This window comes from Staphylococcus pseudintermedius (assembly GCF_034042775.1).
Taxonomy (GTDB): domain Bacteria; phylum Bacillota; class Bacilli; order Staphylococcales; family Staphylococcaceae; genus Staphylococcus; species Staphylococcus pseudintermedius.
In genome coordinates, this window is sequence record NZ_CP120150.1 from 2,073,407 (window position 1) to 2,534,779 (window position 461,373).

Consider the following 461,373-nt stretch of genomic DNA (forward strand, 5'->3'; position numbering starts at 1 on the left):
GAAATCAACGCAAAATCCTCTTTTTTAGGGTTGAATAATGGCAATGACGTATGACCGATTACAAGCCAGTCGCTATACGTTTCGGTCGTTGTAATGCCACATTTATTGTTTTCTAAAATGACCGACCCTGCTGGAATCAATCGTGGTTCAGTTGCGGTATGATTGACAATAATTTGTGCGTCGACACCGGATAAATAAGGAAAACCTGGTGAGTACCCCATCATCGAAACGAAATAGTCTGCACCTGTATGTATATCAATAAATGTTTGGCGATCCATATGCAACTCTTTTAAAATCATATCCAAATGCGGTCCATTCGTGCCACCATAGACAATCGGGACTTTCACACAACGAATTTCCTTGTCTAAGGTCATATCCTCTATATTTATATTTTCAATGACTGCTTTCATATGTAAAAATGGCGAATCAATATTCAAATGTTTCATCATCATGCGTGCATCATAAGAAATTAACATATCCGTTTCAGTCGGCACAATTTCCGTAATAAATGGATAGTTTTGATTGATTAAGCAATGACGTATCAATAGCAACTTTTCAGTAGCGGCTGGTGTCACGTCTCCTTGTAAAGATACGACAATCGCCTGATCTCCTTGACTATAAACTTTCATTTTTCCACCTCTATTTTTCATCATAAAACAAACTTAAAATTTCGCGCATATGCTGTGCAAGTTCACCGACAAAGCCATAGATAAGCATGCACTGAATGATAAGGATACCTCCCATCCATAAGTAGACCCATAAGCGACGTTGACGTGCAACAAACCGTTGTGACACGATTTGACCGATCCACATGACAATGAGAAAACCTAAAATATAGAGCCCGATCATACAATCACCTACTTTTTGGATTCCAGCGTAATGAGCACCCACTCACGCAAACTATTAATCATCCACAATTGTCCTCCGTGTTGCAACGCTTCCTTCACCATCACTGTCGTCAAATACTTTTCCTTAATACGTGCCTCAGCTAACAAATCGCGGCGCATACACCCTTGTAAAAAATCGCGGTCGAAAATTGGTGTATAATGTATACCGTTTACTGTAAGCACGACATTCCCAATATCAAATTCAAGCACTTTATTCGTGGTCTCATCGTAAAACAAAGCGAGTTGTGTCGTATGCGAATGCGCGACATGTTCACGTTCAGACGTTTTGTATACCCGTTGCCATTCAGGGATATCGTTTTTCATAGGAACAAACTGTGCAGTCATCGTCGTCTTTTTTTGGAGTGTCCCCACTTCTGTTCGCAATTCCCCTGATGGTTCAAGCGTGACTTTTACCCGATACTGTCCCACCGCATACGTTTCGCATAACTGTTGGATGGTTTGTTGCCATTTTATGTCGTCAAATGGTAACCCGAGCGCCGTACTTGCACGTTGTAGTCGTTCTGCATGATAAGCTAGTCGCGGTATTTCACCATTGTCCAATCGCATCGTTTCAAATAAATTCATTGCAATCCCTCTAATATTTTCATTTTCGCATGAAATTCTGCATATTCTTGCTCCGGATCAGAATCTATCGTAATTCCGGCCCCGACACCGTAATACAACGTGTCATTGATTTGTTCGACTGTTCGTATCGGTACATTAAAAATCGCGCGCCCATTCGGATGAAGCAAACCGATTGCCCCACAATAAATATGACGCGGTGTCGTTTCAAGACGATGAATAATACGCATTGTATTCACTTTTGGTGCTCCTGTAATCGAACCGCACGGAAAAAGTGCATGCAATAACGTTTCATACGTTGCCGTGTCTGTAATCTGACCCGTGACCATCGTCGTCATTTGGAAAACCGTTTGATAACGTTCAATCGCAAAAGGGTGATACACTTTGACACTGCCTCGTTTGGCCACACGTGCTATATCGTTACGCAATAAATCGACAATCATGACATTTTCCGCACGATCTTTTTCGGACTGCCGCAATGCTTGGGCGTGACGTTCATCTTCTTCAACTGTCGTCCCTCGTGGCATCGTCCCTTTCATCGGTTTGCTCACGACTGTTCGACCTTGATTACCAAAGTCACCTACTTGGAAAAAGAGCTCCGGTGAAATAGAAGCGAGCTTTACCTCTGTTGTATCGATGAGCACTGTATAATCACCATTCGTATGTTGCGTCAACTGGTCATACAATGCAGAAATCGACATTTGATCAAAACTTTTGAGACGTGTCGTATAATTCACTTGATACGTCCACCCTGCTGTAATTTCGTCATGTATCGTACGGATATGCTTTGTAATGGTATGCTTATCATCCATAAATTGAAACTGTCCACCTTGACGCCGTTGCGAACGTTCAGCTGTGGTGGCTTGTATCGCATCGACAGGCGCATCAAACGCATAATACGCTGCATAAATGCCATTATCCGGTGTGTACGTTTGAAAATCTTCATGAAAATACGGTGCCGCTTCGTATGGTAAATAAAGCGCGACGTAATACCCTTGCTGTTGATATTGTGTCGCCGCTTCAATAATTTGACCGACTTTTTTCAGTTCTCGTGCAACACCTTGATGAAGCGGTTGATCAAAATGATATTGATACGTCGTGGTCGTATTTGGATCGTTATAATATTTATAATTAAACTTCACAACCATAGCTGACCTCCGCTTTTCTCAAAAAGTTTCGTATTTGTTCGTGACCGTATTCAGACAAAATCGATTCGGGATGATATTGGACCCCGTCTATCGGTCGTGACATGTGACGCACCGCCATCACGATTCCTTGTTCGTTTTGCGCTGACACTACGAGTGGTTTCACAATCGTCATCGGGTCAGCCATTAACGAATGATAACGCATCACTTCAAACTGCTCAGGTAATCCTTGAAATAACGGTGATTGGTCGTGACTGATGCGCGTTGTATGCCCATGGACAGGTCGTGGTGCGTGTATAATTTTTCCGCCGTAATACGTTACTAATAATTGAAACCCTAAACAAACACCTAAAATCGGTGTCGTATGTTCAAAGGCTTTCACGACTTCAAATAGGATAGGATAATCTTCTGGTGCACCAGGTCCAGGAGAAATAATGAGCGCTGTCGGTTGCATCTCTTTTAATTTCTCAATAGAAACGGCTTCAACATCGATTACCGTGACAGGTTGTTGACGCTCATATTCGACATAATCAACAATATTATACGTAAAAGAATCTTTATTATCTATCATCACTATCATAGTTTTTGCCTCGTTCTTTCTTTAATACTTCTATTATCACAAATGTCGACCTAATTGACAAAATTGAAGTGATAATGAGCAGAGCACCACTTGATTTATGACACTAAATGTATTACAGTATGGAACAGAATTGAATTGCAGAGGTTCCTAGCTATCAACCCTCTATAAAAAACTAGACACTTGTAACCGTCTATTTTTTATAGTGACGGCTTTTTTTATGTCTTATTTTAGGAGCTTCTCTATTAAAGGAGCGATCAACCATGTCAGAAGTGCTCAATAACGAAAAAGCACTCGTTGTATTTAGCGGTGGACAAGATAGTACGACTTGTCTGTTTTATGCTAAAAAACATTTTAAAGAAGTGGAACTAGTTACATTTGAATACGGTCAGCGTCATGCGAAAGAAATCGAAGTCGCAAAAGAAATCGCTGAAGATCAAGGGCTCAAACATCATGTATTAGATATGGCATTACTTTCCCAACTCACACCGAATGCACTCACATCACACGATATGACGATAGACAGCCATAATGACGTCCCGAATACGTTCGTCCCTGCTCGAAACTTACTCTTCCTCTCATTTGCTGGTGCATTAGCGTACCAAATCGGTGCCAAACATCTCATTACAGGCGTATGCGAGACAGACTTTTCTGGGTATCCTGATTGCCGCGACAGCTTTATCAAATCGATGAATGTCACATTGAACTTAGCGATGGACCGTGATTTTGTAATACATACACCGCTCATGTGGCTTAACAAAAAAGAAACTTGGGCATTAAGTGACGACTTAGGTGTACTCGATTACGTGCGCGATCGGACATTAACATGTTATAACGGCATTATCGCAGAAGGTTGTGGCGAATGTCCGGCATGTCAATTACGTCAGCGCGGGCTTAACCAATATCTTGCAGAGAGAGGACGTGAAGTATAATGGTGCAACAAATGTATCCACAGGTCGACCATGATTATATGTTTGAACTGAATAAAGACTTTAACTTTTCAGCGGCACATTTCATTCCTGACGAACGTGCAGGAAAATGTACACGTGTGCACGGTCATACGTATTTTGTCAATTTAACAATTGGTGGAGATGAGTTAGACAGCATGGGCTTTTTAATTAATTTTAGTGAATTGAAAAGTTTAATTCATGATCAATTCGACCACTATTTACTGAACGATCTCGTGCCATTTCAAGGGAAAAGTCCTTCCACTGAAATTGTGGCACAAACGATTTATGACATTGTGAGCGCACGGTTAGCAGAATTGCCAAACGCACCGAAATGTTTACAAGTTTTTTTACGTGAAACACCTACAAGTTACGTCATTTATCGTCCTAAAAAGAAGGAGCAACGTCATGGCTAAAATACCTGTACTCGAGATTTTCGGTCCTACCATTCAAGGTGAAGGCCGTGTAATTGGTCGTAAAACGATGTTCGTCCGTACAGCTGGTTGTGATTTTCGCTGTAGTTGGTGCGATTCAAAGTTCACTTGGGATGGCAGTATGAAAGATGACATTGAAATGATGGAAGCAGAAGAGATTTTAGCGCAACTGAGAAATATCGGTGGCAATCGATTTAATCACGTCACAATTTCTGGCGGGAATCCTGCTTTAATTAAAGGGCTGCAGTCATTTGTAGATTTATGTGAAGCCAATGACATCCGTACAGCACTTGAAACACAAGGATCACAGTTCAAGCCTTGGATGCGTCAAATCAATGACTTAACCCTTTCACCTAAGCCACCAAGTTCCGGTATGCAACAAAATTTACCACGTTTAGATGAAGTCATTGAACAATTAGACATCTCACGTATCAATTTAAAAGTGGTCGTATTTGATGATGCAGATTATGACTTTGCAAAAATGATTCACCAACGTTATCCAGATATTCCGTTCTACTTACAAGTGGGCAACCCTTATTTAGAGGAGCATGTTGAACAACATACAGCCAAACTACTCGATCGTTACGAACAGTTAATCGACCGTGTAACAGCGGATGCGGAGATGAATGAAGTGTTCGTCTTACCACAATTGCACACATTAATTTGGAGTAATCAAAAAGGCGTTTAGTTGTCACTCGTATTAAGAAAGTCACGAATTCAATCATTGATACGCGGTCGCCTCAAAATGTTATTTCGTTAAAAGTGTTATTAAATGCTTATACACAGTGATATTGATATAATAGTATAATGAATTGCGAAAAGTTAGGAGAACACCATGGCCTTATTTGTCATCTTAAATATCATTATCGTCGTTGGCGTATTTCTTATTGATATGTATCGACATCAATACCAATATGTGCGTTTAAGTGCTTTCTTATTTGCGATAACAGTGAATAGTTTACTAAATCCTATTTTATTAAACCAGCTGAATTTTATTACGATGAGTAGCTTTTTAATGTATTTCATTTGGTTCATCTTACAAATTTATTTAGATCGCCATGTGCGTACTTTTAAAATTCACAACCAAAAATTTTTCGCTGGTATTACTGCTATGATTATTAGCATTTTATTCGTTGTGATGACACAAACGGCAGATCAAACAATTTATATGTCTGTGCCATACTTAGCACCTGCTATCTTTTTATTCGGTGCCATCTTACAATTTTCTAGCGTGTTACATTCACCACGGTTTGAAACTTTTTATCGCCGTTTGAAAATGGAAAACCCATTATTCATAGGTGCCTGCTTTATTGTTGCGTCCATGATACTGATGATGCTATTGACGCCTTTTTGGTACTTATATCTCATCATTTACGCGTGCCTCATCCTCATCTTTTTGTTAGAACAAATATTTATTTTAGAAAAAGATGATTAAAAACAAGTTGAACGTGGTATGTATTAATTGAGCCTTAATATAGTTTAGAAAATAAAGGAGGCATTTACTATGGGTTTTATAGTGATGTTAATTGTCGGCGGTCTCATTGGTTGGGCTGCTGGTGCAATTTTAGGTAAAGATATTCCAGGTGGTATTATCGGAAATATTATCGCAGGTTTAGTTGGTTCTGCGATTGGTAGCTGGTTATTAGGTCATTGGGGTCCAGAATTCGGTGGCGTATACATTTTACCAGCATTAATCGGATCAATTATTTTAATCGCATTAGCTTCATTAATTTTAGGCAAAATGCGTGGTAAAAAATAGACTCATCCGTCTAAACATACTGTGATAAATACAATATAAAGGTGTAGATGATGAAATCTTCTTTCAAAGACTTCAATCATCTACACCTTTTTTGTATCGCTTTTATTGCACATAGAAGTCAAATAGGCGACATCATTAAATAAAAAACGTTGTTACATTCTCCACGTTCTCCTTAAATCGACACGTCTTGTTGCGTTTCATTATCACTTTTTGGCATGCCTACATTCGATGCTTCTACAATATACTTCGGCCGTTGTTTTACTTCATAATAAATACGTCCTATATATTCACCAATCACACCAATTGAAACGAGTTGGATGCCACCGATAAATAACACAGCCGCAATCATCGTAAAGTAACCTGGGACATCAACACCGTGAATGAGTGTATCAATAAAGAGATAAATAATATAAATCATACTGACGCCAAAAATGAGTAAGCCTAAATAAATCATTGTGCGAAGTGGCTTATAATTAAAAGAAATTAAACCGTCTATCGCATAATTGAGCAAGCTTCTAAATGACCATTTCGACTCACCCGCTTCACGCTCGACATTTTCATAATGAATGACCTTACTGTTATAACCGATCCATGAAAAGAGTCCTTTTGAGAAACGGTTGTACTCTTTCAAGCTGACAAGCGAACAGACGGCACGCTGACTTAACATTCTAAAATCACCGACACCATCTTCTAACTCTATATCCTCAATGAAATAATTAATCATTTTGTAATATAAACGGGTTACCCATTTGCGCGATGCATGCTCACCAGCGCGATTACGTTTGGCAATAATTTGATCATAACCTTCACGATACGCTTGGACCATTTCAGGTATTAACTCAGGCGGATGTTGTAAATCGGCGTCAATCATCACGACCGCATCGCAATCCGTACTATGTTCAAAACCCGCAATCATCGCAGCCTCTTTCCCAAAATTTCGACTAAATGAAATAAATTTCACATGGGGTGACTGTGCGGCTGCCTGTTGGAGAAGCGTCATTGTATCATCTTGACTCCCATCATCAACAAACAACATGTCGTAATCATAAGATTGGTCGAGGCTATCTTTTTCTAGAATTTCTGTTAATTCTTGAATCGTTTGATGTAAGACGTCCGTTTCATTAAAACACGGGACAATCACACGTAATTTCATTTTGTGCACCTACTCCATTAGCTTTTTTCTATCTACTATCCTTTGTTTCTACCCCTTTGCAGGAAAAACATAACTTTTGCTTTCAAAATAAAAAAGCGGCATAGAAGTCTAACGTTCAAATTAGATTTCGTATGTCCGCTCTACATAGAAACAATTTCATACAATGCTGTTCAGTTACTTGTGCACATGTCTCCGATTGCTCTGACACACTTGCGATGACTCATTTAATTATAGCTAGAATGGTATTCCAATGCATCTCTAACTTTCCTTTACACTTTAAGAAATGAGACGGACATTGAGTTTTCCCATTTCCTATCCTATTGGTGAACTTATATCCATTACTGATGATAACAGCGTCGCAAAATGAGGATAAATTAGACGTAAAAATTGAATGCTATAGATTATCTTTTTTCATAAACTTGCCCTAATTGACTGTATTTGATGCAAGATTGCCCAGAATACTGAGACTCCTAAGGGATAAGTTAAAGGCTAAACAACGTCATTTAACTTTAAAAGGGGCTACCGTTTAACGCAGTAGCTATCTGACTTCTCAATGCACATGCTTTTGAGAAGTCTAGTCAGCCTTGCGGGGGCAGTACGACGAAATCTTTGTTACACATGAGATTCCTGTACTGCTCTCAAAATCCAATTCGGCATCCATCTAGTGTACACTTCAATCAAGCCGAATTGAGTTGAAGGGCCAGCCCCTAGGAACGCGAAGTCATGAAGGCAATCAAAAACCGAAAATCGTAGGGAGGGCAAGTTTAACAAAATATTGCATCAATCGCATTAAAAGTTTTTATGTCCCATCCTCATTTAGGATTCATCTTTTAAATAATCATCCTCGTCATCTTCATTTTTTATGCGTGAGTCATTGTATTCATAACGCAATAGCACATGGATAATTTGATGGTTTTCAATTTCAGAAATCACCCAACGATCATGTGCCGTATCGACAAAATCATCTTGTTCAAGATCGGTGTTTTGCGCTTGAAGCCAACCGCCAATCGTATCAATGTCTTCTGAATCTTCAAAGACAATACCGAACATTTCTTCTAAATCGCTAAGCAATACACGTCCATTAATTTGGTATGTTTGCTCATCTAACTTCACGATATCGTTCACTTCATCATCGTCAAACTCATCTCGAATTTCACCGACGATTTCCTCTAAAATATCTTCCATCGTTAAAATCCCAGCTGTGCCACCGTATTCATCAATAATTAAACTGATGTGTACATGTTCGCGTTGCATACGTACAAGCGCATCACTAATACGTGTCGTTTCTGAAATCATTGGCAATTCGTGAATATAGTTACTGATTTTAATCGGTACACCTGATGCGTATTCCGTTAAAAATTCTTTTACGTTTATAAAACCTTTAATGTGGTCTTTATCGCCGTCTTCCGTAATAGGATAACGTGTAAATTGATGTTCTTTAATCGTCTCTAGCAACTCATCAACATTAAAAGGTTCGTTCAGTGTAATCATTTGCGTACGCGGCACCATAATATCTTTCGCGTGGCGTTCGTCAAACGAAAAAATATTTTGCATATATGCGAGCTCAGTTTGGTTGATTTCACCACCATGATAGCTGTTATTCATAATGATTTTGAGCTCTTCTTCTGACATCGCTTCATTACCTGCATTTGGATCTGCACCAAAAATTCGAATAATAAAGCGCGCAGAACCATTCATTAACCAGATGAGCGGCTTCATAATCAATCCGAAATAGTACAGCGGTCTTGCATAAAGTAATGCGATACGGTCTGTATATTGAATCGCTAAACTTTTCGGCGCCAACTCACCTATCACGACATGAATGTATGTCACGACAGTAAACGCCACGACGATAGATACCGTCATCACTAGCGCATCCGGGATATTCAGCAGTTCGATGACCGGGTGTAAAATCCTTTCAAATAAAGGTTCACCTAACCAACCTAAACCAAGTGAAGTCACTGTAATTCCTAATTGACAGGCTGATAAATAATAATCTAAATTTGAAATCATTTTTTTCACGACACGTGCATTCCCATTTCCCTCAGCAATGAGTTGTTCCACACGTGAAGCTCTCACCTTTACTAATGCAAATTCAGAACCTACAAAGACTGTAGTTAAAGCAATTAATGCAAAAAATATAAATAAGTATAATATGGTCGTACTATCCAATTAGTTCCCTATTAGATAGGGATTCACCTCCGTTAATTGACATCGCCCAATAGAAAGCAACGTTGTATTGATTTGGCTATAGCGACAAGTCATATTCACATTTCCTAAATCCTTCCCATTGAGCAACCTCCAGACACAAAAATATTAATTTTATCATATCATATCTTTGAGTGAAATTATACTATGAACGTGTGAGACTTGAGACCCATTTTGTTCAGATTACGATTTACCGTTATTTCACTTTGATTGACTTCTTTTATTGTACACACCACATTTTAATACGTGAGACTACTTAGCACATCGCACGCATTTTAAAGTGGATAGACTATTTCTAACATCTTAATTCTCAAACTTTTCCCAAACATTAAAAAAGACACACGCATGATTTAAAAGCATGCCTGTGTCTCTTCAAAAATGTCTACGCTTTATTGGGTGATTGTTTAATCATACCGTAAATCACTGCACCGACAACCGCACCAATTAAGATGGCAAGCAGTGTGAGTAATGCGTGACTTGGATCTGTACCAATAATCACGACTAAACCACCGTGTGGCGCGTTAATATTGGAACCGAATAGTAACGCAAGTCCACCAGCAACACCAGAACCAATCATCATTGACGGAATGACACGTAATGGGTCTGCTGCCGCAAATGGAATAGCCCCTTCAGTTATAAAGCTTGCGCCCATCACAAAGTTAGGAATGATTGAACCGCGTTGTTCTTTAGTAAACTTAGAACGGAAAATCATCATCGCTATCGCAAGTGCAATTGGAGGTACCATACCACCAACCATTGCTGCTGTAATTGGCGCTGCATTACCTGATGTTAACGCTGCAGTACTGAAAACGTAAGCTGCTTTATTGAACGGACCACCCATGTCAATCGCCATCATTGCACCGAGTACGATACCGAGAATGACCACATTGCTACCTGATAAGTTATTCAATCCTGAAATTAAAGCATTATTTAACCATGCAGCAGGTGTATTGAATACGTAAATCATCAATAAGCCTGTGACAGTAACAGAAACGATCGGGTAAATCAATGTTGGTTTAAGCCCTTCTAACATTTGCGGGAAGTTTTTCGTTACTTTCTTAATCCCTTGTGTTAAATAACCTGCTAAGAAACCAGCGATAATCCCACCTAAAAATCCCGAGCCACCAGAGACTGCAAGCATACCGCCTACAAGACCGGCAGCAAAACCTGGTTTGTCAGCAATACTACGTGCAATGTAACCCGCTAAAATAGGAATAATTAACGCAAATGCACTCTTATTCCCGATGTTCCATAACGTTTCAGCAAATGCATTGTATTCAGAACTTTTCGGATCCATCGCATTTGGTCCAATCATAAATACAATCGCCATTAAAATACCACCCGCAATAACAAGCGGCAACATATTTGATACACCGTTCATCAAGTGTTTGTAAATCGCTTTACCGACACTTAGTTTTTCATCTTCGTCATTTGTGCTTTGACGATTGTCAGCTACGAATGGTCTACGCGTTGTATCTAATGCTGTGTTAATTAATGATTCTGGGCGTTTGATCCCATCAGCTACAGGAACTTGAACCACGTTTTTACCATTAAAACGATTGGTTTCAACGTGAACGTCCGCCGCAACAATCACACCTGTCGCACGTTCGATATCTTCTTGCGTTAATCTATTTTTAATGCCACTAGCGCCGTTTGTTTCGACTTTAATGTTAATACCCATTTCTTCAGCTTGTTTTTTCAAAGCATCCCGTGCCATATACGTATGTGCAATACCTGTTGTGCAAGCTGTCACCGCAAGAATATAAGGTTCATCATGATCTACAGGTACAGGTTCAGCCGTTGCTTCTGTGTCATCATCTGTCGCTTCATCATCTGCTTTATTAATAATTGCGAGCACAGCTTCAGGTGAATCTGCTTCTAATAAAGCTTGACGTACATTTTCATCCATTAAAACACTCGATAATTTGGCTAAAGCATCTAAATGCGTTTGTGCCCCAGTTGCCGGTGCTGCAATCATAAAGAATAAATGTGCCGGTTGCATGTCTAAGCTGTCATAGTCAACACCTGCTTTAGACTTACCGAATGCGATCGCTGGTGTTTTGACCGCTTCTACTTTCGCATGTGGAATCGCAATCCCCTCACCAATACCTGTTGAACTTTGTTGTTCTCGTTTGTGGATCGCTGCGATATAGTCATCTAATTGATTTAATTTTCCTGCTTGATTTAATTGTTGTGCGAGTTCGTCAATGACACCATCTTTCGTAGTCGCTGAAAGATCCATTGCGATTGTTTCTTTTGTGAGTAACTCAGTAATTCTCATGTTACCCCTCCTCATTAACTGGTTGAATCGTCACATGTGCTTGGAGTTCTTGAATCATGTCATATTGTGCTAAATCATCGTTAAAGGCTGTCGCAGAACCTGATGCAACGGCTAATTTGAGTGCTTCAGGTAACGCGAGGTTTTGAGAAATTCCTGCCACCATTCCGGCTACTGTACTATCACCAGCACCGACTGTATTGACAACTTGACCTTGTGGTGCTTGAATTTTGTATGCCACTTCTCGATCCGCATAAATTGCACCAGCACCACCGAGTGATACGATGACGGATTGTGCCCCTTTATCAACTAAACGGCGGGCATACGTTAACACGTCTTGGTCTGTCTCTATCTTCGTGTTAAACATTGCTTCAAGTTCGTGCTGATTTGGTTTAATAAATAAAGGATAATACGGTAAAATCCCTTCGATTAAAGATTTCTCAGCATCAACGACAAGTTTTGCGCCTGTTTGTTGTGCGATCTTTGCAATATCGATATAAATGGTGTCCGGCAGACTTGCAGGCACACTTCCGGCGACAACAACGATATCCTCAGCCGTTGTCACATGAAGTTGTTCGAATAAAGTCGCTACTTGGGTTTCGGTAATGTGCGGTCCAGCCGCGTTAATCTCTGTCTCAGTTTGACTCTTCACCTTCACATTAATACGTGTATCTTCATCAACTTGTGTAAATGCCGTATGAATTCCTTCTGCTTTTAAAGTGTTTTCGATAAATTGACCTGGAAAGCCACCGATAAATCCTAAAGCTGTTGAAGGAACTTGTAATGTTTGTAAGACGCGAGAAACGTTGATCCCTTTCCCCCCCGCAAATTTCGCAATGGCAGTCGTACGATTCAACGCACCCGTAGCAAAATCATCTACAAACATGACATAATCAATAGATGGATTGAATGTCACTGTATAAATCATCATTTGCCTCCTAATATTTCAAAATGATTGTCATAAATATCAAAATGACGCATATGACGTGCTTTTTCTGAAGTAATTAAAATCGGTTGCTCTGTCGCGTGAATCGCGGCTAAATATTGCTGATTGAACTTTGACGTATCCGCAAGTATATACACTTGTTGTGCGTGTTGCATCGCTGTCTCTTTCACAATCGCCTCTCGCTCATCCGGTGTCGTGAGACCGGCTTCACAGTCGATACCATTCACACCTAGAAACACTTTGTTAAAGCGATAATGTTGTAAGAACGAGACTGCACGACTACCGACTACCGCCAAAGTGTTCGCCTTCACATCGCCACCGATAATTTTAGTCGCAATTCCCTTTTTCAATAACGCTTCAACATGTGGTAACCCGTTTGTAATCACCGTAATGTCTTTCGCCGTTAAAAAAGGAATCATTTCTAAAGTTGTAGAACCGGCATCCAAATATACACAATCACCATCATTCACCAGTTGTGCCGCTCTTTTCGCAATTTCCACCTTTTCATCAATATGCTGAGTGCGTTTCTCATGAAGTTCAGGTTCCTTTTGTTCACTAATTAACTTTGCGCCCCCGTGCACACGTGTCAACTTGCCATCGTCTTGGAGTTTCGATAAGTCACGTCGAATTGTGGAAGCACTGGAGCCCGTAAATTCCATTAAATGTTGTAATGATAGGAATTGATGTTGGTCTAATGCAGTAAGTATGAGTTCATGTCTTTTTTCCGTTAACAACTTTATCACCCCAATTCAGTTACATTATAGTGTATCCGTTTTCATTAATCAACCATTTTCATTCACAATCTTTCAAAATAAGTCACATACGCGTGAATAATTACAAAAATCAGTCATATTCAACCAAAAGCACATTGACTTTTTTCATTTTTGTCTTCGTTTAGCGCATGGAAATCAATATGAATCGTTATGTCGTCGTGCTATGATATAGTTCAATAGAATATCTAGTCAATGAACGATTCAAAAAGGAGCGTAACAGATTTGAAAAAGAATCACCTTGATGAAGCACTGACAGGTATCAGCATTTTAGATTTGATTTTTGTCGTTCCTTTCTTCGCACTCTTTTCTTATCTTCCTTTAGAACATTGGTGGCAATGGATTATCAATATCATCATTGTCGTACTATGTGCACTAGGTGCAGCATATCTTTTCTATACGATTAAAAAGCGATTCAACAGTGACCACCATTGAATAGTTTAGCTGGGGGACAGTATCATCGTCCCTCGTTATTCCATCGATTTGATTCCGAATTTTTGTTAAACTTGTAGTCAATACATATGAGGTGTAAGGGGGATGGAAAGATGCTAAAAAATAGAAAAGAACGACTGACGGCGGCAATCATTTCTTTAATCATTTCTATCGCTTTTGTCGTTCTAGACATTTTTAATATCATGACAAAAGAATCGAATACTGCACTCATATTAAGTATTAGTAGTTTGCTCGTTTTCTGGACTTTTATTGTCATTGACATTTATGTGCTATACAAACTCAAAAAAGAAGCGTGACCGACTTTTTCCCGTCGTATCACGCTTTCTTTTTTATATTAATATTTAGTAACGTTCGTAAGCGTAAGAACCAATGACTGCACCAGCTGGAATGCCGATAAATGGTGTGAAAATCATACTCAACAACACCATTGACACAATCATAATCACAAAACTTTTAGAACCTATCTTCATATCTAACAAATTCTCTTTAACTCGTTCAAAATAATCCCTGACTTTCATCATATACAACTCCATTTTTGGCATTTTTAACTTCGCTACCCCCTTATAATAGCTCACGAATCGCATTGTGTACATGAGTCCCGGGGCCTATATCAATGTCAGACATTTGTTGTATATGGCAAATGTTCCAAAGTATCACGCCTTTTTCAAATTACTGAATGACCTGCTTCACTTCAGCATGACTCATCTCAATTAAATCATGCGGCGCTAAGCCCATTTGTACACCGCGCTGTCCCGCACTCACAAAGACCCTGTCGAGCAGCTCTATCGTACCATTAATGACTGTCGGAAAATGGGTCTTCATTCCAATCGGTGAGCAACCTCCACGTATATAGCCTGTCACTTTTTTCAAATCGTCGAGCGGCATCAAGTGCAATTTCTTTTCATGAACTGCCGCCGCTGCTGCTTTCATATCTAAATGTGCTGTCACTGGAATAACGAAGACAAAATGCTCATGGTTGGCATTTTCAAGAACGAGCGTTTTGTACACTTCTGCACTATTCGCGTTAATCAGCGCCGCAACTTCATGACCTTCAAGATGTCCCTCACCCACTTCAAACGTTCGAATCTCATAGTTCACTTTCGCTCTATCCAATTGACGCATCGCATTTGTTTTCTTTTGTTTCGCCATGATCTTACCTTCTTTCTATCATTTATCGCGCAAATATCGACCGCACAACTTGTTCATCTGAATCACTTTGGTCATATGTCATTAATTGTGCAATGACTTTTTGATGATCAACAGATGATGTTGTTTCAATGTATTGCTGAATTTTTTCAACATCTGGTGTGACTTTTTGAATACTTGGAAATTCCGTCATATCAAAGTAAAAGCCGACATCTTGTTGATAATCTACTGTATCTTCATCAAGAATTAAAATAGGACGATTTAAATGCGCATAATCAAACATTGCTGACGAATAATCTGAAATCAGTACATCTGATATTAAATATAACTCTTGGATGTCTACCATTTCATTAAAAAAGCAATGGACACGCGGATGCAAATTTTGATAAAGTTCACGCAAATGCCCTTCATTCGGATGCAATTTCACAATCATTTCATAAGATGACGGGAGACGTTCCAACAATGCGACAATATCTAATTCTGACACTGATTGTCGCGCATTTTTACGCCAAGTCGGACAGAATAAAATGTACTTTTTAGTCGCATCTCGTTGGAAGAAATACTTTTCTTGAATTTCCAACCATTTCGCTTCATCGTTTTGATGGCGAATTAACAAACTGTTCCGTGGCGCACCGTGACGTAAAATCGTTAAATTCGGATGAGTATCAAGTCGAAATGCCGAGCGAATATAAGTTTCGTAGCGTTCTGAAGTGGATAACAAGACATTCCATTTCTGCATACGTGGTGCAAATTGTTGCGCTTGTTTTTGACGTTCAACAGCATCCACTAAATCATTCACCATCCGTTTAAGCGGAAAGCCGTGCCACGTTTGAATCACTTGTTGGTCAGGATGTTTCACCAGTCTATCCCACAAATTTCCGTTAATGACCGCATAACGACATCGTTCAAAAGCACGCATGTAAGCACGTGTGCCAAAGCGTATAGGTGTCATATCATAGCTACGAACTTCCATTTCCACTAACGGATCTGCCGCGCTCACATAAATCGTAAGCTCCGGATACAATCGCTTCATCGCACATGCAATGGCTTTCGGATCACCTGAAAAGTTTTTACCATGAAACGATTCGATAAACACCGCCTGGCCAGACACGTGACGACGTTGATTTTGAAACTTTTTCACTTGTGCTTCAACGTTAAAGAGCCCTTTACGCGTGAATTGATACAAACGCGACCCTTTACGGAACGGACTTTTCGGTGCTTGTTCTGCTGTCTCTTTCACTTTCACTACGACACGTTTCGCCGTGTTTTGGACATATTGGTAACTTGCTTTCATTTTCGGTTTGGCAATTTGTGACACATCAATCGTATGCGCTGCTGCCATAGCCATTGTTTGAGCAATCAATGCCTCTGTATCGTGACCTTGCGCAAGTTGTGTATGGAAAGTCTCGACATCCGCTTCACGTTCCGTATCTGTATACTTACCATTAACCATCTCTACAATTTTTGCAGCATCACTTTCTAATGATTTTGTAATCCAAGTGACTGCATGAAACGGCGCATAAATATCTTTCAACACACCATCCTCGCCTGGATAAAGACACACACGATTGCCTTGTGCCATTGCTTCTAATATCGAATAACCAAACGTTTCATACGGTGACGTGGACACGTAAATATAATCTGTCGGCTCTGACCCGTTAATATGGACATAATCTTCTAAATGATACGCAACGACAAGATTTTCGTACAGTTCCAGTGATGGTCCATATCCTTGTAAATAAAGATGAATGCGCGTTTCGCCTTGTGTATACACGAAATAACGCATCAACTTTAACACATACGAAATGTCTTTAATTTCATCTTCAAAACGGGCTTTCATTAATAAATTGTGCGTTTGGTGGACAGGTTGCGTTTGAAATTGCACGTGCTGATGGTTCACATACATCGGAAAGACATACGGATAGTCATAGCGCTCTTGAAATGCTTCTGCAATTTTTGGCGTACTGACACGCACTGCATCAATCGCTTCCAATGCCAGATCCATTTGTGGGTTCAGGTACGCTAACGGGCTGTGAATTTCACCTAAAATGCGCATTTCCGATGTACGATGTTTCACTTCTCGCGCAAATTCGAAAAAGTCCTCGCGTGTTAAAATGAGTAAGTCTGCCTGAGCTAACGTCTGTGCCCCGCGAAATGCGATAAACTGCGCGCCTTCAATCGCTTGCCCTTCTTCAGCTTTCAATTGACTCACTTGACGCTGACGAAAATGCATATAATTGACATATGTCACTTGATGACCTGCACGCAGAAAACTTTGGATTAAATTGAGGTTACTTCGCGTTGTGCCACCTTTTTGAAAAATGTTATAGCCTAATATTTTAATGTGCATCACGTATTCGCTCCTACTTCTTCAATTCAATTTCCCACATTATAACATGAAAACAGCAGATTATCGCATGACGCCAATGTCGTAATGACGTGCCATGTGAGATATCTGCTGTTTCAAATTATTTTTAATTCCCATCTCTAAGACTGTTTCAAATTTTGATGACGTCGCAACTGTTTTTCAATCAAAATCACAATACAGCCGAGGAGCATGAACGTAATCGACATGTATAATGGATATTCAATATTAACATCATATAAACCACCAGCAATGAGCGGCCCAATGAAATTCCCCATACTCGTAAATGTTGAATTAAGTCCACCAGCAAAGCCTTGACGATTCCCCGCAATATTTGAGAAATAATTCGTTAATGCAGGGCGAATTAAGTCAAAACCGATAAACACGATGAAACAGATCAACATCACTTGCCAATAGCTATGTGCAAAAATTAAAAGCATAAGGACAAACGCCGAATAGATTAAAGCGTATATAATAAACACGAGCTCACTCATGCGACGTATCATTTTATCAAATAAGAACACTTGGAAGATGGCACCAAAAATACCGCCACCTGTAATCGCAATTGAAATGTCACCTGGTGTAAAATCCATTTTGTCCGCCGTATACAATGGAAATAACGTCTCAAATGCAGATAAGCCAAACGCTAAAATTAATGTTAAAATGGCGGGTGTAATAAAAGCTTTGTAATTTATTTTGCCAAATTCCGTACTATCAAACTGTGCAAACCCTTGTGTCGTTGCACGTTTCGGTGACTGGATGAAGAACAAAGTACAAATAAAGGCCAAAACACCGAGCACACCAGCAAAAACAAAGGGTAAACGATGTGAAATCTCTGCCAAGAAACCACCTATCCCCGGCCCTAAAATAAAACCCGCTGAAATGATGGCTGACATGTAACCAAAATTGCGCGCTTTATCTTTTGGTGGAGAGAGATCCGCAATCAAACCTGTCACCCCTGGCATGACCATCCCAGCACTAAAGCCCCCAAGTACACGTGACACGATAAGTAACGAAAAAGTATGGCTCCACGCAAATAAAAACTCCGAAACACTAAATAAAACTAAGCCAATACAAATAATGAGTTTTTTGCCTAATCGGTCTGCCAAAGTCCCGCCAAAAGGTGAAATCAACATTTGAGCGAGCGCAAATACTGCAACGAGTACACCCAAGTCTGCCCCGGTGAGTCCTAAATCTTTTAAATAGACCGGTAGCACAGGAATAATGAGCCCGATTCCTAAAAAGACTAAGAAAATATTCAAATATAAAATGATGAATTGTTTTTTCAAATGCGCCACTCCTTCCGCTTCATTCAAAATATTACAACATTATATAACATTTGTTTTACAAAAGAAAGTTTCGAAACACTAAAATTAAAAGTTTTTGAAATAAAGAACATTAAACCTTTTGTATATTATAAACAAAAATTTTATAGCTTATTATCATCTAAAGGGAGCCTGTGCACGTGATGTAAAGATTCCGCTTCCCTTCACTTTCACTGTCATCTCTACAACTCGAGACTGATTCCTATTTAAAAGACAGTGAAAAATTTGAAACCATCGAAATTAACGGTTATGCTATATATCTCATAGAAGGAGGTATCACGATGAATGCCCGATACATTGCACGTATCACCTATGTGGTATTAATTCTTATTTCAATACTTATTCCCAATCAATTAATGTTTTTAACACTCAATGTATCTTTAGCTTATATTCCATTAGAATTGGCCTATTTGATCAAACTTTTTATACCGAGGCGTGCATTTGAATGGCCGCTTTTTATCATATACTTATTTATCTTTATATTAATGTTACCAAACACATTTTATATGGTGACAGATTTAATCCATTTGAATCAATTTACATTTAACTTTTTGGCTGAACTCAATTTATATGAGTGGTTCCATTTCACATTACTCATCTCATCAGTCATCTTCTCACTTTATTGTTATGTGTTAATTGTGATGGAAATTTATCACCTCATTCAAGTTACTCCATTACGTATCGTTGCTTTGTTCGGCATGATGGTTTTGAGTGGACTCGGCATTTATGTAGGTCGCTTTTTACGTTTTCATAGCGTGCATATTATTAATCACCCATTTTCCGTCATCGTCTCAACATTAAAATCACTGAATCTTGAGGCACTTATTTTTGTGTCATTTATCATATTAATTCAAGCTTTACTATTTTTATTTGTGAAAGGAGTTCGAAGCCGTACATGATTTCAACAGTTATATTTATCAGTGCGATACCGGCCTTTCAACTTCTGATCACTCTATTTTACTATCAAATCGGCTGGCGCAAATGGTGGCCCCTCGTCATGCTGTTACTACCTATGGGCATTGCTGTATTCGGAATTCAACTGTTGTATTACGAACGACATTATCCAAACTGGCAACTTCCCTTTAAAGTGAAATTATTGCTAAAATACAGTTATATTCTTACATGTCTTCAATTTGTAAGCTTATATTTATTGCTGTTTGGCATTTAATAACTGTAGAAGCAAAGTACCTAGGAGGAAAATGATGCATATGTCTTCAAAGCAAGTCGCCTGGCGTGATTTATGGGCGATAGTCATCTATTTTTTAGCACAAATCATTCTGGGCAATGTGTTCAGTCTATTCTTAATCCCATCAACACAAATACCGGTCGCAATGGCACTGTTAATTGTCGGTATACTCACGTCCATCTTTGTCATTATTTATTTGGCATGGTCGCATCGTCACGGCTTAAAAACTAAGATAACCGTCGCATTGATGCAAAGTAGAAAGCATATTAAGCTGATGATCAGTGTGTATGTGCTCTATATGATTGCGAATATGATTTTCACTTATGTATTACAGTTGTTACCTGAACAATGGCAATTTAAAGAAACAGGCAACCAAGAAGCACTCATGGCCTTTTTCCATCAACCGGCTTGGTTACCACTCGTATTTTTAAGTTTAGCCATTTTGACACCGATCACCGAGGAATTGCTTTTCCGTCATATCATTATTGGCGAGCTCGGCAAAAAATGGGGCCTCATGTTTACAGGTCTGATTTCTATCGTTATTTTTGCAAGTTTGCATATGTTTGCCGCACACCATCCACTTGAAGCGGTACCGTATATTTTTCTAGCAACGATGTTCGTCGTTGCTTACATTAAAAGTGGTTGTAACATTGCTGTGTCTATTTTCTTGCATATGTTTAATAATACACTTGCTTTTATCGGCGTCCTTTTCCAAATTTTTTCATAATACTTAAACCCCCACGTACAATCAAACGACGTGGGGGTTATTTTTATATACGAAATTGAACACATGAATCGTTACAGCCCGATTCAGTGTTGGACCGGTAAAAGGGACGCCAGTTCAATCATCAACTCGTTTTATAAACTTTTCAGCGCTGCCTTTACACCTTCGACCGCTTCAGCTGAACGTTTCAACTGCGCTTTTTCTTCATCCGTTAACTCTAATTCAATAATACGTTCGACACCATTTGCACCTAAAACAGTTGGCACGCCGATATAAATATCATCCAACTGATACTCCCCTTGGCAATAAGCGATCGTTGGTAATACACGTTTTTGATCTTCTAAAATCGCAATCAACATTTCATAAACTGCCGCTGCCGGTGCATAATAAGCTGAACCCGTGCCTAACAGTTGGACAATTTCTGCGCCACCTTTACGTGTTCTTTCAACAATTTCTTCTATTTTTTCTGGTGGTAACAATTCATTAAGTGGCACGCCATTCACTTGGCTATGACGCACTAACGGCACCATCGTATCCCCATGTCCGCCCAACACTAATCCTGTCACATCATTCACTGCAACATCTAAAGCTTCTGCAACAAATGTATTAAATCTCGCAGTATCTAACACACCCGATTGTCCAATGACACGTTCACTCGGAAAACCTGACGTACGATAAACGGTATACGTCATCGCATCAACTGGGTTCGTTAAGACGATAATCGTACAGTGAGGTGAATATTGCACAATTTTCTTCGTCACTTCAACCATGACTTGTTCATTCGTTTGGACTAAATCATCACGACTCATACCAGGTTGACGTGGGACCCCTGCCGTAATGACAACAACATCCGAATCTTTCGTATCCGCATAGTCGACAGTAGAATTCACATGCACATTAAATCCCAAAATTGAGCCACTTTGTTGCATGTCTAATGTTTTCCCTTTCATCACTGACGCGTTCTTTTCACGGTCAACAATCAACACATCCGCATTGCCATGAGAAGCAACAATAAATGCAAGTGTTGCACCCGTGTGACCTGATCCAATAATTGAAACTTTTTTTCGTCTCATATTCCAAAACCCCCTTGTCTTTCATCACTTTTATTATATCATTGCATTTTTATAAATGTATAACACTATTCACATTATTACATGTAATCTTTGTGACAAACGCTAATGAATCATTATAGAAGATGACATAAGGGGAGGATGGTTTATGACTTACTTATAAACGCTTTGTAATATTAAAAATAACTTTTAAATCATGGTGGATATTCGTATAAGGATTTTGACCAATGCTTTATGACTTTGAGAAACCGCTTCAACACTCACACTGATATTAGACTTGCTATGCTTTTTCCTTAACATGTCAACATAGTGTTTTTCAGTGTAACCCTCACAGTATATTTTAACTATTTTGTTTGGTGTTTTGCCTTTTTTATCTTCCTCGTCTTTTGTTTTTACTCATCCTCACCACCATCCACATGATGCTTTTTGCCAATCAAAGTTGTAAAATCATTTATCGTTACATTAGGGACCGCACCATAGACACCTTCCAAATAGCGTTTAAAAATTGTTAAATCTGACCTTTTACCATAGTCATCATTAAAATCAAATATACTGTACAATTCACTAGCACTTTCGAAGTCTTTCTTAGCTAAATAAATTTGATCCACGCGTAAATCGCAATCTAGTAAAAACAGCTGATGCGAAGTCAAAATAAATTGACTCCTGTTCTCCATTAGATTAAACAGTTTAATCATAATTTTCGAAATATTTAAGTGTAGAGAATCATCAAATTCATCCATCACAAAAACGCTTCCCCTTTTAGTTTCGTCTAGTATGTTCAGTGCCAAAGTAATCAATTTTTTCGTCCCCTCAGACTCATGATTGAAAGAAATACGTTGGCTTCCTATTCTATCGCCTTCTTGATTATACTTTTTATACACTAAATTCAACTTATAAACATCAGTTTTCAGCTCTGCTTCACTTGTATTCATTACTTCTTCATTTTCGTTATTAATTGCATTTAAAATGTTCAATAACTGTTTAGGTATGTTAAAAGTATCTATAGTTGTATCAATATCAGCCACTTTAATATCACATTTCTGTAAAAACTCTATCAGGTCTCTTTTACTTTCTTCATTTTCTATCACATGTAGCATTTCTTTAATATCCCGATGCTCTATATGCCCGTTAATGAAGACGAGCTGATTTGAGAACCATCGATAGACATTCAAACAATGTGTATCATTCACACTTTGACCAACTTTTAAAAAGAGTTCATTTCTTCTCGTTTTCGTCACTTCATCTTTAGCCCATTTAGGCGTAACAATAAATGCCTCTTCATCTCTTTCAAAATATTTATAGTATTTGCCATTTTCATAATAAAATAATGTTTCACGTAAAATAGCCGTTTCTACATATTCAAATTGATATTGATATTGAATCCCGTTCGCTACGATTTCTACACATAACTTTGTACTATTTTCAACTGAATAATCATCTAATAAAAAGGAAACTTTAGGAATTTTTTTGTAGCACTCATATTCTCACTCAAAATTAATTCTTTCATTAACTTTAATGCACTAATTAAATTAGATTTACCAGAACCATTTGCACCAAACACAATTGCGCTTTTTAATAAATTTATTTTTTCTGTATGACGTGTTTTTTGAACTTCATAAATATTCTCTTTTAACTTCCTTAGTCTTTTACCTGTTTCCATACTAAAAACTGTATCATCTCTATAAGAAAGATGGTTTTTAAATTCAAAGTTAATGAGCATCATCTTACCTTCTAACGTATTTTTGTTCTTAAATAATCTGATATGTTTGTTATAAGGTAAATACTGACAAACTAAAACATAAATACGTTTCAAACTTTAACCGATTCATTAAAATTAATAAATGCAATACACACCGAAAAAACACGCCTACATGGACGGACACCATGTAAACGTGTGCATATTTCACCTAATGAAATTCAAGTAGCATATAGAGATAAAGCGCAAATGCACCAGCCATCAATAAGGTCATCATCAACAAATACAATGCAGTGCGCCCATATTTGAATAAAAAGGCAATAAACATCGCGATGACATTATACACCATAAAGATACCAAAAATAGTGACGAGCCAAATGATATCCGGTGAAAAGATAAACAGTAATGCAACGATAAAGCCAAAGATGATGTACGGTATCGCAATAACATTACGTTTGAAACGACTGCGCTTAATTTTTTCCTCTTCTGTCATATTTTTCCCTCTCAATTCCTAATAATCACGTTTAATTGTACTAAAGTTTGCTGTACGTTGACTTCCATGAGATGTGACAATTTTATGGAATGTCGAATCCTTGTGCAGCAGTAAAAATATCGAACCATTCTTGGTCATGCAATTCAAGTTGGAGTCCATCAATCACTTCGTCAACACGTTCGAGTCGTTCAGTTCCAATAATGGGCATAATATCAGCTGGATTCTTTTTAAACCATGCAGACACTACCGCTGCGACTGAAGTATGGTGTGCTTTTGCAATTCGTGTTATTACTGGAAGGACACGTGCTGCAACTGGGTCATTTTCATCAAATAAACGTCCGCCTGCAAACGGTCCCCAAGCCATTAACTTCACACCTTCACGATACATATCATCAATGGTGCCGTCATGAAACGCTTCTAAATGATACGGTGAAATTTCAATTTGATTCACTGCGATATGAAATTTGTCGTCTTTCAAACAACGATTTAATAATTCATACTGTGGGCGCTGAAAATTTGATACACCAAATGACAACAATTTCCCCTCTTGGACTAAATCTTTTAAAGCATCAGTGATTTCACATGGTTTCATTAGCGGCGATGGTCGATGAATCAACAAACTATCCAAATACTCTACTTGAAATGACTTTAATGAACGCTCAACTGCACGTTTAATATGCTGTTTACTTAAGTCATAACGATGGTCGGTTTGCTCTGGATAAATATGATTCGGCAGGACAATTCCACACTTCGTTACGATTTGAATTTTATCGCGCAGTTCAGGTGACAAAGCCAATGCATCTCCAAACATTTTTTCCACAGTGTAATGTCCGTAAATATCGGCATGGTCCATCGTTGTCACGCCACGCTCAACAAGTTCATGAATGAAACGATTCATAGCTTGTGTCGATTTCTGCCATTGATGCGCTCGAAAAAAACCTTGTATGACTCTAGAATATTTCACATGCTGATTGATAGTGATTTGATCCATTTAAACACCCCTTGAATAATCCAGAATTAAGTAAATTGTAACATATCCAATTGATTTCTTAACATGGCCTTATCTAATTGCTCGCCTATGATGATAATAGAAGTTGGGAGCGTCAAGTGACCTACACTTTCAATAGCGGGCACCCCTTCTGAATATTGAATTAAGAAAATCTCATCAGGCTGTTCGCGCAAACGGATATAGCCTTTTAATCGCAATACATTGTCAGGTAGCCTTAAAATGAATTGGACAAGTGCTTCTTGAGAGACTGCACTATTGAATTGATATTGTAAGCTCGTATAATGTGCATGTGTATGACTATGAAACCCTGTCACATCGACATTTTGTGCATTTGCACCTTTTTCAATTGTTTTCAATGTTTCACCGTATTGTGTGAGAACGATACGACTTTTAGGTGATAGCGCTTTAATATCTTCAATCACCATTTGAAGTTGTGCGTCATCTTCTATTAAATCCACTTTATTAACCAGTATCGTTTGACTCGCACGGACTTGATCTTCCATTAAAGCTTTCGTTTGTGCAGTATTGTCATGCCGTTTTATAAATCTGACACTATCCACCAAGCCTATCGTTTCTATTGATGAAAATGCATCCACTAATAAAGGGTCTTGACAGGCAACCAAAATATCAATCGGATTCGCAACACCAGTCGCTTCTACAATGATATAATCAACTTCTGCATCACGTGTTAATTGGTACAAATGCGCAATTAAATCGTGTTGAATATCACAGCAAATACATCCTTGTAATGCTGATTGTTGTACATGATAATGACTCAAAAGATGACTGTCTACATCAAAATCACCAAATTCATTTACAATGAGTGCAACTTTCTCATCTTTTTTTAATATTTGCGTCATATAATGATTTAAGAATGTGGTTTTGCCACTTCCGAGAAATCCATGTATCAATATGAGCGATGTTTGTTTTTTAAACATAAATTTAACCCTTTCTCTCAAAAAATCTACAAATCTGTTATAATATATGTGTATGTCTGACTTTAAACTTGATAAAGTACGCTTTATCTTCTAAAATTACTGCATGCTATATTTTAAGGATAGCATAGCATAGATTTAAGTGAGAACGGCTTAAATCATTTGATTATGGACGGATTCCCATTCGTGATAGAAAAAGAGAAAACGGATAGAATGTCTGGAGGAGAACTAATTATGTCTGACCATTTAAACTTAAAAGAGCAAGTATGTTTTAGTTTGTATAACGCACAAAGACAAGTTAACCGCTATTATTCAAACAAGATTTTCAAAAAATATAAGCTCACGTATCCGCAATTTTTAGTTTTAGAGATTTTATGGGACCAATCCCCTGTAAATGTGAAAAAAGTTGTAACAGACTTAGCCCTTGATACAGGGACCGTATCACCTTTATTAAAACGTATGGAACAAATTGACTTGATTAAAAGAGAACGTTCTGAAATCGACCAACGCGAAGTATTTGTTCATTTAACTGAGAAGAGTAAAGCAATGGAACCAGAATTAGCAAATGCATCTCAACAAGTTGCAGAAGCTTCATCTTTAACACCTGACGAAGTAAACGAACTAACTCGATTATTAGAAAAAGTGATTACAGCTTTTGATGAAAGTAAGTAAACGATTGAAATCAGTCACTACTTCTAAGTCATAAGCAGTGTTTTCGTATTGATATAGATAGACTTGTTTCAGGGGAACAATATCAATTTTTACACGATGAAAGTATTGGGGGCCCGTGTGATTGATATTTATATCTATAACGTTATTGATGTTATGACACTATATTGAGAGCATACCATTTTTTGTTTGACTGATACAACCTTAGTTTATCTATACATACATAATCATCATTTAAAAGCGCTTGAATGCCCTCCAACGACATTCTGAGCGCTTTTTTCACACCTCTCATCCGATATAACCAGTTGTTCCTTGTTTATTTCAACAAACTTACTTTCACTATTCCACAATAACTTATTCATTTTTTATACCATTTGTAATGCCTCGTCTATTCATGAACTTTTTCAGCTAAAAATTGTTCTGGTGTCATGTCTCCAATCACTTTTCCTTCTTGCATCTGTATGATTCTATCAAACTGCGCTAAATATTGTACATCATGTGTTGCAACGACCAGTGTTTCAGCTTGTTGGTGAATTTGACGCATTACATCTTTTGTATTTTCTATATCTAGCGCGGTTGTTGGTTCGTCAAGTAGCCAAATCGAAGCCTCTCGTAACATGAGACGCGCAAGTGCTAATCGCTGAAATTCTCCACCTGACAATGTATTTCTATTAAATGTTACTAGACGATCTAACGCAATATGTTGCAAGTGCAATTGATCCAGCACAGTCCGACATTGAGTTGTTGAAGCATTAGTCAATAAATTTCCATATACTGTATCGTCATAAAAATGCGGCTGTTGCAACATCGTATTTAACTGTTGATAGTAATGTATCATATCTAAATCATTTAGTGCGTGATTGCCTATTAAAATTTGACCTTCACTTGGTGTATACAGTCCCATTAACAATTGTAATAACGTCGATTTACCGGAACCAGACGTCCCAACAATGGCGACGTGTTCACCTTTATGGATGTGTAGATTTAAATGTTGCACACTTGGGCGCTGTTGATGTTCGTAGCATAACGTGACATCTTTCAACGTTAACAGTGGCGCATCATGAGAGATTTGATGAACATCTACCTGCTCTTTTTCAACCGCTCTTTTACGATACCCCATCACTTCTGATAAGCTTTGCTGTGCTAGATCCGTCTCACTTTTATAATCAGCGACTTGACTCATCGGCACAGCTTGTTCTAATAATGTCAAAATCATTAAAATAATGCTCGTCACATAGACAATATCGACTTGTTGTTGTTCGACCATCACTACAACGAGCACGATACTACCGAGTAATGCTGCCATACTGATTAAATGTCGTATATAATCATAAACGAGGTGACTCTTTTGCGACAGGTGCTCGGCTTGGCTGAATGCCGCTTCAGAAGCCATTAATTGTGCATTATATTTTTTATCACTCTTAAATCGTTTCAACTCATCATGACCTAAAATGTAGTCAAAATAAGCATGCATCCAGCGCGCTCCTGTTTGATTCACATGCAGTCGCACACGTGTCGCCTGTTTGACACGTAATGCAGGCAAAATGAACAAAGCAATTGCGATTGTAATGATTAAAACGACGGCATGTGCCCATGAAAAATAGACTAAAGTCACTGCTGAAATAAGCGTCGTGATCCCAATTACAATAGGTGGATAATAGACACGTAAATATATATTTTGCAATGCTTCCACTTGTGTGACCATTCTGCCGAGTAAATCACTCGAGCGAAACTTTCGAAAAACATCCGGTACAATTGGGATGAGCGCACGGTAGAGCTGAACCCGCACATCTCTCAACATCGTAAAGGTCGCACGGTGAGAGCGCAACCGTTCATAATATTTCGTTATAGCCCGTATAAACCCAAATAATTTTACCGTTACAATTAAGCCCATTAAAGCATATAACGGCGCACCTAAAGCACTTTGAGTAATCATATAACCACTTAAAAAGAACATACTCAGTGCAACAAGGCTTCCAAATACACCGATACAAATCGCCATCACAATATCCTTATCCCACTTAATATTAATCACTTGTTGGAGTTTCATTTATTCTTCACCTCCATTTTGCGTATGTGTTAACGAAAGTTGAATGTGATCATCATCAGACTGAATCGTACCATCTGCTAAATAAATCCGTCGTGTCGCATGCTGGATTGTAGACTGACGGTGTGCAATCGTTAAACGTGTCGCATGTTGAAAATAACGGTCTAATGTTTGTTGAATCACTTGTTCCGTTGTGCTATCTAATCCTGCGACAGGCTCATCTAAAACGACAAAATCTGGTTCTAACAATAATAGTCGCGCGAGCTCTATTCTTCTCATTTCACCACCAGATAACATTTCGCCACCTTCACCAATCAACGTTTCAATGCCATAATGAAACCTTTGGACAACAGGCATCAACTGTACCGCTTCCAATGCCGCAGTAATTTTTTCAGCAGGAACGTCATTAAATACAGCGACATTTTCTGCAATCGTTGCATTAAAAATATACGGATTTTGAGAAAGGTAGCCTATTTTCAAATCTTGCCTTTGATACGTGATACGGCCTTCTTGTGGTAACAGTTCACCAATCAACAAGCGAACAAATGTGGATTTACCTGCACCACTTGGTCCGACTAATGCAATACGGTCGCCTTCAAAAATGTCGAGATGCATTTCCGTTAATACATTAGACGTCGTATTGGGATAGTGGTATTGAAGGTTGCGTACTTGAATGAGTGGTGTTTGATTTTCATCCACACTGATTTCATGACCGGTCACCACCTCACATTTTTCTAGTGCTGCATGAATCACGTCACTAGCACCTTCACTTTCTTTTCCTGTATGAAAGGCTTGACCTAAGTCTTTAATCGCATTATAAAATTCCGGCGCCATAATCATCGCAATAGCAGCTGTACCGAAATGTATCGATTGAAATACAATCAAGCTTAACCCAACCTCTAAAGCGACTAAACCAATCCCTAACATACTGATAAATTCCAACATTAAGCCAGATAAAAATGCGCTTTTTAATATTGTCATTGTCTTATCACGAAATTGTGTACTTTCTTCACTAATCGTTTCCACTGCTTGTTCAGAACGGTTAAACAGTTTTAAAGTAACTAACCCTTTCGTCAAACTTAAGAAACGTTGACCAAATTGATTTAAAAATGTCATTTGATTTTTTGCATCATCACGTGTTTTCAGACCAAAAACAATATAAAAAACAGGAATAAATGGCGCCGTAACGAGCATAATTAAAGCCGTGGGTATATGCACAAAAAGCATCGTTACAATAATGGCAAGAGGGATAAATGTCGATTTAAATACTTGAGGTAAATAATTGCGATAAAACGGCAACATTTCAGACAAGGTTTCCGTCGCCATCGTCAGTCTTTCACCAACAGCTTGGCGAGACACTTGATGTAATAAGCGCCCTCGAATCATCTGTCGAACACGATGTGCCAGACGTTCCCCTAGCCATCCATTCACAAAATCTAAAGTTGCACGTAATATGAGTACCAACGCTAAAAACCCAATCATGACAGACCATGCTGTAGGTTGATGTGTGAGAATATGTTCTAATATGATGCCAATCGTTACATTTTGAGCAACGACTGATAGCGCAAGACCGATACAAACGATAGCCATAAATATGGGCAAGCTATAAAATTGTTTCGCCCATTGATGTAATTGTTTCATCTTTGATTTCCGCCTCCATTTGTATGTGTCATTTCTCCATTTTACATGGTCGCTCTATCCCTTTCACGTGAAAAAATTCGACGATTTTTTGTCTGAAATCTTTCAATTAAAGACACACTGGCACCATTTTCAAATTCATATACATGGTGCCACTTCTACTGCTCAAGACCTATATTTCAATAAATTTATGTTAGAAAAAGACATCTTAAATGAGAATATGCTATCATATGCTATGTTATATTAAAATTTACACAAAAATGATTAAAGAGGGTTCTTCTATGTTATTTTTCGAATTAATTAAAGCCATTATTCTTGGTATCGTTGAAGGGATGACTGAGTTCGCTCCCGTTTCTTCAACTGGACATATGATTTTAGTCGATGATATGTGGTTGAAATCGACTGATTTTTTAGGACCAGAATCTGCTTTCACCTTTAAAATTGTTATCCAACTCGGTTCTATTTTTGCTGCGGCATGGATTTTTCGTCACAAGTATTTCGAAATGTTACATATCGGTAAATATGCACCAGCGCAACAGCCTGGCCGTCGTTCAAAACCGCGTCGTTTGAATCTCTTACACATTATTATTGGGATGATTCCAGCAGGGGTGCTCGGTCTATTATTCGACGATTTGATTGAAAAATATTTATTTAGCGTACCGACTGTGCTCATCGGTTTATTCCTTGGTGCGATTTACATGATTATTGCCGACAAGTTCAGTCTTAACGTAAAAAATCCAAAAACTCTAAATGAAATCACTTATTTCCAAGCTTTTGTCATCGGTCTTTCTCAAGCCGTTGCAATGTGGCCAGGATTTTCACGTTCTGGTTCAACGATTTCAACAGGAGTATTGATGAAGTTAGACCATAAATCTGCTTCTGACTTCACTTTCATTATGGCAGTGCCTGTCATGTTAGCAGCAAGTGGTTTATCGATTATTAAACATTTAGATTATATCGAATTGACACATATTCCATTCTACATTTTAGGTTTCTTAGCAGCTTTCACATTCGGTTTTATTTCAATCAAACTGTTCTTGAAATTGATTCAAAACGTTAAATTATTACCATTTGCGATTTACCGAATCGTACTTGTCGTCGTGATTGCTGTCGTTTATTTCGGTATTATTAAATAATTGAAGTGCATCAACATATGAGAAAGGGGTTAAGACCATTGCGTGTCTATCCCCGCTTTTTTTATCTTTTCAATACTGCCACCGAGTTTAACGATACATACATTAATGATTCAGTCATTTGCATGAGAACTCATAGTGAAAAGGTCATGTCGACATCAGCATCACACTTGAGTGCACCTATTCACAGTTTTAGAAACTTCAAAAAACCGAGTTCACTTTTTAAATTTCCATCAAAACAATGTACAATAATCATACAATACGTAACGAGCTCAACTTATCGATTTTTGACGTGCGCGATAGTGCAAGGTCACCATTTAGCGTTTATCGAGACGGCTGAAAGGGTAAAAAATCATAAGTATACTCATAATTGGAGGCAACGTTCATGAATAAAACAATTAAAATGATAGTCAATGTCTTACCTGTATTTCTCGTACCACTCATCTTAGAACGCAAAAAATTTAAAGCACATCCCGATGTCCAAAAAGTGACCCAAACAACAGTGAATACTTCGAAAACTGTGGCACATAAAACCGGTCAAGTTGCGAATTCTGTGAAAGACTCTGTTGTTTCAGGATCAAGTCATTTAAAAAGCACCATTCAAACTAAAAAGCGTCGTCATGATTACAATAAAGTGATGAAAAAAGAAGCTGAAATCCAACGTTACAACCGTCCTGAAAATGTGCGTGCGCGTGGAAAAGAAATCGCTAAAGAAAACCGTAAAGAAATTGACAAGTTAGCGAAAAGCTTAGAAAAGCACATTGCAGAACGCCATAAAGAAGAGGATAGAGCGTTTAATCAACGTCATAAGCAAATGATTAAAACTATGAAAAAAATGCAAAAATATGAAGAAAAAGTCGGGCATTCACCAGAACAACGCGATGCTAAAACTGAGAAACGTGCTGAAAAAATTGAAAAGCGCAACAAAAAAGAAGTTGACAAAATGAACAAGGATTTAAAAAAGCACCTAAAAGAACGTCATAAGAAAGAAGAAAAAGTTGCTAAAGCACGTGAAAAAGCGTTAAAGAAAAATATGAAAGACATGAAAAAACATGAAGAAAAGGCCGGACATACGACAGATGCAGCTCCTACAAAACGTTCGGTAAACCAAAACAACACGGTTCAATCCAATGAGCAACAAGAAAAACAACGTATTACGACGTTATCAGAACTTCAAACGACGCAAAGTCATACTGGCAAAAGTCAACCGACACCAAGTGCACCAGGTCAAGTCGAAACAACATCAGACAACGCACCTTTATACGAACAACATTATCAAAATATGGAGCGCCAAGTGCAAGACAGCGACATATTAAGACAAAACCAACAGTTAAATGACACATCTAAAAAATCAATGAAGAAACAAGGACGATAAATGCGCATTTTAATAGATGGCGATGCTTGTCCAGTCGTCGATTCCATCGTTAGAATCACGGCTGAGACAGGCATTTTTGTATATTTATTTCGCACTTATAGTCATTTTACTGTTCATGATTTTCCTTCGCATGTAGAAGTCAAATATATCGATGGCGGACGTGATGCTGTTGATTTTATGTTACTCCAACATGCAAAAGCGAATGATATTGTTGTCACACAAGACTATGGGTTAGCCAGTTTAGTGTTAGAAAAAGTCAAACACGTCTTGCATCACAACGGTCACATTTATACATCCGAAAATATTGATCGTCTGCTTGCCCAACGATACTATCATCAACAAGCGCGTCGAAAAACAAAACGTCATCATAAAGGGCCGCCTGCATTCGATCAAAAGCAACGACTCGATTTTGAAACATCTTTTCGCCACTGTATCCAATCTCCATAGCTGTGCATGTGTCTTAACATTTCTTGTTTTACTACACATGCACTTCTTTTTGCTTTAAACTATAACTAAAAATTGATTTAAACAAGGAGCGATGAAAATGATTCAACGTATAGCAGTTTATTGTGGCGCAAGTAAAGGATTGGATGAGACCTATGTCAAAGAAGCCTATGCTTTAGGTCAATACTTTGCAGAACAAGGGATTGAGTTGGTTTTCGGTGCGGGATCTGTGGGCATTATGGGCGCAATACAGGACGGCGTATTAGATCATGGCGGTCATGCAATAGGTGTGATGCCTCGATTATTAGACGAGCGTGAAATTACGAGCCAAAAAGTATCTGAGCTGATTTTAGTCGATTCCATGCATGAACGTAAACAAAAAATGGCAGACCTCGCCGATGCATTTGTTATTGCTCCAGGTGGTGCGGGTTCCCTTGAAGAATTTTTCGAAGTTTATAGTTGGGCACAAATTGGATTGCACCAAAAGCCTATCGGAATTTTTAATATTAAACAATTTTACAAACCTCTAGAAGCATTGATTACACATATGATTCATGAGGGCTTTATTGATCAAAAGTATGAAAAGCTTGCAGGTGTGTATGAAACGCCTCAAACATTATTGGAAGGTCTTAAAAATGCCAAACCGATTTCAACACGTACATACGATTAAGTATGGCTGCTTTTTGTATATACCACAGCAAAATTACAAGGGAATGAGACACAAAAATTTTTGATGCGATTGATACAGAATTCTTGTTTAACTTACCCTTTACCTATAATTTGTAGTTTTGATTGCCTTCATAGCTTCGCGTTTCCTAGGGGCTGGTCCTACAACTCACTAACGCTTGATTAAGCTGTTACATTTGTTAATCGTTAGTGGATATTGGGAGTAGTACAGAAATCTCATGTACAACAAAGATGTCGTCGTACTGTCCCCCGCAAGGCTGACTCGACTTCTCAAAAGCATGCGCCTTGAGAAGTCAGACAGCTCCTACGATAAACAGTAACCACTATTAAAGTAAAGAAGTAGTTGCGAGCAGTATGCATGCATTCCCTCAGGCGTCTCAGCCATCTAGTCAATTTGATATCAATTACAGCGAAACTGAGGGCAAGTATATGAAATCAAGAAAACAATAGCATCCATTTTTTGTATTCCATTCACCCTCATTTTCCGACTATTTTAAAAACATTAATGAATCATCAACCTCTGAATAGATTGCGCTTAATATTTTCTATGTAGCCCTTTGCACGCGCTCTATTTTTATGTTACCTCTCGCCTTTCATTCCGACTGCACCTCGATTTAATCTGTTGCTTCTATACACGTACCATCGCGTATTTTTACTTCTAATTTCTTGAAAAAACATAAAAAAGAGGCCGCCTCAGCCTCACAACTTTTAATATGCAATTCAATTTATATTATTGACTTCTTTGCACAGCAGCTGTTTCACTTCATACTGGGCATCATTAAAAGTAATGCACTTATACTTCCTTCAACTGCTTTCTATAACGCACTTGTGGCCTCAACACATGATGTTCACTCAAACCCGGCTTGTCGAAATCATCATAATGTGTCATGCCAATCTTTTCCATCACACGAATCGATGCATGGTTCACTTTGGCTGCCATCGCGTACACTTCACTTATGCCGCGTTCAGCTACATAATCGAGTACCGCTTCTGCCCCTTCTGTCGCAATCCCATTATCCCAAACTTCAGGAGACAGTCGCCAACCGATTTCATAAAATGGGAGCTCTTCAAAAGGATAATCTACAGTTTGTGGAATATAATTCACACCTATAAACCCTATCCACTCTTTCGTTGCCTTTAACTCTACAGCAAACAATCCAATCTGATGATGCTTTAAATAAGATTTCATCGCTTCAAAATCCAATGCTGTTTTTTGATAACTTAATAAACTCGGAAAAAACTGGCGCACTTGGCGATTTGCGTTCAATTGTTGAAATGGTTGCAAATCTTCATCTTGCCAGTCTCTCAATTTCAATCGATTTGTCTCTATATAAACTGTCATTGTGCATCCCCCATTTAACCGTGTATCCAAAGAAAGAAGCGGGTCAGAAATCGCATATATGCCTTGTGATTTCAGCTTCCCGCCTCAGTTATGCATTTGATTTCTGAAATTTTTACTGGGCGCTTCTTCAGTCAACATCTTTCACCTTTATTAAACTTCTTGATCAGATGTAACCTGCGCCTTCAGTTGTCGATGCGATATTGATGTCATTACGCTCTAGAAATATAGCTCAACAGTTGAATCGTGATAGGTACCTCTTTTAATCGTTCTGGATTTTGTCCTTTTTGTGTTGTAAATACAGCATCCACAAAATCATTTTTATGGTTCAAACGATATGTCGCCGTATACGTTTCCCAGTCATGATCAAAATTAGGTTTCAATGCGATAGAACGTTGCAATTCACCTGTGGAATCAATAATGGCATATCCTGTAATATTCTCAAGTTCGCGTCCAAGTTCAACAAGTGAAATATCGCGCCCTTCTAATAATCTAAATTCTTTTTCGTACATACGATAACCCTCTTTTCTCTCCGTAATATATGTGTTTTTATTACCCTATCCCTCTCAACATCAAACGCAATTCATTGTGGGTTGGGTCAATAGCGCAAAATATCAAATTGACATTAAATGAATCACTCAAATGAGCTTTTCTCTTGCGTATCAGACGTTTCTTTTGATTTTTCTGTTGATTTAGCATCTTTTTTAGATTCTGTTGGTTTCTTGTTGTTCTTGCTACTCGTTTTCTTCTTATCTTCTGAAGTTTTCGCTTTATCAATAGAATGTTCAAGATCTTTAATTTGACTATCTAATTTTTCACTTTGATCTTTTAACTTTTTATTTTCTTCTTTTAATTCTTTTTGTTCGTCTTCTAACGATTTAATTTCATTTTGTAGTTTTTCTTTTTCACTATTGCCACACCCTGATAACAATACGACCGTCCCCATAAGTGCGATAAGTTGTTTCTTCATCGTTATTTCTCTCCATTTAGAATGACTTACACTTTATTTTATCATGGTTTAAACAGATTCGCATAATGCTTATGATTCTTCTAATGATTTTGACATAATATATTTATCCACACGGTATCCTAACGCTTCATTCAGTTCCACCATTGCTTGATTGGATTGTTGTACTGTACCGATGATTTGACGTGCACCTTGTGATTTGGCCCACTTTTCAATCTGTTGTTTCAGTTCAGTCGCGTACCCTTGTTGTCGATATTCAGGGTCAACATATAATGATTCAATGGTCACTTGCGCATTTGCCGGTTCATAATGTGCCCATGCATAAGCCTTCATATGTTCCTCTCTGTCTGTCACGATGCCTAGCCAGTCTCCAGCATAACGCAACCGATGTGCAATCATTTCTTCATAAAGTGCGATTTCTATTTGTGTGCCTTGCGTTCGTATTAAAGTATCTGATTGTAACAGTTTGACATGCTCCGCTGCTACACGATGAATATAGTCGCTATCTTCATATGTAAGTAAAATCATGACTCTCTCCTTTCATATTTTAGGATTGATTTATCTCATGAATATCGTCATAATAAGTACAGTTCACTATGATTGAAATTAGAGGAGGTGCTTGACCGATGAAAACGACGAATGAACTGATGAAAGAAAATAATGTTAAATCGTTACGGCTGAACAATACGGATCGTCAAATCTTTGAAAGTTACATGACCTATGTTCGAGCGGATATGCGTGTCAATGCACATGACTCCGAAAAAGTGCTACAGCGTATTTTAGACCATTTACTCAAAGCGGAAAATAAAGGCTTGCATGCGATGGAATTTTTTGATCATCACCCTAAAAAACACGCCATTCAAACGATTAAAGAGATGCCTAACCATACGTTTAAGAATATTTGTCATTATATTTTACAACATATCGTCTTTTTGTTGGGCGTATTCTGCTTCTTAAAAGGGTTTTTAGGATTTTTCATTAATGATACACGCGTCTTTTTATACACTTTTCCGCTCACTTTTGTTGCGGGAATTTTCGTTACTTTTTTATTCATTTGGTCTTGTTTTAAGATGATACAACTTCAAGCTTTTGACTATTCACGTCTCGCTTGGTTAGTCGGCTATGTCGTATTGATAGCCCTTATTTTATTAATTTTTATTATTTTCTTTTTTCCACAAAACTTTTTACAATTCGGCCCGTATATCCATATTAGTAATTGGGCATTTATTATCGCATCGTTTATTATCGTTCCACTGGGCATGTTGAAATATAAAAATGACGATCACGCAAAAAGTGCATCTTGGCGATAGATTTCAACTTGCTGCATCCATTAAAAAAGTCAGGTTGATGAATGGCGTAATTTACCATTTATTCACCTGACTATTTTTATTATTTTAATTAATCAATAACGCATCAATGAAGAACCAAACAATCATGACAAACATGAGTACCGCTTGCATGACGGCGCTAGAGAAAAATGCGACAAGTGACCCAAAACTTGCTTTGGCTGCTTGTGCGAAATTTTTAGACTGCACCATTTCAACAATAATAACAGCGATAAATGGCACAATGATCACACCGAATGGCGGCAACACAAACGCACCGACGAGTACACCGATTAAAGCGGCCCACTCCCCTTTTTTCGTGCCTCCAAATCGATTCACAAAATAGCGGTTGAGCCATAAGTCAGATACGAAAATAAATATCGTGAGTACAATCATTGCAGTCCAAAAAACCCATGATAACGTGGCACCATTAATGCCAAATTGATAAATCAAAAATCCCACCCACAATACGGGAATAGCTGGAATCACCGGCTTGATTAAACCGATAAATGCCAATACGAATGCGGCTAAAATAAGCACCCAAAAAATCACGTCTGACATTATTATACGTCAACTCCTTATTTACACAGTTTGAACAGTTTTTCTATTTTTCTTAGTAAATAAAATTAACACAAAACCACATGCCAATGATAGCGCAGAAACATAAAAGACATTGCCTAAACCGACCCACTGACTCATCGCACCACCTAATAAATTCCCTAACAATTGACCGATAACCATTGCATTCGCGAACAAAGTCGACGCATAGCCTGGATATTGCGGTAAAACATCTTGGAAATAACTAATACCGATGCCAAGTAATACCGCTAAAAATGCCGCGAGTAACACTTGACCAACAAGCATCATGTGGATACTTTCAAATATTCCGATACTACCGAAAAACAAACTACCACAAACTGCCGCAATCGCTAATAGCGTTCGTGTTTCTACTTTACTAGCAACCATACCTAAAATGATCATAAACGGCACTTCTAAACCGGCACACAAACTCGCAAGATGACCGACATATTTTTCTTCTTCATGTAAGTATTGCGTCACAAATAAAGGCATATTGAGCGTGTACATCCACTGGCCAATGTGTAACAGTACGAAAGCAATGAACGGCACAATTAAATAGCGATGTTTCAACATAGAAGGTGCATCTTGTTCTGTCATTATACTGTCACGCACAGGCTTTTTCGCTTTGATGTCCTTAAAAAAGAACACTTGTAGGAGTAGAGTCGTCAAAATAATGGCGACTGTTCCACCAAACAGACCACTGTAGCCCCACGACTGATTTAAAATATTACCAACTAGTGGGCCGAATAAAAAGCCGAACGAAAACATAGAACGTAATACAGAATTGGCAAAAACCGCGCGACTACTCGATGTAGATTGATTAATAGATTCCCTTGCAGAAGCATAAAGTTGGGGCATAGCCGGAGCGAATAACCCTTGAAAAATGGCATACAAAATAATAAATAGTACAACCGAATGTACAAAAAATGGCAATGTAAAACTAATAGCGCCCATGAATAAACCTACAATAATAATCACTTTCCGATTGATTGCATGCGTATCCGAAAAACGCGCGACAATACTATTCATCGTAAATTGAGAGATTGCCGCTAATGCCAATAACAACCCAAATTGATTGGTCGTCATCCCCAATTGGTTCGTTGCAAATAGAACAAAAAATGGGACTGTAATCGCAATGCCCATCCCAATTAGCATCATATTCACAATAAATAACTTATAATTTTTAATCGTTAACAATTCGCGAAACATGTATGTTCTCCCTTATATACTTAAAATTAATATTGAATCGCATGGTGTTGTGCTCTCTTTTGCTCTCCATCACATGTCTTTATTCGATATCTTCAATGTGTAAATACGTCTTAAACACATTAATAAATGAACTGACTTGAGGTAACTGTACCATACTCATGTCATAACTTAAATACGTAGAACGGACTAAAGATTGTTCTTCTACGTCCACTTTTAACATTGCAAACTGAGAGGTGTCTAAGTCTTTTACCATAATTTCCGGTAAAATCGTCACTCCGACGCCGCTTAACAACAACGCTTTACATGTCGCGACCTGATCCACCTTAATGCGCGCATGATAATCTTGGGACATATGTTGTTGATACCATGTTTTAATTTGATTAATATAGACGGGGTCTGCTTGAAACTCAATAAAAGGTAGCTTATGTAATTCAGTTTCTTTATTTTTAGGATAGATGAAATAATGTTGATCATCCATCAAATGATCGTTGTGCATATTTAACAACTGATTCCCTCTCACGATCATAATATGGTAATCATTATGGTTCGCTTTAATATGTTCACTAGAGCCGACTTGTAATTGAATTTCAACATTTGGAAACTCCGCAGTGTAGCGATTCAATACTTCTGGTAATACCGTTTGACCGACTAAAGAGGAACAACCAATCGATAGTGTCCCATTAATTGCACCGACATGCGCCTTAATCTTATCTTGAAATAGACGCTCTTGTTTCAGCATCGATTTCGCATGCGCAATGACCATCGCACCTTCAGTCGTCGTAATCAGTTGTTTTTTCGTACGGATAAAAATGTCGACACCAAAATGACGTTCAATGGATTTCAAACGTTGGGTCACAGCAGGTTGTGAAATATAAAGACGTTCAGCCGCTTTTCTCAGTGTGCGTGTTTCATCTAAAGTAATTAATAACCGATAATCATCAATTTTCATCGTACAGCCTCCTCAAAAATAAAAGAAACACTAGACAAGATATTTGTCCAGTGTGCAGAAATCCTTTCACAGCACACAGTGGTGGTTGCTACGGTGTGTGAAAACCATCTCCATTTGATGTTTCAAACTGTTTGTACTTTTCTTGCTTTTGGTATTTGCGATTAATTTTGTGATAACAATACATCGCCTTCTTTTGAATACTCTCAAAATCCTCATCAATTTGAATCATTAATTGATGCGCAATCACATAAGCTTCATGATATTGTTTTCGCGTAATTTGATTCGATTTCAATGCACGCTCTAAGTCTTCTTGGTCTACAAGTTCATATTGGCCATCTGGTAAAGCAAGCACATCTAAACATAAATCGATTGTACGTGCCCTGCCTTTTTGTATAATATTTTTTAAATTAATATCAAAATAGTATTGTAAAGGTTGACCTTTGTCATCGAACATTACTGTCATGCTGTAACGCTTTTTCTCTGGCAGGATTTGTAGCCATTGATAGCCATCGTCAGCTACTACCATTCGTTGATTTACAACAGTCACCTCTAAAGGATCTCTCACCTTTTTGATTGAAATTAAACCTATTATGCCTTTAAATTTATTATTATTGACTTTAACTTCGATATAATCATGGTCTAAGAGGCGACGCCAGTGACGTTTGTCAATATATTTCACTTTCACAGCCACCAACTCCCTTTTTTTCATTATATATAAATCGAAGTAGGATGTCACTTGTTGCAACTAGCCAATCATATAAAATTCATAGCGAATCCAATCAAAAACATGATAAACACGCACTCAATCACCCTATTTTTTACTAAGACGATATACACGTTTTGATGCATGAGATTCAAAATCAACATCGTACAGTTGCGTCAAATCCTTGGAAAAGCATAACTTGATTCAAGTAACCTTTAAGTTTCGTTTACCCCTTCACTATCAATGGTGACAACAAAAAAGACCGACAAGACATCACATCTCATCAGCCTTTCAAACCGATCGATTAATCGACCGAAACCTTCGCATATTTACGAATGATTTCCTCATGTTCCGGATACCATGCTAACAATTCCGCTTGTGTAAACAACTCAAAATGTTCAAATTGAAATGCAGGTTGCACCATACAACCGACAACCGCAAAGGCATTTTCACGTTCAATAGATGACGCAAATATTGTCCCTTTTGGCACAACATATTGCAATACATCCCCCTCCGCGACATTCGGACCTAATTGCACGGCACGATACGTATGATCTGGAAAAATCATATGAATCGTCAACGTCTCACCCGCATGGTAATACCAAATCTCATCCGCATCAATACGATGAAAATGGGAAATATTCTTATCCTCTAACAGAAAATAAATGCTAGAATAATGCGGTCTTTCATTTGTCGTATCCGGACTTAAAATCGTTTGACGATAATAGCCTCCTTCTGGATGAGGGGTTAATTCTAAATGGCGCACCCAATCTTGTGCTTCCATGGCATTGACCTCCAGTAACTATGCAAGTTCTACATTATGATAAACGTGTTGAACGTCTTCTAATTCTTCTAATACATCGATTAATTTCTCAAATGTTTCTTGATCTTCTGCTGAAAGTTGAACTTCCGATTGAGGTAACATTTCAAGTTCAGCGACTTCAAATGATGTCACACCTAGTTGTGCTAACGCTTTTTGGACAGTCGCAAATTGATCAGGCTCTGCGTATACAATCGTTAAACCACCTTCTTCAATGACGTCACGGACATCAATATCATTTTCCATTAAAGCTTCAAGTACAGTATCTGCATCAAAGCCTTCAAATGCAAATGTCGCTGTATGGTCGAACATATAAGCCACTGAACCAGATACACCCATATTTCCGCCGTTTTTACCGAAAGCTGCTCTCACGTCAGAGGCTGTACGATTGACATTGTTCGTTAAGGCATCCACAATCACCATCGAACCACTCGGACCGAAACCTTCATAGCGAAGTGCATCGAAGTCTTCCTCGCCGCCACCTTTTGCTTTTTCAATCGCTCTATCAATAATATGGTTGGGTACAGAATAAGTTTTTGCGCGTTCAAGGACAAATTTTAATTGTTGGTTTGATTCAGGATCGGGTTCACCTGATTTCGCCGCCACGTAAATTTCTTTACCAAATTTAGCGTAAATGCGACTTGTATTTTTATCTTTTTGCGCTTTCTTTTCTTTAATATTATTCCATTTACGTCCCATGACTTCCATCTCGCTTTCAAATACTTTTTTGAGTACCCTTTATTATACATGTAAAATTTAGACTATGGCAACATTCTAAATAAGAATGGGTTGTTCAAACAGTTGTCGAGCGACGGATTGTGCGGTCTGAATATCCTCTGCACCATATACTAACAAACGTCCATCTTGATACAATGTCATGTCACACGCTCCAAGTCGTAAACGTTTAACGAAACGATTATCAATTAAAATTGTGACTTCTTTACTTATGGTCGCTTCAAATTGTCCTGGAGCTAACCTGAATTGAAACACACCGCCACATAACAATTGCGTAGACTTAAGCTGTTTATTTTGCAGACGCGTGAACTGATGCTGGGCACATACGGAACAGTCTGCTTCTTTAAGACTTTGAATCGAAATTTTTTTCACTTTTCCTTGATGAATATCACTCGTCGTCATTTGGTAAGAAAAATCACCATGCATCAAGTAATAGAAGACTTCTGCCACGACAAAACTACTCGCCAAATGAACAGCGGGTGGCAAGACGCCGTTAAGGTCACAACTTTCCATCGTCTCGGGCACATCCGGCATCACACAATGTAAACAAGGCCCGTCATGACTGATAGGAAAGACACTCAACTGACTTCCCACGACTGCACCATAAATATAAGGAATATCCAATTTCCGTGTTGCTTCATTCACTAAATAACGTGTTTCAAAACGATCCAAGCCATCAAGTACCATATCCGGTTGCAGTTCCTCAAGAATGCCTTCAATATTTCGTGCTGTCACTTCTTCGTATAACGGTTCTATTGTGACTTCATGATTCATCATCGCGAGTCGTTCTTTTAGCGCAAATACTTTCGGCTTCATCGCTTCAGCATCCGCTTCAACATAGCCACTTTGACGGTGTAAGTTAGATAAATGTACCACATCTTTATCGACGATGGTCAATTTACCGACACCACTTCTTACCAATTGTTCAGCGATGCCACTGCCTAAAGCGCCGACACCGATGACAAAGACGTGTAATTGTTGCAATCGACGTTGGCTCTGTTCTCCAAAATGCTGGAAGCGAATTTGTCTATGATAGCGTGTCATTATAAAAAGCCTAACCCCTCAGATGGACTAGATTGCACAGCATTATAACGAATTGGGATACGGCCTGCTTCGTAGCTCAAACGACCCGCTTCGATTCCTTTTTTCATCGCTTCAGCCATTTTCACTGGATCTTGCGCACGAGATACAGCTGAATTGAGCAAAATCGCATCTGCACCAAGTTCCATCGCTTCGGCACAGTCTTTGGCTGAACCAATACCTGCATCTACAATAACGGGTACCTCGCACTTTTCAATAATATAACGGAGGTTCAGTGGATTTGTAATACCACGACCTGTACCGATTGGAGAAGCAAGTGGCATTACCGCATGAACACCTAAACTTTCGAGTCGCTTGGCTAACACGACATCATCTGAAATATATGGACAAACAATGTAGCCTTTTTCTAATAAAATTTCACAAGCTTTGTACGTTTCGAGTGGGTCAGGTAATAACGTATCATCATCGCCAATTACTTCGACCTTAATCATGTCACACACGCCAGCTTCACGCGCTAATTCGGCAATACGCACCGCTTCTTCTGCCGTTTTCGCACCTGCTGTATTAGGAAATGTTGTAAACTTAGATAAATCGACATTCGCCAATGGGTTCGGTAAGCTTCGGTCATATAAACTCATACGTCTGACCGCAAATGTCAGCACTTCTGTTTCGGATGCTTCAATGGCCTTAGACTGGATCGCTTCACTTTCAAATTTTCCTGTCCCTAAAAATAATCTTGAATGAAATGTTAAATCTCCAATTTTAAACATATGTTAACCGCCTCCCACAAATTCTAACAATTCTAATCGATCATCTTGCTGTACTTCAGTTGTGGCCCATGCAGAACGTTTCACGACTGCTGCATTACGTTCGACTGCCATCCGTTTCGCTTCGATACCGAAATGGTCTAAAATGTCTTGTACCGTTGTGCCTTCTTCAAATTGTTGCTGCTCTCCATTTACAAAAACTTCCATTCATTTCACCTTCTTTAATGACCAATAATCAACCATTTTTTCAAACGATTGAAGTTCATACCCAAATGCACTGCTCATACACGCGATTCCTGTAAAATGAGACGATATCTGTTGTACTGTGTCAGCTGTAATGCCCCCCAATGCCACTACCGGAAAATCAATAGCTAAAACTTCATCCACTTCAAGTTGTGTGCGCGGTGGCAAGTCAGGTTTTGAAGAGGTTGGAAAAAGGTGTCCGAATAACACAAAATCTAATTGCTGCGCTTTTGCGTCACGAACCATCGCTGCTGAATGTGTCGACATGCTCACTTGATAATGAGGCTGTACTTGTTTTAATAACGTAGCACGGTGATCTCCCTCTTTAAAATGCACATTGGAAATGCTGAGTTCCATCGCTAATGTCACATCCGTATGATCCGTATGGATAATCACTTTAGACTTTGGAAAGCCATTCGCCAATAACTGGATGAGCCATTGCTTGAGTGCGTGTCGATTCATCGGCGTCCGTAAAATGACACCTGCAATCTGACTTTCAATAACACAGAGCCGTTTGATATGCCAGTCGTCTAATACAACATACGGTGTAATCACAATCATCATTGCCTTTTCCCTCTCTTTCCCTTCACAATAAAAAAACTACTCCCCCGTTATTTACAACAGAAAAGTAGCCTCATTTGACACGAATACAGCCACTTTCCTACGCCAGTACGAACTGGATCAGGTTCAGGAATTTTGAAATCAACATTTCAATCTCAGCCATTATGAACGGCACTTCCAGTGGATTATTTGAAATATTCAATTGTTTTATCGTTTCATGATACGAGCTAATTCTAACACATAACGAATAATGTGGAAAAGGTTTATAAATAAATTAAAGCCTAATTCTCGTGGTGAAAACTGACCTCGCTTCATACGATTGAAGTCATAAAGTGTGTACAGTAAAAATAGTAATAACCCGACAACTGCAATCATCGTATAATAAACTGGGCTGTGAATCCACCAACCTACAAGACTTGCTAAAATAAGCGCGATTAATGTCACGAATAAATATTTGCCTAAGCTCGACGCATCTTTAATCCAGAAATAACCGAGAATACCAAAAATGACGAATCCAGATACGGCTAAAATCACCATATTGAAAAATAAACGCGCACCTAAATCTTGCAATGTATACATAAATGCCGCATAGGATAATAATCCGACGACAATGGTATAAATGTGAGAAATAATCGGGCCACTAAAGCGCACACGTTGAAATACCATTGATGCTAAGATTAAGACGAGTAGTCCGATAGAAAGTGGTTGTCGCCATGCTATGGGCAAAAATTGTCCAAAATATGTTGAAATCCCAAAAATTAGCCAATAATACATAAAAAACAACCATACTTTGCCGTAAGCAGAACGGCGTTGATTTTGTGTTGCCATCTCATTTTGCCTCCTTTCCTTCTATTTTATGATATGTCACAGCAGAATCAAATGCAGAAATGATACAACTATTCCATTGATAAAGACTACATTTATATTACAAAAACTTTAATTATCTCAAAAGATTTACAAATCAAATTTTCTATAAATTGGATAGTGACAACATTCAAGGACAATACGACAGTAAAACTATATTTTCCGCAATATTACAGATTCGTAACATCTCCCCTATATGATAATATTTTTGTTATCATAATGATTGAATTAATAATCAAATTACACATTTCGTTATTCATTGCTCAACACATCTTATCATTCGTGTAAATAAGGAGGCAATACTTTGAAAAAACTCGCATTTGCATGTACGTTGACTTCAGGTGCGGCAGCCGTCGCTATGCTCAATCATCAAGATGCCGACGCGTCAACACAATACACAGTCCAATCTGGTGATTCACTTTGGTCCATCGCGCAAAAATATGGCACAACAGTTGATGCACTTAAGCAATCCAATCAATTACAAAACAACATGGTCTTCCCTGGCCAAGTCTTATCTATCGGGGGCGGTAGTGGTGCACAATCTTCTGCGACAGTACCGCAACAAACTGGAGGCACATACACTGTACAAGCTGGCGAATCTTTAAATGTCATTGCCACAAAATATGGTGTGTCTGTTCAAGATTTAATGCGTGCTAACGGATTAACGAACTACCTAATCCATCCTAACCAACAACTTCAAATCCCTGGTGGCAACGGTGGCAACACTGCACCAAAAACAGGTGGTGCTGGCGGTACAGGTAGTATCTCAACAAGCGGTCAATACAATACACCTACATTTAACCATCAAAACTTATACGACTGGGGTCAATGTACATATCATGTATTTGATCGTCGTGCACAAATCGGTCAACCTATTAGTACGTATTGGTGGAACGCTGATCATTGGGCAGCTAATGCCGCAGCAGATGGTTATACAGTAGACCATAATCCAACAACGGGTTCAATTATGCAAAACTTTGAAGGTCCTGTGGGTCACGTTGCTTTTGTTGAACGTGTGAACTATGATGGTAGTATTTTAATTTCAGAAATGAACTACAATACGCCACCAGGACAACAAGATTATCGTACAATCCCAGCATCAATTGCTTCATCATACAATTATATTCATTAATATTGTAAAAAGAGATTAACTAAGGTGTTTTCGTACATCATTAGTTAATCTTTTTTTTATTCCCCAATTAACGAAAATGCACATTGTGTTTTTATAGTTTGTCAAAGTCTGTGCGACGTTTGTGAGAAGCGCACCCTCTTTGCCAGAGCAACACGACGACACCTTTGTCACAAACAAGAACTTTGTACTATTCCCCAAAATAATTGGCATCAAAAAGAAGCCAAGACATACATCTCAGCTCCTTGCTTATATATTTATCGTTATAAGAATAAATTTAAAATGAAGTAAAAAGTACCGGCAATCAATGCAGAAATAGGTAAAGTAATCACCCATGTCACAATCATACGTTTCGCTGTATTCCAGTGCACACCTTTAATTCGATTCGATGAGCCCACACCGAGAATTGAAGATGAAACAACGTGTGTTGTTGACAATGGGAAATGTAACGATGATGCGACAAAGATTGTTAACGCTGATGCTAAGTCTGCTGACGCCCCATTTGCAGGACGGATTTTCATGATATTGCCACCGACTGTTTTAATGATTTTCCAACCACCGACTGCTGTACCTAAGCCCATTGCAGCAGCACAGGCTACTTTTACCCATAATGCTGGCTCGACACTTGTTTGCATATTCGCTACGATTAACGCCATTGTAATGATACCCATTGACTTTTGCGCATCATTCGTCCCGTGTGAGAACGACTGTAAAGACGCAGTGAAAATTTGAAAAATACGGAAGTTACGATTCGTACGTGTCAAATTCGCATTTCTAAATACACGTTTGACAAGCGTATACATGACAAAACCTACAACGAACGCAATCACAGGTGATAAAATTAAAACAAGCACGATTTTTGTAAAACCTTGATAGTGTAAGACATCAACTGACCCCGCAGAAGCAATCGCCGCACCAGCAATTGCACCGATTAACGCATGTGAAGACGAACTCGGTATACCGTAAAACCAAGTGACTAAATTCCACACAATTGCAGCTAATATCGCGGATAATACAACGATGAGACCATTGTCTAAAGTAAATGGATCCACAATTTCTTTTGTAATCGTTGAAGCCACACCTGTAAATGTCAAGGCACCAATAAAGTTCATAATGGCCGCTAAGAAAATGGCTTGCCTTGGTGTTAACGCACGCGTCGATACTGCTGTCGCTACGGCATTCGCTGTATCGTGAAAGCCATTAATAAAATCAAATAATAACGAAAAGATAATGATAGCTACTGTAATAAGCAACAAAAACTCCATAAATGAGGACTCCCTTAGCTATTTTTCATTATGATTGTTTCAAAATTATTCGCAACAGCTTGGCAGCGGTCAGCAATATTTTCTAAACTTTCATAAATGTCTTTGATCTTAATTAAAGTGACAGGGTCTGTTTCACTATTAAAGATATGTTTAATGGATTGACGTAAAATACCATCACAATTCGTTTCGTATTCTTTAATATTGATTGAGTGTACACGCATATGTGAAAGTTTTTTCTCTGTCATTAAGCCAATTGCTAATTTCATTTCCCCGATTGCTTTTTGAATATTATCTACAAACTCTAACATGTATTCATCTGTGTATTCTATTGAGTACATTTCAAACATAGCGGACGTTTCTTCCATCGCATCTAAGACGTCATCAATCGCATTACACAACGACATAATGTCTTCACGTTCAATTGGTGTAATAAATGTTTGATTGAGGTCTGTAATCACCTGATGCATCAATTCGTCACCATGTGATTCATACGTCTTCACGTTGTCGGCATAAGCTCGCAAATCTAAATGGGTGTTGAAATCCATTTTACCGAATTCAATTGCAGCTCGGTCTAAATTGAAAATCATATCCTCTAGACGCTCCATGAACTTATCCTTTTTCTTCCTAATCATGTTAAAATCCTCCATTCAGCGATTACCTAAATCACTATTGTAAAAGTTATGTTACTTTAATTATAAAATATTGTTAATCCTTTGTTAACTCAAAATATAACGTGCAGGCAACATCACCTTTTTAACTTTCAATTTTATTAGTGCTCAATGTTTTCACATTTTTTCATAATCCTATTCGAAAATAGCACATATTTAAAGAAGCTACAATTAAATTTACAAAACCTTAACATTTTATTTTGTGAAGATGTGAATTTCATCACTGGATAAGACTTTTCGGTGAGATGAAAGCATTATTTGTAGCGTATTTTGTAACTTTTCGATACAAAGCGCCTTGAATATGTCGCTTTTGTAAAATAATTAAAATCTCAGAAAATTGTTTTAAGCTTTTTACTGACTCATTTTTACATCACCACACGCTTTAACGTGATAATAAAAACTTATCATTGAGGTGATGTGATTCGGAAATTTTAAATTCACACTTAGTAGCATAGGTTCGCGTTTCTATGGACTTGCCTCCACTTAATTTAGCTACATCTGATTCGTTAGAAGTCTCGCCCATTTTTAGCAATTGAAAATCAAAGACAGCGAATGAATGAGGACAAACTTATGAATGAAGAAAACGAAACGTATCACAACAAAAAACCCCGTTAAATCTCAGTTTAACGAGGGTACGTTGCAATAGTAAAACCTAGGGTGACGGGATAAAAAGATGCATCTGGCTCAACCTGAACATCATCTTCCTCCCCCGCATTGCTATATCGAAAACTTAATCACACGTCTCGAATGATAATAAGCGAGCACTGCAAATATCAAATAAATGACCGCATAAACTGTCATCGCAAAAATAACAGGCGCAAAGTCCACACCATTCATCAATGTATTAAAGGCTCGTGCTGCAAAAAAGGCATGTCCTAAACCAATGATTAATGGTAATCCAAAGTTAAAAGCGATTTTCAATGCTAACCCTTTAAACATGTCTTGGTGTGTGTAACCCATTTTACGTAAAATTTGATAGTTTGCCATTTCATCTTCATTTTCATCCATTTGTTTAATGTAAATGATACATCCTGCTGCGATTAAAAAGGCAACACCTAAGAAGCCACTCACAAACAAGAACATACCTGAAAATGCCAATTGTTCTTTTTCTAATGATGTACGAGACTGTGGTAACATTTGATTGAATTGCTCATTCGCACTTTCAACTTTTACAACATCTTTCGCACTTTTTAAATCAAATCCCACTTGCGTAATCGGTGGATTGTCTTTATCTTTAATCTGCGTTGCTTTGAGCATCTCAAATGTTTTATGATCGATAATTCCTACAGATCGTCCCAAAGCTGCACGATACGATAACACATTGTATGGAGACGTTTCTGTAATTTCTAATGGCGCATGCTTTTCTTTACGTCCTAAATCGATTGTTACACCTTCATCTAATCCAATAAAAGTTTCTGATACTTTAAAGTAATTGACTAATGTGATTTCACCTGGATTTACATCCATTTTGTCAACTTCTGCATCACTAATAATTGGTAAGCTGTTAACATCTTTATGCAATGCTTTATCCGAATGGACAATTGGCACTTCGATGACATGTTGTACGACTTTATTATATGGAATATTTTTCGCATTTAAATACGCTTCAAGCTTTTGAGCCTCTCCTTCATTAATATACGTAAATTCATGAGGTGCTAAGCCATTTACATTATTTTCAATGTTTGCTTTACTAATCGTCGCAAAAGATAATAATGTAATCGTAATTGCTGAAATAATCCCAATTACTGTTAATGAGAAAGCGTTCTTTTTCATTCGGTGCATAATCGACGCAGTAAACACAACGTCTGTCACATTGACGTAACCGCGTTTGCTTCTTTTTAACGATTTAAAAATTAACGACACGGAACTTCTGAAAAAGAAGTACGCCCCTACAACAGTTAAAAAGAGTATTAAAAACGCAGAAATTAAGGTAAGTTCAATATTTTTGAGCATGATTGTCGATAAGTAATATCCTAATCCGATCATCGCAATGCCAAGAATTCCAAAAGTCATTTCTGCCTTGGTCATATTCGCTTGTGTCGCTTCACTTTGCTGCACATCATACATCAGTTGAATAATCGAACGACGCTTAATGAATATGAAACTTTGCACCATAATTAAGATGAATGAAATGACCACCAAAATCATCGTCACTGTGAGCGCTGCGGGTTCAAATAAAATTTTAATATCTAGCGGAATTTGAGCTGTTTTTTTAACAATCAGCAGCAACAAACGCGAACCAAACAATCCTAGAAGCAATCCGATGACTGTTGTTCCGATAAAGATAATCGCTTGTTCTAACATCATCATGCGCATTAAATCTTTACGTGATAAACCGATGAGTTGAAACAGCGCAAAACTTTTCGTCCGGCGTTTAATAAATAGACGATTTGCATACATTAAAAAAATGATAATAATCACAAATAAAAACTTTTCACCGATTCCTGCACTTGAATTTAACAGTTTCGCGTTTTCTCCATTTGCAATGCTATCGGTATATTTTAAAGTTACAAAACTAAAATAAAGTGCGATACTGAGCATTAAAGAAAACAAGTAAATCCCATAATGTCTTAAGTTTTGTTTAAAATTTTTGAGGACAATCGCACTAAAACGCATGTTTCACACCGCCCAATACGCTCTGGTTGTGAATGATTTCTTGATAAAATTGTGAAACAGGTTGATCGCCTTGGAATAACTCCGTATGAATTTGACCATCTTTTAACATAATGACACGATTCGCATAACTTGCCGCAACTGGATCATGTGTTACCATGACAATTGTCGTTTTCATTTGTTGGTTAATCGTTTCTAAACGTTTCAATAAGTCTTGTGCGCTTTTAGAGTCGAGTGCACCAGTTGGTTCGTCTGCAAATACAATCGCGGGTTTACTTATTAATGCACGGGCTGCTGCGGTACGTTGTTTTTGTCCTCCCGAAATCTCGTCAGGATATTTGCTTCCGATTTCAGTAATCCCTAACGCCTCTGTCACTTCTTGATAACGCATTTCCGCTTCTTGACGACTGAGTTTCGTAATCGAGAGCGGCAACATAATATTTTCTCGAACTGTTAAAGTATGCAACACATTGTAATCTTGGAAAATGAATCCGACATCTTTTTTTCTAAAGTAAGATAATTGTTTATTAGACATTCTCGTAATATCTTGGCCGTTAATTTCAATTGTCCCTCTTGTCACATTATCGATAGAACTAATGACGTTTAACAAAGTTGTCTTCCCCGATCCTGAAGGCCCCATAATCGCCACAAATCCCCCTTTTTCCACTGTGAAATGGATATCCTTTAATGCTTCATATGATTGCTTTTTATTGCCATATATTTTACTCACGTGACTCACTTTTAAAATAGACACGTTGAACACTCCTTTACGATGAATTGATACTTTTATTTTAGCGAACAACAACCATAAAAGCGTGCGAATCACGTGACAAAACGCATGTCTCATGTGACAGTTTTGTCACTTCGACATGCGTGCGATGTAATCGTTTTGTTTTGAAAACTGTATCGTGACCGTCGTACCTTCACCAACTTGAGACGTGACATCGATATCAAATCCGAGTGCTTCACGGACTGTTTCCACTAAATAAAGCCCCATGCCAGAAGAGGTTTGTACATGCGGGCCATTTTGCGCTGCGAAACCACGCTGAAAAATACGCGGCATATCGTGTTGTGCAATCCCTGCGCCGTAATCACGAATATGTAACTTTACATTGCCGTTTTCAATCGATTGATACACGTCAATATCCGCTTGCGTAGAATACTTAATCGCATTTGAAATAATTTGACGAATGACCATACGCATCCATCGCTTATCCGTGTACACCGTCGTATTTTCAGAAATATCTACGTTAAAGCCAATCCTTTTGTGCATGGCGATATGACGGGTCTGTCGTATTTCATCAATGACAAGTTCACGCAATGTCACTTTTTCAAAATACATGTCATGTGCTTGATGATGAAGACGTGCTAAAAATAAGTGTTGGTCCAACATATAGTCAACGCGCGACCATTCATACATGAGCTGCTGTTTTCTCACATGATGTTCTTCTTTTTCAATCAATAACTTGAGCGCCGTCACAGGTGTTTTAATATCGTGAATAAATTCCGTCATACTCTGTTCATTGAGGTCAATGCGGTGTTGCTGTTCGCCTATCGATTGCTGTAGCTGCATCATCTTTGTTTCTAAATAATGCAGTGTTACTTTTTCAAAAGGCGTTTCTGCAAGTTGGTTTTTTTGGAAGACTTCAATCTCTTCAAAAGTCTCTAAATGCATATAAAACCGTGTTTCTTTTAAAAATATACGAATCAAAAAGAACACGCTGATAATCCACTTGATCCCGATGACATACCACAAATTGCGATAAGGAATGTCATCATCTAAAAACCCAAAACACAACATAATGATATCAAAAACGACAAACATTAAAATCCAGGCGATACGCTCTCTCAAGAAATATAAAAACCATCTAGACGTTGTCATGTGCAATATATCCCTTTCCAACTTTTGTTTCGATGACTGACGGCATCCCCATCGCTGCCAACTTTTTACGTAAACGATTTACATTGACCGTTAATGTATTATCACTCACAAACGCTTCGTCATCCCAGAGCGCTGTCATTAAGTCTTCTCTCGCCACAATCTCATTTTTATGTTGTAGCAGCACTTCTAAAATCAGCATTTCAGTTTTGGATAAATACGTCACATGATCTTGCTTGGTCACCGTTCCTTTAGACCAATCGACGACAGCCTCTTGCCAAATCATTGTTCGACGTTCTTGTTGATTGTATTGATACACACGTCGAAAAATCGCTTGAAGTTTCGCAATGAGTACGGGCATATGAAACGGCTTTTGAACATAATCATCGGCACCAATTTCCATGCTCATCACTTGATCCATTGGACTATCACGAGACGAAATGAAAATGATAGGCACACTTGAATGTTGACGAATTTGGCGTGTCCAATAAAAACCATCAAATTTCGGCAACGTAATATCCATTAAAATCATATGCGGTTCATGTTCGAGATAAGTTTGGAGCACGGCATCAAAATCGCGGACTTTAATCACATTAAAATTCCAACTGGCTAATGCTTCAGTAATTTGTTGACATAAAGTTTGATCATCTTCTACAAGGAGTATATCCATTTTCATCAGTCCTTTGTATAACGTAAGTCCTCTCCATTTTGTTTACGATATTGAAAATGACGAATGCGACATTTCGTATCAAAACCACGCAACATCATTTGAATCAACGGCACTTGAACGAAATATGCGATCGGCCAGAGTGCGCTTGGAATAAAATTAAAAACATGTGCAATCACAAAATCAAATTGACGAATGTAACGAAACTCAATTTGCATGCACTTGCCTTGATTTAATCGTGCTAAACGTCCTTTTGTCATTACCAATCGATATAAATCTTTATCTATCATTTCAAGTTCTAATTGCATCCATAACTGTTGACTATTTTTGCGATACACTTTGAATTGTTGGCCTTCTTGTTCAACCGTAACCCTCGTGCCCGGTGTTATCGTAAGCCATATACGCAATTGTTGTATCCATTGCGCTAAATTCCATGTTTGTGGTCTCGGGATATGGTGTGCAATACGAATATCATTGTATTTTGATGTTTGAAATTCAACAGAAATATGCGGCCGTTTAACAACATGCTCAGTCGTTCTAATAGGGACACCATAAGCCCCGAGTTGTTTCACGGTCTCCTCATCAAATTGACTCCCGCGCACATAAATAATTTCTTTCACTTGCTGCTTTGCTGCTGCACGCCCAAAATTATCTGCTGCGATTAAATTTAAATCTTTCGCTAAGGCACGGGTCAATTTGGCTGAATGCTTCGTCGGATCTAAAAAGTAGACCGCAATATCCATTCCTTCCATTGCACGTAACACATCAGCATAATGATAAATATCACCTTTAATCACTGTAGTATCAGCGTGTGACTGACTTTTAGGATATTGTGAAATAGTATGTAGTGTCGTCGTATCACGCAATTCTTTGATTAAGCTTTTGCCGATATAGCCGGTACCTCCAGCTAACAACACATGCGGTTTCATAAAAAGCTCCTTTCTCACTTTATTATCAATCTATAATCCGTTTTTCAAAACTCAATTCATCATGTTAGAAATTTCCTATATTTATTAAATTAAGATACAATAAGCTTATGACAATTCCAACAACGTGTCCTATGATTATGTACTGAATGGAGGTGTAGGTATGACGATTACAATAAGAGAAGTCAGTATCAATGATGTGGAAGCATTGACTACACTGATGCAACAAGTTTTTGAAGAATCAGAATACATGCTTTATGATCCGGGTGAATATATGCCTTCATTAGAAAACGCGATTTCACATATCGAAACTGTCATTACTTCGCCCCATCTCACCATCCTCGTCGCAGAAAATGAACATCAATTAGTCGGTTATTTGACGGTCACAACTCAAAAGCTCCGTCGCGTTGAACACGAAGTAGAAATTTCTATGGCGGTATTACGTCAATTCCAAGGCTTAGGTATCGGGTTTGATTTAATTCAACATTGTAAAAACTGGTGTCGGGAACACGGCATCACTAGAATTGCATTAACTGTTGTCACTGAAAATAAAACAGCCATTCACCTCTACAAACGGGCTGGATTTAAAGTTGAAGGTGAAATGCGTCACACTTTAAAAATTCAAGGTCAGTATTATAATGAGCTTATGATGGCTTATTTATTAAATGATGAGACAACTGTGTGACGTTGATATGTTTAGTGTACCATTTCCAATAGCGAATCACTAAATTCATTGTTAATCCATTTAAGATTTTTGATGAATTAAGATCATTTCATATCCGACAAAACATAGGCAACAGGCTGGGAAGCTTAATATCCCACCCCCTTGCCTTTATACATATGCAGAGAAAGAGGCTGGGTGTTAATTTGATCCCAACCTCTTTCTCTGCATTTGATGTATATGGATACTACTGAATCAATTGAGCACAGCCGCCAGCCATTTATTGAACTACATCTCATACGGATTTAAATTAATTTCTGTATGAATATCATCTTTCACTTCGGTATTCACTTGTGTATTCGCCGTGTTTCGACTTAAAAAGCTCAATACTTGTTGAATATTCTCTTTAGACTCTGGCTTCTGTAAATGAAATTGATATTGATGTTTTAATTGATGTGAACCGTCAAAGAAAAAGCGTTCTACAACGACCCCTTTCTTTTCTAGTGCATCAGCAAAAGAAACATTTTGGCTCATAAATGGATCCGCATCGCCCACTGACAAATAAGTAGCTGGGAAATCAGACGTAATTTGATTTTTCGTTGACATTTCAGCAATATTTTTAAATCGTGTTTCCCAATGTTTCACGCCTGTATAACTTCTCATAAATAAATCAATTCTTGGAAATTCAGTCGAACGTACGGTTTGCATATCGTAAAAACCACCAAAGAAAATAGCTGCTTTCAATTGTTCTGGCTTAAATTGCTGTTCAAATCTCATATCAGCACGCAATTGTGCATTCGTTTGAATCGCTGTAAACTGACTGTTAATTTGTGCGCCCGCAGAATCCCCACCGATAATCACTTCATCTAAATTAATCGGTAACTCTTGCTCGTGCGCCTTAATAAAACGAACTGCATTGTTCATTTGAATGAGGGGTGTCGGATATTGATATTCCGGTGCCAACGCATAATTGACATTCACCACAACATAACCGCGCTCTACAATTTGCGCCAATAAAGGGTTTTTATATTGCTTATCCCCTGCAATAAAGCCACCGCCGTGCGCCCAAAAAATGACTGGCAATTTGTCATCAGCATTCACATGTTTCGGCATTAAAATATCTAGTTGACTGTTTGGAAGTCCTTCCATATATGTAATATTTTCAAAAGCTGAAACATTTTTGTTTTGAATCGAAACTTTATTCTCAGCCTCTTTTGATGCATGAGAACCAAAAAAATAGCCGGCTATGAGACCGGCTATAACAATAAGAATAATGATGGTAATCAAAATCCATCTTTTTCTACGATTTGTCATTCCAATCTTTCCTTTCGGAAAAATTGTAACATATCCTATTAATTAAGCAATGAATTTCTTATCTTGTGATTTTCTATAGAAGTACTTCACGACTACTGCAACAACGATAAATAGACCGATAACCCCCATCATTGGATAAACGACAGCGATTAAACCTTCAAAGCCTACGAAACTCAATGCATAAGCTAATGGGACGATAATAGAAATCATTAAATAATAACGCTTCGTATAAGGTGACGTAAAACGTGCAGCGAATGAATAAGATAAACCTAAAATTGTATTATACATGACCGCTAACATCACGATAGAAAGTACAAATGTTAAAATAGGTGAAATTTTCCCAGCTAAAACTAATGTAGGAATCGCTGCATCTTTAATCTCTGTATATTCAGAATGAAGCGCAAAGTTGATTAAGCCTAATAGCACAAGATAAACCACACCACCGATTAAGCCGCCTAAACCTGAAACTAATCGTTTAGATGCGTCACCACCGATAGCTACAAGCGTACTAAAACCAACTGCGAAAGCTAAACCACCATAGTTAAAACCATTCCAAATCGCGATACCTAAATTCGGCTTTTCTACTACACTGTTAATTTTTGAAAATGGAATAGATCCTTGGAATAATGATGCTGCGGCAATCAGTACTACTAACACAATCAGTACCGGTGTCACAACACCTAATGCACGCACAATCTTATTGAAGTCCATTAATAACGTAATATAAACGATAATACACATGATCAATGCACCAAGCCATGTCGGCACGCCGAAACTTTCATTAAATGTTGAACCTGCACCTGCAATCATCGTAATCGTTACAGCATACAATGATAAAATTAAAACGTAATCAATCACAAGTCCAAGTTTTTTACCAAATAAATACTCTAGTGTTGATTCATGGTTTTCTGCGTCAAACGCTGTTCCGATTTTCGCAACTTGACGACCGATAAACGTCAAGATTAACCCCGAAATCACCACACCTATATAGGAATAAATACCGAACTGACTAAAAAATTGCAGTACTTCTTGGCCTGTAGAGAAGCCGGCACCGACCACTACCCCTACATAGGCAAAAGCTATCTTTATAGCTTCACTATATTTTTTCATACTGTTTTGACCTCCTCGTTAGCAAAACACGTTAAACATTAAAACATATTCATTCATTAATTTCAAATTCCATCCAGTTTTAAAAACGTCTGTATCCCTTGATACAACAGCGTTCACGATGTCATCAAATTCATTTATACGCTATTTTTTATACCCTTTATCGAATAAACAAACGCTATAATGTATTGCTTTTGTATTTTTATTCATATTCAAAGGGAAATCAAGGTCAATTTCTTATAAGAATGCAAAAAAACATGGAAAAATTGTATTAATTTTCATCATGACACTTGAATTCATTACTTTGTAGCACGGGGTTTATCAGAATTTCATTTTAATTGTAACATTATACATAACTAAACAGAAATATTAATTTTAAAAAAATGAAGTACATTTGATTTAAAAACAAGACCGACTTTCTATCCTTAGCCTTGTCTATTAAAATGTCCATACATAAGAAAAACATACTAAGAAATCTTCATTTCCTAGCCCTTAAAAAGACGATATCATCATTGTTCTGTTGATTGTGAAACAGCTTCTTGTAATTTCTTTTCTTTAGAAGCGTTTGTTAATCTAAACGCGAAGAAAATACCTATTACAATCAATACAATTGCGAAAATATAAGCACTGTGCATCCCCATCGTCATCGCTTTGTTAACAATATCTTGTGTCACATGTTCGTGTTTTGAGATTTCGTTATTTTGTACACCAGAAACGATACCTACAAACACCGCAATACCTGTTGCCCCTGCAATCGGTTGTAGGACGTTAAAAATCGCTGTGCCGTGTGGATACTTATCTTGCGGTAAAGCATTTAAACCATTCGTACTTGCTGGCATCATAATAGAAGCAATGCCGACCATGAGTACAATATAAGCAATTACAAAGGCATAAACTGGAATACCTGGATGAATGGTTGTGTAGAATATCGCTACTACCAAAAGTAAAAACAAACCAGGAATAACCATTTTACGTGGTCCAAATTTGTCAAACAATCCTCCCATAAATGGTGAGAGTAATCCATTCAACAAAGCACCTGGTAATAAAATAAGGCCTGCAACTTTAGCAGAGAAACCCATAGGTCCTTGTAAATACATTGGCATCACAATTTCAGATGCAAACATACTCATCATCACAATCACAAAAATAATCATCCCTTTACGGAAATTGTGATAGTGCAACACGCGAAAATCTAAAATAGGTTCCTCTAAAATAAACTGTCGACGGATAAAAGCGATAATACTGATGAGTCCAATAACGAGTGGTACGGCGATTTGCCAATTCAATAAGCCGCCAGCTACCGAACTCACTTTAGACACACTGAAAATCAACCCTGTAATGCCGACCGTTGAAAGAATAATTGACAGTACATCGATTTTAGGTCGTGTGACTTCTCCCACATTTTTTAAGAAAATAAATGCAAATACAAATGTAAATAACATAAACGGAATGACGCTAAAAAACAACCAACGCCACCCTAAATAGTCAACAATAACACCTGATAAAGTCGGCCCGAGTGCAGGTGCGAACATGATAATCAGTCCAAATGTCCCCATGACACGCCCTCTCACTGACTCATCAAATAAAAGTAGCATCGCATTCATAATAAGCGGAATCATCAAGCCAGTCCCCATTGCTTGGATCATTCGTCCTGTTAATAACATCGGAAAATTCACAGCAAAACCTGCTACGAATGAACCTGTTGTAAAAATGACGAGTAGCCCTAAAAATAATCGTCTTGTCGTAAACCATTGGATAATTAACGCAGATAGTGGTGAAACAATTCCCATGACCATCATAAAACCACTAGCCATCCACTGCACGGTCGTTCTCGAAATATCAAAGTAATGCATCAGCTCTTGTAATGCAATATTCAATAGTGTTTCATTTAAAATCATGAAAAAAGCACCAATAAGAAATACCGTCATAATAATTTTTGAATAACTTTTGTTCTCCATAATTTAACTCCCTCTTTTTTCGAACTTGTTTATTATACACAAATCGACAATAAATAGATACATATACAACTTTCTTTTCAATTTCATTAAAATATCAGCATTATATTTAAAATTGCACAACTTATATTCCCGTATTGCGCAGTTCTCAAAACCACTTCACTCATGTATCCCTATTTTTTGAACAAGCAGAGCAATAGGTGCGCAGAATCTGTCCCCTTTTGTTTTAACTCAATGCAAAAAACCATCCAATGCTTGAATCACATCGAATGGTTATTATTCAAAAATTATGCATCTTTATAATGACTTAACTGGTCAAAGTCAACAACGACTTGATCCATACGTTTAGCTGTATCTTTCAATACATTACGCGCGACTTTATTGCTCGGATCAAGTTTTAAAATTTGTTTCGAAACTTCGAAAGCTTTTTTATCAGAAATCACAGGTTCCGGAAGTGCATGTAACAATAACATTTGTAACAAGCTCTTCACCTCTTTACCCTTCGTCAAATCTATAGAAGATTCGGCATGATAATACGCGGCCTCGATTGCACCTGGAACGTCACTTAAAGGGTATACGAGTAATAGAAAAGCTAAGTCGTGGATTTCAGTTGTTTCTGCTTCTTTAATCATGTACAACAAACACGTGTAGTACATGACACTTTCATTTTCATATGCACTGGAAATATAGGCTTCTTCAAATTCTAAAAAATCAGTGGCAGACATTAAATTTTTCACTGCATCAAATTCGCCGTTTAAGACATGTCTCTTTATTAAATCTTGCATGGCTCGTCCTCCTGAATGTGCCATAGTCCAATCACTTTCATCTTAACATACTTGCTAAAAGAATACAGATTGGCGAATCACATTAAGTCCAATTTTATCAAATTTTTTAATACAATGAACATTTTAACATATTTTATAGAAATATACTTCAATCTTGAGGCTGAAATTATACAGAACGTGTGCGATACATCAAATATAAGAAATATGGCGCACCAATCACAGCAACGATTAACCCGGTAGGTAAGCCACTCGGTTGTAAGAGTATTTTTCCAAGCGTATCTGCAACAACGAGTAATAATGCCCCTATGATAATAGCTATCGGTAAGAAAAGCTGATGTCTCGGACCGACGATAGATTTCGCGATGTGCGGGCCCATTAAACCGATGAAACCTATTGCACCGGCAACAGCGACTGCAACACTTGAAAGCGTCACGGCTACTAAAACTAAAATGAAGCGTTCTTTATTGAGTCGAATGCCCAATGCTTTAGACACTGTATCGTTCGTATTTAAAATGTTAAGTGTTTCAGACTTGATGAATAAAAATGGCACTAAAACGATGAGCCATGGTAAAAAGGCAAACACAAACGGCCATGTATCGCCCCATATATTTCCGGCTAGCCAAGTTGCAATAAATTCAGATTGCTCCTTATTAAAGGTCGCCATAATCGTGAGCGCCGCACCAGATAATGCAGTGGCCATTCCGACACCGATCAGCACCATACTTGCCGGAGAAAGCCCTTTATCGCCTTGGTAGCTTAATATAAAAATGGCGAGTGCTGTTCCTAAGCCCCCCAACATACTGACGATAGGTAAAACATAGACAAATTGATCAGCGTGTATTTGACCTAAAGAGACGAATAACGCGATAGCAAAACCACTTCCTGCATTGATGCCTAAAATTCCGGGTTCTGCGAGAGGATTTTTAGTAACACTTTGTAATACAGCACCACTCATACTTAAAGCAATACCCGCTAACAACGTAATGACAACACGTGGCAAACGAAAGTCAATTAATATAAGTCGATCTGCCGCATCACCTTGTCCTAGAAATGTTTGAATAATTTGACCGTACGACATTGCATATTCACCCGTCGTTAAATTCCATACGATTGCGAGCATTAAAAGTATGAGTGTACTAATGAATGTCAACTGCTGCTTTCGTTTTAAACCCGGATGAATCATAGTGTACGTCCTCCTTTACGAATCAAATAGAAAAAGTAAGGGACACCGATAAAGGAGATAACGGCGCTCATTGGCGCTTCACCTAACAGTCTTGCCACGAGATCCGAACCTAAAACGAGCGTACCACCTACTACTGCAGTCATTGGAAGGACTTTCATGTAATCCGTACCGACCCAAGAACGTACGATATGCGGGACGATGAGACCGACAAATGCAACCTGACCGACCATCGCTACAGAAACTCCTGCCAGTAGCATCGATAAAATTAAAGCGACTGTGCGGACCATCTTTATATTTTGACCGAGTCCTACAGCTAACGCATCGCCCAAACTCAAAATCGTCAACTGTCGACTCATCAATATCAATAAAATTAAAGTCACTAAAATAATCGGCACACTGATTTGAATTTGCTGCCAATTTGTGCCTGACACACCACCTGCGCTCCAAAAGTTAATGGCTTGATTGAGACGAAAAATGAGCGCCACACCTTGACTGAGTGCCGTTAACAGCGCACTGACAGCAGCACCAGCTAAAATCAGACGCATTGGGTTAAAACCATCTCGTCTCGACGCACCAATCGTCATCACAATCGCGCCACCTAGCATCGCCCCGATAAAACCAGCAATAATATGCGCAATAAATGACGCCCCTGGAAACAGTGCGAAAGTGAGCGCTAAAGCAAAAGCAGCCCCAGCATTTAAACCAATTAAGCCGGGGTCTGCAAGTCCATTTTTAGAGACACCTTGAATAACGGCACCCGCTGTTGCAAGTGCCATCCCTACAAGCACAGCACAGATATTTCGAGGGATTCGAACTTCTGAAATCACATTGTGTGCTTGGATTTTCGGATTATAATGAAAAATCGCTTCAAAAATGGTACTTAAATTCACATGCGCTTCACCTAATAAAGTCGCAATAATAAATACAATACATAGTACGATAACGGCACAGATAAATTGTACCGCATCACTCCACTTCATGTTCACTCTTTTTTTCAACATGTTCTATACTCCGTTAATTCAACCTTTAAGCTTTTTCATAATGTTTACACAACAGGTTGTAGGTCACGAGCATCGGTTTACCTGTACGTGGATCTGTACTTAACTCTGCATCAATATTAAATACGCGTTCTAAAATTTCATTCGTCAGTACTTCATGCGTATCACCTTGTTTAATAATAGCGCCATCTTTCATTGCGATAAGGTGATCTGAAAAACGAATTGCTTGATTAATATCGTGTAATACCATAATAATTGTCGTGCCATGTTCAGCATTCAGTTCTTGTACAAGTTCTAAAATTTCAAGTTGGTGTGAAATATCTAAATACGTTGTTGGTTCATCAAGAAAAATAATGTCTGTCTTTTGTGCGAGCGCCATCGCAATCCAAACACGTTGGCGTTGCCCACCACTTAAATCATTGACTGCACGATGCTTAAAATCTATCGTTCCTGTCACACGCATCGCCCAATCAATCGCTTTTTTATCTTCTTCATTCAAGCGACCAAAGCCCTTTTGATGTGGGAAGCGACCATAAGAAACAAGCTCTCCAGCCGTTAAACCATCCGCCACATCTGGAGACTGAGGTAAAATCGCTATTTTTTTAGCTATTTCTTTTGTTGACTGGACATGAATATTTTTGCCGTCTAAATAAATTTCACCACTTTTTGTATTTAATAATCGAGAAAGTGCTTTTAATAATGTTGATTTGCCACAGCCATTTGGCCCAATAATTGACGTAATGGCACCATCTGGAATTGCGACATCTAAATTATCAACAATGACACGGTCACCGTACCCAATTGTGACCTCTTTACCTGTTAATCTACTCATCGTCATCCTTCTTTCTTAAAACGATTACGCCCTAGGACACTATCCATCACGTGATTAAGGCGTTACTGTTTCCACTCACCACGAATCGTGAGCTTTTCATTCCCTAATATTGCGAAATCTATATACATTTTATGCAATTGATAATCATTATCATGTTTATGCCAAGTATATCATCATTTATCAAAAATTTCTAACTCAAAATAATCTCAATTAAACTTCATCCATATCCTTATGTATACGCATGTATCTAAAAATTTTGATTCACTCGTAGTCAAAAACAATTTCAAACTTCTTTTCTGCCCAGATTACACATAAAAAAGAAGCTGAGACATCATGATATGATATGCTCAACCCTTCTTTTTAATTTTAATCTTCTACTAAAAATCCATTACCATAGACGTCACGCACGTCATGCACGACTACAAACGCACTATGGTCAATTTTACGAATTAACCGCTTCGTCCGTGACAATTGCGTTTTACTAATTACGGCATAAAGCACATCCGTTTCTTGTTTGGAGAAATAACCACGCCCATTTAAAATCGTCACACCTCTACCGATATCTTCATCAATCATTTTAGCGATGCGGTCAGGTTCTTTTGAAATAATCGTCACTGCCTTTTTAGGATTTAAACCTTCAATAACGAAATCCATCACTTTTGTACCGATATATAAACTGATCACGGTGAACAGTGCGCGATCTAATGGAATCACTGTCAATGAAATCAACACGACAATTAAATCAAAAAAGAGCAATGCATAAGGTGTACTGACATCTAAATACTTATTCGCTATACGTGCCAAAATGGTCGTTCCAGCTGTCGTACCACCGGCTAAAACGATAATACCAATACCTAAACCGACTGAAAACCCACCGAACACAGCATTAATGATGACATCATCTGATTTGACTTGCCAAGTATGTGTTAAACTTAAAAATACAGAAATTAATATTGTAGCGACAATCGTTAAATACATACTTCTTTTACTTAAAAATTTGTAACCAATCGCAATCAATACCGCATTAACGACAAAGTTAATGATGGCAGGCGACCAATGAAACGCATAATAAAGTACGATAGCGAGACCTGTCACACCACCTTCCCCGAGATCACCGGCGATAACAAATGCATTAACCCCCGCTGAAAAAATAAATGCGCCAACGATAACTAGTAACAAATCTCTTATTGTTCTGCTCACCCAATGATTCCTCCCATTCTTTTATATCATTTCTAACTCGTCATAAGCCATACTATCACAACTTTGTAACAAAGCGAAACCCTTGACTGACAACTCTTTTCAGCAGTCGCAAAATAAAATTTTAAATTTCTGAATATTTCGTTTACTTTTGGCGAGAATATGTGTATAATAGAAACTACCTTATTTGTTGCTAGTCATCTAGTCAACAAGAGGCCATCTCCTTTGTGTTTTTAATAGTACAAGAGATTTTTTGCTCGAGATTGATATCATGCTCGAATATCAATCAAAATTATTCATTTCCCGTCTAAGGCAGTTCAGCATCAGCTGGGCTGCTCTATTTTTATTCACACTTCTCCTAACGCATGTCATTGAAAGTGTCTTGCCAACATAAGAAAGAGGCTCAGACATCATTGAGTCCAAACCCCTAGTTCCTATATTCAAAAACGTTGTGATTCATTCACAAGCGGTTGATTTTACCACGCGAATAAACCTACGAAACCAGCTGTTAATAACGATACTAAAATACCTGCTAATAACATCATTGGTACATATTTAGATACAAAGTCAGATGTTTTTTCATTCACAATACCTTTTAACGTACCGATAATCATACCGATTGTTGAGAAGTTTGCAAATGAGATTAAGAATGTTGAAATGACTGCACGACGGTGAGGTGCGTAATCATTCACTTCTCCTGCGATTTGACCCATAACAACAAATTCATTCGTTACAATTTTCTTCGCCATATTTTGTGCAACTAACCATGCCTCATCTAATGGTAAACCAAGTAATAATGCGAATGGATACATGAATACACCTAAAATTTGGTCAAGACCGAAGCTACCTTTTGCATTGAATAAGTGACCAATGCCACCAGTAACTAAGTGAATTAAACGGTCTGCTAATTCTGCTAATGCGACGAAACTGATAACGAAAGCGATAATGATTAATACTAATTTACCAGCATTTAGCACAGAGTCACCAAGGAATGAGAAGAATGGTTGACGTGCTTCATTTGCGCGTAAATCGTAAATCACATCTTCGTCTACTTCAACTTTCACAGGGTTTAAAATAGAAGCAACGATCATCGCGTTGACAATGTTTAACGGAATCGCTGTCAATACTAATTCACCTGGAATCATTGTCACATAAGCACCAACAATCGCACCAGAAACCGAACTCATCGACATCATGGCTAATGTCAGCACACGTGTTTCTTTCATTCGTTTTAATTGTTCACTTGAAACCGCAAGTGCTTCAGTATTTCCTAAGAACATCATTTCAATACCGAAGAATGCCTCGAATTTAGGTTGACGTGTAATTTTAGCAAGTACCCAACCAATTCCGCGCATAATCCATGGCAAAATACGTAAATACATCAAGATATCAAAAAGTGGCACAACTAATAAAATCGGGAATAGCGCCGCTACTGCCATGTCCAATTGTTTTGGCGCTGTGAAGCTATGGAATGCAAAGCCAATCCCCGTAAACGCTGCATCAATAACCCAAGAAATCCCTTCAGCAGCCTTTTTAACAAATAAAGTACCAGCTGGGAAATACACAAAAAACCATGCCAAAATCAAGTTAAGGACAACAAGTGTCGCAATAGAAGCCCATTGAATGTTTTTACGGTCACGTGAGAATAAAAATGCAACCCCTAAAAAGACAAACAACCCAATAATGTTAATAATCAAATACATAAGGAGATACCTTTTACCTTTCAACTGTTTTTTAACAACATTAGTATACCACGACGTTTACATACTGAGAATATATTTTTTCAGTCTCATTTAAGTTCAATTCATCTCAACACGATGTGCATGAGTCCGTTTTTAATTTGTCACTTTAAAATGTTTAGATTGAAATTCGATATTTTTTCACATTTGATATCAAAAAGTTATTGCTTACAAATGAAAACAGGATTATTCTATAGTTAAGTGAAAATGATTATCATTAACGATAAGTAGGTGTGCGTATGTTACATATTGGAAATGCTAAGATCGGAAAACAATATCGTGTCAAAGCTTTAGATACAGACAATGTCCATTTAAAACATCGTCTACGAGCTCTAGGTTGTGTAGAAGGATGTCAAATTTCTGTCCATCAAAAAGGATTATTCAAAGGACCTTGTACATTAAAAGTGAACGGCCAACATATTTGTATTCGTAACTGTGATGCTTGCGAGATTAGATTGGAGTATGCTTATGAGTAATGCATATTGTATTTTAGGGAATCCGAACGTAGGAAAAACATCCCTTTTCAACGCTCTAACCGGTTCATATGAATATGTCGGAAACTGGAGCGGTGTCACAGTAGACAAAAAGGTCGGTCAACTTAAGAAAAATTCTGGTCATTTAATCGACTTACCTGGAATTTACGACTTAGTTCCCATTTCCCGTGATGAAACCGTCGTAACCGATTATTTACTGCATGAAAAATTCGACGGCATGATCAATATTATCGATGCAGCTCAAATTAAACGCAATTTTAATTTAACTGTACAATTGTTAGAGTATGGCGCGCCATTGCTCATCGGTCTGAACATGATTGACGTGGCTCATAAGCGCGGAATTCGGATTGATCATCAACGTTTAATGCGTCAATTGCATATTCCGATTATACCTGTTATTGCACGTACCGGTAAAGGGAGCGATGAAGTGCTCAATGCCCTTGCTGACCGTCATGTTTCTAGACAACGACCTTTAAAAATCCATTATGGTGATGACGTTGAAAATTTATTAACACAACTTGTCAAAGCATTACCTACCACACTTTCATTAGCACAGCGCCATTACCGTTTTTTAACCATTCAATATTTACTTAATAATCCAGCTGTATTGCGATATTTAGATGAAGAAACGCTACAACAGTTTGAGACATTGACGGCACAGTTTAAACAGTTCAATACGCTCGACCTTGAACAACATATTTTGACATGTCGGCAACAGTATATTGACATCATGCTTGCTGAAATTGTGACTTATCCTGAGGCAGAGCGCCAACATTTGACTGAACGAATCGATGCGTTGCTCACACATAAAATACTGGGTATCCCTATCTTTTTAGGAATGATGTGGCTCATCTTTCAACTGACGTTTACTTGGATTGGGACACCGCTTTCTGACCAGTTGGATGCATTTTTCGGAGGTCCTTTAACCGATCAAACGGTCAATATTATGGATAAGCTCGGTATTTATCCTGCCCTTCAAGACTTGGTGACAGACGGTATTATTGCGGGTGTTGGCGGTGTACTCGTGTTCATTCCACAAATTTTAGTGCTGTTCTTCTTCATTTCATTATTAGAAGATTCAGGTTATATGGCGCGTATTGCAGTGATTATGGACCGGTTGATGGAAAAATTCGGCCTTAACGGCAAGTCATTTATTCCGATGATAATCGGTTTTGGTTGTAACGTACCAGGTATTATGGCGGCGCGCAGTATCGAAGAAGAAAAAGAAAGGCTGACGACCATTTTAATTGCACCGTTCATGTCATGTTCTGCGCGACTTCCAGTATATGGGTTGTTCGTAGCGATTTTCTTCGCACAACATCAAGCACTTGTCGTGTTAAGTCTATACGTATTAGGCATTGTTGTTGCGTTACTCGTGAGCTGGTTACTATCTAAAACAGTGCTAAAAAAAGATACATCTATTTTTGTCATAGAGTTACCACCATATCGATTACCTTCAATTAAAACATTATGGCGTAGTACTTGGGAAAAAGGAAAAGGGTTCGTTAAAAAAGCAGGTACATTTATTTTTGCAGGTTCTGTTGTGATTTGGTCACTCAATTACACGGGCCCATCTGGTATGGATGTCCCTATCGACCAAAGTTTCTTACACATGATTGGTGCGGCTATTGCACCACTGATTACACCACTTGGATTCAGTTCATGGCAAACCGCTGCGACACTCATTCCTGGATTTTTAGCGAAAGAAGTTATCATTAGTTCCATGGCCATTATTTTTGCGGTCAGTGAAGAGAGTCTCGTCGCTACTGTATCAACACATTTCACAGCACTCTCTGCCTATTCATTCATGGTTTTTATTTTACTTTACACCCCATGTTTAGCGACAGTGGCTGCGATACGTAAAGAAACCCTTTCATGGAAATGGACGATGCTTGCTGTGACGTACCCCTTTGTCATTGCATACGTGTTGTCATTGCTAGTCTATCAAATCGGTTCGCACTTTATATAGGAGGCGTTGAAATTGACGTTATTCATTAATTTATTACTGATTGCATTGATATTAGGTTATGCAACTTGGGTAATGCTTAGTTTTTTCAAAAAGTCGAAGCAAGGAAAATGTAGTGCATGTGAAAGTAGTAAGGGTTGTCCGACTGAAAGTTTACCGAAACATTTGAAGTGATGGGCCCTACCCACATCTTCGTTTCTATTGCTCACCTACTTTTTGAGTGAGGATAAGTAAGCGAAGATACAAATGATTGACTATACAATAAAGAAGACTGGGTTGAAAACGCACTGCTTCAAGTGGTTTCGATACCCAGTCTTTTTCTTTTCGTTATCATTCTGTTTCAGTTTGTTCTGTTACTGCTCGATGCTGTGTTAAATTTTGGGTTTCAACAAATTGCTGATACATGGCGTGTGTTTGCATTAATTCTTCATGACGTCCTCTGCCTGTTACTTCGCCATGGTCTAAGAAAATAATCTGACCCGCTTTTTTAATTGTAGAGAGACGGTGTGCAATGACGATTGTCGTACGGTTTTCCATTAAAATATCTAATGCTTCTTGAATTTTACGCTCACTTTCACTATCTAAGTTTGCAGTTGCCTCATCTAATAACAGAATGTCAGGATTTTTCACAAAGCTTCGTGCAATATCGATGCGCTGACGTTGACCGCCTGACAGCTTCAAGCCGCGCTCTCCAACGATTGTGTCGTAACCTTGTTCAAATTCCATAATAAATTCATGACAGTTCGCAAGTTTTGCATAGTGAATCAATTCTTCTTCAGACACTTCTCGATCCACACCATATAAAATATTATCGCGTATCGTTCCGTTCATCATCGCATTACTTTGCATGACGTAACCGATTTTTCTACGCCAATCTGTTAACGATAACGCATCAATGGAAGTACCATCATAATAAATGCCACCTTGATCAATCTCATACATCCGTTCAATCAAACTGAACAATGTGCTTTTACCCGAACCAGACGGCCCTACAAAAGCAGTCACTTCGCCACGCAATACATTAAATGACACATCTTTAAGCACTGGTGTATCATCATATCCAAAGTAGACATGATCAAATTTCAAGTCACCAGTTGGAATCTCATCTTGTAAATTCGGTGCGGCGATGTTTTCAAGTGGTTCATGTAAAATTTCATAAATGCGTTGGCTCGCCCCTACTGCTTTTTTATAATCCGTTACTAATGTAGAAAGGTTGATCAAAGGTATCGATAAGTTTAAAACGTAAAAAATCATCGCTACGAGTGTCCCCGCTGAAATCGCGCCCGAAGCAATACGCATGCCTCCAAAACCTAGAATAATACCAATCGTAATCAGCATAATAATCCCTGAAATCGGTTGAACGACGGCCGCAATTTTCGCTTGTTTCAGCCCCAAGTTATAAATTGTCTTAAGATTGCTATGCGCCTTATCTAATTCTAGTTTCTCAGTATTGGCCACTTTCACTAAACGCATTTCTGTCAATACACGCCCGAGTAGCCCGCTAAAATTCGCAATTTCAGTTTGCGTATTCGTTGATATTTTTTGCATAATTTTACCGAGTGGCACAATCACTAATATGAATATAGGAATGGTAATAAATGTAAGGAGAGTCATTTGCCAATCCAAAACAAACAGCATAATTAATGACCCAATGAGCGTAATCACCGCGGGAAAAAACCCTGGTAACTTTTGTGATATAAAATCATTGATTACTTTCGTATCATCTGTTAAACGACTCATCAATTGCCCGCTTTCATTTTTATCAAAAAACGGCATTTTCAAGTGGATAATATGCTCCCATAACACAGAACGAATGGCATAAATAATTTTTTCGCCTATTTTATTAAGTAAATAGTAACCGAAACCACTTAACACGGCATTCACTAAAAATACCGCTACCAGTGCAATAATAAATACAGGACTAATCGATTCAAAAGTAAATTTGTCGACCACCTGCCCTGTAAATAAAGGAACTAATAATCCGGTCAAACTACCTATTGAAGCAATCGTCACGGCCACGATAATTAATCCAACTGGCCATGAAATTTTCTTTAATAAAAATACAAGTGGGTTGCGTGCTTTCATAACTTCATACCTCTTTTATTTTCGTTATAGTGATGCTATAAGACGCCCCTCAGTCTTCATTCACTATGAAGGCAGTCTTACCGCATTTACGATTACCTCTACTTTTACCCTTCAACAGATTGTTCTCAAAGTGACCACAACGGCTCAACTCGGTTTCATATCTTCTCTTATGCCCCTCATATCAGTCTGCATTAACATTTATAAACGACAAACTTTGTGGTAAAATGAATCTTGTTGTTTATCATTTATAGTTTTTTAGATTGAGGGAATACATATGAAAAAAATAATATTGTCCATTGTGGTTGTATTCTTCGCTTCCACTATTATAACACCTTTTGCACGTGCATATACACCCACACCGGTTGAACTTGCACAACAAAGTGGTTATCCTGTTACGTGGGCTTATCAACCTGAAGGCATGATCAACATCAGTCAAACAGGACAAATTTTGTATGAGTTTCAAAGCGAACAACAATGGTATCCTGCTTCTATGACCAAACTCATGACAATGTACTTAACGTTACAAGCTGTCAAAGAAAAGAAGTTATCTTTAAACGACACGGTCCAAATCACTGACCAACATTACCGGATGTCCACCTTACCAGAGTTGAGTAATACGAAACTTTATCCTGGTGAAACATACACCGTTGCAGAATTGCTTCAGATTACAGTCTCCGCTTCAAGTAACGCAGCTGCACTGATTTTAGCCAATCAAGTTTCAGATAGCACATCAGACTTTGTCGATAAAATGAATGACACTGCCAAATCTCTAGGTATGACGCACACCCACTATGTGAATCCTACTGGTGCAGAAAATCGCTTATTATTGGAATTCGCGCCAAAGAAATACCAACACGAATCATCTTCAACATCTTCAGCACGCGACTATGCCATACTTGCCCAGCATGTTGTGAAAGACACACCTAAAATTTTATATTTCACCAAACAAATTGCACCGACACAACACGGTGTCACATACTATACCTTTAACGATTTGTTAGAAGGTGGTAACATGAGCTTACCTGGCACAGATGGATTGAAAACGGGTTCGAGTGATATTGCAGACTACAACAATTCATTAACGACAAAACGTGGAAAATTCCGCATTTTCCATATTATTATGGGCGCTGGAGATTATAAACATCTCGGTGGCGAGAAACAGCGTAACATGATGAGCGCGAGTGCCATTAATTATACGTTTTCACAATATGACTATAAAAAGATATTGTCTAAAGGTAAACATAAAATTGATGGAAAATCGTACTATGTGACAGAAGATTTATACGATGTCGTGCCGAAAGATATGTCTAAACCTTATCATCTTGTCGTCAAAGATAGTCAAGTACATCTCGATTATCCACGCAAGTTCATTACGAAAAACGACGGGCCTCCAACCGTAAAAGTTGAAAATCCGCTTATCTATGAATCTAAATCTGTTGTCGTCTCAAGTTGGCATGCATTTCCAATATTGACGTCACTCGCATTTCTCGTCATTGTACTCATCCTTGCATTTATTTTACGTCGCTTGTTGAAATTGCTATTCAGAAAATAAAAATCGTGATGTCGATTGATTTAACAATGTGATAACGATTAAACTAATGACTTTGAATAGGCTTGACTTATAAAAACTGAGCAGCCTCAAAACAGTGCACCCTTGTGATGAGCAGATGAAACGCATATATAACTACCACCATAAAATAAAGTGGATGGGCGTAGAATGTCATAATTTTACGGCTATCCACTTTTTTATGATGCATTTTTTTGAAACTTTATATTAAATAATTAATCAACATAAATCTATTTTCCCTTTGCTCTTCAGTCAACGGCACATGATCAACATTAACTTCTGTGAAAAACGTCCAAGGTAGATGATTTTCCTTTGCATATTTTACAGCTTCCAATGTATCTCGATAGTCCAGTATACTATCGTTGTCATCTTGGATAACGTAAACTTTTATTTTAATATCTTTTATAAATTTTTTTCAATTAAAAACTGTTTGTATATCTTCTACACTAAACTTTTCATTGAACCATTCACTTTCTAATAGATAGGCATTTATAATAGTCTGATTGTAACGTTTAGATAATATTGTTTTATTATTTAGCATATTTTTTCAATACTATCTTTATCACATATAATTTTATTCTCAGACAAAAATATGGGTTTGTTTGCATCTGAGAAAGCCAATCATATAGGATTACCAAAACGACTATTAATGAACACTCCCCCCTTCCTTATAATGTCTTTTCATAGCAGTAAAGAATAATGGCAATAGAAAAGCATTGAATATTAATAGCGAAGTACATATGACTAATGCAATCGTGATAGACATATTGTATAAATAACCGCCAAACGTACCTCCTAAGGCGTCTCCTATAAAAAATGAAGATTGTGATAATCCAAAAAAGAAGCCTAAATGCGGTTTAGGAAAAAGCTCTAATTCTATCAATTCTTGAGCGATTGCCGATCCAGTATATAAAAATGCTCTAAACACTAAAATCAATAATATGATTAAACTTGGTAACGATGTTAAAAACATTAAGAGTAATAGACCTGCAACGAGTTCACTTATAAAAAATAGCCACTGTTTATAACGACTGACATTTTTACTTGCATAGATAGGCGCTGCAAAAATAGCTGTTAAACTAATCATCGCCATAAATAAACCTATCAGTGACACTGATATACCTTGATGTTTTAAAATAACTGGAATGAACGGACTAATTAAACTGACTGACACGCCTGCAATCATTCCTAAAGCCACTATTCCAATCATCATTAATTTATATTCTTTTAAAGGCTTCTTAGAATGTGTCTGACTTTCTTCGGATGCTGTGACTTTTCTAGGGAACTTAGGAACTAAAAAGATAGTTAGACAACAGCATAGCGCCGCCAAAATGAGCACATATGCCATAGGACTTTCAACCAAGTAAGAAAACAACCACACTAGAATCCCGGATAGAGATGTCCCAATCATAATTCCTGTATGATTGCCCATTTCACTTATAGAAACCAAAGCTGGGCGATCTTCTTCTGTCCCTAAAGACACAATCCAAAATCGCATGGATATAATCACAAGTGAAGCTCCTAATCCGGCAATAAAGCCTGATACCCCCGCGATCCAAAAAGAATATGCGAACACCCTTAATGCTAAACCAACTGCATAAATGACCACACCAAGTCTTAATGCAAAGTGAGGCGAAATCTTATCACCCAATTTTCCTGTAAAAAACGAAAGTATTCCTGCAACTGCCATCATGGTATACGAAAAACCAAATGAGGTTAAAGCATGGTTTTCTTCAAACCATAATGCATGTATCGTTTTTGAAAGATACATTGAGAAATAAAAAAAGAGACTAAACCATAAAAATTTTTGAGCTGAAGGGAAATTTTTTAATGTATTCAATAGTTTCATTATTTCGACTCCCTTTTAATAGATGCTAAATGATCTTTATTTTGCTTCAATAAATCGTTATGAGGGTATTTATTACAAACCTTTTCAAAAATATCAATTTCTTTTGTAATATGATCGGTATTGAGATAGGCTTCTACTAATAAAATAACTAAGCTAATATAAATTTCCTCATCCACTGCTACTTCATCTAATATATTTTCATTAAGTGCGTCTTTTACTACCTTCTCTAAATAGTCTTTATAATATTCTTCTTGAACAAGGTTTTCAAAATATATATTTCCTATTTCATATTTTCTATATATTTCTAAAAATATATTAGAACCAACATCTATTTGTCCTTTATGATGTATATATAAATCTATTTTTAATTGCCAGTAAATTATAAGAAATATAACGTTCCATTCGAGCTTTAGTCGAAAACCTGAGTAAATTCGAATAATTTTGTTTATCAGTTAAACTTCCATAATCATTCGTTTTATTTTTTTAATAGGATCCATAAGTGAATACAATTGATATTCAAAATTTTTTCTTGGTTCGAAACTTATTCGGTGTATAAACAATCGTAGTAGCTGAAAGTTAACTAAATCATTAGAATAACATTTTAATAAGATTTTCATTCAACATCCCTTTTCTCCTTTAAGTATCAAAAAGAAAAAGCTTCATTTTGATATGAGAAGCTTTTTCCTTTTTTTAACTTCAATTTTTATAAAGTGATTATTTTACGACTTTTCCTGAACGCTTGACTGAAAATTTCGATTTTTTAGATTTCGGTGCTTTTTTTACCAATTCTATCATTATCACCTCATTATGTTATTAAAAAGTAGTTCGCGAGCTTCTTTTTTAATAATGTGCCACTCAATAAAGCATTCTACAACAGTATTATAAAAATTATTAAATTATTTGTTGCTATCGTATATGAGAAAGCATATAAATTTGCTACGTCTTTATGAAAAAACAGTCATTTATGTAGCTTCACTTTTGAACATTTATTGTCATCAACGTGGACCTATAATTTTTGGAACGCTAACTGTGTCTTCAAATTCCGAAAAGCGAGGTTCACCTCTTTCTTGTGCTTTTAATCAAGTTGTATCGCTTTTAAATTTAAAAGGCACTTGTATGTAAAATTGTGAAATCCTCCTCAACTTAGATTGATTCAATTTGTGTTATATTTCTCTAAAGATTGACTATAGAGGAGACATGCTAATGGAAAGGGGTCACAGGTTTTCTGTCCTTTATTTTTCGACATATTTATGTAAGTCAAACTTCAGAATAACAGTCATAAAAAAGGACCGAAAATGCGATACTCCACACGCTTTCGGTCTTTTTTTATTCCCATTATTTTGCGTCTTTACCGTATAATTCTTGTTTGATTTGTGTTGTAGAAATACCTTCCGTACGTTTCAAGTAAATCACTTCACATTTATCTTTTAAGAAATCAAATTCGCCTTCCCAATCATGCCCCATTACAAATGTATCGATTTCATACTTCTCAACGTCGGTTTCTTTTTGGCCCCAATCATTTTCAGGAATGACAAGGTCAACGTAACGAATCGATTCAAGCATCATTTTACGTTGTTCAAAATTGTAATATGATTTTTTGTTTTTAATGCGGTTGAATTCATCACTTGAGAGTGCTACAACGAGGTAATCCCCCATTTCACGTGCACGTCTTAGTAATTCAATATGTCCATAGTGTAAAAGATCATACGTTCCATATGTAATGACACGTTTCATCTTTACACCTCCTTAACATGTTTAATATTTTCTTCATTTTGTAGAATTATAGCATAAACATTTCTCAATTCCTAAAAATATCCAGTGTTAACGCTAAATTCTCACGAGTTTTTCTACATAGTTGACCACTTGATTTAAGCTTTCACTTGTATTGTATTGATGCCATTTTTGGAATAATGGTTGTAATTGACCTTCGTTGATACGTTCATACAATGTGCGCTCGTCATACGCTTTATATTCTTGCGGGATGTCATAATAATACTTGTTGAGCCCTCGTACGATTTCATAATCCGCCTCATCGTATACGTAAAATAAAGTTGGCGTATTGACAATGCTTGCTTCTATCGCTAAAGAACTGTAATCCGTAATAATTAAATCTGCCAATACGATAAGATCAAGCGTACACATTTTAATATTTTCTGCCGCTGCGGAAACAGTAGGATGATATTTACTTAACAACGTGTAGCCAGGCACCGCAGTCTCAAATGTTTCTTTGTCAATCGTACGGTTCGTTTGCCCGCCTTCACGATAAGTCGGTAAATAGACAGCGACTTTGTTTTGAATACCTAATTGTTTTTTAAGTTTTTGCTGATGCGCATGTCGGTCGATATGTCGGTATGTCGTTAATCTCGGACTCCCAAAACTGAGCAGCTGTTCATAACGTGCCCCGAACGCCTTTTCAAAGCAATCTGCCATCTGTTGACCACCGACTAAGTATTTATCGGTCGCTTGATACACTGCACAATATTGATCCACATGTTCTTTTTGAGTCAAATCTACTGAATGATCTTCTAAACCAAACTTCTTCAATGCACCTGCCGCATGCCACGTTTGAATGACGGTTTGGCCTTCTTTTTTGCGCCACCCTGCCATAATTAAATAATATGTGTCAATAAACACCACTTTTGCGGTAGCTAATGCGGCTAACTGCTTTAAAATAGAAGATTGTTTCAAAGGATAATACGTAATCTGCTTTCTATTTTCTAAATAGTGAAAATCTTTAGGCTTTGCAAAAACAGTAATGTTAAAACCGCGTTGACTCAGTTGATATATAATTGGTAATTGATCTTCTTTAAAAGTCATTAAAAAGACAATATGTTTTCTATCGATACGTAACGCACTGTACAGTCGACTTAAACACGCAACCATACAAATATAAAATGCTTTGATATAATAACGCATCATTTCTTCACCACCCTAAAATGTTATTTAAAACAAAACCCTCAACACAAATCTAATGTATTGAGGGACTGTTCTCATTACATAAAATCTGCGAAGTGATCTCTGTAGCGCATATGTAACATCGAACCAATAATAAATAACATCGCTGTAACGCACACATTGTAAAGTGCTAGTTCCCAATGCGTAATAAAGTACCATTCATGAAATAGTATCGCAGCACGGTAACTCTCCGCTACAAAATAAATAGGGTTAAACATTAAAATCTTTTCTGCTAACGATCCTGCTGGAGGCGTCCAAAGAATCGGTGAAGCATAGAAAAGAACCCTTAATAAAGCTTGCATTGCCATTTGCGTATCACGGACAAGCACGCCTAATGTTGATGTTAGGAGCGTCACTGATGCCGTCAAACAAAACGCAAACGGGATATAAATGAACAGTTGAAGAATATAAATCGTTGGTGTCATACCACTCACTGTACACAAAATGACAATCGCTACCACAAGCATAATGTGCCCATACAGTTTACTTGTGACGATGTATGTCGGAATGATAGAAAGTGGGAAGTTCATTTTCGCCACCTGTCCATATTTCATGGTTATCGATTTTGTTCCCTCTAAAATACCTTGATTAATGAAGAACCACATACTAATACCGACGAGCAACCAATAAATAAAAGGGACGCCATCAATCGGGTGGTTACTTCTGATCCCAAAACCGAAGACAAACCAGTAAACCATAATTTGTATCACAGGATTAATGATCTCCCAAGCAAATCCGAGATAGTTATTATGATTTGAAATCTTAAGCTGGAATTGTGCTAACCGCTGAATCAGATAAAAACTCTTAAAATGTTCTTTCATTACGGTAATAACAGAATTCATAATTTACCACGCTTTCACATGCTAGATAATCCATCTAGAGCCAATCATCAAAATCATATTATACATTAATATTTGACCTAGTATGTCTCATCGCCTATTCTTTAATTGAAAAGCTAAGTTGATTTAAGTAGAATTAAATACATTGTATCCATAATACTTTACAATAGCTTCACAAATTTAACAACCACTTAGTAATATATTATAATGTATAGACATAAGATGATGGAAGCAAAAACCAAATTTCATTTCAATATTATCAATGTAAGGACTGTTCACAGATGAATCCAACTGTCAGTATTAACGAAGTGACTAAAGAATATCGTATTTATCGTAATAATAAAGAACGTATTAAAGATGCTATATGGCCAAAACATAAAAACAAAACATTTTATGCACTCAAAGATGTCACATTCCAAGCCTACGCGGGTGATGTTATCGGTTTAGTCGGGATTAATGGCTCCGGTAAATCGACATTGAGCAATATGATTGGTGGTTCGCTCACACCGACACACGGGCATATTGATAAAACTGGCGATGTAAGTGTCATCGCAATTAACGCTGGACTCAATGGCAACTTAACAGGTATGGAAAATATTGAGTTCAAAATGTTGTGCATGGGTTTCAAAAAAAATGAAATTAAAGCACTCACACCCGAAATTGTCGAATTTAGCGAATTAGGTGAGTTTATTTATCAGCCCGTAAAAAAATATTCAAGCGGGATGCGTTCGAAACTCGGCTTTTCCATTAGTGCGACAATCAATCCAGAAATTCTTGTCATTGACGAAGCGTTGTCTGTAGGTGACCAAACGTTTACCCAAAAGAGTTTGAAAAAGATTTATGAATTTAAAGAAGATGAAAAAACAATCTTCTTTGTCAGCCACAACTTACGCCAAGTGAAAGAATTTTGTACAAAAATTGCTTGGATCGAAGCCGGACAACTTAAAGATTTCGGTTCTGTGGAAGATGTCCTTCCTAAATATGAAGCCTTTTTGAAAGATTTCAAGAAAAAATCGACTGCAGAACAAAAGGCATTTCGTCAAGCTTTAGATGAAAATCGCTTTGTCATCAAATAACTTTTCCGTATACGTGTAATAATTGCAGCCCACACACTGCATCAATCACGTTGAATCTATGGGTTGTGTGGTCGATGCAGTGAATTTTTACCCTATTTCAACTGAGACTATGCCTCATTTTTTGTATTTATTGTGAACTTAATAAAAAAAGTGCGCTTCATCCCACTTCTAATCACAATCGAAATGGTCTGACGCGCGCTTTGATTATCTACACTATTTACCTAAATATTTTTGTTTATACACACCAACGACAAACTTAGGAATTCTTTTCAAACGGTGAATTCGCTTTATATCTGTCAACGCTCGGTAAGCCCATTCTAGATTCATCGCTCTCCATACGTAAGGTGCGCGTTTCACTTCACCACTATAAACATCGATTGAGCCGCCCACACCCATCATCAATGTATGGTCGAAATGATGGCGGTTATGTTGAATCCATTGTTCTTGCTTCGGATAGCCCATACCTACAAAAATAAAGTCTGGATTAAAATCACGTACTTGTTCGATGACGTTTTGATCAGTAATATCGATAAATCCGTGATGCGTTTGGATATCGATATGTGGGTACTGACGTTGAATGCGTCGTGCAGCTTTTTCAACAACTGGAGATGTTGCGCCAAGTAAAAACACTTTTTTACGCTCTAAATCTGCAATATTTAAACATGTTTCCATTACTTCAATACCCGGTACACGTTCTTGTAAAGATTGACCTAATATCCGAGCAGCTTTAACAATGCCTGTCCCATCCGGAACGATAAAGTCTGCTTGTTTCAACATTTGAGCATATAATGGGTTTTCTGATGCATAATGGACGATTTCTGGGTTAGCCGTCACAATAAATAAATTATGTTTCGTTTCAGTATGCATATATTTTAAAATATTTTGATGCATGTCCATCAATGTAACATTATCAAACATCACATTCATCACTTGGACTTGCGCTTTTTTCTCTTTAAACGTATATGTTCCCTCTACTGTAGTGTCACGACTAGGAAAAGTGCCCTCATGATGACCAGTAGGCAATGCTTTAGCCATAGTCTCACCTTCAATCTTTCATTTAATTTCAATTCAATTTGTTTTACATGGTATTTACAATATATTGATGTCACTTTAACACATTTTACACCAAAATCAAGCTAAATCCTACTTTTTATTGAAAGTTCATTCCAAAGTCCGAGATGATGATACATTGTTTTTATTATTTTAGATGTCCGCTTTTTTGGTGCGTTGCGTATCATTTAAAACGACATTACGGGAAGGGAGTGCTCCTATGACTGATAACAAAAAATAATCAATGAATTACCTTATTATCCAAGCGATGCGACACCCTTACATGACCGTTAACAAGCCGCATTAGCTCGCAATACCTACAATGTAAAGACCGAAATCGCACAACGCGAACAGTATTTGACACACATGATAGGTCACGTACAAAATCATTGTTACATCGAGCCACCGTTCTACTTCGACGATGATTACAATATTCATTTAGGTGACAACGTTTATGTGAATAAGCACAACACATGGCTTGATATTGGCCTATTTTTATCAACAATAACGTCAAAAATCAGGCCAAATGTGCAACTGATTACTGTCAATCATCCACTTAATCCAACAAAGCGTCGTTCAGGGATTGAACAAGGACCAAAAATGACTATTGAAGATGATGTATGGATCGATGCAGATGTGCCCGCCCTCCCCGGTGTTACAGTACATCAAGGGGCTACCGTTGCTGCTAGACGTATCGTGACACGTGCTGTGCCTGCATCTACGGATGTCGCGGATAATCCTACAAAAGTAATACGTCAACTGAATGATACACTTTAGGACTTAAGTCTATAGTTCAGACGCAATAGACCCGTTATAATAGAAAGTAAGTTTTGTGAAAGGATTGACATCTATGCACGGATATTCGTGGATTACTTCACCTATCCCTATTTCATTTATTTTACTTTTATGTATCGCAGGCCTCTACCTCGTAAGCCGCCATTATGCATACCGTCCTATTTTTTCATTATTAGACATTGCGCTGAATTATATTCCAGTCTTGACGCATGAATTTGGCCATGTGCTCTTTAATCGTTTATCAGGCGGACGTGTACGAGATTTTGTCGTTGTTACAACAAGACGTGAACGTAACGCAACAGGCCAACAAGGCTACGCTGTCACCGCTAGTAGAAGTCGTTCAGGCCATATCATCACGACATTAGGTGGCTATCTCATGTCGCCTATCATGTTGATTTTAGGTTTGTATATCCAAAGTAAGGGACAAGGCGCATTGTTTATTATGCTTTATACTCTTGTTTTCATTTACTTTACATGGAAAACGTCAAGAAAGGCTGTTCCGTTACTCATCATTGCCTTTTTAATACTCATTGGCTATTTAGGTATTCAGTCTGAAAATTTAACGAACTATTCATTCATTTATATGCTCGTTTATCATTTCATACTTGGGACACTGTTAGGTGAAATTATTCAGTCGACGATTACGATTATACAACTTACATTCGCACGCCCTCAGCCTGAATGGGATGGGACAGCGTTAAAAATGTTGACGAAACTGCCTACTGTTTTCTTTTCAAGCTTATGGATTGTCACAAATTTTTTAGCCATTTATTATTTCATTCAATATGTCCTCCTCTAGTTATTGATGATTCTTAAATCTATGAATGGATAAAGACTGAAACTTTTCTATGTCACAACGTAAAACAGCTAGTGCGATAAACAGTAACCACTTTTAAAGTTAAGTGACATTCCTTTGACCTTTAACATCATCCCTCAAGCGTCTCGCCTATTTGAGCCAATGTATCTCAAAGGGCGAGATTTCAATGAACCCTTTCTCAACAAAGAGTGACAAGAAAAACTGGGAAAACGTCATTGTTCCCCAGCTTTTTTACTTCATATGAATATAAATGATGATGCGCTTTACTCCGCTTCTATTAAATATATCTTTTCAGTATAGCAACGCATGCTTTCAATTTTCTTCTGTAAAAATGTATGCCACTGTTCCTGATTACCTAAATTGCTATTTTTCAATAAATGGAGCGGAACTTGTAAATTCAAACAACGCCCTGCAATGTTAAAACGTGTGACACCCGCTGGTACAGTTTGACCTCTTTGCACAACAGCTTCAATTTCACCAATTTGAAGGGGCTGATACTTCATTAATATATCATTGCTGTCGAGACACAAACAGGCGCTATGCGGAACACGTTCAACGTTGCAGCTCGCACTGTAACTGTTCACAACCTTTTTCCAAATATCTAGTTTATCTGCTGTTAAATCTGCTGCATATAAATAATGTTCGGTCTGTTGATCACACATCGTAATAAAAGGTGTTTCATCGCGAACTTCTGTCGTCCACGGTAATAGTTCCTCATCCGTTAACCCTTCGCACCATGCACCATTAGGAATTTTATGATGCCAACTGCCAATGGAGTACTGTGTGCGCTGAATCACTTGTACTGGAATAACTTCACAGCCGAGTGCTTTCAAACTCATAAATCGGTGTACACCATCAATGACCATATAGCGACCAAATAATGTTTTAACGACGAGCACTGGATGACGTAAATGCTGTTCTTTAGCAATGCTCTCTTTCGTTTTTTCTAATCGACTCGGTTCAAATGCTTCGTGGAGGTCAATCTTGTCGACAGGAATGAGTTGCAATGTGTCGTAAATCTGTTTCATGATTCTCCCTCCTTCTCACTTGACCAGTAAATGCATTGTGGATGCGGATGGCTTAAAAAGTCGTGATGTGAAATCGACCAACCATACGCACCGGCATATATGAAAATAACCGCATCACCTGTAGACAGCGCTGGTATCTCCACCGCTTTAGCAAACACATCTTTAGGCGTACACAATTGACCGACGAACGTCACTGCCTGTTGTTCAATTGTTCTTGGTGCAATTTGATTTACCTGTTCACCTAGCGGCAATATTTCAAATGGGTGATTATGTTGCCATGAGACAGGCAGCCTGAAATGTTGTGTGCCCCCTTTTAAAATAGCAAACCACGCGCCATGCACACGCTTAATATCCAATACTTCGGTTACGTAATAGCCGATATGTGCCACCATATAGCGACCACATTCAAAGTTGATGGTTATATTTTGTAGACCTTCTTCTTCAATCAAAGCGGACAGTTCTGTCGTGAAATACGTCCAGTCAAATTGTTCATTTAAGTCAGCGTAATTCACACCGATACCACCACCTACATTCAGATGTTGCAATGTAAAGTCATGTTGTGCTGCCCATGCTTTTGCCTTTTGGAAATATAACGTCATCACTTGTAAATGCAAGGCGGCGTCTAAGTTGTTAGAAATCGAATGAAAGTGAAAGCCTTCTAATTGGATACGTGGCATATTTTGCGCTGTTGCAATGACCGTGTCGACTTCTGTTTCATCAATACCAAATTGTGTCGGTTGACCTGCCATATGTAACGTCGCAGCTGGAAAAGGTCCGGCTAAATTCACTCTCAGCAAAATTGACATGGTCGCATTTTCTTGTTTAAGCAATGCATTTAATCGCTCTAATTCATATAAACTTTCAACATGAATGCGTCGAATCCCTTGTTGAATCGCGTATCGTAAAGATTCGTCAGTTTTTCCCGGTCCACCAAAAATGACATGTTCTGCTGTCGTATGTACCAATGCTTTTGCAATTTCACCTTCTGACGCCACTTCGAAGCCGGCGACATGGGGCTGAATCGCGGCTAATATCTCAGACTCACTGTTCGCCTTCATTGCATAATACATTTCACAATTGTCAGGGAGCTGTGATGTCACAGTTTCGAGATGTTGTCGTAGCCCGTCCATATCATAAATAAAATGGCAGAGCGGGCCTTGTTGTTTGAGCTGTTTAACTAATGTATGAATCGCCGTCATGAGCTGTCACCTCTTTCACCTGTGCTAAATTGTGTTTTAAATGACGGTACAGTTTCCCGCGGTCATCGCCCATGAGGAAACATTGCACGCCTTGCTGTTGCCATCGTTGCACTTGTTGGTCATCTCTCGGCAAAGCGCAAAACTGTTTGCCTGCAGTTGTCGTAGTTGTGTAGACATGCTGAATCGCTCGTTGAAGTTGATCATGGCTTGTTTCCCAAGGGATGCCGAGTGATTGGGATAAGTCAGCCGCACCTTCAATGACGATATCCAAACCTTCTACTTGCACTATTTCATCAATCGCGCGGACGCCTTGCATATTTTCTATCATTGCGATGACACATATCGATGCATTCGCTTCAGCCATCGCTTCTTTTAAAGGAATTTCGCCAAATCGTGCAACGCGTCCGCCATTCAAACTGCGCATGCCTTCTGGATAATAACGACTTAGCTTCACAATGCGTTCTGCTGTTTCGCGGTCATTCACATGTGGGACCACAATCCCTTTGGCGCCCATGTCCAACACTTTAATAATGTCGCGTTCAATTGCAGCTGTAACGCGAACAATGGGAATAATATTGGCTGTCTCAGCAGCACGAATCATATGCGCTAATGTTTCATCGTTAATTGCGACATGTTCCGTATCAATAACGACAAAATCATAACCACTTGCAGCAATGATTTCGATGACGAGTGGATCCGGAATCGAATTCATCAATCCGTATTGTACCTTTCCTTCTGCTAAGTTACGTTTCAGTGACAAAGATTTCATACTTCAGACCTCCTCAACGGATTGCGTACTTCGTGAAGACGTAATGCTACATCTTCGCGTAAACGGCGTGTCGTCAGTTTTTCCACTTGAATGGTCGGTACAAATAAATCGAAGTGGCGATAATTTTCAAGGTTTGGGAATTGCTGTTGATACTGTTCAATGACCGTACGTACCATTGTCCACTGTTCTGACGCTTTTAACTTATATTGACGTGCAACAAAGTCAATGATTTCTGCAATATTAATAAAGAAAAAGGCGTCATGTAAAAAATCACGGACGAGATTGACATCTTCTGTTTCGATAAATGAGTTTCGGTTCACTTTGCGATGCGCTTCAGGTGTGTCACGTAATCGTGGATTTTGTGCAACCTCACTTAACAAACTCGGCTTAAAGCGAACCCCGTCATGGAAATCTTTCAATGCTATACGTGTTGGCCAGCCGTTTTCATGAATTAACATCATATTTTGTGCATGCGACTCAAACGCAATGCCGTGATGATACAGCATATGAATCAATGGCGTCACTGCGACACTGAAAAATTGTGCCATCCACTGTTCTACACCGTATTTTGACATCCACGCATCAATGAGTGGGCGGTTATCAGCATCTACTGAATATAAAGCATTAAATGGAATAGCTGACTCATGCAATGCTAAATAATGATGAATATTTTCACGCCAAATGACACCGAGTGCACCGTAAATACGTTGTTGCTTCACCTCGGATAAGGTCGGATTGTGATATGCATGGCCCAACACTTCACCTAGAAATACCGTCTGTAAATGTTGTTGTAAATAGGTATCTTTTGACTGAATATGTTTTAACCAATCCGTAATTTGTGCTGCATTTTCAATCGTGTGTGGGGCTAACACACGTTTTGTTGATGTATTCGTTATACTGATCGGTGTTTTCAAATAATATTTGTTACGATCAGTCGGTGTGAGTGTTCGAATAGACTGTTGCGGCACATACATTTCGTCACTTGTCCCGAGCCATAGCATCTCTCCATGCATCCACGCTTCCGCAAATTCGACTTGAATGACATGTTCAAACTGCCACGGGTGTACCGGTATGAGCACCATCGTTTCAAGGGTATGCCCATGTTGCTGGAGGGTCTCTTCAAACGTTGCTAACGTCTCTGTACCGAGCTGACGTTGAAGCAATGCAACTGTATCGACACTCGCGGATACCGTCGTTTCCACATGATCCGGTGCAATCGCAATCCACTGCAGTTGAAATGAGGGGCGGAAATCCGGACCATAGCGTACATTGTCGTCCAGTGTAAAGCCGAGCCGTGATTTATAACTTGGGTGATACATATGGCCTTCCATAGCATACGATTCATAATCATCAAATGCCGTTAATGACATCTGTGATTGCTGTGCACGATAACGTTGCGCTTGCGTGTCTTTAAGTTCGGTTTGTAATAATTCAATGATAAAGTCTTCTAATTTTTGTTCATCTTTATCAAATGTAAAACGCACCTCTCGTAGCAGTTGCGCATAATCAAGAGTGACCGCTTCCTCTCCATCTGCAATACGCCAAACTGGAGCGCTGATCCTGAGTCGTTCAAAACTATCGGACTGTTGCAGTTGCACGCGATACGTCACGGCTTCCCCCTCAATAGTGTACGTATCACACTCGTCATCTTCGCTCGGTAGCTGTTCATAATGCACCACGTCTTCATATATAAGTGACGTGACCAACTGTTGCATGATACGTTGCCTCACTTGTTCAATCAGTTGTTTCATAAATACTGTCCTCCTCCTGACTAATCGGGTTAGGAATTTTAATATAAATCGGGTCTTCACCGCGTTCTTGTAATTTACTCATCAAATTCGCCTTCGCAGCAAATGTCGGATTATAACGTAAATCTTCCAAACATTGCATCAACACATCATGACCTTCTGCACGTTCTTGCCACGTTTCCAATGTGCGATTCACGGTTTGCCATAACATCTCTTCATCACCTGTTGCTTTACCCAACGTTGAAACGAGATGGCCCAAATGATTCACAATGACATAATATTTAAAACGGTGCCACGCTTCATGATGCGTATACACGACCGGACTGTCTGCGCTAATTTGGTGCGGAATCATCCCTTGTGCTGTGGCGATACGTTCAGAAACACAAATCCCTTCTAAATCACGTACATAACAAACTGTCGGACGCCCTTCTTCTAGCGCAACGAGTGTGTTTTGGACGTGTGCTTCGAGACTAATCCCTGTATGTGCAAATAATTTCAACATTGGCCAAATGACTTGATTTAAATACAATGTCAGCCAATCTTCACGAGATAATCCACTGCGCAACCAAGCTTGGCCTAATTTTGACGTCGGCTCATCTGGCATCGTTTCAAATAAGCTTGCTAAGACGTGAATTTCTTCTAATGAGTCGTACTGTTCAATGCCTTCACGCACAATCATCGCACTATTGGCTAAAATATCTATCACCGCATCATTATCTGGTTGTAGCGCGCGGTAGCCTTGTTCAAACATCAATTTAAATGTCGCCGTTTCATATTCTGGTTTAATCGCTGCTATAATTTCTGCCGCATCCAATGTTCTCTCAATTTGTTCGAAGTCATTTGTTCTCACAAAATTCGTAATTTTAACTTGAATCGGCAACTTCAAATAAATATTCAACGCTTTTACGAATACTGTTCGCACAGATGACGTCGGATAAACGACATGGCCACGTTGTCCTAAGTCTTGAATCGTACCATTTGCGAGATGTTGCTGAATCGTCGGTTGTTGTTTGAGCACTTCAATTTGATAAGGATGCACTGGCAGTAAACGATAGGTTACGGTATATTCATCTTCTTCAATTTGTGCAAGTTGACGCACAGTTTCATCAACACGCGCTTCATAATTTGGCACATAACGTTCGACTAATAGAGCTGGATCCACCGCTAAGTAGTGCAGTTGGAACGCAACATGACATTCAGGCGCATATTGCTCAATATCTTCATCAGTAAAGCCTGTAGCACTTTTCGGCGTCGGGTGAAAAGGATGGCCCAGATAAAGTGATTGTTCTGATGCGATATAATGATTCTGATGAGGTGGTGCATGCCGTCTCGCTTGATCAAGATAACGTGTTGTTCGTGAAATACTGTTACATATATCTTGATAAACCGCTTCTACTATCGTAGTCTCAGTCTGAGAAGTTTCATCGTACGCAATCGCTTCAAGTATATATCTGATTGCCTCAAGTGGTGTCAGTTGCGACACATGGCCGATACTCTCTAAGTAAACGGCTGAATCATACATGTGATGCCCCATTGATGAGACATAGCGCAACTTTCCACGTAGCGTCAAATCATCTTTTAAAGTGATGTGCCATTGAGACGTCCCTTCTTTTTTAGGGCTACAACCTTTTTCTCTAAAATAAATATTGAGCAGTCGTTCTAACGCAGCATGTTCCGCGCGTTTGTTCATCTTAAAGTTTTGCACGTTGCTCTTTAACCTCCCAAAAACCCGTCAATATAGGGTTGATTTTTTGATTTTTAATGTGTGACGTCCATAATAGTGTGCTACTCAATGCGAAAATAACGCCCATCAGGATAAATGTCGTCGTCGGTGCGGTATAACTTGTTACTATTGCGCCACTCAAGCTACCGACGATTTGACCAACTACTAAGAAGCTATTCGTCGAGCCTACAAACGTCCCTTTCAGTTGGTGGTGACTCGCATTTACAACGACAAACATGACACTTTGAATGAGCGCACTATAAGTTAAACCTTGTAACACACGTGCGATACCTAGCATCCACAGGTCTGTCGCCACACCTTGCCAAAGCACACTGATGCCACATAAAATACTCGCAATAATATATACGTTTTTGACATAAGCTTTATCATTGAAGTAACCCCAAAAAGGGGCACTCATCATCGAAGCTGTCCAAAACGCTGACTGTAAAATTCCGACTGCCGCACGATCATCAATGTGAACATGGTTGACGCTACTCACTAATGGGGCCAAAGCAGTCATCATGCCATACATCGCAAAGTTCGCTAATACCCCGACGATTATAAAGCGACAAGTCAGTTGCGTACACAACAAACATTTCATCGATTGTCGTACACTTTTTTTTACTTGTGGCCGTTCTGTATTCGCGTGCGTATGTGTCGTTTCAATTAAGAAAAAGACGCCCAGAATACTCATCAACAAAGTGATAAGACCAATCGAGAATAAGAGTGCTTGAAAACCGAGCACTGTCGCGAGCACGCCGCCAATCAGTGGACCTACGAGAGAGCCGGCACTCACAGCACTTTGTAATTTACCGAGTACCGCGCCACGCTCAGATTCCGGGGCTTCACCACTCGCAAATGCACTCGAAGCTTCGACCACGCCACCGAATAAACCTTGCAACAAGCGTACGAGTACAAATTGAAACGGTGTCGTACAAAAAGCCATTAATAAGAGACATAGCCCTAAGCCAAACAATGCACGCAACACCATCCATTTTCGGCTCAGTCGGTCACCGAGCTTTCCCCATAACGGAGAAGCTAACATCGTTGTGATTGCAGGCGCCGCAATAGCAATCCCACTCCACAACTGAATTTCAAAAATGTTTAACTGTTTCAACGACGCTATATAGATTGGAAGTAATGGAACTAACACGGTCAAACCCGCTATGGCCATAAACTGACCGAGCCATAGCGTTCTGAAATTACGTCGCCACGTTTGTTCTATGATTATCTGTCCTTTTCATTGGATTGGGGACACGACCGATACTCGATGGCATACTTCCACCACCGTCACCACGTTGATGCAACAATGGCAGTAAAATGCGTTTGAATGGCCATGTTTCTTGTGTAAAGATAATGCGTTCCACTTCTTCAGATGTCCCAGGTAACCAATCTATTGTATCGATGTGATGTTGCATCGTTTGTCTCAACTGTGTCATCAATTCCATTTCAGATACTTTAAACACATCAACTAAAGCATCGACAATCGCATATAAATTAACACTCACTGCTAACGTTTGAAAATAAGCAAAAAATGTTTCGATATCTTCATTTAATAGTGTGTTCGGTGTATCTTTTCTCACCGCATAGTTCGGCAGTTTAAAGCCTTGTGCTGTTAACCACTCTGGGAAAATGCGGACCGTATCATGATCTCGCAATACAAATTCCGCCACATGTCCTTCTCGAAAGACAACTAACACATTTTGACCGTGCAATTCAGGCAACACACCATATTTCATCAATGCGAGTGTCATCTTTAAAAATGCATCGCTCACTTGTTCAAACAATGCATTGATTTGTTCAGTCGTTGGATGGTCCGTCTCTAAAATGCGTTCATAGAGTGTCGACTCATGTGCAGCAAGTGCCGCCATCGAAGTGACCATCTGTGCATCTTTTATTGACTCAGGATAGTGACGTAACTGCATAGTGAGGTGTCCCGATTGATCTTGAAAAATATCTTGTGCTTCATTCATGTACGACCACCACACCGTTTCATCACACAACTTCACACGACCGTTCAATGACGTATCTTGAGCGATAATATCACGCAATAACGTTTCTCCTGCTTCACCATTTTTCATGTAACGTGTCGGCGTCAGTCTTAACGCACCAAGTGATTGCATTGAAAACGGTACTTTTAAATGCGTGAACGGCGCGGCTAATGGTATCAATGTGCGCATAGATGAAGATGAGAGGTATTGTCCCATTGTCACATCAAGCAAGACGACGATACCTTGTTTGATCTCTGCGCTAAATTGAACCGGCAAGACATGTTCGTATTGCCAAGGGTGTACCGGAAAAATGACATAGTCCTCAGTGTCATACCCTTTCTCAATGAGTGCTTGTTGACACCGAAGCAATGTGTCACCCCAAAACTGTGCGTACTGCTCATCTGTCACACCTTTACCTTGTATGACATGTGACTTTCGGATTGCCACAGTTTGTACGGCTAATGGTTGATGATATTCCGCTTGATACACAGCATAATCTTCTGCTGTCAATCCTCTTTTTTCTTTTGCGACCGGATGAAAAGGCCTGTCTTTCAAACTGGCAAACTGTTCTGACAAGATGAATGGATGTTCACTCGCTTTAAATCCGTCATATTGTGCCGTTAACTCGGTCACAGCTGCCTCCAGTCCCTCTGCAAAGCGCGCATGTGCCCACCCAGATGCTAAATCTGCATTCATTGTGACAAATAATTCCCACAATTCATGCACTGTCAAAGGCATACACGTTTTACTTTCAATATGGAACACTGCCTCTCCATTAGAGCGATACACATTCAGTCCACTGTAATAAACTGGAATGAGCAACACAATCCCCTTTTTCTCATAACGTAAATACGTCTGTTGTTGTATCGTTAATCGTTCACTCGTCGATGCAATGCCACCTAAATCTTCAAATAATAACGCATCCACAAGGTCTTTTAATATGTATTGTTGTGCACGCGTTACATTGTGTTCGTGTTCACTTACCATATATGCCACTCCTAATAAAGACTTAATGTTGTGCCTATATTTTCAGCTTGCGCACGTTGATAAATGAAGTACGCACTCGCAATGTCTTCAATCGCCATGCCCATTGGATTTAATAAAATAATCTCATCGTCATGTTCACGTCCGACTTTCTCACCTGTCACAAGTTGTCCGAGTTCAGCGTGTAACTGTTCTCGACTGAATAGACCGTCTTGAACGAGTTGATGTATCGTTTTCTTTTCGCGATTACTTTGTGACCAATCATCTACGACAACTTTATCTGCTTTAATGAACACTTCTTTATGCACATCCATAATCGAAATGTTGCTGACGAAAGCGCCTTGACGTAACCAGTCGTATTCGATATACGGTTGATCCGTTACTGTACACGGAATGACAACATCCCCATTTTCAACAGCTTCACGTGCAGATTGCGCTTGAACCCAAGTCATATCTGGTCGTTGCGCTGACCATTTTTCAATCATTTTTTGTGATGCTACTTCAAATTGATCATATAAATACACCTTTTGAATATGATCAAACTGTTCAAGCATTGTTTGGAGCTGTTTGTCACCAATCAAGCCGCAACCGATAATCGTTAGGTTTTCAAAACCTGGCCGTGCTAAGTGACGTGCCGCAATCGCTGAAACAGCTGCTGTACGCATACTACTGATTAAGCTTGCTTCCATGACCGCAATCGGGTAGTTCGTTTCTGGATCATTTAAAATAATCACCGCACTAGCACGTTCGATTTGTCGCTTTGAGGGGTTGTCGTGTTTACTCCCAATCCATTTGATTCCAGATACTGAATGATCACCACCGATATGACTTGGCATCGCAATAATACGGTCGGCGATATGACCATTTTCAGCATCTTGACGTAAATAAGGTTTCAACGGTTGGACAAAATCTTGATTTGCATGTGCCGTTAATGCTTCTGTTAATGCATCGACGTAAATTTGTGACTGTGCCCCTCCTGCTTGTTCAATGTCCGTACGATTTAAATACAATAATGGATGTTTCATATTAATAAGTCTCACTTTCTTGTTTATTTTTTAATTGTTCGAACCACTTTTCTGAATACACTAAATCTAAATAGCGATCGCCTCTATCCGGCAAAATCGTCACAATGGTAGCGCCAGGCTCAACCTTTTGCGTAAGTTGTTGGATGGCACTAATAATCGCACCAGTCGAACCCCCTGCAAAAATGCCTTCTTGATCCACTAATTGATGACACCCTAATGCAGATCGATAATCGTCAATATGTATCACGTCATCAATTTCAGCCGCATTCAAAATCTCTGGCACGCGACTGGCACCAATCCCAGGTAGTTCACGATCACATGGCGTATCACCAAAAATAATCGACCCTTTCGCATCCACAGCTACAATTTGCGCATTCGGATGATGCTCTTTAATTTTGCGACTCATCCCCATAATGCTACCTGTCGTACTCACGGGAGCAACGAAATAGTCAATCGGTTCTTCCACCGCTTCGACAATTTCCGTACCAGCACCGTGGTAATGCGCTTGCCAATTTAAATCATTCGCATATTGATTAATCCAATACGCGTTTTCTGTTTCCGCTAACAATGTTTTGACGCGCTGAATACGTGTCATCAAATAGCCACCATGTTCATCGGGTTCTTCCACCATTTCGATATTGGCACCGTAACTTTCAATCATTTTCAAGTTCGTCGGTGAAATTTTAGGATCGACCACACATGTTAGCTTTAATCCTTTAATCTTTGCAATCATCGCTAATGCAATGCCGAGATTGCCTGATGTACTTTCTATTAAATGCGTCGACGCGTTAATTTCTCCAGTCGCTAACCCACGCTCTATAATAAATTTGGCTGGACGATCCTTCATACTGCCACCCGGGTTCATATATTCCAATTTCGCTAAAACACGATGTTCAGGAAATAATCGTTGCAGTTGTACGATAGGCGTCTGGCCAATACAAGATAATAACGAATCATATGTTGCTTCATTTTTAATCAAAAACGACGACCTCCTTGTATCGAATTGAGATGAAACTTTTATAACTGAGAATGATTATCATTATCGGTTATGGTGGCATTATATTGATATTCAATTTATAAGTCAAACATTTATAATTTTTGTTGAAAAGATAAAATTATTATTGACTTATGAGTTGAAATTCGACATACTTTAATTGATAATGATTCTCATTATTTTTGAAAATACCGATGATACATAGGAGGAAAGTTCATCTCATGAATAAACTTTTACAGCTACTCGTTTTACCTTTAGTCTTATTACTCGTCTTATCTGCGTGTGGCAATTCAAGTCACAAAGAAGCGTCAGACAAGAAAGCAGATACAACAACAATTAAACACGCAATGGGAACGACTGAAATTAAAGGCGAACCTAAACGTGTTGTGACTTTATATCAAGGCGCAACGGATGTCGCAGTTTCTTTAGGTGTTAAACCAGTGGGCGCAGTAGAATCTTGGACACAAGCACCCCAATTTGAATACCTAAGAGATGATTTGAAAGACACGAAAAATGTCGGTCAAGAACCTGCGCCAAACTTAGAAGAAATCTCAAAATTAAAACCTGATCTCATTGTTGCTTCTAAAGTGAGAAACGAAAAAGTATATGATCAATTGTCAAAAATCGCCCCAACGATTACGACAGATACAGTTTATAAATTTAAAGATACAACTGAAATGATGGGGAAAGCTTTAGGGAAAGAAAAAGAAGCACAATCATTACTTCAAAAATATGATGATAAAGTGAAAGCATTCCAAAAAGATGCTAAGGCCAAATATAGTGATGCATGGCCTATTTCAGCTTCTGTCGTAAACTTCCGTGCTGACCAAACACGTATTTATGCTGGTGGTTACGCTGGAGATATTTTACAAGATTTAGGCTTTAAACGTCCTGAAGGTCAACAAAAAGAAGTGGATAAAGGGAAAGACATTATTCAATTAACTTCAAAAGAAAGTATTCCGTTGATGGATGCTGACCAAATCTTCATTTTCAAATCAGATCCTAAAGCAGCAGATGCCGACCTTGTACAAAAAACTGAACAAGAATGGACATCAAGCACAGAATGGAAAAACTTAGACGCTGTGAAAAAAGGACATGTCGTTGATGGTGTAGATGAAATCACTTGGAACTTAGCAGGCGGTTACCAATCTTCACTTAAATTGATTGACGATTTATACGAAAAACTCGATATTAAAAAGCAATAACATAAGGAGTTACATTATGTCGCTTAAACCGATACATCACTTATTTATCGCAAGTGCATGTCTTGTCATTGTATCGTTTTTAAGCCTAATGATTGGAAACACGCTTGTATCACTGCCTCAGTTGATACAGGCGTTATTCCACTTTGACGGCCAAAACGATGTCCATACCCTTGTGACAGGTTCACGTGCTTCTCGAACAATCATCGCCCTACTTACAGGTGCTGCCCTTGCAGTTGCAGGTCTATTCATGCAAGTGCTCACACGAAATGCGGTCGCTTCACCTGGACTGTTCGGTGTCAATGCAGGCGCTGTCTTTTTTATCGTCACGGGCGTCACATTGATTCGTGTTCACTCATTTGAAGCACTCGTCGTGATGGCTTTTGTAGGCGCTATTCTCGTCACGATACTTGTCGTCGGATTAGGCATGTTTAAACAAGCGCGTTTTACACCACAACGCGTCATCCTTGCCGGCGCATCAATTTCAATGCTGTTCACTGCCTTTACCCAAGGCATTTTAATTATGAACGAAACGAATCTCCAAGGCTTATTATTTTGGTTGAGTGGTTCTGTATCGTTACGAAATATTTGGGATATACCGTGGATGATAGTGATCATACTTTTGTTTCTCATTGCCGGATTTTTCATGGCACCACATCTCAATATTTTAATGACAAGCGATGAGATTGCGACAGGATTAGGTCAAAATGTAAAGCGCATCAAATGGGTGATCGTATTGATGATTAGTGTGCTTGCAGGGAGTTCCGTTGCACTTGCCGGTTCGATTATATTTGTCGGCCTCATCATTCCAAATATTGCCAAACTCATACTGCCCCCTCGCTATCAGTTATTGATTCCATACACAGCATTACTCGGGTCTTGCTTAATGATCAGTGCAGATATTGTTGCGCGAGTCATCATTCGACCGCTAGAGCTACCCGTGGGCATTATTACAGGCATTTTGGGCGCTTTAGTATTGATATATCTTATGAAGAAGGGGATTTACCGTGTATGAAAAATGAGCGCTATAGTAAAGACAACATCTATCTATGCATCGGCCTCATCAGTCTTGTCATCGTAGGCTTGTTAAGCATGATGGTTGGATCAGACGTCATTCGTTTTTCAGATGTCATCGCATATTTTATCAATCCAAGCGCGAGTGCTTATCAATTTACGTTAGAAGTTTTACGCCTTCCCCGCATTACACTTGCGATTCTTGCAGGGACAGCGCTCGGTCTGAGTGGACTATTATTACAAAATGTCCTAAAAAATCCTATCGCTTCCCCTGATATTATTGGGGTCACAGGGGGGGCGAGTTTAAGTGCTGTACTATTTATCACATGGTTTAGCCACTTAAGCATTCACCTTCTTCCCCTTTTCGCCATCACGGGAGGAACGGTCGCGATGTTCATCTTGATGTCATTTCAAATGAACTATCAAATTCGTCCCTCGACACTTATCATTATTGGCATCGCATTACAAACAGTACTCATGGGCATCACACAAGGCCTATTACTCACAACCAAACAACTCTCGGCCTCTAAAGCTTATACGTGGCTCGTTGGGAGTTTATACGGCGCTTCTTTTCAAGACAGTCTCATCTTATGTGGCGCACTGCTCTTGATGACACCTCTGTTATGGGTCATCATACCACGCATGAAAATTGCTGCTTTAAATGAATCTGTCGCAACAGGACTCGGTCTACATATACAACAAACACGACTGTTACAAATTATCGTCGCGACACTACTTGTATCCATCGCTATTAGTTTTGTAGGGAACATTGGCTTTATCGGGTTGATTGCACCCCATATCGCTAAAACACTGATTCGAACAAGTACAATCAAACAATTCATCATGACCGCTTGTATCGGTGCCATTTCGCTTATGGTGGCTGACTTAATCAGTCGCACACTCTTTTTACCGAAAGAAGTCCCAGCCGGTGTATTCATCGCAGCATTTGGCGCGCCATTCTTTATCTATTTATTACTCACTGTCAAAAAACTATAGACGTCACGATATCACAAAAACGGTTGCAGATGAGAAATTCCCCTTCTCTCCTACAACCGTTTTTTTATGTGAGTTATTATTTTTTGACTTCGATATTGCTTAACTCAACCGAACTGAGTTGAGCCAAGACTCCTAGAATGTACGGCACAATTCTAATTGTCGTAATCACTCAACTTCCACTCTTCCACAAAAGAAAATGAAGCGTGATTGAGTTGAAAATGCAAACAAATACAGTAATTTCTACTTTACAAGTTTTCAACGATTAGATTCACCACACCTCAGATTGCAAAAACCAACCGCGACTCCTGAGGGATCAGCCCTAGGAAAAGCGTCGGTTGGTTTAGCAATATACAAAGATTCACTATCTCCATCATATAACCGAAAAATTGATAAAACTAAGCCTTTTCACCAAAAATCACTTCCGCATTCTGATAACTCAACACAATCTTCTCGCCCTTATTCTCAAGCTCCATCAAACGATTAATATCGTCTTTCGCTATCACTTTCACCGTATCACCAATCGACAGCGCCTTACTCGATAAGAACACTAACAATTCCGAACGATCTCTCACACGACGAATCGTCACGACATCGCCTTCTTCAAAAGAGAGGAGCGGTATTTTGTATATTTCTTCAAAATGATTATCACGCGGTATCACACCACCATGAGGACACGTTTTTGGATATTTTAGAAGCTCATCTAATCGTTCAACAAAGAGTTTCGACACTCGATGTTCTAACACTTCTGCTTCTACGTGTACTTCTTCCCAAGTATAATTCAACACTTCAATGAGAAACAGTTCAATGAGGCGATGGCGTTTAATCACATCTAACGTATATGACAATCCAAGCTCGGACAATTTAACACCTTTATACGGCTTAGTCATCACATAGCCTTCCTTTTCCAAGCGACCTACCATTTCACTCACAGACGGTGGCTTGATATTTAAAAAGCGAGACAATGTTTTGTTCGAAACATACGTATCAATACCATCATGACTCAAAATCGCTTTAAGATAGTCTTCTTTTTCCTCAGTTAACATATGTTCACCTCTCTCAAATATTCACTTTATTGTACCACGAAACGAATTCATGTTGACAATTTTCAATTTATCGTATAATTTTATTAGGGTATCCTAATTTCAAGTGAAGGTGGTGTTAATTATGCTGTCTATAGAAAACTTAAATTTGCATCTTGGCCAAAAACACGTCCTAAAAAACATATCTTTAGATCTACCTTTTAATGGTGAAATGATAGGTATTATGGGACCAAACGGTAGCGGAAAATCATCCCTCATCAAATCAATTATTGGAGAATTACCTGCAAAAGGAAAAGTTACGCTGAATCAACAGCCAGCACAACAACAATTGACAAATATGACGTATATTCCACAAAAATCTGTACTGGATTTGGACTTTCCAATTAATGTACAAGATTTAGTTTTGACAGGTTGTTATCAAGAAATTGGCTGGTTTCGGCGTGTTCCTAAAGCCATTCGAGAGAAAAGAGATACACTTTTAAAAGAACTCGAACTTTATGAATTAAGGAAACGACAACTTCATGCATTGAGTGGCGGACAATTACAACGTGTCTTTATTGCACGCGCACTGATGTCTGATAGTCTCGTCTACCTTCTAGATGAACCGTTTGTCGGTATCGATTTCAAAAGTGAGCGGATTATTTTTGAGAAATTGCAATATTTAAAGCAACAAGGGAAATTGATTTTAATTGTACACCATGACCTTTCAACAGCAGGACAATATTTTGATCGTATTCTTCTCTTGAATCAATCTATCGCATTTTTGGGAGACAGCGCTGAAGCATTGCAACCTAAAAACATCGAATCTGTATTTTTAAGTCGTTACCATCAAGCCAAAAAAGATACGCCTTTACACAGAAAGGAGTCGGCACAACATGTCGTTCGTTCAACACCTCTTTGAGTATCAGTTTTTATCACGTGCGATGTTAACAGCCATCTTAGTTGGTGTCGTTTGTGGTGTCGTCGGTTGCCTCATTATTTTAAGAGGTTTGTCACTGATGGGAGATGCGATGAGTCACGCAGTCTTACCGGGTGTGGCACTCTCGTTTTTAATGAATATTCCGATGTTTATTGGCGCAATGGTTACGGGGATGTTAAGCAGCATTATGATTGGCTATATTTCAGAAGCTTCAAAAACAAAAAAAGATGCTGCTATTGGGATTACTTTCACTACCTTTTTAGCACTAGGGATTGTACTCATTAGTGTGATTCATTCAGCCACTGATTTATATCACATTCTTTTTGGTAACATCCTTGCGATTACTCAATATGCGTTTCATACTACATTAGCCGTCAGCATAGTCGTTCTCGCATTGATTTTAATACTATACCGACCACTTAAAATGTCGACATTTGATCCAATTTTTAGTCGTATGAGTGGCTTAAATACGACAATGATTCATTATTTTGTCATGTTATTACTTGCGCTTGTTATTGTCGCAAGTGTTCAAACGGTCGGTGTCATTTTAGTGGTAGCTTTACTCATCACACCCGCTTCAACAGCGTTTTTATTTACTAAAAAATTGTCTACGATGATGATTGTTTCTAGCATATTTAGTGTTATCAGTTCAACGTTAGGCATTTATATGAGTTTTAAATTGAATTTACCAAGTGGTGCCGTTATCGTACTCATTTCAGCCGTGTTATATGGCCTTACTTTTGGCATCATTAAACTCATAAATCTATTACAAAAAGGAGCATTTCAAACATCATGATGAAAAGAATTTTCGCCATAGCGATTCTCTTTGTGTTACTCGCTGCATGTGGTATCAATAAAGGAGACGAATCCGAGCATAAATTAAAAATTGTCACTACGAACTCTATTCTTTACGATATGACTAAAAATATTACAGGCGATAAGGCCGAAATTCATTCAATCGTCCCTGTTGGTCAAGATCCTCACGAATACGAAATTAAACCGAAAGACGTTCAAGCGTTAACTGACGCTGATGTCATTATTTACAATGGTTTCAACCTTGAAAGTGGTAACGGTTGGTTTGAAAAAGCATTGAAACAAGCAAACAAATCGATTAAAGATGATTCAGTCATTCAAGCTTCTAAAAATGTAAAACCGATTTACTTAAAACAAGGTGAAAAATCAGAGCATAATATCGACCCACACGCTTGGCTCAGCTTAGGTAATGGCATTGAATATGTTAAAACCATCAAATCAGCACTTGAAAATGCAGATAAAACACACGCAAAAGATTATGACAAACAAGGCACTGAATATTTATCAAAACTTGAAAAATTGAATAAAGAAAGTAAAGATAAGTTCAATGACATTCCGAAAGAAAAACGTGTCATGATTACAAGTGAAGGTGCGTTTAAATATTTCGCCCAACAATTTGATGTGAAACCAGGATACATTTGGGAAATTAACACAGAAAACCAAGGTACACCTGAACAAATGAAACAAGCTGTTGATTTTGTTAAAGAGAATCATATTAAAAACTTATTGCTTGAAACAAGTGTGAGTGATAAGAGTATGAAGAGTCTTGGTGAAGAAACAGGTGCTAAGATTTACGGTACAGTTTATACGGATTCAATCGGTAAGAAAGGTAGCGATGGGGATTCGTATTATAAGATGATGGAATCGAATATTAAGACGATTCATGAAAGCATGCAGTAATATTTTAGAATTCTACAGTTAACTTTAGCCGTATTGCTGAACCGTGCTGCGCTTTCCCAGGGCCTCGCTACAACTAACCAACGCTTTGATTGAAAGTTACAGAGAGGAGGCGTTGGTGGATTTTCCGCTTCGGCTCTATCCCTCGGGAGTCTTGTACGGTTTTTGCAATTTGAACCATAGTCATTCTAAAATATAATAGCTTATGAAAACGGCAGAAATCTAACAGTACTTTCATGCGAACTCCCCCTTCTCTATAGAGGGGGAGTTTGCGTTTTATTCTAAATATGCTAGGAGACTCGCCTCGTTCTGCAATCTTATGCGTCAAGATATTCGTATCAACGAAAATCGTTCTACAATCTTTTGAAAGTAGCGCTTATAGAAATAAAGGTGACGCTGTTTGAAAACAATTTGTCAATATTCACTCCCCTTTCTTTTTTTGAAGATGGGGAGTTTTTTGTTCTTGCCTACTATCCCTCGGGAGTCTTGCACGGTTTTTGCAATTTGAACCATAGTCATTCTAAAATATAATAGCTTATGAAAACGGCAGAAATCTAACAGTACTTTCATGCGAACTCCCCCTTCTCTATAGAGGGGGAGTTTGCGTTTTATTCTAAATATGCTAGGAGACTCGCCTCGTTCTGCAATCTTATGCGTCAAGATATTCGTATCAACGAAAATCGTTCTACAATCTTTTGAAAGTGTGACTTGTCGAACTAGGTTAGCTCCTGTTTGAAAACAATTTATCCTTATCCACTCCATTACTCTTTTGAGGATGAGGTGTTTTTTTTTTGTTAACTCTGCCTAGGGAGGTTCGTCTAGATTTGTCATCTATACTGACGACAAAGACTGATTCTAGCAATTTCAAATGCGTTACCCATACAATCAAAATAGAATGATAAAAATCCCCTCTCTATGATGTTGAAGTTTTATGCTTCTCATTCATAGAGAGGAGTACTTTTGTATCTTTTAACTAAGTATCATCTTTATCCAACCTTGAATAGATGCGTTTACGGCGTTTGGCACGTTTTTCGATACGGATTTGACGTTTGGCTTCTTCGTCCAAGTGTTCTTTGTTTAAATCTGTATTCTCTTGAGAGGCATTTTTTTGATACATATAAGCGCCTGTACGATAAGCGGCTCTTGAGATCAAGTGACCACCCACTGGTGCAGTAATGTTGATAAATACTAATGCTAACAATGTCCGTACACTGTAATAACCTTGTGCAAAAATAAAGTAAATGAATACGCCAACGAGTGTTAATAGTACTGATGCTGTCGAAGCTTTGGTCGCGGCATGAATTCGTAAAAACACGTCTCTAAATCGGACTAAACCAACAGCACTGACTAATGCGATAAGGCTTCCCGCGAATACAAGAAAGGCTGCTAAAAGCTCAATGATATCATTTGTCATCGCCATGAAAAACATTGCCTCCTTCGATAAAACGGGAAATTGTGACCGAGCTTAAAAATGAAATAATCGCTATGAGCAATACGGAATCTAAAAATGAAAATGTTTCAAATAATAAACTGAGTACCCCTACTGTCGACATTAAAATCGCACTCATCGCATCAAAAGCGACCACACGATCTGCAGTAGTCGGACCTTTGACAAGACGAAATAATACGACGACTAACGAAATTGCAAAAATAACTAATGCGCTTGACAAAAGGAATTGCGTTAATGCCTCAATCATTTCGTCACCTCCACGATTAACTCCTCATATTGTTTAATACTTTTGAGTAAGCTCTTTTTCTCTTTTTCAGTCGTATCAATCGCATGAATTAAGAAAATGCTCGGTTCACGATTCACACGAATGACTGTTGATCCCGGCGTAATAATGATGAGAATCGTTAAAAACGTAATTTCCCAATCTTTATCTAATTGTGTTTCATATGTGACCAATCCTGGATCCATTTGATTCGTTTTGAAAAGAACATAATTCGTAATTGAAATCGTTGCCGTCAATAATTGATATAAATAAACAGCCAGAAACTTAATAGACACCCATACTTTTTTCGGATAAAATTCTTGATCGAAAAATTTATGCACGATATAGATGACTACAATACCGATAATGTAACCTGTCACAAATGTCGTGAGTCGAAATGCATCTTCATCTTGGAAAAGTACCCACAAAAATGCAATCATAACATTTAAACCAATTTGTCTCATCTAACTGCCACCTCGCAGTTCTGGATTCACCATTTTTTCATATTGATGCGGATCCATTGATAAATTTGTCGCTTGTTCAGTCACTTTATAAATGATGGGCGCAAAAAGACCCATTGCTAAAGTGACACCTGTCATAAACATGACAATGGTCTTACGATTCACTCTAATTGGTTTATAATCCATTTCTGCACCTTTCACATCATTGCCCGCATACATATAAAAGAAGACGCGGAACAAACTATACATCCCGATTAAACTCGTTAAAATCATCAATGTTAGGCCGATATAATGTTGATGTTGAATCGCACCCATGAAAATCAATAATTTCCCAGGAAAACCACTTAACGGCGGCACACCTCCAATAGCTAGTGTCACTATAATCAACGCCACACCGAGCCATGGTTCTTTTTTGGCGAGCCCTTTTAAATGACGATATTGACGATAACCTGTCGTATAAACGATGATACCAATAATGAAAAACAATAACGCTTTAACAATCATGTCATTCACTAAATAAAATATCGCACCATTGACGCCATAAAATGTATGCGTTCCAAGTCCAAATATGACGAAACCAATCGACAAGACGACCTGGTACGCTGCAATTTTTTTAATATCTTTATACGCAACCGTCCCAATTGCCCCAATGAGCATCGTCAAACAAGACATGACAATGAGTAAGGGTTCGACAATGTCACCGCTCTGATTAAAAATAAGGGTAAAGAATCGAATGAGTGCATAGGCGCCTACTTTTGTCATTAATGAAGCAAACAATGCGGCAAGTTCTGTATTCAACACGGCATACGCTTTAGGCAACCACATAAAGAGCACTAATGCAGCTTTAGAACCAAATGCGACAATGAATGACATCGCAACTAAATGAATTGCGGTTGGATCATGTAATTCTTGAATTCTAATCGCTATATGTGTGAAGTTCAATGTCCCGATTTGGCGATACAACAAGCCAATGCCAACGAGGAAAAACCAAGACCCTATCACATTCAAAACGACATAAATGATACTCGCACGAAGTTGTTCTACAGATTGACCGAGTGTAACGAGTACAAATGACGCTAATAACATAATTTCAAACATGACATATAAATTGAATAAGTCTGCCGTTAAAAACGAACCGACGACCCCTGTTGTTAAAAATAAAATAAAGGACAGTAAATAGTAGCGACTAGCACGTTTTTCACCACGTCCAAAGCCGAATGCCACAATCATGAAAACGACTAAAAAGGTTGTCGTCACTAATATGAGGCTTAATGGATCTCCCACATATTGAATACCAAACGGGGCTGGCCAATCACCAAAGTCTAATGTCATCGGGCCGTTTTTCATGACTTCGATTAACATGATTAAAGAGACGATAAACGAAATCAAAAGCGCACCTAATGCGATACGTCGAGACAAACGTACTTGTCGATGCAAAATCACTAGAAATAAAGCACAGATGAGAGGCACAAGAATTGGAACGGCTAGTAAATTATCATTCATCTTCTTCACCTCCAGTTAGAACATCAATTTCATCTTCTTTCGTTACTTTAAACGTACGATAAACTAATACGAGTAAAAAGGCCGTAATCGCAAAACCAATGACGATCGCAGTTAACACAATCGCTTGTAACAATGGGTCGACAAAGTTTTGGTTACTCCCCACAATTAACGGTTCGGTTTTTTGAGGCGTATACTCACCCATACTCATAATGATTAAATTACCTGCATGTGTAAAAATCGCAATACCAATCACGATACGTATCAAGTTTTTCGATAACACCATATATGTGCCGATAAAAACTAAAAATCCGATAACGATGAGTAATATAATATTCATGATTTCCCTCCACTCAACGATAGAATGGTTGTAACAACGACGCCAACAACACTTAATGTGATGCCCGCTTCAAAAAACATAATGGTAGAAAGATGCACTTCACCAAAATACGGGAATTTGACGTACCAATCGGCCTGATACAAAATATTTTTACCGAAAAACACGGGAACAATCGCAGTCGTTAAAGATACTAAAGCACCGATAATCATTAACTTTCTAAAGTCGATGGGCAGCGCGTCTAACACTTGAGCGACATCAAAAGCTAAAAACATTAAGATAAATGCAGAACTTAAAATTAATCCCGCAATAAAGCCGCCTCCCGGATTGTTATGACCTGCCAAGAAGAGGTAAAAACCGAATGTCAAAATGATGAATATGACAATACGTGTGACTGTTTTAAGGACTAAATCATTCTCTTTCATCTTGACCTCTCCTATCTTTAAAGTTGAGTAATGTATAAATACCTAAGCCTGCAATAATCAGTACTAAACCTTCTGCCAACGTATCGAGCGCTCTAAAGTCTCCTAGAATCGCATTTACAATATTTTTACCACCAGACTTTTCATACGCATCATGGTAAAACACAGAAATCGTTTCTAATGCACTCGCTTGTTGAATCATAAAAACTAAGCCGACAACCGTGATGGCAGTCATCAATGAAATTGCGATTTTCACCGCTTCTTTTTTAAAGTTAAACTGGCCACGTGGGACATTCGGCAATCTTGAAAAACTCACAATAAACAGTACCGTTGTAATCGTTTCAGTCACTAATTGCGTTAATGCTAAATCCGGTGCGCGCATTAAAATAAAAAACAATGTCACAATATAACCGATACCACCTGTTAAAATGACCATGGTTAAACGTTGGCGAATAAATATAAGCGCAAAACCAATCAACATAATGGTCACAAGTAACAGAATATGAAAAATGTGGTAATCTGTCACTTTGATATCATAAAGTTCCGGTACACCCGCACATATTAAGCCGTATATATTAATGGTGAAATAAATAAGTAGCGTTACAATAATGTAGGAATTGAGTCGGTTGTTCATTAAATGACGTAACCCATAACCTGACACACGCTCCAGTGACTCGTATGACGTATGGAAAATATTTTCAACTGATAATGCATTCTCTTGAGCAGATAAAAAGCGCTTGCGTAAACGATCAACAGAAAACACACCTACAATACCGAGCACAATCACTGTCACACTCATCAATAATGGCAAATTAAAGCCATGCCATTGTGCAAGGTGTGGTGCCGTTTGGACAATGGCCACTGTATGCACGACACCTCTAAATGCTGGTGTAATCACATGTGTCCCTATCCATTGTGGCACGATAAAGATGAGCGGTAAACATAGAGCCAACACCGTCGCAGGTAGAATCATCAGACGCGGTTCATGGACATGACGTTCTATACGGAGCTCTCCGAAAAAGGTCGTTTTAATTAAATATAAGGCGTAAATGAATGTAAAAATACTTGCCAACCATCCGACCAATGCAATCACAATCATGAGTGGCACATTAAACGCACTTAAATGATGTGCTTCTATTAAACTTTCGAAAAACATCTCTTTGCTGATAAAGCCGTTAAACAATGGGACTCCTGCCATCGCTAATGATGCCGCAAACATAACGACCATCGTCACAGGTAAGCGGCGTCTCAAACCACCGAGCTTTCGTATATCACGTGTACCGGTTTCATGGTCGATTAAGCCTACACCCATGAATAATGTCCCTTTAAACAATGCATGATTGAACAAATGGAAAATCGCCGCAAACAGCACATACGCATATATTTTAATCATGTGCGTGTCTGTCGCTTGTGCAATACCACCGCCGAGACCGACCATCGACATAATCATCCCAAGCTGACTGATAGTGGAATAAGCGAGAATCCCTTTCAAATCATATTGTTTAAGTGCTGTCATAGAACCGAATATCATCGTCAGCAAGCCCACGCCTGTCACCAAATAAATGTACGCATCACTCAATCCGAGCAACATCGTATAGCGAAGTAACAAGTAGATACCTGCTTTGACCATCGTCGCCGAATGCAAATAAGCACTCACTGGCGTTGGAGCTGCCATCGCTTTCGGTAACCAAAAATGAAACGGCCACTGTGCAGATTTCGTAAACGCGCCTAGCAACAACATCAACATGATAGGGATAAATAATGGATGCCCTACAATGTCATGACGTTGATTCAGCTGTTCACTGATCACATTCGTTCCCGTCACGAAATACAACATGATCAATCCGACGAGCATGGCCAAACCGCCAAAGACCGTCACCATAAAGGACGTCACTGCCCCTTTTTGACTTTCTGAAGAATCATACCAATAACTAATTAATAAAAATGATGACACACTCGTCAATTCCCAAAACATATAAAGAATGATGGTATTATCGGAGAGGACAATGCCCAACATACTGAACATAAATAAGACAAGATACAAGTAAAAACGAGGCAAATCATCATGTTGGTGAGATAAATAGCGTGTCGCATAGAAAAATACTGCCACACCCATAAGTGAAATCAGTAGCGCAAAAAATAGACCGAGTCCGTCTAAGCGCAAGATGAGGTTAATATCTAGTGCAGGGAACCATTGAATTGTTTCAACGATTTGCTGATGATTTAAAACTTGAGGAGTATAAAAAATAAACACAATTGATGAAATGATAGGTGCAAGCATTGCAATCCAATGCGGTAAACGTGTTGTCTGCCATTGCATTGAGATGACAAGTGCACCCATCACAACAATCAAAATAAGTAACAAACCACTAAGCATCATCACGCCTCCTTTTCTCTATATTTATAGGTTTAAAGCAATTGTCGTATCCATTTCTTTTTTAGGCACACCGATAAATTTCATCGTTTCATGTGACGTTTGGTGCCCGAGATACTTTTGAATCATTGAAATAGAAATGCCAGATTCAAACGCGTGATAGGCAAAAGTTTTTCTCAAAGTGGTCAAGCCGATATGTTCGAGGCCTAATTGCTGTGCCGCTGTATTAATAATGCGATAGGCTTGTTGTCGACTCAGTCCTTTTTGCGTCCGTTTAGAGCGAAATAATAAGTCCGTCTTAATTAACGCCTCAGCATCGATATACGCCTTTAACTCTTCCCTTAAACTGTTCGGGATACGCACACTAACTTCCTGACTTTGAGACACATCCCATTTCTCAATGATAGTCCCATCATCATGCATCACTTGACTGACCTTTAAATTTAATAATCCGACTAACTTAACACCCGTATGAATCGCAAACTTAAAAAACAAATAATCACGTATCGAATGGGATTGTAAAAAATCATACATCCTATGAATATCTCTCATTTCACGAATTGGATCCACGCAATTCACTCGTTCCCCCTCCTTTATGTTTCTTATTTAATTATAAACTATATTTGAGTAACATTAAACAACTTTCACAAAATTTTTTCTCATGAGGGGTGTGATTTTTTGCGTTGGATTTCGATATATATAGTGAAAGGAGGTCAGAAACATGAACATCAACCACTTAACACTTATTCTGACGCAAACAACAACTTCAGCAGAGGGAAAACCTAAGAAAGCATCACGTCGCTTTACACAGTTAAAAACAGACGCTTCACACGAGGACTTAAAAGCTTTCAGTCAAATGATTGAGAAGTTGACTGGCGAGCAGTATGACGCTATCGAATTAATGACATCAGAAAATATTCAATAAAAAGGAGCAATTACGATGAACGTTAAAACTTTAGAAATCATTTTTTTAGACGCATTACAAAAAACTTTCAAATTAAGTTTACCTAACATTAAAGGGACAATCACAAAAGAAGTAGTTCAAGAAGAAGCGGAAAAGTTAGTGGCATTAAATGTATTGAAGACGATGCATGGCCCTGTCGTCAAAGTGGCAGGCGCTCAAGTCATTGATAAATCTGTCATTGTGTTGTTTTAATATGTCGCGTTAGAGAAGTGAAAATCAAAAATCAATAGCATCCATTTTTGTATCCAATTCACTCTCGATTTCGAATTAATGAATTACAAATCCATAAGTAGATAGAGGCTAGGAAAATTAAATATCCTGGCCTTTTTTGCGTTTATATCAATCTATCGGTATCTCCTTAATCTCAAAACCGAACATATTCAAAACAAATAAAAAAGACCGAGAGAGATTCCCCAGTCTTTGCACACTCAAATTCATAATAACTCCGGATGAATAGACACAATAATTTAAGATGTGTATCATCTCGGGCTAGCAAAAATTTGATGTCTCGCCACTTTCGTAACTTCTATATTTACACATTAGATTGATAGTTCGGACGAATTCTCACTTCATCACCATAAAAAATCTTAAACTTCCCAAGCTTTTGACAAATCGCATATTTTTCGTATACTTCATCAATACGTGCTAACGTTTTATAAGATTTAAAAGGATTAAGCACTTCAACATACTGCCCCTCTTCAAGCTTTGACGACGCATTAACATTAATAAAAAAGAGATGGTCATCAATCACACGTACGATTTCATGTTCCTTCAAAATATCACAACTTTCCTTTAACTTCATTCTTAGTCATGGTGCGGTTACCAATGATGATCATACATGTTCACATGCAAAATTTACTATAATCTATTACCGTTTTATAATAACCAATAGGTTTCAAACCACATCTTTTACCCTGTATGTCTCCCTATTGAAATTGTTCGCAAACAAATTTAGCACTATCACATAGACATTTTGCTATAATGATAACACAGTTAAACAAAAGGATGGTTGATTATGCTTTCACTCTTACTGATTTTAGGGTTAGTAGCTGGTGCTGTCATTCCTGTACAGACCTCTATTAATTCTAGATTAAGCCGGTTCACGCAATCTTCTTTATATGCTTCTGCCATTTCATTTACGGTCGGAACATTATTGCTCGTGATACTCAACTTTATACTCAATCCACACTTACTGACTGCAGAAGCTTTCGGACATTACCATTTTGATTATTACTGGTATGTTGGTGGATTGATGGGCGTGATTTATTTAACCGGTAATATGATTTTGTTACCACGTATTGGCGCATCGTTAACCGTCGTGACAACGATTACCGGACAAATTTTGATGAGTGTGTTGATCGATACGTTCGGTTGGTTCAATGTAGATGTTCAAACGTTACATGTAATGAAAGTGCTCGGAATTGTGTTATTACTCATCGGTATTATTTTGATGAATCTGCAAAAGAACGCTAAGCAATTGGCACAATCGGGTCATAATGGGCCATGGATGCTTGTCGGTATGATCATTGGTTTTACGCCGCCCATTCAAACAGCAATCAATAGTCATTTAGGCCAAACACTCCACTCCCCCTTCTTTGCGTCATTAGTTTCATTTACAGTAGGGGCATCAGCACTCATTATTTTGACGTTGATGCTACATAGACACGTTAAAATTCATGCAACCTCTGAGCAGCATGGTCCATTGAAATGGTGGCACTTTGTTGGCGGGGCATTAGGTGTCATTTTTGTCACAACGAATATTATTTTAACGCCTGTGATTGGGGTCACTTTCACACTTATTACTGTGATGGTCGGACAAATTATTATGGGCTTACTCATCGACCATTTCGGACTATTCGGTGTACCACATCGTCATATTACGAAACAGCGCTTATTAGGTTTTATGCTCATTATTATTGCGATTATTATCATTCAGTTCAACTAAGCATACGCTATTTGATTCATTGTCTTCTCAAAAGTGTGTGAATCATGCACTTTTTTGAGGACGCTTTTTATTTTTTCACACCTCTATGTCATTTTATTATCTTAATATGCTACAAATTGCAATAAATGTAGCTCGTAATTATTTTATACCGCAATAAAATGTATATAAATACAAAAAGTATATATATACTGCTGTGATTTTTAATTAAATATGCCAAATTTTGATACAACTTAAAAAAGAATCGTATATATATAAGATATGTACTAAAGCATTGAGTCATGTTCATGTCAAGAAATATTTATTTTTTATTTCGCATTATTTTTACTTATCTGCTTATTTATACTGTATACTTATTTTTACAATTTCCAAAACCTCGTTATTTGAAAGCTGATGTAAAGACGACGCGGTATCCGCTTAAAACAGGCTGTATCGCTGTACTTACGATGCACTGTCACTTTTAACAGCTGTGTCGTTGTTTCAATTATATAGGGACACTTACCTATTTTTTATGATTTTCCTCAAATCATATATGTAATAGCTCTATCCAATCATCTACAACAAAACTTAACATCATTTACGTCCACTTCACTAAAAATGAGTTGAATCCGCTCGCCACTTAGACTATAATGGTCATCACTGTTTTTGTTATTGTGCAAATGCATAAAATTTTCACTAGTACCAAGTTGCTCGTTCGCTCAAAATTTCATTCAAAGTCACAATAAATTACATTTTATATTTAAGATATTTTTTACTATCCTCACAATGAAAAACAAACCATTATACTCGGGGTTTATCAACTACACAATCTTTCTAAACCCTTTAGTTATCTATATTTCAAACCTATCTTGCTATTCAAAGAAAATCCCTTTTCACATATCAAAATAATTTTCATCCTCAAAGTCGTTACCAATTTGAATTCATTTTAACCTCAAAATCAAACTTCTCTTTACCATATGACCAGTTTAAATATGATTGAATCAGCCATTTCTAATTATATGTAAAAACTGTAAATTCATCAAATGCATAATAAATTATGATAAAATAAATAAGCAACTTTTAATTAATAAAGGTGTTTTTATTGGTGGAAAAGTTGTTAGGAATCCCAAGGCAAATATTTTAGAACCAAGTTAAAAACAACATTAAATTCTTTTTTGCTTTTTTGGCATTATTCTAGTTGTTTAATTGCAAATTATGGATTAATGACCATATATGACAACTTATCGTGCTCACTTCGAATATTGATTATGATCATTATAATGTTGTAAAACGTTGAAGTGTCTTATTTTACAAATGCATGCCTATTAGATATAATATATTAAATAATTCCGTTCGAATTAAATATATAAAGATTTATACTAGTGCATTTTAGTGGTGTTATATACACTTCATTTGCTATAATATAATGTGTTAACGGGATTTTATTGAAATGTAATATATCGTGTATTATATTTCAAAAGACGTTTAAGGGTAATATATATGGGAGGTTATGAGTATGGCTGTTACAAGAGTCAAGGATTGTTTTGAGTTATTATCTATGGTGACTTACGCTGATAGATTAAAAAGTGTGATTAAAAAGGAATTTAAAATTAGTTTTGAAGAGTTCGCGGTTTTAACACACTTAAGCTATAGAATAGAAGAGGAATATTATTTAAAAGATATCATTAACAACTTAAACTATAAGCAACCGCAAGTCGTGAAAGCTGTTAAAAACTTATCTCAAGAAGGATATTTCGATAAACGCCGTAATGAAAACGATGAACGTACAGTACTGATTTTAATTAACGATCAACAACGTGAAAAAATCAACGCTTTATTAGACCGTGTTAATGAAACAATCAAATCTACAGATATTCGACCACAGTAATTTTGGAACAAAGCATGAATTATGAAACGTATGGGGCTTATGGAGCATACGTACAAGTGTAAAATAAAACCACTCATTGTCTTTTTATACGACTACAACGAGTGGTTTTACTTTTTTGCTCCGTTTAACCCTCACCAAAATACCCTTTCGAAGTGACATTGCTTAATGTAACACGCTTCGAAAGGGTATTTTATACTGCTTGGATGCCACTTATGTTCGTTTGCTCGCTGACAATTCAATTGTGTAGAAAATAATCAACACTAAAATCATCACCCAAATTGCAATGGAAATGAGCTGAGCCGCCTGATCATCAGCAACAATCACATCAATGGTCTTTTGAAGTAATAATAAGCCAATTCCTGTGTACTCTAAATACTTTTTATACAATCCAAAGCTCGTCACGATCACGCCAATTACTGCCATCGCGATATGTGCATAATGCGTCACAACATGAATACCTAAGTTCAAATCAAACGCATTCATTAAAATGAGTACGAGGGCAAAAACCGCTAAAGCTCCCCCTGCATAACTCTCTATTTTATTGCGATACAAATAATTTTTATGCATGATTCGTGTATATATAACGATCGATATCGGCAACATGACAAGCATATACACGAGTGATAAACCTGTGGCAGCACCGAAAGGCACCAATTGTTTGTCATAGAGCGATGAAATTAATATAAAGTTGATGATAAAAAACACGACCGGGTTGAACTGTAATATAAATAAGTTTTTTTGTATTGTTAGTATCATTTCAGCCGGAGATTTTTGACGATATTCGATATAGTCTTTATCTTCCGCTTCTGATTTTTGAATATCTTTTCTCAAATTTTCTTTAACGTCGTCGATTAAACTTGGAGATACACCTTTGTGCGTAAAGTAATCTTCTACATTCTCCAGTAAAGTCCGATCATTAGGTCTCATAAAATCCTCCGTCTCATTTGATAGCACCATTATATCAGAAGTGAGACCTGGCGTGTAGACGCTTCCGTTTGTACAGTTGCGTCGTACATTACTCTACATCAATGCGATAGAGCTTCAATGTTTGATTTTTTGGTGTAGAAGTCGCAAATTGGTATGCCACTTTACCATCTGAAATATAACCGCTACCCCCTGTGACATGGTTATGATGTTCACGTTTAATCGCACGTGCACTCACTTGATCCTTCACCTCTTGATACTTCGGGCCGTTCAGTTTATTGTAAATCATACTCACACGTGTCACCTTCGCATGTCGACCCGCGCCGCTCGCAGTCACAATCATCACACCATCTTTTGTATGAATTTCATAATAATGATGATGACCGTAAGCTTCTTTCGTATGAATCCCATGGCCTTTGTCTCGGAATACGTCACTCATTCGGTCGCCAATTGTCACACCTTCTACTGTGCGATCGCCGTGTTGTAATGATTTCACTGATTCTAATGTATTCCCTGACATCGCATCTGCTGTACCTGCATAAATCCCCGAAAATGTAAGTCCTGTTATTAACATTGCACTGACTAGTTTTTTCATAGGGCACACGCTCCTCTTTTGTCTCTCTTTTTTGTGCTCATTATCATCATACCCTAAATTGCAATAAAATAACAGTTGTATTACAAAATGGTTACAAGTCCATATTATGTGTCGTTCTTTGCATAAAGCTTTTCACTGTTTTGAGAAATTTTTCCTTTTCTTCTACAAATGGATATACGCCTGACTTTTTAAATAATTCGTACGTCGCATTTGGCATCAACTCGGCAATATTTTCAGATTCACTCGGCGCGATACGTTCATTCGCCACTCCTGCAATCACGAGTGTGCGTACTTGCACTTCAGACAATGGTTCACCAAGTTCAAAATCTGTAAATGATTGGTCCACTGCATTTTTCTCATAATCTGTTAATAAAGCTGCTGAGTCATTGACACTTTTAAGAAACTTGCGCACTTTTCCTTTAGCATAGTATAAATGCTTTTCTAAAAACTTATCTTGTTCTGAATCGCTCCAAGTACGAATCGTTTCAGCGTATTTACGGAACAAGCGCTCATGTGGTAAGCCTTCTCCAGAGACAGTCGGATTAATTAAAATGAGTTCTGAGACTTTCTTTGGATCACGTTGAACGAGGTCTAATGCAACCCCACTTCCCATTTCAATCGCGATAAATGTCGCACATTCGATGTACAGAAACTCCATCAATTCTTTTAAATCTTGACTATAATCATGAAAATCAATCGTTAACGGTTTGTCAGAGTATCCGTGTCCTCTCAAGTCGACTAATATCACTTGAAAATAGCGTGACAAACGCTTCGCAATATCCTCAAATACTGTATGATTCATATACACTGAATGTACCATCACAATCGGATAACCTTTTCCCATTGAGCGATAATTCAATGCTGTCCCATCTGATGATCTAAATAAATGCATTACTTTTCAGCCTCCCGTTCGATGTTTAAAATATCTAATAATTCTTCCAGTGTTGTAATTTCAAAATCCATTTCCGATTCTAAAGGAATAACCTCATCTTCTCTTTCACCGTGACGATACCAGACGCTAACCATGCCCATTGCTCGAGCAGGTGCGACGTCATTCAACGCATCATCGCCGACGTACACCACCTCTTCTGGTGCGACATCTAATTTCTCAATAATTTCTTCATAAATACGTGGATGCGGTTTTCGAAAGCCCACCATTTCAGAAGTCGTCAAATGTGTCACGTAAGATTCGATACCTAACGCATAAACACGATAACGTTTAATTTTAGATTTCCCATTTGCGATAACACCAATTTTATAATCCGCTTCTTTCAGTTTTTGCAAAGTATAGGTCGTGTCATAAAATGGAAAAACGTAACGATAGAAATGCATTTCAAAGTCGTTAAATAAATCTTTCCATGTTAAACGATCAATGTTGAATTGCTTGATGATTTCTTTGTATAAATCAGGTTTATCATGATCTTCGTCGTCATCAAGTTCGATAAATTTTTTGCGGAAGTCTGAGGCTTGTACACGTACTAAATAATCATGAAAACGTTCGTATTGCTCTTCAATAAATTTGTCACGTGATTTTTGTCGATCTAACAACGTTCCCTCTAAATCAAATATAATTGCTTTAATGTTTGTTAAGTCCATGGTATACCTCATTACTTATTCTTTAAAATTCATATAATACTATATTAGTCAATTGCTCAAGGTCGTTCAACTATCATGAGATAAAACATCAGTGGAATGCCTAAAATTGCTAAGACGACACTTGCGGGCAGTTGAATCGGGTCGAGTAATTGTGCACCTAAAACATCTGCCAGTACCATAGCTGTCCCACCAATTAAAATATTTAAAAGCATTTTAAAAGGTAATGTCCCTCGGCTCAAACGATGTACAAATTGTGGAATGACCATACCGATAAAGCCAATCACCCCTACAAAGCCGATAATGACTGTAGACATCATGGTCGCTAATATTAATACAGTCACCGATAAACGCTCGACATGAAGCCCTAACGCAGCACTCGAGAGCGTGTTCATTTGTAGTAATTTAACTTTCGGAACTAACATGAAGAAGATCAATGTAATAATGACAAAGACGCTCATCACCACGGCCGCTTCTCGATATTCCGCAGCACCAAAGCCACCGAACATGTACGCCACAATATTTTGGAGTCTTTGCGGATTGAATTGGACGAGTAAAAACAGCACTGCATTCAACAACGAACCGATGAGTATCCCGGCTAGAATGAGCGAGCGCGTCGGATAGCCCCTCGAAATGGTATAAGCGATAGTCATAACAACGACTAATGAGAGCATGCCCAACACCATCGCTAAAGGCGCAACCCATACAAAAGGTAAGCCGAGAAGTACAGCGATTGCCGCCCCCACTGTCGCACCGTTTGCCAGTCCAAGTGTAAAACTATCGGCAAGGGGGTTGTTCAAGATAATTTGAAACATTTGTCCTGCTATTGTGAGCCCCATGCCTGCAAACAATGCGAGTAGCATTCTAGGTAGACGTACCTCCATAACCAATGTCGATGTTAAAGGGGTGTGCCACTCTAATCGACTGAATAAACTGTATGTACAGACAACCATTAAAAGAAGGCTCCATGCACTGATGCTCATGAAGCCCTTCGTTACGTTATTTTTCATACACAGCATCTCTCAACATTTTCATCGCATCATCTAAACGCGGTCCAGGTCGTGATAACATGTCATCATTTAAAGCGACAACACGGTCTTCTTTCACTGCATTAACTCTCTCGAAACCACCACGTTGCTGTACATCATTGCGATAATCCTTTGTCGAAACACCTGACGTCGCAATCATCACATCTGGATTTTTCTTGATAATTTGTTCTTTAGACACTTTCGGCCAACCTTCCGTATCATCAAACACATTTCGAGCATGGAGTTGCTTTAACATATCATTCATAAAAGTCCCTTTACCCGCTGTATACATTTCTGGTTGAGATGCAATTTCAATGAACACGTGAGGTGCTTTTTTGTGCTTCGGAATCGTATCGATCACCTGTTGAATGTTATGTTTCGTTTCTTTCACTAATTGTTCTGCTTGTTGTTCAGTTCCTGTGAGCTTTCCAATTTGATTAAACGTTTCATACATTTCATTAATCGAATGCGCATCTTTGACATAAGCAACACGAATGCCACTTTCTTCTAAACTATCCAACACTTTACCTTGAGATGCTTTTTGTGATTCATGCGCTAAAATCAAATCCGGTTGCGCTTTAATCAACGCTTCCTTATTAAGTTGCATTGCGTCAAATTGCTGCTTCTCTTTCACGCCTTTTGGATAATCATCTACCGTAGAAACACCTACGACCTTATCACCTAGTCCGAGCTCATATAAAATCTCTGTATTACTTGGCATTAATGAAATGATACGTTCCGGACCTTTATCAGAAGATTTGCCCGTCTCCTTCGACTGATTTGCATTGAAGTGACAACCCGCGAGCATGAAGACAACCATGACGATCACAAGTGCGAACCCTTTTAATTTCATCCTTCCACTCCCATTTTTCATCTTATTTTGTTTATCTTATCATTTTTTGTTGATTTTTGGCGCCTTAAATTAATTTTTTATGTAAATTTTGAAAACTACCTAAATAGACACTTTCATCGACTACATCATGATGGGGAACTTAAACAAAGAGCCAAGAAGGCAATCAAATACCACAAATCATGAGGAGTGCAAGTTAAACAAAATTAGTGTAGCAAAAGCATCATAAAATTTTAATGATCCATCCTCTTATGAAAGCGATAACAACAGAAATTTATATTTAATAAACTTTCTAATAAAATACATTAAAAAACTGTATTGACAGTATTTGCGCATCGGAATATAATTAATTGAAAATGATTATCAATTGAGGAAAACCGTTTATCACTATATACGATTTTTAGAACATTATTCTTCATATATCAAGGGCTTCGTTGTAGAGGGTGACATACATACAAGATTTTATAATGGCAAATAATTTTTACAATTGATAGGACTTTATTATATCATGGATTCATATGGTGACTTGTATCGCTAAAGGTGATTAGAAAAATTTTAAGAGAAGAAGGATTTTTATGCTAGAAGGTACGTTTGTTTTAGGTATGGCAAGTCCAACAGGCCTCATTATCATTAGTGTCATTGCGCTCATTTTGTTTGGACCGAAAAAGTTACCTCAATTTGGTCGTGCAATCGGTTCAACGTTACGCGAATTTAAATCTGCCACAGAACATATTACAGAAGATGACGAATCATTAGACACACCCAGTACAAAATCTACAAAACAAGAACACAAATGAGTTATCGTTACTCAATCATTTTAACGAACTGAGAGCACGGTTAATCAAAATAGGCATGACGTTTGGCCTCGTACTCATTGTAGTCTACATTTCATCACATTGGTGGATCCAGCCATTCATACACGCTATAGCTCAAAATGGCGTCCAGTTACATGCCTTTAGTTTTACCGAAATGATACAGATTTACATTATGATTATCTTATTTTGTACATTGTGTATCGTTTCTCCCGTGATTTTTTATCAATTGTGGGCATTTATCGCGCCAGGTTTAAAAGACATTGAGCGCCAATTCGTTTATAAGTATAGCCTCATTTCCGTGCTGCTGTTTTTGACAGGTATCGCACTGGCATACTGGCTCATTTTTCCACTTATCATTCAGTTTTCATTCAATTTGTCACAATTAATGTCGATTGATCCAGTGATTGGATTTAAACAATATTTAACCGAACTACTGCGATGGCTACTCTTCTTTGGCATTATTTTTCAATTGCCGATTTTGTTTATCGGTTTAGCCAAATTCGAGCTGATTGATGCGACCATGTTACGGCCTTATCGTAAGTATGTGTATTTTGGGTGCTTGGTCTTGGCCAGCTTGATTGCACCGCCTGATGTGCTGTTAAATATTTTACTGTCCTTTCCTTTGATATTATTGTTCGAACTGAGTATGTTTATCATTCGATTTACGAAACCTTATCATTAAAAAAGGCAACTTCAGCGCGATACTGAGGTTGCCTTTTGTAATTTACATTTGTTCTGGTGCAGTGACACCGACTAATTGTAATGCATTGCGTAACGTAATACGTACAGCATCAATTAATGCCAAATGTGCTTTTGTTTTCGCTTGATCTTCTGTTAATACTTTTTCTGCATTGTAAAACTTGTGGAAGTGTGCGGCTAAGTCTTGAATATAATTCGTCACACGATGCGGTGCTCTGGCTTCTGCTGCGCCTTCAATCATCGGCTCGAATTCCGCGACTTTCTTCAACAATTCAATGGCCTTATCGTTAGTAATTGTTTGATAATCGGCACCTTTTTCGACTTGATACCCCTGTGCTTCTGCTTGACGTAAAATCGAACAAATACGCGCATGTGCATATTGTGCATAATAAACCGGGTTGTCTTGAGACTGTTCCTTCGCAAGTGCCATATCAAAATCGAAATGTGTATCCGCACTGCGCATCGTCAAGAAGTAACGCGCCGCATCAATACCGACTTCATCCATAATTTCTCTTAATGTAATCGCGTTACCTGTACGTTTACTCATCTTCACTTCTTCGCCATCTTGCATTAAACGTACCATTTGCATAATTTGAATTTCTAGACGATCGCTATCCACACCAAACGTTTCGAGTGACGCTTTCAGACGGTTAATATAGCCGTGATGATCCGCACCGAATAAATTGATCAAATTGTCGTTACCACGTTGGAACTTATCGTAGTGGTACGCAATATCTGGTAAAAAGTATGTGTACGTGCCATCTTTTTTAATTAACACACGGTCTTTGTCATCTTTGAAATCTGTCGTACGTAACCACGTCGCACCGTCTTGTTCATACGTGTAACCATTTTCTTTCATACGTTCTAAAACAGCTTTAATCTCACCTTTTTCATATAAAGATGTTTCACTAAACCAATTATCGAAATGAATGTTGAAATCAGCAAGGTCTTGTTTTAATTTTGCCATCTCATAATCTACACCGAGTTGTCTAAATGTTTTCAGACGTTCGTCATCCGATAAATCCATTAAGTTCGGCTGTTTTTCAGCTAAATCCGCACCGATATTTTTAATGTCTTGACCGTGATACCCGTCTGCTGGCATTTCTGCTTTTTGACCTAAATGCTGTAAGTAACGTGCTTCGATCGATTTTGCTAAGTTCGTAATTTGGTTGCCTGCATCGTTAATGTAATATTCTCTTGTGACGTCATAACCTGCTGCATCTAAAATATTGCATAACGTGTCCCCTACTGCGGCGTTACGGGCATGTCCGATATGTAAGTCGCCAGTCGGGTTCGCTGAGACATATTCCACTAATATTTTTTTATTTTTCGATTCTGCTACACGACCAAATTGCGTATCTAGCTCTAAAGCTTGATCGATGACCGCATTTAAATAACTTGAATCAAGGTAAAAGTTAATAAATCCTGGTCCCGCAATATCGATTTTTTTAACATGTGCCGCTTCAGTATCTAAATGGTCCACAATCAGTTGCGCGATTTCTCTCGGGTTACGTTTCGCGAGTTTCGTCAACACCATCGCAATATTGGTCGCATAGTCTCCATTTTTCGTATCTTTTGGAATTTCGATTTTAATTTCAGGAATCGACTCAACAATATTCGCTTGTTGAATACTTTTTTCGATTTCTTGAATCAATGTCTGTTTCACTTGATCAATAATATTCATCTTATATCTCCTTATATTTCATTTCGTATTGATAGGTGCCCATTTTTTCATCACCTTGGAATAATGCATAATGCACTTTTAATTTACCGCCATCCGATGTCACAAAATGAAGGATGCTCATCGTATGCACCGTCAACACCATTTTTCCATGAGGCAATTCGTAAAAAGTGGTCGTATCTTGCCCTTCGATAAAATGCATGTTCATATGGATATCGCCTTTACGAATCAATTTGACACTCTCATCTGTCAGTTTAACCGTCACATTGACAGTCGCGTCTTCAATTTGCTCTTGGTAACGAATCCAATCCTCACCTTTTTTCAACCATTGGCCCGTTGTTTGGTGTGAAAAATGTTCTTTTTCCGCATCTCTTTTCACAATTTGATGGATATCAATTTTGACGTTATGCTCCATGGTCATTTTCACCTTACTTCATCAAATAATACTTGCCATTATATCACATCTCACATGTACTGAACGTATAAAATTTCACATTTGTCGCGTGATTTGAGACGAAATCATGACAAAAATGCTCAAGGTGACCCCCTTCTAAAATCACTCTGCGTAAGTTATTTAGAAATCAAGTCACCTTTCGGCCGGTACGACGTAAACTACAATGAAGTCTCACCTTATTTCGTATCTTCAAACGCTTGGTGTAACGCTTCTGACGCATTAGCCCACATGTCAGGATTGTGCGTTTTAAGAAAATCTGCTAATATTTGACGATTTTCTGCACCAATATGATCCACAATGACTTTATGTTTCATAGATTTATCCATCATATTGACATGTTCTGGCATACTTTTATAGCCACGACGAATCGTTTTATTCACTAATAAATACGCCGCAGTCACCCCAGCATAGTAAGGACCTTGTTCACCGCGCTCTGTTGTCACCCAACATAGCCAGTACGCTTTTGCCCCTTCTACATCGACAGTCTCTTTATCAGTAATCCATTTCACACCACGTTCTACTGCTGCACGTGCATGCATAGCACCAATGTCTATAAAGGCCTCTTGCGCTTCGATATCGATAAAAACGGGCGCAATATTATCGAGACTGATCGAACCAATATTTGTCCCTTTATGACCATCGAGTGGATCGTTCTTGATAATATTAAAGTTAAACCCTTTTTTCTCAGCCATCTCATAATACCTCCAAATCTTTTCATACTTGTTAAAATGTATCGTTCAAGTTGTACATGTATTCAGCACTCAAACGGTTAATTCAGTTCATTTAATAAGTTAATGATTTTCCCTTTAAGCTCTGGGTCTTCAATTTTCATAATCAGTTCTTTCGGGTAATACAATTTATAATCTTCACGTTTAATCCCCGTAATACTTGAAATAATTAACGATTGACTACTAATTTCACGGATGCCACCATTATTTTGTAGTAAGTGGATCGGTTGTCGATTGGAACCTGGGCGATCGTAATCGTAAGGTAAATCGGAAAATGAATCACTCACAAAATAGTAATCCGGATCAATGCCTGCTTGTTCAAATAAATCACGAAGCTCCGTAATCGTAATAATTGAGCCATCAAACGGTAAAAATTTAAATAAATCGCGATGAATAAAGCGGCGTGCCAAATCACTTAAAATCGGGTCGTCTTCATCAATCCAACGTTTCAAATAATACGTCACATCCGCTTCATCTAATTGGACGTATTCTTCAACAGTCGCACGATTTTCGAAAAACGGCACAAAATCACGCGGTGGAATATTAAATTCATAACCTTGTTCGTACAAATATTTCGCACGTTTAAAACAATGATTCAAGACAACTTCACCACCACGGCTCACCGGATGGAAATAAATTTGCCAATACATTTGATAACGGCTCATAATAAAGTTTTCAACCGCATGCATCCCACTCTCTTTAATCAACACTTCATCTGCAGAAGGGCGCATCAGCCGCAATATCCGTTCCATATCAAACGTACCATAAGACACCCCTGTAAAATATGCATCTCGTTGTAAATAATCCATACGGTCCGCATCAATTTGTGACGAAATCATCGACACGACCAATGAATTGTGATGTGTTTTATTTATCACTTCTGCCACTTCAGCCGGAAATGTTTCACTCACACGGCGCAATACCACATTCACTTCCGTATCGCCCATAATAATCGCTTGGGTATAGGCTTCGTGATCAGTATTAAAAATCTTTTCGAAACTATGTGAAAACGGGCCGTGTCCTAAATCATGCAACAACGCCGCACACATCGCGAGTGGACGATCGGCATTATCCCACTCTGGGCGACCTTTAAACGTCTCATCAATCATGCGACGGACAATTTCGTACACACCGAGGGAATGACCGAAACGACTATGTTCAGCAGTGTGAAAAGCTAAATTCAATGTCCCGAGCTGTTTAATCCGACGCAACCGTTGAAATTCTTTTGTTTTGATTAAATCCCAAATCAGCTGATCTTGAACGTGAATATAGCGATGAATGGGATCTTTGAACACTTTCTCTTCTGATAACTTACGTGTAACATAAGCTGTTTCTGTCAATCAAAACCCTCCTTGTTCGCATTTAACTTAATGGCTTTTTCATGAGTGCGAGATTCATCGTTTCACCGTACATCACATGTTCGTATGTACGAATGATTTCAAAGCCTTCTTGTTCATAAAATGCGACACCTTTTTCATTTTTTGTATCGACTTCTAAATAGACCGCATCATATTGACCTTCATAATGTGCGAGGCCTTGTTCTAAAAGTAAGCGACCGTACCCTTTATTTTGAGAATGTGGGCGTACGTAATGCGCAGACAAATACAGCTCACTACCTTGAATAAAATTCGCAAAACCGACCACTTCTTGCCCTTCAATCGCAACCATGAATAATTGTTCTTCTAATCGTTTACGCAAATGCTCTTCGTTATATGAAGCTGCGAGGAGTTCATTCACAGTTGAAGCTGCATAAATATTTAAGTACGTATTGTACCACGCTTTTGTCGCAACATCGCGGATACCTATTACATCATCTGGTGTAGCAATTCTTACTTCATACATTCCACATTTCGCTCCTTATTGCTTGCTAGAATACTTTTTATTATATCATAAATCAAGTCCTAAACAGCGCGTAAAATGCTTCAGATTGCAAGTGCTTTCAAGTCGTGTAGCATTGAATGTTGATACATAGTTCCACAACACCTGTATAGAAAATTGTCGCTACTTTACTTTTCATTGCATTTTGCTTTTCATTATTAATGATTGTGGATATTTCATGCGCTTTTTACCTCAATTTGAATTTTTTTCAATTTCTTCATTATAGATTCTTTTTCCCTTAGCTCCAATTTTATATCCAGTTTGTTCATTTTTTGATGATTAAACGAGCCTTACGCATAAAAAAAGAGACGTGCCTTTTCAAAATTAAAGGGGCGTCTCTTTGCCTATGAATATATTGAATAAGTAATTGGGCTTATGCTTTACGATTTGCCAATTTCTCTTTTAATTTACGGTCTTGCTCTTCTTTCCGACGCTTTCGCTCTTCATTACGCTTTCTCAAACGCTCTTCTTCTTCAGGATCGCGTGGCTTTTGAAGCTGCTTCTGAACTTTTTCCATCAACTCTTCTTCAGTCGTTGCAGCAAGTGGCCGGTTATTAACAAACGCAAATGTTTTACGTCGACCTGGTCCACAATATGATTGGCAACCTACTTCAATCTCAGCGTCTGGGTCTAGCTTTTTTAGTTTTTGCGTCAACGTTTTGAGATTCACTGCTTGGCAATCATCGCAAACCAAAAATTTATTTTTCACCTCGACGTCCCACCTCTCAATTTTTTAACTCTATTCATTTTACTCTTTTTTCTCAATTTTTCAAGGTAGAAATATTCAAATAGCACTACGATTTGTTAAAATACACACCCTTTTTCCACAAACCTCATTAGTCAATTGCCATAAATTTATGCTTCAAGTAGGTCGTGCTTGCCACACATCGATGTTCAATACGTTCTCATCTATCTGTCATTGTACGCTTTTTGATGCATTACTAAAGGTAAACAAACGCTTGCTCCAAACACAGCGGTAGACGCTCACAGTAAATATACTGCGCATTCTTGCAGATATATCTATTTTTGATGGACAATCGGGATTTAGCGTCTTCAAAAAGATAACCCATTTATCGGAATTATCGTTTCAAGAAACCACAATTATGTAACTAATGTACTCGCATTTACCTAAGACATTGCAGCATGGATTAATAAAAATGTGAAATAGCACCTTACTATTTTCTTGCACTTCAAAAGAGGTTGGAACTCAATGTTCAGCCCCTTTCTCACTTTGTATGCTCATTCCAAAATTCCGCATACGTATTATTTCATAAAATTTTAATTATTATACTTTAATATATTAAATATCTTATATCAAAGGTGTGATCATATGAAAAAGTTATGTTGGTTATTCTTATTTTTCCTCCCATGTTTTCTTCTTATACCTTTTAACACAGCTTACGCCAAAGGGGAACAAAAGCCGGTGCCAGATACTGTTGCAGATCCGCACAGTAAATATAGTGCATATTATCAAGTGAGCCTCACTCGTAGTTGTTCAGCCATCCTTATTTCGTCAACTGCCGCACTCACCGCTAGACATTGTGTAGGACGTGAACCTGCAAAAAGAAGCGGCACAATTTATCCAGGACAAAATTTAGATAAAAGTCCATTTGGTTATATGAATATTAGCACCTACACACCACATCCAAAGTATGATATTGCGATCATCAAAGGCACTTTAAGAGATCAAGATAAATTTTATAAATACTATATTAGACCTTTCACGACGACAGTTCGAGGTTACACTGATCAAGAACTAAAAGGTTTTGTTCGTCAAGATGTTTACTCCTATGGTTACCCTAACAGGAAGCCAGCTCCTAAGAAAGTACAATACCGCAGCGATGGTCAAATTTATAAGTATCTAAAATCACCAGCACCTAGCCTTTCAACGTATATGCCTGGTTATAGCGGACAATCAGGGTCTGGCGTTTTCAAAAAAGATGGTCAATTTATTGGAATTATCAGCACAAAAACAGACAAGAACACCGCAAATGTACTTGCTTTTACTACAGATATCGCCAAATGGATTAACGAAAATGCGGAATAGTGCTTTGTATTACCTTTAACTTTCACCCAAAAGAGGTTGGAACTCAATGTTCGGCCCCTTTCTCATTTTGTACTTTCATCTCAAAACTTCAAAGAGAGAACATTTCATAAAATTCTAATTATTATGATTTAATATGTTAAATATCTTATATCAAAGGTGTGATTATATGAAAAAGCTATGTTTGTTACTCTTATTATTCCTCTCACATTTTCTGCTGATGCCTTTAGAAACGACTCACGCCAAGGGGAAACAAGAACCCGTGCTAGATACAGTTGCAGATTCTCACAGTAAGTATACTGCATACTTTCAAACGAATTCAGGCCGCTATTGTACAGCCATCCTAATATCATCAACTGCCGCACTCACCGCTAGACATTGTGTAGGACGTGAACCTGCAGAAAGAGTGGGTACAATATATCCTGGGCGAAATGGTGACAAAAGACCTTTTGGTTATATGAATATTAGGACCTACATTCCAAATCCAAATCCAAATTATGATATCGCGTTACTCAAAGGCATTGAAAAAGACCAAGATAGATTCTACAAATACTATATTAAACCTTTCACGACGACAGTTCGAGGATACACAGACGAAGAGTTAAGTCGTTTCGTTCGAAATGATGTATACTCCTATGGTTATCCTAACAGGAAGTCAGTGCCTGAAGGATTACAATACCGTAGCGATGGTCAAATTTATAAACATAGAACAACTCCAAAACCTTACCTTCTCACAGACATGCCTGCTGGCTATGGCGGTCAATCGGGGTCGGGGGTTTTCAAAAAAGATGGTCAATTTATTGGAATTATCATCACAAGTACAAAGAGTAAAACTGCGAATGTGCTCCCTTTCACAAAAGACATTGCAAAATGGATTAATAAAAATGCGAGCTAGTTCCTTGTAGTATTTTAGACGCACACAAAACAAGAGGCTGGTCATTTGGTTGCTAGCCTCTTAACTTATATTGCGTTTTAGCTGTAAAGGAGTCTATAGCCATCTCCTTTCAAAATTGATTCCGTACAAACCCATGAGTCAATTACAACAAATCTTCCCTTTAGATCGTCAAAGCATGTCATACATTATCGTTTAGTACGTTATCATTCATTTGCAATTAGGCTTTTTGACTGAACTCGGTAGGAAATTACCATTGAACAAATGATACGTATTTTTTATGATTGTATAGATTTATAAAATAATAAAATAAAGGTGTGATCATATGAAGAAATTATGTTTAATGCTCTTAATGACTTTTTCATTAATTCCATTTCCCCTTTCTAATACTACTTTTGCCAAGGGAAAACAAACGCCTATTACAGATACAGTGGCAGACCGTCACAGTATATATTCTGCATTATACAAAACTGCTAACGGGCGCTTTTGCACAGCCATCCTGATTTCATCAACTGCCGCCTTAACTGCAAAACATTGTGGAGGACTTCAACCTGCTAAAAGAAGTGGCACAATCTATCCAGGGGCAAATGAAAATAAAACACCTTTTGGTTATATGAATATTAGGACCTACACACCACATCCAAATCCAAAGTATGACATTGCTATATTAAAAGGAACTGAAAGAGATCAAGATGAATTCTACAAATACTATATTAGAAAATTCTCGACTACAGTTAAAGGTTACACAGATGAAGAATTCAGGGCGTTTATGGGTCAAGATGCATACGCTTATGGTTATCCTCACGGGAAGCAATTTCGTAATAATGTGCAATATCGTAGCGACGGTAAAATTACAAGTTATAAAACAAAACCAATACCTTACCTTCTTACAGATATGCCTGCCTTTTCTGGGCAATCGGGGTCGGGCGTTTTCAAAAAAGATGGTAAATTTCTTGGAATTATGGTCACAAGAACAAAGAAGAACACTGCAAACATACTCCCATTTACTGAAAGCATTGCAAAATGGATTAACGAAAATGCGAAATAATAGACTATAGTATTTTAAACTCGAGCCAAAAGAAGACGGCACTTAGTTGCTAGCCTCTTTTTTGTGTGATGTGAATTTAGCAAGGTACTTTCCTCATATCACTTTTTGAATAAGAACAACCCTATCCATGCTTTCCAAAAAAACAATTATTCAAATGACTCAACTTTATCATTTAGACTATTTTGGAATGTCATTCGTCAACGTTACGCACGTTGTCATCCATCTGCAATTTTGTATTTTTCAACTTAAATCCGAAGAAAAACAACATAATATAAAATAATCATACTATTTACTATTATGTTAATATGTTAAATATAATATATTAAAGGTGTGATGACATGAAAAGATTACAATTGTTGCTCTTATTTTCTTTAGCATGCTTTCTTCTAATACCTATTAATGTTGCTCATGCCAAAGGAACACAAGTACTCGTTCCAGATACAGTCAAAGACACGCACAGTAAATATACTGCAAAATACAAATCTGGAATCGGGCACACTTGCACAGCGATACTTATCTCATCAACTGCTGCAATTACCGCTAAGCATTGCGGAGGGACTCAACATCAATCCCCTGCTGGCACGATATACCCCGGCGCGTCAGGAGTAAGCACACCTTTTGGTTATATGAATATTAGATACTATATTCCACACCCTAAATACGACGTAGCGGTCATTAAAGGTATAAAAAGAGACCAAGATAAATTCTATCAATATTATATTAAACCATTCACTACAACAGTTCGAGGTTACTCAGATGAGGAACTAAGTAAATTCGTTGATCAAGAAGTATATTCATATGGCTACCCTTACAGAAATGGTGTTTTTAAGCAATATCGAAGTGATGGTAAAGTGAATAATTACAGTAAATACCTTCCTCTTCTTAGTACGGATATACCTGCATTTGAAGGACAGTCGGGATCTGGTGTCTTTAAAAAAGATGGCCCCTTTGTTGGAATTATTGTTTCAAGAGCCCGAGGTAACGAAGCAGAAGTACTTCCCTTCAGTAAAGAAATCGCGACATGGATTAACAACAACGCCAAATGATGTCCTGCTTCATTATATATTTTTTCTATCTTTATTATTCATGCCAAAATTGATCGGCAATTGATTTCCGTCTCTTACCGATAAGATGGTTAAACGCCCACATAAACTTAGCAGGATTATCTTCCAACACTTTGATTTTACACTTATGTATAGGCCTTTTTAATTTTCACCATGCCACCACAATCTTTCAATGCATTAATATCAAGTGCCAGCATAACTCGTAGTGAGCATCTCCTTATCAAAGTCCACTATTTTTCGAGGCCATTCGTTACGCTGTTGTTCAATCAGTATAAGATTTTATATGTTTCTCAATACACAAAAATATTGCCATGACAATATAACGAAAGGTGTGATAATGTGAAAAATTCACCATTACTATACTTATCAACTTTAATATACTTTCTCCTTTACCCTGTCGATGTTACTTATGCCAATGGAAATGAATTAACCCCAAATACGGTTGCAAACCCACACCAAGACATCGTGCCAGATACTGTGGCAGATTCTCACAGTAAATATAGTGCATATTACCAAGTGACTTCAACCCGCTTTTGTTCAGCCATCCTAATTTCATCAACTGCCGCACTCACCGCCAAACATTGTGTAGGGGCTAAACCTCCCAAAAGAAGCGGTAGAATATATCCAGGGCTTAATGGAAACAAAAGGCCATTTGGTTATATGAATATTAGCACCTACACGCCACATCCAAATCCAAAGTATGATATTGCAATAATAAAAGGGACCGAAAGAGATCAAGATAGATTCTACAAATACTACATTAAAAAATTCACAACGACAGTTCGAGGTTATACCGATGATGAGTTGAGCGGTTTCGTTGGTGATGAAGTATATTCCTATGGTTACCCTAACAAGAAGCCCGCTCCCATAAAAGTACAATACCGTAGCGATGGACAAGTTTATAAACATTTAAAAAGTCCAAAACCTTACCTTCTTACGGACATGCCTGCTTATGACGGGCAATCTGGGTCGGGCGTCTTCAAAAAAGATGGCAGTTTTATAGGCATTATCATCACAAGAACAAAGGATAACAAAGCCAATACACTCCCTTTTACCGAAGATATTGCAAATTGGATTAATAAAAATGCGAAATAACACACTGTTTTTTCTTTAAGTTGCTGGTACTCTCAGCACGAAGAGGTTGGAACTCGATGTCCAGCCTCTTAATTATGTAGTGGATAAGTTTAATGTGCATTTGGTGATATCCCGTCATCATTTTATGAATACTTTTTATTCAGACGTCTCCCCGCTCAATTTTTCCGGAAAACAATTATTCAAATGCCTAAACTTATCTTTCAGACTATTTTTGAATATCACGCTCAGCATTACGTACATTATCATCCACCTGTGATTTTGTGTTTTTAAATTAAGTCTTGAAGAAAAATGATATAACATAAAATAAACATAATATTTATTCGCGTTAATATCTTTAATATAATATAAAATAGGTGTATAAAATGAAAAAGTTACAGTTACTTCTCTCATTGCCTTTAGCCTACCTTATTACGCCTGTAGATGCTGTTTATGGCAAAGAAACTGGAATGAACTCAGATGCAGTTTCTAAGCCCCACCAAGACATGGTTCCAGATACGGTTAAAGACTCTCATAGTAAATATACTGCAAAATTCAAAATGAAGGATGGACACGTTTGTACAGCGATTTTAATTTCATCCACAGCTGCATTAACCGCGAGACATTGTGCAGGGACTGAACGTCAAAAATATGTCGGCACAATATATCCTGGCGCTTCGGGAACAAAAACGCCTTTTGGCTATCCTTACAAAGGAAGCGATTTTTATCAATACCGGAGTGACGGTTCAATTACGAGATATGTTGAGCGCTTTAAATCTATTCAAACAGATTCACCAACTGTTGTAGGTCAATCTGGGTCTGGGGTTTTCACAAAAAATGGTGAATTTATTGGAATAGTTATTGAAAGTACTACTGACCGCAAAGGGATTGTACTCCCTTTTACTCAAGAAATTGCAGATTGGATTAACGCAAACGCGAATTAAGAACTTGCTTCTTCATCAATTTCTCTATCTCTTTGATTACGCATACTAAAAAATAAAAGCTCGTGCATGATTTCCAACCTCTTATTTTTGTTATGACTTAACTACAATAAAAAGTTCGGGTTATTCATCCTAACACCACTCTTTTTATTTCATAACTTCATAAGATTATTTATATATTCAATCATATCTAATTAAAGGAGTGATAATATGAAGAAATTACGATTAATAACATTACTGTCTCTCGTATGCTTTATCTTTTTGCCTGTCAATACTGCTTTTGCCCAGAAAGGAACACAAGTCGTTGTCTCAGATACAGTCAAAGACCCCCACAGTAGATATACTGCAAAATATGAATCTGATACACACCAACATTGTACTGCTATACTCATTTCGTCAACTGTCGCATTAACTGCTAAACATTGTGGTGGAAATAATCGCAAATCTTTTAATGGGACAATTTATCCAGGAGAGTCTGGATTAAGTACGCCATTCGGCTATATGAATATCAGTACCTATATTCCTAACCCAGACTATGATATCGCAATATTGAAAGGGACTAAACAAGACCAAAGTCGAGCTTACCAATACTATATTAAAAATTTCAGTACAAAAGTTAGCGGTTTCACAGATGCCGAATTCGATGGTTTCGTAAACCGAGAGGCATACTCTTATGGGTATCCTTACAAATTCAGCGGTTATAAGCAATACCGTAGCGACGGTCAAGTTACTTTTCATCAAAAAAATCCCGCTCTTCTTCGTACGACTTTGCATACTCATGAGGGACAATCGGGATCAGGTGTGTTTTTAAAAAATGGTGAATTAACCGGAATTCTTATCACTAGAACACAAAACTACGAAGGAAATATCCTCCCTTTTACAAAAGAAATTGCAGAATGGGTTAACAAAAACGCAAATTAAGCTTTACTGTAGACAAGTTCACTGCCTTTATTTTCACATCAAAGAGGCTCACACTTAATTTTCAACTATTGAATGATGTCACGACTTTAATAAAACATTTAATACTTACCGTACATTACGATTTAACATATTTGCACACAGCTGTAACTTTGTCCTTTTATTTCATCACTTCACGAGAATAACAATTTCATAAAAAGATATCATTAAAGGAGTCACAACATGAAAAAATTACAATTGATACTTTTATTGTCCTTAGCTTGCTTTGTCCTTTTACCTGTCGATACTGCTTTTGCTAAAAAAGGTACACAAGAAGTCGTCTCTGATACAGTTGCAGATCCTCACAGTAAATATACCGCCAAATACGAGTCTGGTACTCGTCGTGTTTGTACAGCCATTCTCATTTCTTCAACTGCCGCAGTGACTGCTAAACATTGTGGAGGAACTCAACGCTTGTCACCCGCTGGCACGATATATCCAGGCGCATCAGGACCACTTATGCCTTTTGGTTATATGAATATTAGGAACTACATTCCACATCCAACGCAAGATATTGCAGTAATCAAAGGAATTTCAAGAGATCAAAGTAAAGCCTATCAATACTATATTAGACCATTCACTACACAAGTTACTGGTTATTCTGATGACGCATTAAGAGGTTTTGTTGGTCAAGAAGTATATTCTTATGGCTACCCTTACAGAGATGGCTTTTTTAAGCAATATCGAAGTGATGGCATTATTAAATTTTATGTTAAACCTCCTCTTCTTGTTACGGATATGCCTGCTCTTGGAGGACAATCGGGGTCGGGCGTTTTCAAGAAAGATGGACAATTTGTCGGCATTATCATTGGAAGAAGGAGTGATGGCGAAGCAAATGTACTCCCTTTTACTCAAGAAATTGCAGAATGGGTTAACAAAAACGCAAATTAAGGTTGCTGTAATCGTGTAATCTTCCTATTCTTTATCATTCATGCCAAAGAGACTGGTACATCACCCTATCCTCTTACTTTTGTTATAACTTAAATGTAAAAAAATTGCGTCATTCACCATCGCACGCTTTTCATTTTATAGCTCCACAGGATTGTTATTTCATAAAATTTTAAGGTGATTCTTTTAATATATTAAATAATCAAATATTAAAGGAGTGATAACATGAAAAAATCATGCTCGATACTATTAATGTCACTAGTATGCTTTTTCTTCTTCCCTATTGATGCTACTTACGCTAAAGGAACACAAGTCCTTGTACCAGATACAGTTGCTGATCCTCACAGTAAATATACTGCAAGATACGAATCTGGCACGCATAAACAATGTACCGCCATTCTCATTTCTTCCAGTGTCGCATTAACTGCTAAACATTGCGGCGGAGATCACCCCACGACATATAACGGGACGATTTATCCAGGTGAATCAGGGTTGAGCACACCTTTTGGCTATATGAATATTAGTACCTACATTCCAAACCCAGACTATGACATTGCAATATTAAAAGGGACTGAACAAGACAAAACTAATGCTTATAAATACTATATTAAACCGTTCAAAACGCCAGTGACAGCATTCTCAGATGAAACACTAAGTTCCTTCATTGGCCAAGATGTTTATTCCTATGGTTATCCATCCAAATATGGCGGATACAAACAATACCGTAGCGATGGCAAAATGAATTTTTACGAAAAAAATAACAAACTTTTTCTGACATCACTACCTACTTTTGAAGGACAATCTGGATCCGGCGTTTTCAAAAAAGATGGTCAATTTGTTGGACTTCTCATTACAAGAACACAAGACTATGAAGGAAACTTTCTTCCTTTCACTCAAGAAGTTGCAGACTGGGTTAACACAAACAGTAACGGGCCTGTATCGTAGATGGATGATTTCTCAACGTTAAGCTTCAAGTCTCAGCGTCTCATCTATGAATAGCGCCCTTGGACGGGTGTGATGACTTCAATATCGAAAGTGGTGAGTGCTGTGCAACACAATTCAACTTGTTATATTTCGTTACAACTTTGCCCTTATAATTTCATATCTTCCTGAATAATTATTCCATAAAAACAATTAGAGGAGTGCTCATATGAAAAAATTACAATTGCTACTTTTATTGTCCTTAGCTTGCTTTATCCTTTCCCCTGTTGACGCTGCTTTTGCCAAAAAAGGAACACAAGTCATCGTCCCTGATACAGTCGCAGATCCTCACAGTAAATATACCGCCAAATACGAGTCTGCAGATCACTCGCATTGTACTGCCATACTGATTTCATCAACTGTTGCATTAACCGCTAAACATTGTGGCGGGAATCATCCTACAACATACAATGGGACGATTTATCCAGGCGAGTCAGGATTAAAAACACCTTTTGGTTATATGAATATTAGCACTTACATTCCAAACTCGAAATATGATATCGCCATATTGAAAGGGACTGAGAAAGACCAAAGTAAAGACTATCATTACTATATTAAACCATTCAAGACAGCTGTTACAGGTTTCACAGATGACACGCTTGACAGTTTCGTCGGCCTTGAAACATACTCTTATGGTTACCCGTATAAATTTAGCGGTTATAAGCAATATCGCAGTGATGGTGAAATAAGTTTTTATCAAAAGAACGAGCCTATCCTTCGTACAACATTACCCACTCATGAAGGGCAATCAGGATCGGGTGCTTTCTTAAAAGATGGTCGATTTGTAGGAATTATCATCACAAGAACACAAGACTACGAAGGGAACGTCCTTCCTTTCAACCAAGAAATTGCAGATTGGGTTAACAAAAACGCAAATTAGGACTTCACCGTTTCACTTGTCCCTTAATACTCATGGCAAAAAAGAGGCTGATGCATCACAATCAGCCTCTTCGTTATGGGGTCAACTGTAAATTAAAACAATGTGCCCTACTATTTTACACATAGAAAAGATGAATGTTTTCCTTATACAATAAGTTCTTTCAATTTCTTTTTGAATCGATGATACACGACAAATAGCGGTATCAATAAAATGAAATAAAGGTAGTATCCTAAAAAGCGCATTACCGCAAATGGGAACTCAAACAAGTATGCAAGCCAAAACTGTGCACCTTCCATGTCCCACAAACCCGGCGTTAAAAAAATGTCTCTACTGTAATGATTTTGCGTCAAGTTCGTCACGAATAATGCGAAATATACTAAAAGCAAAGCATCCAAAAATTTCAGCCAGCGTTTGTAATAATTGCTTAAAGACTCTCGATCAGAAAACAACACTTCTGTCTCGTCCCCTGCCTTCATCCAATATTGATTCGTACAACCGCCGCGGTACCCATGTACGTGCTCCCAACCAAATGATTCGTATAAAGCAAGATAATCATTCATTTTTTGGCGGCTATAAATTTCTTGATAATCTAAGCGTACGATATGCGATTCATTGGTCTTTTCGAAATAATAATTGCCAAAAAATGACACTCTGGTTAAACGATAGCCTTGTTGAAGTTGATCATTAAGCCATCGTTCTTCTTTGAGGGGATCAAAAAAACATTTCCACTTTTTATAACGTACTTTCATCTGAAGACCCTCCTTGTTGATAAAGTGACACTAAATGTTGCAAGCGTTCTGTTTCAAGTTTCAAAATTTCTTCGCCTCGTGCTGTGATTTGGTACACTTTGCGTCGTTCTTTCGGATCGCTAATCATTTGAATATAGCCATGTTTACTTAAATTTTCTAATGCCCCGTACAATGTGCCAGCAGCGATTTGTACTTGTCCTAAACTTAACTCTTGGACATAAGTCATCACACTATAACCATGCAAGGGTTGTCGTAATGCTAATAAAATGTAATGCATTGTTTCGGATAACGGTACAAGTTGAGGTCTTTTTTTCATTTATTTCACCACACATTATATAGTTTAACTGTATAGTTTAATTGTATAGTTCGACTGTATAATTGTCAACCAGAAAAAAATAGGCATTGAACACTGTCATCTGTCAATGAACTCAGACAATGGTTCAACGCCTATGGATATATGCATTTGTATTATTTTTTCACTGGAATGCTATGAGTAATATCAATACCTAACACGAGCGGCATGATAAAGTACACGACGACGATAATCACGACAATACTAATTAAGTTCATGATAAAACCTTTGACTGCCATTTCTTTAATTTGAATTTTACCTGTACCAAAGACAATTGCGTTCGGTGGTGTCCCTACGGGCAACATGTATGCACAGTTAGCGGCCATCGCTGCAGGCGCCATTAACAGTAATGGGTGCACGTCAATCGCTACAGAAAGTGTCGCTAATATTGGTAAAATCATCGTAGCTGTCGCTGTATTAGATGTGATTTCCGTTAAGAACAAGATGAACACGGTAATGACAACGACGATAATAAGCGGGCTGACCCCTTTTAACAATGTCAACTGTTCACCGAGCCAAGCCGCGAGTCCACTTTGTTGAATCCCTTTAGCTAAGGCTAAACCGCCACCAAATAGAATGAGTACGCCCCACGGTAATTCTTTAGCGACAGACCAATCTAAAATGCGTTGATGTTGGTGTTTCGCTGGAATTAAAAATAGTAAAATGGACACGAACATCGCAATCGTACCATCTGCCACGAGTTCTGTGAAAGCCCATTTAGATAATAAAAATTCACGTGAAATCCATAAAAAACTCGCTAATAAAAAGACGAGAAATACGACTTTTTCTTCATATTTGATTTTACCTAACGCGTCCAATTTGTCTTTGATGACCTTTTGACCGCCTGGCAATGTCTTCATATCGTGACGGAACGCGATAAATTTGAAGTACAGCCATGCTAAAAATAACAGTAAAATGACTGTTGGTATACCGACAATCATCCATTTCGCAAAGCTCAGTTCGCCACCAAAGTTTGTCGCGTATTGCCCTTTTAAAATGATTAAAGGCGGCGTTCCAATAAGCGTACCCAAGCCCCCAATAGTGCCGGCATAACCGATACCGAGCACAAGTGAGCGTTCAAACTTTTGAATACTTTCATCACTATCCGCTTCTGTTTTCAATGCATTGGCTTCTTTAATAATCGCCAAACCAATCGGAATCATAATCATTACCGCAGCTGTGTTCGATACAAACATCGATAAACCACCCGTTGCGACCATGAAACCGAGTAAAATGCGCCCTGTACTTGTACCAATACTGCTAATAATCGTGAGGGCAATACGTGTATGTAAGTCCCAACGTTCCATCGCAATGGCTAGTATAAAACCACCTAAGAAGAGATAAATGATATCATTCCCGTATTGCGCGGACACGGTTGCACTGTTCATGACATGTCCTAACGGCAATAGCACGAGTGGCAATAAACTTGTCGCTGGAATTGGAATGGCTTCTGTAATCCACCAAATCGCAATCCAAGCTGTAATCGCAAGGACGTAAACCCCTTTGAAAGCTAAATCATCTGGTCGAACAAAAAGTAAAATCAATGCAAACAATAATGGTCCGAGGACGAGTCCGATTGATTGAGCCAATGTGTACGATGGATCCTTCTTTTTGTCCGTAAAAAAAGTTAACAATCTTGATTCGTTTGGATTGTTCATGATGCATCCCCCTTTGTTTTCAATAGAACACCCCAAATTGTATTAATTTTTTAAATAGTATAGCATATTTGACGATTGTGTATCTAGAGTAAGTTAAGCGCTTTCTTTGATGGCATATTTCTATTGAACACCCCATTTAAATATGATTCAATCCAATACAGAAAATATTCACTCAAAAATGGACCATCATTTAAAAAATAGGGTATTGTGATAAAGAGAACAACGATAGCAAAGTTTGATTGAAAAAAACACACAAGTTCATGTGTACTCAGTGCCACTGGACAGCGTGATAAAGAAGGTGATGGGATGGAGAAACTCATTTATGCACTTAAAATAGGGGTAGTCTATTTTTTAGTCTATTGCACAGCGCGCTATTTTAGGCCCACGTATGATTATTTTCTTGAGACCGTAGTGTTTTCTTTGGTCGTTGCCCTTTTAACTGTATTTATTTCTTTATTTTTAATCGAGAAGCCCAAAAGTTAACACATTACTAACGCCAGCATAGGTTGAAGTTTCATTCCCTCCATCTATACTGGCGTTTTTCTAGTGATATACAGCCACTAACCTGAAATCTTTACACTATTTTTTAGCAGGCAACTTCAATATCGCAATCGGTTTACGAATAAATGACTTCGCCACTTGATCCGAAATTAACAATCCGACCGCAATCGCGCCAGCAATCAATGTAGCACGAACGAAGATGTCACTCGCTTCATTAAAGTTCAATGTCAATAATTGTTGGGTCGCTTTAAAAAATATACTTCCTGGCACTAGCGGAATAATACCGGGCACCATGAATAGAATCACGGGCGATTTATATTGACGCGCCATGACATGCGAAATGATGCCGAGAACGAAACTACCATACAGACTCGCGTATATGCTATCGATGCTGAATATTTCAAAAGCGATATGAAATGTTAAATAGCCGAAACCGCCGCATAAACCAGCCGGTAAAAACAACCGTTTCGGCGCATCATATACAAATGCAAAACAAAAAGAGGTTAAAAAGCTACATATGAAAATAAATACTATCGTCATGGTTGCCACCTCCTACAAGATGAGAAACGCTGTCGTTACACCTGCACCAATCGCAAATGATGTGACAATCGCTTCTAAAAATTTGGCGGTAAACATCAGCATGTGACGTCCGAATAAATCTTGAATGGCTGTCGTAATTAAGACGCCCGGCACAATCGGCATCACCGCTGCAGTAATGGTGGCACCGATATTAGGACTACCCAACCAATGATTTAACGGTATCGCAATTAACCCAATCACAATGGCGCCTAAAAAATCGGGAATAAATAATGTGAGTTCTTTACTTTTCATCCATTCTGTCACGAAATAGCCCATTGCGCCGGCAAGCACTGCAGGAAGTAGGTCAACCCATGTGGCACCTTGTAAATATAAAAAGCCCATCGAGATCAGTCCCGCAAACAACATTTTGTGCCCCAATGCATACCGTTGCTGCTTATGTTCTAATTGTTTCAACATTGCATAAGCTTCTTTAAAATCAATCGCCTGCCGTGCAATTTGACGCGAAACGTGATTCACTAAATAAATATTCCTTAAATTCGTGTCGTTCTTTTTAATCCTTACCATACGTGTTTCGTGGTCCGGGGATAATGAAAAATTAATAAAAATATTGAGCGCATAACCTTGTGTCTCTTCATATCCGTAACTTTGTGCAATTCGCGTCATCGTATCTTCCACACGCGTCGCCTCAGCACCACATTCTAATAAAATACGCCCTGCCAATGTCACCAGATTCGTAACCTCTCGATCTGTGGGTATGTATCGCGTCATCTCCGTCACCTACTTTTATGTATTTCTATCTGCATCCAAATTGGAAAGGCCCATACTCTGCCACTTAGTTTAAAAATTATAACCGATTTGCGTTGAGATTGCTATGATAGATGATAACGCCACTCACCCCTATCAAAATAGATGTATCGCTTATAGCATAATCATTTCCTCAAACCTTTCACTTTTTGTATTTACATAAGTAAGTACTTTTATTGTAATATGTTTATGGAGATGATAAAAATGACTCAAACATTTAACGATGTAAGTAAATCGACCGAACGCATTCTTAAAAACGGAAATAGTCAAGCTATGAGTTAAAGTAAAAAAACGATTCAATCCGTTGATTTTGAGATTGGCGATACAGTTGAAGTACAAAAAATAAATGGCGGGCTGTTCATTACTAAAAAAGAAGTATCTATATAGTATCAAAAACTTCTTCCAAAATGGTGGTAAGTATCAAGAATCAGAAGTAGAGTTCGGCGAAAGTGTGGGTCGTGAAATATGAGTATTAAACAATTTGACATCATTTACATTGATTTAAATCCAACTCGCGGTCGTGAAAAACAAAACATAAGACCTTGTTTAGTGATCAATAACCAAATGATGATTGACGGCACTGAATTTGTATGGGTTGTACCTATCATAAATCGTGAGTTGCGTTATCCAACCGATATAGAACTTAAAACCAAAAAAGGACTGGTATCTGGCGTGATAGATACGATTCAAATACGTGCTTTAGACTTAAACGCTCGCCAACATCACTATAAAGATGCATTACAAGACAATCTAAAAAATAAAGTTTTAAAAGCAATACAAACATATTTAAATCCAAACTACTAAAATGTGATAGAAATTTTTAAAAAATATAGTAATAGAAAGGATTAAACAATCAAACGTCATGATTGCTTTGATAATACTTAAGTCTAATGGAAATTCCAAGCAACGATTAATTCACAAGACCATTTAATCCAGCGAAAATGATCGATTTTTCTTCCATATCAAAAAAGACAGTGTCGCCCTTATATCGACGTACACTGCCTCCCTTCATTAATGTTCAATTGTCATTAACGCATCAAAACGTGCTGTATCTAAACGGTGACCAACGAAGAAGCTGCCAAATTCACCGTAACGTGCAGTCGTTTCATCAAAGCGCATTTCATAAACGATTTTTTTGAATTGGAGCACGTCATCTGCAAATAGCGTCACGCCCCATTCGAAATCATCGAAACCTACTGAACCAGTAATGAACTGCTTAATTTTACCTGCATATTTACGACCAATCATCCCGTGATCGTACATTAATTTTTTACGTTCTTCCATAGATAACATGTACCAGTTATATGTCTCATTACGACGTTTATTCATCGGATAGAAACAGATGTATTCTTTTTCTGGTAGTTCTGGGTACAATCTTGCTTTCACATGTGGGTTTTCGTATGGATCTTCATTGGAATCCCCTGCAAGATAGTTACTTAATTCTACAACAGATACGTATGAATACGTCGGAATGAAATGGTCTGAAATAGCTAACTTATTCATTTCGTTTTCAATTTCAGTTAAATCTTTCATTTCTGGACGTAACACCCATAACAGTAAGTCTGCTTTTTGACCTGTTACGTTATATAACACTTGGTCACCTTGTCCCTCTGATTGCGCCTGTTTCAACCGATCCATTAAACGATGAAACTCAGCAATCATGTCTGCTCTATCTTCTTGTGGCACTAAACGCCAAGATGCCCAATCTATCGCATAAAATAAATGTAAACTATACCAACCATCTAAAGTCTCCGCTGCATGACTCATTCAGAACACTCCTTAGAATTAATATTATCTGTACAAACTAAATTTTATCATAAATAATTCAGACACAACGATTTAAATGATTACAAATTAGTGTCATGGAAATCTCACTATAAATGCCGTATAATAATAGGTGGAAAATCGATGAAGGAAAGCAGAGGAGGACCATTATGTCTAGTTTATTAGATGTACTTAAAGACAAACTTTCAGGTAAAAATGTGCGTATCGTATTACCAGAAGGAGAAGATGAGCGTGTATTAACAGCCGCTGTTGATTTACAAGCTTCTGACTATGTTGCGCCGATCGTATTAGGGAATGTTGACAAAATTAAAGCACTTGCTGCAGAAAAATCTTTAAATATTGAAGGTTTAAATATCATCCAACCTGATACGAGCGACCTAAAAGCAACACTCGTTGAACAATTTGTAGAACGTCGTAAAGGGAAAGCGACTGAAGAACAAGCACAATCGTTATTAAATGATGTGAACTACTTCGGTACAATGCTTGTTTATGCAGGTCATGCTGACGGTTTAGTGAGCGGTGCAGCCCACTCAACAGCAGACACTGTTCGTCCAGCGCTTCAAATTATCAAAACAAAACCAGGTGTTTCTAAGACATCAGGTATTTTCTTCATGATTAAAGAAGATCAACAATTTATTTTCGGTGACTGTGCGATTAACCCTGAATTAGCCGCATCAGACTTAGCTGAAATTGCGGTTGAAAGCGCGAAAACTGCACAAAGCTTCGGCATGGACCCACGTGTAGCGATGTTAAGCTTCTCAACAAAAGGTTCTGCAAAATCAGACGACACTGAAAAAGTCGCTGAAGCTGTAAAATTGGCACAAGAAAAAATCGACGCTGAAAACTTATCAGACGTCATTATTGATGGTGAATTCCAATTTGATGCTGCAATCGTACCAGAAGTGGCTAAGAAAAAAGCACCTGATGCAAAAATCCAAGGCGACGCAAACGTATTTATTTTCCCAAGTCTTGAAGCAGGTAACATTGGTTACAAAATTGCGCAACGTTTAGGCGGTTATGATGCCATTGGTCCTGTCCTACAAGGTTTAAACTCACCTGTGAATGACTTATCACGCGGTAGCTCTACAGAAGACGTTTACAACTTATCTATTATTACAGCAGCTCAAAGTTTACAATAATGGATTTAGCACATAAATATTTTAATGGTCACACATGGCGCTATGTGGACCATTCTTCTGGTTTAGAGCCCATGCAGTCTTTCGCTTTTGACGACACCTTTTCAGAAAGTGTCGGCGCGGACTTATCTCCTAGTGTTGTGCGGACATGGGTACATCAACATACGATTATTTTAGGCATTCACGATTCACGTTTGCCTTATTTGAAAGATGGTATTCAATATTTAACAGATGAACGTGGCTATAATGCGATTGTGCGTAACTCAGGCGGTCTCGGTGTCGTCTTAGATCAAGGCATTTTAAATATTTCCTTAATGTTCAAAGGGAAGACTGAAGTGACTATTGATGAGGCATTTACAGTCATGTATTTGTTGATGAGTCAAATGTTTGAAGATGATTTTACGGAGATAGCGACACATGAAATTACGCATTCGTATTGCCCAGGCAAGTTTGATTTAAGTATCAACAATCAAAAATTTGCCGGTATTTCACAACGCCGTGTTCGTGGTGGCATCGCCGTTCAAATTTACTTGTGCGTCGAAGGTTCAGGAAGTGAGCGTGCAGAACTGATGCGTGCCTTTTATGAACGCGCATTGAAAGGTGAAAAGACGAAGTTTACTTATCCAGACATTCATCCATCTAGTATGGCGTCATTAGAAGAATTACTTGGCCGTCCAATCACCGTGCAAGATGTCATGTTTAAACTACTCTATGCGATTAAGGATTTAGGTGGCAGTTTAAATATGGATCCAATGAACCCACACGAATGGGAACGGTATGAACATTATTATGAACGCATGCTCGATCGTAACGCGAAAATGAATGCAAAATTGGATTAAATCAAAACCACCCGTGTGAACGGGTGGTATTGATTTGAGTCCAAAAGCATCTGTTACTGGCCATCACTTTTAAGGGCTCTGAGAAAATCAGCCAACTTTACTACTTTCTCAGCGATCCTTAAAAGTATTCTATTTTTCCTCAACTTTTTATTCTCATCCCCTGTAAATTGTAAATGGTTCTATGTATTCCATAATTGTGAGCTGTTCTACTACGATATCCTCTTGTAGTTGATTTCGAATACATTCTTCTATTACCTTTTTATTTCTTCCAACCGTATCTACATAAAAACCTATGCACCAAAATTTTCTATTCCCATACCTATGTTTCAAATGTGCATGTTTATCAAAAACATTAAACACATTGAATCTACACTTATTTCTTATGATACCTGACACAGCACTGCATATTCTCATGATTTTACGACTAATTAGTTCTATCGTATTAATAATAGAATTAATTAGTTTGTAATAATAATATATGAGAGAAAAGCGCGCTAGCAAAACTTGCTTTAATGTATTTTATTATTTTTATTAACATTTTGAATAAAATAGAGCAAATACACAAAATAGCACATTGATTTTTACATTTCTGATTTACACAGAGTCATTAAAGAGGCAAATGACAAAGGTATCATATTAGTTAGTGCAGCTGGGAATAATTTAAATAGCAAAAGTGATTTTCCAGCTCGTTTTAAAGAAGTGTATTCTATTGCAGCAATTGATAAGGACAAACAAAATTTCCTTTATTCTCCAAATAAAAATGTTGATTTTAGAACCCCTGGTGCGGATGTATATACTTTAAATGGAGAAGATAAAATTGTTAAAGACAGTGGATCTTCTTTTTCTGCTGCTTATTTTACATCTTATTTAATTGCCAATACTGATTCCGCTAAAAATTTTATAGATATAATTAAAAAATACCCATTAAAGTATAAGGAGAATTAAACATGAAATTTAAAATTTTAGCTAGCATATTAGCATTTGTTGTAACATTTATATACGGAGGTATCGTTGATGCAGCAGAAGTATTAACTAAGAAGAATATAGAGAATGAAAACATACAAATAAAAGATAATCATGTTCATGTTAATTCGTACTCAACATCCGACTCTAATATAGTTGAAAATAATTACAATTCTAAAGATTTAACAATTGAAAGTAGGCTAGAACATAATGAAGGCACTGATACTATTACGGCCGATGCCAGTTTGAAAGATAAATACGGCAATGATATTGACAAAACTTTTGATATCAAATTTACTAGATTAGTTAACGAAAATAATTTCTCTGCTGAATTTATTGACAAAACCACAGGTGATAAGATTGTATATGATACACATAAAGTCAATGCTTCTGTTTGGCCAGTTGTTGGTGTTTTAGTTGGGTATTTAGCTAAGCATAGTATAAAAAAGTATGGTAAAAATGTTGTAACATCTATGATTCGTACAAGCCCAAAGGTTGCTGTTGAAGCTGCTAAAAAGTTAGGTTATTCGCCAACAAAATCTTATTCCCACGGTAAAAAAGTGTTTAAAAGAAATAAACGAGGTAACCCAATGTATATAACTCCCGACACCGATAACCATAGTGGTGGAGCTTGGAAAGGAGCTAGTAGTATTAAGAAATTGGGCAATAAAAAACGCGTAGTGGCACATATGATGCTAATTTGAAGAGAATTGGAGATTAATAATGGATATTAAACTAAAAAATCTAGTAATTCAATTCGACTTAAACAGTGAAAGTCCTTATTTTCAAGTTGAAGATAATTACAAAATAAGATGGGATATTAACTCGATTCAAAAGAGAGACCTTGCAGAAATAATGAGATTATCATTTAAGTCAAAAATTAATAGTTCATTCCTATCAAAAATTATCTCACCTTATTGTAAAAGAGAAGTGACTCGGCTTGGATGGTATATTAATATAAAGAATTGGCATGAAAATATTCATTGCGATTATGAAAAATATATCATTTCTAGTATATATGATATAGATATTACAGAAGTGTTAAATTATTGCATGTATATCAAGAATAGTCAGATTCAACCTTTTATCATTTTTTATGATGATACATCTTTATTAAAAATTGGTGTTGATACTATTGATGTAATTAGCGCTTCTGAAGAATTGATTAAAATGTTAAATACTAAGTTTAATTTTTAATTCATATATCATGAAAACACTATGCAATTTGTAGTATCGTATTAGACTGTCGAAAAAGCCCTATGGAGCTGACCAAATATTATTCTAGCATGTTGAGGTGCCTGTTTTAATACAACGGTAGAACCTTTCCGGAACCCTATGCATAGCGCATCGTATACTTTTATTCAACTATAGAAAAAGCAGGTTCGGGAACATCCCCCGCCTGCTTTTCTTGTCATCTATTGATTGCGCCTTCATATCACTTCATAGTTATGTTATGCCCTGTCTATTGGCCTCAAAGGCATCACGTTAACATGATTCTAGCTTTCTGTATGTGCATGAAACACCTTAATTTTCTCGCCAATTTCATCTCGCACACGTTGAAATTCTGACCAATCTTTTCCCGCTGGATCATCAAAGCCCCAATGTTCTTTTTTAACGTGTGATGGTATCGTCGGACAATTTTGGTCTGCATCACTACATAGCGTGACCACTAAATCTGATTGTTGGATGATTTGAGGATCAATCAAGTCTGAAGTATGAGACGAGATATCGATACCGACCTCTTCCATTGCTTTGATTGCTTGTGGATTCACGCCATGTGTTTCAATCCCAGCAGAATAAACATCCCAATCATCACCTAATATGTGTTTGCCCCATCCCTCAGCCATTTGACTGCGACATGCGTTTCCAGTACATATAAAATAAATGGTTTTCTTATGCATCTTCAACCCTCTTCCTTAAAATAGAATGAATGTCAGGTATAAACCTAGAAGTGTAATAAATAATACGGGTATCGTCGTGATGATACCGATTTTAAAGTATGTCCCCCATGAAATCTTGACGCCTTTTTGAGTTAATACATGTAACCATAATAATGTTGCTAAAGAACCCATTGGCGTCATTTTAGGTCCTAAGTCAGAACCAATGACATTCGCATAAATCATGCCTTCTTTAATTGCACCTACCACATCAGCTTGGCCAATCGCAATAGCGCCTATTAAAACAGTCGGCATATTGTTCATCATAGAAGACAGAAATGCTGCAATAAATCCCATACCCATCACGCTACTGAATAAACCATAACTCGAAATATGCGTCAATATATCCGCTAAAATCGTTGTAATCCCTGCATTTTTCAAACCAAAAACCACCAAATACATCCCAATAGAAAAAAGAACGATATGCCATGGTGCACCTTTAATCACCTGTTTGATTCGTATAACTTTGGATTGGCGTGCGAACAAAATGAATATCAATGCAATACTTGACACAATGAAAGATACAGGGATTTTTACAAATTCACTCACTAAATAACCCACGAGTAGTAATGCTAAAACAGTCCACGACACATTAAATAATTTGTGGTCTTTAATCGCCTCTTTGGGTAATGTTAAATTTTGAGTGTCGAATGTTCGAGGTATTGATTTTTTGAAATATAGCCATAAAATGAAAATGCTCGCCATTAACGAGAAGAGATTAGGAATAAACATACGACTCAAATATTGAATAAAGCCGATATCAAAGTAATCCGCGGAAACAATATTGACTAAATTACTTACTATGAACGGGAGCGATGTCGTATCAGCAATAAACCCACTTGCAATCACAAACGGGAAAACCGCCTTTTGATTAAAACCTAAATGGCGGACCATCGCTAAAACAATCGGTGTCAATATAAGGGCCGCACCATCATTCGCAAAAAATGCTGCCACTACTGCACCCAATAACATCACAAAAACAAACATTTTCAAGCCATTACCGTTTGCTGCCTTGGCCATATGTATTGCAGACCATTCAAAAAATCCAATTTCATCTAATATGAGCGAAATCAAAATAATAGCGATAAATGTCATCGTCGCATTCCATACAATTCCAGTAACTTCAACTACGTCAGAAAAGCTGACAACACCTGAAACCAACGCCAAAAATGCACCGATTAATGCAGTCACACCGATATCTAAATTTTTAGGTTGCCAAATCACAAAAACTAAAGTGAACAGGAAAATAACAATTGCTAAAAATGTCATGCGCCACATTCACCCGATATGATATCGTGACATATACAGCGTTCGTGAGCAGTGTGAATGAAGTTGATGTTTGCATTAACCGCTTCTAACAATGCGCGATTCAGTCGATACAGGCGTTTATTACCGCTTTTTCTTGTAAAAACCAACTCGTTATCGACTAAAGCCTTCATATGATAACTGAGCGTAGGTTGCGAAAAATCAAAGTGTGCCAACAAATCGCAAGCACACAATTCCCCACAAGAAAGAATATCGAGTATTTCTAACCGACTCGGATCAGCTAAAATTTTTAATATTTTGGAAAGTGCTTGATATGACATCTATATACCTCCTAAACTTCAAATAGTTTAACATCTATATAGACATTTGTCTATGTAGGTTTTTTTAAGCTTAAAAAATACGACTTAATAATTGGTGCTACTCATTCACCCAACATTTTGAATCATGTCCCTTTCGATTATGTTTGTGCCATCAGCCAGCTATTAGCTATGACATACAAAAAGAGGACCGACAAGATTTGAGTTCAATCTCACCAGTCCTCGTTTCATATACCCGACGTCAATGCCTCTGTCGCCCACTCCCTCGTACTTCATATACAAGTAGGAATGAGACATAAATTTTCAACAATTTATCTCTGCATAAAATGATCATTCATTTACATTTTATAATAGTCAAAAATCGAAGGTGAATAAGTCATAAAAATAGATGCTATTGTTTTGCCAGATTTCAAAAACTTGCCCTCAGTTTCGCTATATTAAGTGTAAGATTGCCCAGAAGGCTGACACTCCTGAGGGGAGGCGTGCATACTGCTAGCAGTCACTTCTTTACTTTAAAATTGGCTACCGTTTAAAGCAGTAGCTGTCTGACTTCTCAAGGCGCATGCTTTTGAGAAGTCGAGTCAGCCTTGCGGGGTACAGTACAACGAAATCTTTGTTACACATGAGATTTCTATACTGCTCCCAAAATCTACAATGAATGGGTGCGCTGGGAATCAATAAACGGTGTTCCAAAAGCAGGATTTTCGACAGAATCCCCGCGATTTCGGCAAAATTTAGAAAGCAATTTTGCTCATCGCTCGGTTCTGCTCAAATCCTAAGCGCTTTTGTCACAACCTCCCTTCATCCCCTAGGAAAGAGAAGCCATGAAGGCAATCAAAAATACAAATCGTACGGAGAGGGCAAGTTTAACAAAATACTGCATCAATAACATCAAAATTTTTACACCCATCTCTTAAACGTATTGATTGACTACTCGTTTGAAATGTAATGTGATTTGCCCTTTAAGAAGAAACTTAAAATGAGTGCTAAACCACTTAAAGCCGTCGCGACCCAGAAAGCACTGTTGACCCCATCAACAGAAGCAAGCTGATTGACGAATTTAATTATAGCCCCCATCGCTTGCTCTTGGCCACCGAGTTGTTGGGCCAAGGCTTGCAAACTATCTTGAATCGTTGGATCTGTACGGTCTAAATCTTGTTGGAATGTTGCCAAATGTGATTCGGTTTGTTGCGTCATCACTGTCACTAAGATTGCCGTACCAATTGAGCCGGCTAATTGTCTCATCGTATTGACTAAGGCATTACCATGGGAGATTAAACGTGACGGCAATGCGTTCATTCCTGCTGTCATAATCGGCATCATTACAAAACTCATACCGAACGAACGGATAATATAAATCATTAAAATACTACGATAAGGTGTATCCATCGTTAATTGTGTCAGTTCCCACGTGCCATATGTTGTAATGGCTAAACCGATAATCGTAATCGGCTTAATCCCTATTGTATCAAGTAATTTACCAGCTATAGGTCCCATCACACCCATAATTAATGCACCTGGTAACAGTAATAACCCAGAGTCTAGCGCTGAGAAACCTCTTAAACTTTGTAAATAAAGTGGTAGTAAAATCATACCACCGAAAAGACTCATTGTGAGAATCATATTAATCACTGCAGTTAATGTAAATCCTGAATATTTAAGTACTTCAAAACTCAACATTGGCGCTTTCATTGTCATTTCGCGAACGACAAACGCCACCGTAAAGCTGATTCCGATCATAAACATAATGATAATTTTTGTGGACGTCCAGCCATCGTTACCTGCTTCACTAAAGCCGTATAACAATGCCCCGAAACCAATTGTACTAAAAATGATACCCGGAATATCTGCTTTTGGATTCGTCGTTTTTTGATAAATGCCGAACCAAACAAATGCGAGCGCGAGTGAAATAATACCGACAATAAACATACCGAAGAACATCGTATGCCAGTCATAGTTTTCAATAATATAACCTGACAGTGTAGGTCCAATGGCTGGTGCTAAAATCATCGCAATCCCCATTGTTCCCATGGCCATACCACGTTTTTCAGGTGGGAAGATTGTCATAAATACATTCGTCCCTAATGGCATGAGCACCCCTGCACCCATCGCTTGAAGCACACGCCCGACCATCATAATCGAAAAGCTCCAAGCGAAACCACAGACGAGTGAGCCTATCGTAAATATCAACATCGCAGTTAAGAATAAGCGACGATATGAATATTTGTTAAATAAGAATGCACTAATTGGAATCAAAATCCCGTTCACTAACATAAAGCCTGTCATCAACCATTGTCCTGTTGAAGCAGAAATATTAAAATCTGTGTTGATTCGAGGTAGTGCTGTGTTTAACAAGGTTTGGTTCAAAATAGAAATGAACATCCCAAAAATCATCGCAGTTAAAATTTTTCCACGTGTGGCCCCTTTTTTAAAAACATAATTTTGTGTCGCATCTGCTACTTGTTCATTGACCGGCCGAGGTGCAGTTTTATTTTGATTCGCTGTCGCATGTAGACTTGTGTCATCATTTTCAGCAGATGTCGTATGAAACGCGTCCTCTTCACTTTGATTTTGACGTGTCGAAGCTACTGAATGCTGATGATCTTCATCTAAACGAAAAGTATGTGTCGTCGGATGTGCATCACGTTCAGGTTGCGTGGTGTCTGGTGTGACGTCACGATGTTGTTGAGAAAGTGATCGTCTCTTTCTTCCTCGAATGATTGTCCAGTTCAGTATGATAATCACAATAAGAGCAACTATGGTGTAAATCATCATAAACATGTGATGACCCCCTCTCTTAATTTTTGTGAATACTTACTTCAGCATTCATGCCTGGAACAACACCGTTAGAAGGTTGGCTGTTTAATTTGATTTTAACAGGCACCACTTGTGTCACCTTTGTATAGTTACCGTCACTATTCGATGATGGCATTAATGAAAAACTTGAGGCAGTTGCATGACCGATTTGATCAACTTTACCTTTTACTTTTGCGTCTTGACCGTCAATCGTCACATCCACATCTTGACCATTTTGAACGTCTTTTACTTCTGTTTCGTCAATGTTTGCTGTGATATATAAGTCGTCAAGGTCATAAGCATAAGCAATCGGTTGACCTGCTTGCGCGATACCGTCTTCTTGACCATCTAATTTTGCGATTGTCCCAGCTTTAGGCATCGTAATCGTCATCGTTTGTGGCGCTTCACCTTGACTTGCACCTTGTACTTTCGCGACAGTATCCCCTTTTTTCAATGTGTCGCCTTCACGAACATCTAAGCTACTCATTTTTCCTGACACTGGGCTGGCAATTTTAATTTGGTCCCCGTCCACTTGTGCGTTATCTGTTTTAATATAGTTCACGGATTGATTGTAGAAATAAAATCCTACAATCCCCCCGATAATTAACACGATAATCGTAACAATATTTATCATGATTAATTTCTTCATGTTTACTACTCCTTTTCTCAATCAATTTAACTTCTGTATTATAAGATAATTCACTTTTGAAAAATACAGACAATCTTGACAAATGTGTCGGATTGAAATTTATAATATAATAATGATGGTGATAATATGGGAAAAACAAAATCAAAAGCAAGACGGCGCATTGTGAAGGCAATGATTGAATTATTAAAGACGGAATCCTTTGATGAGATTACCATTAAACAGATTTGTGCAGAGAGCGGTGTACATCGTTCAACGTTTTACGCTCAATTTGAAGATAAATATCAATTGTTTGATGTTTTGACGACATATCATATGGCAAAGTATGAAAAGCTTATTTTGTATACATCAAAAGTGTTTGAGTCTTACCCGTTAGAAGAGGCAAAAGCGCGTGTCATCCAAACATTTCGTCTACTGTTTAAATATATGAAACGCCACCAAACCTTTTTCACGACTATTATCGTGACACAACCGCAATTAAAAGCTATTCATCAATATTTAAAATTTACGCGTGACGCTTATGAAAAGTTATTAAATCAACTGCCTCAATTGCAACAATCCAAATATTTTATCAACTATACGATTGGCGGTGAACTTGCGCTTATTTACAGTTGGCTCATGCAAGGTTGTCAAGAATCTCCTGACGATATGGCGCAAATTTTGTATGCTAACATTATTAAAACGGGCAGATAGTTTCACTGTCGGACATGACACACATGTGATACAATCCAACTGACCTACATGATACAAAGCTTTGTCGAATTTTTAATAAAGAAGAAAAGTGAGGTTATGCATCATGGCTTCCACCCCCAAAAAGCAACGTATCATTGAGTTAGATGCGTTGCGTGGGATGAGTTTGTTTAGTATTTTACTCATGAATATTTTAGTGTTTAGTTTTCCTTATGAGCATGTCCGCTTAGACGTTGCACTCCAAGGCGTCAATGGCTTTTTGTTTCGAGTGGTGTCATTACTTGTTATTGGTTCATTTTATCCGATTTTTTCATTCTTATTCGGATTCAGTTTGATGCTCATATATAACAGCACACAACAACGCGGTATCGCATTTAAGCCCGTGATGATACGACGGCTTATTTTTTTGGCGTTACTTGGGTTAATCCACGGGTTTTTCTTTTATTCAGGAGATATTCTATTTACATATGCGGTGATGGGCTTTGGCGCGATGTGGTGCACAAAATCCTCTGTCAAAAGATTAAAAAATGCAGCGATCATTTTGTTTGCAATCAAAGTCGTCATTTGGGGTCTGCCCTTTCTTATCATGGGATGGATGACAAAAGCGAAATTACCGTTCAGTGGCGGGTCTCAGGCAGAATTGAACAACGTGTTACAAGCTCAAACGAGTGTGCATTATATTGATTTCTTCCTTTATAATGCACAAGATAATTTCAGCAACATTGCAGCAACACTGACGCTTGATTGGCTCGATATTTTCCCTTATTTATTGTTAGGCATGGCAGCGATGAAAGGGCATTTCGTCACCTGGGTCAAGGAACACCCGACACGTGCGATAAAGTGGGGCAGCCTTTTTATCATTATCGGGGTGCTCATCAAATTCTTAGGTGCATATGCTATCACGAACCCTGGCTATATGATGTTCAGTTTTACAGTGGGCGGTCCGTTATTATCTGTCGGTATCGTGCTTCTCTTTTTCCATATGATGCAATATCACACAGCACAAAAGTTCCTCGACCCGTTCCGCTATCTTGGAAAAATGAGTTTGTCCGTGTACCTATCTCAAACGCTTGTCTGTATGTTCTTTTTTGCAGGTTTTGGTCTTGGATTTTATAATCAATTACCGCTTTATCAAACTTATCTATTTGCGCTCGCCCTCTTCCTCGTACAAGTTGTGATTTGTTATGTCTACCAACGTCAATTCACACAAGGTCCCATCGAATGGGTGTGGCGAAAAGTTACATATTTCGGCGTCAAAACGATGTCATCAAAATAAGCGCACACGTTAAACAGGCCTGTTCAATCATTCATAGTCGCTACGCTATCAATGTGAACAGGCCCTTTTATTGGAGAACTTTTTGAAAATGAAAAACACAAAATGATATGTTTACTGTCATATCTTTTGCTTACCCTTACTGTATCATGTTTTGCATCATTTTGGGATACAAATATTAGAAATTTATTGTTTTTTTATGAATTGTCTCACAAAAGATGTAATATTTACATATATTAAGTATCATATCCCACATGATTAAAATCGCGTTTCAAACATTCATAATGATTCACACTCACATATTGCCCTTCCTCAATGTCATCTTCATGTTTGACCCCAACGAAACGAAATCCCACTTTTTCTGCAACACGATTACTACCAATATTACGTACATTCGCACGCAATTCTAATTTATTGAGGTGATAATCCGTAAATGCAATTTCGCATAATTTGCGTACTGCAGCTGTCGTTATCCCTTGACCATTTTCACTTTTCGCAAGCCAGTAACCGACTTCTGCCTTACGTGTTTTTTCATTCCAAGCATGCAAATCAATTGTCCCAATGAGTTGATCTTGTTTATAAATCAAGAAAAATAGCGCTTTCCCCTCTGCTACTAAGCTTAAAGTTTGTTGCATAAATGCCGCTTCTTTTTCCACAGAGGTCATCGTTTCTGCCCATGGTAAAAAAGTTTTGAGATGATCTCGATTTTGATTTATAACTTTATAAAGCGCTGGTGCATACTTAAGTGTTGGGTAAACAAAATCAATGTCGTCATTCACTGCGAGTCTAAAATGTTGCACCCCACTCACCCCTTACCTTTAGTTTTCAGATTATTATACACAAATACAACAATTAAAACAATTTGTCTTCAAACTGAATTTTACAAGCACTTGCGTCAATCGCAATCTATAAAACGCATTTTTTTAATGCAATTTTTCAATTTTTAGGTTATCATTTATTTTCCAACTGTCGAAATTCGTTGTTATAAAAAAATAAAACAGGGGTATAAGAATATTCAGGGGTGAAAAATAATGAAAAAAAAGAATCAAAAGCCTGATCGTGGTGACCTCCAACAAAACCTTTCAGAAAAATTTGTGTGGGCCATTGCTTATGGTTCATGTATCGGTTGGGGTTCGTTCATCTTACCAGGTGACTGGATTCAATCATCCGGGCCTATTGCCGCATCAATCGGTATTTTTATCGGTGCCTTATTAATGATCGTTATCGCGGTAAGTTACGGTGCATTAGTCGAACGCTTTCCAGTGTCAGGTGGTGGCTTTGCATTTAGTTTTTTAGGGTTTGGACGTTATGTTAGCTTTTTCTCAGCATGGTTTTTAACGTTTGGATACATATGTGTCGTCGCGTTAAATGCGACAGCGTTCAGTTTATTAATCAAATTTTTACTGCCAGATGTAATTGAATTTGGCAAACTTTATACGATTGCAGGTTGGGATGTCTACATTACTGAAATTTTAATTGCATCTATCCTTTTACTCGTTTTTATGTTGATTGCGATTAAAGGGGCAAGCGTTTCAGGTTCATTGCAATATTATTTCTGTGTTGCAATGGTCGTTGTCGTCGTATTACTCTTTATCGGATCGTTCTTTGGTTCTAACTATTCATTAGATCATTTAAAACCTTATAATGGTACACATTATGGATGGTTCCAAGCGATTATTATGATTGTCGCAGTCGCACCGTGGGCCTACGTCGGTTTCGATAATATCCCACAAACCGCAGAAGAATTTGATTTCTCACCGAATAAAACATTTAAATTAATCGTTTATAGTTTACTTGCAGCGAGTTTGACCTATATTTTAATGATTTTATATACAGGCTGGCTATCAGGTGGTAATAGCGACTTATGGTTGACGGGTTCGGTAACGCGTGAAGCATTCGGTACGATTGGTCTAGCGGTATTAAGCATCGCGATTATTATGGGGATTTTCACCGGCTTAAACGGTTTCTTGTTAAGCTCAAGCCGCTTGTTATTCTCAATGGGCCGCTCAGGCATTATGCCGTCATTATTTAGTCAATTACACACAAAATATAAAACGCCTTACGTTGCAATCATGTTTTTAGTTGCGATTACATTGATAGCACCATGGTTAGGGCGTACCGCGTTAACATGGATTGTCGATATGTCATCTACAGGGGTATCTATCGCTTACCTTGTAACATGCCTTGCAGCAGCGAAATTGTTTAGCTTTAATCAAAACAGTCAAACTTACGGACCGGTTTATAAAGTGTTTGCGATTATTGGCTCAATTTTTGCCTTTATCTTTTTACTGTTACTATTGTTGCCATTTTCACCGGCGTCGTTATCTATGCCATCCTATATTGCGTTAGGTGGTTGGACGATTCTCGGATTGGTGTTCTTCTTTATTCGTTTACCTAAATTACGTCGTATGGATAAAGATGAGTTGACACAATTGATTTTGGATACGAGAAAACGTGATGTTGAAAAAATGATAGAGGAATAAGCAGTTTTGAAATGTTAGAAGATATGCTAGAACGAAAAAGTATGTTTGTCTTAAATCTAGCTTTTTCACGATTGTTCTTAATAAATTTACGCTCTTGCTGTACCTTAAGTTTTTGATGTATGATAGTATTTTAAAAAACAGTGACGAGTTTTTCTTTTGATAATTGAATTCCTCATCACTGTTTTATTTGTTTAATAGAAAAACTTTTATTATTTTATTGTTCCCCATAAAGCACCGAATTTTCCTGTTAATCTATCCCAAGCACTTACTGTCAGGTAAACGCTTCTCCCAGTATTCAGTGTAGCTTACCCAAATATGGTCGTCTTGCTTCATAACTTCATCATAAGTCATTGTTTGTCTTGCTTTTAAGACTCCAGCTTTCATCATCGTTCTAATTGACTATATTTCACATCAGTTGGGCTTTCCAGAGAAGAGCTTAGGAATGATATAATACCAACTTCAAATTAAAGACGTTCATTTAGTAATAAACTAGCATCACCCACCACTATAGATATACCCTATTTTTAACTGTCCTTGGGTCACAATGTTACTGTTTGCCCAACTCAGCGTAATTTGGTTTCATTCCTTTTGTGATGTAAAATGACACGCCTTCGTATATATCATGTCTCAATCAAACAACCTCCGATCAAAGATTAAGTTAAGACATGATTATATATTTTAGAAAATAAAAAATGTAGAAAAAACAGCATTTTCATTCCGCCATTTACACCCCATCCCCTAACAATTAATGTGATAATTTTTCTGAACGGAAATTAATCATAAACAAACTGTTAGATATTATATATATTAATGAAATTAATATATATATTTCGCGAAGAGATAATAGTTCTAATAGTAAAGAGGCTGTATATCCAGCAATCGGTATAGTTCCCCAAGTAAATAAATATATAGTAGAATTTATATGTCCTCTTACATTCTCTGGTACAATTTTATATTGAAGCGTGGTTCTCAAAACACTTCCGAAACTTCGAGAAAGATATCCTAAAAACACGCCTATGAAAAATAAATAAGATTTAGAAATCAGTAGTATAAAAGGAATGCTTAAAAGTAAGTTCACAAGGCCTATAGCTTTTTGGAACCCTATTTTGTTTATTAATATTTGGGGAAGTATAGATCCAATTATCGCCCCGAAAGATAAGATACTTATAATTCCCCCAGCTATATAACTTTGTAAATTAAGATATCTCATCATATATAAAACAATAGTATTCGTTAAAATAGTCATAGAAAAATTGATACCCATAGTTATTATTACGATTAATAATAGTTGCTTATTATTGATTAAAAATAAGAAGGAATTCCTATTAGTACTTTTATTTTTATAGTGATTTTTTTCTTTATTTTTAGAAAAAGAGCCGTTAATTTGATATTTTATACTTACGTAAATAATAAAATTTAAAAATTGTAATATCACCATAACTAATAAGGCTATAATAATATTATTCGTAAATATAAAAGAAAAAATAGGAGAAATAAAATTTACTATAGATCTTATTAATTGAACTAGACTATTTATGGAAGTTAAGTCTTGGCTGAAATAATCAGGGATGAAAACACTAGTATTAATTTCTAAAATTGTAGAGACTAAACTCATTAATACTATAATAATAAACAGTGTTGTAAAATTATTATTCCCCCCAATGATTATAAGCATAAAAATTAAATTCATTATTATAAAAGCAAAATAGAACCAGATGGGCACTCTTATGCTTCTGAATTTATCGATAATATATCCAGCTACTTTGCTAAATATAATAAAACCAATTGAGTAAGTGGAAGTAAGGAATACTACTTTTGAATCAGAAAAGTGATATAGCGTTATTCCAACTATTGGAATTAGATATATGAGCATATCATTAATTAGTAATCTATTAAATTCAGAGTAAATAAATTTATTGCGCATTTTTTAATGTGTCCTTATATAACGTATTAGGATGAATTTGTGCGAAAAATTCATCAACATCTTTCTTAATAACATTTTCATCAACATTGAATTTCTTACTTATAATATTAACAATATCAGCTTTAGAATTGTTTTCTAAGGCTAAAGAGTAAAATAATTCTGATGTTGGGTTATTTAAAATATGATAAACATCATATTTAGGATTATTTAACATTTTAAGTTGAGGGTGGTATCTGTAATGAGACACTATCCATTTAGGAGAATTCACTTCTGATTTAGAAATATTATCATAAAATTGTTTTGCATCAGATATATATTTCCTAATAGAATCATGGTTTAGTACTCTTTTTATATATTTTTCAATTTTAGGATTATTTATTTCAATATTCCAACCTTCAATTTGTTTGGCTATAGGAGCAAACATTACATCAGCAAAAGTTAAGCAATCATCAAATAAATAATTTTTTCGATAGTTATCTAAAATATTATCTAATAAAGTTAGCGTTTCGTTTAATTGAGTTATTCCAATTTCACCAATATCTTTTTTATTTGGAGATCTGAAAGAATTTGAAAATGACATTTCACTCATTAAAGGAAGTAAATCTGCGTGTATGTGACTACAAAAAGTTAAGATTTCGTACTTGGTTTTTGTACTCTTAGTCAATAAATTAACATTATAAAAATCTCTTAAATATTGTTCCATTACTAAAATATCTGAAATAACAACTTCATTTGTAGTATCGACTAAGATTGGTACACGTGGTAAGAATTTAGTAAAACTATTTTGTATTAATGCAGTAGAATCATTTTTTAATATTTGAGTAAGCTGACAGCCACAACCAGACGCTGGCTCTTTTGGAATTTCATAATCATTTTCTCCAGTTATTATTTCAATGTCCCCATTTTCATGATATTTTACAGGCCAATCTAAGCCAATCATTTTATAGCTATAATCAATTTTAGATTCTTCAAGTAATATATAAGCTCTCATAGACCATGAAGAAAATTGTTTATCTCCACCATATAATTTTATCATTTGATGTTCTCCTTTAACAAAAAGAATTTGTTTTAATAGCGTTACTATCAAAAAAATGTTCTAAATGACAACCACCTTGACATTTACTTAAAAACTGGCAACCTGAACAGCTACTTCTAGGCTGTAATGCTTCATGAACTTTTTTTGTCATTTTTTTCCATAAACTTGTAATATCATTTTGTGATACATCTCCAAAATAAACATTACTATGAGGACAATTTCTTAATTTACCATCAAAAGATATACTTGCCCAAGTAATTCCAGACTCACAACTACCAGTAAATTGCTTATCTAGTTTTTCAAAAATTGAAGACTTAAAAGTAACGGGATTATCTTTTTCTGATAAACACATTTTTTGTCCACATGGCCATGCAATATTAATATCACCTTTTTTATTAATAAAATTATCGAGATTTTCTATTAATTCAGATAATTCGTTATATTTAACTGCATATTTCTCATCATTTTTGCCGGTAGGAACATAGCGCATAACACTGAAATATTTACTACCATGTTCATATGCGTCTAATACTACCTTTTTCAAATTTTGAATATTACCTTTTACTAAAGTCAATTCTGTTACAACATCAATTCCTGAAGCTGATAACTTTTCTATGGCATTAATTGCCCTATCATAAGCTAATTTATGACCGGTTAAAAAATTATGAGTAGTTTTATCACCATGTAAAGAAATTAAAACTGTACCTACATTGTTTTTTTTGAAATTTTTTATTATTGAATCATTAATAAAATGGCCATTTGTAAAAACAATTTGATATAAGCCTAATTTCCCTCCGTAATCTAATATCTCTTTTATATCAGGATGTAAAAGTGTTTCTCCACCACTATACCTAACGATCAAACATCCATTTTCACTCACTTCTCGTAATATTTTAAAAATAGTCTCTTTAGGCAAATGTTTTTGAGGTAAAAGTTTGATTTGTTCTTTGACTTCTTTATCAGATAAAGAGGGGTCGATTTTCCAAACGTTATAACAAAAACCGCAATTCCAATTACATAAAGAGGTTACTTCAATTTCTAATCTAAGAGGAAACTCTAATGACTGTTTATGTCTTTTTTCAATTTCAAAATCTACTGGATATATATCATTTGAAACTTGTTTTTTAAACTCTAAAAGATCATTATAAATTTCTTTTTTGGGCACATTGAATTGATATGACAAGTTGCTAACAGCAGTATCAAATGGATTCTTTTGTAGTTCTTCTGCAAATAATACTCCTATATCGTCCAATCGATGCATTTGACTATTTTTAGGATTAAATAAAATTTTTAAATCTTTTCTAAGCCGCATATTTTCAATCATTTCCTTATCCCCCCACACATTGAACAAAGGTTATAATTGACCACGGTCAACTATAACCTTATAAATTAATTACATTGGTGACTAAGTGCTTTTCCAGATTTAACTTCAGGCTTTTTATATTTTACTTTTGTTTCCTCTTTCATCTTAAAATCCCCCTTTTCAATTAATGCGAAACTACAATATTAATTATATATTACACTCCAAAAAATGCAAGCGCTTTCTTAATCTTGGATTTCAATCTTGTGAATGAATAAACAAACTCACTCCCCATAATACTTAATTCTTCTGATTGTTAGTATAGTAATCAGAAGCAATTCTAAATTTATATTTAATATAACCTTCCGTTGCGGTTGAGATTCACGAGGTTACGTGTGCATACTGCTGATAGTTACTTCTTTTCTTTATAGTGATTACTGTTTAATACCAGTAGCTGTCTGACTTCACAATGCCTTTACTTTCGAGAAGTCTAGTCAATCTTTCGTGGCAGTACTACAAAGTCCATTTGGCTTCCATCAAATGTACACTTTAATCAAGCTAAATTGAGTTGAGACAAGTCTCTAGGAAAGCGAATTCTTGATGCCAATCGTAAAAATGATTCTTCATATTAGAGAGCAAGTTACGTCAAATACAACAAAAAAGACAGACGTTTGCCTGCCTTTTCAAACTGGATTCGAATGAACTTATAATTTAAATGCTGCGATGGCAAGCATGAGCCAGCTAATGACAAACAAAATGCCACCAATTGGCGTAATTGCACCAAGCACGCTCACTTGTGTTAAAGATAAGATATACAGTGAACCACTAAAGAACACGATACCTAAAAACATGAGCCAACCTGCCCAGCCGACGTTAAGGTTAAGTGCACCACCAATAATACCAATAAGCACAAGACCTAACCCATGATACATTTGATATGTTGTCGCTTTTTCCCATACCGACATATAATGCTCTGATAACTTTCCGTCCAATGCATGTGCACCGAAAGCCCCTGTACCCACTGCCATTAAAGCGTTCAGTGCACCTAAAATAATAAATACCTTCACAATATTCCCTCCTCATCAAAGTGATCATTAAAAATCAAAAATTGAAGCACCATTTCCTATTTCATCATCCGTGACCATACGTTGATCAGATGTCGTTTGTGCGGTTGCGCTAGAAGATGATACTTTACCGCCCATCATCCGAATCTCTTCATCTGTCACTTGTGTCGACACTTGTCTTTTCGGTGTGACGGTTGAAGATGAACGTGATGGTGCGCTTGTCTCTTGCCCCGTATACAGCGCCGTTAAAGCATGAATGGCATAGATATGTTTTTCAAACGCAGCATCAGTCGTCGCGGCATCTGCTTGAACCAATTCATGTTCCAACAGTTGAATCAGTTTGTCTTTATTCATACGCTTCCTCCTTTTGTTCACACCAATGGATTGGCGCTAAACCTTGTGCTTCAAGATAGGCATTCGTTTTGGAATACGGTTTGGAACCAAAAAAGCCTCTATGTGCCGATAATGGACTCGGGTGTGGTGATTTAATGACATAGTGCCGTGATGTATCAATCAATCTTTCTTTTTGTTGTGCCGGTCTGCCCCACAATACAAAGACGACACCTTTTTTATGATCAGATATCGCTTGGATAATTTCATTCGTAAATGTTTCCCAGCCAATATCTTTATGTGAATGTGCTTGGCCTTGACGCACTGTTAGCACCGTATTCAATAGCAGTACACCTTCCCTCGCCCAATCTTGTAAATGTGGCGACGTCCGTTGACAGCCAATATCGTCAGCGAGTTCCTGATACATATTGCGCAATGAAGGTGGAAATTTCGCACCTGGTTGCACTGAAAAAGCTAAACCGTGTGCTTGATTCGGACCATGATAGGGATCTTGTCCTAATATCACCACTTTGACATTTTCGAATGGCGTGAGGTCAAAAGCTTGATAAATATTTTCACGCTCGGGGTAAACAATTTGCGTCGTATATTCTTTTTCTAAAAAGTCATGCATCGCTTTAAAATCATGCTTTTCTTTAATTTCATGAAATATTGTTGACCAATCCATCTTCTTCACCTCAGCCACATTTTAACATAATTTCGCCTCGCTCACCGCTATGATTCAATAAACATTTTTATAGCAGCTGTTCAATGTGCATGCTAAAATGGGGAACATAAGCATATTGTAGCGTACAGCAGTTACCATACTCATTATGGTATGATGTAATAGATGTACAATTGAAGGAGTGAATGAACGATGGCTTTGAAAAAAGTATTAACGATTGCAGGATCAGACACAAGTGCAGGTGCGGGGATGCAAGCCGACTTAAAAACTTTCCAAGAGTTAGACACGTACGGTATGGTTGCACTTGCAGCGATTGTGACAATGGATAAAGAAACTTGGTCACATGATGTGAGCCCTATCCCATTTGATGTTTTCAACAAGCAACTTGAAACAGTCATTAGCGTAGGACCTGATGCAGTCAAAACAGGTATGCTCGGTAGCGAAGAAATCATCCAACGTGCTGGAGAAGCATACACAGAATCAGGCGCAAAAAATTTCGTAGTAGACCCTGTTATGGTATGTAAAGGTGAAAATGAAGTCCTTAACCCGGGAAATACTGAAGCGATGATTAAATATTTATTACCGAAAGCAACTGTTGCGACACCGAACCTTTTTGAAGCAGGTCAATTATCTGGTTTAGGCACGTTGAAATCTATTGAAGATATGAAAAAAGCAGCAAAAATCATCCACGAGCAAGGGGCACAACACGTGGTGATTAAAGGTGGTAAAGCGTTAGATCAAGATAAATCATACGACTTATACTATGATGGCAACAAGTTCTACCAGTTAACAACGGACATGTTCCAACAAAGTTACAACCACGGGGCAGGCTGTACATTTGCGGCAGCGACAACAGCCAACTTAGCGAATGGTCAAACACCAAAAGAAGCCGTGATTAATGCGAAAGCGTTCGTAGCTTCTGCCATTAAAAACGGTTGGAAAATGAACGATTATGTTGGCCCTGTCGATCACGGTGCATCAAATCGTGTTGAACAAATTGAAGTTGAAGTGACTGAAATTTAATTTCCTTCTCACTCAGATTCAAACTCCGTATTTAAATAAACATGGCTAAAACCTTGATGTATTATACTGTTGAGCACCGTTATCTCGTTCACATTATGATACATCAAGGTTATTTTTTCGAGATTGGGCAATTCCCTTGCTCTCCTAGGACGCTTTTACTTCTATCACGATTTTCAGTTGTTCATCTATTCCCGACACTTGAATTTGCATGTTGTCACGCTGCCAAGTGATCTGTTCATCAACCGCAATAGGATTTTTATAACGTACCGCTATCGGTTCAACTCCAGCCTCGACACATACATATTGGACGACGAGTTGGCCTGGGACAATATCCGTATGTATCGGATTCGTGTCATTCACCAGTGCTAAATAGTGCTGCACGTCTTCTGTTGAAAAACACATCATGACACCCTCCGACTGACAAAAGTTTGTATGATTCGACAATGGCATGTATCACCTTGATCGAATGATAATGCCATTTGATAACGTTGAAATGACTTGATTTGTTGGACTTTTAATACGGCCATTGTCACTTGATAATGCTCGCCTACTTTTAATGGGTAATGTGTTTCAATTTCTGTAGCTACGAGTCGAATTGCTGTTTCTTTAAATGGTCGAAATAGCGAAAAAAGTGGCCATACGCGTGCAGTCATTAATAAAGGGACGGTGGTCGTCTGTGGCATATTAAAAAATTGTTGATAACGCTGGACTGCACTTTTGTCGAAACAGTAAGCTTTAACTTCACGGTCGCCAACGTTCAAAAAGTGCTGCATTGCCCATGCCCCCTCCAATGCCCATTGTCGCAATGGTACTTTGTGCATCTTTCATGTAAAACAGACGGGTCACTAAAATCGCACCACTCGCACTATACGGATGACCGATCGCAATCGCACCACCGTAACGATTCAATTGCGCCTCTTGAATGTTCAACGCACGTGCAGACGCTAACACTTGCGCGCTAAAAGCTTCATTCAATTCTACGGCATCAATTTGGTCTATCGTCCGTTGTTGTCGTTCTAAAATGCGCTGCACTGCGGGTACAGGACCGATGCCTAATACATGTGGATCCACCCCTTCAACCGCATAATCCATAAACATCAGACCTTCCGACATACCGAGTTCGCGTGCTTTTTGTTCAGACATGACGACAACTAGACAGGCGCCGTCGTGTTTGAGACAACAATTACCGACTGTCACTGTCCCACCTTCACGTAATGGCTTTAACCGTGCAATCCGCTCATACTGAAGATGCGGCTTAACACTTTCATCTTGTATCATTTGCTGACCTTTCACTATTAGTGGCAATATTTCAGCTGACATCGCACCTGTCGCAATCGCTTTACTTGCACGATGATGGCTTTGAACCGCAAAACGATCTTGGTCTTCACGTGACACATCATACTGTTTTGCCACGTTGTCTGCCGCTTCAATCATAGTCGGATCTTGACCTACTGGCGCAAATGGCGCACGCTCATAAAATGTCGGAGGTGTCGTTGGATACAGTGATGTCGGCTTTTCCATTTTCCAAGGTGCACGACTCGTACTTTCGACACCCCCTGCAATATAAAAGTCTCCTGCACCGCTTTCAACGAGTCGACTCGCCAAATGAATTGCTTCAAGGCCCGAACCGCATTGACGATCAACCGTGAGACCTGGAACAGACACATCTATCCCTGCCTCGAGCAAACTTTTTCGCGCAATATTGCCCCCTTTACCGACAATATTACCGAGAATGACGTCATCTAAATCATTGAGTGAACAAGATAATGTCGCTTCAAAATGTTCGAATAACGGTTTCAGTAGATGCTCCGGCTCCCATTTTTGAAGTTGACCGCCATACACGCCAATTGGTGTCCGTTTTGCTGCAACAATGACTGCTTTCGTCATTGATAATCACCCCTTTCATAGCAAGTTTGTGCCATTTTTCTCGAAACTTTCCCACTCTCAGTATATGGTAATGTTGCGACGTAAATAAATTTTGACGGTATTTCATATCTCGATACACGTGATGACAACCAGTGCCGTACCGCTTGAATGTCCAACTGTTCCGGACCCGTATAAAGGGCAATCGCTAACTCACCTAGCTTATCATGTGGAAGTCGTACAATGACCACATCTACAATTTCGGGCCTTTGCTTGAGGTGTTGTTCAATCACAGCAGGATACACATTCTTCCCACCAATAATCAAGCGGTCTTGTACACGCCCTTTTAAATACAGCACATCATTCTCGATACGGGCGTAATCACCTGTCGCTATCCATTCATTAAAGGAGGCCTCACCGAGATAACCTGAAAATGTCATCGGGCTTTTCACAAACAATTGTCCTATTCCGGCATCATCTCGTTCACGTAATGTCACTGTCACATTTGGAAATAGACGCCCCACAGAATCGAGTGGTGCAGTTTGATTACGATTGACACTAATAAAGCTCGCTTCCGACGTGCCGAAAAACTCATCAATCGCGCTTTCAGGAAATATCTTTTTGAGTTGTGTGTGACGACTGGCGGGCAATTTGTCTCCAGAAATAAAAATGTGACGTACCCACTGTGACTGTTCTCCTAAATGTATCCCATCGTACACCATTGTAGGTACGATAAACAATGCACACGTTTGTTGAAGTTCTGCAACATATACCAAACTTTTTGCCATATCATAGCGATCTTGCCCGATAAACGTTTTGCCATTCCATAACGCATAAATCAGCACATACAATGTTAACGAATGAGCATACGGACCGAGTGCCATATACGTCTGTGTAGAGGCATCGAGCAACGTATCATTCACTTCAAATGAAGCAATCCATGACGGTAAATCCCTCATAAACCCTTTCGGTAAACCTGTCGTACCTGACGTAAACCCAATATGTAAGCATTGCGGAATCATTGGCGCTTTATGTGCGGGTTCGTGTGAAGTAGATGTCAATCCTTCATCTCCCCATACATAAGGCATACGGTGTAACTTAATGAGCGCATCCCGTTGTTCCGTTGACCATTGCGGTCCGAGCACACACGGCACACCTTGACGTACGAGGGCCGCTAAATAAGCTACGATAAAGTCCAACGTTTGGGTATGCGTCAACATTACATTTTGATGCGATATATTCGTGGGCAATGCTTCACTTTCCTTTTGCACATCTCGCCACAACGTTTCATAGGTGAGCGTCACATCGTCCATCCTAATCGCAATATGTTCCGGTCTTTCTACGGCATATGTTTCAAGTCGCTTTAACAATTCCAAACTTCATCACACTACTTTTACAATTTTTCTTTATTTTAACATAGCGTGCACTTTCCACATATGTGGATTTCATTTTGTCCCTCCATCTTTCATATGTGGTCATCATGCAAAATTTAATGTGATGCCAACTCATCCATATTGATGCATTTCCATGTGAAAAGGCCGGGTCATCGTGAAATGCCCAGCCTTAAAATAATGCAGTTGTTATAAATAATATTTGTCAATAACTTTTAAATCATCTGTCAATTCGTAAATCAGTGGCGCACCTGTTTTAATTTCATAGCCGACGATATCTTCATCTGATACGCCTTCTAAATATTTAATCAAAGCACGTAATGAGTTTCCATGGGCCGCTACAAGTACTGTTTTATCAGCTAATAATTCTTGAGAAATTTGGTCGTTCCAATATGGGATGACACGCACCAAAGTATCTTTCAAACTTTCAGATTCAGGCATCACGCGTCTATCTAATAATTCGTATTTGCGATCTTTTAAATAGCGCTCGCGTTGTGCTTCATCTTGTGCTGGCGGAGGTGTATCGTAAGAACGTCTCCAAATATGGACTTGTTCTTCACCAAATTGCTGACGTGCTTCATCTTTATTTAATCCTTGTAAACCACCGTAATGACGTTCATTTAAACGCCACGATTTAACAACGGGTACGTAGAGTTGATCAGACTCATTTAATAAATGAAACGTGGTCTTAATCGCACGCTTTAATAACGAGGTAAATGCAATATCAATCTGAATGTCTTGTTCTTTCAATTTTTTTCCTGATGTGATGGCTTCGTTGTGACCTTGTTCGGATAAATCGACGTCTGCCCATCCTGTAAATAAGTTTTCAGCATTCCAGACGCTTTGTCCGTGTCTACATAAAATAAGTTTTGGCATGTTTTACCTTCTTTCTATATCGTGAACGCCAGTGTCGCAACATTTGTTGATCAAAAAAGACGTTCACGTACTCATATTGTACCAACAAATGCGCTTACTTTATTTTATAAATTGATTATAACAAGTTTTTTATGCTTTTTCATGATTCCAACATGATAAAATTTGAATATATTAAGTCATTTGCTCCCTGCTACTACTACATTTTCCTGTGTCACTCTATCGCTGTCTGACTTCATTTTGATGCGCTAGCAAAGTATAGGTCGTTTCAATGTACGGAATATGAAGTTGATGCTTTTGACCTTGTCTATAAATATAACCTTGAATTGCTTCAACTTCTGTCACACGCTCATTCATCGTATCATAATACATGCTCGTCGCACTTTCATCAGAGAAAATACGATACGCCGCAATGACATCATCTACAAATGAATCTTCGTATGTAATCCCTTCTGCGTTAGCGACTTGCAAACCTTCTTTAAGCAAGTTTTTACATAATTCCAGCATACTATCGTCTTTTAACAGACGTGCTGTGTCTCTACTCAATGCAGTTAAAGTGTTCATGCCGAGGTTGAAAATCAATTTAAACCAAATCGCCTTCTCAATATTGTCTTCAAGTTCTAACGTGAGCGCTGTCGTTGAAATGACCGCTTTCAATTGTTCAGTAAACGCATCTTGCTTCAACTGAATGCGGTAATCTTTGTCATGTCTCACTTTATCCTCTTGCTTTTCACCGCTAATATATACGACCGCTTGATACGCATCATAGCCCTCTAATTTGGGAAGTAAGCCGCTACCATTTTGTGCTAAAATCACTTTCGATTGCGCGTGCGTGATTGTCTTCAGTTGTGGTAAAATCGTATCAATTTGATGGGTCTTCACCGCAATAAACACGACATCGAACGTCGTCGTTACAGATGACAATGCTTTGACAGGGATACTTTTGCGTTCTCCTGTGTCACGCTCTTCAAATGTCATGACTTTATCTTGTCTCCCTAACAATGTTACATCTAGCGTATCCAATGCCGAAGCGATCGCTGTTCCTACCGCACCGGGTCCAATGATGGCTATTTTCATCTCTATCATCCTTTCAACCTCAAAGTCTCAATGCATTTCTCATGCTTTTATACATAACTCAATATATTCTTTTTTTATTTATAAGTAAAGCGAGTTGATTGTATATTTAAATGCAATAAAGACCGGGACATGATACGTTTTCCCAGTCTTCCTTCAATGTAAAAATTTTAATGCTTTTTTCACCACAGAAACTGAATAGCACAATTTTATGCTACACACTTTCTTTCAAGTGATAACAACGATTACACTATATCTGTTAAAATGTCGCCTAAGATACACCTTGAAGTTCAGATACTTTGGTTTTAATCATAATTTCATCATCTTTTGTTAACTTTTTTGTTACAATGACTACATTTCAATTCAACTCAAAACATTGATGTGCTGCTATGAAAATTTAGAATAAAACTTAAACATTCCTAAGATTTTTCATTATTTTGTTTAAATATACCTGTAAGCATGCAGCGACATCACTTAATGGTATCGGAGGCACACTTATTCAGTTGTATTATCGAAATTACGTCCTTCAAGTCCTGCAAGTTCTTCTTTTGTTGCGGCTGGCGCTTTCATTTCAAAAATTTGATCCACTACTGTGTAATCATAATAACCGAGACGTGCAATCGGGCGAATAGACTTAATATCTAACTTCCCATTCTCCATAATCACTTTGTCATCGATGTGAACTTGCGCGACACGACCGATAACAATGTCCACTGTAGACACAGGATCTCCCGTTGGAATACGAATGGTTTGTACGTACTCGCATTCAAAATGGACCGGTGATTCTTTAACACGATATCCGGGTGCTTCAATACATGCTTCTTTCGTGACACCTGCAAACTCAAACTCGTCTTCTTCAGGTGGTAATGCCTTAGACGACAAGTTCACCGCTTCTCGCAAATCATACGTGGCCATATTCCAAACAAACCAACCTGTCTCTTCTGCATTCTTTACTGTATCTTTACGTTCATGCTTGCCGAGTACTGATTGATTCGCTGCAAACATGACCATGGGTGGATCCCAAGTTAAGTTTTGATACTGACTATAAGGTGCCAAATTATCTTTGCCATCTTTTGAAACCGTTGAAATCCAACCAATCGGACGCGGGACTGTACTACTCTTAAATGGATCGTGTGGCAAACCGTGACTTCTAACCCCTTGTTTTGGTGAATACTCCATCCTATTACCTCCTTCATCATTGCCTTTACTTTAATCTAACAAATGGTGTCATCCGTTGCTAATACATGTTTTCTATTTAATTATTAGGCAGTTCTATTAACAGAATCTGATGTACGTTGAACAGAACTGTTCCCTATCTCCACTTCTATTTCAAGTAAACATACTATTTGAATTTTAAATAACAGGATAAATACTTCTCTTGTTCTATACATAATAAAATTATCTGCTTTCTTTATTTAACAATACTCCCCTCAAAGCAGTTGTCCGATTAAGTATAAACAATTCAGTATATTTAATTTACTTTTTTATTTTTTTAGGTACTATGAAAAAAAGGAGGAATTGATATGCATGTGATTATCCTTACACTTTGTTTACTCCCATTGGTTTTGGTTAATATGTACTTTTATTTTAAGAAAAAGAAAGAAAAATCCTAGTTATAACGATTTTTTAAGTTCAAAAATTTTAAAGAAACATACTAAGATGAGCTGTTAAAAAAGCTAGTTCCTACAACCGTATTGTAGAAACTAGCTCTTTTTTACATATCATACGATTTTTACAATTGTACTATTCTAAATTCGCATGATTATTTTGCATCGTTGTCTCATCGACATCCCATGCGGTCATGAAGTCTAACACGACACCATCTAACATCAACTGTGCACTTTGTTCAAACAAGCTGCCGAGTGGTTGTTCAGAACCTTCAGCCTGATATTTCGTGCCAGCTGGTAGGATGAGTGTCACGTTTGCCAATTCTGCGATTTTAGAATCCGTTGCTGTCGTAACCAATGCAATCGTCGCGCCGACTTCATGCGCTTTATCGGCTAACAGTTTTAAATGTGTTGTCGAACCTGAGCCCGAAATGACAATGAGCACATCCCCTTTTTGAATGGACGGTGTCGTCGCTTCTCCAACGACGTGCGCCTTTTTACCAAGTTGATTCAAACGCATCGCAAAACCATTCGCGACGAATCCTGAACGGCCTTTACCTGTCACGAATACCGCTTCTGCATCAGATACAACTTGTTCGAATTCCGCTATCGCTTGGTCATCCACTTGTGATAACGTCTGTGCAATCTCACGGCGAATCCGTTCAAGCTGTTGTTGAATGGCCATGTTATTTACCTTCAATCGCTTCTCGGATTTGTTTAGCCGCTTCACGTGGATCGTCAGCATTTGCGATACCGCCACCGACGATAATTAAATCGGGGCCTTCATCCGCAACTTCTTTAACTGTTTCTGGTTTAATTCCACCAGCGACAGCAATTTTTGCATTTTTGATGACCGACTTTACTTTTCTTAAGCTTTCTAAAGGTGATTGCCCTTCAGCTTGTAAGTCATAACCGATATGCACGGCGATATAGTCTGCACCTAATGCGTCAATTTCTTTCGCACGTTTTTCTAAATCTTGAACAGCAATTAAGTCGACAAGTAATTCTTTACCATGTTTGTGCGCTTCTTCCACCGCATTTTTGATGGATGCATCTTCAGCTACACCTAAAATTGTGACAACATCCGCGCCAAATTTCACTGCTTGGCTCACTTCATAGTCTGCCGCGTCCATAATTTTTAAGTCAGCTAATACTTTGACATCTTCATCTTTCACGTTCTCTTTTAAATGTTGCACAGCTGGTAAGCCTTCATTAATGACGATAGGTGTTCCGATTTCAACAATATCGACATAGTCCGTTACTTTTTTCGCAAGTTCTGCTGCATCTTCTTTATTTAATAAATCAATGGCTAATTGTAATTCCATGATTTCATCAATCCTCCGTCATGTTTTGTCTCTTACAACTCGTGCTATACCCTTTAGAAAAGAGATTAAACATGTCGGATTTATAAGTTCAACGCGACTTAATTGTCAATTTCAGGCATTGCTGCATCATCTACATACACTTCTACATGGGGATGACGATGTAAAATCGTCGCTGGCACATCCGTAGTCACTTCTTGGCTCATTAAATGACGAATCGCTTCACGTTTTTGCTCACCAAACGCTAACAAAATGATACGTTTCGCTTTCATAATAGAACTTAATCCCATTGAAATGGCTTGTTTTGGTACATCATCAATCGAATCAAAATAACGACTATTCGCTTTGATTGTGCTTTCAGTTAAATCGACACAATGCGTTAAACTTTCAAACGGTGTCCCTGGTTCATTAAAACCAATATGACCGTTTTGACCGATGCCTAAAATTTGAATATCTAACGGACCGCCTTCTTCTAATAGCGTTTCATAACGTTGAGATTCCGCTTCAATATCTGATGCTTCACCATTTGGCACGTGAATATTTTCAGTAGTAAAATGAGGATACGCGCCAAATAAAACATGTTTCATATATTGGCAATAGCTTTCCTCATGATCTGACGCTAAGCCGACGTACTCATCTAGATTAAATGTTTCCACTTGAGACACGTCGAGTTGGTTTTTTTGAAGTAATTCCACTAAATAGTCATACACTTTAACCATTGTGCCACCCGTTGCTAATCCTAAACGACTGTCTTTTTGATATAACATTTGTTTAAATAATTCGCTCGCAACGTAAAATGATGCATTCGCTTCATGACCTAAATTAATGATCTTCATTATGCTTATTCCTCCTCAATCATTTTCACAAAACGTTTCGTAATATCACGTGGTCTCGTAATGGCACCACCAACAACTGCAGCATACACACCTAAATCCATGACTGTTTTTAACATTTCAGGCGTGATCACATTCCCTTCAGCGATAACTTTTTGCGATACATTCGCTAGCACGTCTTTTAAAAACGCAAAATCATTGGCGTATAACACTTGACCTGTCGTTTGCTCTGTATAGCCATGTAACGTCGTACCAATATAGTCAAAGCCGAGACGTTCTGCATTTTGCGCTTCTTCTACCGTCGCAATGTCTGCCATAATTTGAACATCCGGCGCTGCTTTACGGATATATTGTACTAAAGTTTCTAAATCTTCAGCAGGACGTTCACGTAATGTCGCATCCATCGCAATCACTTCACATCCGCTTTCAATAAGTTCATCTACTTCTTTTTGTGTCGCAGTAATAAATACGGAAGAGTTGTCATAGTCTCGCTTCACAATACCGATGACTGGCAAATCCACCTCTTCTTTAATCGCTAAAATATCTGCTTTCGTATTCGCCCTAATCCCAACAGCGCCTCCTTGTTTTGCAGCTAACGCCATTTTCCCCATAATGAATGATGAATGGAGTGGCTCATCTGGTAACGCTTGGCAAGATACGATTAATCCTTGTGTTAAATTCATCTAATGACTCCCTTCTAATTGTTCTTCTACTTCATTTTTAATGGTTGAAACGTGAGGTCCATAGACAATTTGGACGCCGTTTCCTTTCGTAATGATTCCTTTAGGTTCAGTACCTTGAATCAAGCTTTCATTTACTTTTTGTGTATCTTTTAACGTGACTCTCAGGCGTGTCGCACAGCAATCGACTATTTCGATATTTTCATGTCCACCTAAACCTTGAATAATGGTTGTCGCACGTTCATTTGTTTGTACGCTTTGTTGCGTTGTCTCATCTTCACGCCCCGGTGTTTTAAAGTTAAACATTTGAATTAACATTCTAAAAATCACATAGTAAAGTGCGAACCAGACGAGACCGATTGGAATAATCCATAAATAATTCGTTTTCGCTTGGCCTTGTAAAACACCAAACAAGATAAAATCTATAAAACCACCGCTAAACGTCTGCCCAACCGTAATGTTAAAAATATCTGCCATCATAAACGCTAAACCATCTAATAATGCATGAACAACGTAAAGTAATGGGGCAACAAATAAAAAGCTAAACTCTAACGGCTCCGTAATACCTGTTAAAAAAGACGTTAAAGCTGCAGATAACATTAAACCACCGACCACTTTTTTGCGCTCAGGTTTTGCTGTATGATATATCGCGAGTGCCGCACCTAGCAGTCCAAACATCATTGTAATAAAACGCCCTGACATATAACGCGAAACGCCTTCATAATAATGTGCCGTTGCAGGGTCACCTAATTGTGCAAAAAAGATATTTTGCGTCCCTTGAATCAGTTTGCCATTCAATTCGAGTGAACCTCCGAGCGCGGTTTGCCAAAATGGAAGATAAAAAATGTGATGCAATCCGAAAGGCCCTAGCATTCTCAATATGAAACCATATAGGAACGTACCAATGACGCCTGTTTGCTTCACAATTTGACCTGCTCCCATAATCGCATGTTGAAATAACGGCCAAATAAAGAACATCACTAAACCTAATACAATAGATGCAAAAGCTGTCACAATTGGAATAAAGCGTGAGCCCCCAAAGAAGCCTAAAAACTGCGGTAATGTGATTTTGTAGTATTGATTATGGAGCATTGCCGTTATGATACCCACAATGATCCCCCCAAACACGCCTGTCTCTACAGTTTGAATACCTAAAACCATCCCTTGCCCAGCCTTAGCGAGTTGGTCAGGTGCCGCCACCTGTTCTGTAATTGTTAAAAGGCCGCTCATCGTTGCGTTCATAATTAAAAAGCCCAACATCGCAGCTAACCCAGCAGTACCCTTATCTGCTCGTGCCAAACCGACTACAACACCTATCGCAAACAATACTGACAAGTTTTGAAACACAATACTGCCAGCCATCCGCATTAATATAAACAAATGTTGCAACAATGGAATATTTAAAAATGGATACGCTTCGATAGTGTTCGGATTACTCAGTGCGCCTCCAATACCGAGTAATAATCCTGCTGCCGGTAAAATCGCAATTGGTAACATAAAGGACTTCCCAAATTGCTGCGCTTTATCAAATAATGTATTCAATCTTGTCCCCCTCTTCTTCCCTGTTCACTCTCAATATATCACTAAGAAAATTTCCGTCAACAAAATACGTTGTTTTGGAAATTATTTTCAAATATACTGAGTTTAAAAGGAGGATGACGATGAAAATTGAAAATCGTATTCAACAAAATCAACATCATTTCACAAAAGTTGACCAGCAAATCGCTCAATTCATTTTGTCGGTAGATGATCATACGGACTTAGGTGCAATTAATCAGTTAGCGGATGCGATTGGTGTGTCACCTTCTAGTATTACACGCTTTGCACATAAATTAAATTATGATAGCTTCCAATCGTTTCGTTTCGCCATCCAACACGAACTGCAAACGGAACCGATTCACAATAGTCCTTCCATTCAAATTTTGCATCAACATTATCGCGCCATCATGGATCACACGGGTGAATTTCTCATTGAAGATGATTTGATGTACCTCGTCAACACGATTGAACAGAGTGATAAAATCATTTTTATCGGTATTGGTAGTTCTGGATTAAGCGCGCAAGAATTGTACTTTCGCACGTCGAGAATGGGCTTCAACACGCTCGCTATTACGGATGCGCATTTAATGACAGTCATTGGGCACATGTGTCATGGCAATACTACGATCGTCGCTTTTACGAATAGTGGCGCAACGAAGGAAATTATGGATAGTTTAAGTCATGGTCGTGAAAACGGGGCGACTGTGATAGCCATTTCTCATTTTCGGACACCTGCACTGGAACAACATTGCCATCGCATCATTATGACCGCCGATCGCAATCAAACACATGATGCTTACTTTATTAATTCTCAACTCGCCAATCACTTTATTATTGATTTATTGAGTTATCATTTACTACAAAATGAAGAACGCTTAGCCCATTTTACGTCGAGTTATGAACAACTGTCAGCGAAAAGAACACACACGACTTATTCGACGCATGATTTTCGCCGTCTATAAGATTAAACTGAGCAGAGCTATATTAATTTTGAGTTATTTTTAGTAAAATAGATAGATAATCATAATCAGGAAGGCAGTGAATCTTTTGCAACCGATTACAGAAGAAGCCGTACAAGCACTACTCGACGAATACGCAAATCAACCTGTCTATCTGCACGTTGAAACGACAAATGGCGCTTATGCCAATCACTTTGATCAACGTGTGTTCAACGCAGGTACTTTTTTAAGAAATATCCAAGTCACTTACCAACATGCACAACTTAAAGGGGGACATAAAGATCCTTACCGTGTAGGACTGAAGCTTGGCGAACATAGCTGGGTATATGTTCAAGGTTTAACGCATTATGAAGTGACTGAAGATGGGATGTTTTTATTGGCAGGATTCAATTATGAAGGACAACTTGCGGCAGCACTTGAAATGAGCCACAAGCCTTTTAAAGCATAGAAAGGAGTATTGATGATTATGACAACTGAACACCATATCCTTGTCATCTTCCCACACCCGGACGATGAGACATTTTCTTCAGCAGGTACGCTTGCACGTTATATCGATGAAGGTGTGCCCGTAACTTATGCATGTCTGACACTCGGACAAATGGGACGTAATCTTGGGAACCCGCCTTTCGCTACACGTGAATCACTGCCAGACATTCGCGAACGTGAACTCGACGACGCCATGAAAGCAATCGGTATTACAGATTTACGTAAAATGGGCTTACGTGATAAAACTGTGGAATTTGAACCCGCGGAAGAAATGGATGCGATGGTGCAATCACTTATCGATGAAACACAACCTTCCACGATCATTTCATTTTATCCCGGTTATGCCGTCCATCCTGATCATGAAGCAACAGCAGAAGCGGTCGTGAGAACTGTTGGTCGTATGGATGTTGCGCGTCGTCCAAAACTTCAATTAGTCGCATTTAGTAATGATGCCGTTGAACAGTTGGGCGAACCTGATATCGTCAATGACATTTCAGCTTATCAAGACCGTAAATATGCCGCATTCGAAGCACATCGTTCACAAACGGGACCTTTCTTGGAGCAACTTGCCAACCCACAAGGTGACGTTTCTGGTGCGCCAAAAGATGCTGCAAACTTTTTAACAACCGAAACATTTTGGACTTATTCATTTAAATAAATAACGTATTGCACATGCATGTGACATTTTAGTGGAGGAAGATACATGACTGAATTCGATTTATCGACACGTGAAGGTCGTTGGAAACATTTTGGTTCAGTAGATCCTGTCAAAGGAACAAAACCAACAACAAAAGATGAAATGACCGACCTTCAAAGTACACATAAGAATTTTTTGTTTGAAATAGAAGAAGTAGGAATTAAAAATCTCGTGTACCCTGTATGGATTGATCAATATCAAACCGCTGGGAACTTTAGCTTTTCAACAAGCTTGAATAAAGACGAAAAAGGCATTAATATGAGCCGGATTTTAGAATCTGTAGAAGCAGAATATGACAACGGGATTCGTCTGGAATTTGACGCATTAACACAATTATTAAATCAGTTGAAAAGTCGCATGAAGCAACATAGTGCCGGTGTGGATGTTAGTGGTAAGTGGTTCTTTAATCGCTATAGCCCGGTTACACAAATAAAAGCAGTAGGTCACGCTGATGTGACTTATGGTTTCGCGCTAGAAAATGATGTAGTGTCTCGTAAAGAAATCACCATTGAAGCAGCTGTTACCACGCTATGCCCTTGTTCAAAGGAAATCAGTGAGTATTCTGCACATAACCAACGTGGCATCATTACAGTGAAAGTGTATCTCGATAAAACGGCAACACTTCCAGAAGATTATAAGGAAGTTATTTTAGATGCAATGGAAGCCAATGCAAGCTCTATGTTGTATCCAATTTTAAAACGTCCGGATGAAAAGCGCGTGACAGAACGTGCTTATGAGAATCCGCGTTTTGTGGAAGATTTAATTCGTTTAATTGCGGCAGATTTAGTCGAAGTCTCTTGGTTAGAAGGCTTTGATATTGAATGTCGTAATGAAGAATCAATTCATCAACATGATGCATTTGCGAAATTGAAATATCGAAAATAACGGGATGGACTAAAAAAATTTAATTATTTTTTAGTCATTAATGAACCATAAAACCATGATAAAGACTGGGAAAGCTAATGTCCCAGTCTTTTCCTTTTTGAATCAGTACAATAAACTTGCTTCTATTGTTGAATACGGAAAGTAAGTTTATTCACGACTAACTCACTTTCTCATTCAATTCATTAAGATCTATTAAACGGTCAGCTTGTTTAGCCTGCTCAATATTATGTGTGACAAGTACAATGGTCTTATTATCAGTATCTCGCAACTCTCGTATGAACTCAAAAGCGATGTCAGCGAGTTTTGGATCAAGCGCACCAGTCGGCTCATCTGCTAAAATGATGTCACCTGGTTTTAAAATTGTTCTTGCTACCGCTACACGTTGTTGCTCGCCACCCGGTAAAGTATTGATTTTGTCATTCAATAATGTATCAATTTCAAGTTTCTGTAACACTTGCTGAATTTTGTCTAGCTTCTCTTTCTTGCTGATTTTGACATACTCCAACGCAAGTAATAAGTTGTCTTTTACAGTCATATCAGAAATGAGCGCATAGGATTGAAATAAATAGTTAATCGTATGTCTTCTCAATTTTGTCGCTGTAGCTGAGTTAATCTTAGGAATCGCCTGGTTGTAAATTTTGACTTCACCCGTTTCTATCGTCTCTAGAAGCCCTATCATATTGAGCAATGTCGACTTCCCACAACCTGATTTCCCAACAATTGCAACAAATTCTCCTTGATGTATATCAAGTGAAAAATCACGGATAATTGTTCTACTTCCAAATTTCTTCGTTATATGATTGATTTCAATTGCTTTCATTATGATTTCTCCTTAATTGTAAGAAGTAATTGTTTAATATCATTACGCGACATATATAGGTAAAAAATGAGTAACTGAATCGCACCGTAAATTGTAATAGAAACAATCCCTGATTTTGACGGCCAGAATAAAACGACAAGCATATCAATCGCCCAAATACTTAAAATCAAAATCATCGGAAGGCTGTACATTTTAAAGAAACTGAAGCCTAAAAATTTTGAAATATAAAGACGTTCATAATGTGTTAATCGATACACATAAGCCAATGATATGAGTAAAAGAATGGATAGCAATAATGCACCAACGATAAAACTACCAAACCAAACGATGGTTTCTGCTAAGTCTTTTTGAAGTCCATCAATAAAGACTTGAATAGGGACAAATTTCAGTTCATTGTCTGCCAAATGATATTGTTCCAAGTAGCTTTTCGTAGTATAGTTTTCTGCTGTCTTTCGATCCTTAAACTTGATATAACTATTCAAATCATTACTTCTCAAACTTTCTGATTGCAAGTAATTCATATTTTCTGGTGTAATGATATAAATAATCGGATCTTTTACCATCACTTCGTCATTCGGGGTATTGTTCCAACTAAATATTTTTTGTTGAAAATGGTAAGTTATAAATTTAAAACGATTTTCCTGATTATATGCAGTCGGAATATCATTTTCATTTCGTTCAGTTGACTCACTTTCTTTAATCCATTGTTCAAATTTTTCTTTCTGCTGTTTCGTATAACTATCAGGAATTAAAAACACTTTTGTACCACTCTCAGCATTATCGATATATTGCTGTGCTACATTGAGGTGAATATTCTTTAAATAATTAGGTGAAAATGTCATATACCAAAATGCTTTTTCTGGCACATTTTCATAAATCGCTTGCTCTCGATAATATTCAAGCAAGTCTTTATCAAAATATTCAGAATGCGCAATGAATACGTTAGCATCTTTCACGATAGATTGATACCAATGATAAATGTCGCGATCTAGCGCATTAGATTTTCCAGCTATGGTCGAAAGATCTTCCCCTGTTTGCATATCTTTTAATGTATAGTAATTAGAAACATTTTCCCATTGTTTCGCAATCCGAAAATTTTGTACGACCTCTTTGATTGGTTCATCTAAACGGACACTACCGAATACGAGTAAAATACTTAGAAGCACATAACCTAATGCGCCCATGCCATAGAGTGTACGGTGAGGCACTTTCCCTTTAATTGCATCTACCGGTTTCATTGAGAACACAGTCAACACCGCTATGCCAGTCATGAAGAGTGTGAGTGTTAAATTGATGACGCCACCTAAAAAGAAATAAGACAAAACTTTTAATGTTATCGACTGCCAGCCACTCACATACCATAAAATAACTGCAAAAACAGGAATAATCAGGATTGAAAACACCACAAATTGACGCAACACTTTATTCGCAACTGCCCATTTTGACCACCCTAAAAGCGTTAAATGCCCTAAATTTTTAAGGTTCGCAACTGTAACAGCAATAAATAATATAAACACTGCTAACATCGTCATGATTAATAAACATGACAATACAACAGTGACTGTATTGTCCATTTTAGCAACGCCGCCATTAATCGTGGTCAAAGCCGTTTCAGATTGATGCGTCACTACAGACAAAGCTTTGATCAACTGTTTGAATTGTTGTTCTGAACCATAAACTGTGTATGAGCCATTGATACTTTTTGTCGTATGAATATAAGACTGCAAATCGACAATAGAATGCCTTTTAGCAAAATATGGCGTATTGAATTCTTTAATGTTATGAATAGAACCATTAAAATCTCCAATCGTTGCTTTTTCATTTTTACTATTTAATAATTTTACTATATCCTGTTGTGACATGATTGTATGATCATACAGTTGAATTTCTGGAAATTGTTCCGCTTTACCTGTTAAACCAATCAATTCATGATTTGTCTCTTCATCAACCGTCGATGTCAAAATCAATAGTTCAGGAAACTGTTTTAATACATCCATGACATCTTCTTTTTGCTCGATGGTGATACGGTTTAAATAAAACTGATGCTGATTAGCCGAATTTTGTACCTCGTCCCATTTTTCATCATACCATTCACCCAAACGAAAAGTTGTCATCATCAGAATAATGATGGCTTGTATAGCAACTAATGCAAAGATGAGATACCGTATCTTTCCTACTAATTGTATATTTTTCATTTATTCTCACCTATTGTGCTTATCTACAATTCCAATAAGCTACAGCCGATCTCCATCCAACATATTGTTTTGCCACTGCTTTAACACCTGGTCTTTTCCAACCAGAAAAAGTTGAATTAGCCGTTGCCGAGTGTGTAAATCTACCTGTTTGAACTATAGAATAACTGTAAGTAAAAAACGTTCTTCCATACTCCCAATGTATTTTGACACCATGAAATGTTGGACTTTTTAATTTCATATTTTCTACCTCTTAAAACAGAATTAATAAGCGCTTACATTGACATTATACTACATTATCCACTAAACTAAATAATTATTTTATTTAGTTTAAAATAATATTAGGATTCAAGCAACTTTATAGTCGTATACCTTTGTCAAACACATAAAAGCCATTAATTATTCACAGAAAATGAATTTTAATGGCTTCATAAATCGTATTTACTTATTTTTAAAACTTTACTCTTCTTTCCCTAATGCACGATAGATGGCTTTGGCAACACCGCTGTTTTCATTCGAATCTGTCACAAATGTTGCGATATCTTTCAATTCTGGCAAGGCATTTTCCATTGCGACGGCAACGCCAGCACGTTCTAACATCGATTTATCATTTAAGTTATCGCCAACTGCCATCGTATCCGCCATATCGATACCGAGTTGTTCAGCAATGGCTTGTAAGGCTAGCCCTTTTTGTGCATCAATATGTGTAATTTCAATGTTACCGAGTGACGATGAGGAAACTGCTAAGTTGCTACTTTCTGATAATTGTTTTTTCACACGCTCAATTTTAGCTAAATCTTTGTCGTACGCCAAAACTTTCATGATAAGTTCACCAGGTACAGATTCGATTTTGTCATAATTATCAACGACTTTTAATGTTCCAAGATCGATGCGATGTTGAATATGCTTTCTGATTTTCTCTACATCGCCTTTTTGACCTGAGTGTTTCGCAATATCTAAATATATGGCTAAATCTTTTTCGGGGTCTTCTGTATAAATACCAAAGTTCGTATACACTTGATAGTACATATTCTCATTGTTTAATGTTTGTCGAATGCGTTGGTACAAACCGTGATTCAAACTGGACGTATGTACAATGTCAAAACTTTCATCTCGCACTTCTGCACCGTTCAAACAAATATATGGTACTTTTAACCCTGTCGGAATAATTGGATCGTTTGCTTCATAAAATGCACGTCCAGTCGCAATGACCACTGTCACTCCTTGAGACTGCGCATATTGAATCGCCTCAACATTTTCTTTTGATACTTCATGAGCTGCATTCAACAATGTCCCATCCATATCTGTTGCTATCAGTTTCACCATCTTTATCCCTCTCTCTACTTTTCGTTCTTCCTTTACTCGTTTTAAATATAATCTCATTTTAACAAAGTTACATAAGGAAGTACCGTAAAATGAATTCCTATCACGCTTCTTACCATTCGCTCATATAGAGAAATCACACTTTGAAATGGTAAAACAATGACTTAATTCTTTTGTCGTTTTTTATACAAGCGTAATGCTCTAAAAAATTGGCGTAATATTTCTCCACATGAATAAGCCAACACTCCTGACACAACAGACGCACGGTGATTCATTCGACTATCTTGAACGAGATTCATCAAACTCCCCACACATCCCCCTTTTGGATCCATCGCCCCAAAAACAACTGTATCGACACGACTCATTACAATCGTGCCCGCACACATCACACACGGCTCTAATGTGACATACAACGTGCACCCTTCTAAACGCCACGTCCCTAGTTGTGCGGCTGCTCGCTCCATAGCCAGATGTTCCGCGTGGGCGGTTGGGCTTTGATCAGTTTCTCGTAAATTGTGAGCACGTGCTATAATTTTTCCATTTTTAACAACGACAGCACCAATTGGCACTTCCCCTTTTTTAGCAGCTTTTCTCGCCTCTTCTAGCGCAATTGACATATAATATTGATGACTTGTCATACAGAAATAGCCTCACTTATGTTAAAATTTATAATACTGAATAAATAAAATAATACTGGAGCGAAATATATGAAAAAACCGTTTATCGCAATTGAAGGTCCTATAGGCGTTGGCAAATCTTCATTAGCACACCAGTTGAGTCAATCTTATCACTTTTATGAAGCGAAAGAAATTGTCGGTGAAAACCCCTATTTGTCAGATTTTTATAGTGATATTTCGAAATGGAGTTTTCAAACTGAGATGTTCTTTTTATGCCACCGTTACAAAGATTATCAAGACCTTGCAGAACACACAGATGGTATAGTCAGTGACTATCATATTTATAAAAATAAAATCTTTGCACGTAATACGTTAAATGATGCAGAATACGATAAATTTTCAAGAATTTACGATATTTTAACAGAAGATCTCATCTCACCAGATTTTACGGTCATTTTAGATGCAGATTTAAGTGTACTCAAACAACGTATCGCTAAACGTGATCGTAGTTTTGAAGCCAATATTCAAGATAGTTATCTATTGAAATTAAAAGAAGATTATGCAAATTACTATCATTCTTTAAAAAGCGAAGGACATGCAGTGTTATGGGTGGATACGACCGACCTTGACTTTGTCCAAAATGAAGCAGATTATACATATGTATTTAACCAAATTAATGAACTCATTGGAGGCCATAATCATGAATCAATATAATATACCCTCAAACGCGATTATTACCATTGCCGGTACTGTCGGTGTTGGCAAATCATCTTTAACCCGCGCAATAGCAGAAAAACTTAATTTTAGAACATCTTATGAAAATGTAGAACATAATCCCTATTTAGATAAATTTTATCATGATTTCAAACGTTGGAGCTTTCATTTACAGATGTACTTTTTAGCAGAACGCTTTAAAGAGCAAAAACGTATGTTTGAGTATGGGGGTGGCTTTGTTCAAGACCGTTCAATTTATGAAGATGTCGATATCTTTGCAAAGATGCATGTAGAACAAGGTACGATGACGCCTGAAGATTTCAAAACATACTCCAACCTTTTTGAAGCAATGGTGTTAACACCCTATTTCCCTAAACCTGACGTCCTCATTTACCTCGAGTCAGATTATGAAGCAGTTCTTGAACGCATCCAAGCACGTGGGCGTCAAATGGAAATCGAAACAAATCCTGAATATTGGGAAATGCTGTTCCAACGTTATGAGAATTGGATTAACCAATTTAATGCTTGTCCTGTTGTTCGTGTAAATATTAATGAATATGATTTATTGAGTCACCCTGAATCGGTCGATGTGGTATTGAAAAAAATCGGTCATGTAATCCATACCTATAGACAAGTCGATCAACGTTCATAAATGTTTTAATCAACGGGTCTTTGTGGCCGACATATTGCGGCTCGCGTTCCTAGTTGGTTCACTTCAACTAAAATCGACTTAATTGAAGCGTACATGAGATGGAGGCCGAATTGGGTTTTAGGGCAGTACAAAAACCTCATGTGTAATAAAAATTTCGCTGTACTGCCCCCGCAAGGCGAACTAGACTTCTCAAATGCAAAGTGATTGAGAGATTAGACAGCTACTGCGTTAAACAGCAGTCACTATTAAACATCAGAAATCGCGTTAAGCCTTTGTTTTGGCCCTCAGGAATCTCACCTCGCTTTGTAGTCGCTATCCCACAGCTCTTTATTAATGCTTGTCCCTTTATCATTTTAAACATTTCTAAATCAAATATGTAAGAAGGATGAAATAACTTTTGAAGATATCGTCTTTCTTTTATTTATTCAAACACTCAGATTGTAAAATGAACAGGCTGGAAGATTTTCCAGCCTGTTTTCTTTATGAATCTGTTTTGAATGTCCACCTCACTACTTACGAAATGAAAGCAACACGCAATTTTATTGGCTTGATTTATTTTGCTTTGGGCAAAACGTTTTCCAATAAACCAACGTGGTCAATGACGACATCTGCCGCTTCAAACTTCGCCTCTTGTCCTAATCCTGTACGGACGCCTACATTCAGCGCACTTTTCATATTTTTACCGGTCAACATGTCATTATCTGTGTCGCCCACCATTATTACATCTTCTCCACGCACACCGCGATTCCATAATGGCTGAAGTAAACGAATATCCGGCTTTTCATACTGTCCATCATTCGTTGAGATGACCATATCAAATACATCCGTTAATTGCGTTTCTTCCAAAAATTGCGTCACGCCTGTATGATTATCACTAGTTACGATGCCTAACGCGTAACCTTGTGCCTTTAAACGTTGCATTAACGATGCTACACCTTCATAAAGGTTGATTTCAGGTACACGTTGACTGATTAAAGTTTGACTACGTTGTGCGACCCAATCAGCAATATTTTCATTCGTAAACTGTTGAAGAACTGCAATTAAATCTTTCAACGTCCCCCCATTCATGACACTATTCACTTCGAACCGTTCATCTTTAATCCCGATTGCCTGATATACTGCTAGACGATCTTCAAGCTTAAAATGGTCACAGATATCATTAACTAATTGTATCCCTATTTTTGTCCAACTATCATCAAAATGTATCAGCGTTCCATCTTTATCAAATAAAATCCACTTCGGTGAAATCATTTTTTTGCCTCCATTTATGTCTTTGTATCAAACTAAAAGTGAAAAAATAACGCATTGACTTTCCAAAAAGACTCTCTTGAATCATTCCATCACATTCTACTATTTCTTATGTTACAAAATCTATCTATTAATGCAAATAACATCTCAACATTTATTCAATTTTTCATAAACAGTTAAGAATCATTTAATTTTTTTATTTTATATATGATGTAAAATAAAATAGAAGGAGTGATGAACATGAAAAAATTAAAACAAAAAAAACGATTAACATCACTATTATTAGCCACTACAATGCTTTTAGGTATCATGAATACTGGCGTTAGCCATGCTGCTTCAGACGAAAATCAAGCGGAATTAAAATTAGCGACGCACAATGTTTATATGCTTTCTGGTTTCCTTTATCCTAACTGGGGGCAAAGTAAGCGTGCAGATTTAATTTCAAAATCTAAATATATACAAGATAATGATGTCGTAATTTTCAATGAAGCATTCTATCCTGCTTCAGCAAATCAACTGTTCAATAATCTAAAATCTTCTTATCCTTATCAAACTGCGGTACTTGGCCGTTCCACTTCAGGATGGGACCGCACTGAAGGTCATTATTCAAGTACGACTTTTGAAAATGGTGGTGTTGCTATCGTAAGTAAATACCCTATTAGAGAGCGAATTCAACATATCTTCCAGCACGGATGCGGCTTTGATAATGATAGTAATAAAGGCTTTGTCTATACTAAAATTGAAAAAAATGGAAAATTCGTTCACGTTATCGGTACACACACACAATCTGAGGATACACGCTGCTCAGTAGGTCAAGATAGAGCAATTAGAGCTGAACAAATGAAAGAAATTAGCAATTTTGTAAAAAGTAAAAATATCCCTAAAGATGAAGTAGTTTACATCGGTGGTGATATGAATGTAAATAAAAATGCTGGAAATGGTGAATTCCAAGATATGTTGAAAAACTTAAATGTCAGCGATGTAACTTATACAGGTCATTCAAGCACATGGGATCCTCAATCTAACTCAATTGCCAAATACAATTATCCTAATAGTGCGCCAGAGTATTTAGACTATATTTTTGTAGATAAAGACCATCGCCAACCAGGCCAACTCATTAATGAAGCTGTAGCTGAAAAATCACCAACTTGGGATGTTTATAAATTCCCATACCTTTATGTCTACAATGACTACTCTGATCACTATCCAGTAAAAGCGTATAGTAAGTCATAGAAAGTTTAATAGTCGTATTGACTCTCATAGACTGTGGTTATAGGATTAACCCATAAATATACTCACAATACCTTTACTAGTAACAAAACAAGAATAAATAACATACCCGTATATAACCGAGATGTTTCGCCATCCATCACGAAGCATCTCGGCTTTATATTGCTTAAAAGTATTTAGAAAATGTCATTGAATGGCATAGATAAAGGTATGCTTACTATTTAAATACACTAAAATCACCTTTAAAAAATTTAGGCTCTTTCCTATTTCAGTCAGACGGGGAATCATGTGTCCTGTTTTGAATATAAAAAGAGCGCAATGCTTTCCTCCACTACTCGTAATTAAGAAAATCATGCGCGTATAGCTCACATTATGTCGATTTCACTAGAGTTTTATCACTTATAAAGAGAAGGTTGAAGAACAGAAATACAAAGTAGCTGTATTTTTATTTTACTTTCATCCAATGATTATCCTTAAAACTTAATAACGGATGATTTCAAACGTGTATAGAACATTGATGTTAAGATGATTTTTATGATTGCAGAAAGCACCACATATCAATGCGCAAACCATCTTCAATCATTTTAATAGCGTTTAGGTTTTAAGTCGAGTTCTGAATTGGACTCGGGTAAAACAGTCATGAACTGCATTGATAAAATGCTTAAAAAGCTAGAAACCCCGTCATATCAGGATTCCTAGCTTTTCCTTGTTATTATCTTTCATAATGCGGAACCACAACGCGCCAACCGTGTGGATCCTCTAATTGTCCACTTTGAATGCCTGTATAATGATCATATAGTTTTTGCGTAATTGGACCTGTTTCATTGTTATTAATCACGATTTCTTCTTCTCTATATTGCAACGTACCCACTGGCGAGATAACAGCGGCCGTACCTGTACCAAATACTTCTGTCAAGGCACCGCTTTGATGTAATTCATACAATTCATCAATAGAAATACGGCGTTCTTCAGTTTCATAGCCTAATGATGCAGCTAATTCTAATACTGTTTTACGCGTAATACCAGGTAAAATACTACCATTTAATGACGGTGTAACCACTTTCCCATCAATGACGAAGAAGATGTTCATGCTTCCCACTTCTTCCACATATTTTTGCTCCACACCATCTAACCATAACACTTGGTCAAAGCCGAGTTGATTTGCGTTGGCTTGTGCGAGTAAGCTTGCTGCATAGTTGCCAGCTACTTTTGCAAATCCGACACCGCCACGTACTGCACGTACATACTCATCTTCTACGTAAATTTTCGTTGGACGTAATGAATCTCCGCCATAATATGAACCAGATGGCGATAAAATGATTAATAAGCGATACTCATGTGAAGGATGCACCCCAAGAGCGCCTTGTGTAGCGAAAACAAATGGTCGAATATAGAGCGATTGACCTTCTCCACTCGGCACCCAATCACGATCGATATCGACGAGTTGTTTTAATCCTTCTAATAATAACGCCTCATCAATTTCCGGCATTTTTAAGCGTTCTAATGATTGATTAATTCGTTTAAAGTTTTCCTCAGGTCTAAACAAGACAACTTCGCCATCATGCTTATATGCTTTTAATCCTTCAAAAACAGCTTGTCCGTAATGGAGACTTTGTGCAGCTGGTGACAGTTCAATTGGACCATAAGGAATAATCTTTAAATCGTGCCATCCTTCTGCTGTTGAGTATTCAAAACTTAACATGTAATCGGTAAAGACTTCACCAAAAGTGAGTTGATTCAAATCAGGCTTTTCTTTTAATGTTTGGCTCACTTTTAATTCGATTTTTTCTGACATGATTATTCCTCCCATATGTAAAATATAATATTAACCATTATAGCAATGACTGACCTATAATTCAATGAGTATTCCGAAAATTAAAACAATTAATGTGGATTTTAATTCTTTTTATACAATGACACTTATAATTCTCCTTTTTTATTGATATAAGTATAATTCCCTTCAAATCTTTTTTAATTTCTTATTTTTCAATAAACATGTTACATTAAATAACTTGTTTATAAAATGTACATCATGTGAGACAGCAATAATGGTCCCTTCAAAATCTAATAACGCATCTTCTATCGTTTCTTTGATTCTATATCTAAGTGATTAGTAGGTTCATCTAAAAGTAGCAGTCCAGTTGGTTTAATCAATGATTGAGCGATGCCAATTTTTGTACGTTCACCCCCTGATAAGTCACCCCAATTCATTTCAAGTAAATATTCTATATTTCATCCGTGTACAACTTTTCTGATTTGAGAATCTATTTCATCACCACCTCTTTCCTCAAAGTAATATTGTAATTCTCCATAATAGGAAATTACAATATCAATATCTTCTGTAGGTTCACTCATTTTTAACTCTAACTTTCTTAATTTATCTGATATGGCATTTAACTCAGTAAAAACCGACTTTAAACACTGATAAATCGTTTTGTTATCTTCATAATGAGGCGATTGTTCTAAATAGCTAATTTCTAACCCTTTCTTCCAACTAACATCACCTGTTGTAGGACTTTCTATACCTGATAAAATTTTTAATAATGTTGTTTGTCCTTCTCCATTGGGATCAATCAATACTGTAATATCACCTGTGTTAATTGTTAATTTTATATTATCGAATAGAAGCTCATCCAAATAACTTTTAAAGACATTAGATGCATTTAATATATTCATGTTTTTCTCTTAAAACCCCTCCATTGATTTTCTAAACACACTATAAAGTGTTCTCTTAATTCTTACAATTGGAAATTGTCAGTCTTTTTAAGGTGTGATACTATTTCATAGAAGACTATAAACAATCTATAAGGTGAGAATTATGATTTGGAGAAATTTAAGTGTAACTTTAAAAGTAAGATTGATAAGTAACTTTTTTCAAGAACTCATCACGAGTGCTTTTTTACCTTTTATCGCTCTATATTTAAGTGATATGGCGAATCCCAAATTTGCTGGCATCTTTCTCACATTACTTGTGGTTGCCAATTTTCCAGTGTCTCTGATTGGCGGCTATTTGATAGAGACTTTTCCTAAAAAGAAAGCTGTCTTAATCTATCAATTCGTCATGGCCATCATGCTGCTTTTGATGGGCATAATGATATTAAATGGCTCTTCATATATTATATTTTTTAGCATTTGTTATGCGATTTATAATATTGTGTGGGGAGTTCAATATCCCGCAATGGATACCATTATTATGGATGCAATCACACCTGATGTTGAAAGGTACATTTATAAAATTGATTATTGGTTGACGAATCTTGCATTAGCATTTGGTGCTTTAATGGGGGGGATACTTTATCATAATAACAAATCGACACTTTTCTTTATTGCATTTTTGATTTTTATACTTGTATTTCTTTCTTTATTAAGATGGCTCCCAAAAGAGACCCATGTGACTGAAAAACGATCACTTTCAATGCACCCTTTCAATGTTTTAAAAAGTTATGAACAGGTATTCAAAGATCGGCGTTTTATGGTGATGACCTTAGGGTCTAGCATTATGATGATGGGCGAACTATCTGCGTCTTCGTATATTGCTATTCGTTTAAAAGCAGAATTTAATACTATTTCGGTTGCTTTTTTTAATATAGACGGCGTTAAATTGTATTCTCTTCTTATGATTGTGAATACAATTGTTGTGATTACATGTACATATTTCGTGACAAAAATTATTTTAAAACTCTCAGTCAAAAAATCATTAATACTTGGTCTCATATTTTACGTCATCGGCTATGCGAGTATAACCTATTTAAACGAGTTTTATTCACTCATTTTATTGATGTTCATAGCTACCATTGGAGAAATCATTTATTCCCCAATTTTAGATGAGCAGCGCTTCAAAATCATTCCAGAAAATAAAAGAGGCACATATTCTGCTTTTAATGCATTGGGTTTTAATTTGTCAGAACTCATTGCACGATTAGGGATTATTTTAGGTGTTTACCTCTCCTCTATAGGCATGGGCATCTATATGTTTATTTTTCTAAGTATCGGTGCTTTTTTCATCTATCTTTCAATATATGGGAACTTTAAACTTCAAACCCCTTCTCAAAATAAAGTTGAGTCCATAGAGTAACTTTTTATGACCATCAGAAGATATTGCTTTCTACAATGTTTACAATTCTTCTGGCTGAATCAAACCCTCTGTGTGAACGGGTGGTTTGTTCTTCGGCTGAAATCCTCTGTTACTGACCATCCCTTGTAAGGGCACTGAGAAGAGCAGCCAACTGTACTACTTTCTCAGCACCCCTTAAAAGGGTTCTATTTTTTTCTCAACCTTTTGTTCTCTTCCCCTGTAAATGAATCTATATATTCCATCATTGTGCGTTTTTCTGCTACGATATCCTCTTGTAATTGATTTCGAATGTGTTCTTCTATTACCTTTTTATTTCTTACAACCGTATCTACATAAAATCCTTTGCACTAAAATTTTCTATCCCCATATCTATATTTCAAATGTACATGTCTATCAAAAATCATTAAACTACTTTTACCTTTTAAATATCCTACTAATTGAGAAACACTTAGTTTTGGTGGGATACTCACCAGCATGTGTATATGATCTTTACATGCTTCAGCTTCTATTATTTCTACACCTTTTCTTTCACATAGTTGTCTCAGAATTAAACCTATATCTCTTTTTAATTTCCCATATATTATTTGTCTTCTATATTTAAGTGCAAAAACTATGTGATACTTACAATTCTGTTATTAACAAAAACTAGAACAACAGCGAAGTGCATCATGTCCTAGTTTTTCATTTTCAACAACTTTTTATTGGAATGAGAAAAAATCTGCGCCTCTCTTTATATCCTTACCCGTATCTATCTTGTATGGTGTTGAAAACCTTTTATCAAAGCTGAACCCTATCAACTTATTCTTTATCTACGTCTCTTCGTTTATGCTTTATGACTTTCTTTTTCACGAATACCTTCAAGCATACGGACTGTCATTTTCTCCAAGTCATACTGTGGATTAAAGCCCCATTCGCCACGTGCACAACTCGTATCGATACTATCTGGCCAACTTTCCGCGATATCTTGACGGACTGGATCAACATCATACGTTAATTTAAAGTCTGGAATATGTGCTTGAATCGCTTCCTTAATCATTTCAGGTTCAAGACTCATCGCACTCAAGTTATAGGCATTGCGATGGATGAGTTTGCCACCATCTGCTTCCATTAATTGAATAATCGCATCAATCGCATCATCCATAAACATCATATCCATATACGTGTCTTTTTGAATATAGCTCGTATATTTACCTTCTCTCACGGCTTGGAAATAAATATCAACCGCATAATCCGTCGTGCCACCACCCGGCTCTTTAACGTATGAAATGAGCCCTGGGAATCGCACGCTACGAGTATCCACACCAAACTTAGTAAAGTAATAGTCACATAACAATTCTCCTGATACTTTGTTGACGCCGTACATTGTATTTGGACGTTGAATGGTCACTTGTGCTGTATTTTTCTTAGGTGTGTCTGGTCCAAACGCACCGATTGAACTTGGTGTAAAAAATTGTAAGTTGTATTCACGTGCTGCTTCTAATGCGTTCACTAAACCACCCATGTTTAAGTTCCATGCGAGTAACGGGTTTTGCTCACACGTCGCTGATAACAATGCCGCCATGTGCATCAACGTGTCTGGTTTAAATGATTCCACTAATTGAACCATTTTGTCTGCATCTGTGACATCAAGAATTTCAAATGGTCCCGCTGCCACAATAGAATTCGCTTCCGGTTCACGAATATCTGTCGCTAACACATTTTCATTGCCGTAGATTTCACGACATCTCGCAACCAATTCCGTTCCAATTTGCCCTAACGCACCGGTAATCATAATTCTTTTCATCATCTTCCATCTCCAATCTGTTTCTCTCATGTGGACATATGTATTCTATGTACAATCATTCCATGTCATATACACTCAGATTATATCACTTAAGCGCTTTCTTGTACACGTATCATATACATTAAAATACAGTAGAACCCGTAAAACTTCAAATAAAAATAAAAAGAGGCAGCCCACCCTCAGATGCACTCCCTCTACTTACTTATGCTATTCGATAATGCCGAGTTCTTTACCGACACGCGCATACACTTCTAATGCTTGATCTAACATTTCTGTTGTATGTGCAGCAGTTGGCATGTTACGTACACGACCCGTACCACGCGGAACTGTTGGGAACACAATCGATTTCACGTAAATGCCTTCTTCCATCAAACGTTTACTGAATTGTTGTGTTTTCTTTTCATCCCCAATAATCACAGGTGTAATCGGTGTTTCAGATTGACCTGTATCAAAGCCTAGGCGTGATAAGCCCTCTTTTAAGTAATTCGCATTTTCCCATAAACGGTCATGCAATTCTGTTGAAGCCATTAACTTTTTAACTGCTTCAGTAATCGCCTTTGTATCTCCAGGCGCTAATGAAGTTGAGAATAAGAATGGACGTGATTGCGCTTTTAACCAATCAATCAATTTTTGTGAACCCGCAACATAACCGCCAACAACACCAATCGCTTTTGATAATGTACCGATTTGGAAGTCGACTTTATCTTGCAAGCCAAAATGTTTCACCGTTCCTGCACCTTTACCCATCACACCTGAACCGTGTGCATCGTCTACATACACCATAATGCCATATTGTTCACAAATTTCGACGATTTCAGGTAATTTTGCAACGTCGCCGTCCATACTGAAGACACCGTCAGTAATGTACATCACTTTGTTGTATTGTCCCGATTCAACAGCTTCTTTCGCTTTTTGACGTAAATCATCCATATCTGAATGGTTCACACGAATAATTTTCGCTTTTGATAAACGACACCCATCAATAATTGATGCATGGTTCAATTCATCAGATAAGATCGCATCATTTTTATTCATCACGGCTGAAATAGCTGCCATGTTACAGTTAAAGCCTGATTGATATGCGACAGCTGCTTCTGTCCCTTTGAACTCCGCTAACGTTGATTCTAACTCATCATGTAAGTCTAATGTCCCGTTGATTGAACGTACCGCACCAGCACCGACACCATGTGAATCAATCGCGTTTTTAGCAGCAGTTTTTAAATCTTCATTTGTCGCTAAGCCTAAATAGTTGTTTGATGACAAATTGATATATTTCTTGCCGTTAATTTGAATTTCTGGCCCATTTGCACCTTCAACTGTATCAATTTCATTATACAGTCCATTTTCTTTTAAATGATTCAAATTTTCATCAAGAAAGTCGTTTAATTGTTGTACCACCTGAATTTCCCCTTTCACTTTTAAATCTCCTTAATCATAACGCATTTTGAACAAACTTAAAAGCAGGTGTATAATAAATGCCATAATCAAATTGAAGGAGAGAACAAGCGTGACGGATTGGTTCCAATTGGCTTATGACAAAGAACAGGAGATGGTTCAAACACGGCGCTATCTGCATCAAAATCCTGAATTGTCATTTCAAGAAACAAAAACACATGCCTATATTTTGCAACGACTTCAACAATTAAATTTTGAAATTGAGGAAAAAGTAGGACGCAACGGTATTATTGCACGAATCACAGGGGATGAATCAGGTTCAACAATTGCATTACGTGCGGATTTTGATGCACTCCCGATTGAAGATTTAAAAGAGGTGCCTTATCGTTCTCAAGTTCCAGGTGTCATGCATGCGTGTGGTCATGACGGCCATACGACGATTTTATTGACCGTCGCTGAATTACTACATGCGCATCAAACTCAATTAAAAGGAACAGTCGTCTTAATTTTTCAATATGGTGAAGAAGTGATGCCTGGCGGTGCGCAAGAAATGATTGCAGATAACGCCTTGATGGGTGTCGATAAAATATATGGCAATCATTTATGGAGCGGTTATCCGACTGGGACGATTCACACACGACCAGGTCCGATGATGGCACAACCTGACGAATTTAACATCACTATTCACGGTAAAGGCGGTCACGGGGCTAAACCACACGAAACGATTGATCCGATTGTCATCCTTGCAGAGTTTATTTTAAGCGCACAAAAAATCGTTTCTCGTACATTAGATCCTGTCAAACAAGCCGTAATTTCTTTCGGTAAAATTGAAGCCGGTGAAGCAGATAATGTGATTCCTGATACAGCGACTTGTCGTGGCACCGTGCGCACTTTCGAAACAGATGTCCAAGCCCATATTTATCACAAGATGGATTTGTTACTCCAAGGACTCGCGCTCGCTAACGACATCACTTATACATTTGACTACATTAAAGGCTATTTACCTGTTTACAACCACGAAGCATCAGCAGAAATCGTTAAAAATGCTGCTCATGCGTTGAACTTCCGATACCAAGAGTCCGATTTAATGATGGTTGGTGAAGACTTTTCATTTTATTTAAAAGCAAGACCTGGCGCATTTTTCTTAACTGGTTGTGGTAGCGCTCAAAAAGGCACGGATTGGCCACATCACAGTCCGCATTTTGATATTGACGAAGATGCGATGAAATACGCCGTGAGCACATTTATGAAGATTTTAGAACTTGAAGGGATATTCAAAGATGAACTGAAAAGAACATGACGAAGATAGGATACAAAAAGTTTTGATGCTATTGCTGCAATCATTTCGTTTAACTTTCCCTCTCTCTATGATTTATATTTTTGATTGCCTTCATGGCTTCGCGTTCCGAGGGGTTGGTCCTTCAACGCACTAACGCTTGATTAAACTGTTATATGGGTTGAGGTGTTATTGGATTTTGGGAGCAGTACAGAAATCTCATTTACATCAAATATTTCGTCGCACTGCCTCCGCATGGCTGATTCGACTTCTTAAAAGTGTAGACATTGAGAAGTCATACAGCTACTGCGATAAACAGTAACCACTATTAAAGAGAGGAGATAACTGTCAGCAGTTTGCATGCATTCCCTCAGGAGTCTTAGTGTACTGGGCAGTTTGATATCAAATACAGCGAAACTGAGCCCAAGTTTATCAAATCAAGAAAGCCATAGTATCAATTTTGTATCCCATTCGCACTCATTTTCCAACAGTTTTAAAATCATTAATAAATAATCAATCTATAATTCGTTGAAATGGGGCTGGGAAAACTTGATGTCCCAGCTCCGTTTCCTTTTCTCTATAAAATTTCACACTGAAAGGAATGTTACGATGGGAGATATACTCTATCAACATGGGACACTGGGTACACTCATGGCAGGATTATTAGAAGGCACTGCAACAATTCAAGACATCCTCAAACAAGGTGATGCGGGTTTAGGCACGTTAGCTGGATCGGATGGTGAAGTCATTTTTATAGACGGCCAAGCATTTCACGCCAATGCGCAAAACGAATTCACGCAACTCACTGGAGAAGAACTGACGCCTTTCGCGACGATCACACGATTCCGAGCACATCATACGTTTAAAACGACCAATCAATCCGCACAACATGCATTATCACAGGTCCGCACCAAAATGCGTAGTCAAAATGCCTTTTCAGCAGTCAAAATCACTGGAACATTTCAACATATGCATGTGAGAATGATGCCGGGACAGACCCCTCCATACCGTCGCTTAATTGAATCCGCTCAGCAACAACCCGAGTATACACGATCCAATATTTCAGGCACACTCATTGGCTTTTATACACCCGAACTGTTTCATGGCATTGGCGCTGGTGGCTTTCATATTCACTTTGCCGATGATGCACGAACATTCGGTGGACATGTATTAGATTTTCACATTGAAGCAGCTAACGTCGAAATTCAAGATTTTGAGACGCTGACACAACATTTTCCAGTCAATTATCGTTCTTTCACAGAGGCTGAAATTGATTATGAGGATATTAATGAAGAAATTAGAGAAGTTGAGTAAAGTTTTAAAGCAGTGTCTAAAAATGGACGCAAATATCCCCCTTTTCAACTTTACAGGCTATAAAAAAAGAGCTGGCCGAGGCCAACTCTTTTTTATCTATATTTGTGATAGATTATTGTTCGATGTTAGTTACAACGCCTGATCCTACAGTACGTCCACCTTCACGAATTGAGAAACGAGTACCGTCTTCGATAGCGATTGGAGAAATTAATTCAACTTCCATTTCAACGTTATCGCCAGGCATTACCATTTCAGTACCTTCTGGTAAGTTTACAACACCAGTTACGTCAGTAGTACGGAAATAGAATTGTGGGCGGTAGTTAGAGAAGAATGGTGTATGACGACCACCTTCGTCTTTTGATAATACGTAAACTTCCGCTTTAAATTTTGTGTGTGGTGTGATTGAACCAGGAGCAGCTAATACTTGACCACGGTTGATGTCTTCACGTGCAACACCACGTAATAAAGCACCAATGTTGTCACCAGCTTCAGCGTAGTCTAATAACTTACGGAACATTTCTACACCAGTAACAGTTGTTTTAGAAGATTCTTCAGTTAAACCGATGATTTCTACTTCGTCACCAACTTTGATTTGACCACGTTCAACACGACCAGTAGCAACTGTACCACGACCTGTGATTGAGAATACGTCCTCAACAGGCATCATGAATGGTTTGTCTGAGTCACGGTCTGGAGTTGGAATGTAAGTGTCTACAGCTTCCATTAATTCTAAGATTTTTTCTTCGTATTGTGCATCGCCTTCTAAAGCTTTTAATGCTGAACCAGCGATTACAGGTACGTCATCACCTGGGAAGTCGTATTCAGATAATAAGTCACGTACTTCCATTTCTACTAATTCTAATAATTCTTCGTCGTCTACCATGTCAACTTTGTTTAAGAATACAACTAATGCTGGTACACCAACGTTACGTGATAAAAGAATGTGCTCACGAGTTTGTGGCATTGGACCATCAGCAGCAGATACTACTAAGATACCACCGTCCATTTGAGCAGCACCAGTGATCATGTTTTTAACATAGTCAGCGTGTCCTGGGCAGTCAACGTGTGCATAGTGACGTTTGTCAGTTTGGTACTCGATGTGTGAAGTATTGATTGTGATACCACGTTCTTTTTCTTCTGGAGCGTTGTCAATCATGTCGTATGATTGTGCAACTGAGTCACCATGTTTTGCTAATACAGTTGCGATTGCAGCTGTTAAAGTTGTTTTACCATGGTCAACGTGACCGATAGTACCAATATTGGCATGTTCTTTTGAGCGATCGAATTTTTCTTTTGCCATTATGAAATCTCTCCTCTTTGATTAAGAATTATTATTTTAATATCTCTCATGAAAGTTACTCACCAACATGAGATAGATAATGTTATTTCCTTTATAAATCATTTCTTGGAAAAAATCAATTTAAAAACCAGTCGCTATTTGAGTTACCCTCAAGGGCGACGTGTCAAACTAAGATGATGAATTATTCACCTTTGTTCTTTTTAATGATCTCTTCAGAAATTGATTTAGGTACTTCTGCATAGTGATCGAAGTACATAGTGTAAGTACCACGACCTTGCGTGTTAGAACGTAATGAAGTTGCGTAACCGAACATTTCTGAAAGTGGTACATAAGCGTTAACAACTTGTGCGTTACCACGTGGTTCCATACCATCTACACGTCCACGACGAGCAGTAACGTCACCCATGATGTCACCCATGTATTCTTCAGGCATTTCGATAGTGACTTTCATCATCGGTTCTAAGATAACTGGATCACATTTTTTAGCAGCTTCTTTAAGTGCTAAAGATGCAGCAATTTTGAAGGCCATTTCAGATGAATCGACATCATGGTATGAACCATCAAATAATTTAGCTTTAACATCGATTAATGGATAACCAGCTAATACACCATTTTCCATTGCGTCTTTAAGACCTTGTTCAACTGATGGGATGTATTCACGAGGAACAACACCACCAACGATAGCGTTTTCGAATTCGAAACCTGCGCCTGTTTCATTTGGTGTGAATTCAATGTGAACGTCACCATATTGACCACGACCACCAGATTGACGAGAGAATTTACCTTGAACGGCTGCAGAAGATTTGAATGTTTCACGGTAAGATACCATTGGGGCACCCACGTTTGCTTCTACATTAAATTCTTTCTTCATACGGTCAACAATGATGTCAAGGTGAAGTTCACCCATACCACCAATGATAACTTGACCAGTTTCTTCATCTGTGTGCGCTTTGAAAGTAGGGTCTTCTTCTTGAAGTTTCACAAGCGCTTGAGTCATTTTATCTTGGTCTGCTTTTGATTTAGGTTCAACTGATAAGTGAATAACTGGCTCTGGGAATTCCATTGACTCAAGGATGATGTCATTTTTCTCTCCACAAAGTGTATCACCTGTACCAGTGTCTTTAAGACCTACAGCTGCTGCGATATCACCAGAATATACAGTGCTGATTTCTTCACGTGAGTTGGCGTGCATTTGTAAAATACGACCTACACGTTCACGTTTACCTTTAGTTGAGTTTTTAACGTATGAACCTGAAGTTAAAGTACCAGAGTAAACACGGAAGAAAGTTAATTTACCAACGTAAGGGTCAGTCATAACCTTAAATGCTAATGCAGCGAATTCTGCATCGTCGTCCGCTTTAGCGATAACTTCTTCATCAGGATCATCCGCACGATGACCAACGATTGGTTTAACGTCTAAAGGTGATGGAAGGTAGTCAATTACTGCGTCTAACATTAATTGAACACCTTTGTTTTTGAATGCTGTACCACAAAGTACTGGGTAGAACTCAACATCTGTTGTTGCTTGACGGATTGCGTCTTTAAGCTCATCAACAGTGATTTCTTGTTCTTCAAAGATTTTTTCCATTAAGCTTTCATTTGTTTCAGCAACAGCTTCAATCAATGCTTCACGTGCTTCTTCAGCGCGCTCACGATAGTCTTCAGGAATTTCAGTTTCTTCAATTTCAGTTCCTAAATCGTTCGTGTATTTGAAACATTTCATTGTTACTAAGTCAATGATAGCTGAGAATTCATCTTCAGCACCGATTGGTAATTGAATTGGTGCAGCATTGGCTTGTAAACGGTCATGTAAAGTGCTTACAGCGTAATCGAAGTTAGCACCGATTTTGTCCATTTTGTTTACAAATACGATACGAGGTACACCGTAAGTTGTTGCTTGACGCCAAACTGTTTCAGTTTGAGGTTCTACACCTGATTGCGCGTCAAGAACTGTTACCGCACCATCAAGTACACGCAATGAACGTTCAACTTCTACAGTGAAGTCTACGTGCCCAGGTGTGTCGATGATGTTTACACGGTGATTTTTCCATTCAGCAGTTGTAGCCGCTGAAGTGATCGTAATACCACGGTCTTGCTCTTGTTCCATCCAGTCCATTTGTGAAGCACCCTCATGTGTTTCACCAATTTTGTGGATACGTCCAGTGTAATAAAGAATACGTTCAGTCGTCGTCGTTTTACCAGCATCGATGTGCGCCATGATACCGATATTACGAGTGTTCTTTAAAGAAAAATCTCTTCCCATGGGTATTCTTTCTCCTTCCAGAATATAGGATTATATGATTAGATATAGCTTTACCCTAAGCATGTATAGAACTGTTCAATCAACGGCTAAAAAGCAGGTTGATGGCACTATACAGAAATTGCTCAGGGAATTCGCAAATATCTTACCAGCGGTAGTGAGCGAATGCTTTGTTCGCTTCAGCCATTTTGTGAGTGTCCTCACGTTTCTTAACTGCACCACCAGTGTTGTTAGCTGCGTCTAAGATTTCGTTAGCTAAACGCTCTTCCATAGTTTTTTCACCACGAAGACGCGCATAGTTTACTAACCAACGTAAACCTAAAGTAGTACGACGCTCTGGACGAACTTCTACAGGTACTTGGTAGTTTGAACCACCTACACGGCGAGCTTTAACTTCAAGTACTGGCATAATATTGTTGATTGCTTCATCGAAAACTTCCATTGCATCACGACCAGAACGTTCTTGAACTAAGTCGAATGCTGAGTAAAGAATACGTTGAGCAGTTCCACGCTTACCATCTAACATAATCTTGTTGATTAATTTTGTTACTAACTTAGAGTTGTGAATTGGATCTGGTAACACATCTCTTTTAGGTACTGATCCTTTACGAGGCATAATACAAGTCCTCCCTTCCTATTATAGTATATTTGATTTCTTTCATCATGATTAAATGAGATTTTTACAATCTTTTAATCTTATTTTTTAGGTTTTTTAGTACCGTATAATGAACGGCTTTGCATACGACCGTCAACACCTGACGTATCTAATGCACCACGAACGATATGGTAACGCACACCAGGTAAGTCTTTTACACGTCCACCACGTACAAGTACAACACTGTGTTCTTGTAAGTTGTGTCCGATACCAGGGATGTATGCGTTGATTTCGATGTTGTTTGATAAACGCACACGCGCATATTTACGTAACGCTGAGTTTGGTTTTTTAGGAGTCATTGTACCCACACGTGTACATACGCCACGTTTTTGTGGAGAATTCAATTTAGTGAATTGTTTCTTTTGACTGTTAAAACCTCTATTTAAAGCTGGTGAATCAGATTTTTTAGTTTTGCTTTGTCTTGGTTTACGTACTAATTGGTTAATAGTAGGCATTCAAGTTTCCTCCTCTCTTCATTTCTTAATCCCACACATCCAGGTGGTTCATTTTTGGGTTAAATAAAATTTAGTAAGCATCATACTTACTAATCTCACTTGAGCAAAGCAACGACTGTCGCCTTTACATTTATACCAACATATTCTCCAAGTGCTTGTCGACTTGAGAAGAATTCGATAGGTATCATATTTTGATTGGCAAAGCTTAACACGCGCGCGAGCAAATGCACATTCACATCTTCGCCGATAATCAGTTTGTTTACGCGTTGATTACGAAGCGCTTTTAACGTCTCCTTAAGACCAACCACGTAGGCTTGTTTGTCAAAGCGTGTGACTTTTTCATTAGACATTTACATATCCTCCAAAGTACTGCTTGCATCAACCTTTACTATATTATCATTTTAGCAAATCGTTCGTCAACAGTTATTCGAAAATATTCTGTGATTTTGTTGAAGATTTTCACAGTCAGTTCGAACAAGAAGTCACCGATATTGATGACTTCTGTTCAACTCACTGGAAATGAAAAGTTATTCCACAGTTACTTGATTTTCAAGACCTGGCTGTGTCACTTCATCCTTTTCAATATCAACTTTACTGTAACGTTTCATACCTGTACCTGCAGGGATTAACTTACCGATAATAACGTTCTCTTTAAGACCGAGAAGATCATCACGTTTACCTTTAATCGCTGCGTCAGTTAAGACACGTGTTGTTTCTTGGAATGATGCTGCAGATAAGAAGCTTTCTGTTTCAAGAGACGCTTTTGTAATACCAAGCAATACTGGTTTGGCAGTTGCTGGACGTTTACGCTCTTTAAACGCTTCACGGTTTGCATCTGTGAAGTTGTGGATGTCAACAAGTGAACCTGGTAATAATTTCGTGTCACCAGCTTCAATGATACGCACTTTACGTAACATTTGACGTACCATAACCTCAACGTGTTTGTCGTCGATTTCTACACCTTGCATACGGTAAACTTTTTGTACCTCTTTAAGTAAGTACTCTTCTGTTGCTGTTAAACCAGCGATAGACAGGAAGTTTTTCGGCTCGATTGAACCTTCCGTTAAGACTTCACCACGTGCAACTGATTGACCGATTTCGACTTTCAGACGTGATGTTCCTGATGCAAGGTAAGAACGTGTTTCGTTAGCACCTTTAACAACGATTTCTTGTTGTCTATCTTTACCTACTGTGATGTTATCAATGACACCTTCAATTTCAGTAATCACTGCTTGACCTTTAGGGTTACGTGCTTCGAAAATCTCTTGGATACGAGGTAAACCTTGCGTGATATCGCTTCCGGCTACCCCACCTGTATGGAACGTACGCATTGTTAACTGTGTACCTGGTTCACCGATTGATTGTGCAGCGATAGTTCCGACTGCTTCACCGACTTCTACTTTTTCACCAGTTGCTAAGTTTTTACCGTAACATTTTTCACATACACCGTGACGTGTGTTACATGTAAATGCAGAGCGGATGTACATTTCTTCAATACCTGCATCCGTAATCTCTTTCGCAATTTCAGGTGTAATCAATTCATCCGGACGAATGATGATTTCGTCTGTCTCTGGATGACGTACTGTTTCTTTAGAATAACGACCTTCAATACGTTCGATAAATGGTTCGATCATTTCTGTACCTTCTTTGATATCTGAAACGAGTAAACCACGATCCGTACCACAGTCTTCTTCACGTACGATAACGTCTTGAGCAACGTCAACGAGACGACGTGTTAAGTAACCTGAGTCGGCAGTCTTAAGTGCTGTATCGGCAAGACCTTTACGCGCACCGTGAGTAGAGATAAAGTACTCTAATACCGTTAAACCTTCACGGAATGATGATGTGATTGGAAGTTCGATAATTTTACCTGATGGCGCGGCCATTAAACCACGCATACCAGCAAGTTGCGTAAAGTTAGAGGCGTTACCACGGGCACCAGAGTCACTCATCATGAAGATTGGGTTCGTCTTATCAAGAGACTTCATCAATTTCGCTTGGATTCTATCTTTCGCATTTGTCCAAATTTCAATAACCGCATTGTAACGTTCTTCTTCTGTTAATAAACCACGGTTAAATTGTTTTTGGACGCGTTCAACTAATTTCTCAGACTCGTCTAAAATCTCTTGTTTATCAGGTAATACCACGATGTCAGCCACACCAACTGTAATACCTGCTTTTGAAGAATATTTGAAACCTAAGTCTTTCATTAAGTCAAGCATCATAGACGTATCTGTAATGCTGAAGCGATTGAACACTTCTGCGATAATGTTTCCTAAGAATTTTTTGTTGAATGGTGGCACAAGTTCAGTGTTTTCAAAGTACTCAGCTAAGCCACCTTCTCCAAGTTCAGATGCATCAACGAAATATTTATCAGGTGTACTCTTTTCTAAGTTCGTCGCTGTTGGTTCGTTAATGTATGCAAATGAATCTGGAATAATTTCGTTAAAGATCACTTTACCTACAGAAGTTGTTAAGATTTTGCGATTTTGCTCTTCGGTAAATGTTGGGTTGTTGAATGATGACGCTTGAACACCGATACGCGTATGCAAGTGAACGTGCCCATTCGCATAAGCTTTAATCACTTCATTTGTATCATTGAACATCATACCCGTATTGACTGCATCTTTACGCTCTAATGTTAAGTAGTAGTTACCTAAAACCATGTCCTGAGACGGTGTAACAACTGGTTTACCATCTTTAGGGTTCAAGATGTTTTGAGCGGCAAGCATTAACATACGTGCTTCAGCTTGTGCTTCTTTTGATAAAGGTACGTGAACCGCCATTTGGTCACCATCAAAGTCGGCGTTATAAGCTGTAGTTACAAGTGGGTGTAATCGGATCGCACGGCCTTCAACTAAAGTCGGCTCGAACGCTTGGATACCCAATCTGTGTAATGTTGGTGCACGGTTAAGTAATACTGGGTGTTCGATAATCACATCTTCTAATACATCCCAAACTTCATCTTCTGTACGCTCAATTTTACTTTTCGCGTTTTTGATGTTTGTCGCAATTTCACGTTGTACAAGTTCTTTCATGACAAACGGCTTGAACAATTCTAATGCCATTTCTTTTGGTAGACCACATTGATACATTTTCAAGTTTGGTCCTACCGCGATAACTGAACGACCAGAATAGTCTACACGTTTACCAAGTAAGTTTTGACGGAAACGACCTTGTTTACCTTTCAACATGTGTGAAAGTGATTTAAGCGGACGGTTACCCGGACCTGTTACCGGACGACCACGACGACCGTTATCGATTAATGCGTCAACAGCTTCTTGTAACATACGTTTTTCGTTTTGTACGATGATGCCAGGCGCACCCAAATCTAATAAACGTTTTAAACGATTGTTACGGTTGATGACACGACGATATAAATCATTTAAGTCACTTGTCGCAAAACGGCCACCATCAAGTTGTACCATTGGACGGATCTCAGGTGGAATAATTGGTAGTACATCTAAAATCATCCACGCTGGGTTGTTGCCAGAGTTACGGAATGATTCCACAACTTCTAAACGTTTAATGGCACGTGTTAAACGTTGACCAGTCGCAGATTCTAACTCATCACGAAGCATTTTCAACTCTTCATCTAAGTTGATTTCTTCTAATAAGTCTTTAATCCCTTCTGCACCCATTTTGGCAGTAAATTGACCAGGGAATTTGTCATAGTAATCACGGAATTCTGCTTCTGAAAGTAATGTTTTCTTCTCTAAACCTGTTGGGCCTGGATCAACCACAACGTATGAAGCAAAGTAAATCACTTCTTCTAATGCACGTGGTGACATGTCTAATAAGAGACCCATACGGCTTGGGATCCCTTTGAAGTACCAAATGTGAGACACAGGTGCTGCTAACTCAATGTGTCCCATACGTTCACGACGTACTTTTGATTTTGTAACTTCAACACCACAACGGTCACAAATCATACCTTTATAGCGTACACGTTTATATTTCCCACAACTACATTCCCAGTCTTTTGTTGGTCCGAAAATTCTTTCACAGAAAAGACCATCTTTTTCTGGTTTTAACGTACGGTAGTTAATTGTTTCTGGCTTTTTGACCTCACCATATGACCAAGAACGAATTTTTTCAGGTGAAGCGAGTCCTATTTTCATGTAATGGAATTTATTTACATCAATCAAGGAGCCTACCTCCTTTAGTTTAAATTAACTGTGCTAGTTGATTGATTTACAATTTATCTTAAAAATGTTGCAGTATCGGGCATGCATCGAAACCCAACCCCTCTCGTTGGATTCCGAGCACATTGCCGAAACGATTAATCGCACATCACACTTGTTGCATTCAAAGTGTGATGTTTGAATACAAACGCAAGCTTCATCAAGCGTTTCTATTCCGCTTAATCTATCTACAATTCATCATTGTTCGTTAAATTCTTTTTGTGATTCTGGAACACTTGACGGTTGCATGTTGACTTTGCGATCTGGAATATCATCATCGTCTAAGTCACGCATTTCAATTTCGTTATCTTGTTCGTCCATCACTTTAACGTCAAGACCTAAACTTTGTAATTCTTTCATCAATACACGGAATGATTCTGGAACACTTGGTCTTGAGATGTTTTCACCTTTAACGATAGCTTCGTAAGTTTTCACACGGCCTACTGTGTCGTCTGATTTGTATGTGAGAATTTCTTGTAATGTGTATGCCGCACCGTATGCTTCAAGTGCCCATACCTCCATCTCACCGAATCTTTGTCCACCGAATTGTGCTTTACCACCAAGCGGTTGTTGTGTAACAAGTGAGTAAGGTCCTGTAGAACGTGCGTGAAGCTTGTCATCAACCATGTGTGCAAGTTTCAACATGTACATCACACCTACAGAGATACGGTTGTCGAATGGTTCACCTGTACGTCCATCGTAAAGAACAGTTTTACCATCACGTGCCATACCTGCTTCTTCAATTGTAGACCATACGTCATCATCGTTCGCACCATCGAATACTGGTGATGCAACATGGATTCCTAAGTTTTTAGCCGCCATACCTAAGTGAAGCTCTAAAACTTGTCCGATGTTCATACGAGATGGTACACCGAGTGGGTTCAACATGATATCGATTGGACGACCGTCTGGTAAGTACGGCATGTCTTCTTCAGGAACAATTTTAGAGATGACACCTTTGTTACCGTGACGACCACACATTTTGTCCCCTACATGAATTTTACGTTTTTGAACAATGTACACACGTACGAGTTGGTTGACACCTGGTGAAAGTGAATCATCGCCTTCTTCACGATTGAACACTTTAACATCAAGTACAATACCGCCAGCGCCATGAGGTACACGTAATGATGTATCACGAACTTCACGTGCTTTTTCACCAAAGATGGCATGTAATAAACGTTCTTCAGCAGTTAATTCCGTTACACCTTTAGGCGTTACTTTACCTACTAAAATGTCGCCGTCTTTAACTTCTGCACCAACGTAAACGATACCTCGATCATCTAAGTTTTTCAGTGCATTTTCAGATACGTTTGGAATATCACGCGTAATTTCTTCAGGTCCAAGTTTAGTGTCACGTGCTTCAGATTCATACTCTTCAATATGAATAGACGTATACACATCGTCTTTAACTAAACGTTCGCTCATGATAACGGCATCCTCGTAGTTGTAACCGTCCCAAGTCATGAAACCAACGACAACGTTACGACCTAATGCCATTTCACCAAGTTCCATTGAAGGACCATCAGCAAGGATTTCACCTTTTTCTACAATGTCACCTTTTGCAATGATTGGACGTTGGTTATAACATGTACCAGAGTTTGAACGTTTGAATTTCGCTAATGGATAACGATCTAACGTACCATCGACTTCTTGACCGTTTTCTTCAACTAAACGACGTACTAAAATTTCGCTTGATTGCACATGTTCAACACGACCGCGATATTTAGAAATCACAGCAGCGCCTGAGTCACGTGCAGCAACGTGTTCCATACCTGTTCCTACAAATGGAGATTCAGGGTTTAACAATGGTACCGCTTGACGTTGCATGTTCGCACCCATTAACGCACGGTTAGAGTCATCGTTTTCTAAGAATGGGATACACGCTGTCGCAGCAGATACAACTTGCTTCGGTGATACGTCCATGTAGTCCATTTTTTCTTTAGCCATTGTTGTGTTGTTACCACGGAAGCGACACACAATTTCATCATCAATAAAGCGACCGTTTTCATCAAGACGTGAGTTCGCTTGTGCGACAACGTAACTGTCTTCTTCATCAGCAGTTAAGTAGTCGATTTGGTCAGTGATCGTGTTTGTTTCGATATCGACTTTACGATATGGTGTTTCGATAAAGCCAAATTCGTTCACACGTGCATAACTTGATAATGAGTTGATTAAACCAATGTTTGGACCCTCAGGTGTTTCGATTGGACACATACGACCATAGTGAGAGTAGTGGACGTCACGTACTTCCATTTGTGCACGTTCACGCGTCAAACCACCAGGTCCTAATGCTGATAGACGACGTTTGTGTGTCAACTCAGCAAGTGGGTTCGCTTGGTCCATGAATTGAGATAATTGAGAGCTACCAAAGAACTCTTTAATTGACGCAATTACTGGGCGAATATTAATTAATTGTTGCGGTGTGATAGAATCTGTATCTTGGATTGACATTCTTTCACGTACCACACGTTCCATTCTTGATAAACCGATACGGAATTGGTTTTGTAACAACTCACCTACTGAACGTAGACGACGGTTACCAAGGTGGTCGATATCGTCTGTGTAACCAATACCATGTAATAAGTTGAAGAAGTATGACATAGATGCCACAATATCAGCCGGTGTAATACATTTTACTTCTGAATCTGGGAATGCATTACCGATAACTGTTGTTGTACGTTCTTCATCATCATTTGGTACATAAACTTTAATAGACTGAATTTCTACAGGCTCATCAATGATACTATTTAGAAGCTCATAGACTTGTGCATTCGCGTTTGTTTCAAGAACGTCCATAATTTCATCTAATTTACGACGATCTAAAACAGTGCCCTCTTCGGCAACAATTTCACCTGTTTCTGTATTAACGATAGGTTCAGCTAATTTTTGATTGAATAGGCGGTGTTTTAAATGTAATTTTTTGTTTGCTTTATAACGTCCAACGCTTGCTAAATCATAACGTTTAGGGTCAAAGAAACGTGAATATAATAAGCTTTTTGCGTTTTCTACAGTTGGTGGTTCACCCGGACGTAAACGTTCATAAATTTCAAGTAACGCTTGTTCTGTATTTTCTGTGCTATCTTTTTCTAATGTATTACGTAAATATTCGTTATCCCCAATTAATTCAATGATTTCTTGGTCTGTTGAATAACCTAACGCACGTAATAATACTGTTAATGGTAACTTTCTCGTTCTGTCGATACGCACATAAACGACATCTTTTGCATCTGTTTCGTATTCCAACCAAGCACCACGGTTAGGAATCACTGTCGCATCATAATTCACGCGTCCATTTTTATCTAACTTTTCATTGAAGTATACAGATGGTGAACGAACTAATTGTGATACGATAACACGTTCTGCCCCGTTAATCACAAAAGTACCCGTTTCTGTCATCAATGGGAAATCACCCATAAATACTTCTTGATCTTTCACTTCGCCTGTTTCTTTAATGATTAAACGAACTTTCACACGTAATGGCGCCGCATAAGTAGCATCACGGTTTTTTGATTCTTCTAAATCATACTTCGGTTCACCTAATCTATAATCAACAAATTCTAATGAAAGATTACCCGTGAAGTCTTCAATAGGAGAAATATCACGGAACATTTCTAATAAACCTTCTTTTAAGAACCAATCATACGATTTTGTTTGAATTTCAATTAAGTTTGGTAACTCTAAAACTTCCGAAATTCTTGCGTAGTTTCTACGTTTACGATGTCTTCCATATTGGACAAATTGACCTGCCAAACAGATTCACCCCTCAAAAATTGTGCGAACACTTTTCAGCCCTCATCATGTAACAAGACAAAAAGAAAACGGTAGCACATAAAACGATGACACCATTTTCTATTCTATAAGTCTTATTTTGAAATGTTACAATGAAACTTTAACCGTAAAAGTACACACTTATTGAACATAATTATTTCATCTTACGACTATACCATAAACAAGCATTAAAATCAAGATTTAACGCTTTTTAAAATATGATAGCCCTTACTATTTTTAATTGATTCGACATTGCCAAAAACAACTTCCATTTTTTTCTTCGCGGATGGCATGCCTTGTTTCTTTTGAATCACGACGTACAATTCACCATTTGCTTCAAGAACACGATGCGCATCAACGAAAATTTGATGGACCACTTGCTTCCCTGCACGAATAGGCGGGTTTGTGACAACATAATGCTGTGTCTCGTTAGCAACCTGTGATAAGCCATCACTTTCTTGGATTGTCACATTCGATAGTTGGTTGCGCTGTGCATTTTTCTCTGCCAAACCTAATGCACGATGATTGACGTCTAACATGGTAATATGATCGTGTGGCGCGACTTTAGCGAGCATTAATCCGATAGGTCCATAACCACACCCTACATCCACTATCGTCTTCTTTTGACCTGGAGGATGTGCATTCAAAAATGTGTGAACGAGCAGATCAGAGCCAAAGTCGACTTGATCTCGAGAAAAAACGCCTGCATCTGTAGTGAGATGGAGTTGATGTTGTTGATATGCGTATGTAATTTCTTTTTCGTCTGTTGCTGCATCGGGATGCGCATCATAGTAATGACTCATAGGCGTTGCACCTCTTTATTGTTTAATATTCAAAAACCCGCTATTACGTAATAGCGGGTTTTTCACTTATCAATGAATTATTTTAATTCTACTGAAGCGCCAACTTCTTCTAATTGAGCTTTAAGTTTTTCAGCTTCTTCTTTAGGCATAGCTTCTTTGATGATGCTTGGAGCACCGTCAACTAATTCTTTAGCGTCTTTTAAGCCTAAACCAGTTGCTTCTTTAACTGCTTTAACAACTTTGATTTTTGATGATCCAGCTGAAGTTAATTCAACGTCGAATTCAGTTTTTTCTGCTGCTGCGTCTCCGCCTGCTGCACCTGCTACTGCAACTGGTGCTGCTGCAGTTACACCAAATTCTTCTTCAATTGCTTTTACTAAGTCGTTTAATTCTAAAACTGACATTTCTTTAATTGCTTCAATGATTTGCTCTTGATTAGCCATGTTTATTTTCCTCCAATTGATTAATTTTTTAATTGATTAATTATTCTGCGTTCTCTTCTTTGCTTTCTCCAACAGCTTTAACCGCATAAGCGAAGTTGCGCATTGGTGCTTGTAATACAGAAAGAAGCATAGATACAAGACCTTCGTGTGATGGTAATGAACCAACAGTTTTCACTTCGTCAGCAGTGATGACACTACCTTCCATGATACCTGATTTGATTTCTAAAGCTTCGTGTTCTTTAGCGAATCCAGCGATAACTTTAGCTGGTGCAACCACATCTTCAGTTGTGAATGCGACTGCTGTAGGACCAGTTAAGAACTCGTCTAAGCCTTCAATACCAGCTTTTTCAGCTGCACGACGTAACATTGTGTTTTTGTACACTTTGTACTGAACATTTGCTTCACGTAATTGCTTACGTAATTCTGTTACTTCTGCTACTGTTAAACCACGGTAGTCAACAACTACTGTAGAAACAGAACCTTTAAGTTGATCAGCAATCACATCAACTTGTTGTTTTTTCGCTTCAATGATTCCAGACATTTTGACACCTCCATAGATAAGTTTTGGGTGCTTTTATAATTAAGTGGACACTTAAATTAAAAAAACACTTTTTACCCACGGCAAAAAGTGCTTGAATGCGTTAACGTTCAAGTCCATTTTAGCCTCGGTAGGATGTTGTTTTAAGTTCTTTATGAACTCCTACTGTCTTAGGTAAAATATTCAACAGAATTTAATATAAAGGTTTTCGCGTCATTCGTCAACCTTTTTTATATTTTATGATGCACTTAATGATTAAACTAAGTGTCAATCATTAAGTGCGCATTGAATTATAGTTTGAAAGTTGCAGTATCTACTTTGATACCAGGACCCATTGTAGTTGTCACTGCAACAGATTTGAAGTAAGTACCTTTAGCTGAAGATGGTTTTGCTTTTGTTAACACATCTTGTAAAGTTTTGAAGTTTTCAACTAATTTTTCAGTTTCAAATGAAACTTTACCGATAGAAGCGTGAACGATACCTGCTTTTTCAGCACGGTATTCAACTTTACCAGCTTTGATTTCTTCAACAGCTTTTTTAACGTCCATTGTTACTGTACCAGTTTTAGGGTTTGGCATTAAACCTTTAGGTCCTAATACACGACCTAATTTACCAACTTCACCCATCATGTCTGGTGTTGCAACAACAACATCAAAGTCGAACCAACCTTGTTGGATTTTGTTTACGTATTCAGCATCGCCTACATAGTCAGCACCTGCTGCTTCTGCTTCAGCAATTTTATCACCTTTAGCGAATACTAATACACGTTGTGATTTACCAGTTCCGTGTGGTAATACTACTGCACCACGGATTTGTTGATCGTTTTTACGTGTATCGATACCTAAACGGAATGCAACTTCTACTGATGCATCGAAGTTAGCGATAGACGTTTCTTGAGCTAAACGAATTGCTTCTTCTACAGTGTAAAGTGCTTGGCGATCAACTTTATTTAAAGCTTCTTGATACTTTTTACCTTTTTTAGCCATTTTTTGTCCTCCTTTAGTGGTTTTATCGGAATGTCCTCCCACGTTAACTTGCCTTAATAGCAAGTTGAGCGCAGATAGCCCTTTGCGTCAATACGCACAGAATGATGAAATATGTCATTAATCATAGGCCTACCTGCGTTCGTTTTCGAAAATTTATCGTATCATTTTGTTAATTGTCAATATGTTGATTATTACTCAACAACAATACCCATACTACGTGCAGTACCTTCAACGATACGCATAGCTGCTTCTTCGTCAGCAGCGTTTAAGTCAGGCATTTTAGTGTTAGCAATTTCACGTACTTGATCTTTAGTTACAGTTGCAACTTTGTTTTTGTTTGGTTCACCAGAACCTTTTTCAATACCTGCTGCTTTTTTAAGTAAAACTGCTGCAGGTGGTGTTTTTGTAATGAATGTAAATGAACGGTCTTCATATACATAAATTTCAACTGGAATAATTAAACCCACTTGTTCTTGTGTACGTGCGTTAAATTCCTTTGTGAAAGCCATAATGTTCACACCGGCTTGACCTAATGCAGGACCAACTGGTGGTGCTGGGTTTGCTTTACCTGCTGGAATTTGTAACTTAACTACTTTTTCTACTTTTTTAGCCACGATGTGCACCTCCTTGATATCGTGATGTGGTCACAGGGCTCATTTTTGCCCTCCCACTCTTAACATTTCGTGACGAAATGTAGCGCTATGAATGCGCGACCTCGTTATTATAACATTTGCGTTAACTTAATACAACACATTTTTTGTAACATATTATACTACAATTAAAGTTTTTCGATTTGATCGAATTCAACTTCTACAGGTGTCTCTCTTCCGAACATGTCTACGAGAACCGTCAATTTAAACTTGTCCGCTTCAATTTCGTGTATTTCACCGACTTGACTTGCGAACGGTCCAGAAGTAATGCGCACTTGTTCACCTAACTCAACTTCGACATCGATAGATTTTTCGTTCATTCCCATTTGTTTCAGGATGAAACGGACTTCATCTGGTAACAATGGATTCGGTTTTGACCCTGCACCTGCTGATCCTACGAAACCTGTCACACCAGGTGTATTTCTAACGACGTACCAAGATTCGTCAGTCATCACAAGTTCAACTAAAACATAACCCGGAAATGTTTTCTTCATTTGTTTTTTCGCTTTACCATCTTTAACTTGTGTTTCTTCCTCTTCTGGAATGACGACTCTAAAGATTTGCTCTGTCATATTCATTGATTCGACACGTTTTTCTAAATTCTTTTTAACTTTGTTTTCGTAACCAGAGTAGGTATGTACTGCATACCAACGTTTTGCACCTAGCTCTTCAGACATGCTGACAACTCCTCGTTCCTATTTTATCATTTCAATTAACTGACCAATTCCGATATCTAAACCCCAGAAAAACAACAAGAAGAACAATACAGTCATAACTACAATTGTTGTATACTTAACAAGCTCGGGCCCTGTTGGCCAACTTGTTTTTTCCATTTCGGATTTAACGCCTTGGAAGAAACTTTCTTTTTTCGGCATAATTAATTCCCCTCCAATTATTTGGATTCTTTATGAAGTGTATGCGTATTACATTTCACACAAAACTTTTTCAGTATTAATCGCTCCGTCACGTTCGGTGATTTCGGTACGTGATAGTTTCGGTTGCCACATTTCTCGCAATTTAACGGCACTTTTTTCAACATTTCTCACCTTGCTTCTATAATACCAGTTTACTATACATAAGTTTACATTCAATTGTCAAACCACTTTCTTATGTGAGGAGACTTTTCAATTTTTGACGAATTCGATACAGCGCATTATAAACTTTCTTATCTGAAACATTCAGTTCACGTGCAATTTCTGCAGGCCGCCATTCTGCAATAAGGTAATCTAGCACGCGCATTTCAAATGCACTCAACTGTTGAAGTGTCTGTTGTAACGTGTCTTGAATATAATGAAGATATTCGTGACTATGGCGTTGCTGCTCGGCCAACTGTGTTCGATAACTGATTGCATAGCCATCGACGTAATCTTCAAAAATGCGCTGATGGGTCAGTTTCTTACGTCGATAGTCAAGTTTACGCCGATAAATGGTCCGCTTAATGTAATGTTCGAATGGAACACCAAAATAAAACTGCTCGCTTTGTATTTTTTGATAAATTGCGAGAACAACGTCTTGTACTAAATCATCACAATCTGCTTGGGCTACACTAAAATCACCAAAACTTTTTCGCGCGATACGCTCAATATGGTGAACCAACTTTTCAATTGCTTCGGGTTGTTGCTGTTGCGCACGTTGTATGGTTTCTGAAACAATATCGTTTGGATTAGGGATTTGTGCCATGAAACTTTTCCTCACCTTCGACCAATGATGTCTTATCATATCTGTCAAAGGTGTCTCTCTACAACTTGCAAAACGATTAATCTCGAGACTTGCCCCGTCTTATTTTTTCAAATTCAGATAACAACTCTTCTGATAGCTGAATACGTGTACGCGGCTTCATTTCACCAAATTCGTCCATCGATTTGGTCACACTCTCTTTGTTCTCTTTTAAATGGCGCCACATTTCTCTTGAGGATAAACGATAAGCACCTGTTCCAAAAATGGCATGTTGTTCACTCATATCACTCGTCACTACCGTAATATGGGTCGTATGCTTATTATAAATATTATAGACATAGCGTTCGATAAAACTATCTGCTGTTTCGTGCTCTTTTGTAAATACGACATGCACCCCGTGATACTCATATTCAGACTGTGGTGTGCCACGATCATAAGCATCAAACACACACACAATTTTACCTTTTGTCACTGCACTATAGTTGGAAATTTCGATGAGCAATTGTTCTCTCGCTTCTTCTAAACTTTCTTTAGCGACACGACTCAATTTTTGGGACTGACCAATCATGTTATAACCATCTATGATTACGTAATAGTCCTTCATCATTTACTTGTCACCGCCGATAGGTTGACGTTTACGAAACACTTCATACATCATCAAACTCGCTGCGACCGATGCATTTAAACTGTTCACATGGCCAACCATTGGAATTTTAATGTAAAAGTCACATTTCTCTTTCACACGACGACTCATCCCTTGACCTTCACTGCCGATGACAATCGCTAAAGGCATATCGGCTTGCATTTGACGATAATCTGTCGCATTGCTCGCTTCTGCACCTGCAATCCAATACCCTTTGTCTTTCAACACATCCATCGTTTGCGACAAGTTTGTCACACGAATCACAGGCACATGCTGAATTGCACCTGTTGACGCTTTCGCTACTGTTTGCGTCAAGCTAACCGAACGACGTTTAGGAATAATAATCCCATCCACACCTGTCGCATCAGCCGTTCGTAAAATAGAACCTAAGTTGTGTGGATCTTCTAACCCATCTAAAATCAACACGGTGGACAAGCCTTCTTTTTGCGCTTGTTCTGCTAAAAATTGATTCAAGTCTGCATATTCATATGGTGCAACGAATGCCGCAACACCTTGATGGGGTGCATTCGCAAGTTGATCTAATTTTGATTTTGGGACCGTTTGGACAACGAGTTTTGATGATTTCGCAACTTTTAAAATTTCTTCAATTTGTTGCTTCTTAATCCCTTCTTGAATTAAGATTTTATTAATCGTATGTCCTGATATGACTGCTTCTCTCACTGCATGACGCCCCACAATAATTTCCGAGTCCATGGATTTCAACGCCTTTCTTCAACATTTTCAACAATCACTTTTAACAATGCTTCTAATCGTTCTTCTTGATGCTCTAAATATAAAAAGCCAATGATCGCTTCTAAACCAGAACTTTTTCGATAGGTCTGGACATCTGTGTTCTTCGCTTTCGTATAACTTTTCGCATTTCGTCCACGCTTCACAACCGCAAGCTCCTCTTCATTGAACCAATCTTGCGCGATTAAATGTTCTAGCGTCACTGCCTGGCTTTTAGCTGATACAAATCGTTTAGCCTCTTGATGCAGACGATTCGGTTTACTTTGAAGCTTTAAAATAATATACGTACGGACATATTGATCAAGCACCGCATCCCCGACATAAGCGAGCGACAGTGGGTTGAGTAGTTTGGCATTTGTCGGCTTATCCACGTTTATATCTCACACCTTGTGGCGTATCTTCTAAAATGATGTTTTGGGCTTTCAATTGATCACGTATTTCGTCAGCACGTGCATAATCTTTTGCTTGACGTGCAGCGTTACGTTCTTCAATCAGCCGTTCAATCTCTTCGTCGAGTAATCCTTCTACATGGTTTGAAGTTAACGGCACACCTAGCACATCACTAAAGATCGCGAACACTTCTTTAAAACGTTGAATCACTTGTGTTGAAGTATTGTCTTCTAATAAATATTTATTCGCGAGCTTCACTAAATCGTACCAAGCTGTAATCGCATTTGCTGTGTTGAAGTCATCGTCCATCACTGTCTCAAACTGCGTCAAAATCGCATCAATTTGTGTTAACATCGTTGCGTCATTTGTTAAGTCCGTCGCCACAGTTTCACGTTCCGTCAATGCTTGATAACTATTGCGAATACGTTCCAAACCACTTCTCGCTGCTTCAACAAGTTCTAAATTGTAGTTGATTGGACTTCGATAATGAACACTAATCATGAAAAAGCGTAATACATCTGGGTCCACTTCTTTAATAATGTCATGGACTAAAATGAAGTTTCCTAAAGACTTACTCATTTTTTCATTATCAATATTAATAAAACCGTTGTGCATCCAGTAGTTCGCAAACGTCTCATGGTTATGCGCTTCTGACTGTGCAATCTCGTTTTCGTGATGTGGGAATTGCAAATCGCTTCCCCCAGCATGAATATCAATCGTAGGGCCGAGCTTTTCAAAGGCCATTACTGAACATTCAATATGCCACCCCGGACGGCCTTCACCGAATGGACTCTCCCAACTAATTTCACCTGGTTTCGCTTTTTTCCATAGTGTGAAGTCGAGTGCATCTTCTTTGTTTTCGCCTTGCTCGATACGTGCACCGACTTTCAAATCATCAATCGACTGATGGCTCAACTTACCATAATCTTCAAATTGACGCGTTCTGAAATAAACGTCGCCACCACTTTCATATGCATAACCTTCATCAACTAACTTTTTAATAAATTTAATAATGTCATCCATATGATCCATCACGCGCGGATTCGACGTCGCTTTTTTAACATTCAGGGCCTCTGTATCTTCATAAAAGGCTTGAATGTAACGTTCCGCAATCTCTGGAACTGTTTCGCCCAACTCTTGTGAACGTTTAATCAATTTATCATCAACGTCAGTAAAGTTTGAGACGTAATTCACTTCATAACCTTTATATTCAAAATAACGACGGACCACGTCATAGTTAATCGCTGGACGTGCGTTCCCAATATGGATGTAATTGTACACAGTTGGGCCACACACATACATTTTCACTTTTCCTGGTTCGATAGGCTGAAACACTTCTTTTTGACGTGTTAATGTATTATATAATGTAATCATCTTTAATCTCTCCATTTTTAGTTTGTTCAAGTTGTCGTTCTAGTTGTTTGAGTTGCTCATAAATTGGATCTGGCAAGTTAAGATGATCGAATGTCTTACCGATACGTCTACCATCTTGCTTCACAATACGTCCTGGAATACCTACCACCGTAGAATAACTTGGAACATCTTGAAGCACGACCGAATTAGCACCGATATTAACATTTGAATGCACCTTAATATTACCTAACACTTTAGAACCTGCTGCGATAAGGACATTATCACCAATGTCGGGATGACGCTTCCCTTTTTCTTTACCAGTTCCACCTAATGTCACACCTTGATATATCGTCACATTGTCACCAATAGTACATGTTTCGCCGATGACCACCCCCATACCATGGTCAATAAATAAACGGCGCCCAATTTTAGCACCTGGATGAATTTCAATACCTGTAAAAAATCGTGAAGCTTGAGAAATCGCTCTTGCAAGTACATAACGTTTCTTTTGATATAAGCGGTGTGCAATCAAATGACTCCAAACCGCATGTAAACCCGCATAAGTTGTAATCACTTCTATCGTTGAGCGTGCTGCTGGATCTTGTTCAAATACCATTTTGACATCATCCATCATACGTCGGAACACTTTAACCCCTCCTTCAAACAGCATGACAATACTTATTCTTGTAAACTAACTGAAAAACGACTTTCACGGACAACCCACTCCTTGGCTTCATTGTCCTCCTTAAAAAGTGTGATCAGAATTGAAAAAAACACCTCTAACATGTCATATGTCAGAGGTGCGATATGTGCACGGTTCCACTCTTAATTAGTACATGTTCAAAGCTTAAACTTTGCATCCATATACTCACTCAATTGGTTATTCAACTCTCATCCTAAAGGTGCATTCAACAAACTTTGTGGTGCACTCTCACCAACCGTACACTCTCTGATTCACACGCTGTTTGCTTACTTGTCCTTTATTCTATTCAAATCCACTTTAATAGTAGTCGATTTTCAAAGTGATATCAAGTACGAAAATCGAACATACCCTTTTTTATAATAAACTTTGAATACGACGAAGCACTTTATCTTGTCCTAATACTTCCATTGTGTTCGGTAATTCAGGTCCATGCATTTGGCCTGTTACTGCAACACGGATTGGCATAAATAATTGCTTTCCTTTAATGCCTGTTTCTTTTTGGACTTCTTTGATGATTTTTTTAATCTCAGCCGCTTCAAAGTTTTCTAAAGCTTCTAACTTACCGTATAATGCTATCATCAATTGTGGCACTTGTTCACCGTTCAATACTTCTTGCGATGCTTCGTCCAACTCTTTTTCATCGCGGAAGAACAACTCAGATAACGGTACAATTTCACCCGCATAGCTCATTTGTTCTTGATAAAGCGCAACTAACTTGCGACCCCAATCTAACTCCGCTTCTGATGGTGACTCTGGTAATAAGCCTGCTTTGATCATATGCGGCAATGTCATTTCAAATACTGTTTCCGCATCTTTTTCTTTCATATATTGGTTGTTAATCCACTCTAATTTTTGTTTATCGAAAAATGCTGGTGATTTTGATAAACGCTTTTCAGTGAAGATTTTGATGAATTCGTCTTTAGAGAAAATCTCTTCTTCACCTTCTGGAGACCACCCTAACAATGCGATAAAGTTAAATAACGCTTCTGGTAAATAGCCTAAATCGCGATATTGCTCGATAAATTGTAAAATTTGACCGTCACGTTTACTTAATTTTTTACGTTGTTCATTAACGATTAAAGTCATATGCGCAAAGCGTGGTGGTTCCCAACCAAATGTTTCGTAAATCATTAATTGTTTAGGTGTGTTAGAAATGTGGTCGTCACCACGAATGACGTCAGAAATTTCCATGTAGTGATCGTCCACGGCTACTGCAAAGTTATATGTTGGTACACCGTCTTTTTTCACGATGACCCAGTCGCCGAAGTTGTCAGATTCAAATGTGACAGGCCCTTTCACCATATCATCAAACGTATATGTTTTATTTTGCGGCACACGGAAACGGATTGCTGGCTTGCGTCCTTCTGCTTCAAACTGCTGACGTTCTTCTTCAGTCAAGTGTGCATGTTTCCCACCGTAACGCGGCATTTCACCACGTGCGATTTGTTCTTGACGTTCTGCCTCTAATTCTTCTTCAGTCATATAACATTTATACGCTTTATCTTCTGCTAATAACTGCTCGACTAAAGGTTGGTAAATTTCACCACGTTCTGATTGGCGATAAGGTCCATAGCCTTTATCTTTGTCTACAGATTCGTCCCAATCCAAACCTAGCCACTTCAAATTATCGAACTGTGATGATTCACCGTCCGCTAAGTTACGTTTAGAATCTGTATCTTCAATACGAATGACAAAATCACCATCGTAATGTTTCGCGAATAAATAGTTAAATAATGCCGTACGTGCGTTCCCAATATGCAAATAGCCTGTTGGACTTGGTGCATATCTTACTCTCACTCGGTTACTCATTTCGTTCACTCCTGTTTCATTGTTCAATTGTTATATTATAGCATGTCATCCCCATTTATGCATATCACAGCTTAGGTTAAGTTGTTGCCGTTAATGACACAATCGCTTGAGCGGCAATCCCTTCTTGACGCCCTGTAAAACCTAACTTTTCGCTCGTCGTCGCTTTCACATTCACACGCTTAATATCGACAGCAAAAAGACCTGCAATGATTGCGCGCATCTCATCGATATAAGGTCGGAATTTCGGTTTTTCCGCAATAATCGTTGCATCAATATTATTAATGACATAACCTTCTTTTTGAACTTCTGCGTACGCTTCTGTTAATAATTTTTTCGAATCTGCATCTTTAAATTGTGGATCCGTATCTGGAAATAGCTTACCTATATCACCTAATGCACATGCCCCTAACATCGCATCTGTAATCGCATGTAACAAGACATCTGCATCACTATGCCCTTTCAAACCATGCGTATGTGGCACTTCAATCCCGCCAATAATTAAAGGGCGTGTCGCATCAAATGCGTGCACATCGTATCCTAATCCAACTCTAAACATGATGATGTCGACTCCTTTTTTCTAAAATTGCTTCTGCATATGTTAAATCTTCTTCAGTCGTTAATTTAATATTATCATAATCCCCTTCAACCATATAAATGCGTTGACCGTAAGCTTCAATTAACGAGGCGTCGTCCGTCCCCATCATTTGTTGCGTTTTTGCATGGTCATAGGCTGAAGCAAGCAGTTCAAATGTCGCACCTTGAGGCGTCTGCACTTGCCATAAAGTCGCACGATCCAATGTTTCCGTCACAAATTGGTCGGACACGCGTTTAATCGTATCTTTTGCCTTCACACCGACAATCGCCGCCCCATATGTTCGAATGGCAGCCGTTACCTCATGAATCGTGTCATGCGTGACAAACGGGCGTGCCCCATCATGCACAAGGACAATGTCATCATTCGTGAACTCAACGTTTTGCAGCACTTGATGAATACTATCTTGACGTGTCTCACCGCCAACGACTAAACTTTTTACTTTTGAAAATGGTCCTGTTAATACCTCAAGTTGATCCCGATCTCTCTCGTGTATCGCCAAATGAATGCCTTCACACTGTACATCGGATTGAAAAACGGAAAGCGTATGCTCTAACACACGGCGCCCCGCAACTTCAATGAACAGTTTATTATACGGACGTCCCATACGACTGCCTTTGCCTGCTGCTGGTATAATGACGTGATAATTTGACATTTATGCTTCCACCTTCTTCGCAAAAATAATTCGCCCTGATGCAGTTTGTAATATACTGATTACTTCAAGTGTAATGGTTTCATTCACGTATTGCTTTGCATCATCCACGACCACCATTGTGCCGTCATCTAAATAACCGACACCTTGGCCAGGCTCTTTCCCAACTTTTGTAATCATCAAGTCAAAACGATCGCCTTGATGCACCTCAGGTCGAATCGCATCAGATAGGTCATTGACATTTAACACTTTGATTCCTTGGATGCTGCATACTTTGTTCAAGTTATAATCCGTTGTAATCACGTGCGCGCGATAATGTTGCGCTAACCTTACAATTAAGTCGTCAATGTCTTGGTGTGTACGTTGCGGGTGAATAATACGTGTCGGGTGTTTCGACAGATGAATCGCACTTAAAATTTCTAAACCACGGCGCCCTTTATCACGCTTAATACTATCATTCGCATCCGCGACGACTTGCAACTCATTAATGACACCTTGAGGAATGAGAATTTCGCCATCAATAAATCCCGCTTCCATAATTTTTAAAATACGACCATCAATAATCGCACTCGTATCAATAATTTTCGGCACAGCATTGCGGGCATTAATCGCCATCGAACGCGCCATATTTTCTGGTAAAAACAACAGCATTTCATCACGTTTTTTTAGACCAAATTGAAAACCGAGATAACTTAAACTTAATGTAAGTAGGATAGGGACGATACGGTTAATCAAATCCGTTCCAATAAACTCAAGAATAAAGGAAATCATGACAGATATGAGTAGCCCCATAAACAAACCAATCGTTGCGAAGATAATTTCAATAGCACTATACCCCAACACAAATTGCTCTAAATCTTTCATCGCATACGCAATACGGGGGATAAACCAACCAAACAATAAAAACATGATAGCAACACCCATGATCGACGTCACATAACTATTCTCCATCATTGGAGGATGACTGACATTAAAATCAATCATGACAGCAGGGATTAAGAGTATGCCTAACACACTACCAATAATAATATAAGACACAATCACTAATAATTTAATAAAATCCACCTCTATCATCCCTCCTTTCTAATTTTTTAATGCGTATTTCAATGCTTCATTGACAGAAGTCACGCCAATCACTTCAATACCTTCTGGGAAGTGCCATCCGCCAATATTGTTTTTAGGGATAATCACACGTTTAAAGCCCAATTTTGCTGCTTCTTGCACACGTTGCTCAATGCGCGAAACACGGCGGACCTCACCAGTCAATCCAACCTCGCCAATATAACAATCGAGGCCGTCTACTGCTTGGTCTTTAAAACTAGAAGCTGTCGCAATGACGATACCTAAGTCGACAGCAGGTTCAGAGAGTTTGACGCCCCCTGCTACCTTAATGTAAGCGTCTTGTTGTTGTAATAAATAACCTTCTTTTTTCTCTAACACCGCCATTAACAAACTGAGGCGATTATGGTCAATACCTGTCGCCATACGTCTCGGATTATTGAACGTCGTCGGTGTGACAAGCGCTTGTACTTCAATTAACAATGGTCGTGTCCCTTCCATCGTTGCGACAATTGTCGAACCTGCAACATTGGTCGTCCGTTCTTCTAAAAACATTTCTGACGGGTTAAGCACGCTTTTTAAACCTGACTGTTTCATTTCAAAAATACCCATTTCATTCGTAGAGCCAAAACGGTTTTTCACCGCTCTTAAAATACGATACGCATGATGTTCATCACCTTCAAAATAAAGCACCGTATCCACCATATGTTCAAGTAAACGCGGCCCCGCGATTTGGCCTTCTTTAGTCACATGGCCTACAATAAACGTCGCAACATTCATTTGTTTTGCGATGTGCATCAAGCTTTGTGTACTTTCACGAACTTGAGATACAGAGCCAGGCGCCGAACTGATTTCGGGATGGTAGATCGTCTGAATAGAGTCCACTACAATTAAATCAGGTTCGACCTTTTTCACCGCTTCATGAATAACCATTAAGTCCGTTTCCGCAAACACGTTAAGTTGACTCGCATCTTCATCCAAACGATCCGCTCTAATTTTAGTTTGATTGAGTGATTCCTCACCAGTAATATAGAGCACCCTTTTCTCTTTAGATAAAGCCGCGCACATTTGAAGTAACAATGTGGACTTCCCTATTCCTGGATCGCCACCAATCAGCACGAGTGACCCTTCTACAATACCGCCACCGAGCACACGGTTTAATTCACCACTATTCGTTTGGATACGTGGCGCAAGCTCTTGTTTAATGTCATCGAGCTTTTGTATTTTTGCTGAACTTGTTTTTTGCGCCCGTACACCGTGTTTAGGACTCGCAGTTTTTTGTTCAAAAGATTCCTCCATTGAATTCCAAGCACCACAATTTGGACATTTCCCCATCCATTTAGGCGATTGATAACCACAGGCCGTACATTCAAAAATTGTTTTTGTTTTTGCCACTCAGACACCTCCATCTCGTCATATAACATATCTATTTTATACTTGAAAAATGTTTCTGACAAATGTTGCCCTTTATCATTTAAACGCTTTAAATATCCGTTCTCATCGAAACACACTATCCAATTATAAATAATATACAGCAAATACTTAAAAATGTAGCCTGTACAACACAAAACAGGAAATAGAAAGCTCAAATAACCAGCTCTATCATCAGTAAAATAAACTACAACCCACTTGACGCACTAAAGCCAAAGACAAAAGACGATTACAACTGACATAGCAAAGGCTATACCCCATTTGTAACCGTCCCTTTTTTGTTTCTATTTTAAATACAGCGTAGGTCCATTGCAGTCAATCGCATGACTTGTGCCATTGAATAAAATAGTTTATTTATTTTTGCCATTCACCTTCGATAGCACTAAAAAGATGATGAAGAAAAGTATCGCATAACCTATTAAATATAAAACGTCCTCAATATGGATACGCCCTTCACTTAAAATGCTCCATCCAATATGCCCGTAACGATATGAAGGTAATGTCTCAGCAAAAGCTTGCATATGTTTCGGCATCGCATCGACAGGAATCCATAGCCCCCCTAAAAAAGACAAAAGCAAATAAACAATGGTACCTATCGGCTGCGCGGCTGAACCGAGTTGGCCAATGATTAAAGCTAAAAATAAAAATGCAAAACTGAAAACATTCAACAATATCACGATTTCTACCAGTTTATAGAAGGCGATATGAATGTCATTATAAAAATAACCTAACAAAATCATTGCGACGGAAAAGATGAAAGATATAAGAAAGTATGAGAATAAGTAACTCATCATATAGGCATTCGGATTAATGACAGACACTTTAAGATATGCATACCAGTTATCATTTTTTTCATTTGCTACCTTTGTTCCAAGTAAATTAATCGCGTTTCCCATTATACCAAAGCAGATCAGAGAAATGAGTGAGTATTCCTTCCAACTGATACCATTGACTGCTGCATTTTGTGGAAAAATCTCAGAATATATAACATAGAAAAACATTGGCAATGCGATAATTAATAAAACATACTTAAAATCCCTAAATATTCTTCGCGTATTGAGTTGAGTTAAGTATAGAAATGATTTAGCCTTTTTCATATAAAACTTTCTCCTTAAAAATTTTCTTCAACTTGTCACCTTTATGGTCAAAGGTATTGAATAAAACTTCTACCTGCTCATTCAACACTATTTTACCTTTATGGAGAATCACGATTCTTGTAGCGAAGGCGGCTATTTCTTCTAAATCGTGACTAATCAACAACACACTCATCTTTTCTTCTTCGACTTTCGAGCGAACGTGTTCCCAAAATAACTCTTTAGAAGCAACGTCCATGCCTGTCGTTGGTTCATCAAGCACTAAAAACTGAGGGCAATTCACTAGAGCTGCTGCATATTGTAGTCTTCTTTTTTGTCCCCCTGATAAGCGCGTGCAATATTGATTTTTTTCCTTCACTAAATCGACTTCTTTTAATATGTCATCTGTATCTTGTTGATGCTCTGAGTAACTTTTTAAAAGCTCTAACCATTCTTTCACTTTCATTTTTTCAGGCATTGCCACTTCTTGTAACACAACACCACATTGTTGTTTGAAATCGATATTTTTTATCACCTTACCTGAATTTTGTTTGAGTAGACCTAGCACTATTTTAATCAGTGTGGATTTTCCCTGGCCATTCAACCCTAAAAGACCTACAATTTCACCTTGATTGACCGACAAGTCAACAGCATCCAGCACTTTGTTTTTACCAAAAGTTTTACTCACATCATTAATTTCAAATATATTGCCCATATTATTCAAACTCCTTAACGGATTATCTTTTGAATCATTTGTTGCGTAATCCGAATAGCTTCTTCATTAACTGGAGGGATAGAATTCATTAAAAATTTAGGGGAAAGATATATCACTGAAAGATTTTCTTTATACGTATAAGCCTGTTCTCCGTTATTGATATCTATTGATTCATGAATATCGTATGCATCTAACATTTTTTCAATGTCTAAATTAAAATCCCGTTTCACGTCTTCTGTAAAGGAAATAAGTAGAAACAATTCAATCTGCTTTCTACTATACATAGGAAATGCAATACTATAATATATCCCTTCGCTTCTTAAGTTCGCCATTTTCTTATTGATGAATCCGATTAATTTTTGAATGTAAAAAATAGTTGATGCTTCTTGGATAGAATGAACTGGGATATTAATATACTTGAAGAAAAACTCGACTTTGTTGTGTGATAGCGTTCCACTTTTCGCTGTCATCGGTTGTGTCACCTTTTCTATCACTTCATCTTTAAAAAAAACATGATGAGCCACTTCATTACATATGTCATTATTGATGAAGATGAACGAGAAAGTATCCAGCGTGTTTTGAAGTAGTCCGTTATAATATTCCAAATCTTGATTCACTATTGCATCTTGTTTCAGACCTCTCATCTTGTTCATAATATTTTTGATTTCCTTGTTTTCAAGTGCACGCTCTTGTTTAATTTCACTCAAAGCTCTGTTGAATTCTTGCTGATTAAATTCATATAAATATGGAGCGGGTTTAAAAAGCTCAATATCAAAGTCATCTTTCAAAGTGATTTTGATGTAATCTTCTGTCGCATGTGCACCTAAAATATGAAAACCGTCATCCTTTACTCTTGCCGTTAAAATGTGCTCGAGTACATGTGCAAAGTCACTGTTCATTTTTTCATAGGGTCTAAGGAATAATGAAATTTCTTGTAATGGCGTTTCTCTTTTAAAATATATCATTTCCTTCATCATAAAACCGCCTCTCTATCTTTAGTTATAAATACACAGTCAACGATACTTTCATGATTACCATCAATTTTTAACATTTCTTCTACTTTAAAGTCGTCAGTCCCCCCTATAGAGGTACTCACTAAATTGTAATGGGTTGCCATAAGTGAAATATTTTGAGCCACAGCGCCTGCTTCTAGCAAAATATATCTGTATGCCCTGTCGTCATACTTAAAAGTAGCCCTTGAAAAAACAGCTGTAATAAAAAATATAATAGAAGGATGTTCCATGTTTTGATATCTCATAATATATTGGGAGATATCAAAAACATGCGCGCCATTATCTAACAGACTGAGAGCATGCGTCGAAGGATTGTAATGGTAGAGTCCTTTTTTAAAATTTTCGTAATCATTAAAAACAATGCCATATATTTCTAACGGATATAAAGCGCCCGCTGAAGGGACAACCCGTTTATTTTGACTATTCTTTCCATAAGCTGCCCAAAACAAATCTGAAAGGACATTTAAATCGATAAAAGCATCTTTATCCGGACTATGAACTTGAGATCTTCTCTTATCTAGGTATTCTGTTAGCAAACCAGATGAATGTGCATTCAATTTGAAATTTTGTTGTGTTGGAAAATAGCGTTCCGGACTTTGTGTCGCTTTAAGAAAATTCGGACTATTTAATAAAACTCTAGATTGATACATATTGCTCATTAAATATCTTTTGCTATGCTTCGTATTTTGATGATATGTTTGACTCAATACACATTTTGAACTTAATCGAGTCGCATAATCATTACTGATCATTATAGATTTGAAATGTTCCATGGCATACTCCTTTAAAATATTATGGGAAAGGATGTGGGACAATCGGTTGACTATTTTTTAACTCATTAGGCTGCCTTTTCTTCATTTTAATTAGATTCCTATCGACTTCATTAAGGCGGCTACTTTCTAGATGTTTAATAAAATGTGGCTCTATATCAAGCATTCCAGGGATAATCGTTTTCCCTACTTTCCAATCCGTATGTTTTATCTCTTCAGAAGTCACATCTACAAAATACACCTGCTTATCAATAGACTTTATTTTTTCTATAAATAAAGTCACTGCCTCATCGTCATCTAGTTGTATCTCGTTTTCAGGAATCCGAAAAATGTGCTGATGGCCATCAAGAAACGACAAATGTTGCGACATATGATCATTGAAATATAAAAGAGAATGGTCCTGATATTCTTTCACTTCATCATAACTATGAACCTCAATATTTTCGTCAACTTTAAAAATAATTGCCGCATACCCAACAATACTTTGTGCTAATTCCAGTAAAGTTTTTTTACACGCCTCAATCCATGTAGGTCTCACACTCGCGGCGACAACACATCCTTTGTTGGGAAGAATAGCCACTCCAAAAACAGCGGGTACATCCCAATCCATATCCATTTTATATAACTTAAATTGAATATTTTCAGATTTGATATAACGATTAAAATAACTTCTTAATTCTCTGTTATCATTGATACGAATTTGTTCACAAGCAATTTGTCTTCTCCAAATATACTGGAAAGCATCTCTTTCAAATATTTCTGCAATACCTTTCCAAAAACATGCTTTGAGATTCGGTCCACACGCAGCGCCAGTTGCTGTCGTCATCCAACTTTGCTTCTTATTACTTCTATAAGTGAGATACACTGCATCTACAGGGAGTGCGACGGTTCTTTTTTGAATCAAGTCATAACCATGAATACACTGGTAATCATCAAGGTTCGCACTTGCAGACGGGTTAATTGTTTGTGGATTGATTTTTACTACCCCTTTACTTACTTTCATGACACGATGAGGGTGCAAACAAGAATAGCGTTCGATGTACTCTCCTACAGCCGAATTTACAGCCTGTGCTTCTGTAATACCGGCACCACTCGCATTAAATCCTGCAGTATTATACTGACCCCCAAAGGCCATTTTCACATAAACTTTAGGTAGTCCATAATATGTCGGCAAATCATATATATTTTTAATAATACCGTATTTTTCGTCCACAAAGTTTTGGGCCTTTAATTTCACTGTCATAATCTCACCTCAAAAACTTGTGTATTCACTGATTCTGGGAAGCACAATTCACAGTTGGGGTGTTTGAATAAATTGTGCGTGCGCCATCCTTCATTTAATAAAGAATAAGCGTACACTGTTTGGATCAGTTCATTTTCAACACTCAAGTCATTCATTTGCATTGCTTCTTTTAACATTTGTACTGCCACAAAACTCAATGCCAGTTGAATGATTTCTTCTGGTACGTATTCTTTACTTTCGTGAGATGAATCATTGAATAGCGAAAAAACTTCGCCATATACATTATTTTCAGTTTCTCGTAACCGCTTACAATTCAAACAACTCGTTTCTTTGGGTATCGTATAAGTGACCTCGAAAGAAACATTATCAAAAATGACACTATTATATGGTACGCCATTGTTAAACATCATTTCATTACATTTTGTAATTCTTTTTCTATTAAATTTTCTCAGTATGATTAATCCGATATCATAATCATCCGTTACTTCTTCATTTAAATTCACTACATTTTGAGAAGGTGATTTTCGAATATACAGTTCGACTAAATCATCGTCTCCACATATACCTATGACATGATTTTCAAACGCTTTATGCTCCATTTTCAATCCAATCATCTGCAAAAAGGATGCTGTATTGGCGACATCTTCAAATGCATGAATTGTTTTGAGGAATTCAATTATTTTTTTCTTCACCACATCTTGTTCCTCACAATGCAAATGACCTTCTTGGATTTCATTCCATATTTTAATAAAAGACTCTTGAGAGATACCACTTAATTCAAAAATCTGCTCGTCACTTTTTATGTATATACTTTTATCTTTAAAAACGTAATCGATGTTTGTTTTCATGATGTGCTCTCCTCTCATTTTCAAAAAAGGAATTGAAGCTATGGTTAACTTCAATTCCTTTAAAACATATACTTTAACAACAACAGCAGCAAGGGCAACAACAAAGTGTTATTGTCCAGTTCATTTGTTCGCTTGATAAAAAGTCTTCAGTGTTCAATTTTTTGATTTGTAATTCGTTGGCTAACATTGTAACCACCCCTTTTCAAATTTTAAAAAACAAAAAGGAAACTGTATAACAATCCAATAATCAAAGCGCCTAAAACAATAAATAGTTTTTTATTCTCTTTAAAAAACATATTATAACGCCTCGTTTCATTATCTTTACATTTTTATAATACTACCACTCCATTCTAAAGGCAATGTATTATAACCCTTATATTAGAATATTAATCATTAATTAAGAATTGTGTAATAAGTAATTTACTTTGTTTAGAAAAAAGACATCTCTCGACTGTTCAACGTAAAGACAGCATTAGATATTGATTTTATTCCTTTTATTAATATTACTTTTATCTGTTAAAAATCAATAAGGTTTCGATTAATTCACACCTCACGCCAAACATCATCAACTGACTCTTATTAAGAACACAGTCGACTTTGCAACATTGCAAATTTCACACAAAAAAAGCAGCGGAGACATCTCAAAAAAGAGAATGCCTTCACTGCTTTAATCGAGTAACTTATGATTCTGTGACTTCCTTATCTTCATTCGTTTCACGTTCATGAATATCATATTGGAATGTTTCTCCATCATAGTCTACAGTCACATTTTTACCTTCTAACTCTTTACCTTCTAAAATCAATTCACTCAAGTTATCTTCAACCGTTTTTTGGATCGCACGAATCAATGGACGTGCACCATACTCTGGGTCGTAGCCTTCTTCAGCAATCTTGTCTTTCGCCGCTTCTGTCACACGTACATTAATGTTTTGTTCAGAAAGACGACTCGTCAATTTGCCGACCATCATTGTAACGATTTCTTTCAATTCGTCTTTATTTAATTTATGGAAAACAATCGTGTCATCCACACGGTTCAAGAACTCAGGACGGAATGCACTTTTCAGTTCCTTCATCATCGTTTTGCGAATTGTTTCATAGTCTTGACCTTCTGAACTACCACCGAAACCTGCAAAACGTTGGTCTTGAAGTTCTTGCGCCCCGACATTGGATGTCATAATAATCACTGTATTTCTAAAATCCACACGACGGCCTTTTGTATCAGTCAAATGTCCATCATCTAATACTTGTAAAAGAATGTTAAAGACATCTGGGTGTGCTTTTTCAATCTCATCAAACAAGATAACAGAATATGGTTTGCGACGTACTTTTTCAGTCAATTGACCACCATCATCGTGACCAACATATCCAGGAGGCGCCCCAACAAGACGACTCACCGCATGTTTCTCCATGAACTCACTCATATCAACACGAATCATCGCATCTTCTTCACCAAACATCGCTTCAGCTAAAGCACGTGCAAGTTCTGTTTTACCGACACCTGTTGGCCCTAAGAAGATGAAGCTTCCGATTGGACGTTTCGGATCTTTCAAGCCTGCACGCGCACGGCGTACTGCTTTAGAAATAGCGATTACCGCATCATTTTGTCCGATTACTCGCTCATGCAATGTATCTTCTAAATTCAGTAAACGTTCTGACTCCGTTTCATTCAAGCGTGTTAATGGGATACCTGTCCAACCTGCGATCACTTCAGCAATATCTTCAGCAACTAGTGTTGTATGTTGGCCCCCTTGATGATTTTGCCATTCGTTTTTTGCTTCTTCATATTGTTTTTCAAGTTTTGTTTGTTTGTCACGTAAGTTTGCAGCATTTTCGAATTCTTGTGCGTGCACTGCTGCATCTTTTTCTTTTTTCACTTGCTCGATTTGTTGTTCAATTTCTTTTAAGTTCGTTGGTGTTGTATGGCTTTTCAAGCGCACTTTTGAACTAGCTTCATCAATCAAGTCAATCGCTTTATCTGGTAAGAAACGGTCTTGTACGTATCGATCACTTAATTTTGCTGCCGCTTCCACCGCTTCATCTGAAATATTAATTCTATGGTGCGCTTCGTAACGATCTCGTAAACCTTTTAAGATTGCAATTGTATCTGCCACGCTTGGTTCATTGACTTGAACAGGTTGGAAACGACGCTCAAGTGCAGCATCTTTTTCAATATGCTTACGGTATTCATCTAAAGTTGTCGCACCGATACATTGTAATTCACCACGTGCAAGCGCTGGTTTTAAAATATTAGACGCATCAATCGCACCTTCTGCACCACCTGCACCAATGAGCGTATGCATTTCGTCAATGAACAGAATCACATTGCCCGCATGATGAATTTCTTCCATAACTTTTTTCAAACGTTCTTCAAATTCACCACGATATTTTGTACCAGCCACAACAGTCCCCATATCTAATGACATGACACGTTTACCTTTCAACGTTTCTGGTACTTCGTTGTTGACAATTGCTTGCGCCAAACCTTCAGCAATCGCTGTTTTACCAACACCAGGTTCACCAATCAACACAGGATTATTTTTTGTGCGACGACTCAACACTTCAATCACACGTGTAATTTCTGAATTACGACCTACAACTGGATCTAAAGTACCATCTCTAGCAATCACTGTTAAATCACGCGCTAGGCCATCTAATGTCGGTGTGTTATTTGATTTTGCAGATTGTGCATTTTTATTAGACATTTCTGGGCTACCTAACGCTTTCACCACTTGTGCACGTGCTTTTGTAATATTGAGGTCTAGGTTTGCAAATACACGTGCGGCAACACCTTCATTTTCGCGGATTAAACCTAACAAGATGTGTTCAGTACCGACGAAGTTGTGTTGTAACTTACGTGCTTCGTCCATAGAAAGTTCGATTACTTTTTTGGCACGTGGTGTATAGTGTAAAGCACCCATTTGCTCTTGACCATGGCCAATGAGTTTTTCAACCTCTTCAATCACTTTATCTTCTGTAATGTCAAAGCTTTCTAATACTTTTGCAGCAATGCCTTCAGGTTCTTTCATTAACCCGAGTAATAAATGTTCCGTCCCAATATTCGAATGGTTTAAACGAATTGCTTCTTCTTGTGCATGCGCGAGTACACGTTGCGCACGTTCTGTTAATCTTCCAAATAACATATGCCAACCTCCTATTTATATATATGTTCTTAAAATCTCTGCTCGTTTTGCTTCAATAGATTGTTCATCTGTCTCATCTATCAAAAATGGTGACTGTATCGCGACCATTAATTCATTAAATCGAAAATCTTCCATATCTAAAATGCCTAAATCGACGCCCAACTTAATATCACTTAAACGGTGGGACGCTTCTTCCACCGAAATTAAACGACTATACTTCAATATACCCAAAGAACGATATATTCTATCTAATGTCTCGGTATGATTGTGTTCATTTAATCGCTCACGTAAAGCCAGTTCTTCGTGAATAATTTGATCAACTAATTCTGTTAAAGCATCAATAATCTCTTGCTCACTTTTTCCCAACGTCAGCTGATTTGAAACTTGATAAATATGGCCATAAACTTGTGAGCCTTCACCATAAATCCCTCGAATCGTAAAGCCAAAACGGTTAATCGTCTGCGCAATGCGGTTCATCCGTTTCATAATGGATAAACCAGGCAAATGCAACATGACACTCGCACGCATCCCTGTACCGACATTCGTTGGACACGTTGTTAAATAACCGAGTTGCTCGTCATAACTGATTTGTAACGTACGATCTAATATATCATCTATAGCAGATGCTTTTTGATAAAGTTCATTTAATGACAAATCATTGCCCATTGCTTGTATACGAATATGATCCTCTTCATTCACCATCACACTTACCGACTCATCTTCATTCAACAGTACTGCAGATGCCGGTTGTTTCGTCAACTCAGGACTGATTAAGTGTTTGGCTACTAGCTTATATTTACTCAACTGGTCGAGCTCATCTAAGCGGAGTACATTTAAGTCTGTTAATACATCTTGCACCTCATTAATGACGCGATGTCCCTCAGCTTCAGATGGAAACATGAGTGGGTGCACATAATTTTCAAGGTTACGTGCTAAACGAATACGCGAGGACATAATGACCGGTTGCGCATTCACCTTTTTCATCCAATCACTCATATGTTGGTCTAAATTATGCATCATCTTGTTGGGACACCTCGCTTTGTTGCTCAAGTGCTTGAATCTCATCACGCACAATCGCCGCTTCTTCAAAGGCTTGTTGCGCGACTAATAATTCAAGGCGTGCACGTTTTTCTTCTAGTTGCTTTTTCAGCGCACGTTTATGCTGTGATGACTTCGGACATTTCCCTGAATGTTCGATATGACCGCCTTGGACACGTCTCACAATGTCATACACGTCTTCTTTAAATGTTTCGTAACATTGCGCGCAGCCGAATTTGCCGACATGTGCAATGTCCTTCAACGTCATTTGACAGTTCGGACAGCGTTTTTGCTCTCGATAAACAACTTGATCCACATTCAGACCATGTTTTGCTGCCAAATGTTGCAAAATTTGTTGAATGACGAATGTGCCTTCAACGTCATCACCTTCATGCCATTGTTCGTCAGATTGATCATAACCTGATTGATCGTACGCTTGAATAGGATGAAATTCAAGGTGTTTGTTTTGATGTTTATCAAGTTCACGCTTATCGATTTTCATTGCACATCACCTTCTAATAATAATTAATTACGGGAAGTAACCGTTTTAAAATATTTGCACGGATAATATCTCTCGACGCGACATCCATTTTTAATGTTTCCCGATCCACCACCGCCGCAATCATTTTTGCTTCTCGGTCCGTAATTAATTGATTTTCACGCAAGCCATCAATAATATACAAAGCTTGTTGTTGAGAAAGGGCCGGACCAATCAACTCCATTAAACGTTTAATGTAATTGTTTTGATCTTTCGTTTCAACTTTTGTGATCCGAATATAACCACCGCCGCCGCGTTTACTTTCAATTTCATAACCGTGTTCGTTAGTAAAGCGCGTCTTAATAACATAATTCAACTGAGATGGTACACAATCAAAACGTTGTGCAATATTGGCACGTTGAATTTCAACTACATCATCTTGTGCCTCTTCAAATAATTGCTTAATGTACTGTTCTATGATGTCAGACATATTATGCATGGTATCACCCCTTTTGACCATCTTTGACTATATTATAGAACCCACTTTGACCTTTTTCAACCAATTTGATTTTAAATTTGATAAATAGTTATGTTACTGCTTACATTTTTGTTGTATGATAGTCTTAGTAAAAATTATTTAGAAAAAATAGAGGTGGAACACACATGCATATTTTAATTGGGGTCATCGGGATTGGTGTTTTCTTAGCCCTCGCTTTTATTGGAAGTTCTGATAAAAAGGGCATACGTTGGAAATACATTGGTATTATGTTTGTTATTCAGCTCATCTTAGCATATGCTTTACTGAAAACAAAAATTGGGATTACCATTGTAGGTGGTATCGCAACAGGATTCGGTTACTTACTCAAACAAGCCGGTGTCGGTATTGATTTTGTTTTCGGTGGTCTTGTCAATAACGGTCAAATGTCATTTTTCTTAAGCGTTTTATTACCTATCGTTTTCATTTCTGCCTTAATTGGTATTTTACAATATACAAAAATATTGCCTTTAATTATTAATATTTTAGGTTTCTTAATCTCAAAAATTAATGGCATGGGACGTTTAGAATCATACAACGCTGTTGCTGCAGCCATCCTTGGACAATCAGAGGTATTTATTTCACTTAAAAAACAATTACCTTACATTACGAAGCAACGTTTGTATACATTAACAGCTTCGGCGATGTCCACTGTGTCTGCATCGATTATTGGTGCGTACTTCACATTAGTACAACCTAAATATGTGGTAACTGCGGTCGTCCTTAACTTATTAGGTGGGTTTATCATTGCTTCCATTATTAACCCTTATAAAGTGGATGAAGAAGAAGATAAGTTATTGCTTGAAGAAGAAAAGAAAAAGCAATCCTTCTTTGAAATGTTAGGGGAATACATTTTAGATGGATTTAAAGTCGCTGTAATCGTCGGCGCGATGTTAATCGGTTATATCGCCCTCATCTCATTATTGAATGGACTTGTTGGTGGTCTCATTAGCCTCATTTCTGGCGGCGCATTAGATTGGAACTTCCAAACATTAATCGGCTTTATCTTTGCACCACTTGCTTTCTTAACAGGTATTCCATGGAGTGATGCAGTAGAAGCTGGCTCGATCATGGCAACAAAACTATTATCTAATGAGTTCGTAGCGATGACTGAACTCGGCAAAGCATCTGGTTTATCAGAACGTTCATTAGGTATCGTGTCGGTATTCTTAGTATCGTTTGCTAACTTCAGCTCAATCGGTATCATCTCAGGTGCTATCAAATCATTAAATGACGAAAAAGGCGACATGGTAGCACGTTTCGGATTAAAATTATTATTCGGTGCAACACTCGTATCATTCGTATCCGCAGCAATCGCAGGCTTTTTCTTGTAAGCTGCATCTAAAGTATGGGAAAAGATAAACAAATATAACACATATTAAGAGACTGAGTCATGATGGCTGAGTCTCTTTTTTGTTGTGCATTTTCAAACCATTTTAGTTGGGCGACAGATTCAATTGTTAAAGAAGCATTTTCATTTTTTATTATGAACATCTCGGATTTTTAGTGAAACATTTAGGCAGTATTATTTTGATTGTTAAAGAAATGTCCATAGTACGCTAAAATATAGTACAATTTTTCTCTATTATCAAATAACATAAATACTTTTTTAAATTTAAGTGGATTAAATCAGATAATCATTATATAATTTAAACATGTGATTGTGTATTTTTATTTTTTAATAAATCATTAGGAAAATATTTTTATCAAATATGCAACAAATGAGGACTTCAACTTTATTTAAAAGGCATCATCAATACATACAGAATTAACGGACTAGTTTAATACAAATAAATCATAGAAAAGGAAGACAACAATGAAAAAATCATTTTTAAAATTCAGTTCAACATTTTTACTTTTAACAACTATCGGCATGACGGGCACTAACGCTGCGAATGTTTGGGGCGCAGAAGAAGGAACGAAAATCCTCGTGGAAGATATTCAAAATGATCCGCTCGCAAAGAGAACAGCAATCTTCCAAGGTCCAAAAGGTCTGCCGTGTACTACTACAATGTTGACTTCTAACTTTGGACTCACTGCCGCACATTGTGGCGACGGCTTTCTAGAAGGATCGGTCGGTACGGTATACCCTGCTCAATCAGGACTATCAACACCTTTTGGATCAATGTCCATATCTTTATTTAATCCTTATAACGACAAAGATATCGCCTTTATATATGGTCAAGATAGCGGGAAAAGTAAGGACTATATTCATTATCAAAGAGATTTCGCACAAACTGAAATAAAACTTCAAGGTTTCACAGATGACGAATTAAAAAAAATGGTTGGAAAAAAAGTATATTCATATGGATATCCATATAACTACCACGCTCATAAACAATATAGATTCACAGGAGAAATCACTTTCGCGAATAGTGATTTTATTAAAACAAACTTACCTGCATACGGTGGCCAATCTGGCTCCTCTGTATTTTTAGAAGATAATGACCAATTGGTTGGCATATTGGTCAAAGGAGGAGATGACGATAAAAATGCAATCTTGGAACCCATAACGAAAGATATCGCTCGATGGTACAAAGGTAAAAAAGATATTTTAGAAAATCCTGTTCAATAAATCCGTAATCTAAAGTGACACCTCACCATGTTTGTATGAAAACGTAATTGGGGGATTTACCCAATTCTTTATACACACCATATCGTTTTACAACAGTAAAGGCTAGGACCATTTGAAAGTCCTAGCCTACTTTTATCTATTCCTACTGCTGCATCACATGTTCTATAAAATATTGTGTCATGCGATAATCATCTGTTAATTCTGGGTGGAACGATACGCCTAAATAACGACCTTGTTGTACAGCGATAATTTTGTCATCAATCGTCCCTAATACATCAACGGCTGCTTCTGTTGATTGAATATGGGGTGCACGAATAAAAACACCTTCAATCGGTTGATCAATACCTTTAATGTGTAGTTCAGACTCGAAACTATCGACTTGGCGCCCAAATGAATTACGCTCTACTGTAATATCTAACTTTTGCAGATAGCCTTCTTCGCCTACGATATCTTTCGCAAGGACAATTAAGCCTGCACACGTACCAAACATAGGTAATTGTGATGCACGTAACGCCTCTTTAAAACCATAAAGATTCATGAGACGGCGTAAAGTTGTCGATTCGCCACCAGGGATAATTAAGCCATCGATTTCTTCTAATTGTTCAACTTTTTTAATTGCGACACCTTCATGACCCGCAAGTTCAATATGACGGATATGTTCACGTACCGCACCTTGCAAAGCTAATACACCGATTTTCATTTTACCAACCACGCTCTTGCATACGTTCTTCTAATGAAAGTTGATTAATATCGATACCTTTCATTGCTGTACCTAGTTTTTTCGCTAACTCACCAATTAATTTATAATCTTGGTAATGTGTCGTCGCTTGTACAATCGCTTTAGCAAATGTTTCTGGGTCTTCAGATTTAAAAATACCTGAACCTACGAATACACCGTCAGCACCTAATTCCATCATTAATGCCGCATCTTGAGGTGTTGCCACGCCACCTGCCGCAAAGTTCACGACTGGTAAACGACCATGCTTTTTAATGTCTTTTAAGATTTCATATGGCGCGCCTAAGTTTTTCGCTTCAGTCATCAATTCGTCATCACTCATTACTGTGATACGTTTCACTTCTTGATTCACTTGGCGCATATGACGTACCGCTTCTACGATATTCCCTGTACCTGGTTCACCTTTCGTACGTAACATCGCAGCACCTTCACCGATACGACGCGCTGCTTCACCTAAGTTACGGCAGCCACAAACGAATGGCACTGTATATTCATCTTTTTTCAAATGGAACACTTCATCTGCAGGTGTTAACACTTCTGACTCATCAATGTAGTCTACACCCATTGCTTCTAATACTCTTGCTTCTGTAATATGACCGATACGACATTTCGCCATTACCGGAATAGATACAGCATTCATAACTTCTTCTACAATAGATGGATTACATGCACGCGCAACGCCACCTGCTGCACGAATATCTGATGGGACACGTTCAAGTGCCATCACTGCAACCGCACCTGCTTCTTCCGCAATTTTCGCTTGTTCTGCATTCACGACGTCCATAATTACGCCGCCTTTTTGCATTTCTGCCATTCCTCGTTTAACACGTTCTGATCCGACTTGTTTAGACATAGGTGATGAAACCCCCTTTTATTATTTACACATGTAGCTTATACTATTATCTGAACCGCTTAAAGTGTCAGAAACGCAAAATATTAAAGGGTCAGATTGAGGTGCGATGATGGAAATGTTGATGTTTCATATTAATAAACGAGAAGGGCAGCCGATTTATATTCAATTATACGAAAACATTAAACAAAGTATTATGAATGGACGTATGCATGAAGGCGAAAAGTTACCTTCTAAACGTCAACTGAGTCAATATTTGTCAGTCAGTCAAACGACCGTGGAAAATGCCTATGCGCAACTTGTCGATGAAGGTTATATTTATAGTCAACCGAAATCAGGCTTTTTCGTCAGTGACATCGAAACATTGCCGTTCACTAAAAAGACATCACGCCCAACATTGCCTACATATCAAAGCCCGACGACTGAACAAGCTTATGCATTTAACTTAGGAATGATTGATCAAGCGCACTTCCCTTTCGAACAATTTCGGAAATATGCGAAGGAAGCATTTGAAGAATTACAGTTTTATCTCGTTGAACCTGGACATAAACAAGGCGATTACACTTTACGTGCACAAATTAGTCGCTATTTATTTCATAGTCGTGGGGTTCAATCCACACCCGAGCAAGTCATTGTCGCTTCGTCTACAGAGCAGTTGCTGTCTATCATTACAGATTTACTGCCAGGACCTAAAGGAATGATGTTAGAGGACCCGATTTACCCTCAAGTCCATCAGCTTTTAACCCGTAAACATATTCCTTATCAGTTTGTGCCCGTGGAAAACGATGGCATCGCGATGAATACGGTTGAAAATGCGTCACATCATATCGTTTACATTACACCAAGTCATCAATTTCCAACAGGTGTGACGATGAGCCTCAAAAAGCGGATGCGTCTTCTGAAATGGGCCAGTGAAGACCCACATCGCTATATTATTGAAGATGATTATGACTCAGAATTTCGGTATGAAGGTAAACCTATTCCAGCCCTACAAAGTTTAGATCAAACAGGTAGCGTTATTTATGTGAGTACATTTTCAAAGTCCATCTCTCCAACAATTCGGATTGCTTACGCCGTGTTGCCAGAAGCGTTGTTACATCATTATCAGCAAGCCGAAAACATTGAGGGTGGCACCGTACCACGCCATACGCAATTTATGGTGACCACCTTTATGGAGACGAATCAATTTGAACGCCATTTAAATCGCATGAGAAAAATTTATCGTCAAAAGCGAGACATTATTTTACAACAACTACAAAAGTATCCATCCATTTTTGAAGTTTCTGGTGAAAAAACAGGTATGCATTTAATTATTACGATTAAAAATGGCTGGTCAGAACAACAGTGTCTTGAGCAATTACAACGATTTGATATCGATATGAAGCCCCTTTCCCAATACGTCTACCATCAACAAGAGACCGCCCCTCGTTTTGTAGTAGGCTTTGGTGGGATACCAATAGAAAATTTAGAAACGCATATAGAAAGACTCATCACTTGTTTTAAAGAAGAATATTGCATATAAAAAAGACATGCTCGACTGAACATTTCATTCAGCCGAGCATGTCTTTTTTACGTTTAATCTTTCAATAAGTGTGGGTTTCTCACATTCTGATAGTCGTACAACTCAATTTCTTGCAATTGCATCAGTGAACGTCTCAGTTGTGCGTAATGATTCATTTCAGGTAGCGTCACAACCTTCTCTGGACGCTGACCTTGCTCTAATAATTTAGCGATATTCTCAAATACAACCAAATACTGCCCCATAGCCTCTTCACTAATCAACATGCGCTTCTGGATCTCCATCACTTGCATTAACTTAAAGCTCATTTGTTCAAGAATAAACATCGCAGGATAAAAATATTGCGTTCTTTTCTTGTTCGATAACAACTCACCATACGCATAACGATACATCACTTGCATATTCTCAATATTAATTTTCAGTCTCAGTTTTTCCCTTTGACGAAAATATTCGACATTGTAATGTACATTCGAAAATAACGTATGGAAAATTCGGGCTTCAATGCGTGTCACATCTGCCATAAATTCCGGTAAACGTTTAGAAGCAAGTCTTCTCCCAATAATCATCACACCAATAATCGCAAGCCCTACCCCCACTGTTGTATCTAATAAACGTGGAATCGCAATAGCAAACGTCAAGCTCCCTTGAGCCAAACCACCTAATAAAATGACTTGAACCGTAATTGCCAACATCGCAAGCGCATAATTGGCACCGACTAAAATTTCAGTAATCGCACCACTTAAACTAAGCACAATGACCACCATTAAACTATTGGGTTCTAGAAGTAAAAAGCCAATCACAATGCCAATACCAATAAGCGTCCCAATCCATCTTGCACCAGCACGTTCAATACTTGCAATCGTCGTACCACCAAGAAGAACCGTATGCGCACTTAACGGAATCCAGTAAGCACGTTCAAAGTTAAATATCAGTGCCACAAAAATGGCGATACCGATGATGACTGAATATTTCGCAGCTGAAATAAAATGCATCGACTCCGGTGTTAAGTGATAACGTAACCTTCTTATATATTGTGGAGATTGTCGTGTCACATGTTTTTTAACTTGTTCATCAGGCGCATCAATCATTTCATCCACCTTAAAAATTAAACCTACTAGTTCTTCAAATGCAGTAGGTACATTAACTTCTTTTCTCCAAACATTTTTTGACGTTTGCCTTTGCGTAATACGGTGCACAACGTCTGTCATCATTTCATTTATAATAGGGGGGATGGGACGATGACCTTTTGCATTCAATTCAAGTAGTTCTGAATATACCCCTTCAGCAGTACGATGTAGCAATGACAACCGCTGTACTTCTACAGACTTTCTCTTCAATACCGATCTTGAAGTTTGAAGAATTTCAGAAGTTGAAATCAAGGTTTGCACGGTCGTTTTGGTCAAGGCATTAAACGTCACTTGCTCATTAAAATGGTGAATCAATGCTTGAATCTCCTTGAACTCTTTAGACACCGCACTAAATTCAGGTTGCTCATGACCTATCTTAATTTCGATGAGCACAAATATAAGCGCAAGAAGACCACCGATACCTACAATAGCCCCTCTCCATAAAAATGCATGCGGATCAGGGGGCATAACGCTTGCCAAACTATAGGCAATAATAAAAAACGTAGAAGAAGGACCAGGGATATTTAAAGTATTAAAAACATAAAACGGCACAACAGCAACAATTAACAAAAAGATGCCAAAAAGCAAAGGCGTACTTGCGGTTAATGTCCCGATCATCATCGTTACAACTAAACCAATGGCTGCGAAAGTGACTGAACGCAAGCGCGAATTAAATGTTCCTTTGAAAACATAAATACTTGCAAAAGTGCCAATCGTTGCTAATAAGGCACTTGAAAAATCATGAAACATCAAGCCATAGAGTAAAGGTAAAAACATTAATAACCCTTGACGTAAACCACGTTGTAAATCGATTTTATCAACATCGATATGTGCGACATTTTTGAAATAAGTCAACATGACAGACACCACCTTTGTTTAAATAAAAAAAAGAGACCTACTAAAGGGTCTCAATTCGGCTCATCGCATCCTATGCGTTTTATTTCTGCTTGGCAACGTCCTACTCTCGCGGAACGTAAGTCCGACTACCATCGGCGCTAAAGAGCTTAACTTCTGTGTTCGGCATGGGAACAGGTGTGACCTCTTTGCCATAGTCACCAAACAAAAATATGATTGAATGTTATACATTCAAAACTAGATAGTAAGTATATTTATCACAAGCATTACCTTATGAACAATTATATTGATTAAGTCTTCGATCGATTAGTATTCGTCAGCTCCACGTATCGCTACGCTTCCACCTCGAACCTATTCACCTCATCATCTTTGAGGGATCTTATAACCGAAGTTGGGAAATCTCATCTCGAGGGGGGCTTCATGCTTAGATGCTTTCAGCACTTATCCCGTCCATACATAGCTACCCAGCTATGCCGTTGGCACGACAACTGGTACACCAGAGGTATGTCCATCCCGGTCCTCTCGTACTAAGGACAGCTCCTCTCAAATTTCCTACGCCCACGACGGATAGGGACCGAACTGTCTCACGACGTTCTGAACCCAGCTCGCGTACCGCTTTAATGGGCGAACAGCCCAACCCTTGGGACCGACTACAGCCCCAGGATGCGATGAGCCGACATCGAGGTGCCAAACCTCCCCGTCGATGTGAACTCTTGGGGGAGATAAGCCTGTTATCCCCGGGGTAGCTTTTATCCGTTGAGCGATGGCCCTTCCATGCGGAACCACCGGATCACTAAGTCCGTCTTTCGACCCTGCTCGACTTGTAGGTCTCGCAGTCAAGCTCCCTTATGCCTTTACACTCTATGAATGATTTCCAACCATTCTGAGGGAACCTTTGAGCGCCTCCGTTACTCTTTAGGAGGCGACCGCCCCAGTCAAACTGCCCGCCTGACACTGTCTCCCAGCACGATAAGTGCTGCGGGTTAGAAATCCAATACAATTAGGGTAGTATCCCACCAATGCCTCCACGTAAGCTAGCGCTCACGCTTCTAAGGCTCCTACCTATCCTGTACAAACTGTACCGAATTTCAATATCAGGCTACAGTAAAGCTCCACGGGGTCTTTCCGTCCTGTCGCGGGTAACCGGCATCTTCACCGGTACTATGATTTCACCGAGTCTCTCGTTGAGACAGTGCCCAAATCGTTACGCCTTTCGTGCGGGTCGGAACTTACCCGACAAGGAATTTCGCTACCTTAGGACCGTTATAGTTACGGCCGCCGTTTACTGGGGCTTCGATTCGTAGCTTCGCTTGCGCTAACCACTCCTCTTAACCTTCCAGCACCGGGCAGGCGTCAGCCCCTATACGTCACCTTACGGTTTAGCAGAGACCTGTGTTTTTGATAAACAGTCGCTTGGGCCTATTCACTGCGGCTCTTCGAAGCGTGAACCTCAAAGAGCACCCCTTCTCCCGAAGTTACGGGGTCATTTTGCCGAGTTCCTTAACGAGAGTTCGCTCGCTCACCTTAGAATTCTCATCTTGACTACCTGTGTCGGTTTGCGGTACGGGCACCGTTATTCTAGCTAGAGGCTTTTCTCGGCAGTGTGAAATCAACGACTCGAGGAACAAGTTCCTCTCCCCATCACAGCTCAATCTTAAGAGTGCCGGATTTGCCTAACACTCAATCTCACTGCTTGGACGTGCACTCCAACAGCACGCTTCGCCTATCCTACTGCGTCCCCCCATCGCTTAAAACGAATAATGGTGGTACAGGAATATCAACCTGTTATCCATCGCCTACGCCTGTCGGCCTCAGCTTAGGACCCGACTAACCCAGAGCGGACGAGCCTTCCTCTGGAAACCTTAGTCAATCGGTGGACGGGATTCTCACCCGTCTTTCGCTACTCACACCGGCATTCTCACTTCTAAGCGCTCCACATGTCCTTGCGATCATGCTTCAACGCCCTTAGAACGCTCTCCTACCATTGTCCAATGGACAATCCACAGCTTCGGTAATATGTTTAGCCCCGGTACATTTTCGGCGCAGTGTCACTCGACTAGTGAGCTATTACGCACTCTTTAAATGATGGCTGCTTCTAAGCCAACATCCTAGTTGTCTGGGCAACGCCACATCCTTTTCCACTTAACATATATTTTGGGACCTTAGCTGGTGGTCTGGGCTGTTTCCCTTTCGAATATGGACCTTATCACCCACATTCTGACTCCCAAGTTAAATTATTTGGCATTCGGAGTTTGTCTGAATTCGGTAACCCGAGAGGGGCCCCTCGTCCAAACAGTGCTCTACCTCCAATAATCATCACTTGAGGCTAGCCCTAAAGCTATTTCGGAGAGAACCAGCTATCTCCAAGTTCGATTGGAATTTCTCCGCTACCCTCAGTTCATCCGCTCACTTTTCAACGTAAGTCGGTTCGGTCCTCCATTCAGTGTTACCTGAACTTCAACCTGACCAAGGGTAGATCACCTGGTTTCGGGTCTACGACCAAATACTCATTCGCCCTATTCAGACTCGCTTTCGCTACGGCTCCACATTTTCTGCTTAACCTTGCATCAGATCGTAACTCGCCGGTTCATTCTACAAAAGGCACGCCATCACCCATTAACGGGCTCTGACTACTTGTAAGCACACGGTTTCAAGTTCTCTTTCACTCCCCTTCCGGGGTACTTTTCACCTTTCCCTCACGGTACTGGTTCACTATCGGTCACTAGAGAGTATTTAGCCTTAGGAGATGGTCCTCCCAGATTCCGACGGAATTTCACGTGCTCCGTCGTACTCAGGATCCACTCAAGAGAGAATTCGCTTTCGACTACAGGATTATTACCTTCTCTGATTAACCTTTCCAGGTTATTCGTCTAACAAATTCTTTTGTAACTCCGTACAGAGTGTCCTACAACCCCAATAAGCAAGCTTATTGGTTTGGGCTCTTCCCGTTTCGCTCGCCGCTACTCAGGGAATCGATTTTTCTTTCTCTTCCTCCGGGTACTAAGATGTTTCAGTTCTCCGGGTCTGCCTTCTTGCATGCTATGTATTCACATGCAGATAACACGACATAACTCGTGCTGGGTTTCCCCATTCGGAAATCTCTGGATCAAAGCTTACTTACAGCTCCCCAAAGCATATCGTCGTTAGTAACGTCCTTCATCGGCTTCTAGTGCCAAGGCATCCACCGTGCGCCCTTAATAACTTAATCTAAACGTTATGATAAACGCTCGCATTCTATCTTATTTCTTTCTTCGCTTGTTCATTTACGAGAAGTAAACTTCACTGCGCTCATCAAGAAATGCGTTGACTGACAAGCGTTTTCATAAACGTTTGTACAATCAAAAATACGATGTTTACCATCACCAGTTATTAATTATGTGAGTCGTCATTTGACGACTAGCGATAATTTTTTGTTTCAAGCTTTTAAACGCTTGTCACTCGGTTTTGCTTGGTAAAATCTATACTTACTTATCTAGTTTTCAATGTACAATTTCAAATGGTGGGCCTAAGTGGACTCGAACCACCGACCTCACGCTTATCAGGCGTGCGCTCTAACCAGCTGAGCTATAGGCCCATTTGAATTTTGAATTCTCAATGAATGAGCATTCAAAACTGAATACAATATGTCACGTTAATTCGCTTATCACCTAATAGTGATATTCCGTATATTATCCTTAGAAAGGAGGTGATCCAGCCGCACCTTCCGATACGGCTACCTTGTTACGACTTCACCCCAATCATTTGTCCCACCTTCGACGGCTAGCTCCAAAATGGTTACTCCACCGGCTTCGGGTGTTACAAACTCTCGTGGTGTGACGGGCGGTGTGTACAAGACCCGGGAACGTATTCACCGTAGCATGCTGATCTACGATTACTAGCGATTCCAGCTTCATGTAGTCGAGTTGCAGACTACAATCCGAACTGAGAACAACTTTATGGGATTTGCTTGACCTCGCGGTTTCGCTGCCCTTTGTATTGTCCATTGTAGCACGTGTGTAGCCCAAATCATAAGGGGCATGATGATTTGACGTCATCCCCACCTTCCTCCGGTTTGTCACCGGCAGTCAACTTAGAGTGCCCAACTGAATGATGGCAACTAAGTTCAAGGGTTGCGCTCGTTGCGGGACTTAACCCAACATCTCACGACACGAGCTGACGACAACCATGCACCACCTGTCACTTTGTCCTCCGAAGAGGAAAACTCTATCTCTAGAGCGGTCAAAGGATGTCAAGATTTGGTAAGGTTCTTCGCGTTGCTTCGAATTAAACCACATGCTCCACCGCTTGTGCGGGTCCCCGTCAATTCCTTTGAGTTTCAGTCTTGCGACCGTACTCCCCAGGCGGAGTGCTTAATGCGTTAGCTGCAGCACTAAGGGGCGGAAACCCCCTAACACTTAGCACTCATCGTTTACGGCGTGGACTACCAGGGTATCTAATCCTGTTTGATCCCCACGCTTTCGCACATCAGCGTCAGTTGCAGACCAGAAAGCCGCCTTCGCCACTGGTGTTCCTCCATATCTCTGCGCATTTCACCGCTACACATGGAATTCCACTTTCCTCTTCTGCACTCAAGTTTTCCAGTTTCCAATGACCCTCCACGGTTGAGCCGTGGGCTTTCACATCAGACTTAAAAAACCGCCTACGCGCGCTTTACGCCCAATAATTCCGGATAACGCTTGCCACCTACGTATTACCGCGGCTGCTGGCACGTAGTTAGCCGTGGCTTTCTGGTTAGGTACCGTCAAGATGTGCACAGTTACTTACACATTTGTTCTTCCCTAACAACAGAGCTTTACGATCCGAAGACCTTCATCACTCACGCGGCGTTGCTCCGTCAGGCTTTCGCCCATTGCGGAAGATTCCCTACTGCTGCCTCCCGTAGGAGTCTGGACCGTGTCTCAGTTCCAGTGTGGCCGATCACCCTCTCAGGTCGGCTACGTATCGTCGCCTTGGTAGGCCGTTACCCCACCAACTAGCTAATACGGCGCGGGTCCATCTATAAGTGACAGCAAGACCGTCTTTCACTGTAGAACCATGCGGTTCAACATGTTATCCGGCATTAGCCCCGGTTTCCCGGAGTTATTCCAGTCTTATAGGTAGGTTACCCACGTGTTACTCACCCGTCCGCCGCTAACGTCAAAGGAGCAAGCTCCTTATCTGTTCGCTCGACTTGCATGTATTAGGCACGCCGCCAGCGTTCATCCTGAGCCAGGATCAAACTCTCCATAAAAGAAGTAAGCTTGATATAGCTCGTTGATTGTTTAAGTCAATCACTCTCGAAAGTACTTTTGAAGTACTCAAATTATTGGAATTAACGTTGACATATTGTCATTCAGTTTTCAATGTTCATGTCATTTCTTTTTCGACTCGACAAGAATTAATTATACATAGTTCTTGTTAAAAAGTCAACAACTTTTATTATTTTTTCTAATTTTCCCAAGAAAAAATGACCGCTTGGTCATGATAAAAGTTTTGCTTGGCAACGTCCTACTCTCGCGGAACGTAAGTCCGACTACCATCGGCGCTAAAGAGCTTAACTTCTGTGTTCGGCATGGGAACAGGTGTGACCTCTTTGCCATAGTCACCAAACAAAAATATGATTGAATGTTATACATTCAAAACTAGATAGTAAGTATATTTATCACAAGCATTACCTTATGAACAATTATATTGATTAAGTCTTCGATCGATTAGTATTCGTCAGCTCCACGTATCGCTACGCTTCCACCTCGAACCTATTCACCTCATCATCTTTGAGGGATCTTATAACCGAAGTTGGGAAATCTCATCTCGAGGGGGGCTTCATGCTTAGATGCTTTCAGCACTTATCCCGTCCATACATAGCTACCCAGCTATGCCGTTGGCACGACAACTGGTACACCAGAGGTATGTCCATCCCGGTCCTCTCGTACTAAGGACAGCTCCTCTCAAATTTCCTACGCCCACGACGGATAGGGACCGAACTGTCTCACGACGTTCTGAACCCAGCTCGCGTACCGCTTTAATGGGCGAACAGCCCAACCCTTGGGACCGACTACAGCCCCAGGATGCGATGAGCCGACATCGAGGTGCCAAACCTCCCCGTCGATGTGAACTCTTGGGGGAGATAAGCCTGTTATCCCCGGGGTAGCTTTTATCCGTTGAGCGATGGCCCTTCCATGCGGAACCACCGGATCACTAAGTCCGTCTTTCGACCCTGCTCGACTTGTAGGTCTCGCAGTCAAGCTCCCTTATGCCTTTACACTCTATGAATGATTTCCAACCATTCTGAGGGAACCTTTGAGCGCCTCCGTTACTCTTTAGGAGGCGACCGCCCCAGTCAAACTGCCCGCCTGACACTGTCTCCCAGCACGATAAGTGCTGCGGGTTAGAAATCCAATACAATTAGGGTAGTATCCCACCAATGCCTCCACGTAAGCTAGCGCTCACGCTTCTAAGGCTCCTACCTATCCTGTACAAACTGTACCGAATTTCAATATCAGGCTACAGTAAAGCTCCACGGGGTCTTTCCGTCCTGTCGCGGGTAACCGGCATCTTCACCGGTACTATGATTTCACCGAGTCTCTCGTTGAGACAGTGCCCAAATCGTTACGCCTTTCGTGCGGGTCGGAACTTACCCGACAAGGAATTTCGCTACCTTAGGACCGTTATAGTTACGGCCGCCGTTTACTGGGGCTTCGATTCGTAGCTTCGCTTGCGCTAACCACTCCTCTTAACCTTCCAGCACCGGGCAGGCGTCAGCCCCTATACGTCACCTTACGGTTTAGCAGAGACCTGTGTTTTTGATAAACAGTCGCTTGGGCCTATTCACTGCGGCTCTTCGAAGCGTGAACCTCAAAGAGCACCCCTTCTCCCGAAGTTACGGGGTCATTTTGCCGAGTTCCTTAACGAGAGTTCGCTCGCTCACCTTAGAATTCTCATCTTGACTACCTGTGTCGGTTTGCGGTACGGGCACCGTTATTCTAGCTAGAGGCTTTTCTCGGCAGTGTGAAATCAACGACTCGAGGAACAAGTTCCTCTCCCCATCACAGCTCAATCTTAAGAGTGCCGGATTTGCCTAACACTCAATCTCACTGCTTGGACGTGCACTCCAACAGCACGCTTCGCCTATCCTACTGCGTCCCCCCATCGCTTAAAACGAATAATGGTGGTACAGGAATATCAACCTGTTATCCATCGCCTACGCCTGTCGGCCTCAGCTTAGGACCCGACTAACCCAGAGCGGACGAGCCTTCCTCTGGAAACCTTAGTCAATCGGTGGACGGGATTCTCACCCGTCTTTCGCTACTCACACCGGCATTCTCACTTCTAAGCGCTCCACATGTCCTTGCGATCATGCTTCAACGCCCTTAGAACGCTCTCCTACCATTGTCCAATGGACAATCCACAGCTTCGGTAATATGTTTAGCCCCGGTACATTTTCGGCGCAGTGTCACTCGACTAGTGAGCTATTACGCACTCTTTAAATGATGGCTGCTTCTAAGCCAACATCCTAGTTGTCTGGGCAACGCCACATCCTTTTCCACTTAACATATATTTTGGGACCTTAGCTGGTGGTCTGGGCTGTTTCCCTTTCGAATATGGACCTTATCACCCACATTCTGACTCCCAAGTTAAATTATTTGGCATTCGGAGTTTGTCTGAATTCGGTAACCCGAGAGGGGCCCCTCGTCCAAACAGTGCTCTACCTCCAATAATCATCACTTGAGGCTAGCCCTAAAGCTATTTCGGAGAGAACCAGCTATCTCCAAGTTCGATTGGAATTTCTCCGCTACCCTCAGTTCATCCGCTCACTTTTCAACGTAAGTCGGTTCGGTCCTCCATTCAGTGTTACCTGAACTTCAACCTGACCAAGGGTAGATCACCTGGTTTCGGGTCTACGACCAAATACTCATTCGCCCTATTCAGACTCGCTTTCGCTACGGCTCCACATTTTCTGCTTAACCTTGCATCAGATCGTAACTCGCCGGTTCATTCTACAAAAGGCACGCCATCACCCATTAACGGGCTCTGACTACTTGTAAGCACACGGTTTCAAGTTCTCTTTCACTCCCCTTCCGGGGTACTTTTCACCTTTCCCTCACGGTACTGGTTCACTATCGGTCACTAGAGAGTATTTAGCCTTAGGAGATGGTCCTCCCAGATTCCGACGGAATTTCACGTGCTCCGTCGTACTCAGGATCCACTCAAGAGAGAATTCGTTTTCGACTACAGGATTATTACCTTCTATGATTAACCTTTCCAGGTTATTCGTCTAACAAATTCTTTTGTAACTCCGTACAGAGTGTCCTACAACCCCAATAAGCAAGCTTATTGGTTTGGGCTCTTCCCGTTTCGCTCGCCGCTACTCAGGGAATCGATTTTTCTTTCTCTTCCTCCGGGTACTAAGATGTTTCAGTTCTCCGGGTCTGCCTTCTTGCATGCTATGTATTCACATGCAGATAACACGACATAACTCGTGCTGGGTTTCCCCATTCAGAAATCTCTGGATCAAAGCTTACTTACAGCTCCCCAAAGCATATCGTCGTTAGTAACGTCCTTCGTCGGCTTCTAGTGCCAAGGCATCCACCGTGCGCCCTTAATAACTTAATCTATATGATATTTTGGCAAACGTTCGCATTCGGCTTCATCACTTCACATTCACTCAGTTACTTACGCGCAGTAAGCGCCTTCGCTCATGCTTGTGATTCATAGACTGACAAACGTTTTCAAAACATCATGTCGTCTACCGAAATACAATTTTTTCCAAAATCACCAGTTATTAATTATGTGAGTCGTCATTTGACGACTAGCGATAATTTTTTGTTTCAAGCTTTTAAACGCTTGTCACTCGGTTTTGCTTGGTAAAATCTATACTTACTTATCTAGTTTTCAATGTACAAATCATTCTGAACCCTCAAATGAATGAGCATTCAAAACTGAATACAATATGTCACGTTAATTCGCTTATCACCTGATGGTGATATTCCGTATATTATCCTTAGAAAGGAGGTGATCCAGCCGCACCTTCCGATACGGCTACCTTGTTACGACTTCACCCCAATCATTTGTCCCACCTTCGACGGCTAGCTCCAAAATGGTTACTCCACCGGCTTCGGGTGTTACAAACTCTCGTGGTGTGACGGGCGGTGTGTACAAGACCCGGGAACGTATTCACCGTAGCATGCTGATCTACGATTACTAGCGATTCCAGCTTCATGTAGTCGAGTTGCAGACTACAATCCGAACTGAGAACAACTTTATGGGATTTGCTTGACCTCGCGGTTTCGCTGCCCTTTGTATTGTCCATTGTAGCACGTGTGTAGCCCAAATCATAAGGGGCATGATGATTTGACGTCATCCCCACCTTCCTCCGGTTTGTCACCGGCAGTCAACTTAGAGTGCCCAACTGAATGATGGCAACTAAGTTCAAGGGTTGCGCTCGTTGCGGGACTTAACCCAACATCTCACGACACGAGCTGACGACAACCATGCACCACCTGTCACTTTGTCCTCCGAAGAGGAAAACTCTATCTCTAGAGCGGTCAAAGGATGTCAAGATTTGGTAAGGTTCTTCGCGTTGCTTCGAATTAAACCACATGCTCCACCGCTTGTGCGGGTCCCCGTCAATTCCTTTGAGTTTCAGTCTTGCGACCGTACTCCCCAGGCGGAGTGCTTAATGCGTTAGCTGCAGCACTAAGGGGCGGAAACCCCCTAACACTTAGCACTCATCGTTTACGGCGTGGACTACCAGGGTATCTAATCCTGTTTGATCCCCACGCTTTCGCACATCAGCGTCAGTTGCAGACCAGAAAGCCGCCTTCGCCACTGGTGTTCCTCCATATCTCTGCGCATTTCACCGCTACACATGGAATTCCACTTTCCTCTTCTGCACTCAAGTTTTCCAGTTTCCAATGACCCTCCACGGTTGAGCCGTGGGCTTTCACATCAGACTTAAAAAACCGCCTACGCGCGCTTTACGCCCAATAATTCCGGATAACGCTTGCCACCTACGTATTACCGCGGCTGCTGGCACGTAGTTAGCCGTGGCTTTCTGGTTAGGTACCGTCAAGATGTGCACAGTTACTTACACATTTGTTCTTCCCTAACAACAGAGCTTTACGATCCGAAGACCTTCATCACTCACGCGGCGTTGCTCCGTCAGGCTTTCGCCCATTGCGGAAGATTCCCTACTGCTGCCTCCCGTAGGAGTCTGGACCGTGTCTCAGTTCCAGTGTGGCCGATCACCCTCTCAGGTCGGCTACGTATCGTCGCCTTGGTAGGCCGTTACCCCACCAACTAGCTAATACGGCGCGGGTCCATCTATAAGTGACAGCAAGACCGTCTTTCACTGTAGAACCATGCGGTTCAACATGTTATCCGGCATTAGCCCCGGTTTCCCGGAGTTATTCCAGTCTTATAGGTAGGTTACCCACGTGTTACTCACCCGTCCGCCGCTAACGTCAAAGGAGCAAGCTCCTTATCTGTTCGCTCGACTTGCATGTATTAGGCACGCCGCCAGCGTTCATCCTGAGCCAGGATCAAACTCTCCATAAAAGAAGTAAGCTTGATATAGCTCGTTGATTGTTTAAGTCAATCACTCTCGAAAGTACTTTTGAAGTACTCAAATTATTGGAATTAACGTTGACATATTGTCATTCAGTTTTCAATGTTCATTTCAAATATATAATGGTGGAGACTAGCGGGATCGAACCGCTGACCTCCTGCGTGCAAAGCAGGCGCTCTCCCAGCTGAGCTAAGCCCCCATGTTATTTTACAGAAGTCGGGAAGACAGGATTTGAACCTGCGACCCCTTGGTCCCAAACCAAGTGCTCTACCAAGCTGAGCTACTTCCCGTTATTAAGATGGCGCGCCCGATAGGAGTCGAACCCATAACCTTTTGATCCGTAGTCAAACGCTCTATCCAATTGAGCTACGGGCGCATAATTAAAGATGGTGCCGAGGACCGGAATCGAACCGGTACGGTGATCTCTCACCGCAGGATTTTAAGTCCTGTGCGTCTGCCAGTTCCGCCACCCCGGCAAAAATAATGGAGCAGAAGACGGGATTCGAACCCGCGACCCCGACCTTGGCAAGGTCGTATTCTACCGCTGAACTACTTCTGCTCAATAGTATTCGAATGGTGAGCCATAGAGGATTCGAACCTCTGACCCTCTGATTAAAAGTCAGATGCTCTACCAACTGAGCTAATGGCTCATAAAATGGTGCCGGCCAGAGGACTTGAACCCCCAACCTACTGATTACAAGTCAGTTGCTCTACCAATTGAGCTAGGCCGGCAATGGTGGAGAATGACGGGATCGAACCGCCGACCCTCTGCTTGTAAGGCAGATGCTCTCCCAGCTGAGCTAATTCTCCATATGTAATGCCTGGCAACGTCCTACTCTCGCGGAACGTAAGTCCGACTACCATCGGCGCTAAAGAGCTTAACTTCTGTGTTCGGCATGGGAACAGGTGTGACCTCTTTGCCATTGTCACCAGACAATAATTATTTTATTAAGTAGCTTATCGGCTACCTTTTTATAATACATGTTTTGCAAATACTTTTCAATAGTTAATTTTACACTTTGTTTAAGTTTTTTACAAACATTTTAAATTTGTTTTGCCGTTCAATTTGACGACTTTTATATAATACTCAATTATCTTTTCAAAGTCAACACTTTTTAACACCTTTTTTTAAAATAAATTCAAACCGATTTGCATGACCATTTCTGTGCCCACCACATGTGAAACCAACCTAGTCTCGCCATATCCATTCACCATGCATCATAGTATTCTCTCCTCTACACATCGCAATATGAAGTGTCCCTCGTGTTCATCCTTTTCTCCTTTACTAAAGCTAAAAAACGCCTGTACACTGAATAGACAATGTACAAGCGATTAATAATACATCTTATTTTTGGCGCATATATGGGAATAATAACACGTCACGAATAGATGGAGAATTCGTTAATAACATCACGAGGCGGTCAATACCGATACCTAATCCACCTGTTGGCGGCATACCGTATTCTAATGCCTCAATGAAATCCTCATCCATTTCATGTGCTTCGTCGTTACCTTGCTCTTTTTCTACTAATTGTGCTTCAAAGCGTTGACGTTGATCGATTGGGTCATTTAATTCTGTGAACGCATTCGCATGTTCGCGACCTACAATAAACAACTCAAAGCGATCAGTGAAACGTGGATCTTCAGGGTTCTTCTTAGCTAAAGGAGAGATTTCAATTGGATGACCATAAATGAATGTCGGTTGAATTAAAGTTTCTTCTACTTTTTGTTCGAAAAATTCATTTAGAATGTGACCATACTTCATATTATCATCTACTTCAATACCATGTGCTTTCGCTAATTCGTGTGCTTCTTTGTCTGATTTCACTTCATAAAAGTCTACACCTGTCGCTTCTTTAACGGCATCGACCATGTGTAATCTACGCCATTGTGGTTCTAAATTAATTGTTTCATCACCGTACTGAACTGAAGTTGTACCTAATACGCGACGAGCGATGTGTGCAACTAATTCTTCAGTTAATGACATAATATCTTTGTAATCTGCATACGCTTCATACAATTCAATCATCGTAAATTCTGGGTTATGACGTGTAGAAACACCTTCGTTACGGAATACACGTCCGATTTCATATACTTTCTCCAAACCACCTACGATTAAACGTTTAAGGTGTAGTTCGATGGCAATACGCATGTAAAGTGTTGCATCCAATGCGTTGTGGTGTGTCACGAATGGCTTCGCTGCAGCACCCCCTGCGATTTGATGCATCATTGGTGTTTCCACTTCTAAAAACCCTTTTTCATTAAGGTAATTACGCATTTCTTGAAGAATACGGCTACGATTAATAAATGTTTGCGTGCTTTCTTCGTTGGTAATTAAGTCAAGATAACGTTGACGGTAGCGTTGTTCAATATCTTGTAAACCGTGATGTTTGTCCGGTAATGGACGTAACGCTTTAGATAAAAGTTTGAATGACTTCGCTTTTACTGATAATTCTCCAGTATTTGTTTTAAACATAATACCTTCAACGCCGACAATATCACCTAAGTCTGCAGTATTCCAAATACCAAATTGTGCGTCACCCACTTGGTCTTTACGTACATAAATTTGAATTTGACCCGATAAATCTTGAACGTGCGCAAATCCTGCTTTACCTTTACCACGTTTTGTCATAATACGACCTGCAATTACCGTATGACTTTCCGTTTCTTTTTCAGCAAGTTCTTCTTTTGCGTATTGATCCCATTGAGCTTTTAACGTTTCCGCAGTTCCAGTACGCTCAAACTTCTCACCGAATGGATCAATCCCTAAGTCTCTTAATTCTTGTAATTTTTGTCGACGGACCTGCATTTGGTCATTCAATTCTTCTGTCATGCTTACCTCTCCTTTTCGCTTCTTATGCCTCTATTTTTTGTTTTTCCATTTGTTCATCACGGAATTCTGTTAAAATCTCAGTCATTTCGGCTAAGGTTTCTGCCTGGTTTAATGCTTTACGCGCTTTACCATTGCCTCTGACACCTTTAAGGTACCATGACGCGTGTTTGCGCATTTCCATAACGCCCACTTTTTCACCTTTTAAATCTACGAGACGATTCAAGTGTAATAAAGCAATCTCAATTTTTTCGTCGATTTGAGGCTCATCAATTAACTCGCCTGTTTCTAAATAATGCACCGTACGATAAATCATCCATGGATTGCCTAATGCTTCACGTCCAATCATGACTGCATCCACACCTGTCTCTTTAAGCATCTTTTCAGCAAGTTCTGGACTCGTAACGTCACCATTACCGATGACAGGAATGTTAACTGCTTCTTTCACTTGACGAATAATATCCCAATCTGCCTTACCTTCGTACATTTGAACACGTGTGCGACCATGTAGCGAAATCGCCGCAGCACCAGCACGTTCAGCAGCTTTTGCATTTTCAACGGCGAAGATATGGTCCTCATCCCAGCCGATACGCATTTTACATGTCACAGGCTTGCTCACACGTTCTGTTACCGCCGACACCATTTCATAAATTTTGTTCGGATCTAATAACCAACGTGCACCCGCTTCACATTTAATGATTTTTGATACTGGACAGCCCATATTAATATCAATAATGTCAGCTGTTGTATTTTTATCTACATATTCGGCAGCTTCGACTAATGTTTCTTTTTCACCACCAAAAATTTGTAACGATAATGGACGTTCATTTTCATCGATGTATAACATTTTCATCGTTTTTGGGTTGTTAAACAAAATCGCTTTATCGCTCACCATTTCTGCGCACACTAGCCCGGCACCGAACTCTTTTACAGTAAGTCGAAATGCTGAGTTACACACACCTGCCATAGGCGCAAGCACGACTCTGTTTTCAATTTCAACGTCGCCAATTTTCCACATTTCAAATTTCCTCCAATATATTCAAAGTCAATCACCAAAATCCATCACAATATTGCTTTATATTTTACTACTGTATCATCATGAGGTACGATCTGTTGAATTTTTTGGCCCGAATGCGGTTCGGTAACATTGGCAGCAATATCATTTAATGGTACCATCACAAAAGCACGTTCAGTCATACGCGGGTGCGGCACCGTTAAATCATCCTCTTCAATGATTTCATCGCCGTACAATAAAATGTCAATATCCATTGTACGTGGGCCCCATCGCACTTTACGTACACGATGTAACTCTGCCTCAGTTTCTAAAGCGACCTTTAACAAGTCTTGTGCAGAAAGTTGTGTTTGAATGTGTAAGCATAAATTCAAAAAATCAGGTTGTTCTGTATATCCGACCGGCTTCGTTTCATAAATAGGTGAAATCGCAACAACATTAATCTTGTCATGAGCATCTAATAAATCAATCGCTGCTTTTAACTGTGCTTCTCGGTCACCCATGTTACTGCCTAAACCTAAATACACATCAATCATGGTGATTCGCCCTCACAATTTCTACACCGACCCCTTGATAATAACCAGGTATAGGTGGATTTTTTTTAGTGATTCTAACTTTCGTTTCCATTACACGATTATAGTGTGAATTTATACGTAATGCAATACGTTCCGCAAGATGTTCAATTAATTGCACAGCAGAACCATGCATAATGGCTTTGATATCTTCATATACTTCACCGTAATGTACAGTATCTTCCACGCGATCAGACGTACCTGCTACACTTAAATCCACTTTCATTTCAACATCAACGGTAAAAATTTGACCGATTTCATTTTCTGCAGGGAGCGCGCCATGATACGCATAAAATTCAAGTCCTTTTAAAAATATTTTATCTTCCATCTTCATATCCTTTCAACGCATCCATTGTTTTGGCCAATCGTGCATTCATTAAAACATTATGTACACGAACACCATGTACACCTTTCATAATACCGTAAGCTGTTGTGGCTGCCGTCGCTTCATCGCGCTCATCAACTTGATTGTCGCCACCGAGTAAAAATTTAATCAAACGCTTTCGACTCGTCGCTAACAAAACTTTATAACCTGTTGCAACAAGTTCATCTAACCGTGACATCACTTCTTGTTCTTCTTCACGCGTTGTCGCAAATCCAATACCCGGATCAAGCCAAATACGTTCACGATCAATCCCGGCGAGCACCGCTTTATTCGCTTGCTTTAATAACATGACAAGCATTTCGTCCATCACCGGTACGTTCCGCTCGCCATCACCATTATGCATTAAAATGACTTCTGCGTCGTATTTCGCAACCACTTGAAACATGCGTGAATCATAAAGCCCTGCCCACTGATCATTAATCATTGTAGCACCCGCTTCAAGTGCAGCTTCTGCAACTTCGCTTCGAAATGTATCGACTGAAATAGTGACGTCCAAATGTTGTAAAGCTTTAACGACCGGGATGACACGTGCAAGTTCTTCCTCCACTGTGACTTCCTCTGTGACTTCCTCGTGACCTGGACGTGTGGATACGCCTCCTACATCAATGATATGTGCGCCTTGTTCAACCATCTTAGTCCCATGTTCAACCGCGCGATCAACTTCATTAAAGCGCCCACCATCTGAAAACGAATCCGGTGTGACATTTAAAATACCCATAATTTGTGTTTGTGGCATGTTACAATCTTCCTTTCCGCCTCATTCAACCATTCACATCCACCTTAGAATAGGTATATTATAACAAATTTCTGAAGCTTTCATACAATGTCAGCCATCGTCTTCAAAGCGGAATGATAAGCATACTTGATGTCTAAGTGAGACACATCATTTTCTATAGCCGTATCACTAAAATGCAATAAAAAAGCAGGACTGTATGTGCACAGCCCTACTGTTGTCTCTTATTCAAAATTATAAAGTGGTGTAGAAAGGTAACGCTCACCATTACTTGGCAATACCGTTACAACTGTCTTACCTTTACCTAGTTCTTTCGCTTTTTGAATCGCCGCATAAATTGCCGCACCTGAAGAAATACCGCCTAAGATACCTTCTTCTTTAGCAACACGACGAGATGTTTCCATCGCTACTTCATTGCCGACTTTAATAATTTCATCATAAATTTCTGTGTTTAACGTACCTGGTATAAAGCCCGCACCTAAACCTTGTAATTTATGAGGTCCTGGTTCGCCACCACTTAATACTGGTGAGTCTTCAGGTTCGATGGCAACGATTTGAATGTCTGGATATTTTTCTTTTAACACTTTACCAGCACCTGACAAAGTACCACCCGTACCTACACCTGCTAAAAAGGCGTCGATGGTACGGCCTTCAAATTGTTCTACAAGTTCTGGACCTGTTGTTAATTCATGCACTTTGGGGTTAGCTGGGTTTTCGAATTGTTGTGGTTCAAAATAGCCATGTGTCTCTTTAAGTTCTTTCGCTTTTTTAATTGCACCTTTCATCGCTTCTGCACCCGGTGTCAATACGAGTTCTGCACCGTAAGCTTTTAATAAGTTACGACGTTCCATACTCATTGTTTCAGGCATTGTGAAAACAGCTTTATAACCTTTTGCCGCACATACAAATGCTAAACCGATACCTGTATTTCCTGAAGTAGGTTCGACAATTGTATCGCCTGGCTTAATTTTGCCTTCTTTTTCTGCTTGTTCAATCATCGCTAAGGCAATACGGTCTTTCACAGAGCCGCCTGGATTCTGATATTCTAATTTCACATAAATGTCTGCAGCATCTTCACCTGCTTGATGACGTAACTTAACAACAGGTGTTTGACCAATAATGTCTGTAATATTATCCACTGGTTTTCTGACCATCCTCAACAACCTCACTTTTCAATTAATTTTCTCGTTAAAACATAGCTATTATATCGGATATCTATAGTGTACCACTAAATGTACGCGAGCAAAAGCACATTCTAAGTCGCAACTGTTTTTTATCAAGATATCGACCGATGTTAACGCCTATATCGTTTAAAAGGCTCGCATACTCCATTCTATATCATTGAAGACCGAGAAGAAATGAAGTCGTTTAAAAGTGACTTAATTAGCCATCAATTCATGTGAGACGATAACGATTTTGAAATTGTTCATCAAACTCAAAACTTGCCCTCATGTGCTAAAGTTATCAATGTAAAATTGCCAAAATGTAGGGGGATTGAAAAACCGCCAATGCTACTTCTAATATAACAAGATCATGAAGTGTTGGCGAGTTAAGACAAGTCTCTGGAAAAGCGAATCCATACCGGCAACCTTAAAGAATGCGTGTTCATGAGGGCAAGTTAAGGAAAATATTAAATTAAATATCATCAAAATTTTTATTCCAGCTTGTTACATGTGTTTAAGATGGCATTTCAGCAAGTAACGCCTTCAATTCATCTTCGGAAAATGAATAACGTGAGCGACAGAAATGACATTCCGCTTCTGCACCGTGATCTTTTGCAATCATATCTTCAATTTCGGCTTGACCTAAACCTTTGATCGCATTTAAAAATTTATCGTGGCTACAGTTACATTCGAATTCAGTCGGCATGCTTTCTAAAATTGTCACATTGTCTTTACCTAAAATCGTTTCTAACATTTCTTCTGGTGTTAAACCTTCATCAATTAATGTCGATACAGGTTTCATCGTGCTAATCGCTGCTTCTAAACGATCGATGGTTTCATCTTTGGCACCCGGCATGACTTGAAGGATAAATCCTCCTGCTGCTTTGATAGAGTTATCTGGGTTAACAAGTACACCAACCCCCACTGATGAAGGGACTTGTTCACTGTTCGCAAAATAATATGTGAAGTCTTCACCGAGTTCACCTGAAATGATAGGGCTACTCCCTGTATAATAATCACGCATGCCCACATCTTTTACGACATTGATTGCGCCCGTTGTTCCGACTGCACGACGCACATCTAATTTGCCTTGTTCATTGAGCGGAAAGTGCGTTTGAGGATTCGTCACATAACCTCTCACTTTCCCTTTCGCATCTGCATCAGCAATAATTTTACCGATTGGGCCATCGCCGTCTACCGTTACTGTTAATTTTTGGTCACCTTTTAACATAGCACCCATCATTAAACTTGCTGTCATTGTTCGACCTAAAGCTGCAGATGCAGTGGGCCACGTATAATGACGCTTTTGTGCTTCTTGAATCGTTTCCGTTGCGTTTACACTATATGCACGAATTTCTCCGTTAAAGGCCAACGCTTTTACTAAATAGTCATGTGTCATTTTGCTATATCACTCCTTAAATTTGTGCAGTTTATTCTGTGTTATTGATTAATGGTCATCTATGTCCGTCGCTATTTTAATTGGAGGGTCACTACTTTGCATTATCATACGCGGAAGTCTCGTACGACTCAACTAAAATGCTTCCTACAACTTTATCATGTATAGAGGTAAATATAACTTTTACATTCAAATTAGCGAAAGTGGAGAGGCCATAAAATTTGGGATGCGATTGATGCGGTATTTTATTTAACTTGCCCATAATGATTTTTGGCTTTGATTGCCCTCATGACTTCGCTTTCTTACTTTTTTGCAAGTGCTTTTATCAAATTTTATCCCCACTTATACCATCATGCTTTTGAAAAGGGGCACCACTTCACCATCAGTGTTCACCAATTATAAAAAGGGCTTTTCTTAAAAGTGTTCTGCTTTCAAGAAAAGCCCTGATGCTTATCGCTTATTGACGTGGCGGTTGATCATTACCTGGACGATCAATGTTTGGCTCTTGTTCATAACCCGTTGTATCGCCATTGTCATTTTGTTGTGTGTCTTCACTGTCTTTTGGCTCAGTCTCATTGGTTGTTTCGTCTTCATTGCGTCGTTCTGATTGATCACGGTTTGCGCGTCCTGTCAATTCTTGTTGTTCTCGACGAATGTCATCATAAGACTTACCATATTTCCCTTCGTCAAACGCTTTATTTTCAGAATGGTTAACGACTTTTGCATCATCATAATTCACTTCTGGTAAATGCCCTTCATGGAATAATGATTGAATTTGTTCTGCAACCAATGTTTCTTCAGTTAATAACGTTTTAGCGATTAATTTTAATTGGGATTCGTGGTCTAACAAGATTTGTTTACAACGTTCATATTGTTCTTTAATGATGCGTTGTACTTCTTTGTCAATTTCAAAGGCGATTTGACCTGAATATTCAGGTTCACCCGACATGTCTTTACCTAAGAAGACTTGTCCGCCGCCATGTGAGAATTGTACAGTACCTAGTTTTTTACTCATACCGTATTTCGTCACCATTTCACGTGCGATTTGTGTAGCACGTTCAAAGTCATTTGACGCACCTGTTGAGACTTCGTTAAAGATAATATCTTCAGCGACACGTCCACCGAGTAAACCACAAATCTTATCGAGTAATTCTGGTTCAGTCATTAAGAAACGGTCTTGTTTAGGTAACATCATTGCGTAACCACCCGCTTGACCACGTGGTACGATAGTTACTTTGTGCACCACTTCAGCTTCGTCAAGCACCATACCGATGATAGTATGTCCTGCTTCATGATGGGCAACGATATTACGTTCTTTTTCAGAAATGACACGCGATTTTTTAGCTGGACCTGCAATAACGCGGTCTGTCGCCTCTTCAATATCACGCATATCGATTTTTTTCTTACCACTACGCGCCGCAATTAAAGACGCTTCGTTGAGTAAGTTTTCTAAATCCGCACCAGAGAAGCCCGGTGTACGTTGTGCAATCGCTTTAAGGTCTACTGTTTCGTCTAAAGGCTTGTTTTTAGCATGAACATGTAAAATGGCTTCACGGCCTGTCACATCTGGACGTCCGACTTGAATTTGACGGTCAAAACGGCCTGGACGTAATAACGCAGGGTCTAAGATGTCAGGACGGTTTGTCGCCGCAATCATGATGATACCTTCATTTTCACCAAAACCATCCATCTCTACAAGAAGTTGGTTTAATGTTTGTTCACGTTCATCATGCCCACCGCCAACACCTGCTCCACGTTGACGACCCACTGCATCGATCTCATCTATAAAAATGATACACGGCGCATTTTTCTTCGCATTTTCGAATAAATCACGGACACGGCTCGCACCAACACCGACAAACATCTCAACAAAGTCCGAACCACTAATTGAGAAGAACGGCACACCTGCTTCACCCGCTACTGCACGTGCAAGCAATGTTTTACCTGTACCTGGTGGCCCTACTAATAAGACACCTTTCGGGATACGTGAACCCATTTGTTTGAATTTCTTGTTATCTTTCAAAAAGTCAACAATTTCAATGAGTTCTTGTTTCTCTTCATCTGCTCCCGCAACATCTGTGAAGCGTACACGGCCTTTTTGACTATCGTACATTTTCGCTTTGGACTTACCAAAGTTCATCATACGACCGCCACCACCGCCGCCTTGTGCTTGGCTAAGGAAGAAAATAAAGAGTAGAGCAATCACTAAAACAGGAATTAATGTAGAAATAATACTTACAAATACACTCTGTCCTTCTTCTTCTTTAACAGTAAAATCTAATCCTTTTTGGTCTTTGGCTGTTTCAGTAACTTTATTCAATTCTTGATCATTATTAAACAAAATTGTTGAGGCATAATCGTCATTATTTTTTAACTTACCGCTCACTTTATAAACATTATTTTCTGGTTGAATTTCTAAAGATTTCAGTTCTCCATTATCCAACTTTTGAATAAATTGCGTGTAAGTTAACTCTTTAGGTACATTTCCATTGCCGTTAATCCATGAAAATAGCCCAAAGATAACAACGCCGACAATGGCTATAAACAGCACATTACGAAAAGCTTTCTGCATGCGTCGTTTCCTCCTACTTCAAATATAAAACTAATAAAAATTTTACCATAATTGTTACACAAATGGCTAGTAATTGACTTTTATCAACGCTAGGGACATGCCCCATTCAACGCGATTATTTTGCGTACACTTCAGATTTTAGCGTACCAATATAAGGTAAGTTACGATACTTTTCTTGATAGTCCAAACCATAGCCAATCACAAACTCATCGGGAATTTTTTTACCAACATATTTCGCTTCAATATCCGCTTTACGACGGTTTGGTTTATCGAGTAATGTCACAATTTCTAATGAGTTCACACGGCGAGATTGTAATAATTCTGTGATAGATTTTAATGTCGTACCCGTTTCAAGAATATCTTCAACGATTAACACATCTTTATTTTCGATTGATGAACTTAAATCTTTTAAAATTTGTACTTCACCTGTTGATTCTGTACCACCGTGATAACTTGATACATCCATAAAATCAATCGCAAGTGGCAAGTCGATATGTTTAATTAAGTCTGTCATGAATAAGACTGACCCTTTTAAAATACCGACACAAAACAGATCTTTCCCCTGATAATCTGCTGTGATTGTTTCACCTAATGTACGACAAATCTGTTGAATGTCCTCCTCCGTTAATAACACTTCTTTTACATCATTTTTCATGTATGTCATCTCCCATAAATTGAATCTTAATTACACCTTGATAGTGTTGCTGAATATACAACGTGCCTACAGCTAAAATGTCTCCATGCGTCGTTTCGATGATCGGTATTTGTGCTCTCAAATATGCAGGAACTTTTGCATCAATCATCAGCCGTGATACTTTTTTATGATGCCCATCATGTCGTGCAATACGGTCGCCGGGTTGACGAGAACGAATGCACAATTTTGAGCCAGGCAAATCAGTCATGTCAGTAATCTGAACGTCATAACAACCAAAGCGATACGTTCCCGCTTCAGTCACCTGTATAGTATATGTATCTAAGCTTTTTTGCATTGGCGCCATTATTACTAATTTATCATACACGATATCAGCATGCCATTGGTTTGTGTGCATCAATTGTGTTTGTGCGACCGGACCAGCTAATTTTTGTAACCAATCAGCATACGCACGCTCACTTATCGTAACGGTATCCTCAAATTGATGCAACAATGTATCCAAGGTTAATATTTTAACATGGTACGTCAAGGCGTTGAAAGCGTTTCTTGATACAGTAAAAGAATGTGCGTTTGTTGTCACAAATCGCTCGATAAAGTTGTCTACTTCACGTTGCATCAACATGAACGCTTCATCATACCACGCTTTAAGTTTTAGCAATTGTTGCGACTTTAACTGCGCATTCTCGTCAATTTGTGGCAAGATTCGATTGCGAATATCATTGCGGACATAGGTATTGCTTGCATTCGACGTATCTTCAAAATAAGGGACATCATGTTGCTGTTGATACGCTCGAATGACATGTTTCGATGTATTTAACAACGGTCTGTACAAACGATATCCGTTACGCGCTTCAATGGTTGACATGCCGAGCGAACTGCGTGTACTTTTCCCAGTAAACAACCGGTAAAAAATCGTTTCCACTTGATCATCCTCGTGGTGCGCAGTGAGCAAACCGTCCGCGTCCAATTGGTGCATCATCGTATCAAACCATTGATAACGCATCTCCCTTGCATCATTTTGAATACTTCGTCCTTCTGCCACCACATCCGACAAGTCCAGTCGCTTCATATAGAACGGAATGTCATGCTGTTCACAGTAATGTTGAATGAATGTTGCCTCTTGCTCTGACGCCTCTCTCAAGCCATGATGTACGTGTAAACAAGTCAATTGGCGATACGTTAATGTCTCATCATATAGCAATTGATGCAGCAGTACCATACTATCAATTCCTGTCGAAACCGCAACGACGATATGGTCTGTAGCCTTCCAGTTTTGTTGCATATCGATGCCACTCCTACATTAAAATAGAGGCTGAGAGTCAAAGTTATCCTTCGTTTCTCAACCTCTAAGTGATTATCAATACTTAACGACGTGAACCTCTGCCGCCACGTCTTGATTCTGTTTGACGCTTAATAGAAGTAAGTCTGTCTTCACTATCCTTTAAAAAGTTAGATAGCTTTTTCTCAAAGTCTTCTGGTTTTTGCGCCGGTTTTTGCTTACGCGGGCGCTCTTTTGCTTTTTTAATAGATAAACTAATTTTACCATCATCTGCAATAGATAATACTTTTACTTCTACTTCATCACCGACTGTTAAATGGTCTTCTACATTTTCGACATAGTTGTCTGCTACTTCACTAATATGAACTAGCCCACTTTTTCCTTCAGGCAACTCCACGAATGCACCAAATTTTTTGATACCAGTGACTTTACCTTTTAACTTACTTCCTACTTCGATTGACATTGTTATAATGCATCCTCCCGCTTTAGTTCGATATATAGTTCTATTATACGTTTGTTTAACTGTTTTCACAATGGCAAATTGAACATCGCCTTTTTTCTTTACGTTTTTTACTTGTTGACAATCCAAGTCTAAAAGTTTGCTACTTTTTCCCGGACTGCTTATCGTTCTTGGCGTCCTCTGGTAATTTAAAAATAATTTCACCATCATTACTTAAATAGTACTCATCTCTCGCGATTTTTTCGACATACGCTTCATCATTCAGATTGTTCAGTTGTTCTTTTAATTCAATTTCTTGATCTTGTAACTTTTGATATTGTGCTTCTTTCTTTTGACGTTCTACTGATGCTTCGTGGTTCCCTTTCACTTGTACCATCAACATAATTAACAGCACAATAATGATGGCAAGCAATATCCCTCCGAAAACAGAGATGCGTTTTTTTACAACTTTTTTCCGGCGTTCATGTCGTTGCTTTTTAGCATTTTTTTGGCTTGTATACTGGTTGCCGATATTTTGAATTTTTTGGGCCATGGGGCGTCACCTTTCTTTATTTACCCTTTATTGAATGCGCGCTTCTTTAACGAGTTCGAACATCCCTTTAGCATTTTCTTTTGTCGCATGCTCATTTAATCCTGTGACTTTAACCGTAACGATTTTTTGACCAAATTGAATCACTAACTCATCATCTATTTTCACGTCTGTCCCCGCTTTGGCAGTGTGCCCATTCACCGCAACACGACCTTGATCGCTCAGTTCTTTAGCGAGTGTACGACGTTTAATTAATCGTGACACTTTTAAATACTTATCAAGTCTCATAATTGCCCCCCTGTTCTATATAAGCTTTAAGTTCTTCTTCCGTAAAGTCTTTATTTTTGACTTCATCATACAATTTTAAGAAATAGGTCGCAAATACTTTCTCAAATTTAACGCGTTCTTTTTTACCTTCTGCTTGCTTTTCAGTTTGCCAAATCGATTTCACATCGTCGACATTTTGCGCACTTTCATCACCAAAAATGTGCGGATGACGACGAATCATCTTTTCAGTCAAACTTACTACGACTTCACGCGTATCCATGTACCCTTCTTTACGACCGATATTCGTATGCAACAACACTTGTAACAAGATGTCGCCGAGCTCTTCAATCATATGCCAATCATCTTCGTTATCGATCGCTTCAAATAACTCGTACGTTTCTTCAAGCAAATAGCGCTTTAACGTTTGGTGCGTTTGGACTTTATCCCAAGGGCAACCATGTTCATCGTCAACTAAACGCGCAATCACTTGATCCGCATAATCAAAGTCACCATACAAGGCTGTCTCATCAGTCACTTTCGGCACAAAGACGCTCGTTAAATTCGTATACGTCACATCATGATCTAATGCATATATTGGACAACGCATCACTTGTGCCCCACCTTGATGTGCCCCGTCAACGACCATCACTTCAAAGTCATCCGGGTAACGTTCCATCAAGGATAACTTTAAGTTACCGGCAACCATGTCACTATAAACTTGCGTAATGACTGTTGCTGTCCGCGGATTGAGCATGTCCACCGTTAACGCTGTTGCATCTAACATCGTAAAGCCATCGTTCGGGTCGACATCGACCGCTTCAAATACATCATCAATAAAGCTACGTCCACCTAACACTTTAACTGCCACATTGTGTTTGAGTGCATTTTGCAACAATAACTGTGTCGTTGTCTCAGCCACGCGCGGATGACCCGGCACAGCATACACAATGTCTTCATGTTGCGCATATTCGAACAATCGCTCTGTTATCGCTTGATACACTGGTTCGAACGTTTCATGCGCTTCGTATACATCGTCAAAACTTTCGATCGCGATGCCTTCTAATTGTGCGATTACGGGATGATTTTTCGTACGCACATAAATTTTAGCTTGTTGTTGAATTAATTTGTAAATACTAACGGGTAATTCGTCTAAACCGTAGTTCCCTAATCCTATAATTGTCAGTTGGTGTGTCATGACTTTCTTCCTTTCTCCCACGAAATGACTTTGTCGCCAAACGGTAAATGAATCCACTCTTCTTCACTTAAAATATTGAGGTACAAGAGCATGAAGACGATGGTACCCACGCCGACCATCGCTACAATAAGAAGTTCAATCAAACCTCCGAAACGTGTCTCAGTAGGAATAAGATAATGACATAATTGTACAACAGTTGTCATGACCAATAAAGCTAAAACCAGTTTCACATAAAACTTTCGCAAAGCGTGAAGACGATAGAGCTGTACGACACGATGATGTAAGACCACAACAAACACGACTAAAGAACTCACCGTCGCTACACTTGCACCCAAAATACCAAACAACGGAATCACGATGATGTTGAGCACACCTTTTGTAACGATTCCGATGACGAGCGCTTTCATAATCATACGAAATTCTTCATGCACTTCTAGCAACGCGATGTACATCATAATGAGTGACACGCATATGACAGTCAACATATATAGCGACAATGTGCCTGTCAATTCTGCGCGTTCAAAAAAGACACGGTTAAGTAACGGTATTAAATTAATCAGCCCAATACCGCTCGCACTGCTGATTACAATCGTAATCTTCAGTGAGGCATTCGCATAACTATACATTTGTTGGCGCTGCCCGTTTTTCTTCGTATCTGTCAATAGTGGAATTAACACGAAACAGAAGGTCGTTGTGACGATAAGTCCCATTTGAATAAAGGACGCACCACGATCGAAAATCCCTTTTTGCGTAATCGCTTCATCAAACGTGAGTCCAGTACCGTAACGCAACATATTCACAATGGTAAAGCTATCGACCACTTGCCATAAAATAACGATTAAATGACTGATTGCAAAGACGACTGTCGCAATGAAAAAACGACGCCACTGCAAGTTTTCTTGATCAATAGACGTAGTAGAAAGATGACTTTTGAAAGCTAAAAACACCGTCGCTACTACAAAACCTGCAGTTGACGCGACAATGGCCCATGTTCCCGCCTGATAAATCGACAAGTCCTGAAAGACAAACAATCCAATCACAACACCGATTAAACCGACGCGAACCAATTGTTCCAACACTTGTGAATACGCAGGCATGTGCATTTCGTATTTGGATTGAAAATAACCACGCAACAAACCGAGTGCCCCAACAGAAACAAAACTGAAACTTGCCGCTCGAATCATCGGCGTTAATTGCGGATCACCCATTAACAACGCGACCACTTTCGCACCGATGAACATCAGCGCGCAAATGACTATACCTACACTTGTCAATATTCGACATAACCGAATGAAGAATGGTTTTGATACACGCTGATGCCCTAACATTTGAGTATACGCACTCGGCAACGCATTGCTCGACAAGACCACACCTAATGCGACAATAGGATAAATTTGTTGATACGCATACAATCCTTCATCACCGAGTACATTTTGATAAGGTACCCGATACAAAGCACTCAATACTTTGACGACAATCAATCCTAACGTCAGGACGACGACACCATTAAATGCTGTGTTAGATTTCATGCGGGAGTCTCAAACTTTCTTCCAACGTCTTCGCTAAAAATTTCAGTGATTCGAGCCATTGTTTTCCTTTTGTCAACGTCACTTTCATACAGCCATCTTGTACGCCGACTTTCATTGCACGACCGAGCGCGATTGTATTTTTAAATAACGCTTCACCGTCAATATCATTTGTACCTTTTGGGGTCAATAAAATTTCAATCGTTTTGCCTGTATCTTTCACGGACTGCACACCGACGTGAAGGAGATGGACTTTAATCTCTACAGAATCTAACAATTGCTCAACCTCTGTTGGATACGCATTGAAACGATCAAGCAATTCATCTTTAATATCCATCAATTGCTCCATACTTTCAGTCGCTCTCAACTTCTTGTAAATTTCAATTTTCGCTTGTTCATTACGAATGTATTCAGCTGGTAAATATGCATCGAGTTTCAAATCTAACTCAAGCTCAGGAACCGGCGTTTCTTCTTTAATGCCACGTTTTTCGTTCACCGCTTCTTCTAACATTTGTGAGTACAAGTCAAAGCCGACCGAATCAATGAAACCGTGCTGTTGTTTACCGAGTAAGTTACCTGCACCCCGAATGTTCAAGTCACGCATCGCAATTTTAAAGCCACTGCCAAGTTCGGTAAATTCTTTAATTGCTTGGAGACGTTCTTCAGCAACTTCATTCAATACACGGTTCGTTGCGTGAAGGAAATACGCATACCCGATACGGCTCGAACGACCGACACGTCCACGTAATTGGTACAGCTGGCTCAAGCCAAAACGATCGGCATCTTCAATAATGAGTGTATTTGCATTCGGTACATCGACACCTGTTTCGATAATCGTCGTCGTCACTAAAATGTCGTACTCTCCATTAATAAAGTCGAGCATCGTTTCTTCCAAGTCACGTTCTGGCAATTGACCGTGCGCGACACCAATTGAAGCGTCTGGCATCAACATTTGAAGCTGTTCACGTTTTTCATATATGGAACTGACACGGTTGTAGAGATAAAACACTTGGCCATCTCGAGAAAGTTCCCGTTCTAAAGCTTCTTTAATAAAGTTAGTGTTTTGCTCTAGGACGTACGTTTGGACTGGGAAACGGTTTTCTGGTGGTGTTTCAATAATCGACAGGTCACGCACGCCCAACATACTCATATGCAACGTACGCGGAATCGGTGTCGCAGTTAATGTCAGTACATCGACATTTGCTTTTAACTGCTTAATTTTTTCTTTGTGACGCACACCAAATCGCTGTTCTTCATCGACAATGAGTAAACCTAAATCTTTATACTCAACTGTTTTACCGAGTAACTTATGTGTCCCTACAACGATGTCCACAAAGCCTGATTTCAAACCTTCTTTTGTCTCGCGCACTTCTTTAGGAGTACGGAAGCGGCTCATTAAATGAATTTCGACAGGGAAATCACGCATCCGCTCAATCAACGTTTCATAATGTTGTTGTGCTAAAATGGTTGTCGGTACTAAAAATGCGACCTGTTTCCCTGACATAACTGCTTTGAACGCCGCTCTGACAGCCACTTCAGTTTTACCGTAACCTACGTCACCGCATAACAGACGGTCCATAGGTCTTTGGCTTTCCATGTCATTTTTAATTTCGATAATCGATTTCGCTTGGTCATCCGTTAAATCATATGGGAAGTCCATTTCAAACGCATATTGTTCTGCTGTATCTGGCCCAAATTGATAACCGACAGATTGTTCGCGTTCTTTATATAAAGCTATCAGTTCGTCCGCAATGTCTTCTACACTGCGCTGAACTTTCGCTTTCGTTTTCTTCCATTCACTACCGCCTAACTTACACAGCTTTGGCGATTTATCTTCCGAACCTACATATTTTTGCACTTGCTCCATTTGATCAACAGGTACAAAGAGTTGGTCTGTGCCTTGATATTGAATTTTAATATAGTCGCGGTGTACATCACCTACCGCTAGTGTTTCCACGCCGAGGTAGCGACCTACACCATGATGCACGTGCACGACATAATCGCCGACATTCAATTCTTGGTATGATTTAATTTTTTCCGCATTACTTAATGTTTTACGACGCTTTTTCGTGCTCTTTTTCTGCTTAGACTTAAACAATTCACGTTCTGTCACCACAACGAGCGACATGTAAGGGAGTTCGAAGCCTTCTGACAAGCTGCCCTCAATGATTGCCGCATGTCCCGCCGCCATTGTGTCAACGTCAGGCTCTAACAGTGTAGGGATATGCATTTCGCTTAACATCGCCTGAATACGTTCTTTTTTCGTTGCCGTTTCTACCATGACGACGACACGGTCTTCTTGTCGCATATAGCGTTGAAATTCAGAAGTCATGATGTCGTATTGCCCGTAAAATTGTTGGACCGGTTTACATGAAAACTTAATCATGTCGTCTAACTTCATTTGCATTGAGGCAGTAAATAACGTGAAAAACGTAATTTTGAACTGGCGTAACATTCGATCAAATGCCTCATCATCCATAAAACGCTGTCCGATAAAGCCTTTACCACTTTCAATCAAATTTTGTAAAAAGTCTTCAGTTTCAACCGACAAAGATTCCTCAGTTTCGCGAACACGATTGTATTCATCAACTAAAATGATCGCATTATCTTTAAGGTAATCTAAAATGGTTGTAGGCTTCTCATACATAAATGCAACTAAACGACGCAATATCTGGGGATCAAAATGCGTATCCTCAACCATTTGAAAACTATCATACGTCTCTTTCAAATCTTGGCGTACTGACTTGTCAATTTTAGGTCTCGTCGTTTCGTAAGCAGACTTCAACGTTGTCATCATCTGTTGTCGGACGGCCTCTGTCATAATATAATCATGCGCTGTCGTAATTTCCGCGCTGTCGATATTTTCTGATGAACGTTGCGTTTCTACATCGAATTGACGAATCGAATCCACTTCCGTATCGAACAGTTCAATTCGAATCGGTTCACCTAGTAACGGATACACATCAATAATGCCTCCACGCACCGAAAATTCACCAATATTGGACACGACCGATTCACGTCGGTATCCCATGCTCACTAATTTTTCCAAAAGCGCGTCAACCTCAATATCGTCGCCCACTTCAAAAGTCATTTGATGGTCACGCCACATTTCTTTAGGTGTGAGCAACTTTTTCAAGCCATTTAAGGGGACGATAAATAACCCGCGACGATCATTCGCGAGTGCTGTTAACGTTCGTACGCGTTCACTCATCAATTCTGGGCTTTGCGTTGAAAATTCTTCTGTCATCATATCTTGAACAGGATATTTATACACTTCATCATCCGGAACAAACTGTAATAAATCTGCTTCAATCTTGTCCGCCTGATATAAATTATTTGTAACCAAAACAACTTGGCGGTGGTCCGATTGATAAAGTTCCGCAATGATAGATGCTTTCGCGGCAGGGGTTAATCCTGTCACGAGCACATTGGATTGACCGACTTGCTCTGCTAAATCTTTAAATCTCGAGTCTCTATTTATAATTTCATTGATTATTGATTTCACTTAGCCTCACCATTATATCGATTCATTACATTTTCGAATTTTTCGTTTCCTATAAATGCTTCCACTGCATCTGCCACATGTTGAATGACTGTATCCATCACTTTCATTTCATTGGTTGAAAAGCGCTGTAATACATAATCCTTGACCGCCATCCCATTCGAAGGACGATCGATACCAATACGAATCCGTTTAAAGTCGCTCGTGCCTAACATTTGGATGATTGATTTCATGCCGTTATGACCACCAGCGCTGCCTTTTTGACGCAAACGTACATGACCTTGTGCTAAATCTAAATCATCGTACAATACGAGCAAATCATCAACCTCAACATCATAGTAATCCATCAGAGGGGCCACTGCTTCACCTGACAAATTCATCAAAGTCAATGGTTCGATGAGCATCACTTTTTCACCATTGATGCGCTCTATCGTATATGCACCACGAAACTTTTGCTTGTCAAGTTTGATTTGATGTCTATCAAGTAGATGATCGATGACTTCAAAACCGATATTATGTCTCGTATATTCATATTTCTTCCCTATATTACCTAAGCCTACAATACACTTCATCATTGACCTCCATGTTTGTCTTTCTCCTACGCTCTATTCATCATTTGCGTTTAATATCCCTATATTAACACATTTGACCTTGAACTTGGTGAATCGTCCTATTCCTATTATAGAACTTCTATTCGAAACACTCACAACTTATCGAAAATTCGAAATCGCGATACGATGACATTCAAATCCGAATAGGCGTTCATGCCACGTTTAACACCATTAATCATGTCTTTTCACATTATGCAACGGCACAAATCACGAATGCTTTTTTCACGTTTCTCATATTGAACTACTTTTCAGCAGGCATTCTTTTTCATTGGCCATTTCAAAAAAGGGCCATCGCTTGGTACGCCCCTTTTTTAACATTTGTCTCCATCGTGTCGCCTTGAACCAAAAGTTAACGACAACGCTAAAAAGAGCTGACACCCATAAGGCTCAGCTCTTCTTGCAATGATATTGATATCATTTTTATTCTTCTTTTGCTTCCTCTTCTGAAGATTCACCCACAACTTCTGGCTCTTCTTGAGTAGATGCGCCTTCCATTGCTTCGATTTCTTCTTCAGTTGGCTCTTCAGTAGGTGCAACAACTGAAACGATTGTATCTTCAGCTTCGTTTTCGATAGTGAAGTCACCAGAAACTTTAACGTCAGCTACTGATAAGCTGTCGTTGATGTTTAATTCGCTAATATCCACTTCGATATATTCAGGAATGCTGTCTGGTGTAGCAGTAATTTCTAAGTTGAATAATGGTTGTTCAACTACGCCACCTTCTTTAGCACCAGGTGCTTCACCAATTAAGTGAACAGGTACTTCTACAGTACGCTCTTCAGTCATATTGATTGCTAAGAAGTCAATATGTGTAATTTGGTTTTTAAGTGAGTCGTATTGATAATCTGATACCATTACTTTGATTTGTTTTGAACCTACACCAAGTTCAATCACACCGTTACGTCCAACTTCACGAATCAATTTGATGAATTCTACTTCATCTACTTTAACTGATACGTTTTTAGTACCGTAACCATAAACAACTGCTGGTACTTTACCTGCTTCACGGATCTTACGTAAGTCACCGCGAGTTTGTTTACCTTGACGAATAATAGACTTTAATGAAGCCATATTCATTTTCCACCTTTCCATTGCACACTGTTGTGCTGCACTTGCCCATCAACCTATGTTGCTTGCAAGTGTGTATTTGTCCGTATTGACACGAACAGACCCATTTTACACGAGGGCTGATAATAAGTCAACATGCATTAGTCAAATAATACACTCACAGATTCGCGTTCATACACACGTACAATCGCTTGTGCTAACAATTCTGCTACAGAAAGTTCTGTAATATTGTTTGGCTTTTGTTCGTCGTTTAATTGGATTGAGTTCGTTACGACTAATTCTTTAATGGCTGAATTTTCAATACGCTCTTTCGCTGGACCTGATAATACTGGGTGTGTACAACATGCGAATACTTCTGTGGCACCTTTATCTTTTAACGCTTGCGCCGCTAAAGTAATCGTACCCGCCGTATCAATAATGTCATCAATAATAATCGCTGTACGTCCTTCAATTTCACCCACGATATTCATCACTTCTGCCACATTCGGTTTTGGACGACGTTTATCAATAATTGCGATAGGTGTTTTCAGAATATCTGCTAATTTACGTGCGCGTGTCACACCGCCATGGTCTGGTGATACAACAACACTTTTTTCTGGATCGATTTCTTTATTTTTCAAGAAATAGTCCGCTAAGATTGGTACACCCATTAAGTGATCAATCGGAATATCAAAGAATCCTTGAATTTGAGGTGCATGTAAATCTAATGCAATCATACGATCCGCGCCAGCTGTTTCGAATAAATCAGCAACTAACTTCGCTGTAATTGGCTCACGGCTGCGGGCTTTACGGTCTTGGCGTGCATAACCGTAGTATGGCACAACAATAGTAATGTTTGCTGCTGAAGCACGTTTACATGCATCAATCATAATAAGAAGTTCCATCAAATGTACATTTACAGGGTTAGAAGTCGGTTGGATAATGAACACATCACAACCACGAATACTTTCTTCAATATTAATTTGAATTTCACCATCACTAAAACGTTTAACTGTACATTTACCTAATTCAACACCTACATGATCTGCGACTTCTTGTGCAAGTGGTTCGTTACCTTTCAACGAGAAAATTTTCAAAGACGAATTTTTATATTCGGTGTTTAACATTATTATGAATCCTCCAATTTTGTTTTGGTCACTCTTTTTATTTACAACAGACCGTTTTTAGTCTTTCATGTGAAACTATTGCTCTTTTTGAGTCATGTATCCCGGTTTTGTCACTTGTTTTGAGCGCGCGAGTGCTAAGCTATTTTCAGGGATATCGTCTGTAATTGTAGAACCTGCCGCAATAAGCGATCCGTCTCCTACAGTCACTGGTGCGATGAGATTCGTATTACAGCCGATAAACGCATCTTTACCTACAATCGTTTTAAACTTATTGACACCATCATAGTTCACAGTGATGGAACCGCAACCGACATTCGTTCTTGCCCCAATTTCTGCATCGCCAATATAACTGAGATGTGATACTTTTGCTTCGTCGTCTAAGCGCGCTTTTTTAATTTCAACAAAGTTGCCGACTTTCGTTTCTTTGCCCAAATCTGCGCCTGGACGTAATTGTGCGAATGGCCCTACTGTAGACTTGGCACCAACGACTGCATCAGTAATCACCGAATGCTTAATCGTCACAGCGTCATAAATGTGACTATTGTGTACTTGAGAATATTGACCTACTGTGACACCTTCACCGACAACGGTATGTCCCGACAATTGAACACCTTGCTCGATAATGGTATCTGCACCGATTTCAACTTCAGCACCAATATAAGTTGAATCAGGATCAATCAAGGTTACGCCATTTTGCATGTGGTACGTATTGATACGTTGGCGAAAAGCTTTTTCAGCTCGACTTAACGCCACACGATCATTGACACCCATAATCTCCTCGAAATCATCCGTATGATAAACTGCGACTTTACCCTTATTTTGAAGAATTAACGTTAAAACTTGCGGCAAGTAGTATTCACCTTGCGCATTGTTGTTATCCACACGTTCTAACATCTCAAATAGCGTCTGATTATCAAAAGCGAAAATACCCGAACTGATTTCAGTGATCGCTTTCTGACTGTCATTGGCATCCTTTTCTTCAACAATTTCCATCAATTGACCTTGTACATCACGGACAATACGACCATAGCCAAACGGTTGAGACGCTGTCGCTGACAATACAGTAGCTTGTGCGCCTTCTTGTTCGTGATGTGCCACCAAACGAGACAATGTTGCACTTGTAATTAACGGTGTGTCACCACAAACGACAAGTGTAATCCCTTCTTTTGCTGATAAATGCTCAGCTGCTGTCTTTACAGCGTGTGCCGTACCAAGTTGTTCTTGTTGAAAGCTATATAAAGAAGTATCCCCTAACTTCTCTTTTACACTTTCCGCGCCGTGACCGACAATAGTGACAACTTGATCGACACCAGAAGCACGCACTTGATCAATGACATGACCAATCATCGGCTTCCCGGCAACTTGATGCAGCACTTTAGCTTGCTTCGATTTCATCCTTGTGCCTTTACCCGCTGCTAAAACGATTGCATGTTTTTGCATGGCAATGAACCCTCCATTATCTTATACACTTCTATACAATTATAATTTAACCGTGCACACACTTTCAAGGCGTAAACCTATAAAAGCCCTTTCAACACCTTAGACATTCTAGCTATCCGTTGTTCACCATGCGCCGTGAAACGATTTTGTCGATACCACTTTCACTTCCACTTAGATAAAAATTTGATGCCACCCAATAAAAAATGATTACTAGACAACTTCTTCGTAATAAAAAAGGCTTTGCCATGACCACAATGACAAAACCTCATAAAAAGAAAAAACTATTCAACTTCTTCTGTATCTTCTGACGCATCTGATGTTGGTTTTTGAGCAGGTAAAACCTCATCAGTTTCATCATATACTTTCATTACCGCATCTTGAATCTCTTGTCTCATTTCAGAGTTGATTGGATGAGCGATATCACGGAATTCACCATCTGGTGTGCGTTTACTTGGCATAGCTACGAATAAGCCTGAATTACCTTCAATCACTCTCAAATCGTGAATAACGAATGATTCATCTAAGGTAATTGACACTAAAGCTTTCATTCTGCCATCTGTTTGTATTTTTCTAAGTCTAACGTCTGTCACTTTCATGTAGTGAGCCCCCTATAGTAATTTAAGTATACTTTATATAGTATGTTTTTTAAGAAGTCATAATCTTAACTTTTTTGATTATATCTCTTTAACCTCAGCAACCATTTCAATCTCTATTTTTACATCTTTCGGTAAACGTGCGACTTCCACTGCACTTCTCGCAGGACGGTGTGTGTCAAAGTATTTTGTATACACTTCATTCACTTTTTGAAAGTTTTCCATATCCGATAAGAAGATTAAAACTTTAACAACGTGATTCAAATCTGACCCCGCAGCATCCAATACCGCTTTTAGATTCTCCAACACTTGCTCAGTTTGCTTTTCTACATCATCGCTTACAATTTCCCCCTCCAGATTCAATGGTATTTGACCAGAAGTGTAAACGAGTCCGTTGACGATTGAAGCATGTGAGTAAGGTCCAACTGCTTTAGGTGCATTGTTCGTATTAATGATTTTCAAATAATTGAACGCTCCTTTTACCCTTTAAAATTTAGATAGACTGTTCCCTGACTCTACTTTAAATTCTTGATTGTATTCATCGACATCAGAGAGACGTACTAAGGAAGTATAATCTTCAATCAGTCGTTGTTTGACTTCTTTGGATTCTACAAGTACTGATACCCCTTTTACGTGGGCTTTAAACTCATTCATTAAATTCATAACCCCATTAATTGAACCACCAGCACGCATAAAGTCATCCACAACTAACACGTTTGAGTGTTCCTTTAACGTACGTTTAGATAATACCATTGTTTCGATTTTCCTTGTCGATCCTGAAACATAATTGATTGAAACTGTTGAACCTTCTGTAACCTTATTGTCTTTACGAATGACAACAACTGGTAAATTGAGCACACTCGCAACTGCATTCGCCAATGAAATCCCTTTTGTAGCAATCGTCACAATCGCATCCAACTCTTCTTGCATGTAAATCGTCGCAATGAGTCGGCCCACACGTTTTAACAATGCAGGATTCCCCATAAGATCAGAAAGAAATAAATACCCTCCTGGTAATAAGCGCTCTTTTTCTTGCAAGAGTGCTATCACTTCTTCAATCACTGCTTGCGCCTCATCCTTTTGCATTTGCGGGCGATATTTCACACCCCCACTTGCGCCAGATATGGTTTCCACTGTACCCAATCCTTCTTTAACCAATGTTTCCTTAATAATTTGAACGTCTTCACTAATTGATGATTTCGCTTGTTCAAATTTGGTTACAAAATATGTCAGTGGTACAAGCTTGTTCGGATTATTGATTAAGTACTGAGTCATATAAACAATACGTTCGCTTCTTTTGTATCGCATTGCTGTCACCCTTTCTCTTTTTTACCCCAGTGTCCTTACGAGATAGACATCATTACAACAACCGCTCACTGCATTAAAAATATGGCGGGCTTGTCGTTCGCGTTGTGCAAAACCGTATACTGTCGGGCCGCTACCACTCATCAATGCACCATCCGCACCGTTATTGAGCATATTTGTTTTAATTTTAGCAATTTCCGGTTGGAGTTGCATAGAAACAGGCTCTAAGCGGTTAGACAAACTTTTGCATAGCGCATCATAGTCATTCTCTTCAATAGCTTTTAAACATTGCTCTGTATGAACTGGGAAAGGTTGACTCAAATCTAAACCACCATAAATCTCTGGTGTCGATAAGCCGGCTTGTGGTTTAGCAACAATGACCCAAGCTGAAGGCGTTTTCGGTAAAATCTCGAGAATTTCACCACGTCCTTTACAAAGTGCCGTAGTGCCGTACACACAAAATGGCACATCCGAACCAATCGCCGCAGAAAGCTCGCTCAATTCATCAAGTGAGCGATTTAATTCAAACAAACGATTCATACCACGCATGGTTGCTGCTGCATCACTTGAGCCTCCTGCAAGCCCTGCTGCGACAGGAATGTTCTTTTCTAATGTAATCGTTACACCTTGCTTAATTTGGTAAGTTTCTTTCATCAAAAGTGCTGCTCGATAAGCTAAATTACGATCATCAGAGGGAATAAACGTTTCATCAACCTTTAAAACGATACGTGAATCATTTCTTTTCTCAAATGATAACCGATCGCTCAAATCGATTGTTGTCATAATCATTTCAACTTCATGATAACCGTCATCTCTTTTGTACAAAGTATCTAATGTCAAATTGATTTTAGCAGGCGCTGTTTCATAAATCATTCCAATTTCCTCTTTCCAAATGGTATTACTGTGATTTTAACACATAACCGTTTCAAAGTGCGCTCATACAGATTAAAATTCCCAACCCCAACAAGTGATAAGGCTCTATAAAAAGCAAATCATCGTATCACCGGTGTTCAACGCACCTTCACGTGTACAAGAATAACGTATCACAAAAGTTTTCATCGCCTTAGTTTAACAACAATGCTTCAAATTAAAAAGTTTGATGCAAGTTATTTTCGTCCTCATCGATATAAGTGAAAAGGGATTTGGCGGGAAATGTTGTCACTTTGCCCAATAAGACTGTGTGTTGAAAGACATCCCTGCATAATAAAAAACCACTCTACTCACATCAGTAGAATGGTTATTATGTAGATAGTCTCTGTATATTTAGTGTGCGATTACTTCTTGTTGTAACTCATCTTCTACAAATGATACTTTGACATTTTCAGTCAATACATCTGCATAAGTATAAGATACACGTTCAAAATTATGTTTCTCTGGGTCCAATTCTACAACGAACACTGACGGATAAGTCTCAGTGAGTACTCCGCAACGTTCAATTGTTTTTTTGCGACCTCCATTAGCTTTAAGTACAATACGATTTCCTAATTGACAATCAAGAGAGTTTTTGATGTCTCCAATAGATTTTGGCATATTGCTCCACCTCGCTACAAGTGTATTATAACACACCTAGAAGTGTTTCGTCAAATAAAATTTTAATTTTAGCAAGGTGGAAAGCTGTTGTCAATCAATTTATAAGGACAAATTCGGGAAATTTTCCAATTCCGCATACAAACGTGCATATTCTTGTATCGATAACGTTTCACCGCGACGTTTTGGATCAATATCCGCTCGTTCAAGCCATTGCATAATGGTCTCTTTTTGTTCTTTACCATTTTCAAATAAGTTTTGATAGTTGTTGTAAATGGTTTTACGTCTTTGGCTAAATGCGCCTTTCGTCATTTTGAAAAATGCATTCGGGTTGTCAACATCCACAATGGGCGACTCGCGCTTCATCAATTTCACAACGATAGAATCGACATTAGGAGGTGGCATAAAGACCGTTTTCGGCACTGTGAGCACCCTTGAAGTCTCCGTATAATATTGTGCCACAATGGATAAAGAGCCGTACGCCTTAGTGCCGACTTGCGCATTTAAACGTTCACCGACTTCTTTTTGCATCATCACAACATACCCATCAATATTTAAATCTTGCTCAAGCAATGTTAATAAAATTGGTGTCGTAATATAATAAGGCAAATTCGCAACCACCATAATTTTCTCACAGTGGGACAAATGCTGTTGAATCGCCTCAGCAACATTTGCCTTTAAAATATCTTCGTTGATTACAGTCACATTGTTATAAGGCGATAATGTATCGTCAAGCACAGGAATAAGCCGTTGATCGATTTCGAACGCTAAAACATGTTGTGCATTTTTAGCAAGTTGTTCTGTAAGCGACCCCATCCCAGGACCAATTTCAATGACACCTGTCATGTGATCAATCCCACTTGCATCAATAATACGATTAATAATATTCACATCGATTAAAAAGTTTTGACCTAAGCTTTTTTTAAAGTTAAAGCCATATTGATTTAATAGTGCACGTGTTCTTGATGGCGTGGCAATATCTTTATCATGCATATCTTTACTCCTCTTCTTCTAATGCTCGACGTACATCCGCTTCCGTATAGCCGAATGCATTAAGCTTTTTTAATAATTGCTTCCCGTTAGAATGACCAATGTGCAAACGTTTGCCTAGAAGATTTCGACGGTGTCTTGCGGCAGGACCAATGATTAAGCCTAGGTCAATGAGCACATCTTTACTAATCGTTTCATGTGCTTCAGATAACGGCGTTGACACGTGCATCAATGCTTCACGAATGTCTTCTAAACTCGCATGTTCGACACCAATTTTCCCACGTTTATTTTTAGCACGTTCACGGTCAATAAAGGCATGTTTCACACCCGGCACTGCTTCACGAATCGTCGTTCTAATTTTATCACCCGGGAAATCAGGGTCCGTTAATACAATCACACCACGTGTCTCTTGTGCTTGACGTATGACATCTAAAATATCTTGGTCAATCGCACTTCCATTTGTTTCAATCGTATCACATGTGACAGCACGTTGAACACGCTCCGTATCATCCCGACCTTCTACTACAATAAATTCATTGACTTTCACCTTTGCACCTTCTTTATATTTGTCATCATGTTTGTTTCATTATAACCCAAATAATTTTTCTGCATTTTCCGTAGTTTGACGTGCGACCTCTTCATATGAAATGCCACGTAACTGCGCAATTTCTTCAGCAACTAAAGTGACACGTGCAGGTTCATTACGTTTACCGCGGTATGGGTGCGGTGTTAAATAAGGCGCATCCGTTTCGACAAGGAGACGCTCCAATGGTACATGTTTTGCCACTTCTTTCGGTTGTTTCGCATTTTTAAATGTTACTGGCCCACCTAAAGAAATGTGAAAGTTTAACTTATTAATGACCACATCGGCAATTTCTGGAGAACCGCTAAAACTGTGCATAATGCCACCCACTTCTTCAGCATGTTCTTCCATCAAGATGTCAATACAATCTTGTGTCGCTTCTCGATTGTGGATGACGATTGGCAACTTCACACGTTTCGCTAACGCAATTTGTTTACGGAATACTTCTTTTTGAATATCTTTCGGTGATTTGTCCCAATGATAATCTAAACCCATCTCACCAATACCAATCACTTTAGGATGTTCCGCTAACTTTTCAATCCACGCTAAACGTTCATCTGTAAAGTCAATCGCATCAACCGGGTGCCAACCAATAATGGCATAAATAAAATCATAATCCTCTATCAATTGCATCGCGCGCTCAATCGTCTTCGTATCAAAACCCACCACAAACATGCGATCCACGCCAGCATCAAGCGCACGTTGAATCACATCTTCTAGGTCTTTGTCGTATTGATCTGCATTCAAATGCACATGAGTGTCTATTAACATAAAAATCCTCCTCCATCTATCAAAATCGCACACTTCCATTGACGTATTGCTTCACTATTACCACGATTCATACCATACCACACATCAACAAAACGCCTGGCACATCTACTCTCTCACCTCTAAAACTGAAGAGTGCTGTGATGTGGCTAATCTTGTCATGTAAAATTTGTTTCAAGTAAAGTACTATTACTTATTACCAGCTTGCGGCACTCACCCAGATTGCAAGAATCGTGCAAGACTCCTAAGGCATCTGCTGAAGTCGAAAATCCAATTTGGCTTCCACTAAATGCCCACTTCCATCAAGCCAAATTTAGTTGAGACTTCAGCGCCTTGGAAAGCGTAGCGCGTTTCAGCAATCCGCAATCCGTCACTACCCCAAAATGTTCAGCATGAAATAAAAGAGTGAGACACATCAACATCACCGTCTCACTCTCCTCAAACACCTACTTAATCACAGCACCATTCTGCACCGCATTCGGTAAACTAATCAACGTCAACACATCATCTTTCTCCGCAGACAAAATCATCCCTTCAGATTTTTGCCCCATCAATTTCGCAGGCTTCAAATTCGTCACAACTGCAACTTTTTTACCAATAATATCCTCTGGTGCATAAAATTGCGCAATGCCTGAAATGATTTGACGTTTTTCATAACCAAGATCTACTTGTATTTTCAATAACTTATTAGACTTTTTAACTTTCTCAGCATCAATAATTGTCGCTGCCTTTATTTCCACTTTATCAAAATCTTTAATATCAATTTGTGCTTTGTCAGGCACTTCTTCTTCAACGCTTTCTTCTTTTGGCGGTTGCATTGATGCCTTAATATAGCTCACTTCCGCTTCCACATCGAGACGTGGGAAAATCGGTTGTGGCTTTTCTGTCACCATAATCGGTTCTGTCAATTGACCGTAAGTTGCCAAACCTTCAAAGCCGTGTAATGCTTCGTTATGAATATGCAGTTGTTCAAATATTTGATAAGGGGCATGTGTTAAGAACGGACGTAATAACACTGCCGCAAAGCGAATGTTTTCAACGAGATGCGCCATCACATTGCCTAACGCTACTTTTTGAGATTCATCTTTTGCTAAAATCCAAGGTGTTGTTTCGTCAATATATTTATTCGTACGACTGATCAACTTCCAAACTGTTGATAATGCGACAGAAAACTGCAACTTATCCATACTTTCATGATAAGCTTGTACCGTATCCAACGCCATTTGTTCCATTTCTTCATCCAGTTCATGCGTTGGACCTTGATATGCAGGAAGCTCGCCATCAAAATACTTATTAATCATCGAAATTGTACGATTGACTAAGTTACCTAAATCATTCGCTAAATCAAAATTCGTACGATCCACGAAAGCTTCAGGTGTAAATACACCGTCCGAACCGAATGGTAATTCACGCATTAAATAGTAACGTGTCGCATCTAAACCATAACGATCAATCAATACATTCGGATCCATCACATTCCCTTTAGACTTACTCATTTTACCATCTTTCATCAATACCCAACCGTGGGCAAACACTTTTTTAGGTAATGGTAAATCTAATGCCATTAAAATAATCGGCCATATAATAGAATGGAAACGCACAATCTCTTTCGCCATTAAATGAATGTCTGCCGGCCAATATTGACGGAATAAATGGTCGTCATCCGTTAAGTAACCGAGCGCTGAAACGTAGTTCACAAGCGCATCTAACCATACATAAACGACGTGTTTCGGGTTAGAAGGCACTTTGACACCCCAGTTAAAAGACGTTCGTGATACAGCTAAGTCTTCTAAGCCAGGTTTAATAAAATTATTGATCATTTCATTTTTACGTGAAGGGGGCTGAATGAACTCTGGGTGCGCATCATAAAAAGCTAATAAACGGTCAGTATAGTTGGATAATTTGAAGAAGTAACTCTCCTCTTTCACCAATTCCACTTCATGACCTGAGTCTGGACTTTTACCACCCACAATTTTACCGTCTTCATACACGGGGTCTACCAGCTGCGTTTCAGTGTAGAATGTTTCATCCGGTACTGAATACCAACCTTCATATTCACCTAAATAGATGTCGCCTTTTGATAATAATTTTTCAAAGATTTTTTCAACGACTTCTGTATGACGACGCTCTGTAGTACGAATAAAGTCATCATTAGAAATATCTAACTTTTCCCATAATGCTTTAATATCTTTAATCATACCGTCTAAATAATCTAGCTCTGACATTCCTGCATTTTGAGCTTTTTCTTGAATTTTTTGACCGTGCTCATCAGTCCCAGTTAAATAGCGTACATCAAAGCCTTGCAAACGTTTATAACGCGCAATGACATCGCCTGCTACTGTTGAATACGCGTGTCCAATGTGTAAATTCCCACTCGGATAGTAAATCGGTGTTGTAATATAAAAAGTATCTTTCACCATCAGCGCTCCTCCTCATTTCTTATCTTATCTAATATATCTAAAATTTAGTTGTTTTTCAATGTTACAACCTATTTGTCTTACGGTGTATCACTAATGAATATCATGAAAAATGTTGTAGACGGTCTTGCTCGACATTTCGCGTTCTTGTGCGACTTTTTTAATCGCCGCTTTCGGTTTCATACCTTCATCAATGTAATGTGTCACGTGGTCTTCAACGGACAGCGTTTCAAACCATGCCGTCCCTTCAATTGGTGCGGCACCTTCGATAATAATGACAAATTCTCCACGTAATGGAATGTCTGTTTCTAATTGTTCGAGCAATGATGTGACAGGTGCGGTCGTAATTTGCTCAAACTTCTTCGTCAACTCTCGTCCAAGCGTCACTGTCCGTTCAGCATCGATTTGAGCAATCACTTCGAGTGTATCTTTCACACGGTGCGGTGATTCATACAATAACAATGTACTGTCTTGATACATTCTCGTCTCTAGTAACGCCGTTTTATCACGCGATTTGCGAGGTAAAAATCCTAAAAACGTATATGTAAATGAAGGTAAACCACTCGCCATCAATGCCGTCAAGCCTGCATTCGGCCCAGGAATTGGCACGACTGTAACACCTTGTTCACGTGCACGAACTACCAATTCATACCCCGGATCCGAAATCAATGGTAAGCCCGCATCAGAGACCAAAGCGATAGTTTTTCCTGCTACTAGCATGTCGATCAAAGTTTCAGTTTCCTGTTCTTTATTATGGTCATGATAAGACTTTAAAGGGGTTGTAATCTCAAAATGATGACACAATTTTTTCGTCACACGTGTATCTTCACATGCGATGAGATCCACATGTTGTAACGTATAAATCGCTCGGAATGTCATGTCTTCTAAATTTCCGATGGGCGTACCGACTAAATAGAGCTCTCCCATGTTATCGCTCCTCAATTAAATGTATTTTTTGTTGTCGCGTCAATTTTTTAATCGCATGTTCTCGCTTTAATGCTTCTGATTTCGTCTCGAAAATTTCATGATAACACAATGTGACCGGTCGTCTCGTTTTTGTATACTTCGCACCTTTACCTTCATTATGTTTGACGATGCGCGCTTCCAAATCATTTGTATACCCCGTATAAAATGTTGCATCATTACATTGTACGATATACGTATAATGTTTAGCCATAATAAATCTCCTTCATTTCTGGCGTATAATCCCCTTGTTCATCATAAATATAAAAAGGGGGTGCAATATCGAGACCTTGACGTCCCCCTTTACGGCCTTCAACGACAATCGTCTGTGCAGCTTTTCCAGGCTTACTAAAAATCATATGCAAACGTTTCGGTTCAATACGATAATGACGCATAGATTCAAACAAATCCAGCATTCGTTCTGCTCGATGCACCATCACAACCCGCCCCCCTTCTTTTAACAAATGGTTGCTAACACGCAAACAATCATCCAACGTACAATAAATTTCATGACGCGCAATTTTGTGGGCTTCAAGTTGATGTTGATTCGTTTGATTTGCTTTAAAATAAGGGGGATTGCAGGTGATTAAATCAAACTGCGCTGGGGAATACGCTTGAATGAGCGCATTAATATCCATTTCAACCATTGTAATACGGTCTTCTAAATGATTGTATTGAACACTGCGAACTGCCATATTAACAAGCTGTGGCTGAATTTCCACACCTGTAATCACATTATTTCCTTTGTCCGACAACAATAATGGAATCACGCCATTACCTGCACACATATCTAAAATGCGATCTCGTTTCCTCACTTCTGTAAAATGACCTAATAGCAGTGCATCTGTAGAAAAAGAAAAGACCGCATCATTTTGAATAATGCGTAAGTCTTCTCGTATTAAATAATCCAGTCTTTCACCAGGTTGTAACATCACAGCACCTCTATTCTTGCTTCTCATTTAGCACATTGAGACAAAACATACAGTCCTCGCCATGACGATGTTTACCGAATACATCATGACAAATATGGAAACCTTCATGATACAGTTTCGCAAAATATTCACGACTTTGACGCTGCTTTTTCACGGGTTTTTGAGGCGCTACTTCTGCTTCTTGAACTTGCGTTGCTTCCACATTATCTCGTTCTTGTTGCATCAATGTTTTAAAGTTATCATTTTCTAGTTGTAATGCTACATTTTCTTCCACTAGCTCTACAGTCAGTGCTTTTAACTCCTGCATGCTTTCATTCAAACGCGCAACGTGTTGTTCTAACTGCATTAAGCGAGCGAATAATTCGTTTCGATCCAACAGATGTACCTCCTATTTTAATGTTTCTAACTCTTCAATATGGTATTCCATCAATTGTTCCATGCCATCTAATCGCACTTGCATTGATACATCAATAATATTCAGACTGACGACTTCACCATGTCCTTCTGGTGTTTGAATACGTGTCCCGATATCTGGTAACTGTTCACGTGCTGATTCATAAAAATCATTTTCAAATTTCAAACAACACATTAAACGGCCACATGCACCCGAAATTTTAGTCGGATTTAACGATAAATTTTGGTCTTTTGCCATTTTGATTGAGACCGGTTCGAAATCTCCTAAAAACGTCGCGCAACATAGCGAACGCCCACACGGACCAATCCCACCGAGTAATTTCGCTTCATCACGCACGCCGATTTGACGCAATTCGATACGTGTTTTTAAGCGCTGCGCCAGCATACGCACTAATTTTCGGAAATCGATACGTTCATCCGCTGTAAAATTAAAAATGATTTTAGAACGGTCTAAAATGTATTCGCAATTCACGACGCACATCTCCAAACCTAATTGTTCGACAAATCCTTTACACATATCCGCCGCACGCGCTGCATCCACTTCGTTTTTTTCATATTGGATTAAATCCGCTTCCGTTGCGATACGTAAAACAGGCTTTAATGGCAGTGTGACGTCTTGCTCTGATACCTCTCTCGGCGCATGCCTCACAACACCTAATTCGTGGCCACGCTTAGATTCCACTACGACATACTGCCCTATGGTGAGTGAAGTAGTATTTGGCGCATAATATTCTAATGTATTGGCCTTTTCAAAGTAAATCCCTACAACAGCATACATCAGCGTCACCCTTTCACTTTAATTGCAATTTGCTCAAATACTAGCGTAGCGTTCACGTTTTGATTGAGCTTTTTATGTGCTTCTGTTATTTGCTCTATAATATAGGTTAAATGGTGATAACTCAACCGTGTCACCAACGTCTCATATTCTGACTGCAACTCTGAAAATGTAATCCGCTCCACCATGCCCACTTTGACGTACATTAAATCTTGGAAAAACGCATTCATACCAGATAACGCCAACAATTGTAACTGTCTCGTTTTTGCATGTTTCATCAATTCCACAACACCAATTAATGCCATTTCGCGTTGGTTTAACAACTTATCACACCATTGTAAAAGCATCTTACGCATCGGAGCTAATTCAACACTTTCATGAAGTTGTAGCGCCACCTCAAGTTGTGTCGTATACGTACTTAACAACTCTGCAATCGGTACAGTTAACGTGTCATCTTGTTCCGTTAATCGCGACACAAATGTAGCACGTGACATTGGTTTAAAATACACATGCTGACAACGAGAATGAATCGTATCTAAAATTTGTTCGGGTTTGGTTGTCATAATCATCGCAATGGTATTTTTCGGCGGTTCTTCTAAAAACTTAAGAATACTATTTTCACCTTGAACCGTTAATTTTTCAAAGTCTTGGATAATGTAAACTTTATAGTCCCCTTCAATAGGCAATTGGTTCATATGATGTACTAAGTTTTCGACTTGTTCCTTTTTGAGTGTCGTCTCATCTGTCATCACATATTGAAAGTCAGGATGGTTCTGCCCTTCAACTTTCAAGCGACATCGTTCTTCATCTTGACATAAAATGAGTTGCGCAAAGGCTATCGCGGTCGTCTTCATTGCTTCGGCGTCATCACCTTCGAATAAATACGCATGTGACAGTTTTTGATTGTGATAGGCTTTGGTGAGTTGTTCGATTACTTCCATTAACCTTGCGCTCCTTTTGTAAAGATATTGATGGATATGTATGAGATACTACTCCATTTTACCGCAATATGTGTGGATAGACTATGACTTTATTTCATTCGTCAACATCTTCATTGTATTGATATTTATTTAGAGATTCATCAGACTTTTGTTGAGATAACTACATACGCATCTATTCAATAAAAAAGGTTGCGACTATACATATGACTTATTGGCGTCATACTGTCACAACCTTCCTTACTATTTTAAAATTGATGGAACGATTCAACTGGCATGACAAAGACTGTTGCACCGCCGACTTCTACTTCAACAGGATATGGGATATAAGAATCTGCGCTACCTCCCATTGGCGTAATAGGCGATACAAGTTGTTCTCTATTGCCACATGAGCCGCCAATGAGTTCAAGTATTTCCTCCACACGCTCATCTTCCACACCGCTTAAAAATGTTGTATTACCCGCGCGCAAGAAGCCACCCGTTGTTGCCAATTTTGTCGCACGAAAATTGTTTTCAACGAGTTTGTCTGCAAGTTCTTGACTATCTTGGTCTTGAACAATTGCTATAATCATTTTCATTTTTCTAACACCTCTTGAAGTTTAGTATAACATATCTGAGTACATGGCTTCACATGGTTTCAAATCACATTACTGCGCATCTATTTTTTGTAAAATCACTTGTAATGCCGCAGTTACAACTTGTTCAATCGATTGATTCGCATTAATGACCGCAAAACGCTTGGGATCTTGTGAGATGAGTTGCTGATATCCTTCAACCACACGTTCATGAAATGCCACGCTTTCCTTATCTAAACGATTTTGTGCGCGGCGATTACTTTCAATACGCGTTCGACCAACTTCAGCTGGAATATCCAAATAAATCGTTAAATCGGGATATCGTCCTTCAATCGCAAAATCATTAATAGCTTGTACTTCTTTTACCCCAATTTTTCGAGCATAACCTTGGTATGCTAAAGAACTGTCAATAAAGCGGTCACAAATGACAAGTCGTCCTTGCGATAACGCTGGGAGGACTTTTGCAACAAGATGCTCCCTTCTCGAAGCCGCAAACAATAAGGCCTCTGTTCGCGCATCCATCGTTTCTCCATCTAATAAAATTTGACGAATCGCTTCTGCTGTTTGTACGCCCCCCGGCTCACGTGTCGTCATCACGTCATAGTGTTGCGCTAATTGTTCTGAAACTGCTTGAACAACAGTCGTTTTGCCAGAACCTTCTGGACCTTCAATTGTGATAAACAGAGACATCTTCACTCATCCTTCACTGTAATTTTATCATCCATAAGACCTTCCACACAAAAGCCTCTAGACTGCCAATATTCTATTAATTTTATCATATCTGTGGTCACTATTTCTCCTTTTAACAGTGACGGAATACCGGGTGGATACGGTGTTAAATGTCGGGATAATATACGTCCTTCAGCTTTTTGATAAGGGATAGACCGCGACGGATGCATGCCAATTGCTCGATATGTACTCGGTTGTGTAAATAAATGTGGTGGCTTGTCATGAACTGATTGTGCTTCTGGCCTTAAAGTCATCCGGTCAATCCTTTCGAGCAGTTCTTCAAAAGGAAATCGATCTTGATGATGCCATAACGGTAAAACCCATAACACCGCATTTTCATCCGACAGTTCGACATCAATCGCCTGTGCTTCCATTTGAGCTTGTAACGATGAGCCCGTCATACCTTTATATCGAATTAATAATTTCAACGGATCTTGTGGTGTAATCACTGTTAAACCTTTATTTTCAAGTGTTGCAATGAGTTGCTTTCTTTTTTCAAAAAATAACGTACTGTCATACGATGCATAAAATGCTTGAGCAGCTTCTAGACTTTCCATAAGCAAGTAAGACGGGCTAGAAGATTGAAATACTTGTAAACCATACTCAATCCATTCACGATAAGGGGCATCTTGATGTATCCATAACACCGAGCTCATCGTCAAACTCGGCAATGTTTTATGATAAGATTGCACAACATAGTCCGCCCCCGCTCGCATACTTGACTCTGGAAAGCCAGGCAAATCAAAATGAGCACCATGCGCCTCGTCAACGAGAACAGGAATATTGAGTTGATGAAATTGTTCAACGACATGTGCCACATCAAACGTTTCACCATAATAATTCGGATAAGTCACAACACCTAATTTCGTACGTTCTAAATCAGTTCGCCCAACGTCAGGTTGCCAATATTGTCCTGTTTTCTCGCTCACGGACGTCGCCAAAATTTGCGCGCTTTGTTGTCCTAATTCTAATGCGTGAAATATTGATTTATGAACATTTCGTGCAATAGCAACATCCCCCGGAATCGACGCAAGCGCATGAATGACTGCGAGTATACCACTTGTCGTCCCATTCACTAAAAAGTAACCCCGATAACCCGGATATTTATTGAATTGCATCATACTTTCATACAAGACCTCTTCAGCATGATGAAGATTATCAAAACCTGTAATCTCTGTCATATCATATGGAACCTGTGTCATTGAAAGATTACCGATTGTCCCATTTTTATGACCTGGGACATGCATCGAAATCGGTTGACTTTTTCGCCATTCCAACATTTTCGCTCTTAATGGTTGCTGCATCCATAGCCCCCCTTTCTTTTATGCAATTAAACCTTTTCGTAACATCATGATTTTAACATATTCACTATATCAATGTTACAAACTATATTACTACAAATGACTCTATCTATAATATCTTTAACACATCTAAAAGAGAAAAATGTAAAATAAGTCCCTTTCCATTTTCCAAGTACTAACTCTATGTAAAAATTTTGCTTTTTAGAAAGATTTTTCATTCATCTCAGACTACTGATTAACATAAATTGAGGACCGCTAACACCTGAATAAATCCAGGTGCTCACGGCCCTTAGTGTTCTTATCGCCTTAAAATTAAAAATGGTAAGTTTTATTATTAACTTTTAGTGATTTCAAATTCTGTAATTTTATCTTTATTAGGGTTGAATTCCTTTGATTGATTATTTGGAACATCTCCGACTTTTCCGCCACCTTGAATTGTTCCACCATCTTCGGTAGTTACTTTAAGTGTAAAACTATATTCTTTTGGGTCCAAGCCCTTCTCATTTAATTCTTTTGCAATCTTATCGGATAACTCTTTAGCTGTAATTTTATCTTTGCTAAGGATATCTGTAAAATCGAGTTCCTTATCATCTACATTTTTCTTAAAGTGTTGACTATTCGGGTTTTCCTCTTGTGCTTTTGCTTCATAATTAACTCCAGAGTCTTGGTATAACGTGACAGTACTAGCTAAACCTGTTAATACAGCACCTGCAATAGCTAATTTACTAAATAAACTAAAATTCATACTTATACACTCCGTTCTAATTTTATTTTAACCAAAAATAATAAAACTAAAAAATACAATACATCTAGATGTGTTTAAATTTTACAATAAAAGATAAATAAAATCAACTAAAATTATCAACTTATAAAAATTTTTTATAAATTGTCCATATTTCCGTTTATTTTATCATGATTTTTTATGAAAACGTACGTGTCAACTTTGGAGTCGCAGTCTAATATTCATTGACTGATACGTTTCAAAGACTTTGATGATATCACCACAACCTCTATTACATAGGAATTTGAAGTTATCAAATTGCATATTTTCTCTTATAATAGTTTAATTTATTCCACTGCCAGTCTGTAACAATCTTTCACTGTCATATTGTTATACCTAGTGGATACACCAAAAACCAGTTGAGACGTAATTCCTAGCTAATGCGCTAAAAAGCTCTAATTAGATAGCAAAACAATTTCTATTGATAGGTATGAGCGATATATGAATTTGATCATTTACGCAGTCATATGATTTTATGTACAAAACCCTTTCGCACCACTTCTAAAACAAAGAGGTTAAGCAACACTATTTTGCTTAACCTCTTTGTTTTGCGTATCAGTCCTATTTGACAAAGCGTCTCATTGCGAAAAAGAGAGAATATACAAAAAAAGCCTCGAAACAATAATGATTGCTTCGAAGCTTTTGAAATAACCTGGCACCGTCCTACTCTCGCGGAACGTAAGTCCGACTACCATCGGCGCTAAAGAGCTTAACTTCTGTGTTCGGCATGGGAACAGGTGTGACCTCTTTGCCATTGGCACCAGATTAAGTTTTTGAATGTCATACATTCAAAACTAGATAGTAAGTATATTTATCACAAGCATTACCTTATGAACAATTATGTTGATTAAGTCTTCGATCGATTAGTATTCGTCAGCTCCACGTATCGCTACGCTTCCACCTCGAACCTATTCACCTCATCATCTTTGAGGGATCTTATAACCGAAGTTGGGAAATCTCATCTCGAGGGGGGCTTCATGCTTAGATGCTTTCAGCACTTATCCCGTCCATACATAGCTACCCAGCTATGCCGTTGGCACGACAACTGGTACACCAGAGGTATGTCCATCCCGGTCCTCTCGTACTAAGGACAGCTCCTCTCAAATTTCCTACGCCCACGACGGATAGGGACCGAACTGTCTCACGACGTTCTGAACCCAGCTCGCGTACCGCTTTAATGGGCGAACAGCCCAACCCTTGGGACCGACTACAGCCCCAGGATGCGATGAGCCGACATCGAGGTGCCAAACCTCCCCGTCGATGTGAACTCTTGGGGGAGATAAGCCTGTTATCCCCGGGGTAGCTTTTATCCGTTGAGCGATGGCCCTTCCATGCGGAACCACCGGATCACTAAGTCCGTCTTTCGACCCTGCTCGACTTGTAGGTCTCGCAGTCAAGCTCCCTTATGCCTTTACACTCTATGAATGATTTCCAACCATTCTGAGGGAACCTTTGAGCGCCTCCGTTACTCTTTAGGAGGCGACCGCCCCAGTCAAACTGCCCGCCTGACACTGTCTCCCAGCACGATAAGTGCTGCGGGTTAGAAATCCAATACAATTAGGGTAGTATCCCACCAATGCCTCCACGTAAGCTAGCGCTCACGCTTCTAAGGCTCCTACCTATCCTGTACAAACTGTACCGAATTTCAATATCAGGCTACAGTAAAGCTCCACGGGGTCTTTCCGTCCTGTCGCGGGTAACCGGCATCTTCACCGGTACTATGATTTCACCGAGTCTCTCGTTGAGACAGTGCCCAAATCGTTACGCCTTTCGTGCGGGTCGGAACTTACCCGACAAGGAATTTCGCTACCTTAGGACCGTTATAGTTACGGCCGCCGTTTACTGGGGCTTCGATTCGTAGCTTCGCTTGCGCTAACCACTCCTCTTAACCTTCCAGCACCGGGCAGGCGTCAGCCCCTATACGTCACCTTACGGTTTAGCAGAGACCTGTGTTTTTGATAAACAGTCGCTTGGGCCTATTCACTGCGGCTCTTCGAAGCGTGAACCTCAAAGAGCACCCCTTCTCCCGAAGTTACGGGGTCATTTTGCCGAGTTCCTTAACGAGAGTTCGCTCGCTCACCTTAGAATTCTCATCTTGACTACCTGTGTCGGTTTGCGGTACGGGCACCGTTATTCTAGCTAGAGGCTTTTCTCGGCAGTGTGAAATCAACGACTCGAGGAACAAGTTCCTCTCCCCATCACAGCTCAATCTTAAGAGTGCCGGATTTGCCTAACACTCAATCTCACTGCTTGGACGTGCACTCCAACAGCACGCTTCGCCTATCCTACTGCGTCCCCCCATCGCTTAAAACGAATAATGGTGGTACAGGAATATCAACCTGTTATCCATCGCCTACGCCTGTCGGCCTCAGCTTAGGACCCGACTAACCCAGAGCGGACGAGCCTTCCTCTGGAAACCTTAGTCAATCGGTGGACGGGATTCTCACCCGTCTTTCGCTACTCACACCGGCATTCTCACTTCTAAGCGCTCCACATGTCCTTGCGATCATGCTTCAACGCCCTTAGAACGCTCTCCTACCATTGTCCAAAGGACAATCCACAGCTTCGGTAATATGTTTAGCCCCGGTACATTTTCGGCGCAGTGTCACTCGACTAGTGAGCTATTACGCACTCTTTAAATGATGGCTGCTTCTAAGCCAACATCCTAGTTGTCTGGGCAACGCCACATCCTTTTCCACTTAACATATATTTTGGGACCTTAGCTGGTGGTCTGGGCTGTTTCCCTTTCGAATATGGACCTTATCACCCACATTCTGACTCCCAAGTTAAATTATTTGGCATTCGGAGTTTGTCTGAATTCGGTAACCCGAGAGGGGCCCCTCGTCCAAACAGTGCTCTACCTCCAATAATCATCACTTGAGGCTAGCCCTAAAGCTATTTCGGAGAGAACCAGCTATCTCCAAGTTCGATTGGAATTTCTCCGCTACCCTCAGTTCATCCGCTCACTTTTCAACGTAAGTCGGTTCGGTCCTCCATTCAGTGTTACCTGAACTTCAACCTGACCAAGGGTAGATCACCTGGTTTCGGGTCTACGACCAAATACTCATTCGCCCTATTCAGACTCGCTTTCGCTACGGCTCCACATTTTCTGCTTAACCTTGCATCAGATCGTAACTCGCCGGTTCATTCTACAAAAGGCACGCCATCACCCATTAACGGGCTCTGACTACTTGTAAGCACACGGTTTCAAGTTCTCTTTCACTCCCCTTCCGGGGTACTTTTCACCTTTCCCTCACGGTACTGGTTCACTATCGGTCACTAGAGAGTATTTAGCCTTAGGAGATGGTCCTCCCAGATTCCGACGGAATTTCACGTGCTCCGTCGTACTCAGGATCCACTCAAGAGAGAATTCGTTTTCGACTACAGGATTATTACCTTCTATGATTAACCTTTCCAGGTTATTCGTCTAACAAATTCTTTTGTAACTCCGTACAGAGTGTCCTACAACCCCAATAAGCAAGCTTATTGGTTTGGGCTCTTCCCGTTTCGCTCGCCGCTACTCAGGGAATCGATTTTTCTTTCTCTTCCTCCGGGTACTAAGATGTTTCAGTTCTCCGGGTCTGCCTTCTTGCATGCTATGTATTCACATGCAGATAACACGACATAACTCGTGCTGGGTTTCCCCATTCGGAAATCTCTGGATCAAAGCTTACTTACAGCTCCCCAAAGCATATCGTCGTTAGTAACGTCCTTCATCGGCTTCTAGTGCCAAGGCATCCACCGTGCGCCCTTAATAACTTAATCTATATGATATTTTGGCAAACGTTCGCATTCGGCTTCATCACTTCACATTCACTCAGTTACTTACGCGCAGTAAGCGCCTTCGCTCATGCTTGTGATTCATAGACTGACAAACGTTTTCAAAACATCATGTCGTCTACCGAAATACAATCTTTTCCAAAATCACCAGTTATTAATTATGTGAGTCGTCATTTGACGACTAGCGATAATTTTTTGTTTCAAGCTTTTAAACGCTTGTCACTCGGTTTTGCTTGGTAAAATCTATACTTACTTATCTAGTTTTCAATGTACAAATCATTCTGAACCCTCAAATGAATGAGCATTCAAAACTGAATACAATATGTCACGTTAATTCGCTTATCACCTAATAGTGATATTCCGTATATTATCCTTAGAAAGGAGGTGATCCAGCCGCACCTTCCGATACGGCTACCTTGTTACGACTTCACCCCAATCATTTGTCCCACCTTCGACGGCTAGCTCCAAAATGGTTACTCCACCGGCTTCGGGTGTTACAAACTCTCGTGGTGTGACGGGCGGTGTGTACAAGACCCGGGAACGTATTCACCGTAGCATGCTGATCTACGATTACTAGCGATTCCAGCTTCATGTAGTCGAGTTGCAGACTACAATCCGAACTGAGAACAACTTTATGGGATTTGCTTGACCTCGCGGTTTCGCTGCCCTTTGTATTGTCCATTGTAGCACGTGTGTAGCCCAAATCATAAGGGGCATGATGATTTGACGTCATCCCCACCTTCCTCCGGTTTGTCACCGGCAGTCAACTTAGAGTGCCCAACTGAATGATGGCAACTAAGTTCAAGGGTTGCGCTCGTTGCGGGACTTAACCCAACATCTCACGACACGAGCTGACGACAACCATGCACCACCTGTCACTTTGTCCTCCGAAGAGGAAAACTCTATCTCTAGAGCGGTCAAAGGATGTCAAGATTTGGTAAGGTTCTTCGCGTTGCTTCGAATTAAACCACATGCTCCACCGCTTGTGCGGGTCCCCGTCAATTCCTTTGAGTTTCAGTCTTGCGACCGTACTCCCCAGGCGGAGTGCTTAATGCGTTAGCTGCAGCACTAAGGGGCGGAAACCCCCTAACACTTAGCACTCATCGTTTACGGCGTGGACTACCAGGGTATCTAATCCTGTTTGATCCCCACGCTTTCGCACATCAGCGTCAGTTGCAGACCAGAAAGCCGCCTTCGCCACTGGTGTTCCTCCATATCTCTGCGCATTTCACCGCTACACATGGAATTCCACTTTCCTCTTCTGCACTCAAGTTTTCCAGTTTCCAATGACCCTCCACGGTTGAGCCGTGGGCTTTCACATCAGACTTAAAAAACCGCCTACGCGCGCTTTACGCCCAATAATTCCGGATAACGCTTGCCACCTACGTATTACCGCGGCTGCTGGCACGTAGTTAGCCGTGGCTTTCTGGTTAGGTACCGTCAAGATGTGCACAGTTACTTACACATTTGTTCTTCCCTAACAACAGAGCTTTACGATCCGAAGACCTTCATCACTCACGCGGCGTTGCTCCGTCAGGCTTTCGCCCATTGCGGAAGATTCCCTACTGCTGCCTCCCGTAGGAGTCTGGACCGTGTCTCAGTTCCAGTGTGGCCGATCACCCTCTCAGGTCGGCTACGTATCGTCGCCTTGGTAGGCCGTTACCCCACCAACTAGCTAATACGGCGCGGGTCCATCTATAAGTGACAGCAAGACCGTCTTTCACTGTAGAACCATGCGGTTCAACATGTTATCCGGCATTAGCCCCGGTTTCCCGGAGTTATTCCAGTCTTATAGGTAGGTTACCCACGTGTTACTCACCCGTCCGCCGCTAACGTCAAAGGAGCAAGCTCCTTATCTGTTCGCTCGACTTGCATGTATTAGGCACGCCGCCAGCGTTCATCCTGAGCCAGGATCAAACTCTCCATAAAAGAAGTAAGCTTGATATAGCTCGTTGATTGTTTAAGTCAATCACTCTCGAAAGTACTTTTGAAGTACTCAAATTATTGGAATTAACGTTGACATATTGTCATTCAGTTTTCAATGTTCATGTCATTTCTTTTTTTGACTCGACAAGAATTAATTATACACAAGTCATTCAACAAAGTCAACAACTTTTTTTAATTAATTTTTCATCTTCGTTGTGGCAACTTATTGTGCCGCTCAACAAGATATAACTATACAGCCTTTTAAACAGTTTAACAATCATAAAAATTACACCATTTCAATCACTTTGTTATATAAAGCGCACATTGTTGTTTTTTATTTTTACGATGAATTGAAAAAAATGTAATCAAACATTCTATCTCAACTACGGCCAACCTAATCATTTGCTGCATACTTCATATAGCACGCCACATCAAACGTTTTAAAATCGCATCTTTTTTATACATAATCCCCCCGAACCCATAACAACAAAAAAAGAAAAGCAACATGCGTATGCAACCACCCATGTCGCTTTTCTTCATATAAGTTTAAACCATTACATTTCCGTACGGCCAGAAATCGCTCTCGACAGTGTCACTTCATCCGCATATTCCAAATCGCCACCTACCGACAAACCTTGTGCCAATCGCGTCACACGAATACCCAAAGGTTTAACAAGGCGTGAGATGTACATCGCTGTAGATTCACCTTCTAAATTCGGGTTCATAGCTAAAATTAACTCTTTGACCCCTTCATCTTTTAAGCGTTCTACTAAACTTGGAATGTTGATGTCTTCAGGTCCGATACCATCCATAGGTGAAATCGTCCCGTGTAGCACATGATATAACCCTTTATATTCTTTCATTTTCTCCATCGCAATCACATCTTTATCATCTTCAACGACACAAATCATTGAACGATCACGCTGTTTATCTTCACAAATATAACAAGGGTCTTGTTCGGTAATATGACCACATACACTACAGTAGGTGAGTTCTCGTTTAACATCTACGAGTGCTTTAGCAAATTGTACGACGTCATCTTCTTTCATATCTAGTACGTGAAATGCCAGACGTTGAGCCGTCTTAGGACCAATGCCTGGCAATTTCATGAAACTATCAATCAGTTTCGATATCGGTTGAGGATAATGCATCTTACATCATTCCTGGGATGTTAAGACCTTTAGTATGTTTACCTAAACGCTCTGCAGTTAATGCATCTGCTTTATTCATCGCTTCGTTTGTTGCTGCTAATACTAGGTCTTGTAACATTTCTACGTCTTCAGGGTCTACCACTTCTTCATTAATGATGACATCGACCACTTCTTTATGTCCAGAAACAACGACTTTGACCATGCCACCGCCAGCTGTTCCTTCAACGTGTTCTTCTTTTAATTTTTCTTGCTCTTCTGCCATTTTCTTTTGCATTTTTTGCATTTGTTTCATCATTTGTTGCATATTTCCGCCACCGCGCATAAATAAATCCTCCTTAATTTTCAACTCTATGATAATAAGAGCTTGTCTCTCTTAGATTCGATTTCAATTATACATACCTTTCAATCGCTTGTCATGTTTCTTCGTCCATCAGATGCACCATCTCTTCACCAAACAAATCTTTTGCAGTTTGTACGACGTCATTTTGTTGTTCAGCTGGTTTTTTCGCTTCTGATGCGTTGCTCTGAGTATTTCCTCGTTTACGATTTGAAATGTAATCACTGCGGACCTGCATCCATTTATCAGCTGGGACACCGACCACTTCTACAGATTTGTTAATCATATCTTTCACGACATTTTCAATACTTCGCTTTTTCTCTTCATCTTTTTTCAAGATTTCGCAATGAATTTCTTCGTCAAATTTGATTAACACTTTATCTTCACTTGCTGCGACAGGTTCTGAATTTTGAAGTAGGCTGACGAGCGATTTTTGATTGCGATCTTTCGCATATTGAATGACATCCGCCCAACGTTCTTTAATAAGCGCAATGTCTTCTTTATTCGCTTTATCCAATACTTTCGCAATTTGTTCAATAGAATACGTCGAACCGCTTCCCCTACGTTTAGCTGCTGCTGGTGGCTTAGGTTGTGCGGTCGCGGTTGAGAAGCCTTGAGATTTTAATGTTTGTAACTCAGACTCCAACGCTTCCATTCGTCTCATCATCGCGTCATGTTGTTCGGTTGGCGCATGATTGACTACGACTTCACCTGTACAGTTCACTTCTTTCACCATTTCAGATAACTTCACGAGCAAGACTTCTAAATGGACGTTTTGATTCACACTAAATCGAATGGATACGAGTGTATCGTTAATGACATCTATCATTTTGTATAAGACTTCTAAATTGAATGGCATAAGCGCATCGTATTCTGTTTCTAATTGCGTTGTTTTTGCCATAATCGTATCTCTTACAAAATAAATCATGTCATTAATGAGACGATTCACTTCTTTCCCTTCGCTCACAAATTGATGATAACGTTCAAAGGCTTCATGGACGTGACCTTGAACAACGTCTTGGAAAAGAGCGTTGAGATCAGACTCATCTAAACTTCCTGTCACATCTAAAGCATCCTTTAATGTCAAACGTTCATCACCAAATGCAATCGCTTGGTCCATAATACTGAGCGCATCACGCATCCCACCTTCAGACACTTTAGCAATAAACGTCAAAGCAGCCTCATCAAACTCAATTTGTTGTTGGTGTGCCACATAGCTCAAACGGTCCACAATACGGTTGGCATTAATCGCCTTGAAGTCAAAGCGTTGTGCACGCGAAATAATCGTCGGCGGTATTTTATGTGGTTCAGTCGTCGCAAGAATAAAAATGGCGTGTGCAGGCGGCTCTTCTAACGTTTTCAACAACGCATTGAATGCCCCTGTCGTCAACATGTGCACCTCATCGATAATGTACACTTTATATTTCGATTCACTCGGGGCATATTTCACCTTATCACGAATATTACGAATTTCGTCGACACCATTGTTGCTTGCTGCGTCAATTTCAATCACATCAGAATTGTACCCTTGTGTGATTCCTTTACAACTTGCACATTCATTACACGGTTCGCCATCATCGCGTACTTCACAGTTAATCGCTTTGGCAAATATTTTAGCGATACTCGTTTTCCCAGTACCACGTGGCCCACTAAAAATATAAGCATGCGACTGTTTACCTTTAGCAATAGCATTTTTAAGTGTTTTGGTCACATGCTCCTGCCCTACAACATCTTCAAAGCTTTGGGGGCGAAACATACGATATAATGCTTGGTAATCCAATTTGGCACCTCCGAATTAACAATGATTTCATTATAGCACGTTACGACTGATTTGTATGGCGACATCCTATTCAAAAAACGCTTCCGGATAGATCACTTTACCGTTAGGTGGGTCCTCGAGTGTATCCCACAAAAATTTGACGCGATAGTTTTCAGACGGTACATCAAATGGCGCCAAAATATGATGCCGTATTGCTTCCTCGTAACCTAACTTTTGATAGTAATCCGCATGGCCTAACACGACGATTGTTGTATAGTTCTCAGCAAACGCACGCTCCTCTAAGGCCTGAACGAGCGCTCGACCAATTCCTTTATTACGATATTCCGCCACGACAGCTAACGGAGCTAATGCAAGTGCAGTATACGTCGTGTCATCATTTTGAATCGTCACTTCAGAACACATGCCGTGGCCGATGATGTCGCCTTCATCTGTTTTCGCAACGACTTCTAATTCATAACGATAATTCGGTGACAAGCGCAGACGTTTGACGAGATGATGTTCTTGATGATCAGACTCAGGGACATCTTCAAAAGCATTCGCCAACATCTCATATGTCGCCTCATAGTCATTTTCGGTGGGTGTACTTAAAAATATGGACATTACTTCAACCCCTCAGCTTTAAAATAAAGTATAAAAAAAGAGCGACTCTTAATAGCCACTCTGACATCTATTTGACAATACATTACATTTAAAATTAAAAACCGTGCACCTCTGTGTCGAATGTGCATCACAAACGTTACCAGAGTCGACAGCTAAATCTCGGCTACCCTACGGCACATACGAGGATCCACTTAATGCTGCTTCCGTCAGGACCTGACATGGTTCATGGGTTCATATTGCATAGGACCGAAATCTTCAAACACCTCGTGCTCTGGGCAGACTTCACAAATACACACCCTTCACAAAGGAATTCAGCCTCGCGTAAAGCGGATTTCGAGTTAAGGGAACCGCTACCTCCCCGCTTAGCACGGTACATCTAATAATACTATACCTCAGATTAAAATTGCAAGCATAATCAAGATTGTAAGCAATGAAAATAATGTAATGTTTCACTCATCATGATAAATGTGAATGTCGTCTAGAAAAATCGATAAACTTAAATTCAGTGGCAATATGTTTAGATACATTATACTGAAATTTCGTTGTATCTTTCAAATGGACGATGCCTCGTACAGTGGCCGAATATTGCGGCGTCACATCGCCAAATGCTGCCCGCTCCAATTCTCCAAACGGTTCGAACGTAATCGATTTGCTCGAAAAACTAATCTCATACCCTTTCACTTTTTCAATATAATCGTATAAAGAGTTTTGAACGACCGCTTCAGATAACTCTGGAAACAGATTCGCACGCACATAATCTTCATCAACAATTTTCGTTATACCTTCAATTTGACGATAACGAATGAAATGCCATAGCTCCTCATCAGTTGTCATTTCCAACGCCTTTTTCACTTGAGGCACGTCCGCCGCTTTGATCTTTTCAAAACGGACGACGACTGTTTCGTAATGAAGTCCGAGTTGCGTTTGAACCTCTTTAAAACTTTTCAAATCAGCAAACGGAAACTCTGTCACGCCTTGATAAATGACGACTGAACCTTTACCACGAATCTTTTGAATCATGCCATCCAAGACGAGCATGTTCAAACTTTTCCGCACTGTTTCACGTGACACGTTGTATTTTTTCACCAACTGATGTTCAGAAAGCAATTGTTCGCCGTATTCATATTCCCCTTCCAAAATTGCTATACGTAAACGTTCATAAATATATTGAAATTTATTTTGGTTTTTCATCCGACTTGCCTCTCATTTTCATTATCTCGCTACAACGATTGTTGCGTATGCTTCGAGCTCATTCCCTTCAATTATACCATTTTGAAGGACGACCGAACCAGAGCGATCCAAATCTTCTGGCAATGTCACTTTTTCTGATGTCATGTTCGCAATAATCAACCAAGTGTCCCCTTGATAGCGTCGTTCATACACAAACAGTTGCGGATGATCGAGATAACGCGGTACAACTTCTCCGTACGTCACTATATCGTGTTCATGACGTAACTGAATTAACTTTTTGTACGTGTATAAAATGGATTCCGGGTCTGCCATGGCCGCTTCAACATTCACCGTGTTGTAATTATTTGCCACTTCAATCCACGGCGTTCCAGTTGTAAAACCAGCATGTGCTTCATCATTCCATTGCATCGGCGTACGTGAATTATCCCGTGATTTTTGTCCGAGTATCGTTAAAATTTCCGCTTCATCTATCCCGGCTTCACGCATTTCACGATACGCATTCAACGACTCTACATCACGATATTGTTGAATCGATTGAAAATGTGGATCTGTCATACCAATTTCTTCACCTTGGTAAATATAGGGTGTCCCTTGTAATAAATGTAAAGCAATGGCTAGCGTTTTGGCACTTTGTTGACGTAACGCTTCAGTCGCATCACTACCAAACCTTGAAACGACACGTGGTTGGTCATGATTACACCAAAAAATCGCATTCCAACCATTACCAGCATACATTTTCGTTTGCCATTCCATCAAAATCTGCTTCAATTGCAACAAATCAAATTTTTGGTTCGTCCACTTTTGTCCATCACGATAGTCGACTTTTAAATGATGAAAGTTAAACACGCTGCTCAACTCTTGGCGCTCTGGATTCGTATATTGAATACAATGGTCAATGGATGTAGACGACATTTCCCCAACTGTCATCATATCTCGATCACCAAACGTATGACGATTCATTTCATGGATATAGTCATGAACACGTGGCCCATCAGTGTAATACTCTTTACCAATCTCATTTGAGTCTTCAAACGTATCTTTAGAAATCAAGTTAATTACGTCAAATCGAAAACCATCTACACCGAAATCAATCCAATAATTAATCATTTCGTACAATGCGTGACGCACTTCGGGATTATCCCAGTTCAAATCCGCTTGCGTAACATCAAATAAATGCAAATAATAAGCATCCGTTTGCTCATCGTATTGCCATGCATTCCCACCAAACTTCGATAACCAATTCGTCGGCGGCCCGTCTTCTGAACGTCTGAAAAAGTAATAATCTCGATACGGATTGTCTACCGACTGCTGCGCTTGTTGAAACCATTCGTGTTCCGTAGATGTATGATTGATAACAATATCGAGCATCATTTTCAATCCTCGTGCATGCGCTTCATCAATCAATGTACGTAAGTCATCTTTATCCCCAAATTGTGCATTCACTTGATAGTAATCACGAATGTCATATCCGTTATCATTCATCGGCGAATCGTAAATCGGTGTGAGCCATAAATAATCGACCCCTAAAAATTGTAAATAATCCAGTTTCTCAATAATCCCTTTTAAATCGCCTTCCCCATTACCTGTCGTATCGTTAAAAGACTTTGGATAAATCTGATACACGACTGATTTTTTCCAATCTTGCCTTACCATGTGAAACCCACCTTTTTTCTTTGTGCTGTGCAACATGTTAAAACTTACTGTTCGTCATTGACCATTATTTTCGTTTTTTCACGACTTAATTTTGCGAAAATGATCGTTAACACTGCTGGTACGACCATCGAAATCAACGTCGCAATACCGAAAACACCCCAGAATTGTGATTTAATCGAAATAATCGCAGGTAAACCACCTACACCGACTGAACCTAATACGCCAGAGCCACCTACAATCGCCCCAGTGACCATCGTCGTTAAAATGGCTGCGAAAAATGGGTATTTCAATGGCAAGTTGACACCAAACATTGCCGGTTCTGTAACACCTAAAAAGCCTGAAATACCAGATGTCATCGCTAAACCTTGTTCTTTATTCATTTGACGACGTTGATAAACGAACCATGCGCCAAATGCGGCTGAACCTTGTGCTATGTTAGACAACGCTAAAATGGGCCATAAGTACGTACCACCGAGTTCACTTCCCATGAGTTGGAAGTCGACTGCTAAAAACATGTGATGCAAACCTGTAATGACCAGTGGCGCATACAATAAGCCATACACTGCGCCGCCAAACCAACCCGCATTGCCAAATAAAAATTGAACGGCTGATGTAATACCTGTACCCATCCATAACGCGAGAGGTCCGATAAATAAAAAGGCTAAAAATCCAGTTACTAACAAAGCGACTGGGCCGACAACAAGGAGTTTTATCGAATCATGGACGACCTTATTTAACCCTTTTTCAATTTGCGCTAACACGTATGCTGCGAGGAGGACAGGTAGTACTTGCCCTTGATAGTTCAGTTGTTCGATCTTCAAACCGAAAATGTGCCACGCTGGAATTTCATCAACTTTACCAATGTCATATTGTGATAACAACTGTGGATGCATCAATACGAGCCCGAGCACAATTCCTAATACCGGATTGCCGCCAAACACACGCATTGCACTCCATCCGACTAATGCTGGCAAGAAAATAAATGCCGTTGTCGCAATGACATTAATAATATTGGCGAAATCAGCAATTTGCGGAAATCTTTCAATAATGGACGGCGCGTTACCTAGACCTTTCATCGTCAACACATTGTTAACCCCTAATAACAAACCAGCCGTTACGATAGCAGGTAAAATCGGAATGAAAATATCACCAAGCAACTTAATTAAACGTTGTAACGGATTTCCCTTTTTAGCCGCTTGTGCTTTCGCTTCCTCTTTCGATACAGCTTGCGTATTCGTTTCTTCCATCAACACCTTGTATGCTTCGTCTACCGTTCCAGGACCAATTACAATTTGATATTGTTGATCCGCTTTAAATTGCCCTTTAACAAGTGGATTCTCGCTTAACTTCTCTTTGTCCACTTGATTGTCATCTTTTAACACTAATCTCAAACGCGTCACACAATGTGTTGCAGATTGAATATTTTCTTCTCCACCAATTGCTTCGATAATATCACGGACATCTTTCTTTTTCACTGCCATCACTGTCACTCCTTATCCAGAAACTTGTATAGACAAATTATAACTTGTACATACAAGTTTTGCAAAGGCTTACATTTTATTTTTTCTTGCATGTTATGTAACACATACTCGAGATAACCATTGGGCTTCCGCTTGCCAACAATAGCAAGGTGGGAGGCAACATGTTTTAACATTTCGAAAATAAAAAGACCGAGAAATTCCCTTCCCAGTCTCTTATCGTCGAAATCCGATTAAGTTTAAAAAGATCAAAAAAGCCAAGCATTCAATTACTTGAATGTTTGGCTTTTATATCTATTAGTCTTGGATTTTACTTATAATGGCGGAGGAAGAGGGATTCGAACCCCCGCGAGCCGTTAAGCCCCTGTCGGTTTTCAAGACCGATCCCTTCAGCCAGACTTGGGTATTCCTCCGTGTGACGAGCACATAACATATATTATTACAGCTCGTTCACATTGTCAACAAGAATTTTACAAAATTTATATAAAAACTTTTCTGGCTATGTAGCGGTGCACTGATTGCGCGACTTCACGGCCTTCTTTAATCGCCCAAACAACAAGACTTTGACCACGTCGTGCGTCCCCTGCTACAAAATATTTCGACTGATTCGTACGATAATCTTTTGTGTCCGCCACAATTTTTTGACGCTCTACTTTTAACTGCAATGCGTGTGCCAATGGTGATTTGACACCTTCAAAGCCAATCGCGAGCAAAACGAGGTCAGCTGGAATAAAAATTTCTCGATCATCCCCTACAATTGTACCGTCAGCATGATCACGTTGAACTTGCGCATAAATACCACGGACATCGCCCAACTCATCGACATCAAAGCGCATCGTTTGAATACCATATGCACGGGGTTCTTGACCATATTTCGCTTCATATTCTTGGTGCGCATAGTCTTTCTTCAATACAGGTTGTGCGAGCGGCCAACTATAGTTAATTTCAAAACGTTCAGGTTTACGCGCTTTACGGTTGAATTGGATAATGGATTCGCAACCATCGCGTAATGCTGTCGCAACACAGTCAGCCCCCGTATCACCGTCACCAATGACCACGACTTTTTTACCTTGAGCAGAAATTGTTTGCGTGTCCGTTTCATTCAATAACAATTGCGTTTGTTCAGTCAGATAATCCATCGCAAAATGAATACCGCGGCCCATACGACCTTCTAACGGCAAGTCACGTGGTTTTTCTGCACCCGTACAAACGACGACGGCATCATACGTTTCATCCAGTTCGTTTTTACTCACATCTTTACCGATTTCTACATTACAGTGAAAAGTAATACCTGCTTCTTCTAATAAACGAATACGTCGAAACACAACTTCTTTATCGAGCTTCATATTCGGAATACCATAAGTCAACAAGCCACCTGGTTGGGCATTTTTCTCATACACCACGACTTGATATCCTAATGCATTCAACTCTTCTGCTGCGGCTAATCCTGCTGGGCCACTTCCGATAATCGCTACTTTTTCATTGCGACGTACTGAAGGGGTTTTCGGCTTCACCCATCCTTGTTCAAACGCTTCGTCAATAATCGTTCTTTCAATCCCTTTAATCGCTACAGATTCACGATTAATCTTCATGACACAGGATGCTTCACACGGAGCTGGACACACATACCCTGTAAAGTCCGGAAAATTGTTCGTCTCTGCTAAACGTTCGTATGCGGTTTTAAAGTCACCGCGATACACTAAATCGTTCCATTCTGGGATGTAGTTACCGAGCGGACAGCCCACTGTTTCACGTTCCACCATTTCACCCACTTGGCAAAATGGGGTCCCACAATCCATACAGCGTGCCCCTTGTTGTTGCGCATCTTCTTGTGAGAAACGTGACTGATATGCCTCATAGTGTTGAATGCGTGTCTCTAGAGGCATTTCTGCGAGCTTTTGCTTATCATATTTCATAAAACCTTTAAATTCACCCATAGTTAGCCTCCTTTAGTACACAGCAATTGGTTCCGCTTGTGCCACTTCATCTATATTTTGATCATCATTAAATGCAGCTAATAATGCGTCGTCTTGTGATGCATGTTGTTGCTGATGATAATGAATTTTTTGAACCATTTGCTTATAATCTTTCGGAATGACTTTGACACATTGCTGTAACTGCGCCTCAAAATCAGCTAAAATTACTGCTGCTTTTTGACTTTCTGTATAAGCGAGATGACGTTCCAACATGCCTTTTAACATCGCTTTTTCCGCTTCGTCCTCGACCACATCAAAATCTAATGTTGCCAGTTGATTGTGTGTTTTAAATTGTTCAACATCTGAAGGGAACGCGTAACACACACCCCCACTCATACCTTGGCCAAAGTTTTTGCCGACATCACCTAAAATGACGACCCGCCCGCCTGTCATATATTCTAGGCCATGATCACCGACACCTTCTACGACAACGTGTACGCCACTATTACGGATACAGAAACGCTCACCCGCACGCCCATTAATATACGCTTCACCTTTCGTCGCACCATAGAAACAAACATTACCGACAATGATTTCGGCTTCACGTGCGACATTCGGTGCATTGACGACAATTTTACCGCCAGATAATCCTTTACCGACATAGTCATTCGCATCACCCGTATGATGAAGGGTCAGCCCTTGTGGTATCCACGCACCTAAACTTTGTCCTGCATGCCCGTGCGTTTCAACTACAATCGTATCTGTTGGCAAGCCATTCAAACCGTGGGCGCGCGTAATTTCACTACCTGTAATGACACCGATGTTACGCTGTTCATTGCCGACTTCGAACTGACCTTTAAAGCGACTGCCCGCTTGAATATGCGCTTGCGATGCGGGTAATAACGTCGTCAAGTCAAAACCATGTTCGAGACCATGACGTTGTTCAATCTCTTTTGTACGTGGACCGTCATGTTGATACAACAAGTTTTCTAACTTCATTTCACGTGCTTTTGGATGATGATAGGCAACAGCTGAACGTTTCAATAAGTCTGTACGACCGACAAGCTCATCGACAGTACGAATGCCGAGTTCTGCCATAATTTCACGCAATTCCTCTGCTACAAAATGCATATAATTCACCACATGTTGCGCTTTACCTGTGTAGAGTTTACGCAAGTCACCGTTTTGTGTCGCGATACCCACTGGACACGTATCTTTATGACAGACACGCATCATAATACAGCCCAAGACGACTAACGGTGCTGTCGCAAAGCCAAACTCTTCTGCACCTAACATACATGCATAGGCGACGTCTTTACCTGTCAGTAATTTACCATCTGTTTCTAAACGAACACGTGAACGTAAATCATTCATCATGAGCGTTTGATGTGTTTCTGCAAGACCAAGCTCCCATGGCAATCCCGCATGCTGAATACTCGTTTTCGGTGACGCACCTGTTCCACCATCGTAACCACTAATGACGATTTTATCTGCAAATGCTTTCGCAACCCCTGCCGCAATCGTGCCCACACCTGATTTAGAAACGAGTTTCACAGTAATGTCTGCATCGCGATTAACATTTTTTAAATCATGAATCAATTGGGCTAAGTCTTCAATCGAATAAATATCATGATGTGGGGGTGGTGAAATCAAGCCAATACCTGGTGTTGAACCACGCACCTCCGCAATCCATGGATACACTTTACTGCCTGGCAACTGTCCGCCTTCCCCTGGTTTAGCGCCTTGAGCAACCTTGATTTGAATCTCTTTCGCATGTTGTAGATAATGACTCGTTACACCAAAACGACCTGAAGCCACTTGTTTAATCGCACTTTTGAAGTCGCGCCCATCTGCTTGCGGTTCATAGCGTGATAAAGCTTCTCCGCCTTCACCACTATTACTTTTACCACCGAGTTGGTTCATCGCTTCCGCTAATGTTTGATGCGCTTCTTGTGAAATTGACCCATAACTCATCGCTCCCGTTTTAAAGCGTTTCACAATTTCCTCAACCGGTTCGACTTGTGCAATATCGATGGCCTGTTGTGATTTGAAAGCAAATAAGTCTCGAATATGGCTGCTCGTTTGATCGTTCGCCACTTTAGAAAATGCTTTAAACTGCGCATAATCATTGTCGCGACACGCATGTTGAAGTAATCGTATCGTTGTTGGATTGAATGTATGATGTTGACCTTGTTGACGCCATTGGAATGTGCTTCCTGGGTCTAACGTGTCACCTTTAATCGTTTGGCGCGCCTTGTTTTCAGCGTCTAATGTTTCAATGGAGATGCCCGATAATTTAGAAGTTGTGCCCGTAAAATAATCGTTAATCACTGCTTCTGATAACCCTACCGCTTCAAAGATTTGCGCCCCTTGATAACTTTGAACCGTAGAGATACCCATTTTCGCCATTACTTTAATCAGACCCTCTGATAAAATGGCGTTGTAACGCGCGACGTTATCGGCTACTACACCGTCTAATCTACCGTGCTCTGTCAATTGCGCAATCGTTTGTTGTGCAAGATACGGAACGACTGCATTCGCACCGTAACCGACTAAACAAGCAAGGTGATGCACTTCACGTGTTTCACCAGAACTTGCGACAATGCTCGTTTGCATCCGTAAATTTTCACGAATTAATAATTGATGAATATGACTCACCGCTAATAAAATCGGCATCGCATACTGGTCTACTTCGGTGACGTCACTATCATTCAACACGATGATTTCTGCCCCTTGACGTACCGCTTTGATGACCACTTCCCCTAAGTTGTCTAGCGCTTCTTTTAATCCACCTATGTAACCTGTCGAAAACTCTGCTACCGTAAAGCCTTCTTGTCCGATGACGTCTAATTGTGTTGGTGTCAACACGGGATGTTTCAGTTGTACCCGCTTGAGGACATCCGGCCCTGGTTCCAGCAAGTTGCCTTCTTTACCTAAATAACTCAATTCACTCGTTACAATTTTTTCACGATATGCATCAATCGGTGGGTTCGTTACTTGTGCAAAGAGTTGTTTGAAATAATTAAACAGTGATTCAGGTCGTTCGCTGAGTACGGCAAGTGGTGCGTCGTAACCCATTGCCCCAATAGGATCTTTGCCACCTGTCACGAGTTCAGTTAAATACTTGTCCAACTCTTCTTTCGTATAGCCAAAGCGTTGTTGCATTTTAAGAACATAGTCTACAGCGACAGGTCCACCCGCATATGAGACCGCTTCTAAATCGAGCTTGTGTTGATACGTTTCCAACCATTCCAAATAGGGTTGCTGCTCTGCAATCGCGGTTTTTAATTCATGGTTTTCGATAACCTTATGTTGATTAAAATCGACAAGCAATAGCTTACCTGGATTCAGTTGCCCTTTAAATACAACATCTGCTTCGTCTACATCCACGACGCCGACTTCTGATGAAAAGACGATTTCATTTTGTTTCGTAATTGTATAACGGCCTGGTCTCAAGCCATTCCGATCGGTTAAAGCCCCTAACTTGTCACCATCACAGAATGAAATCATGGTCGGTCCATCCCACGGCTCCATTAAATAGCTATAAAATTCGTAAAATGCGCGTACTTTCGGATCGTTACTTTCGTTATACAACCACGGTTCTGGAATGAGTAACATCGCTGCTTGTTCAGGCGACATCGCTAAACTTAAAAACTCTAGTGCGTTATCCACAATAGCCGAGTCACTGCCCGATTCATCCAATATTTGATGGACTTTATGTTGCGCCTCGCCGAAAATCGTTTCAATTAAGCGACGTTGACGGGCACGCATCCAGTTCACATTACCTTGAATCGTATTAATCTCACCGTTATGCATGAGCAAGCGATTTGGATGTGCACGCTCCCAACTCGGAAATGTATTCGTACTAAAACGCGAGTGTACCGAACCAAATTTCGATACGTATGACGGCTGCTGTAAATCGACATATAATGATTTAATTTGGTCTGAACGCAACCATCCTTTATAAACAATGGTACGTGTCGATAAACTCGTAAAATATAAATCTAACTGTGCACTTTCACCATATTTTTCGATTTGCTTACGCGCAAGGTACAATGCACGCTTAAAGTCTTGAGCACTCTCATTTACGACGAAGACTTGTTGAATGACAGGCATCGTTTCTGCTACATGCGGCGCGAGACACGTCACGTCGACCGGTACTTGACGATCACCGATGATACGCAACCCTTCTCCTTCAAAAATTGATGCCATTACCGCTGCATGTTTTGTGTCAGAAATCATGACGTTGGCAAACAACATACCTACCGCATAGTCACCTTCAGTCGGCAAATCAAAATCAGTGACTTCTGAGAAATATTGATAAGGTACTTCTGTCATAATGCCTGCCCCATCACCTGTAATACCATCTGCACCGATACCTCCACGGTGATCGAGACGGCGTAACATTTCTAAAGACTTTTCGACAATCTCATGAGAACGTTCATTATTCATATTCGCATAAAAGCCAATCCCACAAGCGTCATGTTCTTCACGACTGTCATAAAGTCCGATTTTGGAATTTAAATAATTGTTAGACATTTCTGACACCTCCCTTTAGTAATATTTCAACTATATAGCAAAGCGATTTATCACATCAATATATACTTGAGATGAAATCTATCTAATTTTGAGATAATATAAATTGTAAGAGGTGGAATGGTATGGAATTGAAACAACTCAAATACTTTGTCGAAGTCGCAAAACGTGAACATATTTCTGAAGCAGCACTCGAATTGAACGTCGCACAATCAGCAATTAGCCGTCATATTCATAATTTAGAAAATGAACTCGAAACATCATTGTTTTATCGTCGCGGGCGTAACGTATTTTTAACCGCAGAAGGCAAACAGTTGCTTGAATATGCGCAACAAATTCTTGAGCAAGTCGATCTCACTTTGTCGCAGTTTCAAACGCAAGTACAACAACAGCAAAGCGTCTTCACAATCGGTTATGTGGACGGCTCAATCGGCCAAATTTTACCGCAAGTGTTACAGACAATTGAAAACGAGCTGTCCTTGTCACTCATTCCTACATTGTTAGATGAACAAGAGACATTACAAGCGTTGCGAGCACAAGAAATTGATTTTGCACTGACAACTGTCACAACGACGGATCCAACATTTGAAATAGTGCCATTAGTAGAAGAAACGTACGTCTTATATGGGGATTTACACGCACCAATGATGAACGTACCAAATCCACCGTTATCACACATATTGAAACAACCGTTATACTTGCTTGAACCGATTCCTACAGACTTCAAAACGTATTTGATAACACATGCCGACAAACCCGTCCGTGTCTTGAATCAAGAACAATTCGCACGCTTTATTTTACGCAATCAAAAAGGCTTCGTACTTGCACCAACGTACGTCAACTTATATAGTCAAAATCAACAATGGAAAAAGATTTCATTGTCACATACAGATTTCAAAAAAACGTTACGCCTCATTTATCGACGCGATTTACAAAAACCTTTACGTGATGAAGTCATCCAAATCATCATGACACATATACAACAACGTTCGGTTTATCATTAAGGAGAATGATTTATGAAGCAACTTTCGAAAAAAATAAACACCATTGTCATCGTGGTGAGTATCATCGTAGCGATTTGTGCGATAGTATTCACACGTTTGAATAGTTCGTTTTATCATATCCCGCTCGGTGAAGTGACGAAAATTGAAAGTCATCACCAAGAAAAGTCAGTAGATGAACAACATAATCAAGATGTGAAATATAAAGACGTGTTACAAGTCAAATTGTTAAATACAAAACAACAAGGCGACACCCTTCACGTCGAACACCGGTATAACGCCTCGAAAACTGAAGAACAAGCGTATCAACCGGGTGATAAAGTGCTACTGCACAAAGGAAAAAATCAAAAAGATACATATATTATTGAGAAAAAACGCGATACCGTACTCGTGACAGTCATCAGCGCGTTCTTTATTGCATTACTCATTGTCGGGCAACGGATCGGAATTCAATCCATCCTATCACTCGTTATTAACGCGTTTGCCATTTTGTTAGCCATTAGTTTGTATCACGCGTATCCGCAACTGAATCTCTTTTTATTAATGAGTCTCGCAGTCATGATTGCGACGATTTTAACACTTTGGCTCGTCATTGGTTGGTCAATGCGTACGATTGTGACCATTGTCAGCACTTTACTCGGCACGTTCATTTGTATTTTTATCGCATGGAGTGTCATCGGTTTAACACACGGGCAAGGGATTAAATATGAAACGATGAGCTTTCTCACGATTCAACCTAGAACCGTCTTCCTTACTTCCGTCATGGTTGGAACGCTTGGGGCAGTGATGGATGTCGCCATTACGATTTCAAGCGGGATGTATGAAGTGCTACAGCGGTCGCCACACATTTCAATGCAACGGTGGGTGCTCGCAGGTCGTAACATCGGTCGTGACATTATGGGAACGATGACGAACATTTTATTATTCTCATATCTTGCAGGAAGTTTACCGATGCTCTTACTTTATTTAAAAAATGGCAACACGCTCACTTACAGCATTAGCATGAATTGGTCCTTAGAAATTTCCCGGGCAATTACAGGCGGGATTGGCATCGTCTTAACTATCCCATTGACCATTTTTCTCATGCGTATATGGTTAAGCCTACGAGGAGGTGCAACACGATGAATGCCATTGTCATCTTAGGTTTGATTCTTTTCATACTCATGCTCATATTTGGCGGTAAAACAGGACTCGTTTCATTTTTAACGCTATTTTTAAACTTTATCATTTTATTCATTACTGTACTCGCCATCGTTTTTGGCGCGCCTATTTATGTCGTTACTTTCATTTTTTGTATTATTGTCTCGATGGTTAACTTGTTTTTACTCAACCGCTTTAATACAAAAACTTTAGCTGCATTTATCGCGAGTACGGTCACGACATTATTAATGATTGTCGCCGTTTACTTGTCCGTACATTGGGGTCATCTACAAGGTTTCACCCAAGAAGAACAAGACGAAACGTATATCTTCTCCTTAAATATTGGGATTGATATGGAACAGTTTATGATTTTTACTGTGCTACTTGCTGTCATTGCAGCAGTGATTGACTTGGCGATTACGATTAGCTCACCTGTATTTGAGTTACACGAGACGAACCCCTCATTATCCGAACGCGAACTGTTTCATTCAGGCATGCGCGTCGGCCGAGAAATTTTAGCGACGTCTGCGAACACGATTTACCTCGCATTGATTGGAGGTTCAATGACAATTGTTTTTTGGTTTTTCAACTTGCATTACAGTTTCGGCCATATGCTCAATGCCAAATTATTTACACAAGAAGTCATTACAATTGCTTTAGGAGGGGTCGCCATTGCAGTCTGTATTCCGATTACGGCTATGATAACTGCTTGGCTTGTGAAACATCGCCATCAACTTCCTTTTCATCTAGACTGAGCTTCAAGACGAGTGAAAACGGGTACAATGTGAACGAGGTGAATTTATATGACAGCGATTCATATTCATGGCGCACGTCAAAACAACTTAAAAAATATTGACGTCTCCATTCCGAAACATCAGTTAACGGTCGTGACTGGGCGTTCAGGATCTGGCAAGTCTTCCCTCGTTTTTAATACGATTGCCGCTGAATCCGAACGACTATTGAACGAAACCTATTCGAGTTATATTCAGCACCAATTAACGCAATATGAAAAACCGGATGTTGACCATATTGAAAACTTGCCCGTCGCGATGGTCATCAATCAAAAAAGACTCGGTGGCAATTCGCGCTCAACGGTCGGTACCATTTCAGACATTTATGCGTCCGTCCGGCTATTGTGGTCGCGTATTGGCACACCTTTCGTCGGTTATTCAGACGTCTTTTCGTTCAATAATCCGAATGGAATGTGTGAACATTGTCAAGGGCTTGGTTATGTTGAAGATATCGACTTGAATGAACTGCTCGATTTCGACAAATCTTTAAATGAAGGTGCGATTCGCTTTCCGTCATTTAAGCCGGATAGTTGGCGCGGGAAACGTTATCGCTATTCGGGTTTGTTTGATAATGATAAAAAGCTCAAAGACTATACAAAAGAAGAGCTCGATACGTTTCTTTATACCGAGCCAACACGCTTGAAAAATCCACCCTCAGAATGGCCTAAAACTGCAAAATTTGAAGGGTTAATCCACCGTTTCCGACGCTCATTTTTAATTAATGATAACTTTGAAAAGAAACGCTTTTTAAAGGACGTTGAACGCGTAGTCACCAAGCAAACATGTCCTGTCTGTCACGGACAACGCTTAAATCAAAAAGTGCTCAGCTGCAAAATTCATGGACTGAACATTGCCGATTTTACAGCACTGACGATTGAAGAAACGCTCCCATTTTTAGAGCAAATCGACAGCGACAAAGCGACTTATATTATCGAACCATTGAAAGCCCAACTCCAAGCTTTGAATGATATTGGGCTGAACTATTTAACGCTCGCACGTGAAACAACGACCCTTTCTGGCGGAGAGTCACAACGGATTAAGCTTATTCGTCATTTGAACAGTCCGTTAACCGATCTCGTGTACATTATCGACGAACCGAGTGTCGGTTTACATCCAGCAGATATTGAAAAAATCAACGAAATCATGCTCAATATCCGTGACAAAGGTAATACCGTCATCATCGTTGAACACGATCCCGACGTCATCAAAATTGCGGATCACGTGATTGACATCGGACCTGGCGCAGGGAAACATGGCGGCCAGATTACATTTGAAGGCAGTTATGCACAACTTAAACAGTCCGATACCGATACAGCGCGCGCATTGACACGTCAACATCACTTGAAACAGTCAGCGATTCGTGACAACCAAGCATGGTTACACTTAGAACATTTGCAACACAACAACTTACAAGATGTGTCTGTTGCGATCCCGAAAAATGCGCAAACGGTTGTAACAGGTGTCGCTGGTTCAGGAAAGAGCTCCTTAATTAAAGGCGGTTTTGCGAAACATGAAGATGCGATACTCATTGATCAAAAAGGCGTACACACTTCCAACCGATCGAATTTATTAACGTACACGGGTATTTTCGATGATATTCGTGAGTTTTTCAGTAAAGCAACAGGATTGAAAAAAAGTATGTTCAGTTATAACTCAGATGGCGCGTGTCCAAATTGTAACGGGAAAGGCGTGCTCAAAACCGAACTCGCCTTCATGCCAGACTTCTCGCAAGTATGCGAGGTGTGCGGAGGGACCCGCTATCGTCCAGAAGTGTTGGAAACGAAAGTCGACGGTTATTCTATCGCGGACGTGTTAGCACTCACCGTTGAAGAAGGCTTGTCACTTTTCCAAACACATGACGCCATTGCTCAAACGTTAAGCGCCTTGCAATCGACAGGACTCGGCTATATGACACTCGGCCAATCACTCGACACCTTATCTGGCGGGGAGGTTCAACGGCTCAAACTGACACGCTACATGATTGAGCCTGTTACAGAAAAAATATTTATTTTCGATGAACCGACAACAGGTTTACATGAAGATGATATCCCAATTTTACAGGCACGCTTCGATCAACTTATTGAAGAAGGCCATACCGTCATCTTAATTGAACACAATATCACGATGATGACACGAGCAGACTGGCTCATTGACGTTGGACCTGGTGCGGGAAATCAAGGGGGACGCATTCTTTATAGTGGACCACCTGCAGGCCTAAAAAACGTCGCCGAATCTCGCACCGCTCCCCATTTATTTGGTAGTTTATCGGAATAAGTGGTACATTGAGTATGGGGCTAGGACATAGACCTTCAGCTCCTTTAAGAAAAAAAACGTCAAAATTCAATTTTTAGAATTTGATGGCTTTTTTCTTATGAGCGAACGAAAACGAGCACTGATTTTGGCCAGTTTTCGTATATTTACTGCCATGAGTGCGATGCCAAGTTCACACTCAACTTTTGATTGGGTGCGAACCGATAATCTTTGGAAACCCAAATTAGCTTTCAGATTTACAAAAGTTGATTCCACATCTATCTTTCTCTTTTGATAAATGTGCTTCGTTTTTGGATCTGAAAGCTTCTTATTTATGAAGGCTTTAAAATAATCCCAAGTTAGATTTTTAAATAAACTTTTATTTGTGTTAGACTTTGTACTTTGCTTCATACATTAACTTCGTAATGGACAGCCCACACACGCTTCACATGCATATAATTTAAAATCTCTTTGAATACCGTATCCATCTCTTCTCTTTCTGTAACTCTGGAAATGTAATGTCTTCTTATTCGGACATATGTAATAATCTTCTATCACGTTGTATTCCCAGTTTGCAGTAATAAATGGATTGTTTTTATATTTACGCTGCTTCTCTTTGAGGTACATACTATAAGTGATTAAAGGTGTTTTCTCAAATTCATCGAGTATCACGGTATAGTTGTATTCACTTCCGTAACCTGCATCTGCCACGATATACTCTGGAATGTCACCATATAATTTGTGAATTGATTTTAAAAATGGTTTGAGCGTTCTTGTATCACCTGGATAACTATAAACACCAAAAGCTAAAACGAATTGATTATTGGTAGCTATCTGTAGATTGTAACCCGGTTTCAACTCACCGTTTCTCATATGGTCATCTTTCATTCTCATGAAAGTCGCATCATGATCAGTCTTAGAATAACTTTTTCTGTCGCCATAAAATTCCATTTGCTTGTCATATTTTAATTTACGGTCCTTAAAATCTTGGATAGCCTTCTTACTTTGTCTCACGTTACTTCTTTCTTTTCTAAGGTTTTTTCTTGTCTCTACATCTTGAGTTGTTTCAATTTCAGACGTGAGCGCATCATTTTTATGACCTAAATGCGTCTCTATTTGATTCAGTTCTTCACTTGTTAATTCATGTCCAGATTCACGCTTGATTTCAGGAATAATCTCTTCAGAAACGAGTTGTTCATATAATGCCGTTGATTTTTCAATGACAGACTGACTAAAACGCTTCGTATTAGCCAGCCACTGAAATGTATACTTATTCGCATTGGCTTCTATTTTTGTGCCATCAATATAAATGACATCCTCTGTAATGAGTTGTTCTTCTAATAACTGTGCTCTTAAACCGAATATTATTACACTTCAATTATTAACCTCTTCCTTAAATAATTTATTATTCACATCTCACAACTTTAGCTTTTAAATTCTTCCTTTCAGGCTATAGTTTATCAAAAAAGAATCAAAAAGTTTTGCAAACGAAGCTATTACATCCTTCACATGGGATCATTTGTTTTATCTCTTCTAAAGATAATATTTTTATAAAGCGAGAAGACGTATCTACAATTTTTCTATCTTTTAATTGCTTCATAATTCTAGCGATATTCTCTCTCGTAGTTCCACAATATTGAGCTAATTCTTCTTGAGTGATTTTAATTTTTATCACAATCATTCTCCCTTCTTCTTCTCCAAATGTATTAGCTAATCTAACTAGAATAGATAGTAATCTACACACTTTGTCTTTAGTTAACATATCTCTAATAAACATATCTTTTTTCACATTTTCATTTATGAGTAATTTTATGTATTCTCTACAAGTTTTCTCATCATTTATTATGCTGCTTATAAGCATTTTATAAAATACAACTTCTGTTTTCCCACAAAAGTATTTACTATTATCACAAATGAACAAACTATCTGGCCCTATGATTTTATAAATCAAAGTAGTACCATCTATGTTATCTTGATGTACATATAATATACCCTTATCTACTAGATATATATTTTTCAAAAGTCTCTTGAAAATACTCCCCCTTACACAACTTATTATTTATCCCTTTTTCTTTGATAATCTCTTTAATCCCTAGCAACTCTACCATAACAATCCCCCCTTTATAAAAAATTATACCATTTAAATTACTTTTAGTAACATGCGTTACAAAACTTTTGAATAATTTATATTAAAATGTGTTTGTAGTTAAATAAAATAAAGGGGGATACCAAAATGGAAAAAGGCATTATGGTAAGTAACAAGGGTTGTTCGACTTGTTCAATTGGAGCTGCTTGTCTTATTGATGGGCCATTACCTGACTTCGAAGTCATGGGAATTACTGGAATTTTTGGACTAACTTCTTAGCACTGTTTGTATGCCGGCAAAATGATAGGATTTATCATAGTTTGTCGGCGTACTTTTTATTAAGGGGGGGATAGAAATGAATCAATATATATTTTTTAATGACAATGCTAGGTTGCATCAATTACCTCATGGTGGAGTAATTGAGGTGAAAAATGGCATGTTTAAAGATGAAGTGTTCGACTTTGAATATTTAGATTTAAATTCTTCTGCTTTCGAGGCATGTACGTATTTTGATGGTTCCATGACAATAATAGATATTTTAAAAGATATGTGCCAAAAATATAAATGTGATATTAACGATCACATAGAATGGTATACAAATCTAGTTAACGATTTGTATAAGAAAAATCTTATTAATCTCGTTAGTAATCCTGTTAAAAAAAACCTTAATATTAGCGGATCAACTGAATATATTACACCACTACATGCGGTGTTTGAAATTACACATAAATGTAATTTAAAATGCGCACATTGTTATCTAGAGTCTTCACCTCAAGTTCAAGATACGCTTTCATTAGATGAATTTATAATGATTGCAAATAATATGTATGAAAATGGAATTCTAACATGTGAGATCACTGGTGGAGAAGTGTTTGTACATCCAAACGCAAAAGAAATATTAGAATTTGCACTCAAAAAGTTCAAAAAAGTCGGTATCTTAACAAACGGAACACTGTTAAAACCAGATATTCTCGATTTATTAATTAAATATAAGAAAAAAATTGTTATAGGGATTTCATTAGATAGTGTTAACCCTGAAAAGCACGATAATTTTCGTGGCAAAAAAAATTCATTTAATCAGACTTGTAAAACCATTAAAAAACTTTCTGAAAATGGGCTTTTTGTAAGGGTCGGAATGTCTATTTATGAGGATAATATGTGGGAAATCAATGATATGGCGAATTTAGTAAGAAAACTAGGAGCTTCAGCCTTTTCTTATAACTGGATAGATGACTTTGGTAGAGGTAAAAAAATGAATCAGTTGAAATTGAATAAACTAAACAACTTGTCTTTTGCTGAATTTGAAGTGGACGTTGTTAAAAATAATAGGGACATTATACCATTAGTTCCTCTAACTAAAAACAAAGCCAATAATTGTGGGGCTGGCTGGCGTTCAATAGTCATGGATCCTAATGGAAATATTCGGCCGTGTGCACTATTTCCAAAAGAATTTGTAATCGGTAACTTAAAAGAACAGTCATATAAAGACGTTTTCTCCTCAGAAATAGTAAATCGATTATACTCTCTGCAGTCTCCACAAAAAAGTAAATTTTGCAGTGATGAATGCAGCTTCAAAGACTACTGCGCTGGCTGTTACTTAAAAGGTCTTAATAGTAACAAAAACCATCGGACGAATTACTGCGGTTGGGTTAAAAACCAAAAATTAGAAAACTTAGTAGAACAAATATAAAAGGAGATAAAACATGAAAAGAGACTTAATTACAATAACCATTGCTATAATTTTTTTAATATCTAGTGTAATATTCGCCATTAAGCAAGAATGGGTTTTCGCAGTAATCTTCATATTGATAGGGATTATCTATATATTAAAAACATTTAAAAGAGGTAAATCTAATGATGAGCATTCATCTAAATAACTTATGTATTTGGTATGAGCCAGAAAATTTAATAATTAAAAATGCAAATCTATACTTACAAAAAGGAAAAATTTATGGATTGCTTGGAAAGAATGGATCTGGTAAAACAACGCTAATAAATACTATATGCGGGGTTATACCAAGTTTTTCAGGAGATATAATCATTAACAATTTGAATATATCAAAATTTAATTATCAAGCTAGGTTAGAAAGATTTTATGTACCAGATAGTCCCCCTGTTATTTCTCAAATGACAAGTAAACAATATATAAGTTTTGTTTTAAATATGTATCAACAAACTTTAAGCCAGGAGCATTTATTGAGAATTTCTAAAAAATATAATTTTGAAAGGTATTTAGATATAAGAATGAATGAGCTCTCTTTTGGAAATAAAAAAAAGGCTGCTTTAATTTGTTCAATCTTATTAGATGTACCTATCAAAATATTCGACGAACCATTAAATGGATTAGATATAGAGTCAATAGATTTGTTTGTTCAAGATCTTTTCAAAATGACAAAAGAAGATAAATGCGTCATCCTATCTTCTCATTTATTAGATATTGTAAAAAAGCTGACACCTAATATTATATATATTAATAATAAACATTGTTTTCAATTCACGCTTAACGATGAAAGCGATATAAGAAAGGTTCTATCTGATTATGATAAAGAATAATGGATATTTAATTCTACTCTATTGCTATTACTACAATAAACTTAATCTAAGAGCCATAATTAGAAATTCACTAGGAATAGCAATTCTTTTAATATTTGAATACAAATTGATTGAAAGTCATTTGGATAATGTCAATTTGTTATATTCCAATTATCTAAGATTATCTATCATATTCTCCTCAATTATATTGACTAATATTTACTGGAACTCTTTCCGCGAAAGCGAGTTATATAGACTCTTAGGGTACATACCTATTAATAATGTAAAGGTTTTAATAATTCTAAATGTATATATTTTCGTTGAGATAACCGGGAGAAGACTTGTTTTTTTACTTGTACTACCATTTTATGTTTTGCTAATCGGCAAATTCAGTATTTACGGGAGCATTTTGACATTTTCATTATTCATACTACTGATTGTATCTTCTCAACTTATTTGCATTCTTTTGCATGAATGTGAAAAGAGACATGTGACAATTTCATTACTTCTAGCACTTTTTTTAAGCCCATTTTTTAATAAATTTATAAGTTTGGTGGTTTTAATTCTTGTATTATTAGGTGTATCCATCTTTACTAATTTTATAAAATTTAATGTAAAAAAGAGAAAAAAACCTACAAAAGCTACAGTAAACGAAATATCGATTTTAAAATGGGAGTTTAAAAAGTTTTTCATAGAAAAAACAAATGTCATTGGAATAATAAGTATGTTCCTTTTCCTCAATATTTTAAACTACAATATTGAAAGTATAGATGGAATGACGGTAGAGTTTGGACTAAAGTATTTTTTGATATTACTAATTATTTCTTCAATAAGTCCATTAAATTTAATGCTTTCATCTGATAAAGAATTAAGAAAAATTGCTACTTATATGCCTGTTAAAAAGCGAAGTATCTTTATGGCTAAAATTTTAGTTTCAACATTAATATCACAGTTTTTTCTTTCTATTGTAGTGTTCATAAACGAAATGCTATTCCAAGAAAAGTTAGGCTTACTATACTTCAAAGTATCTATTTTGTTGTTTTTTTTAACTTTTTTGAGATTAAAACTTGATATGATAAAGCCCATTTTAGATTATGAAGATAAAATGGAATTGTGGAGAAATCCGAAAAAATACTTATCATTGATGATAGTGATCCCTCCCCTTTTTGTAGCTGTAGCACTAAATTTTTATATTTCTCTAGTTATTATATTATCAGGTTGTTTAGTATTAGAACTATATAGTCAACTTTATGGAAAGGAAGATTTTTTTGGATATAAATAACGCTATAAATATTTATAACTATCACGTCTATATCAATAAAATAAGTGGCGTTGAAAATTTCACTATTAATCAATTGATTTCTGAAATATTAAATGAGAAATTCAAAGCATTAAATGATTATTCAATTATTCCTTATACTACAACAAGTGTTTTGGGAAAAGACTTTTATAATATTTTTTATCTAAAAACTTTAAGAAACCGGTATGTAGACCTAGATTATAACTATTGGCTCAATAGTTTTTATAATAATTTTCAAATGTCTGACAATGAGTGTTACTTAGCCTTGGAAAAACTTATTAATAAAATTAAAAAATATCAGTTAAATCCAATGAATATCAATAAATTATTAGTAAAAGACAAACTTTACCCAAATTCATTATTAGGAAGTAAACGTTTAGGGACTATTGAAACATTAAATATGAATCAAATAAGTCAAGAGTTAGTACTACAAAGAATACCCGAATCTATATATGCATATAATTTATGCATCTCAAAAATTAAAGGAGAGCTAAATATACATAAATTACAGAATATTAAATATGCATCTCCTTTTTTTATACCACATATAGTAAGCCAAAAAGTTCCACCATTAATAAATGGACAAAGTATTAACACAATTTGTTATTATTTTGAAAGTAATGATGAATATTCAAAAACAATTTATGGTCCTATGTTACAAGGCTACTTGACGCAATATGGCCATTCAATATTGTTTAAAAAGCTAAGGATAGAAAAATTTCAATTATATCATTTTGAAGCTCATTTTGATCAAGAAACTAATATCCTATTCATCCAATACATAGTGGATGAAAATTGGAAAATAAAAGTTTGGAATTTAATTATATCTGAAGTTATGGATTTAAATATTAATAAAGAAGAGTTCCAGACTATGAAAATCTTCCTATCAAATGAATACAGATTTAAATTCGATAAATCATTTGGAGAATTGAATCACATTCTTAGTTTAGGAAATAAATTTTTACAATCAAATAATATATTTAAAGCTATCCAAGATATAAAAATTCAAGATTTCATCAAATTTCTAGATAATAAAAAAATGATAAATATTGTATATGAGGGATGAAAATGAAAGTTACAAAACTATTTTATGCAGATTTAGATCAAAATCTTTACAATCTATTTCAAAACGAAATAAAAGTAACATACTTTAATAAGAGTGACTCATATATAAATCAAATTAAAGCAGTCGTAAATATCGGGGGATATCAATATCAAACCGGAGCTGCTCATTTTATAGAGCACCTAAAATTTTGGAAAGAAAACAATAACTTATATGATTTAATGAATTACTTTGGCACTATAATGAACGCAAATACTACAGAATATGAAACTAATTTTTTACTGTACTGTAGTAAGGAAAATACGGTTTCTACTTTGACTAATTTTACATCATACTTATTAAATCACAGCTACACTATTGAAGAATTTAATAAAGAGAAGAAAATAATATTAAATGAGGTTAAAGGATACCATTCAATTTTAGTGGATGAAAATGAAAAATTAGAATATGTAAAAAAGATAATAGGCGATGAAAATCAAATTAATGACATTTCTAAGAGATATCTAGAAAACCTATCTTCAATATGCTATCAAAAAAGAAATATTCACTATTATTTAATAGGTGATTTTTCTGAATATATCCATAAAAGCAGAGAAATAAGCATGGAAAAGATAGAGCTAGTAGTAAACAGCGATCTTATTATACATGATTATGATAATACTGAATTGTTTTTGAAAACCCTTTATTTCCATATAAATAAATTCATAAATTATTATTTCCAGAACAAAAGCCTTGTGGTTAATTTCAATAAATTATATTATACCAAAAAAATTCATGATATGCAGTTAGATGATTTTAGAAGTTATATAATTTCTTATATAGTAAATGTTTATGAAGATTCTGATTTGTTAATTGAGTTTTTGGAAAACTGGAAATTCACAAGGGGAGATTTTACAAAAATCGGTAATTTACTTGAAGATCAAGAAAAGTTATCTATATTATTAAATGAGGCATTCATGTGAAAAAAACACCTATTGTATTATTATTCACTTTCGCGATAGTATTAGAATTATCTCCCCTTAAAAGTCATTTAGTGAAATTATTGATAAAGTCCCAATTATTAAATCCGTATTCTTGGTCTAGTTTTCTTTTTATTACACTGCTTTTTTCAATTATTTTAACCCCAATTCAGGGTGTTTTTTATAGTTTTAATAATAAAATGCAAATAGTTAATAGTGTATATATAAAAAATAAGTTTAAGATGACCGAGGAAGTAATAGAAATTAGTAAAAAAATAAAATTACCTACCAAGAAACAAGTGTTTTTAATTCTCCTAATAAATGTAATAACGTATGATGTCTTTATTAGTATCCTCTCAGGATTTAAATTAAACACACCTCTCGTTGCATTTATTCCTATCGGTATTATTTTTATGATTTCTACTTATTTTTTAGTGTATAGATTTTGTAAACAAAGAATAAATCATAAAATCCTGATTTTTTTAATGTCAATCACCTTTTCTTGCGTTATTCTATCATATGTGAAAGAAGAGATTGTGATATTTATAGTAATAGAGATTATTGTTTTTTATCTTTATAATATGTTTTTAAAAATTATTAAAAGATAATTACAAAGAACTACTCTGTATATAACTTTTCAGTAAAACTAATTACATTGACTGTAGGCAACGTTACAATGATACTGTTAATAATTTTACAAATACATTTAAACTGAATCTTACAGACGTTATAGTTGTCCCTAAAATCCTTACTCATCATTTATAAATAGCGATTTTCATTAAACTTTAATAAGATAATCCTTGTAAAAACTCCCTTTATAGGGGGGGTGTTGCACAATTGTTTTGATTATTAATATAGAAACACTGTATTTCTTACAATCGCCTGCAAATACACAGCGTCTCGCCAAGTCTATTGCAGAAGCTGAACAAAGCCACACGATTGCATTAAATTGAAATACTTAAACAAGCTCTCATCAACTCAAAAACTCCGAGACTTATCGTCTACTATTCACGAAAAGTCTCGGAGTTTTTTTAACTATGACGTTGTATGGGCAAAGTACGCCTCAATCTTAACGACTCTCTTTTGCTTTAATCACAATTGAGTTACCTGAGTAAAATGCGACATGTGTTGTTTTGGCATCATAAATTTCGCCTTGTTTCACATGATCACGCACAGATTTATCACTGTGATTAATTTTTTCAATTAATAATGTCATGTTGACCAATTTACCTTCGCTATCAATACCGAAAATGACATCATTTTTCTCGTAGTAAGTGACACCTTTTTCTTCATAATATTTTTTCACGTCGTTCCCTACCGCTTTTTTAACGTCAGCGAATGTAGACTGGCCGACTTTTAAACCTTCATATTTAAAGTTATCGTGTTGTAATGCGCGGTAAAAGTTTTTGTCCTCTAAAGCTTTATTCCCTTTGAAGTTAAATAAGCCGTTATATGTGTAATAAGGTGTTTGCTGTTCCGTTGCGGCATTTGCATCTGCATGGATTCCACTTGCCCCAGCTGTTGCCCCTAATAATGTGCCTAATGATAAAGTTGTTGCGATTGCAATTTTTGTAACTTGATTCATGTGTACCACTCCTCTTTCTCTCGATACTGTTCTAAAAATTAGGAATTTATGTTATTTGTAATTGTCGAATTAAATTTCCAATTTATAATAACTTATATATCAAATTGTTCCTTACTCGAATGATAACAAATTAAGATAACATTTTCATCCAAAAGTTTTTCGGTCATTGGACTGAAATTTTTCTACAACGCTGTATCTAAAAGACGTGTTAACAATCATTTAAGGAAAGTGCATATGTTGGGTTTTGACCTATCAGTAATGTTATAATGAATGACATCATACTATATTCATTGGGGGAAGTATAATGGCTAAAAAATCTAAAAAATCATTAAGTGTGCTTTCAACTGCTTTAACAGGCGCAACATTAGTTGTAGACATTTACAATTCTTACATTTATCGCTCAAAAAATCGCAAGCTAAGCTATATTTCAGTTGGGCTTGGCTTAGTAGATGTCGTATTAAGCTTCTATTTATCACTTGGTGCAAAAAGCAAATTCACAAAAGCATGGTCTTTCTTCTCAGCAAGTCGCCAAGTATGGAGTGGTATCCAAAAAATCCAAGCGATTCGCACACATGGGTAGGGTAACGACTTGATTCATCTTCAAATCATTAAATATAGGCGTGAACATGAAACATTATGATTTCTGTTCACGCCTTTTTTATGTAGTAGTCATTGCCCAGATGCTCAAGTCGTTGTATCTTCGCTTCATCCAAGTTTTTAAAGCTAATCATTAAAGCATCCGTTTCTGTGAATATGAAGATACCCTTTTAAGGTGAAATGGATTGACTCAACGGCTTTATCCTTACCTAAGAATCATCGACAAGATGTTTGTTACCATTTTGTTAATAGAATATGACATGCATTTCAAACTTTTTGGGATTTTTTCAAATGACGAAAATTTTCTCATTCGACCCATGTCTTAAAAAATAAAAACGTGAGCACCATGTAAAAGGTATACTCACGTTTTTTGATTAATGGATATATTTGAAGGCACTTACACGATGCGCTGGTACAGTACGGTAAGTGAGAATGCCTGGTGCTGCAGTGAAATTCATTTCTGATACGAGTATACTACCATCAGCATTAATTCGCTCTACATACGAAACATGACCATAGTAACCTAAGTCAGATTGTAAGATTGATCCCACTGCGGGTTGGTTATTAATTGTATAACCATCACGTGCAGCGTTATCATCCCAAGCATTTGCATTCCACCAGTATGTACTGATTGGGCGCCCCATCTCTTTACGCTTATTAAATACGTACCATGTGCATTGACCCCAATCGTATAAGTTTTGATGGTTGAATGTAGGAGATTGATAACTTGGACTTGGTGTCGGTGTTGTTTGACGTGACGGTGCCGATCCACTCACTTTTAATTGTTGACCTGGGAAAATTAAGAAGGATGTTAATCCATTTAACTCCATAATATGTTGATATGTTGTACCATATTTAGACGCAATCAATGACAGTGAATCACCTGGTTGTACTGTATAATAACTCGCATTTCTTGAAGACGTTTTAGGTGCCGGCTTCTTCGCTGTGGAACGACTTGGTGTTGTAGACGGACCACTTACATTTAACTTTTGACCTGGTAAAATCAAGAAGTTGTTCAAACCGTTCCATTTCATAATGTTTTGGTACGTTGTTCCATATCGCGCTGCAATGCCTGATAAAGTGTCTCCGTAACGTACCGTATAGACTGTTGATGACGTAGTGCTATGGCTTGAATGATGAGTTGTTGTGCGTGATGTACTGCTACCACCAGAAACCTTCAACACTTGATTCGGAAAGATTAAGTTAGAGTTTAATCCATTATATTGTTTAAGTTGTGCTATTGTGATGTTATACTTTGTTGCAATAGCCCAAAGTGAATCACCAGGTTGTACACGATACGTTGTTGAAGCGTCTGCATGTGCTGATAATGCTGTGGCAGCTGCTGTTGTTCCTATTACGGCTGCGATAAACTTTTTACGCATTCGTTTCCCTCCTTATAAAATAGAAGATATTATTCTTATACAGTTTTATATTATACACCGATTATCATGTAGAAATATGTCTGTTATATAACATTATGATTACAAAAACCATCATGACGGTCTTCAGAAAGTAAATATATTTACACATGCTTACTTGAGAATTAAAATAATAGCTATCATATTATTCAGAAAGACATTTTTCTCGGATATTTCTTTTATTTATCTTTCGTAATTGCAAAATATTTGACCACTTCATCATTGTTTATGGAAGTAAACTTATGCATCACGATAAAGCTTGATACGACCTTTTTAACATTACAAGGTGCGATTTCGGTCGTTAAAAACTTATGCCAAAAAATAATACCAAGATGATTAAAGGTGTCAAAACAAATATATTAAGTAAATTGATGATAAACCAAATTAAGCCTACTTTTTGTAACTTCGCATCGTCTGCGTTTAGGTGCCACAATGAAAATATGCCCGCAGCTAATGACGTTGCCTCAAAATATAGTAAATAAATCACCAAACGCTAACATCAATTGCACACAAATCAGTCCACCTACTATTAAAAATAAGTAATTCAAAACATTCACGATATGCACGACTCTGATCCTATTCATTTATCACGACTCCTGTTGTAAGTCCTTAATATGGTTTTTCATCATACTATAAACCTAGGAAACAATTCTGTAACTTATCAAAATTATAACATTTTCATATGATTGTGATTATATATATTAGTTTCATACTTATAAAAAAGTGCGTGCATGAAGATAGGACATAAAACTTTTTGGCGCTACTGATACCGCATTGGTTTAACTTGTACGCTTCCAGGACTTGTCTTAACTAAATCCAGTGTCCACGAGGGCCATTTTCATTTGTTGCGTATATCAAAAAAGTCATGCCATGTTCAAAACGAAACATGGCATGACGCTGTCGAATGTGATTGATTTTATAAACGAAATTCATAAGGATTTGAGGAAGACTTTAACTTTGGTACTAGCTACTGTTTAACGCAGTAGCTGTCTGACTTCTCAATGCTTGTACTTGTGAGAAGCCGAGTCAGCCTTGCGCAGGCATTTACGACGAAATTTTTGTTGCACAAGAGGTTTCTGTACGACTCCCTCAACCCCATGTCACTTACAATTGATCAAGTGCTTGTTTTAAATCTTCTACAAGATCATCTGTATCTTCAATACCCAATGATAATCTGATTAAACCATCTGCAATGCCTTCTTTTGCACGAATATCAGCCGGAATCGATGCATGTGTCATTAAGCTTGGTACAGAAATTAAACTTTCGACTGCACCTAAACTTTCTGCGAGTGTGAAATATTTTGTTTGTCTTACTAGGAATTTCGCTTTTTCTACATCTGCTACTTCAAATGAGATGATGCCTGTTGTGCCATCTGCTTGCGCTTGATGCACGTCGTAGTTTAAATGTGACGGTTGGCTTGGGTGATACACTTTCGTCACTTTGTCATGTTGATTCAACATTTCGACGACCGCTAATGCGTTACGTTCGATTTGTTCCATACGTAAAGCTAATGTTTTCATCCCGCGAATAAGCAAGTAGCTATCTTGAGGCCCTAATACGCCCCCTGTTGAGTTTTGGATGAAAGCAATGCGCTCTGCGAGTGTTTCGTCTTTAACTGCGACAAGTCCGGCTACAACGTCACTATGCCCACCTAAATATTTCGTCGCTGAATGTACAACAATATCTGCGCCAAGAGACAACGGTGTTTGATAATATGGCGTCATAAATGTGTTATCCACGACAGTCATGAGTTCGTGCTGCTTGCCGATTTCACTCACCGCTTGGATATCTGTAATGCGTAGCAATGGATTAGATGGTGTTTCGATAAATAACATTTTCGTATTATTTTTAATCTTATCTTCAATATTTTGAACATCTGTCGTGTTAACAAAGTCAAATTCAATACCAAAACGTGTGAAGACGCGTGTCATTGCACGATAAGAGCCGCCATACACATCCGAGCCAACAATAATGTGGTCACCTTGGTCTAATAACATGATAACTGCGCTGATGGCCGCCATGCCTGAACCGAATGCGAAACCGTAGTTCCCATGCTCTAAATCAGCAATGACAGACTCGAGCGATGAACGTGTGGGGTTCGCTGTACGTGAGTATTCAAACCCTTGTCTTAACTCCCCAATCGCATCTTGTTCATACGTACTCGTTTGATAAATCGGCGTCGTCACTGCACCTGTATAATCATCTGTAGTATTACCGCAATGAATTAATAATGTTTTTTTATTCATTTAAATCTCCTCCGTATTGAAATATCTTTTTCGACATATAACGATCACTGCCATCAGGAAAAATGGCTACGACTGTTCCTTGTTCTAAACGGGACGCTGCTCGAATCGCGCCTTCCAATGCAGCACCTGAAGAACTACCCGCTAATATGCCTTCGTAACGTGCCAAGTCTTTCACGTGTTGAAATGCGACCTCATCCGGTACCACTTCGACCGCTTCGATCCATTCACGTTTTAAAAATTGTGGCCACACCTCTACGCCAATGCCTTCTGTATCATGGCGCCCTTTTTCTTGACCACTTAGAATAGAACCCGGTGGCTCAACGACAATTGATTTCACATCATGGGGTTGGAGTGCTTCTGCCACACCTGCAAATGTGCCACCCGAACCTGCACCCGCAACAAAGTAGTCTAAATCCGGAAGTGCCTCAATGAGTTCAACTGCTAATGTATCACGGTACGCTGCTGGATTATTGCACGTTTCAAACTGATTCGTATAAAAAGCACCTGTCTCATCAGCATAGCTTTCGGCCCATTGTCGTGCACCGAGCATCCCTTCTGCTTGTGGTGTACGATGAATCTCAGCGCCAAGTGCCCGCATAATCGAAATCTTCTCTTCTGAAAAACCTTCTGGCGCAAAAATGACACATTTAATGTCATAATGATTCGCAACAATCGCTAGCCCGATACCTGTATTGCCTGCTGTTGCTTCCACAATTTGATCACCGGGGTGGAGCCGACCTTCTTCCATCGCACGCTCGATTAAATACTTGGCCAATCGATCTTTCACACTGCCCCCTGGATTGTGCATCTCCAGTTTGGCGAAGATTCTCACCCGGTCTGTACTATAATGCTCGAGTTGTACAAGCGGTGTCCGGCCAATCAAGTCAAAATTTCTCAACACTGTCCCCTCATTTCAACCGTCTAATTCTTAGTTAATACATATGAATTATAAGATAAATATGTGTCGGTTTCAATGTTAATCGCTATAAAAATACAAATTATCTCAAAAGCAATCGATATGGTACGATACAATTGCAAATGAGCGATTAAATTTTGAGGTGCTCATTAATAACGTTTTCACTTTACCCTTACACATTGCAATCCCATACAAGAAAGCCATGCTTACGCTATAATGAAAGCAATCACACACTACATTTCAGAGTACAAAGGAGAGAGATTGATGGAACTGCATACACCTAAAGGCACGATTCACGGTGAACGTCATACTGGTTATGAAGTATTTAAAGGTATTCCTTATGCGCAACCACCTGTTGGGGCATTACGTTTTAAACATGCGCAACTGCTGTTAACGTGGCCGGAAGATTTTCAAGCGACTTCATTTGGACCTGTCCCAATTCAGCCACCGAATTCATTAGAGTCCTTTTTTGATACACACGTGCAAGACTACCCGCAGAGTGAAGACTGTCTCACTTTAAATATTTGGCGTCCTGCAACACCCGCTCACCAACCATTGCCTGTCATCGTGTTCATATATGGTGGCAGTTTTGTGAATGGTCATAGTGCACAAGCGTTGTATCACCCTCATGAAATCGTCAACCGCGAATCCGTCATCGTCGTTACGTTGAATTACCGTTTAGGTGCACTGGGTTTCTTAGACTGGTCTACAATCAATCCGGAGTGGGATGCGAATAATGGCTTGTCAGATCAAATTTGTGCACTACAATGGATACGTGAAAACATCGCACATTTTGGTGGGGACCCAGAGCACCTCACCTTGATGGGTCAATCTGCGGGTGCGATGAGTGTTGCGGCCATGTTGCGTATGCCAACAGTACGGCCTTGGATTAAAAATGCCGTCATGTTAAGCGGGACTTTGCATTTGGAATCTCCTCAAGTCGCATCCGATAAAGCAGACGCCTTTGCAGCATTAAAGGCACAACACTATGCTTCCACACCTTGGCATGAACTTGATGCACAAGGGATATTGGCATTAATGGCGAGACACCAAATGCAGTATGGCCCATCGAAAGGTTTAGAATTGTTGTATCAACCGGTTGCCACAGATGATATCGAACTAGACTATCGCCATGTCAATGTTCCCGTATTATTAGGCCATACGACAGCTGAGGGTGACATTTATATTAAAAATGAACAAAAAAAATTAGCCCCGCAACAATTCCAACGTGTCATTCAACGTTTAGAAGGGCCCGTGCCACCGCTAGAGGACATCGAAACTGCTCAACAACAGCGTGACCTGATTACGAATTGGCATTTCAAAGCACCGTTTCAACAACTGTATCAAGCATTATCAGCAGTGACACCGACTTGGCAGGCGACTTTCAATTGGTCTCGTGGCGATCATCCAGACTATGCCTCGGCGTATCACATTTTAGATATGATTTTTTGGATGGGCCGTCTCGACATTTTAGCAGCACACGGTTTGGAAGTAACTGCACGAGAGACCGAACTACGCAAACGGATGATTCATGATTTGTGCCATTTCGCCCAACATAGTACATTAGATGGCAATCGCTTTTATGAATAATGTGACGCCCCAAATAAATAAGGAAGCGACTCGGAAACAATTGACGTTTTCCCAGTCACTTCCTCTTTATTTTTATGTGCAGTAATCAACCTTTGGAAGCCATCAAACATACGTATCACTGTGTCGATTCAACATGAATGAAATGCTTGTTATACTAATTGCAAAATGAAAACCAATAAAATGACAACCGGTAAAATGTATCGAATGAAAATGTACCAGATCGCAAACAATTTCAGAGGGTCGTTACCAAAACCTGTTTTTAAACGCACCTTTTCCATCGCATAACCAATCGCTAGCGTTGAAGCTAAGGCGCCGATAGGTAATAAAATATTCGAAAAAACAAAATCCATATTATCAAAAATTGAACCGGCACCAAATTGGATGTGGCTGAGTGGCCCAAATGATAATGTAGCAGGTACACCAACGATGAATACGGCTAAACTGATGATCAATGCCATCGTTGGACGTTTGCGGTTATTATTACGTGTGAAGTTCGACACGTTCAGTTCTAGTAGTGAAATAGAAGATGTGAGCGCTGCAAATAAAAAGAGCACTAAGAAAATCGCATAAAATAATGTGCCGAACTGTATTTTTTCAAAAACGAGTGGCAATATGATAAACAATAAGCCAGGTCCTTCTTTCGCTTGGTAGCCGAACGTTTCTAATGCCGGGAAAATCGCTAAGCCCGCTAAGATCGCAATGGCAATATTCATGATTAAAATCGTCAATGCTGACGTTTTAATCGGCATATCTGTTGAAGCGTAACTCGCATATGTCATCATCCCTGTCGTCCCGAGTGATAGCGCAAAAAAGGACTGTCCTAAAGCGAATAGCATAGACTCCATATTGATTTCAGAGACACGCGGTTGGAATAAGAAACGTACCCCATCCATAGCCCCATCAAGCGATAATGTTTTCACTACGATGATGATTAAAAAGACTAATAATAAGGGCATCATTAATTTCGACGCTTTTTCCAACCCTTGTTGCACGCCACGCATGACAATACCACATGTTAATGCAATAAAAATCGCCTGCCCCGTAACAACATAGAGCGGTTGACTAATAATAGCTTGAAATTGCAAATCGTGAAGATGTGTCGGCACAATGTGGAACAGTTGCGCAAGGACAAAGCCGAAATAGACAATAATCCAACCGCCGATCACACTGTAAAAACTAAACAACACAAACACCGCTAAATTACCAATCCATGCGATGCCATTTAACCATTTGCGCCCTGTTAACTGACCAAATAATTCTGTTGTATACGTGCGACCAAGTTGACCGACTGCAAACTCCATAATCAGTAACGGTAGACCTACTAAAATCGTAAAGGCTAAAAACATAAATAAAAATGCGCCACCACCGAACATCCCCGCCATATAAGGAAATTTCCATAGTGCACCTAGACCAATCGCAGAACCGGCACTCGCTAAAATAAAGCCGGTTGACGATTTCCATTGTGACCGTTGCGACAAAACCGTTCATCCTCTCTTTTTCTACGCTTTAATACGTTGAATCGTTTAAGTCATCTTGCAATATAACACATTCATCAGTTATCGACAATGAAAGAACACTTTTTTATAGTATTTCATCAAAAGTTTAGTATTGAAACGATGTTGTATTTTGTTATGATTAAGTTGTAAAAGAGGTGAGAAGTCATGTCGCAAAAATTAAAAGAACGTATTTATTTAATTGCCATCATTGTGAGTACGCTATGTGTCTTGTCGTCTGTGCTGTTTGGTTTAAGTCCAACAATCACAGCAACCGTTACGTTTATCTCCATTATCGTCTTTGCGATTCTTTATTTTGTCGTGCCTAATAAACAACAGAATCGCAAATTAAGGTAGCAAAATGGGGGATGAGACAAGCCCAACACATCGATATTTACGTACCATAATAGGTTCATTTTCAGTATCTTTATTTTTTAAACAGACAGTAAAGCTAGAATCTACACCTTCAATCACTTTAAGAAAAAGCCATTAAATTCACTTTCTAGAGTTTAATGGCTTTTTTATATTTACTTATCTTATGAATAATAGAAAAATACACTTGCTGGCTAGAGATTTCTTCTATGTTTTGATAACATGCCGCTTTGTCTTTTATTCCTTATTGCTATTACAGGTACTTTAGCACACTTATTTTGAACAATTATTGTTTCGTTACAAATTTAAAAAATGTCACAAATTATCCATTTATACTATTAATGTATAATGTTATTATAATTAAAACAAATAGTTCTAACGGGATTTAATATTTAGATACCAAACAAATAATGATAGTCATTTTTAATATTTAAAAAGAAAAAACACAAAATATACATTAGGGGTGAAGATAATGAAAAAAAGAAAAATACCATTAATTCTCATTTTATCTTTTATCGTAATATTTATAATTACGCCTTGTGTGAATGGAGCTGAGAAAAGTGAAATTACTAAAGAAGGAAATTTACACAAAAAATCAGATTTACCTGGTGTTACTTTAAACAATCTTAGACAAATCTACTTTTATAATGAAAAAATTAATTCTGAAAACAAATCTACCGAAGACCAATTTTTAGATTATACTTTACTGTTTAACGATTTTTTTATAGACCATCCTTGGTATAATGATTTATTGGTACAGTTTATTTCAAAGGAGGACGCAAGTAAATATAAAGGGAAAAAGATAGACTTGTATGGTTCTCATTATGGTTATTCATGTTTTGGTGGTAAACCACACAAAACAGCATGTATGTATGGAGGTGTAACGTTACACGATAACAACAAACTAGACGAAGAGAAAAAAATACCAGTTAACTTATGGTTAGATGGGAAGCAAACTTCAGTACCTCTAGACACAGTCAGAACGTATAAGAAAGAAGTAACCATTCAGGAACTAGATCTCAAAGCAAGACATTATTTGCACGAAAAATATAATTTGTATAACCCAGACGCCTTTGGAGGAAAGATACAAAGAGGCCTTATAGTATTTGAAACCTCAAGGAAACATTCGGCTAGTTATGATTTATATGCTGCTGAAGGAAAAGGTGCAGACACGATATTAAGAATATATCAAGACAATAAAACTATTAGTTCTGAGAATATACATATTGACATATACTTATATACAAATTGAATTGATATATTTAAAATCTCTTTGAATACCGTATCTATCCCTCTCTTTCTGTGACTTTATAAATGTGGAGGTTTTTTAATCAGGCTTACGTAGTCAACTTCTATCTCATTTAAATTCTTGCCGTCACTGTATCATGATTTTGAAGTAAAATCTTCAAAACGCTTTTCAACATAACTTTATTGCCAATATTGCATTTGATAACCGATGCGAGGCCGCGTAATAATGAGTTGTTTCGACTCGGGATGGGCTTGTGTCAGTTTATTGCGCAACGACGTCATATGTACGCGCAAGCTCGGCATTTCTGATTGATTCACATAACCATAAATTGCTTTAAGTATCGTATCATACGTAAGCACTTTACCTACGTGACGGCACAATAATTCTAATAAAGCAAATTCGTGCGGCGTCAAATTGAGCAATTGATTATCAATTTGGGCCGTTTTAGCTTGATACGATACGACTAAAGGGCCATTTTCAAAGACAATTTCTTTTTGATTCTGCATATTCTCCAACCGTTGCACCACTCTAATACGTGCGCGTAATTCATCCACATTGAATGGTTTGGTCATGTAATCATTTGCACCGTTATCCAATGCCTCAACAATTGTTTGTTCATCCAATCGTGCACTGATCACAATAATAGGAATATCGAAAGTTTGCCGTATCCTTTTAATCAATTCTAAACCGTCGATATCGGGTAACCCTAAATCTAATAAAATGATGTCTGGTGCTTTAGAACGTATTTGAAAATCAGCATCCTTTCCATTTGTCGCAGTGATGACTTCATAATAATCAAGGGTTAATGAGACATCGAGCAAATGGGTAATTGCCGCATCATCTTCTACCACTAATATTTTTGTGTTCACGGCACTTCACTCCTCAATTTGTATTTTTTTCAAAAGGTAAGTTGAAATAAAATATACTCCCATGCGGCTCATTTTGTCGATATTTTAATTGACTGTCATGCTTTTGTAGAATCGCCTGCACGAGATAAAGTCCGAGTCCCATACTATCTTTCTTGTTATCTTTGAAAAGTTGATGTTTCTCAAAAGGTTGGAAAATCGTTTGTTGTTCTTCATCCGACAATCCCGGTCCCCTATCGATTACCTCAAATAATATGTGGGGTTCATTTTTATTGATTCTTAACGTAATAGGTGTTTCAGGTGGCGTATGTTTTAACGCGTTTTCAATCAAATTAAAAACCGCTTGTAAAATGAGCTGACTATCAATATCGACGAAGCATATCTCATGTAATGCCGACACTTTCACTTGCTTGTTGAGCCGTCTACGTTCAAGCACGGATTCGATTTCTTCAACTAATTCTTCAATGAGATACAGTTGGCGGTTGAGCTTCATATTCGAATGCTCGAGTCTGGTAAGTGACAAAATATTGGAAACGAGCATGTGTAAATACTGGGCTTCGTCAAACGACCGGGAAACTAACTGCTGTTGTTCTGCGCGAGGCATTTCTTTCCCATTGAGTAATAAGACGTCCAAATTACCGATGATAGAAGTTAGTGGTGTGCGAATATCATGAGAAATGGAGCGTAAAAAGTGGGCACGTGCCACCTCCCGCTCAGCTCGTAACATCGACTCTCGTGTTTGACGAAGTAAGCTCAAGTTCTCTACAGCAAGCGACATTTCATTCAACATGGACTCTAAAATAGAATTGTCATAGGAATCAATAATTTGCGCTTCAGAAAAGTGTATGGAAACGATTGCTTTAACAGGTTTTGTGCCAATCGGTATGAGCAAATAGTGAATACCTGGAAATGTATCCGTTGTTGCTCCTGCACGCTTTTGGTTTTTAATGATCCAACTTAGCGCTTGTTGGTGGCGAGAATCATTAGTCTGTGGCCCTTCAACCGGTATCGTTTTTGAAATTTTTTCATCTTCCACTAAATAAATCGTAACTTCTTGCTTTAACAGATGTTGAATTTGATGTCTTGCATTCACTAATAAATCAGGAATCGTGTACGTTTGTTTAATTGAATCATTAAACTGCAACAAAATATCGGTCCGGTACAATTGATGTTTCGTGACGATGTACTGATGCTTAATTTGTTTTAATAAGCCACTCGTGACGATACTCACGATAATACTGATCGTGAAAGTGATAGGATAGTCAAAGCGATAAACCTCAAACGTAAATCTTGGCACAGTAAAAAAGAAATTAAACACCAACACGTTTAAAATCGCAGCGAAAAAACCGATTAAATACGATTGCGTCCACATACTTAAAACGACAATACCTAATAAAAATAACAGTAGAATGATTGTATCTTGTTCTCCTTTGCCTGTGCTATAAATCCACAAGCCTAACAGTACGCAAATCGCTTGAATCGCAATCATTTTAAAAATATCGACAGTCCAACGCTTTTGTTGCATATGTTGATGTTGTCGCTCAGGCTTTGCTTTCATTTGAATATGTTTAATCGGCACAATTTCAATTTTATAATGATGTTTTAAATCAAGTAATTGGTCAATTAAAGGCCGCTTCAACCGTGTATGCCATTTATCATTCATATGTTGACCGATAACGAGTTTCGTCACTTTTTGGGATTTACACCAATCATCGAGACCCGATGCAATTTGATTATCATATATCACTTTGACGGATGCCCCTAACGACTGCGCCAGCATTAAATTTTGGTGCACTTGACTATTATTTGCATACTGTTTGCCTTCATGATCAAACACGTCAATATACACCGCTGTAAATTGAGCATGCTCACGGTTCGCAATGCGACGCGCCTCTCGAATGACGGTTTCATTGCTGATACTTCCACTGATAGCAACTGCGACATGCGGGGTAATATCTGTATTTTTCTTATAAAGATGCTCTTTTTGACTCATCATATCAGCGGCTGTTCTCAATGTTAATTCTCGTAATTCAGTAAGGTTCTCATATGTAAAAAAATGCGAAAATGCTGTGTCGAGTCGTTCCTTTTTATACACTTTTCCTGCTTTAAGTCGGTTGATGAGTTGCTTTGGTGAAATATCAATGACCTCTATTGCATCACTCGACATAATGAATTGGTCAGGCACACGCTCTTTAATTTTGACCCCCGTCAGTAACGCCACTTGTTCACTCAAACTTTCGATGTGCTGAATATTTAATGTTGTATGAACATCAATGCCGTGGGAAAGTATTTCTTCAATATCCATATACCTTTTTTCATGTCGCTCTTTTGAAATGTTGGTATGCGCTAATTCATCGATGAGGACCACATCTGGGTCGTCTTCAATAATTTGATCAACATCTAAATAGTGGAATGTATGGCTGCCGTGATTTTTAGATTTTGTTTGAATAACTGGCAATTGTTCAGCAAGGGCTTGAGTTTCTTTACGTTGATGTGGCTCGATATAACCAATTTTAATATCCGCACCTTCGTGATAAGCATCGATCGCATTGGATAACATTTCATAAGTTTTACCTACACCCGGAGAATAACCCAAATATATCGTTAATGCTCCTCTTTTTATCGTTAGATGACGCTCCATATTCTTCACCTCTTCTCACTCATCATAAACTTCAAATCTTACATTTTCTATAAAAAAATACGCTTTTATTTATCTTAATAACTTCTTAATAAAACAATGCAAATATTAATAATCCCCTTATAGAAATTTTTATATAATGATTTCGGCAATAAGGAGGAGGTCCACAGATGATTAGCATATTAGGTTTGATCGTCATCGTATTAATCGGCTATTTAGTTTATGCCTTAATTTACAGTGAAAAGTTTTAAATTCAGCTATTGATGGAGGGAAAACATGGAAATCGTTATCTTTTTAATCACTTTTTTTCTATGCGCATTTTTATTAAGTCGTTATTTATACAGCGTGGCGTTATTAACACCTACACCCGCAGACAAAGTATTTTCAGGTGTTGAAAAAGGCATTTATAAAGTTTTAGGGACGCAACTAGAGCATATGTCGGGTAAGACTTACCTCAAACATTTTCTATTGTTTAATGGACTAATGGGCGCGTTGACGTTCGTACTGCTACTCATTCAACAATGGCTCTTTTTAAATCCTAACCATAATTTAAATCAATCTGTGTCATTAGCATTTAACACAGCCGTGTCGTTCTTAACGAATACGAACTTGCAACATTACGCTGGTGAATCCGGTCTAACCTATTTGACACAAATGATGGTCATCACTTATTTGATGTTTACGTCTAGCGCTTCAGGTTACGCGGTTTGTATTGCAATGTTACGCCGTTTAACAGGAATGACAGATATCATCGGCAACTTTTATCAAGATATGGTGCGCTTTTTAGTCCGTGTTTCCATACCTTTGTCATTCATTGTAAGTCTCCTGTTAATCAGTCAAGGGACACCGCAAACTTTAAAAGGGAACTTAACATTGCATACGATTACAGGAAAAGTTCAACATATCGCATATGGTCCTATGGCATCTTTAGAGTCCATTAAGCATATCGGTACAAATGGTGGTGGTTTTTTAGGTGCGAACTCTGCCACACCTTTTGAAAATCCGACTGTATGGTCTAACTATATCGAAATGTTGAGTATGATGTTAATTCCGGGTGCACTCGTCTTTCTATTCGGACGAATGTTGACCAAAAACGGCAAACACATTCATGCGCATGCTTATGTCATCTTCGGAACTATGCTGCTCTTTTTCTTAGTGTGCTTTGTCATCGCATTGATTGCAGAGTACAAAGGCAATGTCGTGTTGGCTCATTTAGGTGTTATTGGCCCGAACATGGAAGGGAAAGAAGTCCGATTTGGTCCAGGTCTGTCAGCATTATTTACAGCGATCACGACAGCATTTACGACCGGTACAGTCAATAATATGCATGACACACTCACCCCAATTGGTGGTCTCGTACCTATCGTGCTCATGATGCTGAATGCCATTTTCGGTGGTGAAGGTGTCGGGTTAATGAATATGCTCATTTACGTTTTATTGACTGTCTTTATTTGTAGTTTGATGGTCGGCAAAACACCGCATTATTTAGGGATGAAAATAGAAGGTCGCGAAATGAAGCTGATTGCGTTGACCTTTTTAATTCATCCGGTATTAATTTTAATCGCAACAGCCTTGGCTTTTATCGTTCCTGGTGCGAGTGCAGCAATCACCAACCCTTCATTTCACGGTATTTCACAAGTACTTTACGAAATGAGCTCATCTGCAGCGAATAATGGTTCTGGCTTTGAAGGTTTAAGCGATAATACAGCATTTTGGAACATCTCGACAGGTATCGTCATGTTGCTTGCACGCTATACCCCTATCATTTTACAAGTGATGATTGCTTCAAGTTTGGTGAATAAAAAAGCCTATCAAAAAAGTGATCAAACGATTGCGATCGACAAACCTTTCTTCGGGGTATCACTCACGATTTTTATAATTTTGTTGAGTGGTTTGACATTTTTACCTGTGTTATTACTTGGACCGATTGGCGAATTTTTATCATTAAAATAAAGGAGACTGTGTTGAATGAAACAATCATCTCATGTGTTGAATCGCGCGATTGTCAGACAAGCCATCAAAGAAAGTTTTATTAAATTAAACCCTGTATCTCTCATTAAAAATCCAATTATGTTTGTCGTAGAGGTGGGGATGGTTTTAACGTTAATCATGACAATCGTGCCACAAATTTTTACAGATGGCGCGATGTCACGACTTTATTTATTTACGATTTTCATCATTTTATTCTTTACCGTGCTCTTTTCTAACTTTTCAGAAGCGATTGCAGAAGGTCGCGGTAAAGCACAGGCCAACAGTCTTCGAGAAACAAAGTCTCATATGATTGCACGTCGCATAGTCAACGCTGAAGTATACGAAACGGTTGACGCGTCAGCTTTAAAACGAGGTGACCGTATTCTCGTAAAATCAGGTGAAATGATTCCGTTAGACGGAACCATTATTAAAGGGATTGCCACAGTTGATGAATCTGCTATTACCGGAGAGTCTGCCCCTGTCATAAAAGAATCAGGTGGCGATTTTTCGGGTGTCATTGGTGGAACAACTGTGACGTCGGACTGGCTCATTATTGAAGTAGACAGTGAAGAAGGTGCGACATTTTTAGATAAAATGATTGCCCTAGTTGAAGGGGCCCAACGTAAAAAAACACCAAACGAAATTGCGCTGTTTACATTGCTAATGACATTAACGATTATTTTTCTCGTTGTCATTTTAACGTTGTATCCCATTGCCCAATATTTAAATCTGAATGTCCCTATCACATCATTGATTGCATTGACAGTTTGTTTAATTCCAACAACGATCGGGGGATTACTTTCTGCCATTGGGATTGCCGGTATGGACCGTGTTACACAATTTAATATTTTGGCGAAAAGTGGACGCGCGATTGAAACGTGTGGCGATGTCGATGTCTTAATTTTAGATAAAACAGGCACAATCACGTACGGTAATCGTTTAGCGGAATCCTTACTGCCTGTTCGGGAGGAATGGTATGACAGATTACTCGTCGCAGCGTATGAAAGTTCCGTTGAAGATGATACACCTGAAGGCAAAAGTATCGTCACTTTAGCCAAACGTTCATCCGTACAGTTGCCAGAGGAGGTCAAAGGAGATTATCGACCATTCAAAGCAGAAACACGTATGAGTGGTATCATTATCGGCGAACGTTCAGTCTTTAAAGGGGCACCTAATAGTATGTTGAAATATGTGAAACAACAAGGTGGGGTGATTCCTTCCAATATCGAAGCACTCGTTACTGAAGTCTCTAGTAAAGGCGGCACACCGTTAATTGTCGTTGAAAACCAAACGATCTTAGGCGTGATCTATTTAAAAGATGTCATTAAAGAAGGCTTGGTGGAACGTTTCCAAGAGTTGCGTCAAATGGGCATCGAAACGGTGATGTGTACCGGTGACAACGAATTGACTGCCGCTACAATTGCAAAAGAAGCCAGTGTCGACCGTTTTATCGCCGAATGTAAACCGGAAGATAAAATCAAAGTCATTAAAGAAGAACAAGAAAAAGGCCACATTGTTGCGATGACAGGTGATGGAACGAATGACGCCCCTGCTCTTGCCCAAGCGAATGTCGGCCTAGCGATGAATTCAGGGACATTAAGCGCAAAAGAAGCCGCAAACTTAATTGATTTAGATTCCAATCCAACGAAATTAATGGAAGTCGTCAAAATCGGTAAACAGTTGCTCATGACGAGGGGCGCATTGACAACATTTAGTATTGCGAATGATATTGCCAAATATTTTGCCATTTTACCTGCTATGATGATGGTCACGATACCTGAAATGAGTCGCTTAAATATTATGCAGTTACATTCCCCTGAATCTGCCATTATTTCAGCACTCATCTTTAATGCACTCATTATTGCATTGCTGATTCCTATTGCGATGAAAGGGGTGCGCATTAAAGGGGCGTCGACTGAAACGATATTGATGAAAAATATGTTGGTCTATGGACTCGGCGGGATGATTGTCCCTTTTATTGGCATTAAATTAATCGATCTTTTAATTCAATGGTGGCTATAGGAGGATGCATATGAAAACGATAAGAAGTAGTATAGGACTCGTTGTAATGACAATGATTTTATGCGGTCTCATCTTTCCACTGGCTGTTACTGCAGTTGGGCAGACATTGTTTCATCATCAAGCGAACGGTAGCCTTGTGACACAGAACCATCAAATTGTCGGCTCCGAGTTGATCGGTCAACAATGGGATGAACCTCAATACTTTCATGGCCGTGTAAGCGCTGTAAAATATAATATGGATGCCGCCATGATCAAAGGAAACGGGGTCGCTTCTGGTAGTCATAACTATTCTAATGGGCATCCTGAACTTCAACAGAGAGTGGCAGCTTTAAAACAAACAAACGGCCATACACCTATTGATGCCGTTACAGAGTCAGGTTCAGGTTTAGACCCGGATATTACTGTAAACAACGCGAAACAACAAGTCGCGCGCATCGCAGAACGCAGAAACCTGTCAACAGAACAAATCAATCAACTCATTTCGAACCAAGCCCATCAAGGTACTTTGTATGATGATGATGTCAATGTGTTAGCATTAAATCTTGCCTTAGATCGCATGTCAGGTCATTAGTTTTTAGGTGGTTGCGTAGATACAAACGAAACATCTCGTTCACATACCGTCGGAGAAACAATGAGATAAGTTGTGGAGGAATCTGTGACACTAGATTGCTTCACAACTTTTTATATTTAGCTATAGGACGCTTCAAAAACTTCCTCTAAATCGTGTTGTGCCTGTTGTAATACCGCTTCTTTACTTAATTTAGCTGTACCTTGAGCGCGAACAATGTAATAGTCATCAAATGCTATCATTTCTTTAAACATCGCTTTTAAATATTGAGGCGCAAAATCTAAAGGTTGATAGCGATCTTCGTTAGTATAAATGGAACCGATCGCCTGGATATATAGCGCTTTATAATTATCAGTCATTAACCCTACTGAACCGTCAGACGTATATTTGAAAGTTTGACGCACTATCAAAATGTTATCAATATAATCTTTTAAACGTGATGTAACATTAAAATTGTGCAGTGGCGAAATGATGACAATGCGGTGATGTGATTTGAATTGTGAAAGCAAGGCTGCATTAATCTGAGCGAGGCGTTGTTCTTCTGCTGTCATTGTTTCACCTGAAGATTGCTTATCCCAAACATTAAGCAACTGCGCCATTTCAATACGGGGGTAATTCAATATCATATTAAATTTAGAATATCCGGTGTATCATTTGGGAATTCATCGTTGTATTTTTTTAGAAACATGGCTTGCATTTGATTGGCAAAGCTGTCCTTGTTGTTGAACCTCGGATGTGCGTTAATGATTAACGTTTTCATAATTGATGCTCCTCTTTTTTTGGGTGAGACGAGTATAGTAATGATAGTTTTCAAAATATATCTTTTAAATTAATACATAAAACCCCTCTTTCAAAACGATTTATCTCTTCATTATACTCACTTGATCTTGGCGAAAAGCAAAAAGACTGAGATATGATCCCAGCCTTTATGATTACAATGCATTGCTGTTCATGAGACACCAATAATTCAATGTGCTTGATTGACTTCATATCGAAAGCTTGTCCTCGTCCTCTCATTTGATGTTAGATTGCCTAACTGGATTTACTTTCCCATGCCATAAACACATTTTGGCAATCATAGAAATATAGAATCTATATCAAAGAAGACAAATTCAGCAATACTTATGACAATCAAAAGTTTTAGTCGGAAATGAATTGAATTCGATTAACTACCCTTTTTATTGTTCCTCTGCCTTTACTTTTTTTATCTCTTTAACAATCTTTTCGAATAGTATTGCTATAACGATACTCGCGATGAAATAATAGATTGCAATCATAGGTAACATTTGATGAATTGCTGTGAATACATCGTTTCCCCTGATTAAAGTAAATACACTATACACAATTATGTAAGTTAATGGTGTCATGATATAAACGAGGTTAAATAGTAATTTAGGTAAGTTCATAAGCAACTCCTTCAAAAATTTTTCTAGCTATTTGCATAGGCAGCACATTTACCACCGTAATATGCTGTAAATGCTGATAGACCTACCAAGTTAGAGCCAATAGCAAATTTTAAGAGTAATTTTGCCGCTTCTTTGTATGCTTTCTTTTTCATGTATGCGTAAAATCCACCTTCCATAATTGCCGTTACTACACCAACTCCAAATTGATCAGCGACAGCACTTGTTATACAACTTTTGAATTTCCCACTATTAAAACTTCTATATGATGTGGGTTTTTGGTCCACCATGATTTCTTTTTTTAACTGCTTTAATTCTTGTGCATCCCCATATTTTTCAGATATTTTGTTCACATCCATATCAATAATGTTACCATTTTTATCTTTTGTCGAAGCTTCTTCATAAATAAATTTTAGCATTGCTGCTACCTTATCAACTTTTTGTTGTTCGGAAATATTTGATGTTTGAGCACTAACTGGCAAAGAGATAAAACTTATTATCAAAATCATACTCATTAATAATATAAAAAATTTTTTCAAGTTAATATTTTCCATAATTTTAATGCCCTTTTTTCATTTTATAGTAAAGTAATACAAAAAACTATTTTGTCAATACATAACGTATATCATATAACAAAATATTTGGTGTTAAAATTAAATATTAAAGAATCTCTTGCCCAAAACCAAAAAGACTGAGATATGATCCCAGCCTTTTTGGTTACATTGCATTGCTGTTCATGAGACACCAATAATTCGATGTGCTTGATTGACTTCATATCGAAATTTTGTCCTTATTCACATCATCAAACCGCTATTTTTGTAAAATCTTTTCAATATAAAATGCAGATTCTTCAATTGAACGATATTCTGTATTAATGACTGTCGCATTGAGCTGTTTAAAAACCTCTTCCGCATAGGCGAGTTCTGCTTTAATGCGCTGTAAATCATTGTAATACGCTTGTTTCCCTTTTATACCGAGCACTTTCACACGCTCTGTTCGAATGCTCATAATATATTCAGGGCTTGCGGTGAGACCGATGACTTTCAATTTTTTGTCTTTTACGATGTCATAAGGGATGCCGATTTCAGGCACTAACGGAATATTAGCGACCCTGTATCCTTTGTTCGCTAAATACATACTTAAAGGTGTTTTAGATGTTCTAGAAACACCGACAATAAGGACGTCCGCTTCTTCAATATCTGTAAAATGTTTGCCATCATCATATTTGACTGCATATTCTATTGCGTCAATCCGTTTGAAATAGTCTTCATCTAACTCACGTATTTTTCCTTTTTCCTTCACAGGCACATGACCCGTTGCGGCTTGAACATGCTGCATGAATGGTGACATGTAATCAATGTATGGAATTTCATGTTCCAAAGCGTACGCTTGCCCCAATGCATTGAAATGATCCGTCACTAAAGTTGTCACGACGATGGCTTGCCGTTCTTTGGCGAGTTTTAGTACGTTAAGGAGCGCTTCCTCACTTTCAATCAATGAAAATTTCTTCATTTCTATCTGTGTCAGCTTCGGAAATTGACTCATCACCGCATGCACCATACGTTGTGCGGTCTCACCTAATGAATCTGATATGATAAAAATGGTCAATTGCGGTGTTGTTGTCATATTATCCCTCACTTTCAACGACACTTTGTGCTGCCGCTAACTTGGCACCTGGTACACGGAATGGCGAACATGACACATAATCAATCGCCATACGGTTAAAGTGGTGGATGGATTTCGGGTCCCCGCCGAGCTCACCACAGACACCGATTTTAATATTAGGATTTGCGGCTTTTGCTTGTTCTGACGCATTACGAACGAGTTCACCCACGCCATCCACATCTAAAGTTTGGAATGGATCAGCTGCTAAAATATGTTGGTTCAAATAGTCATTAATAAATTTTCCGGCATCATCACGAGAAAAGCCGAAAGTCAGTTGTGTTAAATCGTTCGTACCAAAGCTGAAGAAGTCGCACTCTTTCGCAAGGTCACCCGCAATCACACAAGCGCGCGGTGTTTCAATCATCGTCCCTACTAAATAATGGAGTGATTGGTTCGTGTCTGTCTCAATTTGCTGAATCGCATCCAGAATTTGTGCTTTTAATACTTTAAACTCTGCCACAGTAGAAACGAGCGGCACCATAATTTCTGGATGACATGTGATACCCTCTTCTTTCAATTGTGCCACACTCTTCATCATCGCTTCGACTTGCATAACATACAATTCTGGATATGTGATCGCGAGACGACAACCACGGTGGCCTAACATAGGGTTCGTTTCATGCAATTCTGCTATGCGTTGTTTCAACTGTGCCGCTGAAATGTTTAACTGCTTTGCGACACTGTCAACTTCTTCGTCAGATTTCGGTAAAAATTCATGAAGCGGTGGATCGAGTAAACGCACAATCGTTGGACGTTCGCCTGATAAACGGAAAATTTGTTCAAAATCTTCTGTTTGATATGTGCGAATACGGTTTAAAGCTTGTGTTCGCGTCTCATCGTCTGAAGATAAAATGAATCGACGCATTTCTACTAATCGTTCTGCACCGAAAAACATATGTTCTGTACGGACAAGGCCAATACCTTGCGCATTGAACTGATAACCCGCTTCAATATCAGGCGTCGTTTCCGCATTCATACGAACACCTAGACGCGCAATCTCTTCCGTCCATTGCATAAATTGTTCGAACGCCTCGCTATGTTCTGCACTTGTCGTTTCCACGATACCAGCATAAATGTCACCTTGTGCGCCGTCGACAGAAATTTCATCACCTTCAAATAACTGACCATTCGCATAAGTCACTGTTTTCTCACGTGTATTAATTTCAAGGTCCGCACAGCCTGTCACACAACATTTCCCCATGCCACGCGCGACTACAGCCGCATGCGACGTCATTCCACCGTGTGTCGTTACGATGGCTTCACTCGCAATCATCCCTTCAATATCTTCCGGTGACGTTTCTGGACGCATTAAAATGACTTTTTCGCCCGCCTCAGCTTGACGTTTCGCTTCTTCTGCTGAAAACACAATTTTACCCGTCGCCGCACCTGGACTCGCTGGTAAACCTGCCTTCGAAATGATTGTCGCCGCTTCTAACGCTTGTGCTTCAAATGTTGGATGTAATAACGTATCAATGGATTTCACGTCCACTTTAGTCATCGCATCTTTTTTCGAAATGACACCCTCTTCGACTAAATCAACCGCAATTTGCATCGCCGCTTTCGCTGTACGTTTACCATTACGCGTTTGCAGAATATAAAGCTTTTCATTTTCAATCGTAAATTCAATATCTTGCATATCTTGATAATGTTGTTCGAGTTGGTCCGCCACAGCCACAAATTGTTCATGGACGTGTGGCATTTGGTCGTGTAATGTCGCAATATCTTGGGGCGTACGAATCCCTGCGACCACATCTTCCCCTTGTGCGTTCAACAAATATTCACCAAATAGTTTCGCTTCACCTGTGACAGGATTGCGCGTAAAAGCAACTCCCGTTCCACTTTGCGGTCCACTATTACCGAACACCATTTCTTGTACATTCACAGCTGTTCCAATATGATGTGGAATGTCATTCAGGTCACGATACACACGTGCACGGTCATTATCCCAAGATTTGAAGACTGCCTCAATTGCTTCTAACAACTGATCAAGTGGGTTTTGTGGGAATGGTTTGTACACTTCTTCAATATAAACCGTTTTAAAGTGTTCACAAATTTCTTGTAACCCTTCAGCCGGAATATCCGCATCATTTTGATAACCGTGCGTTGCTTTGTAATTATCGAAGTATGTATCAAATGCAGTCATCGGAATCCCGTACACGACTTCCCCAAACATTTGTAAGAGACGACGATAACAATCATAAGCAAAACGTGCATCATTCGTTTTACGTGCGAGTTTTTCAACATTTTCATCATTCAAGCCTAAATTTAAAATCGTATCCATCATGCCTGGCATCGAAATTTTAGCCCCACTACGAACTGAAACAAGTAACAGGTTTTCATCTGAAGAAAATGCTTTATTCGTACGCCCTGAAAACGCCTCCAATTGTTCTTGTAACTGTGTTTTCACTTCATCTGACAACTGGTCACCACGCTCTAAATATTCAATACATGCGGCTGTCGTTATCGTGAAGCCATCAGGAACTGGTAAACCTAAACGCTTCATTTCTGATAAATTGGCCCCTTTGCCACCGAGTAAATCTTTCATATTTTTCTGACCTTCATCAAATGCATAAACATATTTTTTCATACTGAGCACCTCTATCTTTTTAATATGCCATACTAATTAAATAAAAGTATGTCATATTAATCCGAAATTGACAATCAAAAATAGCTGTATTCATTAATTTTTTTATTTACTGTCAATAATTTGTCATAAAGAAGGCCCTGTCCAATTATCAAAGGGTATCACATCTTACGTCCATATTGATGACACCGTTGAAGCAGCAATCAAAGCGCTCGATTTCGAACCAGGTATTTATAACGTGACAGATGACGAGCCGATTGATGGCGAAACATGGGCTACTTGGTATGCCGAACAACTGAACGTTTCTTCTCATATTAAATTTTTCAAAGCGCAATCATTCGAACGTGGCGCGGACAATCGAAAATACAAAGCACAAGATGGCACATTGTTATATTCAACTTGGCGCGATGGTATGAATGTAAACGAATAAATAACCGTAACGGAAAGCATACTTCAAATGGTGCTTTTCGTTTTTTATTTGAATTTATTGAAGTCTCTGTTTAATTTTGTTCAATATGACATGCTTAAGAGAAAATGAATGATGAAACCATGATTTCAAAATGCTTTTTGATGTTCACACGCGCACTACTTTAAATTCGGAAATATAGTGCCGGCAAAGATAAGGTGATAACAGTCATTTAAAAACCAGATAACGCTAGCGATTGATATAGATTTAAGAAGGAGCAACTTCAAAAAGCGAGCCATATTTATCCGTACACTAGCAACCATGTCCTATATATTACGAAAGCTAATTGCCAAAAATTTAGTTGCAAACCAAAGTGAATCCACTGAGTAATTAGCTTATTACAAATAAAGTTTTACACATTATTTCTTAACCGTTTATTAAATGCTTTAAGAATTGTTTAATTTCAATTAATTCCGAGTTAATTTCTCTTATTTTAAAAGTGATATATAATCAATGCTTACAAATTAATTAATTGGGAGATTAAAAGTAATTTGTAACTATAAACATATTCATATTAAGGGAGAAGAATTAATGAAAAAGAAATTGCTTGTTTTATCCGCAAGTGCTGTGCTTGCTTCACACTTTTTAGTTGGAGGAGAAGCGTCTGCCATTGTTTCGGGGGAGAAAAACCCTTATACATCTAAATCTTTATCAATCACTGAGAAAAGTAATACATCATCAGATACAACGAGTCGATACAAAAAAAGCTTAGAAGATTTGATTTATGCATTAAGTATTTATAATCATGAAAGATATGATGAGCCAGAATATGAGGCAGCCGTAAAGAAATATCAACAACGTTTTATGGCTGAGATGGAAGCGATGAACCAATTTTTGCAAGGCGAAAAAGTTAAAGAAAGAAAAAGACAAAAGAACGAAGATATTCCAGAACATGTTATCGGATTAACGTATGAAAGATATAAATCAGTTTTTGAAGAATTGAAAAAAAATAAAAACGACTTTGAAAGAGAAATCGCTGAACTGAATGACAAACATCCTGAGTTAAAAACTTTTAATCATCAACAACAAAGTGAAGCAGATCAAAAATTAAATAATCTAGAAAATCAAGTGTTAATGTTAGGTCAAACATTTACTAGGAAAACAGATGCAAGAGCTAACTTATATCATAAACTCGATATGAGCATTGGTAACTTAGACTATGAACGTGAAGAAAAGAAACCGATTAACAAAAGGATGTTAGACCGAAAAATAGAAGACTTGGAAACGATCATTGATGAATTTTTTGAAGAAGCGGATTTAGCACGTCCTAAAGAAATCCCTGTTTTGACAAGAGAAAATGAAAATGATAATAAAGTAAAAAATAAACTTAGAGAAGATGCTAATAAAGCTAAAACAGACGAAAAATTAAGACATCCAAGAGCTTTAAAACAACAAAGTATTGACGCACCATCTCAACCGAGTGACCAAGAAGTTGCGCAACCATCAGTTAATAGCATCGAAATCAAAGCACCACAAACTGCAACACCACAACAACCTGTGCATACTGAAACAATCGTACACACACCAATGACTGCTGTACCACAAACGAAGCATGAGGCTACATTCGAAGTACCTCAAGGGCGTAACACTCAAACATCAGCTACTGCTAACAGTGAACAAGCAACTGAAACAGTCGACGTACCAAAGGCAAATGGACAAGTACAATCTGAACAAGTCGCGACACCTGGAGTACAACAAACACATTCAATGGCACAACAATCAGAGACACCTCAGCCAGTAGCAGAAGAAACTGAAACAATCACAGAAAATCACGTCGTTGATATTGATGAATCTACTACTTTCCAAAAGTCAGGCTATTTGTATGGTGTAAGCGAAAGTGATACATCTGGCTACACAGAAAGAGAAAAGCGCGCCATTCGACGTAACCATGTGAGAGAGGCAGAAGCATTAGTAAACCAGTACGTTGAGACACATCGTTACCAAGACCGAATGGCGGCTCAACAAAAAGTCAAGACATTAAGCAAAGCACACCAAAAACGCTTTAACAAAATGATTAATAAAGCTTACAACGGTCAATAAAATATCAAATAATCAAGAAAACCCTTATTTTAAGTTGTAACTCAAAATAAGGGTTTTACTTATTAAATTTCCATGACATTAATTAATAATCATTTAAAAATTAGTTAATATTAAAATCCCTAGTATCTCTATATAATTAAAAAGTCTTCAATGACAAACAATAGATGACAACATATTAAGGAGAAAAATCATCATGAAGCAATCAACTATTCTAAAAGTAAGTTTAGCAGTAGGTATTTTAACAACAGGTGTGGGGATACACAGTCAGGCAGCCGCATTCGCTAGCGAAGCACATGCTCAAAATGTTCACTCTGAAGCGCAACAACTTAAAGATTATTACTCTAAAACTTATTTTGAATACAACGACGTGACTGGTTATGTAGAAGATAATAACAAGTTAAGTGTCGTAACACCTCAGGAAACTTTAGTATCAATATCATTATTAGGAAAAGACGCATCTACATATACGGATAAAGAAAAAGCGTATGACGGTTTAGATCTCTTCGTTGTACCTGAAGGAACAGATAGAAGTGCCGAAACGAAATCTATTGGGGGCATTACAAAAACGAATCAACGTTCATACTACGATTACGTGAAAAAACCTAATATCATCATAAATAAAAAGTATGGTGAGCTAACTTCAAGCATGAGCACAAATGACTTTTCGATTAACAAAGAAGAAGTGTCTTTAAAAGAATTAGACTTTAAACTTCGTCAAAAACTGATTAATGAATATGGTTTATACCAAAACGGTTCAAGTAATGGAAAAATTGTCATCAAAATTGGGGATAATGATAAAGACATCATGACTTTAGAGTTAAATAAAAAGTTACAAGAACACCGTATGAGCGACACGGTGGATGTCAATAAAATCCAACAAATTACGATAGATCTGTAAAAAGTTCTATTTGATATAGATAAAAGAGGTAGCCCTAAATGGTTGCCTCTTTTTTTGTAGTATCATTCATAAAAACAGGCTAGGAATAACATTATCCTAGCCTACCTTACTGTATATTTAAAGAATCACCGTATCTTCTTTTTCTTGAATCATTTCCACAATTTCATTATGTTCATTCATGACTGCTACTTTAGGGGAATGTGAATGTAACTCCGTCTCATCTAACTGCGCATATGTCATAATAATGACCACATCGCCTACTTGTACGAGACGCGCGGCTGCACCGTTTAAACAAATTTTACCACTGCCGCGTTCACCGGCAATGACGTATGTTTCTAAACGTGCACCGTTATTATTGTTGACGATCGCGACTTTTTCGTTTGGCAAAATATCAACTGCCTCTAAAATGTCTTGATCGATTGTAATACTACCGACATAGTTCAAATTGGCTTCTGTGACACGTGCACGATGAATTTTTGCGTTCATCATAGTTCTTATCATTTTTCTGTTTCATCTCCAATAATAATGTTATCGATTAACCGTGCTTGGGTAAACTTCACGGCTAATGATATAAAAATACGTCCTTCTATGTGTGCTTGCTCTCTTAATTCGGGGTAACTGTATACGGCAACCTCTTGAACTTGACCACTTGTGTGGGTCTGTAAATATTTTGTCACTTTATTAATAATGACGCTACTTTCGCGCTCACCCGCATCATACAACGACTGTGCGAGTGCTAAACTTTGACGTAAATGGACAGCTTCTTGTCGTTCTTCCGCTGTTAAATAAACATTTCTTGAACTTTTCGCTAATCCATCCGCTTCACGCACAATATCGATACCGACAATTTTAACGGGGTGGTTAAAATCGCGGACCATTTGTTCGACAATTGCGAGTTGTTGGGCGTCTTTTTTACCGAAGTATGCGACATCAGGTTGAACAATGTTAAACAACTTATTGACTACTGTCACAACACCATCAAAATGGCCTGGACGTAGCGCACCTTCTAATACTTTTGCTAAACGCCCCACTGTTACATGAGTGCCGATTTCACCTGGGTACATTTCTTCTACTGAGGGATAAAAGACGTAATCCACATCGATTTGACTGACCATCGCCTCATCTTCATCAATTTGACGAGGATAGGCATCAAAATCTTCATTTGGACCGAATTGTAATGGGTTAACAAAGACACTGATGACGGTGATGTCATTGTCCTCTGTTGATTGACGCATCATCGTTAAATGACCATCATGTAACGCTCCCATTGTCGGTACAAAACCGATTGACTTGCCTTCACGATGAAATTGTCTTGCGAGTTGTTGCATTTCTTGAATTGATGTTATACGTTGTGTCATGCGTCTACCTCATCCATAATTTGCTTTTTATAAGTGTATGCTTCAGATGGAAATACACCTGTTTTCACTTCTTCATTATATTTTTCTAACGCAGCGATACCGATTGAGAGGTCACAGTACTGTTTAACGAATTTCGCATGACGATCCACGCCATAATTGAGCATATCGTGATAAACCAACACTTGGCCATCTGTTCCTTTACCTGCGCCGATACCAATCACTGGAATTGTTAATTTTTCTGAAATGACTTGGGCGAGATCACTCGGAATCGCTTCAAGCACTAATGCAATCGCACCTGCACGTTCAACTGCCTGAGCATCTTCAATCAGTTGTTGTGCCGCTTCTTTCGTTGTACCTTGCATCTTATAACCCAATACGCCAACACTTTGAGGTGTCAAACCGAGATGTGCAACAATCGGAATCCCCATTTGTGTTGCTTGTGTCATAAAGTCAGTCAAATGTGCACCTTCTACTTTTAAAGCATTTCCACGACTTTCTCTATAAAGACGAATCGCATTTTCAATATCTGTTTTAGCATCGATACCTACTGAACCAAATGGCATATCGACAACCACAAACGTGTCTGGGGCACCACGACGAACAGCACGGCTATGATGCAACATATCTTCAAGTGTCACATCGACTGTGCTGTCATAGCCTAATACCGTCATACCTAGTGAATCACCCACTAGAATCATATCGATATTAGCCGCTTCAACTTGTTTCGCACTTGGGTAATCATAAGCGGTCACCATTGAAATTTTTTCACCGTCACGCTTCATTTGCTGAATATGATTTAAAGTTTTCAATTCTTTCACCCTTTAATTTTTATTATATCAATAGTAAATCAAGTCACTTGAATTTTCCATTGATTTTTTTATTTTTGCAGAACGCTTCCTTTAATTATGAAAAGTATTTGAACATTCACTTCTATTAATCACATATACTTCTCATTTATCGTTTATCTACACTTTACAACTTTTCCAAAACATAATAAATTAAAGCATATTCATATGTGGAACAAAAATACTTAAATTAATTAGAAGAAAGGTGATCTCCAATGACTCGAATTGCTGTTATTGGTCCAGGTGCAGTAGGAACATCTATTGCAGTCGCCCTATCCGATGAATACGAAGTCACACTGGTCGGACGTCGTGCTCAAACTTTAACATTTGAAGATTATGTAGATCAGACAACTCGTACACTTTCCGTGAATGCACTCCAAGAAGCGACAGAACCGTTTGATTTAATTTTTATCGCCGTGAAAACACATCAATTGGCGAATGTGATTGCCAAACTACCCGAACTCACACACGACAAAACCACCCTCATTCTTGCACAAAATGGCTATGGTATGCTTGCACAATTGAAAGATTATCGCGCCTATCAAGCGGTTGTTTATATCAGTGGTCAGAAAAAAGACAGCCATGTGACGCACTTCAGAGACTATAAATTACATCTCCAATCTGATGCCGTCACAGAACAACTCGCACAAGCATTCTCAGCAACAAAGTTAGAACTCGTGTTGGAGCCTTATATTCAACAAGCGATTTGGTATAAATTAATTGTCAATCTTGGCATTAATACTGTCACTGCACTCGGACGCGATACTGCCCGTGTCCTTAAAGATGAACGGATGGCTGAACTTTGCCATCAATTGTTAATAGAAGGCGAACAAGTGGCACGTGCAGAAGGGATACATTTCGATATGGATTTCGTCACATCAATCATGAATATTTATGCAGGTTATCCTGATGAAATGGGGACGAGCATGTATTACGATACGATGAATCAACATCCTTTAGAAGTAGAAGCGATACAAGGCTACATTTATCGACGAGCTAAAGCCCATCAATTGGACACACCACATTTGGAGACCATTTACACCTTGCTCGCCTATCAAAATCAAAGTAGGTTATAGTGAAAAGTAAGTAGTTACAATACTTGGATTGGAAAATTTGAATAAGGAAGTCTGAGAAAATTCACGCTCCCCGGACTTCCTTCTTTATGCTTATTTCAACTCTGGCCAGTACGCTTTGTTCGCTTCAATTAAATCATCTAAAATCGCTTTTGCTACTGCTGCATTCGGTACTGTTTTTGATAAAGTTATCGCTTGCCATAGTTTTTGATATGATGCTTCTTCATATGCTTCTACAACAAGTTTTTCCACACCGACTTGTTGTTCCATTAATGCTTTTTGGAAGCGTGGAATTTCGCCAACGACTAACTTTTCTGGACCATTGCTACCTACAATACAAGGCACTTCTACCATGGCTGTTGGATCAAAGTTAATAATTGCGCCTTGGTTTTCAACGATCATCAACATACGCTCTTTCGTATTGTATGCGATTGCTTTTGCAAGGTCTACAATGTATGACGCGTGCTCATCAACCGTTAATTCCGTGTCTTTCGCTGTGCCTTTGTCGATGATATTTTGACATTGCGTAAAGATAAACTTTTCACGCCCATCCATGACTTCATTCGCACGTGTATATTCTGGATTCGAATGTTCTACTTCTTGCGTTGGGAAGAAGTAATATTTCAAATACGTATTCGGGATTGTTTGCGGATCTAACGCTTGAACGTCACGCGCTTTTTTAAGTGTATTGTTCCAGCTCTCTTGCTTTTCTAATTCAGAACTACCATCTGTCGCATAACCATGCTCACTGACATGACGAATTACTTCAGGCATTAAAGAATTACCTTTTTTATCGCGAATATCTGTCCACCATCCAAAGTGGTTTAAACCGTAATAATTCACTTCAAACTCTTTACGAGATTCAAGTCCTAAATTTTTCGCAATCAGTTCTTCAATTCCAATCGGCATATCGCAAATGTTCAATATTTTAGAATTCGGACGTAATTTACGTGTTGCCTCAGCTACAATGGCTGCAGGGTTTGAGTAATTGAGCATCCACGCATCTGGAGAATACTTTTCCATAAAGTCAACCAATTCAAGCACACCTGGAATAGAACGCATCCCGTATGCAATACCACCAGGTCCGCAAGTTTCTTGACCGACGACACCATGGCGTAATGGAATCTTTTCATCCAATTCACGCATCGCATATTTACCTACTCGAATGTGTGCCATCACAAAATCTACATTCGTAAATGCTTCTTCTGGATCCACACTGGCAATCAGTTTCATTTCTGGTGCACGCTCTTTCAAAATGATTTCACATGCGTCTGCAATCGTTTTTTGACGGGCTTCATCATTATCATAAAGTTTGATGGTATCAATTGGAAACTCGTCTAAATAATCCAATAACATCATAATAATCCCCGGTGTAAACGTACTTCCGCCACCTGCAATTGTAATATTAAACTTCTTCATTTATACTTCCTCCTCTTTTTCCAACTTTTCTTCAAAGTAATCCCTGACTTGTGGCACACTCATGCCAACAATCACTTGAATACTACGCCCACTCTTCACTAATCCATGGGCCATTTGTTCATGTGTAAAGTAGTCACTTTCTCTCACTAAATTTGGATCTTTAACAGTTAAACGTAAACGTGTTGCACAGTTCGTCACATCAACAATGTTGTCTTTGCCACCGAGACCTTCTAAATAATAAATCGCTTTTTGGTCATATTCATTTTCAACTAATGCTTTTTTGGACGCACTTTGCTTTTGTTGATAATCTTTTTTCGTAAACAACTTAGCACCTTCATCACCTTTACGTCCTGGAATTGGAATATCAAACTTTTCAATTAAATATTTGAAAGTCACAAAATAAATACCTGTGAAAATAAAGCCGATAATGAATTGTGCGATATATACACTCGCATGATTACCGAATAATGGAATCCAGTTCGTCGCAGCAATTTCAATCAAGCCACCACCCATCAGACCAACGACACCGAACGCATTCATTAATGTCACCATTGTTGCGCCTAATACTGCATGAATCGCGAATAAATATGGTGCAATGAATAAGAATGTGAACTCTAATGGCTCTGTAATGCCAGCAAATATTGCAGTTAATGAAGCTGGTACAACCAATGCGATGACTTTCTTTCTATTCGCTTTTGGTGTTGAGAACACCATTGCTAAAGCGACACCAAGCAATCCAAACATTTTGATATTTCCTTGTAATAAGAAACCATATGGATAGAGTTCTTTTAATGCTTTCGTTGAGTTAGAAAATTCATTAAGATGATGAATCCAATAAGGTCTCAAACCACCATCTACCGCAGTTGGCCCAAACTCAAATGGGGTATAAATGAAATGATGTAACCCAGTTGGTATTAAAATACGCTCTAAAAAGTGGAATAACCATACACCGATGAGCCCTGAATGTAACATCACACCTTGTAATGATTTAATCCCTACTTGGACGTATGGCCATACAAATGCTGTGACAATTGCAACTGGAATCATCAAAAAGAAACCAATCATGACAACAAATGTAAGCCCTTGGAAAATCCCTAACATCTCAGGCAACTTTTGATCATAAAAACGGTTATGTATCCAAATCGCAATCGCTGAGATCAAAATGGCACCGATAATACTTGTATCTAATGTCGGGATACCTGCAATCGTTTTAACACCCGTAACATTTTCGACCCCTTTACTTAAATCAACCCCAAACACATCCGGCCAAATCGTCAGTAATGCATTGATGAAATTATTAAATACGAGATAAATCATCAATGCTGCTAAAGTTGCACGCCCTTGTGCTTTTTTCGCTAATGAGATAGGCAAACCAATCACAAAAGCTAACTCCATGTGGGTGAAGATGGTCCAACCCCCACTCTCAACCACACTCCAAATGTTAAACCACGTTGTTCCTTTTGCTGCAATGCTCCCCATAATATTTTCGTTTTTAAATAGTGTCGCTAACCCAACAACAATACCGAAAAACGCAAATAGAATAACAGGAACAATCATCGCACTCCCAAAACGTTTGATTGCATTCATGAGCAAAAACCCCTCCATCAGATTAGAAGATTTCTGTGCGAACCGATATCGCGCTGTTATGATTAAACACGCGTGACTACTCTGAATTACTTTTAATCATTCTAATCTTTTTCATTTGATGAACTGTGTCGACAAACGATGCATTTCATCTAGCCTCAATATAATTGAAGCGCTTACATTTTGGAATGCATTTGACACTTTTTGGAAGCACATAGTACGATTGGGTTATATTTACAATTGATGAAAATATTTTCAGGAGGCGTTGAAGGTGCTATTAGATCGATTTGTAAATGCAAACTATGACCAGTTGAACGACAATGATTTACATATTATCAAAACCGTTCATGACCATATTGATGCTATGAAGAAGATGAAAATTCAAGACTTAGCTTTAGTCGCACACACTTCCATTTCGTCCATTCATCGTCTTTGCCGTAAATTAGGGTTTGATGGCTATAGCGAATTAAAAACGTATATTAAACTCAACTATCAAAAGGAAGCATTACCACAAGATACTATTGCATTACTTGAACACGATATTCAACAAACGATGAAGCATCTCAATCACATCGACTTTTCGAGCCTTAACCAACGTATTGATGAAGCGCCTTTTATTTATATTTATGGGACAGGCACAGCACAACAATCCGTCGCACAAGATGTACAACGTCAAATTCTCGCATTGCACAAAAAATCTGTCGTCTTGAAAAATGAATTAGAACTTTTACATGCGCTCGATATGATGTCGCCATGTGAATTGCTCATTATTATTTCGCTTTCCGGTGATACTACACGTTTTGAAGAAGTCATCAAATCTATTAAAGCACGAGAACTTTCCTATATTAGTGTGACGACACTTCAAGACAATTCGTTAGCGCAACATGCAACGTTTAACATCTATGTTCATAGCACACCTTTCCGTTTGTTCAATCAAGTTGACAACTCTAGTTTCGTCACTTTCCATCTCGCCTTTGATATGATTTTGAGAAAATATAGCACTTGGAAGTTAAAGCAACCACATTAATTTAAATACTGCAGTAGCTAAATCTATGCTGTCGTTTGTGATTTAACAATGTTGGTGCTGTTTGAATCCATTAAAAAACAAGGGTATGCCACCACAGTGGACGCACTACCCTTGCACATATCAAACTATGCTTTTGTGTTTTGATTTTCTGGTTGTATAAATTGTAATTCATAGACAGAGCTTTCATCGTAACGATTGAAGCTATCAATATGCCCTTGTAAGTAGAGCGTTTGTACTTTTCGACTGACGTTATGTTGATATTGAATTTTAATTTGGAGGTTCGATTCATAGCCATTATTTTCAATAGTACGATCTAATTCGTCAAATACGTCCTTGTTAATCGGTAGAAGATAACTTTCTTTGCTCGGTAAAATACTGACATACTTGCTCTGTAACACGTTTTCTTCATCCAAGTACACTTCTATCTTGATTTGTTTAGCCGCACCCGCACCAAGGTTAAATAATTTCAAATAATCCTCGCCCCATTGAGCATCTTCTGTTTGATGTGCTGATGTATTTCTTAATTTTAACTTTTCTCCATCACGCGTCATCAAAATTTGGTTAAATCCGAGTGCGGGTAAAAAACTCATTTTCATTTGGTACAACTGTATTGATACAGAGATAAAATAGAATAATGCCATAATAAACGTACCAATCGAACCTATCGCAGAAATGATATTAATCATCTCGATACACCTCTAATAAATCAATTTTATTTTAAACTTATTCCACGTTAAAGACCGTTTTAAACTGAGGATATCAACTATTACCAAGCGCGTACGGAGGGCATTATCCTACTATGTTGTAGTGATTCTATCTACTTCACCATTTTATTTTTCGTTTCATCCGAAAAAGCAATGTAGCCTTCACGAATATTGATTACATTTTGATAACCTTTTGCCTCTAGTAGACCTACAGCAATAGAACTTCTCACACCTGATTGGCAATGGACATAAATTTCATCTTCTTTATTGAAAGGTAAAGTTGCATCCTTTAGTTGACCATGTGGCACATGCACTGCTTGTGGTAAATGTCCATTATGCCACTCTTGGTCTGTTCGAACATCTAAAACGTGTTCTTCGTCTCCTATAAAATCTTTACTATGCACATGTTGTGTTACGATACTGCCTTGAGGTTGCTTATAGCCTGCTACATTATCATAGCCAATCAATTGCAATGTTTTCGTTGCACGATCAACCACTTGTTTATCACCAATTAAATCAATCGATGCATCATAATCTAGATACCATCCTATTTGATTAATAAAGTTTTGATTATACGGAATATTAATCGCACCTACCACATGACCACCATGAAATGCATGCGCACTACGTAAATCAATCATCATTCGGTCTTCACTATAAGAAGGGCTCACAAGATAAGGCTCATAGCGTGCACCTCCATATTGATTCATTTGTTTCATTTGTGCAAAATGTTTAGGGGGTTCGGGTTGATTTGTTGTTAAAGTTGTAATAAATGTATCTTCATCTGGTTGATTAAATGCCCAGTTATTTTGTTTTTCATAACCTAATGTTGTCATAGGAATTGCACCTAACGATTTACCGCATGGACTGCCTGCACCATGTCCTGGCCAGATTTGAATAAAGTCTGGCAATTTACGTACACGAGCTATAGATTGATACATTTGCTTGGCACCCACTGCTGTAGACCCTTCGATTTGTACCGCTTTTTCTAATAAATCAGGTCTACCGATGTCTCCCACAAAAATAAAGTCTCCTGTAAATAGTCCCATCGGTTGTGTTGCACCTGCACCTTCATCTGTCAATAAAAAGCTAATGCTCTCAGGGGTATGTCCAGGCGTGTGTAATACCTCGATTTTAATGTAACCCACTTGAATGACATCGCCATCTTTAACGAACTTTGCCTGTTCAGGAATATTACGGTATCCTAAAGATTCATTTCCTTCACCTGAAATAAAGATGGTCGCATTTAATTTTTCCGCTGCATCGCGTATACCAGAAGCAAAGTCAGCATGAATATGTGTTTCAGTGGCATAATCAATACGCAACCCTTCTTTTTCTGCCGTTTTAATATATTCTGACAGGTCTCTGACTGGATCGATAATCATCGCCTCTCCTGTACGTTGACATCCAATTAAATAAGAGGCTTGTGACAAATGTTCATTGTAAAATTGTTTGAAATACATATCAATCTCTCCTTAACATTATATAAATAAATTGTGGCGTGCGTTTTCAGTGTCACCAATATAAGTTCCTACACCGCCAAACGTGACTTCATCTCTTAACTCCTCTTTCGTAATCCCCATCACATCCATACTCATCGTACATGCGATCAATTTAATGTCTTGTTCAATCGCTTGATTTATTAACTGTGGTAGTGTATCAATATTTTTTTGTCTCATGACATAACGCATCATAAAGTTACCTAAACCAAACATATTAAATTTAGAAATTGGCATCTTTTCTGGTTGCTTCGGTAACATCCAATCAAACATTTTGGCTATACCTTTTTTGTTCACTTGAGTCTCTTGTTGTATAGTTTTTTTCAATGCATTTAATCCCCAAAAAGTAAAAAAGACAGAGACATCTCGTCCAGCTGCTTTTGCCCCATTAGCAATAATCATTGCCGCAATAGCTTTATCTAAATCACCGCTAAACAACACGATTGTCGTGCCATTGCCTTTTTTACTTTGCGTGTTTGCAGGTGCGTTACTTTTTTGTAATACTGCATGAACACCTTGGTTATCTTGATTTAGGCGTATTAACTGGTGCCCTGTCTGCTTCACCCAACTTTGAACATCACTGTAAAAACCAAAATCTGAAACATTAACTTCTATCTGTTCACCTTCCGACATATTCTGCATTGCTTTACTCACATTTAAAATAGGTCCTGGGCATTGTAAACCTGATAAATCTATTTTTTGACGTTCTTCTTTTAAAGGCACAGACTCATTAATAATGATATCTTCCGTACGATGAGCCTCCACCTCTTCACTGTATGCGACAAATCCCCCATCTAATGAAACAACATTATATCCTCTTTTAGCTAAAGCAGAACTCGCTTGTGCACTTCTCTTTCCACTTCTGCAATAAAGATAATACGTTTGATTTTTATCACCTTTAAATAATTCAATTTGATCCAACGGCCAAGATTTTGCCCCTCGGATGTGTCCTTCTTGATATTCTTCATCCGTACGAACATCTATCAATTGCCCTAGTTCTCCTAATCGCTCAAGTTCATCTTTCTTTAAACTTTTTATCTCAAGTTCACTAAAATTCAATATTAGACCTCCTCCAAATACCTATAGGGGTATAATAATGGATGCTGAATCTCTTGTCAAATACCTACGGGGGTATTTGACAAATTTCTTGCTTTTTTATATGATAAACCTCATATATTACTTTAGGAGGACATAAGGTATGGAATACGATAAAAAAATGATTAACCGAATTAAAAGAGTTCAAGGTCAATTAAATGGCGTCATTAAAATGATGGAAGAAGAACAGCACTGCAAGGATATTGTGACACAATTAAGTGCTTCTAAAGGTTCGTTACAACGTCTCATTAGTATTATTATTAGTGAGAATTTAGTAGAGTGTATTAAGGCAGCAGAAGAAAACGAAGAAAATAGACAACAAATCATTGACGAAGCTGTGAACTTATTGGTGAAAAGTAAATAATGCTTTATATTTTTCTCTCGCTCCTCGGTATTATTGGTGGTATTCTCTCGGGTATGGTAGGTATAGGCGGTGCGATTATTATTTATCCCGCACTACTCATTATTCCCCCTATGCTTGGCCTCCCTTCTTACAATGCTTATATCGCTTCAGGACTTACATCTGCGCAAGTATTTTTTAGTACTTTAAGCAGTTCAATACGTGCGCGTCAAACACCGGATTTTTCTCTTAAACTCATTCTTTGGATGGGAAGTAGCATGCTCATCGGTAGTGCGTTAGGAGCTACAATTGCAGAAGTATTAACAGAGAGATTCGTAAATAGCGTATATGTTGTCATTGCTATATTGGCACTCGTCTTAATAATGATTAAAATCAAACCACAAACAGAAGCAAACTTAAAATTCAGTAAAGTTGTACTGCTATTGACAGGTTTAGTCATTGGTGCAATTTCTGGTGTGATTGGGGCTGGAGGCGCCTTTATAATTATTCCAGTATTATTAGTTTTTTTCAAAATACCGATGCATACTGTCGTGGCAAATAGTGTTGTGATTGCTTTTATTTCTTCTATAGGGGCCTTTATGTTTAAACTTTTTCAAGGGTATATTCCACTTGGTGATGCATTATTCTTAGTTGTTGGAAGTATGTTATTTGCGCCACTTGGCTTAAAAATAGGACGCCAAATGCCTGAGTACGTCCAAAAAGTGTTGGTTGCTCTCCTTATCATCGTCTCTATACTGAATTTGATTTTCTAAGCCGTCGTACTTTAATGAAATCAGCTCTTCCAACCATACAAATCAAACCTAGTTCATAAGGTAACTAAATATCAACAAAACTATACGAACAAGAGCTTACTTTGATTTTCTGGTAAAGACCCACATATTGAATTATAACTATAAGATATGTACGATAACTCTGTTAAAAAGATAAATCAGGAGGTATCCATTATGAAGAAGTATCCTATTGCAATATGGATGTTAGCGATTGGGGCATTTGCGATTGGAATGACTGAATTCGTCATCATGGGCTTACTTCCTAACGTGGCGAATGATTTAAATGTGTCTGTGAGCCAGGCAGGACAATTGATTACTGGTTACGCTTTAGGTGTCGCGATTGGAGGCCCTATCATCGTCATGCTCACTTTCCGACTTAACCGTAAAGCGCTGTTAATGTTGCTGATGGGCATTTTTATTCTCGGTAACATTCTCGGTGGTCTCAGTCCGAATTACACGACATTGATGCTCAGTCGTATCGTCACATCACTTGCACATGGCTCATTTTTCGGCATTGGCTCTATTTTAGCTGCAAGTATGGTCGCAAGCCAATATCGTGCAAGTGCAATGGCATTAATGTTTATGGGTCTCAGCCTGAGCAACATTCTCGGCGTACCATTCGGTACATTAATTGGACAAAAACTCGGTTGGCACATGACGTTTTTAATTATTGCTGTCATTGGCGTCATTGCACTCATCGGCATTATGATGTTTGTCCCGATGCCAAAAGAAATGCGTACCGCTTCTATCAAAGATGAATTACGCATTTTAAAAGAAAAAAGACTGTGGTTAACTCTCGGGATGACATTGTTCGGTTTTAGTAGTGTGTTCGCCTACTTTACTTATATTTCATCTGTACTCATCGATGTGACCCACATTCCTGAACAATTCATTTCATCTATTCTGATTGTATTCGGTGTTGGCGTGACACTCGGTAATATTGTAGGTGGCAAGCTTGCAGATTGGAATTTAAACAAAGCATTAATGAGCATTTTTATTATTTTTGTGCTTTACTTTGGACTGCTCTACTTCATTCAGTTCCACCCGATAATCATGGTGATCGGCGTCTTTCTTTTCGGTTTTATTGGCTTTAGCATGAGCCCTTCACTTCAATACAAAAGTACGCTCATTTCCCAAGAAGCGCCGACACTTTCCAGTACACTCAATCAATCCGCCTTTAATATCGGAAATGCATTAGGTGCTTTTATCGGCGGTCTTGTTGTCAGCACACTCCCCATCGCTAGTCTAAGTTTAATCGCGCCATTACTCACATTAATTGGACTCGTCTTTTTATTATGGAGTATTGCTGTCGAACAAAAAGAACAGGTCAATACACATTCGAATTAAAGTTTAATTTATAAAATGTGACATTTAAAAATTTTTTAATACTATGTTGCCCTCTCTATATGTTTCATTATGCTGCTGATTCACCGCTACATAAAGATATGTGGCGGTTTTTAATTTAATATTCGTTTTTAAATTTTACATTGAATTTAGAAAATTTAATATATAATTTGCGATAAATTTAATTTGTGCAATTAAAATGTGAAATAACGGGTATTTGTTAATAAGTATAAGGAGGTATAAAGCATGATACTCTCTCATAAAGATTTTCTTTATCAAATTGAAGAAGATGGGACAACAGTGACCATATATAAAAATAATGATACCAAAACATATACTGCTATAGAAGCGACAGGCGAGCTCACACCGCATCATTTTTGTGTCTTAAATTATATTAAAGTAGATCTGAATCAAAGTGAAACATTTGAGGAACGCTTTCTAAGTCGCACAGCAGATTTGAATGATGTACATGGCTTCATATCGCTACGTGTTTTGAGACCCTGGGACCCACAAAATCATTATGTTGTGATTTCATTATGGGATGACCGTAAAAGTTTTGAAGTGTGGCAAGCTTCTGAGCAACCATTGAATTACCATCATCAATGGAATGGCGCATTAGATGAAGAGATTGTGAATTCCGATTTGTCATATTATATTAAATTTGATGCACAATGATGTGTATAGCGATTTTTCAAAATTTTAATAACCTGTCACTTTGCTTGATATATGAGAATTATTTAACCTTATAAATGAGAAAAAAGCAACGCACTTTAAATAAGATACGTTGCTTTTTCGATTGATGAACACCTATAATTAAACTATTCATCTATTATTTATAATTTTTTGTATATACAATATTTCTAGTTTGTTAAAGAGAATTAAGAAAATAAATCTCGAAAATAATAGAGGGAAAATCAGTTTTTGATATCAAAATTATACATGTCAACGATAATACAAAATATAATACAAAATATAAGATGTTATCAGTATTTATTATGCATTTAGAATATTAAAATTCCTTCATTACACTCTTGGCGGTTTCACTTATCAACTTATCATTTGGCTTATCACTTTTATTGTCTTTATTCGTAAAAATGACTAAAACAATAGGTTCAGATTGGCCCTTAGGATAAACAAAAGCAACATCATTTCTAGAAGCATATGTTATTGCTTGACCACTTTTATCAGCAACCTTATAGTCTTTTGGAACACCGTCTTTAATTAAAGTATCTCCGCTTTTATTATTTAACATTAAATCAAGTAAGAATTTTTTGTTTTCTTTGCTTAATTTTCCATTTGCGATAAGTTTATTTAAAGTCTTACCGAAAGCAGCAGGTGTTGAAGTATCTTTTTTGCTCTTTGGTGAATAGTAATTTAATTCTATCTCATATCTAACTGGATTTGTTACTTTATCTCCTAGTTCTTTTAGACGTTGTTTAACTTTTTTGATTCCACCGATTTCTTTTATAATTTTATTGTTTGCTGTATTATCACTATATGTCATTGAAGCCTCAATAAGTGCTTTTAAAGTGATATCTTTTCCTACATATTTTTCTAAAATAGGAGAATAAGCAACTATATCATCTTTGTTAATATGTACTTTTTTATTTAACTTATTATAAGGTACTTGTTCTAACAAAATAGCACTATTTATCGCTTTTGAAGTCGAAGCATAGGCAAATCTCTTATCTGAATTAAATTTTACTTCCTTACCACTTTTAGTATCTAAAGCATAAACACCAATATGAGCATTATATTTTTTTTCTAAATCATTTAACTCTTTGGCATGTGAACTGTTTGAATTACATGCACTTAAAACTAAAGCAATTACAATTAAAAATATTAACTTTTTCAAAATATACCCTCCAATATTACATTTGTAATTTCTATGAATCAATAATATTACAATTGTAATATTGGCGTCAATAGTTTATTATAAATATTTGAAAGAAGGTGTTGAAATGGCTAAGTTATTAATAATGAGCATAGTAAGCTTTTGTTTTATATTTCTATTGTTATTATTTTTTAGGTACATATTAAAACGCTATTTTAATTATATGTTAAATTATAAAGTTTGGTATCTAACTCTTCTTGCAGGATTAATTCCTTTCATTCCTATTAAATTCTCTCTTTTTAAATTTAATAATGTGAATAATCAAGCGCCCACAGTTGAAAGTAAGTCACACGAATTGAACCATAACATAAATACCACCAAACCTATTCAAGAGTTCACAACAGATATCCATAAGTTTAATTGGGATTCAATTGATAATATCTGCACAGTTATTTGGATAGTTTTAGTTATTATTTTAAGTTTTAAATTTTTGAAAGCCTTATTATATCTTAAATATTTAAAGAAACAGTCACTCTATCTAAACGAAAATGAAAAAAATAAAATAGATACGATACTTTTCAACCATCAATATAAAAAAAATATTGTGATTCGAAAAGCAGAGGCTATTCAATCTCCAATAACTTTTTGGTATGGGAAATATATTATTTTGATTCCTAGTTCATATTTTAAAAGTGTAATTGACAAAAGACTAAAATATATAATATTGCATGAATATGCTCATGCTAAAAATAGAGATACTTTACATTTAATTATCTTTAATATCTTCTCTATTATTATGAGTTACAATCCATTAGTACATATTGTAAAAAGAAAGATAATTCATGACAATGAAGTAGAAGCCGATAGATTTGTCCTTAATAATATTAACAAAAATGAATTTAAAACTTATGCGGAAGCTATTATGGATTCCGTATTAAAAATCTCAGTTTTTAATAAAAATATACTAAGCCACTCATTTAATGGTAAAAAATCATTACTCAAAAGAAGATTAATGAATATAAAGGACGCCAATCTGAAAAAACAATCAAAATTAATTCTAATTTTCATTTGTATTTTTACTTTTTTTCTCATGGTAATTCAAAGCCAATTTTTGATGGGGCAATCCTTAACTGATTATAATTATAAAAAGCCCTTACACAACGATTACCAAATTTTAGATAAAAGTAAAATTTTTGGTTCAAATAGTGGATCTTTCGTCATGTACAGCATGAAGAAAGACAAATACTATATTTATAACGAAAAAGAAAGTAGAAAAAGGTATTCTCCTAATTCAACTTATAAAATTTATTTAGCTATGTTTGGACTTGACCGACATATTATAAATGATGAAAATTCACGTATGTCATGGAATCATAAGCATTACCCTTTTGATGCTTGGAATAAGGAACAAGATTTAAATACAGCAATGCAAAATTCAGTTAATTGGTACTTCGAACGTATTAGCGATCAAATACCAAAGAACTATACTGCGACTCAACTCAAGCAATTAAATTATGGTAATAAAAATTTGGGAAGTTATAAAAGCTATTGGATGGAAGATAGTTTGAAAATATCTAATCTTGAACAAGTAATAGTTTTTAAAAATATGATGGAACAAAATAACCATTTTAGTAAAAAAGCAAAGAATCAATTATCTTCTTCATTATTGATTAAGAAAAATGAAAAGTATGAACTGTATGGGAAAACAGGTACAGGTATAGTAAACGGGAAGTATAATAATGGGTGGTTTGTAGGTTACGTAATTACAAATCATGATAAGTATTATTTTGCTACACATTTATCAGATGGAAAGCCATCTGGGAAAAATGCTGAATTAATCAGTGAAAAAATATTAAAAGAAATGGGTGTTTTAAATGGCCAATAAGCAAGTTGAAATATCTATGGCTGAATGGGATGTTATGAATATAATATGGGGTAAAAAATCAGTATCAGCTAATGAAATTGTAGTTGAAATTCAAAAATATAAAGAAGTTAGCGATAAAACGATTAGAACATTAATCACAAGACTATATAAAAAAGAGATTATAAAACGATACAAATCAGAGAATATTTATTTTTACTCATCAAATATTAAAGAAGACGATATTAAAATGAAAACTGCTAAAACCTTTCTTAATAAACTGTATGGAGGGGACATGAAAAGTTTAGTGCTGAATTTTGCGAAAAATGAAGAATTAAATAACAAAGAAATTGAAGAATTGCGAGACATTTTAAATGATATTAGTAAAAAGTAATTAGAGATATGTTTCAAACATAATACATATGTAAACTATGCTTGACTCTTATTAAATTAGTTTTGTTAATAACATTTAAAATATATTATTAAAGATGAGAGTGTACAGAAAATAACCATTTTCTGTACACTCTCTTTTTATGCCGAAATAAGTGAGTAATACATATATTTTCGTGTTCAAAAACCCAACAAAAAATCTATGTTCACAAAAGACCTTGAAATTAAGTTATGGTACACTGTATATGTATATAGGAGGTTTGTATTTTGAAAATAGGTTATGCAAGAGTTTCAACTGGATTACAAAATCTGAATTTACAGGAGGACCGATTAAACGCATATGGTTGTGAAAAGATATTTAGCGACCATATTAGTGGTTCAAAAAGTAAAAGACCTGGATTAGATAAAGCAATTGAATTTGCGAGATCAGGAGATACGATTGTTGTTTGGAGACTCGACAGACTAGGACGTAATATGGAGGATTTAATCACATTAGTTAATGAGCTTAACGAACGAGGTGTAAGTTTCCATAGTTTAGAAGAAAATATAACGATGGATAAATCAAGTTCTACAGGACAATTATTATTTCATTTATTCGCAGCGTTTGCAGAATTTGAACGAAATTTAATTTTAGAACGTTCTTCAGCTGGCCGAATTGCAGCACGTGCTAGAGGACGCTATGGAGGTAGACCCGAAAAATTAAATCAAAAAGATTTAAACTTACTTAAGACACTTTATGATAATGGCACGCCAATTAAGACAATTGCAGAGCAGTGGCAAGTTTCACGTACAACGATTTATCGTTACCTCAATAAATTGGAGGAAAAGGAAGATGAAAAACAAGGAGAAGTATCTAACTAATTTTTCTGAAGCCAAACGTAAAGAAGCTACTCAAAAGTACAATATTATAAAACCTTTTATCTTGGGCAAGCAATCTTTATCAAGCATTTCTAAAAGCAAAGGTATTGCGTTAAGTACACTTTATAGGTGGAATAAATTATATAAGGAACAAGGTCTTACTGGTCTAATTCATAATACAAGAGTTGATAAAGGTGAGCATAAATTAAAACAAAACATAATAGACGAGATTAAACGCCTTGCACTCAAGAATAAAAGAAATAGTATTGCTACGATTCATAGGAAAATCGCTAATTATTGTATAGAGAATAATTTTTATAAACCAAGTTATAAACAAGTTTATAGTATTATTAAAGCAATGCCTAAGTCTGTTATTGATTTCTCTCACCAAGGTGAAAAATACTATCAAAATAAGTACGATTTAATACAAATAAGAGAATCCTCAAGACCCAATGAAATATGGCAAGCCGACCATACTTTGCTAGATATTTATATATTAGATCAAAAAGGTAATATCAATAGACCATGGCTAACCATTATTATGGATGACTATAGTCGTGCAATTGCAGGCTACTTTATAAGTTTTGATGCTCCTAATGCTCAAAACACAGCATTAACACTACACCAAGCAATATGGAATAAGAATAATACCAATTGGCCAGTATGTGGTATACCCGAAAAATTCTACACAGATCACGGGAGTGACTTTACCTCGCACCACATGGAACAAGTCGCTATTGATTTGAAAATTAACTTGATGTTTTCAAAAGTTGGTGTCCCTCGTGGTCGCGGGAAAATAGAACGGTTTTTTCAGACAGTTAACCAAACTTTCTTAGAACAACTTCCTGGATATATAAACAATAATGATACTTCTAGCGATTTAATAGATTTTCAAAATTTCGAAGAAAAATTACGATACTTTTTAATTGAAGATTATAATCAAAAAGAGCACAGTGCTATCCAGAGCACTCCTATCAATCGGTGGAACAGTAATCATTTTTTTCCTAATATGCCAAGCAGTTTAGAACAACTTGATTTATTATTATTAGAAATACCTAAATCTAGAAAAATTCATTCAGATGGTATTCATTTTCAAGGCTTTAGATACAGTAATACAAACCTAACTGCTTATGTAGGTGAGTATGTATTAATTCGTTACAATCCCAATGATATGGCTGAAATACGCGTTTTTTATAGAGATGAATTTCTTTGTACAGCAATATCCCCTGATTTAGCTGATTATTCAATTGATATAAAAGAGATACAACACGCACGTAGTCAGAGAAGAAAACACTTAAAACAAAACATTGCTAGTCCAAGCACCACTGATTTAATTAAGGAAGAAAAAAGTTATGGTTACTCACCTCAAGAAACGACCAAAAACGTCAAAAAATTAAAGAGGTATCGTAATGACTAAAAATCAGAATTTCATTGAAACGAAAGAGTATAAACGATTTGCTGAATTTTGCGATGCTTGTATCAAATATCAATATATTGGGATCTGCTATGGTCAACCTGGTGTCGGAAAAACTTTATCTTCTAGGTATTACACAAATTGGAATACTATTGAAAAGCAAGTTAATCATAGAGGGTGGGAAGATCTAGCTAGTAAAACGACTGATGATATATTATCGGTGAATAAGATATTTTATACTGCACCGGCTGAAAAACAAACAAGATTAAGTAATGATCTATATAGTATTAGTGCAAGTATTGATTTGGGTCAAAAATTACACATCGTAAATAAGTATGGTCATGATCATAGTAAACATTATAGTGATATGTTTAAATATATTGATTTAATTATAGTAGATGAGATTGATCGCCTTAAAGTGCAACATTTAGAGCAATTAAGAGCTATTTATGATGAACATAATTTAGCAATGATATTTATTGGTATGCCAGGTATAGAGAAAAAACTATCTCGTTATCCTCAACTATATTCGCGTATAGGTTTTGCACATGAATTTGATAATCTAAGTAAAGACGAGACGCATCATATATTAGAATATAAGTGGCAAGATTTAGGATTTGATCTAAAACTCGAAGATTTTACTGATTATGAGGCAATAACGACGATTATTAAAATTACAAAAGGGAATTTTAGGCTGATTCATCGTTTATTTGCACAGATAGATAGAATTATGGATATAAATGGCTTAGATAAAATCAGTACAGAAGTTGTAGAAACAGCTAGAGATAGTTTAGTCATAGGTATTCGTTAATAGAAAAAGCAATGTACTTTAATATAGGACATTGCTTTTCTCATTTACTAGGTAAAATCATTCTCATATATCAAGTAAAGTAACAATAACCACTTGTGTATATTTTCTGTTATTAAAATATATTTCGAAACTCAAGGCTTTGTCACTAATACTGTTTTATTAAGATATTTCTTTACCTTTAAAATTTATTTTTTCAATTGAAAACAGGCTAGGAAACTTTGAAATGCACCCTAGCCTGTTCATTTTCTACGTTATTTTTCTATAAACTGCGGTCTTCTCTCAATACTCATCAGTGTAATGAATGCCATTAAAATACCACAAATGAGATACATATTTGCATAGCCAACCATATCTGCTATAGGCCCCATTAATGCAGCCCCGAGTGAAACACCTAAGTCAGCTGTTGCGATAAAGAGACCGAGTAACATATTTCGTCCAACTTTCGGTAATTTAAAGCTTAAAAATGAAGTTAATGTCGGATACACCATCGCTTGCGTCAAACCAATCATAACAGCACTGATATAAAGTATCCATCCGCCGACATAAGGACCGATTGCAATGAATAACAGCGCGACAGTTAATAATCCGAGGACACCTAACATAAACCGAACGTGCCAGCGTCCATCTGAAGGAATGTATTGACGTAAAAAGAAACGTGCAAATACAACCGTAATGGCTTGTACAGCTAAAAATAAACTCGCGTGACCGACTTGATACTTATTGACATACAACACGATAAACGTTGCCACTGCACCAAATCCAATTGAGGCAACAAGCATAATCGTCCCAGCTTTTAATAAAAACGGATTTTTAAATAACTGCAAGAACACTGTCATCGCACCATATGGCATCTTTTCTTGTTGCGCAGGAGTCGTGTCTGCATCATCATGTCCATGAAGCGTCGCACTGAAACCGACCACACCTGTCGTAATCGCGATAATGATCATCGTCAATGCGAAATAACTCAAGTTATCCAATTGCCAAATCCCCACTGCAATCATTGGTCCGATAATGCCTGGTATGTAAGAAAAGAGTGAGTATAAGGAAATACCTTGTGAACGATCCTCTTCAGGTAACGCATCGATAATCCCGATTTGTAATGACATAGAGAAAAAGGCTGTACATACACCTTGCATCACACGTGCAATAAAGTAACCTTCTAAACCTGTAAATCCATATAAGATCAGTGCAAAACCATTAATAATTAATATCCATCTTAATATTTTAATGGGACCGACTTTGGCGATAACTTGCCCTGCCCATGGACGAAAAAGCATGGCAGTCAACATGTATGCCCCCATGACAATACCAATGGTCGCATTGGTTGCACCTAAATCATGTCCGCGTAACGGGATCATGACATTTAAAATAGCATTCGCACTAAAGAAAAATAGCGCGAGAATATACAATCTCAAAAAAGGCCAAGCGAGTGCACCTTTCATATCAAAGCCTCCTAATTCATAAATTGTTTTTCAAAAAGTTCACGCGTATAATCATTTTGAAGCGTTTTCAACTGGTGTCTATTGAGTCGCTCTTGAATTTGACCGTCATTAAAAATGATCAAATCTTCACATAAATAGACCGCCGCTTGAATATCATGTGTAATGAAAATCAAACTGAGCTGATATTTATCTCTCAGTGTCGTTAATAAATCTAGAATTTGCGACTGAATCGACATGTCGAGCGCACTAATCGCTTCATCTAACACAATGTAGTCTGGATTCGTAATGACCGCTCTTGCAATAGCGACACGTTGCGCTTCTCCTCCTGACATCATCTGAGGATATTTATTTAAAAAGGCTGCACTTAACCCGACACGTTCGAGCAAAGCAGTCATATGCGCTTCTTTATCGTCAACCGGTGTATCGCATTGACTAAGTGCCTCGTTTAAAATTTGACGAACATTGAAATAGGGATGCAGTGAAGACTTGTAATCTTGAAACACGACGCTCATTTTCCCAAGACGGGTATGACGTTGACAGACCGGTTGTCCATCCAACATCACAGTTCCTGTATCTGGCTTTTCAATACCTAATATCATACGCGCCAATGTGGATTTACCACTACCACTTTCTCCAATAATCGCTATACTTTGTCCTTTACTGCATTGAAAACTGACTTGTTTCACGATTTGTCGTTTTTGCCTCTTCACACCACTACGATAAGATTTCGTGACGTTTTGAACTTCTAACATGACGCATCACCTCGCAATGATTTGTAATAACGTGTCACACGATCTCGTGCTGCAATCAAAAATTGAGTGTACGCATGTTGCGGTGCTGTGAATAATTGATGTGCTGGTCCTGCTTCAACGACATCACCATTACGCATCACAATAACCTGATCTGCAATCGACTTTACAACTGCTAAGTCATGAGAGACAAAAATCATGGCACAACCGATTTTTTCTTTGACCTCACGTAATTCTTCAATGACTTCATACTGTGTAATGGCATCGAGTGCTGTAGTCGGCTCATCCGCAATAATGATGTCCGGTTGGAGTGCGAGTGCTAATATAATCATTAACCGTTGCAACATGCCTCCTGACAATTGATGCGGATATGATTTTAAAATACGCTCAAAATCTCGTAAACCAAGCATGTCGAAGTAATGTTGTAACGTCGCCTTCTGTTGTTGTGTCGACATAGGACGGTGCTGTTTCAACATCATCGTCAACTGTGCACCAACTGTAAAAGAAGGGTTAAACGCTGTCGCACCTTGTTGCATAATCATTGCAATACGTCGGCCTCTGATTTTTCGAAAGTCCGCTTCAGACGCATTATGAAGCGCCTCTTCTTGGAACCAAATTTCACCGCTCATTCGAATATTACGGTCGTTCAATCCCAGTAATGCTTTACACGTCATCGATTTACCACTGCCACTTTCACCGATAATCGCAATGACCTCACCACGATGTAACGTCAAATTAAAGTGGTGGACGAGGACATGGTTCGTATGACCATCAATGAGTGTTAAATCTTCTACACGCATCAATTGTTCTACCATTATATCCACCCTTTCTTAATGCGTTGCTTCATTTGTTGTTGTGACAATTTTGGATCAATCGCAATTTGGAGCGCATCGGATAAAAAGTTCACCGCTAACACAATGACGATAATCGCAATACCTGGCGCAAACATCAACTCAGGGTGACTGAACATCACTTTACGTGCTTCATTCATCATCATCCCCCATTCTGCTGTCGGTGCTTTAACGCCGAGTCCTAAAAATGAAAATCCTGAAATTTGTAAGATCATCGACACCATCGAACTCGTTGAAATGATCGCAATATCTGCTAAAGTTCGCGGCAAAATGTGTGTCATAATAATCCGAGCGTGTGACAGACCAATCGTACGTGCAAATTTCACATCATCTGAATTGCGATATTGCATCACACTTGTGCGGATAATTCGGCAAAACCATGCCCAGCGCGTAATGATCAGTGCAACGATAATACTTTTTAACCCAATGCCGAGTACACCGATCAAAGCGAGCGTCATAACATATGTAGGAAACGATAACATCACATCGCAAATACGCATCACGAGTGCATCCACCCAGCGCCCAAAGTAGCCTGAGATGAAGCCGAGTAGCGTCCCTATCAACACCGAACACGCTAACGCAAACAAGATAAGCAAAAAGCTCGGACGTATCGCAAAAATCAAGCGTGTTAAAATATCTCGACCTAAATGGTCCGTACCAAGCCAATGTGCAAATGACATGCCGGCAAATTTGTCATCGATATTCACTGTATTGGGGTCATAAGGCGTTACAATCGGCGCGAATACCCCGAGTAAAATATAAACAGCAATGATTGCCAACGCCCATTTTGCGCCATTATCATTTAATAATCTTTGGAAAACAATCATCTTAATGCTCCTCCCTTAATTTCGGGTTCAGCCACATATTAATGACGTCTGCCAATGTATTAAATAAGATAAATAGTACCGAAACGATAAGAACATATGCTTGAATCATTGGAAAATCTTGTTCCAACACGGCTTTGACACTCAGTTGACCCATACCCGGCCACGCAAATACATTTTCGATGACGACAGAACCGCCTAAAATAATAGGAATCGACATACAAAAAATAGAAACGACGACTTGCATTGCATTACGTGCCACATAAACGAGCAGTTGCGACATCGGCACACCCATCGCTCGCATATAGAGCACATAATCTTGATCAAGTTGCTGAATGACCGCACTTCTGACATTTCTAAAATAAATGCCGGTATAACCAAGCGTGATCACCGCAACAGGTAAAATATAGCTTTCAGGACCTGTTAATCCCGACGTCGGTAATGCATTCAATTTAACTGATAGAAAAATAATCAATATCGCCGCTAGCCAATAAGATGGAATCGCGGTTAATACGAAAGCTGTCGTCCGTGTCATACGATCAAACCATGTCCCACGCAACAATGCTGTCAAAATACCAAACAACAGCGACAACACAATAATCGCCACACTTGAAATCAATGTTAACTTCAATGTATTAAAAAATGCAGGCCATAGTCTCAAACCGACATCTTCGCCAGTTACGAAACTATGTCCAAATTGTAGCTGTACCGCGGATTGCAGCCATTCCCAGTATTGTACGAGGAACGGCGCATCTAAATAGTACTTGGCACGTGTTTGTTCAATTAAACTTTGCGTAATATCTGGTACTTCTTGTGCATGTAGAATGACGACGGCTGGATCTTCACTAGATAAATGCGTTAATGCAAAAGTCAAAAAGCTAATGACAATCAACAACGGTATCATCAGTAACAAACGTTTCATCGCACTATATGCCATTGATGGACCACCTTATTTGTAATCCATTTGTTCAAATGGCAATTCGTATTGTGATTGTTTAAATGAAATATGTTCTAAATCTTTCGGAGCGACAACTGTCATACCTCCGTGAGAAATCGGAATAAAGATTGCTTCATCATGTACTGTTGTTAAAATGTCTTTATACTTTTGGTCTTGCTCTTTTGCATCTTGTGTTTTTAAAGCTGTATCAATGTCATCAAACAGTTGGTCTTTTTCTTTGATACCTGAAACGGCTGCTTTATAACCTGTATCTGCTTTAAAGCCAGAAATCGTGCTTTGTGGATCATACTGAAGACCCCATGTTTGGTTAAACAGTAAGTCATAATCACCTGATGTACGGCGCTCTGCCACTTTATCAGATGTTTCTCCTACAATTTTCAATGCCATACCAATTTCTTTCGCTTTCGCTTGAATAAATTCAGCTTCTTGTTTTTGCGAGCTTGAATGGTTGTCGTAATATAACGTCATCTCAAGCTTTTGACCGTCTTTTTCACGCACTTCACCTTTGTCATTTTGCTTCCATCCCGCTTCGTCTAATAGCGCCGCTGCTTTTTTCAAATCAAAATCACGTTTTGGTAAATCAATGTTCGCATGCGGCACGTTTTTCGAGAATAATTGTGACGCAGGCTTTTCAGTACCCTCTAAAATTTTGTCCGCAATACGCTTTTGATCGACGCTATACCACAATGCTTCACGCACCGCTTTATCTTGTGCAGGGCTGTCTTTTTTACCAGAGTTTGCAACAATCATTTTCGTATTCATCGGTTGACTGCGCTTCAATTGGAAATCGCCATTGTCTGTTAATTTTTTCATTGCTTCATTGTCGATGTTATCTGTACCACGGTCATCCGTAAACGCAAAGTTCACTTCACCTTTTTGTAACGCTAAAAATGATGTTTCACCTGCTGGTAATACTTTAGCGACTATCGTTTTCAAATGTGGTTTGCCACCCCAATAATCTTCATTACGTTCAAATGTCGCTTGCTCATCTTTATCATGTGACTTTAATTGATATGGACCTGTACCAACATAAGATTTCAAACCATCTTTTGTACCCTCTGCTTTAAATGATTTTGGTGAGACAAAAACGTAAGGTCGTGTCATGGCTAGTTCTTCCAACGTTGCGTTGTATGGCTCCTTCAAAGTCATCACAAAGGTATGATCATCTTTTGCTTCTGTACGGTCGATTAATGTTGATAATTTAATCCAAGAATGTAATTTTTGATTTGCTTGAATAGCATCAAAGTTCTTTTTCACGGCGTCTGCATTAAACGGTGTCCCATCTTGGAATTTTACACCTTTTCTTAAGTGAAATGTGTAGGTTTTTCCATCTTCCGATACGTCCCAAGATTCAGCTAATAACGGTTCAATCCCTTTTTGTGTATGATCAACTAATGATTCATAGACCATACCTTGTGCTGACATTGACCCACCGTATACATGCGGGTTCATATCCCCAATATCTTTCGATGTGGCATATGTAAGATTTTTATCTTCTTTTTTCTGCTCTAATGCTTTAGAGTTACCACAGGCTGCAAGTACAAGTAACATTACTATACTTACGGCAATCCACTTTAAATTTTTCATCATCATTCATATCCTCTCTTTATCTCATTTCTTTCAGTAGTGCTAGCATTTTTAGTACACATTGTTAAATTTGCTTGATTTTCTTTAGCGTATAAATATCAGTGTCAATGGGTACTCATGATGACCCACCTTGAACACTTTTATCAATCCAGTCACTTCATAGTTGAATTTTGTTTCACAGTCATTTTACTGGTTCTCAAAATGGAGTTTCATCCAATCAATGAACTTAACACATTCCCTTTATCCTTCAGAGTTCAATAATTTAGCGATACTGTTGATATCTTCCTCGAACGACTGTATTTGAAATTGCGTGGATACACGATCATTAGGATGTGCTTTTTGAAATGCCGTCAGTTGTGCTTCATAGCGTTGAATCAATGTATCCATCATTGGCGTGGAGATGTTCAATGCTTGTGCTATACCTCGCATCATTTGTGTACGGTAATAGTCTTCGTTCGGCATGCGAGGAATTTGCCAAACACCTTCCTCATTTCGAAAAACTTCTTTAAAAGGAACTGCTGAAAAATCAAAATACTTACCATTTTCATCTGGCTCTGAAAACGGATCAATTAAAATACCGGTATAACGTACGTATAATAAATATTCTTGCTCGATGGCTGAAAGTGTTTCAAACGCTTCAATCCGATCATCATCCATCGTTTCAGGGCGAAGGGGGTAATTTTCTTTCACCATAAATTTCAATAGATTTAACGTATCGATATTTAAATGTTTCAATATCGCCATAACTTCTTGCCACATTTGTCGCATTTCAGCGATTAACTGCATCGTAATAGGACCTTCTGGAAATAATTTGTATACATAAAATGGTACGGTCATTCCTTCAAACACTGCTTTCAAAGCATGTTTATTCATAAATAACGCTGGATGCACATAAAGTGAGCTGTTTCGCGACTCTGCCATGAGTGGATGGGCAACTTGCGTCACTGGAATTTGAACTTCAGATAACAAATCTATTATTTCCTGGGAAAAGTCAGATTGTTCATATATTGTACCGATATACAAATGTTTTTTTATTCCTTTTGTCAGTACACGATGTGGTGTTTCAGGATGCGATACAGTCGTATCACCTAAATATGTAGAAAATGAAATCACTTCAATATTCGGCTGTTCTGCACTAAACTGCTGTTGGACGACCATATGAGAACCAAACGTAGGAGAAACAAGCACGACATGTTTGAGTTGTTGACGTACAGCTGGAGACAACTGTTGTATAACCTGACTGTATGCATCGGCAGTACATGCAAGCACGAGCACATCATAATGTGGCTCGACTGCTTCATAACGCTCATACAATCGTCCAAGTGTTGCAGTACCTGCTAACGCCATATGCAAGTCATTTTGAACTTGTACTTCAAGTTGCTGTGCATTTTGGTATGCTTGCCAAAACTGTTGTGCCTTTGCTGAAACGTCACTTCGCCCCACCATATCTACATGATGTGTTGTATAGGTCTTGAATAACACTGCAAGCTGCACGGCGACCGGACCTGTCCCTGCAATTAAGACAGATTTTTTCATTATTATGCACGCCCTTCTGATTTTTTTTGGTAGAGTGCAATATCAAAGATTTGATCCGGACGTGTAATGTCATCTACAAAAGTCCACTGCTGCGGATGTGTCTCTTGTTTAGGATAATTAAATATAGATTTCAAGCCATCACCATAACGCATAGACACCACAATGTCATGACCGGTAAGGTGATAAAGTTCTTCTAAAATGTCGTATTTCATTTCGACCGTTGAGCTGAAGATGACATGTGTGACATTTTGAATTCCTTCTAGTTCGGATACTGTTGCTTGATGTATTTCTATTGGCGCATCTGGGGCTAAAATGCGAATGACTTGTTGTCCATAGCGCACCGCTTCTTCATCAATATCAATTCCAATGACACGTGCGCCTGTTTCTTTTGCAATTTGAACTAAAGTCATAGGGTACGCACCTGATCCTACTAATAGCACTGTATCTTCACATGTAATTTCAAACTGTCCAAATTCTTCCGAAATGCAATGTTCAATATTGTCAAAATATCCTGTCGTCCCATGCTCACCATGAATCAAACGGCGTGCTCGAGAGGACTCCATCAATTTAACGCATTTTGCAGTAATATCTGCTAGTGGTTTAATAAGATGCTGCTGTTCTGTAGTCTGACTCCGCCAATGCTCATACTGTTGCTTGGGCTGTTCATCCAATATATAACTGCTATATTCATCAATTAAGCGTTCCAAATCATTAAGTGCACGTTCGCCTTGTTGAATGTTATGATAAAGGTGTTCGAATTGCTGTTGGTAATGTTTTAATTGCGCTTCAATTTCATGTGTGTTCTGTTGTATTTTATTCATCACGTACTCCTATTCTATGTATGCTAAACCTGTGGCAACCGTTGAAACATTTCCTTTGATTGCAACTTGATAGCCCTCATCATTGTGATCAACAATGGCAGTCAACGCACCTCCAGGTTGTACAATTTCTTTTTCTAAATGTTCTAACTGGTTTTGATACGCTTCATAGACACCTACCGAACCCGTTCCTGACCCACAACTTTGCTCCCATATGATGCTATCTATCTGTGGCACATAGATGAGGGGATACAAGCGCTGATGCAGTGTATCATATAACATCAACCCAACAGCCGTCAGATGTTCTGGCCATTCTTCGGCTCTAACAAATGATTCGATAGAGGAGGCTAGCTTTTCTGACCACACTGTAATTGGGAATACAAAGTGTTGATATGTATCATATTGAATTTCCAACCCTTCAAACAAGACATCATCAATCTTATATTGTCTTTCTAATATTTTTTTTGGTTGTGGGAGCGTCGTTTCAAATTGTTGAGGTGTTTCATGTATCGCACAATGAACAGGCGTGTCCATTCCGGATACCTTCAATTTAAAAGAGGACGTCGTTAGTAAATTTCTATCCTTCAAATAACGAATAAATGACAAAGTCCCATTCCCGCAAAATTCTTGGCCACTCATCACAAGTTGATGTGGTAGCTCACCTTCATCATCTACAATAAACCCGACTTGTTCACAACCCACATGTGAACTTTTCATAAGTTGCTGGGCGATGTGCCTATATTGGCTAGGGTCATGTTGTGAATCCACTAAAACAGTCATATTTCCAGATGGATTGAATTTTGAAAAATGAACAATTTCCAATTTTATTCCATCTCCTTTTAAAATAAATATCATTAATTACAAATCGTAATCATAACGATTTAAAAATATCCTACTCTCAAATTTTTGAAATGTCAACAATGATAATCATTATCAAAACTTTACTTTTTATTATCCATTTTCATCTCTAAATATCTACTTCTAAAAATTCCTATTAATAGTCAGCCATTGTAATGATGTCATCGTACAAAGACCGCTGAATCATCATAATTTAAGATACATTTTTAAAATCGTTGCGAAACATTAACAGAAGCTGTGTTTGAACATGTAAAAACACATTAAAACGAGCTGTGAAATCATCTTTTGTGATGGATATTTTCACAGCCCGTTTTAATATATACATACTATTAATTTACTATTTTAATCTTATTTAGAATACTCGTATATGCTGGATCATTTTTATATGCTTCGTACAAACTTTGTAAATTCATTTCTTTACCTGTAGTGAGCAACTCTTGGTAATCTACCAACGCACCTTGTGTCCCACCTACAAATACTTTGTTTTGATTTACACCAATAATTGTCGCAAAATTTCCTTTTGGAGGATCTAAAGTATAAAACTTCATACCTGATGGCGCGTTAGGTATGTCTCTTTGATGGATTAATGTTAATTGATTAACATTCTTTGTAGTGGTCATCCCAGCACCTTGATATTCATATTGACCTTTTAGAATTTCTGACTTCGTTATTGTATAGTGTTGGATATCATTGCCAAAAAATACGAGTGCAATTCTAGATGCTTCGTTCAAATCTTTCTTTGTCTCATGAGAAGGTGAATGACTCACATTAGCTTGTTTATCAGTGCTTTGATTTTGTACATTCTTCTGTTTTGTCTCTTGCTGATTGTTTTTAGTATCTTTATCGATTCCTTTATTTTCTGTTTGCTGTGACTCATTGGTTGTGTCTGCCACTTCTTTCTTATTATTCTCTAACGTTTTTTCTTGTTGTTTTGCCGTTTTTTCTGTCTTATCATTTTGTGTCGATGATTGTTCTTCTTTTTTTGAATCTTTATCCCCACAACCAGCTAATAAAAGTAAAAAAGCAAAGAGCGCAAAAGCTAATCTTTTCATATTCAACACCTCATTTAAGTACATTTTTTACTATCTACTTATAAATATATCAAATATTTTTCTATACACAATAGGTCCATAGACTTATAGAAAAATATATGTAGTAAATATACATATTTTATAGCAAAACACTTTAGTAAAACTTTAATGGCATTAGCTGTTTACATCACTCATTCAATTTTTTAATAGATGTCCTTTTTAATCATACGCCCTTTAACGGAACATTGATTAAATATGCGGTTTAAGTCACTCATATAATAACATGACACTTTTAAAGATAACTCCTGTTTAATATTGACATTTATTATGTTTTATATGATACTTAAAAATATTATTATAGATAGTGGGTGCATTAAAATTGGTCACAGTAGGTATATCAGCTAACATTTCATACGATACGGGAGGAATGTTTCCCGGATATGAACGTTGCTACGTCAATCAAGATTATATTCATACCATTGTTAAGCATCATGCCATACCCTTAGTTTTACCGATTCACACTTCACAAGAAATGATTTCACAACAGATTGCACATATAGATGGTTTAATCTTAACTGGTGGTGATGATATTAGCCCATCTCTATACCAACAAGATCCTTATGAGAAGCTTGGCAGAACGCTTTTAACACGTGATTTATTTGACTTTAAGTTGCTTGAAGTTGCTAAGCGTAAAGGTATGCCAATTTTAGGTATTTGTCGTGGTGCACAAATCATTAATGTTTACCATGGAGGAAGCTTATATCAAGATTTATCCTATCGTGAAGCACATACGTTACGCCATCATCAAAAACACATCCCTACTGAAACGACGCATACCATCCATATCGAACCCAATTCTCGACTCGCTGATGCATTTGAAACTTCTCAGATCATGGTTAACTCATTTCATCATCAAACTATTCAAACACTCGCCCCCGAATTTAAGGCCATTGCCCATGCAACTGATGGGGTTATTGAAGCTATTGAAGCTACAAACTATCCTTATTTAATCGGTATTCAATGGCACCCTGAAATGTTTTGGAGAGAAAGTTTGATGGATCGACTGTTTTCAGATTTTATTAAAATATGTGAAAGTAAGTGATATGTATGAAAAAATTAGGCTTCTGGTCTATCGTATTATTATCTATCAATTCAATTATCGGTTCTGGTATCTTTTTAACTCCCGGATCAGTCATTCGAATATCAGGGATCTATACGCCACTGATATATGTCATGGCTGCTATATTTGCTAGTATTTTAGCGCTCACTTTTGCATCTGCTTCAAAATATGTAAATAAAAGTGGCGCTGCCTATTCTTATACAATGGTGGCTTTAGGTCCTCATATCGGATTTTATGTAGGGATTACGCGTTTTATTGCTGGGAGTATTGCATGGGGAGTCATGGCGACAGCTGTCGTTAAAACTGTCATCACTATTTTTGGTGGGGATCATACGGATGCACGTCTTATCACGTTGGGCTTTATTTTGCTAATGGGAATTTTGTTACTCATTAATGTACTCGGCAAACACCTTTTAGTCTGGGTCAGCAACCTCTCCACGATTGGAAAAATAGCTGCTTTACTTACCGTTATCATATCAGGTCTCTATTTAGTTATTCAAACAGGTGATACCCAGTTTAGTCGTATCAGTACACTTGTCGACACTTCTCAAATCGATTCACAAGCATTTGTTATGGCCATCATAGCCGCTTTCTATGCTTTTACAGGATTTGAAAGTATTGCTACGGGCGCACAAGATATGAAATCTCCAGAAAAAAACTTACCCAGAGCCATTCCGCTTGCTATTTTCATGATTGCATTCATTTATATTGGGGTTATTTCCATCACTATGACTATCAATCCAGTGGCGCTCATTCAAACCAAAGAAGTTGTCTCATTGGTGGCCGTATTTGATACACCTGTTATCCATCGTATCATTTTGTATGGAAGCTTAATATCCATGTTTGGTATTAATGTCGCTGCTTCTTTTTCAACGCCAAGAATTATTGAAGCTATCGCCCATGAAGGCCAAATCCCGAAATGGTTTAAAAAACGTACTGTCTATGATTTTCCGCTTCCTGCATTTATGCTGACATTCTTAATCGCTATTGCTATACCTTTGGCTTTTCAATATAACTTGACAAGTATCATTCTTTTAAGTTCAATTTCTAGGTTCATTCAATATTTAATCGTTCCAATCTGTGTTATTTTATTTTACTACGGCAAAACGAGTGCACCTACACTAAATCATATTCGTAAAAATTTCTTTACGGATGTATTGTTACCTATATTTTCTTTTGTATTGACACTCGTTTTACTTATAAAATTCAATTGGAAAGGGCAGTTTCTTATTACAAACGACGCTGTAACATCTTTTAACTATTTGGGTGTTGCCTCATTAGTTTTGAGTTACGTCATTTTCCCAATAATACTTTATCGTTTGACACCTCTAAGTAAAAAAGAGTCGACTCAAATACCACGTAAGATGACCTAAAATGGACGATTGAAAAATATAAGGAGTGGGACGAAAAAACTTCATTAATTATCGCTTTAACGTACCACTCCTTCTCATGCTATACATCACAAGCGCACGTCTCTAACTGTCATTCCGCTTCATCAAGCAGTAGTGACTTATTCGTCATTTAATCGATGCAGATGTTTTTGTTTACTCCATTAAAACTTTTAAAGTGAACGCGATATGTGACGATATTCGGTTACTCAAACCTAATACAATGGATTAAGATGCAGATTTTTTTATATGAGCGGCCATATCTAACGCTTCAATATGCAATAAATTATCCATGATACTCATATAAAATTTCGCTAGTTCTCCACCTGTTCGCTTTAAATCGAAAATATCAATACCAATAAAATCAACATGGTCCCAATTTTTTAAAACAGGTCTGACCTGCCAAATCCCTCTACGGGTCGCTAAAGCATCAGATGAGACCTTAACAAAAGGTTGGTTTAATGGAAATAGTGATGAAATAACTGCAACAACCCCATCATTTTTACGCCACTCTAACCTAGCATCACTGCCAATAATGCGACTCGTTAAATCCATTAACGGAAACACGCCCACATTAGGAACCTCTTTCCCCGAAGCCCCTTTATGCGATGCTTCAGCAGTATAAGTCGTGTATGTAATATTAGGGTTTAGGCTTGTTTTCTGATTTAAAATTGCCGATCCTTCTAATGTTAAATCATAGGCCGCGTTATCTTTCGTTTGCCAAATTGGGCTTTCACTCACACGCTTCATATAATCAAAGTAACTTTCACCAGGTCTTTGCTTAAAGCCCCAATGCCTTAAACCTAAGTCAAAGTCTGAATATTCGCTACCTGCCACCCGACTCAGTGCGTACATGATATGGCGTACAAATTCTTTATTTGCCACTTGATCTGCAGCTTGTGAGCCATTATGAGGGGTCCCGAGTGTCGTTATTGATGAAACCATATCAGTGAGCCCTCCTTTAAAAAGTGGCGAAATTGTACCACCATGTTTTTGGTGATACGCAATTTCATCTTTGCTACCATTCCTTAAAAGTTCTTCCATTAAACGAACCGTCTGTCCTCCCATACTATGCCCAATTAAATGAACTTTTTTACCTGGTCTCCAGTCAGGCATAATTCCTTTATAAATCTTACCAAAGCGTTCGTGACCATATTGAGCTGCATGTGCTGCACCATAATCAACACGACCGCCTTTGATAAAATAATATAAATCCACTGCACGTGCATAATTGCTACTAAATGCACCAACACTTGCTTGGTGTATATCGTAGCCTTTCTTCCTCAACGCTTCAATAACTTTAAATTTATTGCCTCCCCAATAATTCGGATAGAGTGCTGGTGCATTTTCACCTACTAACCCTAAAAATCCATGTACTAACACGATAGGATATTTATTGGTAGATTGCTTTTGCTGAGCTTGAGTGGATGATTTTTCTAACACCTCTTTAGAATTCGCTACACGCGTTTGGGATTGCTGTTCTTGTGTTGTTTCCTTTTGCGTCATTCCCTCTTCTGAAGCGCCTTTTTTAGTTTGATCTTTGTGTTCTGCTATAGCTTGCTCTTTACCTTGATCAGTTTTATCCTTAACGACTGGTTTAAGATTCTGTGATGTCATTTGATCGATTTCATCTGTCTGTGCTTTTTCTACATTTCGGGCCCGCATAGCTTCAGAAGATCGATGGTTCACACGTTTGCTCACTTCAACATCTGATTGGTCTTTTAATGCCACATCACTTTGCTGAGATGTTAAATCCTGGTTTTCTGCAATACGCCCGGCTTTACGGTTGTTTGAATGAGGAGATTCCTCAATCTGACTACCTGATTGCGTCTTCACTTTCTCGCTGTTTGGAACATCACTTAATTTTTCCCCCTTCTCTTGTTGTATGTCAACTAAAGAAGGGACATTTGTATTTTCATTGATATGAGTGGGATCAGACGTGTTAGGATTATCCGATGAAACACCTTGCTCCGGTGTAGTAGGCAATTGCTCTTGAGATGAAGCGTTAGCGAATAGCGATGTTTTAGGATTTTTAGAGTCACCTGAATGAGAATGTTGTCCTTCTTTTTGAGGTAACGACTGTGTATGAGTGTCTTCACTTAGCGACTGATTGCTTACAGTCACTTCTGTTCTCGCTAATTCACTAGATGCTTGAGTAGTATGCTGCTCACTTGCCATAGCGTCATGCCCACCGATTAAGAAGGTCATCGTCGCCAAGACTGAAACCACACCTACTGTATACTTTCTGATACAATAAATACTTTTTTGATTGTATTGATTCATGATATCACCTCTAATAAGATTAACTCCCCTTAATTAAATCCCCCTTAAACAACTGTAATGATAATATATCACATTAGTTATAAATATATATAGTATCATAAAATTATATTTAAAATTTATTGATTTACAGAATATCTGATAAAGGGTTAAAGATTTTAGTCTATATTTTAGGTGCTATGTTTTATTGCTTCCCTTAGTTGTCTCAATCATCAATTGGATTTAACTATCCATTTTTATAGTTGTCAAACATGCGCTTATCTTAATCTTTGCATCATAGGCCATTACGTTTTGATGTGCATGTTACCCCAATTTTTAAGTAGTTTTTAACTTTAATTCTCTGTCTTTCTTCAATACCATTACATATTGTACATAAGCGCAATATCTTCTTTATTGGTTTGAAAATTACAATGATAGCGGTTTTGTGTTTTTTATATCAAAATAAAATGCGGTCAGTAGATGCCCCACCAACCGCAAAAGTATACACTTCATAAAATGAAACAAGCGAAAACCTCGTATTGTTTTCGCTTGATAATTGTTCTATAGATTTTTGTTACACTATACTGTTTTCTGATGATGGTGCATGGCTACTTTCACAGTAGAGTCATTGAATACAATCCATATGCTAACACATCCAGTATGATAACATTATTTTCAACTATTAAGATTGGCGTTGTCGTCTAGAACGTTTGAATAATAATAAACCTGTGCCTGATACAACAAATAACAATGCCCAGAATGGCGATTTTTCAGTTAAACCTGTTTGAGGTAATTGTTCTATTTGCTCTGGATAAACTGTACCCTGCTTACGTTCATGCTCGTTTGCTTCGTTAACCTTTGTGGATACGTCATCTTCTTTATTATTAAAGCTTAAAGAAAATGGCGGCATGTGCCCTGATCCTTGATGTTTTGTCAGTCCTATCAACGCTTTACGTTTTTGGTATGGTATACTCTCTACATGTTGTTCTACATTTTTTGGAAGCAAAGCCCCTTCTGTATTTTGCCCCTTTTCAACTTGAGCAGATTCTGTTGAAGGTGGCGTAACCTCCTCATTAACAGAGGATTTCTCTACATCTTGTACGGCATCATTTTGAGATTCTGTAGTCTGAGATGGCTTCTCAGAATTCTCTGAGGCTTGTTCTGTATTTTCAGCACCTTTATCCTCTGTTTTCTTAGGATATACATGACCCGGTATCTCGGTAACTTCAGGATTAAATGATTTGTCAATTGTCATAGAACGAAGAATTTCATCCGCAAGTGCTGATTTCTCAGTGCTTGAAGTCTGCACAACCTCTGACTCTTCATCTTGCATATCTACTGGGCGTACTTCTGATGTAGTTTCAGCTAACTGTTGTTTTGTATGTGGGTCAACGGCTCTGAATGTCAAACGTTCTCCGTTTAACAATTGTATGTCTGCCGCTTTTAAATCAAATATAAACGCACCTGTCGCATCAGCTTGTAATGTAGGGAAACTACGATATTCCCCTAAATTAGATGCCATCTCTATCCATGCATGTGCATAATTCGTACGTCCTTCAACTTTTGACGTCCCCGGTATCAACACTTTCGACTCGCCATGTACTGCTGCTTGTGTAAGGTCTCCATAGATAGGTTGAACCTCCAAGTCACTTTTAGTATCATCCAATTTGTTGACTACTGGACTGTCATTCTGCTCATACTTTGTTTTAGCTTGTGCCACACGTTCGAAAGGCTCAACGTTCACATTGAATAATGGGCCTACTTCGTCATTAGATTTAAAAGATAAAGTCACTAAATCGCCAGACTTCAATGGGTAAGATTTATTGTAAAGACGGTTCAAGTCAAACTCGAAAAACCCTTGATCATCAATATGGCGCCAAATCCCGTCATAACGACCTTGCCACTCTTGATCAGTGAGTGCTGCTTGTTCTTCTAACGTATCACCTAGGTGCACATGTTCTTGATTGATTGCTAACGCGACTTTACCTTGTACAGATGTATGTCCTTTGATTTTACTTGCCCCTTCTAAAATAGGTTCGATGAATACTTGCTGTTGGCCTTGAATGGGTGTCAAGCGTTCTTCAGGAACTGTATACGCACCTTCATATCTAGGCGTCGTCACAGAAGCTGTCGCTGTTTCTTCGTCTTCCAATTGACCTAACGCCTCTAGGGCCTCTTCGCTCTCAAGTGCTGATTCATCAAAATCTTCAAAATTAAATGGCGTCATCGCTTCAACATCAACTTTTTGATTGTAAACAATTTGACGCCCTTTCAAATCATATACAAATTTACCTGTATCATCCGATAATACCTCTTCATAGCCATCATCTACAGACACAATATCTTTATTGTCGATCTTTACAGAAATCGCTTTGTTTGGCTGTGTATAGCCTGAAAGCTGTGCATCGCCTGGTTGTACTTTATCTAGTTGAATAGATCCTTCTTGTTGCGCTACAGGTAATTCTGCTTCACTCTCTTTTTCATTCACAGAAGCAACTTGCGCCTCCCCTTTTACTTCAGTCTGCTCGTTCTCCGACGCCTCTGCATTCCCACTTGCCATCACAAAAGTCAACGCCACACCTGTCGATACTAAACCTACTTTAAGCTTTCTTAGTTTATAATTTGTTCTTAACATTGTTATCCTCGCTCTTCTACTTATTCATTCTTTATATACTTTAATATATTAATGAAATAAATGTTATTAACTGATTATTAACTATTAATTAAAAGTACGGCATCTAACGTTCAGGGGTTTTAGTTTTTTCGCTTGTTTATTTGTACATATTAATAATATAGATGCCTCCTAAAGTGAACCTCACACACCCTCTTCCAACTCACTCATTTTATACAAATAGGGGTACTCACAAAGGATTGGCATTATTATGGCATCGTTATCGCACAATCACAGTTTACTATTCTGCTCATTATGATGACACATTTCGTTAGTAAGCTTTTTTATGACGAACATCATATAGGAAAACGTATTATTTATAAACATATCAAAAGGTGCCGTATCTTAAATGCCAAGTTATACACATTATTTTCAATATATTTCTTGTACTATACTTTATTATTTATTTCATCTCATATCTATCATTGTTGTTTTCATTCTCAACGTATATAAACTCATATGCCCATCATCATTAAACCTAATCATAATCATCTAGAAATTTTGACTTTAACATGTCAGAGTCTCTAGATGTCTTTTTGTCTACAGCTATAAAAATATTGTGTTAAAATAAACCGTTTTTATTTCCTCCCCCAATAGACATCTTGATTGCATTGCTCATCACTTGTTTTAGAATATGACGTCAATTCCTCAGTCATCTCTTATATGTATTATGGTTTGATCCCCAACGTCTTATTAACTCAATTTTTACTTTTCTGTGTTAAATATATAGTTTTATATCAAATTTTGTTTACATAAACTTAATTCACCTTCATAATAAAAAGAAATCGGTGAAGGATGTGAGAAATTATGTTATATCTCATTTTTACAATGTTATTATTCTTTGTTTGGCTCTACAATGTTTATCTGTTTCTTAAAGTGATTTTCACATTAATTAGGAAACGACCCGTAAAGCCTACCTTAAAAAAATATGGAATGAGTTTCATCCCTCTTATCATTCTATTTGTTATAGTTGGGGGAATGACGGACACTGATAAAAACAAAAGTGCAAAACATACGAGTCAAACCCACCAGGAAGAAAAAGATAAAAAACAAAAGAATGAAGAAAAAGATAAAGATAGAGATAAAAAAGGCAAAAAAGATGATGGATCAAATTCAACATCAAGCGAAAAAGAATCACAATCTGAACATCAGTCGAATCACGAAAACAAGCAAAGTACGTCAGATAACTTAATTGCCGCTCTATTCGTTAAACATATTGATGGTGATACCTCAAAATTCAATATTGATGGCAAAATTAAAACCGTGCGTTATTTATTGATAGATACGCCCGAAACAAAACATCCGCGTTTAGGTGTTCAACCTTTTGGTAAAGAAGCCTCCAATCGAACAAAATCACTGTTGAGTAGCGCAACAAAAATTGAAATTGAATATGATGTTGGTCCTAAAACAGATAAGTATGGTAGAGACTTAGCCTATGTATTTGTTGACGGCAAATTAGTCAATGAAATCTTAGTCAGAGAAGGATTAGCAAAAGTCGCTTATGTTTACCCACCTAACACTAAATATTTAGAGCGTTTGCAAGCAGCTGAAGCCTTAGCAAAACAAGAAAGATTAGGCATATGGTCTGAGCAAACTGATACTGTTGCACAAGATACCGCTTCAGTTAACACAGCTTACACAGCGCCTCAACAATCGACGCCAAATCAAAATGTTGCACCTCAGCAAACATGGTTTAAAAACTGTACTGAGCTTAATAAAGTTTATCCTGGTGGGGTCCCACTCGGTCATCCAGCCTATCAACGTCGCTTAGATAGAAATCACGATGGGCATGCTTGTGAAACCCACTAATATTTAGCAAGTGCGCACATATGAATTTCCAAAATGTATAAATAACAGGCTAGAAGCTGTCCCACAACAGTTATTCTAGCCTGCTTTTTCTGGTTAGTGTCATCGATGTGTTGCACGAATGTATATGAATTGATAAAGATTGTCGTCCCATCATTAACAAATGGATATTTCTCCCTATTCCTCCACGCTTTCAACAGTTGATTTCATACCTACAAATATGAGAAAACATTTTGATTAACATACACATCCCTCATTTTGCAAAATCAAATTATTCAATTAATCAAAAACAATAGACCATTGTCAGGACAACCTCATCTCGAATTACAAAAAAATAATTTTTCTTATTAATCGTTTCTTAATATCATGGTATAATTAGTGAAGAAAATCACAAAAAGAAAGGTTGTCAATGATGAAACTTCAAAAAGCGCCTTTAGCAACATCAGGATTGATTTTAGGTTTGTTGGGACTAGGGAATCTCTTGAAAGACATTTCTCTTATTTTAAACGCCATTTGTGGCATCTTAGCTATTTTAATTTGGCTTCACTTGTTATACAGTATGTTTCATAACTTTAATCATGTTAAAGATCAATTGAATAACCCTCTGGTCGCATCTGTGTTCACCACATTTTTCATGTCAGGATTTTTAGTCACTACTTATTTAAATACGTTTTTTAGCAATGTCACTGTCATCAATCAGTTCATTATCCCTTTATGGGTTGTGTGCCTTATTGGAATGCTACTACATATGACTATTTTTTCAATGAAGTATTTAAAACGTTTTACTCTCGAGAATGTTTATCCATCATGGACTGTCCTTTATATTGGTATTGCAATTGCTGGATTGACTGCACCAGTGAGCGGCTATTATATCATTGGTAAAGCTAGCGTTATCTATGGTTTTCTAGCCACTTGTATTGTTTTGCCTATTGTATTTAAGCGGTTAAAAGCATATCCATTGCAACGATCTATCAAACCCAATACTTCTACCATTTGTGCACCGTTTTCTTTAGTGGCAGCGGCCTATGTGCTTACCTTTCCTAATGCGAATAGTTACATCATCATTATTTTTTTAGTATTGTCTCAATTTTTTTATTTTTATATCGTTTTACAGTTACCACAATTATTAAAAGCACCTTTTTCACCAGTGTTTTCAGCTTTTACATTTCCGTTAGTCATCTCAGCAACTGCTTTAAAAAACAGTATGTCAGTATTGGCATTTCCTGAAATCTGGGAATGGCTGTTACTTTTTGAAATGTTATTAGCTACCTTAATTGTGTTTAGGGTGCTTTTCGGTTACATGCATTTCTTTTTAAAACAAGCCTAAAAATAGGGCACTTGGGAAGCATATGTTTATAGTATCAACGTATTCAACGCCAAATAAAAAAGGCTAGAAAGTGCATTATAGCAACGTTTCTAACTCTTTTATTATGCTTATATATTATTCCCACTCAATGAAAGGGTAAGTTTTCATTAATTTGTAATAGCCTATAAAGATTGATATATCAGTGTTTTGATATGTGAGTACTTCCTGTCAATTTACATTACTTACTAAATAACGTATTCAAATAAGTATTCACTGCCTGCATGCGTGAGGTTATAATCTGTTACTTTCACCAAGAAATGTATTTTAAAGATAAATTAATACATACACAAAAACTCAGCCCTACATCTTACGACGCAGGGCCTACAAACATATAGTTTATTTCCTTAATAACAATAATAGAGTAAAGATTAGTAATTAGCAAGTGCTTCACTAAAAAAATTATATACTGACTTAAAGCGTTCGTCGTATATATGTTTATTCTTTCGAGCATACTCCATGAAGGCATTGAGTTCATCAATTCTACGTGCTCTCATATTTTTGTTCACAACTATTTTATCGTAAACATAAAGCATTGCTAAAATATCATGAATATTGTAATTACTAAGCCTTTTATCTAAAGTTTGTTTACGAATACCTAAACTTTTCGCATATTGTGTTATTAACACGCTTTTATTATTGCCATTAATTTGGTTTTTCAAAACAATATTATTTAATATAGGGGTATTATGTGCAGCTTTATTTCTGATGTTTTTTACAAATCGCACCGTTTTGCTCAATTCTTTAAACTCATCAATTTTATACGTATTATAATAAAATTCAATGAACCAACACAAGTTGCCAAACTGTATATGCTCAATTAAAAACCATATAGGCGTGTTTTGTTCATACTTATCATAATCTAACTTTCTATATGTATCATAACTCAAATATTCCATCATTTTTTTATATGGATTTTTTATTTTTGACGTCTGTCTCACATAGCCAAAAAAGCGTTGTACAGCCTTATAGCCATCTTCGTTTTCTAAATATGTAATTGACCTCATAATATTTAACTTGATAGAGTGCTCAATGTCCAAACAAAATTTTATTATAATATAACGCAATCTCATATCTAAACTTGCTAAATCCACTAAATTTTTAAAATCCACTTCTTGATATCTTTCAACTAACTGACTTTGATGTCTTACTATTTGTTTTGGGTAGTTATCAACATAACTATTGAGCTTGTAATAATAATTTTTAAATTCTAATATTCTCATGGCTTCTATTTCATTAATATAGATAAATTTTACACCTTTAAACTTCATATAAATTATAAGAGATTTGAATGATAACGACATTGTACAACCTTACCTTTTTTAGGATATTACACATATTATACATTAAAAACTACAAGATAGTGCTAGGTAATTTTAATGTTTTTATCCACTTTCTTATTTCCACTATTGGCATCACGTTCTTTAACCTTCAAATCGTAAAGTCATATTTTATGTTATCTTTTGCTAGGGTTTTACTTGTGAATATATCGCATATCTTAACAATCACGACAAGACACTTTTGTCTACTTGTCCAAGTGTGGTAGGTAACTCACAGACCCCGCACAAAATGACGGGCGTCAGATGAATACCCGGATAGAACGACGCATACGCTTCTTTTTAGAAATTCCCCTTTATTCATATCCACATTGCTATGATAGCCATATGGTTGGTGTAGTAGCCTACACATGACGTTGTGATTTACGACTTCCCCACCTTGTCAAAACCTTAGTGAAAACTACTACGCTGAGCTTTTCCCATTATGTTGAGAATTGGTGGCTTAGAATACACTATTTTGAAGCGGGGTTATCTATCCAAGAAGTACAAGACAGATTAGGACACGGCGACATCAAAACCAATATGGATATTTATGCTCACGTCACTGAAAAACAACGTGACCAAGTGGCTGAAAAGTTCGCAAATGATATCAATTTTTAGCATTAACGTATTCAACGCCAAATAAAAAAGGCTAGAAAGTGCATTATAGCAACGTTTCTAACTCTTTTATTATGCTTATATATTATTCCCACTCGATGAAATGAGTGTTTTTCGTTAGTTTATATTATCTTATAACAATTGATGTTGCAGTGTTTTTATAACTTAATACTTCTCATCAATTAACATCACTTCATAATTAACGTATTCAATTACGTATTCACTGCCTGCAACGTGTGGGAGAATTTTATAAGTGGTTAGTCACAAGATACTTAATTTTACCCATTCACTGATTTCTAAAACATAAATAAAGAGCCATATTAAATTACGACTTCGATATCAGTAAATATAACCCAGCATGAGTTGTGTTTATTTCAAAGGACAAAACACCCATCTTAAATTATGGGTGTTCATTCATTTCTTTTTGTTATTAGATGAAAACAAGAATGCTCCAAAAAACAGTAAAGGGAAAATAACAAACAAGCGAGCATCAAATGTATTCTCCCCAATAATAACAGGTAAAGATATATAAATAATAAAAGTTATTACTAAAAACGCCAAATAGATTTTTTTATTAGTGCTCATCACAAGTACACCTACAATACAATAGCAATGAATGCTCTAGCTACAATATAAGCAAATTGTTTATTGAAACCAAAATTATTAGTTAATCCTGTAGCTATACCATCAGCTAAATTACCTTCAAACCCCGTTAAAATGTCACAAAACTTATTAATACTTTGATAATGGAACATGACTAACTTTGTACCAGTAGTATTTTCTATTTTAGCAACTAATTTATTCCAAGCTTTCTCTCCAATTTTATTAACAGTAGCTCTTATAGCTTTAGCTCCAGCTTTCGCCGTTACAGTAGCTTTACCTCTCTCTGCTACCCCATTTTTATAATCTCTAACTTGTCCTTTTAATTTTTCAGCCACACTCGGTTCTTTAAAGTCTTGTTTACTATTATCTATTTCTTCTAATAAAGCATTTCCAATTTTTTCTCTTTGTTTCATTTCCTCATCAACTGCTTTAACAGTTTCAGCATTAGCTTTACCTGATTCTACCGTAAAATAAACAGGCCCAATCAAAAGAGAGGTCGCAATACTAGCAGTGGCAATTTTTCTTAAGTTTTTGTACATTGTAAAAACCCCTTTATTCAGAATTTAAACAACCCCTTAATAAACATCCCTATATTTAACGTATCATATCATAGTTTTCTTTCAACTGTATTATTGATATCTAAACACTAATTCTTAATTACATAGTCCGCTTTAGCAAATTCACATCATATTTAACACAAAAACCTTTATTAAAAACCACCCTAAATAATAAGGGTGTTCACATACTAAAAATAATTCTATTAATATATCAAAAACCTTTTCTTTTGATCTGCCTAGTAAGAAATACAACAATTAATATTCCATGTATAATCGTTAATCCTTTGAAAAAAGGCGAACTAAATGAAATGAAAAAAGCTGTCAGTATGATTTCAAGTAAAAACACAAAAGTTATTATAGCTAATAACGTTTGTTGCGATTTAGGCATGTTATGATCTTTTCCGCTCATAATAAACCTCCTTAACTGGATAAGTTTCATTAGATAATATACTATCATTTGAATTAACAAAGTCCAAACTTGGACTCTGCTAATCACTGTTGTTAATAACGCCAGCAAGCTCTTCCAATTCTTTTTTTCTCTAGTTCTTTCTTGAGTATCCCCGAATAAATTTTTAACATTTAACACTGTATTCAATTTTCCATAAAAAACCGCCACCTAATAAAAGGCAGTGGTTCTGCATTAATCATCTACTGAATATCATCAACAAATTCTGGTGTCACAAGACTCACATCTAATTTATCTGTAAATAAGCTATGATACTTCGCTAACATTTCACGCGCTTTGTTACGATCACTTATTTTAGCTGGTACATCATCGTTTCTACATGCTCGTTATAAATTACGTTCATTCTATTTGTATCTGGGTTACGGACATACTCACCACGTTTAACGACAACTTCTCTCGTTTCAGTTTCTTCTCCTATTGCAGTTCTACTCATTAAATACATTGGTTTAAATGTCAGAATTACCTACACATTACGGCAAGATTATTAAGGCTTTAAGAAAATACTTCAATATAACCCAAAGTAAGTTGAGCAAAAAAAACCGGCTTTAGTCAGAACACTATATCAAATCATGAGAATGGAAAAAGAAATATAGGTGTTAATGAAATTGAAACCTATAGCAAAGCATTGGGTGTACCTAGTTATGTTGTACATAGAATTTCAGACGAGATTAAAGGAAAAGGTTACAGTCCAACTTTAAACGATTTCTCTATATCCGATAAAATGTATAGCTATGTCAAAAAGCCTACTATAACGAAAGTGATATATACTTTTCGTCCTACGATTTATATGATGAAACAATAAAAATATTAGAATTATTAAATGAGGCAAAAATTGATATTAACGAAATAAGTTATGAATACGTACTAGATTTGTATAAACAAATTTTGTCAAATTCATTTAACAAGTCAAAAACAAATTATGAAACTTTAGCCAAAAAACGAAAATTAAATGACAACCTAAGTAAGGTGACAATTGAAGAAATAGCTGAATTTCACGAAAAATATATTGCTTTAATGTTTGAAAACTTGGAGACTCATGATAATAGAAAAAAGCGTTAGAAGAAATTGAATAACTAAAAGAAGAGGCTTTAAATATAGGAGAAAAATTACGCCTAGTTCACGCCTAGTTCCTAACTATCATTATGATGCAATTGATGGTGAGCCAATGTATAAAATATACTTATATAAATATCAAGATAGATTAGAAGAACACAGAAAATTCATTCTTGGACAAGAAAATAATTAATCATCACGCCAAACGGTAACCATTCCGTAGTAGGCGTGTCAATCCAATCTCACGCATGCGGGCATGATGAAAGGATTGATCTACATGATTAAGAAATACAAAAAGAAAGACGGTACAACAGCCTATATGTTCGTGGCTTATTTAGGTACCGACCCTATTACGGGTAAACAGAAGCGGACAACGAGACGGGGCTTCAAGACTGAAGGAGAGGCAAAGATTGCTGAGGCAAGACTTCAAACAGAGGTGAGTCAAAACGGCTTTTTAAACAACGATATAACAACCGTTTGAAGAAGTTTATAAACTATGGCTTGAACAGTACGAAAATACTGTAAGAGAAAGCACATATCAACGTGTTTTAACTTTATTTGATACAGCTATATTAGAACATTTTAATGATATACCTATTAAGAAAATAACCGTGCCATACTGCCAAAAAGTTATTAATAAATGGAACAAAAAGTACTCTGATATTAAAGCTATACGAATATACACATCTAATGTGTTTAAATATGCCGTAAGCCTTAAGATAATCGCTGATAATCCATTTACACATACAAAAGCACCTAGAAAAAAAGAAACGCAACAAGACGCGTCTATGAAGTATTATTCAAGTGATGAATTGAAACAGTTTTTAACTTTTGTTGAAGATGACCCATTATATTATGCTATTTTTCGAACATTAGCTTTTACTGGCTTTAGACGTGGGGAATTAATGGCTTTAACATGGAACGATATTGACTTTACTAAACAAACCATATCTATTAATAAAACTTGCGCAAGAGGTGCAAATTATAAACTGGTAATACAAGAGCCTAAAACTAAATCATCCCATAGAACAATAAGTATTGATGATAAAACTGCAAATGTATTGAAATCATGGCGCACTCATCAAAGAGTGGAGTCCCTTAAATATGGTCACAATACCTCTGACAAACATCAATATGTTTTTACTACTGTACGTGATAATAAACCACTATATCCCGAGCATTGCAATAAAGCATTAGACTTAATGTGTGATAAGCATCATTTCAAACGTATTAAAGTACATGATTTTAGACATACTCATTGTTCACTTTTATTTGAAGCGGGGTTATCTATCCAAGAAGTACAAGATAGATTAGGACACGGCGACATCAAAACCAATATGGATATTTATGCTCACGTCACTGAAAAACAGCGTGACCAAGTGGCTGAAAAGTTCGCAAATGATATCAATTTTTAGCATTAACGTATTCAACGCCAAATAAAAAAGGCTAGAAACCGCATCACAACGGTATTTCTAGCCTGTTAATTGTATTATATCATTATTCCCACTCTGTTTTCAACGTAAAGTGTATAAAACAGAATGCGATACTATCAAGGGAGTTAAAACAATATACAGAACAGTAAAACACTATAAATAAAAATAAAAGTGCAATAAAAGTGCAATTTTTGCACCTAATCATACTCTGTTTATATATGAAAACTAGATTCTGAATCCAATATTTGGTTAACGAGAGGCGTTCGAATTTGAACGTCTTTTATATATTACTTTCAAATAAATATGAGGTAGAATACTATCTATTTTCTTTTTAACCCAATTGTTATAATGGAGAGTGTAAAATATTTTGTGTAAATAGAAAAAAGGAAGTCCCTTCTGTAGAATAGAGTTACCACAACACATTCACAGAAGAGAGGACTTCCCTATGAACGATTTTACTACAGAAATTCTAAAGACTCTAGCGAACAAAGGCGATTTGAATGAATTATTCCGTGTCCATTTGGAGAAAGCAGTCAATACGCTTCTCAAAACGGAGTTAACGGCTTTCCTAGATTACGAAAAGTATGATCGCATTGGTTTTAACACGGGTAATTCTCGTAACGGCTCCTATGACCGTACGGTCAAGACCGAGTATGGGGAACTTCATCTCCAGATTCCGCGCGACCGCAATGGTGAGTTCAAGCAACAGACTGTTCCTGCTTATAGACGGACGAATGACACGTTAGAGGAGACCGTCATTCACCTCTTCCGAAAAGGTATTACCATGTCGGAAATCGCAGACTTGATTGAGAAAATGTATGGGCATTACTACACGCCCCAAACCATGTCCAATATAACAAAATCATTTACAGAAGAGGTAACGGCGTTTAATGGGCGGGAGCTTCATGACCGTTATGCTGCTATTTATATGGACGCAACGTATATTCCGTTAAAGCGGAAAACCGTCGCCAAGGAAGCTATTCATATCGCAGTTGGCATTCGCCCGGACGGATCAAAGGAAGTATTGAGCTATGCGATTGCACCGACTGAATCCATCACGATTTGGGAGGAAATTTTATTGGACCTTCAAGAGCGCGGTTTGAAAAATGTCCTCCTGTTCATCACGGATGGCTTAAAGGGGATGGTAGGAGCGATTAGTCGGTTCTATCCCAAAGCTCGTTTTCAACATTGTTGTGTACACGTTTCCCGTAATATCAGTCATAAAGTGCGTGTCGATGATCGTAAGGAAGTCTGTGATGATTTTAAAATGGTGTATCAAGCCTCATCTAAAGAGGTGGCGTTGGAAGCACGTGGTACTTTTGCGGAAAAATGGAAAACCAGCTATCCAAAAGTGGTTGAATCGATTCTTTCGAACGATCACTTGCTCACTTTCTATGATTTCCCCTTGGCCATACGCAAGAGTATTTATTCTACGAACTTGATTGAATCCTTTAATAAACAAATCAAGAAATACAGCCACCGCAAGGAACAGTTCCAAAATGAAGAGTCGATGGAACGTTTCTTAGTCTCGTCTTTTGATACTTACAACCAAAAATTCCTAGGTCGCAGTCATAAAGGTTTCCAACAGGCCGAAGGCGAGCTCGAACAAATGCTAAGCCAACTGATTGAGAATTAGAAACAATCTGCAGTAGGGAAGAATCATTTACACAAAATTATTGACGCTCCCTTATAATGAGAACTTTTACTAACATAATTTATGATAAACTTACTATATAATCATATTAATTAAATAGTTAGGAGATCTGCTTATGTTTATATCTACTCTTCAAATTCGAAATTTTAGAAATTATGAATCCGAAATCTTTCGATTCGATAATGAGACAAATACTATTATAGGTGAGAATGATTCAGGGAAAACCAATGCTCTTACTGCATTGAGAATCTTATTAGATGATAGTTATTACTATAGTAGTAAAACACTAAAAGAATCAGATTTTTTTCATGGAATTCAAAATGGGTGGCAAGGGCATTGGATTATTATCTCTGCGACATTTGAAGGAATCAGCGAAGAAGAATTTGACAATGAGATTTGTGCTTCCATTTCTTTAAATTCTGAAAGTCAAACAATCTTAGAAGAATTGATTTCAAATGCAGATAAAGGTGTAGGTAGTATTTCTCTATTTATTAGACCTAACAAAGCTATTAGAAAGCAATTATTTGATATTTCCACTGAATTAGACTCTCATCAATTTAACGAATTTAGAAATTCTATTCGTCTATCCGACTATGAATTTTACTACACATCTAAATCAAATCTAAATTTCTGTATCAATGAAAATTATGATAAATTGGTAGGAAGACTCAATGACAATATAGCTAGTAATCCTGAAGAAGACGATGAAGCTCTGTTGGGCTCAAGAATTGACATGTCAGATATTTTCAAGCATATTTCGGTTGTTTATGTTGACGCTCTTCGAGATGTTCTTAGAGAAATGAAAAACAATCGAAACCCAGTCAAAAGAATCATGGAAACAATTGAATCAAAAATATCATCAGATAATGTTGAGTCATTAAAAACAATTATACAGCAATTAAATGAGACTATTACCAGTGTTCCTGAAATTAGGAAAATTGGCGAAAATATTAATCGGCAACTAAATAGCATAATTGGTTCAGTGTATTCTCCTAATCTTCTTCTTTCCTCAACTATGTCAGATGATATGGGTTCTTTAGCAAAATTTCTTTCAATGAAGCCAGAACAAAATATCGACTTAGACTTACTAGGGTTAGGACATCTAAATATGATTTATTTAGCTTTGAAAATAGTCGAATTTGAAGCGTGTCGTTCAAGAGAACTACTTAATATTATGTTGATTGAAGAACCAGAAGCTCATATTCATCATCATATTCAAAAAACTCTGTTCGAAGGATTAAATCTTCAAAAAAACTATACTCAGATTCTCATGACCACACATTCTGTACATTTAGCTGAAGTGTCTGAAATATCTCGGATGAATGTATTAAAATCGTTTAATGGCAAATCTATCGTTATGAATCCAGCAAATAATCTGAACTCATTTGCTAAAGAAAAGTTAAAAAAGAACAATCTAAATCTAATAAACGCAGTAGAGAGATATTTAGATGTTAAAAGAAATGGATTGCTTTTTTCTAAAGGTGTTATCTTAGTTGAAGGAGATGCTGAAGAAATACTTATTCCTCAAATAGTAAAAAAATTATTTGGTATAAACTTAGACGAACTTGGAATAGGTTTGATTAATGTTGGTAGTACTTCGTTTGAATATATCGCTAGCTTGTTTGACGATGATAGAATACAGAGAAAGTGTGCTATTGTAACTGATTTAGATGAACAGGCAATCCCATCAGAACATCGATTGTATAAAAGCACTGCACAAGAGAAAGGTCAAGCAAGAAAAGAAAAATTATCCTCCCTTTTTAATGAAAACAATTGGGTTAATTGTTTTTATGCTAATACAACATTTGAAATTGAGTTTTTAGATGTGAATAAAGAAAATATTCTAACTTATGTCAGTCCAATTATAGATGACGCATTCAAAGATAAAAAAACAATAACTGCTTATAAAGAAGAAATACAAAGTGAACAATATTTAGAAAGAAATTTAGCGATGTTAAAACTAGCCAATCATGTTGGTAAGGGGTGGTTTGCAATTGAGTTAGGTGAAAAAATTGACTTTTTAATCAAAATTCCTAAGTATATTCTTAATGCTATTGCTTTTGCATGTCAGGAAATAGTAGATCTCTCAATTTATAAAAAAATTCTACTCCATACAATCGACTTGTACGAGGAAACTACAGAATTGTCAGCTTTATCAGCTAGTTTAAAAACAAGTGATACAGCTGATTTGAATATAGCAATAATTTCTTTATTAGAGTACTTTGGTAAAGATGAGGATGTTGTGTATCTAATCAATCAGATAGAAAATTACACAAAAATACTTTATGCTGAGGTTTCAAAATGACAAATATCTTCGAAAAAATCGTAAATGATTTAAATTTAGAACAAAAAGATGTTGTGGAAAGTGAAGATAACCTTTATGTAAATGCATGTCCTGGGAGTGGGAAAACAAGGGTACTTACAAGGAAAATTGCTTACCAAGCAATTAAACACGATGGATCACTAAAAAGAATAATTGCTATCACATACACTAATAGAGCTGCTGAAGAAATTAAGGAACGCCTAAGTTTACTTAGTATAGATGATGATATTAATATTTGGGTGGGGACAATACATCAGTTTTGTCTTGAATTTATTATTTATCCTTTTAAAATGAATCTCTCAAGAGTATCAAAAGGATTTACAATTATTGATGATTATACTCAAAGAGCTTACGTCAGCCAAATTAATAATATGCTGAATTTAAATCTCAAAACGTATGAACTGAACAAAATTGATTTGTCACTTTCTCATGATTTTAAAATTAATGAAGTTCAGTATACTCAAGTTTCTGAAATGTATCACACTATGTTGGAAAAAAATAAAGAAATTGATTTTGATATGATTTTACTAGTAGCGTATAAAATTTTAACTGTAAACAGTAACGTTGCACGTAATATTGCTAGTAATATAAGGGCGATTTATGTGGATGAATTTCAAGATACTAGAGAATTACAATACAATGTAATAGCTAAATTACTTCAAAACAACCCTCAAATTCAGTCAATGTTTGTTGGAGATATTGACCAAGCAATTTATGGATCATTAGATGGTATAGCTAAATCAGTTGAAGAACTAGAAATGCTAACTAGTCACACTTTTCAATCAAAGACGCTACATGGCTGTTACAGGTCTAATCAGAGATTAGTAGACTTCTACTCTAATTTTCAGAGTTGTCCTTACGAGATTGAAAGCAGAGGGAATAATAAAAACGACCGTGGTTTTATAAGTTATGATTGCAAAGTTACTAAGGAGGATTTACCCAACATAATAAAAAATATAATAAAGGAAAAGATTGAAAGCGGCATTCATGAAAAAGATATTTGTGTACTTGCTCCTCAACACTATCCTCTGTTTTCACTGGGTGAGTATTTAAAGAAAGAATTACCGTATTGCAATTTTGATGCTATAAATATATCACCAATTAAGGTAAATAATCATAGTTTATTTTTCAAGTTAGCAATTTTGTACTTTACTGAATCAGGTGAAAAGGTTCGAAGAAGAAAGCTAATTGCAAACGATATTTTAATTATATTAAAAAATGAATTTGGAATAGAAGTTAAAGATTATTTTATTGACTTAGATTTATTACAGCTAATAAACAGTGTGAAAAGAATGTATAGTGGAGACGACAACGGTGTTGATTTATACAAATTTGTTACCAAACATATATTTGTTAATCTTAATATTGACGAGAAAAATTACCCGTCTATTTTTAAGCACTATCTATTTTTTATTAACGAAGTAGAAGATCGGATAAAAAATAATTCATTATCTAGTAGTGTATCTAGTTTTAAGAAGATGTTTAAATCTCGAGATGGTATCACACTTACTACAGCACATAAAGTTAAAGGAAATGAGTATGATACTGTTATCGCTATTAATCTTCTAAACGGGAAAATTCCTCATTGGAATGAAATTTTTAATGTTTCTGATAAAGGAATTAGTTCAGCGAGAAAACTACTATACGTAATTTGTTCAAGAGCAAAAAATAATTTATTTCTTTTCTCAGAGGTGGGTTATTTTACGAGTAAAGGAGACTTGCTTTATCCCACTCAATTATTAGATAAAATAGAATTTGATTATAATATTTAAAATACCTAGGTAGTCGTTGTTTTAAATATAGTAGGAATCGGACGCTCAGTACGGAGCGTCTATTTTTTTACCCAATTTTGAAAGGAAGTGAACTTATGAAAATAAAAAATCAAGAATCAAAAGGTCGCTCTCCCCCCTTTAAAACCATCACACAAATAAGATTCATTCAAACATAAAAACAGAAAGGATAGGTAAAAATATGGAACTTAAATATGTCATTCCCAATATGGAAAAAACATTTGGACAATTAGAATATGCTGGTGAAGGGAACATTGAACAACGTCGAATAAATGGCAGACCAACCATTCTCTCTCGTAGTTACAATTTATACTCAACGATTCAACGAGCAGATGATATTGTTGTCATTCTTCCCTCCGAAGCTGGCGAGAAACATTTTGAATCCGACGAAAAAGTCAAACTCATCAACCCACATATTACCGCAGAAGGTTATAAAATTGGCAATCGAGGATTTACCAATTACATTATGCACGCAGACGACATGGTGAAAGCATAAGAAAGGAAAGGTGAAAAAATATGAGATTAGCAGAAGGTATTGTGATTGAAAAAGACCAGACATTTGGCACATTGAAATTTTCCGCCTTGCGTCGTGAGGTTCGTATCCAGAATGAAGATGGTACGGTTTCCGAAGAAATTAAAGAACGTACCTATGACTTAAAATCAAAAGGACAAGGACGCATGATACAAGTCAGTATCCCCGCTTCTGTTCCTTTGAAAGAATTTGACTACAACGCAGAAGTGGAATTAATCAATCCTGTGGCAGATACCGTAGCGACGGCTACTTTTCGAGGGGCAGACGTTGATTGGTACGTGAAAGCAGACGATCTTGTATTAAAAGGACAGACAAAACCTCATCAGAAATATAAAAAAGAAGCGTCCGAAAGTGAAAAATAGGTGTTGCTTATGACAAACACACCATTGATTTTGAAAGAAATTCCGAAGGATGAAGCCATTTCTTTTATTCGGCAATACCATTATTCAAAGATACTCCCTAGATTGTGTAAATACTTTCTAGGGATTTTTTCAGAAGAAAAATTATTAGGCGTTGTGGAATTAGGCTGGGGTACGCAACCCCTACAAACCATACGCAAACTCTTTCCCGACAGTTCCCTTCAAACCACAGATTATTTAGAAATTGGAAAGATGTGTTTTCTTCCAGAAATGAATCAAACCAATTATTTTGGCAGTCAAGCTCTTTCAGCTCTAATTAAGTGGTTGAAAGAACATACGGACTGTCATTTTTTATATACACTGGCAGATGGAATTGAGGGAAAATGTGGCTATGTCTATCAAGCGTCCAACTTCTTTTACTGCGGGTATTTCAAGACAAGTGTCTATCGTGATAAGCAGTCATGGGAAAAGATACACCCTCGAAGTGCTCGCCTTTTATTAGAGGAAAATGCTCGCTTTGAACAGGTAGAGAAAAAGCATTGGCTTTCCCAGGCATTTTGCGAATACAAAGGGATTGAGAAAATCAATGGACGCATGTTTCGCTATCTCTATCCGTTGACAAAAGAAGCGAAAAAACTGTTAGGACACACTCTCTATCGACGTCATTATTATCCGAAAGAAAAAAATTTACGCTTTGAAAAGCGAATCGCTTATCAGAAATATGAAGCCATTTCTCAACCAACTTTTGATAAACAGGCTCGTATCTACAATACACAATTATTTTGATAGGTGGAAAGGAGGATTTTTATGCCATTGCTTCATGACAGAGGAGAGCGAATCAAAGCCAACGATAAGCACTTGGTCTATCATTTTGTACTAATTTCATTGCTGGTAGTTTTTCTAGTCGTCCTACTCCCTTTTCATTGGAGAGCGTTACAATCGGTGAACTGGCAAGCAGTTCAGTTAGATACATTTTTCTATCAACTTCATACGCCATACTTTTGGAGCAGTATTCTCACTGCTCTTTTTGTATGCGGACTTATCAGCTGGCTTTATTATCACTATCGTATAGATTCTATAAAACAGTTAGAGCACCGTCAAAAGTTAGCTCGTATGATTTTAGAAAATCATTGGTATGAAGCCGAAGAAACTCAATCAGAGGGATTCTTTAAAGATTTACCCAGCAAGAAAACCAAACAACGAATCCGCCATTTTCCTAAAATATATTATCGAATGAAAGATGGACTAATCCATATTCATGTAGAAATCACCTTAGGGAAATATCAAGATCAGCTTTTGCACCTAGAAAACAAACTAGAAACAGGATTGTATTGTGAATTAGTGGAAAAAACGTTGAAAGATTCTTATGTAGAGTATGTCCTACTTTATGATACTATTGGCAATCGAATTGGCATTGAAGACGTGGTAGCTCAAGATGGACGTGTCAAATTGATGGAATCGGTCTATTGGGAGTTCGATTCTCTCCCTCACATGTTAATTGCTGGGGGCACTGGTAGTGGAAAATCCTATTTTATTCTCACATTGATTGAATCTCTCCTGCATACAAATGCAAAGCTTTATATTCTTGACCCTAAAAATGCTGATTTGGCAGACTTAGGGGCGGTCATGAATAATGTCTATTACCGTAAAGAAGATATGTTGGCATGTATCAATCAATTTTACGAAGATATGATTGATCGCAGTGAAACCATGAAACAACACCCTAACTATAAAACAGGAGAAAATTATGCTTATCTTGGTTTGTCTGCCAATTTTCTTATTTTTGATGAATATGTGGCAATGATGGATATGCTAGGTCGTGAAAGTACCACCGTTATTCATAAACTCAAACAAATTGTAATGTTAGGACGACAAGCAGGCTTCTTTTTAATTCTTGCCTGTCAACGTCCAGACGCAAAATATTTTAGTGATGGGATTCGGGACAACTTTAACTTCCGTGTGGCTTTGGGTCGTATGTCTGAAATGGGCTTTGGTATGATGTTCGGAAGCGATACACAAAAACAATTTTTCTTAAAACCCATCAAGGGAAGAGGTTACGTGGATACAGGAAAAAGTGTGATTAGTGAGTTTTATACACCCCTTGTACCAAAAAGGTACGATTTCTTAGGAGAAATAGGAAAAGTCATTCAAAAAAAGCAATCTGAGCCTGTACCGCACGAAGTGAAAGGTACAGGTTCAGACTTGCTTTGATTGGTGTGGCGTTAGCCACGCCAATCCTTTAGCCCCCTCTATCTAACAGGGGGGCACAAATACAACTGAAAACAGGCAATTCTCATCAACCAATGTTGATGGTACAAAGGATTGCGGAAAATATGAAAGGTGTAAACTCAAGGGTCATAGTTTACATCTTTTTTAGATTGGAGGTTTGCGAATGGAAAACGAAAAAATTTGGATTAAGGAATTGAAAGAAAAGCGACTGGCTTATGGCGTTTCTCAAAATAAACTGGCGGTTGCTTCTCATATTACCAGACCTTACCTATCGGATATTGAAACAGGCAAGGCAGTCCCTACTCAACAGGTGAAAGAAGATTTACTGAACGCTTTGGAACGCTTCAATCCCGATAACCCATTGGAGATGTTATTCGACTATGTACGGATTCGATTCCCTACCAATGATGTGGCTCAAATTATCGGTGAGGTTTTACGTTTGAATATGGATTATATGCTACACGAAGACTTTGGCTATTATTCTTATCCCGAACACTATCGTTTCGGTGATATTGTTGTCCTAGTCTCTCATGATGTAAGTAAAGGTGTTTTATTAGAACTGAAAGGAAAAGGCTGTCGGCAATTTGAAAACTTTCTATTGGCTCAACATCGGAGCTGGTATGATTTCTTTCAAGATTGCATGGAACATAAAGGTATTTTCAAACGCTTGGATTTAGCTATCAACGATAAAACAGGGATTTTGAATATTCCAGATTTGGCAAAGAAATGTAAACAGGAAGAATGCATTTCCGTCTTTCGAAGCTTTAAAAATTATCGCAGTGGTGAATTGGTTCACCGTGATGAAAAACCATACATGGGAAACACACTTTATATTGGCTCATTAAAAAGTGAAGTCTATTTCTGTATATATGAGAAAGATTATGAGCAATACGTGAAAAATGATGTTCCCTTAGAAGACGCAGAAGTAAAGAATCGGTTTGAAATTCGGTTAAAAAATGACCGAGCCACCCAAGCCATGAAAGATTTATTGGCACATCAACAGGCGGAAAAAACAGCCTTTGAAATTATCAATCGCTATATCCGCTTTGCAGATAAAGACGACACTAAACGTCGGAGTGATTGGAAAACTAATGAACGTTGGGAATGGTTTATCGGTAAAAATCGTGGAGCATTACGCCTAACCACACAGCCAGAGCCTTATTCTTTTGAACGAACATTGAACTGGTTACATCATCAAGTCGCCCCTACATTAAAAATCGCAAGCATTTTAGATGTTCTCAACGGTACAACCATTATCTCCACCATGATTCAGGAAGCCAAACTGACAGAAAAACATGAGAAATTAATTGAACAACAACATCTAGCCATGGAGGATTTGATTACATGAGCCTTTTAACAAAAGAATTAAAGAAGTTAGGGTTTCAGTGTGGCATTGAGTTTCAAGCGTATATACAAAATACAGGGAAATATACGTCTCTCATTATTGAGGGAAAACGGCAAGCTGGTGATACCATCTATACCTATGATTTTTACAAGGTGAGATTTTATAATAATTATACCAATCGAGTAACCGTCTATGGAGAGCATTTAACCCCTTTTCAATTATTAAGGCGTGTAAAAAGCTATATCTATTATCGAGAAAAATATCTTAAGGAAAGGAGGACAATCACATGAATTTTGGGCAGAATTTGTACAACTGGTTCTTGGATAATGCACAGTCATTGGTATTGTTAGCGATTGTTGTCATTGGACTGTTTTTAGGTTTTAAACGAGAATTTTCAAAACTCATTGGCTTCTTGATTATTGCTCTAATCGCCGTCGGACTTGTGTTCAATGCAGCTGGCGTGAAAGATGTGTTATTAAACTTATTTAACCGAATCATTGGTGCTTAACAGATATTTTTCATGATAAAATAGGAAGTATATATTTTGTTATGAAAGGATTTATGAATATGTTTACAAATGATCAATTTAAATCTCTTTTAATTAAAACATTAGAAAGAAAGAGCTCTTCAAATTATTATGAAGGAGGTAACGAGATTGTTTCTAAAATGAAAATATCAGAGGTAACTTTAGATGAGACTGACGATTTTACTTATTATAAAGGATATAAAAAGGGCTGGAATACGCTTTGCACATATCTTAAAATAAGAGTTCCTTTTGATGATTTAGACTTTTTTGAAAGTCATAAAGATTTGATTACCCAGACAGCAAGCTCCATATATGATAAACAAGGTGATAATGTATTAGTGGATACTATTTTAGTACCACTTCCAGAGAATTACGAAGTAATTAACTTTAGTCAGTTGAAAATTAGTGATGTGGTTTCACAAGCTATTGAAGACGCTGAGTCTTTTATGAGTAATGGTGAATATCAACGTGCCTTTGACAGAGTTCACACTGCTTTTCATGGATATTTAATTGAAATACTAAAAAAATATGAAATTACAGTTCCTAGAGACGAAAATCTATCTAAATTATATAGTAGGATACAACAATTAATTGAAAAAGAAATTCAACCTACTGAACTTGCTGATATAGTGAAGACAACGATAAGGTCATCAAATGGAATGATTAGCTCTCTTAATGAAGCAAGAAATAGGCATTCACTTGCACACCCTAATACAAATATTATTGGAAAGAGAGAAGCAAAACTAATAATAGGTATTTCAAGTACAGTTACAGATTATATTAGCGGATACCTTGATAAGTAGCGTCATTAACTGATTGCTACTTTTTTTATGACTATTTTTATAAAAAGGATGTGATAAGAATTGGAAATGAAAGTCTATGTGGCAAATTTAGGACGGTATAATGAAGGTGAATTAGTCGGAGCATGGTTTACTCCACCAATTGATGAGGAAGAAATGGCAGAAAGAATCGGTTTAAATGAGGACTACGAAGAATATGCAATACATGATTTTGAGCTTCCTTTTGATGTGGACGAATACACGCCGATTAGTGAAATCAACCGTCTATGTGAAGCCATTCAAGAAATCGAAGGTACACCTATTTATAATGAACTCAAAGAAATTCAAGGCATGTGGTTTAGTAGCTTGGAAGAATTACTGGAAAACAAAGAGGATATTCATTGTTATAGTGATTGTGATTCGATGGAAGATGTCGCCCGTTATTACGTGGAAGAAACAGGACAGCTTGGTGAAGTCCCTTCCAATTTACAAAATTATATTGACTACCAATCTTTGGGACGTGATATGGAAATAGAGGGTAATTACCTAGTTACCTCTCATGGGGTATTTGAATATTGTCAGTAAGTTTAACAATCCGTGTTATAATTAAATTAATAAATAGCACGGAGAGGTATAAATTATGGTAAATGTATTTGAAAATCTTAAACTATTAAAACTAGACATGAAAGATAAAGGCTGGGTGATAGATTCCTTTTACTTTCGTTACAAACAGCAAAATTATATTGTACTTGTTAAGCTATTTGAAAAAGAGGAAAAAGTTCCAGAATATGCTCTGTTAAAACTAGAATTTTTAAAGGAAAACGATTTTTCAGATATGCTAGCTGTCTATGCTAATTCGGTAAAATTATATACAGACACGAAAACAATAAGAGAATATTTTGGTATCGAATACAGTAGTAACTTGGGAGATGTTTTATTTCAATTTAGCCAAACTCTTGCTCGATTTATTCCGACAGAAGTTAGTGAGAAGAAAAATGAAGACCAAAAAGAAGCCATGTGTTTCTCATTAAGTCAAAGTGATTCAGAAGATCCCAGAAAAAAATATTGTTTTTCAGTTAGAAGAAATCCTTTAAAGGGAAATGGTGAGCTGGGAAAACGAAGTCCTTTTAATGACAATAAAACGAGATTGTATAGACCCAGCTTATATGAACGATTAGGGTCAGATACCAATTTAAGTTTCAGATATTCAATGAATCCAGATGATGAAGAAACTGATGAAGGTATTATTGCAAAATGGACAAAAAATAAAATTGAATAGTTAAAGCATTGAAAGAGCAATCACCTATTTTGATTGTTCTTTTTCTATTTTTACGGAAAGGACGTGAAGACATGAAAAAAATAAGAAGTTACACCAGTATTTGGTCAGTAGAAAAAGTGATTTATGCGATTAATGATTTACAACTCCCTTTCCCAATTACCTTTACGCAAATGACATGGTTTATCGTTTCTTTGTTTGTCGTCATACTCTTTGGCAGTTTACCACCACTTTCTCTGATTGACGGAGCACTACTCAAATACTTAGGGATTCCCATTGTTCTCACTGGGTTCATGTGCCAAAAGACCTTTGACGGAAAGAAACCCTATGGATTTCTAAAGTCTATCATTACCTATGCTCTACGCCCTAAAGTAACCTACGCTGGCAAACAAATACGATTAAAAAAAGAAACAATGAATGAATCGATTACGATTGTAAGGAGTGAACAACTAGATGGCATATCCGATTAAATATATGGAAGATAATCTCGTATTTAATCATGATGGCGAAGTATTCGCTTATTATGAATTAATTCCCTATAATTACAGTTTTTTAAGTTCCGATGAAAAAATTCAAGTTCATGATAATTTCTGTCAATTGATTGCCCAAAATCGTGATGGCAAGATTCATGCTCTGCAACTAGCAACCGAATCAAGTATTCGAGCCACACAGGAACAATCGAAAAAAGAAATCACTGGACGATTAAAAGAGATAGCTTACGAAAAAATAGATGAACAGACCGAAGCGTTAATTTCTATGATTGGTGACAATCAAGTAGACTATCGCTTTTTTATTGGTTTTAAACTCTACCTCAATGAACAGGAAGTATCCGTAAAAAATGTTGGGAAAGAAATTCAAAAAGCATTTGCGGAATTCTTTCATGGTGTGAATCACAAATTAATGGGCGATTTTGTTTCTATGCCTATGGCGGAAATCGAACGCTTTTCTAAGATGGAACAGTTGTTAGAAAGTAAATTATCCAGACGCTTTCAGATTCGTAAATTGGAGAAAGATGATTTTGGTTATATTATTGAACATCTTTACGGGCAAACAGGTGTCCCTTTTGATGACTACGACTACCATTTACCGAAAAGATACGAAGATAAAAAAGTGTTGGTAAAGAAATACGATATTCTCAAACCCACTCGCTGTTTAATCGAAGAAAATCAACGCTATTTACGGATTGAACAGGAAGATACCACTACTTATGTGGCGTATTTTACAATTAATAGTATTGTTGGTGAATTGGATTTCCCTAATAGTGAAATTTTTTATTACCAGCAACAGCAGTTTACTTTCCCCGTTGATACCAGTATGAATGTTGAAATTGTCGCCAATAAAAAAGCCTTATCTACCGTTCGCAATAAAAAGAAAGAACTGAAAGATTTAGATAGCCACGCATGGGAAAGCGACAACGAAACCAGTACTAATGTGGTGGACGCTTTAGAATCTGTCGATGAATTAGAAAGTAATTTAGACCAAACCAAAGAATCTATGTACAAACTAAGCTATGTGGTACGGGTATCGGCAAAGAATTTGGACGAGCTGAAACAACGTTGTGATGAAGTAAAAGATTTTTATGATGATCTGTCTATCAAATTAGTACGACCTTTTGGCGATATGCTAGGCTTGCATAATGAATTTATTCCCTCAAGCAAGCGATATATCAATGACTATATTCAATATGTCACGTCGGATTTTTTGGCTGGTCTTGGTTTCGGTGCTACACAAATGATTGGTGAAAATTCTGGTATTTACGTCGGTTACAATCTCGATACAGGCAGAAATATTTATCTCCAACCTAGCCTTGCAAGTCAAGGAATTAAAGGCTCTGTAACAAATGCATTAGCGTCCGCTTTTATTGGTTCATTAGGTGGCGGAAAATCATTCTCTAACAATATGCTGGTCTATTATTCAGTACTCTTTGGCGGACAGGCAACCATTGTTGACCCAAAAGCTGAACGTGGTGAATGGAAAGAAACCTTACCTGATATTGCCCATGAAATCAATATTGTTAATCTCACGAGTGAGAACGACAATAAAGGGTTACTTGACCCTTATGTGATTTTAAAACTCCCGAAAGATTCAGAAAGCCTTGCCATTGATATTCTCACGTTCTTAACAGGTATTTCCAGCCGAGATAGCGAGAAGTTTCCTGTCCTGCGTAAAGCTATTCGGAGTGTAACTCAAAGCAAACAACGAGGGTTGTTATTGGTGATTGATGAATTGCGAAAAGAAGATACGCCCATCAGCAATAGTATTGCTGACCATATCGAAAGCTTTGTCGATTATGATTTTGCCCATCTGTTATTCAGTGATGGCAGTGTCACCCAATCCATTAGCTTGGAAAAACAACTCAATATTATTCAAGTGGCAGATTTGGTCTTACCCGATTCCAATAGCTCTTTTGAAGAATACACTACCATGGAATTATTAAGTGTGGCAATGCTGATTGTCATTAGTACCTTTGCTTTAGACTTTATCCACTCTGACCGTTCCATTTTTAAAATTGTTGACCTTGATGAGGCTTGGAGTTTTTTACAAGTGGCACAAGGAAAAGCTCTATCTATGCGATTGGTTCGAGCAGGACGTGCCATGAATGCAGGGGTCTATTTCGTTACTCAAAACGCGGACGATTTACTAGATGAAAAGATGAAGAATAATATTGGCTTGAAATTTGCCTTTCGTTCCACTGACCTAGTGGAAATCAAAAAGACCTTAGAATTTTTTGGTGTGGACAAGGAAGATGAAAACAATCAGAAACGCTTACGTGAATTAGAAAATGGACAATGTTTAGTTTCAGACATCTATGGTCGTGTAGGGGTTATGCAGTTTCACCCGATTTTTGAAGAGTTGCTTCATGCCTTTGATACCAGACCGCCTGTGCGAAATGAGGTGGAAGAATGACACAAAAACAAAAGAAATTTCTTCACTATAGTTGGATAACGCTCCTTTGTGTGGGCGTTATTTTACTTTTATTAGGCACGCTGGGCAATGCAGTACAAGCGACAGGCTTAGTTGATGAAACCATTGATACAAGCAATGAATACTCCAAGTATGGTTTGAATCAATATCAGCTTGATTATTATGTGGACAATAGCTGGGGCTGGCTTCCATGGAATTGGAGTGATGGCATAGGACAATCGGTGATGTATGGATTGTATGCCATTACTAATTTTATTTGGACAATTTCTCTTTATCTATCGAACGCCACAGGTTATTTGGTGAAAGAAGCCTATGCCTTAGATTTCATTAGTCAAACATCCCAAGCAATTGGCGAAAACATGCAGACCATTGCAGGGATTACACCGAATGGCTTTTCCAGTTCGGGTTTTTATGTCGGTTTCCTCCTTCTTTTTATTCTCATTGTTGGAATCTATGTTGCCTATACAGGATTGGTTAAGCGAGAAACGACGAAAGTGATACGAGCTGTTTTAAACTTTGTCGTGGTGTTTATTCTATCGGCTTCCTTTATTGCGTATGCACCCGATTATATTGCGAAAATCAATGATTTTTCCAAAGATGTCAGTACCGCCAGTCTGAATATTGGGACAAAAATTGTTCTTCCTAACACGGATAGTCAAGGGAAAGACAGTGTGGACATGATACGTGACAGCTTATTCTCTGTTCAAGTAAAGCAACCATGGCTATTGCTTCAATATGGCTCCACTGATGTAGAAGCGTTAGGGGAAGAACGTGTGGAAAGTTTATTGTCTACCAGTCCAGATACAAACAATGGTGAAGATAGAGAAAATGTAGTGATTGAAGAAATTGAAGATCATGACAATACCTATTTAACCCTACCGAAGACGATTTCCAGATTAGGAACAGTCTTCTTTTTGTTTGTATTCAATATTGGTATCTCGATTTTTGTTTTCCTTCTAACAGGAATCATGATTTTTTCGCAAGTGCTATTTATTATTTTCGCTATGTTTTTGCCAATCAGTTTCCTATTAAGTATGTTGCCGAGTTTTGATGGCATGGGCAGGCATGCCATTACCAAGTTATTTAATGTGATTATGACAAGGGCTGGTATTACCTTGATTATTACCGTTGCCTTTAGTATTTCCACTATGCTTTATTCGCTGTCAGCAAGTTCTCCCTTTTTCATGATTATGTTTTTACAAATTGTGACCTTTGCAGGGATTTATTTTAAACTGGGCGATTTAATGAGCCTATTCTCTTTACAAAGCAACGACTCTCAAAACATGGGCAGACAAGTGTTTCGCAGACCTCGTCAAATGATGAATCGACAAACCAGAAGATTTCAACGCAGTATGAGTAAGATTTTTCGTGGAAAAGCAGGGTCAACGAAGCAAAAGACAATGACAACAAAGCAGAATCAAACCAATAAAGCTAACCATACTCGTCAAAATGAACGGACTACACCAAAGAAAGAAACAGCACTTTCCAATGTGAAAAAGCAACAAGGCGGTATCGGGCAACGATTAGGTGAAAAGACAGCCCATGTATTGGACACGAAAAATCGTCTAGTCAATAAAAGAAAGCAGGCAAAACAACAGATACAGGCGACACCAACCCATGTCAAATATGCCCTTCATCAAGGAAAAGAGAATGTCACTCATAATGTAACAGACTTTAAACAATCTATGGCAGATACCAAAGCTCAACGCAAACAACAGCGTATGAACCAGCAGGAGCAAAAACGAAAGAACATTGCTCAAAAGCGTTTGGAGCTGGATAAAGCAAAAGAAAAAAGACGAAAAGAAAACCCATCATCTCCTGTTCAGAATAACCAGCAGCATGTTCGCAAGCGTCAGCAAACCGTCACGCCTGTTTTGTCACAAAACACTAAACGTGAAAATCATCAGCGACCATTGAAAAAAGAGCAAAAACAAAAGACACCACCGAAGCAATTCAATCAGAGGAAGCTAAATAAAAGAACGGATAAGCGAGGACAACAAACATGAAGCTAAAAATAACAGTGATTTGTAGTGTGGTCTTCTCTCTCTTCTTTTTTCTCTTATTATTCCTAGTCATTTTCTTTGCAGATGATACGGACAGTGGCGAAAACAACAAGGATTCTTCTATTCCAGAAGGCGGTGTGACCGTTTCACCAGAAGTGTTGGCACACCGTCCGTTGATTGAAAAATATGGTAAGGAATATGGGATTGAAGACTATGTTTCTTATATCTTAGCCATTATGCAAGTGGAATCGGGCGGTACAGCAGAAGATGTTATGCAAAGTTCCGAATCTTTGGGTTTACCGCCCAACAGTTTGAGTACCGAAGAGTCCATCAAACAAGGGGTTAAATATTTCAGTGAATTATTAACCAGTGCAGAACAACAAGGAGTGGATATAGATTCTGTTATCCAATCTTATAATTATGGCGGTGGCTTTTTAAATTATGTGAGGAGTCATGGGAAAAAATATACCTATGAATTAGCCGAACAGTTTTCTAAAGAGAAGTCGGGTGGTCAAAAAGCAGACTATCCCAATCCCATAGCCATACCTGTGAATGGTGGTTGGCGATATAACTATGGAAATCAGTTTTATGTTCAGTTGGTTTCACAATACCTAACCGACACTTCCCCAACAGAATTTGATGATGAAACCGTGCAAGTCATTATGGACGAAGCCTTGAAATACGAAGGGTTTCCCTATGTCTTTGGAGGGGCGTCGCCTACCACCTCTTTTGATTGTAGTGGCTTAATACAATGGGTGTATGACAAAGCTGGCATTTCTCTCCCTCGTGTCGCCCAAGATCAGTATGACGCTACGCAAGAAATCTCTATGGAAGAAGCCCAAGCAGGCGACCTTATCTTCTTTCATTCAACCTATAATGCAGGCACATATGTGACTCATGTGGCGATATATTTAGAGGGAAATCGCTTTTATCATGCAGGCGACCCAATCGGTTATGGCGACTTAAGCAGTCGTTATTGGCAAGACCATCTGATTGGGGCTAGACGTGTTATTCATAACTAAGAAAGGAATGAATCAAATGATTATAAAAATCGAGCGAAAAGAAAAGAAGGAGAAACCAAAGAAATCTAAAAAACCGAGCAAGCAAAGAAAAGTTCCGATGATTAAAGTTGGCACGCATAAGAAATTAACCTTTGTTTTATGGGTTTTATTGATTGGTAGTGTCGGATTTGGAATCTATAAAAATTTTACTGCCATTGACACTCATACTGTCCGTGAAACAGAAATCATTAAACAGCAGATTGTCGATACCAACCAAGTAGAAAGTTTTGTGAAATCCTTTGCGAAAGACTACTTTTCGTGGCAACAATCCCAAGAAGCCATTGATAAACGAAATGAGAAATTGACCCATTATTTGACGGAAGAATTGCAGGTATTAAATGAAGAAATGATTCGTAAGGATATTCCTACTAGTTCTAGTGTGAACGATATACAGGTGTGGCAGGTTTCTCAAGTGAATGAGAACACCTTTGAGGTACTGTTTTCTGTTGAACAAGTTATTACCGAAGACAAAGACAAGGAAACTATATCGTCTAGCTTTCATGTGGTTGTCCATATAGATGAATCAGATAATATGGTTATTATCAAAAATCCGACAATGAGTAAGAAACCTCAAAAATCGGACTACCAACCCAAACAGCTAGAAAGTGACCATACAGTAGATACAGAAACGATGGACGAAATCATTAGCTTTTTAGAAACGTTCTTCCAGCTCTATCCTACCGCCACAGAAAAAGAATTGACTTACTATGTAAGTAATCATGTGTTACCTATGATTAACAAGGAATATGTTTTCGAGGAATTGGTGAATCCTATCTTTACCAGAAAAGATAACCAAGTAATCGTGAATGTCGCTGTGAAATATTTAGATCAAGAAACAAAGGCAACCCAAATCTCGCAATTTGAGTTGATATTAGAAAAACAAGATAATTGGAAGATTGTAAAATAACAAATATTGGTACATGATTACAGATACTTTGTAATCATGTACTCTTTTTGATAAAAAATTGGAGATTCCTTTACAAATATGCTCTTACGTGCTATTATTTAAGTGACTATTTAAAAGGAGTTAATAAATATGCGGCAAGGTATTCTTAAATAAACTGTCAATTTGATAGCGGGAACAAATAATTAGATGTCCTTTTTTAGGAGGGCTTAGTTTTTTGTACCCAGTTTAAGAATACCTTTATCATGTGATTCTAAAGTATCCAGAGAATATCTGTATGCTTTGTATACCTATGGTTATGCATAAAAATCCCAGTGATAAAAGTATTTATCACTGGGATTTTTATGCCCTTTTGGGTTTTTGAATGGAGGAAAATCACATGAAAATTATTAATATTGGAGTTTTAGCTCATGTTGATGCAGGAAAAACTACCTTAACAGAAAGCTTATTATATAACAGTGGAGCGATTACAGAATTAGGAAGCGTGGACAAAGGTACAACGAGGACGGATAATACGCTTTTAGAACGTCAGAGAGGAATTACAATTCAGACAGGAATAACCTCTTTTCAGTGGGAAAATACGAAGGTGAACATCATAGACACGCCAGGACATATGGATTTCTTAGCAGAAGTATATCGTTCATTATCAGTTTTAGATGGGGCAATTCTACTGATTTCTGCAAAAGATGGCGTACAAGCACAAACTCGTATATTATTTCATGCACTTAGGAAAATGGGGATTCCCACAATCTTTTTTATCAATAAGATTGACCAAAATGGAATTGATTTATCAACGGTTTATCAGGATATTAAAGAGAAACTTTCTGCCGAAATTGTAATCAAACAGAAGGTAGAACTGTATCCTAATATGTGTGTGACGAACTTTACCGAATCTGAACAATGGGATACGGTAATAGAGGGAAACGATGACCTTTTAGAGAAATATATGTCCGGTAAATCATTAGAAGCATTGGAACTCGAACAAGAGGAAAGCATAAGATTTCAGAATTGTTCTCTGTTCCCTCTTTATCATGGAAGTGCAAAAAGTAATATAGGGATTGATAACCTTATAGAAGTTATTACTAATAAATTTTATTCATCAACACATCGAGGTCCGTCTGAACTTTGCGGAAATGTTTTCAAAATTGAATATACAAAAAAAAGACAACGTCTTGCATATATACGCCTTTATAGTGGAGTACTACATTTACGAGATTCGGTTAGAGTATCAGAAAAAGAAAAAATAAAAGTTACAGAAATGTATACTTCAATAAATGGTGAATTATGTAAGATTGATAGAGCTTATTCTGGAGAAATTGTTATTTTGCAAAATGAGTTTTTGAAGTTAAATAGTGTTCTTGGAGATACAAAACTATTGCCACAGAGAAAAAAGATTGAAAATCCGCACCCTCTACTACAAACAACTGTTGAACCGAGTAAACCTGAACAGAGAGAAATGTTGCTTGATGCCCTTTTGGAAATCTCAGATAGTGATCCGCTTCTACGATATTACGTGGATTCTACGACACATGAAATTATACTTTCTTTCTTAGGGAAAGTACAAATGGAAGTGATTAGTGCACTGTTGCAAGAAAAGTATCATGTGGAGATAGAACTAAAAGAGCCTACAGTCATTTATATGGAGAGACCGTTAAAAAATGCAGAATATACCATTCACATCGAAGTGCCGCCAAATCCTTTCTGGGCTTCCATTGGTTTATCTGTATCACCGCTTCCGTTGGGAAGTGGAATGCAGTATGAGAGCTCGGTTTCTCTTGGATACTTAAATCAATCATTTCAAAATGCAGTTATGGAAGGGATACGCTATGGTTGCGAACAAGGATTATATGGTTGGAATGTGACGGATTGTAAAATCTGTTTTAAGTACGGTTTATACTATAGCCCTGTTAGTACTCCAGCAGATTTTCGGATGCTTACTCCTATTGTACTGGAGCAAGCCTTTAGAAAAGCTGGAACAGAATTGTTAGAGCCATATCTTAGTTTTAAAGTTTATGCACCACAGGAATATCTTTCACGGGCATATAACGATGCTCCCAAATATTGTGCAAATATCGTAAATACTCAACTGAAAAATAATGAGGTCATTATTATTGGAGAAATTCCTGCTCGATGTATTCAAGATTATCGCAATGATTTAACTTTTTTTACAAATGGGCTTAGTGTTTGTTTAGCAGAGCTAAAAGGATATCAGGTTACCACTGGCGAACCTGTTTGCCAGACCCGTCGTCTAAATAGTCGGATAGATAAAGTAAGATATATGTTCAATAAAATAACTTAGTGCGTTTTATGTTGTTATATAAATATGGTTTCTTATTAAATAAGATGAAATATTCTTTAATATAGATTTGAATTAAAGTGGAAAGGAGGAGATTGTTATTATAAACTACAAGTGGATATTGTGTCCTATTTGTGGAAATAAAACAAGACTACGAATACGAGTGGATACTATACTTAAAAATTTCCCTTTATACTGCCCCAAATGTAAGAACGAAACTTTAATTAATGTTCAAAAAATGAATATAATAACAATCAAAGAGCCAGACGCCAAGACGCAGAGCCGATAATTTGAGAAATGAAACTCTCATCTTATCGGCTCTTTTTGTTTATCTGAATTTTACTGACTAGCCTTCAATATTTCTTGCTTCATTGATACCTTTTGCTAGTGCTTCCATTAAGGATAGTTCTTTGTCTGTAAAGCTATCCATGTATTTTTCTACCTGTAACCTTCGAGTGCTTTTAATCAAATTATCTGTAGGTAAGAAAAATTCATCAATAGATACATGGAGTAATGATACAAGATCATACAGCACTTGTGTACTTGGGTGTTGTCCTTTGTTTTCTATATTTGTTAAATAACGTGGGTCAATTTCAATCATTGTTCCCACTTGTTCACGAGTGAGACCCCGTTTCATTCGAGCCTCTTTAATCGCTAAACCAACGGCTCTAAAATCGTATTTATCTTCTTTTTTACGCATACTAAATCACCTCTATACATTTTACTGTTCCTATATAACCATAAACAGGTATAGAAAAACATGTTATATAGTTTATGAGTTCCTATAGAACACTGTGGAATTTATTAATGCGATGAATCCAATTTCAAATAGAAAGGTCGCTGATTTTATTTACCTATACAACTTTATAAAATTTAGTCATACTCCTAGAAAGTAGATAAAATTGGCGACTTAATGGAGGGAAAAGTCGCCATGAGAAAGATAATCTGTCATCTAGTTCTCTTAATTAAGTTCTTATCAAAAAAACTTATCCACCTGTACTGGATAGATATGACCATCAATGTGGTTTTGCAGATTACATAGATAGAAAAATCAAAGCATATGAACAGAGAAAACAATCTGTTTATGTGCTTTTTTGGTCACTTAATAAATATCTTTTAGGATTTCTCTTCATTTATGCAACAAATCCCCCTTTCGTGTCGGGGCTTAGTATGAAGGGAGATAAAGAAGCACATGCCACTCCCTTTCACGACAGAAAGGGGGTGAAAAGCATGAAACCATCTTCTTTTCAAGAAACCATAGAAAATCAGTTTGACTATATCTGCAAACAAGCCATTGAAGATGAACGGAAAGATTATTTCAAACATCTAAGCAGACTGTCCAAAAAAGAAGTTTCATTTTCTGAAATAGATAACTACCTTGTCACCTCTTTTTCTACGGTTGATACGTATGTCACTGATTTTCAACTATTCACATTGTATGGATTAAGAATCAATGTTGAAAGTGATTTGTTAAGCGAAGCCTTACGCCACCTTCCAGAGAACAAGCGGAACATCATTTTACTTCATTATTTTATGGATATGAGTGATGTGGAAATTGCAGAATTACTAAATGTAAATCGTTCAACAGTTTATCGTCATCGAATAAGTGGACTAGCCATGATTAAAGAATTCATGAAGGAGTGTAAAGAATGAAAACAGCCTATCCAAGGGTTCCCTTCCCCCTCATTGTAAAGGCGACAGATGGCGACGTGGAAGCAATTAATCAGATTGTTAAACATTATCGAGGGTATACCTCAAAACGTTCTTTGCGTCGCATGACAGACGAATATGGCAATTCTCATATGGTTATTGATGAAACCCTACGTGGCAGAATGGAAACAAAACTCATCACCAAGATTTTAGCGTTCGAAATTAAATAATCTCATTTTTTCGTGGAAGCGTGTTGAACCGTTCCACGCTTCCCGATTTGGGAGGTTTGTTATTCCATCAAAGCCTACTGTATGTTCAGTATGTTTTGATAGGCTAACAAGCCAAACGTTCTTTGACAATTGAATAAAGCCAATCGAATACGTTTCGATAAGAAAAGAGCCAACGAACTAACACGCCATGATCTATGAAGATAGCGAGCGATTCATGTTAAAACTTCGTAAACAATCTTTAGCAGGATTGTTGCCATGACTTTCTTATCGTGATAATGATACTCCCGTATAGCCACAGTCCGAGCGTTAGTAGCGTCGCAGACAATGGGTACGGCTACATGAAAATCATGCAGGGGTGAAATGCCCGTGAGCTTTGCTAGAGCTGTTCGATTGCTGGGATATTCTTCTCTTGTCAATGTATTATCATAAAAATATTTGATATAATTATAGGTGAATATTGGAGTTTTCCTAGCCTATAATGGGAAAGGAGTAATAATGATAACGGTCACAAAAAAAGATTTAGTTGAGCTAGGATATGGAACTTCTTTTTCAGCAGACATCATAAAAAAAGCAAAAGAATTGATGATTACAAAAGGGCATACCTACTATCAATCTCGAAAGTTAGATAGAGTCCCTCGTGAAGCTGTTGAAGAAATTCTAGGAATTCGGTTTTCAAATGAAAACAGGTCTGAGTAGTTTTTGCACAGTAAGGAGTAAAAACTATGGTTAAAGACCCAATAAAAAAAGCAAAGAATGGAACCTATTATTTTCGTGCAAATCTAGGTTATGATTCTAAAGGAAAAAAAATTCAAAAATATCGTAGTGGATTCACTACTAAAAAAGAAGCAAGAGAAGAATATTCAAAACTACTACTGATGAAACCAGAAGAATTAAGTGAGAATAAGGATAAAATGACGTTTAATCATTATATCTTTGAAATTTTTCTTCCATGGTATAAGACACAGGTAAAGCTCAGAACATATGAAAATCGCTTACCAACTATTAAGAAACATTTCTCTTATTTTGATAAAATGGCTGTTTCCGATATTGAGCCTATTGATGTGCAAAATTGGCAACTAAAATTATCAAAGAAATGTAAGTCTTCTTATGTGAGAGCTGTTCAAGGACTATTTTCAGTTGCTATGGATCGAGCAATTGTCCTTGGGATAACCACCACAAATCCATCTAAGATTATTGGCAATGTGAAAAAGCAAAAGTCTAAAATTGAATTTTGGACAAAAGAAGAATTTGAAAAAGTAATCTCTCTAATTTATAAAGAAGATTACTATCAACACTTTTTATTTATCTCTCTGTGGTTTTTATTTATGACTGGAATGCGAATTGGTGAAGCTACTGCCATTCAATGGGAAGATATTGATTTTGACTCTGGAGTACTAACCATCAACAAAACACTTTATTACAAGAATCAATCGGATTATAGATTTGTTGAACCAAAAACAAAGGCGAGTGTTCGTCATATTGTATTAGATGAATGTACTCTAAATTATCTATCCGAATGGAAGAAAGCACAACAAAATCTAATTCAGACAGACTTTGTAATGAGCTATAACGGTATTCCTACCCAAAAACATACGCTAGCACATGCTATTGAACGCTATGCTAAGCTGGCTAGTATTCATCGAATCAGAATTCATGGTTTACGGCATTCGCATGCTTCCTTGTTAATCAGTATGGGAGAAAACCCACTCATCATTAAAGACCGTTTAGGACATGAAGATATTGAGACGACTTTAGGAACGTATGGACATCTTTATCCTAACAGTAATTTTGAGGTAGCTAACAAATTAAATGGAGCCATTTCCTTTAAAGAAGCAAAACAAAATTATGATACTTCACCAAAGAATCAATTTACTGTAGACTACTTGCGAAACAAAGAAATGAAAAAAGTGCAATAAAAGTGCAGTAAAAAAATAAGAAGAGCCAGAAACCCTTGATAAACAAGGATTTCTGGCTCTCCTACAACTACTCCCACTCGATGGTACTTGGGGGTTTTGATGTGATGTCATACACAATTCTGTTTACATGATCGACTTCATTCACGATACGTGTTGAGATTTTTTGTAAGACTTCCCAATCGATACGGGCAAAGTCACTTGTCATACCGTCGATAGATGTCACTGCTCGGATACCGACTGTGTAATCATACGTACGGTAGTCCCCCATCACACCTACTGAGCGGATGTCTGGTAACACAGTGAAGTATTGCCAAATTTCACGTTCTAAACCTTCTTCACGAATCACTTCACGTAAGATGGCATCTGATTCACGTACAATTTCCAATTTGTCTTCTGTAATTTCACCTAAGACACGGATACCTAAACCTGGTCCTGGGAAAGGCTGTCTCCATACTAAATGTTCTGGAATACCAAGTTCAATACCTAATGCACGGACCTCATCTTTAAATAATGTGTTGATTGGTTCGATTAATTCGAATTCCATATCTTCAGGCAAACCACCTACATTATGGTGTGATTTGATCGTTTGTGCTGTTTTTGTACCTGATTCAATGACATCTGTGTAAAGTGTACCTTGTGCTAAGAAATCCACACCTTTGAGTTTAGAGGCTTCGTCATCGAATACATAAACAAACTCGTTACCGATAATTTTGCGTTTCTGCTCTGGATCAGACACGCCTTTTAGTTTAGACATAAAACGGTCTTTTGCGTTCACACGGATGATATTCATGTTGAAACCTTCCGCAAACTGTTCCATGACCATGTCTCCTTCACCTTTACGTAATAAACCATGGTCTACAAAGATACATGTCAACTGATCACCAATTGCCTTGTGTAATAATACGGCTACGACTGATGAATCGACACCACCGCTCATTGCACAAAGGACGCGACGATCGCCAACTTTTTCTCGGATTTTTTCGATTTCGATATCGATAAAGTTTTCCATTGTCCATTCGCCTGTACATTCGCAAACACGGCGCACGAAGTTACGTAAAATGTCATTACCATACTCAGTATGACGGACTTCTGGGTGGAATTGCACACCATAGATGCGACGCTTTTTATCTTCAATGGCAGCGTATTGCGTACTAGGACTATCAGCAATCACTTCGAACCCTTCTGGAATTTCGATGACTTTATCTGAATGACTCATCCAAACAGTTTGCTCTTCTGGTAAACCGAAGAACAGTTCATCTGATTTGGCTTTGATCATCGCTTTACCATATTCGCGTTGGTTCGCACGTTCCACTCTACCGCCTAATATTTTAGTTGTAAGCTGCATACCATAACAAATACCTAATACAGGTACGCCTAAATGATATATTTCAGGGTCAATCGTAAACGCATCATCTTCATATACTGAGTTTGGACCACCTGATAAAATGATACCTTTTGGATTCATCTTTTTAATTTCTTCAATTGAAATCTCGTGGTCATGTAATTCGCTGTATACGCCCATTTCACGAATACGACGTGTAATTAATTGGTTGTATTGACTACCAAAATCGAGGACAAGAATCAGCTCTTGTTCTTTTGCCATTTCCATACTCTGTGTACTCCTTTATCAATTAGAATGAGTAGTTCGGTGACTCTTTAGTAATTTGAACATCATGTGGGTGACTTTCTGCTAAACCTGCTGCACTCATTTTTGTAAATTGTGCTTCATCGCGTAATGCTTTCAAGTTCGCTGAGCCTGTATAACCCATACCACTCTTCACACCACCGATAAGTTGATAAATTGTATCAGCTAATGGTCCTTTGTAGTCGATACGGCCTTCTACACCTTCTGGCACGTATTTTTTAGGTGTTTTGTCTTCTTGGAAATAACGATCGTTTGAACCACTTTCCATCGCACCTAATGATCCCATACCACGGTAGACTTTATATTGACGTCCTTGGAACATTTCAACCATACCTGGGCTTTCTTCAGTACCAGCAAGTAAGCTACCTAACATGACTGCATGGCCACCTGCTGCTAATGCTTTCACGATGTCGCCTGAAAATTTAATACCACCGTCTGCAATGATCGTTTTACCGTGATTACGTGCTTCTGTCGCACAATCATAAATCGCTGTAATTTGAGGCACACCTACACCTGCAACGACACGTGTTGTACAGATTGAACCTGGTCCGATACCTACTTTAACAACGTCAGCACCTGCTTCAAACAATGCTTTTGTACCTGCTGCTGTCGCTACGTTACCTGCAACAACTGTAATTTCAGGGTATTTTTCTTTAATCGCTTTCACTTGATTAATGACACCTTGTGAATGACCGTGTGCTGTATCGATGACTAATGCATCCACGCCCGCTTCTACTAATTTTTGTGCACGGATGTCAGTGTCTTTTGCAATACCAATCGCTGCAGCTACAAGTAAACGACCATGCGCATCTTTTGCTGAGTATGGGTATTCGTGTACTTTTTCAATGTCTTTAATTGTGATTAATCCTTGTAATACACCGTCTTCAACAAGCGGTAATTTTTCAATTTTGTGTGCTTGTAAAATTTCTTCCGCTTCTTGTAATGTTGTCCCAACTGGAGCTGTAACTAAATCTTCTTGTGTCATGACATCAGAAATTTTAATTGAAAAGTCTTCAATAAATCTCAAGTCACGGTTTGTCAGGATACCAACAAGTTTACGTGATGTTTTATCGTCGACGATAGGCACACCTGAAATACGGTATTTGCCCATTAATGCTTCTGCTTCATAAACACTTTCTTCTGGTGTAAGGAAGAACGGATCTGTGATCACACCATTTTCTGAACGTTTAACTTTTTGTACTTCGTCTGCTTGGCGTTCGATGCTCATATTTTTGTGAATGACACCTAAACCACCTTGTCTTGCCATTGCAATCGCCATTTTAGACTCTGTAACTGTGTCCATTCCCGCTGAAATCACAGGGATGTTTAACTTGATTTTGTCTGATAACTCTACACTTAAGTCGACTTCTTTCGGTAATACATTTGATTCTGCTGGGATTAAAAGTACATCATCAAAAGTGAGTGCTTCTTTTACAAACTTGTTTTCCCACATCATTATTGACAGCCTCCATTCAATTTTCTACCTATTATTATTTCACATTTTCTTTGTTTTGTTGATAGTTTATACCATTAAAAAATAAATTCAAGATAATTGCTGAAACCGTACCTAACACGATACCGTTTTGTGTAAACCATGCGAACTGATCGCCAAGCCCTTTGAATGCTTCTGGAACTGCTGTAATCCCTGCACCTAAACCAACTGAAATCGCGATAATCAATAAGTTGTTTTGGTTTTTAAAGTTAATATCAATCAAAATACGTACACCATAAGCCATCACCATACCAAACATTGCAAGCATAGCGCCACCGAGTACAGATAATGGAATAATGTTCGCGAGTGCGCCAAGTTTCGGAATACAGCCACAAATTACCAGTAAAATGACCATGCCGTAAATGACGTCGTTCTTTTTAACACCAGATAATGACACTAAACCGACATTTTGAGAATAAGCCGTATAAGGAAAGGCGTTAAAAATTGAACCTAATGTAATCGCAATCCCTTCAGCCATATAACCTTTTCTGAAATCTTTACGCTCGAGTTGCTTCCCTGTAATCTTACTCAAGGCGTGATAAACACCTGTAGATTCAATTAAGCTGACTAATGCGACGATGAAAAAGACAATCGTAGCACCAACATCAAAGGAAAAACCTGTGAATCTGAATGGCTTCGGTAATTCAAACCAGTTCGCTTGACCGACTTGTGCAACATCAACGAAACCAAACACACTCGCCAAAATCGTACCGAACACTAAGCCAAGTAAAATCGCAATCGACTTTAAAAACCCTTTTGCAAAACGTTGTAACACTAAAATCATCACAAGTGTCGCAAAACCGAGTAAAATATGTTTCGGATCACCGTAGTCTTTAGTGCCCTGTCCCCCTGCCATATAATTCATTGCAACGGGCATTAATGTAATTCCAATGATTGTCACGACACTTCCGGTAACGACTGGCGGAAACAGTTTAACTAATGATGCGAAAAACGGTGCGATGGCAATGACCAAAAGCCCTGATAAAAAGAGTGAACCGTATAACACATCGATGCCTTTCGTTTGGCCGATTAAAATCATAGGGGCAACTGCTGTAAAGGTACATCCTAAAACGACCGGCAAACCAATACCGATGCCGCGATAAACTTGAAGAAAGGTCGCCACACCACACATGAAAATATCCACTGTCACTAAGTACGCAATTTGTTCAGGTGTAAAGTTCAAACTTGTTCCTACTATTATAGGGACGAGAATGGCGCCTGCATACATCGCAAGTAAATGTTGTAAACTTAATAAAAATCGCTTCATGATTCTGTATCTCCCACTAATGTCACTTTGTTGCCTGTTAATGAAGCAACTTGGCATAACGATGACACTGTTAAGCCTGCCTCTTCTAAACGGGAGCGACCTTGTTGGAAACTTTTCTCTACTAAAATACCTACGCCGACTGTTGTTGCGCCAGCCTGTTCAACTAAGCGATGTAACCCTATTGCTGCTTCACCATTTGCTAAAAAGTCATCAATAATTAATACTTTATCATCTGCAGACAAAAACTCTTCCGAAACGATGACGGTGTTCGTTTTGTTTTTAGTAAACGAGTGCACATCTGTTTGGTAATAACCTGAATTCAACGTGCTCGGTTTCGCTTTTTTAGCAAATAGACAAGGTACATCAAAACGATAAGCCACCATGATTGCGGGTGCAATACCCGATGCCTCAATAGTCAGAATTTTTGTCACACCTTGATCCACAAACTGTTCGTAAAAGGTTTGACCAATATCGTACATCAAAGCTGCATCAATTTGGTGGTTTAAAAATCCGTCAACTTTAAGAATCTTTTCATCAATCACGACGCCATCTTCAATGACCTTTCTTCTCAATGCGTCCACTCCAATTCCTCCTCGAAAAAGATATCAAAAAAACCCAAAACTAAAGAATAGCGTTTCAGGTATACGAGTAAGAGTCATACAATTGTAAAGTGGCACTATGTCACGTCTAAAGACCTATCGTAGTGATGCGCGGAATATGGATACCGTACATACGCAGGCATTGATACAGCGCGTTACATATTACATAGATGTCCCATTACTCATAGTCATGTCGTTTAAGGCAACATGGTAGAAACTTCTAAAGCCATATTCTTCAGATTATATGAGCGTGATAAATTATTACATGATGATAGCAAATTTAAAGTACTTACGCAATACTATCGTACTAAATCAAGTGTTTTCAGAAATTTATGTAAATTCTTGCTTATTCATGCTGTAAACGCCATAATAAGAATGTAACCGTTTAACACGTAAAGAATACGGGTAGATAAATATAAAACATGAGCGGGAGGTTCATAGCATGACACTTTATAACATCTCAAAATGCGAAGTGAAACGAACTGAAGATGAAGCAGTTCAATATGTAGATCAATTACTAAAAGAAGGCGTTAAAGAAAATCAAATCGTTGTATTAAGCAAAGATAAACTTAACACAGATCGCTTTCACGATTCTCAAATTCAACATAAAACAACAACGGGTACGATTAGTGAGAAATTCATGCGCTTTTTCATTGGTGAAGATGGTGAAGAAGCTGCGTTAACAAAATTTGGTTTCTCTGACGAACAAAAAGAAGATCTGAAACAAGACATTTTAAATGACAAAATTGTGGTGATGGTTCAAGAACTGAAATATGGTCAAGAGGAATACGAAAACCATAATGTTGCGAACCAAAAACTGCAAGATAAACATGCCCCATCTGAACATCAAGGCGATATTGAGTAATCATTCACGCTTATCGATAGCTCTTACAACTTCATCCAAGATTTAATTTAACTTTCGTACACCTCATTGTATCGAAAGGATTAAGTCTTGGGTGAAGTATTTATTTCTGGAAATTGAGTTTTGTCTCCCCTATTAATTGTGCTATTTCTCTCTATATATATGCTATACTAAAGCCATTAAGAGAGGTGAAGTGACATGCATTTTGTACATATTCAATCAACCCAAGATCCATGGTATGTCCCGGCATTAGCGTTTTACATGGATAAACTAGACCCCCTCGTAACAGAAGACGAGTCTGTATTTGAACAATCCTTAAAAACTGAAAAAACACAATACGATTTCGTATTTCTCGTAGGTATCGAAAACGATGAAGTTGTCAGTTTTGCGACAGCGCATTATGAAGCGACAACAAATGTAGGCTTTTTAGTCTATCTCGTGAGTGAGCACGGTGACAATTGTGAACAGTACCTTAAAGCGACACTTGAACAAATAGAAAAAGATGTGAATCAAATTTCTAATCAACTCCACGGCCGAGATGTGAATTTCTTCATGTTTGAGTCGACATTTGAATCACCCGACGTGGATACTGAGACAGCTGATAAAATTGCATTCCGTCGTCGCTTTTTAGTGCAACACGGTTATGAAAAACAAAGTGATATTACTTATTTACAACCTTCACTAAATCGCAATGGAAAGCCGGTACCGATGGAGTTGTATATTAAAGCGAATATTCCTCTAACGAAAGATATTTACGGCACGAGTATTAAATCTGCCTATATCATTAAATATGTTTTTGCGAACCGTATTCCAAGACATGTGATTTATCCCTTACTCGTTAAAATGGATTTGCGTAAAGAACCTTATGCCTAGGCCCTTGAAATCAACCGTTAAAGCCGTTACAATGATAGAGAGGTAAGACTGACGGTTCACTGAACGCACACTACCGACAGTCTAAAAACATGAGAGAAAGGACCTAATGGCATATGCTAACAAAAGAATTTGCTCAACGATCTGAGCTTAGTGAAAAACAAGTCCGTAAAATTGTCCAACATCTTGAAGAACGCGGCTATCATTTAAACAAGACTGAATATCGTGGACGTGAAGCGACAGACTTTAAAGAAGAAGATATCGAACTCTTCCAAGAAATTGCTGAACGTGTCGCACAAACGAATAGTTACGATCTTGCTTTCGAAGCGCTCGAAAAAGAAAAAGACTTTTTACAGGTCATCGTTAAGGAAAACGATCAACAACTACCTGCTGACCAACAAGTGCCACAATTGATTCAAGAGTTGCGCCACGAAATTAATCAAATGCGTGAAGAACGTCAAATGTTAGGTCAAATGGTCTCACAAGTGCATCAACAACAAGAAGAGCTTAAAGCATTACATCAACAGTTACATACACAGTTGGAGACGAGCAACAAGTCTCTTGAAGCTTTAACTACTGCACAACAACAACAAACAGAGCAACTGTCAAAAACGCAAGAAACCATTGAAACCCAAACGAAAGAACATCAAGAGCTTGCGGAAACGATTCACCGCAACGAGAAAAAAGGTTTCTTCCAACGTTTATTTGGTGGTTAAGCAACATTGATAACAAGCTAAAAATGTAAAATTTGGATTTAACGTCCGTTTGAGTAATACTAATGAATCATTAATAAAAAAAACATAAGCTAGGGGTGCTCGAGGTGAGCTGAGAAAGATGGTATCTTAACTCTTTGAACCTGACGTGGTTAGAACCAACGAAGGGAAGCGCAATATGATGACGAAATCGTCTCAAGATAAATGGCGAGTAGTCACATTATTCTAATCATATATGCTTTCCTCTTGCATCCTTTTATGCAGGAGGTCTTTTTTTATGAAACAAACGCTGATTATTGGTGCAGGTGTTATGGGATTATCTATTGCACGCCAACTCAATTCCAAACATCGTCATATCCGTATCATTGATCGCTCCACCCCACGAATGAACGCGTCTTATGCTGCGGGTGGTATGTTAGGTGCACAAAATGAATTTTTTGAAGATACCCCACTTTATCGACTTGCAATGAAAAGTCGTGCGATGATGCCTGAATTAGCCCAAGCCTTGGAGCGCGAAACGGGGGTTCATATCGAATATCAACAGCACGGACTCATCAAAGTCGCTTCTCAACCTCAAGATGTCCAAGCCGTCCATCAACAGTATGAATTTTTACACCATCACGATCACACTGTCACTCAACTGTCGACGGAACAATTAACGCAACGGTTTCCCCATCTCGATCCATCACAAAGTGCCGCGTTCAAAATTCAAGACGACGGCCAAATTAATGCAAACCTTTATACACAGGCGCTTATTGCTTCGGCCATGCAACGTTCCCATATCGAATTAATGACGCATACGGAGGTTTACTCATTACAGCGCCTCCATTACTGTTACCGTGTTGAGACGTCAAAAGGCACATTTGAGGCTGACGAACTCATTATTGCAGCTGGTGCATGGAGTGGCGCATTACTTCAACAGTTAGGTTTCGAATTACCGACACATCCTGTTAAAGGTGACGTTAAATTGATTGCGTCTGATTACGCCGGTTTAAAAGAAACGATTTTTAATATGAACGGTTGTTACATCGTCCCAAAATTGCCGAATCGCTTCTTAATTGGTGCAACATCCGATTATGATTGTTGGGACACTGAAAACAATGACGACAACCTTGCTTGGCTTGATCACGAAAGTGTGAACATGATTCCTGCATTACGATCACACCATGTCATTAAAACTTGGACAGGGATTCGCCCTATTACGGAAGATGAAATCCCTATTATGGGCGAAATTGCACCTCAACTTTTCGTGACGACAGGGCATTATCGTAACGGAATTTTACTGTCACCCATTGCTGGTCAACTGATGGCGCAACTCGTTGATGAAGATAGCGAAGCCCGACATCAGCTTGCTCCATTTAGACCTAAAATAAAACAAATATAAAAAATATATCTTGATTTTATGTTTCCTTACTATTATCCTATTATAGAAGTCGGAATTAAAAAGGAAGCGTATTTATGTCTATTTTTTTAGTGATTATTAATTTAATTATTTTTCTTCTCGCCTTATTAAGCCTGTGGGTGATGGCGAAAAAACATGTCAAATTCCCTAAACGCGTGTTCTTTGCACTTGGTTTAGGTATCGTATTAGGCCTCCTACTCCACCTTGTTTATGGTGTTGAAGGCACAGTCACATCTCAAACAACGGATTGGGTCGGCTTAATTGGGAATGGGTATATTGCATTGCTACAAATGATTGTCATTCCACTTATTTTTGTTTCTATCGTCGCGGCATTTACGAAAATTGAAATTGGAGAAAAGTTTGCTAAAGTCGGCAGCTTCATCTTCATGTTTTTGATTGGTACCGTAACAATTGCAGCGATGATCGGTATTATCTATGCACTCGCATTCAATTTAGATGCTTCAAGTATTGACTTAGGGCAGGCAGAAAACGCTCGTAGCGCCGAAATTGCTGATAAAGCAAAAGGGCTGACTGCGACAACATTACCAACACAAATTTTAGAATTGTTACCGTCAAATCCATTTTTAGATTTCACTGGTGCACGTGCAACTTCTACTATTGCAGTCGTGATCTTTGCCGCATTTGTAGGCTTTGCATTTTTACGTGTCGCACATAAACAACCTGAAAATGGTCAAACTTTAAAACGCGGTATTGATGCCATTTACGCACTTGTCATGGCTATCGTAACATTTGTTTTACGCCTAACGCCTTATGGGATTTTAGCGATTATGATTAACACGATTGCGACGAGTGATTTTGCTGCGATATGGACTCTCGGTAAGTTCGTGATTGCGTCCTATGCAGCACTCATTACAATGTACATCATTCACTTAATCATTTTGGCCGTTATTGGTGTCAATCCAGTACAGTATGTGAAGAAAACAGCCGAAGTGATTTTATTCGCATTCACTTCACGCTCAAGTGCCGGTACATTGCCACTCAACGTACAAGCGCAAACGAATCGTCTAGGTGTGCCTCAAGCTATCGCAAACTTCTCGGGCTCATTTGGACTATCTATCGGACAAAATGGCTGTGCGGGAATCTACCCTGCCATGCTCGCGATTATGGTCGCACCTGTCGCGGGTGTTGAAGTGAATCTACAATTTATCGTGACAGTCATCATCGTTGTCGTGTTAAGTTCATTCGGTGTAGCAGGTGTAGGGGGCGGTGCAACATTCGCTTCAATCCTGGTTTTATCTGCATTGAACTTGCCGGTCGGTCTTGCGGGTGTCCTCATTTCAGTCGAACCATTGATTGATATGGGTCGTACAGCACTTAACGTGAATGACTCTATCTTAGCGGGTACAGGCACTGCTAAACTGACAAAACAACTCGATGAAGATGTTTTCAATTCCAATCATATGGACGAATTAACAGCACAACATTAAGCGATTGTATGTCAATACAAAAAACGGCAAACGTCATTAAAGGGGGTATCCTTCCATGAGGTTTGCCGTTTTCTTATTATTTGATGGATGTCTTTATACGTTTTGCGCCTCTTTTTTAAGTAAATCGACTTGAATGATTTCGTCACATTGTTGCGCGAGCGTTAAATCATGCGTCGCGATAATGAGTGTGCGCGTATCGTCGACCATATCAAATAACAGTTCCATCACTTTTTGCCCATTTCCTTCATCTAAAGAACCCGTGGGCTCATCCGCTAAAATGAGTCTTGGTTGTTTCAATATCAAACGGGCAAGGGCGACACGCTGCTGTTCGCCTCCACTTAATGTCGCGACTTTACGCTTATGATTCATATCAATCCCAACCTTTTGTAAACATTGCGTTTTCAATTGTTGGCGTTCTGATTTGGATACTTTCTTGAAAGCGAGTGCCATATCGAGATTTTGATGAATCGTCATAGATTCAACGAGCCCATAGTTTTGAAAAACATAGCCGAGTACATCTCGATAAAAGCGATAATCATTCTTTAATGGACGATGATCGAATCGCACTTCACCTTTTTTTAACGTTTCAAATCCTGCAATCGCGTTCAGTAAAGTGGAGTTCCCTGATCCACTATGACCAATCAACGCATAAGACTTCCCCGGTTCAAATGTCAAATTCACATTGTCAAAAATCGTGCGTTTCCCTTTTTGAATCGTTACATTTTTTAATTCAATCATTCCTTCTTCTTCACCTCTTTAGGCCATTTTGAAAGGTCATGAATATACTCTATTTGAAAGACGTATTTACCTTTGTGAATCACTTTTACATGATCAGACCGGGCATCATATCCACCGAAATTCAAACGATATTTGAGTGGTTCCCCCGATTCGTCATACGCTTGAATATCCACATACGTTTGTGTTCCCAATGGTACCACCGCATAAGACGTCTCCTTCTTTAAAAATGGATTAAAGTAATCAACATACGTCAGACGTACAAAAGATAAAAATAGAACACACGCGATTACGATAACTGCAATCGAAATCAGCATATTTTTCTTCAATATTTAAGCCTCCCTAATCAATGCATTGAATTGTTTTTCTAAATAATGGATGTAAGCCCATTGAATAACGATTTGAAACAGCAAAATCACACCAAATATCCATAGCACATTGCCATTTTGTGTCTTTTCAAATAAGAACGCGCCAATAAGAGCAGTAAATAAACCATTTAATATGATGTAGTTGCGATAGTTTTGCCAACGTCTGAAGCCAAACATTTTTCGCATAAGTAACCATTGACGATGCTGCTCAAAGTAATGCAATACATCTAATAGCGTCACGATACACAAAACTGCCATGGCGATTGCACTAGAAAAGCTATACACCATCCATTTCGTTTGTGCTTCTCGATACTTTTTCATAACGCTGTCTTTATAATTGGTTACGCCTTGCACGTCATCCTTCAAATTAAAGCGGTCGATATTACGGACAATATTTTCATAATTTTTAAAAATCAATTCACCTTGTGATAATGTGGCATAATAAAAATCATCCGTTAAGTCTTTGGCATTTAACATTAAAATCGCAGGCGACTTCATATAGGTTGTCGACAATCCCGTATGTACATCAAAGGCGTAAATGTCGTAAGGCTTTTTCAACTGCGTCACTTGCACCTTTGTCTTTGATTCTGGATTTGGAAGTTGATAGTTCACCCAATCCTGAAAATCTGCACGTATAGCTGAGGTTTCATTTTTAGCTTGAGGAGGTAAATACAACTCTATTTGCCCAGGTCGGTCTTCTAAATTCGGTAAATCTCGCAATTGAAACTTAAAAAAATCAACAAAGTTTTGATTGACAAACAGTACATTTCCTTCTTCTGGCGTATAATTTGTTTGACTTGGTTCATACAATACATTTTGATTCATCAATAATGCTTGTTCATATTTCTCACTGTATACAATCAATTGATGATATCGTTTCGCCAATTCTCTTTCTTCATTTTCACTTAGGTGTATGGGTTTTAATTCAATTGTGTAATAATCGTCTAATTTCCCCCACCATGCTTCTGTCTCTTGAATTTGTGCTAACTTTTTCATTTGATTAAGATTCGGCAAAATGAGGAGTGTGAGTAATACTAACATACTCAACTTGGAGATATGATTCATTGCACGTAACAGACGATAGGGTTTGAGTCCTTTTATCATCAATGGAATATCTATCCGGATAAGTAAGATACAAGACAGTAACGAACTGATAGACAAAATCATCCAAAATAAAATATCCGCTACGATGAGACGACTTACAAAATATTCGAGTTGACCGTCCAATCCTAGCCATTTCAACAATCCTATCGAAAAGAGTCCGACGCTTATAGCTAATACCAACCATCTGATAGTAGTTTTTTTAATATTCAGAAAAATATATTAAAAAAGCGATAACCATGTAAACGCATCGTCGCATACGTTTTAAAATTTCGACTCCGATAATGCAAATGGTACAACAAATAGATAATAAGTAATGTCACAAATGGAAGCAGTACGCCTCGATTAATGAGCACATCCCCATAGATCATCCATGATTGTACAGATCCCATACTCACCTTTAGACCGACACTTTCTAAAGCTGTTTTCAATTGTTCCTTATTAGCAATATTATCTAATATGAAATAATCACCACGTACATCTCGCTGCATCAGTTGATCATGCGTTAAATGATGGTAACTATATGTCGTATTCATCGGCGCGATCGTATGATGATTGGCTTTCTCATTAAACGCATAAATCGCTTTATCGATTTGATGTTCTTTATGCTCGATAACGACTTTAAAAATCGCAATATCTGCGTCTTTCGCAACCTTCTCAAACTTCTCAAAAACTTCTGCTTTTGAATGTTGGTAGTCCCAACTTTCAACTTCAAGCATCACACGACTTCCAGTAAGTATTTCACTATCCTCTTCGTACAGTACAAGAATTAAAAATAAGCTTATTAGTGTGAGCGTGACCACATCTAATAAGTGTTTCATCCACTTCATTGCTCACCTCCAAAAAGTCACTTACTCGTAGTCACAACATAAAAACACTTCATTGTTGCCCTACACTTTTATCATAATGAAATTAAATTTAAAAAACAACTCATTTCCATCTCTATACGACAAAAAGTTTCATGGATAAAACAAGTGAGGAAAAGTGGATATAAAGATTCAAATATTATCCTTTTTCATGAAGTGAGATTGCAACTCAAAATAAAAAGAGGCCGAGTAACCTGTCCCAACCTCTGTTTTAATTATTATTATTTCTTATTAAATCCTGACATTTGCAACCAATCATTCATTTCTAATCGTTGCTTGCTACTCATAAAGCCAGCAATTTGTTCAGACCAAGTTTCATCACGTTTACCTTGTGTACGTTCTTGATAATATTGAGAAACCGTTTGGTCATACGCTTCAATTTGTTCAGACAATTCAGCGTCATCTTGATTGTACGTATCCACATGAAAGACATGTGATAACGGGAGACGTGGTTTAGGTGAACCATTTTCGTCATCTGCCGGCTCTCCAATAGCCATACCGAATAATGGGAAGACGTGTTCAGGTAAATTTAAAATTTCGCGTACCCGTTGCACATCGTTACGTAATGAACCGAGATATACAATGCCGTAACCCATATCTTCAGCCGTTAATGCAATATTTTGCGCCGCTAATGCCGCGTCAACTGTACCGACTAATAACCCTTCAGCCGATTCAAAGCTCGCTGCCATGTCTGCTTTCGATTTTTCATTAACCAACTGGTGGCGATGGTAATCAATCACATAAACGAGCAAGTACCCATTTTCAACGACATAAGGCTGACCTGAGACTTCTCTAAGTGCCTCTTTCTTTTCAATAGATTCTACCCCAATAAATGATGTCGTTTGTAAAAAACTCGATGTCGATGCCATTTGTCCTGCTTCTATTAATTTTTCAATTGTTGCTCGTTCGATAGGTGTTTGTTTGAACTTTCTCACTGAATGATGTCGCTTGGCCAAATCATACACATATTCTGACATAAAAACACTCCTAACATCCTTTTCTCTATCGTAACATTTGCCCTACTAAAACGCATGATTCGTGCATGCTTCCTAGCTATCATACTCGTACTTTATTAAATTAGCGAAAATCACATCTGTTATGACAACATCAACAAAGTGCTTTCTATATTTACCCTTTAATTGAGAATGAAAGCATATAAATGATATTCAAATCTTTTATCAATTAACTTATTTCCATTTTTATTTCCAATACATCGTCTGCTTTATTAACTTTACTACAATGAGAAAATAATGCGTATCAATCACCAAATGTGACCGAATTGTGATCAAAAAGTGGCTTTTTTACTGTATTTATGCTTTATTGCACCTATAACATCAAAACCGCTATTAATGATGAAAGCGTTTGACTTCAAAGTGGATAAAAATCTTTTGTATTTATTTGACGTAATGATTGTTCCATGTCATAATACTACTTGAGATTAGAATTATTATTAATAAGGAATTATCACAAAGTAAAACTTGGTTCTAATCCAAATAATAATGATTCATATAAATAGGAGGATTTTGATTATGTCATTAATCGGTAAACAAATTGAGGAATTTTCAGCACAAGCATACAATGCAAAAACAGATGAATTTATTGAAGTTACACACGAAGATTTAAAAGGTAACTGGAATGTTGTCGTATTCTACCCTGCAGATTTCTCATTCGTATGTCCAACTGAATTAGAAGATGTACAAAATCATTACGAAAAATTACAAGAGTTAGGTACAAACGTATTCTCTGTTTCTACAGATACTCACTTTGTACATAAAGCATGGCACGATCATTCAGATGCCATCAGCAAATTACAATATACAATGATTGGTGATCCTTCTCAAGCGATTACACGTCAATTCGATGTATTAGATGAAACGTCAGGTCTTGCACAACGTGGTACTTTCATTATTGACCCAGACGGTGTTGTTCAAGCAGCAGAAATCAATGCAGACGGTATCGGCCGTGACGCAAGCACACTCGTACACAAAATTAAAGCAGCACAATATGTTCGTCAAAATCCAGGTGAAGTTTGCCCAGCGAAATGGGAAGAAGGTAGCGAAACTTTAACTCCAGGATTAGATTTAGTAGGTAAAATTTAAGGAGGCTATACTGAATGTTAAATCAAGAATTAAAGCAACAACTTTCACAACTTCTTGATTTGATGGAAGGTGACGTTGTTCTGAAAGTGAGCACTGGCGATGACGATCATTCTCAAAAAATGAACGATCTCGTTAATGAAGTTTCAGACATGTCATCTCGAATTACAGTAGAAAAAGCTGAATTAAAGCGTACGCCTAGCTTTAGTATCAACAGACCAAACGAGGACACTGGCATTACATTTGCTGGTGTCCCTCTTGGTCATGAGTTCAATTCTTTTGTCCTTGCACTCTTACAAGTGAGTGGTCGTGCACCAAAAGAAGAGCAATCTGTAATTGATCAAATCAAGTCTATTGATGAACCCCTTCACTTTGAAACATTCATTAGCTTAACATGTCAAAAATGTCCTGATGTCGTTCAAGCATTAAACTTAATGAGTGTCATCAATCCGAATATAACACATACAATGATTGATGGTGCAATTTTCAAAAAAGAAGCAGAAGACATTATGGCGGTACCTGCAATTTTCTTAAATGGTGAACAATTCGGTAACGGCCGTATGACAGTGACAGACATTCTTAGTGAGTTAGGTCAAGGTCCTGACGCTTCTGAATTTGAAAATAAAGAAACATTTGACGTCCTCGTAGTCGGCGGCGGTCCTGCAAGTGCAAGCTCTGCCATCTATGCTGCGCGTAAAGGTTTAAAAACAGGTATCGTAGCAGACAGAATTGGTGGTCAAGTTAATGACACAGCTGATATTGAAAACTTAATTGGCGTGAAGAAAACGACAGGTCCATCACTTGCGACAAGTCTTGAAGAACACATTAAAGACTACAATGTGGATATTATGACCGGCGTACGTGCAGAAGGATTAGAAAAAACAGATGATATCGTTCATTTGACTTTAGATAATGGCGCAGTGCTTAAAACGCGCTCACTCATTATCGCAACAGGTGCACGTTGGAAGAAAATCGGTGTACCGGGTGAAGACACATTCGCAAACAAAGGTGTCGCATACTGCCCGCACTGTGACGGACCTCTATTTGAAGGTAAAGACGTCGCTGTTATCGGTGGCGGTAACTCTGGTGTTGAAGCCGCGATTGACTTAGCAGGTATTTGTAAAAGTGTGACAGTCCTTGAATATAGTGAGTCATTAAAAGCAGACTCTGTATTACAAGAGCGTTTAAATTCATTACCGAATACAACAGTCATCACACATGCAGCAACACAAGAAATCAAAGGTGACGACCGCGTGAGTGGTATTGCATACACTTGTAACGAAACAAATCAAGAAAAACATGTTGATTTAAATGGTGTCTTCGTTCAAATCGGTCTTTCTCCTAATACTGAATGGTTAGGCGATACTGTTCAACGTAACCGCATGGGTGAAATTGAAGTCGACCGTTTAGGAAACACGAACATTCCTGGTGTCTTTGCGGCAGGCGACTGTACAGACCAACGCTATAAACAAATCATTATTTCTATGGGGTCAGGCGCAACAGCAGCATTATCTGCATTCGACTACTTGATTCGTAACTAAATAGGATTCATATCATTAATCGGACTGGTGAGAAAGGGTTGTCTTTTCATCAGTCCGATTTTCTATTTTATGCACGTAAAGGCAACACAGCTTTTTCATCCATCGAAGTAAGCAAGCGAGAGCCTTTTGAGTGCAATCACTACAATCGACCTAGGCTAATTCAGTAAACAAAAGATAAGATGGGACACAAAAATTGAGTTTATCCCCATCCTCAAGTGAAAGGTTGATTGTTTTGAAATACTGTAATTGGCATTCCACTTTCTTAAAACACGACACCCATTTGAAGTTTAGAGACAAGCGTAAGATTGCTAGAACGGTGCGTACTTATAAAAATCAAGTCCTTATTGATTGCAAATCTGGGCGAGACTCCTGAGGGATCAGCTGAACCGGCAAATCCACTAACGCTTCCACCAATGTAACAGTTCAATCAAGCGTTAGTTAGTTAAAGGTTTAGCCCCTAGGAAAGGGAGCCCTTTGAGTGCAATCAAAAAGGACAAACACCTTAAAAATGAAATATTATGCTTGTAATCTGAATGAATTGCAATCCTACAAAAACGAAATCAACCAGTTCCAAATTTTAGTAAAAATGCTGACAATGGCATCCCACAATTTTTGCAAGAAATTACGCGTTTCCTCATTATCTAAATCCTTCAACTTCTTCAGTTTGTCGCCGGCTTGGCTTTGAATCATTTCTTTTAACTCAGTCGCCTGTTTTTTAAACGCATCCGGATCTTGGTTGACTACATTGGATTCCGCGACGTTCACCATGATATTTTGAATGACCGCAATTTCGTGATCACTTAAAATCTGATACAGTCCGCGCTCTGTTAATGTTTGGTTGACAATTTGATTGATTGTTGTACTGTTCAGTTGTTGATGTGACGCTTTTGCTTCAGCGATTTGAGCTTTCATTTCTGCAACTGCTTCATTCAACGCTTCATCAGAATAGCCATCTTTATTTTGATGATTTTCACTAATTCGTGCTAAATGATTCATTTCTTGGTTCGCATTTTGAATATCTTGCGCATTTAAACGATGACCTTGTGTGGCATAGGCTTTATAAATGCCTGTCAATGCACCTTCGCCAGTCACTTGATCGACAGAAGCAATTTTAATCGTCGCATCTTGAATACCTGATGTAATCGCTGCATTCATATACTGTTCTCGTGTAATACGTGTAATATTTTCAGGGGTTTCAATTTCTACATCGACACCACTCGTAAAGCGTTTCGGTTTAATCAAAGCACTAGAATGGATAAAGTCGTATTCTGTCCCTGTATATTCAATGATATCCGTATTTGTTACTTTATACGTCGTCACATTGTTGCCGACTCCCAACTTTTCTTTCGTCTCAACAAGTTGGTTGTTATTCAAATCGGCACCTTGGATAAATATTTCTTCTTTTGGCTTAAATTCATTTGCGGCTTGAGCAACGCCTACCATTAACATCGATGTGACCACGCCACTGATGAATAGCTTTTTATACATTTTCGTCACTTCCTCCTAGTGCTACGCTATTTTCTCTATTTTACCATGAATGTTCAACAATACTATCATTCCTCGGACCTAAGCGTAAAAGTACCATGCGCGCTAAGAAAGATGTGGCTAAACGAACAATTCTGATTCATGAGAAGTGCCATAATCAATGTCGTATCCCATATCTTGAATCATGTCATAGTCTAATTGATTCGGCTGTCCACCTGTAATTAAATAATCGCCTACAAAAATTGAATTCGCGACCATTAACGCTGTCGCTTGTAGTGAACGTAAATTAACTTCTCTTCCCCCTGCAATACGAATTTCTTTTGTCGGATTGATTAAGCGAAAAAGCGCCAAAATGCGTAAACAACGGGTCGGTGTCAGTTGATCCATCTCACCAAATTTCGTACCTTTAATCGGATGTAAAAAGTTCACTGGAATACTGTCCGCATCGATTTCTTTCAATGCAAAAGCCATGTCCACAATGTCTTGATTTGACTCACCCATACCACAAATGACTCCCGAGCATGGTGAAATATTGTTTCGCTTCATCATCTCAATAGTATTCACACGGTCTTCATATGTATGTGTTGAGACCACTTCATGATGATAATTTTCACTCGTATTCAAATTGTGATTATAACGATCGACCCCTGCTGCTTTTAATTTCTCTGCTTGCGTCTCATTCGTCAAACCTAGGCATGCACATACTTTCAACTGTGGATGTGCCGCTTTGATACGTTCAACAGACGACGTAATATGGTCAATTTCCTTATCACTCGGACCGCGACCGCTCATCACAATACAATACGTTCCAATTTCATTCTCAACTGCGACGCGTGCACCTTCTGTAATTTCATCCTCTGAGATTAACGCGTAACGTTGCTTTTGCTTCATTTCACGTGATTGACCACAATAGCCACAATCTTCAGGACAAATACCACTTTTCGCATTTAAAATCATATTTAACTTCACTTTATGTCCATAATAATGTTTACGAAGTTGGTACGCTTCATGAACAAGATCCATCGTGTCATAGGACGGATTTACCAACAAATCTAATGCTTCATCTGGAGTCAATGCACGACCTTCTAATATTTGTTTCGCTATTTTCATAGTCATTCCTCCTCATATAGAAGTCAGTATATCACAATTGTAACCATTTTTATAATAAAGTTTACAATCTATATAGCGGTTCATGTTGACCCAAATTAGGGTATATTGAAGTTGTCACATTAAATTAAAATGTCGCTTATAATAAAGTTAGAAGCATCAGATTTAAGACAGACCGCAGTCTAAAAACAGATATGGAGGCAACAAAATGGATACATTAGATGAATTTTTGGAAACCATCGACAAACCAGAGCATCGTGAGAAACTAGCAACAGTGATACAAACCATACTCGATCGTTATCCTGAACTTACTTTGGAAATCAAATGGAATCAACCGATGTTATTGTACAAAAAAAATGGCACTTTTATTTTAGGATTCAGTAAAGCGAAACCCCACTTTGCTGTCGCACCAGAAAAACATACATTAGATACTTTTGCGAAAGAGATCGAAAAAACGGGTTATCAAATGACTAAAATGTTTATGAAGATCAAGTGGACAGATGAAGTCAATTATACGTTGCTATATGATATCATTGATTTTAATATTCATGATAAAAAAGACTCACGCTTCTTCTGGAGACAGTAGTTTCTTTGCCGCTTACCATAAAGGTGACTCGGCTTCTCAAAAATACTCAATGTTGAGGAGTCAGACAGCACCTTCGCCCTACCACCATGCCCTTTAATTTTGTTATGCGCGCCCTTGCCCCATCCTTTCCATTTCTCACTCAACCCCTTAAAAAACATCCATTTTCCATATATACATATGCTGCAATACGCCTTTAATAACAAATAATTGCGATTTTTCTGAAAATACCCAAAATTATGTTGACTTGAATATGAAGTTCTTCTACAATACATAACATATCGCTTAGTTGTGAAGTCGGAATTCTAGGAGGTCTGTATGATTGAGTTTAAAAATGTGAATAAAATATTTAAGCAAGGGAGACATTCGGTTCACGCCCTTAAAGACATTTCTTTCTCCATTCAAGCTGGTGATGTTTTTGGTGTCATTGGTTATAGTGGTGCGGGCAAAAGTACACTCGTTCGCCTGATCAATCAATTAGAACAACAAACTTCTGGTGACGTTTATGTCGATGGCCATCATTTAAATACATATGCTCCTGCACAGTTAAGAGCTGTCAAAAAAGATATCGGGATGATTTTCCAACAATTCAATCTATTGGATTCTAAAACTGTCTTTAAAAATGTCGCCATGCCTCTCATATTACGTAAAGTACCCATGGATGAAATTAAGTCTCGCGTCGAAGAAATGCTTCATTTTGTAGGATTATCTGGTAAAGCGAACAACTTTCCTAATGAACTGTCTGGCGGTCAAAAACAACGTGTGGCAATTGCACGCGCACTCGTGACACGTCCTAAAATTTTGCTCTGTGACGAAGCAACCAGTGCACTCGATCCAGCGACGACAGATTCGATTCTTCAATTATTAAAGAAGACGAACGAAACTTTGGGTGTCACGATTATTGTCATTACACATGAAATGAGTGTGATTCAAAGCATTTGTAACCGTGTCGCCATTATGGAAAATGGTGTCGTCATTGAGTTGGATACGGTGAAACAAGTGTTCAGTCATCCTAAAACTACAACTGCTCAACGTTTCGTATCCACTGTCATTAATACCTCACCTTCTCAACAAGTGATGGACAACCTTCAAATTGATGAACGACACCAAATCTATCGCCTATTTATCGAATCGACTCAAATTACACAAACACTCATTAACGACTTGATTCAAAAAACGGCAGTAAATGTGAATATCGTACATGCAACGATGGCTGACATTCAAGAGGAGACAGTAGGCTATTTATGGTTACTTATCAAGGGAGACGCGGCGCAACAACAACAGGTCACGTCTTATTTCGAACATCATCAAATCCAATATGAGAAAGGGGTGCCGACATGCTAGGTTCATCTATTGATAGTGCACAATTACTAGAAGCACTGTATCAAACATTATACATGGTGACCATTTCACTCATTTTTGGTGCTTTAATTGGCGTTCCACTTGGCATTGTATTAGTGGCGACCCGTCAAAATGGTATATGGCCAAACGCTTGGATTCATCACATTTTAAACCCAGTGATTAACATTTTGCGCTCTGTGCCATTCATTATTTTACTTATCGCAATCATTCCATTTACTAAATTGATTGTAGGGACATCTATTGGCACAACGGCAGCTATTGTACCATTGACTGTTTATGTAGCCCCTTATATTGCTAGACTTGTTGAAAACTCACTTTTAGAGGTAGACGAGGGCATTATAGAAGCCGCACATGCGATGGGTGCCACACCGATACAGATCATTCGTTACTTTCTATTACCTGAAGCACTCGGTTCACTTATTTTATCCCTCACTACGGCGATTATTGGGCTCATCGGCGCAACTGCAATGGCTGGTGCTGTCGGTGGTGGCGGCATTGGGGATATGGCACTTGTTTATGGTTACCAACGTTTCGATACACTTGTGATTATAATTACTGTTGTCGTTTTAGTGATTATCGTGCAATGCATTCAATCTATTGGGAATGCACTCGCTAAAAAAGTTCGACGACATTAACTGGAGGATATATTTATGAAAAAACTGATTACCTTTTTAGTATTAGCTGTATTCGTATTAAGCGCTTGCGGCAATAACAAATCAGAAAAAGTCACACTTGGCGTTGCTTCAAATGACACAAAAGCTTGGGAAAAAGTAAAAGAACTCGCTAAAAAAGAAGATATTGACTTAGAAATCAAGCAATTTTCGGATTATAACGTTCCTAACACAGCACTCAATGATGGCGATATCGATATGAACGCTTTCCAACATTTCGCATTTTTAGAAGCGTTTAAAAAAGCAAACAAGGGCACTGAAATTACACCAATTCGTACAACTGTATTGGCACCTTTAGGCATTTACTCAGAAAAAATCAAAGACATTAAAGATGTGAAAGATGGCGCCAAAGTGGTCATTCCAAACGACGTGTCTAACCAAGCACGTGCATTAAAATTACTTGAAAAAGCAGGGCTTCTCGAATTAAACAAAGATTTCGGTTTATCAAGTTCTATTAAAGATATTAAAAACAACCCTAAAAACTTAGATATTAAAGCAGTCGATGCCCAACAAACAGCAAGAGCATTGTCTGACGTTGACATTTCAGTGATTAACAATGGTGTCGCAACAAAAGCAGGCTTAGACGCGAAAAAAGATCCGATTTATTTAGAGGCTTCTGACTCTGATGCAGTTAAACCTTATATCAACATCATCGCAGTCAACTCGAAAGATAAAGACAATAAAGTGTACAAACGTATTGCTGAACTGTACCATTCTGAAGAAGCAAAAGCAGCATTAAAAGAAGATACAAAAGATGGTGAGTTAATTATCGATTTAAAACAAGACGAAATTAAAGCCATTGAAGATAGTTTGAAATAACTTATGTTAAACAAAACATACTAAGATTAGCTGTGAAGAAATTTATGACGATAGATTTCTTCACAGCTATTTTTTATAGTTGTAGAGAGAAGTAGATCGCGCAGTCCCGTGGATCTTTGAATCCGTAAAATAAACTGATCAGCTTTACTCTCCTTTTGAAATTCTATCTCAAAAGAACAAGCAGATCTCTTCTATCAATTGATGTCACTAAGATATGAAATGAAATCCACAATCATAACGACGAATATCCTCTTTTCTAGTTGGGGAGATTCATTTAGTAACAAAGTAGCGTCAGCAGCCATTATTGATAGACTCATTCATCATTTAAAAATATTTAAAATTACAGTGGATTCATAACGACTTAAAGACTATATAAGTGAAAAAGTATAAACATACATCATTCTTAAACCGCAAATAAACGACTTTTTCAAACCGCTATTGACAAAGATATAGACACAAGAAAAGAATGAAGTAAAATGATAAAAAGTAAAAAGCAATCCGAGATTTTAAAGATCTCAAAATAAAATACGGCAAACAAGTGAAAATATATGGTGACAGAAGAAACTATTCTACTACTGATCATGATGCTACCTTCATGAGAATAAAAGATGACCATATGAGAAACGGTCAGTTGTAACCCGGTTATAAACTACAGATGGCAATCATTAATCGATTAACGCTTATTTAAAGTTCTAACTTAGGGCTATTCTAAAGCACCACAAATAAGCAGCTTTCATATTCAAAGACAAAACACATTTATCAAAAGAGAAGGATAGATGTTGAACCAACTTTTGGAAATCTGAAAGCTAATTTGGGTTTCCAAAGATTATCGGTTCCCATCCAATTAAAAGGTCAGTGTGAACTTGGCATCGCACTATGGCAGTAAATATACGAAAACTGGCCAAAATAAGTGCTAGTTTTCATTCTTTCATAAGAAAAAAGCCGTTAAATTCTAAAAAAATGAATTTTAACGGCTTTTTCTTGAAGGGGCTGAAGCTCTATTCCTAACCCTTATAAATAATTTCAATTATTTTTCTTTGCTATCTTTTTTACGGTTTCTAAATAATATTAATGAACCTGCTGCTGCAAATAATGCTCCAAATAGTCCTCCATTATTATTTGAGTTACTACCTGTATCAGGTAATTCTTTTGGATTAGAATCAGCGTCCGCGTCCGCATCTGCATCTGCATCGGCATCAGCGTCGGCGTCCGCATCTGCATCAGCGTCAGCGTCGGCATCCGCATCGGCATCCGCATCGGCATCAGCGTCGGCATCCGCATCTGCATCTGCATCGGCATCAGCGTCGGCATCCGCATCAGCGTCGGCATCCGCATCGGCATCGGCGTCGGCATCCGCATCGGCATCCGCATCAGCATCAGCGTCAGCATCTGCATCCGCATCGGCATCCGCATCCGCATCGGCGTCCGCGTCGGCATCCGCATCTGCATCCGCATCGGCGTCGGCGTCAGCATCAGCGTCGGCATCCGCATCCGCATCGGCATCAGCGTCGGCATCCGCATCTGCATCAGCGTCGGCATCCGCATCGGCATCCGCATCTGCATCAGCATCAGCGTCGGCGTCCGCATCTGCATCAGCGTCAGCATCAGCGTCAGCATCTGCATCCGCATCAGCGTCAGCATCGGCATCCGCATCGGCATCAGCGTCGGCATCCGCATCTGCATCCGCATCTGCATCTGCATCGGCATCAGCGTCAGCATCAGCGTCCGCATCTGCATCCGCATCGGCATCCGCATCAGCGTCGGCATCCGCATCTGCGTCCGCGTCGGCATCAGCGTCGGCATCCGCATCTGCATCCGCATCGGCATCAGCGTCGGCATCCGCATCTGCATCTGCATCGGCATCAGCGTCGGCATCCGCATCGGCATCGGCGTCGGCATCCGCATCGGCATCGGCGTCGGCATCCGCATCGGCATCCGCATCAGCATCAGCGTCAGCATCTGCATCCGCATCGGCATCGGCATCCGCATCGGCGTCAGCGTCGGCATCCGCATCTGCATCTGCATCCGCATCGGCGTCGGCGTCAGCGTCAGCGTCGGCATCCGCATCGGCATCAGCGTCGGCATCCGCATCCGCATCCGCATCCGCATCTGCATCAGCATCAGCATCGGCGTCCGCGTCGGCATCTGCATCTGCATCAGCGTCGGCATCCGCATCGGCGTCCGCATCAGCATCAGCGTCGGCGTCCGCATCTGCATCAGCGTCAGCATCTGCATCCGCATCGGCATCCGCATCTGCATCTGCATCGGCATCCGCATCCGCATCGGCGTCGGCGTCAGCGTCAGCGTCGGCATCCGCATCGGCATCCGCATCGGCATCAGCGTCGGCATCCGCATCCGCATCTGCATCAGCGTCGGCATCCGCATCAGCATCAGCGTCAGCGTCAGCATCAGCGTCAGCATCTGCATCCGCATCGGCATCCGCATCAGCGTCGGCATCCGCATCGGCGTCCGCGTCGGCATCCGCATCCGCATCGGCATCAGCGTCGGCATCCGCATCTGCATCAGCGTCGGCATCCGCATCTGCATCCGCATCTGCATCAGCATCAGCGTCGGCGTCCGCATCTGCATCAGCGTCAGCATCAGCGTCAGCATCTGCATCCGCATCCGCATCAGCGTCCGCATCGGCATCGGCATCCGCATCTGCATCCGCATCAGCATCAGCATCTGCGTCGGCATCCGCATCTGCATCTGCATCAGCGTCGGCATCCGCATCTGCATCAGCATCTGCATCAGCATCAGCGTCGGCGTCCGCATCAGCATCAGCGTCAGCATCTGCATCCGCATCTGCATCTGCATCAGCATCAGCGTCGGCATCCGCATCGGCATCCGCATCAGCATCTGCGTCGGCATCCGCATCTGCATCAGCATCCGCATCCGCATCCGCATCGGCATCTGCGTCGGCATCCGCATCTGCATCAGCGTCAGCATCAGCGTCCGCATCGGCATCCGCATCAGCGTCGGCATCCGCATCTGCGTCCGCGTCGGCATCAGCGTCGGCATCCGCATCTGCATCCGCATCGGCATCAGCGTCGGCATCCGCATCTGCATCTGCATCGGCATCAGCGTCGGCATCCGCATCAGCGTCGGCATCCGCATCTGCATCGGCGTCGGCATCCGCATCGGCATCTGCATCAGCGTCGGCATCCGCATCGGCGTCCGCATCAGCGTCGGCGTCCGCATCTGCATCAGCGTCAGCATCTGCATCCGCATCGGCATCCGCATCTGCATCTGCATCGGCATCCGCATCCGCATCGGCGTCGGCGTCAGCGTCAGCGTCGGCATCCGCATCGGCATCCGCATCGGCATCAGCGTCGGCATCCGCATCCGCATCTGCATCAGCGTCGGCATCCGCATCTGCATCAGCGTCGGCATCCGCATCTGCATCAGCGTCGGCATCCGCATCTGCATCCGCATCTGCATCAGCATCAGCGTCGGCGTCCGCATCTGCATCAGCGTCAGCATCGGCGTCTGCATCAGCATCTGCATCTGCATCTGCATCAGCGTCGGCATCCGCATCAGCATCAGCGTCAGCATCAGCGTCAGCATCTGCATCCGCATCCGCATCGGCATCCGCATCAGCGTCTGCATCCGCATCGGCGTCCGCGTCGGCATCAGCGTCTGCATCAGCATCTGCATCCGCATCGGCGTCGGCGTCAGCGTCGGCATCCGCATCTGCATCTGCATCCGCATCAGCGTCTGCATCAGCATCAGCGTCCGCGTCCGCGTCGGCATCCGCATCGTCTTCTTCCACAATCACTTTTACTGAAACTACTTCACTTGATCCATCTGGATATGTTACTTTTACTGGAATATCTACTGATGTCCCTGGATTTGCATCCGCCGGTGGCGTTACTGTTACTACACCTGTATTTGGATCTACTTCTGCTGTCCATCCTTCTGGAATATCTCCACTTGGTGGAATCTCAAACTTCGTGTTCGGTGGTAAATCTTTATCTCCTGTCTGTGGAATTTCTACAGGTACATTCGGTTTTGTGTGCCCTTCTTCGTAACCTGGATTATGGTTCCCACTGTCTGGTGTATCTACCGTTACCTTCACTGGTGTTTCTTCACTTGATCCATCTGGATATGTTACTTTTACTGGAATATCTACTGATGTCCCTGGGTTTGCATCCGCCGGTGGCGTTACTGTTACTACACCTGTATTTGGATCTACTTCTGCTGTCCATCCTTCTGGAATATCTCCACTTGGTGGAATCTCAAACTTCGTGTTCGGTGGTAAATCTTTATCTCCTGTCTGTGGAATTTCTACAGGTACATTCGGTTTTGTGTGCCCTTCTTCGTAACCTGGATTATGGTTCCCACTGTCTGGTGTATCTACCGTTACCTTCACTGGTGTTTCTTCACTTGATCCATCTGGATATGTTACTTTTACTGGAATATCTACTGATGTCCCTGGATTTGCATCCGCCGGTGGCGTTACTGTTACTACACCTGTATTTGGATCTACTTCTGCTGTCCATCCTTCTGGAATATCTCCACTTGGTGGAATCTCAAACTTCGTGTTCGGTGGTAAATCTTTATCTCCTGTCTGTGGAATTTCTACAGGTACATTCGGTTTTGTGTGCCCTTCTTCATAACCTGGATTATGGTTCCCACTGTCTGGTGTATCTACCGTTACCTTCACTGGTGTTTCTTCACTTGATCCATCTGGATATGTTACTTTTACTGGAATATCTACTGATGTCCCTGGGTTTGCATCCGCCGGTGGCGTTACTGTTACTACACCTGTATTTGGATCTACTTCTGCTGTCCATCCTTCTGGAATATCTCCACTTGGTGGAATCTCAAACTTCGTGTTCGGTGGTAAATCTTTATCTCCTGTCTGTGGAATTTCTACAGGTACATTCGGTTTTGTGTGCCCTTCTTCGTAACCTGGATTATGGTTCCCACTGTCTGGTGTATCTACCGTTACCTTCACTGGTGTTTCTTCACTTGATCCATCTGGATATGTTACTTTTACTGGAATATCTACTGATGTCCCTGGGTTTGCATCCGCCGGTGGCGTTACTGTTACTACACCTGTATTTGGATCTACTTCTGCTGTCCATCCTTCTGGAATATCTCCACTTGGTGGAATCTCAAACTTCGTGTTCGGTGGTAAATCTTTATCTCCTGTCTGTGGAATTTCTACAGGTACATTCGGTTTTGTGTGCCCTTCTTCGTAACCTGGATTATGGTTCCCACTGTCTGGTGTATCTACCGTTACCTTCACTGGTGTTTCTTCACTTGATCCATCTGGATATGTTACTTTTACTGGAATATCTACTGATGTCCCTGGATTTGCATCCGCCGGTGGCGTTACTGTTACTACACCTGTATTTGGATCTACTTCTGCTGTCCATCCTTCTGGAATATCTCCACTTGGTGGAATCTCAAACTTCGTGTTCGGTGGTAAATCTTTATCTCCTGTCTGTGGAATTTCTACAGGTACATTCGGTTTTGTGTGCCCTTCTTCGTAACCTGGATTATGGTTCCCACTGTCTGGTGTATCTACCGTTACCTTCACTGGTGTTTCTTCACTTGATCCATCTGGATATGTTACTTTTACTGGAATATCTACTGATGTCCCTGGATTTGCATCCGCCGGTGGCGTTACTGTTACTACACCTGTATTTGGATCTACTTCTGCTGTCCATCCTTCTGGAATATCTCCACTTGGTGGAATCTCAAACTTCGTGTTCGGTGGTAAATTTTTATCTCCTGTCTGTGGAATTTCTACAGGTACATTCGGTTTTGTGTGCCCTTCTTCATAACCTGGATTATGGTTCCCACTGTCTGGTGTATCTACCGTTACCTTCACTGGTGTTTCTTCACTTGATCCATCTGGATATGTTACTTTTACTGGAATATCTACTGATGTCCCTGGATTTGCATCCGCCGGTGGCGTTACTGTTACTACACCTGTATTTGGATCTACTTCTGCTGTCCATCCTTCTGGAATATCTCCACTTGGTGGAATCTCAAACTTCGTGTTCGGTGGTAAATCTTTATCTCCTGTCTGTGGAATTTCTACAGGTACATTCGGTTTTGTGTGCCCTTCTTCATAACCTGGATTATGGTTCCCACTGTCTGGTGTATCTACCGTTACCTTCACTGGTGTTTCTTCACTTGATCCATCTGGATATGTTACTTTTACTGGAATATCTACTGATGTCCCTGGGTTTGCATCCGCCGGTGGCGTTACTGTTACTACACCTGTATTTGGATCTACTTCTGCTGTCCATCCTTCTGGAATATCTCCACTTGGTGGAATCTCAAACTTCGTGTTCGGTGGTAAATCTTTATCTCCTGTCTGTGGAATTTCTACAGGTACATTCGGTTTTGTGTGCCCTTCTTCGTAACCTGGGTTATGCTCTTCTGCTTGTGGATTATCAGCAGGTACATCTATTTCTATGCCTGAAAGTTTAGTTCTCATAATACCATAACTATAACGGTTAGACATTTGACTCGAAGTGATTAAAAAGTTATACTTCTCATTTTTGTTTAATCCTAATTGATCAACAGTAGCGGTCCATGTTTTACCTGCATATGTGGCTGTTAAAGTACTTGTTGCTGCACTATAACTCAAAACAACATCATTTAACCTTTGTCCATGAAACTTCCCATCATTGAAATTTGTTGCATTATCCGCATATTCAATTTTATTTACAGGGTTATCTTTTGACCCTATCGCGTTCTGACCTACTTGTTCTGTTGAGCCATTTTTATTATTTCTAACAAAAGTACCATATCCAATTTTTCTACCACCAATTTCTTTAAGGTTATTGATTTTGTCTGCATCTAATGGATCAGTTTTCCCTGAAACATTATTATAAGAAGTATCAATTTTAAAACCAGCTGAATTAGGTATCCCAGAATCTCTTAAAATACCACCTTGGCTTAAAAAATCTTGACCATTTCCTTTAGTAAAAATAAATCCCCATCCATCTGCATCTGTAGTGTTAGGTTGGTTGTTATTTGCAACAGGTATTTTAATTTTAAAGTCTTTATCAAAACCTATTTGCGTATCAAACTGTAAAGCTCCTTTAGTTCCAGTATTTGTATTGGTATGTTGATTAATTGCAGTTAATACACCATCATTAGGAAACTCTTGTGGAAAAGTCTGATAAGTAACATCTCCATAACTATTAAAATGACCTGTTCCTACCATTCTTCTCATTTGTATAGTTGTATTATCTACTGCTCTAAAAGCAGATTTAAAAAATGAACTTCTGTTATTTAAATTATTATTAGTTACTAAAGCTTTGGGTTCGTTGTTATCAATTTTATCAGAAAATGCTTTTAACTTAGCATATTCTATAGCTGCATTAGCTTTTTCTTCTGACAGTTCGCTAAAATTACTCGGTAAATTTTTACGAACTTCTGAATCAATTAATTTTTTAGATTGTTTGTCTAAAATTTGTGGTTCATTTTCTCTAATTTCAAAGTCAGCTACTTTTTTAGACTGTTCATTCGTTGTATTAATCTTCTCTTTTGTGGATGACTTTTCTGATTGAACAACATCTTCACTTTCTTTCGCTGCCTCGTTACTAATTTCTTTACTCGCATTTAATTCTTTAACATTTTCTTTTTCCTGAGAAGAGATTTCTGTCTCACTACTCTTGCTGTCGTTCTTACTAGTTGTTGTTAACTCTTTATTTTGCTTTTCAGATTTTACAGATTTATCAGATGATCTCTCTTCTTGCAAGTTGTCTGAGCCTTCTTCTCTAGTGGGCGCTTCTACTTGGTTTGGTGTCTCTTTTTCACTTGTAAGACTATCTTCTGCCTCATTCGTTTGCTCTTCGGAATTCATTGGTGTTTCTTTTGTATAATTTTCCACTGAGCTATTGTTTTCCACCGTGCTACCTTTCAACATACTTCCTTCATCTGTTGAATCAACAGATGAAGTTGTATTTATTTCACTAGTTTCGGACACTTTACTATCCTGAGAATCGGTAACATTAACTGTTACATTTTGTTCTCCCTCTTTTAGTTCCCCATTTTTCTCTGCTGCTTCAGCGTCATTTTGAACACCCAAATACATTAACGACCCAATCAAAATTGAAGCAGTACCTACTGTAAATTTTCTGATTGAGTACTTGTTAAGTTTGTTAGGTAAAAAATCAAGGCGTTTTGATTTTCTATTCTTTTTCATTCAGCATATATCCTTCCAAAAGTATTATTAGATTTCTAAAACAATTTTATAAAAGGCACCTTTATAGAAAATTAAAATTGTAAAAATGAACATTTTATACAACTAATACTAGCACTAATAAGGGTATTGAGCAATATATATTTTTCATTCACAAGATTTTTCAATTCATAATATCAACACAAACAACTTTGTTAGCAATAAATATATTTCAAAAACTCTGTAGTTTTGTAAGTTTTTTAAAATTAACTACTTTGTATTATTAATCTAAAAGACAAGACTATAAATTAACCTCGCACACCATTATTTCATAACAAAATCATTTCAATATTAAATGTTAAGTAGGGATTTATTTTAGTCAGTTAGATGTCATAAATAAATTTCATTGTATTTGTGTAACTAAAACAATGAAAAATCTCTAAAAATAATATCTTAAAAATCAATATTTATCTTTATAAAATTATATGGTATCATTTAACAAACTTGTTATATCATACCTTATTTAGATGATTTTTAAATTGTGTTTAACAAATTGATGCTCTAGTTATATCAAAAATCATTTTCTTTAAAATCGTCTAATTAAAGTAAATGTCAAATAAAAACATACTATTAATGATTTATTTCTATCTTGTTCGAAAAATTCTGTTAACCATTATTTCTTAATCGTTGTAACTTTATAGGTACCATATAAGAGGAGGAACTATTTTGGAGAAAAATATTGCAGCTTTAATTCAAAAAATTGACAAAAATCATCCACAAAGCAGTAAAATAATCATAAGCTTAGGCAACCCAAATATTAAAGCATATGTAAAACCAATCAAAAATACAAATAATCTGAAATCTCAGATCATGAAACAAATTGAGAAGTATAAAAGAAATAGCGCTAAGTACCCGGAATGGATTAAAATTGACGTGGTAACAAACGAGCAAAAAGTTAATTTTAATGATGTTGAACAGAAACTAATTGAAACTCGAAGAAATTATGTAGATTTTGGCATAGTTTTAGATGAAAGTTGGCAAGTCGTATTTTTACCTGAAGAAATAAATGCTAACGCTTTTGTTCGTCCTTCGAAGCAGTATAAAAATTCAAAAGAAATCGCCGAAAACAACATTACACATTATTTAAAGAAATATAAGCATTTAAATAAAACTTTCAAAATCGAAGCGTATCAAAACAAAATAGTTACCACTTTTCAAACAACAGGTTATTTTATCGAGAATAAAGAAATTATTGAGCTACATGCAGAAGGATATATGAAAGGGATTCGTAAGATAAGAAATTTAACTAAAGAAATCGATAAACTTATCGAAACAAGTACTCAATATTTACAAAATGAAATTCAACCCAATGGGAAATTTACTTATGGTTATTTCCCTCATTTTGATAGAGAGATTAACTACTACAATGTATTGAGACATTCATCAACAACATATGCACTGACAGAAAGTTTAGCATATTTAAATCAAGATATAAATGTCATTAAAAAAGCTTTAAATTACATTATCGAAAATCATTTTTATGAAAAAGGAGATGAGGCGTTTATTTTTGATGATACGAATTCAGTGAATGAAATTAAATTAGGTCAGAATGCTTCTTTTATTTTTGCTGTATGTGAATATTTGAGAGTTAATCCGAATGATGATATCTATTTAAAATATGCACAAAAAGTTGCTCGAGGAATTTTATCCATGATTAATATGAACAATATGGAAACGATTCATGTCCTAAATTATCCCGATTTATCTATCAAAGAGCGTTTTAGAATTGTGTATTATGATGGGGAAGCTTCACTAGCATTACTAAGATTATATCAATTAGATCAAAATTCAAATTGGTTAAATACTGTTGAAATGCTTTTCGAAAAATTTATAAGTAAAAATTATTGGAAATACCACGATCATTGGCTCGGTTATTGTACAAATGAGCTTGTTAAAATCGTACCAAAAGAAGAATATTTTAAGTTTGGAATTAAAAATGTTGTAGGTCATTTAGACTATATTTATCAGAGGGAAACGACATTTCCAACATTTTTAGAATTACTTATGGCGACTTATCACTTAATAGAGGCTGCCAAAGCAAATGGTTTTGAAAAGTTAGTAGAAGATATGATTGATGAAGAAAAATTCATAAAAACAATCCACAAAAGAGCAGATTATCAAAGGACAGGCTATTTTTATCCTGAAGTTGCGATGTATTTTAAAAACCCGCGCCGTACATTGGGGAGTTTCTTCATTAAACATCATGGTTATCGCGTAAGAATTGATGACGTTGAACATTATTTATCAGGTTATGTGCAATATCAAAAAGTTTTCAAGTGGATGATGTAGGTTTTAATTTACCATTACTTGTTTGAATAATAAAGACAAATTGGATTAGTAAACCTATACCGTTACATAAACATTTTGATAAAAGAAATAAAGCACATTAATAAAACAATGCATAGAAAGATAGCTCTAGGCTTATTCATATTAGATGAGTTTGGTTCATTCTTATGAATCTGATTATCATTTAATAATTCTTCTTCAATTTGTTTATTAAGTTCTTCTAATTCTTTGTTCTTCATAAGTTGCCTCCTATTTAAATAGAATTTTAAGGCGTTTAACGTTTCAACACAAATATTTTTAGTTAAAGAGGTTATTTTCAATGTATACAGTTAAAGATATTGCTCATATTTTAAAAGAGTTAGTTATTAAAACAGAAAATTTAAACGATGCCGTCATAAGTGATTTTGAATTTCAGTATCGCCTTATTAACCACGTAAATACTGCTTTTATCAGTATCTCTAAAGCAACATGGACTCATTGGTTAGGAAAGCCACCTAAGATTTCATCAGGCAATGATCAACTTAAACAAAATTACCTTAGGCCAAGTTTGATTATTACTGATGATTTTATTGCTGATTTAGAACCGTCAATCCCACAAATACTTGTAGAAGATGCAATTGAAGCTATGCAAGTACTAGGAATATATTTTCGATCTCAATTTCATAATACTGTCATCGCAGTAACAGGATCAATGGGGAAAAGTTCTACTAGAATGATGATAGGCGAGTCGCTTAGAGAATATCAGGTTTTACAAAATCGAGGAAATGCCAATACACGTGTTCCCACATTACTCAATCTTTGTAAATTAATTAAAAATCCTGACTTTGCTGTTTTTGAAATGTCTATCAATGCAATTAATAACAAAGGTAATTTATCACTCATTGTTAATCCTCATTATACAATAGTGACAG

The 461,373-nt window shown here is 38.2% G+C and carries 417 protein-coding genes, 10 tRNA genes, 10 rRNA genes, 1 other RNA gene, 8 pseudogenes, 3 riboswitches and 1 other annotated feature (2 of these 450 only partly in view); of the genes and pseudogenes, 149 read left to right on the plus strand and 297 right to left on the minus strand.

Features of this window, described 5'->3' with window-relative positions; genetic code table 11:
* The 5 genes in view from P3U61_RS09775 to P3U61_RS09795 are tightly spaced (at most 10 nt apart) and all read right to left on the minus strand, a layout consistent with a single transcriptional unit that may run on beyond the window.
* Positions 1-629, minus strand: the 5' portion of a protein-coding gene (locus P3U61_RS09775; RefSeq protein ID WP_014614544.1) for a 5-oxoprolinase subunit B family protein. Its footprint begins 55 nt before the window's first position; the window shows 629 of its 684 coding nt (coding positions 1-629); the start codon lies at positions 627-629; its stop codon lies off the left edge, out of view.
* Positions 630-639: 10 nt separating this feature from the next.
* On the minus strand, positions 640-849 hold the full coding sequence (locus P3U61_RS09780) for a hypothetical protein (protein ID WP_014614545.1): 210 nt from the start codon (positions 847-849) through the stop codon (positions 640-642).
* An 8-nt stretch (positions 850-857) separates the two neighbouring features.
* Positions 858-1,472 (minus strand): aminotransferase class IV, encoded by a 615-nt coding sequence (locus P3U61_RS09785; protein WP_065520666.1) that lies wholly within the window; start codon positions 1,470-1,472, stop codon positions 858-860.
* Complete coding sequence (locus P3U61_RS09790) at positions 1,469-2,617, minus strand: chorismate-binding protein (RefSeq protein WP_037543791.1); 1,149 nt, start codon at positions 2,615-2,617, stop codon at positions 1,469-1,471. The genes P3U61_RS09785 and P3U61_RS09790 overlap by 4 nt, the downstream gene beginning before the upstream one ends.
* Entirely contained in the window at positions 2,601-3,194 is a 594-nt protein-coding gene (locus P3U61_RS09795; RefSeq protein ID WP_014614547.1) for an anthranilate synthase component II, read from the minus strand. The genes P3U61_RS09790 and P3U61_RS09795 overlap by 17 nt, the downstream gene beginning before the upstream one ends.
* 260 nt (positions 3,195-3,454) lie before the next feature.
* On the opposite strand from P3U61_RS09795, the gene queC reads away from it, so the two are divergent.
* The 5 genes from queC (at position 3,455) to P3U61_RS09820 (ending at position 6,331) form a co-directional block, all read left to right on the plus strand.
* Positions 3,455-4,123: a 7-cyano-7-deazaguanine synthase QueC gene (gene queC, locus P3U61_RS09800; RefSeq protein ID WP_014614548.1), complete on the plus strand. Its 669-nt coding sequence runs from the start codon at positions 3,455-3,457 to the stop codon at positions 4,121-4,123.
* Positions 4,123-4,554, plus strand: coding sequence for a 6-carboxytetrahydropterin synthase QueD (queD, locus tag P3U61_RS09805; protein ID WP_101457956.1), 432 nt, complete (start codon positions 4,123-4,125; stop codon positions 4,552-4,554). Before queC ends, queD begins: the two co-directional genes overlap by 1 nt.
* The gene (gene queE / locus P3U61_RS09810; RefSeq protein WP_014614550.1) at positions 4,547-5,260 is read left to right on the plus strand and encodes a 7-carboxy-7-deazaguanine synthase QueE; all 714 of its coding nucleotides are present in this window, start codon (positions 4,547-4,549) and stop codon (positions 5,258-5,260) included. The genes queD and queE overlap by 8 nt, the downstream gene beginning before the upstream one ends.
* Positions 5,261-5,407: 147 nt before the next feature.
* Positions 5,408-6,007, plus strand: a complete 600-nt coding sequence (locus P3U61_RS09815) for a hypothetical protein (RefSeq protein WP_037543793.1) — start codon at positions 5,408-5,410, stop codon at positions 6,005-6,007.
* A gap of 69 nt (positions 6,008-6,076) precedes the next feature.
* Complete coding sequence (locus tag P3U61_RS09820) at positions 6,077-6,331, plus strand: GlsB/YeaQ/YmgE family stress response membrane protein (protein ID WP_014614552.1); 255 nt, start codon at positions 6,077-6,079, stop codon at positions 6,329-6,331.
* A 172-nt stretch (positions 6,332-6,503) separates the two neighbouring features.
* Here P3U61_RS09820 and P3U61_RS09825 read toward each other — a convergent pair whose 3' ends face one another.
* From P3U61_RS09825 to P3U61_RS09845, 5 genes are all read right to left on the minus strand, one after another.
* A complete protein-coding gene (locus P3U61_RS09825) occupies positions 6,504-7,484 on the minus strand; it encodes a glycosyltransferase family 2 protein (RefSeq protein WP_063279013.1) in 981 nt (326 codons plus the stop codon).
* 816 nt (positions 7,485-8,300) lie between these two features.
* Positions 8,301-9,656: a hemolysin family protein gene (locus tag P3U61_RS09830; RefSeq protein WP_014614554.1), complete on the minus strand. Its 1,356-nt coding sequence runs from the start codon at positions 9,654-9,656 to the stop codon at positions 8,301-8,303.
* A 418-nt stretch (positions 9,657-10,074) separates the two neighbouring features.
* Positions 10,075-11,973 carry a PTS fructose transporter subunit IIABC gene (locus P3U61_RS09835; protein ID WP_096636586.1) on the minus strand — a complete coding sequence of 633 codons (1,899 nt, stop codon included), beginning with the start codon at positions 11,971-11,973 and terminating at the stop codon, positions 10,075-10,077.
* A gap of 1 nt (position 11,974) precedes the next feature.
* Entirely contained in the window at positions 11,975-12,898 is a 924-nt protein-coding gene (gene pfkB, locus P3U61_RS09840; RefSeq protein ID WP_096636585.1) for a 1-phosphofructokinase, read from the minus strand.
* A complete protein-coding gene (locus P3U61_RS09845; RefSeq protein ID WP_014614557.1) occupies positions 12,898-13,650 on the minus strand; it encodes a DeoR/GlpR family DNA-binding transcription regulator in 753 nt (250 codons plus the stop codon). The genes pfkB and P3U61_RS09845 overlap by 1 nt, the downstream gene beginning before the upstream one ends.
* 261 nt (positions 13,651-13,911) lie before the next feature.
* Between P3U61_RS09845 and P3U61_RS09850 the strand changes: the two genes are divergently transcribed.
* Positions 13,912-14,121, plus strand: a complete 210-nt coding sequence (locus P3U61_RS09850; protein ID WP_014614558.1) for a DUF6007 family protein — start codon at positions 13,912-13,914, stop codon at positions 14,119-14,121.
* Positions 14,122-14,231: 110 nt separating this feature from the next.
* The gene (locus P3U61_RS09855; protein ID WP_014614559.1) at positions 14,232-14,435 is read left to right on the plus strand and encodes a hypothetical protein; all 204 of its coding nucleotides are present in this window, start codon (positions 14,232-14,234) and stop codon (positions 14,433-14,435) included.
* A 45-nt stretch (positions 14,436-14,480) separates the two neighbouring features.
* Here P3U61_RS09855 and P3U61_RS09860 read toward each other — a convergent pair whose 3' ends face one another.
* The 4 genes from P3U61_RS09860 to norA all read right to left on the minus strand — a co-directional run bounded on the left by P3U61_RS09860 (position 14,481) and on the right by norA (position 18,939).
* Positions 14,481-14,660, minus strand: a complete 180-nt coding sequence (locus tag P3U61_RS09860) for a VraH family peptide resistance protein (RefSeq protein ID WP_015728727.1) — start codon at positions 14,658-14,660, stop codon at positions 14,481-14,483.
* A 148-nt stretch (positions 14,661-14,808) separates the two neighbouring features.
* The gene (ybaK, locus tag P3U61_RS09865; RefSeq protein ID WP_014614561.1) at positions 14,809-15,288 is read right to left on the minus strand and encodes a Cys-tRNA(Pro) deacylase; all 480 of its coding nucleotides are present in this window, start codon (positions 15,286-15,288) and stop codon (positions 14,809-14,811) included.
* Between the two features lie 22 nt (positions 15,289-15,310).
* A complete protein-coding gene (locus P3U61_RS09870; RefSeq protein ID WP_063284907.1) occupies positions 15,311-17,635 on the minus strand; it encodes a CDP-glycerol glycerophosphotransferase family protein in 2,325 nt (774 codons plus the stop codon).
* A 137-nt stretch (positions 17,636-17,772) separates the two neighbouring features.
* Positions 17,773-18,939, minus strand: coding sequence for a multidrug efflux MFS transporter NorA (gene norA, locus P3U61_RS09875; protein WP_096636584.1), 1,167 nt, complete (start codon positions 18,937-18,939; stop codon positions 17,773-17,775).
* 317 nt (positions 18,940-19,256) lie between these two features.
* Here norA and P3U61_RS09880 point away from each other — a divergent pair, with 317 nt between their 5' ends.
* Together P3U61_RS09880 and P3U61_RS09885 are read left to right on the plus strand one after the other, a co-directional pair.
* On the plus strand, positions 19,257-19,874 hold the full coding sequence (locus P3U61_RS09880; RefSeq protein ID WP_020219822.1) for a DUF1361 domain-containing protein: 618 nt from the start codon (positions 19,257-19,259) through the stop codon (positions 19,872-19,874).
* A 309-nt stretch (positions 19,875-20,183) separates the two neighbouring features.
* Positions 20,184-20,888 (plus strand): CPBP family intramembrane glutamic endopeptidase, encoded by a 705-nt coding sequence (locus P3U61_RS09885; protein ID WP_225549916.1) that lies wholly within the window; start codon positions 20,184-20,186, stop codon positions 20,886-20,888.
* A 131-nt stretch (positions 20,889-21,019) separates the two neighbouring features.
* Here the strand turns inward: P3U61_RS09885 and mdh are convergent, their stop codons facing one another.
* The 6 genes from mdh to P3U61_RS09915 form a co-directional block, all read right to left on the minus strand.
* Entirely contained in the window at positions 21,020-21,958 is a 939-nt protein-coding gene (gene mdh, locus P3U61_RS09890; protein ID WP_014614567.1) for a malate dehydrogenase, read from the minus strand.
* Between the two features lie 389 nt (positions 21,959-22,347).
* Positions 22,348-23,052, minus strand: coding sequence for an AAA family ATPase (locus tag P3U61_RS09895; RefSeq protein WP_407057947.1), 705 nt, complete (start codon positions 23,050-23,052; stop codon positions 22,348-22,350).
* Positions 23,053-23,393: 341 nt separating this feature from the next.
* Positions 23,394-23,675, minus strand: a complete 282-nt coding sequence (locus tag P3U61_RS09900; RefSeq protein ID WP_157939018.1) for an AAA family ATPase — start codon at positions 23,673-23,675, stop codon at positions 23,394-23,396.
* A 187-nt stretch (positions 23,676-23,862) separates the two neighbouring features.
* Positions 23,863-24,144 carry a hypothetical protein gene (locus tag P3U61_RS09905; protein WP_014614570.1) on the minus strand — a complete coding sequence of 94 codons (282 nt, stop codon included), beginning with the start codon at positions 24,142-24,144 and terminating at the stop codon, positions 23,863-23,865.
* A gap of 82 nt (positions 24,145-24,226) precedes the next feature.
* Positions 24,227-25,135, minus strand: a complete 909-nt coding sequence (locus tag P3U61_RS09910; protein WP_015728721.1) for an aldo/keto reductase — start codon at positions 25,133-25,135, stop codon at positions 24,227-24,229.
* Positions 25,136-25,161: 26 nt separating this feature from the next.
* Complete coding sequence (locus P3U61_RS09915; protein ID WP_187526104.1) at positions 25,162-26,091, minus strand: CobW family GTP-binding protein; 930 nt, start codon at positions 26,089-26,091, stop codon at positions 25,162-25,164.
* A gap of 231 nt (positions 26,092-26,322) precedes the next feature.
* Here P3U61_RS09915 and P3U61_RS09920 point away from each other — a divergent pair, with 231 nt between their 5' ends.
* Positions 26,323-26,760: a global transcriptional regulator MgrA gene (locus P3U61_RS09920; protein WP_014614573.1), complete on the plus strand. Its 438-nt coding sequence runs from the start codon at positions 26,323-26,325 to the stop codon at positions 26,758-26,760.
* A gap of 385 nt (positions 26,761-27,145) precedes the next feature.
* Here P3U61_RS09920 and P3U61_RS09925 read toward each other — a convergent pair whose 3' ends face one another.
* Positions 27,146-28,807: an amino acid ABC transporter ATP-binding/permease protein gene (locus P3U61_RS09925; RefSeq protein ID WP_199570090.1), complete on the minus strand. Its 1,662-nt coding sequence runs from the start codon at positions 28,805-28,807 to the stop codon at positions 27,146-27,148.
* Positions 28,808-30,445, minus strand: coding sequence for an ABC transporter ATP-binding protein/permease (locus P3U61_RS09930; RefSeq protein WP_063284899.1), 1,638 nt, complete (start codon positions 30,443-30,445; stop codon positions 28,808-28,810). It abuts the gene before it with no gap.
* Between the two features lie 278 nt (positions 30,446-30,723).
* Between P3U61_RS09930 and P3U61_RS09935 the strand changes: the two genes are divergently transcribed.
* The 4 genes from P3U61_RS09935 to P3U61_RS09950 all read left to right on the plus strand — a co-directional run bounded on the left by P3U61_RS09935 (position 30,724) and on the right by P3U61_RS09950 (position 34,064).
* Entirely contained in the window at positions 30,724-31,578 is an 855-nt protein-coding gene (locus tag P3U61_RS09935; RefSeq protein WP_037543807.1) for an undecaprenyl-diphosphate phosphatase, read from the plus strand.
* A gap of 382 nt (positions 31,579-31,960) precedes the next feature.
* Entirely contained in the window at positions 31,961-32,950 is a 990-nt protein-coding gene (locus P3U61_RS09940; protein WP_323695692.1) for a hypothetical protein, read from the plus strand.
* Complete coding sequence (locus P3U61_RS09945) at positions 32,951-33,397, plus strand: YaiI/YqxD family protein (RefSeq protein WP_014614578.1); 447 nt, start codon at positions 32,951-32,953, stop codon at positions 33,395-33,397.
* A 100-nt stretch (positions 33,398-33,497) separates the two neighbouring features.
* Positions 33,498-34,064 carry an LOG family protein gene (locus tag P3U61_RS09950; protein WP_031253776.1) on the plus strand — a complete coding sequence of 189 codons (567 nt, stop codon included), beginning with the start codon at positions 33,498-33,500 and terminating at the stop codon, positions 34,062-34,064.
* A gap of 810 nt (positions 34,065-34,874) precedes the next feature.
* Here the strand turns inward: P3U61_RS09950 and P3U61_RS09955 are convergent.
* The 4 genes from P3U61_RS09955 to P3U61_RS09970 all read right to left on the minus strand — a co-directional run bounded on the left by P3U61_RS09955 (position 34,875) and on the right by P3U61_RS09970 (position 36,915).
* Complete coding sequence (locus P3U61_RS09955; protein ID WP_014614580.1) at positions 34,875-35,423, minus strand: GNAT family N-acetyltransferase; 549 nt, start codon at positions 35,421-35,423, stop codon at positions 34,875-34,877.
* Positions 35,424-35,632: 209 nt separating this feature from the next.
* Positions 35,633-35,932, minus strand: a complete 300-nt coding sequence (locus P3U61_RS09960) for a hypothetical protein (protein ID WP_014614581.1) — start codon at positions 35,930-35,932, stop codon at positions 35,633-35,635.
* Between the two features lie 122 nt (positions 35,933-36,054).
* Positions 36,055-36,390: an SA0632 family lipoprotein gene (locus P3U61_RS09965; RefSeq protein WP_037543809.1), complete on the minus strand. Its 336-nt coding sequence runs from the start codon at positions 36,388-36,390 to the stop codon at positions 36,055-36,057.
* 69 nt (positions 36,391-36,459) lie between these two features.
* Positions 36,460-36,915 (minus strand): GNAT family N-acetyltransferase, encoded by a 456-nt coding sequence (locus tag P3U61_RS09970; protein WP_199273743.1) that lies wholly within the window; start codon positions 36,913-36,915, stop codon positions 36,460-36,462.
* A 98-nt stretch (positions 36,916-37,013) separates the two neighbouring features.
* Here P3U61_RS09970 and P3U61_RS09975 point away from each other — a divergent pair, with 98 nt between their 5' ends.
* A complete protein-coding gene (locus tag P3U61_RS09975) occupies positions 37,014-37,697 on the plus strand; it encodes a DUF1129 family protein (RefSeq protein WP_014614584.1) in 684 nt (227 codons plus the stop codon).
* A gap of 84 nt (positions 37,698-37,781) precedes the next feature.
* On the opposite strand, the gene P3U61_RS09980 is transcribed toward P3U61_RS09975, so the two are convergent.
* The 11 genes from P3U61_RS09980 to P3U61_RS10030 form a co-directional block, all read right to left on the minus strand.
* Entirely contained in the window at positions 37,782-38,273 is a 492-nt protein-coding gene (locus P3U61_RS09980; protein ID WP_015728715.1) for a DUF456 domain-containing protein, read from the minus strand.
* A 21-nt stretch (positions 38,274-38,294) separates the two neighbouring features.
* Positions 38,295-39,500: a sugar efflux transporter gene (locus P3U61_RS09985; protein WP_168250240.1), complete on the minus strand. Its 1,206-nt coding sequence runs from the start codon at positions 39,498-39,500 to the stop codon at positions 38,295-38,297.
* Between the two features lie 79 nt (positions 39,501-39,579).
* Positions 39,580-40,449, minus strand: a complete 870-nt coding sequence (locus P3U61_RS09990; protein ID WP_014614587.1) for a LysR family transcriptional regulator — start codon at positions 40,447-40,449, stop codon at positions 39,580-39,582.
* 88 nt (positions 40,450-40,537) lie between these two features.
* The gene (locus tag P3U61_RS09995; RefSeq protein ID WP_014614588.1) at positions 40,538-41,134 is read right to left on the minus strand and encodes a ribonuclease FAU-1 family protein; all 597 of its coding nucleotides are present in this window, start codon (positions 41,132-41,134) and stop codon (positions 40,538-40,540) included.
* Between the two features lie 322 nt (positions 41,135-41,456).
* Positions 41,457-41,936: a cupin domain-containing protein gene (locus P3U61_RS10000; protein WP_015728712.1), complete on the minus strand. Its 480-nt coding sequence runs from the start codon at positions 41,934-41,936 to the stop codon at positions 41,457-41,459.
* Between the two features lie 18 nt (positions 41,937-41,954).
* Positions 41,955-42,671, minus strand: a complete 717-nt coding sequence (locus tag P3U61_RS10005) for a YebC/PmpR family DNA-binding transcriptional regulator (RefSeq protein WP_014614590.1) — start codon at positions 42,669-42,671, stop codon at positions 41,955-41,957.
* Positions 42,672-42,746: 75 nt separating this feature from the next.
* Entirely contained in the window at positions 42,747-43,751 is a 1,005-nt protein-coding gene (locus P3U61_RS10010) for a ThiF family adenylyltransferase (protein WP_014614591.1), read from the minus strand.
* A complete protein-coding gene (locus P3U61_RS10015; protein ID WP_015728710.1) occupies positions 43,751-44,518 on the minus strand; it encodes a thiazole synthase in 768 nt (255 codons plus the stop codon). The genes P3U61_RS10010 and P3U61_RS10015 overlap by 1 nt, the downstream gene beginning before the upstream one ends.
* Before the next feature lie 3 nt (positions 44,519-44,521).
* On the minus strand, positions 44,522-44,722 hold the full coding sequence (thiS, locus tag P3U61_RS10020) for a sulfur carrier protein ThiS (RefSeq protein WP_014614593.1): 201 nt from the start codon (positions 44,720-44,722) through the stop codon (positions 44,522-44,524).
* Positions 44,723-45,322 carry a thiamine phosphate synthase gene (locus P3U61_RS10025; protein ID WP_323695693.1) on the minus strand — a complete coding sequence of 200 codons (600 nt, stop codon included), beginning with the start codon at positions 45,320-45,322 and terminating at the stop codon, positions 44,723-44,725.
* Positions 45,323-45,399: 77 nt separating this feature from the next.
* A riboswitch (TPP riboswitch) is annotated at positions 45,400-45,508 on the minus strand.
* Between the two features lie 18 nt (positions 45,509-45,526).
* Positions 45,527-46,147, minus strand: a complete 621-nt coding sequence (locus tag P3U61_RS10030; protein ID WP_063278884.1) for a Bax inhibitor-1/YccA family protein — start codon at positions 46,145-46,147, stop codon at positions 45,527-45,529.
* Positions 46,148-46,487: 340 nt separating this feature from the next.
* On the opposite strand from P3U61_RS10030, the gene P3U61_RS10035 reads away from it, so the two are divergent.
* Complete coding sequence (locus P3U61_RS10035) at positions 46,488-47,315, plus strand: LysM peptidoglycan-binding domain-containing protein (RefSeq protein ID WP_014614596.1); 828 nt, start codon at positions 46,488-46,490, stop codon at positions 47,313-47,315.
* Between the two features lie 260 nt (positions 47,316-47,575).
* Here the strand turns inward: P3U61_RS10035 and P3U61_RS10040 are convergent, their stop codons facing one another.
* The 7 genes from P3U61_RS10040 to P3U61_RS10070 form a co-directional block, all read right to left on the minus strand.
* Positions 47,576-48,577: an inorganic phosphate transporter gene (locus P3U61_RS10040; RefSeq protein WP_014614597.1), complete on the minus strand. Its 1,002-nt coding sequence runs from the start codon at positions 48,575-48,577 to the stop codon at positions 47,576-47,578.
* A gap of 14 nt (positions 48,578-48,591) precedes the next feature.
* The gene (locus P3U61_RS10045) at positions 48,592-49,209 is read right to left on the minus strand and encodes a DUF47 domain-containing protein (protein WP_014614598.1); all 618 of its coding nucleotides are present in this window, start codon (positions 49,207-49,209) and stop codon (positions 48,592-48,594) included.
* Between the two features lie 753 nt (positions 49,210-49,962).
* A complete protein-coding gene (locus P3U61_RS10050; protein ID WP_063278883.1) occupies positions 49,963-51,861 on the minus strand; it encodes an FtsX-like permease family protein in 1,899 nt (632 codons plus the stop codon).
* Positions 51,851-52,612 (minus strand): ABC transporter ATP-binding protein, encoded by a 762-nt coding sequence (locus P3U61_RS10055; protein ID WP_014614600.1) that lies wholly within the window; start codon positions 52,610-52,612, stop codon positions 51,851-51,853. The genes P3U61_RS10050 and P3U61_RS10055 overlap by 11 nt, the downstream gene beginning before the upstream one ends.
* 105 nt (positions 52,613-52,717) lie before the next feature.
* The gene (locus tag P3U61_RS10060; protein ID WP_014614601.1) at positions 52,718-53,740 is read right to left on the minus strand and encodes a sensor histidine kinase; all 1,023 of its coding nucleotides are present in this window, start codon (positions 53,738-53,740) and stop codon (positions 52,718-52,720) included.
* A complete protein-coding gene (locus P3U61_RS10065; RefSeq protein WP_014614602.1) occupies positions 53,727-54,407 on the minus strand; it encodes a response regulator transcription factor in 681 nt (226 codons plus the stop codon). The genes P3U61_RS10060 and P3U61_RS10065 overlap by 14 nt, the downstream gene beginning before the upstream one ends.
* 5 nt (positions 54,408-54,412) lie before the next feature.
* Entirely contained in the window at positions 54,413-55,333 is a 921-nt protein-coding gene (locus P3U61_RS10070; protein ID WP_014614603.1) for an NAD(P)H-binding protein, read from the minus strand.
* 160 nt (positions 55,334-55,493) lie between these two features.
* Between P3U61_RS10070 and P3U61_RS10075 the strand changes: the two genes are divergently transcribed.
* On the plus strand, positions 55,494-56,015 hold the full coding sequence (locus tag P3U61_RS10075) for a GNAT family N-acetyltransferase (RefSeq protein WP_020220153.1): 522 nt from the start codon (positions 55,494-55,496) through the stop codon (positions 56,013-56,015).
* Between the two features lie 264 nt (positions 56,016-56,279).
* Here the strand turns inward: P3U61_RS10075 and P3U61_RS10080 are convergent, their stop codons facing one another.
* The 9 genes from P3U61_RS10080 to P3U61_RS10120 form a co-directional block, all read right to left on the minus strand.
* Positions 56,280-57,305: an alpha/beta hydrolase gene (locus P3U61_RS10080; RefSeq protein WP_014614605.1), complete on the minus strand. Its 1,026-nt coding sequence runs from the start codon at positions 57,303-57,305 to the stop codon at positions 56,280-56,282.
* A 42-nt stretch (positions 57,306-57,347) separates the two neighbouring features.
* The gene (locus P3U61_RS10085) at positions 57,348-58,415 is read right to left on the minus strand and encodes a YkvI family membrane protein (RefSeq protein ID WP_020220154.1); all 1,068 of its coding nucleotides are present in this window, start codon (positions 58,413-58,415) and stop codon (positions 57,348-57,350) included.
* Between the two features lie 506 nt (positions 58,416-58,921).
* Entirely contained in the window at positions 58,922-60,370 is a 1,449-nt protein-coding gene (locus P3U61_RS10090) for an MDR family MFS transporter (RefSeq protein WP_014614607.1), read from the minus strand.
* A gap of 284 nt (positions 60,371-60,654) precedes the next feature.
* Complete coding sequence (locus tag P3U61_RS10095; protein WP_014614608.1) at positions 60,655-61,152, minus strand: hypothetical protein; 498 nt, start codon at positions 61,150-61,152, stop codon at positions 60,655-60,657.
* A gap of 166 nt (positions 61,153-61,318) precedes the next feature.
* Positions 61,319-62,335, minus strand: coding sequence for a FecCD family ABC transporter permease (locus P3U61_RS10100; protein WP_063278880.1), 1,017 nt, complete (start codon positions 62,333-62,335; stop codon positions 61,319-61,321).
* A complete protein-coding gene (locus P3U61_RS10105; protein WP_096636580.1) occupies positions 62,332-63,336 on the minus strand; it encodes a FecCD family ABC transporter permease in 1,005 nt (334 codons plus the stop codon). The genes P3U61_RS10100 and P3U61_RS10105 overlap by 4 nt, the downstream gene beginning before the upstream one ends.
* A 25-nt stretch (positions 63,337-63,361) precedes the next feature.
* The gene (locus P3U61_RS10110; RefSeq protein ID WP_014614611.1) at positions 63,362-64,165 is read right to left on the minus strand and encodes an ABC transporter ATP-binding protein; all 804 of its coding nucleotides are present in this window, start codon (positions 64,163-64,165) and stop codon (positions 63,362-63,364) included.
* 366 nt (positions 64,166-64,531) lie between these two features.
* Positions 64,532-65,365, minus strand: coding sequence for a YitT family protein (locus P3U61_RS10115; protein WP_096636579.1), 834 nt, complete (start codon positions 65,363-65,365; stop codon positions 64,532-64,534).
* A 473-nt stretch (positions 65,366-65,838) separates the two neighbouring features.
* Positions 65,839-67,065, minus strand: coding sequence for a NupC/NupG family nucleoside CNT transporter (locus P3U61_RS10120; protein WP_020220157.1), 1,227 nt, complete (start codon positions 67,063-67,065; stop codon positions 65,839-65,841).
* A gap of 275 nt (positions 67,066-67,340) precedes the next feature.
* Here P3U61_RS10120 and P3U61_RS10125 point away from each other — a divergent pair, with 275 nt between their 5' ends.
* From P3U61_RS10125 to P3U61_RS10135, 3 genes are read left to right on the plus strand one after another with little or no spacing between them, the layout of a single operon-like run.
* Entirely contained in the window at positions 67,341-67,577 is a 237-nt protein-coding gene (locus tag P3U61_RS10125; RefSeq protein WP_096636578.1) for a FeoA family protein, read from the plus strand.
* On the plus strand, positions 67,570-69,564 hold the full coding sequence (feoB, locus tag P3U61_RS10130; protein ID WP_096636577.1) for a ferrous iron transport protein B: 1,995 nt from the start codon (positions 67,570-67,572) through the stop codon (positions 69,562-69,564). Before P3U61_RS10125 ends, feoB begins: the two co-directional genes overlap by 8 nt.
* A 12-nt stretch (positions 69,565-69,576) precedes the next feature.
* Positions 69,577-69,735 carry a FeoB-associated Cys-rich membrane protein gene (locus tag P3U61_RS10135; protein WP_096636576.1) on the plus strand — a complete coding sequence of 53 codons (159 nt, stop codon included), beginning with the start codon at positions 69,577-69,579 and terminating at the stop codon, positions 69,733-69,735.
* 156 nt (positions 69,736-69,891) lie between these two features.
* Here P3U61_RS10135 and P3U61_RS10140 read toward each other — a convergent pair whose 3' ends face one another.
* Positions 69,892-71,646, minus strand: a complete 1,755-nt coding sequence (locus tag P3U61_RS10140) for an ABC transporter ATP-binding protein (protein WP_096636575.1) — start codon at positions 71,644-71,646, stop codon at positions 69,892-69,894.
* A 274-nt stretch (positions 71,647-71,920) separates the two neighbouring features.
* Between P3U61_RS10140 and pbp4 the strand changes: the two genes are divergently transcribed.
* Positions 71,921-73,198: a penicillin-binding protein PBP4 gene (gene pbp4 / locus P3U61_RS10145; protein ID WP_063284890.1), complete on the plus strand. Its 1,278-nt coding sequence runs from the start codon at positions 71,921-71,923 to the stop codon at positions 73,196-73,198.
* A gap of 661 nt (positions 73,199-73,859) precedes the next feature.
* On the opposite strand, the gene P3U61_RS10150 is transcribed toward pbp4, so the two are convergent.
* From P3U61_RS10150 to P3U61_RS10170, 5 genes are all read right to left on the minus strand, one after another.
* Positions 73,860-75,062: an MFS transporter gene (locus P3U61_RS10150; protein WP_096636574.1), complete on the minus strand. Its 1,203-nt coding sequence runs from the start codon at positions 75,060-75,062 to the stop codon at positions 73,860-73,862.
* Positions 75,062-75,238, minus strand: coding sequence for a hypothetical protein (locus P3U61_RS10155; protein WP_233510579.1), 177 nt, complete (start codon positions 75,236-75,238; stop codon positions 75,062-75,064). Before P3U61_RS10155 ends, P3U61_RS10150 begins: the two co-directional genes overlap by 1 nt.
* Before the next feature lie 1,159 nt (positions 75,239-76,397).
* Complete coding sequence (gene tagD / locus P3U61_RS10160; protein WP_014614622.1) at positions 76,398-76,796, minus strand: glycerol-3-phosphate cytidylyltransferase; 399 nt, start codon at positions 76,794-76,796, stop codon at positions 76,398-76,400.
* Between the two features lie 93 nt (positions 76,797-76,889).
* The gene (tarB, locus tag P3U61_RS10165; protein WP_014614623.1) at positions 76,890-77,981 is read right to left on the minus strand and encodes a teichoic acid glycerol-phosphate primase TarB; all 1,092 of its coding nucleotides are present in this window, start codon (positions 77,979-77,981) and stop codon (positions 76,890-76,892) included.
* Between the two features lie 74 nt (positions 77,982-78,055).
* The gene (locus P3U61_RS10170) at positions 78,056-78,859 is read right to left on the minus strand and encodes an ABC transporter permease (protein ID WP_014614624.1); all 804 of its coding nucleotides are present in this window, start codon (positions 78,857-78,859) and stop codon (positions 78,056-78,058) included.
* A 278-nt stretch (positions 78,860-79,137) separates the two neighbouring features.
* On the opposite strand from P3U61_RS10170, the gene tagH reads away from it, so the two are divergent.
* A complete protein-coding gene (tagH, locus tag P3U61_RS10175; RefSeq protein WP_014614625.1) occupies positions 79,138-79,932 on the plus strand; it encodes a teichoic acids export ABC transporter ATP-binding subunit TagH in 795 nt (264 codons plus the stop codon).
* Positions 79,933-80,145: 213 nt separating this feature from the next.
* Here the strand turns inward: tagH and tarA are convergent, their stop codons facing one another.
* Positions 80,146-80,967 carry an N-acetylglucosaminyldiphosphoundecaprenol N-acetyl-beta-D-mannosaminyltransferase TarA gene (tarA, locus tag P3U61_RS10180; RefSeq protein WP_015728699.1) on the minus strand — a complete coding sequence of 274 codons (822 nt, stop codon included), beginning with the start codon at positions 80,965-80,967 and terminating at the stop codon, positions 80,146-80,148.
* Between the two features lie 381 nt (positions 80,968-81,348).
* On the opposite strand from tarA, the gene P3U61_RS10185 reads away from it, so the two are divergent.
* The gene (locus P3U61_RS10185; protein WP_233510606.1) at positions 81,349-81,759 is read left to right on the plus strand and encodes an LbetaH domain-containing protein; all 411 of its coding nucleotides are present in this window, start codon (positions 81,349-81,351) and stop codon (positions 81,757-81,759) included.
* 73 nt (positions 81,760-81,832) lie between these two features.
* Positions 81,833-82,576: a M50 family metallopeptidase gene (locus tag P3U61_RS10190; protein ID WP_099997487.1), complete on the plus strand. Its 744-nt coding sequence runs from the start codon at positions 81,833-81,835 to the stop codon at positions 82,574-82,576.
* 281 nt (positions 82,577-82,857) lie between these two features.
* On the opposite strand, the gene sbnI is transcribed toward P3U61_RS10190, so the two are convergent.
* The 9 genes from sbnI to sbnA are packed head-to-tail and all read right to left on the minus strand — an operon-like array spanning position 82,858 to position 94,040.
* A complete protein-coding gene (gene sbnI, locus P3U61_RS10195; protein WP_096636572.1) occupies positions 82,858-83,622 on the minus strand; it encodes a bifunctional transcriptional regulator/O-phospho-L-serine synthase SbnI in 765 nt (254 codons plus the stop codon).
* Positions 83,619-84,821: a type III PLP-dependent enzyme gene (locus P3U61_RS10200; protein ID WP_020220037.1), complete on the minus strand. Its 1,203-nt coding sequence runs from the start codon at positions 84,819-84,821 to the stop codon at positions 83,619-83,621. The genes sbnI and P3U61_RS10200 overlap by 4 nt, the downstream gene beginning before the upstream one ends.
* Complete coding sequence (locus tag P3U61_RS10205) at positions 84,796-85,590, minus strand: HpcH/HpaI aldolase family protein (RefSeq protein ID WP_063284887.1); 795 nt, start codon at positions 85,588-85,590, stop codon at positions 84,796-84,798. The genes P3U61_RS10200 and P3U61_RS10205 overlap by 26 nt, the downstream gene beginning before the upstream one ends.
* Complete coding sequence (sbnF, locus tag P3U61_RS10210; protein WP_065354547.1) at positions 85,587-87,341, minus strand: staphyloferrin B biosynthesis protein SbnF; 1,755 nt, start codon at positions 87,339-87,341, stop codon at positions 85,587-85,589. The genes P3U61_RS10205 and sbnF overlap by 4 nt, the downstream gene beginning before the upstream one ends.
* Positions 87,325-89,043 (minus strand): IucA/IucC family protein, encoded by a 1,719-nt coding sequence (locus tag P3U61_RS10215; protein WP_099997486.1) that lies wholly within the window; start codon positions 89,041-89,043, stop codon positions 87,325-87,327. Before P3U61_RS10215 ends, sbnF begins: the two co-directional genes overlap by 17 nt.
* Positions 89,030-90,289 (minus strand): MFS transporter, encoded by a 1,260-nt coding sequence (locus P3U61_RS10220; protein WP_241540900.1) that lies wholly within the window; start codon positions 90,287-90,289, stop codon positions 89,030-89,032. The genes P3U61_RS10215 and P3U61_RS10220 overlap by 14 nt, the downstream gene beginning before the upstream one ends.
* Positions 90,264-92,039: a staphyloferrin B biosynthesis protein SbnC gene (sbnC, locus tag P3U61_RS10225; RefSeq protein WP_099997484.1), complete on the minus strand. Its 1,776-nt coding sequence runs from the start codon at positions 92,037-92,039 to the stop codon at positions 90,264-90,266. Before sbnC ends, P3U61_RS10220 begins: the two co-directional genes overlap by 26 nt.
* An 11-nt stretch (positions 92,040-92,050) precedes the next feature.
* The gene (sbnB, locus tag P3U61_RS10230) at positions 92,051-93,061 is read right to left on the minus strand and encodes a 2,3-diaminopropionate biosynthesis protein SbnB (protein ID WP_065354550.1); all 1,011 of its coding nucleotides are present in this window, start codon (positions 93,059-93,061) and stop codon (positions 92,051-92,053) included.
* 1 nt (position 93,062) lies between these two features.
* Positions 93,063-94,040, minus strand: a complete 978-nt coding sequence (sbnA, locus tag P3U61_RS10235) for a 2,3-diaminopropionate biosynthesis protein SbnA (RefSeq protein ID WP_099997483.1) — start codon at positions 94,038-94,040, stop codon at positions 93,063-93,065.
* A gap of 236 nt (positions 94,041-94,276) precedes the next feature.
* On the opposite strand from sbnA, the gene P3U61_RS10240 reads away from it, so the two are divergent.
* The 3 genes from P3U61_RS10240 to P3U61_RS10250 are packed head-to-tail and all read left to right on the plus strand — an operon-like array spanning position 94,277 to position 97,267.
* Positions 94,277-95,260 (plus strand): ABC transporter substrate-binding protein, encoded by a 984-nt coding sequence (locus P3U61_RS10240; RefSeq protein ID WP_099997482.1) that lies wholly within the window; start codon positions 94,277-94,279, stop codon positions 95,258-95,260.
* A 16-nt stretch (positions 95,261-95,276) separates the two neighbouring features.
* On the plus strand, positions 95,277-96,272 hold the full coding sequence (locus P3U61_RS10245; RefSeq protein ID WP_020220036.1) for a FecCD family ABC transporter permease: 996 nt from the start codon (positions 95,277-95,279) through the stop codon (positions 96,270-96,272).
* Complete coding sequence (locus P3U61_RS10250) at positions 96,269-97,267, plus strand: FecCD family ABC transporter permease (RefSeq protein ID WP_015728687.1); 999 nt, start codon at positions 96,269-96,271, stop codon at positions 97,265-97,267. The genes P3U61_RS10245 and P3U61_RS10250 overlap by 4 nt, the downstream gene beginning before the upstream one ends.
* 395 nt (positions 97,268-97,662) lie before the next feature.
* Here the strand turns inward: P3U61_RS10250 and P3U61_RS10255 are convergent, their stop codons facing one another.
* Entirely contained in the window at positions 97,663-98,310 is a 648-nt protein-coding gene (locus P3U61_RS10255) for a metal-dependent transcriptional regulator (protein ID WP_020220035.1), read from the minus strand.
* 121 nt (positions 98,311-98,431) lie between these two features.
* Between P3U61_RS10255 and P3U61_RS10260 the strand changes: the two genes are divergently transcribed.
* Genes P3U61_RS10260 through mntC form a run of 3 tightly spaced genes read left to right on the plus strand, consistent with a single transcriptional unit; the run spans position 98,432 to position 100,939 of the window.
* A complete protein-coding gene (locus P3U61_RS10260; protein ID WP_014614642.1) occupies positions 98,432-99,208 on the plus strand; it encodes a metal ABC transporter ATP-binding protein in 777 nt (258 codons plus the stop codon).
* Entirely contained in the window at positions 99,183-100,022 is an 840-nt protein-coding gene (locus tag P3U61_RS10265) for a metal ABC transporter permease (protein WP_014614643.1), read from the plus strand. The genes P3U61_RS10260 and P3U61_RS10265 overlap by 26 nt, the downstream gene beginning before the upstream one ends.
* On the plus strand, positions 100,022-100,939 hold the full coding sequence (gene mntC / locus P3U61_RS10270) for a manganese ABC transporter substrate-binding lipoprotein MntC (protein ID WP_041613365.1): 918 nt from the start codon (positions 100,022-100,024) through the stop codon (positions 100,937-100,939). Before P3U61_RS10265 ends, mntC begins: the two co-directional genes overlap by 1 nt.
* A 970-nt stretch (positions 100,940-101,909) precedes the next feature.
* Here the strand turns inward: mntC and P3U61_RS10275 are convergent.
* Genes P3U61_RS10275 through P3U61_RS10310 form a run of 8 tightly spaced genes read right to left on the minus strand, consistent with a single transcriptional unit; the run spans position 101,910 to position 108,321 of the window.
* Entirely contained in the window at positions 101,910-102,356 is a 447-nt protein-coding gene (locus P3U61_RS10275) for a Na+/H+ antiporter subunit G (RefSeq protein ID WP_014614645.1), read from the minus strand.
* Complete coding sequence (locus tag P3U61_RS10280) at positions 102,340-102,633, minus strand: monovalent cation/H+ antiporter complex subunit F (protein ID WP_014614646.1); 294 nt, start codon at positions 102,631-102,633, stop codon at positions 102,340-102,342. Before P3U61_RS10280 ends, P3U61_RS10275 begins: the two co-directional genes overlap by 17 nt.
* Positions 102,630-103,112, minus strand: coding sequence for a Na+/H+ antiporter subunit E (locus P3U61_RS10285; protein WP_014614647.1), 483 nt, complete (start codon positions 103,110-103,112; stop codon positions 102,630-102,632). The genes P3U61_RS10280 and P3U61_RS10285 overlap by 4 nt, the downstream gene beginning before the upstream one ends.
* A complete protein-coding gene (locus P3U61_RS10290) occupies positions 103,113-104,612 on the minus strand; it encodes a Na+/H+ antiporter subunit D (protein ID WP_070407484.1) in 1,500 nt (499 codons plus the stop codon). It lies immediately after the preceding gene.
* Positions 104,605-104,949 carry a Na+/H+ antiporter Mnh2 subunit C gene (gene mnhC2 / locus P3U61_RS10295; RefSeq protein WP_014614649.1) on the minus strand — a complete coding sequence of 115 codons (345 nt, stop codon included), beginning with the start codon at positions 104,947-104,949 and terminating at the stop codon, positions 104,605-104,607. Before mnhC2 ends, P3U61_RS10290 begins: the two co-directional genes overlap by 8 nt.
* Positions 104,946-105,371 carry a monovalent cation/H+ antiporter subunit B gene (locus P3U61_RS10300; protein WP_014614650.1) on the minus strand — a complete coding sequence of 142 codons (426 nt, stop codon included), beginning with the start codon at positions 105,369-105,371 and terminating at the stop codon, positions 104,946-104,948. The genes mnhC2 and P3U61_RS10300 overlap by 4 nt, the downstream gene beginning before the upstream one ends.
* The gene (locus P3U61_RS10305) at positions 105,358-107,748 is read right to left on the minus strand and encodes a DUF4040 family protein (RefSeq protein WP_099997481.1); all 2,391 of its coding nucleotides are present in this window, start codon (positions 107,746-107,748) and stop codon (positions 105,358-105,360) included. The genes P3U61_RS10300 and P3U61_RS10305 overlap by 14 nt, the downstream gene beginning before the upstream one ends.
* Before the next feature lie 21 nt (positions 107,749-107,769).
* On the minus strand, positions 107,770-108,321 hold the full coding sequence (locus P3U61_RS10310) for a tyrosine-type recombinase/integrase (protein ID WP_014614652.1): 552 nt from the start codon (positions 108,319-108,321) through the stop codon (positions 107,770-107,772).
* A gap of 142 nt (positions 108,322-108,463) precedes the next feature.
* Between P3U61_RS10310 and sroA the strand changes: the two genes are divergently transcribed.
* Both sroA and P3U61_RS10320 read left to right on the plus strand, forming a co-directional pair.
* Complete coding sequence (gene sroA / locus P3U61_RS10315) at positions 108,464-108,667, plus strand: sigS mRNA-stabilizing protein SroA (protein WP_014614653.1); 204 nt, start codon at positions 108,464-108,466, stop codon at positions 108,665-108,667.
* Between the two features lie 15 nt (positions 108,668-108,682).
* Positions 108,683-108,898 carry a DUF2922 domain-containing protein gene (locus tag P3U61_RS10320; protein ID WP_323695694.1) on the plus strand — a complete coding sequence of 72 codons (216 nt, stop codon included), beginning with the start codon at positions 108,683-108,685 and terminating at the stop codon, positions 108,896-108,898.
* Positions 108,899-109,238: 340 nt separating this feature from the next.
* On the opposite strand, the gene P3U61_RS10325 is transcribed toward P3U61_RS10320, so the two are convergent.
* Positions 109,239-109,508 (minus strand): hypothetical protein, encoded by a 270-nt coding sequence (locus tag P3U61_RS10325; protein ID WP_015728682.1) that lies wholly within the window; start codon positions 109,506-109,508, stop codon positions 109,239-109,241.
* 213 nt (positions 109,509-109,721) lie between these two features.
* On the opposite strand from P3U61_RS10325, the gene P3U61_RS10330 reads away from it, so the two are divergent.
* The gene (locus P3U61_RS10330) at positions 109,722-110,651 is read left to right on the plus strand and encodes a DMT family transporter (protein ID WP_099997480.1); all 930 of its coding nucleotides are present in this window, start codon (positions 109,722-109,724) and stop codon (positions 110,649-110,651) included.
* Between the two features lie 1,492 nt (positions 110,652-112,143).
* On the plus strand, positions 112,144-112,515 hold the full coding sequence (gene sarA, locus P3U61_RS10335) for a global transcriptional regulator SarA (RefSeq protein WP_014614657.1): 372 nt from the start codon (positions 112,144-112,146) through the stop codon (positions 112,513-112,515).
* A 210-nt stretch (positions 112,516-112,725) separates the two neighbouring features.
* On the opposite strand, the gene P3U61_RS10340 is transcribed toward sarA, so the two are convergent.
* From P3U61_RS10340 to P3U61_RS10365, 6 genes are all read right to left on the minus strand, one after another.
* Positions 112,726-113,442, minus strand: a complete 717-nt coding sequence (locus tag P3U61_RS10340; RefSeq protein WP_014614658.1) for a hypothetical protein — start codon at positions 113,440-113,442, stop codon at positions 112,726-112,728.
* 88 nt (positions 113,443-113,530) lie between these two features.
* The gene (locus tag P3U61_RS10345) at positions 113,531-114,034 is read right to left on the minus strand and encodes an SA0570 family protein (protein WP_063278864.1); all 504 of its coding nucleotides are present in this window, start codon (positions 114,032-114,034) and stop codon (positions 113,531-113,533) included.
* Between the two features lie 91 nt (positions 114,035-114,125).
* Positions 114,126-114,926 carry an alpha/beta fold hydrolase gene (locus P3U61_RS10350; RefSeq protein WP_099997479.1) on the minus strand — a complete coding sequence of 267 codons (801 nt, stop codon included), beginning with the start codon at positions 114,924-114,926 and terminating at the stop codon, positions 114,126-114,128.
* Complete coding sequence (locus P3U61_RS10355) at positions 114,926-115,630, minus strand: HAD family hydrolase (protein WP_014614661.1); 705 nt, start codon at positions 115,628-115,630, stop codon at positions 114,926-114,928. Before P3U61_RS10355 ends, P3U61_RS10350 begins: the two co-directional genes overlap by 1 nt.
* A gap of 56 nt (positions 115,631-115,686) precedes the next feature.
* The gene (locus P3U61_RS10360) at positions 115,687-116,637 is read right to left on the minus strand and encodes a FecCD family ABC transporter permease (protein WP_037543855.1); all 951 of its coding nucleotides are present in this window, start codon (positions 116,635-116,637) and stop codon (positions 115,687-115,689) included.
* Complete coding sequence (locus P3U61_RS10365) at positions 116,627-117,508, minus strand: ABC transporter substrate-binding protein (protein WP_014614663.1); 882 nt, start codon at positions 117,506-117,508, stop codon at positions 116,627-116,629. Before P3U61_RS10365 ends, P3U61_RS10360 begins: the two co-directional genes overlap by 11 nt.
* Positions 117,509-118,080: 572 nt before the next feature.
* Here P3U61_RS10365 and P3U61_RS10370 point away from each other — a divergent pair.
* Both P3U61_RS10370 and tatC read left to right on the plus strand, forming a co-directional pair.
* Positions 118,081-118,302, plus strand: a complete 222-nt coding sequence (locus tag P3U61_RS10370) for a twin-arginine translocase TatA/TatE family subunit (protein WP_014614664.1) — start codon at positions 118,081-118,083, stop codon at positions 118,300-118,302.
* A 55-nt stretch (positions 118,303-118,357) separates the two neighbouring features.
* Entirely contained in the window at positions 118,358-119,002 is a 645-nt protein-coding gene (gene tatC / locus P3U61_RS10375) for a twin-arginine translocase subunit TatC (protein WP_014614665.1), read from the plus strand.
* A gap of 42 nt (positions 119,003-119,044) precedes the next feature.
* On the opposite strand, the gene argS is transcribed toward tatC, so the two are convergent.
* From argS to P3U61_RS10405, 6 genes are all read right to left on the minus strand, one after another.
* Positions 119,045-120,703, minus strand: coding sequence for an arginine--tRNA ligase (gene argS / locus P3U61_RS10380; RefSeq protein WP_096548178.1), 1,659 nt, complete (start codon positions 120,701-120,703; stop codon positions 119,045-119,047).
* A gap of 1 nt (position 120,704) precedes the next feature.
* Positions 120,705-121,115, minus strand: coding sequence for a YwiB family protein (locus tag P3U61_RS10385; protein ID WP_014614667.1), 411 nt, complete (start codon positions 121,113-121,115; stop codon positions 120,705-120,707).
* A 215-nt stretch (positions 121,116-121,330) separates the two neighbouring features.
* Positions 121,331-121,846, minus strand: a complete 516-nt coding sequence (locus P3U61_RS10390) for a YwhD family protein (protein WP_014614668.1) — start codon at positions 121,844-121,846, stop codon at positions 121,331-121,333.
* 77 nt (positions 121,847-121,923) lie between these two features.
* Positions 121,924-123,222: an HD domain-containing protein gene (locus P3U61_RS10395; RefSeq protein WP_015728676.1), complete on the minus strand. Its 1,299-nt coding sequence runs from the start codon at positions 123,220-123,222 to the stop codon at positions 121,924-121,926.
* 22 nt (positions 123,223-123,244) lie between these two features.
* Entirely contained in the window at positions 123,245-123,724 is a 480-nt protein-coding gene (locus P3U61_RS10400; protein ID WP_014614670.1) for a GNAT family N-acetyltransferase, read from the minus strand.
* A gap of 409 nt (positions 123,725-124,133) precedes the next feature.
* Positions 124,134-124,469 (minus strand): YuzB family protein, encoded by a 336-nt coding sequence (locus tag P3U61_RS10405; RefSeq protein ID WP_014614671.1) that lies wholly within the window; start codon positions 124,467-124,469, stop codon positions 124,134-124,136.
* 621 nt (positions 124,470-125,090) lie between these two features.
* Between P3U61_RS10405 and P3U61_RS10410 the strand changes: the two genes are divergently transcribed.
* The 10 genes from P3U61_RS10410 to P3U61_RS10455 all read left to right on the plus strand — a co-directional run bounded on the left by P3U61_RS10410 (position 125,091) and on the right by P3U61_RS10455 (position 134,526).
* The gene (locus P3U61_RS10410; protein WP_199613499.1) at positions 125,091-125,807 is read left to right on the plus strand and encodes a trypsin-like serine peptidase; all 717 of its coding nucleotides are present in this window, start codon (positions 125,091-125,093) and stop codon (positions 125,805-125,807) included.
* A gap of 166 nt (positions 125,808-125,973) precedes the next feature.
* Positions 125,974-126,699 (plus strand): trypsin-like serine peptidase, encoded by a 726-nt coding sequence (locus P3U61_RS10415; RefSeq protein ID WP_199613500.1) that lies wholly within the window; start codon positions 125,974-125,976, stop codon positions 126,697-126,699.
* A gap of 322 nt (positions 126,700-127,021) precedes the next feature.
* Entirely contained in the window at positions 127,022-127,744 is a 723-nt protein-coding gene (locus P3U61_RS10420; RefSeq protein WP_199613501.1) for a trypsin-like serine peptidase, read from the plus strand.
* 338 nt (positions 127,745-128,082) lie between these two features.
* Positions 128,083-128,790 carry a trypsin-like serine peptidase gene (locus P3U61_RS10425; RefSeq protein ID WP_014614674.1) on the plus strand — a complete coding sequence of 236 codons (708 nt, stop codon included), beginning with the start codon at positions 128,083-128,085 and terminating at the stop codon, positions 128,788-128,790.
* A gap of 357 nt (positions 128,791-129,147) precedes the next feature.
* Positions 129,148-129,903 (plus strand): trypsin-like serine peptidase, encoded by a 756-nt coding sequence (locus P3U61_RS10430; protein ID WP_199274749.1) that lies wholly within the window; start codon positions 129,148-129,150, stop codon positions 129,901-129,903.
* A gap of 362 nt (positions 129,904-130,265) precedes the next feature.
* On the plus strand, positions 130,266-130,823 hold the full coding sequence (locus tag P3U61_RS10435; protein ID WP_199613502.1) for a trypsin-like serine protease: 558 nt from the start codon (positions 130,266-130,268) through the stop codon (positions 130,821-130,823).
* A 207-nt stretch (positions 130,824-131,030) separates the two neighbouring features.
* The gene (locus P3U61_RS10440; RefSeq protein WP_199613503.1) at positions 131,031-131,741 is read left to right on the plus strand and encodes a trypsin-like serine peptidase; all 711 of its coding nucleotides are present in this window, start codon (positions 131,031-131,033) and stop codon (positions 131,739-131,741) included.
* Positions 131,742-131,960: 219 nt separating this feature from the next.
* Positions 131,961-132,668: a trypsin-like serine peptidase gene (locus tag P3U61_RS10445; protein ID WP_323695695.1), complete on the plus strand. Its 708-nt coding sequence runs from the start codon at positions 131,961-131,963 to the stop codon at positions 132,666-132,668.
* 222 nt (positions 132,669-132,890) lie between these two features.
* Entirely contained in the window at positions 132,891-133,610 is a 720-nt protein-coding gene (locus P3U61_RS10450; RefSeq protein ID WP_037543868.1) for a trypsin-like serine peptidase, read from the plus strand.
* Between the two features lie 205 nt (positions 133,611-133,815).
* On the plus strand, positions 133,816-134,526 hold the full coding sequence (locus tag P3U61_RS10455) for a trypsin-like serine peptidase (protein WP_063278857.1): 711 nt from the start codon (positions 133,816-133,818) through the stop codon (positions 134,524-134,526).
* A gap of 143 nt (positions 134,527-134,669) precedes the next feature.
* Here P3U61_RS10455 and P3U61_RS10460 read toward each other — a convergent pair whose 3' ends face one another.
* From P3U61_RS10460 to P3U61_RS10480, 5 genes are all read right to left on the minus strand, one after another.
* Complete coding sequence (locus P3U61_RS10460; RefSeq protein ID WP_140240672.1) at positions 134,670-135,275, minus strand: DUF2812 domain-containing protein; 606 nt, start codon at positions 135,273-135,275, stop codon at positions 134,670-134,672.
* Positions 135,259-135,591: a PadR family transcriptional regulator gene (locus P3U61_RS10465; protein WP_096548189.1), complete on the minus strand. Its 333-nt coding sequence runs from the start codon at positions 135,589-135,591 to the stop codon at positions 135,259-135,261. Before P3U61_RS10465 ends, P3U61_RS10460 begins: the two co-directional genes overlap by 17 nt.
* Before the next feature lie 152 nt (positions 135,592-135,743).
* Complete coding sequence (locus P3U61_RS10470; RefSeq protein ID WP_101458333.1) at positions 135,744-137,285, minus strand: SLC13 family permease; 1,542 nt, start codon at positions 137,283-137,285, stop codon at positions 135,744-135,746.
* A gap of 579 nt (positions 137,286-137,864) precedes the next feature.
* Complete coding sequence (locus P3U61_RS10475) at positions 137,865-138,326, minus strand: threonine/serine exporter family protein (RefSeq protein ID WP_014614683.1); 462 nt, start codon at positions 138,324-138,326, stop codon at positions 137,865-137,867.
* Positions 138,327-138,338: 12 nt separating this feature from the next.
* The gene (locus P3U61_RS10480) at positions 138,339-139,094 is read right to left on the minus strand and encodes a threonine/serine exporter family protein (RefSeq protein WP_014614684.1); all 756 of its coding nucleotides are present in this window, start codon (positions 139,092-139,094) and stop codon (positions 138,339-138,341) included.
* 240 nt (positions 139,095-139,334) lie between these two features.
* Between P3U61_RS10480 and P3U61_RS10485 the strand changes: the two are divergent.
* Positions 139,335-139,599, plus strand: a pseudogene (locus P3U61_RS10485) (AbrB/MazE/SpoVT family DNA-binding domain-containing protein).
* On the plus strand, positions 139,596-139,934 hold the full coding sequence (locus P3U61_RS10490; RefSeq protein WP_096533121.1) for a type II toxin-antitoxin system PemK/MazF family toxin: 339 nt from the start codon (positions 139,596-139,598) through the stop codon (positions 139,932-139,934). The pseudogene P3U61_RS10485 and the gene P3U61_RS10490 overlap by 4 nt, the downstream one beginning before the upstream one ends.
* 207 nt (positions 139,935-140,141) lie before the next feature.
* On the opposite strand, the gene hemQ is transcribed toward P3U61_RS10490, so the two are convergent.
* A complete protein-coding gene (gene hemQ / locus P3U61_RS10495; RefSeq protein WP_014614687.1) occupies positions 140,142-140,897 on the minus strand; it encodes a hydrogen peroxide-dependent heme synthase in 756 nt (251 codons plus the stop codon).
* A gap of 167 nt (positions 140,898-141,064) precedes the next feature.
* On the opposite strand from hemQ, the gene pta reads away from it, so the two are divergent.
* Positions 141,065-142,054: a phosphate acetyltransferase gene (pta, locus tag P3U61_RS10500; RefSeq protein WP_014614688.1), complete on the plus strand. Its 990-nt coding sequence runs from the start codon at positions 141,065-141,067 to the stop codon at positions 142,052-142,054.
* The gene (locus P3U61_RS10505; RefSeq protein WP_015728660.1) at positions 142,054-142,890 is read left to right on the plus strand and encodes a lipoate--protein ligase family protein; all 837 of its coding nucleotides are present in this window, start codon (positions 142,054-142,056) and stop codon (positions 142,888-142,890) included. Before pta ends, P3U61_RS10505 begins: the two co-directional genes overlap by 1 nt.
* A gap of 153 nt (positions 142,891-143,043) precedes the next feature.
* On the opposite strand, the pseudogene P3U61_RS10510 reads toward P3U61_RS10505, so the two are convergent.
* Positions 143,044-143,241: pseudogene (locus tag P3U61_RS10510) on the minus strand (IS200/IS605 family transposase); the annotation flags it as partial.
* Positions 143,242-143,523: 282 nt separating this feature from the next.
* On the opposite strand from P3U61_RS10510, the gene P3U61_RS10515 reads away from it, so the two are divergent.
* From P3U61_RS10515 to P3U61_RS10525, 3 genes and pseudogenes are all read left to right on the plus strand, one after another.
* Positions 143,524-143,835: a S8/S53 family peptidase gene (locus P3U61_RS10515; RefSeq protein WP_242444091.1), complete on the plus strand. Its 312-nt coding sequence runs from the start codon at positions 143,524-143,526 to the stop codon at positions 143,833-143,835.
* A gap of 2 nt (positions 143,836-143,837) precedes the next feature.
* Positions 143,838-144,574 (plus strand): annotated as a pseudogene (locus tag P3U61_RS10520) (SAR2788 family putative toxin).
* Positions 144,575-144,576: 2 nt separating this feature from the next.
* A complete protein-coding gene (locus tag P3U61_RS10525) occupies positions 144,577-145,050 on the plus strand; it encodes a hypothetical protein (protein WP_014614693.1) in 474 nt (157 codons plus the stop codon).
* 299 nt (positions 145,051-145,349) lie between these two features.
* Here P3U61_RS10525 and arsC read toward each other — a convergent pair whose 3' ends face one another.
* The 5 genes from arsC to P3U61_RS10550 form a co-directional block, all read right to left on the minus strand.
* The gene (arsC, locus tag P3U61_RS10530; protein ID WP_014614694.1) at positions 145,350-145,754 is read right to left on the minus strand and encodes an arsenate reductase (thioredoxin); all 405 of its coding nucleotides are present in this window, start codon (positions 145,752-145,754) and stop codon (positions 145,350-145,352) included.
* A 15-nt stretch (positions 145,755-145,769) separates the two neighbouring features.
* Entirely contained in the window at positions 145,770-147,059 is a 1,290-nt protein-coding gene (gene arsB, locus P3U61_RS10535; protein ID WP_323695696.1) for an arsenite efflux transporter membrane subunit ArsB, read from the minus strand.
* Positions 147,056-147,376: an ArsR/SmtB family transcription factor gene (locus tag P3U61_RS10540; protein ID WP_014614696.1), complete on the minus strand. Its 321-nt coding sequence runs from the start codon at positions 147,374-147,376 to the stop codon at positions 147,056-147,058. Before P3U61_RS10540 ends, arsB begins: the two co-directional genes overlap by 4 nt.
* Positions 147,377-148,303: 927 nt before the next feature.
* A complete protein-coding gene (locus P3U61_RS10545) occupies positions 148,304-150,154 on the minus strand; it encodes a DHA2 family efflux MFS transporter permease subunit (protein WP_110179168.1) in 1,851 nt (616 codons plus the stop codon).
* A gap of 16 nt (positions 150,155-150,170) precedes the next feature.
* Entirely contained in the window at positions 150,171-150,818 is a 648-nt protein-coding gene (locus tag P3U61_RS10550) for an HlyD family efflux transporter periplasmic adaptor subunit (RefSeq protein WP_020220353.1), read from the minus strand.
* Positions 150,819-150,944: 126 nt separating this feature from the next.
* On the opposite strand from P3U61_RS10550, the gene P3U61_RS10555 reads away from it, so the two are divergent.
* Positions 150,945-151,508: a TetR/AcrR family transcriptional regulator gene (locus P3U61_RS10555; RefSeq protein WP_014614699.1), complete on the plus strand. Its 564-nt coding sequence runs from the start codon at positions 150,945-150,947 to the stop codon at positions 151,506-151,508.
* Between the two features lie 103 nt (positions 151,509-151,611).
* On the plus strand, positions 151,612-152,781 hold the full coding sequence (locus P3U61_RS10560; RefSeq protein WP_065520693.1) for a DUF418 domain-containing protein: 1,170 nt from the start codon (positions 151,612-151,614) through the stop codon (positions 152,779-152,781).
* A gap of 233 nt (positions 152,782-153,014) precedes the next feature.
* Here P3U61_RS10560 and P3U61_RS10565 read toward each other — a convergent pair whose 3' ends face one another.
* Positions 153,015-153,578: a GNAT family N-acetyltransferase gene (locus P3U61_RS10565; RefSeq protein ID WP_014614700.1), complete on the minus strand. Its 564-nt coding sequence runs from the start codon at positions 153,576-153,578 to the stop codon at positions 153,015-153,017.
* A gap of 231 nt (positions 153,579-153,809) precedes the next feature.
* Between P3U61_RS10565 and P3U61_RS10570 the strand changes: the two genes are divergently transcribed.
* Entirely contained in the window at positions 153,810-155,261 is a 1,452-nt protein-coding gene (locus P3U61_RS10570) for an APC family permease (RefSeq protein ID WP_063284864.1), read from the plus strand.
* A 252-nt stretch (positions 155,262-155,513) separates the two neighbouring features.
* On the opposite strand, the gene P3U61_RS12320 is transcribed toward P3U61_RS10570, so the two are convergent.
* From P3U61_RS12320 to P3U61_RS10600, 7 genes are all read right to left on the minus strand, one after another.
* On the minus strand, positions 155,514-155,648 hold the full coding sequence (locus P3U61_RS12320) for an SH3 domain-containing protein (protein WP_082245604.1): 135 nt from the start codon (positions 155,646-155,648) through the stop codon (positions 155,514-155,516).
* Positions 155,649-156,006: 358 nt separating this feature from the next.
* Complete coding sequence (locus P3U61_RS10575; protein ID WP_063284863.1) at positions 156,007-157,185, minus strand: MFS transporter; 1,179 nt, start codon at positions 157,183-157,185, stop codon at positions 156,007-156,009.
* Positions 157,175-158,221: a glutathione S-transferase family protein gene (locus P3U61_RS10580; RefSeq protein ID WP_015728650.1), complete on the minus strand. Its 1,047-nt coding sequence runs from the start codon at positions 158,219-158,221 to the stop codon at positions 157,175-157,177. The genes P3U61_RS10575 and P3U61_RS10580 overlap by 11 nt, the downstream gene beginning before the upstream one ends.
* A 13-nt stretch (positions 158,222-158,234) precedes the next feature.
* Positions 158,235-159,545, minus strand: coding sequence for a radical SAM protein (locus tag P3U61_RS10585; RefSeq protein ID WP_063284862.1), 1,311 nt, complete (start codon positions 159,543-159,545; stop codon positions 158,235-158,237).
* A gap of 680 nt (positions 159,546-160,225) precedes the next feature.
* The gene (locus tag P3U61_RS10590) at positions 160,226-160,588 is read right to left on the minus strand and encodes a DUF423 domain-containing protein (protein ID WP_014614702.1); all 363 of its coding nucleotides are present in this window, start codon (positions 160,586-160,588) and stop codon (positions 160,226-160,228) included.
* A 27-nt stretch (positions 160,589-160,615) separates the two neighbouring features.
* Entirely contained in the window at positions 160,616-160,939 is a 324-nt protein-coding gene (locus P3U61_RS10595) for a DUF5327 family protein (RefSeq protein WP_015728648.1), read from the minus strand.
* Positions 160,932-161,600, minus strand: a complete 669-nt coding sequence (locus P3U61_RS10600; RefSeq protein ID WP_014614704.1) for a uracil-DNA glycosylase — start codon at positions 161,598-161,600, stop codon at positions 160,932-160,934. Before P3U61_RS10600 ends, P3U61_RS10595 begins: the two co-directional genes overlap by 8 nt.
* Before the next feature lie 189 nt (positions 161,601-161,789).
* Between P3U61_RS10600 and thiD the strand changes: the two genes are divergently transcribed.
* Positions 161,790-162,620 carry a bifunctional hydroxymethylpyrimidine kinase/phosphomethylpyrimidine kinase gene (gene thiD / locus P3U61_RS10605; protein WP_014614705.1) on the plus strand — a complete coding sequence of 277 codons (831 nt, stop codon included), beginning with the start codon at positions 161,790-161,792 and terminating at the stop codon, positions 162,618-162,620.
* 144 nt (positions 162,621-162,764) lie between these two features.
* Here the strand turns inward: thiD and P3U61_RS10610 are convergent, their stop codons facing one another.
* From P3U61_RS10610 to P3U61_RS10665, 12 genes are all read right to left on the minus strand, one after another.
* Positions 162,765-163,025, minus strand: coding sequence for a hypothetical protein (locus P3U61_RS10610; RefSeq protein ID WP_230493161.1), 261 nt, complete (start codon positions 163,023-163,025; stop codon positions 162,765-162,767).
* Complete coding sequence (locus P3U61_RS10615) at positions 163,022-163,393, minus strand: hypothetical protein (RefSeq protein WP_063284861.1); 372 nt, start codon at positions 163,391-163,393, stop codon at positions 163,022-163,024. Before P3U61_RS10615 ends, P3U61_RS10610 begins: the two co-directional genes overlap by 4 nt.
* Complete coding sequence (locus tag P3U61_RS10620) at positions 163,362-164,507, minus strand: thiolase family protein (RefSeq protein ID WP_014614708.1); 1,146 nt, start codon at positions 164,505-164,507, stop codon at positions 163,362-163,364. Before P3U61_RS10620 ends, P3U61_RS10615 begins: the two co-directional genes overlap by 32 nt.
* Positions 164,504-165,853, minus strand: coding sequence for an AMP-binding protein (locus P3U61_RS10625; RefSeq protein WP_063284860.1), 1,350 nt, complete (start codon positions 165,851-165,853; stop codon positions 164,504-164,506). Before P3U61_RS10625 ends, P3U61_RS10620 begins: the two co-directional genes overlap by 4 nt.
* A gap of 210 nt (positions 165,854-166,063) precedes the next feature.
* Complete coding sequence (locus P3U61_RS10630; protein ID WP_063284859.1) at positions 166,064-166,750, minus strand: 2,3-diphosphoglycerate-dependent phosphoglycerate mutase; 687 nt, start codon at positions 166,748-166,750, stop codon at positions 166,064-166,066.
* Between the two features lie 216 nt (positions 166,751-166,966).
* The gene (locus P3U61_RS10635; RefSeq protein ID WP_015728640.1) at positions 166,967-167,824 is read right to left on the minus strand and encodes an oxidoreductase; all 858 of its coding nucleotides are present in this window, start codon (positions 167,822-167,824) and stop codon (positions 166,967-166,969) included.
* A 492-nt stretch (positions 167,825-168,316) separates the two neighbouring features.
* A complete protein-coding gene (locus tag P3U61_RS10640) occupies positions 168,317-169,000 on the minus strand; it encodes a flavin reductase family protein (RefSeq protein ID WP_014614720.1) in 684 nt (227 codons plus the stop codon).
* A 564-nt stretch (positions 169,001-169,564) separates the two neighbouring features.
* Positions 169,565-170,113, minus strand: coding sequence for a 6-phospho-3-hexuloisomerase (gene hxlB / locus P3U61_RS10645; RefSeq protein ID WP_063284855.1), 549 nt, complete (start codon positions 170,111-170,113; stop codon positions 169,565-169,567).
* Between the two features lies 1 nt (position 170,114).
* Positions 170,115-170,753, minus strand: coding sequence for a 3-hexulose-6-phosphate synthase (hxlA, locus tag P3U61_RS10650; protein ID WP_014614722.1), 639 nt, complete (start codon positions 170,751-170,753; stop codon positions 170,115-170,117).
* Positions 170,754-170,851: 98 nt separating this feature from the next.
* The gene (gene nagB, locus P3U61_RS10655) at positions 170,852-171,586 is read right to left on the minus strand and encodes a glucosamine-6-phosphate deaminase (RefSeq protein ID WP_063284854.1); all 735 of its coding nucleotides are present in this window, start codon (positions 171,584-171,586) and stop codon (positions 170,852-170,854) included.
* A gap of 5 nt (positions 171,587-171,591) precedes the next feature.
* Positions 171,592-172,266, minus strand: coding sequence for an N-acetylmannosamine-6-phosphate 2-epimerase (locus tag P3U61_RS10660; protein WP_063284853.1), 675 nt, complete (start codon positions 172,264-172,266; stop codon positions 171,592-171,594).
* On the minus strand, positions 172,267-173,805 hold the full coding sequence (locus tag P3U61_RS10665; RefSeq protein ID WP_323695697.1) for a PTS transporter subunit EIIC: 1,539 nt from the start codon (positions 173,803-173,805) through the stop codon (positions 172,267-172,269). It abuts the gene before it with no gap.
* Between the two features lie 119 nt (positions 173,806-173,924).
* Between P3U61_RS10665 and P3U61_RS10670 the strand changes: the two genes are divergently transcribed.
* The 4 genes from P3U61_RS10670 (at position 173,925) to folE2 (ending at position 176,829) form a co-directional block, all read left to right on the plus strand.
* Complete coding sequence (locus P3U61_RS10670; protein ID WP_015728631.1) at positions 173,925-174,764, plus strand: MurR/RpiR family transcriptional regulator; 840 nt, start codon at positions 173,925-173,927, stop codon at positions 174,762-174,764.
* A gap of 85 nt (positions 174,765-174,849) precedes the next feature.
* A complete protein-coding gene (locus tag P3U61_RS10675) occupies positions 174,850-175,209 on the plus strand; it encodes a YojF family protein (RefSeq protein ID WP_014614727.1) in 360 nt (119 codons plus the stop codon).
* An 18-nt stretch (positions 175,210-175,227) separates the two neighbouring features.
* Positions 175,228-175,905, plus strand: a complete 678-nt coding sequence (bshB2, locus tag P3U61_RS10680; protein WP_041613367.1) for a bacillithiol biosynthesis deacetylase BshB2 — start codon at positions 175,228-175,230, stop codon at positions 175,903-175,905.
* 45 nt (positions 175,906-175,950) lie between these two features.
* Positions 175,951-176,829: a GTP cyclohydrolase FolE2 gene (folE2, locus tag P3U61_RS10685; RefSeq protein WP_014614729.1), complete on the plus strand. Its 879-nt coding sequence runs from the start codon at positions 175,951-175,953 to the stop codon at positions 176,827-176,829.
* Between the two features lie 157 nt (positions 176,830-176,986).
* On the opposite strand, the gene P3U61_RS10690 is transcribed toward folE2, so the two are convergent.
* From P3U61_RS10690 to tadA, 5 genes are all read right to left on the minus strand, one after another.
* Positions 176,987-177,649 carry an ATP-binding cassette domain-containing protein gene (locus P3U61_RS10690; RefSeq protein ID WP_199274269.1) on the minus strand — a complete coding sequence of 221 codons (663 nt, stop codon included), beginning with the start codon at positions 177,647-177,649 and terminating at the stop codon, positions 176,987-176,989.
* Positions 177,649-179,844, minus strand: a complete 2,196-nt coding sequence (locus tag P3U61_RS10695; RefSeq protein ID WP_015728627.1) for a hypothetical protein — start codon at positions 179,842-179,844, stop codon at positions 177,649-177,651. The genes P3U61_RS10690 and P3U61_RS10695 overlap by 1 nt, the downstream gene beginning before the upstream one ends.
* 19 nt (positions 179,845-179,863) lie before the next feature.
* A complete protein-coding gene (locus P3U61_RS10700) occupies positions 179,864-180,082 on the minus strand; it encodes a hypothetical protein (protein ID WP_049773686.1) in 219 nt (72 codons plus the stop codon).
* A 218-nt stretch (positions 180,083-180,300) separates the two neighbouring features.
* Positions 180,301-181,167 (minus strand): Cof-type HAD-IIB family hydrolase, encoded by an 867-nt coding sequence (locus P3U61_RS10705; protein ID WP_014614732.1) that lies wholly within the window; start codon positions 181,165-181,167, stop codon positions 180,301-180,303.
* Between the two features lie 161 nt (positions 181,168-181,328).
* Positions 181,329-181,802 carry a tRNA adenosine(34) deaminase TadA gene (gene tadA / locus P3U61_RS10710; RefSeq protein WP_014614733.1) on the minus strand — a complete coding sequence of 158 codons (474 nt, stop codon included), beginning with the start codon at positions 181,800-181,802 and terminating at the stop codon, positions 181,329-181,331.
* A 69-nt stretch (positions 181,803-181,871) separates the two neighbouring features.
* On the opposite strand from tadA, the gene P3U61_RS10715 reads away from it, so the two are divergent.
* Positions 181,872-182,495 (plus strand): deoxynucleoside kinase, encoded by a 624-nt coding sequence (locus P3U61_RS10715; protein WP_014614734.1) that lies wholly within the window; start codon positions 181,872-181,874, stop codon positions 182,493-182,495.
* Positions 182,482-183,147 (plus strand): deoxynucleoside kinase, encoded by a 666-nt coding sequence (locus P3U61_RS10720; RefSeq protein WP_014614735.1) that lies wholly within the window; start codon positions 182,482-182,484, stop codon positions 183,145-183,147. The genes P3U61_RS10715 and P3U61_RS10720 overlap by 14 nt, the downstream gene beginning before the upstream one ends.
* Before the next feature lie 552 nt (positions 183,148-183,699).
* Here the strand turns inward: P3U61_RS10720 and P3U61_RS10725 are convergent.
* A complete protein-coding gene (locus tag P3U61_RS10725) occupies positions 183,700-184,398 on the minus strand; it encodes an HAD family hydrolase (protein ID WP_014614736.1) in 699 nt (232 codons plus the stop codon).
* 237 nt (positions 184,399-184,635) lie between these two features.
* Between P3U61_RS10725 and sph the strand changes: the two genes are divergently transcribed.
* A complete protein-coding gene (gene sph / locus P3U61_RS10730) occupies positions 184,636-185,628 on the plus strand; it encodes a sphingomyelin phosphodiesterase (protein ID WP_014614737.1) in 993 nt (330 codons plus the stop codon).
* 709 nt (positions 185,629-186,337) lie between these two features.
* Here the strand turns inward: sph and P3U61_RS10735 are convergent.
* The 3 genes from P3U61_RS10735 to P3U61_RS10740 form a co-directional block, all read right to left on the minus strand.
* Entirely contained in the window at positions 186,338-187,420 is a 1,083-nt protein-coding gene (locus tag P3U61_RS10735) for a branched-chain amino acid aminotransferase (protein WP_015728618.1), read from the minus strand.
* Between the two features lie 284 nt (positions 187,421-187,704).
* Positions 187,705-187,836 carry an ATP-binding cassette domain-containing protein gene (locus P3U61_RS12325; protein WP_081248075.1) on the minus strand — a complete coding sequence of 44 codons (132 nt, stop codon included), beginning with the start codon at positions 187,834-187,836 and terminating at the stop codon, positions 187,705-187,707.
* A 21-nt stretch (positions 187,837-187,857) separates the two neighbouring features.
* Complete coding sequence (locus tag P3U61_RS10740) at positions 187,858-188,301, minus strand: ATP-binding cassette domain-containing protein (RefSeq protein WP_063284849.1); 444 nt, start codon at positions 188,299-188,301, stop codon at positions 187,858-187,860.
* Between the two features lie 142 nt (positions 188,302-188,443).
* Between P3U61_RS10740 and P3U61_RS10745 the strand changes: the two genes are divergently transcribed.
* Positions 188,444-189,700, plus strand: coding sequence for an MDR family MFS transporter (locus tag P3U61_RS10745; RefSeq protein WP_063284848.1), 1,257 nt, complete (start codon positions 188,444-188,446; stop codon positions 189,698-189,700).
* A gap of 185 nt (positions 189,701-189,885) precedes the next feature.
* Here P3U61_RS10745 and tnpA read toward each other — a convergent pair.
* The 3 genes and pseudogenes from tnpA to P3U61_RS10760 form a co-directional block, all read right to left on the minus strand.
* Positions 189,886-190,314: pseudogene (tnpA, locus tag P3U61_RS10750) on the minus strand (IS200/IS605 family transposase).
* A 209-nt stretch (positions 190,315-190,523) separates the two neighbouring features.
* Positions 190,524-191,483, minus strand: coding sequence for an NAD-dependent epimerase/dehydratase family protein (locus tag P3U61_RS10755; RefSeq protein WP_014614740.1), 960 nt, complete (start codon positions 191,481-191,483; stop codon positions 190,524-190,526).
* A 207-nt stretch (positions 191,484-191,690) separates the two neighbouring features.
* Complete coding sequence (locus P3U61_RS10760) at positions 191,691-192,881, minus strand: glycine C-acetyltransferase (RefSeq protein WP_031253851.1); 1,191 nt, start codon at positions 192,879-192,881, stop codon at positions 191,691-191,693.
* A 109-nt stretch (positions 192,882-192,990) separates the two neighbouring features.
* Here P3U61_RS10760 and P3U61_RS10765 point away from each other — a divergent pair, with 109 nt between their 5' ends.
* Both P3U61_RS10765 and budA read left to right on the plus strand, forming a co-directional pair.
* Positions 192,991-194,178 carry an amidohydrolase gene (locus P3U61_RS10765; protein ID WP_014614742.1) on the plus strand — a complete coding sequence of 396 codons (1,188 nt, stop codon included), beginning with the start codon at positions 192,991-192,993 and terminating at the stop codon, positions 194,176-194,178.
* 585 nt (positions 194,179-194,763) lie between these two features.
* A complete protein-coding gene (budA, locus tag P3U61_RS10770) occupies positions 194,764-195,468 on the plus strand; it encodes an acetolactate decarboxylase (protein WP_037543937.1) in 705 nt (234 codons plus the stop codon).
* Positions 195,469-195,580: 112 nt separating this feature from the next.
* On the opposite strand, the gene tuf is transcribed toward budA, so the two are convergent.
* The 36 genes from tuf to P3U61_RS10950 form a co-directional block, all read right to left on the minus strand.
* Positions 195,581-196,768 carry an elongation factor Tu gene (gene tuf, locus P3U61_RS10775; protein WP_014614744.1) on the minus strand — a complete coding sequence of 396 codons (1,188 nt, stop codon included), beginning with the start codon at positions 196,766-196,768 and terminating at the stop codon, positions 195,581-195,583.
* 181 nt (positions 196,769-196,949) lie between these two features.
* Entirely contained in the window at positions 196,950-199,031 is a 2,082-nt protein-coding gene (gene fusA / locus P3U61_RS10780; protein WP_014614745.1) for an elongation factor G, read from the minus strand.
* 142 nt (positions 199,032-199,173) lie between these two features.
* Positions 199,174-199,644: a 30S ribosomal protein S7 gene (rpsG, locus tag P3U61_RS10785; protein WP_014614746.1), complete on the minus strand. Its 471-nt coding sequence runs from the start codon at positions 199,642-199,644 to the stop codon at positions 199,174-199,176.
* An 80-nt stretch (positions 199,645-199,724) separates the two neighbouring features.
* Entirely contained in the window at positions 199,725-200,138 is a 414-nt protein-coding gene (gene rpsL, locus P3U61_RS10790; RefSeq protein WP_014614747.1) for a 30S ribosomal protein S12, read from the minus strand.
* 95 nt (positions 200,139-200,233) lie between these two features.
* Positions 200,234-200,488, minus strand: coding sequence for a ribosomal L7Ae/L30e/S12e/Gadd45 family protein (locus tag P3U61_RS10795; protein WP_014614748.1), 255 nt, complete (start codon positions 200,486-200,488; stop codon positions 200,234-200,236).
* Between the two features lie 177 nt (positions 200,489-200,665).
* Complete coding sequence (gene rpoC, locus P3U61_RS10800; protein ID WP_225549905.1) at positions 200,666-204,259, minus strand: DNA-directed RNA polymerase subunit beta'; 3,594 nt, start codon at positions 204,257-204,259, stop codon at positions 200,666-200,668.
* Between the two features lie 261 nt (positions 204,260-204,520).
* Positions 204,521-208,075 carry a DNA-directed RNA polymerase subunit beta gene (gene rpoB / locus P3U61_RS10805; protein ID WP_323695698.1) on the minus strand — a complete coding sequence of 1,185 codons (3,555 nt, stop codon included), beginning with the start codon at positions 208,073-208,075 and terminating at the stop codon, positions 204,521-204,523.
* Positions 208,076-208,287: 212 nt separating this feature from the next.
* On the minus strand, positions 208,288-208,896 hold the full coding sequence (locus P3U61_RS10810; RefSeq protein WP_014614751.1) for a class I SAM-dependent methyltransferase: 609 nt from the start codon (positions 208,894-208,896) through the stop codon (positions 208,288-208,290).
* Positions 208,897-208,973: 77 nt separating this feature from the next.
* Positions 208,974-209,339, minus strand: coding sequence for a 50S ribosomal protein L7/L12 (gene rplL / locus P3U61_RS10815; RefSeq protein WP_014614752.1), 366 nt, complete (start codon positions 209,337-209,339; stop codon positions 208,974-208,976).
* A gap of 40 nt (positions 209,340-209,379) precedes the next feature.
* Positions 209,380-209,880 carry a 50S ribosomal protein L10 gene (gene rplJ / locus P3U61_RS10820; RefSeq protein ID WP_014614753.1) on the minus strand — a complete coding sequence of 167 codons (501 nt, stop codon included), beginning with the start codon at positions 209,878-209,880 and terminating at the stop codon, positions 209,380-209,382.
* Between the two features lie 49 nt (positions 209,881-209,929).
* Positions 209,930-210,070 (minus strand) — a sequence feature (ribosomal protein L10 leader region).
* Between the two features lie 97 nt (positions 210,071-210,167).
* Entirely contained in the window at positions 210,168-210,863 is a 696-nt protein-coding gene (rplA, locus tag P3U61_RS10825; protein ID WP_014614754.1) for a 50S ribosomal protein L1, read from the minus strand.
* A gap of 191 nt (positions 210,864-211,054) precedes the next feature.
* Positions 211,055-211,477: a 50S ribosomal protein L11 gene (gene rplK, locus P3U61_RS10830; RefSeq protein ID WP_014614755.1), complete on the minus strand. Its 423-nt coding sequence runs from the start codon at positions 211,475-211,477 to the stop codon at positions 211,055-211,057.
* A 164-nt stretch (positions 211,478-211,641) separates the two neighbouring features.
* Positions 211,642-212,190 (minus strand): transcription termination/antitermination protein NusG, encoded by a 549-nt coding sequence (nusG, locus tag P3U61_RS10835; RefSeq protein WP_014614756.1) that lies wholly within the window; start codon positions 212,188-212,190, stop codon positions 211,642-211,644.
* 18 nt (positions 212,191-212,208) lie between these two features.
* A complete protein-coding gene (gene secE / locus P3U61_RS10840) occupies positions 212,209-212,388 on the minus strand; it encodes a preprotein translocase subunit SecE (protein WP_014614757.1) in 180 nt (59 codons plus the stop codon).
* 17 nt (positions 212,389-212,405) lie between these two features.
* Complete coding sequence (rpmG, locus tag P3U61_RS10845; protein WP_075773636.1) at positions 212,406-212,549, minus strand: 50S ribosomal protein L33; 144 nt, start codon at positions 212,547-212,549, stop codon at positions 212,406-212,408.
* A gap of 71 nt (positions 212,550-212,620) precedes the next feature.
* Positions 212,621-213,193, minus strand: coding sequence for an RNA polymerase sigma factor (locus tag P3U61_RS10850; protein ID WP_063278648.1), 573 nt, complete (start codon positions 213,191-213,193; stop codon positions 212,621-212,623).
* Positions 213,194-213,269: 76 nt separating this feature from the next.
* Positions 213,270-213,794 carry an NYN domain-containing protein gene (locus P3U61_RS10855; protein WP_031253855.1) on the minus strand — a complete coding sequence of 175 codons (525 nt, stop codon included), beginning with the start codon at positions 213,792-213,794 and terminating at the stop codon, positions 213,270-213,272.
* 3 nt (positions 213,795-213,797) lie between these two features.
* Positions 213,798-214,547: a 23S rRNA (guanosine(2251)-2'-O)-methyltransferase RlmB gene (rlmB, locus tag P3U61_RS10860; protein ID WP_014614761.1), complete on the minus strand. Its 750-nt coding sequence runs from the start codon at positions 214,545-214,547 to the stop codon at positions 213,798-213,800.
* 5 nt (positions 214,548-214,552) lie between these two features.
* Positions 214,553-214,954, minus strand: a complete 402-nt coding sequence (locus tag P3U61_RS10865) for a Mini-ribonuclease 3 (RefSeq protein ID WP_014614762.1) — start codon at positions 214,952-214,954, stop codon at positions 214,553-214,555.
* Positions 214,947-216,347, minus strand: coding sequence for a cysteine--tRNA ligase (cysS, locus tag P3U61_RS10870; protein WP_014614763.1), 1,401 nt, complete (start codon positions 216,345-216,347; stop codon positions 214,947-214,949). The genes P3U61_RS10865 and cysS overlap by 8 nt, the downstream gene beginning before the upstream one ends.
* Complete coding sequence (gene cysE / locus P3U61_RS10875) at positions 216,331-216,996, minus strand: serine O-acetyltransferase (protein WP_172425792.1); 666 nt, start codon at positions 216,994-216,996, stop codon at positions 216,331-216,333. The genes cysS and cysE overlap by 17 nt, the downstream gene beginning before the upstream one ends.
* Positions 216,997-217,383: 387 nt before the next feature.
* Positions 217,384-218,838: a glutamate--tRNA ligase gene (gltX, locus tag P3U61_RS10880; protein WP_063284847.1), complete on the minus strand. Its 1,455-nt coding sequence runs from the start codon at positions 218,836-218,838 to the stop codon at positions 217,384-217,386.
* A gap of 76 nt (positions 218,839-218,914) precedes the next feature.
* Positions 218,915-219,394 (minus strand): 2-C-methyl-D-erythritol 2,4-cyclodiphosphate synthase, encoded by a 480-nt coding sequence (gene ispF / locus P3U61_RS10885; RefSeq protein ID WP_014614766.1) that lies wholly within the window; start codon positions 219,392-219,394, stop codon positions 218,915-218,917.
* The gene (gene ispD / locus P3U61_RS10890; protein WP_014614767.1) at positions 219,387-220,085 is read right to left on the minus strand and encodes a 2-C-methyl-D-erythritol 4-phosphate cytidylyltransferase; all 699 of its coding nucleotides are present in this window, start codon (positions 220,083-220,085) and stop codon (positions 219,387-219,389) included. The genes ispF and ispD overlap by 8 nt, the downstream gene beginning before the upstream one ends.
* Positions 220,086-221,147: a PIN/TRAM domain-containing protein gene (locus P3U61_RS10895; protein ID WP_063284846.1), complete on the minus strand. Its 1,062-nt coding sequence runs from the start codon at positions 221,145-221,147 to the stop codon at positions 220,086-220,088.
* A gap of 18 nt (positions 221,148-221,165) precedes the next feature.
* Positions 221,166-222,536, minus strand: a complete 1,371-nt coding sequence (radA, locus tag P3U61_RS10900) for a DNA repair protein RadA (protein ID WP_014614769.1) — start codon at positions 222,534-222,536, stop codon at positions 221,166-221,168.
* 386 nt (positions 222,537-222,922) lie between these two features.
* Positions 222,923-223,669 (minus strand): ABC transporter permease, encoded by a 747-nt coding sequence (locus P3U61_RS10905; RefSeq protein WP_101457846.1) that lies wholly within the window; start codon positions 223,667-223,669, stop codon positions 222,923-222,925.
* Entirely contained in the window at positions 223,656-224,360 is a 705-nt protein-coding gene (locus P3U61_RS10910) for an ABC transporter ATP-binding protein (RefSeq protein WP_014614771.1), read from the minus strand. The genes P3U61_RS10905 and P3U61_RS10910 overlap by 14 nt, the downstream gene beginning before the upstream one ends.
* Before the next feature lie 14 nt (positions 224,361-224,374).
* On the minus strand, positions 224,375-225,334 hold the full coding sequence (locus P3U61_RS10915) for a hypothetical protein (RefSeq protein WP_233508785.1): 960 nt from the start codon (positions 225,332-225,334) through the stop codon (positions 224,375-224,377).
* On the minus strand, positions 225,334-226,146 hold the full coding sequence (locus P3U61_RS10920; RefSeq protein ID WP_063284844.1) for a SagB family peptide dehydrogenase: 813 nt from the start codon (positions 226,144-226,146) through the stop codon (positions 225,334-225,336). Before P3U61_RS10920 ends, P3U61_RS10915 begins: the two co-directional genes overlap by 1 nt.
* A gap of 19 nt (positions 226,147-226,165) precedes the next feature.
* Positions 226,166-227,386: a YcaO-like family protein gene (locus P3U61_RS10925; protein WP_063284843.1), complete on the minus strand. Its 1,221-nt coding sequence runs from the start codon at positions 227,384-227,386 to the stop codon at positions 226,166-226,168.
* Entirely contained in the window at positions 227,383-228,234 is an 852-nt protein-coding gene (locus P3U61_RS10930; protein WP_037543948.1) for a hypothetical protein, read from the minus strand. The genes P3U61_RS10925 and P3U61_RS10930 overlap by 4 nt, the downstream gene beginning before the upstream one ends.
* A gap of 680 nt (positions 228,235-228,914) precedes the next feature.
* Positions 228,915-231,374: an ATP-dependent Clp protease ATP-binding subunit gene (locus P3U61_RS10935; protein WP_014614776.1), complete on the minus strand. Its 2,460-nt coding sequence runs from the start codon at positions 231,372-231,374 to the stop codon at positions 228,915-228,917.
* Positions 231,375-231,389: 15 nt separating this feature from the next.
* Positions 231,390-232,394, minus strand: coding sequence for a protein arginine kinase (locus tag P3U61_RS10940; RefSeq protein WP_015728601.1), 1,005 nt, complete (start codon positions 232,392-232,394; stop codon positions 231,390-231,392).
* Positions 232,384-232,914, minus strand: coding sequence for a UvrB/UvrC motif-containing protein (locus P3U61_RS10945; RefSeq protein WP_063284842.1), 531 nt, complete (start codon positions 232,912-232,914; stop codon positions 232,384-232,386). Before P3U61_RS10945 ends, P3U61_RS10940 begins: the two co-directional genes overlap by 11 nt.
* Before the next feature lie 13 nt (positions 232,915-232,927).
* On the minus strand, positions 232,928-233,389 hold the full coding sequence (locus P3U61_RS10950; protein ID WP_014614779.1) for a CtsR family transcriptional regulator: 462 nt from the start codon (positions 233,387-233,389) through the stop codon (positions 232,928-232,930).
* Between the two features lie 164 nt (positions 233,390-233,553).
* Between P3U61_RS10950 and P3U61_RS10955 the strand changes: the two genes are divergently transcribed.
* The gene (locus P3U61_RS10955) at positions 233,554-234,759 is read left to right on the plus strand and encodes a NupC/NupG family nucleoside CNT transporter (RefSeq protein ID WP_014614780.1); all 1,206 of its coding nucleotides are present in this window, start codon (positions 233,554-233,556) and stop codon (positions 234,757-234,759) included.
* Between the two features lie 482 nt (positions 234,760-235,241).
* Positions 235,242-236,000 carry a trypsin-like serine peptidase gene (locus tag P3U61_RS10960; RefSeq protein ID WP_063284841.1) on the plus strand — a complete coding sequence of 253 codons (759 nt, stop codon included), beginning with the start codon at positions 235,242-235,244 and terminating at the stop codon, positions 235,998-236,000.
* A 142-nt stretch (positions 236,001-236,142) separates the two neighbouring features.
* Here P3U61_RS10960 and pdxT read toward each other — a convergent pair whose 3' ends face one another.
* On the minus strand, positions 236,143-236,700 hold the full coding sequence (gene pdxT / locus P3U61_RS10965; RefSeq protein ID WP_014614783.1) for a pyridoxal 5'-phosphate synthase glutaminase subunit PdxT: 558 nt from the start codon (positions 236,698-236,700) through the stop codon (positions 236,143-236,145).
* A gap of 1 nt (position 236,701) precedes the next feature.
* The gene (gene pdxS, locus P3U61_RS10970) at positions 236,702-237,589 is read right to left on the minus strand and encodes a pyridoxal 5'-phosphate synthase lyase subunit PdxS (protein WP_014614784.1); all 888 of its coding nucleotides are present in this window, start codon (positions 237,587-237,589) and stop codon (positions 236,702-236,704) included.
* Positions 237,590-237,698: 109 nt separating this feature from the next.
* Between pdxS and pdxR the strand changes: the two genes are divergently transcribed.
* Positions 237,699-239,108, plus strand: coding sequence for a MocR-like pyridoxine biosynthesis transcription factor PdxR (pdxR, locus tag P3U61_RS10975; RefSeq protein WP_063284840.1), 1,410 nt, complete (start codon positions 237,699-237,701; stop codon positions 239,106-239,108).
* A gap of 53 nt (positions 239,109-239,161) precedes the next feature.
* Here the strand turns inward: pdxR and P3U61_RS10980 are convergent, their stop codons facing one another.
* The 70 genes from P3U61_RS10980 to gltB all read right to left on the minus strand — a co-directional run bounded on the left by P3U61_RS10980 (position 239,162) and on the right by gltB (position 311,873).
* Positions 239,162-241,090: an FUSC family protein gene (locus tag P3U61_RS10980; protein WP_099991752.1), complete on the minus strand. Its 1,929-nt coding sequence runs from the start codon at positions 241,088-241,090 to the stop codon at positions 239,162-239,164.
* An 87-nt stretch (positions 241,091-241,177) separates the two neighbouring features.
* Positions 241,178-241,292, minus strand: a 5S ribosomal RNA gene (rrf, locus tag P3U61_RS10985).
* 81 nt (positions 241,293-241,373) lie between these two features.
* Positions 241,374-244,295: ribosomal RNA gene (locus P3U61_RS10990) — 23S ribosomal RNA — on the minus strand.
* A gap of 289 nt (positions 244,296-244,584) precedes the next feature.
* Positions 244,585-244,661 (minus strand) — tRNA-Ile (locus P3U61_RS10995).
* 104 nt (positions 244,662-244,765) lie between these two features.
* Positions 244,766-246,317 (minus strand): 16S ribosomal RNA (locus P3U61_RS11000).
* 244 nt (positions 246,318-246,561) lie between these two features.
* Positions 246,562-246,676, minus strand: a 5S ribosomal RNA gene (gene rrf, locus P3U61_RS11005).
* Between the two features lie 81 nt (positions 246,677-246,757).
* Positions 246,758-249,679 (minus strand): 23S ribosomal RNA (locus P3U61_RS11010).
* Positions 249,680-250,071: 392 nt separating this feature from the next.
* Positions 250,072-251,623: ribosomal RNA gene (locus P3U61_RS11015) — 16S ribosomal RNA — on the minus strand.
* 133 nt (positions 251,624-251,756) lie between these two features.
* Positions 251,757-251,832: transfer RNA gene (locus P3U61_RS11020), tRNA-Ala, on the minus strand.
* Positions 251,833-251,849: 17 nt separating this feature from the next.
* Positions 251,850-251,923 (minus strand) — tRNA-Pro (locus P3U61_RS11025).
* Positions 251,924-251,932: 9 nt separating this feature from the next.
* Positions 251,933-252,009, minus strand: a tRNA-Arg gene (locus P3U61_RS11030).
* An 11-nt stretch (positions 252,010-252,020) separates the two neighbouring features.
* Positions 252,021-252,109: transfer RNA gene (locus P3U61_RS11035), tRNA-Leu, on the minus strand.
* 8 nt (positions 252,110-252,117) lie between these two features.
* Positions 252,118-252,192: transfer RNA gene (locus tag P3U61_RS11040), tRNA-Gly, on the minus strand.
* Between the two features lie 15 nt (positions 252,193-252,207).
* A tRNA-Lys gene (locus P3U61_RS11045) sits at positions 252,208-252,283 on the minus strand.
* 6 nt (positions 252,284-252,289) lie between these two features.
* Positions 252,290-252,365: transfer RNA gene (locus P3U61_RS11050), tRNA-Thr, on the minus strand.
* 2 nt (positions 252,366-252,367) lie between these two features.
* Positions 252,368-252,443 (minus strand) — tRNA-Val (locus P3U61_RS11055).
* A gap of 9 nt (positions 252,444-252,452) precedes the next feature.
* Positions 252,453-252,567: ribosomal RNA gene (gene rrf / locus P3U61_RS11060) — 5S ribosomal RNA — on the minus strand.
* The 16S, 23S and 5S rRNA genes sit together here with 9 tRNA genes alongside, the layout of an rRNA operon.
* A gap of 411 nt (positions 252,568-252,978) precedes the next feature.
* Entirely contained in the window at positions 252,979-254,466 is a 1,488-nt protein-coding gene (gene lysS, locus P3U61_RS11065) for a lysine--tRNA ligase (RefSeq protein WP_015728597.1), read from the minus strand.
* A 22-nt stretch (positions 254,467-254,488) separates the two neighbouring features.
* Complete coding sequence (dusB, locus tag P3U61_RS11070; RefSeq protein ID WP_014614788.1) at positions 254,489-255,481, minus strand: tRNA dihydrouridine synthase DusB; 993 nt, start codon at positions 255,479-255,481, stop codon at positions 254,489-254,491.
* Positions 255,482-255,525: 44 nt separating this feature from the next.
* Positions 255,526-256,011: a 2-amino-4-hydroxy-6-hydroxymethyldihydropteridine diphosphokinase gene (gene folK / locus P3U61_RS11075; protein WP_014614789.1), complete on the minus strand. Its 486-nt coding sequence runs from the start codon at positions 256,009-256,011 to the stop codon at positions 255,526-255,528.
* Positions 256,004-256,375 carry a dihydroneopterin aldolase gene (gene folB / locus P3U61_RS11080; protein ID WP_014614790.1) on the minus strand — a complete coding sequence of 124 codons (372 nt, stop codon included), beginning with the start codon at positions 256,373-256,375 and terminating at the stop codon, positions 256,004-256,006. The genes folK and folB overlap by 8 nt, the downstream gene beginning before the upstream one ends.
* Positions 256,365-257,168: a dihydropteroate synthase gene (gene folP, locus P3U61_RS11085; RefSeq protein ID WP_014614791.1), complete on the minus strand. Its 804-nt coding sequence runs from the start codon at positions 257,166-257,168 to the stop codon at positions 256,365-256,367. The genes folB and folP overlap by 11 nt, the downstream gene beginning before the upstream one ends.
* 221 nt (positions 257,169-257,389) lie before the next feature.
* Entirely contained in the window at positions 257,390-258,319 is a 930-nt protein-coding gene (gene cysK, locus P3U61_RS11090; RefSeq protein WP_014614792.1) for a cysteine synthase A, read from the minus strand.
* Between the two features lie 523 nt (positions 258,320-258,842).
* Positions 258,843-259,727 (minus strand): Hsp33 family molecular chaperone HslO, encoded by an 885-nt coding sequence (gene hslO / locus P3U61_RS11095; RefSeq protein WP_014614793.1) that lies wholly within the window; start codon positions 259,725-259,727, stop codon positions 258,843-258,845.
* 454 nt (positions 259,728-260,181) lie between these two features.
* Positions 260,182-262,296, minus strand: coding sequence for an ATP-dependent zinc metalloprotease FtsH (gene ftsH / locus P3U61_RS11100; protein WP_015728595.1), 2,115 nt, complete (start codon positions 262,294-262,296; stop codon positions 260,182-260,184).
* A 115-nt stretch (positions 262,297-262,411) separates the two neighbouring features.
* On the minus strand, positions 262,412-262,951 hold the full coding sequence (hpt, locus tag P3U61_RS11105) for a hypoxanthine phosphoribosyltransferase (RefSeq protein ID WP_014614795.1): 540 nt from the start codon (positions 262,949-262,951) through the stop codon (positions 262,412-262,414).
* A complete protein-coding gene (tilS, locus tag P3U61_RS11110) occupies positions 262,941-264,230 on the minus strand; it encodes a tRNA lysidine(34) synthetase TilS (RefSeq protein WP_101457716.1) in 1,290 nt (429 codons plus the stop codon). Before tilS ends, hpt begins: the two co-directional genes overlap by 11 nt.
* 82 nt (positions 264,231-264,312) lie before the next feature.
* Positions 264,313-264,690, minus strand: coding sequence for a S1 domain-containing RNA-binding protein (locus P3U61_RS11115; RefSeq protein ID WP_014614797.1), 378 nt, complete (start codon positions 264,688-264,690; stop codon positions 264,313-264,315).
* A 139-nt stretch (positions 264,691-264,829) separates the two neighbouring features.
* The gene (locus P3U61_RS11120) at positions 264,830-265,219 is read right to left on the minus strand and encodes an FtsB family cell division protein (RefSeq protein ID WP_014614798.1); all 390 of its coding nucleotides are present in this window, start codon (positions 265,217-265,219) and stop codon (positions 264,830-264,832) included.
* Positions 265,220-265,246: 27 nt separating this feature from the next.
* The gene (locus P3U61_RS11125; RefSeq protein ID WP_014614799.1) at positions 265,247-265,504 is read right to left on the minus strand and encodes an RNA-binding S4 domain-containing protein; all 258 of its coding nucleotides are present in this window, start codon (positions 265,502-265,504) and stop codon (positions 265,247-265,249) included.
* Complete coding sequence (locus tag P3U61_RS11130) at positions 265,494-266,678, minus strand: MazG nucleotide pyrophosphohydrolase domain-containing protein (RefSeq protein WP_101457714.1); 1,185 nt, start codon at positions 266,676-266,678, stop codon at positions 265,494-265,496. The genes P3U61_RS11125 and P3U61_RS11130 overlap by 11 nt, the downstream gene beginning before the upstream one ends.
* Positions 266,675-268,207, minus strand: coding sequence for an oligosaccharide flippase family protein (locus tag P3U61_RS11135; protein ID WP_101457713.1), 1,533 nt, complete (start codon positions 268,205-268,207; stop codon positions 266,675-266,677). The genes P3U61_RS11130 and P3U61_RS11135 overlap by 4 nt, the downstream gene beginning before the upstream one ends.
* On the minus strand, positions 268,197-271,700 hold the full coding sequence (gene mfd, locus P3U61_RS11140; RefSeq protein WP_373366407.1) for a transcription-repair coupling factor: 3,504 nt from the start codon (positions 271,698-271,700) through the stop codon (positions 268,197-268,199). Before mfd ends, P3U61_RS11135 begins: the two co-directional genes overlap by 11 nt.
* 5 nt (positions 271,701-271,705) lie before the next feature.
* Entirely contained in the window at positions 271,706-272,278 is a 573-nt protein-coding gene (gene pth, locus P3U61_RS11145) for an aminoacyl-tRNA hydrolase (protein WP_014614803.1), read from the minus strand.
* A gap of 459 nt (positions 272,279-272,737) precedes the next feature.
* A complete protein-coding gene (locus tag P3U61_RS11150; RefSeq protein ID WP_014614804.1) occupies positions 272,738-273,388 on the minus strand; it encodes a 50S ribosomal protein L25/general stress protein Ctc in 651 nt (216 codons plus the stop codon).
* 137 nt (positions 273,389-273,525) lie between these two features.
* Positions 273,526-274,491, minus strand: a complete 966-nt coding sequence (locus tag P3U61_RS11155; protein WP_014614805.1) for a ribose-phosphate diphosphokinase — start codon at positions 274,489-274,491, stop codon at positions 273,526-273,528.
* A gap of 75 nt (positions 274,492-274,566) precedes the next feature.
* Complete coding sequence (gene glmU, locus P3U61_RS11160; protein WP_015728592.1) at positions 274,567-275,931, minus strand: bifunctional UDP-N-acetylglucosamine diphosphorylase/glucosamine-1-phosphate N-acetyltransferase GlmU; 1,365 nt, start codon at positions 275,929-275,931, stop codon at positions 274,567-274,569.
* 281 nt (positions 275,932-276,212) lie between these two features.
* Positions 276,213-276,527 (minus strand): septation regulator SpoVG, encoded by a 315-nt coding sequence (gene spoVG, locus P3U61_RS11165; protein ID WP_014614807.1) that lies wholly within the window; start codon positions 276,525-276,527, stop codon positions 276,213-276,215.
* A gap of 78 nt (positions 276,528-276,605) precedes the next feature.
* Complete coding sequence (locus P3U61_RS11170; protein WP_014614808.1) at positions 276,606-276,986, minus strand: RidA family protein; 381 nt, start codon at positions 276,984-276,986, stop codon at positions 276,606-276,608.
* A gap of 24 nt (positions 276,987-277,010) precedes the next feature.
* On the minus strand, positions 277,011-277,832 hold the full coding sequence (gene purR, locus P3U61_RS11175; protein ID WP_014614809.1) for a pur operon repressor: 822 nt from the start codon (positions 277,830-277,832) through the stop codon (positions 277,011-277,013).
* Positions 277,833-277,853: 21 nt separating this feature from the next.
* Positions 277,854-278,702 (minus strand): 4-(cytidine 5'-diphospho)-2-C-methyl-D-erythritol kinase, encoded by an 849-nt coding sequence (gene ispE / locus P3U61_RS11180; RefSeq protein WP_014614810.1) that lies wholly within the window; start codon positions 278,700-278,702, stop codon positions 277,854-277,856.
* Between the two features lie 390 nt (positions 278,703-279,092).
* Complete coding sequence (veg, locus tag P3U61_RS11185; protein WP_014614811.1) at positions 279,093-279,359, minus strand: biofilm formation stimulator Veg; 267 nt, start codon at positions 279,357-279,359, stop codon at positions 279,093-279,095.
* 99 nt (positions 279,360-279,458) lie between these two features.
* The gene (gene rsmA / locus P3U61_RS11190; RefSeq protein WP_014614812.1) at positions 279,459-280,349 is read right to left on the minus strand and encodes a 16S rRNA (adenine(1518)-N(6)/adenine(1519)-N(6))-dimethyltransferase RsmA; all 891 of its coding nucleotides are present in this window, start codon (positions 280,347-280,349) and stop codon (positions 279,459-279,461) included.
* A gap of 4 nt (positions 280,350-280,353) precedes the next feature.
* Positions 280,354-280,893, minus strand: coding sequence for a ribonuclease M5 (gene rnmV / locus P3U61_RS11195; RefSeq protein WP_014614813.1), 540 nt, complete (start codon positions 280,891-280,893; stop codon positions 280,354-280,356).
* A gap of 39 nt (positions 280,894-280,932) precedes the next feature.
* Positions 280,933-281,700, minus strand: a complete 768-nt coding sequence (locus tag P3U61_RS11200) for a TatD family hydrolase (RefSeq protein ID WP_015728591.1) — start codon at positions 281,698-281,700, stop codon at positions 280,933-280,935.
* A 443-nt stretch (positions 281,701-282,143) separates the two neighbouring features.
* Complete coding sequence (metG, locus tag P3U61_RS11205) at positions 282,144-284,117, minus strand: methionine--tRNA ligase (protein WP_101457836.1); 1,974 nt, start codon at positions 284,115-284,117, stop codon at positions 282,144-282,146.
* A 90-nt stretch (positions 284,118-284,207) separates the two neighbouring features.
* Positions 284,208-285,041, minus strand: a complete 834-nt coding sequence (gene rsmI / locus P3U61_RS11210; RefSeq protein WP_099997509.1) for a 16S rRNA (cytidine(1402)-2'-O)-methyltransferase — start codon at positions 285,039-285,041, stop codon at positions 284,208-284,210.
* A gap of 1 nt (position 285,042) precedes the next feature.
* Entirely contained in the window at positions 285,043-285,291 is a 249-nt protein-coding gene (locus P3U61_RS11215) for a GIY-YIG nuclease family protein (protein ID WP_063279134.1), read from the minus strand.
* A complete protein-coding gene (locus P3U61_RS11220) occupies positions 285,284-286,009 on the minus strand; it encodes a tRNA1(Val) (adenine(37)-N6)-methyltransferase (RefSeq protein ID WP_014614818.1) in 726 nt (241 codons plus the stop codon). The genes P3U61_RS11215 and P3U61_RS11220 overlap by 8 nt, the downstream gene beginning before the upstream one ends.
* A 10-nt stretch (positions 286,010-286,019) precedes the next feature.
* Entirely contained in the window at positions 286,020-286,385 is a 366-nt protein-coding gene (gene yabA / locus P3U61_RS11225) for a DNA replication initiation control protein YabA (protein ID WP_014614819.1), read from the minus strand.
* Between the two features lie 12 nt (positions 286,386-286,397).
* Entirely contained in the window at positions 286,398-287,201 is an 804-nt protein-coding gene (locus tag P3U61_RS11230) for a PSP1 domain-containing protein (RefSeq protein ID WP_014614820.1), read from the minus strand.
* A 5-nt stretch (positions 287,202-287,206) separates the two neighbouring features.
* On the minus strand, positions 287,207-288,139 hold the full coding sequence (locus tag P3U61_RS11235) for a DNA polymerase III subunit delta' C-terminal domain-containing protein (RefSeq protein ID WP_099986721.1): 933 nt from the start codon (positions 288,137-288,139) through the stop codon (positions 287,207-287,209).
* A gap of 245 nt (positions 288,140-288,384) precedes the next feature.
* Positions 288,385-288,714, minus strand: coding sequence for a cyclic di-AMP receptor DarA (locus P3U61_RS11240; protein ID WP_014614822.1), 330 nt, complete (start codon positions 288,712-288,714; stop codon positions 288,385-288,387).
* Between the two features lie 69 nt (positions 288,715-288,783).
* Positions 288,784-289,401 carry a dTMP kinase gene (gene tmk, locus P3U61_RS11245; RefSeq protein ID WP_063284989.1) on the minus strand — a complete coding sequence of 206 codons (618 nt, stop codon included), beginning with the start codon at positions 289,399-289,401 and terminating at the stop codon, positions 288,784-288,786.
* Between the two features lie 2 nt (positions 289,402-289,403).
* Entirely contained in the window at positions 289,404-290,744 is a 1,341-nt protein-coding gene (locus P3U61_RS11250; RefSeq protein ID WP_101457806.1) for an Orn/Lys/Arg family decarboxylase, read from the minus strand.
* A gap of 331 nt (positions 290,745-291,075) precedes the next feature.
* Positions 291,076-291,486 (minus strand): hypothetical protein, encoded by a 411-nt coding sequence (locus tag P3U61_RS11255; protein WP_015728586.1) that lies wholly within the window; start codon positions 291,484-291,486, stop codon positions 291,076-291,078.
* Positions 291,487-292,172: 686 nt separating this feature from the next.
* Positions 292,173-292,287 (minus strand): 5S ribosomal RNA (gene rrf, locus P3U61_RS11260).
* A 78-nt stretch (positions 292,288-292,365) separates the two neighbouring features.
* Positions 292,366-295,287 (minus strand): 23S ribosomal RNA (locus tag P3U61_RS11265).
* 392 nt (positions 295,288-295,679) lie between these two features.
* Positions 295,680-297,231 (minus strand): 16S ribosomal RNA (locus P3U61_RS11270).
* Positions 297,232-297,782: 551 nt separating this feature from the next.
* A complete protein-coding gene (recR, locus tag P3U61_RS11275) occupies positions 297,783-298,379 on the minus strand; it encodes a recombination mediator RecR (RefSeq protein WP_014614826.1) in 597 nt (198 codons plus the stop codon).
* A 1-nt stretch (position 298,380) separates the two neighbouring features.
* Positions 298,381-298,701: a YbaB/EbfC family nucleoid-associated protein gene (locus P3U61_RS11280; RefSeq protein ID WP_014614827.1), complete on the minus strand. Its 321-nt coding sequence runs from the start codon at positions 298,699-298,701 to the stop codon at positions 298,381-298,383.
* 91 nt (positions 298,702-298,792) lie between these two features.
* Positions 298,793-300,496, minus strand: a complete 1,704-nt coding sequence (gene dnaX / locus P3U61_RS11285) for a DNA polymerase III subunit gamma/tau (protein ID WP_323695699.1) — start codon at positions 300,494-300,496, stop codon at positions 298,793-298,795.
* Between the two features lie 66 nt (positions 300,497-300,562).
* Positions 300,563-301,096 (minus strand): GNAT family N-acetyltransferase, encoded by a 534-nt coding sequence (locus P3U61_RS11290; RefSeq protein ID WP_014614829.1) that lies wholly within the window; start codon positions 301,094-301,096, stop codon positions 300,563-300,565.
* A 101-nt stretch (positions 301,097-301,197) separates the two neighbouring features.
* An RNA gene (ffs, locus tag P3U61_RS11295) (signal recognition particle sRNA large type) lies at positions 301,198-301,467 on the minus strand.
* A gap of 85 nt (positions 301,468-301,552) precedes the next feature.
* On the minus strand, positions 301,553-302,287 hold the full coding sequence (treR, locus tag P3U61_RS11300) for a trehalose operon repressor (protein WP_015728585.1): 735 nt from the start codon (positions 302,285-302,287) through the stop codon (positions 301,553-301,555).
* 21 nt (positions 302,288-302,308) lie between these two features.
* Complete coding sequence (gene treC, locus P3U61_RS11305; RefSeq protein WP_037543989.1) at positions 302,309-303,940, minus strand: alpha,alpha-phosphotrehalase; 1,632 nt, start codon at positions 303,938-303,940, stop codon at positions 302,309-302,311.
* 44 nt (positions 303,941-303,984) lie between these two features.
* Positions 303,985-305,421 (minus strand): PTS system trehalose-specific EIIBC component, encoded by a 1,437-nt coding sequence (gene treP / locus P3U61_RS11310; RefSeq protein WP_014614832.1) that lies wholly within the window; start codon positions 305,419-305,421, stop codon positions 303,985-303,987.
* A gap of 317 nt (positions 305,422-305,738) precedes the next feature.
* A tRNA-Ser gene (locus P3U61_RS11315) sits at positions 305,739-305,831 on the minus strand.
* A gap of 66 nt (positions 305,832-305,897) precedes the next feature.
* Positions 305,898-307,355 carry a glutamate synthase subunit beta gene (locus P3U61_RS11320; protein WP_199569367.1) on the minus strand — a complete coding sequence of 486 codons (1,458 nt, stop codon included), beginning with the start codon at positions 307,353-307,355 and terminating at the stop codon, positions 305,898-305,900.
* A gap of 12 nt (positions 307,356-307,367) precedes the next feature.
* Positions 307,368-311,873, minus strand: coding sequence for a glutamate synthase large subunit (gene gltB / locus P3U61_RS11325; RefSeq protein WP_199569369.1), 4,506 nt, complete (start codon positions 311,871-311,873; stop codon positions 307,368-307,370).
* A 122-nt stretch (positions 311,874-311,995) separates the two neighbouring features.
* Between gltB and gltC the strand changes: the two genes are divergently transcribed.
* The 4 genes from gltC to P3U61_RS11345 are packed head-to-tail and all read left to right on the plus strand — an operon-like array spanning position 311,996 to position 317,076.
* Positions 311,996-312,874: a glutamate biosynthesis transcriptional regulator GltC gene (gene gltC, locus P3U61_RS11330; protein WP_014614835.1), complete on the plus strand. Its 879-nt coding sequence runs from the start codon at positions 311,996-311,998 to the stop codon at positions 312,872-312,874.
* 12 nt (positions 312,875-312,886) lie between these two features.
* The gene (locus P3U61_RS11335; protein WP_063284949.1) at positions 312,887-313,996 is read left to right on the plus strand and encodes a YibE/F family protein; all 1,110 of its coding nucleotides are present in this window, start codon (positions 312,887-312,889) and stop codon (positions 313,994-313,996) included.
* Entirely contained in the window at positions 313,993-314,766 is a 774-nt protein-coding gene (locus tag P3U61_RS11340) for a YibE/F family protein (protein ID WP_014614837.1), read from the plus strand. Before P3U61_RS11335 ends, P3U61_RS11340 begins: the two co-directional genes overlap by 4 nt.
* Before the next feature lie 48 nt (positions 314,767-314,814).
* A complete protein-coding gene (locus tag P3U61_RS11345) occupies positions 314,815-317,076 on the plus strand; it encodes an ATP-binding cassette domain-containing protein (protein WP_015728581.1) in 2,262 nt (753 codons plus the stop codon).
* A 66-nt stretch (positions 317,077-317,142) separates the two neighbouring features.
* Here the strand turns inward: P3U61_RS11345 and P3U61_RS11350 are convergent, their stop codons facing one another.
* From P3U61_RS11350 to P3U61_RS11360, 3 genes are all read right to left on the minus strand, one after another.
* A complete protein-coding gene (locus tag P3U61_RS11350) occupies positions 317,143-317,463 on the minus strand; it encodes a transposase (RefSeq protein WP_037544019.1) in 321 nt (106 codons plus the stop codon).
* Between the two features lie 3 nt (positions 317,464-317,466).
* Positions 317,467-318,066, minus strand: coding sequence for a transposase (locus tag P3U61_RS11355; protein WP_323695700.1), 600 nt, complete (start codon positions 318,064-318,066; stop codon positions 317,467-317,469).
* 457 nt (positions 318,067-318,523) lie between these two features.
* Positions 318,524-319,003 carry a Crp/Fnr family transcriptional regulator gene (locus tag P3U61_RS11360; RefSeq protein WP_153019465.1) on the minus strand — a complete coding sequence of 160 codons (480 nt, stop codon included), beginning with the start codon at positions 319,001-319,003 and terminating at the stop codon, positions 318,524-318,526.
* Between the two features lie 282 nt (positions 319,004-319,285).
* Here P3U61_RS11360 and P3U61_RS11365 point away from each other — a divergent pair, with 282 nt between their 5' ends.
* The 7 genes from P3U61_RS11365 (at position 319,286) to P3U61_RS11395 (ending at position 325,600) form a co-directional block, all read left to right on the plus strand.
* The gene (locus tag P3U61_RS11365) at positions 319,286-319,417 is read left to right on the plus strand and encodes a subtilosin A family bacteriocin (RefSeq protein ID WP_037544023.1); all 132 of its coding nucleotides are present in this window, start codon (positions 319,286-319,288) and stop codon (positions 319,415-319,417) included.
* A gap of 76 nt (positions 319,418-319,493) precedes the next feature.
* Entirely contained in the window at positions 319,494-320,828 is a 1,335-nt protein-coding gene (locus P3U61_RS11370) for a radical SAM/SPASM domain-containing protein (RefSeq protein WP_063284953.1), read from the plus strand.
* A gap of 164 nt (positions 320,829-320,992) precedes the next feature.
* A complete protein-coding gene (locus P3U61_RS11375) occupies positions 320,993-321,691 on the plus strand; it encodes an ATP-binding cassette domain-containing protein (protein ID WP_015728576.1) in 699 nt (232 codons plus the stop codon).
* Positions 321,692-322,160: 469 nt separating this feature from the next.
* A complete protein-coding gene (locus P3U61_RS11380) occupies positions 322,161-322,952 on the plus strand; it encodes a hypothetical protein (protein WP_153019466.1) in 792 nt (263 codons plus the stop codon).
* A complete protein-coding gene (locus P3U61_RS11385; protein WP_063284955.1) occupies positions 322,939-324,036 on the plus strand; it encodes an insulinase family protein in 1,098 nt (365 codons plus the stop codon). Before P3U61_RS11380 ends, P3U61_RS11385 begins: the two co-directional genes overlap by 14 nt.
* Before the next feature lie 2 nt (positions 324,037-324,038).
* Positions 324,039-324,995: an insulinase family protein gene (locus tag P3U61_RS11390; RefSeq protein ID WP_015728573.1), complete on the plus strand. Its 957-nt coding sequence runs from the start codon at positions 324,039-324,041 to the stop codon at positions 324,993-324,995.
* Positions 324,992-325,600, plus strand: a complete 609-nt coding sequence (locus P3U61_RS11395) for a hypothetical protein (protein ID WP_037544039.1) — start codon at positions 324,992-324,994, stop codon at positions 325,598-325,600. Before P3U61_RS11390 ends, P3U61_RS11395 begins: the two co-directional genes overlap by 4 nt.
* Positions 325,601-326,061: 461 nt before the next feature.
* On the opposite strand, the gene isaB is transcribed toward P3U61_RS11395, so the two are convergent.
* The gene (isaB, locus tag P3U61_RS11400; RefSeq protein WP_199569373.1) at positions 326,062-326,577 is read right to left on the minus strand and encodes an immunodominant staphylococcal antigen IsaB family protein; all 516 of its coding nucleotides are present in this window, start codon (positions 326,575-326,577) and stop codon (positions 326,062-326,064) included.
* A gap of 304 nt (positions 326,578-326,881) precedes the next feature.
* Between isaB and P3U61_RS11405 the strand changes: the two genes are divergently transcribed.
* The gene (locus tag P3U61_RS11405) at positions 326,882-327,157 is read left to right on the plus strand and encodes a hypothetical protein (RefSeq protein ID WP_199569375.1); all 276 of its coding nucleotides are present in this window, start codon (positions 326,882-326,884) and stop codon (positions 327,155-327,157) included.
* Positions 327,158-327,548: 391 nt separating this feature from the next.
* Here P3U61_RS11405 and P3U61_RS11410 read toward each other — a convergent pair whose 3' ends face one another.
* From P3U61_RS11410 to P3U61_RS11420, 3 genes are all read right to left on the minus strand, one after another.
* Positions 327,549-328,556 (minus strand): LysM peptidoglycan-binding domain-containing protein, encoded by a 1,008-nt coding sequence (locus P3U61_RS11410; RefSeq protein ID WP_014614841.1) that lies wholly within the window; start codon positions 328,554-328,556, stop codon positions 327,549-327,551.
* Between the two features lie 1,140 nt (positions 328,557-329,696).
* Positions 329,697-330,839, minus strand: a complete 1,143-nt coding sequence (locus tag P3U61_RS11415) for a bifunctional cystathionine gamma-lyase/homocysteine desulfhydrase (RefSeq protein WP_199569377.1) — start codon at positions 330,837-330,839, stop codon at positions 329,697-329,699.
* A complete protein-coding gene (locus P3U61_RS11420; RefSeq protein ID WP_199569379.1) occupies positions 330,832-331,737 on the minus strand; it encodes a PLP-dependent cysteine synthase family protein in 906 nt (301 codons plus the stop codon). Before P3U61_RS11420 ends, P3U61_RS11415 begins: the two co-directional genes overlap by 8 nt.
* 282 nt (positions 331,738-332,019) lie before the next feature.
* Between P3U61_RS11420 and P3U61_RS11425 the strand changes: the two genes are divergently transcribed.
* Positions 332,020-333,345, plus strand: coding sequence for a carboxylesterase family protein (locus tag P3U61_RS11425; RefSeq protein WP_101431557.1), 1,326 nt, complete (start codon positions 332,020-332,022; stop codon positions 333,343-333,345).
* 149 nt (positions 333,346-333,494) lie between these two features.
* Here the strand turns inward: P3U61_RS11425 and P3U61_RS11430 are convergent, their stop codons facing one another.
* A complete protein-coding gene (locus P3U61_RS11430; protein ID WP_015728566.1) occupies positions 333,495-334,823 on the minus strand; it encodes a sodium-dependent transporter in 1,329 nt (442 codons plus the stop codon).
* 183 nt (positions 334,824-335,006) lie between these two features.
* Between P3U61_RS11430 and P3U61_RS11435 the strand changes: the two genes are divergently transcribed.
* Together P3U61_RS11435 and P3U61_RS11440 are read left to right on the plus strand one after the other, a co-directional pair.
* The gene (locus P3U61_RS11435; protein ID WP_014614849.1) at positions 335,007-335,195 is read left to right on the plus strand and encodes a hypothetical protein; all 189 of its coding nucleotides are present in this window, start codon (positions 335,007-335,009) and stop codon (positions 335,193-335,195) included.
* Positions 335,196-335,682: 487 nt separating this feature from the next.
* Positions 335,683-336,462, plus strand: a complete 780-nt coding sequence (locus P3U61_RS11440) for an exotoxin (protein ID WP_199569381.1) — start codon at positions 335,683-335,685, stop codon at positions 336,460-336,462.
* 176 nt (positions 336,463-336,638) lie between these two features.
* Here the strand turns inward: P3U61_RS11440 and P3U61_RS11445 are convergent, their stop codons facing one another.
* Positions 336,639-337,328, minus strand: a complete 690-nt coding sequence (locus P3U61_RS11445; RefSeq protein WP_014614850.1) for a response regulator transcription factor — start codon at positions 337,326-337,328, stop codon at positions 336,639-336,641.
* Between the two features lie 13 nt (positions 337,329-337,341).
* Positions 337,342-339,975, minus strand: a complete 2,634-nt coding sequence (locus P3U61_RS11450) for a sensor histidine kinase (protein WP_370498300.1) — start codon at positions 339,973-339,975, stop codon at positions 337,342-337,344.
* A gap of 158 nt (positions 339,976-340,133) precedes the next feature.
* Here P3U61_RS11450 and kdpF point away from each other — a divergent pair, with 158 nt between their 5' ends.
* From kdpF to kdpC, 4 genes are read left to right on the plus strand one after another with little or no spacing between them, the layout of a single operon-like run.
* Positions 340,134-340,214, plus strand: a complete 81-nt coding sequence (kdpF, locus tag P3U61_RS12330; protein ID WP_064485063.1) for a K(+)-transporting ATPase subunit F — start codon at positions 340,134-340,136, stop codon at positions 340,212-340,214.
* Positions 340,215-340,239: 25 nt separating this feature from the next.
* A complete protein-coding gene (kdpA, locus tag P3U61_RS11455) occupies positions 340,240-341,916 on the plus strand; it encodes a potassium-transporting ATPase subunit KdpA (RefSeq protein WP_015728565.1) in 1,677 nt (558 codons plus the stop codon).
* Between the two features lie 15 nt (positions 341,917-341,931).
* Entirely contained in the window at positions 341,932-343,956 is a 2,025-nt protein-coding gene (gene kdpB / locus P3U61_RS11460) for a potassium-transporting ATPase subunit KdpB (protein ID WP_199569382.1), read from the plus strand.
* A gap of 10 nt (positions 343,957-343,966) precedes the next feature.
* Complete coding sequence (kdpC, locus tag P3U61_RS11465; protein WP_199569384.1) at positions 343,967-344,527, plus strand: K(+)-transporting ATPase subunit C; 561 nt, start codon at positions 343,967-343,969, stop codon at positions 344,525-344,527.
* Positions 344,528-344,643: 116 nt separating this feature from the next.
* On the opposite strand, the gene P3U61_RS11470 is transcribed toward kdpC, so the two are convergent.
* The 5 genes from P3U61_RS11470 to ppdK form a co-directional block, all read right to left on the minus strand.
* On the minus strand, positions 344,644-345,150 hold the full coding sequence (locus P3U61_RS11470; RefSeq protein ID WP_370863436.1) for an NAD(P)H-dependent oxidoreductase: 507 nt from the start codon (positions 345,148-345,150) through the stop codon (positions 344,644-344,646).
* Entirely contained in the window at positions 345,147-345,284 is a 138-nt protein-coding gene (locus P3U61_RS12335) for an NAD(P)H-dependent oxidoreductase (protein WP_274540849.1), read from the minus strand. The genes P3U61_RS11470 and P3U61_RS12335 overlap by 4 nt, the downstream gene beginning before the upstream one ends.
* Before the next feature lie 669 nt (positions 345,285-345,953).
* Positions 345,954-346,481 carry a hypothetical protein gene (locus P3U61_RS11475; protein WP_225549885.1) on the minus strand — a complete coding sequence of 176 codons (528 nt, stop codon included), beginning with the start codon at positions 346,479-346,481 and terminating at the stop codon, positions 345,954-345,956.
* Positions 346,482-346,737: 256 nt separating this feature from the next.
* On the minus strand, positions 346,738-347,565 hold the full coding sequence (locus P3U61_RS11480; protein ID WP_372584734.1) for a pyruvate, water dikinase regulatory protein: 828 nt from the start codon (positions 347,563-347,565) through the stop codon (positions 346,738-346,740).
* A complete protein-coding gene (gene ppdK, locus P3U61_RS11485; protein ID WP_199569385.1) occupies positions 347,555-350,179 on the minus strand; it encodes a pyruvate, phosphate dikinase in 2,625 nt (874 codons plus the stop codon). Before ppdK ends, P3U61_RS11480 begins: the two co-directional genes overlap by 11 nt.
* A gap of 235 nt (positions 350,180-350,414) precedes the next feature.
* On the opposite strand from ppdK, the gene P3U61_RS11490 reads away from it, so the two are divergent.
* The 3 genes from P3U61_RS11490 (at position 350,415) to P3U61_RS11500 (ending at position 353,580) form a co-directional block, all read left to right on the plus strand.
* Entirely contained in the window at positions 350,415-350,606 is a 192-nt protein-coding gene (locus tag P3U61_RS11490) for a hypothetical protein (RefSeq protein WP_140223705.1), read from the plus strand.
* Positions 350,607-351,173: 567 nt separating this feature from the next.
* Positions 351,174-352,682, plus strand: coding sequence for a coagulase domain-containing protein (locus tag P3U61_RS11495; protein ID WP_199597043.1), 1,509 nt, complete (start codon positions 351,174-351,176; stop codon positions 352,680-352,682).
* A 193-nt stretch (positions 352,683-352,875) separates the two neighbouring features.
* Entirely contained in the window at positions 352,876-353,580 is a 705-nt protein-coding gene (locus P3U61_RS11500; protein WP_020220128.1) for an exotoxin SpEX, read from the plus strand.
* Between the two features lie 117 nt (positions 353,581-353,697).
* On the opposite strand, the gene panD is transcribed toward P3U61_RS11500, so the two are convergent.
* From panD to panB, 3 genes are read right to left on the minus strand one after another with little or no spacing between them, the layout of a single operon-like run.
* Complete coding sequence (gene panD / locus P3U61_RS11505) at positions 353,698-354,081, minus strand: aspartate 1-decarboxylase (RefSeq protein WP_014614860.1); 384 nt, start codon at positions 354,079-354,081, stop codon at positions 353,698-353,700.
* On the minus strand, positions 354,078-354,938 hold the full coding sequence (gene panC / locus P3U61_RS11510) for a pantoate--beta-alanine ligase (RefSeq protein WP_131090825.1): 861 nt from the start codon (positions 354,936-354,938) through the stop codon (positions 354,078-354,080). The genes panD and panC overlap by 4 nt, the downstream gene beginning before the upstream one ends.
* The gene (gene panB / locus P3U61_RS11515; protein ID WP_014614862.1) at positions 354,935-355,747 is read right to left on the minus strand and encodes a 3-methyl-2-oxobutanoate hydroxymethyltransferase; all 813 of its coding nucleotides are present in this window, start codon (positions 355,745-355,747) and stop codon (positions 354,935-354,937) included. The genes panC and panB overlap by 4 nt, the downstream gene beginning before the upstream one ends.
* A gap of 251 nt (positions 355,748-355,998) precedes the next feature.
* Between panB and P3U61_RS11520 the strand changes: the two genes are divergently transcribed.
* Entirely contained in the window at positions 355,999-356,859 is an 861-nt protein-coding gene (locus P3U61_RS11520; protein ID WP_014614863.1) for an oxidoreductase, read from the plus strand.
* Positions 356,860-356,949: 90 nt separating this feature from the next.
* On the opposite strand, the gene P3U61_RS11525 is transcribed toward P3U61_RS11520, so the two are convergent.
* Together P3U61_RS11525 and P3U61_RS11530 are read right to left on the minus strand one after the other, a co-directional pair.
* Positions 356,950-358,275 carry a 6-phospho-alpha-glucosidase gene (locus P3U61_RS11525; protein WP_014614864.1) on the minus strand — a complete coding sequence of 442 codons (1,326 nt, stop codon included), beginning with the start codon at positions 358,273-358,275 and terminating at the stop codon, positions 356,950-356,952.
* Positions 358,276-359,862, minus strand: coding sequence for an alpha-glucoside-specific PTS transporter subunit IIBC (locus P3U61_RS11530; protein ID WP_041613302.1), 1,587 nt, complete (start codon positions 359,860-359,862; stop codon positions 358,276-358,278). It abuts the gene before it with no gap.
* 268 nt (positions 359,863-360,130) lie between these two features.
* Here P3U61_RS11530 and P3U61_RS11535 point away from each other — a divergent pair, with 268 nt between their 5' ends.
* Entirely contained in the window at positions 360,131-360,886 is a 756-nt protein-coding gene (locus P3U61_RS11535; protein ID WP_014614866.1) for a MurR/RpiR family transcriptional regulator, read from the plus strand.
* A gap of 125 nt (positions 360,887-361,011) precedes the next feature.
* Here the strand turns inward: P3U61_RS11535 and P3U61_RS11540 are convergent, their stop codons facing one another.
* The 3 genes from P3U61_RS11540 to P3U61_RS11550 all read right to left on the minus strand — a co-directional run bounded on the left by P3U61_RS11540 (position 361,012) and on the right by P3U61_RS11550 (position 364,151).
* A complete protein-coding gene (locus tag P3U61_RS11540) occupies positions 361,012-361,572 on the minus strand; it encodes a hypothetical protein (RefSeq protein WP_014614867.1) in 561 nt (186 codons plus the stop codon).
* A 131-nt stretch (positions 361,573-361,703) separates the two neighbouring features.
* Positions 361,704-363,053, minus strand: a complete 1,350-nt coding sequence (cstB, locus tag P3U61_RS11545) for a persulfide dioxygenase-sulfurtransferase CstB (protein ID WP_014614868.1) — start codon at positions 363,051-363,053, stop codon at positions 361,704-361,706.
* Positions 363,054-363,071: 18 nt separating this feature from the next.
* A complete protein-coding gene (locus P3U61_RS11550; protein WP_370498401.1) occupies positions 363,072-364,151 on the minus strand; it encodes a DsrE/DsrF/DrsH-like family protein in 1,080 nt (359 codons plus the stop codon).
* Between the two features lie 136 nt (positions 364,152-364,287).
* Here P3U61_RS11550 and cstR point away from each other — a divergent pair, with 136 nt between their 5' ends.
* From cstR to P3U61_RS11570, 4 genes are all read left to right on the plus strand, one after another.
* Positions 364,288-364,548: a persulfide-sensing transcriptional repressor CstR gene (cstR, locus tag P3U61_RS11555; protein WP_014614870.1), complete on the plus strand. Its 261-nt coding sequence runs from the start codon at positions 364,288-364,290 to the stop codon at positions 364,546-364,548.
* Positions 364,548-365,297: a sulfite exporter TauE/SafE family protein gene (locus P3U61_RS11560; protein ID WP_014614871.1), complete on the plus strand. Its 750-nt coding sequence runs from the start codon at positions 364,548-364,550 to the stop codon at positions 365,295-365,297. Before cstR ends, P3U61_RS11560 begins: the two co-directional genes overlap by 1 nt.
* Before the next feature lie 192 nt (positions 365,298-365,489).
* The gene (locus P3U61_RS11565; RefSeq protein WP_014614872.1) at positions 365,490-366,662 is read left to right on the plus strand and encodes an MFS transporter; all 1,173 of its coding nucleotides are present in this window, start codon (positions 365,490-365,492) and stop codon (positions 366,660-366,662) included.
* A gap of 243 nt (positions 366,663-366,905) precedes the next feature.
* Complete coding sequence (locus P3U61_RS11570) at positions 366,906-367,334, plus strand: antibiotic biosynthesis monooxygenase family protein (RefSeq protein WP_014614873.1); 429 nt, start codon at positions 366,906-366,908, stop codon at positions 367,332-367,334.
* 334 nt (positions 367,335-367,668) lie between these two features.
* Here the strand turns inward: P3U61_RS11570 and P3U61_RS11575 are convergent, their stop codons facing one another.
* The gene (locus P3U61_RS11575) at positions 367,669-368,514 is read right to left on the minus strand and encodes a BlaZ family penicillin-hydrolyzing class A beta-lactamase PC1 (RefSeq protein ID WP_000733283.1); all 846 of its coding nucleotides are present in this window, start codon (positions 368,512-368,514) and stop codon (positions 367,669-367,671) included.
* Positions 368,515-368,620: 106 nt separating this feature from the next.
* Between P3U61_RS11575 and blaR1 the strand changes: the two genes are divergently transcribed.
* The 5 genes from blaR1 (at position 368,621) to P3U61_RS11600 (ending at position 373,827) form a co-directional block, all read left to right on the plus strand.
* Entirely contained in the window at positions 368,621-370,378 is a 1,758-nt protein-coding gene (blaR1, locus tag P3U61_RS11580) for a beta-lactam sensor/signal transducer BlaR1 (protein WP_199613512.1), read from the plus strand.
* Positions 370,368-370,748, plus strand: coding sequence for a penicillinase repressor BlaI (blaI, locus tag P3U61_RS11585; protein ID WP_001284656.1), 381 nt, complete (start codon positions 370,368-370,370; stop codon positions 370,746-370,748). The genes blaR1 and blaI overlap by 11 nt, the downstream gene beginning before the upstream one ends.
* 263 nt (positions 370,749-371,011) lie before the next feature.
* Positions 371,012-371,605, plus strand: coding sequence for a recombinase family protein (locus P3U61_RS11590; protein WP_000690628.1), 594 nt, complete (start codon positions 371,012-371,014; stop codon positions 371,603-371,605).
* Positions 371,577-373,019 carry a TnsB C-terminal domain-containing protein gene (locus P3U61_RS11595; protein WP_000790705.1) on the plus strand — a complete coding sequence of 481 codons (1,443 nt, stop codon included), beginning with the start codon at positions 371,577-371,579 and terminating at the stop codon, positions 373,017-373,019. The genes P3U61_RS11590 and P3U61_RS11595 overlap by 29 nt, the downstream gene beginning before the upstream one ends.
* Positions 373,012-373,827, plus strand: a complete 816-nt coding sequence (locus P3U61_RS11600) for an AAA family ATPase (protein WP_000164963.1) — start codon at positions 373,012-373,014, stop codon at positions 373,825-373,827. Before P3U61_RS11595 ends, P3U61_RS11600 begins: the two co-directional genes overlap by 8 nt.
* Positions 373,828-374,078: 251 nt before the next feature.
* Here the strand turns inward: P3U61_RS11600 and cntE are convergent, their stop codons facing one another.
* The 10 genes from cntE to P3U61_RS11650 form a co-directional block, all read right to left on the minus strand.
* Positions 374,079-375,269 (minus strand): staphylopine family metallophore export MFS transporter CntE, encoded by a 1,191-nt coding sequence (gene cntE, locus P3U61_RS11605; protein ID WP_014614875.1) that lies wholly within the window; start codon positions 375,267-375,269, stop codon positions 374,079-374,081.
* Between the two features lie 11 nt (positions 375,270-375,280).
* Positions 375,281-376,021: an ABC transporter ATP-binding protein gene (locus P3U61_RS11610; RefSeq protein WP_014614876.1), complete on the minus strand. Its 741-nt coding sequence runs from the start codon at positions 376,019-376,021 to the stop codon at positions 375,281-375,283.
* Positions 376,015-376,833, minus strand: a complete 819-nt coding sequence (gene cntD / locus P3U61_RS11615; RefSeq protein ID WP_014614877.1) for a staphylopine uptake ABC transporter ATP-binding protein CntD — start codon at positions 376,831-376,833, stop codon at positions 376,015-376,017. Before cntD ends, P3U61_RS11610 begins: the two co-directional genes overlap by 7 nt.
* Entirely contained in the window at positions 376,833-377,696 is an 864-nt protein-coding gene (gene cntC / locus P3U61_RS11620; protein ID WP_014614878.1) for a staphylopine uptake ABC transporter permease subunit CntC, read from the minus strand. Before cntC ends, cntD begins: the two co-directional genes overlap by 1 nt.
* Before the next feature lies 1 nt (position 377,697).
* On the minus strand, positions 377,698-378,630 hold the full coding sequence (gene opp1B / locus P3U61_RS11625; RefSeq protein WP_014614879.1) for a nickel/cobalt ABC transporter permease: 933 nt from the start codon (positions 378,628-378,630) through the stop codon (positions 377,698-377,700).
* A gap of 12 nt (positions 378,631-378,642) precedes the next feature.
* Positions 378,643-380,241, minus strand: a complete 1,599-nt coding sequence (gene cntA, locus P3U61_RS11630; RefSeq protein ID WP_037544074.1) for a staphylopine-dependent metal ABC transporter substrate-binding lipoprotein — start codon at positions 380,239-380,241, stop codon at positions 378,643-378,645.
* Positions 380,242-380,478: 237 nt separating this feature from the next.
* Entirely contained in the window at positions 380,479-381,774 is a 1,296-nt protein-coding gene (cntM, locus tag P3U61_RS11635) for a staphylopine biosynthesis dehydrogenase (protein WP_014614881.1), read from the minus strand.
* 2 nt (positions 381,775-381,776) lie between these two features.
* Entirely contained in the window at positions 381,777-382,586 is an 810-nt protein-coding gene (gene cntL, locus P3U61_RS11640) for a staphylopine biosynthesis enzyme CntL (RefSeq protein WP_370498403.1), read from the minus strand.
* An 18-nt stretch (positions 382,587-382,604) separates the two neighbouring features.
* A complete protein-coding gene (gene cntK / locus P3U61_RS11645; protein ID WP_014614883.1) occupies positions 382,605-383,414 on the minus strand; it encodes a histidine racemase CntK in 810 nt (269 codons plus the stop codon).
* A 365-nt stretch (positions 383,415-383,779) separates the two neighbouring features.
* Entirely contained in the window at positions 383,780-384,502 is a 723-nt protein-coding gene (locus tag P3U61_RS11650; protein WP_014614884.1) for a hypothetical protein, read from the minus strand.
* Positions 384,503-384,908: 406 nt separating this feature from the next.
* Here P3U61_RS11650 and P3U61_RS11655 point away from each other — a divergent pair, with 406 nt between their 5' ends.
* Positions 384,909-385,583 carry a gamma-glutamyl-gamma-aminobutyrate hydrolase family protein gene (locus P3U61_RS11655; RefSeq protein WP_230314554.1) on the plus strand — a complete coding sequence of 225 codons (675 nt, stop codon included), beginning with the start codon at positions 384,909-384,911 and terminating at the stop codon, positions 385,581-385,583.
* A gap of 5 nt (positions 385,584-385,588) precedes the next feature.
* Positions 385,589-386,974, plus strand: coding sequence for an APC family permease (locus P3U61_RS11660; RefSeq protein WP_014614886.1), 1,386 nt, complete (start codon positions 385,589-385,591; stop codon positions 386,972-386,974).
* A gap of 243 nt (positions 386,975-387,217) precedes the next feature.
* Here P3U61_RS11660 and lip read toward each other — a convergent pair whose 3' ends face one another.
* Together lip and spsN are read right to left on the minus strand one after the other, a co-directional pair.
* Positions 387,218-389,272: a YSIRK-targeted triacylglycerol lipase gene (gene lip / locus P3U61_RS11665; RefSeq protein WP_199570133.1), complete on the minus strand. Its 2,055-nt coding sequence runs from the start codon at positions 389,270-389,272 to the stop codon at positions 387,218-387,220.
* 658 nt (positions 389,273-389,930) lie between these two features.
* Positions 389,931-391,883, minus strand: coding sequence for an LPXTG-anchored surface protein SpsN (gene spsN / locus P3U61_RS11670; RefSeq protein WP_063279061.1), 1,953 nt, complete (start codon positions 391,881-391,883; stop codon positions 389,931-389,933).
* An 843-nt stretch (positions 391,884-392,726) separates the two neighbouring features.
* Here spsN and P3U61_RS11675 point away from each other — a divergent pair.
* Both P3U61_RS11675 and P3U61_RS11680 read left to right on the plus strand, forming a co-directional pair.
* The gene (locus P3U61_RS11675) at positions 392,727-393,728 is read left to right on the plus strand and encodes a thermonuclease family protein (protein ID WP_233506563.1); all 1,002 of its coding nucleotides are present in this window, start codon (positions 392,727-392,729) and stop codon (positions 393,726-393,728) included.
* 409 nt (positions 393,729-394,137) lie between these two features.
* Positions 394,138-395,052 carry a TDT family transporter gene (locus P3U61_RS11680; protein WP_014614890.1) on the plus strand — a complete coding sequence of 305 codons (915 nt, stop codon included), beginning with the start codon at positions 394,138-394,140 and terminating at the stop codon, positions 395,050-395,052.
* Between the two features lie 407 nt (positions 395,053-395,459).
* On the opposite strand, the gene P3U61_RS11685 is transcribed toward P3U61_RS11680, so the two are convergent.
* Positions 395,460-396,311, minus strand: a complete 852-nt coding sequence (locus P3U61_RS11685) for an Abi family protein (RefSeq protein ID WP_159461111.1) — start codon at positions 396,309-396,311, stop codon at positions 395,460-395,462.
* Between the two features lie 570 nt (positions 396,312-396,881).
* Between P3U61_RS11685 and P3U61_RS11690 the strand changes: the two are divergent.
* Positions 396,882-397,025, plus strand: a pseudogene (locus P3U61_RS11690) (site-specific integrase); the annotation flags it as partial.
* 593 nt (positions 397,026-397,618) lie between these two features.
* On the opposite strand, the gene P3U61_RS11695 reads toward P3U61_RS11690, so the two are convergent.
* The 3 genes and pseudogenes from P3U61_RS11695 to P3U61_RS12340 all read right to left on the minus strand — a co-directional run.
* Positions 397,619-398,164 (minus strand): hypothetical protein, encoded by a 546-nt coding sequence (locus P3U61_RS11695; protein WP_063279064.1) that lies wholly within the window; start codon positions 398,162-398,164, stop codon positions 397,619-397,621.
* A 229-nt stretch (positions 398,165-398,393) separates the two neighbouring features.
* A complete protein-coding gene (locus tag P3U61_RS11700) occupies positions 398,394-398,591 on the minus strand; it encodes a hypothetical protein (protein WP_063279069.1) in 198 nt (65 codons plus the stop codon).
* A 239-nt stretch (positions 398,592-398,830) separates the two neighbouring features.
* A pseudogene (locus P3U61_RS12340) lies at positions 398,831-399,072 on the minus strand (terminase small subunit); the annotation flags it as partial.
* Between the two features lie 135 nt (positions 399,073-399,207).
* On the opposite strand from P3U61_RS12340, the gene P3U61_RS11710 reads away from it, so the two are divergent.
* The 22 genes and pseudogenes from P3U61_RS11710 (at position 399,208) to P3U61_RS11820 (ending at position 423,425) form a co-directional block, all read left to right on the plus strand.
* A complete protein-coding gene (locus tag P3U61_RS11710; protein ID WP_233535993.1) occupies positions 399,208-399,450 on the plus strand; it encodes a hypothetical protein in 243 nt (80 codons plus the stop codon).
* Between the two features lie 528 nt (positions 399,451-399,978).
* A pseudogene (locus tag P3U61_RS11715) lies at positions 399,979-401,116 on the plus strand (site-specific integrase).
* A 463-nt stretch (positions 401,117-401,579) separates the two neighbouring features.
* Positions 401,580-402,770: an IS256-like element ISLgar5 family transposase gene (locus P3U61_RS11720; protein WP_000997694.1), complete on the plus strand. Its 1,191-nt coding sequence runs from the start codon at positions 401,580-401,582 to the stop codon at positions 402,768-402,770.
* Between the two features lie 133 nt (positions 402,771-402,903).
* On the plus strand, positions 402,904-405,093 hold the full coding sequence (locus P3U61_RS11725) for an ATP-dependent nuclease (RefSeq protein ID WP_000470931.1): 2,190 nt from the start codon (positions 402,904-402,906) through the stop codon (positions 405,091-405,093).
* A complete protein-coding gene (locus P3U61_RS11730; RefSeq protein WP_000181735.1) occupies positions 405,090-406,883 on the plus strand; it encodes an ATP-dependent helicase in 1,794 nt (597 codons plus the stop codon). Before P3U61_RS11725 ends, P3U61_RS11730 begins: the two co-directional genes overlap by 4 nt.
* A 199-nt stretch (positions 406,884-407,082) precedes the next feature.
* The gene (locus tag P3U61_RS11735) at positions 407,083-407,397 is read left to right on the plus strand and encodes a YdcP family protein (RefSeq protein ID WP_000421279.1); all 315 of its coding nucleotides are present in this window, start codon (positions 407,083-407,085) and stop codon (positions 407,395-407,397) included.
* A 20-nt stretch (positions 407,398-407,417) separates the two neighbouring features.
* Positions 407,418-407,795 carry a YdcP family protein gene (locus tag P3U61_RS11740; protein ID WP_001234191.1) on the plus strand — a complete coding sequence of 126 codons (378 nt, stop codon included), beginning with the start codon at positions 407,418-407,420 and terminating at the stop codon, positions 407,793-407,795.
* A 9-nt stretch (positions 407,796-407,804) separates the two neighbouring features.
* Positions 407,805-408,578: a Mom family adenine methylcarbamoylation protein gene (locus P3U61_RS11745; protein WP_000185761.1), complete on the plus strand. Its 774-nt coding sequence runs from the start codon at positions 407,805-407,807 to the stop codon at positions 408,576-408,578.
* 21 nt (positions 408,579-408,599) lie between these two features.
* Positions 408,600-410,003: an FtsK/SpoIIIE domain-containing protein gene (locus P3U61_RS11750; protein ID WP_001130244.1), complete on the plus strand. Its 1,404-nt coding sequence runs from the start codon at positions 408,600-408,602 to the stop codon at positions 410,001-410,003.
* Between the two features lie 181 nt (positions 410,004-410,184).
* The gene (gene mobT / locus P3U61_RS11755) at positions 410,185-411,369 is read left to right on the plus strand and encodes a MobT family relaxase (protein WP_000426689.1); all 1,185 of its coding nucleotides are present in this window, start codon (positions 410,185-410,187) and stop codon (positions 411,367-411,369) included.
* 283 nt (positions 411,370-411,652) lie between these two features.
* Entirely contained in the window at positions 411,653-411,874 is a 222-nt protein-coding gene (locus P3U61_RS11765) for a hypothetical protein (protein ID WP_001009054.1), read from the plus strand.
* 59 nt (positions 411,875-411,933) lie between these two features.
* Positions 411,934-412,695: an abortive infection family protein gene (locus tag P3U61_RS11770; protein ID WP_001565981.1), complete on the plus strand. Its 762-nt coding sequence runs from the start codon at positions 411,934-411,936 to the stop codon at positions 412,693-412,695.
* 60 nt (positions 412,696-412,755) lie between these two features.
* Positions 412,756-413,256 (plus strand): antirestriction protein ArdA, encoded by a 501-nt coding sequence (locus P3U61_RS11775; RefSeq protein ID WP_000425404.1) that lies wholly within the window; start codon positions 412,756-412,758, stop codon positions 413,254-413,256.
* Positions 413,257-413,311: 55 nt separating this feature from the next.
* Positions 413,312-413,950 carry a DUF6037 family protein gene (locus tag P3U61_RS11780; RefSeq protein WP_000248477.1) on the plus strand — a complete coding sequence of 213 codons (639 nt, stop codon included), beginning with the start codon at positions 413,312-413,314 and terminating at the stop codon, positions 413,948-413,950.
* A 71-nt stretch (positions 413,951-414,021) separates the two neighbouring features.
* A complete protein-coding gene (locus P3U61_RS11785) occupies positions 414,022-414,417 on the plus strand; it encodes a conjugal transfer protein (protein WP_000723887.1) in 396 nt (131 codons plus the stop codon).
* The gene (gene tcpF / locus P3U61_RS11790; RefSeq protein WP_000331165.1) at positions 414,401-416,854 is read left to right on the plus strand and encodes a conjugal transfer ATPase TcpF; all 2,454 of its coding nucleotides are present in this window, start codon (positions 414,401-414,403) and stop codon (positions 416,852-416,854) included. The genes P3U61_RS11785 and tcpF overlap by 17 nt, the downstream gene beginning before the upstream one ends.
* The gene (locus tag P3U61_RS11795) at positions 416,851-418,878 is read left to right on the plus strand and encodes a CD3337/EF1877 family mobilome membrane protein (protein WP_000192392.1); all 2,028 of its coding nucleotides are present in this window, start codon (positions 416,851-416,853) and stop codon (positions 418,876-418,878) included. Before tcpF ends, P3U61_RS11795 begins: the two co-directional genes overlap by 4 nt.
* The gene (locus tag P3U61_RS11800; RefSeq protein WP_000768372.1) at positions 418,875-419,897 is read left to right on the plus strand and encodes a bifunctional lytic transglycosylase/C40 family peptidase; all 1,023 of its coding nucleotides are present in this window, start codon (positions 418,875-418,877) and stop codon (positions 419,895-419,897) included. The genes P3U61_RS11795 and P3U61_RS11800 overlap by 4 nt, the downstream gene beginning before the upstream one ends.
* Positions 419,898-419,913: 16 nt before the next feature.
* The gene (locus tag P3U61_RS11805) at positions 419,914-420,843 is read left to right on the plus strand and encodes a conjugal transfer protein (protein WP_000584386.1); all 930 of its coding nucleotides are present in this window, start codon (positions 419,914-419,916) and stop codon (positions 420,841-420,843) included.
* A gap of 313 nt (positions 420,844-421,156) precedes the next feature.
* A pseudogene (locus tag P3U61_RS12345) lies at positions 421,157-421,204 on the plus strand (hypothetical protein); the annotation flags it as partial.
* 15 nt (positions 421,205-421,219) lie between these two features.
* Positions 421,220-423,139: a tetracycline resistance ribosomal protection protein Tet(M) gene (gene tet(M), locus P3U61_RS11815; protein WP_000691737.1), complete on the plus strand. Its 1,920-nt coding sequence runs from the start codon at positions 421,220-421,222 to the stop codon at positions 423,137-423,139.
* Between the two features lie 160 nt (positions 423,140-423,299).
* Complete coding sequence (locus P3U61_RS11820) at positions 423,300-423,425, plus strand: cysteine-rich KTR domain-containing protein (RefSeq protein WP_319020699.1); 126 nt, start codon at positions 423,300-423,302, stop codon at positions 423,423-423,425.
* A 57-nt stretch (positions 423,426-423,482) separates the two neighbouring features.
* On the opposite strand, the gene P3U61_RS11825 is transcribed toward P3U61_RS11820, so the two are convergent.
* Positions 423,483-423,836, minus strand: coding sequence for a helix-turn-helix domain-containing protein (locus P3U61_RS11825; protein WP_001227350.1), 354 nt, complete (start codon positions 423,834-423,836; stop codon positions 423,483-423,485).
* A 530-nt stretch (positions 423,837-424,366) separates the two neighbouring features.
* On the opposite strand from P3U61_RS11825, the gene P3U61_RS11830 reads away from it, so the two are divergent.
* The 4 genes from P3U61_RS11830 (at position 424,367) to P3U61_RS11845 (ending at position 426,932) form a co-directional block, all read left to right on the plus strand.
* On the plus strand, positions 424,367-424,789 hold the full coding sequence (locus P3U61_RS11830; protein ID WP_000804878.1) for an RNA polymerase sigma factor: 423 nt from the start codon (positions 424,367-424,369) through the stop codon (positions 424,787-424,789).
* Positions 424,786-425,016 (plus strand): helix-turn-helix domain-containing protein, encoded by a 231-nt coding sequence (locus tag P3U61_RS11835; RefSeq protein ID WP_000845144.1) that lies wholly within the window; start codon positions 424,786-424,788, stop codon positions 425,014-425,016. The genes P3U61_RS11830 and P3U61_RS11835 overlap by 4 nt, the downstream gene beginning before the upstream one ends.
* A 495-nt stretch (positions 425,017-425,511) precedes the next feature.
* Positions 425,512-425,712 (plus strand): DUF3173 domain-containing protein, encoded by a 201-nt coding sequence (locus P3U61_RS11840; protein ID WP_000633909.1) that lies wholly within the window; start codon positions 425,512-425,514, stop codon positions 425,710-425,712.
* Positions 425,713-425,738: 26 nt separating this feature from the next.
* Positions 425,739-426,932, plus strand: coding sequence for a site-specific integrase (locus P3U61_RS11845; RefSeq protein ID WP_000237798.1), 1,194 nt, complete (start codon positions 425,739-425,741; stop codon positions 426,930-426,932).
* 67 nt (positions 426,933-426,999) lie between these two features.
* Here the strand turns inward: P3U61_RS11845 and guaA are convergent, their stop codons facing one another.
* From guaA to xpt, 4 genes are read right to left on the minus strand one after another with little or no spacing between them, the layout of a single operon-like run.
* Complete coding sequence (gene guaA / locus P3U61_RS11850) at positions 427,000-428,541, minus strand: glutamine-hydrolyzing GMP synthase (protein ID WP_014614896.1); 1,542 nt, start codon at positions 428,539-428,541, stop codon at positions 427,000-427,002.
* A 22-nt stretch (positions 428,542-428,563) separates the two neighbouring features.
* A complete protein-coding gene (gene guaB, locus P3U61_RS11855; protein WP_014614897.1) occupies positions 428,564-430,030 on the minus strand; it encodes an IMP dehydrogenase in 1,467 nt (488 codons plus the stop codon).
* 37 nt (positions 430,031-430,067) lie between these two features.
* Positions 430,068-431,336, minus strand: coding sequence for a xanthine permease PbuX (pbuX, locus tag P3U61_RS11860; RefSeq protein ID WP_015728534.1), 1,269 nt, complete (start codon positions 431,334-431,336; stop codon positions 430,068-430,070).
* Positions 431,333-431,917, minus strand: a complete 585-nt coding sequence (gene xpt, locus P3U61_RS11865; RefSeq protein ID WP_199613516.1) for a xanthine phosphoribosyltransferase — start codon at positions 431,915-431,917, stop codon at positions 431,333-431,335. The genes pbuX and xpt overlap by 4 nt, the downstream gene beginning before the upstream one ends.
* Positions 431,918-432,100: 183 nt before the next feature.
* Positions 432,101-432,203, minus strand: a riboswitch (purine riboswitch).
* Between the two features lie 174 nt (positions 432,204-432,377).
* Here xpt and P3U61_RS11870 point away from each other — a divergent pair.
* The 5 genes from P3U61_RS11870 (at position 432,378) to P3U61_RS11890 (ending at position 437,230) form a co-directional block, all read left to right on the plus strand.
* Positions 432,378-432,800: a general stress protein gene (locus P3U61_RS11870; protein WP_014614900.1), complete on the plus strand. Its 423-nt coding sequence runs from the start codon at positions 432,378-432,380 to the stop codon at positions 432,798-432,800.
* Between the two features lie 195 nt (positions 432,801-432,995).
* On the plus strand, positions 432,996-433,670 hold the full coding sequence (locus P3U61_RS11875; protein ID WP_015728533.1) for a hypothetical protein: 675 nt from the start codon (positions 432,996-432,998) through the stop codon (positions 433,668-433,670).
* 113 nt (positions 433,671-433,783) lie between these two features.
* Complete coding sequence (locus P3U61_RS11880) at positions 433,784-434,383, plus strand: hypothetical protein (RefSeq protein ID WP_014614902.1); 600 nt, start codon at positions 433,784-433,786, stop codon at positions 434,381-434,383.
* 81 nt (positions 434,384-434,464) lie between these two features.
* A riboswitch (TPP riboswitch) is annotated at positions 434,465-434,567 on the plus strand.
* A gap of 90 nt (positions 434,568-434,657) precedes the next feature.
* Positions 434,658-435,764 (plus strand): glycine oxidase ThiO, encoded by a 1,107-nt coding sequence (thiO, locus tag P3U61_RS11885; protein ID WP_101431424.1) that lies wholly within the window; start codon positions 434,658-434,660, stop codon positions 435,762-435,764.
* Between the two features lie 74 nt (positions 435,765-435,838).
* The gene (locus P3U61_RS11890) at positions 435,839-437,230 is read left to right on the plus strand and encodes an L-cystine transporter (RefSeq protein ID WP_323695701.1); all 1,392 of its coding nucleotides are present in this window, start codon (positions 435,839-435,841) and stop codon (positions 437,228-437,230) included.
* A gap of 93 nt (positions 437,231-437,323) precedes the next feature.
* On the opposite strand, the gene P3U61_RS11895 is transcribed toward P3U61_RS11890, so the two are convergent.
* The 5 genes from P3U61_RS11895 to nfsA all read right to left on the minus strand — a co-directional run bounded on the left by P3U61_RS11895 (position 437,324) and on the right by nfsA (position 441,277).
* Positions 437,324-437,968 carry an ATP-binding cassette domain-containing protein gene (locus P3U61_RS11895; protein WP_199613517.1) on the minus strand — a complete coding sequence of 215 codons (645 nt, stop codon included), beginning with the start codon at positions 437,966-437,968 and terminating at the stop codon, positions 437,324-437,326.
* On the minus strand, positions 437,965-438,294 hold the full coding sequence (locus tag P3U61_RS11900) for a YxeA family protein (RefSeq protein ID WP_014614906.1): 330 nt from the start codon (positions 438,292-438,294) through the stop codon (positions 437,965-437,967). Before P3U61_RS11900 ends, P3U61_RS11895 begins: the two co-directional genes overlap by 4 nt.
* Positions 438,295-438,297: 3 nt before the next feature.
* On the minus strand, positions 438,298-439,617 hold the full coding sequence (locus tag P3U61_RS11905) for a DUF1430 domain-containing protein (protein WP_233510591.1): 1,320 nt from the start codon (positions 439,615-439,617) through the stop codon (positions 438,298-438,300).
* A gap of 26 nt (positions 439,618-439,643) precedes the next feature.
* Positions 439,644-440,264: a hypothetical protein gene (locus P3U61_RS11910; RefSeq protein ID WP_233510592.1), complete on the minus strand. Its 621-nt coding sequence runs from the start codon at positions 440,262-440,264 to the stop codon at positions 439,644-439,646.
* 257 nt (positions 440,265-440,521) lie between these two features.
* Positions 440,522-441,277 carry an oxygen-insensitive NADPH nitroreductase gene (nfsA, locus tag P3U61_RS11915; RefSeq protein ID WP_096533765.1) on the minus strand — a complete coding sequence of 252 codons (756 nt, stop codon included), beginning with the start codon at positions 441,275-441,277 and terminating at the stop codon, positions 440,522-440,524.
* A 552-nt stretch (positions 441,278-441,829) separates the two neighbouring features.
* Between nfsA and ahpC the strand changes: the two genes are divergently transcribed.
* Together ahpC and ahpF are read left to right on the plus strand one after the other, a co-directional pair.
* The gene (ahpC, locus tag P3U61_RS11920) at positions 441,830-442,399 is read left to right on the plus strand and encodes an alkyl hydroperoxide reductase subunit C (RefSeq protein ID WP_014614909.1); all 570 of its coding nucleotides are present in this window, start codon (positions 441,830-441,832) and stop codon (positions 442,397-442,399) included.
* A gap of 14 nt (positions 442,400-442,413) precedes the next feature.
* The gene (gene ahpF, locus P3U61_RS11925; protein ID WP_323695702.1) at positions 442,414-443,937 is read left to right on the plus strand and encodes an alkyl hydroperoxide reductase subunit F; all 1,524 of its coding nucleotides are present in this window, start codon (positions 442,414-442,416) and stop codon (positions 443,935-443,937) included.
* Between the two features lie 546 nt (positions 443,938-444,483).
* Here the strand turns inward: ahpF and P3U61_RS11930 are convergent.
* Positions 444,484-445,425 carry a DUF1002 domain-containing protein gene (locus P3U61_RS11930; protein WP_129945663.1) on the minus strand — a complete coding sequence of 314 codons (942 nt, stop codon included), beginning with the start codon at positions 445,423-445,425 and terminating at the stop codon, positions 444,484-444,486.
* 117 nt (positions 445,426-445,542) lie between these two features.
* Positions 445,543-446,532: a biotin synthase BioB gene (gene bioB / locus P3U61_RS11935; protein WP_129945661.1), complete on the minus strand. Its 990-nt coding sequence runs from the start codon at positions 446,530-446,532 to the stop codon at positions 445,543-445,545.
* A 205-nt stretch (positions 446,533-446,737) separates the two neighbouring features.
* Here bioB and P3U61_RS11940 point away from each other — a divergent pair, with 205 nt between their 5' ends.
* From P3U61_RS11940 to P3U61_RS12350, 6 genes are all read left to right on the plus strand, one after another.
* A complete protein-coding gene (locus P3U61_RS11940) occupies positions 446,738-447,115 on the plus strand; it encodes an iron chaperone (protein ID WP_014614913.1) in 378 nt (125 codons plus the stop codon).
* A 315-nt stretch (positions 447,116-447,430) separates the two neighbouring features.
* Positions 447,431-448,456: a methionine ABC transporter ATP-binding protein gene (locus tag P3U61_RS11945; RefSeq protein ID WP_129945659.1), complete on the plus strand. Its 1,026-nt coding sequence runs from the start codon at positions 447,431-447,433 to the stop codon at positions 448,454-448,456.
* Positions 448,450-449,109, plus strand: a complete 660-nt coding sequence (locus P3U61_RS11950; RefSeq protein WP_014614915.1) for a methionine ABC transporter permease — start codon at positions 448,450-448,452, stop codon at positions 449,107-449,109. The genes P3U61_RS11945 and P3U61_RS11950 overlap by 7 nt, the downstream gene beginning before the upstream one ends.
* Before the next feature lie 15 nt (positions 449,110-449,124).
* Positions 449,125-449,964, plus strand: a complete 840-nt coding sequence (gmpC, locus tag P3U61_RS11955; protein ID WP_110144883.1) for a dipeptide ABC transporter glycylmethionine-binding lipoprotein — start codon at positions 449,125-449,127, stop codon at positions 449,962-449,964.
* 219 nt (positions 449,965-450,183) lie between these two features.
* Positions 450,184-450,321 carry an ATP-binding protein gene (locus P3U61_RS11960; RefSeq protein ID WP_233506564.1) on the plus strand — a complete coding sequence of 46 codons (138 nt, stop codon included), beginning with the start codon at positions 450,184-450,186 and terminating at the stop codon, positions 450,319-450,321.
* A gap of 415 nt (positions 450,322-450,736) precedes the next feature.
* Positions 450,737-450,850, plus strand: a complete 114-nt coding sequence (locus P3U61_RS12350; protein ID WP_410254256.1) for a hypothetical protein — start codon at positions 450,737-450,739, stop codon at positions 450,848-450,850.
* 141 nt (positions 450,851-450,991) lie between these two features.
* On the opposite strand, the gene P3U61_RS11970 is transcribed toward P3U61_RS12350, so the two are convergent.
* Complete coding sequence (locus P3U61_RS11970) at positions 450,992-458,140, minus strand: YPDG domain-containing protein (RefSeq protein WP_323695703.1); 7,149 nt, start codon at positions 458,138-458,140, stop codon at positions 450,992-450,994.
* Positions 458,141-458,842: 702 nt separating this feature from the next.
* Here P3U61_RS11970 and P3U61_RS11975 point away from each other — a divergent pair.
* Positions 458,843-460,465, plus strand: a complete 1,623-nt coding sequence (locus tag P3U61_RS11975; RefSeq protein ID WP_179294164.1) for a poly(glycerol-phosphate) alpha-glucosyltransferase — start codon at positions 458,843-458,845, stop codon at positions 460,463-460,465.
* Between the two features lie 62 nt (positions 460,466-460,527).
* Here P3U61_RS11975 and P3U61_RS11980 read toward each other — a convergent pair whose 3' ends face one another.
* Positions 460,528-460,701 carry a hypothetical protein gene (locus tag P3U61_RS11980; RefSeq protein WP_153934461.1) on the minus strand — a complete coding sequence of 58 codons (174 nt, stop codon included), beginning with the start codon at positions 460,699-460,701 and terminating at the stop codon, positions 460,528-460,530.
* An 80-nt stretch (positions 460,702-460,781) separates the two neighbouring features.
* Between P3U61_RS11980 and P3U61_RS11985 the strand changes: the two genes are divergently transcribed.
* Positions 460,782-461,373, plus strand: the 5' portion of a protein-coding gene (locus P3U61_RS11985) for a Mur ligase family protein (protein ID WP_096548403.1). It continues 1,442 nt past the right edge of the window; 592 of the gene's 2,034 nt are visible here — the first part of the coding sequence; its start codon is at positions 460,782-460,784; the stop codon falls past the right edge of the window.

What these genes read in the sequence shown, in the direction of transcription:
- P3U61_RS10120 (WP_020220157.1), bottom strand. Translation starts at nt 67,065, where the DNA reads ATGTATTTGATTATTAACATTATTGGGTTGTTTGTCTTTTTAGGGGTT.
- P3U61_RS10365 (WP_014614663.1), bottom strand. Translation starts at nt 117,508, where the DNA reads ATGAAATTAAAAGGGTTCGCACTTGTGATCGTCATGGTTGTCTTCATG.
- P3U61_RS10060 (WP_014614601.1), bottom strand. Translation starts at nt 53,740, where the DNA reads ATGACAACGTCTAGATGGTTTTTATATTTCTTGAGAGAGCGTATCGCC.
- tadA (WP_014614733.1), bottom strand. Translation starts at nt 181,802, where the DNA reads ATGACAAGTCATCAATATTATATGTCAATTGCGCTAGAAGAGGCGAGA.
- rlmB (WP_014614761.1), bottom strand. Translation starts at nt 214,547, where the DNA reads ATGGACTCGGAAATTATTGTGGGGCGTCATGCAGTGAGAGAAGCAGTC.
- P3U61_RS10280 (WP_014614646.1), bottom strand. Translation starts at nt 102,633, where the DNA reads ATGATTGAGGCATTAACGCAATTCCTTTTGTCAAGCGCATTAGTTATT.
- P3U61_RS11660 (WP_014614886.1), top strand. Translation starts at nt 385,589, where the DNA reads ATGAAAAAATTAGGCTTCTGGTCTATCGTATTATTATCTATCAATTCA.
- gltC (WP_014614835.1), top strand. Translation starts at nt 311,996, where the DNA reads ATGGAATTGAAACAACTCAAATACTTTGTCGAAGTCGCAAAACGTGAA.
- P3U61_RS11280 (WP_014614827.1), bottom strand. Translation starts at nt 298,701, where the DNA reads ATGCGCGGTGGCGGAAATATGCAACAAATGATGAAACAAATGCAAAAA.
- P3U61_RS09910 (WP_015728721.1), bottom strand. Translation starts at nt 25,135, where the DNA reads ATGGATCAAATCACTATCAATCAGCATGTGAAATATTCTAGAGTCATA.
- P3U61_RS10930 (WP_037543948.1), bottom strand. Translation starts at nt 228,234, where the DNA reads ATGAAAACAAACATCGATTACGTTTTTAAAGATAAAAGTATATACATA.
- P3U61_RS10525 (WP_014614693.1), top strand. Translation starts at nt 144,577, where the DNA reads ATGGATATTAAACTAAAAAATCTAGTAATTCAATTCGACTTAAACAGT.
- P3U61_RS09990 (WP_014614587.1), bottom strand. Translation starts at nt 40,449, where the DNA reads ATGAAAATTGATGATTATCGGTTATTAATTACTTTAGATGAAACACGC.
- gltX (WP_063284847.1), bottom strand. Translation starts at nt 218,838, where the DNA reads ATGAGTAACCGAGTGAGAGTAAGATATGCACCAAGTCCAACAGGCTAT.
- P3U61_RS09780 (WP_014614545.1), bottom strand. Translation starts at nt 849, where the DNA reads ATGATCGGGCTCTATATTTTAGGTTTTCTCATTGTCATGTGGATCGGT.
- lip (WP_199570133.1), bottom strand. Translation starts at nt 389,272, where the DNA reads ATGAATCAATACAATCAAAAAAGTATTTATTGTATCAGAAAGTATACA.
- ppdK (WP_199569385.1), bottom strand. Translation starts at nt 350,179, where the DNA reads ATGAAAAAATATGTTTATGCATTTGATGAAGGTCAGAAAAATATGAAA.
- P3U61_RS10910 (WP_014614771.1), bottom strand. Translation starts at nt 224,360, where the DNA reads ATGGGCAATATATTTGAAATTAATGATGTGAGTAAAACTTTTGGTAAA.
- P3U61_RS10615 (WP_063284861.1), bottom strand. Translation starts at nt 163,393, where the DNA reads ATGCAGCACTTTTTGAACGTTGGCGACCGTGAAGTTAAAGCTTACTGT.
- nfsA (WP_096533765.1), bottom strand. Translation starts at nt 441,277, where the DNA reads ATGTCAGAATATGTGTATGATTTGGCCAAGCGACATCATTCAGTGAGA.
- sbnF (WP_065354547.1), bottom strand. Translation starts at nt 87,341, where the DNA reads ATGAAACAACTGATTGAACAAGTGAGGCAACGTATCATGCAACAGTTG.
- P3U61_RS09785 (WP_065520666.1), bottom strand. Translation starts at nt 1,472, where the DNA reads ATGAATTTATTTGAAACGATGCGATTGGACAATGGTGAAATACCGCGA.
- P3U61_RS10740 (WP_063284849.1), bottom strand. Translation starts at nt 188,301, where the DNA reads ATGAATATATTAAATGCATCTAATGTCTTTAAAAGTTATTTGGATGAG.
- rplJ (WP_014614753.1), bottom strand. Translation starts at nt 209,880, where the DNA reads ATGTCTGGAATCATTGAAGCGAAAAAACAACAAGTTGATGTGATTGCT.
- P3U61_RS10580 (WP_015728650.1), bottom strand. Translation starts at nt 158,221, where the DNA reads ATGATAAAATTATATGGTGGAGATAAACAATTTTCTTCATGGTCTATG.
- fusA (WP_014614745.1), bottom strand. Translation starts at nt 199,031, where the DNA reads ATGGGAAGAGATTTTTCTTTAAAGAACACTCGTAATATCGGTATCATG.
- P3U61_RS09820 (WP_014614552.1), top strand. Translation starts at nt 6,077, where the DNA reads ATGGGTTTTATAGTGATGTTAATTGTCGGCGGTCTCATTGGTTGGGCT.
- P3U61_RS10635 (WP_015728640.1), bottom strand. Translation starts at nt 167,824, where the DNA reads ATGAAAATAGCCATCATTGGACCCGGTGCGGTAGGAACAGCGATCGCT.
- P3U61_RS10345 (WP_063278864.1), bottom strand. Translation starts at nt 114,034, where the DNA reads ATGAAAAAACTAGTCAGTGCAATGTTAATAACAGGACTTACATTTTCG.
- P3U61_RS11340 (WP_014614837.1), top strand. Translation starts at nt 313,993, where the DNA reads ATGAATGCCATTGTCATCTTAGGTTTGATTCTTTTCATACTCATGCTC.
- P3U61_RS11220 (WP_014614818.1), bottom strand. Translation starts at nt 286,009, where the DNA reads ATGTTACAACCTGGTGAAAGACTGGATTATTTAATACGAGAAGACTTA.
- P3U61_RS09925 (WP_199570090.1), bottom strand. Translation starts at nt 28,807, where the DNA reads ATGAAACTCCAACAAGTGATTAATATTAAGTGGGATAAGGATATTGTG.
- P3U61_RS09795 (WP_014614547.1), bottom strand. Translation starts at nt 3,194, where the DNA reads ATGATAGTGATGATAGATAATAAAGATTCTTTTACGTATAATATTGTT.
- P3U61_RS10010 (WP_014614591.1), bottom strand. Translation starts at nt 43,751, where the DNA reads ATGACACGCTATCATAGACAAATTCGCTTCCAGCATTTTGGAGAACAG.
- P3U61_RS11765 (WP_001009054.1), top strand. Translation starts at nt 411,653, where the DNA reads ATGAATTTTGGGCAGAATTTGTACAACTGGTTCTTGGATAATGCACAG.
- P3U61_RS11115 (WP_014614797.1), bottom strand. Translation starts at nt 264,690, where the DNA reads ATGTCAATCGAAGTAGGAAGTAAGTTAAAAGGTAAAGTCACTGGTATC.
- P3U61_RS11565 (WP_014614872.1), top strand. Translation starts at nt 365,490, where the DNA reads ATGAAGAAGTATCCTATTGCAATATGGATGTTAGCGATTGGGGCATTT.
- ftsH (WP_015728595.1), bottom strand. Translation starts at nt 262,296, where the DNA reads ATGCAGAAAGCTTTTCGTAATGTGCTGTTTATAGCCATTGTCGGCGTT.
- P3U61_RS11130 (WP_101457714.1), bottom strand. Translation starts at nt 266,678, where the DNA reads ATGACACACCAACTGACAATTATAGGATTAGGGAACTACGGTTTAGAC.
- P3U61_RS12320 (WP_082245604.1), bottom strand. Translation starts at nt 155,648, where the DNA reads ATGATGAAAGCTGGAGTCTTAAAAGCAAGACAAACAATGACTTATGAT.
- rsmA (WP_014614812.1), bottom strand. Translation starts at nt 280,349, where the DNA reads ATGCATGATAAAGATATTGCCACGCCATCAAGAACACGTGCACTATTA.
- rpoC (WP_225549905.1), bottom strand. Translation starts at nt 204,259, where the DNA reads ATGAAAATAGGACTCGCTTCACCTGAAAAAATTCGTTCTTGGTCATAT.
- P3U61_RS09930 (WP_063284899.1), bottom strand. Translation starts at nt 30,445, where the DNA reads ATGAAACAATTACATCAATGGGCGAAACAATTTTATAGCTTGCCCATA.
- P3U61_RS11235 (WP_099986721.1), bottom strand. Translation starts at nt 288,139, where the DNA reads ATGGAAGTAATCGAACAACTCACCAAAGCCTATCACAATCAAAAACTG.
- P3U61_RS10015 (WP_015728710.1), bottom strand. Translation starts at nt 44,518, where the DNA reads ATGTTTAAAATTGGAGATTTAACATTTCATTCAAGATTATTTTTAGGG.
- P3U61_RS10070 (WP_014614603.1), bottom strand. Translation starts at nt 55,333, where the DNA reads ATGAAACCGCATGTGTTGTTAGCTGGAGGTACCGGCTATATCGGCAAA.
- nagB (WP_063284854.1), bottom strand. Translation starts at nt 171,586, where the DNA reads ATGAAGATCATTAATTTAGGTCATGAAGCGAATGCATCATTTTACGTT.
- P3U61_RS10240 (WP_099997482.1), top strand. Translation starts at nt 94,277, where the DNA reads ATGAATAAACTTTTACAGCTACTCGTTTTACCTTTAGTCTTATTACTC.
- P3U61_RS09960 (WP_014614581.1), bottom strand. Translation starts at nt 35,932, where the DNA reads ATGTACGAAAAAGAATTTAGATTATTAGAAGGGCGCGATATTTCACTT.
- P3U61_RS10045 (WP_014614598.1), bottom strand. Translation starts at nt 49,209, where the DNA reads ATGATTAGGAAGAAAAAGGATAAGTTCATGGAGCGTCTAGAGGATATG.
- P3U61_RS10460 (WP_140240672.1), bottom strand. Translation starts at nt 135,275, where the DNA reads ATGAAAGTACGTTATAAAAAGTGGAAATGTTTTTTTGATCCCCTCAAA.
- feoB (WP_096636577.1), top strand. Translation starts at nt 67,570, where the DNA reads ATGAGTAATGCATATTGTATTTTAGGGAATCCGAACGTAGGAAAAACA.
- P3U61_RS11335 (WP_063284949.1), top strand. Translation starts at nt 312,887, where the DNA reads ATGAAGCAACTTTCGAAAAAAATAAACACCATTGTCATCGTGGTGAGT.
- hpt (WP_014614795.1), bottom strand. Translation starts at nt 262,951, where the DNA reads ATGAAAAATGATGTAAAAGAAGTGTTATTAACGGAGGAGGACATTCAA.
- P3U61_RS10090 (WP_014614607.1), bottom strand. Translation starts at nt 60,370, where the DNA reads ATGGAGAACAAAAGTTATTCAAAAATTATTATGACGGTATTTCTTATT.
- P3U61_RS11470 (WP_370863436.1), bottom strand. Translation starts at nt 345,150, where the DNA reads ATGATATTGAATTACCCCCGTATTGAAATGGCGCAGTTGCTTAATGTT.
- kdpA (WP_015728565.1), top strand. Translation starts at nt 340,240, where the DNA reads ATGGAAATCGTTATCTTTTTAATCACTTTTTTTCTATGCGCATTTTTA.
- P3U61_RS11540 (WP_014614867.1), bottom strand. Translation starts at nt 361,572, where the DNA reads ATGATTAATATCATTTCTGCGATAGGTTCGATTGGTACGTTTATTATG.
- bshB2 (WP_041613367.1), top strand. Translation starts at nt 175,228, where the DNA reads ATGACAACTGAACACCATATCCTTGTCATCTTCCCACACCCGGACGAT.
- pta (WP_014614688.1), top strand. Translation starts at nt 141,065, where the DNA reads ATGTCTAGTTTATTAGATGTACTTAAAGACAAACTTTCAGGTAAAAAT.
- treC (WP_037543989.1), bottom strand. Translation starts at nt 303,940, where the DNA reads ATGGTAAGGCAAGATTGGAAAAAATCAGTCGTGTATCAGATTTATCCA.
- P3U61_RS09975 (WP_014614584.1), top strand. Translation starts at nt 37,014, where the DNA reads ATGAAAACGACGAATGAACTGATGAAAGAAAATAATGTTAAATCGTTA.
- opp1B (WP_014614879.1), bottom strand. Translation starts at nt 378,630, where the DNA reads ATGGCATATAGTGCGATGAAACGTTTGTTACTGATGATACCGTTGTTG.
- P3U61_RS11880 (WP_014614902.1), top strand. Translation starts at nt 433,784, where the DNA reads ATGCTAACAAAAGAATTTGCTCAACGATCTGAGCTTAGTGAAAAACAA.
- hslO (WP_014614793.1), bottom strand. Translation starts at nt 259,727, where the DNA reads ATGACACATGACTATTTAGTAAAAGCGTTGGCCTTTAACGGAGAAATT.
- P3U61_RS10560 (WP_065520693.1), top strand. Translation starts at nt 151,612, where the DNA reads ATGGCTTCCACCCCCAAAAAGCAACGTATCATTGAGTTAGATGCGTTG.
- cstB (WP_014614868.1), bottom strand. Translation starts at nt 363,053, where the DNA reads ATGTATTTCAAACAATTTTACAATGAACATTTGTCACAAGCCTCTTAT.
- P3U61_RS10190 (WP_099997487.1), top strand. Translation starts at nt 81,833, where the DNA reads ATGCACGGATATTCGTGGATTACTTCACCTATCCCTATTTCATTTATT.
- P3U61_RS10795 (WP_014614748.1), bottom strand. Translation starts at nt 200,488, where the DNA reads ATGTCTAATGAAAAAGTCACACGCTTTGACAAACAAGCCTACGTGGTT.
- P3U61_RS09985 (WP_168250240.1), bottom strand. Translation starts at nt 39,500, where the DNA reads ATGTTTCGCGAATTGTTAACGATTAAAAATTATAAGTTATTTATTGTG.
- P3U61_RS11720 (WP_000997694.1), top strand. Translation starts at nt 401,580, where the DNA reads ATGAACGATTTTACTACAGAAATTCTAAAGACTCTAGCGAACAAAGGC.
- P3U61_RS10255 (WP_020220035.1), bottom strand. Translation starts at nt 98,310, where the DNA reads ATGTTAACTGAGGAAAAAGAAGACTATCTTAAAGCGATTTTGAGTCAT.
- ahpC (WP_014614909.1), top strand. Translation starts at nt 441,830, where the DNA reads ATGTCATTAATCGGTAAACAAATTGAGGAATTTTCAGCACAAGCATAC.
- P3U61_RS09895 (WP_407057947.1), bottom strand. Translation starts at nt 23,052, where the DNA reads ATGCTACATGTGATAGAAAATGAAGAAAGTAAAAGAGACCTGATAGAG.
- P3U61_RS11150 (WP_014614804.1), bottom strand. Translation starts at nt 273,388, where the DNA reads ATGGCTTCATTAAAGTCTATTATTCGTCAAGGTAAACAAACTCGCGGT.
- P3U61_RS11135 (WP_101457713.1), bottom strand. Translation starts at nt 268,207, where the DNA reads ATGAAATCTAACACAGCATTTAATGGTGTCGTCGTCCTGACGTTAGGA.
- P3U61_RS11570 (WP_014614873.1), top strand. Translation starts at nt 366,906, where the DNA reads ATGATACTCTCTCATAAAGATTTTCTTTATCAAATTGAAGAAGATGGG.
- P3U61_RS10325 (WP_015728682.1), bottom strand. Translation starts at nt 109,508, where the DNA reads ATGAAGTTAAAGGAAAGTTGTGATATTTTGAAGGAACATGAAATCGTA.
- P3U61_RS10745 (WP_063284848.1), top strand. Translation starts at nt 188,444, where the DNA reads ATGATTTGGAGAAATTTAAGTGTAACTTTAAAAGTAAGATTGATAAGT.
- tagD (WP_014614622.1), bottom strand. Translation starts at nt 76,796, where the DNA reads ATGAAACGTGTCATTACATATGGAACGTATGATCTTTTACACTATGGA.
- pdxS (WP_014614784.1), bottom strand. Translation starts at nt 237,589, where the DNA reads ATGTCTAAACAAGTCGGATCAGAACGTGTTAAACGAGGAATGGCAGAA.
- mnhC2 (WP_014614649.1), bottom strand. Translation starts at nt 104,949, where the DNA reads ATGAATATTATATTACTCATCGTTATCGGATTTTTAGTTTTTATCGGC.
- P3U61_RS11845 (WP_000237798.1), top strand. Translation starts at nt 425,739, where the DNA reads ATGGTTAAAGACCCAATAAAAAAAGCAAAGAATGGAACCTATTATTTT.
- mdh (WP_014614567.1), bottom strand. Translation starts at nt 21,958, where the DNA reads ATGAGACGAAAAAAAGTTTCAATTATTGGATCAGGTCACACGGGTGCA.
- P3U61_RS11835 (WP_000845144.1), top strand. Translation starts at nt 424,786, where the DNA reads ATGAAAACAGCCTATCCAAGGGTTCCCTTCCCCCTCATTGTAAAGGCG.
- rsmI (WP_099997509.1), bottom strand. Translation starts at nt 285,041, where the DNA reads ATGGGAGAGCTCTATTTAGTCGGTACGCCCATCGGAAATTTAGAAGAC.
- spoVG (WP_014614807.1), bottom strand. Translation starts at nt 276,527, where the DNA reads ATGAAAGTGACAGACGTTAGACTTAGAAAAATACAAACAGATGGCAGA.
- P3U61_RS10695 (WP_015728627.1), bottom strand. Translation starts at nt 179,844, where the DNA reads ATGAAAAATATACAATTAGTAGGAAAGATACGGTATCTCATCTTTGCA.
- P3U61_RS09885 (WP_225549916.1), top strand. Translation starts at nt 20,184, where the DNA reads ATGTCTTCAAAGCAAGTCGCCTGGCGTGATTTATGGGCGATAGTCATC.
- P3U61_RS09855 (WP_014614559.1), top strand. Translation starts at nt 14,232, where the DNA reads ATGCTAAAAAATAGAAAAGAACGACTGACGGCGGCAATCATTTCTTTA.
- P3U61_RS10620 (WP_014614708.1), bottom strand. Translation starts at nt 164,507, where the DNA reads ATGACGAAAGCAGTCATTGTTGCAGCAAAACGGACACCAATTGGCGTG.
- P3U61_RS11890 (WP_323695701.1), top strand. Translation starts at nt 435,839, where the DNA reads ATGTCTATTTTTTTAGTGATTATTAATTTAATTATTTTTCTTCTCGCC.
- treP (WP_014614832.1), bottom strand. Translation starts at nt 305,421, where the DNA reads ATGGCAGTGAAAAAGAAAGATGTCCGTGATATTATCGAAGCAATTGGT.
- P3U61_RS09920 (WP_014614573.1), top strand. Translation starts at nt 26,323, where the DNA reads ATGTCTGACCATTTAAACTTAAAAGAGCAAGTATGTTTTAGTTTGTAT.
- P3U61_RS12325 (WP_081248075.1), bottom strand. Translation starts at nt 187,836, where the DNA reads ATGAATTGGGGTGACTTATCAGGGGGTGAACGTACAAAAATTGGCATC.
- cysK (WP_014614792.1), bottom strand. Translation starts at nt 258,319, where the DNA reads ATGGTCAGAAAACCAGTGGATAATATTACAGACATTATTGGTCAAACA.
- P3U61_RS11610 (WP_014614876.1), bottom strand. Translation starts at nt 376,021, where the DNA reads ATGTTAGAAGTTCAAAACGTCACGAAATCTTATCGTAGTGGTGTGAAG.
- P3U61_RS10000 (WP_015728712.1), bottom strand. Translation starts at nt 41,936, where the DNA reads ATGGAAGCACAAGATTGGGTGCGCCATTTAGAATTAACCCCTCATCCA.
- pdxR (WP_063284840.1), top strand. Translation starts at nt 237,699, where the DNA reads ATGGAAATGTTGATGTTTCATATTAATAAACGAGAAGGGCAGCCGATT.
- P3U61_RS11930 (WP_129945663.1), bottom strand. Translation starts at nt 445,425, where the DNA reads ATGTATAAAAAGCTATTCATCAGTGGCGTGGTCACATCGATGTTAATG.
- P3U61_RS11200 (WP_015728591.1), bottom strand. Translation starts at nt 281,700, where the DNA reads ATGTTAATAGACACTCATGTGCATTTGAATGCAGATCAATACGACAAA.
- P3U61_RS10420 (WP_199613501.1), top strand. Translation starts at nt 127,022, where the DNA reads ATGAAGAAATTATGTTTAATGCTCTTAATGACTTTTTCATTAATTCCA.
- P3U61_RS10725 (WP_014614736.1), bottom strand. Translation starts at nt 184,398, where the DNA reads ATGATTTCACCGAAGTGGATTTTATTTGATAAAGATGGAACGCTGATA.
- P3U61_RS10455 (WP_063278857.1), top strand. Translation starts at nt 133,816, where the DNA reads ATGAAAAAATTACAATTGCTACTTTTATTGTCCTTAGCTTGCTTTATC.
- cysS (WP_014614763.1), bottom strand. Translation starts at nt 216,347, where the DNA reads ATGATTACATTATATAATACATTAACACGTCAAAAAGAAGTGTTTCAG.
- kdpB (WP_199569382.1), top strand. Translation starts at nt 341,932, where the DNA reads ATGAAACAATCATCTCATGTGTTGAATCGCGCGATTGTCAGACAAGCC.
- mobT (WP_000426689.1), top strand. Translation starts at nt 410,185, where the DNA reads ATGGAAAACGAAAAAATTTGGATTAAGGAATTGAAAGAAAAGCGACTG.
- P3U61_RS10320 (WP_323695694.1), top strand. Translation starts at nt 108,683, where the DNA reads ATGAACGTTAAAACTTTAGAAATCATTTTTTTAGACGCATTACAAAAA.
- P3U61_RS10415 (WP_199613500.1), top strand. Translation starts at nt 125,974, where the DNA reads ATGAAAAAGCTATGTTTGTTACTCTTATTATTCCTCTCACATTTTCTG.
- P3U61_RS10265 (WP_014614643.1), top strand. Translation starts at nt 99,183, where the DNA reads ATGTCGTTCGTTCAACACCTCTTTGAGTATCAGTTTTTATCACGTGCG.
- gltB (WP_199569369.1), bottom strand. Translation starts at nt 311,873, where the DNA reads ATGTCTAACAATTATTTAAATTCCAAAATCGGACTTTATGACAGTCGT.
- P3U61_RS10385 (WP_014614667.1), bottom strand. Translation starts at nt 121,115, where the DNA reads ATGGAGCATAACGTCAAAATTGATATCCATCAAATTGTGAAAAGAGAT.
- P3U61_RS11800 (WP_000768372.1), top strand. Translation starts at nt 418,875, where the DNA reads ATGAAGCTAAAAATAACAGTGATTTGTAGTGTGGTCTTCTCTCTCTTC.
- P3U61_RS10185 (WP_233510606.1), top strand. Translation starts at nt 81,349, where the DNA reads ATGATAGGTCACGTACAAAATCATTGTTACATCGAGCCACCGTTCTAC.
- P3U61_RS10435 (WP_199613502.1), top strand. Translation starts at nt 130,266, where the DNA reads ATGAAAAAGTTACAGTTACTTCTCTCATTGCCTTTAGCCTACCTTATT.
- P3U61_RS10290 (WP_070407484.1), bottom strand. Translation starts at nt 104,612, where the DNA reads ATGAATGATAATTTACTAGCCGTTCCAATTCTTGTGCCTCTCATCTGT.
- blaI (WP_001284656.1), top strand. Translation starts at nt 370,368, where the DNA reads ATGGCCAATAAGCAAGTTGAAATATCTATGGCTGAATGGGATGTTATG.
- veg (WP_014614811.1), bottom strand. Translation starts at nt 279,359, where the DNA reads ATGCCAAAATCTATTGGAGACATCAAAAACTCTCTTGATTGTCAATTA.
- metG (WP_101457836.1), bottom strand. Translation starts at nt 284,117, where the DNA reads ATGGTGAAAGATACTTTTTATATTACAACACCGATTTACTATCCGAGT.
- P3U61_RS10920 (WP_063284844.1), bottom strand. Translation starts at nt 226,146, where the DNA reads ATGGAACATTTCAAATCTATAATGATCAGTAATGATTATGCGACTCGA.
- P3U61_RS11970 (WP_323695703.1), bottom strand. Translation starts at nt 458,140, where the DNA reads ATGAAAAAGAATAGAAAATCAAAACGCCTTGATTTTTTACCTAACAAA.
- P3U61_RS10595 (WP_015728648.1), bottom strand. Translation starts at nt 160,939, where the DNA reads ATGAATAAAGACAAACTGATTCAACTGTTGGAACATGAATTGGTTCAA.
- ahpF (WP_323695702.1), top strand. Translation starts at nt 442,414, where the DNA reads ATGTTAAATCAAGAATTAAAGCAACAACTTTCACAACTTCTTGATTTG.
- P3U61_RS11390 (WP_015728573.1), top strand. Translation starts at nt 324,039, where the DNA reads ATGAAAGTTACAAAACTATTTTATGCAGATTTAGATCAAAATCTTTAC.
- tmk (WP_063284989.1), bottom strand. Translation starts at nt 289,401, where the DNA reads ATGTCTCTGTTTATCACAATTGAAGGTCCAGAAGGTTCTGGCAAAACG.
- P3U61_RS10305 (WP_099997481.1), bottom strand. Translation starts at nt 107,748, where the DNA reads ATGATGCTTAGTGGTTTGTTACTTATTTTGATTGTTGTGATGGGTGCA.
- P3U61_RS10610 (WP_230493161.1), bottom strand. Translation starts at nt 163,025, where the DNA reads ATGATGTGTTTTTCAACAGAAGACGTGCAGCACTATTTAGCACTGGTG.
- kdpF (WP_064485063.1), top strand. Translation starts at nt 340,134, where the DNA reads ATGATTAGCATATTAGGTTTGATCGTCATCGTATTAATCGGCTATTTA.
- rpsG (WP_014614746.1), bottom strand. Translation starts at nt 199,644, where the DNA reads ATGCCTCGTAAAGGATCAGTACCTAAAAGAGATGTGTTACCAGATCCA.
- spsN (WP_063279061.1), bottom strand. Translation starts at nt 391,883, where the DNA reads ATGTTAAGAACAAATTATAAACTAAGAAAGCTTAAAGTAGGTTTAGTA.
- ispF (WP_014614766.1), bottom strand. Translation starts at nt 219,394, where the DNA reads ATGTTTAGAGTTGGATTAGGATACGATGTGCACGCATTTGATGCGACA.
- P3U61_RS09945 (WP_014614578.1), top strand. Translation starts at nt 32,951, where the DNA reads ATGCGCATTTTAATAGATGGCGATGCTTGTCCAGTCGTCGATTCCATC.
- P3U61_RS10245 (WP_020220036.1), top strand. Translation starts at nt 95,277, where the DNA reads ATGTCGCTTAAACCGATACATCACTTATTTATCGCAAGTGCATGTCTT.
- bioB (WP_129945661.1), bottom strand. Translation starts at nt 446,532, where the DNA reads ATGAAAATAGCGAAACAAATATTAGAAGGTCGTGCATTGACTCCAGAT.
- P3U61_RS10715 (WP_014614734.1), top strand. Translation starts at nt 181,872, where the DNA reads ATGAAAAAACCGTTTATCGCAATTGAAGGTCCTATAGGCGTTGGCAAA.
- P3U61_RS11230 (WP_014614820.1), bottom strand. Translation starts at nt 287,201, where the DNA reads ATGTATGCTGTTGTAGGGATTTACTTTGAAAAGGCCAATACATTAGAA.
- rplA (WP_014614754.1), bottom strand. Translation starts at nt 210,863, where the DNA reads ATGGCTAAAAAAGGTAAAAAGTATCAAGAAGCTTTAAATAAAGTTGAT.
- P3U61_RS09790 (WP_037543791.1), bottom strand. Translation starts at nt 2,617, where the DNA reads ATGGTTGTGAAGTTTAATTATAAATATTATAACGATCCAAATACGACC.
- P3U61_RS10980 (WP_099991752.1), bottom strand. Translation starts at nt 241,090, where the DNA reads ATGTTGACTTATTTCAAAAATGTCGCACATATCGATGTTGATAAAATC.
- P3U61_RS10030 (WP_063278884.1), bottom strand. Translation starts at nt 46,147, where the DNA reads ATGGCAACACAAAATCAACGCCGTTCTGCTTACGGCAAAGTATGGTTG.
- P3U61_RS10025 (WP_323695693.1), bottom strand. Translation starts at nt 45,322, where the DNA reads ATGATGATTGTGATTACACCGTATGTTGTATTAGACGACTGGCATATC.
- P3U61_RS11410 (WP_014614841.1), bottom strand. Translation starts at nt 328,556, where the DNA reads ATGCGTAAAAAGTTTATCGCAGCCGTAATAGGAACAACAGCAGCTGCC.
- sph (WP_014614737.1), top strand. Translation starts at nt 184,636, where the DNA reads ATGAAAAAATTAAAACAAAAAAAACGATTAACATCACTATTATTAGCC.
- P3U61_RS11940 (WP_014614913.1), top strand. Translation starts at nt 446,738, where the DNA reads ATGGATACATTAGATGAATTTTTGGAAACCATCGACAAACCAGAGCAT.
- guaA (WP_014614896.1), bottom strand. Translation starts at nt 428,541, where the DNA reads ATGGAAATGGCAAAAGAACAAGAGCTGATTCTTGTCCTCGATTTTGGT.
- P3U61_RS10110 (WP_014614611.1), bottom strand. Translation starts at nt 64,165, where the DNA reads ATGAGTAGATTAACAGGTAAAGAGGTCACAATTGGGTACGGTGACCGT.
- arsB (WP_323695696.1), bottom strand. Translation starts at nt 147,059, where the DNA reads ATGACATTTTTAGCAATTGTTATTTTCCTGTTCACTTTAGTTTTTGTG.
- P3U61_RS10005 (WP_014614590.1), bottom strand. Translation starts at nt 42,671, where the DNA reads ATGGGACGTAAATGGAATAATATTAAAGAAAAGAAAGCGCAAAAAGAT.
- guaB (WP_014614897.1), bottom strand. Translation starts at nt 430,030, where the DNA reads ATGTGGGAAAACAAGTTTGTAAAAGAAGCACTCACTTTTGATGATGTA.
- P3U61_RS10950 (WP_014614779.1), bottom strand. Translation starts at nt 233,389, where the DNA reads ATGCATAATATGTCTGACATCATAGAACAGTACATTAAGCAATTATTT.
- P3U61_RS09825 (WP_063279013.1), bottom strand. Translation starts at nt 7,484, where the DNA reads ATGAAATTACGTGTGATTGTCCCGTGTTTTAATGAAACGGACGTCTTA.
- treR (WP_015728585.1), bottom strand. Translation starts at nt 302,287, where the DNA reads ATGAAAAACCAAAATAAATTTCAATATATTTATGAACGTTTACGTATA.
- cntE (WP_014614875.1), bottom strand. Translation starts at nt 375,269, where the DNA reads ATGAAAGGTGCACTCGCTTGGCCTTTTTTGAGATTGTATATTCTCGCG.
- P3U61_RS10390 (WP_014614668.1), bottom strand. Translation starts at nt 121,846, where the DNA reads ATGGCTGAGAAAAAAGGGTTTAACTTTAATATTATCAAGAACGATCCA.
- P3U61_RS09905 (WP_014614570.1), bottom strand. Translation starts at nt 24,144, where the DNA reads ATGACAGAAGAGGAAAAAATTAAGCGCAGTCGTTTCAAACGTAATGTT.
- P3U61_RS11415 (WP_199569377.1), bottom strand. Translation starts at nt 330,839, where the DNA reads ATGAATAAAAAAACATTATTAATTCATTGCGGTAATACTACAGATGAT.
- P3U61_RS12335 (WP_274540849.1), bottom strand. Translation starts at nt 345,284, where the DNA reads ATGAAAACGTTAATCATTAACGCACATCCGAGGTTCAACAACAAGGAC.
- P3U61_RS11740 (WP_001234191.1), top strand. Translation starts at nt 407,418, where the DNA reads ATGAGATTAGCAGAAGGTATTGTGATTGAAAAAGACCAGACATTTGGC.
- P3U61_RS11675 (WP_233506563.1), top strand. Translation starts at nt 392,727, where the DNA reads ATGTTATATCTCATTTTTACAATGTTATTATTCTTTGTTTGGCTCTAC.
- P3U61_RS09860 (WP_015728727.1), bottom strand. Translation starts at nt 14,660, where the DNA reads ATGATGAAAGTCAGGGATTATTTTGAACGAGTTAAAGAGAATTTGTTA.
- P3U61_RS09900 (WP_157939018.1), bottom strand. Translation starts at nt 23,675, where the DNA reads ATGCTCATTAACTTTGAATTTAAAAACCATCTTTCTTATAGAGATGAT.
- P3U61_RS09915 (WP_187526104.1), bottom strand. Translation starts at nt 26,091, where the DNA reads ATGTTTAAAAAACAAACATCGCTCATATTGATACATGGATTTCTCGGA.
- cntC (WP_014614878.1), bottom strand. Translation starts at nt 377,696, where the DNA reads ATGATTGTTTTCCAAAGATTATTAAATGATAATGGCGCAAAATGGGCG.
- P3U61_RS11745 (WP_000185761.1), top strand. Translation starts at nt 407,805, where the DNA reads ATGACAAACACACCATTGATTTTGAAAGAAATTCCGAAGGATGAAGCC.
- P3U61_RS10355 (WP_014614661.1), bottom strand. Translation starts at nt 115,630, where the DNA reads ATGGACTTAACAAACATTAAAGCAATTATATTTGATTTAGAGGGAACG.
- P3U61_RS11780 (WP_000248477.1), top strand. Translation starts at nt 413,312, where the DNA reads ATGGTAAATGTATTTGAAAATCTTAAACTATTAAAACTAGACATGAAA.
- P3U61_RS11950 (WP_014614915.1), top strand. Translation starts at nt 448,450, where the DNA reads ATGCTAGGTTCATCTATTGATAGTGCACAATTACTAGAAGCACTGTAT.
- P3U61_RS10340 (WP_014614658.1), bottom strand. Translation starts at nt 113,442, where the DNA reads ATGAGACCTAATGATCGGACTTTACTGGAGAATGTAGAAGATTACTTT.
- P3U61_RS10260 (WP_014614642.1), top strand. Translation starts at nt 98,432, where the DNA reads ATGCTGTCTATAGAAAACTTAAATTTGCATCTTGGCCAAAAACACGTC.
- P3U61_RS11910 (WP_233510592.1), bottom strand. Translation starts at nt 440,264, where the DNA reads ATGAAGTGGATGAAACACTTATTAGATGTGGTCACGCTCACACTAATA.
- P3U61_RS09965 (WP_037543809.1), bottom strand. Translation starts at nt 36,390, where the DNA reads ATGAAGAAACAACTTATCGCACTTATGGGGACGGTCGTATTGTTATCA.
- P3U61_RS09870 (WP_063284907.1), bottom strand. Translation starts at nt 17,635, where the DNA reads ATGCACATTAAAATATTAGGCTATAACATTTTTCAAAAAGGTGGCACA.
- P3U61_RS10400 (WP_014614670.1), bottom strand. Translation starts at nt 123,724, where the DNA reads ATGTATGAAGTAAGAATTGCTACACCAGATGATGTAATAGGTATCCGC.
- P3U61_RS10330 (WP_099997480.1), top strand. Translation starts at nt 109,722, where the DNA reads ATGCTTTCACTCTTACTGATTTTAGGGTTAGTAGCTGGTGCTGTCATT.
- folP (WP_014614791.1), bottom strand. Translation starts at nt 257,168, where the DNA reads ATGCCACAAACACAAATTATGGGTATTTTAAATGTCACACCGGATTCG.
- hxlB (WP_063284855.1), bottom strand. Translation starts at nt 170,113, where the DNA reads ATGGCCATTCAACAACAGCTTGAACGGATTCGCCGTGAGATTGCACAG.
- P3U61_RS10370 (WP_014614664.1), top strand. Translation starts at nt 118,081, where the DNA reads ATGCTAGAAGGTACGTTTGTTTTAGGTATGGCAAGTCCAACAGGCCTC.
- pbuX (WP_015728534.1), bottom strand. Translation starts at nt 431,336, where the DNA reads ATGAAGCGATTTTTATTAAGTTTACAACATTTACTTGCGATGTATGCA.
- P3U61_RS11120 (WP_014614798.1), bottom strand. Translation starts at nt 265,219, where the DNA reads ATGGCCCAAAAAATTCAAAATATCGGCAACCAGTATACAAGCCAAAAA.
- P3U61_RS11830 (WP_000804878.1), top strand. Translation starts at nt 424,367, where the DNA reads ATGAAACCATCTTCTTTTCAAGAAACCATAGAAAATCAGTTTGACTAT.
- pbp4 (WP_063284890.1), top strand. Translation starts at nt 71,921, where the DNA reads ATGAAAAAAATAATATTGTCCATTGTGGTTGTATTCTTCGCTTCCACT.
- thiO (WP_101431424.1), top strand. Translation starts at nt 434,658, where the DNA reads ATGAAACAAACGCTGATTATTGGTGCAGGTGTTATGGGATTATCTATT.
- hemQ (WP_014614687.1), bottom strand. Translation starts at nt 140,897, where the DNA reads ATGAGTCATGCAGCGGAGACTTTAGATGGTTGGTATAGTTTACATTTA.
- folE2 (WP_014614729.1), top strand. Translation starts at nt 175,951, where the DNA reads ATGACTGAATTCGATTTATCGACACGTGAAGGTCGTTGGAAACATTTT.
- cntM (WP_014614881.1), bottom strand. Translation starts at nt 381,774, where the DNA reads ATGAAAAAATCTGTCTTAATTGCAGGGACAGGTCCGGTCGCCGTGCAG.
- tarB (WP_014614623.1), bottom strand. Translation starts at nt 77,981, where the DNA reads ATGATGCGTTATTATATCAAAGCATTTTATATTTGTATGGTTGCGTGT.
- P3U61_RS11215 (WP_063279134.1), bottom strand. Translation starts at nt 285,291, where the DNA reads ATGGCTAAACATTATACGTATATCGTACAATGTAATGATGCAACATTT.
- P3U61_RS11350 (WP_037544019.1), bottom strand. Translation starts at nt 317,463, where the DNA reads ATGAAGCAAAGTACAAAGTCTAACACAAATAAAAGTTTATTTAAAAAT.
- P3U61_RS10545 (WP_110179168.1), bottom strand. Translation starts at nt 150,154, where the DNA reads ATGTTTATGATGATTTACACCATAGTTGCTCTTATTGTGATTATCATA.
- P3U61_RS10440 (WP_199613503.1), top strand. Translation starts at nt 131,031, where the DNA reads ATGAAGAAATTACGATTAATAACATTACTGTCTCTCGTATGCTTTATC.
- P3U61_RS09955 (WP_014614580.1), bottom strand. Translation starts at nt 35,423, where the DNA reads ATGACAGTTTATATAGAGACAAATCGATTGAAATTGAGAGACTGGCAA.
- P3U61_RS10085 (WP_020220154.1), bottom strand. Translation starts at nt 58,415, where the DNA reads ATGAAAAAATATAGTGAAGCTATAAAGATAGCTTTTGCCTATGTAGGG.
- P3U61_RS11680 (WP_014614890.1), top strand. Translation starts at nt 394,138, where the DNA reads ATGAAACTTCAAAAAGCGCCTTTAGCAACATCAGGATTGATTTTAGGT.
- P3U61_RS11980 (WP_153934461.1), bottom strand. Translation starts at nt 460,701, where the DNA reads ATGAAGAACAAAGAATTAGAAGAACTTAATAAACAAATTGAAGAAGAA.
- P3U61_RS10550 (WP_020220353.1), bottom strand. Translation starts at nt 150,818, where the DNA reads ATGAAGAAATTAATCATGATAAATATTGTTACGATTATCGTGTTAATT.
- P3U61_RS10285 (WP_014614647.1), bottom strand. Translation starts at nt 103,112, where the DNA reads ATGAGACAAATTGGTTTAAATGTTATGATTGCATTTTTGTGGGTACTT.
- P3U61_RS11695 (WP_063279064.1), bottom strand. Translation starts at nt 398,164, where the DNA reads ATGTACAAAAACTTAAGAAAAATTGCCACTGCTAGTATTGCGACCTCT.
- P3U61_RS11425 (WP_101431557.1), top strand. Translation starts at nt 332,020, where the DNA reads ATGGAACTGCATACACCTAAAGGCACGATTCACGGTGAACGTCATACT.
- P3U61_RS11290 (WP_014614829.1), bottom strand. Translation starts at nt 301,096, where the DNA reads ATGTCCATATTTTTAAGTACACCCACCGAAAATGACTATGAGGCGACA.
- panC (WP_131090825.1), bottom strand. Translation starts at nt 354,938, where the DNA reads ATGACACAACGTATAACATCAATTCAAGAAATGCAACAACTCGCAAGA.
- P3U61_RS11595 (WP_000790705.1), top strand. Translation starts at nt 371,577, where the DNA reads ATGAAAAACAAGGAGAAGTATCTAACTAATTTTTCTGAAGCCAAACGT.
- glmU (WP_015728592.1), bottom strand. Translation starts at nt 275,931, where the DNA reads ATGCAAAAACATGCAATCGTTTTAGCAGCGGGTAAAGGCACAAGGATG.
- P3U61_RS11685 (WP_159461111.1), bottom strand. Translation starts at nt 396,311, where the DNA reads ATGAGAATATTAGAATTTAAAAATTATTATTACAAGCTCAATAGTTAT.
- hxlA (WP_014614722.1), bottom strand. Translation starts at nt 170,753, where the DNA reads ATGGAATTACAATTAGCCATTGATTTATTAAATAAAGAAGATGCAGCA.
- sroA (WP_014614653.1), top strand. Translation starts at nt 108,464, where the DNA reads ATGAACATCAACCACTTAACACTTATTCTGACGCAAACAACAACTTCA.
- P3U61_RS11730 (WP_000181735.1), top strand. Translation starts at nt 405,090, where the DNA reads ATGACAAATATCTTCGAAAAAATCGTAAATGATTTAAATTTAGAACAA.
- P3U61_RS11650 (WP_014614884.1), bottom strand. Translation starts at nt 384,502, where the DNA reads ATGAAAAGATTAGCTTTTGCGCTCTTTGCTTTTTTACTTTTATTAGCT.
- arsC (WP_014614694.1), bottom strand. Translation starts at nt 145,754, where the DNA reads ATGCATAAGAAAACCATTTATTTTATATGTACTGGAAACGCATGTCGC.
- P3U61_RS10735 (WP_015728618.1), bottom strand. Translation starts at nt 187,420, where the DNA reads ATGTCAGAAAAAATCGAATTAAAAGTGAGCCAAACATTAAAAGAAAAG.
- P3U61_RS11405 (WP_199569375.1), top strand. Translation starts at nt 326,882, where the DNA reads ATGGCTAAAAAATCTAAAAAATCATTAAGTGTGCTTTCAACTGCTTTA.
- purR (WP_014614809.1), bottom strand. Translation starts at nt 277,832, where the DNA reads ATGCGATACAAAAGAAGCGAACGTATTGTTTATATGACTCAGTACTTA.
- P3U61_RS11155 (WP_014614805.1), bottom strand. Translation starts at nt 274,491, where the DNA reads ATGTTAAACACCGAATATAAAAATTCGTCTTTGAAAATTTTCTCGTTG.
- P3U61_RS10250 (WP_015728687.1), top strand. Translation starts at nt 96,269, where the DNA reads ATGAAAAATGAGCGCTATAGTAAAGACAACATCTATCTATGCATCGGC.
- P3U61_RS11875 (WP_015728533.1), top strand. Translation starts at nt 432,996, where the DNA reads ATGCATTTTGTACATATTCAATCAACCCAAGATCCATGGTATGTCCCG.
- P3U61_RS10700 (WP_049773686.1), bottom strand. Translation starts at nt 180,082, where the DNA reads ATGAAATTAAAAAGTCCAACATTTCATGGTGTCAAAATACATTGGGAG.
- P3U61_RS11320 (WP_199569367.1), bottom strand. Translation starts at nt 307,355, where the DNA reads ATGGGTGAATTTAAAGGTTTTATGAAATATGATAAGCAAAAGCTCGCA.
- P3U61_RS10040 (WP_014614597.1), bottom strand. Translation starts at nt 48,577, where the DNA reads ATGGAGTTTTTGTTGCTTATTACAGTAGCTATCATTATCTTTTCGTTA.
- sbnB (WP_065354550.1), bottom strand. Translation starts at nt 93,061, where the DNA reads ATGAAACATCCATTATTGTATTTAAATCGTACGGACATTGAACAAGCA.
- P3U61_RS10350 (WP_099997479.1), bottom strand. Translation starts at nt 114,926, where the DNA reads ATGCATTTATTTAGATCATCAGATGGGACAGCATTGAATTATCGCTCA.
- gmpC (WP_110144883.1), top strand. Translation starts at nt 449,125, where the DNA reads ATGAAAAAACTGATTACCTTTTTAGTATTAGCTGTATTCGTATTAAGC.
- P3U61_RS10630 (WP_063284859.1), bottom strand. Translation starts at nt 166,750, where the DNA reads ATGCCAAAACTTATTTTATGTAGACACGGACAAAGCGTCTGGAATGCT.
- kdpC (WP_199569384.1), top strand. Translation starts at nt 343,967, where the DNA reads ATGAAAACGATAAGAAGTAGTATAGGACTCGTTGTAATGACAATGATT.
- folB (WP_014614790.1), bottom strand. Translation starts at nt 256,375, where the DNA reads ATGGAAGATAAAATATTTTTAAAAGGACTTGAATTTTATGCGTATCAT.
- P3U61_RS10720 (WP_014614735.1), top strand. Translation starts at nt 182,482, where the DNA reads ATGAATCAATATAATATACCCTCAAACGCGATTATTACCATTGCCGGT.
- tarA (WP_015728699.1), bottom strand. Translation starts at nt 80,967, where the DNA reads ATGGCTAAAGCATTGCCTACTGGTCATCATGAGGGCACTTTTCCTAGT.
- P3U61_RS10425 (WP_014614674.1), top strand. Translation starts at nt 128,083, where the DNA reads ATGAAAAGATTACAATTGTTGCTCTTATTTTCTTTAGCATGCTTTCTT.
- P3U61_RS11600 (WP_000164963.1), top strand. Translation starts at nt 373,012, where the DNA reads ATGACTAAAAATCAGAATTTCATTGAAACGAAAGAGTATAAACGATTT.
- ispD (WP_014614767.1), bottom strand. Translation starts at nt 220,085, where the DNA reads ATGTCAAATTATCACGTCATTATACCAGCAGCAGGCAAAGGCAGTCGT.
- thiD (WP_014614705.1), top strand. Translation starts at nt 161,790, where the DNA reads ATGGCTTTGAAAAAAGTATTAACGATTGCAGGATCAGACACAAGTGCA.
- P3U61_RS11440 (WP_199569381.1), top strand. Translation starts at nt 335,683, where the DNA reads ATGAAAAAAAGAAAAATACCATTAATTCTCATTTTATCTTTTATCGTA.
- budA (WP_037543937.1), top strand. Translation starts at nt 194,764, where the DNA reads ATGGGAGATATACTCTATCAACATGGGACACTGGGTACACTCATGGCA.
- P3U61_RS10480 (WP_014614684.1), bottom strand. Translation starts at nt 139,094, where the DNA reads ATGACGCGATACATACCCACAGATCGAGAGGTTACGAATCTGGTGACA.
- P3U61_RS11240 (WP_014614822.1), bottom strand. Translation starts at nt 288,714, where the DNA reads ATGAAAATGATTATAGCAATTGTTCAAGACCAAGATAGTCAAGAACTT.
- ybaK (WP_014614561.1), bottom strand. Translation starts at nt 15,288, where the DNA reads ATGGCGAAACAAAAGAAAACAAATGCGATGCGTCAATTGGATAGAGCG.
- P3U61_RS11495 (WP_199597043.1), top strand. Translation starts at nt 351,174, where the DNA reads ATGAAAAAGAAATTGCTTGTTTTATCCGCAAGTGCTGTGCTTGCTTCA.
- P3U61_RS10490 (WP_096533121.1), top strand. Translation starts at nt 139,596, where the DNA reads ATGAGTATTAAACAATTTGACATCATTTACATTGATTTAAATCCAACT.
- P3U61_RS10075 (WP_020220153.1), top strand. Translation starts at nt 55,494, where the DNA reads ATGACGATTACAATAAGAGAAGTCAGTATCAATGATGTGGAAGCATTG.
- panD (WP_014614860.1), bottom strand. Translation starts at nt 354,081, where the DNA reads ATGATAAGAACTATGATGAACGCAAAAATTCATCGTGCACGTGTCACA.
- P3U61_RS10050 (WP_063278883.1), bottom strand. Translation starts at nt 51,861, where the DNA reads ATGCGTTTTAGTGCGATTGTCCTCAAAAATTTTAAACAAAACTTAAGA.
- pfkB (WP_096636585.1), bottom strand. Translation starts at nt 12,898, where the DNA reads ATGATTTATACAGTGACATTCAATCCATCTATTGATTATGTCATGTTT.
- blaR1 (WP_199613512.1), top strand. Translation starts at nt 368,621, where the DNA reads ATGGCTAAGTTATTAATAATGAGCATAGTAAGCTTTTGTTTTATATTT.
- P3U61_RS10470 (WP_101458333.1), bottom strand. Translation starts at nt 137,285, where the DNA reads ATGAACAATCCAAACGAATCAAGATTGTTAACTTTTTTTACGGACAAA.
- P3U61_RS09980 (WP_015728715.1), bottom strand. Translation starts at nt 38,273, where the DNA reads ATGTCAGACGTGATTTTTTGGGTGCTTATTTTAGCCGCATTCGTATTG.
- P3U61_RS11785 (WP_000723887.1), top strand. Translation starts at nt 414,022, where the DNA reads ATGAAAAAAATAAGAAGTTACACCAGTATTTGGTCAGTAGAAAAAGTG.
- P3U61_RS09935 (WP_037543807.1), top strand. Translation starts at nt 30,724, where the DNA reads ATGTTATTTTTCGAATTAATTAAAGCCATTATTCTTGGTATCGTTGAA.
- P3U61_RS10670 (WP_015728631.1), top strand. Translation starts at nt 173,925, where the DNA reads ATGAAAATTGAAAATCGTATTCAACAAAATCAACATCATTTCACAAAA.
- P3U61_RS10755 (WP_014614740.1), bottom strand. Translation starts at nt 191,483, where the DNA reads ATGAAAAGAATTATGATTACCGGTGCGTTAGGGCAAATTGGAACGGAA.
- P3U61_RS10555 (WP_014614699.1), top strand. Translation starts at nt 150,945, where the DNA reads ATGGGAAAAACAAAATCAAAAGCAAGACGGCGCATTGTGAAGGCAATG.
- P3U61_RS11805 (WP_000584386.1), top strand. Translation starts at nt 419,914, where the DNA reads ATGATTATAAAAATCGAGCGAAAAGAAAAGAAGGAGAAACCAAAGAAA.
- cntD (WP_014614877.1), bottom strand. Translation starts at nt 376,833, where the DNA reads ATGGTAGAACAATTGATGCGTGTAGAAGATTTAACACTCATTGATGGT.
- tagH (WP_014614625.1), top strand. Translation starts at nt 79,138, where the DNA reads ATGAATCCAACTGTCAGTATTAACGAAGTGACTAAAGAATATCGTATT.
- P3U61_RS10955 (WP_014614780.1), top strand. Translation starts at nt 233,554, where the DNA reads ATGCATATTTTAATTGGGGTCATCGGGATTGGTGTTTTCTTAGCCCTC.
- tilS (WP_101457716.1), bottom strand. Translation starts at nt 264,230, where the DNA reads ATGCAACAAAACTGGAAGGCTACAGACCATATCGTCGTTGCGGTTTCG.
- P3U61_RS10690 (WP_199274269.1), bottom strand. Translation starts at nt 177,649, where the DNA reads ATGAAAGCAATTGAAATCAATCATATAACGAAGAAATTTGGAAGTAGA.
- P3U61_RS11825 (WP_001227350.1), bottom strand. Translation starts at nt 423,836, where the DNA reads ATGCGTAAAAAAGAAGATAAATACGATTTTAGAGCCGTTGGTTTAGCG.
- queE (WP_014614550.1), top strand. Translation starts at nt 4,547, where the DNA reads ATGGCTAAAATACCTGTACTCGAGATTTTCGGTCCTACCATTCAAGGT.
- P3U61_RS11520 (WP_014614863.1), top strand. Translation starts at nt 355,999, where the DNA reads ATGACTCGAATTGCTGTTATTGGTCCAGGTGCAGTAGGAACATCTATT.
- isaB (WP_199569373.1), bottom strand. Translation starts at nt 326,577, where the DNA reads ATGAATCAAGTTACAAAAATTGCAATCGCAACAACTTTATCATTAGGC.
- P3U61_RS11655 (WP_230314554.1), top strand. Translation starts at nt 384,909, where the DNA reads ATGTTTCCCGGATATGAACGTTGCTACGTCAATCAAGATTATATTCAT.
- P3U61_RS10540 (WP_014614696.1), bottom strand. Translation starts at nt 147,376, where the DNA reads ATGTCATATCAAGCACTTTCCAAAATATTAAAAATTTTAGCTGATCCG.
- P3U61_RS10200 (WP_020220037.1), bottom strand. Translation starts at nt 84,821, where the DNA reads ATGACGGCGATTCATACATTAGTTAAACAGCTCAAACAACAAGGCCCG.
- P3U61_RS10125 (WP_096636578.1), top strand. Translation starts at nt 67,341, where the DNA reads ATGTTACATATTGGAAATGCTAAGATCGGAAAACAATATCGTGTCAAA.
- P3U61_RS10925 (WP_063284843.1), bottom strand. Translation starts at nt 227,386, where the DNA reads ATGACAGTGAAATTAAAGGCCCAAAACTTTGTGGACGAAAAATACGGT.
- P3U61_RS11370 (WP_063284953.1), top strand. Translation starts at nt 319,494, where the DNA reads ATGAATCAATATATATTTTTTAATGACAATGCTAGGTTGCATCAATTA.
- P3U61_RS10080 (WP_014614605.1), bottom strand. Translation starts at nt 57,305, where the DNA reads ATGACAAATCGTAGAAAAAGATGGATTTTGATTACCATCATTATTCTT.
- P3U61_RS10475 (WP_014614683.1), bottom strand. Translation starts at nt 138,326, where the DNA reads ATGACGATAGTATTTATTTTCATATGTAGCTTTTTAACCTCTTTTTGT.
- P3U61_RS10150 (WP_096636574.1), bottom strand. Translation starts at nt 75,062, where the DNA reads ATGAAACTATTGAATACATTAAAAAATTTCCCTTCAGCTCAAAAATTT.
- P3U61_RS10445 (WP_323695695.1), top strand. Translation starts at nt 131,961, where the DNA reads ATGAAAAAATTACAATTGATACTTTTATTGTCCTTAGCTTGCTTTGTC.
- P3U61_RS10205 (WP_063284887.1), bottom strand. Translation starts at nt 85,590, where the DNA reads ATGAAATCTTTGTCACTGAAACGTAACTTAGCAGAAGGAAAGGTACAA.
- P3U61_RS11530 (WP_041613302.1), bottom strand. Translation starts at nt 359,862, where the DNA reads ATGAATGCAATCAAACGTTTTGGGAGTGCGATGATTGTTCCTGTTATT.
- lysS (WP_015728597.1), bottom strand. Translation starts at nt 254,466, where the DNA reads ATGACAGAAGAATTGAATGACCAAATGCAGGTCCGTCGACAAAAATTA.
- P3U61_RS11475 (WP_225549885.1), bottom strand. Translation starts at nt 346,481, where the DNA reads ATGGAAAATATTAACTTGAAAAAATTTTTTATATTATTAATGAGTATG.
- rpsL (WP_014614747.1), bottom strand. Translation starts at nt 200,138, where the DNA reads ATGCCTACTATTAACCAATTAGTACGTAAACCAAGACAAAGCAAAACT.
- P3U61_RS11255 (WP_015728586.1), bottom strand. Translation starts at nt 291,486, where the DNA reads ATGAATTTTAGTTTATTTAGTAAATTAGCTATTGCAGGTGCTGTATTA.
- P3U61_RS10940 (WP_015728601.1), bottom strand. Translation starts at nt 232,394, where the DNA reads ATGATGCATAATTTAGACCAACATATGAGTGATTGGATGAAAAAGGTG.
- P3U61_RS11345 (WP_015728581.1), top strand. Translation starts at nt 314,815, where the DNA reads ATGACAGCGATTCATATTCATGGCGCACGTCAAAACAACTTAAAAAAT.
- P3U61_RS10855 (WP_031253855.1), bottom strand. Translation starts at nt 213,794, where the DNA reads ATGAAGGACTATTACGTAATCATAGATGGTTATAACATGATTGGTCAG.
- P3U61_RS10105 (WP_096636580.1), bottom strand. Translation starts at nt 63,336, where the DNA reads ATGTTGAAAAAAAGAGTGAACATGAAGTGGAGTGATGCGGTACAATTT.
- P3U61_RS10410 (WP_199613499.1), top strand. Translation starts at nt 125,091, where the DNA reads ATGAAAAAGTTATGTTGGTTATTCTTATTTTTCCTCCCATGTTTTCTT.
- P3U61_RS11525 (WP_014614864.1), bottom strand. Translation starts at nt 358,275, where the DNA reads ATGAAGAAGTTTAATATTACAATTGCAGGTGGCGGAAGTACGTTTACA.
- P3U61_RS09970 (WP_199273743.1), bottom strand. Translation starts at nt 36,915, where the DNA reads ATGATTTTACTTACATATGAAGATAGCGACTATATTCATCGTGTAGCA.
- P3U61_RS11500 (WP_020220128.1), top strand. Translation starts at nt 352,876, where the DNA reads ATGAAGCAATCAACTATTCTAAAAGTAAGTTTAGCAGTAGGTATTTTA.
- P3U61_RS11700 (WP_063279069.1), bottom strand. Translation starts at nt 398,591, where the DNA reads ATGAGCGGAAAAGATCATAACATGCCTAAATCGCAACAAACGTTATTA.
- P3U61_RS10570 (WP_063284864.1), top strand. Translation starts at nt 153,810, where the DNA reads ATGAAAAAAAAGAATCAAAAGCCTGATCGTGGTGACCTCCAACAAAAC.
- P3U61_RS09880 (WP_020219822.1), top strand. Translation starts at nt 19,257, where the DNA reads ATGAATGCCCGATACATTGCACGTATCACCTATGTGGTATTAATTCTT.
- cysE (WP_172425792.1), bottom strand. Translation starts at nt 216,996, where the DNA reads ATGCTGTTTGAAGGAGGGGTTAAAGTGTTCCGACGTATGATGGATGAT.
- P3U61_RS10170 (WP_014614624.1), bottom strand. Translation starts at nt 78,859, where the DNA reads ATGAATTCTGTTATTACCGTAATGAAAGAACATTTTAAGAGTTTTTAT.
- P3U61_RS10300 (WP_014614650.1), bottom strand. Translation starts at nt 105,371, where the DNA reads ATGAAAGAGAATGATTTAGTCCTTAAAACAGTCACACGTATTGTCATA.
- P3U61_RS10100 (WP_063278880.1), bottom strand. Translation starts at nt 62,335, where the DNA reads ATGATTCATCCGGGTTTAAAACGAAAGCAGCAGTTGACATTCATTAGT.
- queD (WP_101457956.1), top strand. Translation starts at nt 4,123, where the DNA reads ATGGTGCAACAAATGTATCCACAGGTCGACCATGATTATATGTTTGAA.
- P3U61_RS10945 (WP_063284842.1), bottom strand. Translation starts at nt 232,914, where the DNA reads ATGAAAATCGATAAGCGTGAACTTGATAAACATCAAAACAAACACCTT.
- P3U61_RS10850 (WP_063278648.1), bottom strand. Translation starts at nt 213,193, where the DNA reads ATGGCACAAATCCCTAATCCAAACGATATTGTTTCAGAAACCATACAA.
- secE (WP_014614757.1), bottom strand. Translation starts at nt 212,388, where the DNA reads ATGCCGAAAAAAGAAAGTTTCTTCCAAGGCGTTAAATCCGAAATGGAA.
- P3U61_RS11945 (WP_129945659.1), top strand. Translation starts at nt 447,431, where the DNA reads ATGATTGAGTTTAAAAATGTGAATAAAATATTTAAGCAAGGGAGACAT.
- P3U61_RS11870 (WP_014614900.1), top strand. Translation starts at nt 432,378, where the DNA reads ATGACACTTTATAACATCTCAAAATGCGAAGTGAAACGAACTGAAGAT.
- P3U61_RS11735 (WP_000421279.1), top strand. Translation starts at nt 407,083, where the DNA reads ATGGAACTTAAATATGTCATTCCCAATATGGAAAAAACATTTGGACAA.
- P3U61_RS09815 (WP_037543793.1), top strand. Translation starts at nt 5,408, where the DNA reads ATGGCCTTATTTGTCATCTTAAATATCATTATCGTCGTTGGCGTATTT.
- pdxT (WP_014614783.1), bottom strand. Translation starts at nt 236,700, where the DNA reads ATGAAAATCGGTGTATTAGCTTTGCAAGGTGCGGTACGTGAACATATC.
- P3U61_RS09940 (WP_323695692.1), top strand. Translation starts at nt 31,961, where the DNA reads ATGAATAAAACAATTAAAATGATAGTCAATGTCTTACCTGTATTTCTC.
- sbnI (WP_096636572.1), bottom strand. Translation starts at nt 83,622, where the DNA reads ATGAAACAGATTTACGACACATTGCAACTCATTCCTGTCGACAAGATT.
- argS (WP_096548178.1), bottom strand. Translation starts at nt 120,703, where the DNA reads ATGAATATTATTGATCAAGTGAAACAGACATTGATTCAAGAAATCGAA.
- mntC (WP_041613365.1), top strand. Translation starts at nt 100,022, where the DNA reads ATGAAAAGAATTTTCGCCATAGCGATTCTCTTTGTGTTACTCGCTGCA.
- recR (WP_014614826.1), bottom strand. Translation starts at nt 298,379, where the DNA reads ATGCATTATCCTCAACCGATATCGAAACTGATTGATAGTTTCATGAAA.
- P3U61_RS10660 (WP_063284853.1), bottom strand. Translation starts at nt 172,266, where the DNA reads ATGAATTTAACACAAGGATTAATCGTATCTTGCCAAGCGTTACCAGAT.
- P3U61_RS10140 (WP_096636575.1), bottom strand. Translation starts at nt 71,646, where the DNA reads ATGAAAGCACGCAACCCACTTGTATTTTTATTAAAGAAAATTTCATGG.
- P3U61_RS10360 (WP_037543855.1), bottom strand. Translation starts at nt 116,637, where the DNA reads ATGAAAAATAACGTAACGAAGGGCTTCATGAGCATCAGTGCATGGAGC.
- P3U61_RS10960 (WP_063284841.1), top strand. Translation starts at nt 235,242, where the DNA reads ATGAAAAAATCATTTTTAAAATTCAGTTCAACATTTTTACTTTTAACA.
- P3U61_RS11960 (WP_233506564.1), top strand. Translation starts at nt 450,184, where the DNA reads ATGAAATCCACAATCATAACGACGAATATCCTCTTTTCTAGTTGGGGA.
- P3U61_RS10915 (WP_233508785.1), bottom strand. Translation starts at nt 225,334, where the DNA reads ATGAAGGAAATGATATATTTTAAAAGAGAAACGCCATTACAAGAAATT.
- sbnC (WP_099997484.1), bottom strand. Translation starts at nt 92,039, where the DNA reads ATGGTAAGTGAACACGAACACAATGTAACGCGTGCACAACAATACATA.
- P3U61_RS11840 (WP_000633909.1), top strand. Translation starts at nt 425,512, where the DNA reads ATGATAACGGTCACAAAAAAAGATTTAGTTGAGCTAGGATATGGAACT.
- P3U61_RS09835 (WP_096636586.1), bottom strand. Translation starts at nt 11,973, where the DNA reads ATGAGAATTACTGAGTTACTCACAAAAGAAACAATCGCAATGGATCTT.
- sarA (WP_014614657.1), top strand. Translation starts at nt 112,144, where the DNA reads ATGGCTGTTACAAGAGTCAAGGATTGTTTTGAGTTATTATCTATGGTG.
- tuf (WP_014614744.1), bottom strand. Translation starts at nt 196,768, where the DNA reads ATGGCAAAAGAAAAATTCGATCGCTCAAAAGAACATGCCAATATTGGT.
- pth (WP_014614803.1), bottom strand. Translation starts at nt 272,278, where the DNA reads ATGAAGTGTATTGTAGGCTTAGGTAATATAGGGAAGAAATATGAATAT.
- P3U61_RS10640 (WP_014614720.1), bottom strand. Translation starts at nt 169,000, where the DNA reads ATGGAGTATTCACCAAAACAAGGGGTTAGAAGTCACGGTTTGCCACAC.
- dusB (WP_014614788.1), bottom strand. Translation starts at nt 255,481, where the DNA reads ATGTGGAAAATTGGCGACGTTGAAATTGAAAACAGAGTCGTGCTTGCG.
- P3U61_RS10450 (WP_037543868.1), top strand. Translation starts at nt 132,891, where the DNA reads ATGAAAAAATCATGCTCGATACTATTAATGTCACTAGTATGCTTTTTC.
- P3U61_RS10600 (WP_014614704.1), bottom strand. Translation starts at nt 161,600, where the DNA reads ATGGATTGGTCAACAATATTTCATGAAATTAAAGAAAAGCATGATTTT.
- rplL (WP_014614752.1), bottom strand. Translation starts at nt 209,339, where the DNA reads ATGGCTAATCAAGAGCAAATCATTGAAGCAATTAAAGAAATGTCAGTT.
- folK (WP_014614789.1), bottom strand. Translation starts at nt 256,011, where the DNA reads ATGATTGATGTGTATTTAGGTTTAGGCAGTAACATGGGTGACCGAGAA.
- P3U61_RS11435 (WP_014614849.1), top strand. Translation starts at nt 335,007, where the DNA reads ATGTCGCAAAAATTAAAAGAACGTATTTATTTAATTGCCATCATTGTG.
- P3U61_RS10505 (WP_015728660.1), top strand. Translation starts at nt 142,054, where the DNA reads ATGGATTTAGCACATAAATATTTTAATGGTCACACATGGCGCTATGTG.
- P3U61_RS11895 (WP_199613517.1), bottom strand. Translation starts at nt 437,968, where the DNA reads ATGATTGAATTAAAAAATGTAACGATTCAAAAAGGGAAACGCACGATT.
- P3U61_RS10575 (WP_063284863.1), bottom strand. Translation starts at nt 157,185, where the DNA reads ATGCGCAATAAATTTATTTACTCTGAATTTAATAGATTACTAATTAAT.
- P3U61_RS10275 (WP_014614645.1), bottom strand. Translation starts at nt 102,356, where the DNA reads ATGGCGATGACAAATGATATCATTGAGCTTTTAGCAGCCTTTCTTGTA.
- P3U61_RS11560 (WP_014614871.1), top strand. Translation starts at nt 364,548, where the DNA reads ATGCTTTATATTTTTCTCTCGCTCCTCGGTATTATTGGTGGTATTCTC.
- P3U61_RS11725 (WP_000470931.1), top strand. Translation starts at nt 402,904, where the DNA reads ATGTTTATATCTACTCTTCAAATTCGAAATTTTAGAAATTATGAATCC.
- P3U61_RS10905 (WP_101457846.1), bottom strand. Translation starts at nt 223,669, where the DNA reads ATGAAAAAGGCTAAATCATTTCTATACTTAACTCAACTCAATACGCGA.
- P3U61_RS11125 (WP_014614799.1), bottom strand. Translation starts at nt 265,504, where the DNA reads ATGAGACTTGATAAGTATTTAAAAGTGTCACGATTAATTAAACGTCGT.
- P3U61_RS10585 (WP_063284862.1), bottom strand. Translation starts at nt 159,545, where the DNA reads ATGATTGAAAATATGCGGCTTAGAAAAGATTTAAAAATTTTATTTAAT.
- cntA (WP_037544074.1), bottom strand. Translation starts at nt 380,241, where the DNA reads ATGATGAAAAATTTAAAGTGGATTGCCGTAAGTATAGTAATGTTACTT.
- cstR (WP_014614870.1), top strand. Translation starts at nt 364,288, where the DNA reads ATGGAATACGATAAAAAAATGATTAACCGAATTAAAAGAGTTCAAGGT.
- tatC (WP_014614665.1), top strand. Translation starts at nt 118,358, where the DNA reads ATGACGTTTGGCCTCGTACTCATTGTAGTCTACATTTCATCACATTGG.
- P3U61_RS10935 (WP_014614776.1), bottom strand. Translation starts at nt 231,374, where the DNA reads ATGTTATTTGGAAGATTAACAGAACGTGCGCAACGTGTACTCGCGCAT.
- P3U61_RS11365 (WP_037544023.1), top strand. Translation starts at nt 319,286, where the DNA reads ATGGAAAAAGGCATTATGGTAAGTAACAAGGGTTGTTCGACTTGTTCA.
- P3U61_RS10095 (WP_014614608.1), bottom strand. Translation starts at nt 61,152, where the DNA reads ATGCAAGATTTAATAAAGAGACATGTCTTAAACGGCGAATTTGATGCA.
- P3U61_RS10065 (WP_014614602.1), bottom strand. Translation starts at nt 54,407, where the DNA reads ATGGATATACTCCTTGTAGAAGATGATCAAACTTTATGTCAACAAATT.
- ispE (WP_014614810.1), bottom strand. Translation starts at nt 278,702, where the DNA reads ATGATTTATGAAACAGCGCCTGCTAAAATCAATTTGACATTAGATACT.
- P3U61_RS11250 (WP_101457806.1), bottom strand. Translation starts at nt 290,744, where the DNA reads ATGCAGCAACCATTAAGAGCGAAAATGTTGGAATGGCGAAAAAGTCAA.
- P3U61_RS11375 (WP_015728576.1), top strand. Translation starts at nt 320,993, where the DNA reads ATGATGAGCATTCATCTAAATAACTTATGTATTTGGTATGAGCCAGAA.
- queC (WP_014614548.1), top strand. Translation starts at nt 3,455, where the DNA reads ATGTCAGAAGTGCTCAATAACGAAAAAGCACTCGTTGTATTTAGCGGT.
- nusG (WP_014614756.1), bottom strand. Translation starts at nt 212,190, where the DNA reads ATGTCTGAAGAGCTAGGTGCAAAACGTTGGTATGCAGTACATACCTAC.
- P3U61_RS11750 (WP_001130244.1), top strand. Translation starts at nt 408,600, where the DNA reads ATGCCATTGCTTCATGACAGAGGAGAGCGAATCAAAGCCAACGATAAG.
- P3U61_RS10465 (WP_096548189.1), bottom strand. Translation starts at nt 135,591, where the DNA reads ATGAAAAAAAGACCTCAACTTGTACCGTTATCCGAAACAATGCATTAC.
- P3U61_RS11770 (WP_001565981.1), top strand. Translation starts at nt 411,934, where the DNA reads ATGTTTACAAATGATCAATTTAAATCTCTTTTAATTAAAACATTAGAA.
- P3U61_RS10705 (WP_014614732.1), bottom strand. Translation starts at nt 181,167, where the DNA reads ATGGTGAAACTGATAGCAACAGATATGGATGGGACATTGTTGAATGCA.
- thiS (WP_014614593.1), bottom strand. Translation starts at nt 44,722, where the DNA reads ATGGAAGTTTTTGTAAATGGAGAGCAGCAACAATTTGAAGAAGGCACA.
- P3U61_RS10810 (WP_014614751.1), bottom strand. Translation starts at nt 208,896, where the DNA reads ATGAGTCATTACTATGATGCGCATCCCGATGCAGCAACAGACGAAAAA.
- tcpF (WP_000331165.1), top strand. Translation starts at nt 414,401, where the DNA reads ATGGCATATCCGATTAAATATATGGAAGATAATCTCGTATTTAATCAT.
- P3U61_RS11795 (WP_000192392.1), top strand. Translation starts at nt 416,851, where the DNA reads ATGACACAAAAACAAAAGAAATTTCTTCACTATAGTTGGATAACGCTC.